449 protein-coding genes, 1 tRNA gene, 1 other RNA gene, 8 pseudogenes, 3 riboswitches and 1 other annotated feature (2 of these 463 cut by a window edge) are annotated in these 461,373 nt (G+C 44.4%); of the genes and pseudogenes, 127 read left to right on the top strand and 332 right to left on the bottom strand.

Translation table 11 applies throughout. From position 1 onward, the window contains the following. From patB to kapB, 3 genes are all read left to right on the top strand, one after another. Positions 1 to 146: the 3' end of a cystathionine beta-lyase PatB gene (patB, locus tag M1M80_RS16345; RefSeq protein WP_060399378.1), read on the top strand. Its footprint begins 1,018 nt before the window's first position; only the last 146 of its 1,164 coding nucleotides appear in the window; its start codon lies off the left edge, out of view; it ends in the stop codon at positions 144 to 146. Positions 147 to 273: 127 nt separating this feature from the next. Next, the gene (gene kinB, locus M1M80_RS16350) at positions 274 to 1,560 is read left to right on the top strand and encodes a sporulation sensor histidine kinase KinB (protein WP_060399379.1); all 1,287 of its coding nucleotides are present in this window, start codon (positions 274 to 276) and stop codon (positions 1,558 to 1,560) included. A gap of 45 nt (positions 1,561 to 1,605) precedes the next feature. After that, positions 1,606 to 1,992, top strand: a complete 387-nt coding sequence (kapB, locus tag M1M80_RS16355) for a kinase-associated lipoprotein KapB (protein WP_003241083.1) — start codon at positions 1,606 to 1,608, stop codon at positions 1,990 to 1,992. Between the two features lie 27 nt (positions 1,993 to 2,019). On the opposite strand, the gene kapD is transcribed toward kapB, so the two are convergent. Then, positions 2,020 to 2,637: a 3'-5' exonuclease KapD gene (kapD, locus tag M1M80_RS16360; protein WP_060399380.1), complete on the bottom strand. Its 618-nt coding sequence runs from the start codon at positions 2,635 to 2,637 to the stop codon at positions 2,020 to 2,022. 75 nt (positions 2,638 to 2,712) lie between these two features. Then, the gene (locus M1M80_RS16365) at positions 2,713 to 2,916 is read right to left on the bottom strand and encodes a hypothetical protein (protein ID WP_003241080.1); all 204 of its coding nucleotides are present in this window, start codon (positions 2,914 to 2,916) and stop codon (positions 2,713 to 2,715) included. On the opposite strand from M1M80_RS16365, the gene M1M80_RS16370 reads away from it, so the two are divergent. From M1M80_RS16370 to M1M80_RS16380, 3 genes are all read left to right on the top strand, one after another. Then, positions 2,819 to 4,027, top strand: a complete 1,209-nt coding sequence (locus M1M80_RS16370) for a multidrug efflux MFS transporter (RefSeq protein ID WP_332880198.1) — start codon at positions 2,819 to 2,821, stop codon at positions 4,025 to 4,027. The genes M1M80_RS16365 and M1M80_RS16370 overlap by 98 nt on opposite strands. 92 nt (positions 4,028 to 4,119) lie before the next feature. Beyond that, positions 4,120 to 5,994 carry a transglycosylase domain-containing protein gene (locus tag M1M80_RS16375; RefSeq protein ID WP_003241076.1) on the top strand — a complete coding sequence of 625 codons (1,875 nt, stop codon included), beginning with the start codon at positions 4,120 to 4,122 and terminating at the stop codon, positions 5,992 to 5,994. A 20-nt stretch (positions 5,995 to 6,014) separates the two neighbouring features. After that, positions 6,015 to 6,428, top strand: a complete 414-nt coding sequence (locus M1M80_RS16380) for a thiol-disulfide oxidoreductase DCC family protein (protein ID WP_003241074.1) — start codon at positions 6,015 to 6,017, stop codon at positions 6,426 to 6,428. 17 nt (positions 6,429 to 6,445) lie between these two features. Here the strand turns inward: M1M80_RS16380 and M1M80_RS16385 are convergent, their stop codons facing one another. Then, positions 6,446 to 7,003 carry a YufK family protein gene (locus tag M1M80_RS16385; RefSeq protein WP_003220744.1) on the bottom strand — a complete coding sequence of 186 codons (558 nt, stop codon included), beginning with the start codon at positions 7,001 to 7,003 and terminating at the stop codon, positions 6,446 to 6,448. Positions 7,004 to 7,180: 177 nt separating this feature from the next. Here M1M80_RS16385 and maeL point away from each other — a divergent pair, with 177 nt between their 5' ends. The 7 genes from maeL (at position 7,181) to maeN (ending at position 16,143) form a co-directional block, all read left to right on the top strand. Next, a complete protein-coding gene (gene maeL / locus M1M80_RS16390) occupies positions 7,181 to 8,782 on the top strand; it encodes a two-component system sensor histidine kinase MaeL (protein WP_060399381.1) in 1,602 nt (533 codons plus the stop codon). Further along, complete coding sequence (gene maeM, locus M1M80_RS16395; RefSeq protein ID WP_003241069.1) at positions 8,775 to 9,482, top strand: two-component system response regulator MaeM; 708 nt, start codon at positions 8,775 to 8,777, stop codon at positions 9,480 to 9,482. Before maeL ends, maeM begins: the two co-directional genes overlap by 8 nt. Before the next feature lie 473 nt (positions 9,483 to 9,955). Next, complete coding sequence (gene nupN / locus M1M80_RS16400) at positions 9,956 to 11,035, top strand: guanosine ABC transporter substrate-binding protein NupN (protein WP_003241066.1); 1,080 nt, start codon at positions 9,956 to 9,958, stop codon at positions 11,033 to 11,035. A gap of 75 nt (positions 11,036 to 11,110) precedes the next feature. Then, a complete protein-coding gene (gene nupO / locus M1M80_RS16405; RefSeq protein WP_060399382.1) occupies positions 11,111 to 12,643 on the top strand; it encodes a guanosine ABC transporter ATP-binding protein NupO in 1,533 nt (510 codons plus the stop codon). Continuing rightward, a complete protein-coding gene (nupP, locus tag M1M80_RS16410; RefSeq protein WP_060399383.1) occupies positions 12,636 to 13,682 on the top strand; it encodes a guanosine ABC transporter permease NupP in 1,047 nt (348 codons plus the stop codon). Before nupO ends, nupP begins: the two co-directional genes overlap by 8 nt. Next, positions 13,683 to 14,642 (top strand): guanosine ABC transporter permease NupQ, encoded by a 960-nt coding sequence (gene nupQ, locus M1M80_RS16415; RefSeq protein WP_003241060.1) that lies wholly within the window; start codon positions 13,683 to 13,685, stop codon positions 14,640 to 14,642. A 154-nt stretch (positions 14,643 to 14,796) separates the two neighbouring features. Further along, entirely contained in the window at positions 14,797 to 16,143 is a 1,347-nt protein-coding gene (gene maeN, locus M1M80_RS16420; RefSeq protein ID WP_060399384.1) for a sodium/malate symporter MaeN, read from the top strand. Between the two features lie 37 nt (positions 16,144 to 16,180). Here maeN and M1M80_RS16425 read toward each other — a convergent pair whose 3' ends face one another. Beyond that, positions 16,181 to 16,393 (bottom strand): hypothetical protein, encoded by a 213-nt coding sequence (locus M1M80_RS16425; protein ID WP_060399385.1) that lies wholly within the window; start codon positions 16,391 to 16,393, stop codon positions 16,181 to 16,183. A gap of 231 nt (positions 16,394 to 16,624) precedes the next feature. On the opposite strand from M1M80_RS16425, the gene M1M80_RS16430 reads away from it, so the two are divergent. Genes M1M80_RS16430 through mnhG form a run of 7 tightly spaced genes read left to right on the top strand, consistent with a single transcriptional unit; the run spans position 16,625 to position 22,393 of the window. Further along, positions 16,625 to 19,030, top strand: coding sequence for a Na+/H+ antiporter subunit A (locus M1M80_RS16430; protein ID WP_003241056.1), 2,406 nt, complete (start codon positions 16,625 to 16,627; stop codon positions 19,028 to 19,030). Further along, positions 19,023 to 19,454 (top strand): Na(+)/H(+) antiporter subunit B, encoded by a 432-nt coding sequence (locus tag M1M80_RS16435; protein ID WP_003241054.1) that lies wholly within the window; start codon positions 19,023 to 19,025, stop codon positions 19,452 to 19,454. Before M1M80_RS16430 ends, M1M80_RS16435 begins: the two co-directional genes overlap by 8 nt. Continuing rightward, the gene (locus tag M1M80_RS16440; RefSeq protein ID WP_003220730.1) at positions 19,454 to 19,795 is read left to right on the top strand and encodes a Na(+)/H(+) antiporter subunit C; all 342 of its coding nucleotides are present in this window, start codon (positions 19,454 to 19,456) and stop codon (positions 19,793 to 19,795) included. Before M1M80_RS16435 ends, M1M80_RS16440 begins: the two co-directional genes overlap by 1 nt. Beyond that, positions 19,788 to 21,269, top strand: a complete 1,482-nt coding sequence (locus M1M80_RS16445; RefSeq protein WP_060399386.1) for a Na+/H+ antiporter subunit D — start codon at positions 19,788 to 19,790, stop codon at positions 21,267 to 21,269. Before M1M80_RS16440 ends, M1M80_RS16445 begins: the two co-directional genes overlap by 8 nt. A 5-nt stretch (positions 21,270 to 21,274) precedes the next feature. Beyond that, positions 21,275 to 21,751, top strand: coding sequence for a Na+/H+ antiporter subunit E (locus tag M1M80_RS16450; protein WP_060399387.1), 477 nt, complete (start codon positions 21,275 to 21,277; stop codon positions 21,749 to 21,751). Further along, a complete protein-coding gene (locus M1M80_RS16455; RefSeq protein WP_003241049.1) occupies positions 21,751 to 22,035 on the top strand; it encodes a Na(+)/H(+) antiporter subunit F1 in 285 nt (94 codons plus the stop codon). The genes M1M80_RS16450 and M1M80_RS16455 overlap by 1 nt, the downstream gene beginning before the upstream one ends. After that, positions 22,019 to 22,393, top strand: a complete 375-nt coding sequence (gene mnhG / locus M1M80_RS16460; protein WP_060399388.1) for a monovalent cation/H(+) antiporter subunit G — start codon at positions 22,019 to 22,021, stop codon at positions 22,391 to 22,393. Before M1M80_RS16455 ends, mnhG begins: the two co-directional genes overlap by 17 nt. A gap of 38 nt (positions 22,394 to 22,431) precedes the next feature. Here the strand turns inward: mnhG and M1M80_RS16465 are convergent, their stop codons facing one another. From M1M80_RS16465 to degQ, 6 genes and pseudogenes are all read right to left on the bottom strand, one after another. Beyond that, positions 22,432 to 22,812: a hotdog fold thioesterase gene (locus tag M1M80_RS16465; protein WP_019259331.1), complete on the bottom strand. Its 381-nt coding sequence runs from the start codon at positions 22,810 to 22,812 to the stop codon at positions 22,432 to 22,434. An 18-nt stretch (positions 22,813 to 22,830) separates the two neighbouring features. Continuing rightward, positions 22,831 to 23,474, bottom strand: a pseudogene (comA, locus tag M1M80_RS16470) (two-component system response regulator ComA). An 80-nt stretch (positions 23,475 to 23,554) separates the two neighbouring features. After that, positions 23,555 to 25,852 (bottom strand): histidine kinase, encoded by a 2,298-nt coding sequence (locus M1M80_RS16475; RefSeq protein ID WP_060399389.1) that lies wholly within the window; start codon positions 25,850 to 25,852, stop codon positions 23,555 to 23,557. Between the two features lie 7 nt (positions 25,853 to 25,859). Beyond that, positions 25,860 to 26,021 (bottom strand): competence pheromone ComX, encoded by a 162-nt coding sequence (gene comX, locus M1M80_RS16480; protein WP_003241045.1) that lies wholly within the window; start codon positions 26,019 to 26,021, stop codon positions 25,860 to 25,862. A gap of 14 nt (positions 26,022 to 26,035) precedes the next feature. Further along, positions 26,036 to 26,896 carry a polyprenyl synthetase family protein gene (locus tag M1M80_RS16485; RefSeq protein WP_032732270.1) on the bottom strand — a complete coding sequence of 287 codons (861 nt, stop codon included), beginning with the start codon at positions 26,894 to 26,896 and terminating at the stop codon, positions 26,036 to 26,038. A gap of 184 nt (positions 26,897 to 27,080) precedes the next feature. Continuing rightward, complete coding sequence (gene degQ / locus M1M80_RS16490; RefSeq protein WP_003220708.1) at positions 27,081 to 27,221, bottom strand: degradation enzyme regulation protein DegQ; 141 nt, start codon at positions 27,219 to 27,221, stop codon at positions 27,081 to 27,083. A 179-nt stretch (positions 27,222 to 27,400) separates the two neighbouring features. Between degQ and M1M80_RS16495 the strand changes: the two genes are divergently transcribed. Both M1M80_RS16495 and M1M80_RS16500 read left to right on the top strand, forming a co-directional pair. Further along, positions 27,401 to 27,568 (top strand): hypothetical protein, encoded by a 168-nt coding sequence (locus M1M80_RS16495; protein ID WP_119914210.1) that lies wholly within the window; start codon positions 27,401 to 27,403, stop codon positions 27,566 to 27,568. 112 nt (positions 27,569 to 27,680) lie between these two features. Next, a complete protein-coding gene (locus M1M80_RS16500; protein ID WP_003241042.1) occupies positions 27,681 to 28,049 on the top strand; it encodes a YuzC family spore coat inner layer protein in 369 nt (122 codons plus the stop codon). On the opposite strand, the gene pdeH is transcribed toward M1M80_RS16500, so the two are convergent. The 7 genes from pdeH to M1M80_RS16535 all read right to left on the bottom strand — a co-directional run bounded on the left by pdeH (position 28,025) and on the right by M1M80_RS16535 (position 33,710). Beyond that, positions 28,025 to 29,254, bottom strand: a complete 1,230-nt coding sequence (gene pdeH / locus M1M80_RS16505) for a cyclic di-GMP phosphodiesterase (RefSeq protein ID WP_060399390.1) — start codon at positions 29,252 to 29,254, stop codon at positions 28,025 to 28,027. The two genes, M1M80_RS16500 and pdeH, sit on opposite strands and share 25 nt — an antisense overlap. A gap of 137 nt (positions 29,255 to 29,391) precedes the next feature. Further along, the gene (locus tag M1M80_RS16510) at positions 29,392 to 30,864 is read right to left on the bottom strand and encodes a nicotinate phosphoribosyltransferase (RefSeq protein WP_060399391.1); all 1,473 of its coding nucleotides are present in this window, start codon (positions 30,862 to 30,864) and stop codon (positions 29,392 to 29,394) included. A 15-nt stretch (positions 30,865 to 30,879) separates the two neighbouring features. Continuing rightward, positions 30,880 to 31,431 (bottom strand): cysteine hydrolase family protein, encoded by a 552-nt coding sequence (locus M1M80_RS16515; protein ID WP_060399392.1) that lies wholly within the window; start codon positions 31,429 to 31,431, stop codon positions 30,880 to 30,882. Positions 31,432 to 31,527: 96 nt separating this feature from the next. Next, positions 31,528 to 31,926: a YueI family protein gene (locus M1M80_RS16520; RefSeq protein WP_019259337.1), complete on the bottom strand. Its 399-nt coding sequence runs from the start codon at positions 31,924 to 31,926 to the stop codon at positions 31,528 to 31,530. Between the two features lie 71 nt (positions 31,927 to 31,997). Next, complete coding sequence (locus tag M1M80_RS16525; protein ID WP_060399393.1) at positions 31,998 to 32,246, bottom strand: YueH family protein; 249 nt, start codon at positions 32,244 to 32,246, stop codon at positions 31,998 to 32,000. A gap of 72 nt (positions 32,247 to 32,318) precedes the next feature. Next, the gene (locus M1M80_RS16530; protein WP_003241034.1) at positions 32,319 to 32,540 is read right to left on the bottom strand and encodes a spore germination protein; all 222 of its coding nucleotides are present in this window, start codon (positions 32,538 to 32,540) and stop codon (positions 32,319 to 32,321) included. Positions 32,541 to 32,603: 63 nt separating this feature from the next. Continuing rightward, positions 32,604 to 33,710 (bottom strand): AI-2E family transporter, encoded by a 1,107-nt coding sequence (locus tag M1M80_RS16535; RefSeq protein ID WP_060399394.1) that lies wholly within the window; start codon positions 33,708 to 33,710, stop codon positions 32,604 to 32,606. A 136-nt stretch (positions 33,711 to 33,846) separates the two neighbouring features. On the opposite strand from M1M80_RS16535, the gene M1M80_RS16540 reads away from it, so the two are divergent. Further along, positions 33,847 to 34,194, top strand: a complete 348-nt coding sequence (locus M1M80_RS16540) for a DUF2283 domain-containing protein (protein ID WP_409196891.1) — start codon at positions 33,847 to 33,849, stop codon at positions 34,192 to 34,194. 40 nt (positions 34,195 to 34,234) lie between these two features. On the opposite strand, the gene M1M80_RS16545 is transcribed toward M1M80_RS16540, so the two are convergent. The 9 genes from M1M80_RS16545 to M1M80_RS16585 all read right to left on the bottom strand — a co-directional run bounded on the left by M1M80_RS16545 (position 34,235) and on the right by M1M80_RS16585 (position 46,417). After that, complete coding sequence (locus M1M80_RS16545; RefSeq protein ID WP_019259340.1) at positions 34,235 to 34,471, bottom strand: YuzF family protein; 237 nt, start codon at positions 34,469 to 34,471, stop codon at positions 34,235 to 34,237. A gap of 187 nt (positions 34,472 to 34,658) precedes the next feature. Next, positions 34,659 to 35,189, bottom strand: coding sequence for an HD domain-containing protein (locus tag M1M80_RS16550; protein ID WP_019259341.1), 531 nt, complete (start codon positions 35,187 to 35,189; stop codon positions 34,659 to 34,661). Between the two features lie 194 nt (positions 35,190 to 35,383). Then, positions 35,384 to 36,115, bottom strand: coding sequence for a (S)-benzoin forming benzil reductase (locus tag M1M80_RS16555; RefSeq protein ID WP_060399395.1), 732 nt, complete (start codon positions 36,113 to 36,115; stop codon positions 35,384 to 35,386). Between the two features lie 63 nt (positions 36,116 to 36,178). Beyond that, complete coding sequence (gene essA, locus M1M80_RS16560; protein ID WP_080030893.1) at positions 36,179 to 36,634, bottom strand: type VII secretion protein EssA; 456 nt, start codon at positions 36,632 to 36,634, stop codon at positions 36,179 to 36,181. A 31-nt stretch (positions 36,635 to 36,665) separates the two neighbouring features. Next, on the bottom strand, positions 36,666 to 39,908 hold the full coding sequence (gene esaA / locus M1M80_RS16565; RefSeq protein ID WP_060399396.1) for a type VII secretion protein EsaA: 3,243 nt from the start codon (positions 39,906 to 39,908) through the stop codon (positions 36,666 to 36,668). Beyond that, a complete protein-coding gene (gene essC, locus M1M80_RS16570; protein WP_060399397.1) occupies positions 39,905 to 44,392 on the bottom strand; it encodes a type VII secretion protein EssC in 4,488 nt (1,495 codons plus the stop codon). Before essC ends, esaA begins: the two co-directional genes overlap by 4 nt. Positions 44,393 to 44,452: 60 nt before the next feature. Next, positions 44,453 to 45,799 (bottom strand): type VII secretion protein EssB, encoded by a 1,347-nt coding sequence (gene essB, locus M1M80_RS16575; RefSeq protein ID WP_060399398.1) that lies wholly within the window; start codon positions 45,797 to 45,799, stop codon positions 44,453 to 44,455. Positions 45,800 to 45,813: 14 nt separating this feature from the next. Then, a complete protein-coding gene (yukD, locus tag M1M80_RS16580; RefSeq protein ID WP_010329928.1) occupies positions 45,814 to 46,053 on the bottom strand; it encodes an ESX secretion system protein YukD in 240 nt (79 codons plus the stop codon). 70 nt (positions 46,054 to 46,123) lie between these two features. Then, positions 46,124 to 46,417, bottom strand: coding sequence for a WXG100 family type VII secretion target (locus M1M80_RS16585; RefSeq protein ID WP_003220661.1), 294 nt, complete (start codon positions 46,415 to 46,417; stop codon positions 46,124 to 46,126). Positions 46,418 to 46,985: 568 nt separating this feature from the next. Between M1M80_RS16585 and adeR the strand changes: the two genes are divergently transcribed. From adeR to M1M80_RS16600, 3 genes are all read left to right on the top strand, one after another. After that, on the top strand, positions 46,986 to 48,215 hold the full coding sequence (adeR, locus tag M1M80_RS16590; protein ID WP_232918846.1) for a sporulation transcriptional activator AdeR: 1,230 nt from the start codon (positions 46,986 to 46,988) through the stop codon (positions 48,213 to 48,215). A 101-nt stretch (positions 48,216 to 48,316) separates the two neighbouring features. Next, complete coding sequence (gene ald, locus M1M80_RS16595) at positions 48,317 to 49,453, top strand: alanine dehydrogenase (protein WP_060399399.1); 1,137 nt, start codon at positions 48,317 to 48,319, stop codon at positions 49,451 to 49,453. A 112-nt stretch (positions 49,454 to 49,565) separates the two neighbouring features. After that, the gene (locus M1M80_RS16600; protein ID WP_060399400.1) at positions 49,566 to 50,243 is read left to right on the top strand and encodes a YukJ family protein; all 678 of its coding nucleotides are present in this window, start codon (positions 49,566 to 49,568) and stop codon (positions 50,241 to 50,243) included. A 43-nt stretch (positions 50,244 to 50,286) separates the two neighbouring features. Here the strand turns inward: M1M80_RS16600 and M1M80_RS16605 are convergent, their stop codons facing one another. The 8 genes from M1M80_RS16605 to M1M80_RS16640 all read right to left on the bottom strand — a co-directional run bounded on the left by M1M80_RS16605 (position 50,287) and on the right by M1M80_RS16640 (position 64,160). Further along, entirely contained in the window at positions 50,287 to 50,496 is a 210-nt protein-coding gene (locus M1M80_RS16605; protein WP_060399401.1) for an MbtH family protein, read from the bottom strand. A 14-nt stretch (positions 50,497 to 50,510) separates the two neighbouring features. Further along, positions 50,511 to 57,650 carry a non-ribosomal peptide synthetase DhbF gene (gene dhbF / locus M1M80_RS16610; protein WP_060399402.1) on the bottom strand — a complete coding sequence of 2,380 codons (7,140 nt, stop codon included), beginning with the start codon at positions 57,648 to 57,650 and terminating at the stop codon, positions 50,511 to 50,513. Between the two features lie 19 nt (positions 57,651 to 57,669). Then, entirely contained in the window at positions 57,670 to 58,605 is a 936-nt protein-coding gene (locus M1M80_RS16615) for an isochorismatase (RefSeq protein ID WP_060399403.1), read from the bottom strand. 27 nt (positions 58,606 to 58,632) lie between these two features. After that, the gene (locus M1M80_RS16620; RefSeq protein ID WP_060399404.1) at positions 58,633 to 60,252 is read right to left on the bottom strand and encodes a (2,3-dihydroxybenzoyl)adenylate synthase; all 1,620 of its coding nucleotides are present in this window, start codon (positions 60,250 to 60,252) and stop codon (positions 58,633 to 58,635) included. 28 nt (positions 60,253 to 60,280) lie between these two features. Next, on the bottom strand, positions 60,281 to 61,477 hold the full coding sequence (gene dhbC / locus M1M80_RS16625; RefSeq protein ID WP_060399405.1) for an isochorismate synthase DhbC: 1,197 nt from the start codon (positions 61,475 to 61,477) through the stop codon (positions 60,281 to 60,283). A gap of 25 nt (positions 61,478 to 61,502) precedes the next feature. Beyond that, positions 61,503 to 62,288, bottom strand: a complete 786-nt coding sequence (locus M1M80_RS16630) for a 2,3-dihydro-2,3-dihydroxybenzoate dehydrogenase (RefSeq protein ID WP_060399406.1) — start codon at positions 62,286 to 62,288, stop codon at positions 61,503 to 61,505. A 192-nt stretch (positions 62,289 to 62,480) separates the two neighbouring features. Further along, complete coding sequence (besA, locus tag M1M80_RS16635) at positions 62,481 to 63,350, bottom strand: ferri-bacillibactin esterase BesA (RefSeq protein ID WP_060399407.1); 870 nt, start codon at positions 63,348 to 63,350, stop codon at positions 62,481 to 62,483. Positions 63,351 to 63,563: 213 nt separating this feature from the next. After that, entirely contained in the window at positions 63,564 to 64,160 is a 597-nt protein-coding gene (locus M1M80_RS16640) for a sulfite oxidase-like oxidoreductase (RefSeq protein WP_060399408.1), read from the bottom strand. A 102-nt stretch (positions 64,161 to 64,262) separates the two neighbouring features. Between M1M80_RS16640 and M1M80_RS16645 the strand changes: the two genes are divergently transcribed. Next, positions 64,263 to 64,865: a biotin transporter BioY gene (locus tag M1M80_RS16645; RefSeq protein ID WP_003240986.1), complete on the top strand. Its 603-nt coding sequence runs from the start codon at positions 64,263 to 64,265 to the stop codon at positions 64,863 to 64,865. Between the two features lie 69 nt (positions 64,866 to 64,934). Here M1M80_RS16645 and M1M80_RS16650 read toward each other — a convergent pair whose 3' ends face one another. Together M1M80_RS16650 and M1M80_RS16655 are read right to left on the bottom strand one after the other, a co-directional pair. After that, positions 64,935 to 66,263 (bottom strand): Na+/H+ antiporter family protein, encoded by a 1,329-nt coding sequence (locus tag M1M80_RS16650; RefSeq protein WP_003240984.1) that lies wholly within the window; start codon positions 66,261 to 66,263, stop codon positions 64,935 to 64,937. A 144-nt stretch (positions 66,264 to 66,407) separates the two neighbouring features. After that, positions 66,408 to 67,910 (bottom strand): leucyl aminopeptidase, encoded by a 1,503-nt coding sequence (locus tag M1M80_RS16655; protein WP_060399409.1) that lies wholly within the window; start codon positions 67,908 to 67,910, stop codon positions 66,408 to 66,410. Between the two features lie 157 nt (positions 67,911 to 68,067). Here M1M80_RS16655 and M1M80_RS16660 point away from each other — a divergent pair, with 157 nt between their 5' ends. Continuing rightward, a complete protein-coding gene (locus tag M1M80_RS16660; protein ID WP_003240980.1) occupies positions 68,068 to 68,544 on the top strand; it encodes a divergent PAP2 family protein in 477 nt (158 codons plus the stop codon). 28 nt (positions 68,545 to 68,572) lie between these two features. Here M1M80_RS16660 and spsC read toward each other — a convergent pair whose 3' ends face one another. From spsC to M1M80_RS16680, 4 genes are all read right to left on the bottom strand, one after another. Next, on the bottom strand, positions 68,573 to 69,229 hold the full coding sequence (gene spsC / locus M1M80_RS16665) for a stationary phase survival protein SpsC (protein ID WP_080010869.1): 657 nt from the start codon (positions 69,227 to 69,229) through the stop codon (positions 68,573 to 68,575). Between the two features lie 103 nt (positions 69,230 to 69,332). Next, entirely contained in the window at positions 69,333 to 69,653 is a 321-nt protein-coding gene (locus M1M80_RS16670) for a YuiB family protein (RefSeq protein ID WP_003240977.1), read from the bottom strand. Between the two features lie 52 nt (positions 69,654 to 69,705). Beyond that, positions 69,706 to 69,849 carry a YuiA family protein gene (locus M1M80_RS16675; RefSeq protein WP_019259359.1) on the bottom strand — a complete coding sequence of 48 codons (144 nt, stop codon included), beginning with the start codon at positions 69,847 to 69,849 and terminating at the stop codon, positions 69,706 to 69,708. 172 nt (positions 69,850 to 70,021) lie between these two features. Continuing rightward, positions 70,022 to 71,242 (bottom strand): NAD(P)/FAD-dependent oxidoreductase, encoded by a 1,221-nt coding sequence (locus M1M80_RS16680; RefSeq protein WP_032732266.1) that lies wholly within the window; start codon positions 71,240 to 71,242, stop codon positions 70,022 to 70,024. Between the two features lie 331 nt (positions 71,243 to 71,573). On the opposite strand from M1M80_RS16680, the gene yumC reads away from it, so the two are divergent. After that, positions 71,574 to 72,572, top strand: coding sequence for a ferredoxin--NADP reductase 2 (yumC, locus tag M1M80_RS16685; protein ID WP_003228725.1), 999 nt, complete (start codon positions 71,574 to 71,576; stop codon positions 72,570 to 72,572). Positions 72,573 to 72,611: 39 nt separating this feature from the next. Here the strand turns inward: yumC and M1M80_RS16690 are convergent, their stop codons facing one another. Then, complete coding sequence (locus tag M1M80_RS16690) at positions 72,612 to 72,752, bottom strand: hypothetical protein (protein ID WP_003240972.1); 141 nt, start codon at positions 72,750 to 72,752, stop codon at positions 72,612 to 72,614. A 277-nt stretch (positions 72,753 to 73,029) separates the two neighbouring features. On the opposite strand from M1M80_RS16690, the gene guaC reads away from it, so the two are divergent. Next, positions 73,030 to 74,010, top strand: coding sequence for a GMP reductase (gene guaC, locus M1M80_RS16695; protein WP_003240970.1), 981 nt, complete (start codon positions 73,030 to 73,032; stop codon positions 74,008 to 74,010). Between the two features lie 103 nt (positions 74,011 to 74,113). Here the strand turns inward: guaC and M1M80_RS16700 are convergent, their stop codons facing one another. From M1M80_RS16700 to M1M80_RS16725, 6 genes are all read right to left on the bottom strand, one after another. After that, positions 74,114 to 74,737 carry an FMN-binding negative transcriptional regulator gene (locus M1M80_RS16700; protein WP_003240968.1) on the bottom strand — a complete coding sequence of 208 codons (624 nt, stop codon included), beginning with the start codon at positions 74,735 to 74,737 and terminating at the stop codon, positions 74,114 to 74,116. A gap of 22 nt (positions 74,738 to 74,759) precedes the next feature. Beyond that, positions 74,760 to 75,278: a spermidine/spermine N(1)-acetyltransferase gene (gene paiA / locus M1M80_RS16705; RefSeq protein ID WP_060399410.1), complete on the bottom strand. Its 519-nt coding sequence runs from the start codon at positions 75,276 to 75,278 to the stop codon at positions 74,760 to 74,762. A gap of 531 nt (positions 75,279 to 75,809) precedes the next feature. Further along, positions 75,810 to 76,172, bottom strand: a complete 363-nt coding sequence (locus M1M80_RS16710) for a HesB/IscA family protein (RefSeq protein ID WP_019259365.1) — start codon at positions 76,170 to 76,172, stop codon at positions 75,810 to 75,812. A 78-nt stretch (positions 76,173 to 76,250) separates the two neighbouring features. Continuing rightward, positions 76,251 to 77,105 (bottom strand): diaminopimelate epimerase, encoded by an 855-nt coding sequence (gene dapF / locus M1M80_RS16715; protein WP_060399411.1) that lies wholly within the window; start codon positions 77,103 to 77,105, stop codon positions 76,251 to 76,253. Positions 77,106 to 77,227: 122 nt separating this feature from the next. Then, complete coding sequence (locus M1M80_RS16720; protein ID WP_019259367.1) at positions 77,228 to 78,442, bottom strand: NupC/NupG family nucleoside CNT transporter; 1,215 nt, start codon at positions 78,440 to 78,442, stop codon at positions 77,228 to 77,230. A 135-nt stretch (positions 78,443 to 78,577) separates the two neighbouring features. Further along, complete coding sequence (locus tag M1M80_RS16725; protein WP_003222913.1) at positions 78,578 to 78,814, bottom strand: YuzB family protein; 237 nt, start codon at positions 78,812 to 78,814, stop codon at positions 78,578 to 78,580. Positions 78,815 to 79,076: 262 nt separating this feature from the next. On the opposite strand from M1M80_RS16725, the gene M1M80_RS16730 reads away from it, so the two are divergent. Beyond that, the gene (locus tag M1M80_RS16730) at positions 79,077 to 80,144 is read left to right on the top strand and encodes an NAD(P)/FAD-dependent oxidoreductase (RefSeq protein ID WP_003240960.1); all 1,068 of its coding nucleotides are present in this window, start codon (positions 79,077 to 79,079) and stop codon (positions 80,142 to 80,144) included. A 25-nt stretch (positions 80,145 to 80,169) separates the two neighbouring features. Here the strand turns inward: M1M80_RS16730 and M1M80_RS16735 are convergent, their stop codons facing one another. Beyond that, on the bottom strand, positions 80,170 to 80,496 hold the full coding sequence (locus M1M80_RS16735; protein WP_003240959.1) for a YuzD family protein: 327 nt from the start codon (positions 80,494 to 80,496) through the stop codon (positions 80,170 to 80,172). Positions 80,497 to 80,583: 87 nt separating this feature from the next. On the opposite strand from M1M80_RS16735, the gene M1M80_RS16740 reads away from it, so the two are divergent. Then, the gene (locus tag M1M80_RS16740; protein WP_010886606.1) at positions 80,584 to 80,919 is read left to right on the top strand and encodes a NifU family protein; all 336 of its coding nucleotides are present in this window, start codon (positions 80,584 to 80,586) and stop codon (positions 80,917 to 80,919) included. A 40-nt stretch (positions 80,920 to 80,959) separates the two neighbouring features. Here the strand turns inward: M1M80_RS16740 and M1M80_RS16745 are convergent, their stop codons facing one another. From M1M80_RS16745 to cotNH, 5 genes are all read right to left on the bottom strand, one after another. Continuing rightward, a complete protein-coding gene (locus tag M1M80_RS16745; RefSeq protein ID WP_060399412.1) occupies positions 80,960 to 82,933 on the bottom strand; it encodes a S9 family peptidase in 1,974 nt (657 codons plus the stop codon). 108 nt (positions 82,934 to 83,041) lie between these two features. Next, complete coding sequence (gene thrB, locus M1M80_RS16750; protein ID WP_019259370.1) at positions 83,042 to 83,971, bottom strand: homoserine kinase; 930 nt, start codon at positions 83,969 to 83,971, stop codon at positions 83,042 to 83,044. Beyond that, entirely contained in the window at positions 83,968 to 85,026 is a 1,059-nt protein-coding gene (gene thrC, locus M1M80_RS16755; RefSeq protein ID WP_060400055.1) for a threonine synthase, read from the bottom strand. Before thrC ends, thrB begins: the two co-directional genes overlap by 4 nt. After that, on the bottom strand, positions 85,026 to 86,327 hold the full coding sequence (locus M1M80_RS16760; RefSeq protein ID WP_003240951.1) for a homoserine dehydrogenase: 1,302 nt from the start codon (positions 86,325 to 86,327) through the stop codon (positions 85,026 to 85,028). The genes thrC and M1M80_RS16760 overlap by 1 nt, the downstream gene beginning before the upstream one ends. Positions 86,328 to 86,527: 200 nt before the next feature. Then, positions 86,528 to 87,547 (bottom strand): spore coat-associated protein CotNH, encoded by a 1,020-nt coding sequence (gene cotNH, locus M1M80_RS16765; RefSeq protein WP_060400056.1) that lies wholly within the window; start codon positions 87,545 to 87,547, stop codon positions 86,528 to 86,530. Positions 87,548 to 87,699: 152 nt separating this feature from the next. On the opposite strand from cotNH, the gene M1M80_RS16770 reads away from it, so the two are divergent. Further along, entirely contained in the window at positions 87,700 to 88,200 is a 501-nt protein-coding gene (locus M1M80_RS16770) for a phosphatidylglycerophosphatase A family protein (protein WP_003240947.1), read from the top strand. A 25-nt stretch (positions 88,201 to 88,225) separates the two neighbouring features. Here M1M80_RS16770 and nucF read toward each other — a convergent pair whose 3' ends face one another. The 3 genes from nucF to M1M80_RS16785 are packed head-to-tail and all read right to left on the bottom strand — an operon-like array spanning position 88,226 to position 89,747. Then, on the bottom strand, positions 88,226 to 88,996 hold the full coding sequence (nucF, locus tag M1M80_RS16775; RefSeq protein WP_060399413.1) for a 5' nucleotidase NucF: 771 nt from the start codon (positions 88,994 to 88,996) through the stop codon (positions 88,226 to 88,228). Positions 88,997 to 89,013: 17 nt separating this feature from the next. Next, on the bottom strand, positions 89,014 to 89,448 hold the full coding sequence (locus M1M80_RS16780; RefSeq protein ID WP_003240943.1) for a DUF86 domain-containing protein: 435 nt from the start codon (positions 89,446 to 89,448) through the stop codon (positions 89,014 to 89,016). Positions 89,449 to 89,471: 23 nt separating this feature from the next. Next, the gene (locus tag M1M80_RS16785) at positions 89,472 to 89,747 is read right to left on the bottom strand and encodes a YutD family protein (RefSeq protein ID WP_003228682.1); all 276 of its coding nucleotides are present in this window, start codon (positions 89,745 to 89,747) and stop codon (positions 89,472 to 89,474) included. A 113-nt stretch (positions 89,748 to 89,860) separates the two neighbouring features. On the opposite strand from M1M80_RS16785, the gene M1M80_RS16790 reads away from it, so the two are divergent. Beyond that, positions 89,861 to 90,496 (top strand): YhcN/YlaJ family sporulation lipoprotein, encoded by a 636-nt coding sequence (locus tag M1M80_RS16790; RefSeq protein WP_003240941.1) that lies wholly within the window; start codon positions 89,861 to 89,863, stop codon positions 90,494 to 90,496. Positions 90,497 to 90,511: 15 nt separating this feature from the next. Here M1M80_RS16790 and lipA read toward each other — a convergent pair whose 3' ends face one another. After that, entirely contained in the window at positions 90,512 to 91,408 is an 897-nt protein-coding gene (gene lipA / locus M1M80_RS16795) for a lipoyl synthase (protein WP_060399414.1), read from the bottom strand. Between the two features lie 225 nt (positions 91,409 to 91,633). Between lipA and lytH the strand changes: the two genes are divergently transcribed. Beyond that, positions 91,634 to 92,614, top strand: coding sequence for an L-Ala--D-Glu endopeptidase (gene lytH, locus M1M80_RS16800; protein ID WP_019259376.1), 981 nt, complete (start codon positions 91,634 to 91,636; stop codon positions 92,612 to 92,614). 27 nt (positions 92,615 to 92,641) lie between these two features. On the opposite strand, the gene yunB is transcribed toward lytH, so the two are convergent. The 7 genes from yunB to M1M80_RS16835 all read right to left on the bottom strand — a co-directional run bounded on the left by yunB (position 92,642) and on the right by M1M80_RS16835 (position 98,768). Continuing rightward, positions 92,642 to 93,409, bottom strand: coding sequence for a sporulation protein YunB (gene yunB, locus M1M80_RS16805; RefSeq protein ID WP_060399415.1), 768 nt, complete (start codon positions 93,407 to 93,409; stop codon positions 92,642 to 92,644). A gap of 69 nt (positions 93,410 to 93,478) precedes the next feature. Continuing rightward, positions 93,479 to 93,784 (bottom strand): YunC family protein, encoded by a 306-nt coding sequence (locus M1M80_RS16810; RefSeq protein ID WP_003240935.1) that lies wholly within the window; start codon positions 93,782 to 93,784, stop codon positions 93,479 to 93,481. Positions 93,785 to 93,848: 64 nt separating this feature from the next. Then, positions 93,849 to 95,237 carry a bifunctional metallophosphatase/5'-nucleotidase gene (locus M1M80_RS16815; RefSeq protein WP_060399416.1) on the bottom strand — a complete coding sequence of 463 codons (1,389 nt, stop codon included), beginning with the start codon at positions 95,235 to 95,237 and terminating at the stop codon, positions 93,849 to 93,851. Positions 95,238 to 95,256: 19 nt separating this feature from the next. Next, positions 95,257 to 96,078, bottom strand: a complete 822-nt coding sequence (locus tag M1M80_RS16820; protein WP_003240931.1) for a sulfite exporter TauE/SafE family protein — start codon at positions 96,076 to 96,078, stop codon at positions 95,257 to 95,259. Between the two features lie 17 nt (positions 96,079 to 96,095). Continuing rightward, a complete protein-coding gene (locus M1M80_RS16825) occupies positions 96,096 to 96,944 on the bottom strand; it encodes a DUF72 domain-containing protein (protein WP_060400057.1) in 849 nt (282 codons plus the stop codon). Between the two features lie 37 nt (positions 96,945 to 96,981). Next, positions 96,982 to 97,329 (bottom strand): YunG family protein, encoded by a 348-nt coding sequence (locus M1M80_RS16830; protein WP_060399417.1) that lies wholly within the window; start codon positions 97,327 to 97,329, stop codon positions 96,982 to 96,984. A gap of 98 nt (positions 97,330 to 97,427) precedes the next feature. Further along, positions 97,428 to 98,768 (bottom strand): allantoinase, encoded by a 1,341-nt coding sequence (locus M1M80_RS16835; protein WP_060399418.1) that lies wholly within the window; start codon positions 98,766 to 98,768, stop codon positions 97,428 to 97,430. 175 nt (positions 98,769 to 98,943) lie between these two features. Between M1M80_RS16835 and pucR the strand changes: the two genes are divergently transcribed. From pucR to uraH, 5 genes are all read left to right on the top strand, one after another. Then, a complete protein-coding gene (gene pucR / locus M1M80_RS16840) occupies positions 98,944 to 100,539 on the top strand; it encodes a purine catabolism transcriptional regulator PucR (RefSeq protein WP_060399419.1) in 1,596 nt (531 codons plus the stop codon). 146 nt (positions 100,540 to 100,685) lie between these two features. Beyond that, on the top strand, positions 100,686 to 102,020 hold the full coding sequence (pucJ, locus tag M1M80_RS16845; protein ID WP_060399420.1) for a uric acid permease PucJ: 1,335 nt from the start codon (positions 100,686 to 100,688) through the stop codon (positions 102,018 to 102,020). A 6-nt stretch (positions 102,021 to 102,026) separates the two neighbouring features. Then, positions 102,027 to 103,319, top strand: a complete 1,293-nt coding sequence (pucK, locus tag M1M80_RS16850; RefSeq protein ID WP_060399421.1) for a uric acid permease PucK — start codon at positions 102,027 to 102,029, stop codon at positions 103,317 to 103,319. Between the two features lie 12 nt (positions 103,320 to 103,331). After that, positions 103,332 to 104,816, top strand: coding sequence for a factor-independent urate hydroxylase (gene pucL / locus M1M80_RS16855; protein ID WP_060399422.1), 1,485 nt, complete (start codon positions 103,332 to 103,334; stop codon positions 104,814 to 104,816). Further along, on the top strand, positions 104,816 to 105,169 hold the full coding sequence (gene uraH, locus M1M80_RS16860) for a hydroxyisourate hydrolase (protein ID WP_060399423.1): 354 nt from the start codon (positions 104,816 to 104,818) through the stop codon (positions 105,167 to 105,169). The genes pucL and uraH overlap by 1 nt, the downstream gene beginning before the upstream one ends. Before the next feature lie 163 nt (positions 105,170 to 105,332). Here the strand turns inward: uraH and M1M80_RS16865 are convergent, their stop codons facing one another. Then, positions 105,333 to 105,620: a hypothetical protein gene (locus M1M80_RS16865; protein WP_019259389.1), complete on the bottom strand. Its 288-nt coding sequence runs from the start codon at positions 105,618 to 105,620 to the stop codon at positions 105,333 to 105,335. Between the two features lie 193 nt (positions 105,621 to 105,813). Here M1M80_RS16865 and M1M80_RS21750 point away from each other — a divergent pair. After that, positions 105,814 to 105,919 (top strand): annotated as a pseudogene (locus M1M80_RS21750) (hypothetical protein); the annotation flags it as partial. Between the two features lie 348 nt (positions 105,920 to 106,267). After that, on the top strand, positions 106,268 to 106,366 hold the full coding sequence (locus M1M80_RS16870) for a YjcZ family sporulation protein (RefSeq protein WP_032732263.1): 99 nt from the start codon (positions 106,268 to 106,270) through the stop codon (positions 106,364 to 106,366). Positions 106,367 to 106,797: 431 nt separating this feature from the next. On the opposite strand, the gene M1M80_RS16875 is transcribed toward M1M80_RS16870, so the two are convergent. Then, the gene (locus M1M80_RS16875) at positions 106,798 to 107,214 is read right to left on the bottom strand and encodes a hypothetical protein (RefSeq protein ID WP_060399424.1); all 417 of its coding nucleotides are present in this window, start codon (positions 107,212 to 107,214) and stop codon (positions 106,798 to 106,800) included. Between the two features lie 156 nt (positions 107,215 to 107,370). Further along, positions 107,371 to 107,521, bottom strand: a pseudogene (locus M1M80_RS21630) (phage terminase small subunit-related protein); the annotation flags it as partial. A 162-nt stretch (positions 107,522 to 107,683) separates the two neighbouring features. Here M1M80_RS21630 and M1M80_RS16880 point away from each other — a divergent pair. Then, on the top strand, positions 107,684 to 107,800 hold the full coding sequence (locus M1M80_RS16880; protein WP_003240909.1) for a YjcZ family sporulation protein: 117 nt from the start codon (positions 107,684 to 107,686) through the stop codon (positions 107,798 to 107,800). Between the two features lie 686 nt (positions 107,801 to 108,486). Here the strand turns inward: M1M80_RS16880 and pucE are convergent. From pucE to allC, 7 genes are all read right to left on the bottom strand, one after another. Beyond that, positions 108,487 to 109,008, bottom strand: a complete 522-nt coding sequence (pucE, locus tag M1M80_RS16885; RefSeq protein ID WP_060399425.1) for a xanthine dehydrogenase subunit E — start codon at positions 109,006 to 109,008, stop codon at positions 108,487 to 108,489. Further along, positions 108,999 to 111,242, bottom strand: coding sequence for a xanthine dehydrogenase subunit D (pucD, locus tag M1M80_RS16890; protein WP_060399426.1), 2,244 nt, complete (start codon positions 111,240 to 111,242; stop codon positions 108,999 to 109,001). Before pucD ends, pucE begins: the two co-directional genes overlap by 10 nt. Continuing rightward, on the bottom strand, positions 111,243 to 112,076 hold the full coding sequence (gene pucC, locus M1M80_RS16895; RefSeq protein WP_060399427.1) for a xanthine dehydrogenase subunit C: 834 nt from the start codon (positions 112,074 to 112,076) through the stop codon (positions 111,243 to 111,245). Beyond that, positions 112,073 to 112,690, bottom strand: a complete 618-nt coding sequence (gene pucB, locus M1M80_RS16900; RefSeq protein WP_060399428.1) for a xanthine dehydrogenase accessory protein PucB — start codon at positions 112,688 to 112,690, stop codon at positions 112,073 to 112,075. Before pucB ends, pucC begins: the two co-directional genes overlap by 4 nt. Then, entirely contained in the window at positions 112,687 to 113,679 is a 993-nt protein-coding gene (locus M1M80_RS16905; RefSeq protein ID WP_060399429.1) for an XdhC family protein, read from the bottom strand. The genes pucB and M1M80_RS16905 overlap by 4 nt, the downstream gene beginning before the upstream one ends. A 230-nt stretch (positions 113,680 to 113,909) precedes the next feature. Continuing rightward, entirely contained in the window at positions 113,910 to 115,160 is a 1,251-nt protein-coding gene (gene pucG / locus M1M80_RS16910) for a (S)-ureidoglycine--glyoxylate transaminase (protein ID WP_080429056.1), read from the bottom strand. Between the two features lie 16 nt (positions 115,161 to 115,176). Beyond that, positions 115,177 to 116,415, bottom strand: coding sequence for an allantoate deiminase (gene allC, locus M1M80_RS16915; RefSeq protein WP_060399431.1), 1,239 nt, complete (start codon positions 116,413 to 116,415; stop codon positions 115,177 to 115,179). 282 nt (positions 116,416 to 116,697) lie between these two features. Between allC and M1M80_RS16920 the strand changes: the two genes are divergently transcribed. Further along, positions 116,698 to 117,012 carry a glycosyl transferase gene (locus M1M80_RS16920; protein ID WP_248596949.1) on the top strand — a complete coding sequence of 105 codons (315 nt, stop codon included), beginning with the start codon at positions 116,698 to 116,700 and terminating at the stop codon, positions 117,010 to 117,012. 137 nt (positions 117,013 to 117,149) lie between these two features. Beyond that, a complete protein-coding gene (locus M1M80_RS16925) occupies positions 117,150 to 118,016 on the top strand; it encodes an endonuclease I family protein (protein ID WP_003240892.1) in 867 nt (288 codons plus the stop codon). A 32-nt stretch (positions 118,017 to 118,048) separates the two neighbouring features. Here the strand turns inward: M1M80_RS16925 and M1M80_RS16930 are convergent, their stop codons facing one another. Beyond that, complete coding sequence (locus tag M1M80_RS16930; RefSeq protein ID WP_060399433.1) at positions 118,049 to 119,152, bottom strand: ABC transporter ATP-binding protein; 1,104 nt, start codon at positions 119,150 to 119,152, stop codon at positions 118,049 to 118,051. Positions 119,153 to 119,333: 181 nt separating this feature from the next. Here M1M80_RS16930 and frlR point away from each other — a divergent pair, with 181 nt between their 5' ends. Next, entirely contained in the window at positions 119,334 to 120,062 is a 729-nt protein-coding gene (frlR, locus tag M1M80_RS16935; protein WP_060399434.1) for a transcriptional regulator FrlR, read from the top strand. Positions 120,063 to 120,086: 24 nt separating this feature from the next. Here the strand turns inward: frlR and frlD are convergent, their stop codons facing one another. The 7 genes from frlD to M1M80_RS16970 form a co-directional block, all read right to left on the bottom strand. Continuing rightward, entirely contained in the window at positions 120,087 to 120,941 is an 855-nt protein-coding gene (gene frlD / locus M1M80_RS16940; protein ID WP_060399435.1) for a fructosamine kinase FrlD, read from the bottom strand. A 12-nt stretch (positions 120,942 to 120,953) separates the two neighbouring features. Further along, the gene (locus tag M1M80_RS16945) at positions 120,954 to 121,856 is read right to left on the bottom strand and encodes a carbohydrate ABC transporter permease (protein ID WP_003240884.1); all 903 of its coding nucleotides are present in this window, start codon (positions 121,854 to 121,856) and stop codon (positions 120,954 to 120,956) included. A 3-nt stretch (positions 121,857 to 121,859) separates the two neighbouring features. After that, positions 121,860 to 122,738: a carbohydrate ABC transporter permease gene (locus M1M80_RS16950; RefSeq protein ID WP_060399436.1), complete on the bottom strand. Its 879-nt coding sequence runs from the start codon at positions 122,736 to 122,738 to the stop codon at positions 121,860 to 121,862. A gap of 56 nt (positions 122,739 to 122,794) precedes the next feature. Then, positions 122,795 to 124,063, bottom strand: a complete 1,269-nt coding sequence (locus M1M80_RS16955) for an ABC transporter substrate-binding protein (protein WP_060399437.1) — start codon at positions 124,061 to 124,063, stop codon at positions 122,795 to 122,797. Between the two features lie 80 nt (positions 124,064 to 124,143). Further along, on the bottom strand, positions 124,144 to 125,130 hold the full coding sequence (frlB, locus tag M1M80_RS16960) for a fructosamine deglycase FrlB (protein WP_003240878.1): 987 nt from the start codon (positions 125,128 to 125,130) through the stop codon (positions 124,144 to 124,146). A 214-nt stretch (positions 125,131 to 125,344) separates the two neighbouring features. Beyond that, positions 125,345 to 125,719, bottom strand: a complete 375-nt coding sequence (locus M1M80_RS16965) for a nucleotide excision repair endonuclease (protein ID WP_019259408.1) — start codon at positions 125,717 to 125,719, stop codon at positions 125,345 to 125,347. A gap of 95 nt (positions 125,720 to 125,814) precedes the next feature. Next, a complete protein-coding gene (locus tag M1M80_RS16970) occupies positions 125,815 to 126,939 on the bottom strand; it encodes an NAD(P)/FAD-dependent oxidoreductase (RefSeq protein ID WP_060399438.1) in 1,125 nt (374 codons plus the stop codon). Between the two features lie 158 nt (positions 126,940 to 127,097). On the opposite strand from M1M80_RS16970, the gene M1M80_RS16975 reads away from it, so the two are divergent. After that, positions 127,098 to 127,247, top strand: coding sequence for a hypothetical protein (locus M1M80_RS16975; protein ID WP_003240873.1), 150 nt, complete (start codon positions 127,098 to 127,100; stop codon positions 127,245 to 127,247). Then, positions 127,247 to 127,519, top strand: coding sequence for a hypothetical protein (locus M1M80_RS16980; protein ID WP_060399439.1), 273 nt, complete (start codon positions 127,247 to 127,249; stop codon positions 127,517 to 127,519). The genes M1M80_RS16975 and M1M80_RS16980 overlap by 1 nt, the downstream gene beginning before the upstream one ends. Before the next feature lie 182 nt (positions 127,520 to 127,701). Here M1M80_RS16980 and M1M80_RS16985 read toward each other — a convergent pair whose 3' ends face one another. The 21 genes from M1M80_RS16985 to M1M80_RS17085 form a co-directional block, all read right to left on the bottom strand. Next, positions 127,702 to 128,037, bottom strand: a complete 336-nt coding sequence (locus M1M80_RS16985) for a VOC family protein (RefSeq protein WP_284735329.1) — start codon at positions 128,035 to 128,037, stop codon at positions 127,702 to 127,704. 158 nt (positions 128,038 to 128,195) lie between these two features. Beyond that, positions 128,196 to 128,474 (bottom strand): ArsR/SmtB family transcription factor, encoded by a 279-nt coding sequence (locus M1M80_RS16990; protein WP_060400058.1) that lies wholly within the window; start codon positions 128,472 to 128,474, stop codon positions 128,196 to 128,198. A gap of 460 nt (positions 128,475 to 128,934) precedes the next feature. Then, entirely contained in the window at positions 128,935 to 130,332 is a 1,398-nt protein-coding gene (gene sufB / locus M1M80_RS16995) for a Fe-S cluster assembly protein SufB (protein ID WP_003240854.1), read from the bottom strand. Positions 130,333 to 130,352: 20 nt separating this feature from the next. Further along, entirely contained in the window at positions 130,353 to 130,796 is a 444-nt protein-coding gene (gene sufU, locus M1M80_RS17000) for a Fe-S cluster assembly sulfur transfer protein SufU (protein WP_003222809.1), read from the bottom strand. Beyond that, entirely contained in the window at positions 130,786 to 132,006 is a 1,221-nt protein-coding gene (sufS, locus tag M1M80_RS17005) for a cysteine desulfurase SufS (protein WP_003240852.1), read from the bottom strand. The genes sufU and sufS overlap by 11 nt, the downstream gene beginning before the upstream one ends. Beyond that, the gene (gene sufD / locus M1M80_RS17010) at positions 132,006 to 133,319 is read right to left on the bottom strand and encodes a Fe-S cluster assembly protein SufD (protein ID WP_003240850.1); all 1,314 of its coding nucleotides are present in this window, start codon (positions 133,317 to 133,319) and stop codon (positions 132,006 to 132,008) included. The genes sufS and sufD overlap by 1 nt, the downstream gene beginning before the upstream one ends. A 17-nt stretch (positions 133,320 to 133,336) precedes the next feature. Next, a complete protein-coding gene (sufC, locus tag M1M80_RS17015) occupies positions 133,337 to 134,122 on the bottom strand; it encodes a Fe-S cluster assembly ATPase SufC (protein WP_003151872.1) in 786 nt (261 codons plus the stop codon). A 192-nt stretch (positions 134,123 to 134,314) separates the two neighbouring features. Further along, positions 134,315 to 134,452, bottom strand: coding sequence for a YuzK family famiily protein (locus M1M80_RS17020; protein WP_003228600.1), 138 nt, complete (start codon positions 134,450 to 134,452; stop codon positions 134,315 to 134,317). Between the two features lie 192 nt (positions 134,453 to 134,644). After that, positions 134,645 to 135,022: a carboxymuconolactone decarboxylase family protein gene (locus tag M1M80_RS17025; protein ID WP_003222796.1), complete on the bottom strand. Its 378-nt coding sequence runs from the start codon at positions 135,020 to 135,022 to the stop codon at positions 134,645 to 134,647. 84 nt (positions 135,023 to 135,106) lie between these two features. After that, on the bottom strand, positions 135,107 to 135,931 hold the full coding sequence (gene metQ, locus M1M80_RS17030) for a methionine ABC transporter substrate-binding lipoprotein MetQ (protein ID WP_003240839.1): 825 nt from the start codon (positions 135,929 to 135,931) through the stop codon (positions 135,107 to 135,109). A gap of 13 nt (positions 135,932 to 135,944) precedes the next feature. Continuing rightward, entirely contained in the window at positions 135,945 to 136,613 is a 669-nt protein-coding gene (gene metP, locus M1M80_RS17035; protein WP_003240837.1) for a methionine ABC transporter permease MetP, read from the bottom strand. After that, the gene (gene metN, locus M1M80_RS17040; RefSeq protein WP_003240833.1) at positions 136,606 to 137,631 is read right to left on the bottom strand and encodes a methionine ABC transporter ATP-binding protein MetN; all 1,026 of its coding nucleotides are present in this window, start codon (positions 137,629 to 137,631) and stop codon (positions 136,606 to 136,608) included. The genes metP and metN overlap by 8 nt, the downstream gene beginning before the upstream one ends. Positions 137,632 to 137,736: 105 nt before the next feature. Further along, positions 137,737 to 137,843, bottom strand: a riboswitch (SAM riboswitch). A 114-nt stretch (positions 137,844 to 137,957) separates the two neighbouring features. Further along, positions 137,958 to 138,302 carry an SCP2 sterol-binding domain-containing protein gene (locus M1M80_RS17045; protein WP_003240831.1) on the bottom strand — a complete coding sequence of 115 codons (345 nt, stop codon included), beginning with the start codon at positions 138,300 to 138,302 and terminating at the stop codon, positions 137,958 to 137,960. A 107-nt stretch (positions 138,303 to 138,409) separates the two neighbouring features. Then, on the bottom strand, positions 138,410 to 138,730 hold the full coding sequence (locus tag M1M80_RS17050) for a thioredoxin family protein (RefSeq protein ID WP_060399440.1): 321 nt from the start codon (positions 138,728 to 138,730) through the stop codon (positions 138,410 to 138,412). Position 138,731: 1 nt separating this feature from the next. Beyond that, the gene (locus tag M1M80_RS17055; protein WP_060400059.1) at positions 138,732 to 139,094 is read right to left on the bottom strand and encodes a toprim domain-containing protein; all 363 of its coding nucleotides are present in this window, start codon (positions 139,092 to 139,094) and stop codon (positions 138,732 to 138,734) included. A gap of 77 nt (positions 139,095 to 139,171) precedes the next feature. After that, on the bottom strand, positions 139,172 to 139,408 hold the full coding sequence (locus tag M1M80_RS17060; protein ID WP_060399441.1) for a YusG family protein: 237 nt from the start codon (positions 139,406 to 139,408) through the stop codon (positions 139,172 to 139,174). 55 nt (positions 139,409 to 139,463) lie between these two features. Beyond that, positions 139,464 to 139,847 carry a glycine cleavage system protein GcvH gene (gcvH, locus tag M1M80_RS17065; RefSeq protein ID WP_003222781.1) on the bottom strand — a complete coding sequence of 128 codons (384 nt, stop codon included), beginning with the start codon at positions 139,845 to 139,847 and terminating at the stop codon, positions 139,464 to 139,466. Positions 139,848 to 139,913: 66 nt separating this feature from the next. Next, entirely contained in the window at positions 139,914 to 140,270 is a 357-nt protein-coding gene (locus M1M80_RS17070) for an arsenate reductase family protein (RefSeq protein WP_003240824.1), read from the bottom strand. A gap of 109 nt (positions 140,271 to 140,379) precedes the next feature. Further along, entirely contained in the window at positions 140,380 to 142,164 is a 1,785-nt protein-coding gene (gene fadE / locus M1M80_RS17075; RefSeq protein ID WP_060399442.1) for an acyl-CoA dehydrogenase FadE, read from the bottom strand. A gap of 14 nt (positions 142,165 to 142,178) precedes the next feature. Beyond that, the gene (locus M1M80_RS17080) at positions 142,179 to 143,354 is read right to left on the bottom strand and encodes an acetyl-CoA C-acetyltransferase (protein WP_060399443.1); all 1,176 of its coding nucleotides are present in this window, start codon (positions 143,352 to 143,354) and stop codon (positions 142,179 to 142,181) included. Positions 143,355 to 143,364: 10 nt separating this feature from the next. Continuing rightward, the gene (locus M1M80_RS17085) at positions 143,365 to 145,734 is read right to left on the bottom strand and encodes a 3-hydroxyacyl-CoA dehydrogenase/enoyl-CoA hydratase family protein (protein WP_060400060.1); all 2,370 of its coding nucleotides are present in this window, start codon (positions 145,732 to 145,734) and stop codon (positions 143,365 to 143,367) included. 173 nt (positions 145,735 to 145,907) lie between these two features. Between M1M80_RS17085 and M1M80_RS17090 the strand changes: the two genes are divergently transcribed. Then, positions 145,908 to 146,054 (top strand): YuzL family protein, encoded by a 147-nt coding sequence (locus tag M1M80_RS17090; protein WP_003240817.1) that lies wholly within the window; start codon positions 145,908 to 145,910, stop codon positions 146,052 to 146,054. A 24-nt stretch (positions 146,055 to 146,078) separates the two neighbouring features. Here M1M80_RS17090 and M1M80_RS17095 read toward each other — a convergent pair whose 3' ends face one another. Then, on the bottom strand, positions 146,079 to 146,987 hold the full coding sequence (locus tag M1M80_RS17095; RefSeq protein ID WP_060399444.1) for a proline dehydrogenase family protein: 909 nt from the start codon (positions 146,985 to 146,987) through the stop codon (positions 146,079 to 146,081). A gap of 95 nt (positions 146,988 to 147,082) precedes the next feature. Between M1M80_RS17095 and M1M80_RS17100 the strand changes: the two genes are divergently transcribed. The 4 genes from M1M80_RS17100 (at position 147,083) to mdtP (ending at position 149,920) form a co-directional block, all read left to right on the top strand. Further along, positions 147,083 to 147,328 carry a hypothetical protein gene (locus M1M80_RS17100; RefSeq protein ID WP_003222768.1) on the top strand — a complete coding sequence of 82 codons (246 nt, stop codon included), beginning with the start codon at positions 147,083 to 147,085 and terminating at the stop codon, positions 147,326 to 147,328. A gap of 12 nt (positions 147,329 to 147,340) precedes the next feature. Continuing rightward, complete coding sequence (locus M1M80_RS17105) at positions 147,341 to 147,673, top strand: spore coat protein (protein WP_003222766.1); 333 nt, start codon at positions 147,341 to 147,343, stop codon at positions 147,671 to 147,673. A 158-nt stretch (positions 147,674 to 147,831) separates the two neighbouring features. Continuing rightward, positions 147,832 to 148,302, top strand: coding sequence for a MarR family transcriptional regulator MdtR (gene mdtR / locus M1M80_RS17110; RefSeq protein WP_060399445.1), 471 nt, complete (start codon positions 147,832 to 147,834; stop codon positions 148,300 to 148,302). A 1-nt stretch (position 148,303) separates the two neighbouring features. Further along, positions 148,304 to 149,920, top strand: coding sequence for a multidrug efflux MFS transporter MdtP (gene mdtP, locus M1M80_RS17115; protein WP_003240811.1), 1,617 nt, complete (start codon positions 148,304 to 148,306; stop codon positions 149,918 to 149,920). A 35-nt stretch (positions 149,921 to 149,955) separates the two neighbouring features. Here the strand turns inward: mdtP and M1M80_RS17120 are convergent, their stop codons facing one another. Continuing rightward, on the bottom strand, positions 149,956 to 150,339 hold the full coding sequence (locus M1M80_RS17120; protein ID WP_060399446.1) for a tautomerase family protein: 384 nt from the start codon (positions 150,337 to 150,339) through the stop codon (positions 149,956 to 149,958). Between the two features lie 17 nt (positions 150,340 to 150,356). Continuing rightward, positions 150,357 to 151,097: an SDR family NAD(P)-dependent oxidoreductase gene (locus tag M1M80_RS17125; protein ID WP_060399447.1), complete on the bottom strand. Its 741-nt coding sequence runs from the start codon at positions 151,095 to 151,097 to the stop codon at positions 150,357 to 150,359. Positions 151,098 to 151,230: 133 nt separating this feature from the next. On the opposite strand from M1M80_RS17125, the gene M1M80_RS17130 reads away from it, so the two are divergent. Next, entirely contained in the window at positions 151,231 to 152,115 is an 885-nt protein-coding gene (locus M1M80_RS17130; protein ID WP_060399448.1) for a LysR family transcriptional regulator, read from the top strand. A gap of 20 nt (positions 152,116 to 152,135) precedes the next feature. Here the strand turns inward: M1M80_RS17130 and M1M80_RS17135 are convergent. The 4 genes and pseudogenes from M1M80_RS17135 to M1M80_RS17150 all read right to left on the bottom strand — a co-directional run bounded on the left by M1M80_RS17135 (position 152,136) and on the right by M1M80_RS17150 (position 155,839). Then, positions 152,136 to 152,424: pseudogene (locus M1M80_RS17135) on the bottom strand (YusU family protein). A 27-nt stretch (positions 152,425 to 152,451) separates the two neighbouring features. Then, on the bottom strand, positions 152,452 to 153,279 hold the full coding sequence (locus M1M80_RS17140; protein ID WP_075749192.1) for an ABC transporter ATP-binding protein: 828 nt from the start codon (positions 153,277 to 153,279) through the stop codon (positions 152,452 to 152,454). Between the two features lie 217 nt (positions 153,280 to 153,496). After that, on the bottom strand, positions 153,497 to 153,934 hold the full coding sequence (locus M1M80_RS17145; protein WP_003240790.1) for a YusW family protein: 438 nt from the start codon (positions 153,932 to 153,934) through the stop codon (positions 153,497 to 153,499). A 108-nt stretch (positions 153,935 to 154,042) separates the two neighbouring features. Next, positions 154,043 to 155,839 (bottom strand): M3 family oligoendopeptidase, encoded by a 1,797-nt coding sequence (locus M1M80_RS17150; protein WP_060399450.1) that lies wholly within the window; start codon positions 155,837 to 155,839, stop codon positions 154,043 to 154,045. Between the two features lie 133 nt (positions 155,840 to 155,972). Here M1M80_RS17150 and M1M80_RS17155 point away from each other — a divergent pair, with 133 nt between their 5' ends. Together M1M80_RS17155 and mrgA are read left to right on the top strand one after the other, a co-directional pair. Continuing rightward, the gene (locus M1M80_RS17155) at positions 155,973 to 156,827 is read left to right on the top strand and encodes an oxidoreductase (RefSeq protein WP_060399451.1); all 855 of its coding nucleotides are present in this window, start codon (positions 155,973 to 155,975) and stop codon (positions 156,825 to 156,827) included. A gap of 77 nt (positions 156,828 to 156,904) precedes the next feature. Further along, positions 156,905 to 157,366 (top strand): metalloregulation DNA-binding stress protein MgrA, encoded by a 462-nt coding sequence (mrgA, locus tag M1M80_RS17160; RefSeq protein ID WP_003221689.1) that lies wholly within the window; start codon positions 156,905 to 156,907, stop codon positions 157,364 to 157,366. A 43-nt stretch (positions 157,367 to 157,409) separates the two neighbouring features. On the opposite strand, the gene htrB is transcribed toward mrgA, so the two are convergent. Continuing rightward, positions 157,410 to 158,786: a serine protease Do-like protein HtrB gene (htrB, locus tag M1M80_RS17165; RefSeq protein ID WP_060399452.1), complete on the bottom strand. Its 1,377-nt coding sequence runs from the start codon at positions 158,784 to 158,786 to the stop codon at positions 157,410 to 157,412. A gap of 277 nt (positions 158,787 to 159,063) precedes the next feature. On the opposite strand from htrB, the gene cssR reads away from it, so the two are divergent. Both cssR and cssS read left to right on the top strand, forming a co-directional pair. Then, positions 159,064 to 159,741 (top strand): two-component system response regulator CssR, encoded by a 678-nt coding sequence (gene cssR / locus M1M80_RS17170; RefSeq protein ID WP_003240782.1) that lies wholly within the window; start codon positions 159,064 to 159,066, stop codon positions 159,739 to 159,741. Further along, positions 159,738 to 161,093 carry a two-component system sensor histidine kinase CssS gene (cssS, locus tag M1M80_RS17175; protein ID WP_060399453.1) on the top strand — a complete coding sequence of 452 codons (1,356 nt, stop codon included), beginning with the start codon at positions 159,738 to 159,740 and terminating at the stop codon, positions 161,091 to 161,093. Before cssR ends, cssS begins: the two co-directional genes overlap by 4 nt. Positions 161,094 to 161,121: 28 nt before the next feature. On the opposite strand, the gene spxO is transcribed toward cssS, so the two are convergent. Further along, the gene (gene spxO, locus M1M80_RS17180) at positions 161,122 to 161,286 is read right to left on the bottom strand and encodes an anti-adapter protein SpxO (protein WP_003221681.1); all 165 of its coding nucleotides are present in this window, start codon (positions 161,284 to 161,286) and stop codon (positions 161,122 to 161,124) included. Positions 161,287 to 161,452: 166 nt separating this feature from the next. Between spxO and M1M80_RS17185 the strand changes: the two genes are divergently transcribed. Next, positions 161,453 to 162,328 (top strand): TetR/AcrR family transcriptional regulator, encoded by an 876-nt coding sequence (locus M1M80_RS17185; protein WP_060400061.1) that lies wholly within the window; start codon positions 161,453 to 161,455, stop codon positions 162,326 to 162,328. A gap of 39 nt (positions 162,329 to 162,367) precedes the next feature. Here M1M80_RS17185 and fumC read toward each other — a convergent pair whose 3' ends face one another. Together fumC and M1M80_RS17195 are read right to left on the bottom strand one after the other, a co-directional pair. Then, positions 162,368 to 163,756: a class II fumarate hydratase gene (fumC, locus tag M1M80_RS17190; RefSeq protein WP_003240775.1), complete on the bottom strand. Its 1,389-nt coding sequence runs from the start codon at positions 163,754 to 163,756 to the stop codon at positions 162,368 to 162,370. 66 nt (positions 163,757 to 163,822) lie between these two features. Continuing rightward, positions 163,823 to 164,008 (bottom strand): YvzF family protein, encoded by a 186-nt coding sequence (locus tag M1M80_RS17195; protein ID WP_003221676.1) that lies wholly within the window; start codon positions 164,006 to 164,008, stop codon positions 163,823 to 163,825. Positions 164,009 to 164,125: 117 nt separating this feature from the next. Here M1M80_RS17195 and gerAA point away from each other — a divergent pair, with 117 nt between their 5' ends. The 3 genes from gerAA to gerAC are packed head-to-tail and all read left to right on the top strand — an operon-like array spanning position 164,126 to position 167,758. Beyond that, entirely contained in the window at positions 164,126 to 165,574 is a 1,449-nt protein-coding gene (gene gerAA / locus M1M80_RS17200) for a spore germination receptor protein GerAA (protein ID WP_060399454.1), read from the top strand. Then, positions 165,543 to 166,640 (top strand): spore germination receptor protein GerAB, encoded by a 1,098-nt coding sequence (gene gerAB / locus M1M80_RS17205; protein ID WP_060399455.1) that lies wholly within the window; start codon positions 165,543 to 165,545, stop codon positions 166,638 to 166,640. The genes gerAA and gerAB overlap by 32 nt, the downstream gene beginning before the upstream one ends. Continuing rightward, on the top strand, positions 166,637 to 167,758 hold the full coding sequence (gene gerAC, locus M1M80_RS17210) for a spore germination receptor protein GerAC (RefSeq protein WP_003240768.1): 1,122 nt from the start codon (positions 166,637 to 166,639) through the stop codon (positions 167,756 to 167,758). The genes gerAB and gerAC overlap by 4 nt, the downstream gene beginning before the upstream one ends. 7 nt (positions 167,759 to 167,765) lie before the next feature. On the opposite strand, the gene liaR is transcribed toward gerAC, so the two are convergent. The 11 genes from liaR to M1M80_RS17265 form a co-directional block, all read right to left on the bottom strand. Further along, a complete protein-coding gene (gene liaR / locus M1M80_RS17215) occupies positions 167,766 to 168,401 on the bottom strand; it encodes a two-component system response regulator LiaR (RefSeq protein WP_003240766.1) in 636 nt (211 codons plus the stop codon). After that, positions 168,379 to 169,461, bottom strand: a complete 1,083-nt coding sequence (gene liaS, locus M1M80_RS17220; RefSeq protein WP_060399456.1) for a two-component system sensor histidine kinase LiaS — start codon at positions 169,459 to 169,461, stop codon at positions 168,379 to 168,381. Before liaS ends, liaR begins: the two co-directional genes overlap by 23 nt. Beyond that, the gene (liaF, locus tag M1M80_RS17225; RefSeq protein ID WP_060399457.1) at positions 169,458 to 170,183 is read right to left on the bottom strand and encodes a LiaRS two-component regulatory system accessory protein LiaF; all 726 of its coding nucleotides are present in this window, start codon (positions 170,181 to 170,183) and stop codon (positions 169,458 to 169,460) included. Before liaF ends, liaS begins: the two co-directional genes overlap by 4 nt. Before the next feature lie 33 nt (positions 170,184 to 170,216). Further along, entirely contained in the window at positions 170,217 to 171,089 is an 873-nt protein-coding gene (gene liaG, locus M1M80_RS17230; protein WP_060399458.1) for a LiaG family protein, read from the bottom strand. Between the two features lie 100 nt (positions 171,090 to 171,189). Then, a complete protein-coding gene (gene liaH, locus M1M80_RS17235) occupies positions 171,190 to 171,870 on the bottom strand; it encodes a stress responsive protein LiaH (protein WP_060399459.1) in 681 nt (226 codons plus the stop codon). 26 nt (positions 171,871 to 171,896) lie between these two features. Then, positions 171,897 to 172,277, bottom strand: a complete 381-nt coding sequence (gene liaI, locus M1M80_RS17240; protein WP_003240759.1) for a cell envelope stress-induced membrane anchor protein LiaI — start codon at positions 172,275 to 172,277, stop codon at positions 171,897 to 171,899. 161 nt (positions 172,278 to 172,438) lie between these two features. After that, complete coding sequence (locus tag M1M80_RS17245; RefSeq protein ID WP_060399460.1) at positions 172,439 to 173,707, bottom strand: MFS transporter; 1,269 nt, start codon at positions 173,705 to 173,707, stop codon at positions 172,439 to 172,441. 174 nt (positions 173,708 to 173,881) lie between these two features. Continuing rightward, a complete protein-coding gene (locus M1M80_RS17250; RefSeq protein WP_060399461.1) occupies positions 173,882 to 174,463 on the bottom strand; it encodes a cob(I)yrinic acid a,c-diamide adenosyltransferase in 582 nt (193 codons plus the stop codon). A 21-nt stretch (positions 174,464 to 174,484) separates the two neighbouring features. Beyond that, complete coding sequence (locus M1M80_RS17255; RefSeq protein ID WP_080429118.1) at positions 174,485 to 175,813, bottom strand: ABC transporter ATP-binding protein; 1,329 nt, start codon at positions 175,811 to 175,813, stop codon at positions 174,485 to 174,487. Further along, positions 175,813 to 176,874, bottom strand: coding sequence for a FecCD family ABC transporter permease (locus M1M80_RS17260; RefSeq protein WP_060399463.1), 1,062 nt, complete (start codon positions 176,872 to 176,874; stop codon positions 175,813 to 175,815). The genes M1M80_RS17255 and M1M80_RS17260 overlap by 1 nt, the downstream gene beginning before the upstream one ends. Beyond that, a complete protein-coding gene (locus M1M80_RS17265) occupies positions 176,837 to 177,781 on the bottom strand; it encodes an ABC transporter substrate-binding protein (protein WP_060399464.1) in 945 nt (314 codons plus the stop codon). Before M1M80_RS17265 ends, M1M80_RS17260 begins: the two co-directional genes overlap by 38 nt. 105 nt (positions 177,782 to 177,886) lie before the next feature. Continuing rightward, positions 177,887 to 178,026: riboswitch (cobalamin riboswitch) on the bottom strand. Between the two features lie 153 nt (positions 178,027 to 178,179). Between M1M80_RS17265 and M1M80_RS17270 the strand changes: the two genes are divergently transcribed. After that, positions 178,180 to 178,971 (top strand): SDR family NAD(P)-dependent oxidoreductase, encoded by a 792-nt coding sequence (locus M1M80_RS17270; RefSeq protein WP_060399465.1) that lies wholly within the window; start codon positions 178,180 to 178,182, stop codon positions 178,969 to 178,971. 37 nt (positions 178,972 to 179,008) lie between these two features. Here the strand turns inward: M1M80_RS17270 and M1M80_RS17275 are convergent, their stop codons facing one another. The 5 genes from M1M80_RS17275 to sigO all read right to left on the bottom strand — a co-directional run bounded on the left by M1M80_RS17275 (position 179,009) and on the right by sigO (position 183,327). Further along, a complete protein-coding gene (locus tag M1M80_RS17275; RefSeq protein ID WP_060399466.1) occupies positions 179,009 to 179,887 on the bottom strand; it encodes an SMP-30/gluconolactonase/LRE family protein in 879 nt (292 codons plus the stop codon). Positions 179,888 to 179,955: 68 nt separating this feature from the next. Continuing rightward, positions 179,956 to 181,698, bottom strand: coding sequence for a two-component system sensor histidine kinase YvrG (gene yvrG / locus M1M80_RS17280; protein ID WP_060399467.1), 1,743 nt, complete (start codon positions 181,696 to 181,698; stop codon positions 179,956 to 179,958). Beyond that, positions 181,695 to 182,408 (bottom strand): two-component system response regulator YvrH, encoded by a 714-nt coding sequence (gene yvrH, locus M1M80_RS17285; RefSeq protein ID WP_003243545.1) that lies wholly within the window; start codon positions 182,406 to 182,408, stop codon positions 181,695 to 181,697. The genes yvrG and yvrH overlap by 4 nt, the downstream gene beginning before the upstream one ends. 149 nt (positions 182,409 to 182,557) lie before the next feature. Beyond that, positions 182,558 to 182,794, bottom strand: coding sequence for a sigma-O factor regulator RsoA (gene rsoA, locus M1M80_RS17290; RefSeq protein WP_019259445.1), 237 nt, complete (start codon positions 182,792 to 182,794; stop codon positions 182,558 to 182,560). After that, positions 182,791 to 183,327 (bottom strand): RNA polymerase sigma factor SigO, encoded by a 537-nt coding sequence (gene sigO, locus M1M80_RS17295; RefSeq protein ID WP_080429119.1) that lies wholly within the window; start codon positions 183,325 to 183,327, stop codon positions 182,791 to 182,793. The genes rsoA and sigO overlap by 4 nt, the downstream gene beginning before the upstream one ends. A gap of 201 nt (positions 183,328 to 183,528) precedes the next feature. Here sigO and M1M80_RS17300 point away from each other — a divergent pair, with 201 nt between their 5' ends. The 3 genes from M1M80_RS17300 (at position 183,529) to M1M80_RS17310 (ending at position 185,432) form a co-directional block, all read left to right on the top strand. Beyond that, complete coding sequence (locus M1M80_RS17300; protein WP_003221632.1) at positions 183,529 to 183,684, top strand: YvrJ family protein; 156 nt, start codon at positions 183,529 to 183,531, stop codon at positions 183,682 to 183,684. 119 nt (positions 183,685 to 183,803) lie between these two features. Continuing rightward, on the top strand, positions 183,804 to 184,961 hold the full coding sequence (gene oxdC / locus M1M80_RS17305; protein WP_060399469.1) for an oxalate decarboxylase: 1,158 nt from the start codon (positions 183,804 to 183,806) through the stop codon (positions 184,959 to 184,961). A 60-nt stretch (positions 184,962 to 185,021) separates the two neighbouring features. Continuing rightward, complete coding sequence (locus M1M80_RS17310) at positions 185,022 to 185,432, top strand: regulatory YrvL family protein (RefSeq protein ID WP_003240734.1); 411 nt, start codon at positions 185,022 to 185,024, stop codon at positions 185,430 to 185,432. 32 nt (positions 185,433 to 185,464) lie between these two features. On the opposite strand, the gene M1M80_RS17315 is transcribed toward M1M80_RS17310, so the two are convergent. The 6 genes from M1M80_RS17315 to M1M80_RS17340 form a co-directional block, all read right to left on the bottom strand. Then, a complete protein-coding gene (locus tag M1M80_RS17315) occupies positions 185,465 to 186,694 on the bottom strand; it encodes an ABC transporter permease (RefSeq protein ID WP_060399470.1) in 1,230 nt (409 codons plus the stop codon). Beyond that, positions 186,687 to 187,376 (bottom strand): ABC transporter ATP-binding protein, encoded by a 690-nt coding sequence (locus M1M80_RS17320; RefSeq protein ID WP_019259450.1) that lies wholly within the window; start codon positions 187,374 to 187,376, stop codon positions 186,687 to 186,689. Before M1M80_RS17320 ends, M1M80_RS17315 begins: the two co-directional genes overlap by 8 nt. Then, entirely contained in the window at positions 187,360 to 188,553 is a 1,194-nt protein-coding gene (locus M1M80_RS17325) for an efflux RND transporter periplasmic adaptor subunit (RefSeq protein ID WP_060399471.1), read from the bottom strand. Before M1M80_RS17325 ends, M1M80_RS17320 begins: the two co-directional genes overlap by 17 nt. 171 nt (positions 188,554 to 188,724) lie before the next feature. Beyond that, positions 188,725 to 189,534, bottom strand: a complete 810-nt coding sequence (locus tag M1M80_RS17330; protein WP_060399472.1) for an ABC transporter ATP-binding protein — start codon at positions 189,532 to 189,534, stop codon at positions 188,725 to 188,727. A gap of 15 nt (positions 189,535 to 189,549) precedes the next feature. Then, on the bottom strand, positions 189,550 to 190,560 hold the full coding sequence (locus M1M80_RS17335; protein WP_003240724.1) for a FecCD family ABC transporter permease: 1,011 nt from the start codon (positions 190,558 to 190,560) through the stop codon (positions 189,550 to 189,552). Continuing rightward, positions 190,560 to 191,606, bottom strand: a complete 1,047-nt coding sequence (locus tag M1M80_RS17340; RefSeq protein WP_060399473.1) for a FecCD family ABC transporter permease — start codon at positions 191,604 to 191,606, stop codon at positions 190,560 to 190,562. Before M1M80_RS17340 ends, M1M80_RS17335 begins: the two co-directional genes overlap by 1 nt. Positions 191,607 to 191,809: 203 nt before the next feature. On the opposite strand from M1M80_RS17340, the gene M1M80_RS17345 reads away from it, so the two are divergent. The 4 genes from M1M80_RS17345 (at position 191,810) to M1M80_RS17360 (ending at position 194,216) form a co-directional block, all read left to right on the top strand. Beyond that, entirely contained in the window at positions 191,810 to 192,757 is a 948-nt protein-coding gene (locus tag M1M80_RS17345) for an iron-hydroxamate ABC transporter substrate-binding protein (protein WP_060399474.1), read from the top strand. Between the two features lie 156 nt (positions 192,758 to 192,913). Continuing rightward, complete coding sequence (locus M1M80_RS17350) at positions 192,914 to 193,228, top strand: ArsR/SmtB family transcription factor (RefSeq protein ID WP_032732273.1); 315 nt, start codon at positions 192,914 to 192,916, stop codon at positions 193,226 to 193,228. 75 nt (positions 193,229 to 193,303) lie between these two features. Beyond that, positions 193,304 to 193,732 (top strand): DMT family transporter, encoded by a 429-nt coding sequence (locus M1M80_RS17355; protein WP_032732255.1) that lies wholly within the window; start codon positions 193,304 to 193,306, stop codon positions 193,730 to 193,732. 10 nt (positions 193,733 to 193,742) lie between these two features. Then, positions 193,743 to 194,216, top strand: a complete 474-nt coding sequence (locus M1M80_RS17360) for a DMT family transporter (protein WP_003240704.1) — start codon at positions 193,743 to 193,745, stop codon at positions 194,214 to 194,216. Positions 194,217 to 194,277: 61 nt separating this feature from the next. Here the strand turns inward: M1M80_RS17360 and M1M80_RS17365 are convergent, their stop codons facing one another. Together M1M80_RS17365 and sspJ are read right to left on the bottom strand one after the other, a co-directional pair. Next, entirely contained in the window at positions 194,278 to 195,687 is a 1,410-nt protein-coding gene (locus M1M80_RS17365; protein ID WP_060399475.1) for an amino acid permease, read from the bottom strand. A gap of 103 nt (positions 195,688 to 195,790) precedes the next feature. Then, positions 195,791 to 195,970, bottom strand: a riboswitch (Lysine riboswitch). 119 nt (positions 195,971 to 196,089) lie between these two features. Further along, entirely contained in the window at positions 196,090 to 196,230 is a 141-nt protein-coding gene (sspJ, locus tag M1M80_RS17370) for a small acid-soluble spore protein SspJ (RefSeq protein ID WP_003240697.1), read from the bottom strand. A gap of 166 nt (positions 196,231 to 196,396) precedes the next feature. Here sspJ and M1M80_RS17375 point away from each other — a divergent pair, with 166 nt between their 5' ends. Then, positions 196,397 to 196,879, top strand: a complete 483-nt coding sequence (locus M1M80_RS17375) for a metal-dependent hydrolase (RefSeq protein ID WP_019259457.1) — start codon at positions 196,397 to 196,399, stop codon at positions 196,877 to 196,879. Between the two features lie 98 nt (positions 196,880 to 196,977). Continuing rightward, positions 196,978 to 198,831: an LTA synthase family protein gene (locus M1M80_RS17380; protein WP_060399476.1), complete on the top strand. Its 1,854-nt coding sequence runs from the start codon at positions 196,978 to 196,980 to the stop codon at positions 198,829 to 198,831. A 26-nt stretch (positions 198,832 to 198,857) separates the two neighbouring features. Here M1M80_RS17380 and M1M80_RS17385 read toward each other — a convergent pair whose 3' ends face one another. Next, a complete protein-coding gene (locus M1M80_RS17385) occupies positions 198,858 to 199,784 on the bottom strand; it encodes a substrate-binding domain-containing protein (protein ID WP_060399477.1) in 927 nt (308 codons plus the stop codon). Between the two features lie 110 nt (positions 199,785 to 199,894). Between M1M80_RS17385 and modA the strand changes: the two genes are divergently transcribed. Together modA and modB are read left to right on the top strand one after the other, a co-directional pair. Beyond that, positions 199,895 to 200,677 (top strand): molybdate ABC transporter substrate-binding protein, encoded by a 783-nt coding sequence (modA, locus tag M1M80_RS17390; protein ID WP_060399478.1) that lies wholly within the window; start codon positions 199,895 to 199,897, stop codon positions 200,675 to 200,677. Further along, positions 200,649 to 201,341 carry a molybdate ABC transporter permease subunit gene (gene modB, locus M1M80_RS17395; RefSeq protein WP_134980922.1) on the top strand — a complete coding sequence of 231 codons (693 nt, stop codon included), beginning with the start codon at positions 200,649 to 200,651 and terminating at the stop codon, positions 201,339 to 201,341. The genes modA and modB overlap by 29 nt, the downstream gene beginning before the upstream one ends. A gap of 33 nt (positions 201,342 to 201,374) precedes the next feature. Here modB and pgoN read toward each other — a convergent pair whose 3' ends face one another. Beyond that, complete coding sequence (gene pgoN / locus M1M80_RS17400; protein WP_003240685.1) at positions 201,375 to 202,205, bottom strand: glyoxal/methylglyoxal reductase; 831 nt, start codon at positions 202,203 to 202,205, stop codon at positions 201,375 to 201,377. A gap of 222 nt (positions 202,206 to 202,427) precedes the next feature. Here pgoN and yvgO point away from each other — a divergent pair, with 222 nt between their 5' ends. Then, the gene (gene yvgO / locus M1M80_RS17405; RefSeq protein WP_060399480.1) at positions 202,428 to 202,913 is read left to right on the top strand and encodes a stress response protein YvgO; all 486 of its coding nucleotides are present in this window, start codon (positions 202,428 to 202,430) and stop codon (positions 202,911 to 202,913) included. 44 nt (positions 202,914 to 202,957) lie between these two features. On the opposite strand, the gene M1M80_RS17410 is transcribed toward yvgO, so the two are convergent. From M1M80_RS17410 to csoR, 11 genes are all read right to left on the bottom strand, one after another. Further along, entirely contained in the window at positions 202,958 to 204,970 is a 2,013-nt protein-coding gene (locus tag M1M80_RS17410) for a Na+/H+ antiporter (protein WP_060399481.1), read from the bottom strand. 256 nt (positions 204,971 to 205,226) lie between these two features. Further along, complete coding sequence (cysI, locus tag M1M80_RS17415; protein WP_060399482.1) at positions 205,227 to 206,939, bottom strand: assimilatory sulfite reductase (NADPH) hemoprotein subunit; 1,713 nt, start codon at positions 206,937 to 206,939, stop codon at positions 205,227 to 205,229. A gap of 25 nt (positions 206,940 to 206,964) precedes the next feature. Continuing rightward, the gene (locus M1M80_RS17420) at positions 206,965 to 208,779 is read right to left on the bottom strand and encodes an assimilatory sulfite reductase (NADPH) flavoprotein subunit (protein ID WP_060399483.1); all 1,815 of its coding nucleotides are present in this window, start codon (positions 208,777 to 208,779) and stop codon (positions 206,965 to 206,967) included. A gap of 168 nt (positions 208,780 to 208,947) precedes the next feature. After that, on the bottom strand, positions 208,948 to 211,272 hold the full coding sequence (helD, locus tag M1M80_RS17425) for an RNA polymerase recycling motor HelD (protein ID WP_060399484.1): 2,325 nt from the start codon (positions 211,270 to 211,272) through the stop codon (positions 208,948 to 208,950). A gap of 192 nt (positions 211,273 to 211,464) precedes the next feature. After that, a complete protein-coding gene (locus M1M80_RS17430) occupies positions 211,465 to 212,073 on the bottom strand; it encodes a trimeric intracellular cation channel family protein (RefSeq protein WP_003219999.1) in 609 nt (202 codons plus the stop codon). Between the two features lie 185 nt (positions 212,074 to 212,258). Then, on the bottom strand, positions 212,259 to 212,675 hold the full coding sequence (locus M1M80_RS17435; RefSeq protein WP_003235152.1) for a disulfide oxidoreductase: 417 nt from the start codon (positions 212,673 to 212,675) through the stop codon (positions 212,259 to 212,261). Positions 212,676 to 212,679: 4 nt separating this feature from the next. Continuing rightward, on the bottom strand, positions 212,680 to 213,348 hold the full coding sequence (gene bdbD / locus M1M80_RS17440; protein WP_003235153.1) for a disulfide bond formation protein BdbD: 669 nt from the start codon (positions 213,346 to 213,348) through the stop codon (positions 212,680 to 212,682). A gap of 119 nt (positions 213,349 to 213,467) precedes the next feature. Further along, positions 213,468 to 215,576, bottom strand: coding sequence for a heavy metal translocating P-type ATPase (locus M1M80_RS17445; RefSeq protein WP_134980920.1), 2,109 nt, complete (start codon positions 215,574 to 215,576; stop codon positions 213,468 to 213,470). Positions 215,577 to 215,735: 159 nt separating this feature from the next. Beyond that, positions 215,736 to 218,147, bottom strand: coding sequence for a copper-exporting P-type ATPase CopA (gene copA, locus M1M80_RS17450; RefSeq protein WP_060399486.1), 2,412 nt, complete (start codon positions 218,145 to 218,147; stop codon positions 215,736 to 215,738). Positions 218,148 to 218,230: 83 nt separating this feature from the next. Further along, entirely contained in the window at positions 218,231 to 218,440 is a 210-nt protein-coding gene (gene copZ, locus M1M80_RS17455) for a copper chaperone CopZ (protein ID WP_040081817.1), read from the bottom strand. 73 nt (positions 218,441 to 218,513) lie between these two features. Then, the gene (gene csoR / locus M1M80_RS17460; protein ID WP_060399487.1) at positions 218,514 to 218,819 is read right to left on the bottom strand and encodes a copper-sensing transcriptional repressor CsoR; all 306 of its coding nucleotides are present in this window, start codon (positions 218,817 to 218,819) and stop codon (positions 218,514 to 218,516) included. 127 nt (positions 218,820 to 218,946) lie between these two features. Here csoR and M1M80_RS17465 point away from each other — a divergent pair, with 127 nt between their 5' ends. Continuing rightward, a complete protein-coding gene (locus M1M80_RS17465) occupies positions 218,947 to 220,023 on the top strand; it encodes an oxidoreductase (RefSeq protein WP_060399488.1) in 1,077 nt (358 codons plus the stop codon). Between the two features lie 35 nt (positions 220,024 to 220,058). On the opposite strand, the gene azoRB is transcribed toward M1M80_RS17465, so the two are convergent. From azoRB to M1M80_RS17505, 8 genes are all read right to left on the bottom strand, one after another. Beyond that, positions 220,059 to 220,694, bottom strand: coding sequence for an FMN-dependent NADH-azoreductase AzoRB (gene azoRB, locus M1M80_RS17470; RefSeq protein WP_019259473.1), 636 nt, complete (start codon positions 220,692 to 220,694; stop codon positions 220,059 to 220,061). Between the two features lie 130 nt (positions 220,695 to 220,824). Continuing rightward, positions 220,825 to 222,735, bottom strand: coding sequence for an FUSC family protein (locus tag M1M80_RS17475; protein WP_060399489.1), 1,911 nt, complete (start codon positions 222,733 to 222,735; stop codon positions 220,825 to 220,827). A 130-nt stretch (positions 222,736 to 222,865) separates the two neighbouring features. Beyond that, on the bottom strand, positions 222,866 to 223,015 hold the full coding sequence (locus M1M80_RS17480; RefSeq protein ID WP_003235161.1) for a hypothetical protein: 150 nt from the start codon (positions 223,013 to 223,015) through the stop codon (positions 222,866 to 222,868). 15 nt (positions 223,016 to 223,030) lie between these two features. After that, positions 223,031 to 223,435 (bottom strand): YvaD family protein, encoded by a 405-nt coding sequence (locus M1M80_RS17485; RefSeq protein ID WP_060399490.1) that lies wholly within the window; start codon positions 223,433 to 223,435, stop codon positions 223,031 to 223,033. Beyond that, positions 223,432 to 223,791 (bottom strand): DMT family transporter, encoded by a 360-nt coding sequence (locus M1M80_RS17490; RefSeq protein ID WP_060399491.1) that lies wholly within the window; start codon positions 223,789 to 223,791, stop codon positions 223,432 to 223,434. The genes M1M80_RS17485 and M1M80_RS17490 overlap by 4 nt, the downstream gene beginning before the upstream one ends. Continuing rightward, positions 223,788 to 224,360 (bottom strand): TetR/AcrR family transcriptional regulator, encoded by a 573-nt coding sequence (locus tag M1M80_RS17495; RefSeq protein WP_003235164.1) that lies wholly within the window; start codon positions 224,358 to 224,360, stop codon positions 223,788 to 223,790. The genes M1M80_RS17490 and M1M80_RS17495 overlap by 4 nt, the downstream gene beginning before the upstream one ends. Positions 224,361 to 224,470: 110 nt before the next feature. Beyond that, complete coding sequence (locus tag M1M80_RS17500; protein ID WP_060399492.1) at positions 224,471 to 225,265, bottom strand: SDR family NAD(P)-dependent oxidoreductase; 795 nt, start codon at positions 225,263 to 225,265, stop codon at positions 224,471 to 224,473. A 597-nt stretch (positions 225,266 to 225,862) separates the two neighbouring features. Then, entirely contained in the window at positions 225,863 to 226,186 is a 324-nt protein-coding gene (locus tag M1M80_RS17505; protein ID WP_060399493.1) for a hypothetical protein, read from the bottom strand. A 159-nt stretch (positions 226,187 to 226,345) separates the two neighbouring features. Here M1M80_RS17505 and M1M80_RS17510 point away from each other — a divergent pair, with 159 nt between their 5' ends. Further along, on the top strand, positions 226,346 to 226,993 hold the full coding sequence (locus tag M1M80_RS17510) for a hypothetical protein (RefSeq protein WP_003235166.1): 648 nt from the start codon (positions 226,346 to 226,348) through the stop codon (positions 226,991 to 226,993). 473 nt (positions 226,994 to 227,466) lie between these two features. Here the strand turns inward: M1M80_RS17510 and ssrA are convergent. The 5 genes from ssrA to secG form a co-directional block, all read right to left on the bottom strand. Further along, positions 227,467 to 227,829, bottom strand: a transfer-messenger RNA (tmRNA) gene (gene ssrA / locus M1M80_RS17515). 176 nt (positions 227,830 to 228,005) lie between these two features. Beyond that, positions 228,006 to 228,476: an SsrA-binding protein gene (smpB, locus tag M1M80_RS17520; RefSeq protein ID WP_003220025.1), complete on the bottom strand. Its 471-nt coding sequence runs from the start codon at positions 228,474 to 228,476 to the stop codon at positions 228,006 to 228,008. Positions 228,477 to 228,620: 144 nt separating this feature from the next. Then, positions 228,621 to 230,960: a ribonuclease R gene (gene rnr / locus M1M80_RS17525; RefSeq protein ID WP_060399494.1), complete on the bottom strand. Its 2,340-nt coding sequence runs from the start codon at positions 230,958 to 230,960 to the stop codon at positions 228,621 to 228,623. 18 nt (positions 230,961 to 230,978) lie between these two features. Next, positions 230,979 to 231,719, bottom strand: a complete 741-nt coding sequence (locus M1M80_RS17530) for an alpha/beta hydrolase (protein WP_003235169.1) — start codon at positions 231,717 to 231,719, stop codon at positions 230,979 to 230,981. A gap of 131 nt (positions 231,720 to 231,850) precedes the next feature. Continuing rightward, positions 231,851 to 232,081 carry a preprotein translocase subunit SecG gene (gene secG / locus M1M80_RS17535; RefSeq protein ID WP_003220028.1) on the bottom strand — a complete coding sequence of 77 codons (231 nt, stop codon included), beginning with the start codon at positions 232,079 to 232,081 and terminating at the stop codon, positions 231,851 to 231,853. A gap of 151 nt (positions 232,082 to 232,232) precedes the next feature. Between secG and M1M80_RS17540 the strand changes: the two genes are divergently transcribed. Then, entirely contained in the window at positions 232,233 to 233,003 is a 771-nt protein-coding gene (locus tag M1M80_RS17540; RefSeq protein WP_060399495.1) for an alpha/beta fold hydrolase, read from the top strand. Positions 233,004 to 233,042: 39 nt separating this feature from the next. Here M1M80_RS17540 and M1M80_RS17545 read toward each other — a convergent pair whose 3' ends face one another. Then, entirely contained in the window at positions 233,043 to 233,276 is a 234-nt protein-coding gene (locus M1M80_RS17545; protein WP_003220031.1) for a helix-turn-helix domain-containing protein, read from the bottom strand. A 152-nt stretch (positions 233,277 to 233,428) separates the two neighbouring features. On the opposite strand from M1M80_RS17545, the gene rghR reads away from it, so the two are divergent. The 4 genes from rghR (at position 233,429) to M1M80_RS17565 (ending at position 236,528) form a co-directional block, all read left to right on the top strand. Then, complete coding sequence (gene rghR / locus M1M80_RS17550; RefSeq protein WP_003235175.1) at positions 233,429 to 233,836, top strand: transcriptional repressor RghR; 408 nt, start codon at positions 233,429 to 233,431, stop codon at positions 233,834 to 233,836. A gap of 28 nt (positions 233,837 to 233,864) precedes the next feature. Next, a complete protein-coding gene (locus M1M80_RS17555; protein WP_060399496.1) occupies positions 233,865 to 234,284 on the top strand; it encodes a helix-turn-helix domain-containing protein in 420 nt (139 codons plus the stop codon). 91 nt (positions 234,285 to 234,375) lie between these two features. Continuing rightward, complete coding sequence (catR, locus tag M1M80_RS17560; protein WP_003220037.1) at positions 234,376 to 234,702, top strand: catDE operon transcriptional regulator CatR; 327 nt, start codon at positions 234,376 to 234,378, stop codon at positions 234,700 to 234,702. Between the two features lie 125 nt (positions 234,703 to 234,827). Further along, positions 234,828 to 236,528 (top strand): methyl-accepting chemotaxis protein, encoded by a 1,701-nt coding sequence (locus M1M80_RS17565; protein WP_060399497.1) that lies wholly within the window; start codon positions 234,828 to 234,830, stop codon positions 236,526 to 236,528. A gap of 43 nt (positions 236,529 to 236,571) precedes the next feature. Here M1M80_RS17565 and opuBD read toward each other — a convergent pair whose 3' ends face one another. Genes opuBD through opuBA form a run of 4 tightly spaced genes read right to left on the bottom strand, consistent with a single transcriptional unit; the run spans position 236,572 to position 240,014 of the window. After that, entirely contained in the window at positions 236,572 to 237,252 is a 681-nt protein-coding gene (opuBD, locus tag M1M80_RS17570; RefSeq protein WP_060399498.1) for a choline ABC transporter permease OpuBD, read from the bottom strand. 16 nt (positions 237,253 to 237,268) lie between these two features. Beyond that, entirely contained in the window at positions 237,269 to 238,189 is a 921-nt protein-coding gene (gene opuBC, locus M1M80_RS17575; protein WP_060399499.1) for a choline ABC transporter substrate-binding lipoprotein OpuBC, read from the bottom strand. A gap of 11 nt (positions 238,190 to 238,200) precedes the next feature. After that, a complete protein-coding gene (opuBB, locus tag M1M80_RS17580) occupies positions 238,201 to 238,854 on the bottom strand; it encodes a choline ABC transporter permease OpuBB (protein WP_060399500.1) in 654 nt (217 codons plus the stop codon). Between the two features lie 14 nt (positions 238,855 to 238,868). Then, positions 238,869 to 240,014, bottom strand: a complete 1,146-nt coding sequence (gene opuBA / locus M1M80_RS17585; RefSeq protein WP_060399501.1) for a choline ABC transporter ATP-binding protein OpuBA — start codon at positions 240,012 to 240,014, stop codon at positions 238,869 to 238,871. A 284-nt stretch (positions 240,015 to 240,298) separates the two neighbouring features. On the opposite strand from opuBA, the gene M1M80_RS17590 reads away from it, so the two are divergent. Continuing rightward, positions 240,299 to 240,832 (top strand): GbsR/MarR family transcriptional regulator, encoded by a 534-nt coding sequence (locus M1M80_RS17590; RefSeq protein WP_060399502.1) that lies wholly within the window; start codon positions 240,299 to 240,301, stop codon positions 240,830 to 240,832. A 33-nt stretch (positions 240,833 to 240,865) separates the two neighbouring features. On the opposite strand, the gene opuCD is transcribed toward M1M80_RS17590, so the two are convergent. From opuCD to opuCA, 4 genes are read right to left on the bottom strand one after another with little or no spacing between them, the layout of a single operon-like run. Beyond that, entirely contained in the window at positions 240,866 to 241,540 is a 675-nt protein-coding gene (gene opuCD, locus M1M80_RS17595) for a glycine betaine/carnitine/choline/choline sulfate ABC transporter permease OpuCD (protein WP_003219981.1), read from the bottom strand. A 17-nt stretch (positions 241,541 to 241,557) separates the two neighbouring features. Beyond that, positions 241,558 to 242,469 carry an osmoprotectant ABC transporter substrate-binding lipoprotein OpuCC gene (gene opuCC, locus M1M80_RS17600; RefSeq protein WP_060399503.1) on the bottom strand — a complete coding sequence of 304 codons (912 nt, stop codon included), beginning with the start codon at positions 242,467 to 242,469 and terminating at the stop codon, positions 241,558 to 241,560. Between the two features lie 13 nt (positions 242,470 to 242,482). Next, on the bottom strand, positions 242,483 to 243,136 hold the full coding sequence (gene opuCB, locus M1M80_RS17605; protein WP_003235195.1) for a glycine betaine/carnitine/choline/choline sulfate ABC transporter permease OpuCB: 654 nt from the start codon (positions 243,134 to 243,136) through the stop codon (positions 242,483 to 242,485). A 22-nt stretch (positions 243,137 to 243,158) separates the two neighbouring features. Further along, positions 243,159 to 244,298 (bottom strand): osmoprotectant ABC transporter ATP-binding protein OpuCA, encoded by a 1,140-nt coding sequence (opuCA, locus tag M1M80_RS17610; RefSeq protein ID WP_060399504.1) that lies wholly within the window; start codon positions 244,296 to 244,298, stop codon positions 243,159 to 243,161. Positions 244,299 to 244,565: 267 nt separating this feature from the next. Here opuCA and opcR point away from each other — a divergent pair, with 267 nt between their 5' ends. The 3 genes from opcR (at position 244,566) to M1M80_RS17625 (ending at position 246,771) form a co-directional block, all read left to right on the top strand. After that, on the top strand, positions 244,566 to 245,123 hold the full coding sequence (gene opcR / locus M1M80_RS17615) for an opuC operon transcriptional regulator OpcR (protein ID WP_060399505.1): 558 nt from the start codon (positions 244,566 to 244,568) through the stop codon (positions 245,121 to 245,123). A 189-nt stretch (positions 245,124 to 245,312) separates the two neighbouring features. After that, positions 245,313 to 245,927: a PH domain-containing protein gene (locus M1M80_RS17620; RefSeq protein WP_060399506.1), complete on the top strand. Its 615-nt coding sequence runs from the start codon at positions 245,313 to 245,315 to the stop codon at positions 245,925 to 245,927. A gap of 145 nt (positions 245,928 to 246,072) precedes the next feature. After that, a complete protein-coding gene (locus M1M80_RS17625) occupies positions 246,073 to 246,771 on the top strand; it encodes a zinc ribbon domain-containing protein (RefSeq protein WP_060399507.1) in 699 nt (232 codons plus the stop codon). A gap of 39 nt (positions 246,772 to 246,810) precedes the next feature. On the opposite strand, the gene M1M80_RS17630 is transcribed toward M1M80_RS17625, so the two are convergent. After that, complete coding sequence (locus M1M80_RS17630; RefSeq protein WP_060399508.1) at positions 246,811 to 248,625, bottom strand: zinc ribbon domain-containing protein; 1,815 nt, start codon at positions 248,623 to 248,625, stop codon at positions 246,811 to 246,813. Positions 248,626 to 248,757: 132 nt separating this feature from the next. On the opposite strand from M1M80_RS17630, the gene M1M80_RS17635 reads away from it, so the two are divergent. Then, the gene (locus tag M1M80_RS17635; RefSeq protein WP_003235206.1) at positions 248,758 to 249,219 is read left to right on the top strand and encodes a GNAT family N-acetyltransferase; all 462 of its coding nucleotides are present in this window, start codon (positions 248,758 to 248,760) and stop codon (positions 249,217 to 249,219) included. Positions 249,220 to 249,262: 43 nt separating this feature from the next. Here M1M80_RS17635 and eno read toward each other — a convergent pair whose 3' ends face one another. The 7 genes from eno to araE all read right to left on the bottom strand — a co-directional run bounded on the left by eno (position 249,263) and on the right by araE (position 258,173). Then, entirely contained in the window at positions 249,263 to 250,555 is a 1,293-nt protein-coding gene (eno, locus tag M1M80_RS17640; protein WP_003235209.1) for a phosphopyruvate hydratase, read from the bottom strand. Positions 250,556 to 250,583: 28 nt separating this feature from the next. Continuing rightward, entirely contained in the window at positions 250,584 to 252,119 is a 1,536-nt protein-coding gene (gpmI, locus tag M1M80_RS17645) for a 2,3-bisphosphoglycerate-independent phosphoglycerate mutase (protein ID WP_003235212.1), read from the bottom strand. Then, positions 252,112 to 252,873: a triose-phosphate isomerase gene (tpiA, locus tag M1M80_RS17650; protein ID WP_003235214.1), complete on the bottom strand. Its 762-nt coding sequence runs from the start codon at positions 252,871 to 252,873 to the stop codon at positions 252,112 to 252,114. Before tpiA ends, gpmI begins: the two co-directional genes overlap by 8 nt. Positions 252,874 to 252,903: 30 nt before the next feature. Continuing rightward, positions 252,904 to 254,088, bottom strand: a complete 1,185-nt coding sequence (locus tag M1M80_RS17655; protein ID WP_003235216.1) for a phosphoglycerate kinase — start codon at positions 254,086 to 254,088, stop codon at positions 252,904 to 252,906. A gap of 315 nt (positions 254,089 to 254,403) precedes the next feature. Continuing rightward, a complete protein-coding gene (gene gap / locus M1M80_RS17660) occupies positions 254,404 to 255,411 on the bottom strand; it encodes a type I glyceraldehyde-3-phosphate dehydrogenase (protein ID WP_003219957.1) in 1,008 nt (335 codons plus the stop codon). 46 nt (positions 255,412 to 255,457) lie between these two features. Further along, positions 255,458 to 256,480: a gapA transcriptional regulator CggR gene (cggR, locus tag M1M80_RS17665; protein ID WP_060399509.1), complete on the bottom strand. Its 1,023-nt coding sequence runs from the start codon at positions 256,478 to 256,480 to the stop codon at positions 255,458 to 255,460. A gap of 298 nt (positions 256,481 to 256,778) precedes the next feature. Further along, positions 256,779 to 258,173 carry an arabinose-proton symporter AraE gene (gene araE / locus M1M80_RS17670; RefSeq protein WP_003235220.1) on the bottom strand — a complete coding sequence of 465 codons (1,395 nt, stop codon included), beginning with the start codon at positions 258,171 to 258,173 and terminating at the stop codon, positions 256,779 to 256,781. A 203-nt stretch (positions 258,174 to 258,376) separates the two neighbouring features. Between araE and araR the strand changes: the two genes are divergently transcribed. Beyond that, on the top strand, positions 258,377 to 259,465 hold the full coding sequence (araR, locus tag M1M80_RS17675; protein ID WP_003235221.1) for an arabinose utilization transcriptional regulator AraR: 1,089 nt from the start codon (positions 258,377 to 258,379) through the stop codon (positions 259,463 to 259,465). Positions 259,466 to 259,512: 47 nt separating this feature from the next. Here araR and M1M80_RS17680 read toward each other — a convergent pair whose 3' ends face one another. After that, positions 259,513 to 260,523, bottom strand: coding sequence for an LLM class flavin-dependent oxidoreductase (locus tag M1M80_RS17680; RefSeq protein ID WP_060399510.1), 1,011 nt, complete (start codon positions 260,521 to 260,523; stop codon positions 259,513 to 259,515). Between the two features lie 157 nt (positions 260,524 to 260,680). Continuing rightward, positions 260,681 to 261,559 carry a LysR family transcriptional regulator gene (locus tag M1M80_RS17685; protein ID WP_060399511.1) on the bottom strand — a complete coding sequence of 293 codons (879 nt, stop codon included), beginning with the start codon at positions 261,557 to 261,559 and terminating at the stop codon, positions 260,681 to 260,683. A 97-nt stretch (positions 261,560 to 261,656) separates the two neighbouring features. Between M1M80_RS17685 and M1M80_RS17690 the strand changes: the two genes are divergently transcribed. Continuing rightward, the gene (locus tag M1M80_RS17690; RefSeq protein WP_060399512.1) at positions 261,657 to 262,574 is read left to right on the top strand and encodes a DMT family transporter; all 918 of its coding nucleotides are present in this window, start codon (positions 261,657 to 261,659) and stop codon (positions 262,572 to 262,574) included. 39 nt (positions 262,575 to 262,613) lie between these two features. Here the strand turns inward: M1M80_RS17690 and M1M80_RS17695 are convergent, their stop codons facing one another. The 9 genes from M1M80_RS17695 to M1M80_RS17735 all read right to left on the bottom strand — a co-directional run bounded on the left by M1M80_RS17695 (position 262,614) and on the right by M1M80_RS17735 (position 271,970). Continuing rightward, a complete protein-coding gene (locus M1M80_RS17695; protein ID WP_003235229.1) occupies positions 262,614 to 263,957 on the bottom strand; it encodes an amino acid permease in 1,344 nt (447 codons plus the stop codon). A gap of 64 nt (positions 263,958 to 264,021) precedes the next feature. Then, positions 264,022 to 264,257 (bottom strand) — a binding site (T-box leader). Between the two features lie 97 nt (positions 264,258 to 264,354). After that, positions 264,355 to 265,389 carry a glycosyl hydrolase family 18 protein gene (locus M1M80_RS17700; protein WP_060399513.1) on the bottom strand — a complete coding sequence of 345 codons (1,035 nt, stop codon included), beginning with the start codon at positions 265,387 to 265,389 and terminating at the stop codon, positions 264,355 to 264,357. Positions 265,390 to 265,495: 106 nt separating this feature from the next. Next, complete coding sequence (gene lutC / locus M1M80_RS17705) at positions 265,496 to 266,218, bottom strand: lactate utilization protein LutC (RefSeq protein ID WP_060399514.1); 723 nt, start codon at positions 266,216 to 266,218, stop codon at positions 265,496 to 265,498. After that, a complete protein-coding gene (gene lutB, locus M1M80_RS17710) occupies positions 266,218 to 267,657 on the bottom strand; it encodes a lactate utilization iron-sulfur protein LutB (protein ID WP_060399515.1) in 1,440 nt (479 codons plus the stop codon). Before lutB ends, lutC begins: the two co-directional genes overlap by 1 nt. Before the next feature lie 26 nt (positions 267,658 to 267,683). Then, positions 267,684 to 268,400 carry a lactate utilization iron-sulfur protein LutA gene (lutA, locus tag M1M80_RS17715; protein ID WP_003235238.1) on the bottom strand — a complete coding sequence of 239 codons (717 nt, stop codon included), beginning with the start codon at positions 268,398 to 268,400 and terminating at the stop codon, positions 267,684 to 267,686. A 188-nt stretch (positions 268,401 to 268,588) separates the two neighbouring features. Further along, complete coding sequence (yvfU, locus tag M1M80_RS17720) at positions 268,589 to 269,191, bottom strand: two-component system response regulator YvfU (protein ID WP_060399516.1); 603 nt, start codon at positions 269,189 to 269,191, stop codon at positions 268,589 to 268,591. A 16-nt stretch (positions 269,192 to 269,207) separates the two neighbouring features. Next, a complete protein-coding gene (locus M1M80_RS17725) occupies positions 269,208 to 270,323 on the bottom strand; it encodes a sensor histidine kinase (RefSeq protein ID WP_060399517.1) in 1,116 nt (371 codons plus the stop codon). Positions 270,324 to 270,326: 3 nt separating this feature from the next. Further along, positions 270,327 to 271,064 carry an ABC transporter permease gene (locus tag M1M80_RS17730; RefSeq protein WP_060399518.1) on the bottom strand — a complete coding sequence of 246 codons (738 nt, stop codon included), beginning with the start codon at positions 271,062 to 271,064 and terminating at the stop codon, positions 270,327 to 270,329. Next, positions 271,065 to 271,970 carry an ABC transporter ATP-binding protein gene (locus M1M80_RS17735; RefSeq protein ID WP_080429060.1) on the bottom strand — a complete coding sequence of 302 codons (906 nt, stop codon included), beginning with the start codon at positions 271,968 to 271,970 and terminating at the stop codon, positions 271,065 to 271,067. 286 nt (positions 271,971 to 272,256) lie between these two features. Here M1M80_RS17735 and rsbQ point away from each other — a divergent pair, with 286 nt between their 5' ends. Both rsbQ and rsbP read left to right on the top strand, forming a co-directional pair. Next, positions 272,257 to 273,066, top strand: a complete 810-nt coding sequence (rsbQ, locus tag M1M80_RS17740) for a sigma factor SigB/phosphatase RsbP regulator RsbQ (RefSeq protein WP_060399520.1) — start codon at positions 272,257 to 272,259, stop codon at positions 273,064 to 273,066. Positions 273,067 to 273,099: 33 nt separating this feature from the next. Beyond that, positions 273,100 to 274,311: a phosphoserine phosphatase RsbP gene (gene rsbP / locus M1M80_RS17745; RefSeq protein ID WP_060399521.1), complete on the top strand. Its 1,212-nt coding sequence runs from the start codon at positions 273,100 to 273,102 to the stop codon at positions 274,309 to 274,311. Between the two features lie 52 nt (positions 274,312 to 274,363). On the opposite strand, the gene ganB is transcribed toward rsbP, so the two are convergent. The 7 genes from ganB to lutR all read right to left on the bottom strand — a co-directional run bounded on the left by ganB (position 274,364) and on the right by lutR (position 283,270). Then, complete coding sequence (ganB, locus tag M1M80_RS17750; protein WP_060399522.1) at positions 274,364 to 275,653, bottom strand: arabinogalactan endo-beta-1,4-galactanase; 1,290 nt, start codon at positions 275,651 to 275,653, stop codon at positions 274,364 to 274,366. Between the two features lie 80 nt (positions 275,654 to 275,733). Further along, positions 275,734 to 277,797, bottom strand: a complete 2,064-nt coding sequence (gene ganA / locus M1M80_RS17755; RefSeq protein WP_080429061.1) for a beta-galactosidase GanA — start codon at positions 277,795 to 277,797, stop codon at positions 275,734 to 275,736. A gap of 18 nt (positions 277,798 to 277,815) precedes the next feature. Beyond that, positions 277,816 to 278,667, bottom strand: coding sequence for a galactooligosaccharide ABC transporter permease GanQ (ganQ, locus tag M1M80_RS17760; RefSeq protein ID WP_003235252.1), 852 nt, complete (start codon positions 278,665 to 278,667; stop codon positions 277,816 to 277,818). Positions 278,668 to 278,670: 3 nt separating this feature from the next. After that, positions 278,671 to 279,927 (bottom strand): galactooligosaccharide ABC transporter permease GanP, encoded by a 1,257-nt coding sequence (gene ganP, locus M1M80_RS17765; protein WP_060399524.1) that lies wholly within the window; start codon positions 279,925 to 279,927, stop codon positions 278,671 to 278,673. Between the two features lie 39 nt (positions 279,928 to 279,966). Beyond that, entirely contained in the window at positions 279,967 to 281,232 is a 1,266-nt protein-coding gene (gene ganS / locus M1M80_RS17770; protein WP_060399525.1) for an arabinogalactan oligomer ABC transporter substrate-binding protein GanS, read from the bottom strand. A gap of 141 nt (positions 281,233 to 281,373) precedes the next feature. Then, on the bottom strand, positions 281,374 to 282,366 hold the full coding sequence (gene ganR, locus M1M80_RS17775; protein ID WP_060399526.1) for a galactan degradation operon transcriptional regulator GanR: 993 nt from the start codon (positions 282,364 to 282,366) through the stop codon (positions 281,374 to 281,376). 181 nt (positions 282,367 to 282,547) lie between these two features. Further along, positions 282,548 to 283,270 carry an L-lactate utilization/bacilysin biosynthesis transcriptional regulator LutR gene (gene lutR, locus M1M80_RS17780; protein WP_003235261.1) on the bottom strand — a complete coding sequence of 241 codons (723 nt, stop codon included), beginning with the start codon at positions 283,268 to 283,270 and terminating at the stop codon, positions 282,548 to 282,550. Positions 283,271 to 283,497: 227 nt separating this feature from the next. On the opposite strand from lutR, the gene lutP reads away from it, so the two are divergent. Continuing rightward, positions 283,498 to 285,189: an L-lactate permease LutP gene (gene lutP, locus M1M80_RS17785; protein WP_104010192.1), complete on the top strand. Its 1,692-nt coding sequence runs from the start codon at positions 283,498 to 283,500 to the stop codon at positions 285,187 to 285,189. Between the two features lie 26 nt (positions 285,190 to 285,215). Here lutP and rpoN read toward each other — a convergent pair whose 3' ends face one another. Next, a complete protein-coding gene (gene rpoN, locus M1M80_RS17790) occupies positions 285,216 to 286,526 on the bottom strand; it encodes an RNA polymerase factor sigma-54 (RefSeq protein WP_060399528.1) in 1,311 nt (436 codons plus the stop codon). Positions 286,527 to 286,604: 78 nt separating this feature from the next. Here rpoN and yvfG point away from each other — a divergent pair, with 78 nt between their 5' ends. Next, positions 286,605 to 286,823, top strand: a complete 219-nt coding sequence (yvfG, locus tag M1M80_RS17795) for a protein YvfG (protein WP_003235267.1) — start codon at positions 286,605 to 286,607, stop codon at positions 286,821 to 286,823. A 9-nt stretch (positions 286,824 to 286,832) separates the two neighbouring features. Here the strand turns inward: yvfG and M1M80_RS17800 are convergent, their stop codons facing one another. The 15 genes and pseudogenes from M1M80_RS17800 to M1M80_RS17870 form a co-directional block, all read right to left on the bottom strand. Continuing rightward, complete coding sequence (locus tag M1M80_RS17800) at positions 286,833 to 287,801, bottom strand: polysaccharide pyruvyl transferase family protein (protein ID WP_060399529.1); 969 nt, start codon at positions 287,799 to 287,801, stop codon at positions 286,833 to 286,835. Further along, positions 287,780 to 288,946: a DegT/DnrJ/EryC1/StrS family aminotransferase gene (locus tag M1M80_RS17805; RefSeq protein WP_060399530.1), complete on the bottom strand. Its 1,167-nt coding sequence runs from the start codon at positions 288,944 to 288,946 to the stop codon at positions 287,780 to 287,782. The genes M1M80_RS17800 and M1M80_RS17805 overlap by 22 nt, the downstream gene beginning before the upstream one ends. Positions 288,947 to 288,962: 16 nt before the next feature. Continuing rightward, positions 288,963 to 289,601: an acetyltransferase gene (locus M1M80_RS17810; protein ID WP_060399531.1), complete on the bottom strand. Its 639-nt coding sequence runs from the start codon at positions 289,599 to 289,601 to the stop codon at positions 288,963 to 288,965. Then, positions 289,598 to 290,206: a sugar transferase gene (locus M1M80_RS17815; RefSeq protein WP_003235274.1), complete on the bottom strand. Its 609-nt coding sequence runs from the start codon at positions 290,204 to 290,206 to the stop codon at positions 289,598 to 289,600. Before M1M80_RS17815 ends, M1M80_RS17810 begins: the two co-directional genes overlap by 4 nt. Beyond that, positions 290,203 to 291,720 carry an MATE family efflux transporter gene (locus M1M80_RS17820; RefSeq protein WP_060399532.1) on the bottom strand — a complete coding sequence of 506 codons (1,518 nt, stop codon included), beginning with the start codon at positions 291,718 to 291,720 and terminating at the stop codon, positions 290,203 to 290,205. The genes M1M80_RS17815 and M1M80_RS17820 overlap by 4 nt, the downstream gene beginning before the upstream one ends. Beyond that, on the bottom strand, positions 291,717 to 292,751 hold the full coding sequence (locus tag M1M80_RS17825) for a glycosyltransferase (protein ID WP_060399533.1): 1,035 nt from the start codon (positions 292,749 to 292,751) through the stop codon (positions 291,717 to 291,719). Before M1M80_RS17825 ends, M1M80_RS17820 begins: the two co-directional genes overlap by 4 nt. After that, positions 292,748 to 293,824: a polysaccharide pyruvyl transferase family protein gene (locus tag M1M80_RS17830; RefSeq protein WP_060399534.1), complete on the bottom strand. Its 1,077-nt coding sequence runs from the start codon at positions 293,822 to 293,824 to the stop codon at positions 292,748 to 292,750. The genes M1M80_RS17825 and M1M80_RS17830 overlap by 4 nt, the downstream gene beginning before the upstream one ends. 4 nt (positions 293,825 to 293,828) lie before the next feature. Further along, on the bottom strand, positions 293,829 to 294,863 hold the full coding sequence (locus M1M80_RS17835) for a glycosyltransferase family 2 protein (RefSeq protein ID WP_060399535.1): 1,035 nt from the start codon (positions 294,861 to 294,863) through the stop codon (positions 293,829 to 293,831). Between the two features lie 24 nt (positions 294,864 to 294,887). Next, positions 294,888 to 295,991 carry a biofilm exopolysaccharide biosynthesis protein EpsG gene (gene epsG, locus M1M80_RS17840; protein WP_060399536.1) on the bottom strand — a complete coding sequence of 368 codons (1,104 nt, stop codon included), beginning with the start codon at positions 295,989 to 295,991 and terminating at the stop codon, positions 294,888 to 294,890. After that, positions 295,988 to 297,143 (bottom strand): annotated as a pseudogene (locus M1M80_RS17845) (glycosyltransferase family 1 protein). Before M1M80_RS17845 ends, epsG begins: the two are co-directional and overlap by 4 nt. After that, positions 297,136 to 297,972, bottom strand: a complete 837-nt coding sequence (gene epsE, locus M1M80_RS17850) for a glycosyltransferase EpsE (RefSeq protein WP_060399538.1) — start codon at positions 297,970 to 297,972, stop codon at positions 297,136 to 297,138. Before epsE ends, M1M80_RS17845 begins: the two are co-directional and overlap by 8 nt. Next, entirely contained in the window at positions 297,969 to 299,108 is a 1,140-nt protein-coding gene (locus tag M1M80_RS17855) for a glycosyltransferase family 4 protein (protein WP_060399539.1), read from the bottom strand. Before M1M80_RS17855 ends, epsE begins: the two co-directional genes overlap by 4 nt. Before the next feature lie 11 nt (positions 299,109 to 299,119). Further along, a complete protein-coding gene (locus M1M80_RS17860; RefSeq protein ID WP_178938627.1) occupies positions 299,120 to 300,940 on the bottom strand; it encodes a polysaccharide biosynthesis protein in 1,821 nt (606 codons plus the stop codon). A 235-nt stretch (positions 300,941 to 301,175) separates the two neighbouring features. Beyond that, positions 301,176 to 301,859 carry a protein tyrosine kinase EpsB gene (gene epsB / locus M1M80_RS17865; protein ID WP_019259530.1) on the bottom strand — a complete coding sequence of 228 codons (684 nt, stop codon included), beginning with the start codon at positions 301,857 to 301,859 and terminating at the stop codon, positions 301,176 to 301,178. A gap of 5 nt (positions 301,860 to 301,864) precedes the next feature. Beyond that, a complete protein-coding gene (locus M1M80_RS17870; RefSeq protein ID WP_060400063.1) occupies positions 301,865 to 302,569 on the bottom strand; it encodes a YveK family protein in 705 nt (234 codons plus the stop codon). A 231-nt stretch (positions 302,570 to 302,800) separates the two neighbouring features. On the opposite strand from M1M80_RS17870, the gene slrR reads away from it, so the two are divergent. The 3 genes from slrR (at position 302,801) to M1M80_RS17885 (ending at position 304,997) form a co-directional block, all read left to right on the top strand. Continuing rightward, positions 302,801 to 303,259 carry an HTH-type transcriptional regulator SlrR gene (gene slrR / locus M1M80_RS17875; RefSeq protein ID WP_060399540.1) on the top strand — a complete coding sequence of 153 codons (459 nt, stop codon included), beginning with the start codon at positions 302,801 to 302,803 and terminating at the stop codon, positions 303,257 to 303,259. 74 nt (positions 303,260 to 303,333) lie between these two features. Then, a complete protein-coding gene (gene pnbA, locus M1M80_RS17880; protein WP_060399541.1) occupies positions 303,334 to 304,803 on the top strand; it encodes a para-nitrobenzyl esterase in 1,470 nt (489 codons plus the stop codon). A gap of 2 nt (positions 304,804 to 304,805) precedes the next feature. Further along, positions 304,806 to 304,997, top strand: a complete 192-nt coding sequence (locus tag M1M80_RS17885; protein ID WP_003235302.1) for a hypothetical protein — start codon at positions 304,806 to 304,808, stop codon at positions 304,995 to 304,997. A gap of 25 nt (positions 304,998 to 305,022) precedes the next feature. Here M1M80_RS17885 and padC read toward each other — a convergent pair whose 3' ends face one another. From padC to M1M80_RS17910, 5 genes are all read right to left on the bottom strand, one after another. Continuing rightward, positions 305,023 to 305,508, bottom strand: coding sequence for a phenolic acid decarboxylase (gene padC / locus M1M80_RS17890; protein WP_003235304.1), 486 nt, complete (start codon positions 305,506 to 305,508; stop codon positions 305,023 to 305,025). A gap of 21 nt (positions 305,509 to 305,529) precedes the next feature. Next, complete coding sequence (locus M1M80_RS17895) at positions 305,530 to 305,985, bottom strand: DUF3237 domain-containing protein (RefSeq protein ID WP_060399542.1); 456 nt, start codon at positions 305,983 to 305,985, stop codon at positions 305,530 to 305,532. A gap of 123 nt (positions 305,986 to 306,108) precedes the next feature. Continuing rightward, positions 306,109 to 306,792 carry an aspartate/glutamate racemase family protein gene (locus M1M80_RS17900; RefSeq protein ID WP_060399543.1) on the bottom strand — a complete coding sequence of 228 codons (684 nt, stop codon included), beginning with the start codon at positions 306,790 to 306,792 and terminating at the stop codon, positions 306,109 to 306,111. 15 nt (positions 306,793 to 306,807) lie between these two features. After that, entirely contained in the window at positions 306,808 to 308,163 is a 1,356-nt protein-coding gene (locus M1M80_RS17905; RefSeq protein WP_060399544.1) for a serine hydrolase, read from the bottom strand. A gap of 146 nt (positions 308,164 to 308,309) precedes the next feature. Then, positions 308,310 to 308,687, bottom strand: a complete 378-nt coding sequence (locus tag M1M80_RS17910) for a C1q-like domain-containing protein (RefSeq protein WP_060399545.1) — start codon at positions 308,685 to 308,687, stop codon at positions 308,310 to 308,312. 776 nt (positions 308,688 to 309,463) lie between these two features. Here M1M80_RS17910 and sacB point away from each other — a divergent pair. The 6 genes from sacB (at position 309,464) to M1M80_RS17940 (ending at position 315,592) form a co-directional block, all read left to right on the top strand. Continuing rightward, entirely contained in the window at positions 309,464 to 310,885 is a 1,422-nt protein-coding gene (gene sacB / locus M1M80_RS17915; protein ID WP_060399546.1) for a levansucrase, read from the top strand. A 76-nt stretch (positions 310,886 to 310,961) separates the two neighbouring features. Then, on the top strand, positions 310,962 to 312,512 hold the full coding sequence (locus tag M1M80_RS17920) for a glycoside hydrolase family 32 protein (protein ID WP_060399547.1): 1,551 nt from the start codon (positions 310,962 to 310,964) through the stop codon (positions 312,510 to 312,512). A gap of 107 nt (positions 312,513 to 312,619) precedes the next feature. Continuing rightward, positions 312,620 to 314,182 carry an aspartate/proton symporter AspP gene (gene aspP / locus M1M80_RS17925; RefSeq protein ID WP_060399548.1) on the top strand — a complete coding sequence of 521 codons (1,563 nt, stop codon included), beginning with the start codon at positions 312,620 to 312,622 and terminating at the stop codon, positions 314,180 to 314,182. A gap of 94 nt (positions 314,183 to 314,276) precedes the next feature. Then, on the top strand, positions 314,277 to 314,861 hold the full coding sequence (locus M1M80_RS17930) for a TetR/AcrR family transcriptional regulator (protein ID WP_060399549.1): 585 nt from the start codon (positions 314,277 to 314,279) through the stop codon (positions 314,859 to 314,861). An 81-nt stretch (positions 314,862 to 314,942) separates the two neighbouring features. Further along, complete coding sequence (locus M1M80_RS17935) at positions 314,943 to 315,278, top strand: DMT family transporter (protein ID WP_060399550.1); 336 nt, start codon at positions 314,943 to 314,945, stop codon at positions 315,276 to 315,278. Then, positions 315,278 to 315,592: a DMT family transporter gene (locus tag M1M80_RS17940; protein ID WP_019259545.1), complete on the top strand. Its 315-nt coding sequence runs from the start codon at positions 315,278 to 315,280 to the stop codon at positions 315,590 to 315,592. Before M1M80_RS17935 ends, M1M80_RS17940 begins: the two co-directional genes overlap by 1 nt. Before the next feature lie 41 nt (positions 315,593 to 315,633). Here the strand turns inward: M1M80_RS17940 and M1M80_RS17945 are convergent, their stop codons facing one another. Next, positions 315,634 to 316,146, bottom strand: coding sequence for a DUF3231 family protein (locus tag M1M80_RS17945; protein WP_019259546.1), 513 nt, complete (start codon positions 316,144 to 316,146; stop codon positions 315,634 to 315,636). Positions 316,147 to 316,300: 154 nt separating this feature from the next. Then, positions 316,301 to 316,376, bottom strand: a tRNA-Arg gene (locus M1M80_RS17950). 270 nt (positions 316,377 to 316,646) lie between these two features. On the opposite strand from M1M80_RS17950, the gene clpP reads away from it, so the two are divergent. Then, a complete protein-coding gene (gene clpP / locus M1M80_RS17955; RefSeq protein ID WP_003219849.1) occupies positions 316,647 to 317,243 on the top strand; it encodes an ATP-dependent Clp endopeptidase proteolytic subunit ClpP in 597 nt (198 codons plus the stop codon). Between the two features lie 72 nt (positions 317,244 to 317,315). Here the strand turns inward: clpP and pgmB are convergent, their stop codons facing one another. From pgmB to M1M80_RS18005, 10 genes and pseudogenes are all read right to left on the bottom strand, one after another. Continuing rightward, complete coding sequence (pgmB, locus tag M1M80_RS17960; RefSeq protein WP_060399551.1) at positions 317,316 to 317,990, bottom strand: beta-phosphoglucomutase; 675 nt, start codon at positions 317,988 to 317,990, stop codon at positions 317,316 to 317,318. After that, positions 317,987 to 319,672, bottom strand: a complete 1,686-nt coding sequence (locus tag M1M80_RS17965) for a glycoside hydrolase family 13 protein (protein ID WP_060399552.1) — start codon at positions 319,670 to 319,672, stop codon at positions 317,987 to 317,989. The genes pgmB and M1M80_RS17965 overlap by 4 nt, the downstream gene beginning before the upstream one ends. Then, complete coding sequence (locus M1M80_RS17970; protein ID WP_060399553.1) at positions 319,665 to 321,938, bottom strand: glycoside hydrolase family 65 protein; 2,274 nt, start codon at positions 321,936 to 321,938, stop codon at positions 319,665 to 319,667. Before M1M80_RS17970 ends, M1M80_RS17965 begins: the two co-directional genes overlap by 8 nt. Continuing rightward, a pseudogene (locus M1M80_RS17975) lies at positions 321,916 to 322,801 on the bottom strand (DUF1189 domain-containing protein). The gene M1M80_RS17970 and the pseudogene M1M80_RS17975 overlap by 23 nt, the downstream one beginning before the upstream one ends. Positions 322,802 to 322,805: 4 nt before the next feature. Further along, positions 322,806 to 323,642, bottom strand: coding sequence for a maltodextrin ABC transporter permease MdxG (gene mdxG, locus M1M80_RS17980; protein ID WP_080429062.1), 837 nt, complete (start codon positions 323,640 to 323,642; stop codon positions 322,806 to 322,808). Then, a complete protein-coding gene (mdxF, locus tag M1M80_RS17985) occupies positions 323,643 to 324,950 on the bottom strand; it encodes a maltodextrin ABC transporter permease MdxF (RefSeq protein ID WP_060399554.1) in 1,308 nt (435 codons plus the stop codon). It abuts the gene before it with no gap. A gap of 35 nt (positions 324,951 to 324,985) precedes the next feature. After that, on the bottom strand, positions 324,986 to 326,239 hold the full coding sequence (gene mdxE / locus M1M80_RS17990) for a maltodextrin ABC transporter substrate-binding protein MdxE (protein WP_019259553.1): 1,254 nt from the start codon (positions 326,237 to 326,239) through the stop codon (positions 324,986 to 324,988). Between the two features lie 94 nt (positions 326,240 to 326,333). Continuing rightward, positions 326,334 to 328,103: a glycoside hydrolase family 13 protein gene (locus M1M80_RS17995; protein ID WP_060399555.1), complete on the bottom strand. Its 1,770-nt coding sequence runs from the start codon at positions 328,101 to 328,103 to the stop codon at positions 326,334 to 326,336. A 112-nt stretch (positions 328,104 to 328,215) separates the two neighbouring features. Beyond that, positions 328,216 to 329,166 carry a LacI family DNA-binding transcriptional regulator gene (locus M1M80_RS18000; protein WP_060399556.1) on the bottom strand — a complete coding sequence of 317 codons (951 nt, stop codon included), beginning with the start codon at positions 329,164 to 329,166 and terminating at the stop codon, positions 328,216 to 328,218. A 254-nt stretch (positions 329,167 to 329,420) separates the two neighbouring features. Then, entirely contained in the window at positions 329,421 to 329,996 is a 576-nt protein-coding gene (locus tag M1M80_RS18005) for an LOG family protein (RefSeq protein ID WP_060399557.1), read from the bottom strand. 117 nt (positions 329,997 to 330,113) lie between these two features. Between M1M80_RS18005 and M1M80_RS18010 the strand changes: the two genes are divergently transcribed. Beyond that, a complete protein-coding gene (locus M1M80_RS18010) occupies positions 330,114 to 330,434 on the top strand; it encodes a MazG nucleotide pyrophosphohydrolase domain-containing protein (RefSeq protein ID WP_003219846.1) in 321 nt (106 codons plus the stop codon). Positions 330,435 to 330,461: 27 nt separating this feature from the next. On the opposite strand, the gene M1M80_RS18015 is transcribed toward M1M80_RS18010, so the two are convergent. Both M1M80_RS18015 and M1M80_RS18020 read right to left on the bottom strand, forming a co-directional pair. Further along, a complete protein-coding gene (locus M1M80_RS18015) occupies positions 330,462 to 332,063 on the bottom strand; it encodes a SulP family inorganic anion transporter (RefSeq protein WP_104010193.1) in 1,602 nt (533 codons plus the stop codon). Between the two features lie 18 nt (positions 332,064 to 332,081). Next, positions 332,082 to 332,675, bottom strand: coding sequence for a beta-class carbonic anhydrase (locus M1M80_RS18020; RefSeq protein ID WP_080010878.1), 594 nt, complete (start codon positions 332,673 to 332,675; stop codon positions 332,082 to 332,084). A 393-nt stretch (positions 332,676 to 333,068) separates the two neighbouring features. Between M1M80_RS18020 and M1M80_RS18025 the strand changes: the two genes are divergently transcribed. Beyond that, entirely contained in the window at positions 333,069 to 334,046 is a 978-nt protein-coding gene (locus M1M80_RS18025; protein WP_080429121.1) for a 2-hydroxyacid dehydrogenase, read from the top strand. Between the two features lie 36 nt (positions 334,047 to 334,082). Here the strand turns inward: M1M80_RS18025 and psdB are convergent, their stop codons facing one another. The 4 genes from psdB to psdR form a co-directional block, all read right to left on the bottom strand. Further along, complete coding sequence (gene psdB, locus M1M80_RS18030; protein WP_060399559.1) at positions 334,083 to 336,023, bottom strand: lantibiotic ABC transporter permease PsdB; 1,941 nt, start codon at positions 336,021 to 336,023, stop codon at positions 334,083 to 334,085. Continuing rightward, entirely contained in the window at positions 335,998 to 336,777 is a 780-nt protein-coding gene (gene psdA, locus M1M80_RS18035) for a lantibiotic ABC transporter ATP-binding protein PsdA (protein WP_060399560.1), read from the bottom strand. Before psdA ends, psdB begins: the two co-directional genes overlap by 26 nt. Positions 336,778 to 336,859: 82 nt before the next feature. After that, the gene (locus M1M80_RS18040) at positions 336,860 to 337,930 is read right to left on the bottom strand and encodes a HAMP domain-containing histidine kinase (protein WP_060399561.1); all 1,071 of its coding nucleotides are present in this window, start codon (positions 337,928 to 337,930) and stop codon (positions 336,860 to 336,862) included. Continuing rightward, the gene (gene psdR / locus M1M80_RS18045; RefSeq protein ID WP_060399562.1) at positions 337,924 to 338,637 is read right to left on the bottom strand and encodes a two-component system response regulator PsdR; all 714 of its coding nucleotides are present in this window, start codon (positions 338,635 to 338,637) and stop codon (positions 337,924 to 337,926) included. Before psdR ends, M1M80_RS18040 begins: the two co-directional genes overlap by 7 nt. A gap of 144 nt (positions 338,638 to 338,781) precedes the next feature. On the opposite strand from psdR, the gene M1M80_RS18050 reads away from it, so the two are divergent. Continuing rightward, on the top strand, positions 338,782 to 338,991 hold the full coding sequence (locus M1M80_RS18050) for a hypothetical protein (protein ID WP_060399563.1): 210 nt from the start codon (positions 338,782 to 338,784) through the stop codon (positions 338,989 to 338,991). 35 nt (positions 338,992 to 339,026) lie between these two features. Here the strand turns inward: M1M80_RS18050 and M1M80_RS18055 are convergent, their stop codons facing one another. From M1M80_RS18055 to M1M80_RS18155, 21 genes and pseudogenes are all read right to left on the bottom strand, one after another. Further along, a complete protein-coding gene (locus tag M1M80_RS18055; protein ID WP_080429063.1) occupies positions 339,027 to 339,791 on the bottom strand; it encodes an arylamine N-acetyltransferase family protein in 765 nt (254 codons plus the stop codon). Further along, on the bottom strand, positions 339,792 to 340,049 hold the full coding sequence (locus tag M1M80_RS18060; RefSeq protein WP_003219835.1) for an HPr family phosphocarrier protein: 258 nt from the start codon (positions 340,047 to 340,049) through the stop codon (positions 339,792 to 339,794). Between the two features lie 23 nt (positions 340,050 to 340,072). Further along, positions 340,073 to 341,023, bottom strand: a complete 951-nt coding sequence (gene whiA, locus M1M80_RS18065; RefSeq protein ID WP_003235366.1) for a DNA-binding protein WhiA — start codon at positions 341,021 to 341,023, stop codon at positions 340,073 to 340,075. Positions 341,024 to 341,046: 23 nt separating this feature from the next. After that, positions 341,047 to 342,000, bottom strand: a complete 954-nt coding sequence (mgfK, locus tag M1M80_RS18070) for a gluconeogenesis morphogenetic factor (protein ID WP_060400065.1) — start codon at positions 341,998 to 342,000, stop codon at positions 341,047 to 341,049. 1 nt (position 342,001) lies between these two features. After that, positions 342,002 to 342,889 (bottom strand): RNase adapter RapZ, encoded by an 888-nt coding sequence (rapZ, locus tag M1M80_RS18075; protein ID WP_003235371.1) that lies wholly within the window; start codon positions 342,887 to 342,889, stop codon positions 342,002 to 342,004. A 24-nt stretch (positions 342,890 to 342,913) separates the two neighbouring features. After that, positions 342,914 to 343,390, bottom strand: a complete 477-nt coding sequence (locus M1M80_RS18080) for an 8-oxo-dGTP diphosphatase (protein ID WP_014481002.1) — start codon at positions 343,388 to 343,390, stop codon at positions 342,914 to 342,916. A 320-nt stretch (positions 343,391 to 343,710) separates the two neighbouring features. Continuing rightward, complete coding sequence (gene trxB, locus M1M80_RS18085; RefSeq protein WP_060399565.1) at positions 343,711 to 344,661, bottom strand: thioredoxin-disulfide reductase; 951 nt, start codon at positions 344,659 to 344,661, stop codon at positions 343,711 to 343,713. Between the two features lie 218 nt (positions 344,662 to 344,879). Further along, complete coding sequence (cwlO, locus tag M1M80_RS18090) at positions 344,880 to 346,292, bottom strand: peptidoglycan DL-endopeptidase CwlO (protein WP_060399566.1); 1,413 nt, start codon at positions 346,290 to 346,292, stop codon at positions 344,880 to 344,882. Between the two features lie 379 nt (positions 346,293 to 346,671). Then, positions 346,672 to 348,126 carry a tetratricopeptide repeat protein gene (locus tag M1M80_RS18095; RefSeq protein ID WP_060399567.1) on the bottom strand — a complete coding sequence of 485 codons (1,455 nt, stop codon included), beginning with the start codon at positions 348,124 to 348,126 and terminating at the stop codon, positions 346,672 to 346,674. A 124-nt stretch (positions 348,127 to 348,250) separates the two neighbouring features. Then, positions 348,251 to 350,020 (bottom strand): multidrug resistance ABC transporter ATP-binding protein/permease BmrA, encoded by a 1,770-nt coding sequence (gene bmrA, locus M1M80_RS18100; RefSeq protein WP_060399568.1) that lies wholly within the window; start codon positions 350,018 to 350,020, stop codon positions 348,251 to 348,253. 165 nt (positions 350,021 to 350,185) lie between these two features. Next, positions 350,186 to 350,545, bottom strand: coding sequence for a hypothetical protein (locus M1M80_RS18105; protein WP_060399569.1), 360 nt, complete (start codon positions 350,543 to 350,545; stop codon positions 350,186 to 350,188). Between the two features lie 14 nt (positions 350,546 to 350,559). Further along, positions 350,560 to 352,175 (bottom strand): annotated as a pseudogene (locus tag M1M80_RS18110) (DUF6792 domain-containing protein). Position 352,176: 1 nt separating this feature from the next. Then, positions 352,177 to 352,902 (bottom strand): hypothetical protein, encoded by a 726-nt coding sequence (locus tag M1M80_RS18115; protein WP_060399570.1) that lies wholly within the window; start codon positions 352,900 to 352,902, stop codon positions 352,177 to 352,179. Positions 352,903 to 353,158: 256 nt separating this feature from the next. Then, a complete protein-coding gene (gene hisIE, locus M1M80_RS18120; protein WP_003235384.1) occupies positions 353,159 to 353,782 on the bottom strand; it encodes a bifunctional phosphoribosyl-AMP cyclohydrolase/phosphoribosyl-ATP diphosphatase HisIE in 624 nt (207 codons plus the stop codon). Next, positions 353,779 to 354,537: an imidazole glycerol phosphate synthase subunit HisF gene (hisF, locus tag M1M80_RS18125; RefSeq protein WP_060399571.1), complete on the bottom strand. Its 759-nt coding sequence runs from the start codon at positions 354,535 to 354,537 to the stop codon at positions 353,779 to 353,781. The genes hisIE and hisF overlap by 4 nt, the downstream gene beginning before the upstream one ends. Next, on the bottom strand, positions 354,534 to 355,271 hold the full coding sequence (hisA, locus tag M1M80_RS18130) for a 1-(5-phosphoribosyl)-5-[(5-phosphoribosylamino)methylideneamino]imidazole-4-carboxamide isomerase (RefSeq protein WP_060399572.1): 738 nt from the start codon (positions 355,269 to 355,271) through the stop codon (positions 354,534 to 354,536). Before hisA ends, hisF begins: the two co-directional genes overlap by 4 nt. Beyond that, complete coding sequence (hisH, locus tag M1M80_RS18135; protein WP_060399573.1) at positions 355,268 to 355,906, bottom strand: imidazole glycerol phosphate synthase subunit HisH; 639 nt, start codon at positions 355,904 to 355,906, stop codon at positions 355,268 to 355,270. Before hisH ends, hisA begins: the two co-directional genes overlap by 4 nt. Next, on the bottom strand, positions 355,907 to 356,491 hold the full coding sequence (hisB, locus tag M1M80_RS18140) for an imidazoleglycerol-phosphate dehydratase HisB (protein ID WP_003235392.1): 585 nt from the start codon (positions 356,489 to 356,491) through the stop codon (positions 355,907 to 355,909). After that, positions 356,488 to 357,771 carry a histidinol dehydrogenase gene (gene hisD, locus M1M80_RS18145; RefSeq protein WP_003235394.1) on the bottom strand — a complete coding sequence of 428 codons (1,284 nt, stop codon included), beginning with the start codon at positions 357,769 to 357,771 and terminating at the stop codon, positions 356,488 to 356,490. Before hisD ends, hisB begins: the two co-directional genes overlap by 4 nt. Next, positions 357,768 to 358,409 (bottom strand): ATP phosphoribosyltransferase, encoded by a 642-nt coding sequence (hisG, locus tag M1M80_RS18150; RefSeq protein ID WP_003219799.1) that lies wholly within the window; start codon positions 358,407 to 358,409, stop codon positions 357,768 to 357,770. The genes hisD and hisG overlap by 4 nt, the downstream gene beginning before the upstream one ends. Further along, on the bottom strand, positions 358,402 to 359,577 hold the full coding sequence (locus tag M1M80_RS18155) for an ATP phosphoribosyltransferase regulatory subunit (protein WP_060399574.1): 1,176 nt from the start codon (positions 359,575 to 359,577) through the stop codon (positions 358,402 to 358,404). The genes hisG and M1M80_RS18155 overlap by 8 nt, the downstream gene beginning before the upstream one ends. A 250-nt stretch (positions 359,578 to 359,827) precedes the next feature. On the opposite strand from M1M80_RS18155, the gene M1M80_RS18160 reads away from it, so the two are divergent. Both M1M80_RS18160 and pelC read left to right on the top strand, forming a co-directional pair. Further along, complete coding sequence (locus M1M80_RS18160) at positions 359,828 to 360,571, top strand: C39 family peptidase (RefSeq protein WP_060399575.1); 744 nt, start codon at positions 359,828 to 359,830, stop codon at positions 360,569 to 360,571. A 254-nt stretch (positions 360,572 to 360,825) separates the two neighbouring features. Continuing rightward, positions 360,826 to 361,491, top strand: a complete 666-nt coding sequence (pelC, locus tag M1M80_RS18165; RefSeq protein WP_003235401.1) for a pectate/pectin lyase PelC — start codon at positions 360,826 to 360,828, stop codon at positions 361,489 to 361,491. Positions 361,492 to 361,512: 21 nt separating this feature from the next. Here pelC and hprF read toward each other — a convergent pair whose 3' ends face one another. From hprF to hprK, 5 genes are read right to left on the bottom strand one after another with little or no spacing between them, the layout of a single operon-like run. Then, on the bottom strand, positions 361,513 to 362,031 hold the full coding sequence (hprF, locus tag M1M80_RS18170) for a heptaprenylglyceryl phosphate O-acetyltransferase (RefSeq protein WP_060399576.1): 519 nt from the start codon (positions 362,029 to 362,031) through the stop codon (positions 361,513 to 361,515). 3 nt (positions 362,032 to 362,034) lie between these two features. After that, on the bottom strand, positions 362,035 to 362,685 hold the full coding sequence (gene ppaX, locus M1M80_RS18175) for a pyrophosphatase PpaX (protein WP_003235403.1): 651 nt from the start codon (positions 362,683 to 362,685) through the stop codon (positions 362,035 to 362,037). Continuing rightward, positions 362,682 to 363,620, bottom strand: a complete 939-nt coding sequence (locus M1M80_RS18180) for a nucleoside recognition domain-containing protein (RefSeq protein WP_060399577.1) — start codon at positions 363,618 to 363,620, stop codon at positions 362,682 to 362,684. The genes ppaX and M1M80_RS18180 overlap by 4 nt, the downstream gene beginning before the upstream one ends. Positions 363,621 to 363,643: 23 nt before the next feature. After that, positions 363,644 to 364,453 (bottom strand): prolipoprotein diacylglyceryl transferase, encoded by an 810-nt coding sequence (gene lgt, locus M1M80_RS18185; RefSeq protein WP_003235405.1) that lies wholly within the window; start codon positions 364,451 to 364,453, stop codon positions 363,644 to 363,646. A 13-nt stretch (positions 364,454 to 364,466) separates the two neighbouring features. Further along, positions 364,467 to 365,399, bottom strand: coding sequence for an HPr(Ser) kinase/phosphatase (gene hprK, locus M1M80_RS18190; protein ID WP_003235406.1), 933 nt, complete (start codon positions 365,397 to 365,399; stop codon positions 364,467 to 364,469). A 181-nt stretch (positions 365,400 to 365,580) separates the two neighbouring features. Between hprK and nagA the strand changes: the two genes are divergently transcribed. The 3 genes from nagA to nagR are packed head-to-tail and all read left to right on the top strand — an operon-like array spanning position 365,581 to position 368,245. Beyond that, complete coding sequence (gene nagA / locus M1M80_RS18195) at positions 365,581 to 366,771, top strand: N-acetylglucosamine-6-phosphate deacetylase (RefSeq protein ID WP_060399578.1); 1,191 nt, start codon at positions 365,581 to 365,583, stop codon at positions 366,769 to 366,771. Next, complete coding sequence (nagB, locus tag M1M80_RS18200) at positions 366,768 to 367,496, top strand: glucosamine-6-phosphate deaminase (RefSeq protein WP_003235408.1); 729 nt, start codon at positions 366,768 to 366,770, stop codon at positions 367,494 to 367,496. Before nagA ends, nagB begins: the two co-directional genes overlap by 4 nt. A gap of 17 nt (positions 367,497 to 367,513) precedes the next feature. Then, positions 367,514 to 368,245: an N-acetylglucosamine utilization transcriptional regulator NagR gene (gene nagR / locus M1M80_RS18205; protein ID WP_003235409.1), complete on the top strand. Its 732-nt coding sequence runs from the start codon at positions 367,514 to 367,516 to the stop codon at positions 368,243 to 368,245. An 18-nt stretch (positions 368,246 to 368,263) separates the two neighbouring features. Here the strand turns inward: nagR and M1M80_RS18210 are convergent, their stop codons facing one another. Further along, complete coding sequence (locus M1M80_RS18210) at positions 368,264 to 372,133, bottom strand: lamin tail domain-containing metallophosphoesterase family protein (RefSeq protein ID WP_060399579.1); 3,870 nt, start codon at positions 372,131 to 372,133, stop codon at positions 368,264 to 368,266. 191 nt (positions 372,134 to 372,324) lie between these two features. Here M1M80_RS18210 and pchR point away from each other — a divergent pair, with 191 nt between their 5' ends. Both pchR and M1M80_RS18220 read left to right on the top strand, forming a co-directional pair. Then, entirely contained in the window at positions 372,325 to 372,834 is a 510-nt protein-coding gene (pchR, locus tag M1M80_RS18215) for a pulcherriminic acid biosynthesis transcriptional regulator PchR (protein ID WP_003235414.1), read from the top strand. A gap of 21 nt (positions 372,835 to 372,855) precedes the next feature. Next, positions 372,856 to 374,067, top strand: coding sequence for an MFS transporter (locus M1M80_RS18220; RefSeq protein WP_060399580.1), 1,212 nt, complete (start codon positions 372,856 to 372,858; stop codon positions 374,065 to 374,067). 57 nt (positions 374,068 to 374,124) lie between these two features. On the opposite strand, the gene M1M80_RS18225 is transcribed toward M1M80_RS18220, so the two are convergent. The 5 genes from M1M80_RS18225 to yvlA form a co-directional block, all read right to left on the bottom strand. After that, positions 374,125 to 375,275 (bottom strand): IS3 family transposase gene (locus M1M80_RS18225; RefSeq protein WP_178938626.1). Its coding sequence is split into 2 segments (ribosomal slippage): positions 374,125 to 375,002 and positions 375,002 to 375,275, totalling 1,152 coding nucleotides; the frame shifts between segments, so codons are not numbered across the junction. Between the two features lie 111 nt (positions 375,276 to 375,386). Next, positions 375,387 to 375,746 (bottom strand): phage holin family protein, encoded by a 360-nt coding sequence (locus M1M80_RS18230; protein WP_003228066.1) that lies wholly within the window; start codon positions 375,744 to 375,746, stop codon positions 375,387 to 375,389. A gap of 1 nt (position 375,747) precedes the next feature. Then, on the bottom strand, positions 375,748 to 375,945 hold the full coding sequence (locus tag M1M80_RS18235; protein ID WP_003235416.1) for a PspC domain-containing protein: 198 nt from the start codon (positions 375,943 to 375,945) through the stop codon (positions 375,748 to 375,750). A 4-nt stretch (positions 375,946 to 375,949) separates the two neighbouring features. Further along, positions 375,950 to 377,047, bottom strand: a complete 1,098-nt coding sequence (locus tag M1M80_RS18240; RefSeq protein WP_003235417.1) for a DUF4097 family beta strand repeat-containing protein — start codon at positions 377,045 to 377,047, stop codon at positions 375,950 to 375,952. A 24-nt stretch (positions 377,048 to 377,071) separates the two neighbouring features. Beyond that, positions 377,072 to 377,398, bottom strand: a complete 327-nt coding sequence (gene yvlA / locus M1M80_RS18245; RefSeq protein WP_003235418.1) for a protein YvlA — start codon at positions 377,396 to 377,398, stop codon at positions 377,072 to 377,074. A gap of 217 nt (positions 377,399 to 377,615) precedes the next feature. On the opposite strand from yvlA, the gene M1M80_RS18250 reads away from it, so the two are divergent. Further along, a complete protein-coding gene (locus M1M80_RS18250) occupies positions 377,616 to 377,846 on the top strand; it encodes a hypothetical protein (RefSeq protein ID WP_060399581.1) in 231 nt (76 codons plus the stop codon). A 180-nt stretch (positions 377,847 to 378,026) separates the two neighbouring features. Here M1M80_RS18250 and hag (M1M80_RS18255) read toward each other — a convergent pair whose 3' ends face one another. The 4 genes from hag (M1M80_RS18255) to M1M80_RS18270 all read right to left on the bottom strand — a co-directional run bounded on the left by hag (M1M80_RS18255) (position 378,027) and on the right by M1M80_RS18270 (position 384,486). Beyond that, the gene (gene hag / locus M1M80_RS18255; RefSeq protein WP_060399582.1) at positions 378,027 to 378,848 is read right to left on the bottom strand and encodes a flagellin Hag; all 822 of its coding nucleotides are present in this window, start codon (positions 378,846 to 378,848) and stop codon (positions 378,027 to 378,029) included. Positions 378,849 to 379,203: 355 nt separating this feature from the next. Continuing rightward, on the bottom strand, positions 379,204 to 382,077 hold the full coding sequence (gene uvrA / locus M1M80_RS18260) for an excinuclease ABC subunit UvrA (RefSeq protein WP_060399583.1): 2,874 nt from the start codon (positions 382,075 to 382,077) through the stop codon (positions 379,204 to 379,206). A 7-nt stretch (positions 382,078 to 382,084) separates the two neighbouring features. Further along, positions 382,085 to 384,070, bottom strand: a complete 1,986-nt coding sequence (gene uvrB / locus M1M80_RS18265; protein ID WP_003235422.1) for an excinuclease ABC subunit UvrB — start codon at positions 384,068 to 384,070, stop codon at positions 382,085 to 382,087. A 185-nt stretch (positions 384,071 to 384,255) separates the two neighbouring features. Then, on the bottom strand, positions 384,256 to 384,486 hold the full coding sequence (locus tag M1M80_RS18270; protein WP_003228053.1) for a CsbA family protein: 231 nt from the start codon (positions 384,484 to 384,486) through the stop codon (positions 384,256 to 384,258). Between the two features lie 275 nt (positions 384,487 to 384,761). Between M1M80_RS18270 and M1M80_RS18275 the strand changes: the two genes are divergently transcribed. The 4 genes from M1M80_RS18275 to M1M80_RS18290 all read left to right on the top strand — a co-directional run bounded on the left by M1M80_RS18275 (position 384,762) and on the right by M1M80_RS18290 (position 390,012). Continuing rightward, positions 384,762 to 385,205 (top strand): hypothetical protein, encoded by a 444-nt coding sequence (locus M1M80_RS18275; protein WP_003235424.1) that lies wholly within the window; start codon positions 384,762 to 384,764, stop codon positions 385,203 to 385,205. Between the two features lie 300 nt (positions 385,206 to 385,505). Continuing rightward, on the top strand, positions 385,506 to 388,001 hold the full coding sequence (locus tag M1M80_RS18280; protein ID WP_060399584.1) for a PEP/pyruvate-binding domain-containing protein: 2,496 nt from the start codon (positions 385,506 to 385,508) through the stop codon (positions 387,999 to 388,001). Between the two features lie 76 nt (positions 388,002 to 388,077). Then, positions 388,078 to 388,647 (top strand): TetR/AcrR family transcriptional regulator, encoded by a 570-nt coding sequence (locus M1M80_RS18285; RefSeq protein WP_003235426.1) that lies wholly within the window; start codon positions 388,078 to 388,080, stop codon positions 388,645 to 388,647. 30 nt (positions 388,648 to 388,677) lie between these two features. After that, positions 388,678 to 390,012, top strand: a complete 1,335-nt coding sequence (locus tag M1M80_RS18290; protein WP_003235427.1) for an MFS transporter — start codon at positions 388,678 to 388,680, stop codon at positions 390,010 to 390,012. A 47-nt stretch (positions 390,013 to 390,059) separates the two neighbouring features. Here M1M80_RS18290 and minJ read toward each other — a convergent pair whose 3' ends face one another. The 30 genes from minJ to degS form a co-directional block, all read right to left on the bottom strand. After that, the gene (gene minJ, locus M1M80_RS18295) at positions 390,060 to 391,256 is read right to left on the bottom strand and encodes a cell division topological determinant MinJ (RefSeq protein ID WP_060399585.1); all 1,197 of its coding nucleotides are present in this window, start codon (positions 391,254 to 391,256) and stop codon (positions 390,060 to 390,062) included. Between the two features lie 78 nt (positions 391,257 to 391,334). Continuing rightward, complete coding sequence (gene swrA, locus M1M80_RS18300; protein ID WP_015251121.1) at positions 391,335 to 391,688, bottom strand: swarming motility protein SwrAA; 354 nt, start codon at positions 391,686 to 391,688, stop codon at positions 391,335 to 391,337. Between the two features lie 383 nt (positions 391,689 to 392,071). Then, on the bottom strand, positions 392,072 to 393,514 hold the full coding sequence (gene ctpB / locus M1M80_RS18305; protein ID WP_060399586.1) for a carboxy-terminal processing protease CtpB: 1,443 nt from the start codon (positions 393,512 to 393,514) through the stop codon (positions 392,072 to 392,074). Between the two features lie 140 nt (positions 393,515 to 393,654). Beyond that, positions 393,655 to 394,545, bottom strand: coding sequence for a permease-like cell division protein FtsX (ftsX, locus tag M1M80_RS18310; protein ID WP_032731804.1), 891 nt, complete (start codon positions 394,543 to 394,545; stop codon positions 393,655 to 393,657). Further along, positions 394,538 to 395,224, bottom strand: a complete 687-nt coding sequence (gene ftsE / locus M1M80_RS18315; protein WP_003235431.1) for a cell division ATP-binding protein FtsE — start codon at positions 395,222 to 395,224, stop codon at positions 394,538 to 394,540. Before ftsE ends, ftsX begins: the two co-directional genes overlap by 8 nt. A gap of 234 nt (positions 395,225 to 395,458) precedes the next feature. Beyond that, entirely contained in the window at positions 395,459 to 395,797 is a 339-nt protein-coding gene (gene cccB / locus M1M80_RS18320) for a cytochrome c551 (protein ID WP_019259594.1), read from the bottom strand. Between the two features lie 48 nt (positions 395,798 to 395,845). Beyond that, positions 395,846 to 396,691: a YitT family protein gene (locus M1M80_RS18325; protein ID WP_019259595.1), complete on the bottom strand. Its 846-nt coding sequence runs from the start codon at positions 396,689 to 396,691 to the stop codon at positions 395,846 to 395,848. A gap of 165 nt (positions 396,692 to 396,856) precedes the next feature. Further along, a protein-coding gene (gene prfB / locus M1M80_RS18330) for a peptide chain release factor 2 (protein WP_100206186.1) occupies positions 396,857 to 397,958 on the bottom strand; the annotation gives its coding sequence in 2 pieces (ribosomal slippage) (positions 396,857 to 397,885 and positions 397,887 to 397,958; 1,101 coding nt in all). Positions 397,959 to 398,026: 68 nt separating this feature from the next. Next, positions 398,027 to 400,552 (bottom strand): preprotein translocase subunit SecA, encoded by a 2,526-nt coding sequence (gene secA / locus M1M80_RS18335; protein ID WP_060399587.1) that lies wholly within the window; start codon positions 400,550 to 400,552, stop codon positions 398,027 to 398,029. 168 nt (positions 400,553 to 400,720) lie between these two features. Beyond that, on the bottom strand, positions 400,721 to 401,290 hold the full coding sequence (gene hpf / locus M1M80_RS18340) for a ribosome hibernation promotion factor (protein WP_003235436.1): 570 nt from the start codon (positions 401,288 to 401,290) through the stop codon (positions 400,721 to 400,723). Positions 401,291 to 401,479: 189 nt separating this feature from the next. Continuing rightward, on the bottom strand, positions 401,480 to 401,857 hold the full coding sequence (locus tag M1M80_RS18345; RefSeq protein WP_060399588.1) for a DUF8042 domain-containing protein: 378 nt from the start codon (positions 401,855 to 401,857) through the stop codon (positions 401,480 to 401,482). Positions 401,858 to 401,866: 9 nt separating this feature from the next. Beyond that, entirely contained in the window at positions 401,867 to 402,208 is a 342-nt protein-coding gene (gene fliT, locus M1M80_RS18350; protein WP_003235438.1) for a flagellar protein FliT, read from the bottom strand. Then, positions 402,205 to 402,606: a flagellar export chaperone FliS gene (gene fliS / locus M1M80_RS18355; RefSeq protein ID WP_003235439.1), complete on the bottom strand. Its 402-nt coding sequence runs from the start codon at positions 402,604 to 402,606 to the stop codon at positions 402,205 to 402,207. The genes fliT and fliS overlap by 4 nt, the downstream gene beginning before the upstream one ends. A gap of 21 nt (positions 402,607 to 402,627) precedes the next feature. Then, positions 402,628 to 404,124: a flagellar hook-associated protein 2 gene (locus M1M80_RS18360; RefSeq protein ID WP_060399589.1), complete on the bottom strand. Its 1,497-nt coding sequence runs from the start codon at positions 404,122 to 404,124 to the stop codon at positions 402,628 to 402,630. Positions 404,125 to 404,141: 17 nt separating this feature from the next. Continuing rightward, complete coding sequence (gene flaG / locus M1M80_RS18365; protein WP_060399590.1) at positions 404,142 to 404,471, bottom strand: flagellar protein FlaG; 330 nt, start codon at positions 404,469 to 404,471, stop codon at positions 404,142 to 404,144. 234 nt (positions 404,472 to 404,705) lie between these two features. Continuing rightward, a complete protein-coding gene (gene hag, locus M1M80_RS18370; RefSeq protein WP_060399591.1) occupies positions 404,706 to 405,527 on the bottom strand; it encodes a flagellin Hag in 822 nt (273 codons plus the stop codon). 145 nt (positions 405,528 to 405,672) lie between these two features. Continuing rightward, a complete protein-coding gene (csrA, locus tag M1M80_RS18375) occupies positions 405,673 to 405,897 on the bottom strand; it encodes a carbon storage regulator CsrA (RefSeq protein WP_003235443.1) in 225 nt (74 codons plus the stop codon). Continuing rightward, complete coding sequence (fliW, locus tag M1M80_RS18380; RefSeq protein WP_014115344.1) at positions 405,891 to 406,322, bottom strand: flagellar assembly protein FliW; 432 nt, start codon at positions 406,320 to 406,322, stop codon at positions 405,891 to 405,893. The genes csrA and fliW overlap by 7 nt, the downstream gene beginning before the upstream one ends. 32 nt (positions 406,323 to 406,354) lie before the next feature. Further along, a complete protein-coding gene (locus tag M1M80_RS18385) occupies positions 406,355 to 406,918 on the bottom strand; it encodes a DUF6470 family protein (protein WP_060399592.1) in 564 nt (187 codons plus the stop codon). Between the two features lie 47 nt (positions 406,919 to 406,965). Continuing rightward, entirely contained in the window at positions 406,966 to 407,862 is an 897-nt protein-coding gene (gene flgL, locus M1M80_RS18390) for a flagellar hook-associated protein FlgL (protein WP_060399593.1), read from the bottom strand. Positions 407,863 to 407,871: 9 nt separating this feature from the next. After that, positions 407,872 to 409,389, bottom strand: a complete 1,518-nt coding sequence (gene flgK / locus M1M80_RS18395) for a flagellar hook-associated protein FlgK (protein WP_060399594.1) — start codon at positions 409,387 to 409,389, stop codon at positions 407,872 to 407,874. 18 nt (positions 409,390 to 409,407) lie between these two features. Continuing rightward, complete coding sequence (flgN, locus tag M1M80_RS18400) at positions 409,408 to 409,890, bottom strand: flagellar protein FlgN (RefSeq protein WP_060399595.1); 483 nt, start codon at positions 409,888 to 409,890, stop codon at positions 409,408 to 409,410. A gap of 15 nt (positions 409,891 to 409,905) precedes the next feature. Next, positions 409,906 to 410,172: a flagellar biosynthesis anti-sigma factor FlgM gene (flgM, locus tag M1M80_RS18405; protein ID WP_003235453.1), complete on the bottom strand. Its 267-nt coding sequence runs from the start codon at positions 410,170 to 410,172 to the stop codon at positions 409,906 to 409,908. 79 nt (positions 410,173 to 410,251) lie between these two features. Then, complete coding sequence (locus M1M80_RS18410) at positions 410,252 to 410,671, bottom strand: TIGR03826 family flagellar region protein (protein ID WP_060399596.1); 420 nt, start codon at positions 410,669 to 410,671, stop codon at positions 410,252 to 410,254. Between the two features lie 72 nt (positions 410,672 to 410,743). Further along, complete coding sequence (locus M1M80_RS18415; RefSeq protein ID WP_060399597.1) at positions 410,744 to 411,466, bottom strand: ComF family protein; 723 nt, start codon at positions 411,464 to 411,466, stop codon at positions 410,744 to 410,746. Beyond that, positions 411,430 to 411,726, bottom strand: a complete 297-nt coding sequence (gene comFB / locus M1M80_RS18420) for a late competence protein ComFB (protein ID WP_003235460.1) — start codon at positions 411,724 to 411,726, stop codon at positions 411,430 to 411,432. Before comFB ends, M1M80_RS18415 begins: the two co-directional genes overlap by 37 nt. A 67-nt stretch (positions 411,727 to 411,793) precedes the next feature. Beyond that, positions 411,794 to 413,176, bottom strand: coding sequence for an ATP-dependent helicase ComFA (comFA, locus tag M1M80_RS18425; protein WP_080429123.1), 1,383 nt, complete (start codon positions 413,174 to 413,176; stop codon positions 411,794 to 411,796). Positions 413,177 to 413,283: 107 nt separating this feature from the next. Next, on the bottom strand, positions 413,284 to 414,129 hold the full coding sequence (locus tag M1M80_RS18430; RefSeq protein WP_060399599.1) for a DegV family protein: 846 nt from the start codon (positions 414,127 to 414,129) through the stop codon (positions 413,284 to 413,286). 97 nt (positions 414,130 to 414,226) lie between these two features. Beyond that, positions 414,227 to 414,916, bottom strand: a complete 690-nt coding sequence (degU, locus tag M1M80_RS18435; protein WP_003219701.1) for a two-component system response regulator DegU — start codon at positions 414,914 to 414,916, stop codon at positions 414,227 to 414,229. A gap of 82 nt (positions 414,917 to 414,998) precedes the next feature. Then, the gene (gene degS, locus M1M80_RS18440; protein WP_003235467.1) at positions 414,999 to 416,156 is read right to left on the bottom strand and encodes a two-component sensor histidine kinase DegS; all 1,158 of its coding nucleotides are present in this window, start codon (positions 416,154 to 416,156) and stop codon (positions 414,999 to 415,001) included. A gap of 217 nt (positions 416,157 to 416,373) precedes the next feature. On the opposite strand from degS, the gene M1M80_RS18445 reads away from it, so the two are divergent. Together M1M80_RS18445 and M1M80_RS18450 are read left to right on the top strand one after the other, a co-directional pair. Further along, complete coding sequence (locus M1M80_RS18445; RefSeq protein ID WP_060399600.1) at positions 416,374 to 417,027, top strand: YigZ family protein; 654 nt, start codon at positions 416,374 to 416,376, stop codon at positions 417,025 to 417,027. Then, positions 417,027 to 418,184, top strand: coding sequence for an LCP family protein (locus tag M1M80_RS18450; RefSeq protein WP_060399601.1), 1,158 nt, complete (start codon positions 417,027 to 417,029; stop codon positions 418,182 to 418,184). Before M1M80_RS18445 ends, M1M80_RS18450 begins: the two co-directional genes overlap by 1 nt. A 71-nt stretch (positions 418,185 to 418,255) precedes the next feature. Here M1M80_RS18450 and M1M80_RS18455 read toward each other — a convergent pair whose 3' ends face one another. From M1M80_RS18455 to M1M80_RS18515, 13 genes and pseudogenes are all read right to left on the bottom strand, one after another. Continuing rightward, entirely contained in the window at positions 418,256 to 419,332 is a 1,077-nt protein-coding gene (locus M1M80_RS18455; protein WP_060399602.1) for an MraY family glycosyltransferase, read from the bottom strand. 144 nt (positions 419,333 to 419,476) lie between these two features. Then, positions 419,477 to 420,670 carry a teichuronic acid biosynthesis protein TuaH gene (gene tuaH, locus M1M80_RS18460; RefSeq protein ID WP_080429124.1) on the bottom strand — a complete coding sequence of 398 codons (1,194 nt, stop codon included), beginning with the start codon at positions 420,668 to 420,670 and terminating at the stop codon, positions 419,477 to 419,479. 28 nt (positions 420,671 to 420,698) lie between these two features. Next, the gene (gene tuaG, locus M1M80_RS18465) at positions 420,699 to 421,457 is read right to left on the bottom strand and encodes a teichuronic acid biosynthesis protein TuaG (RefSeq protein ID WP_060399604.1); all 759 of its coding nucleotides are present in this window, start codon (positions 421,455 to 421,457) and stop codon (positions 420,699 to 420,701) included. Between the two features lie 23 nt (positions 421,458 to 421,480). Continuing rightward, on the bottom strand, positions 421,481 to 422,161 hold the full coding sequence (gene tuaF / locus M1M80_RS18470) for a teichuronic acid biosynthesis protein TuaF (protein WP_060399605.1): 681 nt from the start codon (positions 422,159 to 422,161) through the stop codon (positions 421,481 to 421,483). A 28-nt stretch (positions 422,162 to 422,189) separates the two neighbouring features. Beyond that, positions 422,190 to 423,656 (bottom strand): teichuronic acid biosynthesis protein TuaE, encoded by a 1,467-nt coding sequence (gene tuaE / locus M1M80_RS18475; RefSeq protein WP_060399606.1) that lies wholly within the window; start codon positions 423,654 to 423,656, stop codon positions 422,190 to 422,192. 85 nt (positions 423,657 to 423,741) lie between these two features. Then, positions 423,742 to 425,127 (bottom strand): UDP-glucose 6-dehydrogenase TuaD, encoded by a 1,386-nt coding sequence (tuaD, locus tag M1M80_RS18480; protein WP_080429125.1) that lies wholly within the window; start codon positions 425,125 to 425,127, stop codon positions 423,742 to 423,744. A gap of 61 nt (positions 425,128 to 425,188) precedes the next feature. Further along, positions 425,189 to 426,358 (bottom strand): teichuronic acid biosynthesis protein TuaC, encoded by a 1,170-nt coding sequence (tuaC, locus tag M1M80_RS18485; protein WP_060399608.1) that lies wholly within the window; start codon positions 426,356 to 426,358, stop codon positions 425,189 to 425,191. Then, positions 426,355 to 427,806 (bottom strand): teichuronic acid biosynthesis protein TuaB, encoded by a 1,452-nt coding sequence (gene tuaB / locus M1M80_RS18490; RefSeq protein ID WP_029316911.1) that lies wholly within the window; start codon positions 427,804 to 427,806, stop codon positions 426,355 to 426,357. Before tuaB ends, tuaC begins: the two co-directional genes overlap by 4 nt. Positions 427,807 to 427,861: 55 nt before the next feature. Continuing rightward, on the bottom strand, positions 427,862 to 428,521 hold the full coding sequence (locus M1M80_RS18495; protein WP_003235493.1) for a sugar transferase: 660 nt from the start codon (positions 428,519 to 428,521) through the stop codon (positions 427,862 to 427,864). Positions 428,522 to 428,755: 234 nt separating this feature from the next. After that, positions 428,756 to 430,659, bottom strand: a pseudogene (locus M1M80_RS18500) (glycosyltransferase). Between the two features lie 216 nt (positions 430,660 to 430,875). Then, positions 430,876 to 432,363 carry an N-acetylmuramoyl-L-alanine amidase gene (locus M1M80_RS18505; RefSeq protein ID WP_060399610.1) on the bottom strand — a complete coding sequence of 496 codons (1,488 nt, stop codon included), beginning with the start codon at positions 432,361 to 432,363 and terminating at the stop codon, positions 430,876 to 430,878. Positions 432,364 to 432,445: 82 nt separating this feature from the next. After that, complete coding sequence (locus M1M80_RS18510; protein ID WP_060399611.1) at positions 432,446 to 434,599, bottom strand: SpoIID/LytB domain-containing protein; 2,154 nt, start codon at positions 434,597 to 434,599, stop codon at positions 432,446 to 432,448. 27 nt (positions 434,600 to 434,626) lie between these two features. Continuing rightward, a complete protein-coding gene (locus M1M80_RS18515; protein WP_060399612.1) occupies positions 434,627 to 434,950 on the bottom strand; it encodes a hypothetical protein in 324 nt (107 codons plus the stop codon). A 212-nt stretch (positions 434,951 to 435,162) separates the two neighbouring features. Here M1M80_RS18515 and tagU point away from each other — a divergent pair, with 212 nt between their 5' ends. Continuing rightward, positions 435,163 to 436,083 carry a polyisoprenyl-teichoic acid--peptidoglycan teichoic acid transferase TagU gene (tagU, locus tag M1M80_RS18520; RefSeq protein ID WP_019259623.1) on the top strand — a complete coding sequence of 307 codons (921 nt, stop codon included), beginning with the start codon at positions 435,163 to 435,165 and terminating at the stop codon, positions 436,081 to 436,083. A 40-nt stretch (positions 436,084 to 436,123) separates the two neighbouring features. On the opposite strand, the gene wecB is transcribed toward tagU, so the two are convergent. The 5 genes from wecB to M1M80_RS18545 form a co-directional block, all read right to left on the bottom strand. After that, positions 436,124 to 437,266, bottom strand: a complete 1,143-nt coding sequence (gene wecB, locus M1M80_RS18525; protein WP_060399613.1) for a non-hydrolyzing UDP-N-acetylglucosamine 2-epimerase — start codon at positions 437,264 to 437,266, stop codon at positions 436,124 to 436,126. Positions 437,267 to 437,288: 22 nt separating this feature from the next. Continuing rightward, complete coding sequence (locus M1M80_RS18530; protein WP_248596951.1) at positions 437,289 to 439,010, bottom strand: glycosyltransferase; 1,722 nt, start codon at positions 439,008 to 439,010, stop codon at positions 437,289 to 437,291. Next, positions 438,940 to 439,200 (bottom strand): glycosyltransferase family 2 protein, encoded by a 261-nt coding sequence (locus tag M1M80_RS18535; protein WP_248596952.1) that lies wholly within the window; start codon positions 439,198 to 439,200, stop codon positions 438,940 to 438,942. The genes M1M80_RS18530 and M1M80_RS18535 overlap by 71 nt, the downstream gene beginning before the upstream one ends. Positions 439,201 to 439,274: 74 nt before the next feature. Further along, the gene (locus M1M80_RS18540; RefSeq protein WP_060399615.1) at positions 439,275 to 440,795 is read right to left on the bottom strand and encodes a glycosyltransferase; all 1,521 of its coding nucleotides are present in this window, start codon (positions 440,793 to 440,795) and stop codon (positions 439,275 to 439,277) included. Between the two features lie 34 nt (positions 440,796 to 440,829). After that, positions 440,830 to 442,197, bottom strand: coding sequence for an alpha-glucosyltransferase N-terminal domain-containing protein (locus M1M80_RS18545; RefSeq protein WP_060399616.1), 1,368 nt, complete (start codon positions 442,195 to 442,197; stop codon positions 440,830 to 440,832). Between the two features lie 354 nt (positions 442,198 to 442,551). On the opposite strand from M1M80_RS18545, the gene galU reads away from it, so the two are divergent. Beyond that, complete coding sequence (gene galU / locus M1M80_RS18550; protein WP_060400066.1) at positions 442,552 to 443,430, top strand: UTP--glucose-1-phosphate uridylyltransferase GalU; 879 nt, start codon at positions 442,552 to 442,554, stop codon at positions 443,428 to 443,430. 38 nt (positions 443,431 to 443,468) lie between these two features. Here the strand turns inward: galU and tagH are convergent, their stop codons facing one another. From tagH to tagD, 10 genes are all read right to left on the bottom strand, one after another. After that, positions 443,469 to 445,052, bottom strand: a complete 1,584-nt coding sequence (tagH, locus tag M1M80_RS18555) for a teichoic acids export ABC transporter ATP-binding subunit TagH (RefSeq protein ID WP_060399617.1) — start codon at positions 445,050 to 445,052, stop codon at positions 443,469 to 443,471. Positions 445,053 to 445,071: 19 nt separating this feature from the next. Beyond that, entirely contained in the window at positions 445,072 to 445,899 is an 828-nt protein-coding gene (tagG, locus tag M1M80_RS18560; RefSeq protein WP_060399618.1) for a teichoic acids export ABC transporter permease subunit TagG, read from the bottom strand. Between the two features lie 158 nt (positions 445,900 to 446,057). After that, positions 446,058 to 447,911, bottom strand: coding sequence for a glycosyltransferase family 2 protein (locus M1M80_RS18565; protein WP_060399619.1), 1,854 nt, complete (start codon positions 447,909 to 447,911; stop codon positions 446,058 to 446,060). Positions 447,912 to 447,947: 36 nt separating this feature from the next. Beyond that, positions 447,948 to 449,096 (bottom strand): DegT/DnrJ/EryC1/StrS family aminotransferase, encoded by a 1,149-nt coding sequence (locus tag M1M80_RS18570; protein ID WP_060399620.1) that lies wholly within the window; start codon positions 449,094 to 449,096, stop codon positions 447,948 to 447,950. 2 nt (positions 449,097 to 449,098) lie between these two features. Then, entirely contained in the window at positions 449,099 to 450,382 is a 1,284-nt protein-coding gene (locus M1M80_RS18575; RefSeq protein WP_060399621.1) for an ATP-grasp domain-containing protein, read from the bottom strand. Between the two features lie 18 nt (positions 450,383 to 450,400). Next, positions 450,401 to 452,404 (bottom strand): CDP-glycerol glycerophosphotransferase family protein, encoded by a 2,004-nt coding sequence (locus tag M1M80_RS18580; RefSeq protein WP_248596953.1) that lies wholly within the window; start codon positions 452,402 to 452,404, stop codon positions 450,401 to 450,403. A gap of 83 nt (positions 452,405 to 452,487) precedes the next feature. Then, the gene (rfbB, locus tag M1M80_RS18585) at positions 452,488 to 453,522 is read right to left on the bottom strand and encodes a dTDP-glucose 4,6-dehydratase (RefSeq protein ID WP_060399622.1); all 1,035 of its coding nucleotides are present in this window, start codon (positions 453,520 to 453,522) and stop codon (positions 452,488 to 452,490) included. A gap of 12 nt (positions 453,523 to 453,534) precedes the next feature. Beyond that, a complete protein-coding gene (rfbA, locus tag M1M80_RS18590; RefSeq protein ID WP_060399623.1) occupies positions 453,535 to 454,416 on the bottom strand; it encodes a glucose-1-phosphate thymidylyltransferase RfbA in 882 nt (293 codons plus the stop codon). Between the two features lie 18 nt (positions 454,417 to 454,434). Next, a complete protein-coding gene (locus M1M80_RS18595) occupies positions 454,435 to 455,616 on the bottom strand; it encodes a CDP-glycerol glycerophosphotransferase family protein (RefSeq protein ID WP_060399624.1) in 1,182 nt (393 codons plus the stop codon). 125 nt (positions 455,617 to 455,741) lie between these two features. Next, positions 455,742 to 456,131: a glycerol-3-phosphate cytidylyltransferase gene (gene tagD / locus M1M80_RS18600; RefSeq protein WP_060399625.1), complete on the bottom strand. Its 390-nt coding sequence runs from the start codon at positions 456,129 to 456,131 to the stop codon at positions 455,742 to 455,744. A gap of 463 nt (positions 456,132 to 456,594) precedes the next feature. On the opposite strand from tagD, the gene M1M80_RS18605 reads away from it, so the two are divergent. The 5 genes from M1M80_RS18605 to M1M80_RS18625 all read left to right on the top strand — a co-directional run. Beyond that, complete coding sequence (locus tag M1M80_RS18605; RefSeq protein ID WP_003235516.1) at positions 456,595 to 457,368, top strand: WecB/TagA/CpsF family glycosyltransferase; 774 nt, start codon at positions 456,595 to 456,597, stop codon at positions 457,366 to 457,368. Positions 457,369 to 457,463: 95 nt separating this feature from the next. Beyond that, positions 457,464 to 458,615, top strand: a complete 1,152-nt coding sequence (locus tag M1M80_RS18610; RefSeq protein WP_060399626.1) for a CDP-glycerol glycerophosphotransferase family protein — start codon at positions 457,464 to 457,466, stop codon at positions 458,613 to 458,615. 88 nt (positions 458,616 to 458,703) lie between these two features. Then, positions 458,704 to 459,417 carry an IspD/TarI family cytidylyltransferase gene (locus tag M1M80_RS18615; RefSeq protein WP_003235520.1) on the top strand — a complete coding sequence of 238 codons (714 nt, stop codon included), beginning with the start codon at positions 458,704 to 458,706 and terminating at the stop codon, positions 459,415 to 459,417. Further along, complete coding sequence (locus M1M80_RS18620) at positions 459,414 to 460,439, top strand: ribitol-5-phosphate dehydrogenase (protein ID WP_003235523.1); 1,026 nt, start codon at positions 459,414 to 459,416, stop codon at positions 460,437 to 460,439. Before M1M80_RS18615 ends, M1M80_RS18620 begins: the two co-directional genes overlap by 4 nt. 3 nt (positions 460,440 to 460,442) lie before the next feature. After that, positions 460,443 to 461,373: the 5' portion of a CDP-glycerol glycerophosphotransferase family protein gene (locus tag M1M80_RS18625; protein WP_060399627.1), read on the top strand. Its footprint extends 239 nt past the window's final position; 931 of the gene's 1,170 nt are visible here — the first part of the coding sequence; it begins with the start codon at positions 460,443 to 460,445; its stop codon lies beyond the right edge, outside the window.

Here is a 461,373-nt window from a genome sequence, read left to right on the forward strand (position 1 = left end):
AAAGGATGCTGAAAAAGGGGAAAATTATTTTAGAGCCCGGGACGAAATACGGGCCTGGCGGAGAAGGCTTTATGCGCCTGAACGCGGGATGCCCTCTCGCAACCTTACAGGACGGCCTGCGCCGCATCAAAGCCGCATTAGCGTAAATATAGCTGTTAAACGCCTTTACGTCTTCATTCGTAAAGGCGTTCTTTATAAAGGAATTTTATATTTTACTTCTAATATTTAGTGTTATAATAGATTCATATTTTATACGAAAGGATTTCACACCGAATGGAAATTCTAAAAGACTATCTCCTGCATATTTGCTTTATTTTGTTTCCTATTCTTCTCTACCAAGTATTTTGGCTTGGAAAGCCGGCGATCCTTGTGCCAAAAATAAACAGCGGTTTGGTCACGTTATTCGCCTGCGGCGCCTCCATTTTATGCATTATATTCCCTATTCATGAAATGAACTACATACAATACGGCCTTCAGGTGATTCCCGTTATCATTTGTTTATTTTACGTTAGTACTGCTTCCGGGCTTACAGTCGCCGCATCTGTCTTATGTTTTGAACTGCTGTTTTATGAACCTTCCGCAATGTTTGTTTTCACTTTGCTGCCTTTTCTTACTATCATCCCAATATTATTTCAGAAAAAATGGCCATTCATGTCCAAAGCGAAAAAACTGCTGCTGTCTTTATTGATCGGCTGCTTGGAGATCTTCTTATTTTTCGCCTCCAGTTGGATTTTTTCCGCCTTGAATATTTTAAATTTTCAAAAATCAGGAATTTTACTTTATGAGGCGGCTGTCTCTGGGCTGTTCCGCTCCAGCGTTCTTCTTTTAAGCATCTATATTATTGAAAGCATCGCCGAAAATATCGCCCTGCGTTCACAGCTGATCCATTCAGAAAAAATGACGATTGTGAGTGAACTGGCAGCGAGCGTCGCTCATGAAGTCAGAAATCCGCTGACAGTTGTCCGCGGGTTTGTCCAGCTGCTTTTTAATGACGAAACCCTTCAAAACAAATCGAGTACAGATTACAAAAAGCTTGTACTGTCAGAGCTTGACCGGGCGCAAGGCATTATTACAAACTATCTCGATATGGCCAAACAGCAATTGTACGAAAAAGAGGTTTTTGATTTATCAGCTCTTATCAAAGAGACAAGCTCCCTTATGGTGTCGTATGCCAATTACAAGTCTGTAACCGTTGAGGCCGAAGCAGAGCCGGGCCTTTCAGTATACGGAGACGCAACAAAGCTGAAGCAGGCTGTCATCAACCTGATGAAAAACAGCATTGAAGCGGTTCCCCACGGGAAGGGAATGATCCACATATCAGCCAAAAGAAGCGGCCATACGATCATGATTAACATCTCAGATAATGGAGTCGGCATGACAGACCATCAAATGCAAAAACTCGGCGAACCTTATTATTCATTAAAAACGAACGGAACGGGACTCGGGCTCACCGTGACCTTTTCCATTATTGAGCATCATCACGGGACCATTTCGTTTAACAGCAGCTTCCAAAGAGGGACCACGGTGACGATTAAGCTTCCCGCCGACCTTCCTCACTAGCAAATCGATTGGAACTTTAATAGAATAAATGCGAGGTGATGACAGATGAGCACGTTTGAGACAGGCTCTATCGTTAAAGGATTTTATAAAACAGGTGTATACATAGGAGAAATCACTGCTTGCAGGCCGCAGCATTATTTAGTGAAAGTCAAAGCGGTTCTCACCCATCCCGCTCAAGGGGACCTTCATCATCCAAAACAGGCGGATGTGCCGTTTTTCCATGAGAGAAGAGCGCTCGCATACGGTGAACAGACCAATATCCCCCATCATATGGTGAAGCCTTATGATGGCGAAGTGCCGGATTATACCGAGTCTCTGCGAGAGGCGGCAGCACAGCTGAGAGCCAAATTGAATGAGGATGGTTCGGAGTGGGCAAAGCGCTCCCTGAATAATCTGGACGTTTTAGAAAAAGAATATTTTAACCGGCCATAACCCAGTCTGACAAAAGATTGGGTTTTTTTAAGTTGCGCGTTTAAACAGTTCGGATAAATCGATTCTTTCGCCGATTGTCGGCGGCTTTGGCTTTTCGAGATACTGCTTATCCTGCTCAACAAGCTTAAAAAGCTTATATGCTGTGAGGGCGTCATCAAGCGCTTTATGATGGGTGCCGGTTCCGGTATCTCCATACTCCTCGGCAGCTTTCCATAAACCCGTCAGTGTCCGGTCTCCAAAAAAGTTTTTGTATTCAAGCGATAAATCTCTCATTTCTCCCTTAAACGGGAAAGGAATATGGTTAAACATACAGTTTTGCTTCAGCACTTTCATGTCCATGTTTCCCCACGTAATTATCGTGCTGTTCTTCTCAGGATCAAGCTCGTTTAGTTTGCGGATGAAATCCTCGAACCTCATCCCCTCGTCTACCTGCTTTTGGGTTATTTTTAAAAACGATTTGCAGCGTTTTGTCAGCTTCGGGAATTTTTTCGGTCTGATATAGTTCGAAAACGTCTCAACTACTTCATCATCAACCGACTTTACAATTCCGGCTTCAATGATTTCCGGGAAGAAATTTTGCGGGCTGTACTTTCCATCAGGCATCGTAAATTCGAAATCAATAATGAGTAAGCTGTTTGTCGTCACCTTTTTACACCTGCCTTTCCTCCGATCAGAAAATGCTATCTTTATAGTATATCAATTCCCCTTCTCGACCTTTCTTCATTTTCTAAAAATAATGAATTTCCCCAGCCGCTTTGTTTCTTTTAAATCGTGAATCGTTTCTTTATAATTAGTAAGGAACCCGAAATAATAAGAAGGTGATGTTATTTCTATCCGCAAGAAAAACTTTGTCATTGTGTGGCTGGCGAATTTCTTTGTATCAGCCAGCACAACGATGATCGTTCCTTTTCTCTCCTTATACATTGAGACGCTCAGCACTTTTTCAAACGGCTTTGTGCAAAGGTGGAGCGGCTATGTGTTCGGCATTACATTTCTCATGGCGTTTTTGGTATCCCCGTTTTGGGGGCGGTTCGGAGACAAACGCGGATACAAGAAAATCCTCATGGCAACCGGAACGGGCATTGCCCTCAGTATTTTATTCATGGGCTTTGTTACATCGGTGTACCAATTGTTTTTTCTGCGTATGGCAATGGGGCTTGTAACCGGATTCATCCCGACATCTCTTGCGATGATTTCTGCACAGACTCCGAAGAGCTCAGCCGGTAAAACCCTCGGCACGCTGCAAATGGGGCAAGTGTCCGGCAGCTTGTTCGGCCCGCTTTTGGGAGGCATGCTTGCTGATCGTTTCGGATTTACGTATACCTTTTTTATCACATCCTTTGTGATTTTCTTATCCGTTCTTCTCGTGCTATTCGGTGTCAAAGAACAGCCTCTTGCAGAAAAGGCAGCCAAACGTACGTCTTACTCGAGAAAAGAAGTGCTCTCCTATATTTTTCACCAGCCGGCGCTTTGGGTCATGATGCTGTTAACCATGCTGATTCAAACAGGAAATTTCAGTATCCAGCCGCTGCTCGCTTTATATGTAAATGAGCTGCACGGACCTGTCAATCTGGCCTTTTTCTCCGGCATGGCATTTTCAGCAACGGGACTCGGAAGTTTGCTGCTGGCTAGAAAATGGGGAGACCTGGGCGACCGCTACGGCCACCGCCGCATTTTAATCGGACTTTTACTCGCCGCCTCTATCTTTTTTATTCCGCAGGCGCTCGCGTCCTCGCTCAGCGTGCTCCTTGTTTTCAGATTTTTATTTGGAATGGCGATGGGCGGCTTGCTGCCATGCATCACGGCAGCGATCCGCGTACAGGCTCCCGGCAGCATCCAAGGAGAAGTTCTCGGCTACAACGTCAGCTTTCGCTTTTTAGGAAATGTGCTTGGGCCTCTTCTCGGCGGAATCATATCGAGCCATTTTACAATTTCGGCCGCCTTTTATGTCACAGCGTTTCTCTTTTTCGCCGGCGCTTGCCTGCTTTGGATCATGCAGAAATTCCGGAAAGATTCTTATGCCAAAGCAAGCTGATTCTCAGAAAAAACTAAGGAATCTTCTAAATTTAACCTTCTCGTAAACTCAAAAGAATGGTACGATATGGCTAGAATTTAGGAGAAAAGAGAGTGACCATGTTACGAAAAATAATCGGATGGATTTTGCTCCTTTGCATAATCCCATTGTTTGCATTTACAGTTATCGCTTCCGGAAAAGAAGTAAAACAAATGAAGTCCCTGGATCAGGTGCTTGATAAAAATATTAATCTGAAAGATATCAGCCTTGTTCAGAACAGCTACATGTATGACAGGGACGGCTCCCTTGTCTCGGAAATCGTCAGCGATCACGAAAACCGCGTGCTCGTTCCATTTGACAAGATTCCCGAGGAAGTCAAACAGATTTTCTTAACGTCTGAGGACAAACATTTTTACGAGCATAAAGGCTTTGACTTTATGGGAATGGTGCGGGCAACTGCTTCTAACGTAAAAGACAAAAAAATTGACCAGGGCGCCAGCACCATCACACAGCAGCTTTCAAGAAACTTGTATTTAAGCCACGAACGCTCCTTCAGCCGCAAGCTGACTGAGCTCGCATATTCTTATCAGCTAGAGAAAAAGTATACGAAAAATGAAATTCTTGAAGCTTACTTAAATACCATTTATTTCAACAATGGCGTTTACGGCGTCGGTTCAGCGGCTGAATTCTATTTCAGCAAACCGCTCAAATCTCTCACAGTGGGAGAAATGGCTTTTATTTGCGCTATACCTAATAACCCTACATTATATGATCCTCTCAAGCATTTTGACTACACGAAAAGCCGTCAAGAACGTTTGCTTAAAGGGTTAAAAAATGCCGGTGTCATTACGGATAAAGAGCTGAAAAAAGCCGTAAAACAAAAAATCAAACTGGATGTTGAAAAAAGAGAAGATAAATATCCGGACTATGTTTCCTATGTCAATGATGAATTCACTCAGCTGGTGTCTGAATCAGAAGGCTTTGATAAACGTCTTCAAAAAGCGTCAGGAAAACAAAAAGAAAAGATCGAAAACGAGCTGTCCGCAAGAGTCAGCACTCTGATGAAAGACGGCGTAAAAATTTATACCGCGCTTGATCCGTACATGCAAAATCAAGTTGTGGCACAAATGAATTCCAAGCTCCCGTATGCGGACGTACAGGGCGGAGCGGCTGTGATTAATCATCAGACGCATCAAATCATCGCTCTATCCGGCGGGAAAAACTATCAAAAATATGATTTTAACCGTGCCTACCAGGCATACAGACAGCCGGGTTCATCCATTAAGCCGCTTCTTGATTACGGCCCTTATATTGAACAGACCGGCGCGACAGCAAGCAGCTCCATTGATGCCAGCAAGTTTTGCAGCAGAGATTACTGTCCGCAAAACTACAATAACCGCACGTACGGCACAGTGACGCTCGATACGGCGTTTAAAAATTCATATAATACACCGGCCATCAGAATGCTGGACCGTGTGGGAATCCAAAGAGCATTCAGTTATATTGAGCCGTATCATTTTTCCAAACTTGTCGACAGCGACTATCTTCTCCCGGCGGCGCTTGGCGGATTTACAAACGGCATGACGCCTCTTGAGATGACAAAGGCATATACGACATTCGGCAACAGCGGAAGCTATACACCAAGCCATGCGATTACAAAGGTGACAGATTTAAAGGGAAAAACGCTTTATAAATGGAATGATAAGTCGACTCAAATATTCAGCGTCCGCACGAACATGCAGCTGAAAAAACTAATGTCTTCCGTTGTGAAAAGCGGGACAGGGAAAAAAGCATATTTTAAAGCGCCTTACATCGGCGGTAAAACAGGAACATCAAATGATTATCACGATATGTGGTTCGTCGGCCTGACAGATACGTATACAATGGGTGTTTGGGTCGGAAAAGATACACCGAGCAGCGTTGAATATCTTCACAGCATCAGCCCTCAGCTTTCCATCTGGAAAGGAACGCTGCAAACGGCTTATTAAAGAATCGGAGGGGATCTGGCGTGCAATCAGAACAAATTCCAAATCGCGTTTTGCTGTTTGACGGCGTGTGCAATTTATGCAACGGCGCCGTGCAATTTATCATTAAGCGTGATCCGGACGGATTGATTTCTTTTACATCGCTGCAGTCGGAAACAGGTCAGAGCCTGCTGAAAAAGAGCGGGCTCCCGACTGATCAGTTTGACAGCTTTGTCTTTATTGAAGACGGCCGAGTTTACACAAAGTCAACTGCAGCTATAAAGGTTTTCAGGCATCTGCGGGGCCCATGGCGGCTCTTCGTCCTGTTTTTCGCAGTGCCGAAGCCTGTCAGAGATATGGTCTATTCTTTCATTGCCAAAAACCGCTATAAGTGGTTTGGCAAAAAAAATGAATGTATGCTCCCCTCCCCTTCTATTAAAAAAAGATTTTTACCGTAAACGAAAAAATGGCTAGCTTACACAGGTAAGCTAGCCATTATGCTATTATAAAGCTTGATAAATATGAACAGAATACCGATAACAAAGGTAAACCAAAACAGCAGTTCCAATAAAATGAATCCGACTAATGACATGAGAGAAAGCGTTGAATAAATCCGGTATACGATAAACACAAAGTAAGCGAGCGTGACGACCGCAAACCAAATCACAATCCAGATGACATTTTGCAAGAGCACAAAGGATAAAATCCCGCCTCCTAAATAAATCATGGAACCCATTCTGATTTTTTTCAGATTGTTCCCTTCCGGATCGTTAGCAAAAAACAGCAGTGACAGCTCAGTCACGGTATTCGCAATTAATTTCAGAGCTGACAGAACCATAAAGTATAAAAGTGCAAAGGCAGCAAATAACGCAAGCCTGATCCCTTTCTCTGAAAAATAGTCGAGCATTCCATCATACATTCCAAATGAAGACAGCATCTTCAACGCATAAAGTGAAGTTGAAATGGATAAAGACGAACTAAAAAGCAGGATCGCAATCAGCGGAAAGTATCCCGTCAAATAAGTATTTTTCATATAAAAAAGTCCCTTTCTATAATCTACCTCATTTATTATGGAGGACTTAAAACACATTGACAAGATAAATTATTCCATTTTTTCTCCTTTTTACGAATTACGATCCCAAATCTTCACAAAGCAGCTTTTTGAGAGTAAAGTAGTACGCAGGAATCATAAAACGTAAGGAAGTTTACTATGAAAAAAACATTGAAACTGCAAACCAGACTCACCATATTTGTTTGTATCGTTGTGTTGATCGCACTGCTCATTACGTTTTTTACAGTCGGTGCCCAAACCACCAAACGGATTAGAGATCAGGAAAAAGCCACAGCGATGCAGACCGCTGAAATGGTAGCCGAAGCGCCGATCACAGCCTCTGCTTTAGAGAGCGGAAAAAACCAGAAGGAACTGCAAAGCTACACAAAGCGGGTTCAGAAAATCACCGGCACGGAATTTGTCGTTGTCATGGATATGAACGGCATTCGCAAAACCCATCCTGACCCAAGCAAAATCGGGAAAAAATTCATGGGCGGTGATGAAGCCGAAGTACTAAAAGGACATGTCCACATCAGCACAGCCTCTGGCACGCTCGGGAAATCACAGAGAGCATTCGTCCCTGTCTACGCCGAGAATGGAAAACAGGTCGGTGCAGTTGCGGTCGGGATCACTGTAAATGAAATTGATGAAGTGATCAGCCACAGCTTACGGCCGCTCTACTTTATTATCTGCGTCAGCATTTTCGTTGGTGTGATGGGAGCTGTTATCGTCGCCCGTACGGTGAAAAATATTATGTACGGACTTGAACCTTATGAAATTGCGACTCTTCTTGAAGAACGGAGCGCGATGCTGGAATCGACGAAGGAAGGAATACTTGCTGTCGATGAACACGGCAAAATCAAACTTGCCAATGCGGAAGCAAAGCGCCTATTCGTGAAAATGGGCATTAATACAAATCCCGTTGATCAGGATGTAAATGACATCTTGCCGAAAAGCCGCTTGAAAAAGGTCATTGAGACAAAGAAACCTCTTCAAGACAGAGACGTCCGCATTAATGGATTAGAGCTTGTATTTAATGAAGTTCCCATCCAGCTGAAAGGACAAACCGTCGGAGCGATTGCGACATTCCGCGACAAAACCGAGGTAAAACATTTAGCTGAACAGCTTTCGGGTGTTAAAATGTATGCAAACGCACTGAGAGCGCAGTCTCATGAATTTATGAACAAACTGCATGTGATATTAGGTCTCGTCCAGCTGAAAGAGTATGACGATCTTGGAGATTATATTAAAGATATTGCGATTCAGCAAAAATCAGAAACAAGCGAAATTATAAATGATGTCAAAAGCTCCGTGCTGGCTGGTTTTCTGCTCGGAAAACAAAGCTTCATACGGGAGCAGGGTGCAAATCTTGATATTGAATGCAGCGGTGTCATCCCGAACGCGGCAGATCCTTCAGTCATTCATGAACTTATTACAATCATCGGAAATCTCATCAACAATGCCCTGGACGCCGTTGCCAATATGCCGAAAAAACAAATTACCATGTCCATGCGTTTTCATAACAGCATACTGGACATTGAAATTACCGATACAGGAGCAGGCATGTCTGAAGAAGATCAAGCCAAAGTATTTGAACAAGGCTATTCAACAAAGGGCAAAAACCGGGGATTTGGCCTTTATTTTACACAGCAAAGCATCGAAAATTTAAAGGGCCAAATGATCCTCACAAGCGAAGAGAATGAAGGAACGACATTCAGTCTTCGCATCCCGTACGAACCGAAGGAGGAAAATCATGATTAATGTACTAATAGTTGAAGATGACCCCATGGTGGGTGAATTAAATAAACGATACTTAAGCCAGATAGAAGGCTTTCAGCTGAAAGGCATCGCCTCTTCCTTTCAAAGCGCTCTGCATATTTTAGGAGAGCATCACATCGACCTCATTTTGCTCGATATTTATATGCCGGGTAAAAACGGGCTTGAACTGCTGACGGAACTGAGAGCCCAAAATGAAGCGGTTGACGTCATTGTCATCTCAGCGGCCAGTGAGCTTGACGTTATCAAGAAAACACTTCGTTACGGAGCTGTCGATTATTTAATCAAACCGTTTGAATTTGAACGTTTCCAAACTGCCCTGTCTGATTACAGACGAAAACAAAAGGTATATTCAACCCATCGCAACATGAGCCAAAAAGAACTGGACGCCGAGCTTTTTCAAAAGAAAGAAGCAACAGAAAAAGTGCAGCTTCCTAAAGGCCTGACAAAAAGCACGCTGAAGCTGATTTGGTCCAGTATCCAGTCATTTGAAAATGAATCATTTACGACAGAAGACCTGGCAAAGCACACAGAAATCTCTCAAGTATCCATACGAAAATACTTAAAGTTTCTTGAAGATATACAGGTTCTGAATGTAGAAATGGCGTACGGAACAATCGGAAGACCTGTGTTTCAGTACAACGTCAACACAGGAAACCTTAACGCAATTAAGCAATTTCTATAAAAAACCGCACTGTTCACTCTGAGCAGTGCGGTTTTTTCTGTCATATCTCTTGCCAAGATCCTTGATTCTATTGATGATAAGTTATACAAGAATAATAAAGGACTTTTTACACTTTTGATCAAACAATTCTAAAAATAGATATTTTTTAAAAAATTATGCGAAATTCTATTTATTTCTTGTAAGTAAAATGATAAATTATGATTGGTTAGTTGATCCCAAAAACTAAGTCATAAGTCTCACTTCAGAAAAAGATGTCACGGTTTTCCGCCCGGAATGCCTTCCGCATCCTTCTCTTCCCCGCCTTTCGAAGGAAACACTCACACCACGCTTATTCAGGGAAGATCAGAACTGTCTCAGCGCATTCCATTTATTATTATCAGAAAATTTTATCGATTCTAAGAAATTGTTCAGGACAGCCCATCATATGACTGACCGGATCAGCTTTGAACCAAATTTTTCTGGGGGGTTATATCTTGAATAAACGAAAAATCGGATTGGCGATGTTACTTGTGATCGCAGCAGGCACCATTTTAGGAGCATGCGGAACCAGCGATAAAAGCAGCGGCACAAACACTGACAAAAACAAATTCAGTGTGGCAATGGTTACTGACGTAGGCGGAGTGGATGACAAATCCTTCAACCAATCAGCCTGGGAAGGCATTCAAGCCTTCGGGAAAGAGAACGGGCTGGAAAAAGGCAAAAACGGTTACGATTACCTTCAATCAAAATCAGATGCTGACTACACAACAAATTTAAATAAATTAGCACGTGAGAATTTCGACTTGATTTACGGCGTCGGCTACTTAATGGAGGACTCAATCAGCGAAATTGCTGACCAGCGCAAAAATACAAACTTTGCGATCATAGATGCTGTTGTCGATAAAGACAACGTCGCAAGTGTTACGTTTAAAGAGCAGGAAGGCTCATTTCTCGTCGGAGTGGCCGCAGCCTTATCAAGCAAATCACAAAAAATCGGATTTGTAGGCGGCATGGAATCTGAGTTAATCAAAAAATTCGAGGTCGGCTTCCGTGCCGGCGTGCAGGCCGTAAACCCTAAAGCCGTTGTCCAAGTAAAATATGCGGGCGGTTTCGATAAAGCCGATGTCGGCAAAGCCACCGCCGAAAGCATGTATAAATCGGGCGTAGATGTGATTTATCACTCCGCAGGCGCCACTGGCACAGGTGTCTTTACTGAAGCGAAAAACCTGAAAAAAGAAGATCCGAAACGCGATGTCTGGGTCATCGGTGTCGATAAAGACCAATACGCAGAAGGCCAGGTAGAAGGAACAGATGATAACGTCACCCTCACTTCCATGGTCAAAAAAGTAGATACAGCGGTTGAAGATTTAACGAAAAAAGCAAGCGAAGGAAAGTTCCCGGGCGGCGAGACGCTCACCTACGGCCTTGATCAAGACGGGGTCGGCATTTCCCCATCTAAACAAAACCTATCGGATGATGTGATCAAAGCGGTTGATAAATGGAAGAAAAAAATCATCGACGGATTGGAAGTGCCGGCAACTGAGAAAGAGCTGAAAACCTTCAAAGCTGAATAAGCATCGCAGGGATAAGGATGTCGAGCCCTTATCCCTTGTTTTTCTTTTATATTGAATAAAGGAGCGGTCAAATCAGTGGAATATGTCATTGAAATGCTCAATATCCGCAAGGAGTTTCCAGGTATCGTCGCCAATGACAATATCAATCTTCAGGTCAAAAAAGGCGAAATACACGCGCTGCTCGGTGAAAACGGAGCGGGGAAATCAACGTTGATGAATGTCCTTTTCGGGCTGTATCAGCCGGAGCGGGGTGAAATTCGGGTGCGCGGCGAGAAGGTGCACATCAACAGCCCAAACAAAGCGAATGACCTTGGAATCGGAATGGTGCATCAGCACTTTATGCTTGTTGACACCTTTACAGTTGCTGAAAATATTATTCTCGGGAAAGAGCCAAAAAAGTTTTGCAGAATTGACCGGAAGCGGGCTGCCCAAGAGGTCCAGGACATTTCCGATCGATACGGCCTTCAGATTAATCCTAAAGCAAAAGTTGCTGACATATCAGTCGGCATGCAGCAACGCGCAGAAATATTAAAAACCCTCTACCGCGGGGCTGACATTCTGATTTTTGACGAACCGACGGCTGTATTGACACCTCATGAAATCAAAGAACTGATGCAAATTATGAAGAATCTGGTCAATGAAGGAAAATCAATCATCTTAATCACCCATAAACTGAAAGAGATTATGGGGGTTTGTGACCGTGTGACCATTATCCGCAAAGGAAAAGGCATTAAAACACTTGATGTCCGTGATACAAACCAAGATGAGCTCGCCAGTCTTATGGTCGGCCGCGAAGTATCGTTCAAAACTGAAAAGAAGGCTGCTCAGCCGGGAGCGGAAGTGCTTGCGATTGACGGAATGACCGTAAAGGATACCCGCGGAATAGAGGCAGTCAGGAATTTGTCGCTTTCTGTTAAAGCGGGAGAAATCGTCGGCATAGCCGGTGTCGACGGAAACGGGCAGTCGGAGCTGATTGAAGCGATAACAGGACTCCGCAAAACAGATTCAGGAACAATCACCTTAAACGGTAAACAGATCCAAAACCTGCCGCCCAGAAAAGTCACTGAATCCGGCATCGGACATATTCCCCAAGACCGCCATAAACACGGTCTCGTCCTCGATTTTCCGATCGGAGATAATATGGTGCTGCAAAGCTATTACAAAAAGCCGTATTCAGCATTTGGCGTGTTACATAAAGGCGACATGTATAAAAAAGCACGCAGCCTGATCAGCGAGTACGACGTCAGAACGCCGGATGAATATACACACGTCCGGGCATTGTCAGGCGGAAACCAGCAAAAAGCGATTATCGGGCGGGAAATAGACAGGAACCCTGATTTATTAATCGCTGCCCAGCCGACCCGCGGTCTTGATGTCGGAGCGATTGAATTTGTCCATAAAAAGCTTATTGAGCAGCGTGATGCCGGAAAAGCCGTTCTTCTCCTCTCGTTTGAGCTTGATGAAATTATGAATCTCAGTGACAGAATCGCCGTTATTTTTGAAGGACACATTATAGCCAGCGTCGATCCGCAGGACACCACTGAGCAGGAGCTCGGCCTCTTGATGGCAGGAAGTACGCAAAAGGAAGCGGGGAAAGCAAATGGTTAAACGACTCTCTCATTTACTCGTGCCGCTCATTGCAATCATCCTCGGTCTTGCGGCCGGCGCGCTGATTATGCTTACGAGCGGATACAGTGTGATCAGCGGCTATTCGGCTTTGTGGAATGGGATATTCGGAGAAATCTATTATGTCGGAGAAACCATCCGGCAAATTACGCCTTATATTTTATCCGGATTGGCTGTTGCCTTTGCATTCCGAACCGGGCTCTTTAATATCGGCGTCGAGGGGCAGCTGCTCGTTGGCTGGACAGCAGCGGTTTGGGTCGGGACGGCATTTGACGGACCGGCTTATATTCATATGCCGCTTGCACTGATTACAGCGGCAGCTGCCGGAGGATTATGGGGTTTTATTCCCGGCGTTTTGAAGGCGCGCTTCTACGTTCATGAGGTCATTGTCACCATTATGATGAATTATATCGCGCTTCATATGACCAATTACATCATTTCAAACGTCTTGACAGATCGTCAGGATAAAACGGAGAAAATTCACGAATCCGCCTCCCTCCGCTCGCCGTTTCTTGAACAGATCACCGATTACTCACGGCTGCATTGGGGGATCATCGTCGCCCTTCTCGCAGCAGTTGTCATGTGGTTTATCATCAACAAAACAACAAAGGGATTTGAACTTCGGGCGGTCGGATTCAACCAGCACGCTTCCCAATATGCGGGCATGAGCGTACGGAAGAATATCATGACCTCCATGCTCATCTCAGGTGCCTTTGCAGGGCTTGCCGGCGCCATGGAGGGTCTTGGGACATTCGAATACGCAGCCGTGAAAGGCGCATTTACCGGCGTAGGCTTTGACGGTATCGCTGTCGCTCTTCTCGGGGGGAACACAGCTGTCGGAGTTGTGCTGGCGGCATGCCTGCTTGGCGGCCTGAAAATCGGCGCTTTAAATATGCCGATTGAATCCGGCGTTCCATCAGAGGTCGTCGATATTGTGATTGCCATTATCATTCTGTTTGTGGCTTCAAGCTACGCGATTCGTTTTGTCATAGACAAATTGAAGAAAAAGGGGGCGAACTAAGTGGACTTTGTGCAGATTTTATCCATCATTGTCCCAGCCACACTCGTCTATGCGGCCCCGCTTATTTTAACTGCTCTCGGCGGCGTGTTTTCTGAGAGATCAGGTGTTGTGAATATCGGCCTTGAAGGCCTCATGATTATCGGGGCGTTCACCAGCGTGTTATTTAATTTATTTCTAGGTCCGGAATTGGGTGCCGCCGCGCCTTGGCTTTCGCTCCTTGCCGCCATGGCAGCAGGCGCGCTGTTCTCACTGATTCACGCGGCAGCGGCGATTTCGTTTCGCGCCGATCAGACAGTCAGCGGCGTCGCCATTAACATGCTGGCGCTTGGGGCAACTTTATTTATCATAAAACTGATCTACGGCAAAGCGCAGACAGATAAAATCCCTGAGCCTTTTTATAAAACGAATATTCCCGGCTTGAGCGACATTCCCGTATTGGGAAAGATCTTCTTTTCGGATGTCTATTATACGTCTATTCTTGCCATTGCACTGGCCTTTATTTCTTGGTTTCTCTTGTTCAAAACACCATTTGGCCTTCGCATCCGTTCTGTCGGAGAGCATCCGATGGCGGCGGATACGATGGGAATCAACGTATATAAAATGCGCTACATCGGCGTGATGATCAGCGGATTGTTCGGCGGGCTCGGGGGCGGCGTATATGCTTCCACGATTGCGCTTGATTTCACGCACTCTACCATCTCCGGGCAAGGCTTTATCGCCCTGGCAGCGCTTGTATTCGGAAAATGGCATCCGATTGGAGCACTGGGCGCCGCCCTGTTTTTCGGATTCGCCCAAAGCTTAAGCATTATCGGCTCACTGCTCCCTCTTTTTAAAGACATACCAAATGTGTATATGCTGATGGCGCCTTATGTATTAACGATTATCGCTTTAACCGGTTTTATCGGGCGGGCTGATGCGCCAAAAGCCAATGGTGTGCCTTATATTAAAGGAAAACGATAAACCATGCTCCCCTGGGAAGACGCTTCTCAGGGGATTTTTTCTAATCCAAAAGACCCTCTTAATTTAGTTGTTTATCACTTTTTTAAATTAAAAAAATATGAAGTGTTAACGCTTTCTTGTAGACTGTAACAAACAATACATGGGGGTGTATAACATGGGAGCAATTCCAAAAACGGGGACAATTTCACCTGAGCAAAAAGTCACACAGGAGAAAAACCTGTTTCAAAAAATATGGTCCTGGGAAATCGGTGTGATTCCTCTGCCATTATACACAGTATTAGCTATTATTATTATTCTTGCAGCCTATTACAATGAGCTGCCCGCAAATATGCTTGGCGGGTTTGCCATCATTATGATTTTGGGTGTGTTTCTCGGAGACATTGGCCAGCGCATTCCGATATTGAAGGATATTGGCGGCCCTGCCATTTTATCTTTGTTTGTTCCTTCATTTTTAGTCTTTTACAATGTGCTGAATTCAACATCTTTAGACGCTGTAACCAATCTGATGAAAACATCTAACTTCCTTTATTTCTATATCGCTTGTCTTGTTGTGGGAAGTATCCTCGGAATGAACAGAACTGTTTTAATACAGGGTTTTATCAGAATGTTTGTTCCACTGGTTGCAGGAACGATCGCAGCAGTTGCGGCCGGCATACTCGTCGGATTTATTTTTGGCTACAGTGCCTACGATTCCTTTTTCTTTGTCGTTGTTCCGATTATTGCCGGGGGCATAGGCGAAGGAATTTTGCCGCTCTCGATCGCCTATTCACAAATACTCGGTTCATCCGCTGATGTGTATGTGTCTCAGCTGGTCCCTGCTGCTATTATCGGAAACGTTTTTGCTATCATCTGTGCAGCCTTAATGAAAAAGCTTGGCGATAAACGTCCAGACCTAAATGGAAACGGCCGTCTCGTCAAATCTAAAAAAGCAAATGAAATTTTCAATCAAAAAGAAGCCGAAGCAAAAATTGATTTTAAACTGATGGGAGCAGGCGTTCTGCTCGCGTGTACATTCTTTATCTTCGGCGGGTTATTGGAGAAATTCATCTTCATCCCGGGCGCGATCTTAATGATTATTTCAGCGGCGGCTGTCAAGTATGCGAATGTTCTTCCGAAAAAAATGGAAGATGGCGCTTACCAGCTTTATAAGTTTATTTCTTCCAGCTTTACTTGGCCGCTGATGGTTGGTCTCGGCATCCTCTTTATTCCATTGGATGACGTGGCATCAGTGATTTCTATTCCATTTGTGGTCATTTGTATTTCAGTTGTTATCGCGATGATTGCTTCTGGATATTTTGTAGGCAAGCTGATGAACATGTACCCGGTTGAATCCGCCATTGTTACCTGCTGCCACAGCGGTCTAGGCGGAACAGGTGATGTTGCGATTTTATCAGCTTCAGGAAGAATGGGCCTTATGCCATTCGCCCAAATTTCCACCCGTCTCGGCGGTGCAGGTACAGTCATTTGCGCGACAATTCTGCTTCGTTTCTTCACTTCATAAACAGAAAAAGAGTTCCGTCATATGCGGAACTCTTTTTTTATCTGTTCACAATTCGAATATACTCTCGGGGACCGAACGGCAGATCCTTTGATTCCATTTCACTCATTCTGGCTGAAAGGTGGTGCTCCAATAAATACTGCTCCCACTCATCACTAGCCGCAACACTGCGTCCGTCATACTGATTCAAAATGAATGCCCCTGTGAATACTGAGCAGAATAAACCTGAGCACATCAGAACCTTGCTCTTCACATGATCAGCTCCTTACATTCAGCTTGATCAGGATTGATTTTAAATATACAAATAACATCATTTTTGTTAGACTTATTTTAAGGTCAAAGGAACTCATAAAAACCTATTGCAGCAGTTCGAAGCGTGGCGGCTTCCAAAAAAGTGCGATATAATTTGGACTGGGTCGTTTGACCGTATATTTGATACATAGCGCATTTTTTAATTGAGAACGAGAAAAAGGAGGTCTTATCTTTGCAGCTCTTACATTTTGCTATTTTATCGCCTTTTTTATTTGCCATTATCATTCCCTTCTTGGCAAAATACGCAAAAAGAGTGCACACGGGCTGGTTTGTGTTGATCCTGCCCGTCTTGCTGTTTATATACTTTCTCCCAATGATCAGGATGACACAATCGGGAGAAACACTGCGGTCGGTATTGGAGTGGATTCCTTCACTTGGCATTAACTTTACCGTTTATATAGACGGTCTCGGATTGTTATTCGCCTTGCTGATCACAGGCATCGGCTCTTTGGTCACTCTTTACAGCATTTTTTATTTATCGAAAGAAAAAGAACAGCTCGGGCCCTTTTATGTCTATTTATTGATGTTCATGGGTGCGATGCTCGGTGTCGTTCTTGTAGACAATGTCATGGTCCTCTATATGTTTTGGGAACTGACAAGCCTTTCATCCTTCTTGCTGATCGGATATTGGTATAAGCGTGAAAAGTCGCGCTACGGCGCTGCTAAATCACTTTTGATTACGGTCAGCGGCGGGCTGTGTATGCTCGGCGGATTTATTCTCCTTTATCTGATAACAGATTCCTTCAGTATTAGAGAGATGATTCATCAGGTTCAATTAATTGCCGGACACGACTTGTTTATCCCAGCTATGATTCTCATTTTATTAGGGGCATTTACAAAGTCCGCGCAATTCCCTTTTTATATCTGGCTGCCTGATGCGATGGAAGCTCCGACGCCTGTCAGCGCATATCTCCATTCAGCTACTATGGTGAAAGCCGGCATTTATGTAATTGCGAGATTCAGTCCTATTTTCGCCTTTTCAGCTCAGTGGTTTTGGATCGTTTCCCTCGTTGGGCTCTTTACGATGGTATGGGGTTCATTCCATGCCGTGAAACAAACTGATTTAAAATCGATTTTGGCGTTTTCAACCGTCAGCCAGCTCGGTATGGTCATCTCCATGCTTGGGGTCAGTGCCGCAGCTCTTCATTACGGCCATACAGAATATTATACAGTTGCCGCCATGGCTGCCATTTTCCATTTAATCAACCACGCTACCTTTAAAGGAAGCTTGTTCATGGCAGTCGGGATTATCGATCACGAAACAGGCACTCGGGACATCCGGAAGCTCGGCGGCCTGATGGCGATTATGCCGATTACATTTACCATTTCCTTAATCGGGACATTTTCAATGGCCGGACTTCCGCCGTTTAACGGATTTTTGAGTAAGGAAATGTTTTTCACAAGCATGCTTCGCGTAACACATTTCGATCTGTTCAACGTGCAGACATGGGGCGCTTTATTTCCTGTTCTCGCCTGGATCGGAAGCGTATTTACATTTATCTACAGCATGAAATTGCTGTTTAAAACGTTCAGGGGAAATTACCAGCCTGAGCAGCTTGAAAAACAGGCTCACGAAGCGCCGGCTGGCATGCTCGTATCTCCTGTCATTCTGGTCGCGTTCGCTGTCAGTCTCTTCTTTTTCCCGAATATCCTGTCCTACAGCTTGATTGAGCCGGCGATGAACTCGATCTATCCGACACTGCTGGACAGCCATGAGAAATTCCATGTTCACATTTCGCAATGGCATGGGCTGAATACGGAAGTGCTGATGACTGCAGGAATTATTGTTATCGGCACCATTGGATATTTGACGATGAATAAGTGGAAGGGAATCTATAAGCTATTTCCTTCGAAGCTCACACTCAATCGGTTATACGACAAGCTTGTGACTCTGATGGAAAAAGGTTCTTACCGAGTCACCAAACAATATATGACCGGCTTTTTAAGGGATTATTTGCTGTACATCTTCGCTGGTTTCATCATTCTGATGGGCGGAGCTTTTGTCATCAAAGGCGGATTTTCCTTTACAACGGAAGGCATGGCTAAAATCGGCGTATACGAAATTATTCTGACGCTTGTCATGATCAGCGGCACAGCGGCGACTGTTTTTGCCAGATCAAGACTGACGGCGATTATTTCACTCGGTGTTGTCGGTTATACGCTCGCATTGTTTTTTGTGATTTTCAGAGCGCCGGACTTGGCATTGACCCAGCTTGTCATTGAAACGATTTCTGTCGCACTGTTTCTGCTTTGTTTCTACCATCTGCCGAAGCTGCGGCTGAAAAAGAAAACGAGAACATTCCGGATGACGAATTTCATCATTTCTTTAGGCGTCGGGATTATCGTCACTCTGCTCGGCATCGCATCTTCAAGCCAGCGTACAAAAGACAGCATCGCATCCTTCTTCACAAAACACAGCCACGATCTCGGCGGAGGGGATAATGTCGTCAATGTCATCCTCGTTGATTTCAGGGGCTTTGATACGATGTTTGAAATAACGGTGCTGACGATTGCCGCTCTTGGCATTTACAGCATGATTAAAACAAAAGTAAAAGAGGAGGGGAAAAGCGGTGAATGAACAAAAAACAAATGACTTAATTCTTCAAACCGTGACAAAGCTTGTATCCTTTATCATTTTGCTTTTCTCTTTCTATTTATTTTTATCAGGGCATAACGCGCCTGGAGGAGGCTTTGTCGGCGGGCTGATCACGTCCTCTTCCATCGTTCTATTGCTGCTGGCATATGATTTAAAAACCGTGCGTTCGATTTTGCCGGTTAATTTCATTTATGTCGCGGGAGCCGGACTTCTGCTCGCTGTATTAACCGGCGTTGGCTCCTTTGTCTTCGGAGCTCCTTTTTTAACCCATACATTCGGATATTTTCAGCTGCCGATCCTTGGGAAAACGGAGCTTGCCACGGCGACGATATTCGATTTAGGCGTTTATCTTGTTGTCGTAGGCATTACGATGACCATTATTCAAACGATTGGAGAGGAAGAATAATGGAAATCTTAATGGCTGTTTTAGCCGGTATTATTTTTATGGCAGCTACGTATTTGCTGCTGTCTAAAAGCCTGCTCCGCGTCATTATCGGAACAGCACTGTTAAGCCATGGCGTTCATTTAATGCTTTTGACTATGGGAGGATTAAAGAAAGGCGCCGCTCCGATTTTGAGCGAGCATGCCAAATCATTTGTCGATCCGCTTCCGCAAGCCCTGATTTTGACGGCAATTGTCATTTCGTTTGGCGTTACATCATTCATCCTCGTCATGGCCTTTAGGGCTTATCAGGAATTGAAATCGGACGATATGGATCAAATGAGGGGAAATGATCAACATGAATAATTTTGTTATTTTGCCAATCCTGATCCCGCTCCTGTCGGCCATTCTGCTGATTTTCATGACGAAGAATCTGATGCTCATGCGAATCTTCAGCACTGCGGCATCGGCAATCGGGATTGTGATCAGCGGCATACTCGTACAGACTGTCTTTACAAAAGGTATCCAGACACTCAGTCTGGGCGGCTGGAAAGCGCCGTACGGCATTGTGCTCGTCGCAGACCAATTCGCCAGCCTGCTCGTTCTTACAACAGCGGTAATCGGTTTATTGGTTGGGCTTTATTCCTTCCGTTCCGTCGGTGAAAAACGGGAGCGTTCCTTTTATTACTCCGGCGTGCAGTTCTTGCTTGCAGGAGTAAGCGGAGCGTTTTTAACAGGCGATTTATTTAATATGTACGTATTTTTTGAGCTTCTGCTTATTGCTTCCTATATGCTGATTGTATTAGGCGGCACAAAAATTCAGCTGCGGGAGTCCATTAAATATATTGTGTTTAATATCGTGTCGTCGGCCATGTTTGTCATCGGTGTCGGCTTTTTATACGCTGTAACCGGTACGTTGAACATGGCGGACTTAAGCGCCAAAATCAGTGAATCCGGGCAAACAGGCCTGATTACTGTCATCGGTGTCCTGCTGCTGATTGTATTCGGTATGAAGGGCGGAATCTTCCCCCTCTACTTTTGGCTTCCGGGCTCTTATTACGCGCCTCCGGCGGCAATCTCCGCGTTGTTTGGCGCATTGCTGACAAAAGTCGGTTTATATGCGATCACGAGGGTTTTCACATTGATTTTTATTCACGACACAGCCTTTACCCATCAGCTGATGATTTGGCTGGCGGCACTAACTGTGATTTTCGGTGTTATCGGTTCACTCGCTTATACGGATGTCATGAAAATTGTGATCTACAACATTATCACCGCTGTCGGCGTGATTTTGTTCGGTGTGGCAGTTCATACCCCCGCATCCATTCAAGGCGCAATTTACTACCTGATTCACGATATGCTGATTAAAGGCGCTTTATTTATGCTGGCGGGCACGCTGATCGCATTGACTGGAACAGCGAGCCTGCATAAAATGGGCGGGCTGATCAAACGCTACCCTGTTCTTGGATGGATGTTTTTCATTTCAGCTATTTCTCTTGCGGGCATCCCGCCTCTCAGCGGATTTGTCGGCAAATTTAAAATTGCGGAGGGCGGCTTCGCGGAAGGTGAATTTGCGATTTCCATGCTGATTCTGCTTTCGAGTCTGCTCGTACTATACTCTGTGCTGAGGATCTTTATACATGCGTTTTGGGGCGAAGAAAAAGAAACACCAAAACCAAATCATAGAACAGCTAAAGGACTTCTTTATCCGGCAGCTATTTTTCTCTTACTGTCTCTGCTCTTCGGTTTGGGCACAGAATGGGTGTCCCCTTACGTTGATCAAGCGGCCGAGACGCTGCTGAATCCGGAAAAATATATTGAAGCTGTTTTGAAGGAGTAGATCGCATGGCATTTCAAATTTTATTAAATGTGTTTCTCGCATTTTGCTGGATGTTCTTGAGCAATGATCCAAGCGCCGCAGGATTTATCACAGGCTATGCTCTGGGAATGCTCTCTCTCTTTTTCTTCCGGCGCTTTTTTACCCGCCAGTTTTATCTATGGAATATGTTTTCTATCATCAAACTCTTTTTGATTTTTTTAAAGGAACTGTACCTTGCCAATGTCAGTGTGATGAAATCAGTCCTATCGCCGAAACTGAATATCAGACCGGGCATTTTCGCTTTTAAAACAGAGCTCACGAAGGATTGGGAAATCACCCTGCTGTCACTGCTCATTACGTTAACGCCGGGAACCTTGGTGATGGATATTTCCGATGACAGGACGATTCTTTACATTCACGCGATGGATATTGAGGATGCGGAAAAAGCCATTTTTGATATTCGGGAGTCATTTGAGAAAGCCATACAGGAGGTGAGCCGCTGATGTTTACGCTGATTCTGCAAATCGCGCTCGGCATTATGGCAGTGTCTACCCTTTTGTATGTCATTCGTGTCATTAAAGGGCCGACTGTGCCTGACCGGGTTGTGGCTCTGGATGCAATCGGCATCAATCTGATAGCGATCACGGCGCTTGTCTCCATTTTGCTGAAAACAAGTGCGTTTCTGGATATTATTTTGCTGCTGGGGATCTTATCGTTTATCGGAACAATTGCATTTTCTAAGTTTTTGGAGAAAGGAGAGATTATCGAAAATGATCGAAATCGCTAAAGTCGTCGTGGCTGTATTCATTCTGCTCGGCTCTCTTGTATGCCTTGCCGCTTCATTTGGGACGCTTCGTCTTCCTGATATGTATACACGCTCACACGCTGCTTCTAAAGGCTCAACATTAGGCGTCAATATGGTTCTGCTCGGTGTCTTCTTCTTTTTGTGGTTTATAACTGGGGAAATATCGGCTAAAATCCTGCTCGGGATTTTCTTTATCTTTATTACGTCGCCTGTCGGAGGACACTTGATCTGCCGTGCTGCGTACAACTCCGGCGTTAAGCTTGATGAGAGAAGTGTACAGGATGACTATAACGGGATCAGAAACTTTGTGATTAAACGAAAAGAGGATTCTTACTTATAAAAATAAGCAGCCGGACAGGCAGAGTTCCGGCTGTTTTTTTATTTCTTGATGACAGCCAGCGTGCATCTGGATATACAGATCAGCCTCTCTTGCTCGTCATAGATGTGTATTTGATAGACAATGGTCGTTCTGCCTTTATGAACGGGCTCGGCTACTGCCTTTACCGTTCCTTCCTTTACGGATTTCAAATGATTGGCGTTAATCTCCAAACCGACACAAGCTTGTGTTGTGTGATCAATCAGATTTTGCGCACCTGCGCTCGCCGCGGTCTCCGCCAGAGCAACTGAAGCGCCTCCATGCAAATATCCGAACGGCTGCACCGTCCGATGATCCACCGGCATGACCGCAACGCATCGTTCCGCCGTGCTTTCAACAATCTCGATTCCAAGCGCTTCAAGCAATGTGTGTTTCATATCCATCATATACAACTCCCTTATTTAAAGTACACCGTCTGATTTCGCAATCAAAACCGCTTCCGTCCGGGAACCGACATTCAGCTTATTGAAAATCGATGTCAGGCTGTATTCAATGGACCGCTTGCTTAAATGAAGCGCATCTGCGATTTCTTGATTTGTAAATCCCTTTTCAACTTCTTGAAGAATCAGGCATTCTCTAGGTGTGAGCACATCTTGTTCTTTTTGAGAGGAAGGAGCCGGCTTTGTTTTTTGCTGAGTCATCAGCTGTTTAAAATAAGCAAAATCGACTAAAATTTCTCCGTTGAGTACGTGGTATATGTATTGGGTGATCTTTTCTTTCGATTCGGTTTTGCTGATGGCACCGTGCAGACCCGCACGAATCGCTTCCTCAAAATAATCCTCGACCTCATAACCGGTATACACGATAATTTTACAATGAGGATTCTCTTGTAAAATCTGTTTAAAAGCTCCATCCCATTGACCTCGCCGCCTAAATTCAGATCCATTAAAATGAGATCATATGACGAGAAATCATGCTGCTTGATAAACTGTTCGCTCGGTTCAGGACTGAGACAATCAACAGACAGATTCGAATCCGTTTCCAAAATTGTCTTGGTGCCTTCCATGACAGCCAGATGGTCATCAATCACTAGTATCTTTTTCATGTTTTCCTCCCTTTTACTCACTCATTTCCATTTTATAAAAAAGACTTGGCCTGTGCCAAGTCGTTTCCGTTATAAAACCATTACAATTCGATTTCAATATCAGCCTTAAAGCCCTTTCCTTCACTTGTTTCAATCCGAAGGCGTCCATCTAAAGCCCTGACTCTCTCCTTAATGCCAGAAAGCCCCATGCTCATGGAATGCTCATTATTTTTATCTTGATCAAACCCTACGCCATTGTCCTCATAATGAAGAACGATTTTGTTTTGAATACTGATGAGCATAATCAGCACATCCGTCGCCTGAGAGTGCTTGACCGCATTAGACAGAAACTCTTGAATGATCCGGTACAAATTCAGCTGCGAATCCAGATCAAGCGAAGCCGTAAATCTGCCCGTATTTAAACGGATATGAAACGGCACCCGCTCCTGCTGCTGCGCCACAAGCTTCGACAGCGCCTTCACCAGCCCAAGATCATACAGAAGCTGCGGCCGCAGCTCATGACACGTCTCCCTCGTCATCGAAATCACATCAGACATCTGCTCATTCATCTGTACAAGCTTGTCCTGCACATCTTCCCGGCATGGATTATCATCCTTCTTAAAATCAGCCAAAAACAGCTCACACTGTCGTTTTAAAGAAATCAAATCCTGAAGAACGGAATCGTGGAGATCGCGGGCAAGATCAGAACGTTGTTTTTCTTCAATCGTGTACATGAGTTTCTTAAGCCACACTGGATTTGATTCTTGTTGTTTTATTTCTTCTAAATGACTCATCAGCTCTTCAATTTTCATGACGTTTTCGATCGATACGTTTGTATAAAAAGCCAAGGTTTTCAGCCAAGAAAGTTCTTCAAGTGTGAGACGGGGCGTATTCATTTTAGATAAACAAAGAATCACAAATGATTTACCGCCGCGTTCACCTATCTTCATGACAAAGCCTTTATTAAATTCAACGATTTTTCCTATTTCGGATGTTACTTTTCTAAATTCTTTTTGATAGACTTTTTCGAATGAATTTACGGTCTCATCATCATATAGCTTAATACTTCCGTCTGCTGAAACTTCATATACATATGCTCGGCTAACTAGAGAGACCTCAAGTATAGTATTTTTCAGTTCTTCAAATACTTGAGTCAGGAATGTTGAGTCTCTAATCAGCTGCGTAAATTTATATATACTATCTTGATAATTGAATTTTTCCGAGACCCTTTTTAATCTAAACCTGAAATCAAGTACTTCTTTATAATAAAAGACCGCCAACATGATAATATAAATTAAAAATGTTAGTTTAACACTATAAAAATCACTCTCAGGACTACTAATTAATTCAATTGTAGAGATTAGAATAATTGTTGGCGTTAAAGCTAAAAAGCCATAATATCTTAATCTGCTTAAAATAAAATCCACATTATAGATTTTATTTGTCATAAATTGAAATACCAAGGAGAAAGGTATTAACATCATAAATGAAGCTGCTAAAAAGGAAGAAACATAGTGCGCATTTAGAAACACATAAGGTATCAAATATAAACACAAAAAAGGTGCAAAAGAAAAGATATTAATAACAGTGAGGACCTTAATAATATGCGCTTGTTCAGTATCTTTATTTTTAATTAAAATGATACAGAAATAAATCACTACTATGATAAATAAAAAGAAAAAAGATAGTAAACTTAATTTAGGCACATAATCACGAAAGAAAAGATGTGAACGAAACATTTCACACACTACATTTATGATCGGTACTAAATATAAAATGAAAACTTTTTTATCAAATAAGGTAGTGCCTAACTCTCTAAAATAATGATAAAGAAAGAGAAGGTAGTTTAGCGGTACAGATATTAATGTTACCACCATAATACATCTGCATAGTATATCGCCTTTAACAGAAACTCCTGCGCTTATATAAGCAATAGAAGCAGATAACAAAAATATAATTAAAACTAAAGCAGATAGTAAATCCTTCGATTCATTTATTTTTAATATAAATAGGCAACAAAATAAACAAACAATATAAAACATTAACGGTATTAAGTAAGTAGAAAAATTTTTATCATTAAATAAGGTCAGCTTTAGCTCAACATCCTTGCCATTTCTCTCAACAACCATTGAACTTACATTTTTAAGCTTATTCATTTTTATTTCTTTAGTGTTTATCTTTTGATTATTAATACTCTTTACGATATCCCCTTTTTCTATTCCGCTGTATGATGCCATTGAATATTCATCTACATTGGTAATTACAACGTCCCCGTTCTTCCCTTTCGAAACAGTTGCTCCAACTAACAAATTATTATTGCTTATATAGGTCAAATAAATAACATATAACAGACTTATTACAACTAACAATACAGAAATTTTATTGGTTCTAGACTTCATTTAACCCTCAATAGTGCCAATCCATCATTGAATAAATTTCTAATCCTTTAAAACCATTTATTATACATTCAGATTGATCTTTATCGACACCCAATAAACAAGCATTACCTTCCATTACTTCCCTTAAAACATTTGGGTATTTAATTAAGTATCCTACCATTTCTTGCATAATAAATCCCCTCCTTATTTAATCATAACAGACAATAATTTTTCAGTTTTACCATCTTCTAATTTTAATTGTGACATTTCTTTTTTTATTTTCTGGAGAGATAAATGTTTCATCACCAGCAAATATTGTATAACGCCTGCTTCTGTTAATTTTTGTTTCAAAGCCTTCGTATTAATAGAAACAAATTCCTCGGGTTTTTGATATAAACTTAGTAGCTCAACTGAAGCATCATTAAATTGTTTTTTTAAGTATAAGTATGCCAATGTATTTTTTTTCTGAACAAAATCGTTATTTAAGTAAAACAAACCTTTATAATCATTATCGATCTGCGACATAATGCCGAGTTCATAAGAATAAGAAGCTACAATGGGATCGTATTTGCCGGTTGCCAGCATTACTCCCATAACACAGGGCAGTGCTGTTAGCGCTCCTGATTTATTTTTGATCATTTCAAGACAGGCTTCTTCAGTTTTCGGCGCATTCACAATATCATCATGCTGGCCTTGAATTGATTGTAACGCAAAAGTCAATATCTTTTGTGAAAATTCTGGTTCATGACTAGCTTGGCACATAACTTGTATACTTAGGGTGTAAAGAGCTGTTACTGCATTTAAAGCGATAGACGAGTCAATCTTCATCCATACAGCATTTACATTGTCTTTATCCTCTAAGTCATCATAAATATCAAATGAGAGTATAAGCAATTCAATTCCGGCAGCTAGCAATTCAATTGCTTTTTTGTCCTGACCGTTAAAAGCTAGATAATGATGAAAAGCCAAATCAGCAAACTCAAAAGTATCCTTGGACTCAATAAAACTCTGAAGATATCGTTCCAAGTCATGATTCATTATTTTTTGGCTAACAATCTCCTTCATTTTCTCCTTGATTCGGACAGAATCTAAACATATCTGCTCAATAACGACTTCCCCCCTCCCCTTCCATTTTACTAAATGGGCTATCCAAAGGACAGCAGGTTTTTCGTTATTTAACAATCATATAATACTTTATCCATTTATTGTATGGATAGAACAAAAAAAAAGACTTGTTTCCAAGTCTTTTTTACGAAATTTTCATTGCGTAATTGTATTTATCGAGCTGATCAATGCTTTTGTTAATGTTTCGTAATGAATCTGTTGTTTCTTTAATATCAAGTTCGAGTCGGAATAACAATTGTTTTACTTCTTCAAGTTTCTTTTCCATCGTTTCCACACTCCTTTTTTTGAAAGATCAATGAATTGTGTATGGTGAACGAGTCCTAGGTATTTGATCTGTTACTAATAGTGTATCTGCTTTTGGCTTATTTTTCACCGAAAAGTATATAAAAAAGTCCTGCGTGACACCGCAAATATCAATAGGTCCTTGTGCTCAAAGGGATCACAATGAGAACGGGACTATATTTCTATGCAGAGGAGCGTTTCTTTCCCCTGAAATTGAGAAAGATTCTTAATTCCCTTGATTTTAACGTGTTTCGCATTTTCACTAAGCAAGACTATAGTCCTTCATACCGTATTTTCAAAATTAAATATGCGATTCTTGGCGTATCCTGACCGACAAACACCGAAAAGACCGCAACGCTAAAGTTGTGGCCTTTTCGCTTTGTCATATTCGGCTATTTGAGATCTATACATATAGAAACATCCTTTTGTGTGAGGTGCTCCCATGAGATATCATTATCCTTGGTTTTACGCCTATCCGTATGAGATTCGCCGCCCGCCTGCTCCCGCTGTCCAAACAGATACCTTTATCCGTTCAGCGAGAGAGGCCGCAGGGCTGATCGCCGATGCCCAGCTCGTTTTAGGCCGCATTGCGGGCTCGCGGGAGCTCTCGCGCCGCATCCTGACCGCAGCCGAGCAGTCAGATAAACAAACTGTAAAGCGCCTGATCAAACAAATGGGCGTCAGGCATGAAGTGGATGCGGTCTTTAATCCCGACGGCATCTACATCAGCCTCATCGGGACGCAAAGCCGAATGATTCTTGCTTTGCGGTGGTCAGAAGACCGCAATCACTTTGCGTCCATAAGCTTATGACACCACTCCAGAGCCTCAAGATAACATTCATACGCTTCTTCTTTGTCCAGTTCTTTGCCTAATTCTGTGCAGGTGTCCCAGTTGTTGCTTTCAATTAATTTCACAAGCTCAAGCATTTGGTAGTAGTCGTTTTGATGGCCTAATAACGCTTGCCCGACTTCATCTTTTAAAGGCAATTCTTGAATAATATCCTCTATTTCTCTGTGCAGCAGGGTGTCTATGAGAGAAAACATTCCGATCAGCATATAAGAAGCAGGCTGCGGCCGGGCTGTTTTTCTCGCCAGCAGTTCACAAAGCTTAGCTCTCATCAAAGAAATCTTAATGATTTCGTGCTTGCTGGAATTCCCTTTTCTGCTTAAATCCTTAAAGGAAAGAATGTATATCCACCGTTTGATTTCATTAAAGCCAAGCAGCATAATGGCCTGTTGAATGCTTTCAATTTTCTGGCTCAGTCGGCTGTGGGATGAGTTTAAAAATTTTAAGATTTGATAGGACAGTGATAAATCCCGCTCTATGTACTCTGTCACACGTTTTATGTTAGGCTGTTCTTTGCTCAATTCGTTAAGCAGTTCATAATAAGAATAGAAATGAGTCGACAGATCATGCCCGCTGATAATGCGCGGCTCGCTGAAAAAGTAGCCCTGGAATAATTGAAATCCATCTTGGGCTGCCTGTTTATATTCTTTTCGGGTCTCTACTTTTTCCGCTAAAAAAATCAAACCGCTGCAGCCGTAGGTTTGCAAAATTTTTCTGCGTTCCATTCGTGTTGTTTTGAGAAAATCAATTTTCAATATATCAATATAGCTCATGAGCTTTTCCAGTAAGTCTTCGTTTTGCGGATTTATGGCATAAAAATCATCAAGCGCCAGCATATACCCCATTTTTTTCAGCTCTCTGCATCTTGAGATGAGGGCCGGCGTGATCGGTATATCTTCAAGGATTTCAATGACAAGCTGTTTCGGATTGAAGGAGGTGGGAAGATTCGAGAACATCAGGCTTTCCGTAAAATTAACAAAACAGCGTTTCCCTTCCGTCAGCTTCTCAATACCGATGTTTAAAAAGCTGTTGATCACCAAATCTGTTGTTGCCTGATCGCCGTCTTTAGCGCTATACACATTCTCTTCACTCTCTCTATACAGCAGTTCATAAGCAACAACCTGTTCTTTTCTATTAAAAATAGGCTGTCTTGCAACAAACACCCTCATTGGTTTATCCCCCTTACAATGCGCGCGGCTTTCACCCCTAAGTATATCAAATAATTTGACGAAAATTGTCTAAACATGAAAAATAATATATTCACAAAGAAAAACTGGCCTCTTCGCGAACGAATGGCCAGTTTTCTTTATTCTTCTTCAAGCTCTTCATCAAGTCTGCTTTTCACTTCGTGGATCCGCTGCATTTTATTACTCCAGCAGTCCTCGCTTAAATCAACCGGATATTCCTCCGGCTTGCTGATTCTCTTATATTCCTCCCACAGCAGGCTGAGGTTATCCTGCACATACTGCTGTATGTCTGAGATCTCAGGGTTTTGATAGCAAAGAATACCCTTTTCAAAAATCAGCTCATGAAGATCCTTCGCATAAAAATTCGTGACAAATTTGCTGATGAATGTATGAACCGGGTGGAACATTCTGAGCCGCTTCTGATCATTCACCTGCTCATCATAAAGCGCAATATAGTCGCCTTCAGAATGATGATTGGACTGATTGATAATGCGGTATACTTTCTTTCTGCCCGGTGTCGTCACTTTTTCAGGATTGGACGAAATTTTAATCGTGTCGACCATTTTCCCGTCTTCTTCAATGGCAACGAGCTTGTAAACTGCGCCGAGAGCCGGCTGGTCATAGGCGGTAATCAGCTTCGTACCGACACCCCAGACATCAATGCGCGCTCCCTGAGCCTTTAAATTCATAATGGTATGCTCATCCAAATCACTTGAAGCAATGACTTTCGCGTCTGTAAACCCTGCTTCATCAAGCATTTTCCGGGCTTTTTTTGACAGGTACGCCAAATCGCCGCTGTCCAGGCGGATGCCAATGAAATTGATGCGGTCTCCGAATTCCTTAGCAACCTTAATCGCATTCGGCATGCCTGAACGAAGCGTGTCATACGTGTCGACTAAGAAGACGCAATCCTTATGCGTTTCCGCGTATTTTTTGAAAGCTGTATATTCATCGCGGTAAGCCTGCACAAGCGCATGCGCATGCGTGCCGGATACCGGGATATTAAAGCGCTTTCCAGCTCTTACATTGCTTGTTGCGCTGAAGCCGCCGATTAAGGCTGCTCTCGCTCCCCACATGGCCGCATCCATTTCATGCGCCCGTCTTGTTCCAAATTCAAGTGCGACTTCATCGCCGATGACGCCTTTAATCCGGGCAGCCTTTGTTGCGATTAATGTTTGGTAGTTCACAATGTTGAGCAAAGCCGTTTCAATCAGCTGTGCTTCTACCAAGGGGGCCTCCACCCTCATAATCGGCTCATTGTTAAAGACGAGCTCTCCTTCTTTCATGGAGTAAAGAGAACCTGTAAAAGATAAACCGCGCAAATATTCAATAAAATCTTCATGATACCCGAGCTCATCCTGTAAATAACTCAGGTCGCTATCCGTAAACTTGAAATTTTCCAAGTATTCGATGGCTTTTTCCAAGCCCGCAAATACCGCATAGCCATTTTCAAACGGAAGCCTTCTGAAAAAAAGCTCAAAAATCGCTTTCTTTTCATGAATGCCGTCTCTCCAGTAAGTTTCTGCCATGTTGATTTGATAAAGGTCTGTATGTAATGACAGGCTGTCATCTTTAAATCCGTACTCTAACACTGTTTTTCCCCTTCCTTACTCTGCCACTTGCGCTCCGATGCTGTTTGCAAAATGGGAAAGAGCCCATGCGTGCCCCTCCTGATTAAAGCTGGCAACAGCCTGTTTATGCACAACAATCCGGAAACCTTTGTTGTATGCGTCAACCGCTGTATGCAACACACAAATATCTGTGCAGACGCCGGCAAGATGCAGCTCGCCAATCTGCCGCTCTCTGAGTTTGAGCTCTAAATCAGTACCCGCAAAAGCAGAATATCTCGTTTTTTCCATGTAGTAAACATTTGGTTCATGTTCATGTTTCTGATATAGAGGCAAAAGCTTTCCGTACAGATCTTTTCCTTCCGTGCCTTTTATGTTATGCGGAGGAAAAAGACGGGTTTCAGGGTGATATTGATCCCCTTCATTATGAGAATCTACTGCTAATACGACGTAATCACCGTTTGTGATGAATTCTTCGGTCAAATTGACGATCGCCTCTTCAATCATTCTGCCGGGCTCCCCGCAGGTCAATTTTCCGTCACTCGCCACAAAATCATTCGTATAATCAATACAAATAAGTGCTTTTTTCATAGCCGGCCTCCCCGCCATCAGTATGAGAACATTATATCTTATCTCCAGTTGTAAGTGAATTGCCATGAACAAAAAGACAAACGATCCGTTTGTCTCTTAAGGTTTCAGCACTGACCGGTTAAAAATGTCGTCCTGAACATATATCAATTCACGATTCATAGCGATATCAGCCGCAATCACAAGGCCTAAAGGCGTATGAAACTGAAGATCAGATACGATCTTGAAGTTCACTCCGTTCCGGTTCGCCATTTGGATATAGGGAGAGTAAGACTGGTACTGAAGCTCTCCATTAATCAAAAGAGTGATGTTTTTGCTGTTTTTGAGTGCGTGTTCCGCTTCTTCATACGGTTTGCTTCTGAGCACCTGTCCTTTCGTCAGTGCCAAAAGGACTCTTTCCCTTAATGAGCCTAAAAACAAATGGCGCTCGTCTGGCTTTGTCTCCAAGGGCCCATACATTCCTTGCTGCAAATAGAGATCCATTTTATCATCACTCAAAAGCTCGTCCTCCCGTCTTGTTTGTCTTCATTATCACCTGATCAGGCAGGAGCTAAACTTTCAATGGCCGTTTACATTTCTGTTACCCAATGAATGATTTTTTTGGCCAGCTCACCAGCCGGGCCTTCCTCTGTACGCCGGCGCAAAGAAGCTTCCAGCCGTTCAGGCAGAGATGCTTTATCTTCTTCATAAGAAATGATCGTGCTCCACTCCAGCTGCGGAACCGCTACAAGCGTGCGCAGTTCTTTTCTGTTTTCATGCAGATACACGTCCGTGATCATTCCGGTTTCTGTATGGATATTCGCTTTTCTGATTTTCATAACATAACCTCACTATTCAAAGACTAACCATATTATACAATAAAAAAAGCAACAGCCTCTCCGAAAAGGCTGTTACCCGTTAAACGACACTGTTTCATCAATGATATCGGCATCTTTGAGGATGGTTTTACTGTGTTCATTATTGATCTTTATATAATCACCTAATTGAAACGCACCCGATCCCGCTCCGGTGTGATCAACGCTTTTCGGCGAAATCGCAAACACATCTCCAAAGCTGGCCGCTGCATCACCTGATATGGACATAATATAAATCGGACCTACAATCGCAGGCATTTCCCCACCTCCGCATTGACTTACAGCATCATATGCAAAGAGGCGCAAATGGTGCCCGCCTATTCAGCGGGCTTTTGTGTTTTCTTCAAGGCGTGACCGCTGACGCAGTTTGATTAAGCGGACAATATTCAGGAAGAATGCCTTCACTACCGCGTAGACCGGCACCGCTAAAATCATGCCGAGAATTCCGCCGAAGCTTCCGGCTCCGATCAACAGCAAAATAATTGTAAGCGGGTGCGTATTCAGCCGCTTTCCAATCACAAGAGGTGACAGCAGGTTCCCGTCAAGCTGCTGAACGACGACAACTACAATAATCGCAAACAGCGCTTTGGCCGGCGAATCCATAAAACCGACAATGACAGCCGGCGCAGCACCGAGAAAAGGCCCGACATAAGGAATGATATTGGTAATCGCCATGACAATCCCAAGAATCAGGGCATACGGCAGCCCGGCTATTAAGTAGCCAATAAAACACGCTGTTCCGACAAAAAGACAGATTAACAGCTGTCCCTGAAAATAAGCCGCAAGCGTATCGGATAAATCTTTAAAAATCTTCAAGCCTTCTGTCCGATATGAAGCCGGAAGAATTTTCACTGCCAAGTTCGGAAAGCGGTGTCCGTCTTTCAGCATATAAAAAAGGATAAATGGAACAGTGATAATAACAAGCGTGATGTTTGTCACGACGCCAAACACCGCAGATAAACTGGACGTGATATTTTGCGGCAGGTTTTGGAGAAAGCTTGTCAACGACTGTTCAATTTTTGATATCGATACATAATCCTGATTCATCATCCAGGTAAACCATTGGGAATGGGACAAATCTTTTGTCAGCGCCTGAATCTGTTTTATATAATCAGGAAGATTGTTAAACAGCCCTGTAACCTGCGATGTAATAACAGGTCCGACCGACGCTGAAACGAAGGCAAGCAAACCGATAAAGAGTAAGTAGATCAATAGAATGGATAATGTCCGCGGAATTTTTTTCTCAAGCAGGCGGACGACCGGATTAAAAATGAAATACAAAATTCCCGCAATCAGCATCGGGAAAAACAGTGTCGAGATAAAAACAATAAACGGCTGAAATACAAATGAAACTTTTGTTGCTACGTAAATAATCAGCAAAACAAATAAAATCTGCAATGTCCAAAAATGGACTTTTGATTTCAACAAGCTTTGTTCCTCCTAGTTTTTCTTTATGTGTCAGATAAAAGGACTTATACCCCATCATTGTAACAAAAATGAACTCATATCAGAACTCTTAATATGATGAAAGGAGTGTTGGTGATGCAGGCTGTGACATACTTATATCCACCTTCTTCATCCGAAAGAGAGCAGGAATGTACGGTCTGATGAGCTTAAAGTCAATGATTGTATCCTGCTGGATATCGGCCAAAACGGCAAAATCGCCGGATTCGAATGTTTGGGTGAGGCAGCACTGCTATGTGCCCCGTTTGCCGGGAAATCCCGGCCATATGTAAAAGATGCAGACAGCTATCACTTTCGTGTTCGTCAACAGGCTTCAGTCCGTTCCAGCTATACAGTGTACGGTGTCACTTTTTGTTTTTCAGATGGCGGCTACCAGGAATTTGCCGGTTTTGACCTTGACGAATCGATGTATTACAGTGCGTTTTTGCAGCGCTTAACTGAAAAATAGGACGTCCCGATGTACGCCTATTTTTCATGCGCAAGCACTGTTAAACCCGCTCACTGTAATCTGGCGTGACGGAAATCATGTGCTGGATTCTAATCAAACAAACAGCATTTCGGGCTCCTTCAATTGTGATATGGTCAGGGTTTACATCGATCAGTCTGCCTCTGACCGTATCTCGTACTGTCTGTATAACGAACCTTGAGCCGATGAGCTTTTTAATGGTCTGATAGACATAAGGATCGACTAAAGAGACCAGTTGCGGGCTACCTTGGTTGACCATACTTCAATCCCCTTTTTATGTTTTATCTCAGCTTATGCCGCAATTATGGATAATGACACAGGCTTCCCTGATAAAACGAGGGGTGCGGGGATTTTAGGAGAATATGTTTGGAAGCGGGTGTAAAGGAAATGGTGATGAAGCGGAGACAGCGTAGAAAGCTGGCGCTGTTCCGTGTAAAAAGCGGGATTTATACTTGCTTTATCATGGATGCCTGGGCTTGGTCGATTAATTGGTCCAGCTTTTCTATTTTTTGACGTGCAGTTGAAGGATCAATTTGACGGTAATGATGGTGGCCGCCCGGCTCTTCATCAAGTTCGTCCGCTTTTTTGACAATCTGCTGCAGCGTGTTTTTATCTAATTCACCTTCAGGCAAATAGGAATCGGTATGAAGCAAAATGGCAAGGGCAATTTCTTTTGCCGCTTTCGGTTCCTCGCCAAGCCGAATCAGAAGCTTATGCGCCCGTTCCGCCCCTTTGATGGCATGAATGTCATTTCGTTTGTATTTCTCATAATCCCACTCACCGTCCGTATACCATTCATAATGGCCGATGTCATGCAGCAGTGCCGCTTTTGCAGCTAAATCAGGGTTGATGCCAGCCTTTACAGACAGCCTGTATGCATGATAAGCGCAAGCAATCGCATGTGCTACGCCTGAGCGCTGCATATATTTTTGTGCAATTGGATGGGTGAAAACATCCATTAATGTAACCTTTCTCATGGAAACCCCTCCTTTAGATATTTTTAGAATCCTAACATAATTTGCAGAGAAACTCAATTCTTATGTCACATCATTTTATCTTCTTATCATCATTGTTATACCCTAAAAGCAGAGTTTCAGTCAGTATATGCGGCTGTTCAACAAAGTGCGCGGACTGTTGCCTTTTTATAAAAAAAGAGCAGAAAATCTCTGCTCTACAAAAACTCTTTTATATCATAAATGCGGCCGTTTTCCGCGCCTGTTTCTAATAAAGAAAGCAGCGTATCGGCAATAAAGGCCGGACTGCGAAGGCTTCCTGTTTCATTTAATTTCCGGAATCGTTCAATGTCGTGGAAATCCTTTTTCGATGAAGAACGGATGACGGCTTGCATCTCAGTGTCCATAACACCCGGTGAGAAAGAAATCATGTTCACCGGCAGTTCTTCATCCTCCTGTTCAAATCCGAAAGTCCTCGTAAACATGTCAAGCCCTGCTTTTGAGCTGCAATACGCGCTCCATCCCTTGTATGGGTTTTTGGCGGCGCCTGACGTAATGTTGACAACCGTTTTTTTGCCGCTGTATGAAGCAAACCGTCTTGTAAACAGCTGACTCAAAAGCACGGGCGCTGTCAGGTTCAGCTGATAATGGCGCTGCAGTTCATCAAGAGACGCTTCGCCGGCGCGTTTGATCGGTGTTACCATTCCAGCGTTATTGATCAGGGTAATACCTGAATAACGATCTGGATTGATGGATGAAAGCAATGATTCAAATTGCTGTTCAGCTTCTTCGAGATTGATGAGGTCTATTTGATGCTGCGTCAGTTTTTCATGTGAGACATCAGCTTTTGTCCTGGATAAAGCATGGACTTCATGGCCCTTCTCTAAAGCCTGCAATGCGATGGCTTCACCCAGTCCTTTTGACGCTCCGGTAATGATATAAAGTTCCATTGGAAACCTCCTCCTTCCGTTCCTATTGTACGTACCGCTTTTACTCAACACAAGCACGGGAGCCTATGCCTTTTTGTTCTCCTGTGCTGTGACTTTTGGGATGAGGAACACAATGCCTGCTATTCCGAGCAGGATCAGCACGACATAGATAATCGGAAGCAGCAGAGAAGATGTTTCTTGTTCTTCTTCTGTTTCCGTGGATGATGCCTTTGTGATTGGTTTTTCAGCAAAGGTAATCCCAAGCTGTTTCGATTGAGCCGCAATCGTGTTGGATTCCTCGGCATTTGTTGATGTAAACAAATCTTTTAACAGCTCTGCATCCTTATCCTCCGGCTTATCAAAGGTGATATCCTTCTGTTCTTCAGGCAGTTCTGTTTTTTCTTCATAGTAGGTATCTTCATGCAAATAATTCGTATCGATTTCAATGTCTTTTTTCTCATATTGGTTTGGCGCGACATCTGTATTTTCTTCGGTTTCGGCAGCGGCGGCAGAGGGTATGAAAAGGGAAAAGGAGAGCATACAAATCATGATCCCCTTTTCCATGCTGCGATTACGCTTCATACGTTTCATCGCTTTCTGCTGTTTTTTCTGCCATCAGCCGGATAATAAGCGGCAGAGCCGCGGCAATCACCGTAATGATCAGCAGAACCGATATTCCCATTGCAAACAAATGCCCAGTACCATACTGGATGTCGATATATACTTTCGATACCGGATCTTCAAATGTAAAGTTCGGCATAATCAAATCAATAAGCGGTGCGACGTAGAATAGAATCATTGCTGCCGAAGCCACCCATCCAGGGATCGATCCGAATCTGAATGCCGCACGGATGAAGGCTGAGCTTGCGACCAGCAGTAGAATCGTAAACACTGACCACTTAATCGTTTGATCGTCCGGCAATGAATAAATATTCAAACCGAACAAGCTGATCATCAATCCGACAAGGATATTCAGAATTCCGAATAGCGCTCCTTTGACGAGAAGCGGCGCGTTTTGGTAATACGAGCTGAAATAGCCGATTAACAGACTGCTGATCAACACAATGACAAGGATGACAACCGGCGGCACCGTTTGAGTTTTTTCTTCCGGAACCTCTCCGCTGATCTTAAGCGGATTCGCCAAGTAATCATATACATAGCCGTTGTTTTGCCCGTCTACTAATGTATTTCCCAATATGCCGTATACGTCATTGCGGACGAGTTTCGTTGAGGCGACATTTTTCCCCCAGTTGTTGTTTAAGGTGTCAGCTTTCGTCTGTACATCATTGACGCTTTGCTGCATGTTGGTTGTGTAATCGATAATGCCTGACTGGCGGTCAGATAATGAACCCATCATGTCTGACATTTGCAGCACTTCCTGGCCGACCGTATCTTGGACACTCAGCGCCATTGTGCCAGACAGCCCATCGTTACTGAACGTCGCAGATTCCTGTGTTGCGCCCGTTACCAGCTGTTCTGACGCTTTTGCGGCACTTTCAGAGATTTTCGTCAGCTCATCGAGAACACCTGCTTGAGAGTCACGGATAAAACCGCTGTATTCGTCCGCAAATTTGGTCATGCCGTCGATAAAGCTGTTAATGTCTTCATCGGTTTGCATCATGTTGTTTTTGAGATCTTCCCAGCTGGCTGATTCTGCTGGTGAGAGAGCCAGGATGGATTTGACGTTGCCTTGCTGACCGTCAATGGCATTGGTTTTTGCAGTGCTGTCGATAGTTCCGGATAATACAGAGTCATAAACAGATAAATATTTATAGTATCTCATTAAAGCGGAGATGCTTTCTGTATTAATTTCTCCCGGGAATTGAAGCTGATCTTTATTTTCAAGCTCGCGAATCGCGCTGTAAATCCCTTCGAACTCCCTCTTCCGTTTCGCTTCAAGATTTTCAAGTTTACCTTCTAGCTTCTTTACTTGGTCTTTCAAGTCATCAATTTCATCATTAAGACCATCCATTTGCTCTGTTAGTTCTTCTAATTTCTTTTTCAGCTCTTCATTATGGGCAGTTTCTTTTTCTTTGAGCTCTTCTTCAATTTGCTTTATTCGCTCAGACGCTTTGCTGAGCTGTTCTTTTGCTTTTGCGATATCAGAAATTTCATCGTTTCCTGTTTGATCTTCGTCCTCAGGCTGAGTCGTGCCGCCGTCGCCTCCGGTATCTCCTGAATCGCCTGTTCCGTCTTCATTTGCCAGCTGGATAAATTGAAGGGCAGAATCTGATGAAGCGGTCTGTTCAGCAGATGTGCCTGTTTCGGTTTGTCCGCTGTCTGACTCACCATTAGAGGCATCTCCGTTCTGCTCCTGACCGTCTGTTCCCTGCTGCTGGTCTTGATCCTGAGTATTGCCGTCCGTTTGTCCGTTATTACCGGTGTCACTGCTGTTATCATCGTTTCCGGTGTCTCCCTGTGTATCATCGGGATTGGTGCTGCCTCCGTCATCTGGATTATCCGGCTTGTCAGTGGACGGCTCGTCTGTTCCCGGTTTTTCAGTTCCCGGGTCCTCCGGTGTCGGATCCTCTTTTTCAGGCTCCTTTAGATTGTCTGAAATGTCCTGAATATCAGCGGCGATATTTTTCAATTCTTCACGCTGTTTTTCCAGATCAATTTTCAGTTCTTCAGGATCTTCTTCCTTCGGATCTTTATCTTCATCATCTGAACCATCATCTCCATCAGGCTGCGGATCGCCTTTCGCAACAGTAAGCGCTGCGCGAGACTCAACAAGGAGTCCGTATACTTGGTTTAATGCAGCCTGCCTTGATGTTGCCTGATATTGATCGATTAAATCACTTTGGATTTTTGCCATGCCAAGTTCCTGCTGAGGCACCTGGCCTTCCCTGATTTGCTGTGCGGCTGCCAGAACTGTGCTGGTTTGCCCAAGCTGTGTTTTCACTTGACTGATCCCTGTTGACAGTCCGCTCATGCGTTCGCTGAACTGATTCGCCTTTTGCTGAGCTTGGATGGCATCCAAACCTGTGTGGATTTGCTGCTGTGTTGAATCCTGGGCTGCCAAAAGCAGTTTTTTCTGATTTTCTTGATATTCTTTGTATCTTTCAACTGTATCAATGAAATCTTTCAGCGTGTTTTTGGCTTCCTCCGCTGTTGAAGCTTTTTCTTTTGTCGTGCCCTGCGCTTCATTCATTGATTTCTTCAGCTCATCGATTAAGTCTTTTTGCTGTTTGATTTCACCTGCTAAATCATTAGAGCTTGGTTTGTAAAAGTTGTACATGACATTCTGGAATTCAGATTCTTTATTGACAATTTTGTCAAATTCTCCTCTGATGTTGTCCACTTTTTGCGAAACAAAGTTCCAGTATAAGGCCGACATTTTTTTGTTCATTGTCTTTTGGGCATCCTCAAGCTCACGCTGAACTTTTTCTTTGTTGACCGCATTCAGGTTATCTTGAATGCTGAATTCGAGCGTTGCTTTTCGAGGATGATCTTTGTCATAGCTCAAAATGTTTTTTGAGAAATCTGAGGGAATGTAGACGATCGCATCGTATTTCTTTGACGCGAGACCAGTCTCGGCCGCGCTTCGGTTTACGACCGTCCACGAATAATCGGGACGTTCACCCAGAACGGCCGCTACTTCCTTGCCGAAATGGGCGGATTTGTCCTCTTCATCAGACTTCACCTCATCACTCAATACGCCTGTGTCTTCATTCACCACCGCGATTTGCCGCGTGGAATTGACTGCTTTTTTCGTCGGATCGTCTCCGATAAAGCGGAAAAACAAAACCGGCAGCAGCAAAATGATGATGACGGCGGATATTAACTTGATCAAACTTTTTCGTTGTTCTGTCATCTAGCACTCTCCCTTTCAGCAGAACATAAAGGAATTTGAACTTTTTGCTCCTTCCCGTTTTCCACAACATATCCGAAGCCCGGCTGAATCTCAGGCTCCTGTCTTTGGTACGGGAGAGGAATGACATTTTGCTCAGATTTTTTCATCAGCAGAATCGCGTGGCGAATTTGCTTCATCTCTGTCGTCAAGGAGTCATAGCCTTTTGAGAATTCGCTGTGGTTTCCGCCCGGGATAAAGCTGAAGCCAAGATGCGCGTATGATTTCATGAAGTTTGCCAGACGGTCTTGTATTCTCGTATCAATCGTCTGCTGGAATCTCGTAATCCCGTCAATCATCAGCACCACTTGTGAGAATCGCAGATTTTGCGCATCTCCCTGGCGGACGGCTTCTACATACATGGCTTCTCTTGTTTTAAAAATATCTTCTGCTGCTTCGATCCACTGCTCAATATCTTCTTTCGTTTCCAAATATGAGACGTCTGATTCCTTCGCATATTGGGACAAGCCGCGGTCAATCGAATCAAACAGGCCGATCATTTCGGTTTCATCATCAATCAGATGTTCAAGCATTACTTTTAAGACGTTTGTTTTCCCACGCTGGGTCTGGCCTAAAATCAGGCAGTGCTTATGCTTGCCCAAATCAAAATAGACTGGGCTGACTGTTTCTTCATGAAGCCCGATCGGTACAGATAAAGGCTTGCGTTCCAGCTTGAAGCGGAGAGAAAATTCTCTTGTCGACAGGCTCTCAGGCAGCATCGGAATCGGTGCCGGCAGGTCCATTGAAGCAAAGCGCTCCTGAAGATGCTGAACGTCTGATTTCAGTCCGTTGAACATGCTGATATCATCGTCCGCGTCAACAGGCAGGAACATTTGCGCGAAATAAAGCTCTTCCTTTTGAATGATGACGCGCCCCGGAATCGGTTCAAGATTGAACTTCGGCCGTCCGTAAATGGAATATCCCTCAGATTGATCCATGAGATAATGGACAACCTTTGTTTTCAGGTTATTTAACAATGACTGGCGGACCGCATTCACACGCGTTGCTGTCAGCATGAAGTAGATGCCCAGGCTCTGTCCGTCTCTGGAAAGCTGGACAAATTCCGATTCAAGCTCATGCATCTCATCCTTGACGATGTCAAAGTTGTCAATGGTGATGAAAATGAACGGAAGCTCTTCCTCGCTCAGCGCATTGTACATTTTGATGTGGCTGATTTCTTTTTCCCTGAACATACGTTTACGGCGGTCAATTTCTTCTTTGATTCGAATCATGAACTTTTCAATTTTTCTTGACTGGTCCATCAGGAAGTAGTCCGCTGTATGAGGCAGCTTCGCTAATGGCAGAAGCGTTCCGTTTCCGAAATCAAAGATATAGACATGAAGTTCTTCTGGTGTGTATACGTCCGCAAAGCTCATCAGGAACGTTGCAGCTGCAATCGATTTTCCGTATCCGGAAGAGCCAAATATGCCGATATTTCCGTCTTCCATCATCTTATAAGCAATCGGCGCCTGTCTTTGCAGATCAGGTTCGTCGACATACGCGAAGTGGAAATGGTCTTTTTCTTCTGAAGGAAAAAGAGTGCGCGGGATACGTTCCGCAAGCGGCGGCAGCCAAGGGCTTGGCAGCTTCTCGATTCCCATTACATCTTGGATGCGTTCAATTTCGTCAACTACTGCTTCGATTTCTGTTTGAACGTCTTTTTTCGCGATATCTTCGGTATCTACTTCGGAAAGCGGGATCAGACCCGTATCCGTGACGATCGCGATTTCATCCTCTGTTCCGTAGACTTCCTCTAAGTAAGGCGCACCGCTCCAGGCTGATTGAAACAGCTCATACACTTCATTGTTGCCGACCTGCAAATACCCGCGTCCTGTCACGGTAATGTTTGCGGCATCGCTGTTTTTCAAAATTTCTTTACTGTCGGTGGCATCCTGAACCTTCAGCGCTACTTTAAAGCGCGAGTTGCTCCAGATCTGGTCGTCAATGATGCCGCCCGGCTTCTGTGTCGCCAAAATCAAATGAACGCCGAGGCTTCGTCCGATACGCGCGGCACTTACAAGCTCTCTGATAAAATCCGGCTCCTCGCTTTTCAGCTCGGCGAATTCATCAGAAATTAAGAACAAATGAGGCATCGCCACTTCTGCTTTCCCCTGCTTGTACAGCTTTGTATAGTCATTGATGTGATTGACTTGATACTGGTCAAACAGGCGTTGCCTTTTTTTCAGCTCACTTTTAATGGAAGCAAGCGCACGCATACTGAAGTTTTTGCTGCCTTCAATATTTGTGATCGTGCCGAGCAGATGAGGAATGTTGCGAAACGGCTGTGCCATCCCTCCGCCCTTATAGTCAATTAATAAGAAAGCCGCTTCATGCGGGTGAAAATGCACCGCAAGTGACAAAATGTAGGTCTGGAGAAATTCACTTTTCCCTGACCCCGTTGTCCCTGCAAGCAACCCGTGCGGACCGTGGGCTTTTTCGTGAAGGTTCAGATACACAATGTCATCTTTTCCTTTATAGCCGATCGGCACTGACAGTGACTTCGCCGATTCACTCGTCAGCCATCTTTGCTGAATGCCGATTTCCTTTACTTCCTTCGCATGAAAAAGCTCCAGGAACGATACCGTTTCCGGAATGGAATTCGTAATGCCGACCTGGTGATTCAGCGTCCGCAGCGTGCGTGAAAACCGTTCGTTGTCCCCGCGCTGATGATAATCGAGGCGGAACGGAATTCTTACCGCTTTTTTCTTTTGTATTAAAATGTCGCCTTCATGCTCATTGATGTAGCGGACAAGAGTCGTAATGTTTTCCGACAAGCTTTCCTTTGTTTCCGCAGCGACAATTGTAGAGATACCCAGATGCTCATGCTGTCCTTCTAAATATTCGAGAATGACGTGCTCTGAGATCAGCTGCTGATTCGTAATGACAAATACAAAATGCGGTTTGAACTGCAGTTTTTCTTTGTCATCTTCGAGATCGCGCTCTCTGATCAATTCGTAAAGTGAAGACAGGAGCTGATCTCGGGTTTGCTCATTATAAATAAATCCTTTCGCATAAATATGGGGCATTTGAAATTGCGGCAGCCACTTCATCCACTCCCAGTCTTTATACTCTTCTTCATGAAAAATAAAAACGAAACGCAAATCGTGATAGCTGTTGAAGAACGACAGCTGTCCGATCAGCTGGTGAATCTCATTTTTCACAATTTGCGATTTACCGACAAGCCCCATCGGACCTTCCGCCAAATCAACTGTAACCGGCGCATTGCGAATGTCCTTATAGACACGCTGCATGTGCTGGGATTTCTCCATAAGGTCATCGATATCACGATTGGCCAAGTCCCCGCCACTCATATTGATTTCATAGCTTGAAGGGACTGTTCCCGTCCCCAACCGCAGCTGGAGATAATCCTTGCTTTCAAGCGATTTTTCCCAGATCCGGTCACTGATTTCACTAGTTAAGTATTTCATTTGTTCAAACGAAGGGAAGTGAAATTCAAGTACCTGCTTTTGCTTTTCAGCTAGCGCCTGAAGCTCTTTCCGCTTATTGTCTAGGTAAAGCTTATACACGCGCTCCCGCTTTTCCTCACGTTTTTTCCGCTGGTTTTTATCCCGGAAATATTGCACCGTCGAGGTAATGAGGGTCATCATAAACATCGCCAGAGAAACGAGTATGAATATGCCGCGCGGCTGAATGATGGCGACAACGCCCATCACGATCAGCATGACAAGCGGAGGCAGAATGACGAGCCACAGCCCTCTATTGGTTTGATCGCTCTCCTGAGAGGGGAAACTGAAAGAAACGCGGTCATCCGGCAGGTCGTACACCATTCGCGGCGTTCTTCTGTACTGCGGATATTTTTTCTGCATCTCTGTGCTCGGTTTGACCGTTTCTGTTAATGCCGTTTCAAACGGGGCAAAATGAACAATTTCTAAAAGGTCTTGTTCCGTCACTCTCATTTGCGTAAAGTTCCAGAAAATTTCATCCCCCGGCTGGAGCGGTGTATTGTCGATGATCTTCTCTCCGTTCAAGAAGATCGTCCCGCTTTCAGGACGAACCGACCAGCTTCCGCCGACAAGAAGCAAAGAGAACGTGCTTTGTTCTGCAAAAGCAAACTCTTGCAGATTCAGATAAATATCTGCATTTGTCTTTTCTGAAGAGCATATGATTTCATCCCGATTCCCCGTAAAATAAACGGATTTATGAGGCTCACTGCCCGTCAATATCAAGCGTATATCCTGCTGATCCGTTTGGAGAGAAAATGATGTATCCGGCTCAATCGTGCCGAGACAATCATTTCCCAGGAAAACTTCGTATTGGCCGCCGGATTCCTTTCTTTGAAGGGAAATCGCTCCGCTTTCAAACGGAATGGTGCCGATCGTAACGGAATCCTTCACATCAGGCCCTATGGTCACCGGATGGGACGACGGGAGGTCAGTCAGTTTCAGTTTTTGAACGTTATTTTGGTAAAAAACCCATAATAGACTCAAATGGCGAACCTCCTAACGGCCGAATAGCAGCATGCGATGACCTGCGCTTCATGTATCACGTTATTTGTCATCTTTTTTCTCATCTTTCTTTTCTGTTTCTTTTTCTTTCTTCGCTTGTTCTTCTTTTTTCGCTTTTTCCTCGGCTGCGGCTTTTTCTTCTGCCGCTTTCTCTTCAGCTTGTTGTTTTTCTTCGTCTGTTTGTTCTTCGGCTGTATCGACTAAAGACGTGTCAGTATTAGACTGTCCTTGATTGTCTTCATGTTCCTTTTTTGCTTTTTCAAGCTCACTATTTACTGAATCAAGTTCTTTTTGTATTTCTTCATCATTTGTGTCTTCAGATAAAAGCTGCTGTTTATATTTAGCAAGGCCAAAATAAATATAATCATTGTACTCAAGTTTACGGCCAATACTGATAGCTTCTTTGTAATTCCCTCGGCCATAATCAATCCAATACAAGAAATGCTGAGGGTCTGATTGCAGAGTGACTAAATTATTTTCAATATTTTTCGTTTTTGCACTCCCTAGATTTTCAACCTCAACATAAGACGTCGCCAGCTGATACTGCACCGATTCAGGCAGGCTTTCCGCATCGTATTTAGACAGTGTGCTGATAACCTCACTGTACTGCTTGTTTAGGAAAGCGCGGTTGCTGTCCACTATCGCCTGGTGCTTTGGCTGTGCGAAAAATAAAGCGTACATCGAATAAATAAGGGCCGGCACCAGCAAAACAATGAGCCCCAGGCCGATATATCGCTGGATGTTCCACTTTTTTCTCGGGATATGTATGTATGTTTTCGCTTTGGCTTCGAGCTCATCGATATGGGTTTGAATCAGCTCGAGCAGGTCATCATAGGTCGCCGCATCCAATATCGCCTTAGCCTCTGCGGAGAACGTCAGCGTATCATTGAATTTCAGGTAGTCTTCAAATGCAAATGCGCCGTCAACTGCCAAAGCTGCTGCCGCTTTCAGCTCCCGCCACACTCTTTCCTCATCACGCTCGTAAGGAGGAATGCTTTCTTTTACTCCATAATGGAGAAAATAAGGCGTTAGGCCTTTATCGAATACAATGTTCTCAGGAGCGACAATCAAATTCAGCCTCGACAGATTGTGCTGCTGTACAGCTTGAACAAGCTGATAGGCGAACTGCCATTTGCTTTTTTTATCTTTAGCTTTCATTAAGCGGAATGCTTTATAGGAGGGAGGAGGTTGGATTGTGATGATTACTTCATCATCCGTCACATCGATCTCTTTATGAAAAAATGGATTTACATCTTTGATCACGTTGGCTTCGAGACCGTCCAGAAGCTTTATTTTTTCCCGCTGAAAGGTAAATGTATAGCCGGCATCTGTTTTCTCGGCAACGGCTTCTAATTGGTTTTCTAAATATGATTTTTGTTTACCCGACATTCAACCAGATCCTTTCATAATATTTCAAGCCGGTCTCCGTTTGTAATGCCGCAATCAGACAGCTTGCATTCTCCGGAAAACACCGTATCCTTATTAACCACTCTGATCCAGTGCCCTTCGCGCGGAGGTATAGCTACGCTTTGAGCCTGCCAAGCAATATCAATTACTTTTTTCACCGGGTGGTAATCTGACAATCTGAGATCAAAGACACTGCCGTTATAATGTTTCAAATCTATTGTAATATCAATATACATTTTAGGATCACCCTTACATAGAAAGAGCGCCGTCTTCTCGTGAATCAGGCGCTCCTTCCCTTTCATACTGTTATCCGCGGATTTGATTTGCGATGTCTTGGTCAGTAGACTCAAGTGTATTTGCTGTTTGATCAAGCTGCTGATTCACATCTTGAAGCAAATCTGACATTTTGATAAATGAAGGTTTGAGCTGCTCGTATTGATCTGCGAACGCTTCGCTTGAAGCACCTTCCCACATGCTTTTCAAATCAGAGATCATTCGGTTTAAACGATCAACCTGATTCAATACTTCTTGGCTTTCAACGCCGTATTGCTTCGCCATCGCTCTTAGCTCTTCGGGTGTGACACGAATTAATCCTGCCATATTCCTCATTACCTCCTGTGCCATCAGCCTAAATATGGGCTAATTCACTTATTTTTAGAACGTCATTATTATAAAAACAGTTTTTCGGTACAGTCAAACAAATATGTTTTAATTTTACAAAATGAGTCCAATGGTTTACCCCGAATCGCTTAAAAATGACATAAATTGTTAAATAGGTAGGTTCATTTTCTCAATCTTCTCTTCATCCTCCGAATAATCCAAAAGACCCAAATGATTCTCCAACTCCCAAAAAAAACCTTTCAGAAAATTTGATGCTAGAGCACCATTTCTGAAAGGTTCAGTTTTTTCTTTCCTTAATCAGTCTCGCCCCCGATGACTTTCTTAGAAGAATAATAGGATAAGCTTTCGTATCATATAAGGCATACAACTGTACTGCAAAGAGGCGGATGCACCGCCAATCATATATAAGACGTTCTCTCAGTATGCCATGTAATTGTTTTTTTGGCTTCCGCTCTTTGTTGTTGATTTTCACAAACAACAACAATCATAATAAAAGGAAGGGGATGAGATGTCAAAGAGAAATCAAGCATGAAAAGTAGGGAGATTTATGACCATGCCGAATGATCCGTTTAAATACAGTTTTGACAGACTTGAAGATGTGGCTGATCATATCAGCGACGTTCTGCGTTGCCCGATTACTATAGAAGATTTCAACCACAAGCTGCTTGCCTACAGCACACACAGCGACTGTACAGATCCTGCCCGAACGTCTACAATCATTGGCAGAAGAGTACCGGAGAAGGTCATTAACAAGTTGTGGAAAGACGGGACGATTCCAGCTCTTTTAAAAACAGACCAGCCGATCAGAGTAAAGCAAATAGATGAAGTCGGACTAAGCAATCGCGTTGCAATTTCCATTTGGAAAAACAACCAAGTGCTTGGCTTCATATGGGCGCTTGAGATCCAAAAAACATTGTCTGACGATGATCTGATGACACTGCAAATGGCGGCTAAAGCAGTGAGAAACAAGCTTCTCAAACTCCAAATCAGAAAAACGAAAAATGAAGAACGCAGCCAAGAGTTTTTCTGGAAAATGCTGACCGGACACATTTATCAGGAGCAAGACATGGCGGATGGGTTCCACAAGCTTGGAATGGTCGCCCCTTCTGAGTTTTCCGTTATGATCATCCGGATAAACGGCGAGCTGACTGAAAAAATCGAACAGCAGCTGCAATATTTGCAGGAAACAACCCAGCAGGTTCACGTTCTGCTGACAACAGTAGATTCCAATGAACTTATTATTTTAACCGCTCCTAAAACAGATCACCCTTTTCAAGATTTAAAGCAGTTTGCTTTCAGTACGCAAAAACAGCTGAAGGAACGTTATAAAATAGAAGACGTTTCGATCGCTTTTGGCGGAATATACAATACTATTTCTTTTGTCTCCCGCTCCTATCAGGAAGCATTATCCGTCTTAAAAGCCAAGGAACGGTTCGCAGAAGAGACAAAACATCTTTTCAGTTTTTCTGAGCTAGGCATTTATCAATACTTGGATGTCCTAGATGAAAAACGGAAACAGACGGGATATTTTAATTATTCGCTTTCCAAACTGGAACAGTATGACCGCGATCACCAGTCTAATATGGTAGAAACGCTAGAGCGTTTTATTGAAGCAGACAGCAACGTGAATACCGCTTCCAAGGTTTTGAATATACACGTTAATACGTTAAATTACCGTCTCAAGCGCATCAGCCAGATCGCTGAAATCGATTTAAAAAATGTGAATCAAAAATTCACCATCTATTTAGATATCAAGCTTCGGCACATGGATTTGTGAAATTTCACAAATCCATGTTTTTTTATTTTCCTATTCAAACAAAGAATTTTCCAAAAAATCAAGCTACACTAAAAACATCACAGATACAGGAGGAGACAGATATGATCATAGGGGTTCCTAAAGAAATAAAAAACAATGAAAATCGCGTCGCACTAACACCTGGAGGCGTTTCTCAGCTCGTTTCAAACGGCCACCGGATACTGGTTGAAACAGGCGCAGGCCTTGGAAGCGGATTTGAAAATGAAGCCTATGAATCAGCAGGAGCGGAAATCATTGCTGATCCAAAACAGGTCTGGGACGTCGAAATGGTCATGAAGGTCAAAGAACCGCTGCCGGAAGAATATGGCTACTTCCGCGAAGGACTTGTGCTGTTTACGTACCTTCATTTAGCAGCTGAGCCTGAGCTTGCACAGGCCTTGAAGGATAAAGGGGTTACGGCCATCGCCTATGAAACGGTTAGTGACGGCCGGACATTGCCGCTTCTGACGCCAATGTCCGAGGTTGCAGGCAGAATGGCAGCGCAAATCGGAGCTCAATTCTTAGAGAAACCTAAAGGCGGAAAAGGCATTCTGCTTACCGGAGTGCCTGGCGTTTCCCGCGGAAAAGTAACGATTATCGGAGGAGGCGTTGTCGGCACAAACGCGGCCAAAATGGCTGTCGGCCTCGGTGCAGATGTGACCATCATCGACTTAAACGCAGACCGCCTGCGCCAGCTTGATGACATCTTCGGCCATCAGATTAAAACGCTAATTTCTAATCCGGTCAATATCGCAGATGCTGTGGCAGAAGCGGATCTTCTCATTTGCGCGGTATTAATTCCGGGTGCTAAAGCTCCGACTCTTGTGACTGAGGAAATGGTAAAACAAATGAAACCAGGTTCAGTGATTGTTGATGTTGCGATCGATCAAGGCGGCATTGTCGAAACTGTCGACCATATTACTACCCATGATCAGCCGACATATGAAAAACACGGTGTTCTCCACTATGCTGTAGCAAACATGCCGGGTGCTGTCCCTCGTACATCAACTATCGCCCTGACTAACGTTACTGTTCCATACGCGCTGCAAATCGCTAACAAAGGGGCAGCAAAAGCGCTAACAGACAATGCGGCACTGAGAGCTGGTTTAAACACAGCAAACGGACACGTGACCTATGAGGCTGTGGCAAAGGATTTAGGATATGAGTATGTGCCTGCCGAGAAAGCTTTACAGGATGAGTCATCTGTGGCAGGTGCTTAATTCACATTGAGCTTGCAGAAAGATTTCTGCAGGCTTTTTTTATCTTTTAAAAGGAAAAAAGAGACCATTTCACGAACTAAAACTATGAAGTTGATCATAAAGGAGGATTCATATGGCTGTTCAGCAATATGGCGTGTTAAAAGGCATTGTCTTAGACATGAAGCGTGAAACCGATGATGACAGCCCTCATTTCCAAGTCAAAGTGCTCGGTGAAGAGAATACGTATTACAGGTGCGCCATCAATGTGATGTCCAGTTCTGAGGAATCTGAAGTATTGTATTTGGCTGACGATCAGTTTGATTCAAGCTCGATTACCATCCTTCCGAACATGCCGTATGGATATACAAGGATCAATGAGGCAAACCGTGAAGTGGCGCTGGATTATGTGCGGGGCAATTTGTTTGACCCCCGGGAAATGAAGCCCTTGCCGCATGAAATCACGGGGCCAGATAATGATTTAAATGATTTTATTGAAACGTATATGAAGAAAGCGAAAGACGAGAAAGCGCCGGTTTATATATTCGGTTCAAAATTTGGGCCGGAACAGGCTCCGGATAAAATATTCGGTTTTACTCCGACCAACGGCATGCACAATATCCATATGAATCAAGGGAATGCAATGGATACCCGCTGGAAAAAAGACAACGGCTCTTGGCATGACGGAGGCATTCTGATTCAATTTGCCGATCAGTGGGCCGCTGTGTTTTTAGCGTTTTTATCCCAATCATGGTGTACAGATGAAAACGGGAACCCGGTCAGAGACTGTGATCATACCCAAACGTCTGCATAAGATAGAAAAAGAGACTGCAGCAAGCAGTCTCTTTTTTATGCGATTACACATTTTCAACAGGCTTTAAGCTGCTTGGCCTCATATCGCTCCAATGCGCTTGGATATAGTCCAGACAAGCTTCACGCCCTTTTTGCTCATGAACGACTGTCCAGCCGCTCGGCACATCTATAAAACCGGGCCATAGGGAATACTGGCCCTCTTCATTGATCAGCACCAAATATGTGCCATCCGCATTTTCAAAAGGATTTGCCATCTATTGCTTCCCCCTTATTTATTCATCTCTTCCAGTTTGACTACGAGAACCTTGCCGATTAGAGCAAGCGGTTCCGGCTGACAAAGATCTTTATGACGGCAGTCGATGTCGATTTGTTCAATTTGTCCGTGAATGTAAGGCTTCCACGAATCAGGTTCAATCGGATCAAACCATTCAGGAATGATTGTTGATCTGAAAAACAAGACATTTCCCCGGAAGGGTTTCGGCTTATATGAGCCTAAAATGCCGACAGAATTGACATACGTATTCTTCAGATTTAAAATGACCGATTCATCCAGGCTCGCAAGCGCGCTGCCGTCACGGCGAAGAATCTCGATCGCTGTTTCAAAATCAAGCGGTTTGTCCCCTAAGCTGTCCGGGTCGTACCCGCCTAACGCCAGAAGGGCAATAAGCGCTTCCTCATCATCCGGCGCCTCTTTTATAGGAAGGAAGTGGTTCGGATAGGCGTCCAGCATCACCAATAGGGATACTTCTTCTCCTTGATGTTGCAGCTGGGTGGCCATCGCTTGAACGACATTCCCGCCTAGGGACCAGCCTAGCAAATGATACGGGCCTTTCGGCTGGATTGTTCTGATTTGTTCAATGTAATCGGCAGCCATGTCGTCAAGTGTTTTTGGAAGCTCATCCCGCTGTCCGATTCCGCGTGCTTGCAAGCCGTAGATCGGATAATCTGTTCCTAAATTGGTCATCAAACCAGCATAGCACCAGCTGAGTCCGCCTGCCGGATGTACACAGAATAAAGGAAGCTTGTCTCCGCTTGTTCGGAGCGGCAGCAGAACGTCGAGTGCGCTTTGGCTTGAACCCATCTCAAGTCTTTCAGCAAGCCCGGCCACAGTCGGCGCTTCGAATAGGTTGCCGATGCTGAGTTCAACGCCGAGCGCTTCACGAATACGGCTCATCAGCTGAACAGCAAGCAAGGAATGTCCGCCTAAATCAAAGAAACGGTCATCAATGCCGACACGCGGCAAGTGAAGCACCTCCATAAACAGGTCACAGAGGATTTCTTCCTGCGGCGTTCTTGGTCCGCGTCCTGTTACTGCCGCTGCGAAATCCGGAGCAGGCAGCGCTTTACGGTCAAGCTTTCCGTTCGGTGTCAGCGGCAATTCTTTCATCATCACAAAGGCAGAAGGCACCATGTAATCCGGCAGTCTCTCAGCAGCATATTTGCGCAGTTCCGCCGTATCAAGCGTTTCTTCTGAAGAAGGTATGACATAAGCTGCCAAACGTTTATCTCCCGGCTGATCCTCACGCACGATTACTGCTGCATCTTCAAGCTGCGAATGCTGAACGAGCGCGGCTTCAATTTCTCCCAGTTCAATCCGGAAGCCCCGAATTTTCACTTGGTGATCGGCACGGCCGACATAGTCTAGAGAGCCGTCAGCTCGGAGGCGGGCCACATCCCCAGTGCGATACATCCGAGTGCCTGGAGGACCGAACGGATCAGCTATGAAGCGTTCTGCTGTTAATCCAGCCCGGCCTAAATAGCCTCGTGCCAACCCAGCTCCTGATACATACAGCTCTCCGGCAACACCCGGCGGGACCGGCTGCAAGCGCTCATCCAGCACATATACGCCAAGATCCGGAATGCCGCAGCCGATCAAGCTGTTTGCCCGTAAAGCTGCAATGCTTCGGTCTAATTCGATATAACTCACATGAACCGTCGTTTCTGTAATGCCATACATATTGATCAGCTGCGGTCTATTTTCAGGATGGCGGTTATACCAATCCTCTAGACGGCTGAGTTCAAGCGCTTCTCCGCCAAAAATGACACAGCGAAGGCTGAGCGCCTGTCCGAGATCCGGCTGCTCCCGTTCCGCCTGCATAAACTGATAGAAAGCGGACGGTGTCTGATTCAGAACGGTTACACCCTCTTTTACCAGCAGGCGCAGAAACGCTTCTGGCGATCTGCTGACGTGATGAGGCACGATGACAAGACGTCCGCCATGCAGCAGAGGACCCCAAATCTCCCACACAGAAAAGTCAAACGCATAGGAATGGAACATGGTCCAAATATCGTCTGAGCTGAAATGGAACCAGTGATCAGTTGCTGCCAATAAACGTGTTACGTTTTGGTGAGGGATCATCACACCTTTTGGAACACCCGTTGAACCGGATGTATAAATGACATACGCCGTATTCAAAGGAGAAAGCGGCTGAATTCTATCCGCATTATTCGGATTCTCAGCAGGGTATGTGTTTAGTTTCTCTGACAGTTTTGGATCATCCAGCACGATTTTCGGCACGTTTTCGGCTGGCGGAATGTGCTCTGCAGCTTTTGTGTTCGTCATGATAAACGCAGGCTGCGCATCTTCCAGCATAAAAGCGATTCGGTCAGCCGGATAGTCCGGATCGAGTGGCAGATAAGCCGCGCCGGCTTTCAGCACCGCTAATAGCCCGACAGCCATTTCCAATGACCGAGGCAGTGCCAAGGCCACAAATTGCTCTGGACCGACGCCTTCGCTGATCAGCATTCGGGCAAGCCGATTTGCTCTTTCATTCAGCTCTGCATAGCTCAGTGACTGATCTTCGTAAACAACAGCAATGGCATCAGGGCTTAAAGCAGCCTGCTTCTCAAACTGCTCCGGCAAACATGCGTGCGGAATCTTTTCAGAAACATTTTGCCAATCTGTCGCCATGTTGCTGCGCTCCTCCGGTGCAAGAATGTCCAGATTTCCGATTTGCTGGTCAGGATCAGACTCAGCAGCCTCCAGCAGGCGTATCAGACGGTCAGCAAGAGCCTGAGCAGTTTCCCGCTTGAAAAGATCAGTGCTGTATTCTAGCAGGCCTTCCAATCCGTTTGGTGTCCCGTCAGCAAGACGGTTTTCACTGATTTCCAGCGTCAAATCAAACTTGGCAGAACCGACACTGTGGATCCGCAGGCTGCTTTCCATGTCGGGAAGATGCAGTTCAGCGTCTGGTGTGTTTTGGAACGCAAGCATGATTTGGAATAAAGGATGCGTCGCCCGTGAGCGAGCCGGATTGAGCACCTCTACAAGTCTCTCAAACGGCAGATCTTGATTTTCATAGGCTGCCAGATTCACTTCCCGCACTCTGTCAAGAAGCTCACGGAAGCTTGGGTCACCAGACGTATCGGTTCTGAGCACCAATGTATTGATAAACAGTCCCACAAGATCGCCTAGCGCATCATCATTCCGACCCGCGATCGGACTGCCGATCGGAATGTCAGTGCCCGCTCCCAGTCTTGTCAATAAAGCGGCGAGACCGGATTGAAGCACCATAAACAGGCTCACCCTATTTGCGCGAGCCAGCTGCTGCAATCGCTTGTGAAGCTCGGGCTCAATACGGAAATGAATCGTATCCCCATCATGACTCGGCTCAGCCGGACGTGAATAATCGGTTGGCAGTTCAAGCTGATCAGGCAGATTCTTCAAGGTTTCTTTCCAGAAAGCAAGCTGTCCGGCAATCAAACTATTTGGATCATCCCCGCTCCCAAGCAGTTCTTGCTGCCAAAGCGCATAGTCTGCATACTGCACAGCAAGGGGCGCCCATTCGGGAGCTTTTCCGTGACAGCGAGCCTCATAAGCCGCCCCAAGGTCACGGGTCAGCGGCGTTAAGGACCAGCCGTCCCCGACAATATGATGCACGAGGAGAAGAAGCACGTACTCGTCAGGCCCGATGACAAATAGCTCTGCACGAAAAGCAGGTTCAGCTGCAAGATCAAAGCTGTAACGCACGGCTTCAGCAAACCGCTCAGAAAGCTCCTTCTCAGTAATCTCAGTAACATGTAAATCAGGCCTTGCTTGATCAGCGTCTAAAATATGCTGATAGGATGTCCCCTGTGATTCAGGGAAGATCGTCCGAAGGCTTTCATGGCGGCAGACGAGATCATATAGTGCAGCTTGCAGCACTCCTTGGTCCAGTTCACCCGACAGACGGACAGCAACCGGTATATTATAAGTAGGGCTCGGCCCTTCAAGACAATGGAGGAACCATAGCCGGCGCTGAGCAAAAGAAAGCGGAATTCTTTCAGGCCGCTCAGCTCTCTGCAATGCGGGACGTGCACTCTGCGCCTGATCAAGATGGGCAGCGAGTCCGGCTACTGTCGGTTCGTCAAAGAGCTTGGCAATACCAAGTTCGGCTCCCATTACCTCGCGAATGCGGCTCATCAGACGGGCTGCAAGAAGAGAGTGACCGCCCAGCTCGAAGAAACTGTCATCGATGCCGACCCGTGCCAAACCGAGAACCTCGGCAAACAAGTCACACAATATCTCTTCCTGAGGAGTTCGCGGTCCCCTATCGCTGACAGATGTGCTTAAATCAGGCGCCGGCAATGCTTTCCGATCGAGCTTGCCATTAGGTGTCAATGGCAGTTCGTCCATCTCTACAAATGCCGCCGGCACCATATAATCAGGAAGACTGGCACCCACATAACGGCGAAGCTCGGCAGTATCAATAGCTGAAGCAGCGACTACATATGCCACCAATCTTTTGTCTCCCGGCTGATCTTCCCGAACGACAACCGCGGCCTGTTCGATGTCCGGATGCTTGGCAAGCACGGCATCAATTTCTCCAAGTTCAATTCGGAATCCGCGAATTTTGATCTGATGATCCGCCCGCCCGATATAATCCAAAGACCCATCAGCGCGCCAGCGGGCCTGATCTCCGGTCCGATACATCCGAGCCCCCGGCGGTCCGTATGGATCTGCAACAAAACGCTCAGCCGTTAAATCAGGGCGGCGGAAATAACCTCTAGCCAAGCCGGTTCCTGCAATATAAAGCTCACCGACAACTCCCGGCGGCACCGGCTGCAAACCGTTATCAAGCACATACACCTGCGTATTCCAAATCGGTTTGCCAATTGGCGGAACGCCCTTCAGTCCTTCTTCAAGAAAAGCTGCTGCAGACCAAATCGTTGTTTCAGTCGGACCGTATAAATTCGTGACTGGACAATGAAGCTCATGAAGCGCCTGTAAAAGACCGCTCGGCAGCGCCTCGCCTCCGACAAGCACTCTAAGCCCCCGAAGTTTCTCAGGTTCATTTGTCACCAAGGCATGCCACAGTGTCGGTGTCGCCTGCATGATATTGATATCGAAATATTCAATCATTTGAGCTAATGCCTGTGGCTCACGGATCGTTTCTTTCTTTGCGATCACGATTTGCGCCCCGCTGATAAGCGGAAGATATAACTCCAATGCTGAAATATCAAAAGCGACAGTCGTCACAGCCAACAGCCTGTCTTCTTCTCCTAGAGAAAATGCCTCCTGCATGGACAGCAGGAAATTGCTTAAGCTTTTAAGTGTAACAACGACACCCTTCGGTCTTCCTGTTGATCCTGAGGTATAGATGATGTACGCAGGATGGGCAAGAGAAACCGATACATTCGGATTGTCAGGCGAATAGCGTTTTACAACCTCCTGTGTAACAGCCTGGTCAAGCACAAGCTGCGGAACAGACAGGTCATCAGGCAGACGGGCTGCTATTTCCTCAGTCGTTATGATGCATGATGGGTTTGCATCCTCCAGCATGTAGGAAATTCGGTCGGCCGGAAACTCCGGATCTAACGGAAGATACGCCGCACCAGTCTTCAGTACAGCAAGCATCGAAGCTACCATCTCTGGAGAACGCGGCAGCGCCAAAGCGACAAACTGCTCCGGACCAAGGCCTTTTTCGATCAACAGATGCGCGAGGCGGTTTGCCTCTTCATTCAGCTCTTGATAGTTTACTTGAACATCATCACATATGAGAGCGATACGTTCTGGCGTAAGAACTGCCTGCTTCTCGAACATGTCCTGAAGGCTGAGCAGGTTCTCAGGTTTTGCCGTCTCATTCCATTCACTAATGACTTGTTTTTTCTCCTCTGGCAATAGGAGCTCCATTTGCCCAATCAGCATGTCCTCCCCTGCTGAAGCCATTTGCAGCAGCTGCAAAATACGCTGCTGATGAAGCTTAATATCAGACTCGCTGTATACCTCAGGATTCGCGTCTACATCAATTCGCAGCCCGCTGCCGTCCGTTCTGTCATATACATTGATTGATAGATCATCAACAGGACCGGCTGAAAGATTATGCGTCGTGCCCCGGGCTCCGGCAAAGTCGAGACCGTAATCAAACGGCATGAGATTGATTTGAGGGCCAAATAATCTATGGTTTTCTCCTATCAATTTCAGATCGCGCCGAAGCTCTTCATGGCGATACTTATGATGTCGCCGAATACTGCGGATTTCCCGGGAAATTTGCTGAATAAGTTCTGAAAAGCTCATCGAAGAGCTTACAGACAGCCGAAGCGGGAGAAGGTTCATCACCATAGCCGGTACATTCAGTGATGCGGACCCTATCCGTCCCATCATGGGCAGACCGAGCACAACATCCTCAGAGCCGGTCATTCGGTGCACATAAACAGCTGACACCGCAATCACGACTTCATGCCAGCTTCCTGAGAAATAGCGCGCCGCTTCTTTTAACGCGTTTACATCAGATAGAGGCAGATACGCCGTATGACGAAGAAAACTGTTAGATGTTCTTGGCGCCCGGTCTGCCAAACTTACAACCTCAGGTCCATCAGCAAAACGGTCCAGCCAGAATTGACGATCCTTCTCATACTGCTCTGATGCGCGATAATCTGTATCCTCTTCCAAAATGGCCTGAAGAGACCCAAAGGAACGATCTTTAGCTGATTGTCCTTTCACAAGCGCGGCATACGTACTTGCCACACGCTGAGCAATCAGGGAAAAACCGAAGCCGTCGATCGCAATATGGTGAATGCGCTGATACCAAAAGAAACGATCAGGCCCGGCTATAAACAAAGCTTCATTGAACAAAGGGTCATATCCTAAATCGACGGGCTTTGCCAAATCTGCTTTCATCCAGTCTAATGCTGTTTTTTCCGGATCAGGCTTAGAGCTGACGTCAATGACGTGCAACTGTACATCCGGAGACGGGTTTATCATCTGCCAAGGCCCGTCCATATTTTCACCGAAGCGGACATGCAGCGATTCCGCTTCCTTTATCACATGCCGCAAAGCTTCTTCAAATAAAGCAATATTGATTGGTCCATTGATTTCTATATATTCCGCTGTATTGTAGATTGGATTGTCCGGATCAAGCTGCTGAGCAAACCATATGCCGGTTTGCGCTCCGGTCAAAGAATATTGAAGGTCTTTTGTATCAGGCATCCGTTTGTTTACCCTCCTTTTATAGATAATCCGCGTTTGGCAGCACTTGCTGGCTACGGGTTGTAAGCAATTTCTGCCATTCTTCGATCGTCGGGCGTTCAGCCAGTTCCACGAATGTTACCTCGGCTCCTTCACGGCGCCATTGTTCTACTAATGTCATGATCCTTACCGAATCAAGCCCCCGGTCGAGCAAATCCTCTTGATCTGTAATGTCTTCAGGCGTTTCTTGAAGAAGCTCAGCAATTTGTTTACGGATACTCTCACATGTAAACACTTCTCTGCCAGTAGTCATTGACGTTTTCTGAGTAGCAGCAGGCACCTGCTTCAGCTGGTCGAGAAGACTGTCAGTCATTACGGTAAACGCACAGCGCCCAGCTGCATAATCCAGCGCCATTTGATGTTTTTCTAATGAAAAATCAGCAACTGCATCTCCTACAAAAAATGCTTCGATATCCTCCATAAATGCTTCACATGCTGTAACGAGACAGCCGATATGGGCGTAAATTCCGGAAATGATCAGCTGATCACGTCCCTCTTTGCGCATAATCTCAAGCAGATTCGTTCTCTTAAACGCGCTGTATCTCCATTTTGTCAGCACGAGATCATCATCTTCCGGTGCCAGCTCAGTTACAATTTTCTCCTCATAAGGGCCGCTGTTTAATCCCGGACCCCAAAAGTCTGTCAGCAGCGCCCGGTCTGCCGGATTTTGACTTCCAGGCTGTGCAGTATAGACAACAGGTATTCCAAGCTGGGCACATTGATCCTTCAGCTTGCGTATATTTGCCGAAAGCTCTGTTACCGGAGAAGCTCCAGCTGTGAAAGCATCGACAAAATAGTTTTGCATATCGTGTATTAATAGGACCGCACGATTTGGATCAGGCACCCATGTGACTTTGTTTTGCGGCATATCAGACGCTGTCGGCATTTGATACGGCTGAATGGCAGGTATAGCCATTTGAACACTTCCTCTCAAGTTGTTGTTTTATTTTTTTGATCCTGCAAGAAGCTTCTCGGAAATGGCTTCACGGAGAGCTTTTTTGCTGACTTTTCCTACCCCTGTCTGCGGAAAGGACTCGACAAATTCAATCCGGTCAGGGATTTTATATGCCGCCAGTCCGCGCTCTCTCAAAAACGCTTTGAGCTCTGCGGCTTTCGGGGCTTCATCCCGGGGAATAATGAACACACAAGATCTTTCGCCAAGAAATTGGTCAGGCATAGAGACCATTGCGGCATCATGGACAGCCGGATGCGCCAGCAGATGATTTTCCACCTCTTCAGCCGCCACTTTTTCTCCTCCGCGGTTAATTTGATCCTTCGCCCGGCCTTCAACGACGATATAGCCGTCTGATGTCAGCCTGACGATATCACCCGTGCGGTAAAAACCGTCCTCAGTAAATGAAGCAGCGTTATGCTCTTCTGCCTTATAGTAACCCCGAATGGTATACGGTCCACGTGTCAGCAGATGTCCTGTTTCACCAGGTTTCACGTCACGATCCTGATCATCCCAAACACGTACTTCATCATATGGGGACATCGGTTTTCCTTGGGTGTTGACAATGACATCTTCAGGGTCATCCAGTCTCGTATAATTGACGAGCCCCTCTGCCATTCCGAACACCTGCTGCAGCGTGCAGCCGAAAACAGCGTTTACCCTGCGCGCAGCTTCAGCACTGAACTTGGCGCCGCCGACCTGCAGCACTTGAAGGCTGGATAGATCGTCATGGCGTGAGGAGGCCGCGTCCATCCATACCATCGCAAGGGGCGGAACAAGAGCGGTTATCGTGACCTTTTCCCGTTCAATCAAAGGAAATGCGTCATCAGGACTTGGAGAAGGAGATAACACCACTCTTCCTCCGGCGTATAATACGCCGAGAACCCCAGGCGAGCTCAGCGGATAATTATGCGCCATCGGCAATGCTGCCAAGTACACCGTACTGTGGTCGAGCCAGCAAACCTCCGCACTCAGCTTCAGGCTGTAAATGTAGTCATCGTGCGTCCGCGGAATCAGTTTTGATAAGCCGGTGCTTCCTCCAGAAAGCTGAAGGAACGCCACATCTGAAGATTTGACTTCAGGGAGTTTTACAGGTTCTGTATGCAAATCCTCCAGGGACAGAAATTCCTCTGCCTCACCTGCGACAATGACGTGTTTCAAAGACGGTAGCTTGCTTTGTACCTGTCTGGCGAGTGAACGGTAGTCAAAACCGGAATAGGAGTCGGGAATGATATAAGCAGCCGCTTCAGCAAATTCGCAAAAATATGTAATTTCACTGCTTCGATGAGAAGGCAGTGCAAAGACCGGGAGCGCCCCCAGACGGAAAAGCGCGAAAATGACTTCAAAAAACTCTGCGATATTCGGCAGCTGCACCACGACACGATCCATCTGTTTAATGCCGAGCTTCTGAAATCCGGCAGCCAGACGATCAACCCTCGTGTCAAGCTCTTGATAGCTCCAATGGGTGTTTCCGCAAGTAATTGCGATGCGGTCGCCATGTTTGGCAGCCCGATCCCTTAACAAATCTCCAAACGTCTCGCCGGCCCAGCAGCCGTTCTTCCGATATATCTCAGCTAACTCATCAGGCCAAGGAGTAAATCCATTCAGCATGTTGTATCCCTCCAGCAATTCATTCTGATCATATGTGATTCACGCCCATTGCCCGCAGCATTGTCCGAAACTTCGCGGATGTCTCCTGAAGCTCGTCCTCAGCTTTTGATCCAGCAACAACACCGGCTCCGGCATACAGGCGGAGTGAGCGTTCTTCTGCCTCTGCGCAACGAATCGTCACGACCCATTCTCCGTCACCCGCATCGTCACACCAGCCGACCATGCCGGTAAAGAAACCGCGGTCAAACGGTTCAATGCTGAGAATCGCTTCTCTTGCAAGATCAGTCGGTGTTCCGCAGACGGCCGGCGTCGGGTGGAGCGCCGCCGCCAATTCCAGTGCGGTCACGGACGGATCGGAAAGCTCTCCCTTAATCACGCTGGACAGATGCCACATCGTCTCCGTTTTGATCAGTGAAGGCTTTTCCGGAACATCCAGCGTCCGGCAGAAAGGCCGCAGCGCTGCGGCAACCGCGTCAGCCACAACCGCATGCTCATGGAGATCCTTTGCGGAAGAAAGCAATTCATTTGCCCGGCGCTGGTCTTCAGCAGGATCATCACTGCGAGGCCTTGAGCCGGCTAATGGATTGGAAACGACCTGAGTTCCCATTCTTGAAACGAGAAGCTCCGGACTTGCACCGAGCAATGTTCGGCGGGAAGACGTTTCCGCTTCGCTGGACACGTCCGCGGCAAACGTGTAGCCGTGCGCGTTGTGCTGCGCCAGATGGCGAAGCAGTTCATCCGTCTGAATCGGTTCAGACGATGTCAAATGCAGCGATCTGGACAGGACGATCTTGCTGAGTGTCCCATCGGCAATGCGTGCCAGTCCTTGTTCCACACCATTTTTATAATCCTCTGGTGCAGGAACAGGCTCTAAGTGGTATGTATGCTCAGACTGCTGTTCCTTCTCCGCATGATCAAATTGAAGCGGTCCTGACCAGCGCACTTCTTCAGGAACAACGAGCCGAGCTGCTTTTACAGGATCAAAAGGAACGGCACCGACAACAAGCGGACGGCTTTGCCCCGATTGCTTTGCTTGCTTCAGCGTCTCTGCAATACGGCCGGAAAGGGTTTCTATTTGGTTTTGCCCGTCTGCCTCCGGTACGATTTCACTAATTCCTTTCGCTAACAGTACACGATGAGGAGAAGCTAAGAAAAAAGCACCCGGCTCATACTCATAAAGCAATTGCTCCGCCTTTGTTTGTGATATAACGTTTTGTTCCGACATTCTCATGAACCTCCTTTAAATTGAGTTACACGCCTAAGGTCGCGCCGCCATCTACGCATAAATTATGCATCGTAATATGCCCTGCCTGGCCAGAAACCAAAAAGAGCACGGCATTTGCAATATCTGAAGGCTGAGCCAGTTTTTTGAGCGGGATCCCTGTTTTAAATGTCTCAAGTGATCCTTTTATGACTTGCTCCGCTCCATTTTCATCGGCCCATAATGACCACTGCATGTCTGTTTCCGTTGATCCGGGAGATACAATATTGCAGCGGATATTATATTCTGCAAGCTCAAGGCCAAGGCATTTCGTAAACATCACTGCCGCTGCCTTTGAAGAGGCATATGCCGCCATAGATGTCCTTGGCACCCCCGCAGCATTCGATCCGACCGTTACAATCGAACCCGATCTCCGGTCCATCATATATTTGCTGACTGAACGCGAGGCGTTAAAAACGCCGGTCGAATTCACTGAGAACGTAGCTTCCCATTCCTCATCGCTGAGTGAATGGATCAGTCCCGGGCGAAGGACACCCGCTACATTCACCAAAATATCGATCGGCCCCATTTCACGTTCGATGCGCGCCGTGATCTCGTCAATCGCTGCGCTGTCTCTTACATCCGCGGGAAAGGCTTCCGCATGGCAGCCTTCCGCTTTGAGGCTGCTCACAACCTTTTCCAGCTTTTCAGGATTATAATCAACTGCCGCAATGTGTGCGCCTTGACTGGCAAGCGTCCGCGCAACAGCTTCACCTATTCCTTGGGCAGCTCCTGTTATAAAAGCAATTTTGCCCTTTATACCCATTGCATTCATATCATCAATTCCTTTCTTCACTCAGATGCCGAACGGACATCCAGCGAAAAAGACTGCTGCGCCTCGAAAAGAAAAAGCGCAATCAATTGATAATGATTATCATTATCAATTATAAAAATAATCATATCCAAATGTCATGTGACAGTCAAATATAATTTCAGTGACGTTTTTAGAACCAAGGCTGAGAATGTCTCAGCCCATTGAAATATGCGGTCCGTCAGGGTGAAGCGCAAAACGCAGCGCCCGGCTGACCAAAACAGGAAGAACCGAAATATGTCCTTCTCCTGAAAACTCGCAAAACTCTGCCCGTATGCCTTGTTCAGATAAAACGGCCAGCCTCTCGTAAAGCTCCCTCGCATTATCGTTCATCCGGCTTTTATGATGCTGCTCCAATTCTCCTGCTGCAAGCAGGACATTGATAGACTGATTGTTTTTCTTGAAGCGGGAGGCGAAATGGTCCGCTTTCTCGAGAATAAATGGTTTATTCCAATGAATCGACGGACTTCCCGCGACATACGTTTGAAACGCATCCGGCTTCGTTAACAGCACCTGCAGCACGAACAGCCCGCCAAGCGAGTGCCCAAAGATCGTTTGTCTGTTTCTGTCAATCTGGTAATCTCGTTCTATCTCCGGTTTTAGATCCTCCTCAATAAATCTGAAAAAGCCCTCTGCTCCGCCATGCTCCGGCCATTCTTTGCCGTCGGGCCTTACAGGAAGATTCGATTGAGCTGTCGGCATAGTAAAATCCCGATGGCGAGCTGAGGAGAACGGCTCTGCCGTCTCATAGCCAATGCCCACGATCACAGCAGGGATCACCCCGGTTTTTTCAGGACGGCGCCCCTGTATTCGAACGGCTTCCGCCATCGTTCCGAAGACAGAATTGGCATCCAGCAGATAAATAACCGGATAACCAGCGGGCGGCGGAGGCGTACTCGGCTTCGAGATAAAAATTTGATAGGCACGGTTTTCATTCCGTGAAGACAACATACGCACTTCTGTACCAGGAATGGTAAATGCGTTTTGTGTCCCGCCTTTCACCCGGTCTGTTGTATTCTCATTCATGCAGTACGACATTCCTCTCCTTAAACTAAACCGCAATGTATGATAATGATTTTCACTATCAACTAGACAACTCAAATAATAGGTTTTCTTCCAGAGAAAGTCAACTTTTTCCCGAATAAAAAAGGCACCTTCATCAAATAAGGTACCTGAAGACTATCGATATGGAAATAAAAACCTACAAAAGATGCAGATGGTCCTGCTTAAAATAGAACCTTAATCCCATGTAAATCTTTGATTTTGCCAAGGATCGCCTCTCATGTGATAGCCGTTCTGCTCCCAAAAGCCGGGGTGATTTTCTTTCGTAAATTGGATGCCGCGCAGCCACTTGGCACTTTTCCAAAAATACAGATGCGGAAACACGCCCCGCAGCGGGAAGCCGTGTTCAGGCGTTAAAGGCTTGCCATGATGTGCATAAGCAAGAAGTGAGGTTTCTGCCAAAAAATCATCAAGCGGCAGATTGGTCGTCCAGCCCTCTTCCGCATGTAAAATGACGTAGCCCGCTTCTTTTTTTACACCCGCTTTTTCCGCTATATCACGTGCCCGCACGCCTTGCCACACATTATCAAGCCTTGACCAGCCAGTGACGCAATGGATGTCATTTTTCGATTCGTACTGAGGAAAGGCTTTAACATCTTCAAAGCTTAGCAGCATCGGATGGTCAACCAATCCGTATACTTGCAGATTCCATTTGGCCATATCTTTGTAATACGGGACATTTCCCGTATGAAGCACAGGAAATGAGGTTGTGACGTTTTGATTTGGCGGCACTCTCCCAGATTGGTCAGATTGTTTTGTTTTTCCGAAATACATATAGAACCCTCCTTTTTGTTAACCTCATTCTAATTTATGTTGACAATCCATTTGTACTTTATTACTCTATGATTGTGTATGTAAACCTAAGGGGGAACAACTATGAAACAACGTAAACTTCGTGCGGCAGATATGGCGCTGATCGGCATGTTCGCCGCACTTATGGCTGTCGGCGCCAACATTACATCAGTAGCACCCTTTTTACAAGTAGCAGGCATTCCGCTGTCGATGCAGCCGTTTTTCTGTCTCTTGGCAGCCTTGCTTCTCGGCAGCAAACGAGCAGGTATTGCCATGATTGTATATGCACTTGTCGGATTGGCCGGAGCGCCTGTTTTTGCTCAATTTTCAGCAGGCTTCGCACCGTTTGCGGGAAAAAGCGGCGGGTTTATTATCTCATACATCCCGGCAGCATTTGCAGCTGGATGGTTCTTAGAACGCAAAATTAAGCCAAGCAAAATCCGGTTTCTGATTGCTTCTCTTATCGGAACGGCCATCATGTATATCATCGGGACTACTTATATGTATCTTGCACTGAATCTCTGGATTCATACGCCGGTGAGCTATGGTACAGCTTGGGGATTTATGACTTGGTTTATGGTAAAAGACACGGCGCTGGCTGTGATTCTGGCGTTTATCGCCCCTGCGATCTACCGCTCTATTCATAAAGCAACCGGCTTTAACCGAAATCACATATCGTCCACGTAAAAACCGTTCTATTGGACGGTTTTTTTATCATAATGAGAAAAGGCTCCCCAGTAAAGGGGAGCCTTTTTCCTATAAAACAAGCGCTGCAATCCAGCCAAAGATAACAAGCGGAATATTATAAAATATAAATGTCGGCACACAAGTATCCCAAATGTGGTGATGCTGGCCGTCCGCACTCAAACCTGAAGTCGGTCCAAGTGTACTATCGCTTGCAGGTGAACCTGCATCGCCAAGCGCAGCAGCCGCTCCGATAATCGCAATCGTTGCCATCGGGCTGAAACCGAGCTGCATACATAGAGGCACAAAGATGGTTGTGATAACAGGAATCGTCGCAAAAGAAGAGCCGATTCCCATTGTAATTAACAAGCCGACAATGAGCATCAGCAATGCGCCCAATGACTGACTGTGTCCGATAAAACCAGCTGACGTTTTGACCAGTGACTCGACATCTCCGGTTTTCGTCAATACATTTGAAAATCCGGCTGCAACGAGCATAACGAAACCGATAAAGGCCATTAGGACCATTCCATCAGTAATTAGTGAGTCCGCTTCATCACGCTTCATCACACCGCTGACAAACAGAATAATCAGACCTGCCAGCGCCCCCATAATCATCCCTTCTACTCCCAAAGTCTGAGATAAGTAGAGCTGGACGCCGAGTGACACGACGATGGCAAGCACCGCGATAGCCAGGCTTTTTTTCGTATAAGGCGATGCCTCTGCACCTGAAATGTCTTTTGTTTCGTATTGTTTAGGTTTACGGAATACGATCACTGATAAAATAAGGCCGACAACCATACCTGCAACAGGGATGATCATTGCATATGGTATGTCAGCAAGCGGAACGTTTAACCCGGCATCCGCCATATTGTCCTTCAGCATCCCCTGAAAGATTTGGCCGAAACCGACCGGCAGCAAAATATAAGGCGCCGTTAAACCGAATGTAATCACACACGCAATCAGACGGCGGTCCATTTCAAGTTCATTAAAGATTTTCAAAAGCGGCGGAATCAGCACCGGAATAAATGCGATGTGAACCGGAACCACGTTTTGCGAAAAACAAGATACAATTAAAATAATCAGCACAATCAGAACTTTAGACAGTGCTTTTTTGCGAGAATCTTCTTTATTTCCGATTAATTTAACAGAGGCTTCCACCATTGCGTCCGGTAGACCCGTTTTCGTTAAAGCCGCAGCAAACGCGCCAAGCATGGCATAGCTGACTGCAACGGTGGCATTTCCGCCGAGTCCGTCCGTAAAAGCTTTAACCGTTTCGCCAAGACCGAGCCCGCCTGTTAATCCGCCGGCCAGAGCGCCTATAATTAATGCGATAACAATATTGACACGCAGCAGGCTTAAGACAAGCATAAGCAGCACCGCGATGACGACTGCATTCATGATACCCCTCCAAAAAATCCTTTAGTTTGCTAATGTAGTAGATAAATAAAGTACGAACGTATCGTATCATAATTGATACACTTTAGTCAACTAAAGATTTTGGAAGAAAAAATCCCCGCCGCATACTACAGCAGGGATTTATCATTATTCGCTTTTATCTTCTTCCAATGTAAATCGTTCCGCCAGTGTGGCCAGTGTTCTGGCCATAACACCGGTGGCCCCGGACGGCCCGAAGCAGGTTGCTTTATTGGAAGTCGCAGTGCCCGCAATATCAAGATGCACCCAAGGTGTTGCTTCAGCAAATTCACCAAGAAACGTTCCTGCCATAATCGCATGTCCTTCGCGCCCCGGCGAATTGCTGAGATCCGCCATTTGGCTGCTTTTCACGCGTTTTTTATCCTTCTCTGTTATCGGCAGCTGCCAGATCGCCTCGCCGCACTCTTCCGCAGCATCAGCTACCTGCTGATAAAAGCCTTGATCATTTGTCATAGCTCCTGTTGTTTCTGTTCCTAATGCCACAACGACACCGCCGGTAAGCGTAGCCACATCAACAAGAACTGAGGCGCCATGCTGTTTCGCGTATGTAATGCCATCAGCAAGCACAAGCCTTCCTTCAGCATCCGTATTGAGAATTTCAATTGTTTTTCCGCTTAATGATACGATCACATCATCAGGCTTCATCGCCCCTCCGGAGATCATGTTGTCGGTTGACGGAATGACAGCCAGCACGTTTTGCTCGGGACGAAGCTCTCCGATCGTTTCCATCGCACCGAGAACCGCAGCTGCTCCTCCCATATCAGATTTCATGCCGACAATTCCAGATTTCGTTTTAATGGAGTAGCCGCCTGTGTCAAAGGTAATTCCTTTTCCGACAAGTCCGACGACGTCTTCCCAATCCTTTTTGCCCTGATACTTCAAAACAATCATTTTCGGCGGTTCGGCAGAGCCTTGGTTTACCGCAAGTATTCCGCCCATGCCGAGCTCTTCCATCTCTGACTTCTCCAATATCTCACACTCAAAATCATATTTAGCCGCAAGCTCCTCTGCATAAGAAGCGAGGTCAGTCGCTGTCAGCATATTTCCGGGCATATTCACAAGCGTTCTTGCCGAATTTGCCCCTTGCCCGTATGCCTGGCCGACGCGAAGTCCCGCCTGCACTTCCTGTGTATCTTCATCTGTGACGGCGTACACGGTTTCAATTTGTTTGTCCGGCTCATTTGATTTGTGCTTATAATCCTGCACCTCATAGGAAGCAAGCAGGCAGCTCTCAGCTAAAGCATGAGCGGCATCGGCTGGAGGCACGTCTTCCGCAATAAATGTGTCAAGCAGGACAGCTGCTTCTTGTTTTCGGTCTTTATGAATGGCTTGAAAAACATGGGCAAACCGTTCCTTCGCCTGTTCAAACGAATAATTTGATTCTCTTCCCAAACCAACGAAATAAATCCGTTTCATACCCGCAGAAGATGGAGGGAATACTTTTGATACTTGATTCGGTTTCGAAGAGACATCACCATCTTTCAAAAGCTGTGTCAGATGGCCTTCCAGCATTTCATCAATTTCCAATGCTTTGCCTGTCAGCTGGCTTTTTTGAAAAAGCCCGACCACAAGGGTTTCTGTATGCTCTAATTGCTGAACCGCATAAAACATAAGGCTTACACTCCTAACGTAATGGGTATTTGTAATGAACAATGGTATAATAGGAAAAACATTCTTTCCATTACACTTATTTTATCAAACAACAGTCTAAGACTTGCTTTTTTCTTTTGAAACACGAAGGATTTTTTAAATAGAAAGGATGTCGCCGATGGAACTTTTAACGAATTTTCCTTTATTATCAAGCCTGGCCGCGATTATTTTTGCTCAGGTCATCAAAGTGCCCATACAGTTTATCGTGTCCAGAAAACTGGACTGGTCGCTGGTCACAAGCACAGGCGGCATGCCGAGCTCTCACTCCGCAGCGGTCACTGCGCTTTCTACGGGCGTAGCCTTGGAGCATGGATTAGGCTCCTCACTCTTTGCGGTTTCTGCCATTTTTGCCGTCATTACCATGTTTGACGCAACTGGCGTCAGACGTCACGCCGGTGAGCAGGCAACAGTCATCAATAAGCTTGTCGTTGATTTTAACCGCTTCGTACATGAAGCAAAGGACTTCCCGAAGGCCAAAGATAAAGAAAAGCAAAAAAAGCTGAAGGAGCTTCTCGGACATCAGCCGATCGAGGTCTTTTTCGGAGGCTTAACAGGTATTTTACTGACATTGATACTCGCTTACTTTTTCATGTAAAAAACGCTCCAGCAGTTGCTGGAGCGTTTTATTCTTTCACAGTTTTATATTGATTTCTGAACACTTGCAAAGACTTTGTTTCATTGAGCTTCTCAAGCTCATCCTCGGTGACCTTTCCCGTCCCCTTTTTAATCACATATACATCAAGGCTTTTTTTGCCCCATTCATTGTACACATCTTTGACGGTTTCAAAGTACAGATCAAGGCGGTTTCCCTTAATCGCTGATCCCGTGTCGGCCACAACTCCGAGACCGTAGTTCGGGATAAATAAAATCGTGCCGATCGGGAAAACGGACGGATCAGCGGCAACCGTGGAGTATAAATCCCGTTTCACTTTCACACCTGAATATGTAAGCCCGTATAATGGATCGCCGGGCTTCTTTCCCGTCGATTCAGCTCCTGCTGTGTAGCCTGTTGCGGTTACTCTTTGGACCGGATACTCGTCCCAGTCAAATGCTTCTTCTAACGGTTTTGTTTTATCCTTGGCCGCTGACATGGTTTGTGTTTTTTTCTGTTGCAATGCTTTTAATGTCAGTCCTGCATGCTTCAAGTGCTTTTCTTGATGTTCCTGCACCCATTTTGACAAGTCCTTCGCTTCAATTCCTGACACTGATAAAAATGTCGTGCCAAATGCAAGCAGAAATAAACAGGTCATCAGCAAACGTCTGATCATATTCAACATCATTCACCTCTCCTCCGGATCATTGTTCCCAATTGGAGAGAGCAATATTCAAAATGGTGAATGAGCTGAAAGCACAAAAAAAGCTTTCTTTAGAAGAAAGCGGCATTTAAAACATTTGATATCCTCTTTTTCTGAGCATGTTGATCGCTATACCGGACACGATGGCGCCAGCCAAACCGCTGGCCAAAATCAGCACATCGGCAGCCGCTAATGATACGACACGATGAAACAGGCCGGCAAAGGATTCTCCCGGCGACTGGACATAGCTGATCAGCTTTTCCTTGCTGATAATGAAAAGGCATACAATCGGATAAATCACAGCCATAATCCAAGACATTCTCAGCAGCATGTTTAATAAGAAACCGATTCCAAAAAACAAGACAAAAAACAAAACAATTGAGATGATTACGACTGGCAGACTAATCAACCTATCCCACCCCCTGCGTTGTTTTTAGTGTAACGCGGGGGCTGAAATAAAGTCAACGGCTGGAAAAAGAATGACTGTCTTTTCCTGTCCCCTGGCAAGACGGACAAGTCTCTGAACCGCCGAGGATCAATTGAAAATACCCTTTCCCTGAGCAAAATGGGCATGTATGCGAAGCGGTTGTCGTTGCAGTTTTCATCTGATCATCACCCTTTTTCTTAATTTTCTGATAATATAACATATCAAGCTGTCAACAATAAAGTCAGATCATGTGACAAATCTTTTGATGTAAGCGGAAACATACTTGATTTCCTCTCGTTCTCTTTTTATTTTGGCGTTTTTCAATAAAGAAAACCCGCTTCCGCGGGTTTTTAGAAAAACTTGAACTTGCCCTTTTTCAGCGTCAGTCCGAGTCCGCCGATCAAAAACAGCGAGCGATTATCGATGACTTTTTTCATAAACGAAGCCGGCGTGCCTTTCAGCTTTCTGCCATAAACGACTCCAACCGCGTTATGCTCGCCAAGAGAAGCCACCGTTCCTTTAATGTCGGGCTTGAATTCCTCAAGCTCCCCGCCTTTAATGAGCCTGCCAAGGTTTTTAGCAACCGTTATCCCCTGCTGCATCGCAATTTGCGCAGTCGGCGGATACGGGCGCTCTGTATCCTCATTCATAAACAGCGAGCTGTCACCGAGTATAAAGACGTTGTCATGTCCGGGTGCACGAAGATCCGGATTCACTTTGACCCGGCCGCGCATATTTTCAAAACCGGCTTCCTCCACAATCGGATGGCCGCGGACACCTGCCGCCCATACAACGGTTTGCGATTTGATCTGCTCTGGTTCTTCATCTTTTTTGCCGACTCTGACTCCTTCCGGTGTACATTCTTGCACAGCCGTTCCGATCTTAAACTCAATTCCGTTTTCCTCAAGATAATGAACCGCATAATCGACAAGCTCAGGATCAAATCCTGGCAAAACGGTCGGCGCCGCTTCCACACAAATAATGCGCACGAGGCTTCTGTCAACGTCATACTCCTTGCAGAGCTCAGGCACGCGGGCTGCCAGCTCGCCAAGAAATTCAATCCCCGTAAATCCGGCTCCGCCTACAACAATGGTTAACCTGTCCGGCCGTTTTTCCGCTTCCGTATTGTAAGTCGCAAACTGCAGCTCAATATGTTCCCTCAGCAGGCGCGACGTGTTGATGTTGGCAATCGGAAACGCATATTCTTTCAATCCTTTAATGCCGAACGTTTCGGGCACCGCGCCGAGTCCGATGACTAAATAATCGTACTGCAGCTCTCCATTCGCAAGCACAACTTTTTTCTCATCTATTTTGATTGCCTTTACGGTATCCTGTACAAAATTGACCCGCGACTGGTTGATTACATCTTTTATCTGATAACGGCAGCGATCATGGTGGAGCGTACCCGCGCTCGCTTCATGCATCCATGTCGTTTCATAATGATAATTGTGTTTATTCACAAGCGTAATATCAGCATCATTCGGCCCGACAAACTTTGTCAGCCTAGTTACCGTCATCAATCCGCCATATCCTGCACCTAAAATCACGATTTTGGGCTTATTCAATGCCATCACATCCACCTTCTCTTTTTTTGCTTTTGTTAGACGCATAATAAAATCATCATTTGTGTTAGCTTCAGCTTATTGGCGGGATTTTATGAAATATATTGAAAAGTTTTTTGTGAAGTCCTCACGCATAGCACTACTATCATATTTATCCGGCTGGCCCAAGAAACATTCAGAAAAAGATCAATTCATTTGGTTATCATCGTATCGGCCGGCGGAAATATTTTCAAGAATGGATGCGCACCCCATACACTTAGGATTTTTTCTGCTGACTCGTCAATTTAAACGGCAATATGGTATAATTAATAACAATTTTCATTTAGGAGGCAATTTTCGTATGCGAGAGGATACAAAGGTTTATGATATTACAATTATAGGCGGGGGACCGGTCGGCTTATTCACCGCTTTTTACGGAGGCATGAGACAGGCAAGCGTCAAAATTATCGAAAGCCTGCCTCAGCTCGGCGGACAGCTTAGCGCCCTTTACCCTGAGAAATATATATACGATGTAGCGGGCTTCCCGAAAATCCGCGCACAAGAACTTATCAATAACCTAAAAGAGCAAATGGCGAAATTCGACCAAACCATTTGTCTGGAGCAAGCGGTTGAATCTGTTGAGAAACAAGCGGACGGCGTGTTTAAGCTCGTGACAAATGAAGAAACCCACTACTCTAAAACAGTCATCATTACTGCAGGAAACGGCGCATTCAAACCGAGAAAGCTGGAACTTGAAAATGCCGAGCAGTATGAAGGCAAAAACCTTCACTACTTCGTTGACGATTTGCAAAAATTCGCCGGCAGACGCGTTGCGATCCTTGGCGGTGGAGATTCAGCAGTTGACTGGGCGCTTATGCTTGAACCAATCGCAAAAGAAGTATCCATCATTCACCGCCGCGATAAATTCCGCGCGCACGAGCACAGTGTGGAAAACCTTCATGCGTCGAAGGTTAATGTCCTGACACCATTCGTCCCTGCGGAGCTGATCGGGGAAGGCAAAATTGAACAGCTTGTGCTTGAAGAAGTGAAAGGCGATCGAAAAGAGATTTTAGAAATCGATGACTTAATCGTCAACTACGGTTTCGTTTCATCTCTTGGACCGATCAAAAACTGGGGTCTGGACATCGAGAAAAATTCCATTGTCGTGAAATCAACAATGGAAACAAACATCGAAGGCTTCTTTGCAGCAGGTGACATTTGCACATATGAAGGAAAAGTCAACCTGATTGCCAGCGGCTTCGGCGAGGCGCCGACAGCAGTGAACAACGCCAAAGCTTACATGGATCCGAAAGCCCGCGTACAGCCTCTTCACTCAACAAGTCTTTTTGAAAATAAATAATAAAAAAAGGAGTTTGTGTCAACGACACAGCTCCTTTTTTTATTTGAAGATATTTATATAATTCATCGCAGTTCCAAGAACCAGCGCAATCACAAGGGCTGCGACGATCCAGATCATTGCCATAATAATGCGGTCTTGGATCTTTTGGGATTTCGGTGTTTTTTCTTCGTTTTGCGTCATCTCATTCGCTCCTTTCACATGTCCATGTCATAAAGAAAGCCTGGTGCTGAACGACCAAGCTTTGCTGAACGTATATCATTCGCGTTTTGATCCGCTCTCTAAGACTTTTCGTTAAGACTATGATACCCAAACTCACTGAACATGACAAGCTTCGGCACTTGTACATACGTGCCAGCAAATAAAAACGTTTGACATCCTAAATAAAACAGAGTACATTATAGAAGGCGAACATTTCATATAATATCATTTTAAATATTCGTTTTTAGGAGTGAAAACCATGGAAAACGTATTTGATTACGAAGATATTCAGCTAATTCCTGCAAAATGCATTGTAAATAGCCGTTCAGAATGTGATACATCCGTACGTTTAGGCGGACGTACATTTAAATTACCCGTCGTCCCTGCCAATATGCAGACGATTATAGATGAAAAACTAGCGATTTCATTAGCCGAAAATGGCTACTTTTATGTGATGCACCGATTTGAACCTGAAAAACGGATTGATTTTATTAAAGATATGAACGCACGCGGATTATTCTCTTCTATCAGCGTGGGCGTCAAAGATGAGGAGTATGAATTTGTCCTCCAGCTGGCAAAAGAAAATCTGGCTCCTGAATACGTGACTATTGACATTGCTCACGGGCACTCAAATGCTGTCATTGAAATGATCCAGCACCTAAAAAAACATTTGCCGGACAGCTTTGTTATTGCTGGCAATGTCGGAACGCCGGAAGCTGTCAGAGAACTTGAAAATGCGGGAGCGGATGCCACTAAAGTCGGCATCGGACCGGGAAAAGTATGTATTACGAAAATCAAAACCGGCTTCGGCACTGGCGGCTGGCAATTAGCGGCGCTACGCTGGTGTGCCAAAGCAGCCAGCAAACCGATTATCGCGGATGGCGGCATCCGTACACATGGCGACATCGCAAAATCAATCAGATTTGGCGCAACGATGGTCATGATCGGTTCACTATTCGCCGGACACGAAGAATCACCAGGCCAAACGATCGAAAAAGACGGAAAGCTCTACAAAGAGTACTTCGGCTCAGCCTCTGAATTCCAAAAAGGCGAAAAGAAAAATGTAGAAGGCAAAAAAATGCACGTGGCGCATAAAGGCTCAATTAAGGATACGCTGATTGAAATGGAACAGGATCTGCAATCTTCTATTTCTTATGCAGGCGGAACAAAGCTTGATGCGATCCGAAATGTGGATTATGTGATTGTGAAGAATTCCATTTTTAATGGGGATAAATATTAATCATAAAAAAACGCCAAGTCAGCGGTTTGCCGCTTGACTTGGCGTTTACTGTTATTAGCACCTTCAGGCCCACTGGCATACGGAGGGTTTCATAAAAGTGGGTTTATATTTGCTTTTTGAATCTCTTTTCCATCAATTCTGCCATTTGTTTTGAATTTAGATTTCCTTCATTTTGTAATTCTTTAATGATGTTCGTATAATCCGTTTCATCTCGGTTCTGGCTTAATTTATATGCCGCCTGAATGTCTCCTACCTTAATCTTAAATCCAACTATACCTTTCAATTCACTTTCTAAAAGAGTTGGAGAAAGTTTATCCCATAAAACTGGATTTTCTCGATGTTTTTCGTATTTTTCCAACATTATTGTTAATTCTTCAATTAATTCATCTTTCTCTAAAATGCTTGCTTTACCATACATGTGGACAGCCTGATAATTCCACGTCGGAACATTTTCGCGGGAATACCAAGAAGAAGAAATATAAGCGTGCGGTCCCTGAAACATCACAAGCACATCTTCACATGCTGCAAATGTTCTCCACTGAGGATTTCCATAAGCCATATGCCCAGTAATATAGCAATCATCACCTTTTTTATTGAATCCTAAGGGCAAATGAGTGGCAATTGGTTTCCCTTGTTTTATTGTGACAATCGTGCCAAAAGAATTATTTTGAACAAAATCAACAATTTCATCAACATTTGTGACCTTATAATACTTTGGAATATACATGTTAATCCCCCTTTTCAACAAGTTATAGGAGTGTTTTGGTCATGATATAGTCTATTTGTTCTTCATCCCCCATATAAAAAGAGTGGGCTCCAATTTGAACAAACCCCATTTTCTTATAAAAAGCAATGGCATTTTCATTTTCTTCCCATACACCCAGCCAGACTTTCTTTTTATTACGTTCCAAGGCAATTTCCATAGCTTTGTTTAATAGATGTTTGCCAAGCCCATGTTTTTGAAATTTGTTCTTTATATAAATCCTCTCTATTTCAAGTGATTCTTTACCCATTTCTTCAGACTGAGCATCATCGGTGTTGAGCTTTAAATATCCAGCGACTTCATGATTAAAATAAACAAAAAAGAACTGCGAAGAAGTATTGGATAATTCCTTTTCCAACTGTTTAGCGTTAAATGCACTTTCCAAATAGGCTTTCATATTTTCAGGTGAATTCTGGTCTTTAAATGTATCGTTGAATGTTTCAATACTAATTTCTTGAAGTATTTTTAAGTCTTCTTGGCTGCACTTTTTTATATTTATGGTCATTTAAATATGTCGCTCCTCTATATAATCAATAATTTCTCATGTTTTTCTAAATTTCCAGTCCTTTTCTATACTTTTTCTTTTTATAAATGGAAATACATTTTCCTTTCTCTGTTGGAAAATGTTTTTTATTCGATCTACTTTTATCCTTTCGGCTAACTTTTCTTAAAGATTCCTGGGTTTGTACATATTCGGACAAGGTTCAGATACGGCCCTTGCTGCCACTCCAATTTCACAAAGAATCTCCCTCACCATCAACTCCTCAAACGTTTTTTTGTTGTAAATGCAATAAAAATACCGCACGTTAAATATACCCCAACTTTGTTGCATTTACAATATAAATGAAGATGAAGGAGGCTGCGTAAAGTGAATTTTGTCTATTTAAGCCATAATAAAAACGCCTCCCTTAACGATGATTTATCACTAAGAAAAGCGTCATGAACAATCTAACGGTTACTCGTGGGACGCAATCACGCAATCCTCCGAAACTGGTGAGATGATTGATTCATATCTCGAAATATCGGGCTTTAGCGCCTAGCACTCTTCAGGCTTACCTGCATTCGTTGCTGTTCTAAAAGAAGAACCGCAACCGCATGAGGCGATGGCGTTTGGATTGTCGATGGTGAAGCCGCCGCCGAGCATGGATTGTTTATAGTCAATCACGGTGCCGTTCATGATATCAAGGCTTTCTTTGTCAACAAGAACCGTGATGCCATGCTGATCAAACATACTGTCTTTTTCGCCCTTTTCATGCTCAAAGCCCATGCCGTAAGAAAGGCCGCTGCAGCCGCCGCCTTTGACGCCGACACGCAGAAACGCGTTTTCTTCTTCATGCTCTTTCATCATATCTTTTATATGCAAAGCTGCTGCTTCTGTTATTGTTACCGGGTTGCTCATCTTTGTGAACCTCCTTTTAAAAACCGGATGTTGTCTTTTATTATAAACATGATCGGTTCAATTCTCAAACAAGGTGTTTTACAAAAAATAGACACCTTCACAAACGGTCTCAGCCGGCCCTGTCATCATCACATGGCCGTTATCCTTCCAGTTAATCACCAAGTCTCCGCCTGCTAAATGCACCGTGATGTCTTGATTTCGTTTTGATACGCCGTTTAACACTGATGCGACCGCCGCTGCACACGCTCCTGTCCCGCATGCCTGAGTAATGCCTGATCCCCGTTCCCAGACGCGGAAATGCAGTTCATGTTCATTCACGGTTTCGACGAATTCCACATTGATGCCTTCCGGAAATCTCGGATCTTTCTCAATCACCGGTCCCAATGTCGTCAGGGGTGCCTGTTCAATGTCAGCGATCGGAAAAACGATATGCGGATTTCCCATTGAAACAGCAGTGCCTGTTAGTTCGGCTTCACCAAACATCATCGTTTCATTGATCGTGTGCTCTTCCCCGCCGCCAAGCATTGGAAGCTCGGCTTTTGTCAGGCGCGGTTCGCCCATATCGACAGTGACCACATTCACTTTTCCGTTTTCAACTTGAACCTCCGCTTTCACAAGCCCGGAGAGGGTTTCAATCAGAAAAGATGTTTCCTCAACCAGCTTATGCTCATATGCGTACTTTGCGACGCAGCGCAGGCCGTTGCCGCAATTTTTCCCTTCAGACCCATCATTATTAAAAATCCGCATTTTGACAGGCGCTTGATCTGAAGGGCATATCAGGATCATTCCGTCAGAACCGATCCCTGTATAAACAGAAGAAACCTGAACGGCAATCTCAGACAGTTTTTCTTCCGGCAGCTGTTCTTCAAATTGATTCACATAGATATAGCTGTTTCCCAGGCCGTGCATTTTGGTAAATCGAAATGAGTTCATAGGTGCCTCCAACTTTTTTTCTTTTACTTAGTATAAAAGCTATTATAAACGGACACAATACAATTATCCCCCGTTTTTCATACATAAAAGCTCCTTGCACTGACGCAAGGAGCTTTTATCGTTTATATAAACATGCCGGCAATGGCTGCGCTGAGCAGATTGGCTAATGTTCCCGCTAGAACAGCCTTCAAGCCTAGGCGTGCGATATCTGAACGGCGGCTCGGCGCTAAACCGCCAAGTGTACCGAGCATAATCGCAATTGATGAAAAATTGGCGAATCCGCATAATGCGAAACTGATAATGGTAGCGGTTTTCTTAGAAAACTCGCCGATGTGCGGACCGAAGTTAGAATAAGCAACAAACTCATTCAGCACCAATTTCTGGCCGATATAGCTTCCTGCCTGCAACGCTTCATGCCAAGGCACGCCAATCAAAAAGGCGATTGGAGAAAACACATAGCCGAGGATAGATTCTAACGTGACGCCTTTTAAGCCGAATAAGCTGAAAACTCCGCCAAGAATACCGTTTACTACGGCAATTAATGCAACGAACGCAAGCAGCATCGCTCCAACGTTTAAGGCAATTTGCAGGCCTGTTGACGCTCCCTTTGCAGCTGCGTCAATGACATTGGCTGCGCCTTCGCCTTCATCCATTTTGAAATCGCTTTTTACGGTTTGGGGCTTTTCCGTTTCGGGTATAATCAATTTACCGAAGACAAGACCCGCGGGAGCAGCCATAAAGCTGGCCGCAAGCAAGTATTCAATCGGAATACCGAGAAGCGCGTACCCAAACAAGGTTGAACCCGCAACAGCCGATAGACCGCTCGTCATAATCGTGAACAATTCAGAGCGCGTCAGCCCTGCAATAAGGGGTCTGATCACTAACGGAGATTCAGATTGTCCTACAAAAATATTAGCAGCAGCTGCAAGAGATTCCGTTTTGCTTGTCCCAAGGAGCTTCGACAATCCGCCGCCAATGACACGGAAAATGAGCTGCATGATTTTCAAATGATATAAAACGGCGATCAGTGCTGAGAAGAAAATGATAACGGGCAGTACACTTAATGCAAATGCCGGACTGTCACCGACTTTCAGAAGCGGTCCAAAAATAAAACTGATGCCTTCATTCGCATAATCAATCAGAAGCTGTACACGGCTTGAAAACCATAAAAAAACAGCGCGTCCCGCTTCCCATTTCAACACGATGTATCCAAACGCCACCTGTGTGCATAAACCAATGATGACGGTTCTTATCTTAATATTGCTTTTCTTTTCTGAAAATAAAAACGCGATAGCAATGATCGCAACTGCGCCGAGCAGTCCCCACAGAACACTCATGAATACACCTACACCTCTTAAATTTTATTTAAAAAAATATCTTTTATACGATAACAATAATATTTTTTGATGTCTACACATTTTTTAGTTCTTTTGTACGACAAAATAAAAAAGGGCCTGTCCAGGCCCTTTTCTTCAAAACATTGGATTTTCTTCAATAAATGTATATATATTCTCAACAAGCTCAGCAGGCGTTTCACCCATGACGACTTCTCCGTTTACAAGAGCGAAAAGCGACTCCATGCATGTCCCGCAGTAGCTTAAGCAGCCGTATTCGAGAACATCCAGGTTTGGGTCCTTCTCCAAAATCGCCCGGGCTTCCTGAGAGCCGTGAGCCAGATTGCTGACACAAAATTCAATCATTGGATTCATGCGGTTTCACCTCACATATGTCCATTATCGCGAATTTTTCACCATTCGTCAAAGATAACAGATTCATCAAAATTTATTATCGTAACATATCATTCCTCAAATAACGTTTTACTAATTTGTGATTAAAGGCTAATTTGTAGGTTATTTTGAAACTATTATTGTGATTTTAGATCAAATTCGATATAATTCTAGATGTTATTTTACATAGTTCGTATTTTCTTCAATGTGTCTATCATACTCTTCGGATTAAAGGGGAATTCAAATGAAAAAATTGGTCTTGATCGGCGGAGGTTACGGGAACATGCGTGTTCTTCATCGCTTATTGCCAAACCAGCTGCCTGATGATGTTTCAATCACGTTAATTGACAGAAATCCTTATCACTGCTTGAAAACAGAATATTATGCCCTTGCCGCAGGCACAATTTCTGACCATCATATCAGAGTGTCATTCCCAGAGCACCCTCGCCTGGATGTCCAATACGGTGATATCTCATCAATTGATATTGCACAAAAACAAGTGCTGTTCCAAGATCGTGAACCGATTTCTTACGATGACGCCGTGATCGGGCTCGGCTGTGAGGATAAATATCACAACGTGCCGGGAGCGCCTGAATTCACCTACAGCATTCAAACCATCGACCAGTCCCGCGAAACCTATCAAAAGCTGAATAACCTGAGCGCTAATGCCACTGTCGCCATTGTCGGAGCGGGCCTTAGCGGCGTTGAGCTTGCAAGTGAATTGAGAGAAAGCCGTGATGACCTGAACATTATTTTGTTCGACCGCGGCAATCTCATTTTATCAAGCTTTCCCGAGCGCTTGAGCAAATATGTGCAAAAATGGTTCGAAGAGCACGGTGTCCGCATCATTAACAGGGCAAATATCACTAAAGTAGAAGAAGGCATTGTGTATAACCACGATGATCCGATTTCTGCAGATGCCATTGTATGGACAGCCGGCATCCAGCCGAACAAAGTCGTCAGAGACTTAGATGTGGAGAAGGACGCACAAGGGCGTATCGTATTAACGCCTCATCACAATATTCCTGGTGATGAACATCTGTACGTAGTCGGCGATTGCGCCAGCCTTCCTCATGCACCGAGCGCCCAGCTGGCAGAGGCTCAAGCAGAGCAGATTGTCCAAATCTTACAAAAACGCTGGAATGGAGAAGCCCTTCCAGAATCAATGCCGCAGTTCAAGCTGAAAGGCGTTCTCGGTTCACTCGGTAAAAAAGCCGGCTTCGGTCTTGTTGCTGACCGCCCGCTGATCGGTCGTGTTCCGCGTATGCTGAAATCCGGATTGCTGTGGATGTACAAACACCATAACGGTTAATGATAGAGAAGAACCGCTGATCATATCAGCGGTTTTCTGCATACCCATGCTTCTCCATTTCCTCATAAACGTCTTTTAATTTCGGATTGCCTTCACCGACAATTTTGTCTTCTACGAGCACAAGCGGATAAAAATACTCGTCATTTCTGATTTTCTCCGCAAGCTCTTTCGCATGTTCATTGTCAGGCGGCTCATGAATATCGATGTATTGCATCATAAAAGGCTGATTTGGATATTTTCTTTTCAACGCTGCCTCAAGCCATTCGTATGTATCCTTGGCCGTCGGCATATTGACACAGCTTGCACAAACGGTTTCTGCCCCGTACACGCTGAGCATGACTGGTTTTGTCACTGATAAACCCTCCTTCTCCTTTCTATTCAGTATACAGAGCCAAGAGACATTTTTATAGAAAAAAACCGTTTTTGTGTTCAAGTCTGAATGTGCTATAATAGGGAAAGCAACTTTGCAAACCAAACAATAGATTTTTATTGTTACACTGAATATAATGGTTTTATGACGACGAAAGGAGCGAATGTCATGACTGAAGTTGAAATGAAAGAACAGGTGCAGGAAGTACTGGACAAACTTCGTCCGTTTTTACTTCGTGACGGCGGTGACTGTGAGCTTGTAGACGTAGATGAAGGTATCGTAAAGCTTCGTCTTCTAGGCGCATGCGGCAGCTGCCCAAGTTCAACAATTACGCTGAAAGCCGGAATTGAACGCGCTCTTCTTGAAGAAGTGCCGGGTGTTGTTGAAGTAGAACAAGTCTTTTAATAAAGCAGCCAGGCTGATATTTCCATCAGCCTGGCTTTTTTTAGAGATATTGATCAAACCATGAGCTGATATAATTCAGGCGTTTGACCCGCTGTCCCGGGTGACCGCTGCGTGACAAATTGTGCGATGCTTTCGGAAAACGGACGAACATGGTTTCCTTGCCCATTTTTTTCAAGGCAATAAATAGCTGCTCAGCCTGCTCGATCGGGCACCGGTCATCTCGCTCGCCATGCAGAATCAAAAGCGGTGTCTCGACATTTGCTGCGTACTTTATAGGGGAACGGTCCCAGAGCTTTTCTGTGTCTTCAAACACGTCATGCTCAAGCTGCCAGTCTGTGAAGAAGTAGCCGATATCACTGACGCCGTGAAAGCTGATCCAATTTGATATGGAGCGCTGGGTGACGGCAGCTTTAAAGCGGTTCGTCTGCCCGACGATCCAGTTGGTCATAAAGCCTCCGTAGCTTCCTCCCGTGACACCGAGCCGCTTCGGATCAATCTGCGGATCTCGTTTGATAGCCTCGTCCACAGCCTGCATCACATCCTCATAATCCTTTCCTCCATAATCTCCTCTGACGGCATTCACAAATTCCTGCCCGTAGCCGTGGCTTCCTCTCGGATTGATATAAACTACCGCGTACCCTTTCGCCGCCAGCACTTGAAATTCATGAAAATATGTATTCCCGTACATCATGTGCGGTCCGCCGTGTATGTTGAGAATAAGAGGGTATGATGTCTCATCTTCCGCCTGTGCAGGCTTCATCAGCCAGCCGTTCACCGTCACGCCGTCTTCTGTGACAAATTGAATATCTTCAGGTATTGAAATCGCATGCTCGCCGACAAACTTGTCATTCGCGCCAGTCAGCCGTTTCTCTTCCTGCCCAAGCGGGATGCTGTATAGCTCGCTCGGTCTGTCCGGCTTTGTCACACTGGCAATAAAGTGTTGTTCGTCAGGTGAAATGGAAAAGCTATTGATGTACTCTTTTTCGAGACGAATCGGATACACAAGGCCTTCAATCGAAATATAATAGATTCCCGTGCTGCCTTGATCTGTGCCGATAACATAAAACCCTTGGCAGTCTTTCGTCCAAACCGGGTGCTGTTCGGCACCTCCGATCAATGAATCTCCAATCAGCGCATCCGCTAAATGAACGTCCAGCATCTCAGTCAGACATGTGAGGCGGTCTTGTTCGATATCATAGAGCCACGCCTTTTCGAGCGTTGCATTATGATATTCCTTTTCATGCCCAAGCAAAGCAAGATACCTTCCGTCCGGTGAAAATGAGCTTGGTCCGAATGAGCCGCGATGAGGTGTAATCTGCTTAAGATCTCCAGACTCCAGCGACATTATATAAACATCATGCGGCTTGCTGGCATCATCCGTCTCAATCAAATTAGCTGAGAAAACAAGCCATTTGCCATCAGGAGAAAAAGCAGAGTCGCCATGATCGGCTTTGTGATTTGTCAGCTGCTTCACCTTACCAGACTTCACGCTGACAAGCACAAGCTGGGCATACGCACCTCTCGTCAGCCCTTTGCCGTCCCTTTTATAGGATAGACCCTGCACTTCAATGGGTTCAAAGCTGTCCGGCTCCGTTTTCTCTTGGTCATCAATACTTTCCCCCTCTCCCAAACTGACAGTGACAAGCACCGATTCGCCATCCGGGGACCATATTGGTTTTGACACGCCATACGGGATATCAGTCAGTTTTCTCGCTTCTCCGCCTTCAGCGCTCATGATATACAGCTGTGCCGCATCGCCTTCACGATCAGATATAAAGGCAAGCGTGCGCCCGTCCGGAGACCATCTTGGGTCAGTGCTCCGCTTTTTTCCGTGTGTCCAAGGAACAGATCTGCCCGTTTTCGTTTCATAGATCCATATATTTGATGTATACGAATCTTTCTCTTGGTTCACTTGTGACTTCACATATGCGGCACGGCTGCCGTCTGGGGCATATTGAGGATCGGTCACAGAGACAATCGCTGTGATGTCTTCTGCGGTTATCAGCTTTTTCATTTTCATCTCCTCCTTTTTACAAGTATTTCGTTTTTCTAAATAAAAACTCCTTTATCTCCATCAGAAAAAAAGCGCCCTCCGCTGACGCTGAGGAACGCTTGGCATGATCTATACACTTTTTACTTGATATAAAGGATTTCGCTCTATTATACTTCCCTCTTTCGGAACGGTCAAAGCGTCAACTTCACAATGAGGGAAATGAAGCGCGAGCTGTTCTTTCAGCTCTTCTCCCTTTCCTTTTTCAGTCATGACGAGAATCGTCGGGCCTGCCCCGCTGAGAGCCGTTCCATAGGCGCCCTTCATCTCGGCGACATGTTCTACCTTGGACAACTCAGGGACAAGCATCGCCCGGTACGGCTGATGAAACATATCCTTCTTCATGATTTTCCCGACGAGCGCCCAATCCTTGGACATGATCGCAGCGATGAGTATATTGCTGACGGCACTTGCTTTTACGGCGTCGGCATATGGAAACTCTTTCGGAAGCACGTCTCTTGCGTCTCTTGTCAGCACCTCGTAAAAAGGAATGACAACGACAACGTCAATGTCAGCATCCGGGACGCGTATCATTTGTGTCTCGTCTTCTTCATGCAGGCCAATGACAAGTCCGCCAACGAGAGAAGCGCCCGCATTGTCCGGATGTCCTTCTTCAAGGCTGGCTAAATGCAGCTTGTCCGCTTCAGACAGCTTTAAGCTGCATAATTCATCAGCCAGTTCAATGGCCGCTACAATCGCCGCGGCGCTGCTGCCAAGGCCGCGTGCGAGCGGAATGTCGCTCCACACCTTCACATGGACAGGCGGCATTTCTTTGCCATACAAATCTGCTGTCCGTTTTGCCACTTGATAGATCATATTATCTGTACCCGCCGGAATTCCGGCGACTGTTTCTGTTTCAGCTTCAAAAGACCATTTGTCGCTTTCAAAGACGGTCAGCTTCAAATATCTGCTGAGCGCCATTCCGACTGAATCAAAGCCGGGGCCTAGGTTAGCCGTGCTTCCGGGAACAGTGACAGTGAACAGCATGTCGGCTTCGTTCATACACGGGCCGCTCCTTTTACATATTCAAGGATGCTGTCTTCATCAGTCGGCAATGTAACAGGCTTGATTTCCGAAATGTCGACCGCTGTGTTCGGATCCTTCAGTCCGTTTCCTGTTAACACAGCAACGACCTTGCTGCCTTTCGGTATTTCCCCGGATTTCACCTGTTTCAGCACTCCTGCGATAGACGCGCAAGAACCCGGTTCTGCAAACACGCCTTCTTCACGGGCGATCAACTGATACGCGTGAAGAATTTCATCATCAGTGACTTCGTCAATTTTCCCATTGGATTCCTCAGCTGCTTTTACAGCTTTGTCCCAGCTTGCCGGGTTTCCGATACGAATGGCCGTTGCTATTGTTTCGGGATTTTCAATTACTTCATTGCGCACGATTGCCGCCGCGCCTTCTGCTTCAAAGCCGCGCATTTTCGGAAGGCCTGTGCCGTTTTTCTCATGATATTCCTTGAAGCCCTTCCAGTACGCAGTGATGTTTCCCGCGTTTCCGACCGGGATCGCTAACACATCCGGCGCTTCTCCCAGCTGCTCGCACACTTCGAAGGCAGCTGTTTTTTGGCCTTCTATGCGGTAAGGGTTAACTGAGTTGACAAGGGCAATCGGTGATTTCTCACAGATGGAACGGACAATTTTAAGCGCATCGTCAAAGTTTCCGTCAATTGCAATAATCTCGGCTCCGTACATGACAGCCTGAGCGAGTTTACCAAATGCGATTTTGCCGTTCGGGATGATGACGATGCATTTCATGTTAGCGCGGGCTGCATAAGCCGCCGCAGCAGCGGAAGTGTTTCCTGTTGACGCGCACATAATCGTGTCGTTGCCTTCTTCTTTTGCTTTCGCCACAGCCATGACCATTCCGCGATCTTTAAATGATCCCGTAGGATTGACGCCTTCTGTTTTGACATGAAGTTCAATTCCGAGCTGCTCAGACAGCTTCGGCAGGTGAATAAGAGGTGTGTTTCCTTCATGTAAAGTAAGCGCCGGTGTTTGATCTGTTACAGGTAAAAAATCTTTATATTGATGGATAAGTCCTTTCCACATTAGCTCCAACCGTTCCCTTCTACACGATATGTGCTTTTGACTTCTTGAACGACTTCCAAATCATTTAGGTTTTGCAGGATATCACTGAAATCAGCTTCAGATGTATGGTGTGTCACAATCACGATTTCGGCTAACTCATCATGGCCTTTAATCGGCAGCTGAAGGATCTTTTCAAAGCTCACGCCCCGTTCGGAGAACACAGACGTAATTTTCGAGAATGAACCGACCTCATCTTTTACATGAATTCTTAAAAACTGCTGTGCGTAAATGTCAGACGGCGATTTCATATTTTTCTCATATTGCGGCCCAACAAAGCTGTTGCCGGTTACGCCAAGGCGCATATTTTTCATGACAGCGACAAGGTCAGAAACAACAGAGGTCGCAGTCGGCATGCTTCCGGCTCCCGGTCCGTAGAACATCGTCTCACCGACAGCCTCGCCGTATACATAAACGGCGTTAAACTCATTATGAACAGCAGAAAGCGGGTGGTGGTCAGGAAGCAGTGTCGGCTGAACACTGACTTCAATTTTGCTGCCGTCACGCTGAGCAATCCCGATCAGCTTCATCGTATAGCCGAGGCGTTTGCTGAAGCTGATGTCCTCGTCTGTAATTTGGGAGATCCCCTTTACTTTGACGTCTTCCAGATCCACGTTCATTGAGAAGCCGAGGCGCGCCAATATCGCCATTTTCCGTGCGGCGTCAAGCCCTTCCACGTCTGAAGTCGGATCAGCTTCGGCAAAGCCGAGATCCTGCGCTTCCTTGAGCACTTCCTCGTAAGGGCTTTTTTCTTTAATCATTTTTGTTAAGATAAAGTTCGTTGTTCCGTTCACAATCCCCATCATTTTTGTAATCCGGTCTGATGAGAGACCTTCCTCTAACGTACGCAGAATCGGAATCCCGCCGGCAACACTGGCTTCAAAGTAGATATCACAGCCATTTTCCTTCGCTTCCGCAAGCAGCTCAGAGCCGTACACAGCCATTAAATCCTTGTTTGCTGTGACAACATGCTTTTTCGATCTCAGCGCGTCGAGCAAATATTGTTTTGTCTGTTCAACTCCGCCGATCACCTCGATGACGACATCAACATCTGGATCATCGATGACATCATACACTTCGGTCGTGAGCACTTCCTTTGGCAAATCTACTTCTCTCTTTTTCTCTAGATCTTTTACAAGCACTTTTTTTATCGTAACCGGACAGCCGACCTGATGCATCAGCTTATCCTGATGGTCTTGAATAATTTTAACGACACCGCTTCCGACGGTACCTAAACCTAAAAGCCCTACACGAATCGCTTTCAAAAAAACTCCACCTTTCTATTGATTGTCCTCTTGAAAAAGACAATTGTTAACTCAACACAGACATATAAGTTACAAACATTATATAAGCCCTCTCCTGTTTTGACAAGACAGCAATCGGCTGAATTTTACGAATGTAAACGCTTAACACATTGATATGACAAGATTCTTTATTTTCTAATTATTTTTGTCAGATTTTCTCCTCACCCTGGGCTGCCTTTGCCGAGCCAGCTCACGCGGGGAACAAATGGCTTCTGCGCCCGCATATTCATGAATTCCTGCGCTGTATTGAGAAATTGCTCATAGCGGCCGCAGTCGCTAAGAATGAAGTCAAGCTGCTCTTCATAATAATGCTTTTCTGATTCTGACGACATGTAGTAGCTCTCCACGATTTCAAAATAATGAAGCGGGAAGAGCAGGCGGCTGTACAGAAGACGTTTCGAAAACGAAGACAGCGGCGTGACCTGCCCGTATTCCTGTAAAAAGAGAAAGCCCTGCTGATTAAAATCCTGTCTGTGATGCAAAAACGTATGTCGCATATATTCAGCCAAATCGCGTGAGGCGTGGTCAAATACCCAATCCGCAGGAATCCTGATCAATGATTCGGATGACCATGTATGTCTTTCCATCCGCTGATGGCATATCGTTCCTGAATCAGCGGCTTGGGGCTTGTCATCCAGCTCAGTGTCCACTAAATATTGTATCGCGTTTTCTGACAGTCCTAAATAATATGGAAATGACTCGATCATTTTTTTATCGAATGGCTCGTGCGGAGGGGTATGAACCTTCCGCTGCCAAAACGCTTCCAGCTGATCAATGCGTTTTCCCCACAGATCCTTCCACTGGCCGATTCTTCCGGCTGCCTTCACTTCATACGGATACCCTCGGCCTTTTCGGTGAAATTCCGCCAGCTCCGCTCCAATGGAGAACGCCCGGTTTGAAACAGGGGGTGCCGCCTTCAGCAGAGCGTACGTTTTTCCTTCATGTTCAAACGTTAGCTTACCTTCTTTTGTAAAGATAAAAACCGAAACGTATGGGTCACTTTGTTCTTGTAAATACTGACTCATGTAATAAAGCTCCGCCAGTTCCGTATCTGAGAATTGGGAAACGGGGACAATCAGAAAGAATGAATTCGGCGTCTGAAAGCATTGATATGTGTGCTGGTACATGGAAAGCTGCCTGATATGAATACCGTATTTTTCTTTTATTGTACCTTTCACAATGATCACCTGCCTGTAGAATTAGGGCTCATCACATCGTAGTCATACACGTCCGGAATTATGAATACATATTTTAATCCGACGAAGGCGCAAGAAAAAGTCGTAAACATCTCAAACATTTTGTATAAACTAGTAAAAAAGATTGGGTGAAGCTGATGTCAGAAAACGAACAAATCAGTCAGATGGAAGCAAAAGCAAGAGCACGGATGAAGGAGCGCGGCGTTGAGGTGTCAGACATTGCCGAGCTTGTCTTTTTTCTGCAGAAAAAATATCATCCGGATTTAACCATTGATGAATGCACGTTGAACGTCAATCGCGTTCTCGCAAAACGCGAGGTGCAAAATGCGATTTTAACGGGCATTGAATTGGATGTTCTTGCTGAGCAGAAAAAACTGTCTGAACCGCTGCAAACGATGCTGGAAACAGATGAAAGCCTATATGGAGTAGATGAAGTTCTGGCATTTTCCATCGTGAACATTTACGGATCGATCGGGTTTACGAACTACGGCTACATCGACAAAGAAAAACCCGGAATCCTTACACATTTGAATGATAAATCAACCGGCGAATGCCATACCTTTCTGGATGACATCGTCGGTGCGATTTCCGCCGCGGCCTCAAGCAGGCTCGCACACCGCGCGCGGCACACAGAATAAGGGCACCCTTTTGGGGCGCCCTTTTTTAAATGTATGGAATCCATTCAGTCAGAGAGTCAATGGCATGAGTCGGTTTTTCCATATTGTCTGTCATATGTTCTCTTTTCGTTACGCCTGTGTGAACAAGCAGCGTATCCATACCGGCGTTAATGCCGGCCATAATGTCCGTCGCGTAGTTGTCGCCGACCATGAGTGTTTCCGACACATCCGTGCCGAGAACGCGCATCGCCTGCTCCATAATAATTGATTCCGGCTTGCCGATAAATACGGGCTGTACGCCTGTCGATACGGTTAATACAGATGTCAGTGAGCCGTTTCCAGGCAGAAGGCCTCTTTCAGTCGGTATCGCAATATCTCCGTTAGTGGAAATAAAGCGGGCGCCATTTCTGATTGCAAGGCAGCCGACAGCAAATTTTTCGTATGTAATGGACCGGTCAATACCAACAACGACAAAATCCGCGTTTTCCTCGCCAAACGTCAGGCCGTTTTCTTCAATCGCCTGGCGGATGCCTTCTTCCCCGATCACATACACAGACGCGTCTTTTTTCTGCTGGGCAATATGCTGGGCAGTCGCCATGCTTGTCGTAAAGACCTGCTCTTCTGTTGCCGGAATATCAAAAGACATAAGCTTGTCCGCCACCTGCTTCGGTGTGCGCGAAGAGTTGTTTGTCACGAAAAGATAAGGAACGCCGCGATCTTTCAGCGTTCTGACAAATTCACACGCTTCCTCGATTTTTTCCGTGCCATTGTACATTGTTCCGTCTAAATCAATTAAATACCCTTTATATGTTTTCATTTCCAACACTCCAGTTGTTATTTAAACGCGGAAACAGGACCAAGCTCTGTTTCCAAGTAGCTTCTGATCCGTTGCGGGAAGTCTTGCAGAGCTGTCTGATGTGCCGTAATCAGCCTGTAAAGCTCGGCGCTGTCAGCGAGCAGGTACTGCTGAACCAATGTTTTGCGGTAGGCGATCAATTTTTTGAGCTCAGTTCCCTCTTGTTCTGTGACAACTTTTTCATCAACAAGTATGTCCATAATGTCATCATAGCTGCCCGGGTCCCGCATAATAAAACCGTCAATCATGTCATTGCCTGTATCCAGAATGCATTCGATTAGCAAATGGCCTATACGCTGAAGCGCCAGTCCCCCGATTTCAGACTGCCAGTCTGTTTGTGAGTTAAAAAGCGCCAGCTGGTGCTCAAAGAACCCAAGTGTTTGCTCGATCTTGTTTCTGTCAACAAAATACATGACAGCATCCCCTTTGTGTATGTTTATTTTCTGATCCGTTTCAAGACAAAATACGCACAGCCGAAATTGCAGTATTCGTAAATGTATTCATCTAATGTACTGATTTTCGTTTCGAAGGTTGCCTTTTGATTCTGGTCGTCAAAGAAGCCCTTGAGCCTAAGCTGACCGTATCCCCAGTCTCCCACAATATAATCGTATTTATTTAAAATATCGGAGTAGCGGGCTTTAAAAGCCTCTTCGTTGAAGCCGTCTTTGAAATTGTGCACCAATTCAAATTCGGCATTTTGAATAAGAATCATGATCTCACCTCTTTTTCACTCATTCCTATCATAATTCATTGCCCCGTCCCCATCAATTGCTAAAGAATAAATCATGCGATTTGGCTACCCTACACATAAGGAGGGATTTATAAATGAAACCAACCGCTGTCAGCCTCTGCCTGTTGGCCGGTCTTTTATCCGGATGCGGAGGCGCAGGATTAGATAATGCCGAGCAAAATGTCCAAAACCAGACGCGGAATCAAACCAGGCCCATTCATGTGTCTGACCGCAACGAGGCTTTTAACCGGCATGATGAGAACGAACAATTTGGCTATGTCCGTTATCAAAAAGAACAATTTGACGGCGAACAGCAGGAAGCACCGGTGATGAATCGGGAAGAAACCGCTCACATCATATCAAGTTTAACGGTTCAGCTCCCTCATATTCAAGATGCTGCCACACTGGTGACCGATCGAGAAGCGCTTGTCGTGTACAAAACCGATTCCAAAAACCGCGGGCTGACCGCCGATCAGGTGAAGAAAACGGCGGCTTCTGTGATACCGCGATACTATCATGTGTATATTTCTGATAATCCAAACCATATGCAATCCATCGAAAATTACAGCAATCTCGGTTCCGGTTCAAGGGATATTAGAGAGATCATGTCGGGGACGATTCAAGAAATGAAAACCTCCCCTCAAGGAAGCCCTGTCTCAGAGAATGAAAATGCCAACGGAGAAACCCGTCAGGACATGAAAATCGATAGGAATGACAAAAACGCCAGATGATCTGGCGTTTTGGCATTATGCTTGTGCTTGGCGCTTTTTAGATGCTTCGTTCACCTGTTCATCCGCATGGTAAGATGAACGGACAAGCGGACCGGCTTCGCAGTGGCTGAAGCCTTTTTTCATTGCGATTTCCTTTAATTCTGCAAATTCATCAGGGTGATAGTATTTTTGGACTTTTAAGTGTTTCTTTGTCGGCTGCAAATATTGGCCGATTGCCATAATATCCACGTTGTTTGCCAAGAGGTCGTCCATGACTTCAATAATCTCTTCTTTCGTTTCGCCAAGTCCGATCATGATGCTTGATTTTGTCGGAATGTCAGGCTGCATTTCTTTCGCACGGCGCAAAAATTCCAACGAACGGTCGTACGTCGCACGCGCGCGAACTCTTGGCGTCAAGCGGCGAACCGTTTCGATATTGTGATTCAGGATGTCTGGACGTGTATCCATTAAGGTTTTCAGGTTATCATAATTTCCGCCCATATCAGACGGCAGCACCTCAATTGTTGTGAACGGGCTTTTTCTGCGGATCGCACGGACAGTTTCCGCGAAAATGCCTGCTCCGCCGTCTTTCTGGTCGTCACGCGCAACAGCCGTAATGACCGCGTGTTTCAGATTCATAAGCGCGACAGAATCCGCTACGCGTTCCGGCTCTTGCAGATCAAGCTCAGTTGGAAGGCCCGTTTTGACAGCACAGAAACGGCATGCTCTTGTACAAACAGAACCTAAAATCATAAATGTCGCTGTACGTCTGACCGCCCAGCATTCATGAATATTCGGACATTTTGCTTCTTCGCATACGGTATGCAGGTTGTTTTCCCGCATGAGTTTTTTGAGGCCTGTATAGTTTTCATTTGTATTTAATTTGATTTTGAGCCATTCGGGCTTTCTGAGGTGTTCGTCTTTCTTTGCCAATTCCCATCATCTCCAATATCCAATATACTCAATTTCTGACACGAAACATTCTGAAAACGAGAAAGGTATTTCTGCAACAAAAATAATGTTTTTCTAACTAAAGAAAGTCTTTTCTCTAGACACTTTAACATAGGAAAAATTTCTCGACAAGGGAAGATGATTACTGACATTTTTAAGCCGGCTTGCCGCAAACTATGTGTATTCAATATGAAAGGAGATTATTTTGTGAAAGTTTTGTTAACCGCTCTTCTTCTCCTTTTGTTTGCGCTTGAGCCTTATGCGTCTGGAAAAGAGCTTTCAGATCCAGTGCTGTCGAAACGGATGGAATTATATCATAAAGTCGAGGCTGTGACGCAGATTCCTTGGTATGCGCTCGCCGCTGTAGATCAATACGAGGAAAATGTGCGGAGCAACCGAAAAGATCTGCCTGACAAAGCGGGAATCATCAGCATCTATATACCGGATGAAATCTGGAGCGGGCCTGAAAACCCGAATCCGAAAGACGATGCGCCGTTAAGCATTAAAGTGTTTGACGGAATCGGAATGGATGGTGACGGAGACGGGAAAGCCGAGGTCAGCAATGATGAAGATATTTTGTATACGTTCAGCCAATACTTGCTGTCGTATGGCACAGATGAGGACAACATCCGCATTGGGCTTTGGGATTATTACCGGCGTGATCAGACAGTGGGGATCATATCTGAATTCATGAAGCTGTTTAAAGCCTACGGTCATATTGATCTAGGCGAGCATGCGTTTCCGCTTCCGATCAGAACCGATTACAGCTATCGCAGCACGTGGGGAGATGCCCGGGGCTTCGGGGGGAGACGGATTCATGAAGGCACGGATATCTTTGCCCATTACGGCCTTCCTGTCAGATCCACCTGTTACGGGGTAGTTGAAATGAAGGGCTGGAACCGCTTCGGAGGATGGAGAATCGGCATTAGAGACATTAACAATACGTATCATTATTTTGCCCATCTTAATGGGTTTGCCAAAGGGATTAAAACCGGACAAATTGTTGAGCCCGGCCAAGTAATCGGATCAGTCGGCAGCTCAGGATACGGACCGCCGGGAACCGCTGGGAAATTCCCGCCGCATCTTCACTACGGCATGTACAAAGATAACGGAAAAACCGAATGGTCGTTTGATCCATACCCGCATTTGAGAGCGTGGGAGCGGTATGAATACAGAAAAAAGAAATAACAAAAAGCCGCCTCTTCGACAGGCGGCTTATTTGCTGTTTTTTTCATTTTTCGATTCGGCACTGTCCTCTTCTTTGCTGCTTGGAAGCTGGACAGAAGGCGTGACACCCGAGGCGCCGCTTCCGTTATAAAACTGCGGCACTTCGCCCTGCACTGCTTTAATCGATACAGGCACATTATTTGTGACGACAGCAGTTTTACTTGCGAACGGAATAATGACCTTCACTTTAATTTCAACAAAGATGCTGATATCAATAAGTGCATTATTTATGCCATACGGCTTGATTTTGGTTTTGACATCTGTAAAAGCGTCACCGATTAAATTGAACCGGACCGGGATTTTCGGGCCGAGGTTTCCGAGGAGGCTGTTGCCGGTTACCTGCCCCAGCGGAATGTTGATCATAATATTTTCACTGGCGCCGCTGTGTCCGGTGTGGGTTTCCATCTCTTTCAGATGAGCCTGAAGCTGCTTTGTCACTTTTGTTTTCACACTGTTTACAACCTGTGTATTAAAATCGATTGTCGTTAAGTTTCCGTTTTCATCAGAATTCATTTGAAACATATCTTTCATATTCTCACTGTCAGACATATAATCCTCAATTGAATCCTGGATCACCTCTGTCGCCACACGCTTCGTTTCCATCTCGCCGATGCTCATTAAAACAGGTTTAATCGAGCCATTGATCATCCAAAGGCTGACTGTTGTTGACAGGATAAAAAAGACAACTGACAAGAGCAGCACATAACGGAAAGGCAAAGGTCCTCTCTTGCGAAAAGGGCCGCGATATCTTGGCAAGAAAATCCCCCCTTACATATCACAATGTATGCTTGTAAGAGGGGACATAGTAATAGCCGGGCCAAATTTTTATTTCACCATTTTTAAAAGCGCTTCTCTGCCGCTCATGCCGGCATGGATGCCGAGATCTTCAGCGGCGTACGTGACGGATTCTAAAGGTGCGTCTAACAGCTGGTCAATTGTTCGTACACCAACTGCACGCCCAGCCACAATGCCCCGCTCCTTTAATTTTTCATTCAGCAGCGCCACATCAAGCGCGCCGCACATAATGTATCCGTGATCATTGGTGACGGCCATAAAATTCGTTTTTGGAAGCTTCACTGTCACAGCTGTAAAAGGCTGTCCTTCTATCATGATTGGTGTCAGATTTACCACGTCAACCACTCCCTTCATTCATCACTTTATGATGAAGGGCACAGCTTGTTGTGGGCTGACTACCTTATTGCGCGAGCTTCCAAGCGAGCAGATCCCGCAAAAATTCAGGCATAAAATATTCTTTTTCTGCGGCGTCGCGGATGATCGGAAACATCCTGCCGAGCGTAAACATGTCGAGAACCGCAACGGAGTATTGTTTATGTTTTTCAATCTCTTCCCCGTTCAACGTGATCCGTGTGACATGCGTGATTCCGTCATCCAGGCGTTTCGTTTCTACATCAACACCCGCGTACACCATTTTTCCCATCACTTCTCCGCGAAAGCCGAGCCCTTTGATCCGGAGCTGCTCCATTTGTTCTGAAGCGGCATGGACAATGGTCTCTTTGAGTTCTTCTCCCGTCAGGCGGACAGCCACCGGGTTGATCGGGTGAGGACAGATGCGGTGCAGATCCAGCTTCGTCACTGGACCCGCTTTCAGCGGACCGAGAATGACACCGGAATTCACCATACTGATGTCCGTCCCGCACCATTCCTTTAACGCGTACGCCAGAAGCAAAGGCAGCTCTGATTCTTCAAACCACTTCACCTCAGCATCTTGTGCAAGCTCCGCAACGGCATCGGACAGCTTCTCCTCGGCTTCACGTTCTTTCTCATTAAGAAACGCTTTAGTTTCGGCGGATTCTCCTGGCCATTCCGCCATGTTCTGCACAGACGCTGTTTTGCTGATGATGCTTCGCTGTACACTGTCCACTGTGATTTCTACACAGCCGACATAATGCCCGTATTTCTCGGCGCTGGCAAGCAATACACCGTTTACTACTTGTCCATCTTCAAGCAAATGATGGGTGTGCGATTCGAGGATCACATCAATCTCAGGTACCGCTTCAGCCACTGCCTGATCATCAAGAATGCCTAAATGCGACAGCAAAACGATGATATCAGCCTGCCCTTTCACTTCCTGAATGGTTTCCTTTATGCTTTCAAGAGCATCAGTTACCGTCCATCCCAGCTTGTCATAAACGGGATAATAAGGCACAGTTACGCCTAAGAAAGCAATGGACATACCGTTTTTCAATGATTTGATATGGTAAGGAACCGCCCAGGACGGACGGTTTCCTGTTTTGTCATACAGATTGGAGACGATAACGGGAAATTCAGCATGATCATATAGTGCGGCGAGCTCTTCATGCGGAAGCGTAATCCCTTCGTTATTGCCGATCGCCGCTCCATCAATGTGAAGACGGTTTAAGAGATCAACATTCGCTTTTCCGAATGTCGCCTCTGTCACGAATTGAAAACGATCAAGATGATCGCCAATATCAAAAACGAGCGTCTCTTCGCTGTCTGACTGATGCTCTTTTCTTTTCTGCTCGATATAATCTACAATTTTCGGCCAGTTTTCAAAATGGCTGTGCAAATCATTTGTATGATATAAGCGGAGCTTCTCCTTCATATTATCTCTCCCTAATCGTTCAGCTGAAAATGCCTTCATAAATGAGCTGGCAGCCGATCAAGATCAGTACGATCCGCATGATCATAACGATCGTTTTCGTCTGCATTTTCCTATTGATGGCGGCGCCAAGCTTACCGCCGAACCAAGCGCCGGGCACCAGCGCTAGGGCATACAGCCAATTGACGTGCCCGGAAATAACATGTGAAACAGACCCTGTCATAGAGGACAGGAAAATAATAAACATGGACGTTGCCACCGCAACCTTTGGCGGGAACAGGAATAACAGCATCATCGCCGGAACCATCAGCGAACCGCCGCCTATTCCGAAAAGCCCGCCTAAAAAGCCGACAACAAAGGCAATCGCAATGCCAATAGGGGCCTGATATGAGTACGTATAAGGCTCACCGGCATCATCCTGAAATGTCCGAATAATCCCTTTGTGCGCTTTGTTGATCGGCCGGGCTTTCGCTTTCAGCATTAAGGATAATGAAATAAGAATCATAAAAATGCCAAACCATACGGAAAACGAGTTTGAATTAAACAGCTTTGACACGTAAGCCCCGATAATGCTGCCGGGACCTGAGCCAATAAAGAAAATGAGCCCGCTCTTATAATCAACGGTTTTATATTTAATATAAGCCAAAGTTGAAGAAAGACCCGTAAAAATAATGACCAAAAGCGAAGTTCCAATCGCGACCTGCGGCGTCACATCCTGAAACAGCGGCGTCACTGTGCTTAAAAACATCAGAGACGGCACGATGACAATTCCGCCGCCAAGCCCAATCAGACTGCCTACCGTACCTGCGATTAATCCCAGTACGGCCAAAATCACAAACGACATCAATCAAAACCTCTTTTCTAAAATAAATCGAGCTGTCTCGGAGCAAGTCCGCTGTACTCGATATCAAGCAGTTCAAGCATTTGCTTGCCGTTATCCGCGGCGTCTCCGCCAGAATTGTTATTGAACAGGACAAAGACATCCTTACATTGTTGTTGCAATTCATTCAGGTGCTTTTTCCAATCCTCCAGCTCCTGTTGGTTGTAGCGGTATAAGTACCTGACCTCCCGCCAGTTTTTCCCTCCATCAGGCTTCATCCAGCCCTGCTTGTTGCGTCCGTGAAACCTGACGAGCGTTTTGTTTTCATCAGTGGCGCGCAAAACAGTCGGAACGCTGCCTTCTCCGATTTGCGGTTCATCACAAACACTGTGAATCCAGCCTTGCGCTTTCATAAATGAAAGTGTCTGCTCATAAAATGGCGGCGAGAACCAGGAGCGGTTTCTGAATTCAAGCGCACAAGGGATATCTCCCATTTGATGCTTGCACCACCTCAAATAGGCGACATTCTCCTTCTTGCAGTCAAACCACGGCGGAAATTGAAACAGCACCATGGCAAGCTTATTGCTATGTAAATAGGGCGTTAAAGACACCTTAAACGCATCAAACATCTCCTCTTTTGAGTCAAAGGGAATTTCGCCGCGCTGATGCCCTGTCATGCCCTGATACGCTTTCACGATAAATTGGAAGGTTTCCGGCGTTTCCTTCACCCACTTTTCATTATTGCGCGCCGGCTGAATCGCGTAAAAACTCGCGTCTAATTCAACGATCGGAAAATGGGAGGAATAGGCCTGCAATTTTTTCTGGCTGGCCGTTTTCGGCGGATAGATGCTGTCATGATCCCCCCATCCCGTCAGTCCGATATAAATCACAATCATTCACCTCTCTCCCAGTTTATCACACGTGTTTTCAGGTTTCCTCGGAAATGCTGTTCATATGGCGGGAAAATGATGAACGGAGTTGCTGGTATTGTTCCTCATTCGTATCTAAAAACGCCTCTTCTCTTGAGGAAGGAATATGCTGATATTCAATAGGCGCCCGAAACTGTTCACTCGTAAAATCGTACATCACGCCATTGATGCTGTTATAAAAATGCCAGCTCTCACCGACTTTTGTTTTGAAAATGGCGCCGCCGAAATGATCCTGAATCACCAATGCCGTCACACCGCATTGGCCGCATGACGGGCATTCTTCCGTCCATTTAGAGCTCGTATGGCGCGACCATGATTGCTTCAGTATGTATTTGACATGTTCCATTGCCTCCGCCTCCCTTTTAAAAAAGATACCACGTTGATTGAATTTTAAAAACAAGAACAGCGGAAATCAAAAAAACCCGGCGGTAAAAACCGCCGGGTTTACGAAGGAACGACCAACGCTCCGTCAATTCCGCTGACTTTTTCCCCATCACTGTACACGCACAGTCCTTTGCTGTAAGTGGCCGAAATGCGGCAGGGAAATGTATGGCCTTCGTAAATGCTATGCTTATGCTTTGCAAACATCGATTCTTTTGTAGCAGTGTACGGCTCCATGCTGACAAGCACAAAATCGGCATCACATCCCGCTTCAAGCCGTCCTTTTTGCTGAAGGCCGAATCGTTTTGCAGGGGCCGCCGCTGTCCATTCAGCGATGTTTTCAAACGGAATCTGATGCTCAAGCGCCAGTTCCAGCATTCCTAATAAAGTGAACTGCCCGCCGCTGATTCCGCCCCATGATAAAAACAGATTGTCCTCCCGCTTCAAGGACGGACGGCAAGGGGAATGATCGGAGGAGACCATGTCAATGTGCCCCGCAATGAGCGCCTCGATCAACGCCTCCTTTGATCGAGGCGACCGGAGGGGAGGCGCGCATTTTGCGACAGAGCCCTTTTCTCGTAAATCGTCATGGCTGAACAAGACATAATGCGGGCATGTTTCGACCGAAACATCAAGCCCTTCCTGTTTCGCCTCTCTGATCAGCCGGACCGCTTTCGCCGTGCTGATATGGACAAAATGGACCGGACAGCCTGTCACCTTCGCATACTGAATCGTGCGATACACCGCTTCAGCTTCGGCTTCCTCCGGGCGGGAGGCGGCGTACGCATCCGCATCCACTTTTCCTTTATTGGCCAAGACCATCTGCAAATAGCTTGTGATTGCGTCGCTCTCGGCGTGAAGAGCGAGGATTTTTCCTGCAGTGGCGATTTCTGTCATGCCTTTGAGCAAGGTCCTTTCGTCAACGGAGCGGAACTCGTCTGTGCCTGATTTTGATAAAAACGCTTTAAACCCGATCGCTCCCGCTTCAGCCATTGGGCGGATGTCCTCGATATGGCCGGGCACAAGGCCGCCCCATAGCGCAAAATCCACGACTGATTTTTGCCTGCCAAGTTCAGCTTTTGCGAGAAGGTGTTCTGCCGTCACAGTTGATGGAATGCAATTGAGCGGCATATCAAAATAAGTGGTGCAGCCGCCTGCTGCCATCATCTGCGAACCTGTTTCAATCCCCTCCCAATCCTCTCTGCCCGGTTCATTGAAATGAACATGGCAGTCTATCGCACCGGGAAACACGTATTTTCCATCTGCCTGGATCATTGCTGCCCCGCCTGCTTCAATGTCTGAACCAATCTCGGCAATGACACCGTTTTGAACTGCAATATCAGCATTTTTAACGCCATCTGGCGTAACTATCTTCGCACCTTTTATCACCAAATCGTAAGCCATATTGATCCCTCCATGTAAGGATAACGATTTTTCATGTCAGTTTATGTAACACAATCAGTTCTATTTTCAACAGTTTACTGCTACTATGATCGTATTACATCAGCAAAACCGCTAGAATTCCTATTGAAAATTATTCATCTTAACCAATGTTTTTTATAGAAAAGGAGAATGCTCTATGAATATTTTTGATGTGATGAAAATACCGGCTTATGAAAACGCCAATTTAATCGCGGGAAAAGCAGGAGGAGAAAGAGAGGTTCAGCATGTCAATATGATGGACGCTCCGGATATCGCAGACTTTCTGCATAAGAACGAATTGCTCGTCACTACCGCGTATCACCTGAAGGATACCCCCCACCAGTTATCTGAACTGATTCGGCAAATGGCAAAACGCGGCTGCGCGGGCCTCGGCATTAAAACAAAGCGTTATCTGGAGGATATCCCGAAAGAAATCATCGAACTGGCTGATTCATACGCGTTTCCGATCATCGAGCTCCCGGAACACATCCGCCTTGGCGATATTGTGAATGCAACACTCAGCCACATTCTCGATATGCGTTCTAACGAGCTGCAGCAAGCCATTTACGCGCACAAAAAATTCACAAACCACATTATGAGCGGCAAGGGGCTGCAATCTCTCCTCAAAAAGGTGTCAGACCTCCTTCAGCTTCCCGTGCTGCTTCTTGACCAGCATGCCAAAATGCTCTCTGCGTCCCATCAGATTTCAGTTGAGACCGAAAAGCTGAAAGGCACCCTGAATACCGTATCCGGGCCGTTTTTCACTTGTTTCTCTACAATCTCGGATCAAAAAACGTATTCTGTCCTTCCTATTTATAATCACGAAAAAAACTGCGGCTACCTGCTGATACCGGACATGGTGCAGGCCGGCGACAAAGGGTTGATTCTCACGATTGAACAAGCGGCCAACGTGATTTCCTTTGAACTGCTGAAGGAAAATGCGCTGAAGCAATTCAGCCGGCGGGCGCGCAATGAGTTTTTCAGCAATTTTATTGAGCGGTCATTTTCTTCAGATGATGAAATTAAAAACCGGGCGAAAGAATTCAAGCTGCGCTGGGATCAAAAATACATGTGCATTGCCGGAAAACTTGACCGTAATGACGAATCGATCAGCTTTACAGAAAATCAGCTCGCCTCCGACAGCGTATTCGAATTTCTTGAAGGCGAATTATCGGCCTTCCCGTTTCCGCCCCACCTCTTTATTAAAGGAAACGTCGGCATTATTCTGATCGAAGCAACAGACAGCTGGAGTGAAATGCACGCCTCGGTGATCAGCTTTTTAGAGCAGTTCCAATCACAGGTGAGGGCCCAATTTAAACGGACCGTGTCCTTTGGGATCAGCAATATATGCCAAAAGCTCATTGATGTTCCCGACGCGTTTACAGAGGCATCTGACGCTCTGCAATCGGGGCATTTGTCAAGAAGCACGGAGTTTATTCAGGTGTATCACGCCAAAGATGTCCCTGAGCTTCTTCGTCTGCTCCCGGTTGAGGATTTGAAGAAATTTTACAACTCCACGCTTCAAAGCCTCGCTGAAAAACAGCAGGAGGATCAAAGCCTCCTTCATACACTGTCCGTCTATTTAGAGACACACTGCCAAATTTCCGAGACGGCAAAGCGTCTGTACGTTCATCGCAATACTGTCATCTACCGCCTTGAAAAATGTGAAGAGCTGCTTGGCAAAAGCTTAAAAGATCCTGAGACGACGATGCGTTTACGGCTTGCCTTACGGATGCAGCGGCTGATCAGCTAATGTTTGTTACATTCTCTTACAAACCGAATCGTTTTTCGTCACTTTCAGCAATAACACCTGTCTTTTTCGGCTACTGTATCCAATGACACCCGACAATCGGCACGCTATCATGTTACTAAAGTTCACATTTAAAAGGAGGGGCTATAGTGAAACAAAGATCGTTTGCGGTGTTTACTCTTGGCCTTCAGCATGTGCTGGCTATGTATACAGGTGCGATTTTGGTGCCCCTGCTTGTCGGCAGGGCGCTGAATGTAACATCTGAACAGCTGTCTTACCTATTGGCGATTGACCTGTTAACGTGCGGCGTCGCGACGCTTTTGCAAACCTTGCGCGGAGCGTACATCGGCATCGGGCTTCCCGTCATGCTTGGCAGTTCATTTGTAGCCGTCACCCCGATGATTGCAATTGGCGCGAATTACGGCATTCACGCGATTTACGGTTCAATCATCGCGGCTGGTGTGTTTATCTTTTTGTTTGCGCGTTTTTTCGGCAAGCTGACCGTGTTATTCCCTCCTGTCGTAACAGGAACCGTTGTAACCTTGATCGGCCTTTCTCTTGTTCCGACAGGTGTGAAAAATATGGCTGGCGGCAGCGCCAATCCCGAATACGGTTCGCTCGAAAACCTTCTTCTCTCTGTCGGCGTCCTTATGCTGATCCTAGTCCTCAATCGCTTTCTCAAAGGGTTTGCCCGAACGCTGTCCGTTCTGATCGGAATCGCTGCCGGGACAGCGGCAGCAGCCATCATGGGCAAAGTCAGCTTTTCTGCTGTCGCCGAAGCCCCGTTCTTTCAAATTCCGAAGCCATTTTACTTCGGAGCCCCTTCATTTGAAATCGGCCCGATCTTAACGATGCTGATCGTTGGAATCGTCATTATTGTAGAATCAACCGGCGTTTTCTACGCGATCGGAAAGATATGCGGCAGACCTTTAACCGAAAAAGATCTTGTCAAAGGCTATCGGGCGGAGGGAATCGCCATTCTCATCGGCGGGCTCTTCAACGCCTTTCCCTACAACACCTTTGCGCAAAACGCCGGCTTATTGCAGCTGACGAAAGTGAAAACGAGAAATGTCGTCGTTACCGCAGGCTGTATCCTTGTCTGTCTCGGACTGATTCCGAAGATTGCCGCCCTTGCTTCAGCTGTTCCTGCAGCTGTTCTTGGAGGTGCGACCGTTGTCATGTTCGGCATGGTGATAGCGTCCGGCGTCAAAATGCTCAGCACAGCGGATCTCACAAATCAATATCACCTCCTGACCATCGCATGCTCAATCGCACTCGGCATCGGCGCCAGCACGGTGCCCGGGATTTTCGCTGAATTCCCCGCTCCAATCCGGATTCTGGTCAGTGACGGCACCATCACCGGAAGCCTGACCGCCATCTTTTTGAATCTATTTTTCAGCTTGCGCGGAAAAAAAGAAACAACAGCGCAGAAAACAGAACTTCCGGTATTAGACCATACACTTGCATTAGAAAAAGAGGTGTAAAAAGACATGAAGGAACAGTACAATTCCTTTCAGCTAATGATGCTCGGACTTCAGCATATGCTTGCCATGTATGCGGGAGCGATTCTCGTTCCGCTGATCGTCGGAGCGGCGATCGGGCTGAATGCAGGGCAGCTGACGTATTTAATTGCGATCGATTTGTTCATGTGCGGGACGGCGACTCTTTTGCAGCTGTGGAAAAACCGGTACTTCGGCATCGGCCTCCCCGTTGTGCTCGGATGTACGTTTACCGCAGTCGGCCCGATGATTTCCATTGGCAGCACATATGGTGTCTCAGCGATATATGGTGCCATTATCGCCGCAGGGCTGATTGTCGTCTTAGCTGCGGGCTTTTTCGGAAAGCTTGTCCGTTTTTTTCCGCCTGTCGTGACCGGCTCAGTCGTCATGATCATCGGCATCAGCCTGATTCCAACAGCAATGAATAACCTGGCCGGAGGTGAAGGAAGCAAAGACTTCGGCACACTGGACAACGTGCTCCTCGGGTTTGGGGTCACAGCTTTTATCTTATTGATGTTTTATTTCTTTAAAGGCTTTATCCGCTCCATTGCGATTTTGCTCGGCCTTGTCGCCGGAACGGCGGCCGCATTCTTCATGGGGAAAGTCGATTTTTCTGACGCCATAGAGGCATCCTGGCTTCATGTTCCGTCTTTGTTTTATTTCGGCCCGCCGACCTTCGAGCTGCCGGCTATTGTCACGATGCTCCTCGTTGCCATTGTCAGCCTTGTTGAATCGACAGGTGTTTACTTTGCGCTCGCTGATATCACAAACCGCAGGCTGTCGGAGAAGGATCTGGAAAAGGGCTACCGGGCGGAAGGCCTTGCGATTGTGCTGGGCGGCTTATTTAACGCGTTTCCCTATACCGCCTTCTCGCAAAATGTCGGCATCGTTCAGCTTTCAAAAATGAAAAGTGTCAACGTCATCGCGATTACAGGAATCATGCTGATGGCGATCGGACTGGTTCCGAAAGCCGCAGCATTGACAACAGTGATTCCAAACCCAGTTCTCGGCGGCGCGATGATTGTCATGTTCGGCATGGTCATTTCTTACGGGATCAAAATGCTCTCCAGCGTTGACTTCGATTCGCAGGGCAATCTGCTGATCATCGCCTCTTCCGTCAGCTTAGGGCTCGGCGCCACAACAGTTCCCGCGTTGTTTTCGTCTCTTCCGGGCGCCGCCTCAGTCTTGGCAGGAAGCGGAATTGTGATCGGCAGTTTGACGGCAATTGCACTGCACGCTTTTTTTCAAACCAAACAGCCGGATGGCGCTGAAATGAAAACGTAAAGGAAGATGCCAATGTTCACAATGGATGACCTGAATCAAATGGACGCACAAACACTGACAGACACGCTTGGATCTATTTTTGAACACTCTTCATGGATTGCGGAGGAAGCCGCGGCATTGCGGCCGTTTTCTTCCCTTTCCGACCTTCACCACAAAATGGCGGGCATTGTAAAAGCCGCTGATCGCCAGACACAGCTTGATTTAATCAATAAGCACCCTCGTCTCGGAACAAAGAAAACGATGAGCGCTTCCTCGGTAAGAGAGCAGCAAAACGCGGGGCTCAGCACGCTTGAACAGCAGGAATACGAGGAATTTCTCAAGCTGAATGAACACTATTATAAACGCTTCGGCTTTCCTTTCATTTTAGCGGTAAAGGGAAAGACGAAGCAGGACATTCACCAAGCCCTGCTGGCAAGGCTGAAGAATGAACGGGAAGCGGAGTTCCAGCAGGCCCTTGAAGAAATTGACCGCATCGCCCGCTTTCGGCTGGCGGACATTATAACTAAAGAAGGAGAGACGCAGATGAAAAGAACCATGTCTTACGGCAAAGGCAATGTATTTGCATACCGAACGTTTTTAAAGCCGCTCACAGGAGTGAAGCCAATCCCAGAGTCATCTTTTACCGGAAGAGCCAATACCGTTGTCGGCGTTGATGTGACATGTGAAATTGGCGGAGATGCCTTCTTGCCATCATTTACAGATGGAGATAATACACTCGTCGTAGCTACAGACTCAATGAAAAACTTTATTCAGCGCCATCTCGCTTCCTATGAAGGGACGACAGCCGAGGGATTCTTACACTATGTGGCTCACCGATTTTTAGATACCTATTCTCATATGGACACGATCACTCTGACCGGCGAAGACATTCCATTTGAGGCGATGCCTGCTTACGAAGAGCAAGAGCTCGGCACAAGTCAGGTCGTCTTCAGAAGATCGCGCAATGAACGCGCTCGGTCTGTTCTGAAAGCGAAACGAACCGGGGATACAATAACGATCAAAGAGCAATACAGCGAAATCATAGATCTTCAGCTCGTCAAGGTAAGCGGCAACTCCTTCGTCGGCTTTATCCGGGACGAATATACAACACTCCCGGAAGACGGCAACCGCCCGCTGTTTGTCCATTTAAACATCGGCTGGCATTATGAAAACACAAATGACGCATATGCTTCCGATCCCGCCCGCTATGTTGCGGCTGAACAAGTCCGAGACTTAGCGAGCACCGTTTTTCACGAGCTCGAAACCCCTTCAATCCAAAACTTAATCTATCACATCGGCTGCAGAATATTAACGAGATTCCCGCAGCTCACCGATGTCAGCTTCCAATCTCAAAATCACACATGGGATACGGTCGTCGAAGAGATCCCAGGCTCAAAAGGTAAAGTCTACACCGAACCGCGCCCGCCATTTGGTTTCCAGCGCTTTACCGTGACAAGAGAGGACGCCGAGAAAGAAAAACAGAAAGCCGCTGAAGCATTAGGGAGCCTGAAGGCATAATGGGAAAGCTGACAACCCATATCTTGGATTTAACCTGCGGCAAACCCGCAGCGAACGTAAAAATTGAATTGAAGCGGCTGGGCGAAGGCAGCAGCAGCCTTGTCAAAGAGGCATTCACCAACGATGACGGCCGAGTCGATGCTCCGCTGCTGGCTGGTGAAGAGCTGGTGTCCGGGGAATATGTGATGGAGTTCCATGCAGGAGACTATTTTGCGAGAAAAAAAGCGATTACGGCCGGCCAGCCGTTTTTAACCATTGTCACCGTCCGTTTTCAGCTTGCAGACCCAGATACTGATTATCATATCCCGCTTTTGCTGTCGCCGTTTGGTTATCAGATGTATAAGGGGAGTTAAGAAAAAGGAGGAAGCCCGCCGGTGAGGCGGGCTTAAATGATGTTCAGGGGTTATTGGAACCTAAAAAAACTTCTGGGAAAACTTTTTATATGCATCTCACATGATCTCCGCGTTTCAAAAAAGCATCATCCTAAAAGATGACACTTTTTATTAATATATAGATTTATCTAAAAAACTGAACTCCTCCCTGTGGGCCGGCTCCTAGTTGAGAAGCCGAAACTTGAGCGGAACCAGCAACACAATTACCGCCAACTCCTAAAGGAAAGACGATTGTAACAAGTTCTTGGCCAGCTTGAGTAAAACTGGATCTGTGTATAAACACCCTTGTGCCTGCAGCCAGCACTTGACCATTAGGCAAAGTTAGATTACCTGGAATCGATATAAACGTACCGACCAAACCTTCAAAAGCACGACTTTCACCCGTATATGGGTAATAATAATTTGGATACATAAAAAATTACCTCTTTCTTATAATGAATTCGCCTTTCGCTTACTTTATATTCCATTTATTGTGATTGTGTGAAAATAACTTTTTTAAAAACTTTCTCCCGAAACCTCCGCCTATAGGTGTCATGTTTCGTCCCATAATTTCTTCCCAATCATACTCGTAGAGGCAGGGATAGCCTAGGGTAATAACATTGAAGGAAATAAAGTCGCTGGCTCGAAATCCTGCAGCAAGACACCTTATTCATGGAACATGACCAAAAGAGCAGGGATAAACTCCGCTCCGCCTTTCAGCTTCCGCCGCTCCCGAAGACCAAATATCGTCCATGAAATTAAATAAGATTGATTTCCTTTTGGAGCTGCACCGCCTCTATTTTCCCTTTAGCGTTTTGGTTGCCCGACCGAATCCTTTCTCTCTTTTGTTCCCCTTATTTCCTTTTGCGTTTTATTCCTTTTAGATGCACCAACGGGTTAGTAACGTTACTTTTCAGATTCTGTTCCATTTATCTTGATTTTGTTTTTTAATAGTTTTTAATTATGCATTTCTATTAGCCTTTAGACAAAATATTCATTTTTTCTTATTTAGACTTAAATCTATGTCGAAAATTATCGTTTGCCATATCCTATACTATCCTCACTAAAGGAGGTGGCAATATGGGTTATTCAAATGGTTATGGTAGCTCCTTCGCTTTGATCGTGGTGCTATTCATTTTGTTAATCATTGTTGGTACTTCTTTCTTTGGTGGTTATTAATTTTTACTCTTGCCTAACCTCCGCCGTAGTAGCACCTCCTAGTTCGGCTGACGCCATAAGAAGTTTTTATGGCGTTATGCTCGTGATTAACTAATCATATCTGATAGTTTTTGAACCAGGGATATATAAACATCGTATTCGATTCAATCGTTTCTGTTGAGCTGAAGACATAAAAAAAGACCCTCCGTATAGAGGGGTTATAGGAGTAATCGTTCTTCAGATTTGAAGACGATCTGAAGCAATATGAAATGCGTTTTGAGTTTGGTTTTCTGTTAAGTTTGTTCCGAAACTACATACTAAAACGACTGACAAACCCAGAATAAGACATACCTTCTTCTTAAAATTCATACACGCATTCTTCCCTTTGAATTTGTCAAAAATCTAAATACGTTTGGATACTTAGAATAAAAGGGAGCTATGCTCCCTTTTATTCATTCTATTACAGAATTTTCCAATGTGTATGAGCCACCAGTTTTTGCAGTGCTATATCCAGCAACCCTTATACTATAAGTATAGCTTTTACTGACTGCAATAGTGTGCTTCGATAATTCTGAGGAATCATAAGAATTCACAAGAGTTACTTTTCCAGTGTTTATATCTTCTTTGTAAATACTAACTTTTAACGGGGTTGTGTTACTACTTTTGGACAAATAAAATTTTACTTTTGTAGCTGATCCCGGATGGAATTGCCACTCATCTCCTTCTTTAGCAGCAGCGGCATCAGCAAAAGATCCACTTACTTTGTCATTAAGAGGAAGTATACCTTTAAATTCATAGGCTGATGCACTTCCCATAGCAGTAAAGATTAACATCAAAACAAAACACATTGATACTAACGACTTTTTCATATTAAATCTCCTCCTTAAAATTAAAGTCTTTGTATTATTACTCGTCCTAATTTACAAATCCTCCCACAAGATAATAATTTCATATTTTTGACACAAAAGGGAAACTAAAGATATCGATCATGATTATTTTACAGTGTAATCCTGTATTAATGAGCTTTCTTCCCATTTATTGTTTACTTTCCATTTGCGAACAGTGCTGCTTGTTACGCCTAATTCTTCGGAAGTGTCTTTTAACTTCTCGGTTCCTCCCGCTCTCTTCCCACAAACTGAAGGCTTCGTCTCTGCGTGGATCTCCCGGTCTTGTCACATGTCACCACCCATTTTTGAGTTTGTTTTAATAGTTTTTGACTATGCATTTTCTATTAAGACTTTAAACAAAATATTCATTTTTTCTTATTTAGACTTCAATCTATGTCGAAAATTATCCATTGCCATATCTTATACTATCCTCATTAAAGGAGGTGGCAATATGGGTTACTCAAATGGATATGGCAGCTCCTTCGCTTTGATCGTGGTGCTATTCATTCTATTAATCATTGTTGGAGCATCTTTCTTTGGAGGCTATCCAGAAGGCGTTCCAATTTAGTATGTTATAAGCACCTCCCTGTTCGGGCTAGACGCCATAAGAAATTTTTATGGCGTTTTGCTATGTGATTTGCTGACAAAGTTTCTGAACTAAGGAAATATAAACATCGTTTTGAGACATAAAAAAAGATCCTCCGCTTTAGAAGGTTTCGAAGACGATTTGAAGCAATATGAAAAGTATATTGTGTTTGGTTTTCTGTTAAGTTGGGTCCCAAACCACATTCTAAACAAATGATAAACATAAGATGCTTCGTAAGCAGCTGCGGTCTCACAGGCAATGTCTTCAACATACGAATAGTTCTTATTCTCTTCTAGGTTTTATTCACTCAAAAACAAAAAAAGAACAGGTTTACCCCTGCCCTTTTTTCCTTTTCACATCATCTAATCTTAGAACCACAATACTTAATAAAATCAAACCAATAAACGTACCGTACTTTCCTGTGTCTAAATGTGTGAGTGGAGCTATAAAATATTCAATTATGAATATGATTATAGCAATTGAAACTAATATACGATTCATTTAGTAATTAACACCTCGTTTATGCATTTCTCCAAGGCATATTAATGGTTGACGCAATTAACTAATGATAGTTTAATCGTCCACAATGCTTCAGCAAGGGCACCAGCGATGGATCATCCGGCTGCTCTTTCATTATATTATAATTTCGAAAACTAATAAGCCCGCTTTTAAAAACCGGACTCCCTTTTTCCATCGTTCAGCTCTTTTCTAATCCTGCATGCAGACCGCATAATCCCTCCATACCCGGTACACCGGCACAAATTCCCCGCCAGCCCTTCTTTTATGTCTTCATCAGACGGATGCGTTTTTTCCTCAAAGAGTGCTTTAAGCGCAATTATCATTCCTGGGGTGCAGTAGCCGCATTGAAAGCCGCCTTCTTCCAGGAAAGCAGTTTGGCAGATATCCAGTTCTTCTTTTTGAATTCCCTCTATGGTTGTAATGGAATGGCCGTCCACTTGATAAGCCATGGTCATACATGCATTGGCCAGCTTTCCGTCAATTAAGATGGAGCATGCTCCGCAGCGGCCGATTCCGCAGGACACCTTTGTTCCGGTCAGCTGAAATTCCTTTCTTAGCAGGTCACTCAGACGTGTCGTAGGGACGACTGAAACCTCCCACTCCTGCCCATTCACAGTCATTCGGAATTTTTCCTTTTTTACAGGAAATGGCCCGGCCTCTTTTACATCCATTGCTTCAGCCCCTTTCTGTCTATCGCTTCAAGCAGCTCTTCTCTTGAAATTGGCAGCTTGTTTATCCAGCAGCCGACCGCATCATGTACTGCCTTTACAATCGCCGGAGTGATGGCGATCGTTCCGATTTCGCCTACACCGCGCGGTCCATATGCGTCTCCCTTCATTAAGTCTTGTATTGCGATCACCTTCATGTTAGGAACATCTTTGACTCCGGGGATCAAATAGTGATCGAGATTTTCCGCGACATAACGGCCGTCCGTCATTTTGGCTTCCTCCATTAGTGTGTAGCCGAGCGCCATGGCAGCGCCGCCTTCGATTTGCCCCCGGTAGCCCTGTGGGCTGACAACCGGTCCTGCCGCAATGGCGTGCTCACAATCTATCACTTTGACACCTCCTGTTAATAGATCTACCTCCACTTCAACGGCAGCTGCACCAAAAGAATACAAGAAATGACTGCCTGGTACTACGACAGGATCAGGTGTTGTCGGAAAGTCGAATGCCGTTTCCGCTGCCAAAGGGCCTTTTTCAGCCAGCTCTCTATACGTCACCACGAGTTCCTTTGTGTTTTGATCACGCAAGCCCGCTGCACCGAAAGTAAGGTTTTCCGCTGAACAGCCGCTCCATTCTGCCGCCCGTTTTTTTAGTTGAGATAGAAACGGCTTCTTCAAACGCTGGATCGCGTGCCACACCATGCTTGTGCCGCGGGATGCTGTGGAGGAGCCTGACTTCGGCACTTTTGCGGTATCCCCAATGACAATGGATATATCCTCTGCCGCACAGCCCAGCTCATCCATGACAATATGTTCAATCGCCGCTAGAATCCCCTGTCCGCATTCTTCAAATCCGAACGAAGCTGTGATTTTGCCATCACTCGAAAGGGACAAACGGCCTCCTGCCGCATCCATTCGGCCATAACCCAGCCCGCCGCCGTGCATCGTAATTGCCGCTCCCGTGCCTCTCCGTATATACCCGGAGTTCTTGCGTTTTCTTGTGAGAATGGGAGATTCAGAAATGGCATTCAACACCTGCGCCGCTCCGTCAGTCGGTGCAATCCGATGCTCAAGCGGACCCAAGTCATGCGGTTTTCTGATATTTTTTCTTCTCAGCTCCAGCGGGTCGATGCCGAGCATGCCGCTGAGGCGATCAAGATGGGTTTCGAGTGCAAATGTGATTTGATTGCCGCCAAAGCCCCGGAATTCTCCCGCAACCCCGTTGTTCGTAAACACAGAGACCCCTTCCGTCCGGATATTTGGAATACGGTACGGACCCGCAGCATGCTCGACAGAAAAATCAAGAACAGCCGGTCCGAGCGTAGCATATGCCCCTGTGTCCGCCACAATTTTCACGTCATGGGCCAATAGATTTCCTGCATGATCCGCACCCGTTTTTATCGTAATCTTCATCGGATGGCGCTTAATGCCAGAGCGTACAGATTCCTTTCTGGTCTGATGAATTTTGACAGGAAGTCCGCTTTTCAAGGCCAAAAGCGCGGCATACGGCTGGATATTCAGCTCATCCTTTCCGCCGAACGAGCCGCCCATCGGACTCGACACAACCCTGATCTTCTCTTCAGGAATGTCAAACATACGTGAAAGCTGGAAACGGTCTTTATAGCCGTGCTGTGTTCCTGCATACATCGTAAAGCCCCCATCGTCTTCCGGAACAGCTACGCCTCCTTCTGTTTCCATATACGTATGCATCTGACGCGGCAGCTCGTAGGTTTCTTCGAGGACTATGTCACATGCTCGAAACCCTTCTTCCACATCGCCGTGTGAAAAAAACGCACGGTGAAGGATGTTCCCGTCCTCGTGCAGTCTATGCGCGTCCGGCCGAAGCGCTTTTTCCGGTGAATCAATGATCTCCAGTTCTTTATATTCAACGCGAATCAGCTCCATCGCCGCTTCCGCGATTTCCTCCGTTTCCGCAGCAACTGCGGCGATCGCATCCCCGACATACCGCACCCTGTCCTCACATAAAACCGGCTGATCAGGGATGACAATGCCAAAGCGGTTTAAGCCGGGAACGTCTTTATGAGTAACGACTACCCGCACACCTTCCATTTCTTCAGCTTTCATGGTGCAAATCGACACGATCTCCGCATGAGGATAAGCGCTTCTCAGCACTTTGCCATACAGCATTCCGGGAAAGCTGAGATCGGTCATATATTTCAGTTCCCCTGTGACCTTTCTTCTTCCATCCGGCCTCACTCTTGACGGTTTGTTGACGATCATTTATTCTCCTCCCTCAGCCATCAGCTCTGCCATAATGACGTTGGCCGCGGCTTTTTTTCTGTATGGCGCTGACATAAAAGCATCTGCTGAAAACGGCAGCTCATTGATAAGCGTTTCGTACAGCTCGTGAGGATCCCACCCTGACACCATCCACTTCGCTTCGCTTTCCACTAATCTTTCCGGTGTGATATCAGCATGGCCAGCGGCGAGGCGAATGCCGCCGTCTTTTAAAAAACGTCCAGCTGCAACAGCAACAGCTCCTGTAAAAGCCTGGCGCCTCCCAAGCTTGCGGTAAAACACACGCTCTCCCTTTGCATGCGGAATGTTGACACGCGTGACGATGGCAGTTTCAAAGTCTTCATCTATGAGCCAATCGCCAAGCGGCATCCTGATCAGCTCCTTTTGATATACGATAAGCTCAGCATCTAGCACAAGTAAGAGCGGAATCAAATCCCCGATTTTACTCGCTATGTTGCCGCCAATCGTGGCCCGGCTACGAATTCCGGGTGCGGCGACAGCGGAAGCAGCGTCGCTGAAACAACCGAGCGCACTCTTGATCAGGGGGTTCTTTCTGCATTCACTCAGCGTTGTGAGTGCCCCGATCGAGAGGTGGGTGTCACTGGCGCTGATCCCTCTCATCTCTTCAATTCCTTCAAGACTGATGAGATGCTGTTTCGGAAGAATCCCTTTGTCCCACTGAAGCTGAAGCAGCGTGCTTCCCGATGCGACACACACATCCGGGGAATGCTGCTCCAAAAGCGAATAGGCTTCATCAAGCGCTGCCGGCCTCCATAATTGAATATTCATCCTTGCTTTTGTCACTTGGCCGTTCAAACCATCGCCCTCCTTACCATGTCGTATTCCTCCGGTGTATCAATATCTTTCAACTCCGCGCTTTCCTTCGCCTCCAAAACCGCTCCTGTTCCAAGCTGTCCGCTTTTCAGGAGCCTGCGAGCCCCCTCATCTCCCTTCAACTCCTTTACATAAGGAAAACAAGCCGATGAGAAATAGATTGGCGGGGTGAACGCGCCTAAAAATGATGACACGGCAAATGACTCAGGAGCGATTGCCACAAGGGCATTGAGATGATTGACGGAAAGCTGCGGCTGGTCGGCTAACAAAATGACAACGCCTTCAGCTCCCATGCTTTCTGCTTTTCTCACCCCGCTGCTGACTGAATGTCCTTGACCCTTTTCTGCGTCTTGACAAACGTGCAGGGTCCAGCGTTTTCGAAAAGGCGGAGCGTGATAAGGCGCTCCCATCCACTCAAGGGAAGCATGTTCTGTTCTCTCGACGATCAGCACATGATCTAGGCGGGACAGAAGAGCTGTTTTCAAAGAAAGCGATCCGATGGTTTCTCCTTTTAGCGGCAAAGCCAGCTTGTTTTGGCCCATTCTTTTGCTTTTGCCGGCAGCGAGAAACACTCCGATAATATAGGAGCTTCTCATACAACCGCCAGCCGTTTTCTTGTTTGAATGATTTCCGCGACAACGCTGACGGCAATTTCCTCAGGGCCTTCCGCACCGATTTTCAGCCCGACCGGACTGTAAAAGTGAGCCGGCGGCTGTTTTCCGTTCAGCAGCCGTTTGGTACGGTTTGCCGAACCCAACAATCCGATATAATGAAGATTTTGAGAAAATAAGCAGTCGACGATCGCTTGATCATGCTGAAAATGGTGGGTTGCCACAACAGCTGCATCCTGCGGAAAAAACTGAAATTCACTGAGCATTTGTTCCGGAAAAGCGGTGATCAGCTGATCCGCTTTTGGAAAAAGGGAGGATGTGCAATAAGCGGGACGCCAATCTGTCACGATAACAGAAAACCCTGTATCAGCCGCCAAATTGGCGAGCGGCACAATATCCGGTCCCGCTCCGAACAGAATGAGACGCGGCTTCGGTTCAATTCGCTGAATAAACATGTTGGTTGATGGATCAAAATGCGGTAAATGAAGCGTAGAAGCGATACGTTGAATGTCCTGCAGAGGCGCGTCCGGCCAGTTCCCAAAACGCCCGTTCTCGGACAGAAATAAATAACGGGAGGATTTAATCTGTTTAACGGCTGTTACAGCTTTGCCTGAATGAAGGCAGTCCCTCACGCTTTCATAGTGCCGTCTTCTTTCCTGAGTGATTCGCTCCGCATGAATATGAATTATGCCGTTGCACCCGGCCCCCATGCCCCAGGAATGATCGTCCTCCGCCCGCATGTCATAGGAAATCAGCGCTGACGTCGGCTGATCGGCCATCTCACTAATTCTTTGGAATAAATCTTCTTCCACACATCCGCCGCTCAGCAGACCGACCCGTTCCCCATTTTTCTTAAAGAGCATAGAGGCGCCTGCTTTTCGATACGCGGAGCCCTCAACTTGAACAATTGTCGCCAGCACAGCCTCATCCTGATCTTTCAGGAGTGCATCTAATATCATGTGCAAATTTCCCAATGCTGCATCCTCCTCTCAAAAATCGCTGTAAGAAACCACTAGTTCAGCGTGGTTTTATAGGTAACTTGTATAAAGAATAGATGATGGAAGGAAAAATGACTCATGCTTCGTCAGAAAATGCAACACAGGGAAAGAGGATTTGTAAAAAGAGTCAAACGAAGAAAAACAGATTGGAGAAAAAGCGAAATCGTATAGCTAAAAAAGCTTGCGGAGTTCCCGCAAGCTTTTCTTTATACCGCAGCCTGGCGGCCGGCGTTTTCATACACATCAAGCGCTGCCTGGAGCGCTTTTCCTGCTTCGATTCCTGCTCCATGCCTGAGAAGCACAGCCTCTAAACCGGCAAGCACAAACAATACGTTTTCTTTTCTGCAGCTGTAGCCCATCGTGCCGATTCTCCAGATCTTCCCCGCCAGCGGGCCAAATGAGCTGGCGATTTCGATGCCGAATTGCGCCAGCAGCATGTGGCGGACAGACTCGCCGTCAATACCATCAGGGATTTCTACACAGGTGACAACAGGCATTTTGCAGCCGTCATCTCCAAACAGCCTCAGCCCCATCGCCTTAATCCCTGCTGCTAATGCGATCTCATGGTAGCGATGACGCTCAAAACGGGCTTCAAGTCCTTCTTCAAGCACCAGTCTGACACCCTCACGCAAGGCGTACAGCATCGTCGTCGCTTCTGTATGGTGATTGAGCCGTCTTTCGCTCCAATAATCCTCAAGCTGGCTCAAATCAAAATAATTGCTTGTGATCGGCCGGTTTCCTGAAAGCGTTGTCCTGTCAGCTTGTGTCGCAATCCCGCGCTCCACCTTTTTGCGGGCCGCAATCACATCCGCCACCCGCTCATTATATGTAATCGGCGCCATTCCCGATGGAACAGACAAGCATTTTTGTGTGCCGCCGATGGCCGCGTCAATGTTCCATTCATCCACCTTTACCTCGCACCCGCCGATCGTCGCGACTGCATCGACGATAAACAATGCTTCCTGGGCGCGGCAGGCTTCGCCGATGGCTTTCAGGGGGTGCATCCGACCTGTCGATGTTTCCCCATGCACCATCGCCACGATTTTCGGTTTCACTTTTTTCATTTCCCGTATGATGTCTTCCGGGTCAAAAACCGTTCCCCACTCGCACTCAAGCGTATGAACATTCGCCCCGTACCGCTCGGCAATTTCAGTCAGCAAATAACCGAAGCGCCCATAAATCGGAATGAGCACATCATCTCCCGGCTCAATCACACTCGCCAGCACCGCTTCGATACCCGCCCTTGAAGTGCCATCAATCGGGTATGCCCATCGGTTTTTCGTTTGAAATACCTCCCGAAGCATCTCCATCGTTTCATTCATGATATCCGTAAACGCCGGATCAAATTGGCCGACAACCGGGGTGCTCATCACTCTTAATACACGCGGATCAACCTCAACAGGACCCGGTGTCATAATTGTTCTTAACGGTGTACATAACTCTTTTCTGCCTGACACAGCCATTCCTCCTTTATCAGTAAGCCAGTTTGTATAATAAATCAGTCAATGCGCGGACGCCGATCTCAAGCTGTCTGGCTGAGGTATATTCCTTCGGTGAGTGGCTGATGCCGCCGCGGCTTGGCACAAACAGCATACAAGCAGGATGGCGCCTTCCGATCATTTGCGCGTCATGCCCTGCTCCGCTCACCATTTCTTCACACCTGATGCCGTTTTCTGCCGCTGTTTCAAGAGCCGCAGCCTTCAGCCTTTCGTCCATAGGCACAGGCTCTATCCGCATATATTCATCAATTACGGCGCGAATCCCTTTTTGATGGCAAATGCCGTTGATCAAAGCAGCCATGTCTTCATGAAATTGCTCCAGCACGTGCTGATGCTGATGGCGAATATCGATTGAAAACTGCACGCGTCCCGGTATCACATTGGCTACATTGGGCTCTGCAGTTATTTTTCCGCATGTCAGACGGAGCTCATCCGGCTGCTCTTCCGACCGCAGCAGCAGTTCATGAATAATATGGCTGCTGGCTGCGAGCGGGTCTTTGCGCCATTTCATGGAGGTTGTTCCCGCGTGGTTGCATTCCCCCTCCAGCGTGACGAGATATCGCCTCTGCCCCGCAATACTTGTCACAATGCCAAGATCCCGACCTGACATTTCCAATGTCTGTCCCTGTTCTATATGAAGCTCGACAAAGGCGCTGATATCTGTCCTGTACGGAGCCTGATACACACCTTTGCCAAAACCGCACTCATACATCGCTGATTGCAGAGAGACGCCTGTTTCGTCTTTCGGTTCTACTCCATCCTGTAATGAAAAAACGCCCGTCATATTCCCTGATCCCCAATAGGTCATTGGAAAACGGCTGCCCTCCTCCTCACATAAGGACACCGCTTCGAGTGTTTTTTTCGGTACTCCGTACGTTTCTTTGAGCTGCTTTATCGCGAGCATTGCCGCAAGGACGCCATAGGCGCCGTCATACTTTCCCCCACTGATGACAGTATCGATATGTGAACCGGTTACAATCACTTCATCCGGAGACTGGGTGCCCGAAAGCCTTCCAAACACATTGCCGACATCGTCGAATCTTGTTTCAAGTCCGAATGAAGACATTTCCGTTTTTACGGCAAGCTGCGCGTCCATCCATTCTTTTGTATACAAAAGCCTCGTCACACCGTCGTTAGCGGATGCGCCGTATTGGGCGAGCCATTCGATATAATCTGCGATGCCGCTTTTTACTGAAAGCTTCTGCTTTTCCATGTACTCCCCCCTCTGGCCGTTATGGTGACTTCATTATAGAAGGAGGAACACGATAGTTCATTGGCAGATTAACCAAAAAAACGTTTATTTTTTAGTCACAGTATCTATCCGGCATCAAGCAGCCAGAAAACACCCTACCTCTCAGGGCTATTCTCATGTAAAGTCAAAAGAAAACACAGTAAGGGAGAGAGCCAATATGCAGCAGTGGATTAAAGAAACAGCAAGAGGAAAAAGGGGTCAAAACACCTTTCATAGGAACAAGCTAAACTTGCGGGAGAAGCGATGTTTTCTGGCGAGGCAAGCGATGTGCACATCGCAGCGTTTCTGATCGCGAACGGATCAAAACAGAATCGCCGGACGAATTGCTGGGCATCACCGAAGCAATGCGGGCGTGCGTATTCCTCGGTGCTTCAATTGCCGCCACACATCGGCGGACCTGCCGTCGATTTTGCCTGGCCGTATACGGGCAGGCGCTCTTTTCTCGCCACCATTCCTGCGTCTCTTTTACTCGCCGAAAGCGGCATACCGGCATTTCTTCACAGCAGCGACGCGCTTCCACCGAAATATGCAACAAGCCGGAGCAAAAACGGGGCCTAAAGTTATTGGAACAGTGGATATCCGCCTCCTCCAAAGGGACTAATTTACAATTTTAATGAAAAATATACAAAATGACACTTCTATCCTTTATTTCAATTTTAGATAATAGACATGATCTGATAAAAGGAGGGCAAGTGATGACAAAAAAAGCAAGGTTTCTGCCGCTCGTCTGTGTATTACTGATTTCCGGATGGTTTGCGCCCGCCGCTTCAGCAAGCGCGCAAACCGCATTGAGCCTGAACGACCGATTGGCGTCTTCCCCTTCAGGAACCGGGGACCTTCTCTCATTAACCGCTCCCGCTGCACCCTACGCTGACACAGATACCTATTATGAAGGGGCTGAAGGAAAAACTGGAGAATCGCTAAAAAGCACCCTGCACCGCATCATCAGCGGACACACGATGCTGTCCTACAGCGAAGTATGGAACGCGCTGAAAGAAACCGATGAAGATCCGGCAAACCCGAATAACGTCATCCTGCTCTATACGAATGAATCGCGGTCGAAAAACCTGAACGGCGGCAATGTCGGCGATTGGAACCGCGAGCACGTCTGGGCAAAATCCCATGGCGATTTTGGTACAAGCATGGGGCCTGGCACCGACATTCACCATTTGCGCCCGGCTGATGTTCAAGTCAACAGCGCCAGAGGAAATATGGATTTTGACAACGGCGGCACTGAATATGCGAAAGCACCCGGAAATTATTATGACGGAGATTCATGGGAGCCCCGCGATGATGTGAAGGGCGATGTCGCCCGCATGCTGTTTTACATGGCTGTCCGTTACGAAGGTGATGACGGCTACCCTGATCTTGAGCTTAATGATAAAACAGGCAACGGCTCAGCCCCTTACCACGGAAAACAATCTGCCCTGCTCGAATGGAATAGGCAGGACCCGGTTGATGACCGTGAGCGAAAAAGAAATGAAATCATTTATGAAAAGTATCAGCACAACCGCAATCCATTTATCGACCACCCTGAATGGGCGGACGACATTTGGCCGTAAGAAAAAGGTGCTCCTTTTAAGGAGCACCTTTCCTAATACACAGCCTCTTCCGTCTCCGCATCGAAAAAGACGACGTGATCCATTTTCACTGACAGCTGGATCGAATCGCCTGCGGCGATTCGCGTGTTTCCGTCCAGGCGGACCGTGAGCCTCTCATCTTCAGCCGTGACATGCACAATCAGCTCCGATCCCAGATTTTCATTCACTTCCGCCTTCGCTTTAAACACTGAATCAAACAGCTGATCATTTCCCATCAATTGTGTCATATGCTCCGGCCGGACGCCGGCAATCATCTGTTCTCCGGCGTATCCTTTTTCCTTAAGGCTCTTCGCTTTTCCTTCAGGAATATGAAGCCGGATTGAAGGGTTTGTGAAAAACAGCTCGCCATGCTGCTCTTCAATGACGCCTTTCAGAAAGTTCATTCCCGGGGAGCCGATGAAGCCTGCGACAAACAGATTCGCCGGGTAATGATAAATGTCATGAGGTTTCGCCACTTGCTGGATTTCCCCTTCATTCATCACGACAATCCGATCGCCCATTGTCATCGCTTCGGTCTGGTCATGCGTGACATAAATGATGGTTGCCTCCAAACGCTGGTGCAGCTTGCTGATTTCTGTCCGCATCGTCACTCTCAGCTTCGCATCCAAATTGGAAAGCGGCTCGTCCATTAAAAAGACCTTCGGCTCCCTCACAATCGATCTGCCAAGCGCCACCCTTTGCCGCTGCCCGCCGGAGAGCGCTTTTGGTTTTCTCTTCAGCAAATGTTCAATCTCTAAAATTCTAGCTGCCGCATGAACCCGCTCGGCAATTTCCTGTTTCGACATCTTTCTAAGCTTTAATCCGAACGCCATATTATCAAAAACCGTCATATGCGGATAAAGCGCATAGTTTTGGAATACCATCGCAATATCACGTTCTTTCGGCGGAAGATCATTGACCCGCTCCCCATCAATAAGAAGGTTTCCTTCAGAGATGCTTTCCAGTCCCGCCACCATCCGCAGCGTTGTCGATTTTCCGCATCCTGACGGCCCCACCAGCACCAAAAGCTCCTTATCCTTTACATTTAAATCAAAGTCCTTCACCGTTAATTGTGAATGATATGATTTTTTGACATGCTCAAATGTTAATGAAGCCATCAGAAATGTCCCCCTATCTTTTGACCCGTTATTTCGTCACTGGAAACAACTTGGTCTTTCTGTTATTTTTAGAGTAATCGATTCCTATTTTTGCTATATTTCTAAAATAAAAAATGTAAATTTGTATTATAACGTCATAATACATTATAATATGAATAATAGGTTAAAAGGAGGCTACCCCTTGTTAAACAACGGAAGTTCTACACCTTTATACATTCAGCTAAAACAAATCATCACTGATGACATCAAAAAGGGCGTGTATTCCCCAACCACCAAGCTGCCTACCGAAAACGAGCTTTGCAGCAAGTATAATGTCAGCCGCATTACTGTCAGGAAAGCCATTCTTGATTTAGTCGAAGAAGGCTATCTGATCAGGCAGCAGGGGAAGGGAACGTTCGTTAAAAGCCCTAAATTAAAGCGAGAGCTGATCGCAGTAAACGGCTACTCGGAATTTATGGAATCAACCGGCAAAAAACCGAAGCATCAGGTGCTGTCCCATGAGATCATTCCAGCGTCAAAACCCTTCGCCGAAAAGCTTCAAATCCATCCCGAGAGCCCTGTCGTTGAATTAAAACGAATTTTATACAACGATGATCAGCCGCTCTCCTTTGAAGTGACGCATTATCCGCTGGATTTGTTTCCCGGCATTGATACCTTTATTGCTGACGGCGTATCCATGCATGATATTTTGAAACAGCAATACCAAGTTGTTCCCACCCACAATACGAAGCTATTAAATGTTGTATATGCCCAGCAGGAGGAAAGCAAATACCTGGATTGCGATATCGGGGATGCACTATTTGAAATTGATAAAACGGCTTTTACATCAAACAACCAGCCAATCTACTGCTCACTGTTTTTGATGCACACAAACCGTGTCACTTTTACGATCAACAGCCCTTACACATAACAGGCATAAAAAACGAGACACTGCTTATAGTATTCTCGTTTTTTCACTGCTTCCCCCGTCCTCCAAGCGAAAAGGATGGCCGTAGCCAAAAGCCCCATACACGCCGCATGTTTTCGCAGCCGTTTCGGCCGCTTGGCGCAAAGCGCGCGTTATGTCCTGCTTCTCGCAAAAGGCTGTCAAAAAGCCTGCTATAAATGAATCTCCGGCTCCAAGTGTATCTATTATATCAGCTTCCACAATCGGCTGATGATAGATTCGGTCTCCCGCAGACAGGATTGCTCCTTGCCCCCCGCGGGTCAGACAAACGAATTTGGCTCCATACCCATGAGCTGTTTTCGCAAGCTCACCGCACTCCGACTCACTCAGATCGCTTCCTGAAAAAAACGCATACGTCACATAAGGACAGACCTTCCTCAAATAATCATCCTCCCGATTGGTTGAAAAATCAAAAGAAACCGGGATCAGTCCGCACAGCTGCGGAAGATCGTTCTCAAGTCGGCTGTACACACTGGTATGCAACAGATCATGCCCGCTGATAAAGGCTAGATCTTTCTCCTGGAACACCAGACGGAGCCGGGACTGAATGCCGCCTTTATTTGATCTGACAAAAATACGGTCCCCCTGCTCATCAAGGGTGACAATCGCCATTCCGTTTTCTCCGTGCGCCTGGCGGATATAATCCGCATTGACCTTCTCCAATTTCAGTACGTTCAAAAGATGTGCCGCTGCTTCGTCATTGCCGACGATTCCGATATAGGAAGCCTCATGCCCGAGCCGTTTGGCAAGCACCGCGACGTTTAAGGCATTTCCTCCCGGGTAGAACGTTTCTTGATCCTGATAGTAATCTACAACGTTATCTCCAACCGCAATCAATTTCATTATGCTTCCTCCTTATCCTTTTACACTTCCGCTCGCAATCCCGCGGACAAAATATTTCTGCATAAATAAAAATAGAATAATAATCGGCGCAGCTGAAATCGTTAATCCCGCCAGCAGGACGCCCCAATCTGTCTGCAGTGCGTCTCTGAACTGCATCAGCCCGGCTGGAATGGTCCGCAAATTCTCATCATCTATGAAAATAATCGCAAACATGAACTCATTCCACGTATGGTAAGCCGTTAAAATGCCGGATGTCACCAAAATCGGCACACTCATTGGTAAGAAAATTCTGAAAAATACTCCGAAACTCGTACACCCATCTAAATAAGCCGCCTCCTCCAATTCTTTGGAAATAGAAAGAAAATAAGAGCGGATCAAAATGATGGTGAATGGAATCCGGTAAGCCGCATACGGCAAGATTAACGCCCAATACGTATTGTAAAGGCCCAGCGACTGAATAATAGAATACAGCGGCACAAGACTGACCTGCGGCGTCAGCATCAAACCGCCAAGACAAAGCACCAAAAAGAATCCTTTTCCCTTAAACTCAAACCGGGAAAGGCCGTACGCCGCCCATGCACTGATAAAGACAGTGATCACACACGTCAGCGCCGTGACGATAACACTGTTCATAAAATAAGAAGAAATCCCCTGATTCCAGGCGGACACAAAGTTTTCCGGATGCCACGAAGACGGCAGCGACCAGCTGTGCTCAAAGATATCGTCCGAGCTTTTAAAGGCGCTCATGACCATCCATAACAGCGGATAGGCGATCGCAATAAGATAAAGAAACAGAAAAACCCACACAGACGTTTCTCCGATGTACCATTTTCGTCTCGGTTTTCTTTTCATCTCAATGTGCCGGTCAGGCACTGGCTCCAATCTGAACGAATCTGTCTTCTTCTGAGGCAGCATCTGTTAGTCCTCCTTTCCGGTTTTAAAGAACTTCATTTGCATGAGCGACAATGCGAGCGTAATGGTTAACACAACGGTGGCAATCGCTGACGCATAGCCCATCATATCCTTTGTAAAGGCGCTTTTATATAAAAACGTACTTAACACTTCTGAAGCGTTTCCCGGCCCGCCGCCTGTCAATATGTACGGTTCATTAAATACCGTAAAGGCGCCGGTCAGCGTCATGACCACCGCAACAAAAGACATCTCTTTCGTCTGGGGAACGGTAATATGAAAAAACTGCTGAATTTTTCCCGCACCGTCAAGCCGGGCCGCTTCATACAGTTCATCCGGTATTTTTTGAATTGACACAATGTACAGCATCGCAATATAACCGACAGATTGCCATTGAGACACAAAAATGACAGATAGCATAGCCGTGCTGTCATCACCGAGCCAAGCCCTCGTCAGCTGATCAAGACCGATTGCCTGTAGCAGCTGATTCAAAAGCCCCGTCTCAGGGTTGTAAATAAAATCAAACAAAAGCGCGATCACCGTCATGGAGATGACAACCGGCAAAAAGAAAACGGTGCGAAAAAACGGCGACCATTTTCTGACCAGCTTATCCTCAAGCACCGCCGCCAAAATCAACCCGCCAAATACCTGGCATACAATAGAGATCACTGCGTAAAGCACATTATTGGTAAGTGCCTGATAGAAGACAGGATCATGAAATAATTCAATATAGTTTTTTAAGCCGATAAACGTTTTTTCCGGAGAAAAAGAGCTCCACTGAAACAGGCTGAGAAAGACATTCTCAAAAATCGGGATATAAACGAAAAGTAAAAAAACGAGAGCGGGCACCAAAAACAAATAGGGGATTATTTTATTCTGATTGACCAAGGATATCTCATCTCCTTTATAAAAAGAAAAGGTGCAAAGCTCACCTTTTCTTTGATTTATTCAGCTGACGCCCTCACTTGCTTCGCTGCTTTTTGAACGGCTTTCATCACCTGCTCCGGTGTCATGTCGCCGCCAAGCATTTGCTGGACGCCCGTTAGGTACGCGTCTGCGATTTCAACATCAACATCCATATCAAACCATGGAACCATTGATTTGGCATCAACAATTTGCTGAACCGCTTCACGCTGAATGGCTGTAGAATTTCCTTCAGTAGCCGTTCCTTGCACTGCACTGTATTTCCCGACATCTTTGACGAGCTTTTCACCCATTTTTTTCGACGTCAGAAACTGCAAAAATTCCATCGCTTCCTTCGGATGTTTTGTTTTCGAGGAGATCATGAACCCTTCCGGCGCTCCCGTTAATGCCTCTGAAGAACCTTTTTGCCCGCTGATTTCAGGAAATGGGAACATCCCCAGATTCACCGGTTCAACCAGCTTGATTTCCGCTGTTTCCGCATATATCATCGCCGACTTTCCGCTCTTAAATTGCTGTCTCACATACTCGTGGTCGACGGAGTTTACATGTTTATTGAAGTAAGGCATCAGCTCCTGAAGCTTTTCAAGTGCTTTCACATAGCCTTCATCAGTAAATTCACCCGTTTTGGCGTTATAATCCTTTTGTCGTGTTTTTTCATCGACCATCCGCTGATTGAGCGTGCCGATATAGTGCGAGATTGTCCAAGTCGCCTTTGTTCCGAAGCTGATCGGTGTGTAGCCATTTTCTTTGAGCTTCTTTGACACATCGATTAATTCATCCCATGTCTTCGGGGGATCAAGGTTCAGCTTTTGAAAAATGTCTTTATTATAGAAGAATGATTTAGCGTCCATTTGCCACGGCACGCCATATTGCTTGCTTTCATAAGTAAATGGTGTAATTTGTGATTGAACGATCTGTGATGACCAATCTGTATCATTTTTGTAGTAGGACGAGAGATCAAGTGCCTTATTGCCTCTGATGAATTTAAACGCAAACTCGTCACTCCAAGAGAAGTAAATGTCAGGAGGGCTGGTGGTTCCCAGCATAACCTTAATTTTGTCTTTATAGGAGTCATTCAAAACGGCTTCAATTTGAATGTCGATATCCGGATGCTCTTTTTCAAATTCTTTTACAACCTCTTCAAAATAACTTTTTTCCGGCTCCTTTGGCCATCTGTGGAAAAATTTCAATGTCACCTTTCCGTCCGCTGAACTGCTTTGGCTCGAACAGCCTGCGATGGTGAGCATACTGACAGCTGCAATGATCAAGAACAACAACATTTTCTTCAAAGGGTTGGCCTCCTCTGGACATTAGACTATAATGTTATATAACATTATAGTCTAATGCATAATGGTTCCGCATTTTCAGATCAATACTCAACTTTCCACATGTATCTTCTATGAGATAAAGGATGATTTCTCGCCTCTGCCAGCTCGTCCGCATAGCTTCTCAGCACACGGTTGAGAACGAGCGGAGCAAGGTAGCCTTTAACTGAATCGTCAATCGCAGTGAAATCGTAAGATGCAGCATCAAGCACAGTGAGCTTTTTGCCATACTTTTTCGAGAAGGTAAGCGCCCGCTCTTCAAGAGGTCTAGTTTCATCTAAACCGAGCAGGATGATAAACGGCACGGATTCATCAATAATCTCAAACGGTCCGTGAAAATATTCTCCGGCATGAATGGCGTGGGAATGAATCCATTGCATTTCCATGAGAATGCAGATGCTGTATGAGTAAGCGACACCGTAGTTTGCACCGCTTGCCATTGTATAAATAATGCTTTCTTTTTCATGAGCTTTTGCAAATTGCTGTGCATTGTCAGCTTCCTGCTTAAGGGCTTCATCATACACAGCCTGCAATTGATCTAAACCTTCAATTGCTTGTTCAAATTTCGTATTGTTTTCTAATACTTGCAGGGTGCCAAAAACGATTTGATACAGAACGCCATAGTTCGTATTCATTGCAAGCGCCTCATCACCCCAATCGTACTGGGCAACATATTGCGCTTCCTGTGCTAAAGGAGACTCCGGTTTATACGTCATCGCAATCGTAAGTGCGCCTTTGCCCCTCGCAAACGCAGCAGCTTTGACTGTTTCAGGAGTATTTCCCGAATGCGAGCACAAAATAACAAGAGACTTTTCACCAAGCTGAACAGGGTTGCGCTGAATAAATTCGTTAGAGCTGTAAAGGTCGGAGTTCATTGATTTTGACTCCCTGTCAAACACATACTTACTCGGATACATAATGGCCGAAGAGCCTCCGCATGCGACAAAGAATACATGGTCAATGGTTTTCCCTTTCAAATCCTGCAAGAAAGCTTGAACCTCACGATTTACTTTTGCTGTGGCTTGACTCAAATCCTTCACTCCTCATTTTTATTATATAACGTTATATAACATTATATATTGTTATATTAAAGTCCACAGCTAGGATTGTCAATATTATTTTCTGAAATTTCTCAATAATCCACTTAGACGATAGACAAAGGGTCTACATACGGAAAGTGCCCAAATCAAAAGCCAGAACTTAACATAAGTTCTGGCTTCGTTATTCAATCCGCAGACTGACGTCTTATTTAAAAAATGCCTTGTCTATATTGTACTTCGAGTGCTGTGTATTGATGATATATGTTTCGTAAATGTCTCTTTCCATTGGATCATCGACTACACATACTTCAATTTTATATACTTCGTCTCTGTGATGTTTGATCGGTGAGACAGTGTCTTCAAAATGCTTCTTAATTCTCTGTCTTAACTTTCTAGCTTTACCGACAAACAGCAGCTCGTCATGAATGTTGTAAAACATGAAGATGCCGCCTTTATCCCTTGGTATCTGGTGAAAGTCAATGAATCCGTGAATCGCCTTTATTTTCGGCTCGTTATCATTAGCTGACTGCTGTCGTTCAGTGATGGTGACATTCGGTGCGGGTATATCAATTTTTATCAAAATTAGTTCACGTCCTCTTTTTCATTAAAGATAAATGCTAACACAGACAGAAAAGAAAAGCCAGAACAGCTTTATTATATTTGTTTGTTATGCTTTTACTTATTATGCAACGCTCCCGCTGGATCATAAGGGCTAAGATCTATTTCTGTCTGCTTTCCGAGAACTAGCTTTGCGAGCTCTGACCCCAAGAATGGCCCCATCGTTAATCCCGAGGCGCCTAAACCATTAGCGGCAAAAAGGCCTGGAACGTCCGGTACAGCGCCCACAACCGGGAGAAACCCAGGTGTAAACGGCCTGAAGCCCACTCTTGTTTCAATGGCAGCGGCATCAGCAAGTCCCGGAGCCGCTGCTAGCGCTTTGCTCAATACTTCGTGCTGGCCTCCGGCCGTCACACGCAGATCATCAAGTCCGGCATCGTTTTCGTGCGTGGCGCCAGCTACAATTCTGCCGTTATCAAACGAAAGAATGTACTGATCGTTCGGCGGCATCACAACCGGCCAAGATCCTGTATCCGTTTCTGTCATTTCAAAATGCATAATCTGCGCTTTCTGAAAGGACACTTGAAAATGAATGCCAAGAGGCTTCATGACCTCATTGGCCCATGCCCCCGCCGTCACAATCACCGCGTCAGCCGCAAACTGCTGTGTGTCTGTTTGCACGCCGGTAACCGTGCTGTTTTCAAAAAGCAAGGACGCATTTCCTTTGATGATCTTTGCGCCTCGTTTCTCTGCAGCGCTTAAAAGCGACCGGCACAGCGCTCTTCCATTCACCCGGGCGGCACCGCTGATATGAACCGATTCATAACCATCAGCTAAAATCGGAAACAGTTTTTTCGTTTCACTTGCAGACAAGCGGGTAATGTCGCCGATTTCTGGCGCATCCTCCCGTCTCTTATATGCCCTTTCCTCCATCTTATCGAGCTTTGACGGATCAGTATGAATGCTGATCGCACCGACACGTTTATATCCTGTATCCGTTTCTCCGTCCTCTTCCAACTGATTGATTAAATCCGCATAGTATCGCGCCCCGCCCTTAGCAAGCTGATACCAATCCTGATTGCGGCGCTGAGAGAGCCAAGGACAGACGATCCCCGCCGCCGCATCAGTCGCTTGTCCAGGTTCGTTCCGATCAATGACAGTAACTCGAGCTCCTGATTTTGCGAGATGATAAGCCGTCGACGCACCTAGTATGCCGCCACCGACGATGATGTAAGATTTCATATGCAAACACCTTTTCTATTATAATGTCTATTCATTTTACCAAATAGAGTGCTTTCCTTCGACCTTTTGCCCTAATGTGGAAAAACCGCGAAGTTCGTCCAATCTCTTCACTCTCCTATCGAATATCCTGTCACTATCAATAGAGAAAGGATGATACCATGAGCGAAAATCGTCATGAAAATGAAGAAAACCAAAAGCGCAATGTATCAGTTGCTAAAGTTGAAAACAGCGGCAATGCAAAAGTCGTAGTCAACGTGAATACAGATCAGGATCAGGCACAGGCACAGTCTCAAGACGGAGAAGAGTAATGAACGAGAATATCATTCCTATCAACAGACATACTCAAGATATGCCTAACAATGGATCTATGATCGAAAACAGCGGCAACTCAGAGGTCCATATCGACATCCACATTGATACAATGCCGATCGCCTTTGCCATTTTATGCTCTGCATTAGCCGCAAAGCAGATGTCAAAAGAGGAATTCGACACAGCCTATACTCGTTTACAAGAGATGAACAGGGAACATAACAGCAATACATCTGTAAAACAAATCATCAATCAGGAGATCGAAGAGTAAGAAACCGCGGCCCCGGCCAGCGGTTTTTCTCCTGCATACAAAAAGGACGCGACTGAAAACCAGCCACGTCCTTTTTTATGAAAGAATTAACCGAATGAACCTTAATTAATCGTGAATAATACAGTTATAATTTTTGATTAGATTTCACCAATAAACAGAAATATGGTTAATTCATGCCTCGGTTACTTCTGTACAATTTGAATAAGGTTACCGCATGTATCGTCGAAGACAGCTATTGTGACTTGGCCCATTTTTGTCGGTTCCATAGTAAAGTTCACGCCTTTTTCCATTAATCGTTTGTACTCTTTTTGAATATCTGCAACGCCAAACATTGTTGCTGGGAAGCCTTCGGAGAATATCTTCTTTTGATACTCCTTGGCGGCAGGATGTTCATTCGGTTCAAGTAAAAGCTCGGTTCCGTCTTGATCATCTTGAGAAACAAGCGTTATCCACCTGAATTTCCCCATGGGAACGTCCTCCTTTTTTACAAACCCCAGTTTTTCTGTATAAAACTCCAGTGCCTTGTCTTGATCTTATACGAATATACTGGTAACAATGATTTTCATACTGTTTTTGCCTCCTTTGATTATTTATGACGCACGGTACTGTGCTAACAGTCTGGCTGCCAGCAAAACAACCCGCACATTTTCAGACATCCTTTTCCGATTTTATAAAATTACTCTATCCATCCTTTCAGCAAATTTTTAAGTGGTTCGTTGTTGAATATAAGTACTCGATATTTTCCCTTTCGTTTTGACTTTACAAGCCCTGCATCTTCCAGTACAGAAAGATGTTTAGCTATCGCCTGCCGCGTAATGGAAAGGCCGTGCTTCGTAATGAGACGTATCGTAAGTTCATACAACGTCAGCTCGTTGCGTTCGGATAGTTCGTCTAATATAAGCCGCCGAGTCGAATCGCCGAGTGCTTTGAATATAGTGTCTTTGTCCCAATTCATATATTGAGTATAAGCAACTATATGGTTGCATGTCAAGAATAAGCAACTGTATGGTTGCGTGATATAGGAACTGAATCATGCAGCCGTTAAAGTCACATAATAGTAGTTTGAACCTTATAGAAAAGATTACTTGTGCAAGCAGGATATATTGCCCCGATTGAAATTATTAAAATGGACGAAAGAGACGGCATAATGTGGTCATAATCACAACAAGAACAGGCTTTTGACAAAAAAGAAAAAGCAAAAACTGCCTGAACCTGGCGCAAGTCTGAAATATGTATCTAATCGACTAGGACATAAAACCATCTAAACAACAGCGGATACTTATTTTGATATCACTAAAAAAATAAAAGGAGGCGAACTTCAAAAGTTCGCCTCCTACACACGAAATCGGCACGCCGACAATTTTAAAATTTATAATAATCCCTTAAACCCTTGATAAACCAAGGTGTTTTCATCATTAACCAATAGAACCTTCCATCTCGAACTTGATTAAACGGTTCATTTCAACTGCGTATTCCATTGGAAGCTCTTTTGTGAATGGCTCGATGAAGCCCATTACGATCATTTCAGTTGCTTCTTCTTCGGAAATACCGCGGCTCATCAAGTAGAAGAGCTGCTCTTCAGATACTTTAGACACTTTCGCTTCGTGCTCCAATGAAATGTTATCATTTAAGATTTCATTGTAAGGAATTGTGTCTGACGTTGATTTGTTATCCATAATGAGCGTATCGCACTCGATGTTAGAACGGGCGCCTTCCGCTTTGCGTCCGAAGTGGACGATTCCGCGGTACGTTACTTTTCCGCCTTGTTTTGAAATCGATTTTGATACGATTGTGGATGATGTGTTTGGTGCAAGGTGAATCATTTTCGCACCCGCATCCTGATGCTGGCCTTTACCCGCAAGAGCGATAGAAAGCGTCATACCGCGCGCGCCTTCGCCTTTTAGGATACAAGCCGGATATTTCATTGTCAGTTTAGAACCGATGTTGCCGTCGATCCATTCCATTGTTGCGTTTTCTTCACAGATCGTACGCTTCGTTACAAGGTTGTAAACGTTGTTCGCCCAGTTTTGGATCGTTGTATAACGGCAGTAGCCGCCTTTTTTCACGATGATCTCAACAACCGCACTGTGAAGTGAGTTTGTTGTGTAAACAGGCGCAGTACAGCCTTCAACATAATGAACGCTTGCTTCTTCGTCAACGATGATCAGCGTACGCTCGAACTGACCCATGTTTTCAGAGTTGATACGGAAGTAAGCTTGAAGCGGTGTTTCAACCTTCACGCCTTTAGGAACGTAGATGAAAGATCCGCCGGACCAAACAGCTGAGTTAAGCGCCGCAAACTTGTTATCAGTCGGCGGGATCACTTTTGCCCAGTGCTCACGGAAAATATCTTCATTTTCTTTCAGCGCGCTGTCAGTGTCTTTAAAGACGATGCCTTGCGCTTCAAGATCTTCTTTCATGTTGTGGTATACAACCTCAGATTCGTACTGAGCAGAAACACCCGCAAGGTATTTTTGTTCAGCTTCTGGAATACCGAGCTTGTCGAATGTTTGCTTAATTTCGTCAGGAACTTCATCCCAAGAACGCTCTGAACGCTCAGACGGTTTTACATAGTACGTAATTTCGTCAAAGTTCAGTGAGTTTAAATCTCCGCCCCATTGAGGCATCGGCATGTTGTAGAAATGCTCAAGTGATTTCAAGCGGAAATCAAGCATCCATTGAGGCTCTTCTTTCATGCGAGAAATTTCTTCTACGATTTCTTTTGTCAATCCGCGCTCTGAACGGAAAATGGAAACGTCCTTGTCGTGAAAACCATACTTGTATTCACCAATATCAGGCATTTTTTTAGCCATCCATTTTCACTCCAATCCTTTTAATTGCCGCCTTCTTCTTTTGCGACTCCTTTTTCAAGTGCTTTCCATGACAGGGTTGCACATTTGATACGGGCCGGGAATTTTGAAACGCCTTGAAGGGCTTCAATATCCCCGAGATCTATAGAATCATCATATTCTTTCCCTTGCATCATATCCGAGAAAATCTTAGACATGGAAAGGGCTGTTTCAATATCTTTCCCTTTAATCGCCTGAGTCATCATCGAAGCGGATGCCATTGAAATGGAACAGCCTTCCCCTTCAAATTTCGCATCTTCCACGATGTCTCCGTCAAGCTTCATTGTCAGTCTGATTCGGTCGCCGCACGTCGGATTGTTCATATCCACGACGATGCTGTCATTCAAAACCCCTTTGTTGCGCGGGTTTTTGTAATGATCCATAATCACCTGTCTGTACAATGTATCTAAATTTGCATTAAAAGACATTTGTAAAATACTCCTTTGTCTTTTGAAGAGCTTCCACAAGCTTATCAATCTCTTCCTCTGTATTATACAGATAAAAGCTTGCTCTTGCAGTAGCAGTTACATCCAGCCATTTCATCAGCGGCTGCGCGCAATGATGGCCGGCTCTGACAGCGATTCCCTCCGCATCAAGCACGGTTGCCACATCGTGAGGATGAACATCATCAAGGTTAAATGTAACAAGCCCGGCACGCTCTTCCGGTCCGTAAACCGTCACGCCGTCAAGCTGGCGGAAGCGTTCAAGCGCATAAGCTGCAAGCTTGTGTTCGTGGCGGGAAATCTCATCCAGACCGATTTCTTCGAGAAAATCAATGGCGGCACCGAGACCGATTGCTCCTGCAATAATCGGCGTACCCGCTTCGAATTTCCACGGAAGCTCTTTCCAAGTTGATTCATAAAGCCCGACAAAGTCGATCATTTCACCGCCGAATTCGGCAGGCTCCATGTTTTCCAGCAGGGCTTTCTTTCCGTACAGCACACCAATACCGGTAGGTCCGCACATTTTATGGGAAGAAAGCGCAAAGAAGTCGCAATCGAGATCCTGCACGTCAATTTTCATGTGAGGCGTGCTTTGTGCACCGTCCACCACAATAACAGCCCCATTGTCATGAGCGATTTTCGCCATTTCTTTAATCGGGTTGATCGTGCCGAGGACGTTAGATACATGAGACACTGCAACAATTTTTGTGTTGCTTGTGACCGTTTCTCTGACGTCTTCTAAAGAAATCGTTCCGTCTTCCTGCAGCGGAATATATTTTAATGTGGCGCCAGTCGCTTTTACAGCCTGCTGCCACGGAATGATATTCGCATGATGCTCCATATAGGTGATGACCACTTCATCACCCGGTTTCAGGTTGGCGCGCGCATAGCTTAACGCCACCATATTCAGTGATGTGGTCGTGCCTTTTGTGAAAATAATCTCAGCCATTGACTTCGCGTTAATAAACTTGCGGACTTTTTCACGCGCACCTTCATAACCGTCTGTCGCTCTGGTTCCAAGTGTATGGACGCCCCGGTGAACATTGGAATTGTATTGGTTATAATACTTATCCAGTGTTTCAATGACAGCACGCGGCTTCTGGGAAGTCGCCGCGCTGTCGAGATAAACGAGATCATGTCCGTTCACTTGCTGATGAAGGATCGGGAACTGTTCACGAATATCTGTGATATTCATTACTTCACTTTCCTTTCGATAACAGAAACTAATTGTTTCTTAACGCCTTCAATCGGAAGTTCATTTACTACCGGTGCAAGGAATCCGTAGATGACTAAGCGTTCTGCTTCTTCTTTCGCAATACCGCGGCTCATCAGGTAGTAAAGCTGAATAGGGTCCACACGGCCGACAGATGCCGCATGCCCTGCAGTTACATCGTCTTCGTCAATTAAAAGAATAGGGTTTGCGTCTCCGCGTGCTTTTTCGCTGAGCATCAGCACACGTGATTCTTGCTCCGCATTCGCTTTAGAAGCGCCATGTTCGATTTTGCCGATCCCGTTAAAGATAGAAGAAGCGGAATCCTTCATCACACCGTGCTTCAAGATATATCCTTCTGAAGCTTTACCAAAATGAATGATTTGTGTTGTAAAGTTTTCTGTTTGCTCTCCTCTTCCGACAACAACCGTTTTCGTATCGCCGTATGTGCCGTCACCGTAAAGGTTTGTTGTGTTTTCGGAAATCGTGTCGCCGTCGTTCATCAGGCCGAGAGCCCACTCGATTTTGCTGTCGCGTCCGCGCGCAGCACCTCGGCGGTTAACATATGTTGTCACACCGCTAGACAGAGTATCCACCGCACCGTATGTCACGCTGGCATTATCACCTGTGATGACCTCACTGATAATATTGAACACAGCGTCTTTAGGGTTTACAGTGCTGATGTAGTTTTCAACATATGTTACAGAGCTGTGGTCTTCAGCCACAATCAGCACGTGGTTGAATAGAGCTGTATCGTTGCTTTCGTGGACATAAACAGCCTGAACCGGCGTCTCCACTTGAACATTTTTCGGAACATAAAGGAATGCTCCTCCGTTAACAAGAGCTGCGTGAAGTGCAGTTAATTTATGCTCGTCAACCTTCACGCCGTCCTTCATAAAGTATTTCTCCACCAAGTCGCTGTGCTCGCGTGCGGCAGTCAGAATATCAGTGAAGATGACGCCTTTGTCTTTCAATTCTTGTGAAAGAGAAAGGTATGCCGGCGTCTGGTCACGCTGTACGTATAATGTTTTATCTTCGTTTTCAACATCAATCAGCGCTTTTACTTCATCAGTCAAATCTTCTAATGAAGAAAGCGGTTCGTTATCAACTGTATGCTTCGCGAAGTTCGTGAAGTTCCAGTTTGTGATTTTTGTTTTGTCAGGCTTCGGCATCGGCAGATCCTCAGCTTGTTCAAGAGCCTGTAAGCGCAGGTTTTTCAGCCAGGCAGGTTCTTGATGCTTTTCGGAAAAGCTTTTGAGATACTCCTGATCTACGGATAGTTTTGTACCTAGTGTCATATTAATCCCCCTAACGCTTACGCTTCTTGGCCTACAGTTTCGTCTTCAATGCCAAGTTCTTGTTTGATCCAGTCATAACCTTCTGCTTCAAGACGCTGTGCAAGTTCTGCACCGCCGGATTTTACAACGCGGCCTTGCATCATAACGTGAACAACATCCGGAGTGATGTAGTTTAACAGGCGCTGATAGTGAGTAATCATCAGGCAGCCAAAGTTTTCGCTGCGCATTTTGTTGATCCCTTTAGATACAACTTTCAGAGCATCAATATCAAGACCTGAGTCGATTTCATCAAGGATGGCGATTTTCGGTTCAATCATCATTAATTGAAGGATTTCGTTGCGTTTTTTCTCCCCGCCTGAGAAGCCTTCGTTAAGGTAACGCTGAGCCATTTCAGGGTCCATTTCAAGGAACTCCATGTTTTCGTCCATTTTGCGGATGAATTTCATAAGAGAAATTTCATCGCCTTCTTCTCTGCGCGCATTGATTGCTGAACGAAGGAAGTCGGCATTTGTCACACCGCTGATTTCACTTGGGTACTGCATCGCAAGGAATAAACCTGCCTGCGCACGCTCGTCCACTTCCATCTCCAGTACATCTTTGCCGTCAAGCGTGATGCTGCCTTTTGTTACTTCATATTTAGGATGCCCCATAATAGCAGCTGACAGAGTGGATTTACCAGTTCCGTTCGGTCCCATTACTGCGTGGAACTCTCCGCCTTTTATTTCAAGGTTTACACCCTTTAAGATCTCTTTCCCTTCGATTTCAACGTGAAGATCTTTGATCGTTAATGTTGAAGCAGCCATATCTATACCTCCAAAAATATATAATCATTATTCTCAATTTATTCTCATTCTAATTTTATAACAAATGAAAAGTAAATACAACTTTTTATCGTGTCTTGCACATTCCTCAAGTTTAACAAAGATCGGCACTTTATTAAAGCGATTGAAAAAGAAAAAGAGTGGATTCCCACCCTTTTTTAAAGATTGATTTTCTCAATAAGCTCCCGCGGAAATTCGCTTGCTTTTTTCATAATCAAGCTCTCTCTGCCGCTCTACTTTCATTCTTGTTTCCAGCCGGCGTCCGTATTCCTCGTATCCAATTCCGTGAGACAGCTGCATCGCTTTTTCCATTTCTGACGTATAATCGAGGTCCAGTCTGTCCTGGCTGCTGCAAATAATGAATCAATCCCTTCATATATTTGCTTCAATTGTATCAGCGCTGAGATGGATGCCGCAAAAAGGATATGGCTCGAAATAGCGGCAGATGAGACGAAAGCATCCTTTTAGATCAAATGAGAATGGTTTTTCGGAATATTCCTTCTCTTAATGAGTGGTGTTTCCGAATTCCTCTATGCACTGCTGGACGACTGTCACGCCTTGGCTTAGAGCCGCGCCGCCTCCAAATGCCGCTGCAACACTAACGGCTTCGAGAATGTTTTCTTCTGTCGCTCCCTCATCAAGACAGCCTTTTGTGTGATAGATCATGCAATATTCATCCTGGGCATTGATGGCGATTCCGAGGGCGATCAGCTGTTTTTCTCTTTCAGTCAGGGAATTGCCGGCAAAGCATTGTTCAGTAAACTCGTTAAACTTTCTTCCCATCAGCGGCATCTTTTGTTCAAATGTGCCTAAACCTAATTTATACTGTTTTAGCGCGTCCTGCATGCTTCCTCTGTCTTGATTCAAAGAAAATCCCTCCATCTGTTTAACATTCTTTTTTATTATGAACAGCTTTTAGGAAAATACCCGAAAAAAACCCCGGATTTCTCATCCGGGGTTGCAGTCTTATTCAGATACAGGAAGCACAGCTCCGTCGTATTTTTTGTCGATGAAGTCTTTGATCTCTTTAGAGTGAAGAACTTCCATCAGCGCTTTGATTTTTGCAGAATCTTCTTCGCCTTTTCTTACTGCGACGATGTTAGCGTATGGGTTGTTTTTCGTTGATTCTACTTCAATCGCGTCTTTTTTAGGATTTAATTTATTTTGGATCGCATAGTTTACATTGATGAAGACCGCGTCTCCTTCTTTGTTATCATATGCTTTTGCCGTTAATTCAGGCGCTACTTTTTTGAACTCAAGGTTTTTCGGGTTTTTCTTAATGTCTTTCAAAGTTGCGTCAACTGCTTCCACTTTAGAATCAAGTGTGATTAATCCTGCGTTTTCAAGCATTGCAAGCATACGGCCTTGTTCAGCAACGTTGTTTGTCAGGATAATTGTCGCACCGTCTGGAAGGTCTTTTAATGATTTGTATTTTTTAGAGTAAATACCGAATGGCTCTAAGTGAACAGCACCGGCATTCACAAGTTTGTAATCTGTGTTTTCTTTCATTTCTTGCTCAAGGTAAGGAATGTGCTGGAAGTAGTTCGCATCCACTTCTTTATCAGATAAAGCTTTGTTGTACATCTTGTAATCACTAAGCACTTTCACTTTCAGCGTGTAGCCTTTTTCTTTCAGCAGTGGTTCAGCTTCTTTTAAAATTTCCGCATGCGGTGTTTTTGTTGCCGCAACGACAATTTCTTTCTTGCCGGATTCAGCGCCGTTATTCGAACCGCAGGCAGCCATAACTCCTGCAAATACAAGCAATAATGCACCCAAAAATAGCTTTTTCAATGTAAATCCTCCCTTATCGTTTGTCTATAATATTTGTTATGACATCACCGATGATTTGAATAATAAATACGATGATTAAAATAAACACAGTAGCAACGAAGGTAACATCAGTATTATTAGACTGATAGCCTTCTACGTACGCAAGGTTTCCAAGGCCTCCTGAACCGATGGCACCGGCAATTGCCGTTGAGCCGATCAATGCGATGGCCGTAACCGTAATACCAGAAATCAGAGCCGGCATCGACTCCGGAAGCAGCACTTTGAAAATAATTGTAGACGTTTTAGCGCCCATTGATTTAGCAGCTTCAATAACACCTTTATCCACCTCGCGAAGCGCGATTTCAGCAAGACGCGCGTAAAACGGTGCAGAGCCGATAACCAAGGCCGGCAATGCGGCATTTGGCCCTAAGATGGTGCCGACTAAAAACTTCGTAAACCCTAGCAGTAAAATAATTAAAATGAGGAACGGAATCGATCTGAATATGTTGACAATGGCCGCAATTACAGAGTTGACTGCTTTATTCTGCCAAAGGCTCCCTTTGCTTGTCAGGAAGAGCAGCAAACCGAGGATCACCCCGATGACAAAGGCAAACAGTAAAGAGATCAGCGTCATATAAAGTGTTTCATATGTCGCGTTCCACAATTCAGTTAAATCAACGTTCGGGAAGTATTTTTCAAACATTCGTGATCACCTCTGCTTTCACCTGTTTGTCATTAATAAACCGGATCACGTTGTGTACTTCTTCCTCGTCTCCGTCAATGTGGATGAACAGTGAGCCGTACGCCCCATCCTTCGTCTGCGAGATTTTCCCTTGCAGAATATTGACACTGATATTAAAGTTTCTGATCATCTCTGTAATCAGAGGCTGTTCAGCTGAATCGCCGACAAATGTGAGCTGAACCGTTTTTCCTGATGCTGTTTCATCAAGAAGGTGCTGAAGCGTTTCTTTCGTTTCTTCCGGTTCTGTCACCTGCTGAACAAATCGTTTTGTCATTTCTTCCTTCGGATTTTTGAAGACATCGAGAACTTCGCCTTCTTCAACAACCTTTCCGTTTTCCATGACAGCGACTCTGTTGCAGATTTTGCGGATCACATGCATTTCGTGTGTGATCAGCACAATCGTCAAACCGAGTCTTTCATTAATATCGGACAACAAATCCAAAATTGAATCTGTCGTTTGCGGATCTAATGCTGATGTCGCTTCATCACAAAGGAGAACCTTCGGATTGTTTGCAAGCGCTCTGGCGATTCCGACACGCTGCTTTTGCCCGCCGCTCAGCTGAGACGGGTAAGATTTTTCTTTTCCTTCTAAACCTACCAGTTTAATCAGTTCATTGGCTCGCTTGATCCGCTCGCTCTTTTTCACCCCGGCAATTTCTAAAGGAAACATGATATTATCTCTGACGGTCCGCGACCAAAGCAAATTGAAATGCTGGAAAATCATACTGATTTCATGGCGTGCTTTTCTTAAACCGCGTCCATTTACTTCATTAATCTTGGTTCCCGCCACTTCCACGGTTCCTGAGGTTGGTTTCTCAAGGCCGTTCAGCAGACGGATTAAGGAACTTTTACCTGCTCCGCTATATCCTATAATTCCAAAAATCTCACCTTTTTTAATGGAAAGCGAGACATTTTGGACAGCATTGACATCTCCATGTTTCGACTTATAAACTTTTGAAACATTTTGAAGATTGATCAAAGCAATCACCTGCCTTAACACTATTCTAAGAAATCTTCCGGGTTTTTCTGCAAAAGAAAAGCCTTTCTGCACACTTGAGCAGAAAGGCTTATAGAAAATGCCTTTCTCTCATCTTTCAAAGCTGAACGCTTCGTGTGAATTGGCACCATTTCAACAGCGTTGATGGTTGCCGGGCTTCATAGGGCACTTCCCTCCACCTCTCTTGATAAGAGAAATATATAGTCTTTTTCGTCCGGAAATTCTTAATGTAGAATAGCATGGCGAATGATTAAATGTCAATAAAATAAATGATGTCAACTTTTACTATTATAATAATTTCCTATTTTTTAATTTTTCAAAATCCTCTGAAAAAATCCATTTGTCAGCCAGAGAATGGCTTCTAGTTTTAACAGGGCTCTGAATGACCCCTTCACTTTTAGTCTTCCGCTCTGGATCAGGTGCTGAAGGGAAATGTCTCCGTGCAATAAATGAATGATTTCTGCTTGGTTTCCGTAAAAGGTCAGGTTGGACGTTTGGGGCGGAGAAATTTTTTTCATTTCTCCCTGTTCGTTTATTGAGACGGTTAAGGCTTCTGTTTCTCCTTGGAAGGTAATGAGCAATGTTGAAGCGTTCAAAAGGGGTTTTAAAAACAGATGCTGATACTCATCTTCTAAAACTTCCGCTTTCTCCATATGTACAACCTCCTATTTGTTGGTCATACATACACATTTCTCTTTCTGGCGCAAGAACCCCTTTATAAAACGAACGACAATTTCATTGAAATATGCTGAGAAATATGTCATAAATGGGATGCGGAAGATGATTTTTGTTTGATCAGCTCATATAAATAAGAAACGGATTGAAACGCATATCCTCTTTCGACCACTTTTCCGCCTTTGAACAGCAGAAAACAAGGGACACTTTCAATTTGATACGCTTTTGCGAATGTCGGAGAGTAATTGACATTGTTTTTATAGAAGGCGACATCGGGCAGCATTTCTTTCACCACTGTCAGCATTTTGCTTGCGAGCTGGCAGGTGCCGCAAAACGGAGTATATAAATATAGGAGATACACATCATCAGCAATGTGCTCAAGCTCGTGTTCTTGGAGTTCTTTCATGCTATACACCTCGGGACTTTCTTTCAAGAAAAATAGTATGGACATTCAAATTCGCGCGCAGCAATACAGCGGCGACATGGTGTCTGGGCGCAGCGGCCACTTCCTTATAGGCTTTGTCGATATGTAAATGGCAGGCTTCGTTAAATTCTCTTTTCAGCTGTTTTCTCAATTTCTCGCCTGATTCATCAGCATCAACTAATATGTAGACGTCTTTATCATAAAGCTCGTCAGCCAATTCCTCAAGCTTCAGCTGGCTGATTGTTCCGTTTGTGCAGATAATGCGCACTGGTTCATTCAGGACGCTTTCGATTTTCTCTTTATCTGATTTCCCTTCGACAATCATAACCTTTTCCAGCTCTTCCATCTTCATCTTCTTCACCTGCCGCGTCAAATTTGAAACGTTCAGATTGTAAAAGAAGGCAGTGAAATTCACCGCCAACATTAACACCAGCCGTTTTCGTAGTCACAATCCACATATTTTTCGTCGTTTCCCGAGGCCACATCGGCTGTCTTATAAAATTTCTCATTTTCAAAGGAATAACCGGATTTTAGCTCATATTCATCCATGCTTGTCATTTGGCCGATCATCTCATTATCATGATATAACGAGAGCCGGCCATTTTGAAAGCGGCCTGTCACATCATTGGTAACATCGAGCTTTTGTTTGCTGAAAGTCATATTGGACACCTCCCATAACGTTAGCGTGTCCAATTGCCTTTGCAGCTATCCTGTTTTAGTCTTCTTGTGTCATCTCTTCGTATTGCTCTGCTGTCATCAGTTTTTCAATTTCAGAAGCGTCAGACGGCTCAACGACGATCATCCATGCTTTTTCGTACGGAGATTCGTTAACGAATTCCGGACTGTCATCAAGATCTTCGTTTACTTCTACAACAGTTCCGTTAATCGGTGCATAAAGCTCAGATACCGTTTTAACGGATTCAACACTGCCGAATGGCTCGTCCGCTTTGATTTCAGCGCCAACTTCAGGAAGTTCGACAAACACGATGTCGCCTAGCTCGGACTGGGCAAAATGCGTAATCCCGATTCTGGCTTTTTCTCCTTCAACTTTTACCCACTCGTGTTCTCCTGAGTAACGCAAATCTTTAGGTATGCTCAATTGAATCCCTCCATTTTTTACAGCACTACAATAAGAAGATACCACACTTTTCGAAAAAAATTTACATTAAGCCCAGTTTTCTTCAAATTGCTCTTCTTTAAAACCGACTGTCACTTTTTCGCCGTCTGTTGTAAGCGGGCGTTTGATCAGCATTCCGTCTGAAGCCAGCAGTTCAAGCTGTTCATCCTCCGACATATGATACAGCTTTTCCTTGAGATTCAGCTCGCGGTATTTCATGCCGCTCGTGTTGAAAAATTTCTTGAGATCCAGCCCGCTTTTTTCATAAATCGCTTTTAGTTCTTCTTTGCTTGGAGGCTGCTCTGCAATATGTATTTCGTTTATTTCTTTCCCATGCTCTTCAAGCCATTTCTTTGCTTTGCGGCACGTTCCGCATTTAGGGTACCAGTAAAAAGTTAACGACATCTTCTTCCCCCTCAATAAAATAATCGAGGTTATTTTAACACAGTTTGTTTTAAAAACCTAAAACGGTGCTTCTTAAAAAAAGCTCCGCACATGCGGAGCTCTTGGGCAATCAGACAATATATTTTTCAGCTTCAAAAATGCCCGCTGCCGCTTCGCGCTTTTTCTGAATGACGTTTTTAGGCGTTACGCGCGTCAGCTTGCGCAGAGCGGAAAGCATCGTGCGGAGTGAATCTCCTTCTTCCATTGCGATGAGGGACTCCTTCGCGTGCGCTTCTATTTCGTTAAAGGCTTCCTGAACGAAAATTTCCGTATACAGCACCTTTTGCGCTGCTTTTTCTGCACTTTGTGCGGCAATGGCCTTTTCCGTTCTGAGCACGGCTGATTCCATTGCGTACACATTGCTGACGATATCCGCGACGTTTACGAGAATTTCTTGTTCGCGATCGATGGCTTTTCCGTATTTTTGCGCAGCAAGGCCGGCGGCGAATAACGCGATTTTTTTGGCTTGCTTGACAATATATTTCTCCTGCTCTAAAACGCCGCTGCCAGGCTCTTCAGGCATAAGCATCATGAGTTCTTCCTGCAGTGATTGTGCTTTTTCAAATAGAGGGAGCTCGCCTTTGAGCGCTTTTTTCAGGAAGGTGCTTGGCACGATCAACCGGTTGATTTCGTTTGTGCCTTCAAAAATCCGATTGATCCTTGAATCCCTATAGGCTCTTTCTACTTCGTACTCCTGCATAAAACCGTAGCCTCCATGAATCTGCACACCTTCATCAACGATATAATCAAGCGTTTCAGAGCCGAATACCTTATTCAGAGAGCATTCGATGGCATATTCAGCAATTGACTTGGCAATTTGCCGTCCGTCCTTGAGATCTTCGGCTGTAAACTGGCTCATATTGTCTTCAAACAGCCCGACGGTTCTGTACACAGAGCTTTCCATCGCGTACAGCCTCGATGCCATTGTCGCCATTTTTTCCTGTGTCAGCGAAAAGGCTGCAATCGGCGTTTTAAATTGGCGGCGCTGATTTGCGTATGCCGCAGAGAGCTCGATTACCCGCTTAGACGCGCCGATTGTGCCAACCGCCAGCTTGTAGCGGCCGATATTTAAAATATTAAAGGCGATGATATGCCCTTTGCCGATTTCTCCAAGCAGGTTTTCTTTTGGGACTTCAGCTTGATCCAGAATGAGGGTTCTTGTCGATGATCCTTTGATCCCCATTTTCTTTTCTTCCGGACCCGTGGATACTCCCGGGAAATCTTTTTCTACAATAAAGGCCGAGAACTTTTCGCCGTCCACCTTAGCGTAAACGACAAATACATCAGCAAAGGCAGAGTTGGTAATCCACTGTTTTTCCCCGGTTAATACGTAATGGGTTCCGTCTTCATTCAGCACGGCTGTTGTTTTTGCTCCAAGCGCATCAGAGCCAGATCCCGGCTCAGTCAATGCATAAGCCGCGATCTTTTCGCCTGAAGCGAGCCCGGGCAAATATTTTTTCTTTTGTTCTTCTGATCCGAAAAAGACGATCGGCAAGGAACCGATGCCGACATGCGCCCCATAAGAAAGCGAAAAGCTTCCCGCACGCGAAAATTTTTCAGTGATGAGTGCCGAGCTGATTTTATCAAGGCCGAGTCCTCCGTATTCCTCCGGCACATCGGCGCCAAGCAGTCCCAGTTCGCCCGCTTTCTTCAACAGCCTGACGGAATGCTCGAACTGATGGTTTTCGATATCATCTATATGAGGGAGAACATCTTGCTCAATGTAATCCTCTGTTGTTTTCGCAATCATTTTATGCTCGTCAGTGAAATCCTCCGGTGTATACATTTGGTCGTATGTGACATCCTCGATTAAGAAACCGCCGCCTTTTTGTACTTCAGCCGCTTTTTTTGCCATTTGTTTTTCCCCCTTTAGCATAATTCAAATACACCGGCCGCTCCCATCCCGCCGCCGATACACATTGTAACGACTCCAAATTGCTCGTTTCTCCGTTTCATTTCATGGATCAATGAGAGTGTAAGCTTTGTACCCGTACAGCCGAGCGGGTGTCCGAGTGCGATTGCGCCCCCATTGACATTCACTTTTTCTTCATCAATTCCCAGCTCTCTGATGACTTGAATGGCCTGTGATGCAAAAGCTTCGTTCAGTTCAAATAAGCCGATGTCCTGCAGCTGAAGCCCGGCAAGTTTCAAGGCGCGCGGAATGGCTTCCACCGGACCGATGCCCATCACTTCCGGCGGCACGCCGCCTACGGCAAAGGAGCGGAATTTCACAAGCGGGGCTAAGCCCAGCGCATCAGCTTTTTCCCGGTCCATCAGCATGACAGCCGCCGCTCCGTCACTCGTCTGCGAGGAGTTGCCCGCAGTAACCGTTCCGTCAACGGAAAAAGCCGGGCGCAATGTCGCTAAGATGTCGGCTGTCGTTTGCGGGCGAACGCCTTCATCCTGTGAAAACACAAACTGTTTTTCCTGCGGCTTATGGTTGTCTCCGATTTCTGTCACCGTTACTTCGACGGGTACAATCTCATCTTTAAATTTTCCCTCTGCAAGGGCTTTGGCCGCGTTCTGGTGGCTGCGAACAGCAAACGCATCCTGATCCTCGCGGGAGACGCCGTATTTTTTCGCGACCTGCTCGGCCGTGTGGCCCATGCTCATGTAATATTCCGGCGCCTTTTCTGCCAATGCGAGGTTCGGACGGGTCACATGCCCCATCATCGGAACCTGCGACATGGATTCTGCTCCGCCCGCGATCGCTGTATCGTAGGCGCCGAGCATAATCTTTTCTGCCGCATATGCGATGGACTGAAGACCTGAAGAGCAGTAGCGATTGACTGTAATCGCCGGGACCGTGTACGGCAGGCCAGCGAGCGCGCCGATATTTCTCGCCATATTAAGCCCCTGTTCTGCTTCAGGTGTCGCACAGCCGATAATCAAGTCATCAATATTGCCTTCGTAGTCGCCTGCCCGTTTCAGTGTTTCTTTTACGCAAATCGCTCCCAAATCATCCGGGCGAACGGTGGCCAGCGATCCTTTTTTTGCTTTCCCAACCGGTGTTCTTGCACCTGACACAATGACTGCCTCTTTCATAAGCTCCCTCCTAATTCCGTAAAGGTTTACCTTTCACAAGCATATGCTGCATTCTCGCTTGAGATTTCGCCTCTCCAGCCAAACTCAAAAACGCCTCTCTCTCGATCTCCAATAAATACTCTTCATCAACCTCAGTACCGAACGGCACTTTTCCGCCGGCAATGACATAAGCGAGTTTTTTCGCGATCTTGAAATCATGCTCAGATATATAGCCGGACAGTTTCATTTGCTCGGCGCCAAGCAAGAGTGCCGCATAACCGGTTTCGCCCGCCACCTTGACCTTTTTCTTTACTGGCGGCCGCCAGCCGGTGTCGTATAAAGATGCGGCAAGCTGCTTTGCATCATACAGCAGGTGGTCCTGATTTATACTGATGTGATCTGTTTCTTTTAAGATGTTCATCTCTCGAGCCTCTTGGGCGGAAGCGGACACTTTCGCCATCGCAATCGTTTCAAATGTTTTCATTGCCGCATTCATCGGATCAAGACCGCGGTGAAGATGGTTGATGTACAGCTCTTTGTTTCCTCCTCCGCCAGGGATGAGGCCGACACCGGATTCCACAAGTCCCATATAGGCTTCGCTTGCTGCTTGAATGCGCGCCGCCGGCAGGCACACTTCCGTTCCTCCACCGAGCGTCATGCCAAATGGAGCGGCGACAACCGGTTTCGCACTGTATTTGATCTTCATCATCGTCTCCTGGAAACGGCGTATCACGAAATCAACTTCCAAATAGTTGTCATCTTGGACTTCCATTAGGATCATGCCAAGATTCGCACCGACGCAGAAATTTTTTCCTTGATTCCCGATGACAAGACCTTTGTAGTTCCGCTCTGTTTCCTCTAACGCTTTGTTGATCATTTGTATGATATCAAGGCCGATCGCATTGCTTTTCGAATGAAATTCAAGAAGGGCCACATCATCTCCAAGATCGCTCAGGCTTGCTCCGCTGTTTTTCGCAATCACGCCGTTTGTTTCCTTGAGCGCTTGTAAATGAATCCGTTTCTTGTTTTCTTTCACGGCTCTGTATTCGCCGCGGTCATAATAAAATATCGTTCCGTTCTCTTTGATGTAGAAGGTTTCATTTCCTTTGTCCAGCATGTCTTTGATCCAGCCAGGCACATCTGCTCCAAGCTGCTCAAGCTTTTCCGCCGATCGCTTGAGGCCTATGGCATCCCACATTTCAAATGGGCCCAGCTCCCAGCCAAACCCCCACTTCATGGCTTGGTCAATCGCATGAATATCATCAGCAATTTCACCAAGCAGTTCGGCTGAGTAAAGCAAGGTTTGAGAAGTGATATTCCACAGCAGTCTGCCTGCTCTGTCATCCGAGTAAATAAGCGCTTTCATTTTGGCTTTTGTCCCTTTTGCCTGTTTTGCTGCTTCAAGTGAGGCTGTTTTCATTTTTGTCCGCTCGCCGTAAGTAAGCGTCACTGGATCAAGCTCATAAATCGTTTTTCCTTCTTTTTTATAAAAGCCTTGGCCGGCCTTGCTTCCGATCCACCCTTTCTGCAGCATATCGTTCATGAAGCCTGGCAGGCGGAACACTTCTTTCTCGTCACCATCCGCTTTGTCATACACATTTCGAGCGACGTGGGCGAATGTATCGAGCCCGACAACATCAAGCGTTCTGAAGGTCGCGCTTTTCGGTCTTCCGATCAGCGGGCCTGTGATTGAATCAACCTCCCCGACCTGATAGCCGCCTTTCAGCATTTCTTGGACTGTAACGAGCAGCCCGTACGTTCCGATGCGGTTTGCGATAAAGTTCGGTGTGTCCTTTGCTGTGACGACGCCTTTACCGAGGACATTTTCACCGAAGGATGCCATAAACGTTAAAATAGCAGGGTCCGTTTCCTTAATCGGAATGATCTCCAGCAGCTTTAAATAGCGGGCGGGATTAAAAAAGTGTGTTCCGAGAAAATGGGTTTTAAAATCATCCGATCTGCCTTCTGCCATTTCTTGCACTGATATGCCGGATGTGTTGCTTGAAACAATGCTTCCAGGCTTTCGATGTTCATCCACAAGAGCGAAAATTTGCTTTTTGACCTCTAGATTTTCGACAACGACCTCAATAATCCAATCTGCTTCTTTCAGCTTTGCTGCATCATCCTCCAGATTGCCTGGAGTGATATAGGAGGTATTTTTTGCTGATGTAAGGGGAGCCGGCTTTTGTTTCAGCAGTTTTTTCACTGCCTGTCGGCTCAGCCTGCTGCGCACCTCCGGACTGTCCTTCGTCAGCCCCCTTTTTTCCTCTTCCTTTGTCAAATCGTTCGGCACAATATCTAGCAGCAGGACAGGAATTCCGATGTTAGCCAAATGCGCTGCAATCCCGGAACCCATTACCCCCGATCCTAAAACGGCTGCCTTCCGAATGTGTTTGTGCATGAGACATCCCCCTTGAACATTGAATGAATAGTCATTCATTTTTTGACCAAAAAAAATGAAACCCGTTTCTTCTTTCATCTTAAAAGATTTCCGGTTCGACTTCAATAGCTAATTTGTTATTTTTTGAATGAAGCGTATAAAAGACGGGCAACTTAAGCCCGGAGGTGAAGGGAATGGTGCGAGAGAAAAAAAATCCGTCTTCAGCGGCAGTCAGCGCGGCTAGCGTAAAAGGAGACGCCGGTCCGACCCAGCATTACGGCGGCGGAAAACGGACAAGTCAAAATCAGCAGTATAAAAAACATAACATGGAACAATCATGACGCAGCTGCTTCTCGCGGCTGCTTTCACTTTTTCAAGATTCCTTTTAACACAAACGCTGCATTGGCGGGCCGTTCGGCAATTCTTCTCATAAAGTAGCTGAACCAGTCCGTTCCATATGGGACATACACACGCATTCTGTACCCTTCCTTGGCAAGTTCCTTCTGCCGCTCCGGCCTGATGCCGTACAGCATTTGAAACTCAAATTGTGACGCTGGGATATGATGTTCAGCAACGAGCTGTTTCGTAAACGCAATGATATCATCGTCATGTGTGGCGACAGCCGTGTAGTTCCCGCTTAACAGCTGCAGCTTTATTAAGCTTTGAAAATGAAGGTCTGTTCCTTTTTTGTCAGGAAACGCTACAGCCGCAGATTCTTTATACGCACCTTTCACGAGCCTGAGAATCGGCTTTAGATCGCGCATATGTCTGATATCTTCTGCCGCCCGGTACAGATATGCCTGAATCACCGTGCCGAGCATCTCAAATTCCTGTTTGCATTGCCTGTAGATGGCAAGTGTCTGTTCATAATGAGAATAGTCTTCCATATCAATGGTCACAGCAACACCATATTGCTTCGCAGCAGATAGAATAGCACGCAAATGAGAAAGGGCAAGTTCTTCTGAAAGATCGAGCCCGATTGATGTCAGCTTTAATGAAAGTTCTGAGTCCAATTGGTGTTCAGCAATAGCTTGAATGGCTTTTTTGCATTCCTCTGCGACTTGATTCGCTTCTTTTTCCGAAGCGGCATACTCGCCTAAATAATCAATTGTTGCACACAAACCGGATCTGTTTAGTCTTTTGACGGTCTTAACCGCCGATTCAATTGTATCCCCTGCGACAAATCTTCGTGCTCCAAGCCGCGTTCCGTATGCTTTTGCGAACTTGGTAAGTGTTTTATTTTGAGATAAGAATAAAAACACATGTCTCAACATCCCGATTCCCTCCTGCCGTCATCTTCAAAACACCTGTATATAACTCCCAGTCTGAAGGAAACTATAAAATGAACAGAAACCAAAGGAGGATCACAATGGATAATCAGCAGCAATCTCAAATGCCGCCTTCCGTTATTTCGACAAAGGATCATTTGTATCTGAATGACATGCTGAACTGGAATTTGCTCGCGATGAAAAAAGCGCATTTCATGGCGCAGCAGTGCCAGGATCAATCGTTAAAACAAGAACTCGACCGCGTCGGACACATGCATCACGATCACTATCAAAGAATATTAAAGCATCTGCAGCCAGGCCAGCAGCAGTCCGGCTACATCCAATAAGGAGGCGCCAGAATGAATCAGCAAAATCAGAAAATCAGCAACCCGCAGACACCTGTACCGACAACTTCGGAGATGAATGACAGAGATTTCGTCAACGAACTGCTGACAACAGAAAAATACATGACAACAGCTTATTGTACAGCCTTGCACGAATTCAGCCACGAGTCTCTTTATCAGGATATTCAATCCATTTTTGATGAGTCACAAAAAGCGCAAAGAAAACTGTATGACCTCATGTTCCAATATGGATGGTATTCTGTTGAAGCGGAGGATGCCCAGAAGCTGCAGCAGTCCTATCAAAAGTTCCAGCAGACCATTCAGCAGCAGTCTCCATACCAGCAATAACACTATCAGTAAAAGGGATACGATGTTCTTTCGGACATCTATCCTTTTTTTGTGTAAAATCAATTGACTTTTCATTTACGCTTATTTATATTTAATAAGCATTAACTATTTTGTTATCAAAATATATATACAGTGTATGTAACAGAGGGGAAATGAATATGAAGAGTGCGGATCAGTTAATGTCCGATATTCAATTATCGCTTCAGGCGCTCTTTCAAAAGATACAGCCTGAAATGCTAGAAAGCATGGAAAAACAAGGTGTCACCCCAGCGCAGCTGTTTGTGCTGGCCAGCTTAAAGAAACACGGTAGCCTCAAAATTTCTGAAATTGCCGAACGTATGGAGGTCAAGCCAAGCGCGGTGACGTTAATGGCAGATCGCCTTGAACAAAAAAATCTCATCGCCAGAACACACAACACAAAAGACAGGCGAGTGATAGATATCAGTCTTACTGATGAAGGAGACAGAAAGTTCGAGGAGGTTTTGGCAGGCAGAAAGGCCATTATGGCACGGTACCTTTCCTTCTTGACAGAGGAGGAAATGCTTCAGGCGGCCCATATTACAAAAAAGCTCGCACAGGCTGCAGCGGAAACTGATGAAAAGCAAAATATGAAAGAAGGAAACGGATGAAATGAGTAATGAAGGCAAACAATCAAAACGGACGTTATTAATAACAGGCTTAATTATTGCCATGTTTTTTTCAGCTCTTGATGGTACCATTGTCGGAACGGCCATGCCGAAAATTGTCGGTGATCTGGGCGGTTTGAGCATGATGACCTGGCTGACAACTGCATATTTGTTAACATCAACAACCATCGTTCCAATTGCCGGTAAACTGGCCGATTTATTGGGACGCCGCATTGTCTATGTATCAGGTTTGATTATTTTTATGGCAGCTTCTGCTTTGTGCGGAATGGCCAATAATATGACAGAATTGATTATCTTCCGTGGACTTCAAGGAATCGGCGGAGGCATCATGATGCCGATGGCGATGATTGTTATCGGTGACTTGTTCACAGGAAAACAGCGTGCTAAATTCCAAGGGGTCTTTGGCGCGATTTATGGGCTTGCTTCAGTGATTGGGCCGCAAATCGGCGGCTGGATTGTAGACTCGCTAAACTGGAAATGGGTTTTCTATATTAACCTTCCAGTCGGAATTATTGCGGTTATTTTTATTGCCAGAGGATTGCAGGGCCGCCAGCAGACTGGTCCGATCAACTTCGACATCGCTGGTATTTTCACGATGATTGTCGGGGTTGTCAGCCTCCTTCTCGCCCTAAGCTTTGGCGGGAAAGATTACGCGTGGGATTCATGGCAGATTCTTGGTTTATTCGCACTCGCGCTAATCGGCATTGTCAGCTTTATTATCGTAGAATCAAAAGCAAAAGAGCCAATCCTGCCAATGTATCTATTTAAAAACAGAACGTTTACATTTTTAAACCTGATCGGCTTTTTTATGAGTATCGGAATGTTTGGTGCAATTACGTTTGTTCCTTTCTTTATGCAGGGAATTGTCGGTGTAAGCGCGTCTGAATCAGGCACCATTATGACACCGATGATGATCTCTATGATTATTACAAGTATTATCGGCGGCCAGCTTGTTTACAAAATCGGCATTAAACCGCAAATCATTACAGGCATGCTGGTTATGGCCGGAGGATTCCTTCTGTTAACAACTTTGGATCTTGATACGAGCAAGCTTGTCGCTACATCGTATATGGCGATTATTGGTCTGGGAATGGGTCTGGTTATGCCGATTCTGACACTGGCTTTACAGGAAAGCTTTTCGAAGGAAGAGCTTGGGGTTGTCACCTCATCCAGCCAATTCTTCCGTTCTATCGGTGGAACATTCGGTATTACCATGCTGGGAGCCGTTATGAATGCGAGATCCGGAAGTTTATTAACTGATAAACTGGTGCCATATTTAGACTCACTTCCGGCACAGGCAAGCTCATTTGCCGCCCAGCTAAAGGGTATGATTGATACAAATCCGCAAGGGCTGCTGCAATCACTGTTCAGCCCGGACGCAATCAAACAAATCCCTGCGGCTTTCTCATCTCATATTATGCCGATTTTAAAAACATCGTTGATGGATTCGCTCCACAGTGTGTTTTATACAGGCCTGATCTTTATCGCAGTCGGAGCCGTATTTACCTTGTTCTTAAAACCTATCAAGCTATCGAATAAGAAAACGGGAGAACAAGTAAAGGAGAAAGCGGCACAAGCCGTTGAATCACCTTCCCATTAATAGAAAACCCCGTGGGTACCAATCCGCGGGGTTTTCTATTGTATCATCTGAGCCCTTCCGTTTCCGAAAGACCAATCCTCATCCTGGTTTCCGGCCAGCATGATAAACACATCTTCTTTTCTTACACCAAGCTCGGAATGAATCCCACTTGCGATTGAGCGGTAAAGCACTTTTTTCTGTTCAGTTGTTCTTGAATGCTTCAACGTAAAATGAATGTATATCAGTTCATCAGTACGCTCAACCTGCAGATAAGACGGATCATAAAAAAATTCGCTTTTTTCATATTGCCTGATCACTTGAAAATAGTCATCTTCCGGCACATTGATTTCTTCGATCATCGATTGGTGGATGGTTCTGCTTAGTTTTTTAAGCCACGCTTCGCTTCTCCCCGCCCGCAAATGAATTTGTACAAATGGCATCCCCGCATCTCCTCTCTTTACAGCGTCTGTCCGCTGTCAATTGTGATGATTTGGCCTGTGAGTGATTCCTGTTCAACAAGCGAACAAATCAATTTGGCGACCTCTTCCGGTTCAGCAATACGCTGTAACAGCAAAGTGCCGATCATGCTTTTCATTTTTTCTTCCCGGCCAGCCCACCATCTTGTTGCGACAGCTCCCGGTGCTACACCGCTCACTCTGATTTCGGGCGCTAAAGCGTGGGCCAATGATTTCGTTAAACCGTGCACCGCCGATTTTGACACTGCGTAAGGCATAGATGAGCCCGCCCCGGTTAAACCTGCGATACTGCCGACATTTACGATCGCTCCAGCCTTGCTTTTTTTCATGAATGGAACAACGGCCCGCGCGCAGAAAAACATCCCTTTCACATTGACAGCGTACAGCTCATCCCAGATGTCTTCTGTCGCAGCTTCTAGATCATCCATTGGAATATGCCGCGTAATGCTGGCGTTGTTGACTAAAACATCAATCGTGCCGTATGTTTTCACAATCGATTGAACCATATCCAGCACGTCACTGTTTTTTGATACATCCGCTTGGATGGCGAAGGCTTGCCCGCCTTCTTTTTTAATCATTTCCACGGTTTCCTCCGCTTCGGATTGCGAACGTGAATAATTCACCGCAACAACCGCTCCGCGTTTTGCCAATTCCATACTGGCAGCTCTTCCGATTCCTGTGCCGCCCCCTGTTACGAGAGCTATTTTGTTGATTACATTCATTGCCGCCACTCCTTGTTGTTGATTAAATTATCTTGCTGTTTCCATTGTAATCCAGATTGGATGTTACGTATAATGATTGTTAAAGATACTTGATATCACTCAGATTGATAGCAAATGAACGGAGGAATTCAAAATGGAAAGCGGAGATTTACGTGTGTTTCAAATGGTAGCCCGTGAAGGCACAATTACGAAAGCCGCCCTGCAGCTTGGCTATGTGCAATCGAATGTCACAGCAAGAATTCAACAATTGGAAGCTGAGCTTGGCACCATTCTGTTTTTGCGCCATAATCGCGGCATGACACTTTCTGCAAGCGGAAAACTGCTGCTGGACTACGCAAATAAAATTATCGGCTTGCTGGATGAAGCGTCTAAAGCGCTCTCATCTTCCGTCGAACCAAGCGGGCCGCTTATGATCGGCTCCACTCAGACAACCGCCGCGGTAAGGCTTCCGAAGCTTCTGGCTGCTTATTATGAAGAGCATCCAAACGTACAGCTGTCTTTAACAACAGGACATACACAATTTCTCATTGATAAAGTTCTTCGTTATGAATTGGATGGCGCGTTTATCGGATGCGAATGCAATCATCCTGAGCTCAAATCCTATCCTGCATTTGAGGAAGAACCAGTGGTTGTTTCGGCTGCTTCTGTTTCCAATGCAGAGGAAGCCATCACAAAGCCGATTCTCGTTTACAGCACAGGCTGTTCGTATCGAGAGACACTTGAAAAATGGCTGCGCTCTGTCGGCGTCACACAGCCGGTCATTATGGAATTTGGCACGCTTGAAGCGATTATCGGCGGGGTTACAGCAGGTCTTGGCATTTCTTTGCTGCCGAGAACGGTTGTGCAGAAACACGAGGCTGAAGGGTCGATTCGATTGTACCCGCTGCCTGAAGCCCTCAGACAGATGAAAACAGAATTTATTGTTCGAAAAGATTCGTTTATCAGCAGCGCGTTGCGGACCTTTATGGATTCATTTGCGCCTGATAAAACAGCATCACAAAAAAGCAGTCTGTTGTAATTGGCAGACTGCTTTTTTAGCTATTGTTTGTTTCGATGCGCTTCATTTAATTCCTTAATATGCTGAATGATACCTTTAATGCCCTGCTTTGCATCAGGATATGTCGCATTCCAATGCTTAGCGAGCGGAGGCATGCTTTTGGCTATATGCGTGTACAAAATCCATTGCTTCACTTCTTCTTTTAGCTCATTGTTTGATTCACCAAGCAGAAGCTCAGTATATTTCTCCAGCAATCCATCTAACTGCTCCTGAAGTTTTTGTTCCATTTTCCATCTTCCTTTCGAAAAAAACAGCAAGGAGCTTTCTCAGGGTGAAAGCTCCTTCCGCTGGCGTTATTTATCCATGTGATGTGAAAGCCGCTTCCTGGACAATGCATCTGCCCTTGCCATGAGGGATGCAGAGAGGCGTTCCAAACAGCGGGTCCTGTGTGACCTGACAGTTCATAGAAAACACATTTTGCACAAGATCACAAGTAATGACCTCTTCAGGACGGCCTTCAGCATAAATACGTTTATCTTTTATAGCCACGAGATGATGCGCATAGCGGCACGCCAAGTTTAAGTCATGGAGAACCATAACAATCGTCCGCTCTTCCTTTTCATTCAGCTCAAACAGCAAATCAAGAATTTCTATTTGGTGCGTCATGTCTAAATACGTCGTCGGCTCGTCTAAAAGGATGATATCCGTTTCCTGCGCAAGCGTCATCGCGATCCAAGCCCGCTGGCGCTGTCCTCCTGACAAAGAATCGACGGCGCGGTCAGCCATGTCCTCAAGCTTTGTTGCTTTAAGCGCTCTCTCAACTGCTGCCTCATCCTCTTTTGACCACTGTTTCAGCCAGTTTTGGTAAGGATATCTTCCTTGCTTGACCAGCTGATGCACTGTCAGCCCCTCTGGAGCCGAAGGACCTTGCGGCAGGATGGCGAGCTCTTTTGCGACTTCCTTCGTCGGAAGCTTGGCAATCGCTCTTCCTTCCAGCAGCACTGAACCGCCTCTTGGCTTCATCAGACGCGCTAATGAACGTAAAAGTGTCGATTTTCCGCAGCCATTGCTGCCAATAAATACGGTGATTTCACCTTTTGGAATTGTTAAATTCAACTCATCGATAATAACGGCATCCCCGTATCCTAAGCTCAGCGTTTCTGTAGAAATTGCACTCATACCCATAACCGCTCCTTTTTGCTGGCTTTTTAGCAGCACTATGTATTGCACGTTTTCTATATACATGCGTTTTAAGTCAATTGTCATCAATGCAAGTGATTCGATATTCAGCCATTTGATATGGTCATATATCCCTCATTGTAGCAGAAAACAATGACTTTGAAAATCATTTTCAATTAGTTTTTTGGACATAATTGGCGTTTATGGTTTTTTTATCACAAGGTTATTTCTTAATTTCTCTGACTGAGCCGTCCTTCAGCTTCAGTTTTAAGTCGATATGATCATAATGGCTGTCCAGATTAAATGCTGCCAGCACACTGTGGATCACTTCTGTTTCTGCCATTTGGTCTGTCACGGAAAGCTCGCTCAGGATTATTTTCATCTCATCTAATGCTTCTTCTCCCTCCTGTTTGACGCCGGAGAGCTTATCCTGTATTTCCGCTGTTTCCTGAGTCCCGTTCTTTGTATATATGCTTTCATAACGATTATGCTCACCATCCCCATAGCTCACGCGAAGCGAGAAATTGCTGTAAGGAACGGACTTCTGCTGGGTGACGGCTGTATTTTCTCCTTCTGCCTGCTGCTGATCTTCATTGAGACGGCAGCCCGCAATCAGAACCACTGCGAGACAAACAGCCCCGGCTGCTCTGATCAAATGCATATGTTTCCCCCCTGTAGGATTCCATTTGTTTTAGGTATATCCAGAGAATGAAATCCTCATTCAGAGGAGAATTGAAAAAGAAGCCGAGGCAACTGCCACGGCTTTTCTTTAAGATTCAGTCATTTGCAAAAAGGCTTCCGCATCCCGAACGGCCAGCTTAATGGCATTCTCCCAGAAATCGCGCTTCGTGATGTCAGCACCCAAATGCTTCATCGCCAAATCTTCAACGGTCATAGAAGCCGTATCGCGCAATAACGCGATATACTTCTCTTCGAACGCATTTTTTTCTTCAAGCGCCAATGCATAAATACCAAGAGAAAACAGATAGCCGAACGTATAAGGGAAATTGTAAAATGGCACCCTCGTGATATGAAAGTGAAGCTTTGACGCCCAAAAAAGCGGATGATACTCTCCTAACGCATCGCAATATGCCTCTTTTTGCGCCTCTTCCATCAGCTCATTCAAGCGGTCGGCCGGGACAGCTCCCCGCTTTCGTTCTTCGTAAAATCTCGTTTCGAATAGGAATCTGGCATGGATATTCATGAAGAACGCAACGCTTCTTTGCACTTTATCTTCAAGAAGGACAAGCTTTTCCTCCTTCGTCTGCGCCTGCTGGACAGTCGCGTCCGCCACAATCATTTCTGCAAACGTCGAGGCCGTTTCCGCGACGTTCATAGCGTAGGAACGGTTTAACGGCCTGACGTTGAGCATCGCTTCCTGATGGAACGCGTGTCCGAGCTCATGTGCAAGCGTTGAGACATTTGAGGCACTTCCCGAAAACGTCATAAAAATTCGTGATTCACCGCTGTCCGGAAAGCTCGTGCAAAAGCCGCCGACTCTTTTTCCGCTCCTGTCTTCCGCTTCAATCCAGCGGTCCCGAAACGCTTTTTCAGTAAAAGAGGACAGTTTTTTGCCAAACGTTGAAAACTGGCTGACGATGACATTTGCGGCTTCATCATATGAATAGGCCTTTCCCTCAGAACCGATCGGTGCCTCAACATCGTACCAGCTGAGCTTTTCAAGACCGAGCATAGACGCTTTCCGGTTCAGAAACTGAACGAACGGCTGCTTGTTTTCAGTGATAACCTGCCACATCGTATCCAGTGTTTCTTTTTTCATCCGGTTGATCTGCAGCGGCTCCTTCAGGACGTTCTCCCAGCCGCGCGCTTTATAGGTTTCAAGCCGGAATCCCGCTAAATGATTCAGTGTGCTGCTGAACACATCCTGCTTGCTCTCCCAGGCTTGATGCAAGCGTTCATATATTGTTTTTCTGACAGCGCGGTCTTGATGGGCCATCACATTTTCAGCCTGGCCGACAGACAATTGCTTGTTCTCACCGTTTTCCTCATACGGTATCGTCATTTTCCCGACAACCATATTGTATAAGTCACTCCAAGCATGATACCCGTCCACCGCAAGGTTTCCAATCAGTTTTTCTTTACCCGGGCTGAGCTTCTCAGCAACCCTCTGTCTTCTTTCGTTTAATATGTACGATACATCACGTAATCCCGGTTTTGTAAGCAGTGTATTCCACACGTCTTGGTCAATGTCCACAAGCTTATGATCCAATGTGACGAGAGAGGACTGAAAATTAGCAGAAAGCTGATTCATCAGCGATTTATGCTCATTAGCCTTATGATCACTGATATTCTGGGCCATAAGGCAAGCGACATAAGCGCCGGCCTGCTGAAGCTTGACGGATGTCTGTTCGAATAAATCAAGCAAAGACGTCAGTTCTTCAGTATCTTCAGGCGATTCAGGCACCTGAAACGCATCAGTCATGTCTTGAAATGCATGCAGACTTTGTGACAGCTTCTCGATATATCCCTTGAATTCTTCTGATTGGCTCCCGCCCTTAAAAAATGAATCAAGATCCCATCTTTGGTCTACCCCTTGCAGCGCCATAACACAAAACCCCTTTCCTTCTTTCATTTTATTATAGAACAATTCTGAATTATTGTATAAAAATTTCTTTGATAGGCGTAATTTTCCGTTCATGATTGTACAATAGCTGTAGCAGTTTAATAGGAGGTATATGATGAATAAAAAAATTGCCATCGTAACAGGAGCATCAAAAGGCTTTGGTCGGCTGGCAGCCGTGAAGCTCGCCAAGTCATTTTTCGTGATTGCCACAACAAGACAGCCTGAGAAAGCTGAACAGCTTCGGGAATTGGCCGCAGCACACAATGTGTCTGATTCTATTCACATTACCGCTCTCGATGTCACCGATGAGCAATCAATCGCTTCATTCGGAAAAGCTGTTAGCACTTACGCTCCCATTGATATTCTTGTGAACAACGCCGGAACGGCTTATGGAGGATTTGTCGAGGATGTGCCGATGGAACATTTCAGACAACAATTTGAAACAAATGTCTTCGGATTAATTCATGTGACAAAAACCGTTTTGCCTTACATAAGAAAGCATAGCGGCGCAAAGATTATAAATGTGAGCAGCATCAGCGGTCTGACCGGATTCCCTGCGCTGTCGCCTTATGCAGCTTCCAAGCATGCACTGGAGGGCTTTTCTGAAAGCCTGCGTATGGAACTGCTTCCGTTCGGAATCGAAACCGCTTTGATCGAGCCGGGCTCATACAAGACATCAATCTGGTCAACATCATTATCAAATTATATGTCGGTGCCCGCTGACGATTCAGCTTATCATCGATACTATCAAAAGATCCTTTCCTACGTTGAAAAAAACGCAGATGAAAGCGGAGATCCCCAAGAGGTTGCCGACCTCATTTATCAATTGTCAACAAAACAGCACTTAAAGAAATTGCGATACCCGATCGGAAAAGGCATCAAGCTCACCTTGTTATTCCGGTCGCTTTTTCCTTGGTCTGCGTGGGAATCTATCCTCAAGAAAAAACTTTTCAGTCGATCTAAATTATAATAATTATAATTTAGTATTGATTTTTAATTGATAGGTGGTATAATTAAATTAACAGATCACAAGGAGGACGTTATTTTATGAAAACTGAAAACGCAAAAACAAACCAAACATTAGTTGAGAATTCCATGAACACACAATTATCAAACTGGTTTCTGTTATACTCTAAGCTCCACCGCTTCCATTGGTATGTGAAAGGGCCTCATTTCTTTACATTGCATGAAAAATTTGAAGAACTGTATGATCATGCGGCTGAAACGGTCGATACCATCGCTGAGCGCCTGCTCGCGATTGGCGGACAGCCTGTTGCCACATTGAAAGAATACACTGAGCATGCGTCTATCACAGACGGCGGAAACGAAACATCAGCGTCAGAAATGGTACAAGCATTGGTAAATGACTACAAACAAATCAGCAGCGAATCTAAATTCGTGATCGGCCTGGCTGAAGAAAATCAAGACAATGCGACAGCGGACTTGTTTGTCGGATTAATTGATGAAGTTGAAAAACAAGTGTGGATGCTTTCCGCTTACTTAGGATAAAAAAAAGCTGAACCCTTTTCGGGTTCAGCTTTTTGATTACCGCTTAGCTTGTGCTGCTTTCTGTCTGCTTGGTCAGTGTCACGTTCAAGGTTTTCGTTTTTCCGTTTCGCAGTACTTGAATTGTCGTTTTATCTCCGACTTTCAAGTCTTTGTAAAGGATCTGGCGGATATCCGCGCTGCTCTCCACGTCTTTACCGTTTAGTTTGACAATGACATCCTCAGATTTGATACCGGCTTTTGCCGCAGGTGAATTCCCTTGAACTTCTTTTACATAAACACCTTTGCCCAATTGATCTCCAAACAGGCCTAGTGTATTTTCCTGATAGGTTTCTGGCACTTGTGACATGTCAATCATTTGTACGCCTAAAAACGGACGATCTACCTTCCCGTTTTCCAGCAGCTGGTCAACAATCGGCTCTACATCATTGCTTGGGATCGCAAATCCAAGTGACTCCACGCCGCTTTCGCTCACCTTCAAACTGTTGATGCCGATGACTTGGCCGCTTGCATTGATTAACGGGCCTCCGCTGTTCCCCGGATTGATCGCTGCGTCAGTTTGCAGCACGTTCATTTCCACCGTTCCTTGTGTTGTATCTACATCAATTGTCCGGTTCAATCCGCTGATGATGCCTTGTGTCACCGTACCGGAAAACTGCTGTCCGAGCGGGTTTCCGATGGCGATTACCTTTTCGCCCGTACGCAGCTTTGAAGAGTCACCGAAGCTCGCCACTTTTTTGACGTTCTTGCTGCTGATTTCCAGAACGGCCAAATCAGTTATGGTATCGCTGCCGACAAGTTTGGCAGTCTCCGTTTCTCCGTTGTATAACGTGACAGTCAGCTTATTCGCGCCTTGAACAACATGGTTGTTTGTAATGATATACGCTTTATTGCTGTCTTTCTTGAAAATGACGCCTGACCCCGTTCCGCTTTCACTTTCAGAGCTGGAGCCGCCTCCCGTGCCGAATGTGTTATTTTGGGAGGTTTGGATGTTGGAGATACCGACAATCGTCGGCTCTAAATCCTCTACCATATCAGCGACGTTTGAAGCGTTAGTGATCGGTGTCGTTGTAAAATTATCTGACTGCACCTGTTTATTGGCGGAAACGGCCTCAGTCGCCTGATTTTGGTCTGACGGCAGATAAGGCGCGATGCCGAGCATCAGGCCCCCGCCGATAATTCCGCCTAAAATCGGGCTCAGCCAAGCGGCTCTCCGTTTCTTTTCTTTTTTCACAGCCGTTTCTGTCTTCTCCCTTTCTAAAGCAGAAGTCGTTTCCTGCTTTCCCGCTTCATACGAAACAGGCGCGTCAAGCAATTTCTGTTCAGAATGTTCAATCAGCTGCCGGTTTTCTGTATTCTGATGTTCTGTATGTGAAGATTCTGCTTGAGGTTGATCGTTTTGGTCATCACGTCGATAATCCATGTTCTTACACTCCCTTAACGGTTTTTCATTTATCGTTACATATTAATCGCATGTACAAGTTCAATTGTCCCAATGATGAGGAGAAAAGCAAAGCACCAAAATAGAATATGTTTGATCATCCTACATCTTCCTCGCTCTTTTTCTCTTCCTTTCTTCCCTTATACATATCATAAACAAACATTGTGGGATAAAAATGAAAAGAATATGTGAAATTATGAAAATTGCCTGCCGTATGTTAAAACTAGTTTATAATGACGTTGAAAGGATGTGAAGAGCCTTGTCATACACCATTTATCTAGTTGAAGATGAGGATAACCTGAATGAACTGCTGACGAAGTATTTAGAGAATGAGGGCTGGAACATTACATCTTTTACGAAAGGTGAAGACGCCAGAAAGAAAATGACGCCGTCTCCCCACCTTTGGATTCTCGATATCATGCTGCCGGATACTGACGGCTATACATTAATAAAAGAAATCAAAGCGAAAGATCCTGACGTGCCGGTCATTTTTATTTCCGCCCGAGATGCAGATATTGACAGAGTGCTTGGCTTAGAGCTTGGCAGCAATGACTACATTTCAAAGCCGTTTCTGCCGCGGGAGCTGATAATACGTGTACAAAAGCTGCTGCAGCTCGTTTATAAGGAAGCTCCGCCTGTACAAAAAAATGAAATCGCCGTCTCTTCGTATCGGGTCGCCGAAGACGCCCGCGAGGTATATGATGAAAACGGAAATATCATCAATTTGACGTCGAAGGAATTTGATCTGCTGCTTTTATTTATCCATCATAAAGGACATCCATACTCTCGTGAAGATATTCTCGTAAAAGTATGGGGGCATGACTACTTCGGCACAGACCGGGTTGTTGATGACCTCGTTCGGAGACTGCGCAGAAAGATGCCTGAATTGAAGGTGGAGACGATTTACGGGTTCGGCTACAGGATGATGTCATCATGAAAAACAAGCCGCTCGCGTTTCAAATATGGGTTGTCATATCCGGCATCCTGTTAGCGATATCTATTTTACTGCTAGTGTTATTTTCAAACACGCTGCGCGATTTCTTTACCAATGAAACGTATACGACAATTGAAAATGAGCAGCATGTTCTGACGGAGTACCGCCTGCCGGGTTCAATTGAAAGGCGCTATTACAGTGAGGAAGCCACGGCGCCTACGACTGTGCGCTCTGTGCAGCACGTGCTCCTGCCCGAAAATGAAGCTGCTTCTTCAGACAAGGATTTGAGAATCCTGTCATCTTCGTTTATCCATAAGGTGTACAAGCTGGCTGATAAGCAGGAGGCCAAAAAGAAACGGTACAGCGCCGACGTCGATGGAGAGAAAGTGTTTTTTGTCATTAAAAAGGGGCTTTCCGTCAATGGACAATCAGCCATGATGCTCTCCTACGCGCTTGATTCCTATCGGGACGATCTGGCCTATACCCTATTCAGACAGCTTCTGTTTATTTTAGCTGTTGTCATTTTATTAAGCTGGATTCCAGCCATTTGGCTTGCGAAGTATTTATCAAGGCCTCTCGTGTCATTTGAAAAGCACGTCAAACGGATTTCCGAACAGGACTGGGATGACCCAGTGAAAGTGGATCGGAAAGATGAAATCGGCAAATTGGGCCATACCATCGAGGAGATGCGTCAAAAGCTTGTGCAAAAGGACGAAACAGAAAGAACCCTATTGCAAAATATCTCTCACGATTTAAAAACACCGGTTATGGTTATCAGAGGTTATACACAATCTATTAAAGACGGGATTTTTCCTAAAGGAGATCTTGAAAATACAGTAGATGTCATTGAAGGCGAAGCCCTTAAGCTGGAGAAAAAAATAAAGGATTTATTATATTTAACAAAGCTGGATTATTTAGCAAAGCAAAAAGTGCAGCACGACATGTTCAGTATCGTGGAAGTGACAGAAGAAGTCATCGAAAGACTGAAGTGGGCGCGGAAAGAATTATCGTGGGATATTGATGTAGAAGAAGACATTCTGATGCCTGGCGATCCGGAGCAATGGAACAAACTCCTCGAGAATATTCTGGAAAATCAAATCCGCTATGCTGCGACAAAAATAGAAATCAGCATGAAACAAGATGATCGGAATATCGTGATCACCATCAAAAATGACGGTCCGCATATTGAAGATGAGATGCTCTCCAGCCTCTATGAGCCTTTTAATAAAGGGAAGAAAGGCGAATTCGGCATTGGTCTCAGCATCGTAAAACGAATTTTAACTCTTCATAAGGCCTCTATCTCAATTGAAAATGACAAAACGGGTGTAACATACCGCATAGCAGTGCCAAAATAGACTGTAGATGTTGTTGCAGTCTATTTTTTTATGTGAAAGAATAGCCGTTAAAGTCTCTGTAATTTGTTTTGAGCGGCTGTTTGCATTGATGAACCCATTTTTTCTCTGACAAGGTCTGCTTCGGATATTTGACTTTCTCCACTTTGATTCCTCTGTTTCGCAAGCGGCTGATCATTTCGTCCAATTCTCTCATTCTAGATTCACCCTTTCGCTTGAGCTTTGACCGTTCGGTCATCTCAATTTATAATATAAATAATACATGATAAAAAAACAAGTTACAATAAGGTTAATTTTATAACAGAAGGTGTGACTATATGGTCATATCCTGCAGGCCTCCGGGCTCCGAAAGGGTGGAACCATTGAAGGAAAAAGAAAAGCTGATTATTGAAACAGCCTTAAAACTGTTTGCCCAAAAAGGATACAACTCAACATCAGTACAGGAAATCGCAAAAGAATGCAAAATATCTAAAGGCGCTTTTTATATTTATTTTCCTTCGAAAGAAGCGCTTCTTCTCTCTATGCTGAACTACTATTATGATAAAACGTTTACCCGAATTTTAAATCTTAAAACGAAGGGCGACAGCCCCAGAACGGCTTACCGCAAACAGCTGACCGTGCTCTATGAAAACATCCTTGAACACAAGGATTTTATCAGCATGCAGATGAAGGAAGGCTCTCTGCCTTACACAGAGGAAGTGGAGCAATGCGCAAAAAAAATTCGCCAGTCCTCACTTCAATTTCATATCGACAGCCTGCTGAACATTTACGGAAAAAAGGCGGAACCGTATACTGCAGAGCTTTGCTTTTTAATAGAGGGCATCAGCCAGATTTACCTGGAATGCATGATTTTGCTCGGGTACAATGTGAAGCCGGATCAATTAGCTGATATCATTATTAATAGAATTGATGATATGGTAAAAGGCATGTCTGAACGAAACGATAAGCCTTTCATCACATTGGAAGAGGCAAGCTCTTTATTTGGGCCTCTTACGCACGGACGGCCTGACCCGCTGACTGAATCGATTGTGAAAAGCCTTCGTGACAAAATAAACAGCTTAAACACAAACTCCTCTCTTGAATTATCGGAGAGCTTGGACATACTTGAAGCAGAAATGAAGAAAAAAACACCGAAGCTGGCGATCATAAAAGGAATGATCCATAATCTGACGGAGTCTGAAGCTCTCGCCAAAGATGCGGAGCAGCTTAAATATCTATTAAAACAGCAACATATTTAGAAGAACGGCTGCTTTAAAAGCAGCCGTTTTTTCTTTCTATTACGCCTTTGGTTTTACCATATCTTCCGGTTTAACCATTTCGTTAAATTGCTCCTCTGTCAGCAATTCAAGCTTCAATGCCGCTTCTTTCAGCGTCAATCCCTCTTTATGGGCAAGCTTGGCGATTTTCGCCGCATTTTCATATCCGATATGCGGGTTCAGCGCCGTAACAAGCATTAGTGAATTTGACAGGTTTTCCTGGATGGTTTCTTTATCTGGCTCAATACCGACAGCACATTTATCATGGAATGAATTCATGCCGTCACTCAGCAGCTGCACAGACTGCAGGAAGTTGTAAATAATCACAGGCTTAAACACGTTCAGTTCAAAGTTCCCCTGACTCGCCGCAAAGCCGATTGTCGCATCGTTCCCCATAATTTGCGCTGCGATCATTGTCAATGCTTCACTTTGTGTCGGATTGACTTTACCAGGCATAATGGAGCTGCCCGGCTCATTTTCTGGGATGACAATCTCCCCGATGCCGCAGCGAGGTCCGCTTGCAAGCCATCTGACATCGTTGGCGATTTTCATTAAGTCAGCCGCAAGCGCTTTTAATGCGCCATGCGCATAAGTAATTTCGTCATGGCTTGTCAGCGCGTGGAATTTATTCGGCGAGCTGCTGAACGTTTGGCCGGTCAGTTTTGTGATCTCTTCTGAGACAAGCTCTCCAAACTCTGGGTGAGCGTTGATTCCCGTACCGACAGCCGTTCCGCCGATTGCAAGCGCGCGCATTTTGTCTGTCGCTTCTAAAATCATTTCCTTCGAACGGTCCAGCATGTACACCCATCCGCTGATTTCCTGTCCAAGCGTCAGAGGCGTAGCATCCTGAAGATGCGTGCGTCCGATTTTGACAATATCATTGTATGCTTTCGCTTTTTCATCCAATGTGCTGCGAAGCTGGTCAAGCGCCGGCACAAGCTGCTCGTAAACAGCCAAAACGGCAGCAACGTGCATCGCAGTCGGGAATGTGTCGTTTGAGCTTTGGCTGCGGTTCACGTCATCATTTGGATGAATCGTTTGATCAGAGTTCTTTTCTTTTAATAAAGCAGTCGCGCGGTTGGCCACCACTTCGTTCATGTTCATGTTACTTTGTGTGCCGCTTCCGGTCTGCCATACGACAAGCGGGAAGTTGTCATCGTATTTGCCTTTGAGCACATCATCACAAACCGCTGCAATCGCTTCCGCTTTTTCCGCATCCAGATTGCCGAGGCGTTTATTAGCGAGCGCTGTGCTTCGTTTTAATATTGCAAACGCCTTCACAACTCGCATCGGCATTTTTTCAGAACCGATCTTAAAGTTCTCCTTGCTTCGCTGTGTTTGGGCGCCCCAAAATTTATCAGCAGGAACTTTTACTTCTCCCATGGTGTCTCGTTCAATTCTGTATTCCATTTATGTATCCCTCCATAACGGTTGCTTCAATAGATCATAATTCGCCAGTGATATAAAAAATCCTTTTTATTTTTCGATCTTGGCAGATTTTAATTTTAATTCAAGATATACGCGGGAATCCTTTGAATATTTGTACTTCGGATTCGTCCTGCCGTACTCCTTTGATGTATAGGAGACATCATAATGCTTTTCAAATGATCTGATGAGCTGTTCTATTTCTTCTTGTTTTCCTGCAAGCCTTACCTGTGCCACTTCATTTCCTCCGCTTTCATAAAAAAACTGCTGCCATGAAATACTGTAACACAGTATATCATTTTTTTAACAGGAAAAGATAACCTCTACTAAGGTTTTGGATAAGAGGTGACCTCGTTGGAACAAACAGAATTTAAGGAATATATACACGATAATTTAGCATTGGTGCTTCCAAAATTAAAAGAAAACGACGATCTCGTAAAAAACAAAAAAATGCTCGCCAACGGGCTTGTTTTTTACTATCTCTATTTTAGTGAGCTGAATGATCAGAAGAAGGTTTCAGATTCGATTAAAACCTTAATCAAAGATGAGGAGACCCTGACGCTTGACCAAGTCAAAAAACGCCTTGACCAGCTTGACGCGAGACCCGTTGAAACCGTAAAAAAAACGATCGAGTCCATTCTCAGCGGCAATTGTGCTGTGTTTATCAACGGATTGGACAAAGTCTATGTTCTGTCTACAGGAAAGAAAAAAACAAGAAGCCTGGCAGAGCCGACAACTGAAAAAGTGGTTCGCGGCCCAAAAGTCGCGTTTGTAGAAGATCTCAATACAAATCTCGCTCTGATCAGACAAAGAACCTCTCATCCGAAATTAATCACCAAAAAAATCATGATCGGCCAAAACAAGCTGAAGCCGGCGGCCATTATGTATATTGAAGGGAAAGCAAAAAATTCCGTCATAAAAGAAGTGAAGGCACGGCTTAAAAATGTCCAGCTGGAGGATATCCAGGACAGCGGAACGCTTGAGGAGCTCATTGAAGATAATAAATACTCGCCGTTTCCGCAGATTCAAAATACGGAAAGGCCTGACAAGGTATCGTCGGCCCTGTTTAACGGCCGTGTGGCCATTTTGGTCGACAGTTCACCATTTGTGCTGCTGGTCCCGGTTTCTCTCGGCATACTGATGCAGTCGCCGGATGACTACTATGAACGCTGGATTTCAGCATCTCTTATCCGGTCGCTGCGTTTCGCTTCTATCTTTATCACCTTGTTTTTGTCATCGATTTATATTGCACTTGTGTCATTCCATCAAGGGCTGCTGCCGACCGCACTCGCCGTTACGATTTCGGCAAACAGGGAAAACGTGCCGTTTCCGCCGATATTTGAAGCCTTGCTAATGGAAGTGACAATCGAGCTGCTAAGAGAAGCCGGGCTGCGCCTCCCCAATCCGCTCGGCCAGACGATTGGTCTCGTCGGGGGCGTTGTCATCGGACAGGCAGCTGTAGAAGCCAACCTTGTCAGTTCGATTATGGTTATCGTTGTCAGTGTCATTGCCCTAGCATCCTTTACCGTTCCCCAATACGGAATGGGTCTGTCTTTCCGCGTACTGCGTTTTATTTCGATGTTTTCAGCCGCAATACTCGGGCTGTACGGGATTATTTTATTTATGCTGGTCGTTTATACGCACCTAACGAGACAAACGAGCTTTGGATCTCCGTATTTTTCGCCTAATGGATTCTTCAGTCTGAAAAATACAGATGATTCCATTATCCGTCTACCAATTAAAAACAAACCAAAAGAGGCGAATAATCCAAATGAGCCAAAAACAGACTCCACTGAAACTTAATACCTTTCAAGGTATTTCTGTTGTTGCAAATACAATGCTCGGGGCCGGTCTTTTAACATTGCCCCGAGCGCTGACCACCAAGGGTAATACTCCTGACGGCTGGATTGTGCTGATATTAGAAGGTGTCATTTTCATTTTTTTCATTTATTTAAACACGCTCATTCAGAAAAAACATCAATATCCCTCACTGTTTGAGTATTTGCGGGAAGGCCTTGGGAAATGGATTGGCAGCATCATAGGGCTTTTGATCTCCTGCTATTTTATCGGAGTGGCCAGTTTTGAAACCAGGGCGATGGCTGAAATGGTGAAGTTTTTCCTGCTTGAGAGAACACCGATTCAGATTATTATTTTAACGTTTATCTGCTGCGGCATCTATTTAATCGTTGGGGGGCTCAGTGATGTTTCGCGGCTGTTTCCCTTTTATTTAACAGTGACGATTATTATTTTGCTGATTGTGTTTGGGATCAGTTTTAAAATTTTTGACATCAATAATTTACGCCCTGTTTTAGGTGAAGGCCTTGGCCCCATTGCGAACTCGCTAACTGTTGTTTCCATCTCTTTTTTAGGAATGGAAGTGATGCTGTTTCTTCCTGAACATATGAAGAAAAAGAAATATACATTCCGATATGCCTCTATAGGATTTTTGATTCCGATTGTATTATATATCCTTACGTATATCATCGTTGTCGGGGCTTTAACGGCTCCCGAGGTGAAAACACTGATCTGGCCGACCATTTCTCTCTTTCAGTCCTTTGAACTCAAAGGCATATTCATTGAACGGTTTGAATCGTTTTTACTGGTCGTCTGGATCATTCAATTTTTCACAACGTTCGTCATCTATGGATATTTCGCCGCTAACGGGCTGAAGAAGACGTTTGGATTATCGACTAAAAAAAGCATGATTCTCATCGGCGCGGCTGTCTATTTTTTTTCCCTATGGCCGGATGACTCCAATCAGGTCATGATGTACAGCGATTATCTCGGATACATTTTCATCGGCGTGTTTCTGCTTCCCTTCATTCTCTTTTTCATTGTAGCTCTCAAAAGGAGGATTTCAGCAAAATGAAATTCCGGATTTTAAGTATGTTCATATGCACCCTATTGCTGTCCGGATGCTGGGACAGCCGGAATATTGAGGAATTAAGCCTGATCATCGGTGTTGGTTTAGACAAGCCGGATGATAAAAATTTAGAACTGACACAGCAGATTCTCGTCCCGAAAAAAATCAGCTCCAAAGAAGGCTCTTCATCTGATCCGACACAGCTTGCAATCACAAAGGGTGAAACTGTCCATCAAATGATGAGAACATCTGCATTAAAGCATAACCCTACGTTTTCACAGCATTTGCGTCTCATTCTGCTTTCCAAGAGCGTAATTGCGGAACATATTGGAATGGACGCGATCATTAACCAGTTTGTCAGAGACAACGGAACAAGGAGGAGTTCATACGTCTTTGTCACCGATGGCAGAACTAAGGATATATTTAAAATGAATGATCAAGGCGAACCCGCATCTAATGTGATTTACGATCTGACAGAGAATAATGCGGTAACGATCAGAATGATGGAGCCTGTTACATTGGGGGAGATCTCAGAACACTTGACCTCTGACGATTCGTTCCTCATCCCTCATGTCGGTAAGGAAAACGGCAAACTCGCGATAAACGGGGCTGCCATCATCAAAAATAAATTATGGAACCGGAATTTAACACCGGTTGAGGTTCAAAATATCAACTTATTTACAGGCACTGTCGAAGGAGGCGTCATTGATATGAGGCATAATGGCAATCTTTTTTCTTATGAAGTGTACTCCAGCAATCGCAAGATCAAGACAGACTACAAAGACGGGAAGTTCAAATTCACCGTCACACGCAATATTGAAGGTCGTTTATCAGAGGACTGGAATCCGAATGAAGATTCATTTAAGGATTCATATATAAAAGATATTGAAAAGACAGTCGAAAAACGATTACACAAAACAGTAACAGCATTTATTACAGGCACACTGCAGAAAGATATCAAAGCAGATGTCACCGGGCTGGGAAACGAGGTCAGAATTCATTATCCTCAAAAGTGGAAAAAGATTGCAAGAAAATGGGATGATGATTATTTCAGCAATGCGGAAATAGACTACCGGGTCAATGTGGTTGTCAGAGACTTCGGGACGAAAGGCGCAAACAAATAGCTGACGCCTATTTTACGAGGTGATTTCGGTGTGCATACACCGCCGCCTGCGTCCGGTCACTGACATCCAGTTTTGATAAAATATTGGTGATATGGGTTTTGACTGTTTTAATGGTGATAAACAGTTCCTCGCCTATTTCTTTGTTTGTTTTTCCTTCTGCGATCAGGCAGAGAATTTCGAGCTCCCGTTTCGTAAGTGATTCATGCGGGAGCGCGTGTTCACCTGAGTGGCGCAGCCGGGATAATACTTTTCCCGCCACTTTGGATTCCAGCTTAGGTTCTCCCTTGCTTGCGGCGCGGATGGCATCGGCGATTTCCGCCGCTTTTGAGGTTTTCAATAGATAGCTGAGCGCGCCCGCTTCAATGACCGGATACACTTTGTCATCATCAATGAAGCTTGTGAGCACAATAATTTTCGGATCTGGAAGCTCTCGGCAAATCTGCTTTGTGGCTTCAATGCCATCCATGCCCTCCATGACAAGATCCATTAAAATGACATCAGGCGACAATTCCGCAGCAAGCCGCACGCCTTCGCTGCCGTCAGACGCTTCGCCGATGACTTCAATATCGGGCTGCGCCTCCAAAAAAGCCGCGAGCCCCATTCTGACCATTTCATGATCATCAATCAATAATACTCGAATCACGTTCGTTCTCTCCTTTTTCTTCCGGGAAAATCGGAACCTTCACTTCGATTTGTGTGCCTTTTCCTTCTACTGAAATCACTTCGGCGACCCCGCCGATTTCGCTTGCACGTTCTTTCATAGAGTTCAAGCCGTATGAGGATGCTTTCACCTGATCCATTTTAAAGCCTTTTCCGTTATCAATCACCTTCAGCCGGAGCTGATTGTTCTTTACGCCCAGAATCACGGATACTTTTGAGGCTTTTGAATGTCTGAATACGTTTGAAAGGGCCTCCTGAACGATTCTGAACAAATGATCTTCCATACCCTTGGATATCGGCGTGTCCTGAATATCCCACTCAATATCAAGCGGCTGTTTCTTCCGGAACTCGTCCAAAAGCTCTGTAAGCCCCTCTTTCAGTCCTTTTCCTTCAAGGGTAACAGGCCTTAAATGAAGCAGCAGCGCCCTCATTTCATTTTGGGCTTCACCTGCCATATGCTCGACCAGCTTGATCCGCTTGACCGTTTTATCATCAGCTTCCTTGACGTGTTCCAACACAGCTGATGTCATCATCGATATTGCAAAGAGCTGCTGGCTGACTGCATCATGAAGATCTCTTGCCAATCGCTGGCGTTCTTCTGAGACAACCGACTTCTTCATTTGCGCCTGCCATTCCGCACGTTCATTGGAAAGTTTCTGCAAGGAAGCGACTTGAAGCTCCACGCGCTTCGCCATTTCATTCAGCTGATCGGCGGCCAGGCCGATTTCGTCATCTCCAAGCGGCGGTATTCGATAAGCGAAATTGCCGTTTTCAAAGGTTAAAATCGACTCGACTAATGTATCAACCCTTGTCTTCAGCCGATTGCCGTACATATACCCTGAGGCAAAACCGACTGTCACGCTGATCAGCAGCAATATCAGGATAAACGGAATCCCAAACCAGCTTGACGACAGCAAAACAAGCGGATCAAGCCGATAGTAAAACATCATAAAGGAAATCAAGCAGGCAAAAAGGAGCAGGCTGATTCCCGTTGTCATGCGGATGGCGCGCCACTGGAGGCTCGCAAGCAGTTTTTTTCTCATACGTACTTCACATCCACATCACCGATAAATAAGGAAACGGACACTTTGACCCGGCGCTTTGAGTCACTGAAATCGGATGACGCGGCATATACCTTCGTGCTTAATCCGCTTTTCTTCGAGCCGATCAGATTGATATCACCGATAAAAACAGCTGAGCTGACGGCCACTTCAAGGTCTGATGGTACATAAATATCAACGTTTCCAATGACTCCGCTAATGACGATTGTACTTTCTCCCTCTGGAATCATCGCTTTAGACAAGTCGATTTTGATATCACCGATAAAACCAGAGATATTTAAATCATTCAGGTCAAACGGCTGCTTCATCATTTGCAGCTCTCCGATAAAAAAGCTGCGCATATCGGGATGTTTCACATCTTTTGGCGGCTCATGCTGTTCTTTTTTATTGAGATCGACCCGTTTTTCATTTGGTTCAAATATCGGCTTTCCTTTGACAAGCCTGTAGCCGGCGTAAATCAGAAATGCGGCAAACGCATAGCCGAATAAATTAAAGGTGATGCTGAATAGGTTTTTCAAAAATAGAAATGCGGCAAAGATGTACATGACGGAACCGAGCCAATCACGGGAATATTTTTTTAAGAAATAGCCGGCAATCAGAAAAAAGAGCGGCCAAAACAGCAGATCGCCTATTCCGATAATTTGCAAAAACATACTGATGCCGAATAAAGCAATAATAAATCCAAGAAGCTGTTTTTTTGTCATTCCTGGTGTCCGCCTCCTTTCTTCTGCCTGGTGCTACTGTATCGCTAGATCCCCGCTGTCCGTTTTGATATCGATTGGATGCCGGCCGCTTCCTTGCGAGCCTGTGATTTGATGATGATCTTTATGTGCTGTATCAGCAAATGAATACGGCGAACTGACGCGCCCGCTCGCTGATTTTGCATTGACTGTAAAGCTGCCGTTTTTGGGAAGGCTCAAATCCGCATCGCCGCTTGTCAGCGTGACAGATACAGGGCCCGTTACCTTTTTCAGTGCAGCATCAAGGTTTCCTGAAGTCATCTTCACATCAAGAGAGCCTGATACATCAGCCAGGTTTGCATCTCCTGAAGCTAAGTCAATGCCGGCTGTTTTGGTGACGGTATTTGAAATGATGACATCTCCGGATGATCCCTTCACTTTCAGGTCTTGAAGGCGGACGTCCGTCACTCTCATATTTCCGCTCGCAGATACTGCGTTCAGCCCCGAAAGCGCAAGACGATGATTCCCGTCCACAGACACGTCACCGCTTGAGGTTCGCACCGTCAGATCACCTTTATAATCATACGGAAGCCGGACGACAAGGGAAGAACGGTTAAATCCATTCAAAAATTGAAATTCTTTTTCCTTTGCGGTCAGCTCCAGTTTTCTTCTGTTTTCAGTAACAAATAACTTCCCGGAGTCTCCTGATATGCCTGCCGATATGTCATTTCGTTCTTCCGCTATGATCCGGACATTCTTGTTATCCGACTCAATGACCACGCTGCCGATGTCCCGCGGCGATGCGCTGGCTGAATCAGCTTCTGTGCCGCTTACGAAACCCAAGCCTGCAGCAAACACGTCTTTTACCACGACGGCGAAAAATATAAGAATACCGGCAATGATCAGCAATTTGCCCAGCATTTTTTTCATTCGATTTCATCCTTCTCATTCATTCTATTATAAAGGAAAAGCCTATGAATTGATACGTGCGGAAGGGAAGGACTTGACCGCAAATCCTTCCCCGTTCCGCTTATTCATTTGCTGCTTTTGACGTCTGGTCTGATTTTTGCAGTGAGAGCGATCGCATTTTTTCAATCTCCGCTTCCACATCATCTGCGAATTCTTTGCGTGTGAGTTCTGTGCCGGCTTCAGCTGACTTTGAATAATTCGCGCGGATTTCCATTTCCTCAATACGGTTTTCAATACGCAAAAATTCACGATACGCGCTTTCGCTGTCAATTTTGTCAAATGTCGTATTCATATGCTCTTTTGCCTTCGCTGCATTTGCACGGGCAATCAGCGCCTGTTTTTTATCCTTTACGTCCTGAAGCTTTGTTTCAAGTGCAGCCAGCTGTTCTTTCAGCTCAGCCAGCTGGCTGTTCGCTTGTTCATAGGACGCTTTATGCTCAGCCGCCTTCCCTTCTAAGTACTTCATTTCAGTTAGCGCCTTTTTCGCCAGTTCTTCTTCGCCTGAGTCAAATGCGAGCTGTGCCTGATTTTTGCGTTTTCCAGCCACTTCAGCTGCTTCTTCAAATTTTTTCTTGAATTGATAGGCAATCGTGTGCTGTTTTATAATCGTTTGTTTTGCTTTGGCAATGTCACTTTCCATATCGCGTACATATTGATTCAGCATCACCTTTGGGTTTTCCATTTTATCAAGACCTTCATGAACTGACGCAACAAACATATCTCTGATTCTTTTTAATACCATACCTGATTCCTCCTAATATGCTGATATTATTTTTTCTTCAAAAATTCTTCCCATTCGTCATCAAAGTGAGATTGGTAGCCAGCTGAAGCCGGTTCAGGATCAAAAGATGACACACCGTTATCAGCTGATCCGTTTTTCATCAGCTTCCAGCCGTAATACACCATAGCGGCCGCCAGCGCAATTCCGACGACAAACGGAAGTGAACAAATGAGCATGATCGCTCCGATACCGCCCAAGATGATTCCTGTGATGGTTTTTCCTGCAGCAAACCTTTTGATTCCTGCGTATGTCATCAAGCCCCCGATGGCGAGCGGGATGATAAAGCCGAAGCTTCCTCCTCCAAAAAAGACGGAGATCCCAAATACAATTAATAAGAATCCGCCTATTGTTTTCTTGTTTATCTTCATGCAGATCCTCCTTTCGTTTTCCTTGTCTTCATCTTAAACAAATTAGCATTTGCGCAAAACGAATCAGAGATTGATTTTTATATAAGACCGGAGTCGTATCTTGTGCCGGACCCATAAGCACAAAAAAACGCCATGCACGAGGCATGGCGTTTCAAAACCCTTTACAGATGAACACTTGCTTCCCTTTCTTTGATCAGGTCGGACCGTTCTGCTTTAGCCAGCTTTGTGAACAGCAAAATGCCGATACCCGCAATAATTTCGACAACCCCTCCAACAGCGATCACAGGTCCTGAACCAAAGGCGTTTGCGGCATACCCGCAAATGACAGCTCCGGCAGGTATGGAAATATTTGAGATCATATGTATAACGGCGTAGACCTGCGGCTGATCCTCACTATCAACAGAGGTCTGGATAATCGTGTACTCTGGAACATTAACAGCACTGACTGCGGCGCCAAAGGTAAACGCAGCGAGAAAGACGAGCGGCAAAAAGGTATTCATACCGGTAATAAAGAAAGCCAATCCTTCAATAATGCCGGCAGTTACAAATAACAGGCCGTATCTGTTTACTTTGACTTTCGCCAGCACAAATCCCAATAAAAATGCGCCTGCGGCGGTGGTGGCCTTTAAAAGCGAGTAAACGATCGGCTGGCCGTTTAAATCTTCTGCAACGTAAACGGCTGAGAGCGCTTCCCAAGGGGCTGCCGCGAAATTCATAAAGATACAATAAATGGCGAGCGGATATAAAATCTGATGTCTTCTGACGAGCGTAAAACCGCGTTTCAGTCTTCCGATATATGTGCCTCTCTGCGTAACAGCAGCAGACTCTGATTGAGATTCAACCGCAGTGTACTTAATAAAAAGGACGAGAAAGCCAGAAACCAAATAGAGTACAAGTGCGATAAGCATCGTATAAGAAGGGCTGATAAATGTAAGAAAAGCGCCGCATAACGTGACGGCTCCGAGCCGGACAATTTGAGCAGAGGACTGCAGTACAGCGTTTGCTTTTTGAATGCCCTCTTCATTTACGATTTGGGGAATTAAAGCTATAGAGGCGGGATTGTAGGCGGCGCCCGTAGCAGAATGCACAATCATAAGCGTCATGACAAACCACAGCGGAGAAAAGCCGGCAAAGTGACACAGAGGAATAATCAAAACAATCGCAGCCCTTGTCAGATCTGAAAAGTACATCCAAAATTTCAGCGTGTTCTGTTTCATGAAAGGACCCGTCACAGGTGCCAGCACAGCTTCCGGCAGAAAGGTAACAGCAATCAATAAAGCAGTGCCGATCGCACCTTTGCCGTCATAAATTAAAAACCATAATATTGAATTAAATGCGAACATATCGCCGGATATCTTGACTATTCTTGAGAAAAAAAGATAATTGAAATTTCTCTTCCAGATGCTATCACTTTCAATTAAATTCACCATCTATCAGAGCCCCCCACTGCCTATTTTTTACATCTATTTGTTCCAATATCTCATTTTTCCATTTTTCAGTCAATAATTCATAAGGTTCATTTTTTGTCGTAAAATGGGAGATTGACAGAATGAAAAACAAAAAAGCCGGCATGTAGGGAATACACCGGCTTTTATTTTCTCTTTTTATGATTCGCTGCTGTTTCGGTCCCGAAACACAATAGCACTTCTTTCATATTCTACATCGTCAATGCCGCTTCTTACGTTCACAACCCGTGCAGCGGCAAAGAAATAGTCGGACAGACGATTCAAATAACGAAGCACTGTTTCATGGATCTCCTCCGATTTCATCAGCGCCACCACTCGGCGTTCCGCCCGCCTAGCAATGGTGCGCGCCGCATGGAGAAGCGAAGCGCCCTTCGATCCGCCCGGAAGAATAAATTTCTTCAGTTCTGGCGCTTCTGATGTATAGGCATCAATGCGCGTTTCTAAAAAGGAAACGGATTCTTCCTTTAGTTTGTAGTCTTTTCTTTCTGTGACAATTGCCAGATCGCCTCCGCAGTCAAACAGCTCATGCTGGATGATCAGCAGCTCGGCTGTCAAATCTTCAAAGCCGGGCTGCCCGGAAAGCTCTGACAAAGCAAGCCCAACAAAGCTGTTCAGCTCGTCAATCGTGCCGTAGCTTTCGACGCGGAGGCTGTCCTTGTCCGTTCTGCCTCCGACTAAGCTCGTTTGTCCCTTATCGCCTGTTTTTGTATATAGTTTCATACATGTGTCTCCTTTACAGACTTATTCAAACAGCTCTGCAGCCTCTTTTACACATTCAGCTGTTCCTATCTGTATCAATTGATTCAGCCGCTTTTCTGTGTTTTCAGATTGCTGAGTTTGTGTCGCAGCGATGAGAATATCACCCTCTGCCCGTCCGTCTCCCAGCACTTTCATCCGTTCTGCTTCGGCAGTCATGAGAGCTCTGACAAAGCATTGATCTGCCGCATAGCCGTTGATCAAAATCCATATCGAAAAGCCGGTCATGACACATATCAAAATGGATAGCTCTCCATCTTCATACGTTCGATACACGAAACGGTCAAGCCTTCCCGGCGAAGCCATCGCACAAGTTTCCGGCAGATGAAAACCGTTTTCTGACAGATAGGCCGTAAGCCTTTCTATAGGATCTGACTGAACTGGCAGCCGTTTATGTATCAGCGTTCTGCTCCACGAAAACCCTGCACCGACAGGCGCTGAGGACAGTGTACGAAGTGGGATTTCCGTTTGCAGAAGAATGTCATCATGCCCCGTTTGAATCAAAGATTCAAACGGGATAGGCTGCTGCTTCACACTGTCTTTTTCAGGCTGTATCGCAATCATCGGTTTTGGGGAGCTGTGATGGACCAAGGTGGTGACATCTGTATCGTACACGGCCTTTATGTGATGTTCTGTAACCGCATATTCCGGCTTTTGCTTAGGCCCGGCTGTACCATTTTTCATAAACAAGAGCTCATCACAGTACAGGCTCGCGGTATTCAAATCATGAAAAACGCTGACAGCTGCCAATTCGTTTTCTCTTGTCAGGCGTTTGATGAGATCAAGCAGTTCTTTTTGATAAGCCAGATCGAGAAAATTTGTCGGCTCGTCCAAAAATAAAATACGCGGCTGCTGCGCCAAAGCTTGGGCCAAATACACCCGCTGCTGTTCCCCTCCGCTTAGATCGCGGATCGATTTTCCTGCAAAAGCGGCCACTCCGGTTTGCTCCATTGCTTCCTGTACAATGGCTTCATCCTTTTCAGTCTGCTGTCTGAACAGTCCTGTTTGGAATGGATATCTGCCGAAGGCTACAGTTTCTTTGACGGTAAAGGTAAAGGCTTGATCCGTTTTTTGCGGCAGGACGGCCATGATTTGCGCCAGTTCCTTCGGTTTATAGTCTGCCAGCGGTTTGCCAGCCAAATAAACACTGCCTTCCTTGGCCGGCAGCGTACCAGTCAGCAAGTGTAAAAGCGTGGTTTTTCCGCTTCCATTAGGGCCGAGAATACCGAGAAATTCACCCTTCTCCACTGTTAAGCTGACATTGTTGATCAGCCGGCTGTCTCCGTATCCTCCCGACAGCCCTTCTGCCTTCATCATAAGCTTCTCCCCCCGCGGTGCTGCCGAATTAAAATAAGGGCAAAAACAGGTGCCCCCGCCAAGGACGTAATAATCCCAATCGGCAGTTCAATCGGCTCAATGATCGTTCTGGAAAGCAGATCAGCTAAAACAAGAAAACCTGCTCCGAGCAAGGCGGACAGCGGCAGTAAATGCCGATGGTCCGTTCCCCACAAAAGCCTTGTGATATGCGGAATCACAAGACCGACAAAGCCGATCGTGCCGGATACAGCCACAGCGCTTCCCGTCAAAAGAGAGCCAGCTATCAAAATCAGCATTTTTCTCTGCTGAACGCTGACTCCGAGAAGCTTTGCTTTGTCTTCTCCATATGTCATTACGTTCAGCTCTCTTCCATTGACGATCAGTAAAACGGTTCCCAAAAGAAAAAACGGGAGAAACAGAACAACATAACTCCAGCCCCTCATGGAGACACTGCCGAGCAGCCAGTGCACAATCGGCAGCAGGTTGTCGCCTGTCAGGGCAATGATAAGAGAAATAAATGCGCCCAAAAAAGAATTGATGATGACACCGGTCAAAATCAGGGTAGTAACAGACATTGAAGCATGAACGAGGCGGCTGAAGGAAAGGACCGCCGCCATCGTGGCAAGTGCCGCGGCTACACTCACAACCGGGAGTGTAAACCCTCCGATAACAGGAAGCTGCAGGCTAAAGAATAGGGTCACAACCGCTCCGACTGAAGCACCGGATGAAACACCAAGTGTGTAGGGGTCAGCAAGCGGATTTTTCAACAGCCCCTGAAAAGCAGCCCCTGCGATAGAAAGAGCCGCTCCCACAAGGGCGGCCAGCACAACTCTCGGCAGTCTGATATTCATCATAATATTGGTGTACATCGGGTCATCAGAACCGATAGAACCGCCAAAGCCTTCATGCCAAAAGACACGAAAGATAGCGGGTATAGGAATTTGCAGGCTGCCGCAAGAAATTCCTAATATGATGCTCACGGCTAAAAACGAAAAACTGATGATATATGCGGCGTAACGATTATTCCTTAAACGTATCCGGGTAAATGCTTTCCGCAAGTTCTTCGACCCCTTCGATCAGACGGGGGCCGGAACGTGTCACAAGATCAGGATCCACATCGTACACGCGATGATGTTTCACAGCATCGATTTCGCTCCAGCCATCGCGTTTTTCCACTGCTTTCGCTTTCACTCCGTCCGTTGTAACGATAGCATCAGGATTGAGTTTTACGATCGCCTCGTCTGTCATTTGCACCCAGCCTGTTTGGTCCGCTGCTGCGTTTTTAGCATGGATGACATTCAGCATTTCATTCATAAACGTGTCTTTTCCGGTTGTGTAAATGTCGGGATCAGGAGAAACCTCGATAAATACGCTTTTCTTCTCGTCTTTTGAAATGGTTTTCGCTTTTTCTTGAATATCCTGCAAATCGGATTTCATGCTTTTCACGAGCTGATCGGCTTTTTTCTCTGCCCCGGCAGCTTCTCCGATCATTTCGATTGATTTGTACACCTCGGAAAATGATTGTGCATCATTGACAGTCAGCACGGTAATGCCCGCGTCCTTCAGCTGTTTGATGGCATCCGCTGACGCTGCCATGGAAGACTCATGGGCAAGAACGAGATCCGGCTTGAGAGAAATGACTTTTTCAACGTTTACATTCATATCTCCGACCTTATCAACCTTTTTGACTTCCTTTGGATATGTATCGTTTGTGGTGACGCCAACCACTTTGTCACCGAGGCCGAGAGCGTATGTAATTTCTGTGTTGCTCGGCATTAATGAAACAATCTTTTTCGGCTCCTTTTTGATTGTCACATCTTGATTTGACGCATCATCAATGGTGACAGGAAACGCTTCTGTCTTTTGTTTTGCCTTGGAATCCTCCTGATCTGCAGCATTTCCGCAGCCTGTCATCATAACAGCAGCCAGCAGAAGCGCAGCCCATATTCCGGCTAGTTTCTTCATAACCTTTCCTCCTAAGTGAACTAAAAAAAGCATCTCTACGATGGTAAAGATGCTGTAAACAACACAAAAAAGCCTATTGTTTACACATCATCTGTCCTCGCAGACTTCGTGCTGATCAAACAGGCAGGTATCCTGGCTCTTGGCGCTATGGCCAATTACAGTGGCGGGACCGCACCGGCTTTTACCGGTTTCCCTATTAAGCCGGCTGTTGTTCACGGACCGGCACCTATTTGACATCCGTATCCTTTTTTCGGAGTAATTATACTATATGACTGACAGGCTTGTATATGCGTCCTGAATGACTTTTCCCTGGTATATGTATGGGAGCAAAATCCTCGTAAACACTAAATTTGATCTTGTATACTTAATACCATCATCAATAAAAAGGAATGATTCTTATGGATTTACAGCTAAGAGACAAACTCGTCTTAATCACCGGCTCGACTTCAGGTATCGGGAAAGCTGCAGCAAAAAGCTTTCTGCAAGAGGGTGCGGCAGTCATAGTCAACGGACGCAAACAAGAGACTGTCGATCGCACAATTGAAGAGCTTTCTGCATATGGAACCGTGCACGGTGCGGCTGCCGATTTGTCAAAAACAGATGAAGCAGCGGCTTTTATTGAAAAAGTAAATGCAATCGGTGATATCGATATCCTTGTCAACAACCTTGGTTTCTTCGAAGTAAAAGACTTTGCCGATGTAACAGATGAAGAGTGGAATCAATATTTCGAAGTGAACGTGATGAGCGCGGTTCGGACAAGCCGTCACTTCCTTCCAAAAATGCTTGCCAAAAACAGCGGACGCATTTTAAATATCGCAAGTGAAGCAGGTATCAAACCGCTTCCAACGATGATTCCATACTCCATGACAAAAACAGCGCTGATCAGCCTTTCAAGAGGGATGGCTGAAATGACGAAAGGTACGAATGTCACAGTAAACTCAGTGCTTCCGGGACCTACATGGACAGAGGGCGTCGCATCCTATATGGAAGGTGCCGCACAAGCTGCCGACCAGGATACAGATACATTCATTAAGGACTATTTTAAAGTCAATGAGCCGACTTCTCTTATTCAGCGATACGCGACAGCAGAAGAAGTTGCTAACACGATTGTATTCCTCGCGTCTGACGCTGCATCTGCCATCAACGGCACGGCACAGCGTGTGGAAGGCGGCATTATCCGTTCTCTGTAATATGCAAAAAACGCATCCGTATTTCGGATGCGTTTTTTTATACGTCTCCAGCGAATGGAACCGGCTGGTATCCGCCTGTTTCCAGTTTTGCTGAAAACAATCCTCCCGCGTGAGGCTGCTCGTATCTTTCTGTTTCTGTCATTTGTTCCGTTGCCGTTGTAATGTAAAGGGTTTTTAAGTCCCTGCCGCCGAACGCGCAGCACGTGACATATTTGGCCGGCACGCTGATTGAATCGATTTCTTTTTTCTGAAACGGATCAATGTGAACAACGCGGCTGCCGCCAAACAGCGCCACCCACAGCATGCCATTTTGGTCGATTGTCATGCCGTCCGGCAATCCGTCTGATTGATCAAAACGATAGACGGGTTCTGGATTTGAGACATCTCCGCTTTCGGGATCATAGCTGTAACGCACAATCTCCTGCGTCGGCGTGTCGATGTAATACATCAAATTCCGCTCGCGATCCCAATCCAAACCGTTTGAGGTAGAGACTTGATCTTTGATTTTGGCAAGACTGCCATCTAGGTCCAAACGGTACAGCGAGGCCTGTTTTTGTTCGCCTTCCATGCTCGTCGTCCCCGCCCAAAGCCGTCCGTACGGGTCACATTTAGCGTCATTAAAACGCAGGCTCTCATGCATGTCCTTCGGCTGTTTGATTTTTTCCAGGCTGTCATCCTGAAGATGATACAGGTAAAACCCGTCCTTCATCGTCATAATCAGTTCATCCTTTGCGTATTTCGCAAGTGCCGTCACAAAGGATTTAAATTTGATCGACCGGTTGATTTTTTCTTCAGGGTCGAAGATGTGGAGCTCGCTCCCTAAGATATCAACCCAATATAAGCGGCCGTTTTCTTCATCCCATAACGGGCCTTCACCAATGACTGCCCTAGTGTCTGCTTCCAATACTGCATCCATGTGCTACACCTCTTTAGCTTCAGTCTACATATTGTTATTCCCGGCAAAAAGGTGTCCAAACCACATGTTTATTGTTTTTTAAAAAGGATGGTAATAACCGATCCAATGTTTATTCTGCTGTTCACATGAATCGTCCCGTTATGCAGATGGACAAGCTCCTTGGCAATCGCAAGCCCGAGGCCCGTTCCGGCAGCAGGATCTTTTGTGTTCGTCCCTCTGTAGTAACGGTTAAACAAATTGGTGATCGTTTCTTCATCCATTCCCTTCCCATTATCCTTTACCTTCAAAGAAATATGATTTTTTGCTTGTTCCAGAATGACCTGAATCTCCGTTCCTTTGTCGTTGTGCTTCACGGCATTCCCAAGCAGGTTTTCTAATATGCGCCTGAACCACGCTTCATCAAGCGCAAATTCAATATGCTCTTCTTTGGATACAAAGGAGATATCATACCCTTCAGAAAATGGATTTTTCTTAAAATCCTCAATGACATTTTTAAAAAACGGGATAAGACTTGTGAGCTTTCTCTCAATTGGAAGAGCATCATTTTTCAGCCGATACGTTAAATTTAAGTCTTCAATCAGCTTGGACATGTACTCAGATTTTTCTCTGACAACCTGTCCCATTTCTTTCACTTCTTCCGGCGACCAATCATACTGCTTCGACTCGAGCATCATGCTGTAGCCGTAAATGCTGCTAAGCGGTGTTTTTAAGTCATGCGACAAACCGGCAATCCATTCTTCCCTTGTCGCCTGGATTTTTTCTCTGTTTCTTTTATCCCGCCTCAGCGTTTCAGTCAGCTGATCCATTGATTCAAAAATCTCACCGAAGAAGCGGTACGGCTGTTTGATTTTCCCCTTTTTGTTTTTGCTGATAGGACGGCCTTTCCGGTTTTTCGGTTCCTCGAGTTTCCCTTTAGATAGATTAACCAGCCATTTAATCGTGTGAAAAATCGGCAGCCCGAATCGGAACATATACCAAACAGTCATCCAAATGATATACAGGAACAGAACACCCATAATCAGGAACATCGCCTTTAGCACAACCTTCAGAAATGATTTGTTAAACTCCTGATCGGTTACATAGACAGGGTTCGGCACCGTAGCGACCATCCATCTGTCTTTATTGAGGATCTTAACGGAAATTTCCCGTTTATAGTTCCAAGGTTTAGAGCTGTATTTGAGCAGCTCCAGCTGGTTCATCGTTTTTCTTTCACTTTTTGTGCTGTTGATACTGTCGAGAATGTTTCCATTGCTGTCTAATAGGTAAATGGCACCTTTTTCCCGCTTAATATAGTCGATGGTACTGGACTTATAATGTACTAGAGAATCTATCTTTTGTTCGCGCTCTTCAACGGAAGTCAGCAGCTGTTCGCTCTTTGATTTCCAGCCGGACAATAGAAGATACGACTTATCTTCAATATTGATGGCCCAGTAATTCAGCTTATAGTTATGAAGCTTTTTGGTTTTATAAATAGACAAAAGCTCTTTCTTGGTATAGGTGCCGGGCACGTCTTTCGGCACGCTGTACGAATAAGCGGTTTTCCCTTTCGAATCAATGATTTGCATCCAGCCATGCTGTTTATCGACAGATTTCTTCAGAAAATTATCCACTTCCCATGACCCATCTTCGTTTACATCGAGATATGCTTCAAGTGTGTCAGTTGTTGCCTTTGTCAGCCCTGAATTGGATTCCGCATCGCTAAACCGAGCGTCTAAATAGAAAAACGAAGCAACAAGCATAACCGTAAGCAGCAGGATTACAATCAGCATCTGCCCGAAAAAGTGAAACAGAAACTTCCATCTTAACCTCATGACCGCTTGCCTTCAGGATTTGGGATAAAACGATAGCCGAGACCGCGAACGGTGACGATATACTCCGGATTGCTCGGATCGCGCTCAATTTTTTCCCGAAGCTTGCGGATATGAACCATAACGGTGTTATTGTCGCCATAGGAAGGATAGCCCCAAACTTTTTCATAAATTTGATCTTTGGAAAGCACCACATTAGGATGTTCACAAAAATACTGCAATAGCTGCAAAAGCTGAGCTGAACAAGCGACAGCTTCCCCGCCTACGATCAGCTCGGCATTTTGCGGAGAAAATGTAAAATAATCATATGTATAGGTTTGATTTGAGCTCGTTTCTTTCGACTGATATGTGCGCTTGAGGTGCGCTCTGATCCGCGCTGCTAATTCCAGCGGATTAAATGGTTTTGTGATATAGTCATCAGCCCCAACCGCAAAGCCCGACAATTTGTCCGCGTCGGATGATCTTGCCGTCAGGAAAAAAATCGGAGCGTCTGAATACTCTCTGATCAGCGTGCAGGCTTCAAAACCGGACATTCCGCCCATCATGACATCCAGCACGATCAAATCAACCTTATTGGCCTTCACAACCGGAATTGCTTCTTCTGCGCTTGCCGCATCCAGTATATTTCGATAACCTTCTTTTTCGAGAACGCGTTTGATCATGTCCACAATCGCTTTCTCATCGTCTACGATTAAAATTGACGCATTTTCCACTTTTATGTTCCTTTCTGTCACTGTTTTTTTCATCTTATCATTATATCGTTTATTTTTGGTACATTTTTGAATAGGGAAAGTCTGCCGGGCATGACAAACAGAAAACGGGAACATGGAAGTTCCCGCTTTTTCGTATTTTCAGATGAAAGTTATGAGTTCTCGTCCACCATATACAAAATAAACTCCCAAAACCCCGGAACGTCCTGGCACAAAAGCATATCAGCCTTTTCAAACATTTTGATCTTCAGCTCCTGCTCCAAATCTTCTCTTTCTTGGTAGGACGTATTGCTGAGTTTTTTTCTGATCATCGGCGAAAAGCATGCAATCAGATGTTCAATGTCATACATGTCGTCTTTTTGTTTCTTTTGTTCAAACTGGCCGTTCACAGCTTACTTTCCCCCTTTTTTTGCGCCGCTAGCTGCTTTCTGATATTCTCAAGCCCCTTTTTATGAATGTTGGAGATGTTTTGCCGTGACTCTCCTAATGACTCCGCAATCTCCTGCATCGTGGCACCGTGAAGATAGACTTTCGTCAGCACGCTTTTTTGTTTGTCAGTCAGCTTCTGGATCGCTTGATAGAGCTGATAATCCTGGACATGCTGGCTCAAATCATCCTGCCGGTCTAAAAATGCTTCAAACGCATCACTTCCGGTTTCGGAAGGAAGGCGTTCTCCTGCTTCCGGGTGATCAACCGTCAGCGGATACCGTTTTTGGTTTTTGCGAACCCGCTTATCAAAATCAATAGAAAAGATGCGAATCATTGAATTCATATACTTGACGATGCGGATCTCCTTATAAAATTGCCTGAATTGCTCGTCCAATGATTTTGCATCTTTTTCGTTCGGGCTTTCCATTATGTTTTTGAACAAACGGTAATGCTGAGGATTGCTCAAAAAATGCTTCACGATGGGATGCTTCATTATCTCCTTACATTTTGACCGCAAAAGACCTTGATAGTCCATCAAACCGCCTCCCTACTAAATTAAATGAAGGAAAGCAAAAAAAAGTAAACTACTACTTTCTGACTAGCGCTTGTGCAAATGCTCCGGCTGCAGTTTACGTTTTCTTGGATTTCCTTCACTTACATACATGACTGCCAAAAAAGAAGGGAGGTATTTTCCATGGATCAGGTTTTTATAGAGGAAGTCGTAAAACAGATCGGTAATCTGGGGTTTCCTGCGCTGATTGCAATGTACCTGCTGACCCGATTTGAGAAAAAGTTTGATCAGCTGATAGAACTGATGACAGAGCTGAAAGACCAGAAAGCAAAAAATTAATTTTCAATCGAAGTTGACTTTTTACTGTTTTTTTTCACTTAACAAGACAGAAGGGAAAACGAAAGGCCTTTCACCTTCTCTTTCTGCTTAACATTTATTTTTAAGGAGGAGACAGTTACATGAAAAAACAAAACGACATTCCGCAGCCAATCAGAGGAGACAAAGGAGCCACGGTGAAAATCCCGCGCAATATTGAAAGAGACCGGCAAAATCCTGATATGCTCGTTCCGCCGGAAACCGATCATGGAACCGTCAGCAATATGAAATTTTCGTTCTCTGATACTCATAACCGGTTAGAAAAAGGCGGATATGCCCGTGAAGTCACCGTACGGGAGCTGCCGATTTCAGAGAACCTTGCATCTGTAAATATGCGGCTGAAGCCAGGTGCCATTCGCGAGCTGCATTGGCATAAAGAAGCAGAATGGGCTTATATGATTTACGGAAGTGCTAGAGTCACAATTGTGGATGAAAAAGGGCGCAGCTTTATTGATGATGTAGGTGAAGGAGATCTTTGGTACTTCCCGTCAGGCCTGCCGCACTCCATTCAAGCGCTGGATGAAGGAGCCGAGTTCCTGCTCGTGTTTGACGATGGATCATTCTCTGAAAACAGCACGTTCCAGCTGACAGACTGGCTTGCCCACACCCCTAAAGAAGTCATTGCTGCGAACTTTGGCGTGACAAAAGAAGAAATCGCCAATCTGCCGGGTAAAGAAAAATATATATTTGAAAACCAAATCCCAGGCAGCTTAAAAGATGACATTGTGGAAGGGCCGAACGGCGAAGTGCCTTACCCGTTTACTTACCGCCTTCTTGAACAGGAGCCGATTGAATCAGAGGGAGGAAAAGTATACATTGCGGATTCGACAAACTTTACAGTGTCTAAAACAATCGCATCTGCCCTCGTGACGGTAGAACCAGGCGCCATGAGAGAGCTGCATTGGCATCCGAATACTCACGAATGGCAATATTATATCTCCGGCAAAGCAAGAATGACCGTTTTTGCATCTGACGGCCATGCCAGAACGTTTAACTACCAGGCCGGTGATGTCGGATATGTCCCATTTGCAATGGGTCATTACGTTGAAAACATCGGGGATGAACCGCTTGTCTTTTTAGAAATCTTCAAAGACGACCATTATGCCGATGTCTCTTTAAACCAATGGCTTGCCATGCTTCCTGAAAAATTTGTTCAAGCACATCTTGACTTAGGCAAAGACTTTACCGATGTCCTTTCGAAGGAGAAACATCCGGTTGTGAAAAAGAAATGCAGTAAATAATAGACTTGCAGCTTGCAGAGAGCACTCGTTCTCTGCAAGCACTAAAAAGGAGCTGAACCAGTGAAACAACAAACTTCTTCAAAACGTTTATTGCGGCTCTCCATACAGTACATGCTGGCCGCAGCAGCAGTGGTGTTGACTTATTTCGGAATCATTTTTACTTTGTTTTCTTTAGCGGGAACGAGCTACCGCTCAGCAGCTCATGTCCTGCTTTTTGCCGTGTTATTCCTTGTCCTCGGGTTATGCTTTGAACCATTTGAACGCCTGATGATACATAGTTTTACATTTTTTAAGACAGGAAAACGCCTATTCATTCTCCTTGCCGGCATCGTACAGCTGCTGTTTTTGTGGATGACTGCTCATACAACAGACCAATTGATCAGCGACATCTGGCTGTCCACCACAGAAGAAATGATTGTCGCATCTGTTTTTCTGATTTTAGACAAATGCAACTCGGCTCTTCCCAGCTAAAAAAGAACGCATTCCAATTGAATGCGTTCTTTTTATTCATAGCGAAGCGCGTCTACAGGCTGAAGCTTCGATGCCTTGATAGACGGAAGCAAGCCGAAAATAATGCCGACTGCCATTGAAAAGATGAGTGCTCCGACAACAGCCGGAACGGAGACAATAAAAGGCATTGGAAAAATGACTGTCAGCAGCTTAGCGATGCCGAAGCCTGCCAGCACACCGAGTATTCCGCCAATGCTTGTCAGCACGACAGCCTCGGTTAAAAATTGAAATAAAATCACACGCCGCTTAGCACCGAGCGCTTTCTTAATCCCGATTTCCCTCGTGCGCTCCGTGACGGAAACGAGCATGATGTTCATGACGCCGATACCGCCGACCAAAAGTGAAATACTGGCGATCCCGCCAAGCAGCAATGCAAATGACTGATTAAAGGACTCCACTTCCTGCGCGATCTCCTGAAGATCCATCACACTGTACTCTGCTTTTTCCAGCTCAGCTTCAGACAGTCCTTGATTTAAAAGATCCGCAGCCATTACGCCGGCTTCTTGGATATGCTCAGAAGAATCGGCCTGCACGGCAATCTGCGTTGGCGCGTCAAAGCCTTCAATGAGCGGCCATACTTTTTTCGGCACGTACAAAACCGGGTTTGCGTAGTCGCCTTCAAACATGCTTTCCTGCTGATTTTTTTCTTTAAAAACACCGGCAACCTTAAACGGCACACCATTCATCTCAATGTTTTTATGCAGAGCGTCTCCGTCTGGAAACAGTTCATCTCTGGCAGCTTCATTGATCATCACCACTTGGCGGGTGCTGTTTAAATCGTTTTCCGTCAGCTTTCTCCCCTCGGTTATACGGATTGGGAACATATCAAAGTAATCACCGTCAACACCGTACACTTGAGGGTACGAAACATTTGTTAAATGAAAAACGCTCGCGCCTTCAGACAAGTAATATAAAGATAATCCTTTGACCATAGGATCAGATTTGATCGCCTTTACTGTTTCTTCAGCTACAGGCGGCGCGGACGTATACGAAACCTGAGGGCCGCCGCCCTCCTCTTCTCCGCCCGACGGCTGGTAGACAACATTGATCGCGTTATTTCCCATGCCGATCATGCTTTGCTTTAATTGTTCGCTTTGGCCCTTCAGCATCGAAACAATCGCGATGATTGCCGCTATGCCGATAATGACACCGAGCATTGTCAGAATCGATCTTAATTTATGAGAGAAAATTGATTGAAAGGAGATTCGAATATGTTCAAGCATGGCTGATATCCCCTCTCTCATCTAATACCAATTCTCCATCCCGGATAAAAACCGTTCTGTCAGCTTTTCTGGCGACGTCCGGGTCGTGGGTAATCATAATAATGGTCTTGCCTTCCTGATGCAGTTCGGAAAACAGCGATAAAATTTGTTCACTTGATTTGGTATCAAGCGCCCCGGTCGGTTCATCAGCTAAAATAAACCTCGGCTGATTGACAAGGGCCCTCGCTATCGCCACCCGCTGCTTTTGCCCGCCGGACAGCTTCGGCGGCTTGTAAGAGACCCTGTCTTTTAAACCGACTTTTTCCAGGGCTTCATAAGCTCTTTGCCTTCTCTCTTTTTTCTTCACTTTATTGTAGATCATCGGCAGCTCAACATTTTGCAGCGCGGTAAGACGCGGCAGCAGATGAAAGGTTTGAAACACAAACCCGATTGATTCGTTGCGAATTTCGGCTAAGGCACCGTCTTTCCCTTTCAATATATCTATCTGGTCAAGCGTATAGGTTCCGGAGGTAGGCCTGTCCAAACAGCCGATGATATTCATTAACGTTGACTTTCCAGAACCGGAAGGCCCCATAATAGCCAAAAACTCACCCGCCTGGACAGTCAGATTGATATGTTTCAAGATTGGAACTTCTTCTTTTCCCAGCTTGTACGATTTCGAAATATTATTCAGTGTCAGCATTGACTGTAACCTGCTTTCCTTCCTTGACCGCGGGATCAGGATAGATCACATAATCTTCCGGCGTCAGGCCGCTCTTAATTTCTACCATGTCATTTTCATCAGTCTCACCGATTTCAACAGGCTGTTTGACCGCTTTCTGCTTCTCATCGGCTTTCCACACATACGGTTCGCCGTCATCCTGAATCACCATGTCGGTCGGCAGCTTGATCTTGTCCGCATCAGCATCATCACTCATCACTTCGATGTTGACATGATAGCCGACTTCAAGGCCCTTATGGCTGTCTAATAAAATTGTGAACGGATAGTTAGAGGATTGAGGATTCATTTCTTCTTCAGCAAAACTTTCTGACTCCTCCCCCTCGCCTGCTCCCGCCGGAAGCTTGCCGATCGAGGTGACCTTTCCTTTCCACTCGCCTTCACCGCCTGTTTTCAGCGTGACTCTGACTTTGCTGCCTTTTTTGATTGTGTCCATTAACAGCTCGTTGATTTGGCTTTTGACTAGATATTTGCCCGTCGAAACAATCTGGATATACGGACCTGCTGCCTGGTCACCTGTTGCTCCGTCAGCGATATCCTGATTGACGCTTTGAACGATCCCGTCATGCTTGCTTGTCATGACATTGGAACCTTTGTTTTTCGTCAGGGCAGCCAGCTCTTTTTGATGCTGCTTCAGCTCAAGCTGGCTTGTTTTCAAATCGAAATTGGCCTGATCAAGCTCATCTTGAAGCTGTGATTTCTCTTCTTTTCCGGCCTTTTTCAGCTGTTTTTCCGTTTCCGTTATTGATTTTTGCAAACGGCTGATTTGAAGGTTTGTCATTTCAATTTGCAAATTGGCTTGCTCAACTTCGTCAGAATGATCTTCGCCCTCATACTCAAAAAGCTTATCGCCCTTTTTGACCTGATCGCCTTCTTTGACGTATGTTTTTTTAATGCTGCCTTTCTCTGAATCTATGTATACTTTCTGCTGTTTCTCAGGTTCAACCTTTCCAGAAAACGTTTGGCCTGATTCTGATTCTCCTCCCATGTATACCGCTACTGATTCAGCATAGGGCTCCGTTGATACGGCAACTTGGTTCATGTGAGTAAAAAAGTAAAAACCGCCGGCGCCGATCCCCGCCAATACAAGCACACCGGCACATATCGCACCGCCAATAAGCCATTTTTTCTTTTTGGACACAACGATCTCCTCTTTCTGTAAACAATGTAATATTTTCGAAACATTCTAACCAATATTATCTATTAATTCAAAAAGACTTGCAATCTTTTTATTGAAATGAGGGAATCAAATAGAAAAATGGTATTTTCACAGCTGAAAATAAAAAATCCCGGCTCAGAACCGGGATTTTTCTCACACTGAAAGAAGCGTTTTTTCGTTTTTAATCAGGTCATAGGTCAAGCATACAGGTTTATTTGTACGGGGATCAGTCACGATTTCAGCATCAATCTGAAATACCCGCTTCAAAATGTCCGGAGTCATGACCTCCAGTGCAGTGCCTTCTTTGATGACCGTGCCTTTTTTGAGCGCGATCATATAATGAGAAAAACGGGCTGCATGGTTAAGATCATGAATGACCATTAAAATCGTCCGCCCCTGCTCTTTGTTGAGTCTGTCTAGCAGCTGCAGAATCTCAAGCTGGTGTGCGAGATCAAGATACGTTGTAGGTTCATCCAGCAGCAGCAGTTCCGTCCCTTGCGCAAGCGCCATGGCAATCCACACGCGCTGACGCTGTCCGCCTGACAATGCCTCAATCGGCCGTTCAGCGAATTCAGCCATGCCTGTTTCTTCAAGCGCCCATTTGATAATTTGGCGAGCTTCATCATTTAATCTGCCAAATCCTGATTGATGCGGAAATCTGCCGTACGACACCAATTCATACACCGTTAAACCGCTCGGCGCTTCAGGTGTCTGCGGCAGAATCGCCATATCTTTCGCAATGTCCTTTGTAGACATTTTATGAATCGCTTTGCCGTTTAAATAGACGGCACCTGCATGTGAACGCATAATTCTGGACATTGTTTTTAATATCGTTGATTTCCCGCAGCCGTTCGGGCCAATTAAGGTGGTAATTTTCCCTTTAGGAATCGAGATATTTAAATCCTCTACTATTACCCTGTCTCCATAACCGATTCCAAGCTGATCTGTTGATAATGAATTCATATTCGGCCCCCTCCTCTAATTCGCTTTCATCAATAAATAAATAAAGTAAGGCGCACCTAACACGGAAATGACAAGTCCGACCGGAATTTCTGACGGTGCCAATACATTTCTCGCCAGCGTATCAGCGAGCAAAAACAGAAATGCGCCGATGAAGGCGGAGACCGGTATCAGCGTCTGGTGACGGGGACCGGTAAGCCTTCTTGCCACATGGGGCGCGATCAATCCGAGAAACGCGATGCCCCCTGCAGCTGCCACGCATGAAGCGGCAAGAGTGACCGCTGCCAGAAGGAGAATCCGTCTTTCCCTTTCAACAGCAGTGCCCAGCCCGGTCGCTAATTGGTCTCCGAGCTGCAAAATGTTCAAATAGCGTGCCTTATATAAAGTAAACGGAAGCAAGATCACAATCCAAGGAAGGATTGCCCAGATCATATTCCAGTTCGCCCCCCATATCGAGCCGGAGATCCAAACCGCTGCTTGCATAAAATCATGAGGGTCCATCTTGAGCTGAAAAATCAGCAACAGGGCGTTAAATCCGGCATTCACGCCAATGCCGACTAAAATCAGCCGAATCGGAGTCACACCTTTTTTCCAAGCCAGAAGATAAATGAGAAACGCGGCGAGGATTGCGCCTGCCAAAGCACTGAAAGGCAGCATAAATGTTCCGAAAAAGCTGAGATCTGAAGCTGATCCTTGAAAAAAGTAAATAAAAAGCACCACAGCAAGTGAGCCGCCGGCGTTAATTCCGAGAATACCGGGCTCTGCCAGATCATTTTGAGACACGCTTTGCAAAATGGCTCCGGCAACAGCTATCCCAGCACCAACGAGCAAGGAAAGGATGATCCGGGGCAGCCTGAATTCAAATAAGACAAGCTCGTCACGCGCCGTTCCTTGACCGAAAAAGACCTGAAGCGTTTTAAGCGGTGCAATTTTGATGACGCCCAAATTCAGACTGATAAAAAAGACCAGCACGATGAGCAGAAAGGTCACAGCCATCACAACGAGCGGTTTTTTCGTTTTTGTTTTCATTACAGCCCTCTCCTTTCACGACGTGCCAAATAAAAGAAAAAGGGAACGCCGATGAGAGAGGTCAGCGCGCCGACAGGCGTTTCAAAGGGCGCGTTTACGAGTCTTGCTGCAATATCAGCAAACACAAGCAAGACAGCACCAAGAACCGCCGAGCAAGGAATGATCCACCGATAATCCACACCGACCAAAAACCGGGTAATATGCGGAATGATCAGCCCGATGAATGCGATGGTGCCGGCAATAGAAACTGCAGCTCCCGTCAAAATCACAACGACAAGCATGCCAACCAGTTTCACCGCTGATGTATATTGTCCAAGCCCTTTCGCCAGATCGTCACCAAGACTTAGTACTGTCACGGACCGGGCGATGATAAACGCAAGCGTTAAACCGACAGCCCCTGCGATAAGCAAAAGCTGGACACCTGACCATTTCACACCCGCTACTCCGCCTGCATACCAAAAGCTGATATCCTGAGCAACATCAAAGCGAATTGCGATAGCAGTTGAAATGCCCGTAAAGAAATAAGTAACTGCTGTTCCCGCCAGAGCAAGCTTTACAGGCGTAAGTCCGCCTTTTGAAAACATGCCGATGCCCATTACCGTTGATGCCCCCAGCCCCGCTCCGACAAAGGACCATAGCACAAGCCCCATAGCCGAAAGTCCGGGAAAAAAGGCAAACGCAATCGAAATGGCAAACGCAGAGCCCGATGTAACGCCCATAATCGAAGGCTCTGCCAAAGGGTTTCTCGTCATCCCCTGCATGATCGCCCCTGATACCGCTAATAAAGCCCCGACAAGCGCGGCCGCAGCCGTTCTCGGCAGCCGGAGATCGTGTATGATTTGGTGGGACGTCTCTGTCGGCTGAAAATGAAAAATGGCGTCCCACACAGTGCGCAAATGAATATCCGCAGCACCGAGGGATATGGATAAAAGTGCGCCAAGGCATAGCAAGCATATCCCTGCAATAAGGACCATGACTGCGCCAAATGACCTTGACGTCCATTGGATTTCTTCTGATGTGGTCTGTATATTTTTCTTTTGACTCAACAGCCGTACTTCCTTTCATCAATGATAATGATTATCAATTGCTGTTCCAGTATATCACTTTTTTCCGCTGATTTAATAGAGCGTTTTAAATAAAAATGAGAATATATTTGCAAAAATATCGTGCCAACCGGCACTTGCGATGGTATAATCACATTGATAATGATTCTCTTTATCATCTATCTTTCAGAAAGAAGGTATGAGATATGACCCATACATACAAGAAAATCGGAGCAGCGTTTTTTGCCCTCCTATTGATTGCAGCGCTGGCAGCCTGCGGGAATAACTCAGAAAGCAAAGGCTCTTCCTCTGATTCAAAAGACGAAGAAACCTTTACATACAAGGCTGAAAACGGAAATGTAAAAATTCCTAAACACCCTAAACGAGTGGTTGTCATGGCTGACGGCTACTACGGATACTTCAAAACACTGGGCATCAACGTCGTCGGTGCGCCTGAGAATGTATTTAAAAACCCTTACTACAAAGGAAAAACCGACGGTGTCACAAACATCGGAGACGGCACTTCCGTTGAAAAAGTCATTGATTTGAACCCTGACCTGATTATCGTCTGGACAACGCAAGGCGCTGATATGAAAAAGCTTGAAAAAATTGCGCCGACTGTCGCGGTAAAATATGGTAAGCTCGACAACATCGAACAGCTGAAAGAATTTGCAAAAATGACGGGAACTGAAGATAAAGCCGAAAATTGGCTGGCTGAGTGGGATAAAAAAGTTGCGGCAGCTAAAACAAAAATCAAAAAAGCCGTCGGTGACAAAACCATTTCCATTATGCAAACGAACGGAAAAGACATTTACGTATTCGGTAAAGATTTCGGAAGAGGCGGAAGCATCATTTACAAAGATCTCGGCCTGCAGGCTACAAAGCTGACAAAGGAAAAAGCCATTGACCAGGGCCCTGGATATACAAGTATTTCATTAGAGAAGCTCCCTGACTTCGCCGGGGATTATATTTTCGCAGGCCCATGGCAATCAGGCGGGGACGATGGCGGCGTATTTGACAGCTCCATTTGGAAGAACCTAAGCGCCGTTAAAAATGACCATGTCTATAAGATTGACCCGATTGGCTTCTATTTCACAGACCCGATTTCATTGGAGGGCCAGCTGAAGTTTATTACGGAAAGCTTAACAAAATAAATAAAAGAGCCGCCCTAGATACGGCTCTTTTGCTTATTATCAAAAAAGAATGGGACGATTTATTTAAACAGGGCAAAATAATAAGTAACAGTGCCTAATGAGCATTAATAACTTTCCAAATTGACATATCGAAAAAAATCGATATATAATATGACCATGAAACCAATCGATGTATTTAAGGCCTTATCAAATGAAACTCGGCTTAACATTTTGCATTGGTTGAAGGAACCGGAGAAGCATTTCCCTAAACAAGGCGCTCACCTGCCAAAGGAGGTCAGTGTTAAAGGGGGAGTATGTGTAGGGGATATTCAAGAAAAAGCCAAAGCTTCTCAATCTACAGTTTCACATTACTTAAACTTGATGCAGAATGCCGGCCTGCTTGAATCTGTTCGTTATGGTCAATGGACCTATTACAGGCGAAATGAAGAAGTGATTCAGCAGATAGCTGAATATTTTAAAACAGAAATCTAAACTGGATGATTTCTGTTTTCAATCTACTTAATATCGATAATTCTAGATATTTAAATATATAAGGAGAGGGATCTAATGCGTTACTTCGCATATATACTAGCGTTATTAGCAGGGTCAGCACTTAGCTTTGAGGGAGCAATCTACGGTGAACTAGGAAAAACTATAGGCCAACTCGAAACTAGTTTTTATAATTTCTTTATGGGTTCAATCATTATGGGTTTACTGTGGATATTCTTTGGAAAAGGGAAACTTTCATATGCTGTTGAAGCACCTAAATGGTCACTTCTTGGAGGTGTTTTAGGTGTTGTGTATTTAACATCTATTGTGATTAGTGTTCCTTTTGTTGGTGTTGGACTCACTATGGTAGCAGTTATTATTGGCCAATTAATAATGAGTATGATTATTGAACATTATGGTTGGCTTGGCAGCAAGAAAACGAGAATCAATAAAGAAAAAATATTTGCAGTTATTTCGATGATTATTGCTCTTATTTTAATTTACTAGGAGGTCTAAAATGGGTATATTTATGATTTTATTCACTTTATTGGGCGGCATCACATTAAGTGCACAATCGTCTATTAATGGCACCTTTAGCCGAAAAGCTGGAACAATTGAAACAACACTTTTAACTTTTATAACCGGATTTATGTTTCTTCTCATTTTTATTCTTTTTTTCGGCCATGGAGATGTGCTTGCTATACTAGAAGCACCTAAATGGCAGTTAAGTGCTGCATTTTTGGGTACTATGTATTTGCTTCTCACTGTTATGGCTGTACCAAGAATCGGGGTCATTGCAACAAATATTGCTGGGATCATTGGCCAGCTTGTAATTGGATTGATTATTGATCATTTTGGCTGGTTCCATAGTTTAGTCATACCTTTAGATTTGAAACGTTCTTTTGCATTACTCTTTATGATGATTGCCCTTTATTTTATCTATAAAGGAAATAAACGCTCAAGCGATGAAATACAAACACAACATAAATAAAACGCTGCAATTGATATTGCAGCGTTTTTTATTGAAAAGAAAACCGTACCTTTTCGGATTATTATGTTTGTTTTTCTTTCGAGAATTTCTTAATCACAAACGGATAAATCACCAGACCGACAAAGAATAAACCGATGCCGAGAATAAATGTCGTTAAATCCGCTGTGCCTGTTACGATAACAAACACTGAGTACGCGCATGCTAATATTGCAATCAATCCGTCTTTTACACGGGAGCCTTTCAGCTGGTCATACGTTTCACCTTTGATGACAAGCTTCAAGCTGTAGATCGCTGATACCAAATACGGAATTAAATACGCAAGCGTTGCCGCTGTCGTTAAAAATGTAAATGCGTCACTTATTGTCCGGGAAATAACCGAGAAAATGAAGACCTGTGACATAACGTTTGTAATAATTAGTGCGATAACCGGACTTCCTTTTTTATTCGTTTTCGCAAATAATGCCGGGAAATCTCCTGCTTTAGCGGCTTGGTATGGGACCTCAGAGCCAAGCAATATCCAGCCGAGCATCGTTCCGAATAAACAAAGGATTGCCAAAAGTGCCATAATGACGCTTCCCGCGTTTCCGACAATTGCATAAAGCACATCAACGAACGGTTTTTCTGAGCCGACAAGCTTATCATGCGGCAGAACACCCATCGTAATTAAAGTCACAATAATATAAATGCTCAAGGCAATCAGCAAGCCGGTAATTGTCGCACGTTTCACATCACGCTGAGAGCTCGCACGGCCGGACAGGATAACCGCTGATTCAATTCCGACAAACGCCCACAGTGTAGAAATCGCGGCGTTATGCACCTGGCCGCCAATTCCAATGCTTGTGCCGTTTTCTCCTTGAATCGGGAAATAAAAATGATCGAATAATGTCGTTTGAAACACAAACAATCCGGCAACGATAAAGAAGACAAAACCTAATACTTTAGAAAGCGTTGTGACAAAGTTCAATTTACTTGCACCGTTAATGCTTGCAACAAGAATCGTGTGCGTTCCCCATAACAAGATCGTACATACAGCAAACGTCATCAATTGGCCGAGTGTCACCTCTTGCCCGCCGATCGAAAACATTTCACGTTTATCAACCAAGATCGGGAAGAACGAAGTCAAGTAACCGGCGAGACTAGTGATGATCGCCACGTTACTGATCCAGCTCGCCACCCAGTAGCCCCACACCATTGTGAAACCGGCAGCGTTCCCTTTCTTCGGATCAGAGAACAGCGCTCTTGCATAACTTTGCGGCCCCGCTGTCAGTTCAGGCTTGCGAATGGACAAGTGCCCGAAGACAAGTGCAATCATCAGCACGCCGGCACCTGTCAAAAGCCAGGCGGACGTGGCGCCTAACGGACTCGCAATTGAAGCAAGCGAGCTCGGCAAGGAGAAAATTCCTGATCCAACCATATTTCCAACGACAAACGCCGTTAATAACCAAAAACCCCATTTTTTCGTCTGTTCCATTCCAGTACCTCCATGATTCTTTGTACGGACCAGACCCCGAGATCATGTAAACGCAAAAAAAGCCTGAACAAAAGTCCATGCTTAAAGAAACACACACCCTTGATCTCCGGATAGCCCTCCGCGAAAAAGCACGCGGCAGTCCTGCACTTATTCAGATACAGTCCCAGCATAGAGAAGGATCGGCTTTCCCCACACTTCGGCGCTGATGCCTTTTACACATGTTTAACAGCTCCTGTCAGCCTGGCATGTGTGACTCATCATCCGCGCAACCTCTACCTCACTGAGAAAGAGTGAGGATTTAATTATTCAGTTACTCCCAGAAAGGTTATCAAAGAAAGGATGATCTGTCAAAGGGAACAGATGGAAAATACGGATAGAGCCAAGCCCTATCCGCATTGTGGTTTATCGATTATTTTTCTTTTTTTGCACAGCTTCTTGAAGCGGATCATCTTTTAGAGCTGAACCGGCATCTTCAAGAGCTCCCTGGATTACGTTTTTTTCTTTATCAGAACGTTTTCCTTTATCTTTATTAAAGAAACCCATTCGAATCACCTCTTTTAGAAAATAGGTACATCTTTAAGATGCCTTTTTCCTTAAAAAATTATGCGGGAAATTTTTTATCGTCCAAAGTCCTGTTGATCAAACATACATTCTCTTGATATATTTGTAATTCAGAGATTTTTGCAAAAGATAAAAGGAGAAGCGAGAAATGACAGGAAAAACACACATCATGGGAGGCATCGCTTCTTGTACGGCAGCGGCTTATTATTATGGATTTGATCCAGTGCTTATGGCTGCGTCCGGCGCGGTTGGGGCATTAATACCCGATATCTGCCACACACAAAGTAAAATCGGGAGAAGATTTCCTATCTTATCGAAAGCGGTCAGCTCTGTTTTTGGACACAGAACCTTTACGCACAGCCTGCTGTTTCTGCTCATCATGTTTTTTATCACAGCCACATATATTCCAAATAAAAACATATCAACCGGGCTGATGATCGGAATGGCGAGCCACTTGATTCTTGACGCTTGGACGGTGAATGGAATCAAATTATTATTCCCTTCAACGATTCGCGTACGGCTCCCATTATATATGAAGACAGGCAGTTTTTCTGAGCAGCTTGTGTTAGCCGGCCTGACAATTGCTTCATGTTATTATTTTTATATGCTGTTTCATGGGCGCATGTTTTAAACGTGAGTGCTGACACTTGTCTGAACGGACTGTTTTTAGTAGGTTTTACATAAGAAGCATTTCATGCAGAGATCAAGGAAACGTGAGGAGTCATATTGATGAAAGGAACCTTTTTTCCCAATCAGCGGTTTTTATGTTTTTCGATCGTATTCATGTGGATCAAAACGTATGTGATTTATAAACTGGGCTTTGATTTGCAGATCGATACTCTGTTGGAGGAGCTGATTTTGCTGATCAATCCGCTCAGCTTTATCCTTCCTTTATTCGGGATCGGCCTGCTTCTGAAAGAAAACAAACAGCGGGTCTTTTTGCTGATTGCCAATTTGGTTCTGACTGTTATCTTGATCTCCAATACGATTTTTTACGGCTTTTATATCGATTTTATTACCATCCCGGTTTTGTTTCAGGCCAGTAACATGAGCGATATGGGCAGCAGTGTAAAAGAACTGTTCAATCCTCTGTTTATCGCCCTGTTTGCGGATTTGGTTTTTCTTCTGCTGCTGGCCAGAAAAGAGAAGCACCCGCAGACAAAAGCCGCCCCCCGCACAGTCAAACGGTACTATGCAGCTTCCTGCGGCATGATTCTATGCACCCTGGCACTTGCAGAAGTACAGCAGCCGAAGCTTTTGGCACATTCCTTTGACCGGGAAATGCTCGTCAAAAGCATCGGTCTGTTTCAGTTCCATATTTACGATACGATTTCTCAGACTGTGAATATAAGCGCGAAAGCATTTGCAGATGAAGACAGCATGACCACCATTAAAAACTACACAGAAGCAGACTACAGCAAGCCTGACCCAAACAAATTCGGGCTGGCAAAGGGGCGCAATGTCATTTTTGTCACACTTGAATCGACCCAAAGCTTTGTTCTGAATGAAAAGGTAAATGGAAAAGAAATCACTCCGTTCATGAATGATCTCATCAAAAAAAGCTATTACTTTGATCATTTCTATCAGCAAACCGAACAAGGCAAAACATCTGATTCAGAATTCATCGTCGCTAACTCACTGTATCCTTCCCTTAGCGGCGCCGTCTTTTTCACGAAAAGCGACCATCAATTTCATACGATGTACAAATCGCTGAAGCAACATGATTATTATTCAGCCGTCTTTCACGCCAACCATAAAACATTTTGGAACCGAGATGTGATGTACGAATCATTTGGGATTGACCGCTTTTTTGATGTTGATGATTTCCATGTCACTCCCGGGACATCGACAAGCTGGGGCTTAAAGGATAAGGAATTTTTAGAGCAGTCCGCCGGCAAGCTGAAAAGCCTGCCGCAGCCGTTTTACAGCAGTTTTATCACGTTAACGAATCATTTTCCGTTTGAGATCGATGAGAAGGATCAGCTGATTGATGAATACGATTCAAGCAGCGACCTGTTAAACCGCTATGTGACCACGGTGCGCTATGAAGATGAGGCATTGAAGCATTTTATCAAAAAGCTGAAGGACGAAGGCTTATACGAAAATTCGATGATTGTATTTATGGGAGATCATTACGGCATTTCAGAAGCCCATAACGATGCGATGGCTGAGTTTTTAGGAAAAATTCAAATCACGCCGTATGACAATGTACAGCTCCAGCGGGTGCCGTTTATCATACATATCCCGGGAATCACAGATCAAAAGCCAGAAACCATCTCTGATGCCGGAGGGCAGGTCGATGTCAGGCCGACACTGATGCATCTGCTCGGCGTTGATACAAAAGGCAATATTCAATTTGGCAATGATTTGCTGTCCAACGACCGCACCCCGTTCGCCGTGCTGAGAAACGGCAGTTTTATTACGAACGACTATGTATACACGAAAAACACGTGCTACAGCCAAAAAACAGGGGAAGTGCTGGAAGATCAGGATGCGTGCCTTTCTTATAAGGAGAAAGCAAATGAAGAACTGTCTCTCTCTGATAAAATCTTAAACGGTGACCTGCTCCGTTTTTATGAATAAAAAATCCCTCTTTACAGAGGGATTTTTTACGTTTCAAACATCACTTTGCCGGTCAGCTTCGTTTGATAGCCGTTTAAATGAGACAGATTCGCCTTGTATTCCTCAGAATTCAAGATCTCCTTCACGGCCTTCAGCAGCTGCTCATGTTTTTTCAAAATGACGATATCATATTGTTCATCAATGAGCGGGATAAAATCAACACTGCCCATATGTGCAGCATGCTGCGCTCCGATTCCCGCGTCAGCCTGTCCGCTTGAGACTTGTGAAGCGACAGCGTAATGATCGGACACGATATCGCTGTATCCCTTTACATCAGCCGAATTCACACCAAGCAAGCCAAGCTGTTCATCAAGGAGCACTCTTGCGCCCGAACCCTTTTCCCTGTTGATAACTCGGATATCGGTTCTTTTCAAGTCTTCCCAGCCTTGAATGTTTTTCGGATTCCCTTTTTGAACATACAGTCCGGCTTTGCGGAGAACGACATTGATCAGACAAAACGGTTCACCTGACAAAATTCGTTTTACATAAGGCGCATTATACTGCCTCGTTTCCGCATCGTATAAATGGAGGCTGACAATGTCACACTTGCCTTGATACATATCAATCAGGCTGTTTAAGCTTCCTTTGTATTTGCGGAGCGGCGTCTCCTGAATGATATTCTCCAAATGCTTGCTGAGCAGATCCATCGAAATGTCCTGTCCGCTGATCATGACATTCGGTCTGCCGTCCGGCTCTGCCTCATGCATCTTTTTCGGCTCTTCAGCTATAGCAATGGGCTGAGACATTCTCATATTCATCTTATATTGCTTTAAATCTTCTTCATCCACACGCATCTGCCTCCCGACACGGTAAGCAGGGATCATGCCTTTTTTAATCAAATCATAAACGGTCAGCTTTGATACCTTCAGCAGACCTGCAACTTCTTCTATCGTATAGGAAGAGGTTTCATTCATATTCATCACTCTCCTACTTCATTATACCTTTTCATCGAATGTAAAAAAACCCACATAAACCAAACATAATCAGTTATAATTAGATATAATTAATCATAAGGGGTGCAATTATGTTTAAAAAGTATTCCATTCTAACAGCAGCCTTAACCGCTTTTCTGCTTGCAGCAGGCTGCTCTGCAAACCAGTCTTCAACGGACAGCGAGAAAGAAGTAACGTTAACGATCTCAGCTGCCGCCAGTGCACAGGATGCGCTTGAGGAAATCCAAAAGAACTACGAAAAAGAACATCAAAACATTACACTCCAAGATAACTTTGGCTCTTCCGGCGCCTTGCAAAAACAAATTTCTCAAGGAGCAGGAGCAGACCTGTTCTTCTCAGCTGCTGAGGATAAATTTCAAAAGCTGGTGGATGATGGGGATATCGCCAAAAAAGACAGCACTGATTTAGTCGGCAATGAAATTGTACTCGTCGTGCCGAAAAACGGAGAGTCACCTGTGACAAGCTTCAGCAATCTGGCTGACTCAGAAAAAATCGCCCTCGGAACGCCGGAATCCGTACCGGCAGGAGCTTACGGGAAAGAATCACTGACAAAGCTGTCTCTATGGGACAAAGTGAAGGATAAGATCGTTTACGGAAAAGACGTTCGCCAAGTTCTTTCTTATGTTGAAACCGGCAATGTGGATGCAGGTGTTGTTTATAAAACAGATGCACTGATCTCTAAAAAGGTCAAAATTATTGACGAGGCAAAAGCAGATACACACAGCCCGATTGTCTATCCGTTAGGAATTGTAAAAGATACAAAACACCGTAAGGAAGCGAAGGAATTTTACGATTACCTGCAATCTGATGAAGCAATGAAAGTATTTGAGAAATATGGTTTTACTGCCGAATAGCATAAGCGCTTCAGAGTTTTTCACACCTGTTGTGCTTTCCTTCCAAGTGGCGGCAGTTGCCGGAATTGTTGTCATTATTCTCGGAACACTGGCTGGAGCGTGGATGTCGCGGGCATCATTTTTCGGAAAAACGGCTCTCGAAACTTTTTTTATGCTTCCACTCGTTCTTCCGCCTACTGTTGTCGGTTTTATTTTGATCGTCATTTTCGGAAAGCACAGTTTCATTGGACAAGCCATCGAATGGGTCTTTCAGCAGCCTGTCATTTTCACCTGGTGGGCTGCTGTGATTGCCTCGGCTGTTGTGGCCTTTCCGCTTATGTATCAATCCGCCAAAACCGGGTTTGCTGACATTGATCCCGATATACAGGGCGCGGCAATGGTAGACGGCGCAAGCAGCTGGCAGGTATTTATCCATATTTCCGTCCCGCTCGCCTATCCTTCATTGCTGACCGGAAGCATCCTCAGCCTTGCGCGGGCGCTCGGAGAATTTGGCGCCACACTCATGTTTGCAGGGAACATCCCCGGTGTCACGCAAACACTGCCGACGGCCATTTATGTCGCATTGGATTCCGGCAACAATGCCCTTGCCTGGGCGTGGGTCGTCTGTATCGTTTTCATTTCCTTTTTGATGCTGTTTTTCATTCAACAGAAAAAGACACACTAAAAAACTCCCCATGCCGTGACGGGGAGTTTTTCATTAAAACAGAAGCTCGTCGGGATTTGGGCCGACACGCTCATCTTTGTTTAATGCGTCAATTTTGTCCATGTCTTCTTGAGACAATTCGAAATCAAAAATATCAGCGTTTTCGATAATACGGTGTTCTTTGATGGATTTTGGAATTGTTACAACTTCATGCTGAAGGTCCCAACGCAAAATCACTTGAGCCACAGATTTATTGTGCTTTTCAGCAATCTGTGCGAGCACTTCGTTATCCAGAAGCTGTCCCTGCATGAGCGGAGACCATGCCTCAAGCTGGATGCCTTGCGCTTTACAGTAATCTCTTAATTCTTTTTGCGTCAAACGCGGGTGAAATTCCACTTGGTTGATCATCGGTTTGATTTCAGCATCTTTCAATAGCTCTTCTAAATGATGAACTTGGAAGTTGCTGACGCCGATCGCGCGGATTTTGCCGTCTTTGTACAGCTTTTCAAGCGCGCGCCATGTATCTTTATATTTATCCTTGCCAGGCCAGTGGATTAAATATAGATCTAAGTAATCAAGCTGAAGTCTTTCCAAGCTTTTTTCAAAGGCAGCAAGCGTTGTTTCGTAGCCTTGATCTTCATTCCATACTTTTGATGTAATGAAGAGCTCTTCTCTTGCCACACCGGATTCTTTAATTCCGATGCCAACGCCTTCTTCATTTTTGTAGATCGCTGCTGTATCAATGCTGCGGTAGCCATTTTTAATTGCCGCTTTCACTGATTCAGTCGCTTCACTTCCGTTTTCTACTTTATAAACACCAAGACCGAACCAAGGCATTTCAACTCCGTTATGTAGCTTTACAGTATCTTTTAAACTTGTTGCCACTTGAACATCCACCCTTTCAATGAAATATAAGTGTCTATATTATCTCACATTCCTCTCAGCCGATACCAATAATACGCTTAAGAGCCTCTTTTTGCTTCTTTTTTCACAGCACGGTCAAACTGACACACTATTTTTTTCCTATTTTAACAATATTGAGATTACAAAAAAAGTGAGCAGGGTATGCGAATAGTGTAAACCACAATATACAAAGGAGGAACCACATTGAAACGTATTCGTATTCCAATGACACTTGCGCTTGGTGCCGCTTTGACAATTGCCCCTTTGTCCTTAGCTTCCGCTGAAGAAAACCCCGCTCCGAAGATCTCGCAAACAACAACAGCCGGAACAACTGCCGCTGAGGTCGGTTTAAATGTAAACCTTGATGTGCTTGGCATTGCCAATCAGATTGCGGACGCCATTAAATCCGCACAGAACCGGGATGGATTTGTGAAAAACCTCATGGAGTCTTCCTTCTACGCTTCCGGCCAAAAATACAATGTCATGGTATTTAATTTAAGCCAGGAATATGAAGATCACTTAAACGGTGTGCAATTTTACGGTTCAGCCGTTTACGACGGCATTACGTACGGCATTTGGGTATTTGAAGACGGAACCTTTACAAACAAAGGCGATGGCGGCTGGATCAACTGGGCCTTCAGAGGCTGGTTCGACCGGGATGGCAGCACTGTCAATTTCCATCGCCCTTAATACAGAAAAAAGCTGGCGTTTCAGCGCCAGCTTTTTTACTGCATCTATTCGCCGCCTTCAAGCATGGCGGCTTCCACATCATTAATGTATTGGCGAAGCTCATGGGAGATGTCCCGGGAAATTTCACGCTCCTCAAAGAGCGTCTGAATTTCATTTCTGATCGCCTGCACAGCCTTCAGCTTTACTTCCAGCTTCTGATTTTCAAAATGAGCGCTTGATTTCAGCTCATGATGGCTGTGCTCCAGCCTGAAAATCAACTGTTTATAAAACGAAATGACAGATAAAAACACTTCTTTATGTTCTTCCGTTTTATGTTTTTCCAGATAGTCTATCGCTGCTTTTGCCGTTTTCACTCTCGTTGCCCGTATCAATCCCGCTTCATTTAAAATCGACATCTCCGGCTTTTTATGTTCACCGAAGAAAATCCAATACATCAGCCGCTTGAGCCTTGTTTTTGATAATCCGACCTTAAATGGGTTGGCATACAAAATTTCTAATTCGTTAAACCGTTCTTGCAGCACGTTTGCCGTTTCTTCCGGGATGTCTCCCCGCTCCAGCATTTTCACCAGCGCCTCTTGCTCAGCGTTAACCCCTTGCGCACGGACTTTTCGCTCTTGCTTTTTGATACGATTAGATGATGTATACTGCTGAAAACGAAGATTTTTCATTTTCTCATTGTATTCAGCTATCACCGCAAGAGAGGCTGTTTTGTTTGTATCGTTCATGTCCTCTTTAATCGTTTGGAGAGCTGTTTTGATCAATTTGCGTCTCGCCGTCAGCAGCTTCTTATTTCGTTCCTCGTCCTCTTCTTCTTTTTCAGTCAGAAGCGGCAGCACAACGGTGGCAATGACAAGTGTGCATAAAATGACGCCGGCTGCTAAAAAGAGAATCAGATTTCTTTCCGGAAACGGCGTGCCGTCCTCCAGAAAATACGGTATGGAGAAAGAACCCGCCAGTGTTACAGCTCCGCGCACGCCGGAAATCGAAATTAACAGCGTCGAACGAAGACCAGGTTTATAGATGTTCTGATCCTTATTAAAGAACCACTTGCCGTTCCAGAAGAACAGCACCCACAGAAATCTGAGGAGCATTAGCGTAAATGTGATCACAAGGATATAGCCAATCACCTTCATGTTGCTGATGGCGGTGTCGTTAAAAATGACAGAAATGACGTCCGGAATCTGCGTCCCAAGAATAACGAAGACCAGGCCATTCAAAATAAATAAAATAATGTTCCACGTACTTGAGGAGACGATTTGCAGCTTGATCATCGTTGATTCCAGACGATCCTGTTCAACTGCATGGGTAATGCCTCCCGCCACAACGGCCAAAATGCCGGAAACGCCGATTTCTTCCGCTGCCAAATAAATGACAAACGGCGTAAGAATTTGAATCAGCATATGCATCGTGACATCCTGCATACCAAGGCGGCGCAGGAAGAGGCGAAAACGAATAATGAAGAACGAAATGACAACCCCGCACAGCAAGCCTCCGAGAGAAATAAAGACAAAGCTGACAGCCGCTTGTGCTAATGAAAATGCACCAGTCACTGCTGCCGCAATCGCAAACTTAAAGGCTACCAGACCTGATGCATCATTCATCAGCCCTTCCCCTTCAAGCAGGCGAAGAATCCCTTTTGGCATTTTCACTCTTCCTGATAATGCGCTGACAGCGACGACATCAGTCGGTGAAAGAATGGCCGCAAGTCCGAAAGCCGCTGCCAGCGGAATAGCAGGAATCATCCAGTGAATCGTGTAGCCTCCTACAATCACAGTCGCAAATACAAGACCGAGTGCAAGCAATAAAATCGGGGCTCTTAAATTCCAAAGCTCTGCCCGCGGCGTTCTCTTCCCATCATTAAATAGAAGAGGCGCGATAAACAAAACAAAAAACAATTCAGTACTTAATTCAAAATGAAGCCCCTGTGGAAATGAGGCGGCAAGAATCCCAAGCGCCACCTGAATCAGAGGCACTGGAATAAACGGAATAAACCGGTTCACGATATTGGATATCGCAATAATCGTTAATAAAACGAGAACAACTAAAAATATGTCCAAATGCATGACCTCCTTCGTCTGTTGTGTTCGTGCATGATGAGTCGATGAAGCTGCTTGTTTAAAAGAGGCTTTAGGCTAGGATGGCCTTGCATCCGATATGTGATTCCGCAGGAGTTCCCTCCACACTTGTCTTCTTTTATAGTACCCTTTTTAGGGTATTATTTCTCATGATAAGCTCACAGTGAACTTTTTTGCCGAAGAGCAAATTTCAGATAAAAAGAGACAGGGAGCTATTCCCTGTCTTCGTCTTTCTTTATCAATCATGAAAATTCGTGCCGTCAGTCGTTGCTTTAATGATACCGGCGCGAATGACAAAGTCACCGAAGTGCTCGCCTTCGTCGCGTTCTTTCGCATAGCGGGAAAGAAGGACACGCAGCTCGCTTAAAATGTCTTCTTCACCGATGTTTTCACGGTACATTTTGCTTAAACGGCTTCCGTCAAATGCAGCGCCAAGATACATATTATATTTTCCCGGCGCCTTTCCGATAAATCCGATCTCACCGAGCGCATGGCGTGCACAACCGTTCGGACACCCTGTCATGCGAATGGTAATTTCCTGATCACGAAGGCCGTTTTCGTCAATGATCTCTTCAACCTTATCTAAAAGGGTCGGCAAGTAACGTTCTGCTTCAGCCATTGCCAATCCGCAGGTCGGAAGAGCGACGCACGCCATAGAGCTGCGGCGGAGCGCTGAATGATGCTTGCCGTCAGTGAGTCCGTATTGCTCGATTAACGCACTGATTTCATTTTTTTTATCGCTTGAAACGTTCGCGATAATCAAGTTCTGATTGGCTGTCAGACGGAACTCGCCTGTATGAACTTTGGCAATTTCCCGCAAGCCTGTCATCAGCTTATAATCATCGTAATCCGTCACACGGCCGCCTTCAACAAACAGCGTAAAATGCCATTTATCCTTAATGCCTTCTACCCAGCCGTAGCGGTCGCCGTTATGATCGAAATGATACGGCTTCGCTTCTTCCAGACTCCAGCCGAGACGGTTTTCCAATTCTTCTTTTACGGTTTCTAAACCGAGGCGGTCAACCGTGTATTTGAATCGCGCATTTTTGCGGACAGAACGGTTTCCGTAATCACGCTGAATTGTAATCGTTTTTTCAGCAATGTCATACAGTTGCTCAGGACGGCAGAACCCGATCACCTTGGCTAATTGCGGATATGTCGCTGTGTCGCCATGCGTCATTCCCATACCGCCGCCAATGGCCACGTTAAAACCGATCAGTTTGCCATCTTCAACAATCGCAATGAATCCAAGGTCTTGTGAAAAGACGTCAATATCATTAGACGGGGGAACAGCAATACCGATTTTAAATTTCCGCGGCAAATAGAGCGGTCCGTACATTGGCTCGACTTCTTCCGGCGTGCCAGCCACTCTTTCCTCATCAAGCCAAATTTCATGATATGCCCTCGTCCGCGGCAGCAGATCATCACTTAATTTTTTAGACCACTCGTATACTTCTGAGTGGATTTCAGACTGATAAGGATTCGATGCACACATGACATTGCGGTTTACGTCTCCGCAGGCTGCGATCGTATCCAAAAGAGCTGAGTGGATCGTCTGAATGGTTTTCTTCATGTTCCATTTCAGAATCCCGTGCATTTGGAACGTTTCACGTGTCGTCAGTTTTAATGTACCGTTCCCGTATTTCTGAGAAAGGTCATCCATGACAAGCCATTGCTCAGGCGTTGAAACGCCTCCTGGCATACGCACGCGCAGCATGAACTGATATGCCGGTTCAAGCTTTTGCTTTTGGCGTTCATTGCGAAGGTCACGGTCATCCTGCAAATAACTGCCGTGGTGTTTCATCAGGCGGTTGTCATCATCCGGAATTCCGGCACTGATCCGATCGAGCATCACTTCTTTCAGTGTGCCGCGCAAATAATCACTTTCTTTTTTTATGCGTTCAACATCACTTGGAGAGCCGTCCGGTGCTTTTAAGATTTTGGTCACCATGTTGAAAAACTCCTTTCAAGTCAAATCAGTATACATCACGCTGATAGCGTTTTTGCTGCTGCATATCGGCAAGATAAGCTTCCGCTTCTTCGCGGCTCATATTGCCTTCTTTCTCGATAATTTCAAGTAATGTGTTATGGACGTCATGCGCCATGTGCTTTTCATCACCGCAAATGTACACGGCCGCGCCTTCTTGAAGCCATTCGAACAATTCCGCGCTCTGTTCAAGCATGCGGTGCTGCACATATACTTTTTCTTCCGTATCACGTGAAAACGCCACATCCATTTTTGTCAGCACACCGTCTTTGAGCCAATTCTGCCACTCTGTCTGATAAAGGAAATCCGTGACAAAATGCTGATCGCCAAAGAACATCCATGCTTTTCCTTCCGCTCCCGTCTCTTCGCGCTCCTGCATAAAGGAACGGAACGGCGCGACGCCTGTCCCAGGGCCAACCATGATGATCGGCGTTTCAGGATCTTTCGGAAGCTTAAAGTTTTGATTGTGCTGGACATATACCGGCAGTGTGTCTCCCGGCTGCAGACGCTCCGCGCATAAAATCGAGCAGACGCCTTTACGTTCACGGCCGTGCGCATCGTAGCGGACTGCACCGATTGTTAAATGCACTTCATCGGGATTTGCGGATAAACTGCTCGCGATCGAATAGAGGCGGGCCGGCATTTTTCGCAAAATCGAGACAAACTCCTGCGCAGATACACTGAACGGGCCATAATCACGAATAAGATCAAGCAAATCGCGTCCTTCAATATACGCTTTTACATTCCCCTCATTCCCCGGGGCTAAAAGCTCTCTAAGCTCATTGCTGCCTGTCAGCTGGGCTGCCTGTTCAAGAAGCGGTTTTGTGAGAACGGTAATCTCATAGTAAGAAATCAGCGCTTCTTTCAGCGGGCGGACATCGCCTTGCTTATTAAGCGTCACAATTTCTTCCGGGTCCCAATTCATTTCCTTAAGCAGCAGCTCGACAAGCTCCGGATCGTTTTCCGGATAAACGCCGAGGCTGTCACCAGGCTCGTAAGTCAGGCCAGAGCCTTCAAGAGACAGCTCCACATGGCGTGTTTCTTTATTTGATCCTCTGCCGTTCAAATTTAAATTTTCTAACACTTCAGCCCGAAACGGGTTTGTTCTGGAATATGAAGACTCACCGGTTTGAGGCGATGCTGCTGACGCAGGTGCGGCACTTCCGCCCCCGGCTTCACTTAAACCCCCAAATACGCTTTCAAGCCATTCCGCTGCCGGCTCATCATAGTCAAGATCGCAATCAACGCGCGGAGAAATCCGTTGTCCGCCGAGTTCTTCTAAGCGCTGATCAAATTCTTTCCCTGTCTGGCAGAAAAATTCGTACGAACTGTCACCAAGCGCCAAAACGGAAAAACGAAGATCTTCAAGCTTAGGCGCCCGTCTTCCATGCAGAAATTCATGAAACGACAGCGCGTTATCAGGCGGCTCGCCTTCACCGTGCGTACTGACGACGATCAAAAGATTATTTACTTTCTTCAGCTGATTCGGCTTAAAATCGCTCATGGACGAGACAGTTACTTGAAAACCGCGCTGCTCAAGCTGCTTGCCGGCATTTTCTGCAAGCCCCTGTGCGTTGCCCGTCTGTGAACCGTAAAGAACGGTTACTTCCTTTGAAACGGCCGGTGCCGCCGCTGCTGCAGACGCTGCCGCCGGCGCCCCCGCAGTTTCTTGGGCGGAAACAGATTGCGCGGATAAATATCCGCTCAGCCAGATTTTCTGAGATTCGGTCAAGGTTGGCAGAAGGCGGTTAAGGAGCTCTGCCTGCTCCTGATTAAACGGACTGTTCATTACCTGAAGTTGCAACGTATCCACCTCACAAAGTTATAAACTGATCGAAAATTGCATCTAATTGAACTTTACCGGAATACTAGGCTTAAGTAAAATATATTTACATGATGATAACTATTAAGAATCCTAATGATAAAACCGCCTTATTTCATTTAAATAAAAAAGAGAAGGGTTCCCTTCTCTTCATTCAGCATTCTCATATAAATGAGACGGCACAGCCGTTACAAACGGACTTGCCTTACCTGTATAAAACACCGTCAGCGTATGCATCGCACGGGTGCAGGCAGTGTATAACAGCCTGCGGTCGTGCTCTGTTTGATAATGTTCTTCTGAAGCATCATAGACAAGTACTGCGTCAAACTCAATTCCCTTCGCTAAATACACCGGAATGACACAAACTCCCTTTTGGAATGTTTGATTTTCTTTATGAATCAGTCGAACATCTATATATTCACTCATATGAGCGTGCGCCTGTATGCATTGCTGCGCAGTCTTGCAAATGACGGCTATCGTTTCGTGACCTTGCTTCTTGAGCCGTTCAATTTCTTTCGTAAGCTTTTGACAAAGATCCTCTCGTCCTTCGGTTTTGAAAACGAGAGGCATTTCCCCGTTTCTGTTAAAAGGCTCAATGTCCGCTCCGTCCTGAAGCATCGCTTTTGTTAACTCTACAATCTGCCTTGTCGACCTGTACGTTCTCTTTAAACGAACATATTCAGCCGGCTCACCTTCAAAGCACGCATCCATACGCTTTGCGCCATGTATGGCATGGGCGTAGATGGACTGATTGATATCACCGAGCACTGTCATGCTGGCAGCCGGAAAAATGCTTCTCATGTACGCCATCTGAAACGGTGAATAGTCCTGAGCTTCATCGATAAAAAGATGTTTGATCTTCGTATTTTTCTTTCTGCCTTCAATCAGATCCTGCATATAAAGAAACGGTGCCGCGTCCTCATAGAGCAATTTATTTTCCGCAAATGCCGATCGGGTCAGCTCTCCTATTGCTGCCATTTTCTCATGCTGAGATTTCACTCCCCAGCCAGAAAACAATTGCAGGTACAGCTGTTTCACTTCAAGAAATGCAAGGAGTCTGACCGCCTGTTTGAGCGGTTTGAAAGCCTTTTTTACAATGATAGCGGCAAGCAGCTGCTGCTCTCTTTGATAATCGTTAAACGTACTCTCACTGAACCGTTTCCTTTCCTGGAGCTTTTTGTACACGTCCAGGTAATCCTCTTTGTCGAGCAGCTCAGCTTCCTGAACGACCCAATCCTTACGACGTTCCTTTTTCTCAAGCTTGTTTAGCTCACTCAGCAGCCACTTCGCTGTTTGCTCCATCCGATTCGGAATGGACTGTCTTTGATCCAGTGAGTAAAAATAGGATTGAATTTGTTCCTTTGTGATCAGCTTTTGTCCGCGGAAGATGATATTTTTAAAGATCATCCCTTCAGAGGACAGCCGTGTGACGTATTCATCAATGAATTGCTGAAAAGATAATCCCGCCTTACATGTGATTCCCGCAAGCCTTGTTGGAAAACCGCCATCCTTTGTTTCAGTCAGACAATATTCAAGCTGATCAAAGGGGCTTTCACATTGAAACTTGCGGCCAAGCCGATGCTCGATATATTCCTGAAACGTCGCCTGCTCCATGTTCTCTTCCCCTAACTCAGGCAAAACAGAGGAGACATAGCTGTTAAATAAAAAGTTGGGAGAAAATAAAACGATTTGTCCGGCATCTATGACGCCGCGGTGCCTGTATAACAAATAAGCGACACGCTGAAGCGCTGCCGATGTTTTCCCGCTGCCAGCCGCTCCCTGCACGATTAGGAATTTACTTTTTTCATTACGGATAATCTGATTTTGTTCTTTCTGGATCGTAGACACGATGTTTTTCATTTGGGTATTAGAGTGATGGCTTAATACTTCTTGCAGCATTTCATCGCCGATCGTCATATCAGTATTAAACATCGCCTTGAGAGCGCCGTTTTTAATGATAAACTGGCGTTTCAGTACCATTTCTCCTTCTATCGTTTCACCGGGCACTTCGTACTCCGCTTTTCCTGGGGAATAATTGTAGTACATGCTTGATATCGGCGCCCTCCAGTCATAGATCAGAAAGTGTTCCTCCTTCTCATCCATACAAGAAGCTAAACCGATATAAATTCGCTCTGCCTGCTCCTCACCGTTTTCAATAAAATCAATCCGGCCGAAATAAGGCGAAGCTTTTAATTGATGAATTCGTTTGAGCTGCTGATCCATACGCCGATGATTCCGTTCCCGATCTGACAGCAGCTCTGCCTGCTGCTTAATGCTTGCCATCGTTTCAACCGCTTCATGGGCATCATCAAGATTAACCGTAACATCCTCCCAAAAGCTTTTTCTTAATCCGATAATATCATGCTTTAACCCGCCCGCAGACGTTTCCAGAAACCGCTCTTTTTTGCCGAGCTCCTGCAGCACCTCATCTATTCTTGACTGCTCTTCCTTCCATTCCTTATCCTGCTGATTCATGAACGGCACCTCCAGAAAATAGTTGACAAACACTGAAGAAATACTGTAAAATATAATTGGATACATATATTCAATATATGATAAAAATACGCAAATACAATTTATCTTAGCACATTCACCCAATATCAATCAAGGTTTGGGTTATTTATATGCACAAAAACCGATTTCAAAATTGAAATCGGTTTTTTAATGTTAGTTATCTAAACGAAAAGAACGGTTTGGCAGCTTCCAATTAAACATATAGGAACAAACGCGGCAAACAACGAGCACGAAAAACAGTACGTACAAGCCGAACGAGTTTCCCAGCCAGCCCAAGCCGACGATTAAACCGCCGAGAGCCGCCCAGACCGCATAAATTTCTGCTTTCAGAACAAGCGGTTTGCGCCCGGCAAGAAGATCTCGAATGATTCCGCCGCCGCTTCCCGTCAGCACCGCTGCCACGATGACGGCACTAAGCGGATGGCCCATTTTGACGGCATACAGTGCACCTTGGATAGCGAAGGCTGCGAGACCGATCGCATCTGATAAATTGCCCCACTTATTCCAATGCTTCAGCAGCAGCTTCGGGAACAAAAACACAATCGTAATGGATAAGAGCGCGATTTGAAAGTACGCTCCCTGCTCCCATAGTGCTGACACCGGAACACCGATCAGCAAATTGCGGATCGCTCCTCCTCCAAAAGCTGTGACAATCCCTAATATATAAACTCCTAAAATATCATATTCCTCTTCCATCGCAACGATTGCGCCGCTGACTGCAAACGCAATGATACCAATCACACTGAGCAGCTCCCAAGCCATTCTGATGACTCCCTTTATGTTTGTTAAATTTTCTGACGACCTCTAGATTTTATAATCGCTCAAGCGTAAAATCAATAACATTTTCACGATAAAAAAAGATAAATTTAGAGAGAGTACACCAAACGCTATCGAGCATGAGTTTTCGAGATAAAAAAAGCGCCCGGCATACAGCGGGCGCTTTTTTGTTATTCAGATTTTTCGCCTTTCAGCAGACACATAAAAACGATAATCAGGATAAAAGCAATCAGGGCCAGGAATGGAATGGTAATAAAACCAAACCAGTTAATATATTGGCCTGAGCACGGCACGCCGCTTACACACGGCTTAATGCCGGTAAAGCCGGGCACTTTTTGCTCTAAGTAGTGCATGATCGAAATAAATGCCCCGATAATCGCCATGGGGAGCACATATTTTTTCACGCGTGTGTCACCTTGAAAGGTGGCGATGCCTAAAATCAGGACGAGCGGATACATGAGGATACGCTGGTACCAGCACAGTTCACATGGAATGAACTTTCTGATTTCACTGAAATACAGGCTGCCAAGCATAGCGACAAGAGCCACAACCCAGGAAGCATATAAAAATACAATTCTATTTTTCATATGATTACTTCCCTTTCAGCTCTTTTTCTATCGTTTTTTTGATTTCATTATAATCCGCAAAATTTTTGATCACTTTATCATTTACGTAAATCGTCGGTGTTGCGTTTACGTTCATTTTTTGATTAAGGTCAGAATCCTTTTCCACTTGAGAAGCGAATGTTTCCTTATCAAGATTGTCCTTGAGCGTCTCAGGTTTTACCTTTGTGGTGCTTTTTGCAAGATCACCGAGAACGGCTGGGGTCACCCATTCCTGTTCTGTGTCCGGCTGTTTTTCGAACAGCTTTTCATGGAATGCCCAGAAAGAGTCAGGATCTTCTTTCCATACTTCTTCTGATGCAAGAGCCGCTAATCTAGAACCTTTTCCATGAAACATGACGTTCACGAATGAAAATTTCACATCGCCCTTATCAATAAAGTCTTTTTGTATTTTTGGGAAGATGTCACTGTTAAACACCTTACAAGACGGACATTTGTAATCTCCGAATTCTACTACAGTTACCGGTGCATCATCCTTGCCAAGCACAGGCTGGCCTTTGATAGAAGGCTGTCCGGAAACCGCTTCATTGCCTTGTTCCGTTTTGTTATTAATGATTACAATGGCTGCTAGCAATACAACAACCACAATCGTAAGGATGACCGCGAATTTCGCAGAAGACTGCTGTTTCTTTTTCACTCCGACACCTCATCGTTTTCAAATTAAAAAAGAAGCGGATCGCAATTGACCCACTTCTTTATTTTAACAAGACAAGTGCCTATAAGAAAACCCCGAAAAAATGAATTCTCTCCGACAATTTATCTGTTTTTGAGACGCATAACGCGCATGGCGTTTGCCACAGCGAGCAGGGTAACGCCGACATCTGAGAAAACCGCTTCCCACATGGTCGCAATTCCAAATGCTCCAAGAATGAGAAAGATCGCTTTTACTCCTAAAGCAAAGCCGATGTTTTGCCACACGATTCGCCTTGTCCGTTTCGCAATCCGAATCGCTTCCGCTATTTTCGACGGCTGATCTGTCATCAGCACGACGTCTGCGGCTTCTACCGCAGCGTCTGAGCCAAGGCCTCCCATGGCCGCTCCGATATCCGCACGCGCAAGAACCGGCGTATCATTGATGCCGTCACCGACAAAAATGAGTTTTTCGTTTGGCGAAAGCTTGGCTTCCAATGCTTCGACCCGCGACACTTTATCCTGCGGCAGCAGCTCCGCATATACCTCGTCGATGCCAAGCTGTTTTCCGACGGCTTCTCCCGTTTGTGTCGAATCACCTGTCAGCATAACTGTCTGTTTGATTCCAAGCGACTTCAGATCAGCAACCGCCTGTGCTGCATCTTCTTTTACTTCATCCGCTATGATGATTGCTCCGGCATAGCGTTGATCAACAGCAACGTGCACGATTGTTCCGGCATGTTCATCCGGGACGCCCTTAACCTGTTCTCTTTCCATGAGCTTCTTATTCCCAGCAAGGATTTCTGTTCCGTTTACTTTTGCAAAAATGCCGTGGCCGGATATTTCCTCATATGACTCTATCGCATCAGATGAAAGTATTTTCCCGTAAGCTTTACGCACAGATTCAGCAATTGGATGCTGGGAGTGAAGCTCAGCATATGCCGCAGCTTCAAGTAATGTGTCCTTTGTAAATCCTTCCGCAGGTTTGATTTCTGTCACTTCAAAGCTTCCTTTTGTTAATGTTCCTGTTTTATCAAACACCGCGTATTTGACTTGATTCAAGGCTTCTAAATAATTGCTTCCCTTCACAAGCACTCCGGCCTTTGAGGCTGCGCCGATTCCGCCGAAGAAACCGAGCGGTATAGAGACAACAAGCGCACATGGACAAGAAATAACTAAGAAAATAAGTGCACGGTACACCCAATTGGAAAGCGCGGCGCCAGGAATCACCAGCGGCGGGACAAAGGCCAGCAATACCGCGATGATCACAACAGCAGGTGTATAATACTTGGCAAACTTCGTGATAAAGTTTTCTGTCCGGGCTTTGCGGCTGCTCGCATTCTGAACCAAATCTAATATTTTTGATACTGCAGATTCCTGGTAGCCCTTTGTGACTTCAATATGCAGAACGCCGTTTTGATTGATAAAGCCTGACATCACATCTTGTCCTTCTGCAGCTTTTCTCGGAACGGACTCACCTGTCAAAGCAGACGTATCAACCATCGCTGATCCCTGCACGACCTTACCGTCAAGGGGTATGCTTTCTCCCGGGTTGACCACAATGATGTCTCCTGTCTGTACGTCCTCCGGAGAAACCAATTCGATGCCGTTCTCTGTTTTGACATTGGCGTAATCAGGCCGTATGTCCATTAACGCACTGATTGATTTTCTGGACCGGCTGACCGCGGCTCCTTGAAAAAGCTCACCGATTTGGTAAAACAGCATAACGGCGACACCTTCAGGGTATTGCTGAATCAGAAAAGCACCGATTGTGGCAAGAGCCATTAAGAAATGTTCATCAAACACCTGACCGCGGCTGATGTTTTTGACTGCACGGATGATAATGTCACCGCCGATGATCAAGTAGGCAGCGAGGAAAAGTATAAATTCAATGGGTCCGGAATGAACGACATATGCTGCTGCTCCGAGTATGACAGCCGCAGCCATCCTCACCAGCATCTTGATCATTCGATGACGATAGCCGTCATCAGCTGATTTCTGTTTATGCTTTTGACGAACCGTTACGTGCGGATCGATTGATTTCACTTTTTTCTCCACCTTATTGGTGACCCATTGCTCTTCTTTTCCATCGGCTGAGACAGTCAAGGTGCTTGCCGCAAAATTAACCGCACATCCGTCAATGCCTTTTATGCCTTTGACTCCGTTTTCGATTTTTTGGGCACAATTGCTGCAATCCAAACCGTCCAGAACGTATTCCTGTTTCACTAGTCTCACCTTACCTTCCGATTTAGGGTTCCCTCTTCAAAGCGTATCAATGAGTATTGGTATTGAATTTATATATATGAGCACATACTCATATATTGGTTACGTCTATTATATGTCGTTTTCCAAGAAAGTGTCAATGAAAAACAAAAACCGGCATATGGCCGGTTTTTATTTTACTTTCTGCAGACGCAGCGCATTCAGAACAACAGAAACAGAGCTGAATGCCATTGCCGCTCCCGCTATCCACGGCGCTAAAAATCCGAGCGCTGCGATTGGGATACCGAGGCTGTTATAACCAAGCGCCCAGAATAAGTTTTGTTTAATGTTTTTCATCGTCAGTCTGCTCATGCGAATTGCGTCGGCAATGCTGTTCAGATCTCCGCGAATCAACGTAATGTCCGCTGTTTCCATCGCAATGTCCGTGCCTGTTCCAATCGCCATGCCGATATCGGCTGTGGCAAGCGCCGGCGCATCGTTAATTCCGTCGCCTACCATGGCCGTCTGGCGGCCTTCTTTTTGCAGGCGGGAAATTTCCGCCGCCTTTTGTTCAGGAAGGACTTCCGCAATGACACTCGTAATTCCTGCTTCCTTCGCGATGGCTTCTGCGGTTCTGCGATTGTCACCTGTCATCATAATGACATCCAGACCCAACTCTTTCAGACGGGCCACTGCCGCCCGTGACGTGTCTTTTATCGTATCAGCAACGGCTACAAGTCCCGCTGCTTCCCCATCAATGGATACAAGCATAACCGTTTTTCCTTCTGCCTCAAGTTCTTCCATTTGGGCAAGAAGTGCACCATGCTCAACCTGTTCGCTCTCCATTAACTTTCTTGTGCCGACGAGAATGGTTTTGCCTCCGGCTTCAGCCAAAATGCCTGCGCCAATCTTTGCTTCAAAGCGGGTCAGCCTCGGAATCTCAAGTCCTTTTTCTTTCACGCCGGCAACAATCGCTTCACCGAGCGGATGCTCTGATCCCGTTTCGGCTGCCGCCGCAAATTGAAGCAGATCTGTTTCTTCAAAACGGCCGAACGGAATGGCATCAGTCAGTCGCGGCTTCCCGTTTGTCACAGTTCCGGTTTTATCAAGAACAATCGTATCGAGACGATGTGTTTTTTCTAAATGCTCGCCGCCTTTAAAGAGAATTCCGAATTCTGCAGCGCGCCCAGATCCGGCCATAATGCTCGTCGGAGTGGCAAGGCCGAGGGCGCAAGGACAAGCAATGACAAGAACCGCAATGAACTTGCTGATCGCTTCGGCAAAATCGCCGGGAGCCGCCCAAAGATACCAAATGAGGAAAGTGAGAACGGCAATCCCTAATACGATAGGCACAAAAATGCCGGAAATCTGATCAGCGAGACGCTGGATCGGCGCTTTTGACCCTTGTGCTTCCTCGACAATTTTGATGATATGAGAAAGTGCAGTATCCTTTCCAACGTTGACAGCTTTGATTTTCAGGAAGCCGTTTGAGTTGACGGTTGCACCTGTCACACTGTCACCTGGATTTTTGTCAACAGGAAGACTTTCTCCTGTAATCATCGATTCATCTACTGCCGAGCGGCCTTCAACCACTTCCCCGTCGACAGGAATTCGTTCGCCCGGTTTGACGTAAACAATGTCATTGACTAGCACTTCGTCTATCGGAATGATTTGCTCCTGTCCGTCTCTTACGACAGTCGCTGTTTTCGCTTGGAGCTTCATCAGCTTTTTAATTGCATCCGAAGAACGGCCCTTTGCTTTTGTTTCAAACAGCTTGCCTAATAAAATCAGCGTCAGCAAAATCGCGCTTGTTTCATAGTAAAGGCCGTCTGTATGCCCATGGGAACCAAGGCTTTGGATGGTAAGATAAAGACTGTAAGCGTAAGCAGCCGTCGTTCCGAGCGCGACCAATACATCCATATTGGCGCTTTTATTTCTGAGCGCCTTATACGCACCCGCATAAAACGGCCAGCCGATCAGAAACTGGACCGGTGTCGCCAGCGCAAACTGCATCCACGGATTGAGGAATATATCCGGCACCCAAATAAACGATGTAAACGTAAAATGGCTCACCATCGCCCAAAGCAATGGAAATGACAGAACCGCTGAAAAAATCAGTCTCGCCGTTTGCTTCCGTTCTTCTTTCTTTTTAGAAGCTGCCGTTTCTCGTTCCTCATCACCCTTCAGCTGAAGCTTATATCCCAGCTTATCTACCGCTTCTTTCAAATCGCCGACAGACGCTTCTTTTGGATTGTACTCGACCGTAACCGTTTCTAAAGCGAAGTTTACAGGAGCATTTGTGACGCCTTCTATTTTGTTAAGCCGCTTTTCAATCCGATTGGCACAGGCTGCACAAGTCATGCCTTCAATATCGAATTCAGCTTTTTCTGTCACGACGTGATAGCCCAGCTTTTCTATTTTTTCCTGAATCGCTGCAGCCCCTGTCTCAGCGGGATCGTAGGTGACATTTGACGTTTCCATTGCCAGATTGACATTGGCATCCGTCACACCGGGCATCCGCTTCAGGCCTTTTTCAATTCTGGAGGCACATGCCGCACAGGTCATACCCGATACCTGCATCGCGATTTCCTTTTGTTCACTCAATCTACTCACTCCTTTATATACACCCGGGGGGTATATAAAAATGAAAGAAATATCGCGCCTCCCTAAAGGCGCGACACCTTGAATCAATCGGCTACATCATAGCCCTGATCTTCTATCGCATCCGCAATGTCCTTGACTGATACTTTGTCAGCATCAAACGAAACATCGACTTTTCCCGCTTCCAGATTGACATGAACAGCACTGACGCCGTCCAGTTCTCCTACGCTCGTTTCCACAGCTTTGACACAGTGCTGACAAGACATTCCTTCAACTTGCAATGTTTTTTGTTCCATTTGAATTCCTCCTGTTTATCTTTCTGTTTTCATCCTACCATACCCCCGTAGGGTATTACAACAAAAAAAGACTTTATGATTTTGTGAACTTTTTAAATACGTCCAAAAGCTCAGAAATGGCCTGTTCCCCGTCTCCGCTTTTGATGGCATCTGCTACACAGTGATGGGCGTGGTCCTCAAGCAAGTGAAGCGCCACATTTTTCATTGCCGCCTGAACAGCTGAAATCTGCACAAGAATATCTACACAATATCTATCGTTTTCCACCATATTTTGAATGCCTCTGACCTGGCCTTCTATCCGCTTCAGCCGGTTTATGATTTGATCCTTTTCTTTCGAGCTTTTATGGTTTAATGCTTTATGTTCGTTATGCTTATCCATGCGTACACCTCTGTTTCTTATATTAATTCCCATTATACTGATTGTCCAAACTGTTGTCTAAGCATGCCGCCGCAAAAAAATGAATCAGTTAGGTTTTACCATTTATACAGGAGGGTATATATCTCTTGTGAAAACGCTTTTAAAGGGGAGAAGAAAAGTGGATACGATAAAGGTTGGGATATTAGGGTACGGACTGTCTGGTTCTGTTTTTCACGCGCCGCTGCTTGCTGTTCTGGAAGAGTATCACATCAGCAAAGTCATGACATCGCGGACAGAAGAAGTGAAACGGGATTTTCCGGATGCAGAAGTTGTGCATGAACTTGAGGACATCACAAATGACCCGGCCATTGAGCTTGTCATTGTCACCACACCGAGCGGCCTTCATTACGAGCACGCTATGGCATGCATTCAGGCCGGAAAACATGTTGTGATCGAAAAACCCATGACAGCGACGGCCGAAGAAGGGGAGAAATTAAAGAAGGCTGCCGATGAAAAAGGTGTATTGTTAAGTGTCTATCATAACCGGCGCTGGGATAACGACTTTTTAACGATTAAAAAGCTGATCGCTGACGGATCCCTTGAAGATATCAATACATATCAAGTCTCCTATGACCGCTACAGACCTGAGGTTCAAGCACGGTGGCGGGAAAAAGAAGGCTCGGCCACTGGTACGCTGTATGATCTCGGCTCCCACATCATAGACCAAGCCCTGCATTTGTTCGGGATGCCAAAAGCCGTGACTGCAAACGTAATGGCCCAGCGTGAAAATGCCGAAACCGTTGACTATTTTCATTTGACTCTGGATTACGGCAAACTCCAAGCCATTCTATACGGAGGATCGATCGTTCCGGCAAACGGCCCTCGTTATCAAATCCACGGACAGCATGCCAGCTTTATGAAATACGGAATCGACGGACAGGAAGACGCTCTCAGAGCGGGAAGAAAACCGGAGGATGACAGCTGGGGAGCGGATGATCCGGAGTTTTACGGAAAGCTGACAACCGTTCATGGCACGGACAAAAAAACAGAAACCATCCCATCAGTAAATGGCTCCTACCTTACCTATTACCGCAAAATAGCAGAGAGTATACGCGAAGGCGCTGCGCTGCCCGTCACCGCTGAGGAAGGAATTGATGTTATTCGCATCATTGAAGCCGCGATGAAAAGCAGTGAAGAGAAACAAACCATTATGCTGGAGAAATAAACAAAAGCCTCCCCAAGAAAAGGGAGGCTTTTTCATTAAAATGTTTTTCCTGCTTCTTTCGCACGCGCAATCGCGTCTTCTTTGATTTGCTGTGCTTTATCAGGCTCCGCATTATGTCCCTCTACGAAAATGCCATCGAATGATGGTACACCGAAGAAGTTCATCATGATGCCGATGTAGCGGTGACCCATTTCCATTTCAGCCGCAGGGCCTTCAGAATAGTAGCCGCCGCGCGCTTGGATATGAATCGCTTTTTTATCAGTTAACAAGCCGATCGGGCCTTGTTCAGTGTATTTGAATGATTTTCCTGCAACTGCAACAGAATCAAGATACGCTTTCATTACCGGCGGGAATGAGAAGTTCCATAAAGGAGTAACGAATACGTACTTATCAGCAGATGCAAATTGATCACTAAGCTCTCCCAGACGGCCCACTTTCGCTTTTTCGCTTTCAGAAAGCTCGTCAAAGCCTGTGCCTGACTGCAGCTTGCCCCAGCCGCTGAATACATCCGCGTCAATGTGCGGGATGTTTTCTTTGTACAAATCGATATGTACAACTTCATCATTTGGGTTCGCTTCTTTGTAAGATTCGATGAATGCTTTACCTGTTGCCATACTGTAAGAAGTTGCTTCATCATGCGGGTGAGCAGTGATATACAATACTTTTGCCATTTTTACCAGCCCTTTCGTTTTTAAAAATCACACATCAATTATTATCATACAGACGCATTATGATTATTCTTTCTCTATTAGTCTTTATTATAGGGGCACTAAAAATTACTTTCAAGTAAAACATCTTGAATTAAAGATTATTTCGCTTTTCGAAAGCTGTCCGCAAGCCCGAAAACAGTGCGGAGAGCTCTTTACTGATACGCGGGTAATAAGGAACATGCGGCACTTGTATGTCAGCCGGCATCCTTTTCATCAAAGCGGATTGCTCAACCTGTTCAAAAAACACTTTTAGCTGGTCCATCTCTTTTTCAGAAAACGGAGCAGGCGGTCGATGATGGGCTTGGGCCGAGAGCAAATAATACCCTAAGTGCTGAGCACCGGAAATGGCAGGCCAAAGCACATCTGCATTCGCGTTAGGAAAGTCCCCAAGCGCCTTGTCATACGCATCCCGAAGCCTAACCAGACTCACCCTTAACTTGTTCTCGTCTGCTTTCTGCCCGGTCAACAGTTTCTCCATAAAGTGCCCTTCCAGCCGAATCACGTCCCGCATTAGTTCAGGCAGCCGCTTCGTTGAAAACCGTCTCCACAAAACCATCGTTCCCAATAGCCCGATTACACTGCCAACAGCTACATCCGTCAGCCTCGCTATCATAAAATAACCGACGTCCGAGCCGCCATGCATGCTTTCTGTTATGACAAGCGCATTTGCGGTCAAAAAAGGAACCGCCAGCGCATAATTGCGGACAATCAGCATCTCAAGAAGACATTGCAGCGCTGCAATACACAACGCAATATAAACACCGCCCGGCTTAACAAACAGGATTGCTCCTGCCAGCCCAACACCGATCACGGTTCCGATTGAACGCTGAATGGCCCTGTGAAGCGTAAAGAGAACAGTAGTGCCAAGCATGACCGCTGCTGCCGAAAGCGGAATCCAATAGGAGCGTGCAAAGCCGAATGTGAGGGCAAACATATCGGCGGCAATCAGCACAATTCCGTACTTTAATGCCCGTATCAAAACGGGAGACTGCCAGTCAAAGGCATTTCTCAAAAAGTAAAAAGAGGCTGGCAGGCGGCTCGGTTCCCCGTCCGATTGCTTATCATTCCGTCCTGAAGCGATAGACAAAGCCTCATTGATTTCTTCAAACAGCTTCCGGCTTGGCTCAGATTCATTCTCTTTGATCTGAAACGCACTGGAAACCCGGGCATGCCCCAGCGCATCTCCGGTTTGACGGAGTGCCTTTTCAATCTCGGCCGTCTCTCTGTCTGGCGTTTCAGCTGAAAAATGAATAATGGCAAGAAATATGTCGTCAGCTTTTTCGAGCAGGCGGAAAAATCGTTCATCATACTGTGATTTTTTCCGCCTGTCCCCCTTGCCGAGAACCGTTTGACGAGCTGTTCTGAGCATAAGCACCGTCTGATGCTGCGCATTATGAAAGCCTTGCGTACCGACGGCTGAAAGACATGCAGCCAGCTGATGATATGTTTTTTGCAGCACCGCCTCCTCCGGTCCATGTTTGTTCCATAACCAGCCGATTAAGGCGATACCCATGGCGAAAATGCCGCCGAGAAACGTCAGACCCGCTCTGAACAACGCTTGTGAAGGATCGGCCGGCAGCCCGGAGCTGACTAAAAAGGCAAGGACAAAAAACATCGGCGCAGGACCTTGTATACCGAGCGCGCTAAAAATAAACATTGTAGCTGCACCGATCAAGCCCAGGACAGCCGCCATCATCCAAACCGTCCCAGACAAAATAGTGCCTAATCCAAATGAGAGCGCGATCCCAATGGAAACCAAGAGCAGCTTCAAAGCGCGCTTTTTATACGATTCACCGCCCGCATATAAATAAACAAAGCCCCCGATGCTTGCAGTTAAACCATAATCCGTGTGACCCGCCAATGCGCCGATCAGCACAGGAAACCCTGAAGCGATCCCTGATCCGATCGCCTTTTTCCATGGAAATGGATTCGCATGAATGCGAAAGGCATCCTTCACGATGCTTGGCATGGTTCTTTGATTGTTCTCAACAGTTTTGTTCATTTGACAAAATCCTTTTCTATGAATGTATAGGACTTTTTCCGATTATTCACTATAGTATGCCCCAAAAACGCCTTCGCTTCTCAATAGATGCCCGCAAAAAAAAGCAGCGACCATACCGTCTCTGCCTGTTTTACATCAGTTTATTCGCAATATCCTGAATCGGCTTGATCCAGTTGCTATACGTCAGCTCGGCAGCTTTTTTCCGATCCTTTTCCCTACATGCCGCAATGATTTGTTCATGTTCTTCAATCGAATTTTGCGGTGATTTAAAAAAAGACAAAAATAAAAGCAGCGCCTAACAGCACTGCTTTGTCCATTTGCTTTCTTTTAAGAGAAGATGAATAAAAAATAAAGGATAAATCAATAGATACCCATTAAACAGCCACCAAACAAGATCGAAGTCCCGGCTGAATGTCCAGAATGAAATCGCCTGAAGGCCTGAACAACAGGTCAGCACAAGAGAAATCAGCGCCATCAGCTTCCAGTCAGCACTGTTCTTCCGCTGCAAGTACAAGCTGTACAATCCTGTGAAAGAGATCAGGATATCCAGCGGAAAAAAGGACCAGTTCCAGGCGATCATAAACGGATGGTCATGATGTTTAAAAGCCCAGCTTTCCGGTACCAGCGAAAACCCAGCTGACAGCCAGTACAAGATAAAACCGATATCAGTCACGAGAAAAAACAGTTTCATATATCTCATTTGTACTGCCCGCTTTTATGTATCGGCTCAGACTGCGCCCCATGATCGATCAGGTTTAAAGACACAACACCGCCGATAATCAATCCGATTGAAATGAGTTTCATGACGCTAACATTCTCTTGAAAAAACAAAAAACCAACGACTGTAATCAGGACAATCCCCATCCCTGACCATACAGCATAAGCAACAGATACATCAATTGATTTTAGCGTAAGCGTCAGAAAGAAAAGACTCCCGCCATAAAAGAAAATCAACAGCACACTGGGAGTAAGCTTTGTAAAACCCGACGATAGCTTCATGCTGACCGTCCCGGCAACTTCAAACAGAATCGCTAAGCATAGAAACACCCAATTCACGTAGCATCAGCCTCCTCATCAGCTGTTATGCCGTTAAACAATACATCTACAATCGATTCAAGAACCTCTCCTGTCGTGAACTGATGTTTGAGCGGATATTCGGGATCATACACTTGGTTGATGCTTCCTATATACATGTGAACAAACAGGTCCGGATTGATGTTTCTGATTCTCTTTTGCTGTTTGCACTCGTTTAATAATTCAAGGACAATTGTCCATTCTTCCTTAATAAACGTATCTAATGTAAGCCACGCATCGTAATGGTATTTCTTCAGATCACTTAATAATCCCATATTCAGCAGTTCCATCCCCTGCGGAAGACCGATCAGCATTTTTTTCACTTTTTCAAGAATGTCTAGACTTTCATTTTCATAGATGTCTTTTTCCATTTGCTTCATCTCTGCGATAAATTGCTCAACAACCGCTTCCGCAAGCTTGTCTTTTGATGAATAATGCGCATAGAGCGTCCGCTTGCTCGTTCCCAGCACTGCTGCCAAATCATTCATCGTAAATGAAAATCCTTTCTGCCTGATCAGCCGGATGGTTTCCTCCAGAATTCTTTTTTCCAAATCAATCCCTCGCTTTCGGTACTAACAAAACTATATCAGTACCAAAATTATACGACAGCAATTTATGGAAATCAACAACACATAAAAAAACCTCTCCCAAAAGGAGAGGTTTAAAAGACACTGCGAACCAAACCGCCGTCCGCCCGAAGCGCCGCGCCATTGATCGCGGAGGAAAGCGGACTGCTTAAAAATGTAACGAAGTGGGCGATTTCTTCCGGACGGATCAGTCTTTGAATAATGGATGTCGGCCGGTTTTCTTTCATAAAACGTGCCTCAGCTTCTTGAACAGTCAGGTTTTCACCAGGATACAGCGAGTTCAGCATGGTTTCCACACCCTCTGTTAAGGTAGAGCCCGGCATAACGGTGTTGACCGTCACATTCGTGCCGGTTGCCAGCTCCGCCAAACTGCGGGAAATGGACAGCTGCATCGTTTTTGTCGCACTGTAATGGGCCATTTCCTGTGACGGCATAACCGCCGCTTCACTGGCAATGAAAATCACACGCCCTTCTTTTTTCTCTATCATGTTGTGCAAATACTTGCGTGTCAGCCTTACCCCGCTCATAATGTTTACTTCAAAAAAACGAAACCATTCATCATCGGGAATATCAAAGTACTCCGCCGGTTCAAAAATCCCTAAATTGTTGATCAAAATATCAACCTCTGGATATGCCTGAAACAGCTCGTTGCAGCCTTCTTCTGTTCCCAAATCAAATGCAGCCGGATATAGGACCGCTTCAGAATGTTGTGTTTTCAATTCATCTATCGTCTGATTTACTTTCTCTTCCCGGCGTCCGTTAATGATCACTGCCGCGCCTTCTTCAGCTAACGAAGAGGCAATGGCTTTTCCGATCCCCGATGTCGAACCAGTCACCAGTGCGGTTTTTCCTTGTAAATTCAGCTTCATTCGTTCATCCCTCCGTTTTTGATTCCTCTTATTTATTGACAGAAATGCGTTTGGTGAAACATCTGCTCTGCAATCAGTATGAAACAGCTGGGATTGAAATGGAAGTACGCACTTTTTGGTGCCTGTGATCTGGAGAAAAAATAAAGCAGAACCCTCTAAGAGGTTCTGCTTTATTGATGTTGTTGATAACCATTATATGTTTGTTCCTTGTAGAAAGGTGTACAAACTGCTTGAGAATTATTAAAATTTTTTTAATTTTAATAATAAGACATTAGAATATGCCTTTGAAAATGTGAACCCTGACTATGCTGAATCAAATAACCTGTGCAAAGTGATTTACTCATTGATACCAGAAGAAAAATAAATTTACAATCACATTTCAATAAAAATGTCATAAAACGGAAAGTGAACCGAATTACAAATTATTGTTAATATGCGCCTGAGCTGAAAGCACCCGACATACCTGAACTAAAAAGAAAGACTGAGAAAAGCGAACAGAAAATACGTGAGGCCATGCACTTTCTAGGAATAAAAAATATGAATTATTTAAAAAGCCCTCCTCATGTGAGTTGGGCTTATTTTGTGAGGATGATATCTTTATCCTTCCTCAAGAGGATTGTGTTTTGTTGCTTTAAATATTGTTATAACTTTTTTCACTATCCTTAGTAATACATAGACCATCAGAACAGCGATTAAATAATTAACCACATTAAACTCTGTCTTTATAAATTCTGTTGGAGTAAATAACAAAAACCTATTTCCTACAAATCCATCATAGCTACGATAAATCACAAATTGAATAGGGAAACCGAGCGCATACCCCAGTTCTGAAACCTTCTCATAGGGTATTACAAAAATCGAAATAAGTGGAACTAGAAAGCTTATCAAACCTAACTTGTATTTTTTCAATCGATTTTTCATGCAATCACTCCCTTCCCCTTATATGTTACCCGGCAATTATAACATATCCAAATAAATAAATTTATTGAAAAATATAAAACTTTTGGTTTTTTATGGATCCCGGGACTTTTATATGTTTTAATTGGTTTGTAAGAACTAAATTGAATGGAGGTTGAAAGTATGAAAAGGATTTTAGTCTTAGTCATTGCCCTTGGCTTGGCTTTGGTTCCTTTTGCTTCAGCCAACGCAGAATCCACAACAAAAGAAATTGCTGAAACAAAGAACCAGGTGGAAAAATTAGAAAAGGACCTTGGTTTTGAATTAGTGGATGTCTCAAGTGAAGAATTTTCAAGTGTATCTAAAAAGGATTTTTTGAAGTTTGACTCAATTCAGGATTTTGAAGAGTTTATCAAAGATGCTCAACAGCCCCAAGAGTTTGAAGAGACTATTAATGTTAGTGAAGATACTCCCCTAATAAAACCACAAGTAAGTGACTCACATGTTATCAATTGGTGGGCTCCATTTACAGGTTGGGGTATGACAGGGATGGCTTGCTGGAAAAATATCGCGTTTAATTATCAATATAAATTTGTGAATAAAAAACCTCAGTTTACTAAAGTGTCAGGTATTAACTCTTATGTTACTGGTCTTAACGTAGCTTGGTGGAAACAAACTGGAAAAAGTTATAACATCACTACAACCAAAACAACTAAAGACACTGCAAAAATTAAAGTAGTTGGAGCTATGGTTCTCGGTGTAGACATAAAAGGTTTCACAATTGGAGCAAAAATTGGACAAACTTGGAACGGTAGTTTGCGTTTATATTAGAAATAAAAAGGGGTGATTGTTACCCCTTTTTATTTTATTTGATTTACGCAAAAAAGTGCATACATAGGGACAGTTAAAAGCTTATGTTCAGTAAGATTTATTATTTCAATAAAAATTCAAGTTTTGCTTTTGTTTTTTATCCATACAGCCGTTATCCTTATGCCTAACACGTCATAGAGAAATTAAAAGACATAAAAAAGCGCTGAAACACAGCGCCAGTAAATTCTTCTTATAGGGTTCTCGGTTCTTTTTAGGATACAATAGCAACCAGTACAATTAAAATAACGAAAGAATTAAGGGTTAAAAAATAGCACTCCATCAATTCATACATTCACATGCGTCATACTCGATCAATAAAAAGTGCAATTCTTTGGTAATCACTCAAAAGATTGGACATAAGAATATTGCCAAAATGTTACCGCAGTGCCCTCGAAAGCTTCGGAAGCCTTGATAGCACTGCGGTCCCAAAGTATGTATGGAGACGGTGGGAGTCGAACCCACGTCCAGAAACATCGATTACTTAAGCGTCTACGAGCGTAGCCTGCATATTTATGTTTTCACTCATCTTCTTGCCTGCGGGCGGGCCTTCCGAGAGCTAGTCTGTTCATCTCTTCTTACGTTCTCAGACGGGAACGCAAGCGTAGCCTACTTGGATGTGCTCTTCACAGACACATAGGCAATGTCAGGAAGAGCTCGCTGCGCTTATTAGGCAGCTAATGCTACGTTTTGGTTAAAACTGTTAGTTTTGCCAGTTATATTTAAGTGCGTGTTTACGAGATCGCCTCTCGGCTCGCAGCTCAAGCTCGATCCATCCCTGTCGAATCCGTAACGTCCCCCTGTTATAAGGGAAATACGGGAGAAAATATCAAGCTCTCACTCAAACTGGCTATAGTCTTATTATAACACGATCACGGTTCTTTTCAATTGTCAAATCCTTGAAATGAAAAGCATTATGATCTGATCGTGAACACAGTATAGCACAGGCCTGATTTTTGAATCAAGCACTATGCCTTTAGAAGCCTTTTTGACTGTCTCTGAACGCTCTTTCGATTTCCCGCTTCGCGTCCTTGCGCTTCAGGTCTTCCCGTTTGTCATAGTTCTTCTTCCCTTTTCCAAGGCCGAGAAGCACTTTGGCAAAGCCGTTTTTCAAATACAGCTTCAGCGGAACGAGGGAATAGCCTTTTTCCTTTGTTAACCCGATCAGCTTATTAATCTCCTTGCGATGCATTAACAGCTTTCTCGTCCGGAGCGGATCGTGGTTATAGCGGTTTCCCTGCTCATACGGGCTGACGTGCATATTGTGAAGAAACACTTCTCCCCGTTCGATTTTGGCAAAGGAATCCTTAAGGTTTACGCGGCCGGCGCGAATCGATTTGATTTCGGTTCCTTGCAGAACGATGCCTGTTTCATAGGTTTCTTCTATAAAATAATCGTGATTGGCTTTCTTATTTTGAGATAATACTTTTCCTGACCCTTTTGGCATGCCAGAACCTCCTCTCTCTAAGGAAAAACTGTCCACCTTTTGCGATACGCTCTATTTTACCAAATGTCACGTACCGCTACAATGAAAAGCTGTTTCCGAAAGAAAGCAAATAGAGCGCTGCGGCCCTATTTGCTGGTTGAGCTGCTATTTCTTCTTTTTCCGTTTCTGTTTCGGCGCGTTTTGGAAGCCGCGTTTTTTCTTTTTCTTCTTCGGCTTAGTGAACCACTCCCCTTTTTCCTCAGACGGAGCTGGAGAAACAGGCGTATTGGTGCTTTGGACGCGCTTTCTGGCAGGCTTTCCGCGTTTTCTGCTCCGACTGCTGTCCAGTTCTCTCGGACGACGCGGAGAGCCCTTCATGCCGACGATTTCAAAGTCGATATTGCGCTCGTCTTTGTTGACATCGACAACCTTGACTGTGATTTCATCCCCAATGCGGAAGACGTTGCCTGTCCGCTCGCCGATCATCGCAAAATGCTGTTCGTCAAATCGGTAGTAGTCATCCGTCATAAAGCTGACGTGGACGAGTCCTTCGATTGTATTCGGCAGCTCGACGAACATTCCGAAGTTTGTCACTGAACTGATCATGCCGTCAAACTCTTCACCGATTTTATCAAGCATGTATTCCGCTTTTTTCAGATCATCCGTTTCACGCTCGGCGTCAACTGCACGGCGCTCCATCGTTGATGTATGCTCGGCGATATCCGGCAGGCGTTCAGCCCACTTTTCCTGTGTCGCTTCATCGACTTTGCCGTTGATTAAGTACGTTCTAATCAGACGGTGGACGATTAAGTCCGGATAACGGCGAATCGGTGATGTGAAATGCGTATAGAATTCCGTTGACAGACCAAAATGCCCCAAGCTTTGCGGGTCGTATTTCGCCTGTTTCATCGAACGGAGCATGACAGTAGATATAACTGTTTCTTCAGGTCTGTCACGCACAGCGTCCAGAATGCTTTGCAGCGCGCGCGGATGAATATTTCCTGCCGTTCCTTTCACCACATAGCCAAATGTCGTCACGAACTCTAAAAACTTTTGCAGTTTTTCAGCATTCGGCTCTTCGTGAATCCGGTATATAAACGGTACGTTCATCCAATGGAAATGCTCCGCTACCGTTTCGTTCGCCACAAGCATAAATTCTTCAATCAGTTTCTCGGCGACAGAGCGTTCTCTGATGACAACGTCTTTAACCGCGCCTTCGTCATCGACAAGCACTTTCGCTTCCTTGAAATCAAAATCAACGGCGCCGCGGTTCATCCGCTTATCGCGCAGAATTTCTGCCAGGCGCTCCATATCTTTAAACATCGGAACGAGAGGCTCGTATTTTTGTTTCAGCTCTTCGTCATCGTCAACAAGAATTTTATTCACATCTGAATAAGTCATTCTTTCCGTTGTTTTGATGACACTTTGGAAGATTTGGTGCTCCGTTACCTGTCCCTGACTGTTAATTGTCATTTCACAAGAAAGTGTCAGGCGGTCAACCTTTGGATTTAAGGAACAGATGCCGTTTGACAGTCTGTGCGGAATCATAGGGATGACTCGGTCAACCAAATACACACTCGTCCCTCTTTCGAGCGCTTCTTTGTCAATCGGCGAGTTTTCGGTTACGTAATGGCTGACATCAGCAATGTGAACGCCAAGCTTGTAGCTTCCGTCATCAAGCTTCGTCACGGTAACTGCATCATCCAAATCCTTCGCGTCCGCACCATCAATGGTGACAATCACCTGATCACGGAGATCACGGCGGTCTTTCAGGTCTTTTTCGTCAATTGTGTCAGGCGTACTTGATGCCTGTTCCATTGCGTCAGCAGGAAATTCTCCCGGCAGGCCGTGCTTATGAATGACCGATAAAATATCAATGCCCGGATCATTTTTATGGCCGAGAATGGTTTCAATCTCGCCCTCTGCGTTCATGCGGCCTTCAGGATAGCTCGTCAGCTTGACAACAACCTTGTGCCCTTCCGCCGCTCCGTTTTTCCCATTTTTCGGGATAAAGATGTCACTCGTGATTTTTTTGTCGTCCGGAATGACAAAGCCGAAGTTTCTTGTTTCTGTATACGTACCGACAACCCGCTGAATCGCTCTTTCTAAAATGCGGATGACGGTCCCTTCCTGTCTTGAGCCGCTTGACTGTGAATTCAGCCGAACCATGACGATATCGCCGTTCATTGCCGTATTCAGCTCAGTAGGCGGAATAAACACATCGCTTAATGACGTATCCTCAGGCAGCAAAAAGGCGAATCCTTTTGCATGTGCTGAAATCTTTCCTTTTATTAAATTCATCTTCTCCGGAATGCCGTAGCGGTCGCTTCTCGTCCGTACGATAAGCCCTTTGTCTTCCAAAGTGACTAACGCTTTGACGAGCTCTTTAAACTCCTCGGCTTCCGTAATATTTAACATCTCCTCAAGTTCCTGAACGGTCAGAGGCTTATACGCCTCTTCCTTCATAAACGAGAGAAGCTTATCCATAAATGCTTCTTTTTCCATTATCCGACCTCCTGTTGATTACCAATCGAGCTTCTCTAAAAATTCATACACATCCTGATGGACGAGGTCACGTTCTTTGTCGAGCGTAATGACATGGCCTGATTCCTCGTACCATTTCAGCTGTTTCTCATCAGTTTCCACTTCGTTGTAAATAATATTTGCGCTTTCTGTATTAATCATGTGATCATGACGGGCCTGCACCACAAATGTCGGTGAATAAATCATATCGACATTGTTTCGAACATCGGCAATTAAGTCTTGCAGCGCCTTGAGGGTGTTCATCGGCGTTTTTTCGAATTCCTTCATTTCCTCTTCAATTTGCTCCGGGCTTTTCCCCTCGAACTTTTTGTAATTGCGAGCGTATGAAAGAACGCCCTGATACATGACCTCTTCACTCTTAATATGCATTGGCGCGCACATTGGGACAATTCCCTTTATGGGTACAGTGTAACCCAATTTCAGCGAAAAAACCCCGCCAAGCGACAGTCCGCAGGCAGCAATGCTCTCATAGCCTTCAGATTTTAAGTATTCATAGCCATCCATCACGTTTTTCCACCAGTCTTCAGGCCCTGTATGTACAAGTTCTTCAGGGGGAACGCCGTGTCCTTCATATTGAGGCGCGTGGCATGTATAGCCCCGTTCATTCAAATAACGTCCCAGCATTCGTACGTCCGCTGTATTTCCTGTAAAGCCGTGCAGCAAAAGCACCGCTTTGTCTCCGCCTTTAAATGTAAATGGTTTTGGTGTCACAACTTTCATGCTCATGTCTCCCTTTCTATCTGCACGATCATTTTAGTTTTCCACAGTTTGATTAGAAAAAAACGCTCTGAATATCAGCCAGAAACGAGAAAAAGGCCTGACTTCACATCAGACCTTATACAAACATTGCCCTATAGGATATAAGCAAGCGCAATCGTTAACACGAAAAACAAGACTGCCAGCACTACCGTGATGCGGTGCAAAATCAAATCAAGACCTCTTGCTTTTTGTTTCCCGAAGAGCTGCTCCGCTCCGCCTGAAATCGCACCAGATAATCCGGCGCTTTTACTGGATTGAAGCAAAACGACAATAATAAGTGCAATGCTGACGATAACCAATAAGGTAATCAAAACCGCGTGCATCCCTTACACCTCCAGACTCACTGGCCTACATTACTTCTATTTTACATGAAAAGGGTTGGCATGTCACGCTGTATCAGACGCCAAAAGGGCCGGATAAGACGTTTTATCTTGGTTACCCTATTCATATGAAAAGGTCAAAAGGAGAAAAACGATGCCCCTTATCAGCATAGCCAGCAGAAAACATCTTTATTATGAGGAATATGGACAGGGAATGCCTATCATTTTTATCCACCCGCCGGGCATGGGACGTATGGTCTTTTATTATCAGCGCCTTCTCTCCAAGCATTTCAGGGTGATTTTTCCCGATTTAAGCGGCCACGGCGACAGTGATCACGCGGATCAGCCCGCCTCTATTTCTTATTACGCAGATGAGATCGTGCAATTCATGGACGCTCTGCACATTAATAAGGCTGTGTTATTCGGATATTCCGCCGGTGGCTTAATCGCCCAGCATATCGGCTTTACCCGCCCGGACAAAGTGTCACATCTTGTTCTCACCGGCGCTTACCCGGCTGTCCATAACGTAATCGGAGAGAAGATACACAAGACGGGGATGTATCTGCTTGAGAAAAACGCCGGTTTGCTCATAAAAATCCTCGCCGTCAGCCATACAAAAAACAAAGAACTTCAAAACCTATTAACAGGCCATATGAAAAAAGCAGACCTTGCCCATTGGCATCAATATTATCAGGATTCGCTCCGCTACAACTGCATTGAACAGCTGCCCCATATACACATGCCCATGCTGTTTATGTATGGCGGCCTGCGGGACTGGACCTTCCCAGCCTCAGGCTATTACCGCAAAGCTTGCAGCCATGCCGAATTTTTCAGATTGGAATATCAGGGGCATCAGCTGCCGACAAAACAATGGAAAACATGCAACGAACTGGTGACAGGGTTTGTGCTGACACATCATTCATAGGAATAGAAAACGCTTGGCTTCCTTGCGTTTTTTGTCGCTTTATTGACTTTTGTCAATAAAGTCATAGTAAAAAAGATCCTCAAATTTCAAATTAAAATAGTGAAGCATTTTACCGATCACAAGCTGCCCCGGCCGTCTTTCTCCATTCAGCACGCGGCTCAGTGTGGCGGGTGAGACTCCGATTTCCAGCGCAAGCTGATTAAGCGAATAATCGTTATTGACCATATACTGCAAGACATAATCACGTCTAATCTGTATCTTTTCTACTGGCACTTTCCTCACCTTCCGTTCCTGAAAAAACTTTTTTCTATACTTTTACATTACGGCTTATGTTAACTTTTGTCAATACATTTCCAGCCTACCTATTCCCTTTAGTCAATAAACATACTAAAATATGAGTAACAGTGAGGGACGGGGTGAGACATATGGAAAGCTTTGGCGAACAATTGCGGGCATTGCGCGAAGAGAGAAAGTTAACAGTCAACCAGCTGGCGACTTATTCTGGCGTAAGCGCGGCCGGCATCTCCAGAATCGAAAACGGCAAACGGGGCGTTCCCAAACCTGCCACCATCAAAAAACTGGCGGAAGCCTTAAAAATTCCTTACGAAGGGCTTATGTATAAGGCTGGTTACATCGAAGAAGTACATGAAGACAGAGCTCCTTATGAAACGAAGTGCAAGCTGCTTGAAAAAGCAGAGGCCTATGACCTGAAAAACCTTGCTCTTCTTGAGAACGAAAAGTGGCAATATCTCAATAAAGAGGATTTGCTCATGCTGGATCATTATTTTTCGTTTATATCAGACGAAGCCAAAAAACGGTCTGCTGATGACTAACTCTTGATAGGAATGCGAGGCGATCACCATGTCACCGTTCGGACAGCAATTACGGGAGCTGCGCCGCGCCCGCAAACTGACAGTGAATCAGCTTGCGGTGTACTCAGGCATCAGCTCGGCCACCATTTCAAAAATTGAAAACGGCAAGCGGGGCACGCCAAAACCTGCCACTATCAAAAAACTGGCGGCTGTACTGAAAGTGCCCTACGAAAACCTGATGGCTGCCGCTGGTCATATTCAAGCCTTTCCAGAAGAAATCCGCGAGGCTTCGGAAAGCTATCAGTCCATTTATGACATTTACCAGACTGCAGTCACTCGCGGAGCGGAGCACCTTCCGATTTTCAACAGTAAAAAATGGGAACATCTCTCAAAGCAGGATATTGAAAATCTCAGCAAATACTTCGATTTTTTAGCCTCGGAAGCGAAAAAACGCGCCTCTTCTTCATAATCCCCTGCTTCTCTTTCTGCATTTTATCAATCACGCTTGCATACCTTCCCTCATTATTTGCGTTATAATAGTGACAGACGAGGTGAAAAGTATGAACCAATCAGAAATGTGTCCTAGATTTGAAAAAGCAGTCGACATCTTGAGTAAACGCTGGGTCGCTTTGATCGTATTTCAGCTCTTGAACGGGTCGCAGCGATTTAGCGAAATTGAAGCAGCACTTCCAAATCTAAGCGGCAGAGTTCTGTCAGAACGGCTGAAAGAACTTGAGCTTGAAGGAGTGGTGAAGCGGGATGTCATCCCGGAAACTCCGGTTCGCATCGAATATTCATTGACCGATAAAGGAAAGGCGCTAGCCCCCATTTTGGGTGAGATTTCAAAATGGGCAACGGATTGGATTGACCCTTCCTTTCTTGACTAATTACTAAAACGGTTCTGATCTCAAAGACGAGAAAAGGAGCCGTTTTTTTATTTTCCAGTGAAAAAACGATTTCTCAGCCGATATATAGTACATCCACACATTACGTTTCTAAAGGAGACCACTATATGCGACTGACGATTTCCCGCAAATTCAGCCTGGTATTTTTGACACTGATCCTGATCAATTTACTTATAGGCGGAATAGGCGCTTTTAATATGCAGCACATCATTCAAAAGACAGATGAAATCAACACAAAATGGATTGACGGCATCAAAGAAATTACTTCGATTAATTATTTGACCGAGCATCTGTCTTCTAAAGAAAAGGATTTTCTGATTTTCACAGACAAAAGCAAAATGGATACGCTTGAACAAGACATGAATCAGATCCTTGAAGACATCAATCAAAAGCTTGATAGCTACGAAAAAACGATTTCCAATGACAAAGAACAGAAACTGTTTGAGCAGCTTCAAACTGAAGTAAACACCTATACTGATATTCATGCGCAAATTATAGAAAGCGGCCGCACGAATGACATGGACAAAGCAAGAGGTTTATTGGTGCAGACTGAGGCCAGATTTGAGGATATGAAAAAATCAGTCACTCAGCTCGTTGACTTTAATAAAGAAGGCAGCAACACAGCGGTAAAAGAAACGAAGGACGTATACCATAAAGGGCTCATTTACACTGCTTTGCTTCTGGCAGCATCGATCATTATCAGTATTTTCATCTGGCTTTATATCACGCGAAACATTGTAAAGCCTATCATTCGCATGAAGGAGTCTGCCAATCATATTGCCGAGGGAGATCTGTCGAATGACATGGAGGCGCTCAACTCAAAAGACGAGCTGGGCGATCTGAACGAAGCGCTGCAAAAAATGGTAGGCAATCTGAGAGATATTGTCGGATACTCCAAAGAAATATCAAGCCGGGTTCTTTCTTCTTCACAAGTGCTGGCAACCGCAACAAATGAAACAAGATCCGGCAGCAAACATATTACCGAGACAATGAACGAAATGGCTGAGGGCTCCGAACAGCAGGCCCAAGACGCCGTGACGATTGCCGAATCGATGAATGAGTTCACCGAAAGCATTGATAAAGCCTATAATCGCGGCATCACCATCAGCGATACGTCTCAAAACGTCCTCGAACTCGCGGTAAGCGGAAACGAAAATATGGATACATCATTACAGCAAATGAAAACCATCCATCATATCGTTCAGGAGGCCGTGCATAAAGTGAGGTCACTGGAACAGCATTCTCAGGATATCAACAAGCTCGTTCAGGTTATCAACGGCATTGCCGAGCAAACGAATTTGCTGTCACTTAACGCCGCGATTGAAGCTGCCCGCGCAGGAGAAAGCGGCAAAGGCTTCGCCGTTGTGGCAGAGGAGGTCAGAAAGCTGGCTGACGGCGTTTCTGATTCCGTCCAGGATATTACCCGGATTGTCAACGGGACACAGCAGGAAATCCACACTGTCATTGGGTACTTAGAAAGCAGCTTTACAGAAGTCGAAAAAGGAACAGAAAACCTGACAGACACCGGACAAGCTATGCAGCATATCAGACAATCGGTCACTCACGTTGCAGACAGCATTAAGGAAGTTACGGATGGCCTGAAGCAGTTAACAAACCAATCGATTACCATCAATCAATCGATTGAAAATATCGCTTCTGTATCTGAAGAGTCGGCTGCCGGCATTGAAGAAACATTTTCGATTACCGAGCAGTCCGCCCATTCCATGGATCAAGTGCTCCAGAATGCTAAAGAGCTTGAGAAGCTGGCGAAGGAGCTTAATGAGAAGATGGATCAGTTTACAATCTAAAGAAAAAAAAGAGGCTGGAGTCATCCAAGCCTCTTTTTCTATTCTATGCAGCTGTTTGAACGCGTTTCGCTCTGGTTCGTTTTTTCTTTACCGGACTTAATGCCCGCTCCAGCCAGGCCATGAGCAAATCAGCTGCAACCGCCATCACCGCAGTCGGTATCGCGCCGGCGAGAATAATCGCTGTTCCGTTTGTCGCGTTTGAGCCGCGGACGATCATATCTCCAAGGCCGCCGGCTCCGACAAATGTTCCGATCGCTGTAATCCCGATGGCAATGACGAGGGCGGTGCGAAGTCCTGCCATAATGACAGAAAGCGCGAGTGGAAGCTCAACCATCCGGAGAACTTGGAATTTCGTCATGCCCATTGCTTTTCCCGATTCTAAGTAGGCATGTTCAATGCTGACAATGCCTGTGTACGTGTTTCGGATAATCGGCAGAAGGGAATACAGAAATAATGATACAATCACCGTGTTTGCGCCGAGCCCCATGACAAGCATCAAGACGGCCAGCATGGCGAGCGCCGGGATTGTTTGAATAACGTTTGTTACGGCGAACACCCAGGCTGACAAACGGCGAAAATGCGCAATGAGGATTCCGACCGGAACCCCGACGACAGCGGCAAACAAAACGCCGTAAGCCGACATGAGAAAGTGCCGGCCGAATTCTTCCATGACGTAGCTGCCGTTCTGCGCATAATACGTCATGACCTGTTCAAGCACGTCCATTGGTTTCTTCCCCCTTTCATGATACGAAGTAATGATGCTTTTCTAAATATTCCTTGGCAACGACAGAAGGCTCTTTTAAATTGCCGTCGACTTCATAGTTGAGCTCCTGCATTGTGGCTGTGTCGATTTTCCCGATCATTTTCTGAATGACGCCTTCAAGCTCAGGATGTTCTTTGAGCACTTGTTCCGGAACAACAGGAGAGCAGTCGTACGGCGGGAAAAATTGCTTATCATCCTTTAGCATTTTAAGACCATAGGACTTGATTCTTCCATCAGTCGAATACGCAAGCACAATGTCCATTTTTCCGCTCTTCACCGCGTCATACACAAGCCCGATCTGCATTGGATACGTGCCGCCGAATGTCATGCCGTAGGTTTTCGTAAAGTCTTTATAGCCGTTTCCCTTGAGCTTCATCCAATAGTTATCGACACCGAGCTTTAATTGCGGCGCCCATTTTTTAACGTCTGATACGTTTTCTAAATGATATTGATCGGCCAGTTCCTTGCTGACCGTAAAGGCATATGTATTATCAAACCCGTAGGAGTCATACCATTTTAAATCGTATCTTTTTTTAAACTCCCGCTGTGTCAGCGCCAGCGCTTTGTCCGGATCTTTCTCAGGTTCCATTCTCAGCGTTCCTGTCAGCGCATCGCCGGTATATCTTGTGGCCGCAATGTCGATTTCCCCGTTCATTAAGGCCTGCTGCTGCACCGCGTTGGAGCCGAGATTTTTAATGGTTGTTGTTTTGAGATCAGTATGATGTTCGATCAGCTGCCCAAGCATGCTGGCGATGATTTCTGATTCGCTCATGCTTTGCGCGCCGATTTTAATGGTCTGGTCTGAAGCAGCGCTGAGACCCGGAAGTGAACAGCCGCTCAGTGTCAGCATTGCTGCTAGCGTTAACCCGATCATCCATTTGAGATATTTTCTTTTCATGAGCCTCCTCCTTATGAAACTTCCTTCAATCTCTGCATGCCGGCAGGTGTCAGTTTTCGTTCACTCACTGCCAGCACGTAATCTATTACAATTGCCAATATCGTGACGGGCACCGCGCCCCCGATGATATATTCCGGCTGATATAAATTCAGTCCGATAAAAATGTAATCACCCAAACCGCCGCCTCCAATAAAGGAAGCGAGCGTTGCCCAGCCGATTAAGTAAATCGTCGATGTTCTGATTCCCGCCATGATCACAGGCGCGGCAAGCGGCAGCTCCACCAGGCGGACTTGTTCAGCCGGTGTCATTCCGATGCCTTTGCCAGACTCAAGTAGATTTTTGTTGACGCCGCGAATGCCGGTATACGTGTTGCGGAGGATCGGTAATACAGAATAGAAAAACAAAGCCGCGATCGCTGGAACCTTCCCGACACCCAAGAGCGGAATAAAGAAGGCGAGAATCGCCAGACTCGGCAGCGTTTGAATGATATTGACGATGCCGATAATGGTGCCGGCGCCCTTCTTCATTCTAGTAAGCACAACTCCGAGGGGTACGGCAACGAGTACGCCTAAAATAACAGCAATGAGCGATATCGTGATATGCTCATATGTTTTATAAAGGAGCTCGCCCCCGTTGGTTTGCAAAAATTGAACAATATGATTCACAACTTATCTCCTCCCTATGACAATACCGCGAGCTGCTTTTCTTCTCCCCAGAGAGAGTCATATACAATGTCGACCAGACTCGCTCTCGTCACAATTCCGATTAAGCGCCGGTTTTCATCCACAACAGGGACGTATTTAACACCCCGTTTTAAAATTTTGCGGACCGTGTCTCGCAGCAGTGTGCCGCCCAATACTGTGTAAATATCTTCATGTAAAACCTCTCCTACGAGATTGGCTTTTTTCCGGCATTGATCAATGATTTCAACATCCACATAGCCTTGCAGAACGTGCCCGTCATCGACGACAAGCAGTGAATCGACACGCTCCTGCCTCATTAGCTGAATCGCTTCAGAAAGCGTTTTATCCGCGGTGATCGTCACAGGCTGTGTGTTCATAATCTGGTTAACCCGTTCCACATCCGGGCTGGATGACTGAATCAGCCGCTCCTTGCCGATAAATTCCTCAACAAATTCGTCTGCCGGATTTCTCAAAATATCATCGGGCGTTCCGACTTGAACGATTTCTCCCGCTTTTAAAATCACAATCCGGTCTGCCAGTTTAATCGCTTCATCCATATCGTGGGTAACAAATACGATGGTTTTATGTAAGGTTTTTTGCAGTTTTTTAAATTCTTCCTGAAGGGAATCCCTCGTAATCGGGTCGAGTGCCCCAAACGGTTCATCCATTAAGATAAGCGGCGGCTCCGCGGCAAGTGCCCGTAATACACCTATTCGCTGCTGCTGCCCCCCGCTTAATTCATGAGGGTAACGGTCTAAATATTCTGGCCCCATATCGACCAATTTTAGAAGCTCACGCGCCCGCTCTTTTCGCTGCTGCTCCGGCCATTTCAACAGCTTAGGGACAAGTGAGATGTTCTGCTGAATAGTCATATGCGGAAACAGGCCGATCTGCTGAATGACATAGCCGATCTTACGCCTAAGCTCTACCGGGTCCTGTTCCATGATGTTTTCGCCGTCAATGAAAATCTTGCCGGCAGAAGGCTCAATTAATCGGTTAATCATTTTCATTGTTGTTGTTTTTCCGCAGCCGCTCGGGCCGATAAAACAGATAAATTCACCTTTTGCAATCTTAAGATTCACGTTGTTCACGGCTTTTTTGCCGCCTTTGTATGTTTTCGAGACATTTTCTAATGTCAGCAAACATCGCACCTCCAAAGTTAAGTTTATTCAATTCGTTCAGTTCATATTTAATTTTTCAGACAATTGAATGGTTCCCATTATAGAATAAAGTTTATAAAATAAAAAGTTTACAATTTGTTCATATTATTTATAAAGTATGTATAAACGCTGATTTACCCGCATTGACCTGTAATGATCTCCTTATTGCTCCAATTTCCTGCCAAATTCTCTTGATGCGGCATTTCCGCCGCATCAAAAATGTGGTATATTGACATCGGAATTGTTAGCTGAAAGGATTGAAACCGTTGGAGAAAGATCCGATAACGATCATTGAACAAGCCGAGGACCATTTAATAGAAAGAATCGCGGAAAACATGCATGCATTTGGAATGCCCTCTACCGTCGGACGTGTGCTGGGCATTATTTATATGAATCGAAAACCGATGACGCTGGCCGAATTATCTGAAGCGACCGGCATGAGCAAAACACGCATGAGCCAGGTTGTGCGGGAAATGCTTGATGCCAACATCGCCGAGAAAGTGTTCGAAAAGGGCGTGCGAAAAGATTTATATGAGGTTGAGCAGGATTACTACCAAACGTTTATCACGCTGTTTTCAGCCACTTGGAGCAAAGTCGTCAGCAAAAACAAAATGATGCATAAAAAACTCAACCGGGAGCTGCTCAGCGTCTTGGATGAGGAGCTTACCCCTGAAGCGGAAGAAAAAGTGAATGAGCTGCTGAAGGAACTAAAGGAATGGCTCGATTATTATAATTGGCTCGGGCGTTTGATTGAGTTTTTTGAGAGCGAAGAGATTTTTAAATATGTGCCGAAGCCGTAAAAAAACGCCCTGTCATTCACAAGGCGTTTTTTCTTATGCGGCGCCGGCCAGGTTTTTCTTCTTTTTCTTTTTAATCGGGCTTAACGCGCGCTCAAGCCAGCCCATGACCAAATCGGCTATCACCGCCATCAGAGCCGTGGGGATTGCGCCTGCTAATATAATCGCGGTTCCGTTTGTTGCGTTTGATCCTCTGACGATAATATCTCCGAGACCGCCTGCACCGACAAATGTCCCGATGGCCGTAATGCCAATAGCGATGACAAGCGCGGTGCGGAGGCCGGCCATAATGACAGAAAGCGCAAGCGGAAGCTCTACCATGCGAAGGACTTGAAATTTTGTCATTCCCATCGCTTTTCCGGATTCAAGATAGGCGTGTTCAATGCTGATAATGCCTGTATACGTATTTCTGATAATCGGCAGAAGAGAATACAGAAATAATGACAATATCACCGTATTAGCGCCCAGCCCCATGACAAGCATCAGCACGGCGAGCATGGCGAGGGCCGGGATGGTCTGAATGACGTTCGTCACCGCAAAAATCCATCCGCTTAATGTTCTGTACCTGGCTATCAGGATGCCGAGCGGAATCCCAACAATGGCGGCAAACAAAACGCCGTACACCGACATCAGAAAATGGCGGTAAAACTCCTGCAGCACGTAACCGCCGTTTTGCGAATAGTAAGTGCCTAGCTGCTGTAGTACTTCCATATAATCTGCCTCTTTTCTTAATCAAAATAATGATGTTTCTCTAAAAATTCCTTTGCTACGACAGACGGCTCCTTCAGCTTGCCATCCACCTCATAGTTAAGCTCCTGCATCGTTTCCGTATCGATTTGCCCAATCAGCTTATTGATAACGCCTTCAAGCTCCGGATGCTCCTTAAGCACCTTTTCCGGAATCACCGGTGAACAGTCATACGGCGGGAAAAAACGTTTATCGTCTTTTAAGATTTTCAGATCATAGGCTTTAATCCGTCCGTCTGTTGAATAAGCCAGAACAGCGTCCATTTTCCCGTTTTTGACTGCGTCATAGACAAGCCCGATCTGCATCGGATAGGTTGTGCCGAACTCAAATCCGTACGTGCTGACAAAGCCTTTATACCCGTCGCCTTTCCGTTTCAGCCAGGCATTGTCGACGCCCAGTTTATATTGGGAAGCGTTTTTCTTCAGGTCAGACACGCTGCTGATATGCTCCTTTTCCGCAAACTTTTTTGTCACGGTAAAGGCATATGTGTTATCAAATCCGTAGGAATCAAACCATTTATAAGCAAAGCGCTTTTCAAATTCATTCTGCACAATCTTCAGCGCTTTTTTCGGATCTTTCTCCGCTTCCTTGCCGAGGGTGCTTGTTAAATCCGTCCCGGAATAGCGCGTGGCAGAAATATCAATGTCACCGCCGAGCATCGCTTGGTGCTGAACATAGTTTGACCCGAGGTTTTTGACTAAAGCGGTATTCAAATCTGTATCATGTTCAATAAGCTGCGCCATCATATTCGCTAAAATTTCTGATTCTGTCATGCTTTGCGCCCCGATTTTGATCGTATCGTCTGAAGCGCCGCCAAGTCCCGGCAGAGAACAGCCGCTCAGCAGCAGGACAAAGGCGAGAGCGCCGAGCCATTTGATTTTTTTTGTTTTCAACAGAGCCAACTCCTTACGAAACTTCCTTCATCCCTTGCAATCCTTTCGGCGTCACCTTTCGTTCTGTCACGGCCAGCACATAATCAATAATAATCGCCAGGATCGTGACCGGCACGGCGCCGCCAATAATATATTCAGGCTGATACAGGTTCAAGCCGATAAAAATGTAATCACCGAGACCGCCGCCCCCGATAAAAGAGGCAAGTGTCGCCCAGCCGATTAAATAGATCGTTGACGTGCGGATTCCCGCCATAATGATCGGAATCGCCAGCGGGATTTCGACGAGCCGAATCTGCTCCCATCCGGTCATACCGATCCCTTTTCCCGATTCCAGCAGATTTTTGTTGACACCTTTGATACCGGTATACGTATTGCGCAGGATCGGCAGCACCGAATAGAAAAATAAAGCGACAATCGCAGGCACTTTTCCTACGCCGAGAAGCGGAATAAAAAAGGCTAAAATCGCCAGACTCGGCAGGGTTTGCACAATGTTGACCACGCCTATAACCGTGCCTGCACCTTTTTTCATTCTAGTGAGAGCAACACCGAGCGGCACTGCAACGATAATGCCCAATACAACGGCAATGAGTGAAATATATAAATGTTCTCCTGTTTTATACAACAGCTCTCCGCCGTTCGTTTGCAAAAAAGTCATCATTTGATTCATCCTAATAGAGCTCCTCCCCTGGTCAGATCGTCATGAGCTGGTCTTCCTCGCCCCATATGGAATCGTATACGATATCAACAAGGCTTGCTCTCGTCACAATTCCTGCTAAATGGTTCTCCTCATCCACCACAGGAACATACTTGATGCCCTGCTTCAAGATTTTTCGGACCGTATCGCGAAGAAGCGCCCCTTTTTGCACGGTATATATATCGGAGCGGTATACATCGCCAACGACGCTCGCTTTTTTGCGGTTTTGATCGATCATTTCCACATCAACATAGCCCTTCAGCACATTTTGCCGGTCTACAACGAGCAGTGAATCGACACGTTTTTCTCTCATTAGCTGGATCGCCTGGGAAAGCGTTTTGTCCGCTGACACCGTCACTGGCGTTCTGTTCATCATTTGCTCAACCCGCTCGATATCCGGCCTTGACTGGATCAGGCGTTCTTTCCCGATAAATTCTTCAACAAATTCATTTGCCGGGTTCCGGAGAATCTCATCAGGTGTGCCGACTTGAACGATTTCTCCCGCTTTTAAAATCACGATCCGGTCAGCAAGCTTAATCGCTTCATCCATATCGTGGGTTACAAACACAATCGTTTTGTTTAAGGTTCTCTGCAGTTTTTTGAATTCTTCCTGAAGGGAATCACGCGTAATCGGATCAAGCGCTCCGAACGGTTCATCCATCAAAATGAGTGGGGGTTCCGCAGCCAGTGCGCGCAGCACACCGATTCTTTGCTGCTGACCGCCGCTGAGCTCATGGGGATAACGGTCTAAATATTCCGGGCCCATATCGACTAGCTTTAACAGCTCTCTCGCCCGTTCTTTCCGTTTTTCCTCAGGCCATTTCAGCAGTTTCGGTACGAGTGAGATGTTCTGCTGGATGGTCATATGGGGGAACAAACCAATCTGCTGAATCACATAACCGATTTTTCTCCTCAGCTCAACCGGATCCTGTTCCATAATATTTTCTCCGTCAATAAAGATCTTTCCTGACGATGGTTCAATCAATCTATTAATCATTTTCATCGTCGTCGTTTTTCCGCAGCCGCTCGGGCCGATAAAACAGATAAATTCGCCCTTGGCAATATCTAAATCAATGCTGCTCACAGCTTTTTTGCCGCCTTTATATACTTTTGATACTTGTTCCAATTTCAGCAATCCGTGCACCTCCGCAGGTTTCCTTTAAATTTTCTGAAAAGTATAATCTTTATTTATTATAGTTTGAACTTTGTAAAATAAAAAGTTTACAATGTGTTGAAATTATATGTTATTTACAGATTATTTATTGTTATGACCAAGACGGAGAGGGTGTTCTTACAATTACGCCGGATCCCTCCCTCTTCCTCTGTATTCAGCTATTTTCAACAGCTGGCAGAAATATGTTATATTGACACCATCAATTGCCATTTGAAGGGATGATCAGCTGTGGAAAAAACTGTTCTCGACATCATTGAACATGCTGAAGAGCATCTCATTGAGAAGATTGCCGAAAATATGCATACGTTTGGAATGCCTTCAACTGTCGGGCGTGTGCTTGGAATTATCTATATGAATCGAAAACCGATGACCTTAAGCGAGCTCTCGGAGGCAACAGGCATGAGCAAAACACGGATGAGCCAAGTTGTCCGCGAAATGATCGATGCCAATATTGCCGAAAAGGTGTTTGAAAAAGGCGTACGAAAAGACCTATATGACGTCGAGCAGGATTATTATCAAACCTTCATTTCTTTATTTGCGGCGAACTGGACAAAGGTCGTAAGCAAAAACAAAGTGCTGTATAAAAAATTAAACCGGGAGCTGACTGATCTTTTACAAAGGGACGGGCTAACCCCGGAAGCGGAAGAGAAAGTCAATCAGTTGCTGAATGAATTAAGAGAATGGCTCCATTACTATGACTGGCTGAACAGATTGATTGAATTCTTTGAGAGTGAGGAAGTCTTTCAATACGTGCCTAGAACGAAAGAAAGCAGTTCCCTGAAGTAGGGGAACTGCTTTCTTTTGTTAATAAAATTTTAAAATTCGGTTTTAGGATTTTATCAGTGTCTGCATAGGAAAAAAGAAATATTCTCCACCCTTGTAGCAGAAGGCGATTTCTTGATAAACGTTTATAGCCTGTCAGAAACGCTCCATGCTACAATGAAGTGACAAATGGAATAGGAAGGACGTATACAGATGTTCAAAAAAATTGCAGCAGATGCACTGGGCTTATCTGATATCGGAAAAATTATCGAACCTCAGGATTATGACAAAACAGATTCTGATGACTATGTCATGCATGAAGACAATGAAAAAATTTATTTCTTGATTAAAACGAAAGCAGACGAATACTGCTTTACGAATCTGGCTCTGATCCATGTAGACGGCGCACGCGCCACTTCCTCAAAACGAACGTTGAAACGCTATCCTTATTCGCAATATAAAATCTCTGATGTTTTTCTGGAAACTGCCGGAAAAGTCGATTTGGATGTTGAGATTAAGTTCAAGCTGGGCGGTGAACAATTCGACATCGATGTGCACAAAGACCAAATTGAAAAGTTAAAAGACCTTTATAAAGCACTGCTTCGCATCGCTGAAACAACCTATGAAAATGATATTTTAATCAATCAAGCGGAACAAAGCTTGGATAAAGCCGTGACGATTCTTCACCATACCCGCCCCGAACACGTCAATATTGAAACACAATATAAAGAGCTGACTGAATTCGGATTCAGATGGCTGACATCCGTTCGCTCGCAGTATCATATTAAGGATTTTGGAGATGTATTTGAGAAATATATGAATAACTAACATAAAAAAAGACACAGCTGGTATTAGGCTCGTGTCTTTTTTTGTGTGGTATTTTTGTATGAATATTGGTTACTTTACAACTTTTTTCTTTTATAATAAAACTATTAGTCTATTTTCCCTATATTACAGATAAAGGAGTTATTTTATGTATTGTCCTCAATGCGGCCATCAAACAGATGGCGGAAAGTTTTGTGAGAAATGCGGATCGCCGCTCCCTGGTCAATCAGGCCAGCAGCAGGCAGTTCAAACTGGAGCCGCTGCAAAACAAGCGGCAAAGCAGTTCGGTTCTTTTGTCCTGGCCGTCCTGAAACGCCCTTATCAGGAATGTAAAACAACAGGCGGAGAACAGCTGATCAGCGCGGTTATTACGATGGTTCTATTCAGTTTGCTGACCCCTTTGATGTTTTATACTCTTTTTTCAGACGGTCCCGGAAGCGTAAGCTTTACAGCAGTCTTTTTAGAGCCAACCATTTACTTTGCCCTGTTTATTTTCGGTTTGCATGCACTGCTCTTTTTCGCCTTGAAACTCGCGGGAAACCAAGTATCTTTTAAAGATTCATTTTCCAGATTTGGTGCGTTTCTCATTCCGTTTACAGCTATTTTGATTCTTGCCCTTTTATTGTTTTTATTACAAACAGACATTTGCTTCACCGTGTTAGCCGTTGGTTTAATCGGTGCATTCTTTGCCATTCCTCCTGCAATGCTGAGCAGTTACCAGCATTCATATAAAGGAAAGGTTGATATGATTTACTCAACGATTGTGATTTATCTGATCACCTGCGTTACATTTCAGCTTATTATCGAACACTATATTAAAGAGATTTTCCGTTATATGTTCTTTTAAAAAACAACCCCCATCACCTGCTGGTGATAGGGGTGTTTTTTATTGAATCGATGTTAAATAAATTCTTCCGTCCTTCACTGTACCGGTATAGGTCCAGTTATATGTTCTAAGCTTTGGACTGCCGCCTGATTTTGTGATATAGAATTCTTCATACGTCTTAATCGTAATCGCTGATCCATTTTGACTCCAGCTTTTCACTTTATAGTTATTAAAGTCTTCTGTTGTCCCCTCTTTATTTAATTTCGTTACGAGATGCTGCTGGTCGGAATAAAGGGAACTGCCTTTTTCAAGGCTGTCTGCCATCAGTGAGAAATTACTTTGATTGACGGCATCTGCCTGACTTTGCAGATAACTGCCCATAAATAATGTTACTTGTTCATCTGTAACATCACCGCTTGCAGAGCTTTCACTGTTTTTGTTTTTCGAGCCTGCCCAGGCGGATGTGTATGTCTCCGGTTTATCATTTTTGATTTTCTTTACATTTGAACCGGCAGATTCGAATGTTGATTCTGTATCTTCGAAAATCCACTTTTTCTGTTTTTTATCATATGAAAGGAGATATTCATAACTCGGACTGTTATCAGTCATTTCGGGTTTTGAATAGTCGTTATACGAAGAAGACTGGTGAAGTTCTTTCCCTGTTACCGATACCTGCCACGTCCCGTCATTTTCCTGAGAGAGTGCGAATGTATCCAGGTCAAAATCAGTTTCTAAGTACTTGTCTTTTAAATATGAATCCGTGTTTTTCATAGAATCGACGGTATCCTTCGTCTCTGCCTTCCATTTGGCACTCGCCTCTGTCATCTGGGCTGTATTCCCGTCTGATAGCGCTTTGGAGTACTGTTTTGTGGCTTTGACAATCGTGTTCATAATCGTTTCCTGTGTAGCTTGATCAGGAATTAATGGTAACTCCATATCTTTATGATCGATCGGAACGCCCGCTGTTTTTGTTTTTCCCCACGGAAATTCCGCTTCGACCGCAGCCGTCATTGATCCGTCTGTCAGAAGCGGACCGTAAGTTACGGATTTGAACGGGTCTTTATGAATCGATTTGCCGTTAATCAGCAAATCTCCCTTCCCGCTCTTGATGTCATCTGCTAAGCTGAATGTCACATCGTCTGCTTCCAATGAGAGATCCACACGAAAGCTGTTATCGCCAACCGCCTGAATGTCTTCCTTTTTCACAAGATCGACTACATCGTTTTTCAGTTTGGCTGAGACTGTATATTCTCCGGGAATGTACGGTCCGAGGGTTTGTGCTTGATCCGCTTTCTTTACAGATCCGGCATCCTCTTTATTGACATATAGATCGGTATTTTTATAATTGCTGGTCACTTCAAAATAAACAGGTGCTATCTTTAAGTCATAATGGTCAAATATCAGCAGGCTTTTTCCGTCTTTCTCTGCGTATACGATATCCTTTTGAGGTGTTTCAGCACGCAGTGATGCAAAAAGCTCATCTTTTTTGTCAGGATGATCCTTTAAATATGTAAGAAACGGTTTTACATTATTTTTAGTAAGCTTAAGCTTGTCATTTACCGGCGTAAGGAGAGACGCGATTTGGTCTTTATCCTCATCATTTACAGCCTGTTCAAACTTGTCGACTAACCTATCCTTTGAAGTAAAGTACGCTCCGGTTTTATATGCGGCAAATAATATGACGCACGCTGCGGCAATGCTGCTCCATAAAATGATGGTTTTCTTAGGGATTGGTTTTCGCGGAGCCATTCTCGTTTCAGCAGTGCTTGCTGTTTCTTTTTGTACCTGTCTGCTGCTCCCTCCAATCGGGGTGCCGCATTCTTTACAAAACTTGGCCCCTTCATTATTTTTTTGACCGCATTCCTTACAAAACATGTGACTTTCCTCCTATTTGTTATCCACTATTTTGTACATATTTCCTATGTTACATATTTTATAATAGAATGGTATGAAATTGGAGGAAATCACGAAAATATCTCTATAAACATATGAAAAGGTGGAATGACGATGCAACATCTCACCATTCAAAAAGCAATAAACCATGATCAAGCGCTGTATGAGCTTCTGCTGCTTGCCGATCCTTCAAAAGAGATTGTTGATGAATACATTGCCAGAGGAGAATGCTACACAGCTTATATATCGGGCGAATTAGCTGGTGTATACGTGATCATCACAACTAGACCGCAAACCGCAGAAATCGTTAACATCGCAGTAAAACAAACAATGCAAAAACAGGGCATTGGCAAGCTTCTTATCCGCGACGCCATTGAAAAAGCGAAACACATGGGAGCAAAGGTGATTGAGATTGGCACTGGAAATTCCAGCATCCATCAACTGTCGCTTTATCAAAAATGCGGGTTTCGCCTTCAAGCAATTGACCATGATTTTTTTATCAGACACTACGATGAGGAGATCTTTGAAAACGGCATTCAATGCCGTGATATGGTGAGGCTTTATTTGGATCTTTAAAAGCACAAAAAAGCCGCCGAGACATATCTCGGCGGTCATTTTATTACTTGTTTAAGTTGTAGAAAGAGTTAATACCGTGGTATTGAGCAGTTTCAGCCAACTGATCTTCGATGCGAAGAAGCTGGTTGTATTTCGCAACACGGTCCGTACGAGACGGAGCACCTGTTTTGATTTGTCCTGCGTTTGTTGCCACAGCGATGTCAGCGATTGTGCTGTCTTCTGTTTCACCAGAACGGTGAGAGATAACAGCAGTGTAGCCTGCGCGTTTCGCCATTTCGATCGCATCGAATGTTTCAGTCAATGTACCGATTTGGTTTACTTTGATCAGGATAGAGTTGCCTACGCCGTTTTTGATACCTTCAGCAAGTTTTTTCGTGTTTGTAACGAAGAGGTCATCACCAACAAGCTGAACTTTTTTGCCAAGACGCTCAGTAAGAAGCTTGTGGCCTTCCCAGTCGTTTTCGTCAAGTCCGTCTTCGATAGAGATGATTGGGTATTTAGAAACCATTTCTTCGTACCAGTCAACCATTTCAGCAGATGTTTTCACAACGCCTTCGCCAGACAGATGGTATTTGCCGTCTTCTTTGTTGTAGAACTCAGAAGATGCAGCATCCATTGCAAGCTTCACTTCTTCGCCAGGTTTGAAGCCGGCTTTTTCGATTGCTTCAACGATTGTTTGAAGCGCTTCTTCGTTAGAACCAAGGTTTGGAGCGAATCCGCCTTCATCACCTACAGCTGTGTTCATTCCTTTAGCAGAAAGAACTGATTTCAGGCTGTGGAAGATTTGAGCGCCCATGCGAAGTGCTTCACGGAAGTTAGGAGCACCTACAGGCATGATCATGAATTCTTGAATATCCACGTTGTTATCAGCATGCTCTCCGCCGTTTACGATGTTCATCATCGGTACAGGAAGAGTTTTTGAGTTGAATCCTCCAAGGTATTGGTAAAGAGGAATCTGTAAGAAATCAGCAGCAGCACGCGCACAAGCCATAGATACGCCAAGGATTGCGTTCGCACCGAGTTTGCCTTTGTTTTCAGTACCGTCAAGCTCGATTAAAAGCTGATCGATTGCGTTTTGTTCAGTTACATCAAAGCCAAGAAGCTCTGGAGCAATGATTTCGTTTACGTTGTTAACAGCTGTTAACACGCCTTTTCCAAGGTAACGGTCTTTATCGCCGTCACGAAGCTCAACTGCTTCGTATTCACCTGTAGAAGCTCCGCTTGGCACTAATGCGCGGCCGAAAGCTCCTGATTCTGTATATACTTCAACTTCAACTGTTGGGTTGCCGCGGGAGTCTAATACTTCGCGTGCATAAACATCAACAATGTATGGCATGAGTTTTGTCTCTCCTTTTGATTTCAACTTATTTTTGAATTAAAGATGTTCCTGTCATTTCTTTCGGTTTTTCAACACCGAGAAGGTCTAATAACGTTGGTGCAAGGTCGCCTAGGATTCCGCCTTCACGCAGCGTAATGCCTTCTTTCGTAACAATCACAGGGACTGGGTTTGTCGTATGCGCAGTGTGCGGTTCGCCTGATTCTGTAATCAGAATGTCAGCATTACCGTGATCAGCGGTAATGATAGCATGTCCGCCTTTAGCGAGAATCGCGTCAACGACTTCGCCTAAGCATTCGTCCACTGCTTCAATTGCTTTAATTGTTGGTTCAACCATTCCGGAGTGGCCGACCATATCAGGGTTTGCGAAGTTAAGAATGATCGCGTCATGCTTGTCAGCTTCAATTTCTTTGACCAACGCGTCCTTCACTTCATACGCACTCATTTCAGGCTTCAAGTCATATGTTGCAACTTTCGGCGAGTTGATGAGAATACGCTCTTCACCCGGGAATTCAGCTTCACGGCCGCCGCTCATAAAGAACGTGACGTGCGGATACTTTTCAGTTTCTGCAATTCGAAGCTGTTTTAATCCGTGCTGAGATAATACTTCTCCGACTGTGTTATCAAGATTTATCGGTTTAAACGCCACATAGCCGTCAACTGATTCACTGAAGTGAGTCAGGCAGACGAAATGCAGGTTCTTCGGATAATTCTCGCCGCGGTCGAAATCGCGGAAGTCTTTGTTTGTGAACGTGTTAGAAATCTGGATGGCGCGGTCCGGTCTGAAATTATAGAAAATCACAGAATCGCCATCTTGGATTTTCGCAACAGGCTCACCGTTTTCTTTTGTGATGACGGATGGAATCACGAATTCATCGTAGATACCATTCGCATATGAATCATCCACAACATCCATTGCGCTGCGGTATGTCGGGCCTTCGCCGTACGCCATTGCGCGGTACGCTTTTTCTACACGGTCCCAGCGTTTGTCGCGGTCCATTGAGTAGTAGCGTCCGGAAACGCTGGCGATTTCTCCAACACCGATTTCCTCAATTTGTTCGTTCAGCTGCTTGATGTATGTTTTCGCTGTTTGCGGACCTACATCACGGCCGTCAAGGAAACCATGAATGTAAACCTTTGTCAGCCCTTCATTTTTCGCAAGCTTTAACAGCGCGAATAAATGGTTGATATGGCTGTGCACGCCGCCGTCTGATAAAAGACCGAACAGGTGCAGGGCTTTGTTGTTTTCTTTCGCGTTGCTAATCGCGTCAAGGAATGTTTGATTGCGTTCGAACTCCCCTTCACGAATGGCAACATTTACGCGTGTTAAGCTTTGGTACACAATACGTCCCGCACCGATATTTAAGTGACCTACTTCGGAGTTCCCCATCTGTCCGTCAGGAAGACCTACAGCCTCGCCTGAAGCAGTCAATGTTTGATGTGGATACTGGTTCCAATAGCGGTCAAAATTCGGTTTTTTCGCTAAAGCGACTGCGTTTCCTACTGTTTCGTTTCGTAATCCGAACCCATCAAGAATGATGAGTGCAGCTGGTTTTTTACTCATATTGACCTTCCTCCAATAATTGAACGAATGACTGTGGCTCAAGGCTCGCGCCGCCGACCAAAGCACCGTCAATATCGGACTCTGCCATATATTCTTTAATGTTTGCAGGCTTTACGCTTCCGCCATATTGGATGCGAAGCTTGTCTGCAGTTTCTTGGCTGAAGCTTTCAGCGACGGTTTTACGGATATGCGCACACACGTCGTTCGCATCTTTCGCTGTAGAAGATTTGCCTGTTCCGATTGCCCAGATTGGCTCATACGCAATAACAGAAGCAGCAACTTGTTCTTCAGAAAGACCAGCAAGGCCTTTTTTCACTTGGTCAGCAACAAGATCATTTGTTTTGCCGGCTTCGCGCTCTTCAAGCGTTTCACCCACACAGATGATCGGCACAATGCCGTGTTTGAAAGCAGCATGTGCTTTTTTGTTAACTGTTTCATCAGTTTCAGCGAACATTTCACGGCGCTCAGAGTGGCCGATGACGCAGTAGTCAACGCCAAGGTCTTTCAGTGCAACCGGGCTGATTTCGCCTGTGAACGCGCCGCTTTCTTCGAAGTGCATGTTTTGAGCGCCGACTTTTAGGTCAGTGCCTTTAACAGCAGAAGTAAGCTTTTCTAAGAAAAGTGCTGGCGCGCAAACAACAGCTTCCGCTTTGTCTGCTGCTGGAATGGAAGATTTCACTTCTTCAACGAAGCTGACAGCTTCGCCGAGTGTTTTGTTCATTTTCCAGTTACCGGCGATAATTGGTTTTCTCATCTGTTCCACTTCCTTATAGCAGTTTTGAGATTATTTATCGTTAAGTGCAGCTACCCCTGGAAGCTCTTTGCCTTCCATAAACTCAAGGGATGCGCCGCCGCCTGTTGAGATGTGGCTCATTTTGTCAGCAAGGCCGAATTTTTCAACCGCTGCCGCAGAGTCTCCTCCGCCGATGACAGAGTATGTATCTTTCGCCTCTGCCAATGCTTCCGCAACCGCTTTTGTTCCTTGAGCGAACAAGTCGATTTCGAATACGCCCATCGGTCCGTTCCACACGACAAGTTTGCTGTTTTTGATTACATCAGCATACGTTTCGCGTGTTTTCGTACCAATGTCGATTGCTTCTAAATCACTAGGGATTTCAGAGATCGGCACAATTTTCACGTTTGCATCGTTAGAGAAATCATCTGCAACGAGTACATCTTCAGGCATGTAGAAGTTAACGCCTTTTTCTTTCGCGCGGTCCATAAATGATTTCGCAAGCTCGATTTTATCCTCTTCAAGAAGAGATTTACCGACTTCATGGCCAAGCGCTTTAACGAATGTATAAGCGAGACCTCCGCCGATGATCAGGTTGTCTACTTTATCAAGAAGACTTTCGATCACACCGATTTTGTCTTTTACTTTCGCTCCGCCGATGATTGCTGTGAAAGGGCGGTCAGGGTTAGAAACCGCTTTTCCGAGTACGTCAAGCTCTTTTTCCATTAAGAAACCTGCAACTGCTGGCAGATGCTCGGCAATTCCAGCTGTAGATGCGTGAGCACGGTGGGCAGCACCGAATGCGTCATTTACATATACATCTGCAAGCTCAGCAAATGCTTTTGCAAGCTCAGGATCATTTTTCTCTTCACCAGGGTAGAAACGTACGTTTTCCAATACAAGAACGTCTCCGTCCTTCATGTCAGAAATTTGTGCTTTTACAGCATCGCCGTAAGCTTCATCTGCTTTTTTCACTTGTTTGCCAAGCAGTTCGCCGAGACGTGCAGCGACAGGAGTTAAACGAAGCTCCTCAACCACTTCGCCTTTCGGGCGGCCTAAGTGGCTCGCAAGAAGGACTTTCGCGCCTTGTTCTGCAAGGTGTTTGATTGTTGGAAGCGCAGCACGGATACGTGTATCGTCTGTTACTTCCCCGTCTTTCATTGGAACGTTAAAGTCAACGCGGCAGAATACAACTTTGCCTTTTACGTCGATGTCTTTGAGAGTTTTCTTATTCATGCCTAGGAGATCCTCCTTCAAAATGGTTTGCATACAGCACGAAAAACGTGAAACCGTCTGGTCAAGCGATAACTCCGCCAGGGCAGATCGCAGTCTTTTTCGGCACAGGGCAGTTCGTCTGAAGCCAGGGCAGCGGCCTTAGGCGAAAGCGCCGGCAAAACTGCTGAAACACGGTCGTTTCTCTTTCACAGAACGTTTTCTGAAAGCCGGTCTTCATGGAAAAAGGGAAAGGGAGTCCGTCCCCTTCCCTTGTCCGCTTTCATTATAGCGCTTCTATTCAAAAGAACCAAGTCAGGTCCTTTTTTCAGCTATAAATTAAAGACCTTTTTTTGCGATGTAAGCTGCAAGGTCAACAACGCGGTTAGAGTAGCCGCTTTCGTTATCGTACCAAGAAATTACTTTTACCATGCTGCCTTCCATAACCATTGTAGAAAGAGCATCGATTGTAGAAGAGTTTTTGTTTCCGTTGTAGTCGCCAGAAACTAATGGCTCTTCGCTGTAGCCAAGGATTCCTTTAAGATCGCCTTCAGCCGCTTCTTTAAGAGCTGCGTTTACTTCTTCAGCTGTTACTTCTTGGTTCAGTTCAGCAACCAAGTCAACTAGAGAAACGTTTGGAGTTGGAACACGCATTGCTCCACCGTTCAGTTTGCCTTTTAGTTCAGGAAGAACTAGAGAAACTGCTTTAGCAGCACCAGTTGATGTTGGGATGATGTTTTCAGCTGCTGCACGCGCACGACGGTAGTCTTTGTGCGGAAGATCAAGGATTTGCTGATCGTTCGTGTAAGAGTGAACAGTTGTCATCATACCGCGTTTGATGCCGAATTTATCGTTAAGTACTTTTGCAAACGGCGCAAGGCAGTTTGTTGTGCAAGATGCGTTAGAGATAACATCGTGGTTAGCCGCATCGTATTTATCTTCGTTAACACCCATAACGATTGTGATATCTTCTTCGTTAGCAGGAGCAGAGATGATTACTTTTTTCGCGCCAGCTTCTAAGTGTTTCGCAGCGTCTGCGCGTTTTGTGAAGAAACCAGTAGATTCAACCACGATTTCAACGCCTTGTTTGCCCCAGCTAAGTTTAGCAGGATCGCGTTCTGCAGAAACTTCAATTGTTTTGCCGTTAACAACAAGGTTGTTACCGTCAACTGAAACTTCAGCGTCTAATTTTCCGTGTACAGAATCATATTGTAAAAGGTGAGCCAGCATGTTAGCATCTGTTAAATCGTTAACCGCTACTACCTCAACTTCAGGATTGTTTAATGCTGCGCGGAATACGTTACGTCCAATACGACCAAAACCGTTAATACCGACTTTTACTGCCATGATTGTTTCCTCCTTTAAATAAGTGAGAGATATTTATATTGAGGGATTATTCATCCCTTAATAACTTCTTTGCGGCTCCTTCGTCTGTGACGAGAACCGTGTTGCGGGGCTTTTTAAAGTAAGCCTCGATCGCCTCGGCTTTTGATGATCCGCCCGCTACCGCAATAATAGCGGGGATGGCGTCTATGTCATCCAGCTGCATTCCGACAGAATGCACTTTGTGGACCACTTCGCCGTCCGCGTTAAAATAGTAGCCGAACGCTTCTGTCACCGCGTCGTTGTCATCTATTTTCTTTAAGTCTTCTAAAGGCGTATTTCTCCGCTCAGCCATAGTTTTAGCTTCGCCGATTCCGTGAACCAGCATACTCGCTGATTTAATGGTGTTCAGCACCTCTTTGACTGAAGGCTCTTCAATAATAGATGAATAGGCGCCTTGTGACAGCTGTCCCGGAACAAACAAAAGCCGGTAAGTGCCTGAAGCCTTCTCCGCCATATGCGCGCATATGGTGTTCGCCTGGTTTTTCACGTCTTCGCCTAAACCGCCTCTTGCGGGCACAAACAAAAGCTCGCGGTTTTTAGAATCCGGCGTCATCATTTCGGCGACAGCTTCAATTGTCGTACCGCCAGTTACAGCGACGATATTTTTGCCTGAAAATCTTTTTTTCATACATGCGACAGCTGCTCTTCCCATTTCTTTTTTGACCCATGGGGATTGGTCGCTGTCTCCGGATACGATAATGGCATCCTTTAGATTTAAACGTTCCTTTAATGTCTTTTCCAAAAGCGTCAAACCTAAAACATCTTTCATCGTATCTTCCAGAACGGAAAGCAGTTCGTAGCCCTCTTCTGTCAATGTCATGCCGTTTGTTTTAATATCAACCAGGTTCTGTTCCTTTAAAAACTGAACCTCGCCCCTCAGCACACGCTCGCTGATTCCGAGACTGGCAGACAGGCTTCTTCGCCCGATGGGTTCTGTCAGCCTGATATACTGCAAGATTTCAAACCTCTTTTGCATAACGACCAGAAGATCAGGCAATAATTTTTTTTGAGCTTGTATTAACTGGTTCATGACTCAAACGTTCCTTCCTTTTTTTGCTGGACATTATATGTCCCGCTATGACAAAAAACGTCCCATCATAGCCAAAAAAAATTATTTCTGCTTTCTTTAATTATTTTAACAGGGTGGAATTGTTTATTCAACTGTTAAGAGCCAATTCATCGACAATATTCGCAGAGTTTTCATGCCGCGGGGTTTTATCCAACAATATTTTTTCCTTTATATCTTTATCTTATACAGAAAACGCCAAAAGGTGCATCCCAACATAAACAGCCCTTCCAATAGAAAGGGCTGCTCTTTTAAAGCGTTTTCATTTTATCCAGAGCTTTTCAATCTCTTCGAGCGATTTGTTCTTTGTTTCCGGGCAGATCGTAACGACAAACAGGAAGCAAAGGATATTAATCACCGCAAAGATCCAGAATGTATAGGCGAGCCCGAATGAGTCGATCATCATTGGCACAAACTGTCCGATCGCCCAGTTTGCTCCCCATAAGAAGATGGTCGCAATCCCTGCGGCTCTCGCCCGAAGATGATTCGGGAAGATTTCAGAAATCATAATCCATGTGATCGGCCCTACAGATACACAAAATGCCGCCACAAAACCTAAAATAAAGAAGATCAGCATAAATCCGCTTGTTAACTGAAAGTAGAACGACGTTCCGATTAAGATCATAAAAATAGCCATAAAAGCAGAACCGATGGACATCAATTTTTTTCGTCCGACTTTATCAATCAGCAAAACCGCAATAACTGTAAAAATGACTTCTACAACACCGACAATACAGGTTGTCACAAATCCGGCATTTTGACCGAATCCCATCATTTTGAAAATTTCCGGCCCGTAGTAAGTAATCGCATTCATGCCGATGACTTGGTTAAAGAGCGCCAGCAGGATTCCAATGACAAGCGCCTTTCTGAGACCCGGCTTGAACAGCTGAGAGAGCGACCCCATTTGTTCTATTTTTAAAGAGTTCTCTATGTTCTTTAATTCTTCTTTTGCGACAGTTTCCCCATTAATACGTGTCAGTATCTTTAAAGCTTCATTTGTTTTGCCCGCTTTCGCCAGCCATCTCGGACTTTCCGGCACGACGAGCAATACGAGGAAAAAGATCACGGACGGCACCATTCCATAAGCAAGCATCCATCTCCAGCCGGTGTGAACGCCCCATTCGTATGTTCCAGACCGCTGCACAGCGAGATTAATAAAGTACGTTGCGGATATGCCCAATATCGTAAAGAGTTGATATAAGGAAGAAAGGCTTCCCCGGATGGCTGGCGGCGCCGCTTCCGTAATATACGTAACAGAGAGTGATGAGCCCATCCCAATCCCAAGGCCCCCGATAATCCTTGCAATGATTAAGGTAGACACATCTTGAGAAAGCGCCGAAACAATTGCTGATATCGCAAATAACAAAGCGGCTGTCATTAAAATTTTTCTCCGTCCGAACCTGTCGCTTAAAAATCCGGATATCCCGACGCCCGCCACTCCTCCAATCATAATGCTGGAAATCACAAGACCTTCCATAAACGGACTCAGGCTGTATAAATCTTTCAGAAAACCGATGGCGCCTGAAATCACTGCCGTGTCATAGCCGTACAATAAGCCGCCAAGTCCCGCCGCGCATGAGATCAAAATGACAAATCCCATTGAATGGCTTCTTGTTACAGGAGCATTTGGTTCTAATTGAGTTGGAGTATTCTTCATTTCCCTGCCCTCCCGAATGTTGAGTAAAGCGTTTACATTCACTTCTATAATTGTACGTACTTATATTAAAATTTAACGAAAATTTCATTTAATTAGTACGTACAAATATAGAATAATCTTGTTTGCATTTTCTGTCAATGTTTTCTTACAAAGAACGCTGTGATATACTGAAATTTGTCCGTATACATTTTGGAGGAATAGATATGTTACCAAAATACGCTCAAGTAAAAGAAGAAATCAGTTCATGGATTAATCAAGGCAAAATACTGCCTGATCAAAAGATCCCTACCGAAAACGAGTTAATGCAGCAATTCGGCGTCAGCCGGCATACCATTCGCAAAGCGATCGGAGACCTCGTATCACAAGGTCTGCTGTACAGCGTGCAAGGCGGGGGAACCTTTGTCGCTTCACGCTCTGCTAAGTCAGCGCTGCATTCCAATAAAACGATTGGTGTTCTGACAACCTACATATCAGACTATATTTTCCCGAGCATCATCAGAGGAATCGAGTCTTATTTAAGCGAGCAGGGATACTCCATGCTGCTGACCAGCACAAACAACAACCCGGACAATGAAAGAAGAGGGTTAGAGAACCTGCTGTCCCAGAATATCGACGGACTTATCGTGGAGCCGACAAAAAGCGCCCTGCAAACGCCGAATATCGGCTACTATTTAAATTTGGAGAAAAACGGAATTCCTTTCGCGATGATTAACGCTTCATACGCTGAGCTTGCTGCACCGAGTTTTACCTTGGATGATGTGAAAGGCGGCATGATGGCGGCAGAGCATCTCCTTTCTCTCGGCCACACGCACATGATGGGCATTTTTAAAGCTGATGATACACAAGGTGTGAAGCGGATGAACGGGTTTATTCAGGCGCACCGGGATCGTGAGCTATTCCCTTCTCCGGATATGATTGTGACATTTACGACGGAGGAAAAAGAATCAAAGCTGCTGGAGAAAGTGAAGGCCACACTGGAGAAAAACAGCAAGCATATGCCGACAGCCATTCTTTGTTATAACGATGAAATTGCGCTGAAGGTGATTGATATGCTGCGGGAGATGGATATCAAAGTGCCGGAGGATATGTCTATCGTCGGGTATGATGATTCGCATTTTGCCCAAATCTCCGAGGTGAAATTAACCTCTGTGAAGCATCCGAAATCCGTGCTTGGAAAAGCAGCTGCCAAATATGTCATTGACTGCTTAGAGCATAAAAAGCCGAAGCAGGAGGATGTCATTTTTGAGCCTGAATTGATCATCCGCCAGTCCGCACGAAAACTGAATGAATAAAAAAGCAATGTATGGGTCTCCCCGCTACATTGCTTTTTTTATAATTGTTATCTGTTTTTCCAAACGTCTGCGATGATTTCAAATGAACGCATTCTGTCTGTATGTTCAAAGGTTTCTGAGTTGACCATAATCTCATCAGCCTGTGTCGTTTTGACAAAGTCTTCGAGCTTCGCCTTCACTTCTTCCGCACCGCCGACAATCGTCGAGCTCAGCTGCTCATTGACCATCGCTTTTTCATACGGACTCCAGATTTGATCCATATCCTCAACAGGCGGCTTAAGCTGATTCGGCGTGCCGCGGACAAGATCAAGAAATCTTTGATAATGCGAAGTCGCAAGGTGCTGCGCTTTCTCGTTTGTATCTGCCGCGATAATGGTGACGCCGACCATCGCATACGGTTCATCGAGCACGTCTGACGGCGTAAAGGAATTGCGGTACAGCTCCAAAGCGGGAACCGTATTCGCCGGTGAAAAATGAGCGGCGAATGCAAACGGAAGACCTAGTTCGCCTGCCAGACGGGCGCTGAAGCCGCTTGAGCCCAGCAGCCAAATCGGCACATCTATGCCCTCTCCCGGAATGGCACGGACTTGATTGCGCACATTTCCGGACGGTTTAAAGTAATTGCGCAGTTCCTCTAATTGTTCTGGGAAATCTTCACCGCTGTTGATGTTTCTGCGGAGCGCTCTTGCTGTCAATTGGTCCGTTCCCGGAGCACGTCCGAGCCCCAGATCAATCCGTCCGGGATACAGCGTTTCCAGTGTGCCGAATTGCTCGGCAATCACTAGTGATGAGTGGTTCGGAAGCATAATACCGCCGGAACCGACGCGGATTTTCTTTGTGCCGCCCGCAATATGGCCAATCAGAACCGCGGTGGCAGAGCTTGCGACACCTTCTATATTATGATGCTCAGCGAGCCAGTAGCGATGATAGCCCCATTCCTCAGCACGGCGCGCCAAGTCCATGCTGTTTCGGAATGATTCCGCAACCGTTCCTCCCTGAACAACCGGAGATAAATTCAAGACAGAAAGCAAGGTATCTTTGCGTTGTTGAGTAGACATGTTTTTCTCCTTTGCAATTGTGATATCAGTAAACAGCCTCAAGCTGTCAAGTCATGATCGAAAGGACTTCTATCACACCATAACACAACTGCAATCAGGAATAAAAGAATTTGATTCGATGAGATTCGAACAATATAAAACGAACGGTTTGGCACCGTTATTCTGCCCCAAACAGCTCCTGCGCCATATCAATAAATAGTTTAGCCGCCAGAGAAGCCTCCTTTAGCGACGGAACAGCAAGCTGCACATCACGGTATACCGGCGGGTCCAGATCCCGCGTCACCACATGCTCCGGCAGCGGCATGCCCGACATAGACATTTCTGATAAGATCGCCAGGCCCAGTCCTTCTCTGATCATACTGATCGAGGTGTTCATATTATAGACTGTGAAAGCGGCGTTCAGCGTAGCACCCGCCTGCCTGAACATATCGATAAAAGGTGATTCATAGCCCCCGTCACAGACGATCATCGGTTCGTGATCGAGATCTTTCAGCGTAATGGCCGAACGGCTGCAAAGCGGGTGATCGTCCCTGAGAACGACGGACATTTTGTCTTTTTTCAGCGGAATGTACTCGATTTCCTCCGTCGGATACAGAAGAATGCCGACATCTATCATCCGCGTGTGAAGCCACTCCTTGACTTCATCTACCGTTCCTTCGTGCAGCACAAGCTCCAGTTTCGGATATTTTTGTTTAAACTCACTGATCAGCTTCGGCATAAAATAAGCCGAGGCAGTTGAGAATGTGCCGATATGGATCGTTCCCAGTTCAAGCCCTTTTTCCGCGGCTGCCACTTGCTCAACTTTTTCAATGCCTTTTAAGACTTCCCTGATGTGGACTAAGATCTTTTTCCCCGTATCGGTCAGCATCAGGCCATTGCGGCGGTCACGAATGATCAGCTTCACATCAAGCTCAGCCTCGATCGCAGAAATCGCATGGCTGACAGCCGGCTGTGTCATGTTCAGCGCCTGCCCCGCTTTTGTAAAGCTCCCCGTTTCAGCTATTTTTACGAAAACCCTTAATTGTGTAATGGTCATAACAATTTACTTATGCTCCTTATAAAAAAGATTCATTTTATTTATCTTATATTCTACAGTATCATAATGGAAAAGTTCTACAAGGAGTGATTGAACAGTGAAGCAGCTTTCAAAAACGAAGACAGCTATCCTTCTCGCCTTTCTCGTCATCACGTGGGGCATCAATTGGCCGCTGTCGAAAGCAGCGCTCGCCTATTCGCCGCCATTATTGTTCGCGGGCATCCGGACGCTGATCGGCGGGCTTTTATTAGTCATCGTCGCACTGCCGCGTATTCATAAATTGCGATTAAAAGAAACGTGGCCGATTTATCTTGTTTCTGCACTTTTAAATATTACGTTATTCTACGGCCTGCAAACGATCGGGCTGAATTACCTCCCGGCGGGACTGTTTTCCGCGATCGTCTTCTTTCAGCCGGTGCTGATGGGCGTGTTTTCTTGGCTTTGGCTCGGCGAATCCATGTTTGCGCTGAAAGTGATCGGGCTTATCCTCGGTTTTGCGGGAGTAGCTGTCATCAGTGCCGCAGGCTTTGGAGGGCATATTTCTGTCATTGGGGTTCTGCTGGCTCTCGGCTCCGCACTCAGCTGGGCGCTCGGGACAATATATATGAAAAAAACAGGCAGCCGCGTCGATTCCATCTGGATGGTCGCTTTGCAGCTGACGATCGGAAGCGTGTTTCTGCTTATATCCGGCTTTTGGACAGAAAGCTTTTCTGCGATCCAATGGACAGTTCCGTTTATTACGAGCCTGTTGTTCATCTCTGTCTTCGTTATCGCGCTTGGATGGCTTGTCTTTTTTACACTTGTCGGTTCAGGAGAAGCAAGCAAGGTCGCATCCTACACCTTTTTGATTCCGCTCATTTCGATCGTGGCAAGCTCCATTTTCCTTCATGAACCGCTTACCTTAAGCCTCTTGGCGGGTCTGCTGCTGATTGTGACGAGCATCTGCCTCGTGAATTCAAAATCAAAAGCACAGAAAGCGGCGGCGATTGGTGTAAATGAGAAGGCTGCACAATAATAAAAAAACCTCTTGTCGTTGTGACAAGAGGTTTCTCATTTACTGATGTTTACGTCCATTGATCCAATAAAAAATTGTAATCAAAAGATAAATCGCGGCAGTGATGAGGGTAATGACAATTGACGTTGTCATGATGACCCCGATCAGAATGGCGAGTAACGCCAAAACCGCAAACCATGTCGTGTACGGGAACCATTTTACATAATAGGCCGGTGTTTCTGTTTGCTCTTTTCTCGATTTCAAATGAGCAAATCCGATGATCAGCCAAATGAATAAAACGGTATACCCCAAAGATCCCATTAAGTAATTAAACGTTTGGCTTCCTGCGAACAGAGAAATCAATACGCCAATATAGAGAGAGGAAGTGCACATCAGAATCGCAAACATCGGTACATTTTTCGATGAAAGCTTCGAAAAGATCTTCGGAAGCCTTCCGTCAGTTGCCTGTGTATACAATATACGTGATGATCCGTATAAACCTGAATTCATTGAAGAAATGATCGCCAGCAGGATGACTGCGTTCATGATATGATCCGCGCCCGGAATGCCTACCATTTTAAAGACCATGACGAAAGGACTTTCTGGAACGGAATTGACTTGATTCCATGGAATCAGGCTGACGATGATGAAAAACGGCAGCAGGTAGAACGCGACAATCCGTGTCAATGTGCTGCGGACTGCTTTCGGGACAACCTTTTCAGGATTCTTTGTCTCAGCAAGCGTCACACCGATAATTTCTGTACCGCCGTAGGAGTAGATCACGACAAGCATCGCCGTAATCAGCCCTGTGCCGCCATGCGGGAAAAATCCGCCGTGCTCTGTCAGGTTTGAAAACCCGGCAGCTGTATGATCACCGAATGATACAAATAAGAGCAATAATCCTAAAATAATAAAGACAATAATAACGGTAATCTTGATCATTGCCAGCCAATATTCAGTTTCGGCAAAGATTTTAACAGAAAGCAAGTTCACAATCGTGACGATAAGAGAAATCCCTAATGCCAGCACCCAGATCGGGCAGCCCGGCAGCCAATATTGAATAAAGATCGCAGCGACAACAGCTTCAGCCGCAATGTTAAGCACCCACATTTTCCAGTATATCCAATCCAAGAAATAAGCAGCGTAATTTCCTAATACCTGCTGGACAAGATCTCGGAAGGTTCTGGCGTTACGGTTGCGCACAGCCATTTCCGCGAGCCCCTGCATAATAAACAGCAAAATAATTCCGCCGAGCAGGTATGCGATAATGACAGATGGACCTGCCACATCGATCGCTGAGCTGCTCCCTTTAAATAAACCTGCGCCGATTGCTCCGCCCAGCGCCATCATCATAATATGGCGGGACGTCATCGTGCGTTTTAACGTCTGATTGTCCTTTTTCATCCTCTTGTACCTCTCCTTCTCATTTTCAAAAACAAAAAAAGCCCGCCGTCTCCTATCTAATAGATAAAGAGACGACGAGCCTTTGGCTGACCGCGGTACCACTCTTGTTGATTCTTCGTAAAGAATCCAGCTTTTGACCTGTAACGAAGGTTAGCCGTTAAAACATAGGGAATATTCAATCTATTCCGTTCCGTCTTACCACTCCCGGGCGAGTTCAAAGAAGAATCAGGCTGCGTCGCACCACCCCGCAGCTCTCTTTTCTGATCTCTTTCTTTTACTGCTCCCATTCTATGTGTTGTAGTTTTCTGAAAAACTTAAATTTTATGATCTGAATATATTAACATAATATACGTGCTTCTCTTTTACCTGTCAATAACTTCAGAGAAAAAAGAAACTGTTATTTTGTCCCTTTTTGGATGGCTTTCCAAAAGGATTCTGACTCGTTTCCTAATGCATAGACTGAGACACCTGCTATTTTATATTGCTTTGCCAGATGGCTTTTCGTTTGAACGGTTTTCTCATTTTCATACCACACGACATGTTTATGCTTCTTTTTGTCAACGTAAGAAAACGTCATCGAACCTGATTTTTTGTTGAATGCCGGCTTTGCTTTCTGCTTCTTGATGAGGGACTTAAGTTCATTCCATTCCCGCATGGCGCTGCCGCTTCCGTCTTTTACATCCCAGTCATAGCCGTACGCAGGGATTCCCATAATGACTTTATTGGCTTTGATTTTTTTGACTGAAAACTGCAGAGAGCTTTTGATCCAGCTTGTGCTTGCCACTGATCCCGGCTCGCCCCATATGCCGTGTTCGTCGTAAGTCATGACTTGTACGTAGTCGGCATATTTACCGATTTTCGCATAATCATACGGCCAGCTCCAGTCATCGTTTTGATCATCGGCGCTTTTGGCCGGAACGGAAACCATTGTTTTAATATGTTTCTTTTTCAGAGCCTGTGAGACATATTGAATGAAGCTTGAGTATTTGGATCGGTCTTCTGGATGCACTGCTTCAAAATCGATATTGATACCGTAGTATGAGTGCTTTTTGGCCAGTTCTATCAGCTGATCTGTGAATCGTTTTTTCGCTGTTTTATTACTCATGACCCGCTTTGCTAAATCTCCGTCAAAATCGTATATGGCGTCATTATAGTTTGAAATGACAGCCCATGTCTTGATTTTTTTCTTTTTCGCATATGTCAGCTGCTTGATCGGGGCATCGCCAATGACTTGTCCGTTTTTTTCAAAGGCAAACGTATCTGTGGCGATGGAATTCATGTATGAATGATATTTCGTAAGAGAATTGTATGAGGCCGTATCTCCAGTGGTGTAGCCTAATGTCATGCCGGCTGCCTTCGCTTCTGTTTTTGTATACATAAACAGCACGATCGCAATTGCCAGTGAAACAGCAATAATCAGCCATTTTTTCATCGCATTTCCTCCTTTTTCAAGTCATACTCTTCTCATCGGCCAAAAAATTGGAAGTTGAAGTTTTTTCAAGCAAAAAGCCCGGCAGCACATGCCGGGCTTCCTGAGATCAGCGATCAGATACGAGAATGTATGCAGCCTTTACAGGTCCGTGCACCCCGACGACCAAATCCATTTCGATGTCGGCTGAGTTGCTCGGTCCGGTAATGTAGTTGACGCATGAGGGAACAGTGACGCCGTCCGCAATGTTTTGGCGGATGATATCACTGGCTTGCGTCATTCTCGGTACAATGCTTGATTTCGGCACAATCGCAATATAGGTCGTCGGCAGAAGGCTGACGGACCGGCCGATGTCTTTTGAGGAAAAGAGGACAACCGTCCCCGACTCAGCCAGTGTGATTTCACTGAATGTGATCCCTACATTGGCTTGCTCCGCTTTTTTGATATTTTCTTCGCCTTTGTCAGCATCCCACTCCCAGACCGGTGTTCCATCGCTCGGCCAGTCTTTGGTAAGCAGGCTATTTAGTCCGTATGCTTCAAAGCGGGAGTCTTTCGGAATGATGACAGGGCCTCCGGAAAACCGGCTGACTTGTTCGCGGAGGGCATCGTAAAGGCCGGTTGAATCGGTTTCAATCAGCTCTGTATGGATTTTGACACAATGGTTTTTGAGCACTGTCACTAAGTCATCTGCTGAATATCCTTCAAGTGTTTTATATTGCGGCTGGTGCGCCCACTCAGGGACTGCCACGCCTCCTGTTCTTCTTTCACGGCCCAGGCGTGATGCGATCCGGTTTAAAAAGCTCTCCTGATTCTGAACGGTTCCCTTCGTCATCACTGCTCCTCCTTCGTGCGTTCACTTGTTTCTCTGTCTGTAAACCAGTCTCTGAATCTTGATTTATGCGGTGCCGGGAAGTCGCGGATCTGTGTCCAGCTTTTGAGCGGGCCGGGCCCTTTCGAAATTTTTTCGTCCTCTGTAAAAGGCGTCATGGCGGCTGGCGCCCATTTTGAGCCCATTTTATAAAGCGACAAAGAGGACGCGCCAAGTCCGAACGCTTTCATCGCAAGCTTTTCGCTGATCGGCGCTCTTCCTTCTTTTTCGACGATGTTCTGGCGATGCTTGAGAAGCAGCTCGTGAAGCGGAATTTTGACCGGGCAGGCTTCTGAACAAGCCGCGCACAATGTAGACGCGTACGGCAGCTCCTTAAAATCGTCATAACCGCCGAGCAGCGGCGATAAAACCGCTCCGATCGGCCCCGAATAAATTGAGCCGTAAGAGTGTCCGCCGACATGGCGGTACACAGGGCAGACATTGATACATGCGGCACAGCGGATACATTGCAGCACAGACTGGAATTCCGTACCGAGAATGTTGGAGCGGCCATTGTCAACAATGACAAGATGGAATTCCTCCGGCCCGTCCACTTCCCCTTCCAGCCTCGGGCCTGTCAAAGCCGTAATATAACTTGTCAGCCGCTGTCCGACAGCGCTTCTTGTCAGCATGCTGACAAGCACTTCAAATTCAGAAAATGACGGGACAATCCGCTCCATTCCCATCACGGTGATTTGCGTTTTCGGCAAAGTGCTCACAAGCCGTCCGTTACCTTCATTGGTCACAAGGCTGACAGAGCCCGTGTCAGCGATGGCGAAGTTACAGCCGGTAATGCCGATATCCGCTTCCAGAAACTTTTCCCGGAGGATGGTGCGCGCATGCATGACGAGCTCTTCCGGTTTTTCTGTATGTTGATAGTCCAGCCTCTCTTTAAACACATCGCGTATCTGCTCTTTATTTTTATGAAGGGCGGGCGCTACGATATGTGACGGCGGATCATGATCATCAATCTGCAAAATATACTCGCCGAGGTCGGTTTCGACGACTTCGCAGCCTTCCTGTTCCAGCACCTCATTCAGATTGATTTCCTCTGTGACCATTGATTTTGATTTCACGATTTTCTTCCCGTTCTTCTTTTGAATGACATCGCGAATGTAAGAAGACGCCTCTTCCGATGTTTCCGCGAAATAGACATGCCCGCCTCTTTTCGCCACATTTTCCGCAAGCTGGCCGAGATAGAAATCGAGGTTTTCAAGGACATGCTGCCTGATTTCCTCTGATAGCGAGCGCCACTCTTCCCAGTTTCCCAGCTCTTCGGCTGCTTCAAGGCGCCGTGTTCGCAGACGTTCCTGCGCACCTGAAACAGCGCCTCTCATAAATTCATTATCAATCCCCTGTGATACCCGCTCTTTAAAAGCGTCAGTACCGATTTTCATCGCCATGATCCTTTCCCCCTCTGAATCCAGTTTTATCTGCTGTTGAGCACTTCGGCGATGTGCATCACTTTGACATTCTTGTCTTTTCGGTCAAGCCGTCCCCCGATATTCATCAAACAGCCGCAGTCAGCACCGATCAGCACCTCTGCTTCCGTTTCCTCTACGCACGCGACTTTTTCATCGACCATCTGTTCAGAGATCTGCGCCATTTTGACGGAGAATGTTCCTCCGAATCCGCAGCAATTGTGTTTACCCGGAAGCGGCGTGAATTCAAGCCCTTTCACATGGCTCAGCAGCTTCATCGGCTCCTCCGATACCCCGAGGAGCCTTGTCATATGGCATGACGTATGTAAGGTTGCTTTTTTATGAAGGGTTGCGCCGACATCCTCCACCCCGAGGACGTTCACGATGAAATCCGTTAATTCATACGTTTTATCCGCAAGCTTCTGCGCTTTATCCGCCCATTTCGGGTCATCTTTAAACAGGTGCGGATACTCCCGGAACATTGTGGTGCAGGAACCGGATGGACTGACGACATAATCTGACTCCTGAAACGTTTCAATCATTCGTTTCATTGCTTTTTTGGCATCATTCACGTAACCGCTGTTGTAAGCCGGCTGGCCGCAGCAGATCTGCCCCTCCGGAAAATCAACCTCACACCCAAGCCGCTCCAGCAGCTCAACCGTTGCTTTTCCTACGTTTGTTTGAAACATATCAACAAGACAAGTGACAAAAAGTGAGACTTTCATGATGAACCCCTCTCTCATCCCCAATATATGATCAGGTCATCAGATGACCTGAGTTAAAATAACTATATGAATATCGTACACTATTCTGATAATGGAAGGAAAGGGTTTTCTGGGGATATTTTCATTTGCGGGCATATAAAAAACACTCCTGATCTCCCAGGAGTGCCGTGATGGTGAAAAACATATGGTTAAATCCAGCCCTTTTCCTCAGCAATGCTGGCGGCTTCTGTCCGATTTTTCGCATCAAGCTTTTGGATGATTTCTGATATATAGTTTCGGACTGTGCCTTGAGATAAATAGAGTTCAAGCGTAATATCTTTTGTTGTCTTGCCTAAAGCCGCCAGCCGCAGAATTTCTTGCTCTCTTACGGTGAGCGGATTTTCGTCTCGAATCATATTAAACGTCAGCTCCGGGCTGAACACTCGTTTTCCCTTTACACACTTTCGGATGGCATCGGCCAGATCGTCAATTTCCCCGTCTTTCAGCAGGTAGCCATGTACGCCGGCTTTGACGGCGCGTTCAAAATATCCGGGGCGGGCAAAGGTGGTTAATATAATGACCTTGCTGCCGCAGCCTTTTTGCATTAATGCCTCTGCCACATCCAGCCCGCTTTGAACCGGCATTTCAATGTCCATGATGCACACATCCGGCTCCAGCTTCAAAATGGCTTTTAACGCCTCTTCCCCGTTTAATGCTTGTCCGATGACTGTCATATCCTTTTCTAAATCAAGCAGAGATCCCAAAGCGCCTAAAAGCATTCGCTGGTCCTCAGCAATAAACAGACGAATCATTCTTTTCGTCCTCCTATCATTCTGCTTTTTTAATAAGCGGAATCGTCAGTGTCAAAACCGTTCCGTTATGGACTGAAAGCGTTAATCCGCCTTCAATGAGCATGAGCCGTTCTTCCATTCCCCGCAAGCCATTCCCAAATGTTTTCTCCTTTGCCGCTCCCTTTCCGTCATCCCGTATGACAATCCTCATTTTGTCAGCAAACTGAGAAATGGTGATGGCGCAGTGGGTTGCTTTGCTATGCTTGATGATATTGGTCACGGCTTCCCGCATACACATACTGATAATGTTTTGAGTGACGGGAGATATTGCTGAAAAGTCTTCGTCTCCTTCGTATTGAAAGGTAATGTTCCCCGTTTTTAATATGTGCTGAATGTTGGCGAGCTCCTCCGTCATCGTGACCGTTCTCATATCAGAAACAAGCTCACGAACTTGCTTAAGTGCGGCTCGTGAGCTTGTTTCCATTTCTTTTGCCTCAAGCCGTGTCCGTTCTGGATCAGATGTTGCCAGCCGCTGAATCAGCTGGCTTTTTAATGTAAGGAGCGACAGGGTATGGCCGAGGGTATCGTGAAGATCACGGGCGATTCGAACACGCTCCTCCCTTTTGGAGAGTTCCCTTATCTGTTCGTTTGCTTGGTCAAGCTTCGTTTCAAGCTCTATTCTCCGAAACATAGAACGGATTCCGAATGGAGAAATGAGCATGATGACCTGAAATGGAAGAATAGAGAAAAGCTCCCGAATTGAGACCGAATTCGCAAATAATTGATACAGACAAGGGAGCAGCAACATGAAGATTAAACCGCAGAAAGCACGCTTAAACTTCGTTTTCTCTCTGTAATAACCAACAAAGTTTGCCGGGAAAAAACCTAAGTACATATAGCTGATATCATAAAACAGACTGTATATAAAAATAACTGCCATTTGCACGATGAGCCAACACGTAAACGATCCTCTGCCCAAGCTGCAGAACAACTGGCGATATGCTGCGACAAAAAGGATCAGCATGCCATATCCAATCACCTGTTTGATGCCTGATTCTTTCAATAAAGAGAGGAACGGCATAATGATGTACACCAGAAAGATATAAGGGAAAAACCCGAATTGCTTCGGGAAAATTGATATTGCCTTTTTCATGTATTACACCGCTTCTTGTTTTCTTCTAATATACTTAGATAGTAGCATGAAGAGCATCAAATAAGCGATTAATATCAGAATATTTTTCCAGGATGGGAATTCGCCTCGGACAAGTTCCCACGCTCCGCTCCCGAAATGATAAGACGGAAGCCACCGGCCAATGTTCTGCATCATGTCAGGCATGACCTCAAACGGCATCCACATGCCACCGCCTAAAGCCAGCAGCATGTAAAGCACATTACTGATTCCGGCCGCTGTTTCTACTTTTCTCATGAGGCCTATTAGTGTGCCTAATGCTAAAAACGGCAATGCGCCAAACAAAATCCACAGTCCGCTCATGACCCATTCAAACGGTGACAAGGCAATGTCATTGATAATGGCGCCGAAAAGAAAAATGACGGTAATGGATAAAACGTGAATCACACTTTGGCCAATCATCTGAGCTGATAAATAAATATGATCCGGAAGAGGCGTAATGCGAATAAAGGCAGTCCAGCCCTGTGACCGTTCTTGAACCATACGGATTCCAAGCGTCATGATAGAAGAACCCATCACGCTGAAGACTGTCATCGACATTAAGTAATGAGCGTCCCATGCACGTTGATCAGGGACGTTGGTATTCACTACATTGGTAAAGAAATAATAAAAGGCAATCGGCATCATCAGCGACCAAAGCACAAAGTACTTATTCCTAAGCACCCTTTTCATTTCAGCTATGCTTTGCTTCTGGAGCATGTTCACTCACATCGCCTCCCTGTTTCCGTCAGCCAGCTGGCGAAATGCCTCATCAAGCGTTCCTTGCTCAATTCGAATATCGCGTGCATGTATGTTTTCTTGAAAGATCAGCGCTAACACTTTGTCTGTATTTGATGTTTGGATGATGGTTCTCTGATGCTTTTGGATCACTCGCTCTACTTCCGGGTGACGAGACAGCTTTTCCAATGATTCATCTGAATGGAGCGTAAAGGAAACAGACTGTTTTTGAATCCTAGAGCGGAGCTGCATTGGTGAATCGTCTGCCACAAGCCGTCCATCAGCAAAAAATAAGATTCGCTGTGCGGCATCATCTGCTTCCTGTAAATAGTGAGTTGAGAAAATAATCGTTTTCCCTTGATCCGCCAGTCCATGAATGGTCTGCCAGAATCGATGTCTTGATGATGTGTCCATTCCGACTGTCGGTTCATCGAATATAAGCAGCTCCGGGTTCCCCGCAAGAGCCAAAGCAAAGCTCAAACGGCGTTTTTGTCCGCCGGATAATTTTTCTGCTCTTGTTTTCAAGTCTTCTTTTGTGAGTGCTGTTAACGAAACGAGTTCTTTCATGGACAATGGATTCGGATAATAGCTTCGGAAGAGTTCGAGGATTTCATTCACCTTTAGACCCGGCATGACACTCACTTCCTGCAGCATCACGCCTATTTTTTCGCGAACCCGTTGATCATCGGGAAGCCGGTTAAATAGTTTGATTTCTCCCTTAGTCGGTTTCAGCAATCCTAATATCATGGAGATAACGGTCGTCTTCCCTGCCCCATTCGGTCCGAGAATGGCTGCAATTTCTCCTTTTTCAATGCTGAAGCTGATGTTGTTTACAGCTGTTTTTTGCTGGAAATGTTTTGTCACATTGCTTACTGATACTGCCTCATTCATCACATGAGCACCTCCTGATGGCTTACATTGATTGTAAAATGACTGAGATGATGATGTTAGTATGGGGTGTCATGATGATTGAGTGACAAATGTCATATTCTTTCCCGCCACAGGTGCCTAGGCCATCCATCCTCTAGATCTTCCAATTCATCCAGCTCTCCTATGCCGGATGTCCTCTTTCTTTTAAACTGCTATTTACTTTCATAGAAAGACACCCTCTTCAAACCGCCCGAGTGTTATGATATACATATTGAACTTTATTTTACTTTCCGGCTGAAAGGAGCCAATCATGAACGAAGCGATTTTGTCTCGAAATGATGTGAAGGTGAAGGGCAGCGGCAAAGCATCTATCATTTTTGCACCTGGTTTTGGATGCGATCAAAGCGTGTGGAATGCCGTGGCGCCGGCCTTTGAAGAAGATCATCAGGTCATTTTATTTGATTACGTCGGTTCGGGACATTCAGATTTGCGCGCATATGACCTGAATCGTTACCGGACACTTGACGGCTATGCCCAAGATGTTCTAGATGTTTGTGAAGCTCTAGATCTGGAAGATACCGTGTTTGTGGGTCACTCTGTCGGAGCTATGATTGGGATGCTTGCTTCCATCCGCCGTCCGGAACTCTTTTCCCATCTGGTGATGGTGGGCCCTTCTCCTTGCTATTTGAATGATCCGCCTGAGTATTACGGAGGATTTGAGGAGGAACAGCTAATTGGTTTACTGGAGATGATGGAGAAAAATTACATAGGCTGGGCAACTGTATTTGCGGCCACCGTTCTGAATCAGCCAGACCGGCCTGAAATCAGGGAAGAGCTTGAAAGCCGTTTTTGTTCTACTGACCCTGTGATTGCCCGCCAATTCGCGAAAGCAGCGTTTTTTTCTGATCACCGGGAGGATCTTTCGAAGGTAACGGTTCCCTCTCTTATCCTCCAATGCGCAGATGATATCATCGCACCGGCAGCAGTAGGTGAGTATATGCATAAGCACCTGCCTTATAGCAGACTGAAACAAATGGAGGCTCGCGGGCATTGTCCCCACATGAGCCATCCTGAAGAGACGATACAGCTGATCAGCGATTATTTGAAAGCACACGTGTGATATGGAACGAAAGGGATAGAGGTGACCCTCTGAATGGACAAACAATTGAATAATGCACCATGCGGTTTCCTCACTTTGTCAGAAGAGGGTTCAATAATAGCGGTCAACCGTACCCTGCTCAACATCCTAAAATATGAGCAGGAACAGGTAATCGGCCAGCATATGGATACGATCTTGACCGTTTCCGCACAGCTTTTCTACCAGCTTTATTTTGTTCCGCTTTTGAAACTGGAGCAGCACATTGAAGAAATGTACATTTCCCTGCAAACAAGAGATGGAGAAGAAATTCCCGTCCTTGTCAATGCGGTTGTAAGAGCTGATCGCGGGGCATCTGTCACCGAGTGTGTTCTGATTCCGATGCAGAAGCGAAATGAATATGAAAATGAACTGCTGATGGCCAGAAACGCGGCCCAAGAAGCTTTGTTTGCCAAACAGAAAGCCAATGCAGAATTAGAAATTGCTTTAGGAACGCTGAAGGCTAAACAAGAAGAGCTTCTTGAGATCAACAAACAAAATCAGCAATTTAAATTAAACACCAAAAGAGAGCTTGAGCTCGCCAGAAAGATTCAGGAAAACTCGTTGACTGAACCGATTGTAAATGATCAGATTCAGATTGAGTCTTATTACAAAGCATCCAGTGACTTATCAGGTGATCTATACGGATTTTATCAAATCGATGAACACCGTTACGGCATTATTATCCTTGATGTGATGGGTCATGGAATTTCATCTGCTTTGATTACGATGTCTCTTCATCCTTTGTTCCAGCGCCAGATCACGCAAGGTCTCAGTCCCGTCAAAGTCATGAAAGAATTAGACCGCCATCTTCACAGCTTGTTTCAAAATGATGAGGAAGCAAGACATTATTGCACTGCCATTTATCTCGAGATTGATACAGCCCGGCAAAGAATTGATTATGTCAACGCAGGGCATCCCCCGGCATTATGGCAGGGCGCCGGAGGAACCCAAAATCTGCTGCAGGCAACTGCGCCTCCGATCGGGATGTTTGAAGACACGGTGTTTCAGTCAAGCAGCCTTCCATACACGGAGGGCGGAAGGCTTCTTCTTTATACAGATGGCGTGATGGACCCTACGGCTTCATGTTATTTATTTGATTTATTGAAGGAGCATCCCGAGTTTCCTATTACCGACCTGAAAGAGAAAATGCTTACATCACTGCATCAACATAAGGAAGCCCATCATAAAAGTGATGACGAATGTTTTATATTAGTTGATTTGAAATAAAAACATCCATGAGACATAACAATGATTTGTTACATCTCATGGATTTTCTGTTTCAGCGTTTTTTCGGGTTATGTCCTGACTCCGCATATTGAAACACCTGCAAGGAAGGCAACGGGTGTCCGTTAAAATCAAACAAAGCTTGATTATCCACAGAGCTTCCCCCATACCATTTCCCGGCATCTTCAGGGTCGTATTCGGCAGCGTAGCTGGAGGCCCAGCCTGACCCGTACGTTTCCCATAACACTTTGTTTTTCTCTATTTGCGTTTTCGGGCCGACTGGAATCCACGCAGGCTCCCAATAGAAAACGCCAAGTCCTGCCGTGCCCGTATTTGCTACAGCCTCCATCACATCTCTTATCGCATCTGCCTGGCCTTGAACGGACATTGGATATGGCAGCGTCTGCCCGCTTTTTGGCGCTGTATTTTCATGACCGTCGCCATCCTCAGCGGTATAGGTGTATGATGTCTCCGCCACCATAACTTTTTTGCCGTACGTATCAGCGACAGCCTTCAGCACGGAGGTCAAATTCTGTACTGTGCCGTGCCAGAAAGGATAATACGAGCTGGCAAACACATCATAATCCACTTTGTTTTTGCGTAGTGTTTCTGCAATAAATGAATACCTTCCAGTCGTTTCAGGATTGGTAAAATGCAGTGCGACCAGAATGCCGCGGTTTGTTTCCCTGACCGCTCGGCTTCCTTCGTTAAACAATTGACTCATCTTCGCCCAATCGGTTTCGCCGGCAAATGCCCCTGTTGTTTCATTTCCGACTTGAACCATGCCGATGTTGACGCCTTCCTTGATCATCTTTTGAAGGCTTTGTTTCGTATACTCATAGAGCTTTGCTTTTTTAGCTTCAAAGCTGAGATTCGCCCAAGCTTTGGGCACCTTCTGTTTCGCAGGATCGGCCCAGAAATCAGAATAATGAAAGTCGGCCAGCACCTTCATTCCGTTCGCTGTCGCTCTTTTTCCGATTTCGATCGCTTTTTGGATATCATTGTTTCCTCCTCCATACCCGTTGCCATTTGAATCATATGGGTCATTCCAGATGCGGACGCGAACATAGTTGACGCCAGCTTGTTTTAAAGTTGTAAAGATGTCCTGAGGTTTTCCGCTTGTATTGTAAAAGGTGACGCCGCTGTTTTCTAAAGCAATAATACTGGACACATCTGCCCCTTTGATAAAATCCTTGTTCATACCCTTTACTTTTTTCACGTAAAGATCATCTGCCCGAAGCTCTGGCACATGTTTCTCCCCCTCAATGACAGCGGCATATCCCGTTGAACTGAATGCACTCCACACGATAACAGCTGCAAAGAACATTTTCACTCTGCTTCTCATGACTCCACCCCTCACTCTAAAGTAAGCGCTTTCTAATATACAAGAAAAAAGAATCCGCCCAAATCGAGCAGAGCAACAGCCTAATGTGTGTTTACGACGATTCTCACTTCATATTTTTCCAACGTCAGGTCGCCTGACAAGATGTCTCCCGTTATCATATCCTTCACACTCTGATCAAACGTGACCAGCTGCTTTTCTTCCGTAAAATTCATGACAAAAATATAATCATGGTCCTGATCCTGCCTCGCTTGTACGGAGACGCCTTTTCCGTGCCGAACCGGAAAAACAGGAGAAAGCGACAGGTCTGTGATCAGCCCTTCATAGAAATCCCGATGAAATTGATCTTCCAAACGCGCACCGATAAAATATGCCTTGCCCTGCTGATATTGATGGCTTGTCACCGCTGGCGTACGCGCATAAAAATCTTCTTGATACACCGCTTCTGCTGATGCGGTCTTGACATCGATCACCGTTGCATAATCCTTCATTTCATATGTTTGGCTGCGATAGCTGACAGCATTTCGATCCTTCGGATACAGCGTGTCAGTTTCAAGAGGCTCAATCCCGAAAATAGCCTGCAGATCCGGATGCCATCCGCCTGTGTACGTTAAATCATGCTCATTTACAATTCCGCTGATATACGTCATGACTAGGGTGCCGCCGTTAGCCGTAAACGCTTTTAAACGGGAAATGGTGTCTTTACTCATTAAATACAGCATCGGGACAATCAGCAGTTTATATGGTGAAAAATCTTGTTCTTTCGTGATGACGTCGACAGGGATATCGTGTTCCCAGAATGTGCGGTAATGCTGCTGAAGCGTTTGCGGATAACGTTTTGTCGCCTTCGCAAACCCCTGAGCATCCTCGAGCGCCCAATGATTTTCCCAGTCATATAAAATAGCGGTTTCAGCGGGCCTCTTCGTTCCGACAACCTCGGACAGCCGTTCTAATGTCTCGCCGACTTTGGCCACTTCTTGAAAGACCCGGTTCTTCGGGCTATTGTCATGATCCACTACTGCCCCGTGCAATTTTTCTGATGACCCGCGTGATTTACGGTATTGGAAATAGAGAACGCTGTCCGAACCGTGGGCAATCATCTGCATGGACGACAGCAGATTCATGCCCGGGCGCTTCGCCTTGTTGACGTTATGCCAATTGACTGCGCTTGGCGTACACTCCATTAATAAGAAAGGCTGCTGCTTCAGGCTTCGGTACAGGTCGTTGATAAAGCCGACCTTCATCGCTAAATCAGCTGTGCTTTCCCAGTCATTGTGCCAAACCGGATAAGCGTCCCAGCTGATGACATCGACATGCTTCGCAAATTTGCTGTAGTCGAGGCCCTGATACGGTATTAAATCCGGTGTATCAGCCATAAAGTTCGTTGTGATAGGGATATCAGGCGTCAGTTCTTTCAGCGGAATGATTTCATTTTCATAAAACGAAATCGTTTGATCGGTGACGAACCGGCGCCAGTCTAAGTTCAAGCCGTGCAAGCCATTTTCACCGATCGGCGAAGGGCTTTCAATCTGTGACCAGTCATTGAATGTATGGCTCCAAAAAGGAGTCCACCACGCATGATTTAATGTCTTGAGGCTGTTGTCATATTTTGATTTCAGCCACTCCCTGAAAGCATGCTGGCATTGTTCGCAGTGGCAATCTCCTCCGTATTCATTTGAAATATGCCACATTAACAGCGCCGGATGATTGCCATATCTCTCTGCTAATAACCGGTTGATGTGGCGTGTTTTTTCACGGTAGGCCTTTGATGTGATGCAGTGGTTGTGCCTTCCGCCGTGCAGCTGTTTGACTCGGGAAGCATTGACACGCAAAACTTCAGGATAGGTTTGCGACAGCCAGGCAGGACGCGCTCCGCTTGGCGTTGCTAATATGACCCGGCCGCCTATGCTGTGAATCTGTTCAAAAATATCATCCAGCCATTCAAATTGATATACGCCCTCCTCCGGCTCAAGCGCGCTCCATGCAAAAATGCCGACAGAAAACGTATTCGTATGAGAAAGCTTCATCAGCTTGATATCATCAGCTAAAATATCGGGCCGATCAAGCCACTGATCAGGATTGTAGTCTCCTCCGTGGAGCATAAATTTTGCTTCTGTTACGTGCGTTTTTTCAAGCTTCGACATCATACTCTCCTCCTTATTCTCCTAGCCTTTCGTTCCCCCTGCGGTTAATCCGGACACAAAATTCTTTTGCAGCATGATAAAGATGACGGCAACCGGGATGCTGATGAGCAGGGCTCCGGCCGCAAATGTCGTATAGCTGGCCCCCATGACATCATTCACTAAATTGAATAGGCCGACGGGCAATGTATATGATTCAGGCGTTCTCAATATCGTTGAGGACAGCACAAAATCTCCGAGCGGGCCGGTAAAGCCGTTCATAGCGACCACTGCCGCCATCGGTTTTGATAATGGCAGAATGATCTGGAAGAAGATTCTTGTGCTGCTGGCCCCGTCAATCTTGGCGCTTTCGTCTAAATCCATTGGGATGGAATCCATGTAACCTTTCATCAAATACGTATTCATCGGGATCAGGCCGCCGATATAAAGCAAGATTAACAGCCAATGGCTATTGATCATCCCCAAGATTTGCGCCAATACAAACAAGGCAATTAAAGCCGAAAACTGGGGAATCATTTGCAGCAATAAAAAGAGAGTTAAAGCGTATTTCCTCCCTTTAAATCGAAACCGCGAAAACGCATAGGCAGTAAATGTCACACAGATCAAAGACCCCGCCATCGTAAACAGGCTAATCTTCATTGAGTTGATATACCACTGCACATATTGAAGGCTTTCTTTGCCCGCAAATAATTCCTTGTAATGGTCGAATGTCGGATGCTTCGGAATGATGGATGTACTGATCAAGCTGTTGCCGGGGTTAAAGCTAGCGCCTGCCGTCCAAAGGAGAGGATAAACGATGATGACCGTCATACAGGCTAACAACAAGTAAGAGAAAAGGAGACGGATAAATTTTCTGACCTTCATATCTGCCAGCATGCTTCATGCCTCCTCTTTAAAAGACTTCGTCCGCCTGAACTGCCACAATGCAATGGAAATGACGAACACAGATAATAAAATCGTTAAAGCTGCGGCGAGTGAATATTGGCTGGACTGCATTGTCAATTTATAAATCCACGAAACGAGGATATCTGTCCCGCCAGCTGTTGATCCGGTGACAGCCGGACCGCCGCCATTGAATAGATAGATAATATTAAAGTCATTAAAATTAAACGTAAACTGAGTAATGATAATCGGAGCCATGGCAATGAACACCATTGGAAGCGTGATGTATCTCAGCTTTGCGAAGACAGAAGCGCCATCAATCGTGGCTGCTTCATACAGATCGTCCGGGATCGACTGCAACACGCCTGTTGAGACAAGAAAGATGTACGGAAACCCAAGCCAGCCCTGCATGAGAATCAGCGCAAGCCTAGACCAATTGGCATCTGTCATCCACGAAAGAGGCTCTATCCCGAAAAAAGCCAAGATGTCGTGATTCATCGCACCGAAGCTGTCATTAAACAGCCCTGCAAAAATTAAAATCGTAACAAATCCGGGAACGGCCCATGGCAAAATCAGAATCGTCCGGAAAAAGCGTTTAAAACGAATGTCTTTCTGATTGACAATGATCGCGAGAAAAATCCCTAAACTGACTTGCAGTGTGGATGCGGCAAGTGTCCAAACCACCGTCCAAGCCAGCACATCAAAAAAAGTCGACCTCCAAATATCAACTGTGAAGATGTTTGAGAAGGTTTGAAAACCGACCCAATCGATTAATTTAGCAGGAGGGGAATGGTACAAATCATAGTTCGTAAAAGCTAATGCAAAGCTGAACAAGATCGGAAAAACCACGGCGAATATTAAAATAAACAAAGATGGGCCGCTGACAACATAAGGATAGCCCTGAGAAATGATATTTTGGTATTGTTCCTTTAGGGAACCCAACGGCTTGTTTTCATCACGCCGTTTTCCGCTTTGAAACGCATCGCGAAGATTCGCATAATACACCGCAAGGCCAAAGCAGGTCACAATCACAGCGATAATCCCTTCCGCCAGGAGAAACACGGAATTATCCCGCGGCACTTCTGTTCCCAGAGTAAAGATTCCCCAAAACCCCATATTGAGCAAATCTCCAAAGACCGCAAAAAACGATGCGCCTAAGAAAAGAAAGACAAAACCTTTTATCCATTGCTTGTTATAAAATTGCCCCAGCCCCGGGATGATTGACAGGAACAAAGCGATTTGACGATGCTGCACCGTTTTCACCTCTCTTACAATACAAATCTAGCTTTCTCTTTATTTTCCGCTGTGCTTTGCCTTGATTTGTCCTTTGGCCGTTTCAGCTGCTTGATCCAATGCTTGTTTGGGCTCCGCTTTTCCTGTTGCAATCGTTTGTAATGCCGAATCAGCCGGCGTCCATATTTCATTCATTTCCGGGATATTCGGCGTCAGCTCTGAGAAGCGGGATTGTTCAGTAACAGCCCGTGCCGCCTCGCTATTCATAATAGCCGGGTCATTCGCTAAGGATTTCACAGCAGGGACTTCCTTCGTTTGTTCATATCGTGTTTTAGAATTCTTTTCGTTCGCGAGAAAAACGGCTAATTCTTGCGCCAGCTCCGCATTCTTTGAAAACGCACTGACGTTGTAGCTTTTGACGCCGATAAAGGAGCTCATGTTTTTCCCATTTTCCAGCTTCGGCAGTTTCGTTATGCCATAATTGATTCCTGCTTTCGAAAAGGCTTCTACATTCCACGGGCCCGAAATAATCGCGGCGGCTTTTCCTTCTGTGAACAGTGATTCCAGCACATTAATCCCTTGTTCTCCAATAATGCCGGCCGGGAATAAGCCCTCTTTGTAAAACTTCTGAATCAGCGCCGCACCTTTGACAGCGCCTTCATGATTGATCCCGATGTCAGACGGGTTATAGCTGCCGTCTTGATTCTTACCGAAAATGTATCCGCCGTATCCGCTCATCACACTTTCCGCGTAATAAATTTGATCGAACAGGGCTAAAAATCCAAACTTGCTTCCGTCAGCTGTCTTTTTAGAATAGTCGTACCACTCTTCCAGCGTTTGCGGCAATTCCTTCTCTGAGATGAGATCTTTGTTGTAAAAAAGCACTGTCGTTTCGACCGCTTTAGGCAGCCCATAAAGCTTTTGATCTACCATTTGAGACTGAATGGAAGCGTCAGTATAGAGCGATTGAACGTCCTTTTCGACATGTAATTCCTTAAGTAATCCTTCCGTCACAGCCGTTCCGATTTGGTCACCGGGCATTGTTAACACGTCAGGCCCCGTGCCGGCCGGTCCGTCCATCCGCAAATCTTCAATCTGCTGGGCATACGGTTTTTCCACGACTTTAACCTTTACATCATGCTCTTTTTCAAACGCAGCAACGGCGTCTTTAATGCCGATGCTCTTTTCTTTATCCTCCCACACGACAAGCTCTGACCCTTTTGAACTTGATTTGGCACTGCTGCTTTCCTTTGGGCCGCAAGCCGCCAAGGATAAACTGACAGCCGAGCAGAGCATGAGTACGGAACACTTTTTTATCATTTTCATTGATTGTCACCCTTTCGGTATGAATGAAAGCGCTTTTAAAATAATATAGCACGCCTGAGAAAATGTGTAAACAAACTATTTACTTCTATCAGTAAATTTTTTTACCTAAATAAAAAAATGACTTAGTGTCCTAAGCCATTGTTAATTCATACTCTTTCTGACGATTAATTCCGCCCCTATATATAATGTTTTTACCGTTCTTCTTTTGTCTTGTACTTGTTCAAGCAGCATTTCAACAGCATTTTTACACAATTCATGTATATCAATATGAAACGTCGTCAAAGGAGGCGAAACATACTTTGCGAAGCTGATGTTGTTGATGCTTACAACGCTCACCCTGTTCGGTATGGCAATTCCCTTTTCATTCAGGGCTTGCAGACAGCCTACTGCAATCGGGTCCGCCGCGATCAAAAAAGCGGTCGGGAGCTGATCACCTAATGTGTCAATCGCTGCTGTCATCAGGCGGTACCCGTTTTCCACAGAGAACCCGCGATGACAGAAAATATACCGCTCGTCCAGCATGCCTTTTTCCCGCATATAGGATCTGAAGGTTTGTTCACGGATGTCCATTTCATCCTGATTGTTGTTGGGATTTTTGTATGTGCCGCCGATAAACCCGATACTCTTATGCCCCTTCTCGCTCAGGACGTTTACCGTTTTTCTTGTCATTTGGGCTAAATCAGGCCTTACCGAGTCAAAATGATCGGGATCAGGAGTTGAATCGATAAAGACGCCGTTTTCAGTGAGATTTCTGAGGAAAGCCAGCTCTTGATCAGAAAATGTGCCGACGGCAATAAACCCTTCGATATGTTCAGGAATGCTTTCGATTCCATCCGATATTTTATAAGTGGTCATGTCGACATTGAATGCTTTCGCCAGTTTCTCTACCTCTAATCTCATCGTTTTAAAATAGACATCTTCTAATTCTTCTTTATCTGTCAGCCAATATAAAAACGCAATATGTTTCACTAGCGGCCTTACTGTTTTCTTGCGGTAATTGAGCTTTTCTGCCGCTTCATAGATTTTCTCCCGTGTCTCATCAGGAACAGAAAGGCTTTCATCGTTATTTAAAACGCGGGAAACGGTTGAAATCGAAAATCCCGCTTCCTGCGCGATATCTTTAATTGTCGCCATTGCATCTGCCTCCATTATTCAGCTTGCCGCACATTTTAGTAAAATATTTTACTTCCTTTTCCGTAAATGTCAAGTGCACAAGGCCCTTACTGCATCATGTAAAAAGACTGAACCATTTGCGGCTCAGTCTCGGTTGTTTGTATCATGCGGCACCGGCAGAATTGCCCGGGAAATGAGTTGGTTATTGCACATTTTCCTCGAAATATCCCGAAAGCACATCTTCCACATTCGTTAAATGCGCCAGCATGGCAGCCTCCGCCTGCGCTCCATCCTGTGCTGCCACGGCCTTGTAAATCCGTTCATGCTCCTCATAAAGCCGCTGAACTGAGGTCTTTTTGGAAAACAGCCAGATTTTCCGTGTTTCTCTCATCGTTTCCAGCAGCAATGATGAAACATGATTCATCAAATGTTTGAGAAGATCATTTTGGGAAGCGTCAGCAAGCGCCAGATGAAATGCGAAGTCTGCTTTCTCGCCCAGCTCCCCGTCCGCTTCAATGCTGCTCATTTCCTTTAACGCAGCATGAATTCTTTCGAGATCCTCTTCTGTCCTTTTTTCAGCAGCTAATGACGCCACGCCGATTTCAAGCAGTTTTCTGACCTCGAGCAGCTGCTTGACGTCCTCTTTTTTCATAAGAAGCGCGGCTGAGAGCGGCTGAGAAATTTGATTCGGTTCAAATTCCTTCAAGTACGTGCCTTCTCCCTGTTTCATCTCGACAAGCCCCATCGCTTTTAATGCAGAAAGTGCTTCGCGGACCGCTGAGCGGCTGACTTGAAAGCTTTCAGAAAGCGCCTGAACGGAGTCCAATTTATCTCCCGGCTTCAATTCGCCGTTTTTGATCATATCTAATAATGCATCCGCCACTTCTTCATATATTTTCTTTGTTTTAATCTGTTTGTATTTCAATGCAATTCACCCCGTAACTTGTAGGTCTGGCTGGTTACGATCTATTATACTCTGTTTTGGGGGCCGCCAAAAGATTTTGACAATTTTGTCAAAAAGTCTTGTACTTTGATTTTTTTCAAAATATAATGCTAGGTAACTGGTCTTATTACCCAGTCATCAGATGATCATATCATCTTTAGAAACCGCTTACATATAACGCCAGTTTATGTTTCAAGGAGGGGTTTGGGATGCAATGGACACAGGCATTTACGCCTATAGGGGGAAATTTGCTTTTATCAGCGCTTGCCGCACTTGTACCGATTATTTTCTTTTTTTGGGCACTCGCGATTAAACGGATGAAGGGGTATACAGCGGGCTTGTCCACCTTGGGGATCGCGCTTGTGATTGCTGTATTGGTTTATCGGATGCCGGCGGAAAAAGCGCTGATGTCCGCTACACAAGGAGCCGTATACGGGATTTTGCCGATCGGCTGGATCATTGTAACGTCTGTTTTTTTGTATAAAATCACTGTGAAAACGGGACAGTTTGATATTATTCGCAGCTCTGTTCTCTCGATTACCGATGACCGCCGGCTTCAGGCGCTTCTGATCGCTTTCTCATTCGGTGCTTTTTTAGAAGGAGCGGCGGGCTTCGGGGCGCCGGTCGCCATTTCTGCCGCGCTGCTGGTCGGCCTCGGCTTTAATCCTCTTTATGCAGCGGGAATCTGTTTGATCGCCAATACAGCCCCTGTGGCCTTTGGGGCGATTGGGATTCCGATTACAGCTGTAGAAGGGCCGACAGGGATTCCGGCGATGGAGATTTCGCAAATGGTCGGGCGGCAGCTGCCGTTTCTATCCGTATTTATTCCTCTTTATTTAATCATTATCATGAGCGGGTTCAGGAAAGCCTTTGAAGTTTGGCCGGCGATTCTCGTTTCCGGTGTTTCCTTTGCTGTTGTTCAATATCTCAGTTCTAATTTTTTAGGGCCTGAGCTGCCGGATGTTTTGTCCGCTCTGGTTTCGATGGCTGCACTTGCTGTGTTTTTAAAATGGTGGAAGCCAAAAACAACATTTCGGTTTGCCAGTGAACAGGAATCGGCCGCTGCGATTGAAACGGCGAAAACAAATTCAGCAGCACCTGCGTACAGCGGCGGACAGATATTCAAGGCCTGGTCGCCATTTCTGCTGCTGACAGTCATGATTTCTGTATGGGGCATTCCCTCTGTCAAATCGGCGCTGACCGGGCATTATGAAGGCTCCGCTGTTTTCTTGAAGTGGCTGAATGCTGTTGGAGAAAAATTGACTTTTGCCCCCGGTGTGCCTTTTTTGAACAATCAAATTGTCAATGCTGACGGTGCGCCGATTGAAGCGGTTTACAAGCTCGAGGTGCTTGGTTCGGCCGGCACCGCGATATTGATTGCCGCTGTGCTGTCAAAGTTCATCACTGCGATTTCGTGGAAAAACTGGGGAGCTGTTTTTCAGGAAACAATCCAAGAGCTGAAGTTTCCGATTTTGACCATTGCTTCTGTCGTTGGTTTTGCCTATGTCACCAATTCCTCTGGAATGAGCACGACACTCGGGATGACACTCGCGCTGACAGGTTCAATGTTTACCTTCTTCTCGCCTGTTCTCGGCTGGCTCGGTGTCTTCATTACAGGCTCAGATACTTCTGCCAACCTGCTGTTCGGCAACCTGCAGAAAGTCACCGCATTATCAGTCGGCATGGACCCTGTTCTGTCTGTCGCTGCCAACTCATCAGGCGGTGTCACAGGAAAAATGATTTCGCCGCAGTCGATTGCGGTGGCGTGCGCCGCGGTAGGACTCGCGGGAAAGGAATCAGATCTTTTCCGCTTTACGATTAAGCACAGCTTGTTTTTGCTGCTGCTCGTTTGTATCATCACCTTTTTGCAGCATCATGTGTTCAGCTGGATGATTCCGTAAAAAAATCCTCCCTTTCCGGGAGGATTTTATTTATACCGTTTTCTCGACGCCGATGACGGAATGTTCATTTGATCGCGGTATTTTGCCACGGTTCGTCTGGAGATTTGGATGCCGTGCTGTTCATATAGCAAATCAGCTAGCTTTTGATCTGAGAGCGGTTTTGTTTTGTCCTCTTGATTGATCAGGTCTTCAAGATGCGTTTTGACTGCATAGTTAGATGCATCTCCATCTCCTGAAGCCTCGGCTTTTGCTGAGAAAAAGAGTTTCATCTCAAACAGTCCGTACGGCGTTTGCATCGTTTTCCCTTTAATTGCCCGGCTCACAGTTGATTCATGAAGGCTTAGGCAGTCCGCTACCTCCCTGAGAGTCAGCGGCTTCATTGCACTTCGTCCTTTCAGAAAGAAATCCTTTTGCCGTGTGATCAGTTCATTTATGATTCTCGTGATCGTCTGCTTTCGCTGTCGCAGCGCGCGGCTCAGCCAGCGCCATTCCTGATATTTCGCAGATAAATAAGAGGCGGTATCCTGACAGGAGCCGGACGATAAAAGCGTTCTGTACTGCGGATGCAGGTCTATCTCTGGAAACGAGCGGGTATTCAGCTCCGCTGCGATGTGCCCGTTTTTCACGGTGATAAAAATGTCAGGCTCGATATACACATCTTGCTCTGGCTGGGCAAATAGAAGGCCCGGTCTTGGATGAAGAGCTGCGATGTCATCAGAGATATCTTGAATGGTATGAAGCGGAATTCCCGTTTCTTTTGAAAGCGCTTTCCAGTTTTTTTGCGCGAAAGCATCAAAATGAGCTGAAACAAGCATTTCCGCTTGTTCATTTCTGTTCGGCAGCCGCTGTAATTGAAGAAGGATACATTCCTGCAGAGATCTTGCGCCGATTCCAGCCGGCTCTAACGACTGGAGTTTTGCCAAAACAGCTTCCGCTTCCTTGATTGAAACCGATAGTCGCCGTGCTGCCTCCTCCACTTCTTCTTCCAAGTACCCGTTCGAATCAAGCGAATGAATCAGATAATTGAAAATCTTTTTTTCGGAGTTTGTCAGATTCATATCAAGTGACTGCTGTTTTAACACATCCTGCAGTGTTTTTTGCGGATCACTTAATTGAAGGCCTGCTTCCTGTGCATTCATCCTGTTTTTGTTTATTTTATGGTAAGATAGTGGCGGTGTGTCTGATTCCTTTCGTTCAATAAGAGGGTTTTCCAGTGAGAGCTCATCAATGTATTCGGCGAGTTCTGCCGAATGATAGCCAAGCAGCGTGATGGCCTGCCTGAGCTCCTGTGTCAGTTGAGGCTTTAATACTTGTACTTGCTGAAGTTTCATATCCATCTTGCTCACTCCCCTTTCTTCATTGTACATGATTGAGATCACACCGTATACATTTATGAAAAAGGAGCTGCCAAAGAAATGTCTGAACTTTTTTCCGTACCTTATTTTATTGAGAATTTTAAACAGCATATCGAAATGAATCAGTCTGAGGATAAAATCCATGCGATGAACAGCTACTACCGTTCCGTCGTCTCAACGCTTGTGCAGGACCAGCTGACGAAAAACGCAGTCGTCTTGAAACGGATTCAGCATTTAGATGAAGCGTACAACAAAGTCAAACGGGGAGAATCAAAATAAACCTTCCGCTCACATGTGAGCAGGAAGGTTTTCCTTCTTTGAAGCGCTCTGGATGAGTCGAGTATTCGGCACGCCTTCCATCCAGGTGTGATAGTAATTGGCGTTTTTCCCGTACGAATTATCAATGACCGTGTTTTCTTTTTGAAGAAGAGAGGACAAGATGTGGCCGTGCAGTCTAGACGTTTCTACCGATTCGTAACGGCTGAAAAACCGAATCGCTTTTTTAACGATATAATCCGAGTATTTTTCCCATATATACGCGATGGGCAGAGGGTTGCCCGCTTTTTTGTTCAAGACGTTCAGCGTTTGCAGAAAAGCGATCGTCCGGCGGTCTGAAGCTGACAGCACCGTGCGCCAATCGTAGCTTTCCGCTTTTGTGTCTTCCTGAAGCTCCTTGTTTGCTTCATGATCTGTTCTGATAAATCTTAGCTTTTGATTGATCGGCTGCTGCGTTGGAACGACGGGAAACAGCTGATGAGCCATATCAGGCAGAAGCTTAATATGATTGCTTGTAAAGTAGGCCTGCGCTGTTGCATAGGAGGCTTTTTCCCTTGTGATGATGTGGAGATTCGCATGTTTAGAAAATATCTCCGCTGTCCGTTTGAGATTGTCTTTGTTTTGAAAATAAATTGATTGCGGCAGGATCACGATTTTGTGGTTCGGATAGGTTTGGACGATTTTCTCTCTAAAGCCTTGATAATACGGATACAAGTCCCCGAAGTTGCCGCCTCCCTGGCAGACGATGATGAGGTTCGGATCCAGCTTTCGTCCAACTGGAAAATTGTCGGGATTCCAGCGTTTTCTGACCCGGATCCCATGTTCTTTAAAGAATGCTTCTGTTCCCTTCATAATAAATAAATCCCCTACATTTCCGTATAGAGGATAGTCGGCATATATGATCTCGGACTGTTTCGGAATGACATCGATCAGCCCGGACAGTTTCTGTTTCAGGCTGATCATCGAATGCTTGCTGTCCATTTCTTCACCTCGGCAGTTTGGAATAAGTGTACTAGCACATCAATGACCCGGTCTTGCTCTTTTTCCGTCAGATTTGACCCTGATGGGAGACAGATCCCTCGTTTGAAAAGATCTTCGCATACGCTTCCTGTATCTTCATGAGAATAAAATAAAGACGGCTCAAACAGCGGCTGGGTATGGAGCGGCTTCCACAGCGGCCGCGCTTCAATGTTTTCTTCCGCAAGGCGTTGAACCGCGTCATATGGGCTCAGCCCGTTATCAAGTGTGAGCGTGGTCAGCCAGCGATTGGATACACCTGCTGCATGCTCTGGCATAAAGCGGACGCCGTTTATGTGACCGAGTGCATTTTTGTATCTTGTGAAAATGGCCCTTCTTTTCTCCACCCGCTCATCCAGCACTTCAAGCTGGGCAATGCCTACGCCAGCGAGAATATTGCTCAGTCTGTAATTTTGTCCGATTTCGCTGTGCTGATAATGTACAGCCGGCTCTCTTGCCTGCGAAGCGAGAAATCGTGCTTTTTCAATGGCGGCTTCATCGTCTGAAACGAGCATCCCGCCACCTGATGTGGTAATAATTTTGTTCCCGTTAAATGAAAAAATGCCGAAGCGCCCGAATGTCCCGCTTTGCTTCCCTTTATATACTGTGCCGAGAGATTCGGCTGCGTCCTCAATGACAGGAACTCCGTATGCGTCACACAGGCTTATGATTTCATCCATTTTCGCGCTTTGCCCATATAAATTGACGGCAATGACCGCTTTGGGCAGCTTTCCGTTTCTTTTCGCATCCTCCAGCGCTCGTTCAAGGGCTTTCGGCGACATATTCCACGTATCAGGCTCAGAATCAATAAAGACGGGCACCGCTTTTTCATATAAAATCGGATTGGCGGTCGCCACAAATGTAAAGGACTGGCAAAACACACAGTCTCCTTCTTTTACCTCAAGCAAACGCAGCGCCAGATGAATCGCCGCCGTTCCAGAGCTGACCGCAGCCGCCCCTTTTACGCCGACGCGTTCAGCCAATTGTTCTTCAAATGAATTCACGAGAGGCCCAAGCGGCGCAATCCAGTTTGAGCGAAAGGCTTCTGAAATATAGTGCTGCTCTCTGCCGCTCATGTGAGGGGGAGATAAGTAGATTTTTTTATGCATATAATCATCCTTTGTTTTATGTTTGAATGGAAGAAATAATGCGCGCCGGGGCACCGGCCGCCGTTACCCTGTCCGGTATGGAACGGATCACCGCGGAGCCGGCGCCGACAGTGCTCCAGGCCCCGATTGTGAGCTGCGGTATGACGGACGCGCCGGTTCCGACGTGAGCGCCTTCCTGAACAACGACCGCTCCTGACAGCGTGACACGCGGGGAAAGATGGACATAATCGCTGATTTGATTGTCGTGCTCTGCCACTGCACCCGTATTGATGATGCAGTGGGCGCCGATACGCGCATCCGCCTGAATGATCGCGCCCGCCATAATTACGGTCCCTTCTCCGATGACAGCGGACTTGCTGACGATGGCTGTCGGGTGAATCAATGTAATGAAATCTTCTTTCTTCAGTCCCAGTCGCTCTGCCAGCTGTTTTCTGACACTGTTGTTTCCGATGGCGATTAGGAACAACACATCGGGGACCAGCCTGCGCACTTCAGAAATGGCTTCCGGCGGGCCTGTGCACCACTCTTTTCCGGCTTCAAACGATCTGAATTTATCATCCAGCACAGCGGTTAAGCGCGTGTCTGGCCGGGCGTTTATCAGCTCTCTGATCACCTTTCCGTGTCCGCCGTCACCCACAATGGCCACGTTTCTCATGAGGACACATCTCCGCTTCCTGTAAACCGTTCCGCCGTCACATGATTGGTTTGCTGAATCCCTTCTGAAACAAGCACTTTTCGCACCGTCAAACATAAAATTTTCAAATCGAGAAAAAATGATCGGTTGTCAACGTACCAAACATCAAATTCAAATTTCTTTTCCCAGGAAATTGCGTTTCTGCCGTTGATTTGCGCCCAGCCTGTGATACCCGGCTTCACCTCATGGCGCCGTGCCTGCTTTTCTGTATAAAGCGGCAGATAGTCCATCAAAAGCGGCCGCGGACCGACAAGGCTCAGATCACCTTTTAGGACATTCAGCAGCTGCGGAAGCTCATCGATGCTCAGCTTCCTGATCAGCCTGCCCGTTTTCGTCAGCCGGACTTCATCAGGCAGCAGATTTCCTTCACTGTCCCGTTCATCCGTCATCGTTCGGAATTTATAAAGGGTGAACGGTTTGCCGTGCAGGCCCGGCCTTACTTGCTTAAAGAAGACGGGTGATCCTATTTTCAGCCTGACAACGGCGATGGTGAGCAAAATGATGACACTCGTACAGCACAATAAAAGAATGGCGGCCGTCAGATCAAAAAGTCGTTTCAGGATCAAAGATTCACAGCTCCTTTCGTTTTTCGAAACCGTTTCAGTACTAGCTGTCTTTCCTCTTTCGTACAAACGAGCGTAAAAGCGAAAACGGCGTAGCAGCAGCTGACTGTCATTCCCGCCGCTATCAGTGATGTCCAGCCGTCAATCTTCACAAAGAACCGGATCGCCTCACAGACCGCCCAGGCAAACGCAGCTGCTGAAAGAGGCCCGATTATGCCTTTGAAGAACACGTGCTTTTTGTAGCCGGTAATGCGGGATACGTAAAGCGGCGTAAAGATGGCATTTTTTAAAATAAGGGAAATCGCCCCGGCCAATGTAATGCCGTACAGGCCAAGATGAGCCGGCCCGCTCAGCGCGACGGCCAGCACCACATTCACCGCGCCTAACAGCAGGGTAACGATCGCCGGTGTTTTTTGTTTATTAAAGGCGGTCCATATATAGAACATTGGCATAAAGGCGAGGCTGACCACCAAGTATCCGGCATGAATATATAAAAGCGGTGCTATAGACGAAAAGGACGGTCCGAGCCAGATCGCAAGAAAAGGCCCCGCCAAACCGCCCAATAAGGCAGCGGGAAGCGCAAGCAGAAGACCGTTCAGCCTCACTGCCTTGTTGGCGTAATTCACCAATCCGTCCATATCGCCTTTTGAATAATACGAAGTCATAAGCGGCGCAAACAGAGATGCGACCGTACCAGCCAAGCTGCGCAGCAGCAGCGGAAACTGGATTATCGCCGCGTATTTCCCGGATGCAGACGCCCCCAGCACCAAATTGGCGGTTAATAGATCAATCTGCAAAAAAAGCAGGACGCCGATTTGATTGACGGAGCTCCATGTGCCCGCCTGAAACAGCTTCTTGCTTGTGCGGAATGAAAGATCCTTCATACGAAACGAAAACCACGGAATCAGCTTTTTGAAGAAATAGAAAGACAGCACAGACGCGATGGCAGCACCAGCTAAAGCGGCAAGCTGGATCTGCCAGATTTTCGGCGTGAAGCATGCAAACAAGAGCAGCACAGACAACACGCGTACTAACATTTGCACCGCCTGAATTGAGCTGGTGATGTATAGGCGGTTGGCATAAAATGGAGCAGCGCCGAAACCCGCCATCAGAAACGTTAAAATGAACAGCAGACTGCCGATCAAAATCGACAAACGCACATCAGCCAAAAGCGCTGGCGGCACGTTCATGATACGGTCAATAAAAAAAGCCGAACCCGCAAGAGGCAGCAAAAGAAGCAATGATATCAGAACAGACGCCGCCAAATAGTTGCTGATATACGCATTTGCTTTATCCCGCTCTCCCCTGTGGGCGGCGACAGAAAAGAACCGCACAACAACCGAGCTGAGCGCCACGGTGATAATTGAAAAGTAATTAATCACATTTTGTGTCAAATGAACAAAGCCGAACGCTTCCACACCAAGCGTTTTGACAATAAAAGGCGTCATCCAGACTGACAGGAATACGGACAAGAGAAAAGCCGTGAGATTAGCGCTGAAGTTTATCGTGAATTTCATGCCTGCTTTGCACTGCCTTTCATCGTCCCCCGCTGCTCGAAAAACAGCTTGATGAGAAATATGAGCCGCAATTTGCACAGGCCTAATACCAAACGCTCGCCTCTTAATAATTTCTCATGCTGAAACGGTGTATTTCTGACAGCCTGCCGCACCATGTCATAGGATAAAATCTGCCTGATCTGCTTTTTGATGTCTTTCGGCGGATTTGGAGAAGCACAGGCATTTGCCAGAAGCATCGGAAGCTGGTGCTTGCAAATGTACACATTTAAATCTTCTTTGCATGCACCTGCTAAACCGTAATGATTGTAGAATGCGATTTTAGCCTGATATTGCTTTTGAATCTGTTCATCCATCGCCGGCTTATAAGGCATTTCTGTCAGGCTGTTCGGGTTTTCACGATAGATGTACAAGCCTTCATCCAGCATTTTCACCCGCTCCGCTTCGAAAAAAGCGGACAAATTGAAGGGGGAGTCTTCGGCAAAACGGATGTCTTCATCAAACAGCAGATTCGCCCTTTCCAAAAGCTCACGGCGATAAACATAGCGCCATACATACCAGATAAATCTCGTTTCGTGAGCATGTTTGAGCCGTTCAGCAATTTCCGCTTTTGTCAGCACGCGGTTTGTGTCAAGCTGCGGCGGCACATATACCCGACTGTCCGCTGACTGCTTGTAAAAACCGCATCCAGCGATGTCGAGCCGGTTCTCCTCCGCTTCTTCAATCAGCCTCTGGAACATGGCGGAAGATACATAATCGTCTCCATCGACAAAGCCGATGTACGTGCCCCGCGCGGCCTTTATTCCCGCATTTCGTGCTGAACTCAGCCCGCCGTTTGTCTGATGAATGACCCGGATTCTCGCATCCCGTTTTGCATAGTCCTCTGCAATCTCGCCTGAACGATCCGGAGTTCCGTCATTCACGAGGATGATTTCAATATCAGAAAGCGTTTGACGAAGCAGAGAATCGATGCATTCCTCTATAAATGGTTCAACGTTATACATCGGGACAACAATGCTGACGACCGGGGTCATTGCGCTTCACCGCTGATTTTGTCCCGCAGCCCTTTAAAATACACATCTCTCGGAAAGCCGGCACGGGGTGTTTCTTTTGTTAACAGCTCTTTTACTTCGTCTGTCACGCGCTCGGGGTCCGGATGTTCAATCAGCTTCATGAATGGGATGTCTTTGAGCCATTGATAGCCCTCCATCACCTTGTGGTCGAAGGAACGGATGACGACACACGGCGTTCCTGTCAGTGCGCAAAAAATCATGCCGTGAAGCCTGTCAGTGACAACAGCTTCTGCGCTTTGCAGCTTAGACCACAGCGCTTCAAGCTCCTGCTCCCGTGAATCGCGGCTGACCCGGCGCCCAATCGTTGTCGTAAAGGATTGGATTTCGCCGAATTCTGCAAAAAGCGCGGCCTTGACCCGGTTTCTCTCATCCTCCTGAAGGACGCTTTCCTGATCCTCGCGCAAACACATATAAACCCCTTCGCGCTCTGCGGGGGTCTTGCTTCTATTTAAATACAGCACCATGTCCGGCTGCTTCAAAATCGTTTTTTCTTGAAAATGCCGTTTCATAAATTGATACGTTGTTTCATCCCGAGCCATCAGCAATAGGCCGGGGTGCGCATTATAAATTTTCTGTGCCCGTTTCAGCTCTTTGCGCCCCTTTTTCGTGTCAGAAAAATGAGCCGTTGCCGGAAGCTGGACAACTCGATAGTCGTGAAATGTTTTAATAATGAAGCGGCGCGTCCACTCCTCATAACGGTATAAATCCCCCATGTTTCCGCCGCCGATGATAAAGACCATATCCTCCGGATGGCGCGAGCGGAGCAGCGCTTTCGCTGATTTGTAAATGTCCTTCATATCGACTTCGACGATGTCAAAATCGGGATATTCCCGCTCAAGAAATGCCTTACTGGCATAAGCAATCGCGTGGTCTCCCAAATTGTCATGAGACGGCAGCAGGGTCAGTATGATTTTTTTCTGATGTGCTGCGGCCTTTACCGGCTGATCGGCCGCACCCAGCCAATACTGGGACGGGTATTTGACCTTAAGCAGCAGCCATTCTGCAAGATTGATTTTCAACGATTGTAACGACATGTCCTCACCCTCTGTTTCTCATTTTGTACTCGATTACCCGCTGATACACGGCCGACGCCATAGCGACGAATGGAATCATTCTGTATTTCGCCATCAGAAGCAGGCATGACCGTTTTGCATCAAAAGGCGCAGTACCCGTTTTTGAGAGGCTCTCCTGAAACACCGGGTCCGCGCAAATCACGCCGACATTTCTAAGCTTTTCAAACAGCCGGCCGCTGCCGCTTGTTTTCCATTCGTTCAGCATACAGATGCTGCTGTGAAGCACGATAAAGGTATCAAGCTCCTTTCGGTACTCCCCCATTTTGTTGTTCTCCTGTAAAAAAGCCGCATTCGCCTCATACAGCGCAAGTCCTGATTCAAACAGCTTTTTCTGATAGCGCTGCACGATGGATGATAGGTGAATTCTGTAATGATAGAGCGGCGCTTTTACATAGGATACCGAACGGGCGAAAAAATGAGCCCGGAAGCTGAAAAACTGATCCTCGACATGCTCCAGCTCGCCTCGGAGCGGAAACGACAGCCGGTGTGCTTCAATCATGCTTCTTCTGTAAAGTTTGTTCCATGAAAACCCTCTGACCTTCCCTTCGAATAACGCCTTGATATAGTGCTCCTTCGGCTGCCCCTGATAGGTTTCCGCAATGTCAGAGAGCATCGTTTTTCCAGTGTCCTCAAACTCCGCGGCGTAATTGCAAATGACCAGATCAGTTTCATCGCCTGCTGCCTGGAGCATCCGCTCGCAATAATCAGGCTCGATCCAATCATCTGAATCGATAAACGCGATAAAATCGCCGCGTGCCGCCTCGATGCCTTTATTACGAACCGCGCCGAGCCCTTGATTCTCCTGATGTATCACTCTGAACCTGTTGTCGTTTTTGGCGTATTCCTCCGCGATATCCGGGCTGGCGTCTGCTGAACCGTCATTGACGATGATGATTTCAATATTGTCCACCGTCTGATTCCGCAATGATTCGAGACACGTTTTGATATATGTTTCTGTGTTATAAACAGCGACTAACAGACTAACCGCAGGTGTTTCCATAATGACCGGCTCCTCTTGCATAAATTACCGGGAAAAAATCGTTCTGTAGGGCAGAACGGACGAATCAACCGGCATAAGCAAATAACTGTAAAGAAAATAACAAACAATGATAGCGATATAGATAAGGGCATTCGATTTTTCATCAAAGATCCTGACGAAATAAGGGACTAAGATCATTTGATACAGGCCGAAATAGATATTGAATCTGGCAAAGATCACGTCCTTTGTGGCCAAAAGCCCGAACAAAAACCCGAGCAGGCACAAATTGACGACGATATCGATTTGCGGCCACAGCTTCCGCAGACGCGCTCTGTAGCAAAAGGCGAGAAACAGCGGCAGAACCAAGACAGCGATTTTGATCACATTCATTCCATTTGTGTTTGTCATGAGCCATTTTTCATAATGGCTGTATGAGCTGTTTTCAAGCACAACGACAAACACAGAAATAAATTTTTGATATAAAAACGTCATGCCGAGAAATAAAGCGGATAGGCCGAATATCGCCGGTGACCAGGCTTTTCTTCTGACAATAAAGTACACTGGAATCATAATCAGCGCCGAGGAATGAAAGAGCGAGCTGATCAGCACGATCAGAAAATATCGCTTCCAGTTCCCGCTGATGATATAACGGATCGCCCAAAACAAAGCAGCGGCCACCATGTATTGCCTGATGCCGTTAAAAGACGCGTAATAATGGAAGGTTCCTAAAAATAAAAAGACACTCAGCTCAAACGGCCTTCCGTAGTCAGCGAGTGTCTTCATAATAAAGCTGTAGGTCACGGCCGCAACCGTTATATACATGATTTGGGGATCTTTCGTGATGAAATTCATCAGCCAAAGCAGTGCGGTAAAGCCCGGATCTGTCGCCATTTTCGCTGTCCCGAAACCGAATATCTGCCACACATTTTGATAATCGCCCGCCATTTCGTACAGCAGCGTGTACGTCTGAAAATCCGTGCCGACTCTGTAGCGGAGACCCGACACGAGCACAAGTGAGGCGAGCGGAATCCAAATCAGAAGCTTATTCGGCCGATACCCCGTGGCGAGCGAATCGTCACGGCCGCCGCACATTTTAGCGAACCAAGACCAAATATATACAATTCCCATATTGACGGCATATACAATCATCGTTTATAGTCCTTTTCCGCTGCTGATGTTGTACACATTCAGCAGCTCTCCTACATTTTGCTGTGCATCGTAGCCGAGTTCGGCAAGTGTTTCTTTGATGAGCTCCCGCTTCGGCCTGCCTGCGGCGGCCGCCCTTGCAATGGTTTCAGCCCAGATACCGATCGGCTCAGAAAGACTCAATCTCGTCACAAGCCCGAGACCGGCGTCGACTTTTTCTGTAATGTTGTCTGAAATGATGCATGGAAGCCCCGATGCCTGCGCTTCCACAAGCACAACCGGCAAGCCTTCGTACAGAGACGGCATGACAAACACATCAAATGTGCGCATCAATTCATGAATGCGTTCTTCAGTGCCTAAAAAGAGGACCTCTGAAAGCAGATTCTGCCGCCGCACCTCCTCTTCCATTTTCTCGCGCAGCGGCCCGTCTCCTGCGAGAACGAGCTGAAAGCGAACCCCTCGTTCCTTGAGATGTGCGGCAAGCTTTAGCAGAAACGCGTGGTTTTTCACTTCATGAAACCGGGCCACATGGCCAATGATCAGATGGTCAGCCGCTATGCCGCGTGCTGTTTTTTCTTCATCAGCCCTCTGCCCATTTGGAGCGAACAAATCAAGATCAATCCCGTTCGGAAGGAGATGAACGCGCTCCCTTTCCATGTTGGACTGCCCGAATAAAAACCTGCCCGCATCCTCTCCGCAGGCACACAATGCTGTCGCATTCGCCAAGATAAGCCGCCTAAACACCATCAGCTGCAGGCGATCCTTCCAATTGAAGCCGGTTTTCCACGACGTATTGTGGGAATGGCATACCCTGACCGGCACTCCGGCAAGCCTTGCCGCAAGGGCGATAAAGCCCGTTTGAAAATCCGTGTGGGCATGGACCGCGCTGAACGGCCCGTTTTCTTTTATCGTGTTTCTTACATTCCTCACAAATGTAAGGGGATTGCTTTGTCCGATGCTCGGGACATAAAAAAGCCGCCCGCCTAAAGATAAAATTTCTTCATCATAAGCGCACGGATCATTTCGATACGTTAAAAAATCAAATTGTACTTTGCTTCTGTCCATTTTCCGATATAAATTCATCACCATGGTTTCCGCGCCGCCCCTGTTCATGCCGCTGAGAACATGGAGCACGCGTTTTTGGCTGTTATTCATGCTTGACAAGCCCTTCCTTTTGGTTCGTCACTCTTTTTTTGTGGTAGCGATTCATCACGGCTGGAGGCATAAACGCGCGGATTAACGGTTTTGCGATATATATGTAATCAGATAAAGGGAGCTTCAAACGTCTGCATGCCTGATAGACAAGGATGGCATTGTCGATTGAATACGTAAATGACCGCCGTTTGAATGCATCGCTGTCTTCCCTTACTTTATACAAGGCTTCCTGGAGATTGTAGCCCCTGAAGCCCTCTTCAAAAAAGCGAAGCCACAAATCAATATCCTCCATCCGTCTCGTCCGCCGCACCGAACGGTAGCCTTTCAGCGTGCGGTAGGCGCTCGCCCTCATCATAATCGTTCCGTGGCAAAACGGGGTCCCTTTTGCCATGATGGCCGGCTCTGGAACAGAAGGCAGGATGCGTGTGCCCCTTACGCCACATTCATCAAATACAAGCATGCCGGTGCCAACCACCTGGTAGTGGCGGTGTTTTTCTAAAAACGCGACCTGCTTTTCCAGACGGCGCGGAAACGAAAGATCGTCTCCGTCCTGGCGGGCGATATATTCGCCTGTCGCATGCGAAAGACAATGATTTAATGAGGCGGCAAGCCGCTTGTTTGTTTTGTTTTGAATCAGCTTGATGCGGTCGCTGTAATGAGCGGCATACTGCTTCGCGATGCGGAGCGTGCCGTCAGTTGACGCATCATCGCACATAATCAGCTCCCAATTTTTATAGGACTGGCTGAGAATGGATTCAATGCTTTCCGCCAAAGTGCGTTCACAATTATAAATGCCCATAATGACAGAAACTTTCGGTCCTGAGTTCATACGCTTTTCTCCTTTATCTCCATGTACGCGGAATATATATCTGCCATTTCTTCTACCGTTCGCGCCTCCGAAAAGCGCAAGGCTGTTTTTCGGCCTTCCTGTCCCAGCTTTCTGCAGAGTTCCGGCTGATTGTAAAGCTGTTCAATCCGGCGGGCAAAAGCGGCACTGTCACCGATTTTGATCAAAAAACCGTTTTCTCCGTCCCGGATGATTTCCCGATGCCCGCGGTTATCCGTGGCAATCGCCGGTTTTTCCGCCGCCATCCCTTCAAGTACATTCATGCCGAGGCCTTCTCTGATGCTGGATGCGACAGATACATCTGCCAGCTGTATCAGCTCGTGAATGTCGCGGCAAAAGCCGTAAAAGCGGACATTGCCGGAAGCGCCAAGCTTTTCAGCCAACGTTCGATACGTTTGTTCCATCGCCCCTTCTCCGGCAAAGACAAGGCGGAGCGACGGAATTTTATCTTTCAGCAAGGCTGCGGCTTCAATTAACAGCTTCTGGTTTTTGTTCAGATTGAGCTCAGCCGGATAAACCAATATAAAATCGTCTTCACGGAATCCGTGTTTTTCTCTGAGTCTTTGCTGCTCTTTCGGGCTGACAGGCCGGAACCGATCGGTATTGACGCCGATGCCGTGAATTTTCTGCGTCTTTCCGCCCGGCCTTTGAAGTCCTTTTGCCCGAGTGTAATCCTCTTCATTGATCGTGATCAGGCAGTCGGTATATGCCGAAAGCCATTTCTCAACCGGATAGTAAAGAAGCCAATTTTTTATCGGCGCTCCGCTGCAGAAGTGAAAGCCGTGCGCTGTGTACAGCACCTTTGTTCCGTGCCGCCTTGCCTGCCTCGCCGCTAGTCTGGCGAGCACGCCGCCGACCGGCGTATGGCAATGGACAATGTCATATTGATTGGTGTCGATCACGTCCTTCAGCTGTCTGTAAACGGCCAGATTCTGAGGATGAAAGGGTGATCTGCGAATCGGGATGGAGAATTTCTCATCCACATACGGCAGCTTGGTTTGTCCGCTCGCGGCGACATGAACCTCCCAGCCCATTCGTTTAAACCATTTAAAGTAAGGGAGGTGAAAGGCCTTAAAATGATAATCAACAGTCGCGCAAAACAAGATCTTTTTCGTCATCTTCACTCCCCCTAATGAACACTGGCAGCCGTCATTTTGTCTGATGTATTGATCGCCGCAAACAGCCTCGCTCTCATATCGGCTTCCGGCAGCTCATGAAAATCCTCGATAAAGCGCATCAGCACTGGCCAATCGCCGTCCACCGCTTTGCCGATATGGATTTTCGGAAAGATTTGTTCAGCGTGCACTTCATTTTTATTCAGCAATTCCTCATACATTTTTTCACCGGGACGAATGCCTGTGAATTCGATTGGAATCTGCTCAGTCGTGTAGCCGGACAAATGAATGAGGTTTTTGGCAAGATCCACAATCTTTACGGGCTCTCCCATATCGAGAACGAAAATCTGACGCCCCTTCGCCAGTGCCCCGGCCTGAATGACAAGCCTTGAGGCCTCGGGAATCGTCATGAAATAGCGGGTCATCGCCGGATGTGTCACCGTCACCGGGCCGCCTTTTTCAATCTGTTTTTTGAAAATCGGAATGACGCTGCCGCGGCTCCCGAGCACATTGCCGAAGCGGACAGCGACAAATTTGGTGCTGCTGAATTTTCCGAGATTCATAATAATCATTTCGGCGAATCGTTTTGTTGCCCCCATCACATTGGCCGGGTTTACCGCTTTATCCGATGAAATCAGTACGAACGTTTCTGTCCCCGACATATCGGCTGCTTCCGCGACATTTTTTGTTCCGATGATGTTGTTTTTGACAGCCTCTTCAGGATTGTGTTCCATTAAAGGCACATGCTTATGGGCAGCTGCATGGTAGACAACGTGCGGCTCGTACTTTTTCATCAAGGTAAACATTTTATCGCGGTCCTGCACATCCGCAATTTCCGTATGGAACACAATCTGTTTGCCGAACCGTCCGTTCAGCTCTGTATAAATTGAATGAATGCTGTTTTCTCCATGGCCGAGCAGAATGATTTCCTTAGGCTGAAACGTGCTGATCTGTCGGCAGATTTCCGAACCGATTGATCCACCCGCTCCCGTGACGAGAACTGTTTTTCCTTTGATGCGGTTCGAAATTTCGCTTGTGTCGAGTGTCACCGGCTTTCTGCCGAGCAAATCCTCAGCTTTTACATCTCTGATTTGCCCGGCAGTTCGTGTGCCAAGCAGCATTTCATCAAAATGAGGCATAATTTTAATGTTTACTCCAGTTCGCACACATTCTTTATATAACACCTGAAGCTCATGGGTGCGGAGTGAAGGAATGGCAATAATAATATAGTTAATTTTGAGCTTTTGCACCGCGGGCATGATACTTTCTTTTCCGCCAATCACGGGAAGCCCCATAATTTCTAATTTATGCTTCGTTTGGTCGTCATCAATAAAAGCGACAGGTATGATGTCAGGATCATCTTTTGAAAGCAGCTGCCTGACCATCAAAGTCCCTCCTGAGCCCGCCCCGATAATCAGGGCGCGGGACGAGGCGCTGCGGTTTTTTCTGATGCTTTCTTTTAACACTCTGGACAAAACACGGGTTCCTCCGATAGACAAAAGCTGAAGCACCCAGCATGCCGTTAACAGACGGAAGAACATCGTATGATACACAGCATACTGTATGACGCCGGTCACAGCGGCTGAAAGAGTAATGCCCTTAAGCAGGACGATCAGCTCGCCGATTCCGGTGTATGTCCACACCTGTTTATACTGACGGAACAGGAAAGCACATACATGATAGCTGAGGAGCAAGCTGACAGCGGTAAGCAATAATGCTCCGGAGTCATAAAATTGATAGGAATCTTTTAAAAATTGATATCCTGCAATAACTGAATTTAAAACGAGATAAGTATCCAGCGCAATAATCATTGACAGTCTTCTCCGGTAACTCAACCTTTTCCCCCCTAATTCTTTTATCGGTTTAGCTGCGGCGGTTTTCGTCCTCAAAAAAATCGGCAGCAGCTAAACCGACAACACGTCCTATGTATATATCAGATAAGTGGGCATTTAACCCGTCCTCACGCCCCGCCAGCGACGACCAGCATCTAAGGCAGCAATATCAGCTGCCCACAGCAGAGCCGAGTGCCTCCATTGATACAGGTCAGGAGACATCACCTTAACAATCCATTTAGTAGGAATAGTGTTCCGATTTCTTCATTTTCTTTTTGTTTAAAAGTGCGCCTAACAGCTTTGCATTGGATTGTTCCAGTGCATCCTTCGCTTTCAGAACGGTATCGGTTTTCGTTTTTCCGCTTAAGACGACGAGCACGCTGCCGTCTGTCTGATTTGCTAAAATCTGAGCATCTGCAACAGCCAAAAGCGGAGGGGAATCAAAGATGACGAGGCTGAATTGTTCATAGATGTCCGAGATTAAATCTCCCATTGCTTTTGAAGACAGCAATTCAGCCGGATTCGGGGGGGTCGGTCCGCTTGTCAGCACATATAAGTTATCGATCGGTGTCTTTTGCACCGTCTCACTGAGTGAAGCATTTCCGACCAGCACATTTGTCAGCCCGGTTACATTCTCAACCTGGAACGTCTGATTGATGGTCGGCTTTCTTAAATCGGCATCCACCAGCAGCACTTTCTTTTCCTGCTGCTGCGCAAAGACAGCCGCAAGATTCGCTGCACTGAACGATTTACCTTCACCAGGCACAGAGGAGGTGACGAGGATAGACCGCAAGTTGGTCTGGACGGATGAAAACTCAATGTTTGTCCGAATGGTGCGATATTGTTCCGCAACAATTGATTTATTGTGTAAAACGGATATTTGAGCCAAACCTCGCCTTGCTTTCTTTTTTCTAAAGATCACTCGCTTCACTCCCCGAAATGTTTTATCCCGCGATTCCGCCCTTTTTGGACATCAGGGACGGAGCCTAAGCATGGTAATCCGGTTCTCTCGCTGAGCTGACGTGCGCTTTTGCACGAATCATCGAGAAAATGCAGAAAAAATGCCAGTGTAATGCCGCCCATGACAGCAGCGCCAAAAGCCATGACCATATTTCGCAGCCGGGCCGGCTTGATCATCGGGCTTTCCGAAGCTTTCGCCTCTGATAAAATATGTACGCCTTGTACATTCATTCTTTCATCTACTTCTTTTTCAAACTTATTCACTAATGTGTTCGCAATCTCAGCCGCTTTCGCCGGATCATGATCCTGGACGGCAACGGTGATAATTTCTGATTCATTTTCACTGCTGGTAATCACTTTTCCTTTCAGCGAGGAAGCCGATTCAGAAAGATGCAATTCCGCCTTGACCTCTTCCATCAAGGCAGTGCTTTTCATAATCGATTGGAACGTGCTGCTGTACTGAAGATTTCGCTGGATGTCACTGAGATTCGAGTTTTCTTCACCGTCTGATTCATGAACCAGCACTTGCGTCGACGCCTGATAGGTCGGGGAAATAACCTTAAATTGCACAACCCCCGTAATAAGGGTGACGCCGATTGTGATGAGCAGAATCAGCACGAATCTGTGTCTGACAATCGCATATAATTCTTTAAAACTCATATTCTCATTCATGTATTCATAGCCTTCAGGCTTCCCGCGCCCCTTTCTGTTAATGATTGGATTATAAAAGAAAACTTTATTATTTAAAAATTGCAAAATAAGCCAATAAGTTCTCTTTAGAGAACAAAATCATGATTTTCCTCTTATTTACTGCACTTCCCTTATTATTTTAAATTTTATAAAGAACGAATAATTCCTTATAATGAACGAAATAACGACAGGAATAGAGGAGAATTTCATATTATGATTGGAAGAATTATCCGTTTGTACCGTAAAAGAAAAGGCTATTCTATAAATCAGCTGGCTGTTGAGTCAGGTGTATCTAAATCCTATTTAAGCAAGATTGAAAGAGGCGTTCATACGAATCCGTCCGTTCAATTTTTAAAAAAAGTTTCCGCCACACTGGATGTTGAATTAACAGAATTATTCGACGCAGAAACAATGATGTATGAAAAAATCAGCGGCGGTGAAGAAGAATGGCGCGTACATCTTGTGCAAGCCGTACAAGCCGGAATGGAAAAGGAAGAATTGTTCACTTTTACGAACAGACTGAAGAAAGAACAGCCCGAAACCGCATCCTACCGCAACCGTAAACTGACAGAATCCAATATAGAAGAATGGAAAGCGCTGATGGCGGAAGCAAGAGAAATCGGTTTGACCGTCCAGGAAGTCAAATCCTTTTTCAAAACGATGGGCAGATGAATATTGGTTAAGGGCTTACATTCGCATCCGCAGGGTAAATCTGTGTATAATGGGGGAAAAAGGGAGAGAAAGCGATGTCTCATAAAACAGTCACGACTCATTACGGCAAAGTAAAAGGCACAACAGAAAACGGCGTACATATATGGAAAGGCATCCCTTATGCAAAGCCGCCTATCGGACAATTGCGTTTTAAAGCACCGGAGCCCCCTGACGTGTGGGAGGACGTACTGGATGCAACAGCGTACGGCCCGATTTGTCCGCAGCCGCCTGATTTGCTGTCACTTTCATATGGGGAGCTTCCCCAGCAGTCTGAGGATTGCCTGTATGTCAATGTATTTGCGCCTGACACTCCGAGTCAAAACTTGCCTGTCATGGTGTGGATTCACGGCGGCGCTTTTTATCTCGGGGCAGGCAGTGAGCCATTATATGATGGGTCAAGACTTGCAGCACAGGGAGAAGTCATTGTCGTTACACTGAATTATCGGCTAGGGCCATTTGGATTTTTACATTTGTCTTCGTTTGATGAGACATATTCCGATAATCTTGGGCTGCTGGACCAAGCCGCCGCACTAAAATGGGTGCGAGACAATATCTCTGCGTTTGGCGGTGATCCAGATAACGTAACGGTATTTGGAGAATCCGCAGGCGGCATGAGCATTGCCGCACTGCTCGCTATGCCTGCGGCAAAAGGCCTTTTCCAGAAAGCCATCATGGAAAGCGGCGCTTCCCGAACGATGACGAAGGAAAAAGCGGCAAGCACCGCGGCAGCCTTTTTAAAGGTCCTTGGGATTTCCGAGAGCCAATTGGACAGATTGCATACTGTATCTACGGAAGATTTGCTTAATGCGGCCGATCAGCTACGGAAAGCAGAAAATGAAAATCTCTTTCAGCTGCTCTTCCAGCCCGCTCTTGATCCGAAAACGCTGCCTGCTGAACCAGAAAAAGCGATCGCAGAAGGTGCTGCTGCCGGCATTCCGCTGTTAATCGGAACAAACCGCGATGAAGGATATTTATTTTTCACCCCGGACTCAGACATTCATTCTCAGGAAACGTTTGATGCTGCGCTTGAGTATTTATTAGGGCAGCCGCTGGCCAAGAAAGCTGCCGATCTATATCCACGCTCTCTGGAAAGCCAAATTCATATGATGACTGATTTGTTATTTTGGCGCCCGGCCGTCGCCTGTGCCTCCGCCCAGTCCCATTATGCGCCTGTTTGGATGTACCGATTCGATTGGCATTCGGATAAACCGCCGTACAATAAAGCGTTTCACGCATTAGAGCTTCCTTTTGTTTTTGGAAATCTGGACGGGTTAGAACGGATGGCAAAAGCAGAGGTTACAGATGAGGTGAAACAGCTTTCTCACACCATACAATCGGCATGGACCACGTTCGCCAAAACAGGAAACCCAAGCACTGAAGATGTAAATTGGCCGGCGTATCATGAAGAAACGAGAGAGACGCTGATTTTAGATTCAGAGATTTCGATAGAGAAGGATCCTGAATCTGAAAAAAGGCAAAAACTATTCCCTTCAAAAGGAGAATAACCATGGGGAAAACCGGCTACATTGGCGCTGTCATCGTTGTGGCAGCTTGTATCATCATTTTGTCTGCAGTTGTATTTTTACGGGACACAACCTATTATCAGCTCATACGCTGGACTGGAATCATACTGTTTTTCGCAGGAATTGTGATGGTTCCCGCATATTCAGCAAAAAGAAAACCCGGGAAAGAGAAGTAACTCTCTTTTCCGGGTTTTTCGTTTCTTACAATTTTCCCGCGCGAATATCGTCTGTCATTCCTTCATAAGGAGCTTTCGAAATCACTTCTTCATTGTCGGCACCCTCGTTTTTCAGAAATGTAATTTCCGCAAATTCAGGTACAACGTATTTTGGATACGTTTCATATTTTTCGCGGGATTCTTTCATCAGATCAATGTGGTCATTTTGATAGCAGACCGTAATTTCAGGATGTTCATGCACCCATTTCGGGAAGAAAATAATCCCGTGCATGCGTTTTTCATTCGGCATAAAGTTTAATGAAACATCTGTGCCTGTCGGCTCTGTCCAAGAAACTTTATATACACCTTCTGTCAGTTTGACAATATTGACTTCCTGATCCCGAACCCAGCGTCCGGCAACCATTCCGCTATGAATTCTATAATCGATTGTATGGTCGTTTTTAATATAGATCTCGTATTCCCATCCGTTTTCATAAGTATAAATCATGTGGCTTCCGATAAAGTTTTCCATCTTTCACACTCTCCTTAGTCTTTACTGTACTTCATAAATGTCTAGTCGAACGTAATCAGGGGTTCTTTCTGCGGAACCGATAAACAAGCGGTCATGCAGCCATTGATAGGCTTCACTGCCTGATTCAAATGTCGGCACCGTACGGAAATAAACATGCTCCGGATCAATGATTTCCCCGGCCGCGGCTTGTTTTCGAAACGGCTCGCTGACTTGCCGTATTCCATTGTTTTCGATGTAAATGAGTTCATGATCTGCTGTTTCGATCACATACCTGGCAGATAAATTTGTTCTGCCGTCAGCGCGAATGATTTGTGAATCGGTACCGCCCGGCAAAATACGTCCCTTTACTTCTCCGGTTATTGTTCCCGAACGAATCGGAATCAATCGTCTCAGTCCCAGGCCTGTCTCACCAATGGTAATAGGCGGATCAACCTTGATTTCTAAAGAGGCGAATGGTTTTAAAACCGGCTTCTTCATAAGCACCACCTCACCTTCAAAAAAAATCATGTAACTATTTACATGTTTACTTTAACACTATTGCATGTAGCTGTCAAACAATAGGAGCATAAAAAAACAAGGACTGTTTGTAGACAGTCCTTGTTAGCTTTGATAGGCAAGATATGTGCTGACGGTGCTTTTTGCAAGACAGGCAGAGGAATCGATAATCGGAACCTCACTTTGAATATGATCTAACACCGCATTTAAATCCGTACAGGCTGAAATTATGAGGTCTGCATGCTGACTGATTTCTTCATATAGCTTCTGCCACAATGCTTGTGTATGCTGTATATGATTCGGCTGTTTGATTCCGGCAATGAGCTGGTTCATAGCCTGCTGCCAATGGTCCTTGTGAACAACTTCTTGTCCATTTGCCTCCAGCCCTTTTTGGTAGATGGCGGATTGGATGGTTGGTTCTGTTCCTAAAACCACCGCTTTTTTTGCAGGATGCGGAATCTCTTTTATCGTTTCCTCAATAATATGCAACAAAGGAACCGACAATGCCTGCTGAATCTCTTCATAGTAGACATGTGCCGTATTACAAGGCAGAGCAATGAAATCAACGCCTGTTTTCTCGAGCTTTACCGCTCCATCAATAATCGCTCTTTTCATCTCATCATGGTCAACGGGACGATCTGCATAGAAGGGTGTCGGACATGAATAGATCATCATGTGCGGATAATCGATATCGTTTGCAGCGCCATACAGCTTCTGACAGTAATCAATTACCTTATCAATAAACGGCGAGGTCGATTTTGGCCCCATTCCGGCTAATATTCCGATCATCAAATTCATTCCTTTCTAAATCGTGCGGACTGCTTCTTCTTCTGAGCCATCCTCATAGAGGATAAAGCTTTTCACAGCATCATCACCTAACAAAAATTCGATTTCAACAGACAATGACCTCAGAAAGAAACGGGTTTCCGAGGAAGGAAACAATTCCAGTCTCAGCTGCCCGGTGATCTCCAAATAAAGCAGTTCATTCTCAGCTGTCACCCGTGCAGCCGTTCCGTCCTGAAAAGCGTAGCTTCCCACATAGCGGCTGTATATCGCCGGATCAATATCTTTTTTCTTTTTATCAGCAGGACGTTCCGGAATTTTATATGGCTGGCCAAATAAAATATTTTCCGCCGCTTGCAGAATTGCTTGTTCATATTCAGCATCCTCTTCCTTATTGCTCAAATAAATCAGCGTTTTACGATGATCGATATATCGGATCATCGTCGTCGAATAGCCGGGCCATCCTCCGCTGTGGCTGACGATCCGTCCTTTTTCATGACTGTTTTGCAGCACCCAGCCAAAACCGTAATCGATTGTTTCCCCATTGTTCAGCTGTACAGGAGAGAACGCGGCTTCCTTAGAAGCATCGCTGATCAATTTGTCCTGATATAAAGCCTGATCAAATCGAAACAAATCACTTGTGACAGAGTTAACTGTACCGTCTCCCTGTATGCCATCGAGGTACACAACGTAGTTCGTTTCCTCAAGATCATCAGGTAGGACGTACGTTTCGGAATGTACATCATACACATATCCATATGCATAATGATCCATCCGCTCAGGCCGAAGCCCCCGATTATACACTCTCGTTTCATTCATGCCGGCCGGTGAAAAAATATATGTTTTCATATAATCCGCATAGCTCATGCCAGATGCTTTTTCAATGATAACCGCCAGCAGCACATACCCCGTATTGCTGTACAGCCAGCCTTCATTCGGCTCAAAATAACCAGGCAGCCCCTCATTCATCAGCATATCCACAATATCCTGATTCATTGCAATCTTGTGTTGATCCCAATTGGCTAAAAACCATCCCATATAATCAGGAAGCCCTGACGTATGGTTCAATAAATGCCGAATCGTGACGCCCTTATAAGGAAAACCCGGCAGCCAGCGCTCCACTTTGTCTTCATACCCAAGAATCCCCTTCTCCTCTAGCAATATGATTCCCAAAGCTGTAAAAGGCTTTGACAGAGATGCTAATTCAAACAAAGAGTTTGTTTGCAAGGGGCGTTTTTCCTTCAGTTCCGCATAACCGAAAGAGTGATGATATAAGATATCGCCATCCTCCGCTGCCAGAACCGTCCCGTTGAACTGATGTTTTTCGCCTAATGTCTCAAATAACGTCTTGAGATGCTTCCTTTTAGTCTGCTTCATTCTACCACCTCCCATATCTCTGTACGTTACTAAGCTATTAACGTTTCAAATATTTTGAAAATAACAAAAAAGTTGATCATTCCTCAAACAGGAAAAATCAACTTTAATATAGCGGCTTAGATTTACATGAATCAAATATCCCCTTTTTATGAAGTCAGAGAAGGAACTCTAGCGGCTGCAAAACGAGTTCTCGTAGTCGCTTGAATTGTTCCGGCGGCAGTACTTCTTCTCATTGCAACTGTCACCGTATCTCCGGCGTTTAACTGAAGAATTTCCGTAATGGCTACTGCCGGGAGATTCCCTGCTTGAGTTTCATTATTTCCGCCTACCACATCTTGATTCACGAGAAATACGACTTCTAAGTTGAAGTCAACATTCGCATTCGCTTGAAACTCAACTGATGCATTAAGAGAATATACGCCTGCTGTTCTCGGTGAAAATGTAGATGTGTCGGGGTTATATTCATTCGCCAAATCAAATTGCTCATTTTGAAATAAGACTCCGCTAGCTGCATTTGCAGCCACTGACACAAATTCATATTGCTCGTGGCTCTGAAAGCAGAAATAGGCTGGTTAGTAATTGGTGCGAAGGACTGGTTTTGTTGAGAGGTTGGGGTGTTTCCATATCTGCCTTGCATGACACTTGGTGATAAAAGAGGTTCCGGTCGATCGTTCCTCTTAATCCATTTTGATGGCCGTGGCGGCATGACTTTTTCCTCTTTAAAAATCTTTCGCTTCTATCATTTGTTGGCTAGCAATACATTATTATATTGGTCGTTACTGACATTGAAACGGGATCTGCCCGACTGTGCTCAAAAATAGAAATGACAGCAGCAAGTTCCCAAAACGAATTACTGCTTTTGATCCAAGATGAATTTCAAGTCATGCTTCACCCTGGATGATCATTTTCTGAATCATTACTCAAAAGGTAACTTTATGCCCATGCATCAGGCGTTATAAAAAATACAGAGAATGAAAAGAAATAGCCATCCGCATTAGTTCTTTAGACCTGTAACTTTTAAATCCTTTTATGATTTTCTATCAAACAAAAGAGGAAAATAGACCAGTTGCAATCCAAACGAGAGTCTAATAGAATGATGTCGAAAAGTAAATCACGCAGGTTTGTTACTGATAAAGCAGGCAAGACCTAAAATGTGTAAAGGGCAAAGTGTATTCTTTGGCGTCACCCCTTACATATTTTAGGTCTTTTTTTATTGTGCGTAACTGACTTGCCATCTTCAAACAGGAGGGCTGGACGAAGCAGACCGCTAACACAGTACATAAAAAAGGAGACATGAACGATGAACATCAAAAAGTTTGCAAAACAAGCAACAGTATTAACCTTTACTACTGCACTGCTGGCAGGAGGCGCGACTCAAGCGTTTGCGAAAGAAACAAATCAAAAACCGTATAAGGAAACTTACGGCATTACCCATATTACCCGCCATGATATGCTGCAAATCCCTGAACAGCAAAAAAATGAAAAATATCAGGTGCCTGAATTCGATCCATCCACAATTAAAAATATCTCTTCTGCAAAAGGTCTGGACGTTTGGGACAGCTGGCCATTGCAAAACGCTGACGGCACAGTCGCAAACTATCACGGCTACCACATCGTTTTTGCATTAGCCGGAGACCCTAAAAATGCGGATGACACATCTATTTACATGTTCTACCAAAAAGTCGGCGAAACGTCTATTGACAGCTGGAAAAATGCTGGACGCGTCTTTAAAGACAGCGACAAATTCGATGCAAATGATTCTATCCTAAAAGATCAAACGCAAGAATGGTCTGGTTCAGCTACATTTACATCTGACGGAAAAATCCGTTTATTCTACACTGATTTCTCGGGTAAACATTACGGTAAACAAACACTGACAACTGCACAGGTTAACGTATCAACAACAGACAGCTCTTTGAACATCAACGGTGTAGAGGATTATAAATCAATCTTTGACGGTGACGGCAAAACGTATCAAAATGTACAGCAGTTTATCGATGAAGGCAACTACAGCTCAGGCGATAACCATACGCTGAGAGATCCTCACTACGTAGAAGATAAAGGCCGCAAATACTTAGTATTTGAAGCAAACACTGGAACTGAAGATGGCTACCAAGGCGAAGAATCTTTATTTAACAAAGCATACTATGGCAAAAGCACATCATTCTTCCGTCAAGAAAATCAAAAACTTCTGCAAAGCGATAAAAAACGCACAGCTGAATTAGCAAACGGCGCACTCGGTATCATTGAGCTAAACGATGACTACACACTGAAAAAAGTGATGAAACCGCTAATTGCATCTAACACAGTTACAGATGAAATCGAACGCGCGAACGTCTTTAAAATGAATGGCAAATGGTATCTGTTCACTGACTCTCGCGGATCAAAAATGACGATCGACGGCATCACATCTAACGACATTTACATGCTTGGTTATGTTTCTGATTCCTTAACTGGCCCATACAAGCCGCTGAACAAAACAGGCCTCGTGCTAAAAATGGATCTTGATCCTAACGATGTGACCTTTACTTATTCACACTTCGCTGTGCCTCAAGCTGAAGGAAACAATGTCGTGATTACAAGCTACATGACAAACAGAGGATTCTTTGCTGACAGACAAGCAACGTTTGCGCCAAGCTTCCTGTTGAACATCAAAGGCAAGAAAACATCTGTTGTAAAAGACAGCATCCTTGAACAAGGACAATTAACAGTTAACAAATAAAAACGCAAAAGAAAATGCCGATATCCTATTGGCATTTTCTTTTATTTCTTATCAACATCATAAAGGTGAATCCCCTATGAACTATAAAAAAGCAGGCAAGTGGCTAACCGTATTCCTCACCTTTGCAGGAATACTGCTGTTTATCGATTTATTGCCAAACGAAGAACCTGTCAAAAAAACAAAACCAACACATAAGCCAGACTACCGGGCTGCATATCACTTTACGGCACCCGACAAATGGAAAAATGATCCCCAAAAACCGCTCTATTTTGATGGGAAGTATCATTATTTCTATCTTTATAACCAAGATTATCCAAAAGGCAACGGCACAGAATGGCGCCATGCCGTTTCAGAGGATTTGGTGCACTGGACCGATGAAGGCGTGGCTATCCCGAAATATACAAACCCAGACGGTGACATTTGGACCGGTTCTGTCGTGATGGATAAAGAAAACACAGCCGGATTCGGGAAAAATGCACTTATTGCGATTGTGACACAGCCTTCAGCCAAAGACAAAAAGCAGGAGCAACATTTGTGGTACAGCACAGACAAAGGAAAATCATTCAAGTCCTACAGTGATAACCCTGTTATGCCTAATCCGGGCACAAAGGATTTCAGAGACCCGAAAGTCATATGGGATGACCAGGATAACAAATGGGTAATGGTCATGGCTGAAGGAACAAAAATCGGCTTTTATGAATCCGATAATCTCAAGGACTGGCATTACACAAGCGGATTCTTCACGGAACAAGCGGGAATTGTGGAATGTCCTGATCTCTACATGATGCGGGCAAGTGACGGAACGAATAAGTGGGTTCTCGGTGCCAGCGCGAACGGCAAACCTTGGGGCAAACCAAATACGTACGCCTACTGGACCGGGAGCTTCGACGGAAAAGAATTTACAGCGGATCAGACCGAAGCCCAATGGCTTGACCACGGCTTTGACTGGTACGGGGGCGTGACGTTCGAAGACGGCAAAAGCACAGATCCATTAGAAAAGCGGTATGCGCTTGCCTGGATGAACAATTGGGATTACGCCAACAACACACCGACAATGAAGAACGGCTTTAACGGCACAGATTCAGTCATACGCGAACTCCGGCTGCAGGAGCAGGACGGCACCTACAGCCTCGTCTCACAGCCGATTGAAGCTTTGGAGCAGCTGACCGTTTCAACTGACGAAATAGAGGATCAGGATGTGAGCGGATCAAAGACACTGTCCATCACAGGTGATACGTACCAGCTTGATATGGATCTTTCTTGGTCAGAGCTGAAAAACGCAGGCGTCAGACTGAGAGAGTCAGAAGATCAAAAGCGCCACATTGATGTCGGCATTTTCGCCGAAGGCGGCTATGCGTATGTCAACAGAGCGGCCACAAATCAGCCTGACAAAAGCAATACCTATGTCGAAAGCAAGGCTCCTTACGATGTAAGCAAACAAAAGGCGCATTTGAAAATTCTCGTCGATAAAACAACGATAGAAGTATTTGTCGGCGACGGGAAAACTGTTTTTTCAAATGAAGTATTCCCAAAACCTGAAGATAAGGGCATTACTCTTTATTCTGACGGCGGCACAGCCTCATTCAAAAATATAACGGTGAAACATTTTGATGCGATTCATGAATAAAAAACGGGTGCGGCGCTTGCTGCACCTGTTTTTTTATTAGAGCGGTATTCTCTGTTACATATTGGGCATTGTAAGGAATATAAGGCTGGTTTCTAAGGAGGAAGCGGATGTCTAAACAAGGAAATTTTCAAAAATCAATGTCGCTGTTTGATCTGATTTTGATTGGGATGGGTGCCATCTTTGGGTCAGCATGGCTGTTCGCTGTCAGTAATGTCGCTTCAAAAGCAGGACCCTCCGGCGCTTTTTCCTGGATTATCGGCGGAGCCATCATTCTGTTAATCGGGCTCGTGTACGCGGAGCTTGGGGCCGCTCTGCCCCGTACCGGAGGCATCATTCGATACCCCGTTTATTCACATGGCCATCTTGTCGGCTATTTAATTTCATTTGTCACGATTGTCGCTTACACTAGCCTGATTTCAATTGAAGTGACGGCTGTGCGTCAGTATGTGGCCTATTGGTTTCCCGGCCTGACCATAAAAGGATCTGATTCGCCGACCATTGCTGGCTGGATCTTGCAATTCGCCTTGCTCTGCTTGTTTTTCCTGCTGAATTATTGGAGCGTCAAAACCTTCGCTAAGGCGAATTTCATCATATCAATTTTTAAATATATTGTACCGATTACCATCATTATCGTGCTGATCTTTCATTTTCAGCCTGAGAATTTATCTATTGAAGGATTTGCGCCGTTTGGTTTTACAGGTATTCAGGCTGCGATTTCGACAGGCGGCGTGATGTTTGCGTATCTCGGCCTGCACCCGATTGTGGCTGTTGCTGGTGAAGTGCAAAATCCAAAACGAAATATCCCGATCGCTTTAATCATTTGCATTATCGTTTCAACCATCATTTACACGGTTTTGCAGGTCACCTTTATTGGCGCAATCCCGACAGAAACGCTAAAACATGGCTGGCCCGCAATCGGGCGGGAGTTCTCATTGCCGTTTAAAGATATTGCGATTATGCTCGGTTTAGGCTGGCTTGCAACGCTTGTCATTTTAGACGCCATTCTGTCTCCCGGAGGAAACGGGAATATTTTTATGAATACGACGTCTCGCCTCGTTTACGCCTGGGCGCGTAACGGCACATTATTTAGCATATTTTCAAAAGTGAATAAAGAAACGGGGACACCCCGTGCTTCACTCTGGCTTTCGTTTGCCCTGTCCATTTTCTGGACACTTCCCTTCCCTTCGTGGAACGCGCTCGTCAATGTCTGTTCTGTCGCGCTCATTCTTTCTTATGCGATTGCACCGATTTCTTCAGCTGCGCTGAGGGTCAATGCGAAGGACTTAAACAGGCCGTTTTATTTAAAAGGAATGAGCATTATCGGGCCGCTTTCCTTTATCTTCACGGCGTTTATCGTGTACTGGTCAGGATGGACAACCGTTTCCTGGCTGCTCGGTTCACAGCTCGTGATGTTTTTGATCTATCTCTGTTTCAGAAAATATGCGCCTCAAGAGGATGTCAGTCTTGCCCAGCAGTTAAAATCAGCGTGGTGGCTTGTCGGGTTTTATATCATGATGCTGATCTTTTCCTTCATCGGGTCTTTCGGACACGGTTTAGGCATCATCAGCAATCCCGTCGACCTCATTTTGGTCGCCATCGGCTCACTTGCGATTTACTACTGGGCAAAGTATACCGGACTCCCGAAAGCCGCCATTGATTATGATAAATAAAGAAGCAAGAGTTTTTCTTGCTTCTTTATTCTTTACAAACGCACATACCCGCGATAAAATGAATGATAGTCAGTCATTACAGGAGGTGTTCCTTATGCCAAAACAAACATCAGGCAAATATGAAAAAATTCTGCAGGCCGCCATTGAAGTCATTTCTGAAAAAGGTCTCGACAAGGCCTCTATTTCTGATATTGTCAAAAAGGCCGGCACTGCCCAAGGAACGTTCTATTTGTATTTCTCATCTAAAAACGCTCTCATCCCGGCAATCGCAGAAAATCTTCTCACCCATACGCTGGATCAAATCAAAGGAAGACTGCATGGAGACGAAGGTTTTTGGACCGTTTTAGATATATTAATTGATGAGACATTTCTCATTACAGAACGCCATAAGGATATAATCGTCCTCTGTTACTCTGGGCTTGCGATCGACCACTCCATGGAAAAATGGGAGACGATCTATCAGCCTTATTATTCCTGGCTCGAAAAAATCATCCATAAGGCGATTAAAAACCATGAGGTGACTGAAGAAATCAATGCGAAATGGACAGCCAGAACGATTATCAACTTGGTCGAGAACACAGCTGAACGATTCTATATCGGATTTGAACAAGATGAAAATATTGAAGTGTTTAAAAAAGAAATCTTTACTTTCTTAAAACGAAGCTTAGGTACAGCTTAAAAAATGACTGGGTAACACCGCTCATTTTTTAATGCCTTAAAAATGACTGACGTTCATTCACAAAATAGAGAGGTGTTTCATATGAATTGGGTGCTTGTGTTTATTGCAGGTCTTTTAGAAGTTGTTTGGGCTTCCTCCCTTAAACATGCCGATTCGCTTATAGATTGGATAATCATTTTTATCTTGATCGCAATCAGCTTTATACTGTTAATCCGCTCTTATCAAAAAATCCCGATGGCCGCGGCATACACTGTATTTGTCGGAATCGGAACCATCGGAACATATATCACCGGAATTGTTTTGGGCGAATCCTTCTCAGCAGCGCAAATGTTCTTTTTAGTTATATTGCTGGCCGGTATTTTAGGAATGAAGCTATTTACGAAAGAAAGCACATCACAGCCGGGAGGTGAAAAATAATGGCATGGTTTTTATTAGTGGTTGCCGGCATTGAAGAAATTATAGCTGCCGTTGCCATGAAATATATAGACGGTACAAGGAAAAAATGGCCGATCATTGTGATGACTGTTGGTTTTGGCTTATCCTTTTACTGCCTTTCACAAGCGATGCTGGCCCTGCCTGCCGGCGTCGCTTATGCCGTCTGGACCGGCATTGGCAGTATTGGCGTTTCGGCGGTCGGCGTCATCTGGTTTAAGGAGCGGTTTCAGCTGCCACAGCTGATTTCCCTTTGCCTTATCCTCGCCGGGGTCATCGGCCTGCGTCTTACGGCTTAATCATAAGATAAGGGCATATACAGCTGTATATGCCCTTGCCGTTAAGCGTCTTGATGTTTTTGAAGATGAAGCGGCGGCGGGATGAGCCAGCCTTTGTTTTTTAGCAGCCTTAAGTATTTTGCGCCGGTTGCCGCTTTAGATATATGGAATTGTCCAAACATCATGGCAATATCCTCACGAATTGACTGTCCCATAATTTTGCTGCATGTCACAAGACCTGCAGCATTTTGCGCTGCCGCAGAGGCCGCCACATCCGGATCGAGAAACCGCGCACCCGGCGGAATATCTTTAAGATCTGCAGCCGGCGGTTCAGGAGAAGCCGGCGGGAGCGCCACACCGTTTTCTTTCAGTATCGCACTGACTTGTTTCATTTCATCTTGGCACTTCTCAATGGACTCACGAAGCAGCTTCTTCAGGTCTTCATCACCGACATGATGCAATAACATCTGGTAATTGCCGACCATTTTATTGCCCGCCATCACATAACTCCACAAGCTGAATACCTCACCGTAATGCATCGGTTCATCTTGCGGATTTCCGCTTAAAATACCCATGTTCATCCTCCTTACAGATTCAATATCGCACATCTCATAACGTGCCCGGCTGGAGGAAAATTTATGTTCCGATGAGAAAGATTTTTTAAAACAAAACAAAAAAGACAAGAGCGGCAAAATGCCAAACCCTTGTCTTTCCTGTTGTTCTATTGGACGCGCTCGGAGGGATTCGAACCCCCGACAGACGTGGTACCGGAAACCACCGCTCTATCCAACTGAGCTACGAGCGCATATTGACTGCGTTATAAGAACGTCAGCACAACTAATTATACGATAATTCCATTCAAATAACAACCCTCTATTTCAAGAGCGGTTTTTTTTAAACAGACACATCATCTGATTTGGCAATCTGACATATGATGGTTTGAACCCCTGTATTTTTGGGGAAAATGGGAAAAAGAGACGACTTTGCATATTCAGCCAGCTTTTTGTTTGACCTTTATTGACCAAAAATGTATCATGTAACTACATACTTACCTAAAAGGTGAAGGAGGAGCATTATGAATTTAATACCTACAGTCATTGAACAAACGAACCGCGGGGAAAGAGCGTATGACATTTATTCTCGTCTATTAAAGGATCGTATCATCATGCTTGGATCTGCGATTGATGACAACGTTGCGAACTCCATCGTGTCACAGCTTTTATTCTTAGAAGCAGAAGACCCTGAAAAAGATATTTCTATTTACATCAACAGCCCGGGCGGCTCTATCACAGCCGGTATGGCGATCTATGATACCATGCAGTTTATTAAGCCGAAGGTATCTACAATTTGTATCGGTATGGCTGCATCAATGGGCGCATTCCTGCTTGCTGCCGGCGAAAAAGGCAAACGCTATGCGCTTCCAAACAGTGAAGTCATGATTCACCAGCCTCTTGGCGGTGCACAAGGTCAGGCGACAGAAATTGAAATTGCCGCGAAACGCATTCTCTTGCTTCGCGACAAATTAAACAAAGTCCTTGCTGAACGTACTGGCCAGCCGCTTGAAGTGATCGAACGCGACACAGACCGCGATAACTTCAAGTCTGCTGAAGAAGCGCTTGAATACGGCCTGATTGACAAAATCCTGACTCGCAATACAGAAGAACAAAAGTAATACTGCGTAACCTGCAAGAGCGATGTCTCTTGCAGGTTTTTTCATTTGAAGGAATTCATTCTCTAACGATTCTTAAAAACTTTTTATTTTATACTGCTCCCATTCCTCATTCAACAGCTCAAGCGTCAAATCACAAGTGTTTCTCACAACCAGATCAGCACCAAGCATTGACTGCTCATGACCGACTCCAACCGCAAACATCCCGGCAGATTTGATTGCGGAAATGCCTGCTTCTGCATCTTCTATTGCCGCACAATCAGCCGGGGAAACACCGAGCAGCGCTGCAGCTGTTAAAAATATTTCGGGATCAGGTTTCCCGTTCGCGAGAGCTGTCGGGTCAACAATGGCATGAAAATCATCAATGATCTCCAAACGTTTTAAAATCTCTGGAGCATTGCGACTTGAAGACGCTAACCCGATTTTTATATTTTCGCCTTTTAACTCACAAAGAAGCCTGCCGATTCCCGGCAAAAGATCTTTCGGCATCAATTTGTTGATCAGCGTTTGATAATATTGATTTTTTTGATGCATAAGTTCTTGTTTCTCTGCATTTGTATACTTTGTTTCCGCACCGCCATGGATAAGTATGCTTTCAAGTGACTCTTCTCTGCTGATTCCTTTTAGGCTTTCATTCACACCCCTGTCAAAGGGAATATCGATTTGTTCTGCAATGTGCTTCCAAGCGAAAAAATGATATTCAGCTGTATCTGTTATCACTCCGTCTAAATCAAAAATGACCGCTTTCATATGCTAATGCCCATCACAGCTTCATAAGGTTCGAGGCAAATGCTCTTCAAGTCAGCCCGCTCATGCGAATAGTTCGTAATAAGCACTTTCCAATGCTCATGAATCAATTCTGGAGGCACTTCGAACAGAGCCTTGTCTTCCGACATATTCACAACGACGAGAAGCTTTTCTCCTTGATATTCACGGAGGTACGAAAAGATTTGCCGATCATTCTCCTGCAGCAGCTGAAAATCTCCATATATCATGATCTTATATTGCTTTCGTAATTGAATGAGCTTTTGATAGTAATAGAAAATCGAATCTTTATCTTCTAAGGACTCTTCCACATTGATATCTTGATAGCGGGAATTTACCGCTATCCAAGGGTCTCCGGCTGTGAATCCCGCATGTTTTCCGGCATTCCATTGCATCGGTGTTCTCGCATGATCCCGTCCTTTTTTTGCCACAGCTTTTAAAAACTCTTTTTCCGACATCGTTTTGTTTTCGACGACTAGTTCACGATATGCATTTTTTATTTCAAGATCGTCATACATCTCCAGCGGCATATCACTGTTGACCATGCCGATTTCTTCTCCCTGGTAAATAAAAGGTGTTCCTTTCATCCCGTGAAGAACCGTTGCAAATGCTTTTGCACACTGCTTTCGCAGCTTGCGGTCATTCCCCCAGCGGGAAATAACCCTCGGCTGATCATGGTTTTCAAAATACAGGGTATTCCAGCCGACATTCATTAACCCGTTCTGCCATCTTGTCATCGTCTTTTTTAAAGCAATCACATCAAACGGCTTGATCTGCCATTTCCCATTTGGTGAGTTTTGTTCTGTATCAATATCCATATGTTCAAAGGTAAAGATCATATTCAGCTCTTGCCTGCTTGCATCTGTGTACTTTTTCGCCTCTTCAATATCAGAGCCGTTTGCCTCTCCGACCGTCATGCAGTCGTAATGAGAAAGCACTTCCCTGTTCATCTCTTGGATAAATTCATGAAGGCGGGGGCCATTCGAATGATAACGTCCGACGATATAGCTGCGGCTGTTATCTGTTTCGTAGTCCGGAAAATCGGTGTACTTGGAAATGGAGCCGATCACATCCATCCGCCAGCCGTCAACGCCTTTGTCCATCCAAAATCTCATCAAATCATATACTTCCCGGCGCACCGCTTCATTTTCCCAATTTAAATCAGGCTGCTTTTTCGAAAAGTAGTGCAAATAATACTGCCCTGTTCCTTCATCGAATGTCCACGCCGGGCCCGAGAAGATTGACCCCCAATTATTCGGCTCTGAGCCGTCCGGTTTAGGGTCTTTCCAAAAATAATAATCCCGGTAAGGATTGTCCTTTGACTTGCGGCTTTCAGCAAACCAGGCATGCTCATCTGACGTGTGGTTCACGACCAAATCCATGATGATTTTCATTCCGCGTTGATGCACTTCGTCAATTAACTGAAACATATCTTCATTTGTCCCAAATTTTTCGTACATGTTTCTATAGTCACTGATGTCATAGCCGTTATCATCCTGCGGGGAATCAAACACCGGGGAGAGCCAGATCACATCCGCCCCGAGATTTTTGATGTAATCCAGCTTTTGAATCACGCCTTGCAAATCCCCGAATCCATCTCCATTGGAATCATAAAAACTGCGCGGGTAAATTTGATAAACGACTGCTTCTTTCCACCATTCACTCATCAGGCGTTCTCCTTTCACATCGTCCGTTTAGGACAACCGGTTCATCATAAACTTTCATGTGCAGCGGCTCGCCTTTTACAAGCTCAAAGATGGCGCCCATTTCGTCAACCGTAACATTGATTAATCTGTTTCGATAATTAATTTTGAATGAATATCCGTCCCATTCTTTCGGCAAAAACGGAGCAAATGACAGCGTCTCATTCGTGATGCGCATGCCTGCAAAGCCTTGAACAATTGCGAGCCAGCTTCCCGTCATTGATGTAATGTGCAGGCCTTCTTCCGTGTCATGATTGTAATTGTCAAGATCAAGCCTTGCTGTACGCTTATATAATTCAAGCGCTTTCTTTTCCATCTTGAGCTCGGCTGCGAGAACCGCATGGACAGAGGGCGACAGGCTTGATTCATGAACAGTCATCGGTTCATAAAATTCAAAGTTTCGCCGTTTTTCTTCCATTGTAAAACGGTCATGAAAAAGATAAATGCCTTGAAGAACATCTGCTTGCTTAATAAAATTGGAGCGGAGAATTTTGTCCCATGACCAATTCTGATAAAGAGGCCGCTCAGCTGGATCTAATTCATCCGCTGATTGCAGGTCTTTGTCCAAGAATGTGTCATGCTGAATGAAAATTTGCAGGTCTTCACTATACGGATAGTACATGTGCTGGATGATATTTCTCCAGGCCTTGAGTTCTTCTTCCTGCACATCGAGCAGGCGGCGTTTTTCCGCTGAAATACTTTCGAGATTTTCTAATGTATACTCCAACGTCCAAGCCGCAATGACATTTGTATACCAATTGTTGTTGACATTGTTTTCGTATTCATTCGGCCCTGTGACGCCGTGGATCATATATTTGTTTTTTCGTTTCGAGAAGTGAACGCGGTCAGCCCAAAACCTGCTGACTTCCACGAGAACGTCTATTCCGTATTCTTTCATATAGTCACGGTCGCCTGTATATTGGACATAATTGCAGATTGCATAGCAAATCGCACCATTGCGGTGGATTTCTTCAAAGGTGATCTCCCATTCGTTGTGGCATTCATCACCTGTGAACGTCACCATCGGGTAAAGTGCCCCCTTCATCCCCAGTTTGGCGGCATTCCGTTTAGCTGCATCCAAATGATGATAGCGATACAAAAGCAGGTTTTTCGTCACCTCCGGCTCGGCTGTCGCCAAATACATCGGCACAGCATATGCCTCAGTATCCCAATAGGCGGCACCTCCGTATTTTTCGCCAGTAAATCCTTTCGGCCCGATATTCAAACGGGCATCGCCCCCATAATATGTCGAGAATAACTGAAAGATATTGTAGCGGATCCCCTGCTGAAGTTCCTCATCCCCTTTAATCTCTATGTCCGCTTTTGCCCATCTTTCCTTCCATTGCTCAGTGTGACTCCGTTTAGCTTCTTCATATCCGTTCTCAAGAACACCCGCCAAAAGCTCCTTGGCTTTCGATAAAAGCTCTGCCTCCCGAACATCACGGGAAGTCGTGACAATAATAAACTTTTTCAAAGAAGCCTTCGTTTGGTAACTGTAGCGATTCTCGACATACATTCCAGCTGTTTGAGAGCTTTCACTGTCAAAGCCCTCTGTCACGTTTGCCATTGCAGCTGAAACAGTAAAGCGCGGTGTTCCAAATGGATTTTCGATCGTTTTGGCGACTAAATGGCCGCGGTGAGGATCAGCACCTTTCGCTTCTTCCTGCCAAAACTGTTCTTGGTAGTTAGAATCTTCATTTGCGACATTTCCGTCCAGGTAAGGAACAAGCGTAATAACAGCATCTTCTGTCAGGCACTCCGCTTCATAGTAAATCGCACAAAGCTCTTTTACGGCAAGGCTAAGAAATCGCTCCGACCTGATTCTGACGGTTTTATCCTGAATGCGGACAACAGCGCTTCGCCGCAGAATCCCCTCTTTCATGTTGAGTTCTAACTCAAATGATTCGATTTGGTTCTGATAGAGATCGACTTTTTCACCGTCTACATATACACCTATGCCAATAAAGTTCATCGCATTGATCACTTTTCCGAAATATTCCGGATACCCGTTTTTCCACCAGCCTACCCGCGTTTTGTCAGGAAACCACACGCCTGCAATATATGTGCCTTGGTGGCTGTCGCCTGAATAGCCCTCTTCAAAATTCCCTCTGACTCCCATATAGCCGTTAGCAAGAGAAGTCAGGCTTTCCTGCAGCCGTGTATGTTCCTTTTGAAATGTATTTGTTTTGATTTTCCATTCATCAATCTCAAATAACCGCTGATTTATCATAATTTCCTCCCGAATGTAAGTTTTCCATTATAACGGCGGGTTTTGGCCAAATATCTAAATGCAAAAGAGATCATCAAAGTGACGCCACACGAATGGATCATCAATACAGTGATCAAGTCAAAATGAACCATACCGATAGCAGCTGCCGCGAATGCCGGCAGTGCTGATGCGCAAATCGCCGTAGATGCTGCTTCCTTGAATGACGCAATAGAGATCATGTTTGATCGTTTTGTGATCCAGATGCCACCCGCAATAACAGCCGTTAAAAAAAGCTGGATCATAAAGATTACCGCATATGCCAGCATCATGATCATCGGCTTATACTGTGCCAACCACAATTTGTCGATCAAAACCTCTACATCATGGACGTTCGGTTCCTTAAGCTCAGCCTCCAATTTCCCATAGCCAACAGAAAACCCCGTTCCGTTTTGATCGGTGATCACCAGTTGATCAGATTGAAATACGATAGCGTTATCATATCCAATTACTTTCAATCGCCCATTTTCACCGCTTGTCTGATATTCATGCTTCATATCGACAGCCAGCAAATTCTGCCCATCTTCCATTCGATCAGAGCTCTTCCCGCCCGTCAGTTTTCCGTTTCTGATTTGAAAGCCTTGTAATTGATCAGCAAATCGATCATTGACCTTTTGAATAGCTGACGGCATGAAAGATTGAACGTTAAAGCGATCCATTTTCATAAACGAAATCGTAAACGGCGCCATCAAACAGGCAGTCAAAAACATAAAGAGAAAGGAGAGCTGCAGCCAGCTGAATGTATTCCCGTAACGGCAAACACCAGATGGGGATGCAGCCGCTTTCAGGCAGCGGATAATAAAGCTTTCATTTTGCAGATTCTTCATCGAATTACCCCTTTGTTCCGCCGGCTGTCAGCCCGGACACAAAGTTCTTTTGGAGAATAAAGAACAAGACGCATATCGGCAGTGCAGCCAATATAGCTCCGGCCGCAAACAGGGCGACTTTTTGCTGCTGCGGATTTGAAATGAAGGACTGCAATCCTACAGCGATGGTCAGTCTTTCCGGTGAGCGAAGCAAAAACTTCGCCAGCAAATAGTCGCCGAACGGTGCCATAAACGCCCAAAGCGCTTGCACCGCAAGCATCGGCTTAACAAGCGGCAGAACAATTGAAGCGAAAATCCTCAGATGTCCCGCCCCGTCAATTCGCGCGGCTTCATCAATTTCTCTCGGCACAGTGTCAAAATAACCTTTCATCAGCCACGTATTCATCGGAATTCCGCCGCCGATATAGATCGCTGTCAAAAACCAGTATTGATCAAGTGCGCCTATCAGCATCGCCAGGACGTAAAAAGCAGTCAGCGCTGCCATCGTCGGCACCATTTGAATGATTAAAAAGAATACCAGGCTCTTTTTTCGGCCTGCAAACCGATAGCGGCTGTACGTATACCCGGCAAGCGTCACAATCGTAACCTGGAACACCATGACCGATAGCGCGATGACAAGTGTATTGCCGTACCAATGAAGATAAAGTGTCTCGTCAAATAGCCGCTTAAAGTGATCCAAAGTCCAAGAACCCGAAAAATCGAGCTGAAAAGCCGCCGCATTTCCCACACGGAAAGCGGATGATGCCGTAATCAGCAACGGATATATAATGACAATACTTAGCAGCATCAAAAATAAATAGGTACAGATTCTATTAAGCATTCTGGCAGTTCTCACATTCACCTACATAACCTCCTCATTGCCAAAAGCATTCGATTTTTTAAAAGCAATCAGGGAAATTCCAATGACAATGAAAGAAATTAACAGTGTAACAGCTGCGGCAACGGAATATTGCGGTGATGTGCCTGTTGTCAGTTTATAAATCCACGAAATTAAGATATCTGTCGACCCGGCCCCAGCTCCTGCGCTGCCTGGTCCTCCCTCATTAAATAAATAGATGATCGTGAAATTATTGAAATTAAACGTATACTGAGTAATCATTACGGGTGCTGTCGCAAATAAAATCATTGGAAATGTAATATGCCGAAAACGCTGAATAAAAGTAGCCCCGTCAATCTTTGCCGCTTCATACAGTTCACCTGGAATGGCCTGAAGCACTCCCGTTACCATGACATAAATATATGGAAATCCGAGCCAAGTCTGAATCATAATGAGGGCTGTCTTTGTCCAGAAAGGATCGGTCTTCCACGCGATCGCCGGCAGCTCTACGAACGGCAGGTGATTTAATAATGGAATCACCTGTGCATTCATCGCCCCTATGCTGTCGTTAAACATGTTGGAAAAACTCATGATTGTAATAAAAGCCGGAACAGCCCATGGAAATAAGAAAATCATTCGAAATATCCGCTTGCCCTTTATAAAATCCTGATTGACGAAAAGTGCCGTCACGATACCCAAAATGATTTGCAGCGTTGTTGCACAGATTGTCCAAATAATCGTCCAGCCCAGTACATTCATAAATGTTTCACGGTAGATGCCAAGGAAAAAAATATTCAAGAAATTTTTAAAACCGACCCAGTCAATCAGACTATTAGGCGGAATATGATAAAAATCATAGTTTGTTAATGCAACAAACAGAGTCACCAAAACCGGAAAAATAATTACAAACACCATCATGATATATGCCGGCAGTGTAAATAAATATGGAAACCCTTTGTCACCCGCATGACAGATCATATCCTTGGCCGTTGTATTGACCTCCAAACCCGCCGCTTTCATAGCGGCGGTCTTACGTGAATCATGAATATTAAAGATATAGAACATGAGGAAAATCAGCGTCACGATCAATTGCAGTGTGCCTTCAATCAGCATAAACAGTGAGTGGTCTTCACCGGGAACACTTCCCAAGGTCATCAATCCGGTTAGCGCTTGAATGCCGAAAACGCTTAATTCAAGAGCAAACAAACCCGTGATGACAAGAAACAAGATCCCCTTTGAAAACTGCTGATTCGCAATCTGCCCAACTCCTGGAATGATCGATAAAAGCCCTGCCTTTCGTTTTTGCTTTGCAAGTGTGTGGTGTGTATTCATTTTTTCGCCCTCTATTCTTCCGGACGCCCGCCGTTTTATTTCACATACTTTTCTTTGATATTGTCCTTTATGACATTTACAGCATCATTCGCTGATGTTTGCGCCGCTTTTTTTCCTGAAACCGCATCAAAAATCAAACTTTCCGCTCCCGTCCATACCTCAGCCATTTCCGGAATATTCGGAGTCGGTGTCGCTGTTTCATATTGTTTAATCACAGCTGACGTCAGCTCATTTTTTTGCTCACCTGCTTTCTTCCTTGCAGCTGTATTGGCCGGAACTTCGTTTGTATCCTCATAAAATGCGTAAGCATTGGCATCGTTTGTAGCATACTCAAGCCATTTTTCAGCCAGTTCGGGTTCTTTTGTATATTTTGAAGCAACCCAGCCCTTGCCGCCGGCAAAAGGAGCATATTCTTCTCCATTTGGCAATGTCGGAATAGGAGCTGCTCCGTAGTTCAATTTAGCCTCTTTATAGTTGGCAGCTGACCAAGGTCCGCCGATGATCGCACCCGCTTTGCCGTCTAAAAACATCTGCTGAATAAAATCGTCAGCGCTTGAATTGTCTTGCATGCCTTTTGGCCAATAGGTTTTAAACCATTTCTCCGCATATTTCACCGCTTCTACAGCCCCTTTATTGTTCAGGCCGATGTCCCCGGAATCTGTTCCGTTTTTTCCAAATACATATCCGCCGTAACCGGCCAACAAACCGTACGACATATAAAAGTCAGTCCATTTCGCTAAAAATCCGGTTGATTTTCCTTTTTCCGAAGCAAACGCAAACCGGGAATCCTCTGTTAATTTTTCAAGATCTTTAAATGTTTTTGGTGCTGTTTGTAAGAGATCTTTGTTGTAATACAAAACAAGTGTTTCAATGACTAGCGGCATACCATACACCTTGCCGTCAACCGTTACCTGCTGCATTTCTTTATCGCCAAAACTATTTGTATTAGATGGCTTAATTTCAAGTAAATGTCCTTGCTGGCCCAAACCGCCGATCCGGTCGTACGCTGCAAGCATAACATCAGGTGCATTACCTGCCGGGCCATCAAGAGGAAGCGCTTCCAATTGCTCGAACATTTGCTTTTCAACAATTTTTATTGTGACATCATTCTCTTTTTCGAACTTTGCTTTTATGCTTTCAATGGATTCTTTATAGGTTTCTTCGACAGACACAGTCAGTACTTTTTTGCCATCAGAGCTTGCCGGATCTTTTGAATTTGAACAGGCGGCGAGACCGAATGTTAGGACTGATGCCGCCAATAAAGCGAACCCCTTTTTAAAAAGGATCATCTCTTTTCCCCCTTCTATTTATGAATCTATAACAATTGTATGGGTCTATAGAAAGCGGTTACAACATCTTTTGATTTGTTACCGATAACAGAATTTAAACAGGGGCGGCAGCACCCAAAATAAAAAATTCTCCCGGCTGAACGGCAATCACATCGCTATGATGGAGCGGCTGCTCTGTCCATACATCGTAGATTTTCTTATTCCTTTCAATATTCAAATCCCGTAAACTGACAAGTTGAGCCGCATCCCCCTGATTAAAGAAATAAATCAGTGTTTTTTCATCAAGAGTCCGTGAAAAACTAATAAAGTTGTTTTGGTCATCCAGCAGATTCCACTCAAGATTTCCCTCAGTCAATAAAGTGTTTTCCTGTTTGCGTAAAGCAATTAACCGCTTCATAAATAGAAGCATTTCTTGATTTTGCTTTTCTTTTTCCCAAACCATACATTTCCGGCATAAAGGATCATTTTCGCCGTCCAGCCCGATTTCTGTTCCGTAATAGATGCATGGTGAACCTGTCTGGGCAAACATAAAGGCCAGCAAAGCGCGTGCTTTTTTCTCGTCATTGCGGCATCTGGTCAAAAGGCGTTTTGTATCATGGCTATCCAGTAAATTAAACATCACCTCATTGACCTGCTTCATCCCATTCATCAAATGTGCATTTACACGGCGGGCCATACGCGAGGCTGGAATCGCCCGGTCAGCAAAATATTCAATCATAGGCTCTGTAAAAGGATAATTCATCACCGCATGAAATTCATCTCCTCTAAGCCAAGGTTCGGCAGAATGCCAGATCTCTCCTAAAATATAAAGGTCAGGCTTTTCAGCTGATACGGCTTGCCTGAATGTCTTCCAAAAAGCGTGATCCACTTCATTGGCCACATCCAAACGCCAGCCGTCAATGTCAAATTCGCGAATCCAGTACAAAGCAATATCAAGCAAATATCTCTGTACTTCGGGATTAGCCGTATTTAGCTTCGGCATATCAGGTGTAAACGCAAACCTATCATAATTGCCTTCTTTGACAGGAAAAGAGTGAATATGGAACCAATCTTTATAGCGGGATTGAGCTCCGTTTTTCACAACATCCTGCCACTGCGGAGAAGCGCTGCCTATATGATTAAAAACAGCATCAAGCATAATTCTCATCCCCCGCTGATGAAGCTGGCTGACCAATGTGCGAAAAAGCTCCGGATCTCCAAAATGCGGATCAATGGAATAGTAGTCCAGCGTGTCGTATTTATGATTAGAAGGCGCGGAAAAGATCGGAGTTACATAAATTCCGTTCACCCCTAAATCCTCTAAATAATCAAGCTTGTCAACAATTCCTTGCAAATCTCCTCCAAAAAAATCATTGACGTCCGGATCCTTGCTCCCCCACGGCAATACATTCTCCGGCGATAAGTCTTCTCTTCCATTAGCAAAACGCTCCGGAAAAATTTGATACCAAACCGTTGATTTGACCCACTCAGGCGCTTGGAATGTATCGGCCTCGTGAACAAATGGAAGTTTAAAATAAAAATGGATCGTCTCCAGCGTTTTTTCGTTATAAGGGCATACACCTGAACTTCCGAAAAAGATGTCTTCCTGATGGTCTGTTACAACAAACGCATATTGCAAACGCCTAAATGGCGGCACCACTTCAGCAAACCAATAATCATGCATTTCTGTTGCGGCAATTTTCCTCATCGGCAGCTCGTTTGCCGACCACCTGCCGACGTTGTACTCATAGGGATCACCCCAAATTAATGAAATCTGATTTGCATCACCTTTTTTCGTCCGAATCTTGATATGCACTGTCCGCCCGTCATAAGAATAAGCATCAGAACTGAACGGCTGATGATGAATCGCTGCATATTCCATCATGTCTCCCCCTTTGATTTCCGTTTTATTTAGGCCGGCTCTTAGTTTGAAAGTATCATGATGAAATAGCAGGAACAATCCTTTTTACCTTGTTACCGATAACAGAATAAGGCTCTTACAGAGTTGATTCGCGTACAATTAACTCCGGCTCAAAAAATAGATTTCCTTGGGCAGCACCGTCTTCATTCATTTTTTTCAAAAGCATCCTCGCACAGGCTTCCCCCATTTCAACAACAGGCTGTCTGACCGTAGTCAGCCGAGGCGAGGAGATACGATCAAGAAAAACGCCGTCATTCCCGGTCACAGCAACGTCTTCAGGAATTCGTTTCCCAAGCGATTGCACCGCACGAATGACGCCGAGCGCGATTCGATCGGATGCACAGACAAATGCGGCCTGATTGTCCAGGGATTTCAGCACTTCTTTTGCAAGGCATTCACTTTTTTTAGAACTGTTGTCGATTCGGAAAATATTCGTTTTTCTAAAGCTTTCATTCATCGCCCGAATATACCCCTGTTCTCTGGAACGTTCAAAAGGCTCATCTAAATCAATGCCAAAAAAGACAACTTCCCGATCCCCCAGTCCTATAACGTGGCGGGTTGCCATAAAAGTGCCTTTCTCGTTATTCACATCAATAAAGTCATAGCCCATTTCATTTTCCCCAAATACGACCAGCGGCTTTTCAAAGGCTTTGATCACACCTTCAAAATCGGTCTTTCTCAAGCCGGTAGCAATAATGCCGTCGCATTGGCCAATATTGAGAGAGTTTCTTGTCACAAGCTGCAGAGCATAATGATTGCGATCCAGCTCCCGGCTGATTCCGGTCAGCAGGTTCATGTAATATGGTTCTGTCGTATCCATTTCCTCAAGAATCAACAGTTTGACAACCTGTGTTCTGTTTTGCACAAGCGCTCTTGCCGCATAATTAGGGATGTAATTCAGCTCTTTCATTGCAGAATGAACAAGCTTTTTCAATTCATCTGTCACCGTCTCAGGATGATTAATCACTCGTGATACCGTCATTTTCGAAACATTTGCCTTTTTTGCCACATCTGACAATGTTGCCATTTTCATCCCCTCCTTACCTGTGCTTATTATCCAAACTAGTGAAAAAGTCCTTTATTACAACTGAATATACGATGCAGCAAAAAGAAATTTAAAAAAGAGATTTCCTTTAGGAAATCTCACATTGTCAAAAAACTCGATTATTAGTTGATCCTCCACCTGGATTACTGCCCCGGAATATAGTGAATCAACGGCCGTTGACCGAATACGATAGGCGGCTCACTCACTAACTCTCCTTCCCTGAAGAAGGCTCTTTTTTAGATCTCCGTCCACTTTTTCTCTAAAATCGGATAAGAGTAATTCTGCATTTGCTCAATTAACTCATCAGGGCGTGAAGAACTGTGGATCAGCTTAAGGTGTGAATCGTTAGAAAACCCTTCCTGAATGCTGTATTTGATCATTTTCATCATCGGTTCAAAATATCCGTTCACATTGTACAGTCCGACCGGCTTTTGGTGGATGCCGATCTGCGCCCAGCAAAGCACTTCAAATAATTCTTCATATGTACCGAAGCCGCCCGGCATAGCGATAAAACCATCTGCCAGCTCGCTCATTTTAGCCTTTCGTTCATGCATCCCGTTTACTTCAATCAGCTCAGTCAGATTTTGATGGACAACCTCCCCGCTGAACAAACCGCTCGGCATGACCCCGATTGCAGTTCCGCCGTTTTCCATAATCGCGTCAGCAATGGCTCCCATCAAGCCTACACGGGAGCCTCCATAGACAAGGCCGATTCCCTGCTCAGCCATGTACGCGCCAAGCTCTGCCGCTTTTCTTTTATACGCTTCATTTCCCCCCGGGTTTGACCCCGCAAATACACAAATTGTTTTCATCTTGTCATCTCCGCATCTATATATCGTGTTAAATATTCAAAAAACACACTATATATTGTCCCACCTTCATGTGATAATATCAATATGAAATACATAAAGAATGCAGGAGTGATGATGTTGCAGCTGGCTGATGCAGAAAAATGGATGAAGGAGTTTTACGAAAAAAGAGGCTGGACAGAATACGGACCGTTTATTCGAGTCGGCTTTTTAATGGAGGAAGCCGGAGAACTGGCCCGGGCTGTCAGGGCATATGAGATCGGCAGAGACCGGCCGGATGAGAAGGAATCGACACGAGCTGAGCAAAAACAAGAATTGATTGAAGAAATGGGAGATGTCATCGGAAATATCGCCATTCTTGCTGATATGTACGGTGTCTCCTTAGAAGACGTGATGAAGGCCCACCAAGAAAAACTGACAAAACGATTTGAGCATGCATAAAAAAAGCGGCCGCATTGGCCGCTTTTTTTAACCTGTGATTTCATCATGGTGATCAAAGAAATGCTGCTTCCCTATTTTGTGAAATAGGCCTGTTTTATGAAGCAGCTCCTTCGGCTGCGATTGCAGTCCTACAATCATCAGCTTTCCGTTGTGGCGTTTAATTCTGTTCATAACGTTCCCAAGCACTGCTTCAGCCGACGTATCCATGTAGTGCACCTTATTCATGAGCAGGATAAGGGTCTTCGGCTTTTTCTGTACATGCTCCAGCAGTGAAGATTCAAGCGAATCAATTGATCCGAAAAACAGCGGCCCTTCTATCGCATACATGCTGACAGATGGATCTTCTCTCTTTGCCGCCTTCGCCAGAACAGGGTGCGATTCCTGATTGTGGATGCGGGTTGCTTCGCTCATTCTTCTGATGAAGAAGACAAATGCGAGCAGCAAGCCGGTTGCCACACCGACGATGAGATCAAACAGAACCGTAAGAACAAAGGTCGCTGCCAAAATAAAGGAATCAGCGTTTTTCAGTCTCAACATGTTTGCGACTTCCTTCCGCTCACTCATATTCCATGCGACAACCATGAGAATCGGCGCCATACTGGCAAGCGGCACATGGGATGCATAAGGCGCGAATACGAGCAGGACAAGCAGAACGACTACACCGTGAACGACGCCGGAAACAGGTGAAACCGCTCCGTTTTTAATATTGGTTGCCGTTCTGGCGATCGCTCCTGTTGCCGGGATTCCGCCGAACAGCGGCGCAGCCATATTCGCAATTCCCTGGCCGACAAGCTCCTTGTTGCTGTCATGCTTTGAGCCCTTCATGTTATCCGCGACCATTGCGGACAAAATCGACTCAAGGCCGCCAAGAAGCGCGATGACAAGCGCTGCCGGAAACAGCATGACCATTTTATCCAATGTAAGCTCCGGGAACTGAAATTCCGGCAAATGGCGGGGAATTTCTCCATATGTTGACCCGATCGTTGCCATGCGATCAGGGAAAAATACAACCGCGACCAGTGTGGAAATCAGAAGAGCCAATAAAGCGCCCGGTACTTTAGGCATCACTTTGGCGGATACAAGCAAAATGACGAGCCCGATCACTGCTGTCAAAATGGCATACATGTTAAAGGTGCCGAGCTTCTGTGCAATTTCAAACATGTTGTGATGAAAATTCTCGTGTTTTTCAACATTTCTCAAACCGAGAAAATTAGCGATTTGCTCCGTGAAGATGAGCACGGCAATTCCGGCTGTAAAACCGACGATAACGGGCTTCGGCACGAATTTCATGATTTTTCCGAGCTTAAACAGCCCGAACAGCACCAGCATCACTCCTGCCATAAACCCTGCAATCAGCAGGTTCTCCAAGCCGTACTGCATCACAATGCCGAATAGAATCGGGACAAAGGCGCCTGTCGGACCGCCAATTTGATATTTGGATCCCCCAAACAAGGAAATACAAATCCCTGCCACAACAACAGTGTACAGCCCGTATTCAGGCTCGACTCCCGAGGCAATGGCAAATGCCATCCCTAAAGGAATTGCCACGACACCTACTACGATACCTGCAATCAGGTCTTTCTGAAATTTCTGCAAATTGTATCCCTTGAATCTCCCTGAGAATCGCATATTTTGTTATAACCTCCCTTATAAATGTGTGTTTATGAGCTCAGTTTCATAACCGTTAATGACGACATCAAGTTTTCCTGTTTCAGGATGAATGACAAGCCCGTGAACCGGAACCTTTTTCGGCAGCAACGGATGGTTCTTGATCATGTTCACACTATGGGAAACGCTTTCTTCTACGCTGTGAAAACCGGTCAGCCATGATTTCAAATCAAGTCCGGCGCTCGACAGCAAATTCAGGCAGCTTTCTTCCACCCCGCGTTCCTTCGCTTTCTCGAGAATCGAAGACGCATTCAGTCCTGACATCCCGCATTCATGGTGGCCGACAATGCACACCTCTTCAGCCTGCAATTCATAAATCGCAACCAGTATGCTTCGCATCACGCTTCCAAATGGGTGAGAAACGATGGCTCCCGCGTTTTTTACAATTTTAGCATCACCGTTTTTAAGTCCCATTGCTTGCGGAAGAAGTTCTGTGAGCCTTGTATCCATACAGGTGACAATGACGAGCTTTTTTGAAGGAAATTTTGTCGTTTTGTACGGTTCATACTTCTTCTCTCTGACAAACCGCTGATTGTGTTCCAAAATTGATGTTAAAGAAACCATTTGATTCATCTCCCATCCATATGATTTTGCAAGCCTTCTTACCCAGCTTACAGTAAGGAATTATAGCATAGGAATACGCCGCGAAAAGGCTTTCAAAAAAAGACACTATAATTGGACTGTAGAATCAAAACATAAAAATTTATATCTTTCAAAGATAATAAAATTTATATTTAATGAATCCTATAATCTGAATGCAGCTCGCATATTGATGATTTGTCTGACAAAAAATATAGGTGAATTCAGATAATTAAAAAACTTTTTTAAGCGATTTTAGCTGCTCGTTCAATTTTTATATCCATTTTAAGTTCAAAAGAACCAGAAATTCAAATGAACGTAGCTATATTTTTAACATTTATTTATTTCCGATATAATGAAAGAGACAACAGCCATAAAGGGGGAGCCTTGTTGAAACCATTTGTATTTATCACAAAACCGATTCCTGAAGAGATAGAAGCATTCATCGGTGAACATTGCCGTTATGAAATATGGCAGGAGGATACGCTTCCGAATGACGTGCTTTTTGAAAAATTAAAAGATGCTGAAGGGCTTTTAACTTCAGGAACATCTGGACCGTCAATCAATCGTGAACTGCTTGAACATGCGCCTAAGCTCAAAGTGGTCAGCAATCAATCCGTTGGGTATGATAACTTCGACATAGAAGCCATGAAAGAAAGAGGTGTCGTCGGCACTCATACACCTTATACACTGGATGACACAGTTGCGGATCTGGCCTTTTCTCTGATTCTATCTTCCGCCAGACGTGTTGCCGAACTGGACCGTTTCGTCAGAGCCGGAAAATGGGGAACCGTTGAAGAGGAAGCGCTTTTCGGCATTGATGTTCATCATCAGACGTTAGGCATTATCGGCATGGGCAGAATCGGAGAACAAGCAGCAAGACGCGCCAAATTCGGCTTCGATATGGACGTGCTTTATCATAACCGCCATCGCAAACAAGAAATTGAAGACAGCATCGGCGTCAAGTACGCTGAGCTTGATACATTGCTCGAACAATCTGATTTTATTCTGCTCATCACACCGCTGACTGATGAAACATATCACATGATAGGGGAACGCGAATTTAAGAAGATGAAGGATTCAGCAATTTTCGTCAATATTTCCCGGGGAAAGACGGTTGATGAAAAAGCACTGATTCGCGCCCTTCAGGAAGGCTGGATTAGGGGAGCCGGCTTAGACGTGTACGAGGAAGAACCTGTCGCAAAAGACAATCCCCTTTTGAAGCTAGATAATGTGACTTTACTGCCGCATATCGGCTCAGCAACAGCGAAAGTACGCTTCAATATGTGTAAACAAGCTGCCGAAAACATGGTCGCGGCCATCCAAGGGAATACACCGAAAAATCTGACAAGAGAATTTCAATAAATCAAAAATCCGGTCTGATCCAGACCGGATTTCATATTACATATGCTGGAGAACAGCACGCTTATAAATATGACGAGTCACGATATAATAAACAGCCTGGAACACAAAATAAATGAAGATGACAATCACGGCCTCAAGAAATAAGTTGGAATTCAGCATGTTGCTTAACGCCGCATACGCAAAGCCGGCGTGAATGGTGCCCGCTATAAATGGGATGAAGAACAAAAATCCAATTTGTTTTCCAAGGATGGAGTGAATCTCTTTGTCCGTAATCCCCATTCTCTTTAATGCTAAAACTTGCACTCTCGTATCTTCTATTTCCGTAAACATCCGCAAATACAGCATACTTCCTTGCACGATAAAAAACAGCACGCTGACAAACAGACCGATAAACAGCATTAATGCGACTCCCTGCTTCACAATTTGATAACTGGGTGCACGCGTTTGAAAATCAGATGTATGTTCTTTCGGCACCATGTTTTCAAGCTTTTCAGAGACATCCACCGCCTCCTGCCAATGCTCAAGCTCATAACCTACCACTCTCATCTGTTCCTTCAGCGGCACATCATGTGTCAGGCTGTCAAAGCTCTTTTCACTGATAACCAATAAACGGCTGACTCCCTCGACTGACATCAATATCCCTTTGTTCTGCTGCTTTTTCATGACGTAGGAAAGTGTTTTTCCTGACTTCATATGAAATGCTGCTGCTTCCCCTTCTCCAAATGTATCTTTCACCATCATTTGAAAAGGAACATTGATAAATGCTTCATTTTCTTGTAAATGAATAACAGGGAAACCTTTTTCCTTTGCGACTTGATTATAGATTTTCTCTGAAATCAGCAAGGCCTCGGCTTCCGCTTTCCTGTTCCCATATGGCGAGTCTGATTGAAAAGTGACAGGAATTCCTGTGGCATTTACCTTATACTTGATGTCAGCATCAGCTTTTTTCAATGTATTCTCAGCCGTCTCAGGCTTCATGACCTGAAAGCTGGAAGCGTCTTTTTCTACCCAGGCAACAGATTGGGGAATGCTTTGCTCCTCTTGTCTTTCTAAATCAGCATAAAACATATAGATAACACCTGTAGCGGTTAAAATGACCGCCGTAATGACAGAGGTTAAAAACAGCATTCGGGCATGATCCTTTAGCCGGAAGATCATGTTGGAACGGACAATGATATTCGTTCCTTTATAAAAGCTGTGTTTCTTTCTGTACAGCATGCGGAAAAACGCCACACTGCTTTGTGTAAAAAAGAAATACGTCCCGATTAACACTAAAATTAAAATCGGAAAGACACGAAATACCATATCAATCGCATTCGCTGTGGCAGACAAATAATAACCGCCAGCCAGACAAAGCAAGGACAGCACAGTGAGCCACTTTGAATAAGCCGGCAAGCTTTTCGGCTTTCGGGCCGATTTAATTAGCTCAATGATTTCCAGCTTGCGAATCCGGCCCAGCGATAAAATGAGCAGCGTCTGAAACAGGATGAGAAAGCCCGCAACAGTCATCACAAACGCTTTCGGCACAATGGCAAACGAAATCGGCACTTTCACGCTGAGCATCCATGTCATAATCATAAAAAACAGTTTTGAAAATAACAGCCCTGCTCCAATGCCGGCCGCAATCGCCGCAAGAGAAATGAGGGACTGCTCATAATAAATCATTTTGCGAAGCTGCTGCTTTGATGTTCCGAACAGCGTCAGCAGCCCAAACTCTTTCTTTCTCGCCTGCAAAAACGCTGAATTCGAATATGAGATGAAAAATACACAAAACACAATGATAACGACAAGAGCTGCGCTCAAGCACGTTTTGACAAGGCTTCCGCCATATATATTGTCTTCATTGACATCAGGGTGAAAAATAAAAGATGTGAAGACAAAAAACACCGAAACGGCAAACACACAGCTTAAAAAGTAGGCGACATATCTTTGCAGATTTCCAAGAATGTTTTTACGGGCGATGGTTCTCAAATTCATGAAAATCGCCTCCCAACACACTCAAGGTATCCAATATACTTTGATAAAACACCTGCCGGTTTGTCCCTCTATGAATTTCTGAAAAGAAACGGCCGTCTTTAATAAACACAATCCGTTTACAGAAGCTTGCCGCTGTGGCATCATGCGTGACCAATAAAATGGTCGCTTCCTTTTCTTCATTCAGCTGAGCCAGCGTGTTCATTACTTGTTTAGCCGATTTTGAATCAAGGTTTCCTGTCGGTTCATCGGCAAGAATGAGCGCCGGATTGTGAATAATCGCTCTGGCACAGGCCGCTCGCTGCTGCTGTCCGCCCGACACCTCGTATGTCCGGTGGTCGAGAATATGCTTGATTTGCAGCGTATCAGCCAATTCTTCCAAGCGGGCTTCCATTTCTCTCAGCTTTACCTTGTCCAATGCGAGCGGCAGCAGAATATTTTCCCGAATCGTCAGCGTATCAAGCAGATTAAAATCCTGAAAGACGAAGCCGAGTTCTCTTCTGCGAAAAAAAGCCAGGTCTTGATCCTTTAACGTTTTCGGCTGAATGCCGTTGATCATCATCTCGCCCTGAGTCGGCTTATCAATGGTGGCCAGCAAATTCAGGAGCGTGGTTTTTCCGCTTCCCGACGGCCCCATAATCCCGACAAATTCTCCTTTCGCCACACTGAGATCAAAGTCGCTGAGCGCTTGGTATGATATCGTTCCTTTATTTGAATAGTACGTTTTTGACAGGTTCGTTGTTTGTAACACGTTCATGTTCTGCTCCTCCTTTTTCTTTATTATAAAAAGGAAGTCAGCAGCCTCCCATCGAACTTTCTTTCAAATCTGCTCTCCAACCTTACAATGCTGTCACATTCACCAGGGTGTCACTTGAAAACACGATGGTCATCACAGTGCCAGCCCCTTCTTTTGATTCCGCATAAAGCTTATGGCCAAGCCGGCTGCACACCTGTTTTGCTAAATAAAGACCCATTCCCGTTGCCTCTGTCATACTTCGTCCGTTTTCCCCGGTAAAAAACGCGTCATAAATCCGCGGCAGATCCTGCGGCGGTATGCCGATGCCTTCATCAGCAACCGACAGGCGCGTCTCATGTCCATCTGTTTCAATCCGGATTGTAATATGGTCGCCCACACCTTGCTTTGAATATTTCAAGGCGTTGAAAAGAAGCTGCTCAACCACAAAGGAAAGCCACTTTTGATCACTGGAAATCTGAACGGCGTTTGACGGCACATGTAGCTTTGGAAAAAGGCGCCGTTTGATAAACTGCCGTTTTTCCTGATTAATAAGTGAACGGACGAGCTCGGTCAAATCAAAGGTTTGCGGCCTTACATCAAACGCAAATTCCTCCAGCCGTGCCGTTTGCAGCATCATATCAAGACCATGGCGAAATCTCTCATTTTCATCCTCCAGCTCCTCTAAAAACGTCGGAAAAGAAGAAGCGGTTCCGTTTTTTCCTTCCTGAATCATTAAGGAAATAACAGATATCGGTGTTTTCATATGGTGGACCCATTGATTGGTGAAGGTATAATGCTGTTTTTGCTGATTCATATATTGTAAGAGCCTGCCCTCGTATTGCTGCCCGAGTGCGTTGATCATTTTCGTCCAAAGAGCTTGCTCTCGTGTTCTTGGCTTTCGGGCTTTCAAAGACGGTCCAATGTCATTCGAAGAAGAGGCTTGTTCTGCAAGCTTTTTAATATATGTGAGAAAGGAAAATTGCCGGATGTAATCAGCAGCAAAACCGGCAGCTAAAAGAGCACCGGGCAAAATCCATATGTAGATCATATTTTCTGCGGAAGGCTCTGCGCCGCTCTCTATGATGCTTAAATACGCAATCAACATGGCGGTCCCTATCCCTAATAATGAAAATAGAATAATGGCGAAGCGGTCGATGAGATAAGTCTTTAACACTCCGGTTCATCCTTCCGATTGACTTGAAATTGATAGCCTTGTCCTCTTATCGTTGAAATGCAATCTTTCAGTCCGGCATTCTCCAGTTTTCTCCGCAGCCGATTGACATTGACCGTTAACGTATTATCATCGACAAAATCAATGTCATCCCATAAAGCCTCCAATAGTTCATCACGGGAGACGATTTTTTTATGCTCCCTCACGAAAATCGATAGGAGCTGAAATTCTTTTTGTGAAAACAAGATGCGGGTGCTGTTCCACTCGGCCTCATTCTGATCAGGATAAATCGTCAGCCCGCCAAGCTCCACTATTCTTGATTCCTGTGACAAAGAAGGCGAGTATTCACCATAGGTGCGGCGCAGGACGCTTTTGATTTTGGCCATCACTACCTCTAAATGGAACGGCTTCGTGATATAATCATCGCCGCCATTTTCAATCGCCATCACCTGATTCAGCTCATCAGTCCGTGCTGATATAAAGATAATCGGTGCATTGGAAATGGTACGGATTTGCCTGCACCAATAAAACCCGTCAAAAAAAGGCAGGTTGATATCAAGCAGCACAAGATCCGGCTTCATTTCTGCAAATTCCAATTTTATATCATTCAGCTGTTCAGCAATTTTCACTTCATATCCGTATTTTTGAAGATGACCGCCCAGCAAAGAAGCAATCCGGTCATCATCTTCCACAAGCAAAATCCGATACACGTTTATCCCCCTTATATTCTGCACGATGATTTTTCTAGAAGATTCCAAAATTATTATAGCATGTAGAGAATCGTACATCGGTCTTTTTCTATTCGTTATGATAGAATATAAAAGGGAAAAATTTCATAAAAAGCAGGTGTCGCGATGAAGAAAATCATGCTGCTTCTAACAACTACGTCAATTCTTTCAGCATGTCAGCCGAACTATACCGGGAAATACATAGAAATTGGGGATTCACTAACTGAATACACCAAAGAGTGCTTTAAAGAGAATCACATTCCTTATCAATATGAAAAGGGAAAACTGTATATCCCAGAAGATGCATTTGATACAGTAATCAATACTTGTTCATAAGAAAAAGCTTGCAGTATGTCTGCAAGCTTTTCACATTACACAAAATAAGTATTTAATTTCTCTTCAAACTCTGAAGGGGCGATGTCACTTTTTTTGCCTTCTCCGCCGTTTTCATGAATCGTCAAATGGCGGTCTGACATGACCATCCGTCCGTTCGGCGTCAGCTTTGAGGCGAGCAGTGATTTGTTAAACGGAGATTTTTCATGAGAGTGAATCATGTCCTTCATGTCATCTAAATCACCGGCATCACTCTCTTCAAGGGTAAAGGCGTAACCGATTTGCCAGCCTTCCCCTTTGTCCATCAACAGGACATGGCTGCCCTTTTCTGTCTCTTCTTCTTTGATTCGGAATGACCCGACAGGAGATTGTACCGTTTCTCCAGAAAGCGGTATCGGCTGGAGCGCCAGGTTGATGCCAAATCCAATATCAACGATATAATCGCCTTTTTCCGCAGACAGCAATACAGCAGCATGCGTTCCTTCTAATGCCCATTCTTCTTGTTGTCCTGCATAAACCGTTCCCCGAATGAGCTTCACATGAAATCCGGCCTCACGCAAGACAAAATAAAGAAAACCATTTAAATCATAGCACAGGCCGCCGTGCTGTTCTTTGACCAGGCGGCGCCATAGCTCTTCTTTTGTTATGTTGTAATTCTCTTTTGAGAGTACGGCACGGTTTTCAAATGGAAAACGGTATGCCATTGATTTGAGAAAAAGGGGGAGATCAACGAAGCTGACATGGTCTTTCTCCCAGCCGATTTTCTGAAAGCAGTCTTTTAGAAAGTCATTCATCTTTATCACCTAAACTTCTTCTTGAACATAAGCAGCCAGCTTTTCCAGCGCCTCCTGTTCGTCTTCTCCCTGGGCGATTAAGGTAACCTCAGTGCCTGTGCTGACCGCAAGGCTCATCAGCCCCATGATGCTTTTTGCGTTTACTTTTTTCCCATCCTTCTCAAGAAACACATCTGACGTAAACCGGTTTGCTTCTTGTACAAACAAAGCAGCAGGACGCGCCTGCAGTCCTGTCTTTAATCGAACTTCCACTTTCTGTTGAACCATAAGATCTCCCCTTTTCTTTACGGTTATTTTAAAGTGACGGTTTGCCCTGTCCGCAGCTGTTCTGCGATTTCGTCAAGTTTTCTCAGCCTGTGGTTGATTCCTGATTTGCTGATTTTCCCGCTTGCTACCATTTCCCCTAGCTCTTTCAGCGTCACTTCCTGATAATCAATCCGCAGCTGCGCGATTTCTCGAAGTTTTTCAGGAAGCGCATCCAGGCCGATTCTTTCATCGATGTATTTAATATTTTCCACCTGTCTGAGCGAAGCGCCGATCGTTTTGTTTAAGTTGGCTGTTTCACAATTAACGAGGCGGTTGACTGAATTTCTCATATCCCTGACGATTCTGACATCCTCAAATCGCAGAAGCGAATTGTGGGCGCCAATCACGTTCAGAAACTCAGTAATCTTTTCCGCCTCTTTTAAATAGGTGATATAGCCTTTTTTCCGTTCGAGCGTTTTGCTGTTTAGCTGAAACTCATTTAACAGGTCGCATAATGAATCGTTATGCTCCTTATAAAGAGAGAAGATTTCTAAATGATACGAGGAGGTTTCCGGGTTATTGACCGAACCTCCCGCCAAAAATGCCCCTCTCATATAAGAACGCTTGCAGCATCTCTTTTTGACCAGCTCTTCCGAAATACTTCGTTCAAACACAAAATTCTCCCCGAGTATTTTTAAATCCTCTAAGATCGCTTTTGCATTTTCTGAAAATCGCACAATATAGACGTTGTTCTTTTTCAGCCGCATTTTCTTTCTGACCAGCAGCTCGACCGATACATCATATTGTTTTTTCAGCAATGTATAAATGCGGCGGGCAATCGCCGCATTTTCGGTTTGAACGTCAAGTACGAGATGGCGGTTTGTAAATGATAAAGCTCCATTCATCCGGATTAGTGCAGACAGCTCCGCCTTAATGCAGCAGTCTTTCACTTCCAGATTCGTTAATTCTTTTTTTGTTTCTGATGCAAATGACATATTAGCCACCTCATTTCAAGGCTTCATTCTTTCAATAAATCAACAAGAAGAGAGGCCACTTTATGTGTATCGTGACGAATTACGTCATTTTTATACGTTACGATTTGATCTCTGATGACTTCAAGCCCCATCGCTTTCAGCTCTTCGATATCAAAATCTACAGGACGCGCCGATTCCATTTCGTACTTACGTTTTATTTCGTCAGAAATGTCTTCGCTGTTCACTAATATCGTATCAATAAAACCGCAGCCCATATGCTGATTGAGCGCTTTCACGTGATCAGCAGCGGTGTAATGGAGCGTTTCGCCGGGCTGAGTCATCACATTGCAAATGTATACTTTTTTCGCCGTCGCCTTCACCACTTCTTCCCCAATCTTTGGGACGAGCAAATTGGGAAGAATGCTTGTATAGAGGCTTCCCGGGCCGATAATAATCAAATCCGCTTCCCTGATCACGTCTATCGTTTCCGGCAGCGGATCAATATGTTCAGGCGTGAGAAAAACACGCTTAATGCGCTGCCCGTATGCCGGAATCGTGGACTCGCCTGAGACCACGCGGCCGTCTTCCATCTCAGCATGCAGAACGACACTGGCATTGGCAGCTGGCAAAACCTTCCCTCTTACATTCAGCACCTTGCTCATTTCTGTGACAGCGTGAAAAAAATCACCGGTTATATTTGTCATCGCTGCCAAAATCAAATTCCCGAGAGAATGGCCTGTTAAATCATTCCCCTTATTGAAGCGGTGCTGAAAGAGATCTTCAACAAGCGGCTCCACATCGGATAAAGCGGCAAGCACATTTCTGATGTCTCCGGGAGGCGGAATTTGCAATTCATCCCGCAGACGGCCAGAGCTTCCCCCATCATCGGCAACTGTCACAATGGCCGTAATGTCAACAGGTTTATGCTTTAAGCCCCGAAGTAATACAGAAAGACCCGTACCGCCGCCAAAGATTGCAATTTTCGGCTTTTGTCCCATCTTATTTCCGGCTTCTCTTTTCAATGTCCCGGTGAGTAACATGAGTATAGTAATCCTTTTTGAAATAATCAGCTAAATTTTCGGCAAGTGTCACAGAGCGGTGCTGGCCCCCTGTGCAGCCGATCGCAATAACGACCTGGCTTTTTCCTTCTCTTTTGTAAGATGGAAGCATAAAGCTCAGCAGATCGATTAATTTTTCATTGAACTTTTGCGTTTCATTCCACTTCATGACGTAAGAGGATACCTCTTCATCCTTGCCAGTCAGCGGCCGCATGCTTTCGATATAATAAGGATTCGGCAAAAATCTGACATCAAAGACGAGATCTGCGTCAATCGGGATACCGTATTTAAAACCAAATGACATGACATTCACGGTAAATGTCTCCCCTTGGTTTGACGCAAAGTGCTTTACGATTTTTTCGCGTAAATCACGCGGCTTCATGTCCGACGTATCATAAATGATCTGAGAGCGGCCTTTTAATTCCTCAAGCAGCTCACGTTCCAGCGCGATGCCTTCAAGCGGCAGGCCAGTCGCTGCCAGCGGGTGCGAACGTCTCGTTTCTTTATATCTCGTGACAAGAATAGAATCCTTCGCGTCCAAGAATAAAATTCGCGGTGTTATCCACGGATTTTCCGCCATTTCATCAAGCGCTTCGATCAGCCGGTCAAAAAATTCACGCCCGCGCAAATCCATAACGAGCGCAACCTTGCTCATTTTCGAATTTGATTCCTTCATCAGCTCTAAAAATTTAGGAAGCAATGATGGCGGAAGATTATCGACGCAGAAATATCCGAGATCTTCAAAGCTTTGAATGGCGACAGTTTTCCCCGCGCCCGACATTCCGGTTATAATGACAAGCTGAATATCATGTGATTCACTAACACTCATCTTTCTCCCCCCTGACTTGTCTTTCTATTTGATATGCTGCGGGTCTAATCGATAACTGAGCAGCTCAAAGTCCGGTGTATACGTAAATGTGCCGTGCAGCAGCCCTTGTCCCTTCATCATAAAATCAAGGATATGGCCGTCTCCGGGGGCCATAGGCAGGTTTTGAATATCATTGACATCGTGCCACTGCAGCTTGCCCTCCTCTGATTCAGATACATTTTGTCCTGTATAAGAATCAGCGACAAACGTAAACATCATCCACTCAGAGACAATGTGGTCACCGTCTTTAATAATAAAGGTAAAAACGCCTTTTAACTGAGGATTTATGATATAGATACCAGTCTCTTCTCTGTACTCTCTGATGACGGAGTCTCTGACTGATTCTCCGCTCTCCATCTTGCCTCCCGGCGCGACCCACCAGCCGCGTCTCGGCTTTTGAAGCAAAAGAACCTTGTCATCCGTCTGAAGCACACAATTTGTCACTCTTTGCAAGTACGTCACCTAACCTTCTCGTCCTGTCATCGTCTCTTTATTATACCGCTTCAAGATGCCTCCCACAATGAAGAGACATTGACAATCTTTTCTTCTATTTTACAGCATATTCATCCCTGGGTTCAGATGATTTTGCTGTAACAGGCATCCGTCTTTTATTTTTGGACAAAAAAAGGACACGGATAACTGGAGAATCCGTGCCAAAAAAGTGTATTCATTATAAAAAGGGGGTCAATTACTTTATTAATCATAACCGAAAAGCATTACACAACTGTTACAGCGGAATTAAAACCCAGTAACGTTATGTGAAGCTCGTATGACAGCCCTTTTTATTTTAAGGTTTTCAGCGTTTCTTGGAGCTCTTCGACATAATGCTGTACGCTTTGTGCCGCAATACTTCCGTCTCCTGTAGCCGTTACGATTTGACGCAGTGATTTTTCGCGAATGTCTCCGGCAGCGAAAATACCTTCAACCTTTGTTTCCATGCGGTCGTTTGTTTCGATGTAGCCTTCTTCATTCGTAATGCCCAGATTTTCAAACGGTTTAGACAGAGGAAGCATGCCGATGTAAATGAATACGCCGTCTGTTTTGAATTCACTTTCTTCACCGGTTACCGTATCGACAAGCGTTACGCTACCAACTTTGCCGTTTTCCTCATGAATTTCCTTCACGGTTTTGTTCCATAGGAAGTCAACTTTTTCATTATCAAATGCTCTCGCTTGAAGAATGCTTTGCGCACGGAGTTTATCACGTCTGTGAACAATCGTTACTTTTGAAGCGAAACGTGTCAGGTACACGCCTTCTTCAACAGCAGAATCTCCGCCGCCGACAACGACAAGCTCTTTGCCTTTAAAGAAAGCGCCGTCACATACCGCACAATAAGACACACCGCGGCCGCCCAATTCTTTTTCGCCAGGCACGCCGATTTTTTTATACTCCGCACCCGCGGCAATGATCACAGCGCGTGCTTTATATTCTTTTGAACCGGCTTTAACCACTTTGTACTCTTTGCCGTCAACAACTTCTTTAATATCACCATAAGCGTATTCAGCGCCGAATTTTTTCGCGTGTTCGAACATTTTGTTGGAAAGCTCAGGTCCGAGGATGCTTTCAAATCCAGGATAGTTTTCTACATCTTCCGTATTGGCCATTTGCCCGCCGGGAATTCCTCTTTCAATCATTAATGTCGATAAATTTGCTCTTGATGTGTATACAGCGGCCGTCATCCCAGCAGGGCCCGCGCCGATTATAATCACGTCATATATTTTTTCTTCTGACACACTATTCACTCCTTAAACCATCTTTTCAAGTTTGGGCTCTTTCTTATATGATAAGAATCCCCATCAAACGTATTCCTTACCCATATCCTATAAAATCTCATGGTGATACGCTATTTTTTTGCTCATTTTTTTCTCATCACGATTAAATGAGTTCCAAAAGGGTATATATGTTAATAAAGAAAGAGCCTTCTGTTCATAGAAGGCCCTTGTCTTATTTATTATTGAACAACACGTCTTACAACGCCTTTAAATGCTTTTTTCCAGTAAACGTTGCTCATTGAGTCAACAGATACACCATGAGATGTATTGTCGTTTAGGAAAGTACCGTTTCCTAAGTAAATTCCAACGTGACCGTTTGTTTTGTATGTGTCAAAGAAAACTAAGTCTCCGCGTTTCATTTCAGACGCGCTGACAGCTTGTCCTCTTGCAACTAACGTATCAGTTGTTGTTCCGCCTACAGGTCCAAGGTTAACACCTGCAGAAGCGTATGCCCAGCGTACGAATGATGAGCAGTCAAAAATACGGTTGTTGATATCAGACTGAGTGCGTCCGCCGCCAAATTTGTACGGAGATTGTCCTACAATGCTTGAACCAACGCTGATCGCACCTTCAATTCCGCCTGAGTTGCTGATAACAGTGCCGCCTGAATTGCTGTTTGAGCCGCTGCTCTTCTTAGAAGATGAGCCGTTAGACGAACTGTTTGATGAACCGTTAGAAGAGTTGTCTGAAGAATCATCATCAGATGAGCTTGCTTTTGCTGTTTCAGTTGTAGCCGTTTGGCTGTCATCTGTTTGTGTCTCATCAGATGCTTTTTGTGCTTCTTCCTGCTTTTTGATCAAGGCAGCCGCAGCTTCTTGTTCTTTTTTGATACGTGCTTGTTCAGCTTCAGTATCTGCTTTTTGGTTTGCAAGTTCAGATGCTTCTGATTTTAATTCAGAAATCGCTTCAGCCGTTTTCTTCTGGCTTGCTTTTGCTTCATCGAAAAGCTTGTCTTTTTCATCAAGCTGTTTATCAAGGTCTTTTTGCATTGTTTCTAATTTAGCCAATGCAGCTTGAACTTCTTTCAGCTTGTCATTCAAATCCGCTTCAGAATCTTCAAGCTTCGCTTTATCCTGCTCTTGCTGCTTGATTAAATCTTTGTCTGCATCCACAATAGATGAAACCGCAGTTGCGCGAGAAATAAAGTCACCAAAGCTTGTTGATCCTAAAAGAACATCTATGTATCCTTGAGATCCGCCGCTTTCCTGTAAAGAACGAACGCGTTTTTTCAGGATTTCATTGCGTTTTTCGATGCGGGCTTCTGTCTCTTTAATCTCTTTTTTCAGTTTTTTGATTTCTTCTTTTGTTTTATCGTTTTCTTCTTTTTTATCTTCGATCTTGTTGCTTGTATCAAGCGCCTTAGCGTTAATGTCTTTCAGTTCTTTTTCAATCTTTGATTGATTTTCCTGAAGCTCAGTTAATTCTTTTTCCTTCGCTTCGATGCTGGAAGCAACCTCAGATTGCTTGCTTTCGATTTTTTGTTTCTTTTCATCTAATGTTTCCGCCGATGCAGTTTTACTTGTAAATGGGATCAAAAAACTGCTTGTCCCGATGACGGAAGCCAAACCAAGTGTCAATAAACTCTTTCTCACTTTTATATCCTCCCTTTTACTGTGAACCTGTCCTCATTTGGAATCGTATTTTAAACATCAAGTTTCGTTCCTCATACTCTACGAGGAATGATGGTTGTTTATGGTTAATTATTCTGTGCATCTCTTATTCTGGTTGTATAGCGTTTATTTCACATCATATGTAAAAAACACTAATTCCTTATGTACGAGAATCATTATACCATCAAGTTTCGACAAATTAGCGATAAATTTTATTACATTTGTGTTTCAAACAGATGTCAAGTCGCCCATCGTTTGTCATTTTTCTTAAATGAGTAAAAAAGCTGTCGATATTATTTTATTAATATAATCTACTAAATAAAAAAAGAGTCGATTCTGCAAATCGACTCTTCAAAATATTCTATTCTAGAATATCATCAATATATTTCATATATTTCGTCAAAGTTGCCGGAGAGATGCCGAATCGGGCCGCTGTGTCTTTTTTCGTATCATGTTTGCCGTGAGCTTCTTTCCAAATATAACAGATTGCCGCTGCCCAGCCCCTCTCATTTTTCAACGGAGCGGCTGCGCGGATTTGCTGGATGACATGGAACACCCAGCAGCTCATGACTTCTGTTTTCATCTCTTCTTTTTCAGCATGCTCCAATAATTTGACGGTTTGATAGGCGAAAAGCGCATCCTCTGATACGTCAGCTGCCACGGAATCTCCATTCAAAAGCAGCTTAACAAAATGATTTTCGAAAGGAGCGGTAATTCTCTTCGAGCGTATCACCGCTTCAAGATGCTCCGTTTCTCCCTTTGTGCTGCTGATATAATAGGCTGCGAGACGCTGTTCTACAGATGAAGGAAGTGCTTCCCTCCGCTCAATCCATGGAGCCGGGCGGTCTTCTCCGGGATATTGCGACTCGACTTTTCTCCAGATCGTCTCGGCAAATTCAGTATGTCCCGTAAAATAAGCGGAGCACGAGAGCCAGTAAAAGAATGTATCGTCACCTTCAAAGCCGCTTTTATATAATGATTTAAGCCATTTATATCCGATCTCATAACGGCCGACAAGCGCCAAAGTGGCTCCCAGTTTATAGCGCTGTTCCAATAGCATCGGATATACGTTAGAAAGCTGATCACTCAGTTCCGCCACTTTTTCGTCTTCTCTTTCATAATAGTAGAAAACGAGAAGATTACATAAGGCGTGAAGGTTTCCTTCATTATGACTGAGCACTTGGTAAGCGGTTTGCTTCGCTTTTACGATGTTGCCTGAATAGAAATAGGCAAGCGCCAGATTATTGTATGCTGACCAAAGCTCCGGATAATCGGCTGTGATTTCCTCAAGCGCCGCAACCGCTTCGGCAAGCTGGCCGCTTTCCAGCAGTGACTTTGCCCGATCCTGTTTCATCAGCAATTCATCCTGATCATACAAAGAATCCTCCGGCCCGCCGTCTCCTAAATCGAGCAATTCAAGCAGACTTTCGTTTTCTTCGGCGAATTCACCGTCCGGATCCGCATCTGAATAAGCAGCCGCTTCTTTATAAGCTTCTTGAAAGAGCCCCAGATGGGCAAAGTTATTCGCTTTAAAGTAATGGCACTCCGGCATTTCGGCCTCCAGATTTGCCATGATATAATCAAGAAGATCGTTCGACTCCTGATATTGGCCCATTTCTGAATAAATGACCGCAAGCTGCGAAAGCATCTCTGAATCCTCCGGCTCCAAATGAACCGCGCGCTGAATCAGTTTGCTTGCCCGTTTCAGATTGCGCTCTTTATACGCTTTCAAGCCTTTATGAAAAAAATATTGTCCATCTTGAAGCAGCTGGACAATTTGTGCGTGATTTTTATGTTCAGAAGTGTGTTTTCCCACAACTACCCTCCGTTTTATACAATGTACCGTCAGTAGTATACCATAAATCGCAAGCCCCTCAATAGTTCAAAAGGAAGGATTGGGAAAATCCCTCCGCTTTTTTACTGGCTGATTCGACCAAAATTTACCCGGCTTTGTTCTCTAAATCCGCGTTCATTTTCAGCTGCTGTTCAGCAAAATCTCTATATAGATCATGGGAAGCCATTAATTCATGATGTGTGCCCCGTCCGGTGATTTCTCCTTTTTCAACAAACAAAAGCTGGTCCGCGTCTACAACAGTGGATAAGCGGTGTGCGATGACAATCGTTGTACGGCCCTCCATCAGCACCTCAAGCGCCTGCTGGACTGATTTTTCAGATTGGCTGTCGAGGCTTGAAGTGGCTTCATCAAGCATTAGAATACTCGGATCACGGAGAAGCGCTCTCGCAATCGCGATTCTTTGCCTCTGTCCGCCTGACAGCATAATGCCGCGTTCGCCCACCTCAGTATCAAGCTGATTTGGCAGCTCCTTTATAAAATTGAGTGCATATGCCATCTCCGCGGCTTTTTCGATCTCGGCATCTGTTACATCACGTTCTAACCCGTAGCAAATATTTTCTCTAATTGTTCCCGACATTAACGGGCTTTCCTGTGATACATACCCGATGTGCTCCCGCCACGATTCAAGCGAATAAATATCAATCGGCTCGTCCCCCAGCCGAATGATCCCCGAAGTCGGAGTATAGAAACGTTCCAACAGCTTAAACAGCGTCGTTTTCCCGCCGCCGCTCGGACCGACAATAGCTGTTACTTTCCCTGCCTCAATGACGGCGCTGATCTCTTTCAAGATCAGCTGATCCGGCTTATAGCCAAAAGATACATGGTCAAGCTGAATAGGCAGATGCGCGTTATCAATTTGTTTTCCTGTAACTGTATCTTCCTCTTCCTCTGCCAAAATCTCAATCATCCGTTCTGTTGCACCGATTGATTTTTGCAGCTGTGTAAAGAACGTTGTAATTTGGCCCATCGGCATAATAATTTGAAACAAATATAAAATAAATGCCACGAGCGCTCCGGCGGTCAACTCGCCTGATGAAACCTGCATGCCGCCGTATCCGATGACTGCTACGAGAGCTGCCATTAATACAAGTGAGATGAGCGGGCTGACAAGCGACTGAACCTTGGCTTCACGAACTCCAAGTTTAAATAATGAAGAAATTCCCATCTTCCCGCGCCCATATTCGACATCCTCCGCATTTGAAGCCTTGACGAGCCTGATTTCCGGAAGAATTTGATTCAGTAGGCCTGTAAAACGGGCTGTTTCATCTTGCGTTTCCCGGGAAATCGAAAACATCTTCCGGCCTATCGGCATTAAGATAAGAGCGGCCAGAGGAACGACCACTAACACAAGCAGTGTCAGCTTCCAGTTCATAATAAACAAGATAGACAGTGATCCAATGACAGAAATGATACCTGTAATAAATCCGCTGATATGGGTTGTAATCAGTTCTTTGACCACCATCGTATCATTCGTTACACGGCTGACTGTTTCTCCGGAAGCGTTTGTATCAAAATAGGAGACAGGAAGCTTAATTAATTTCTTCCATAATAGATCCCGCAGTCCGGAGATGATTTTTTGTCCGTTATAGTTCAGCGCATAGGTGGCATAAGCGCTTAAACCGGCCTGAACGAGAAAAACAAGCGCGATCAGCCCGATTTGTGTTCCTGACAGAGCTGACATTGAAAAGCCATCGACAAGCTGCTTCGTTAATAATGGAATCAGCAGGCTGACCAGTGTGGTCACAATACTGAGAATTAACGCAAAGGCAAGCTTTCCATAAGAAGGATTGGTCTGCTTTACTAATGAAAAAAAGGGTTTTAATTTACTTTTAGATTTTTGTTGCTGGTTTGGCATATCATTATTCCTCCTGTTTCAGCGTTCAGAAAGGTGAAATAGCATTTCAAAAGGATGATTTTTACTCTTTCTCAATCATATCAATGGAGAGAGACTTTTTCAGTATATTTTTGCCGTGATGAAAATAAAAATCTCCCACTCATGGTTGAATAGGAGATTTTTATATTATCCATCTTGAACAGGCTTCTTTTTTCTATAAGTCAATGTCACATCCTGCTGTCGCATGTCTTCAATCATCATTTTATACCGGTCAACTTTTGCAGTATGTTCTTCTTTTATCATTTGAAGTGCAGCTTTTCTACTTTCGCTTTTTGATTCTAGCTCTTCTTTTATTTTTTTTACGATCAACCCTTTTTGACCTTTGATTTCCTCTTTTAAAGAAGACTCAAATTTCTTTGTCAGGCTGAGAATGTCATTGATCGGTTTATTGAGGCTGCCTGCTTTCCCCTTCATTTCGTCATAGGTTAGAAACCTATAGGTGGTTGATACAATTTCTGTTTCATTTTCTGAAAATAAGGAAGTCACTCTTCATTTTCCTCCTAAGGCTGAAAATCAAATAACTGAGAAATCATTTCTTCTTTTTCAAACAGCTTTTCAATACTCTCACGGATGTTTTTGATAAAATCTCTTTTTTCTGTTGTCTGTTTTTTTAATTCAGCAACAATTCCCTCATTAGCAGGGAGCGCACCTGTGTGGAACGATTCATGAACTGAGATTTTCTCTAATTTATCGAATGTGTGGCTGAAACCAGCTGCAAGCCGGAATTGAAGATCGAAGGCATAATGCGAAGGATTTTCTTCCATATGATGAATAGCCGTGGTGATCGCCTGTTTTTTGTCTATAAAGTCTTCATCGATTTCCTGACTGTAAACCTTCTGGTACTTAGAAATCGCATCTTCCATATCTTCAACGATCTTCATACCGTTTTGATAGATTCTGACAGCGGATGAGATATTAACTTTAATCGTTTCTCCCGAGCCGCTCTTCCCTGTAAAATAAATATCGGAGCCTTTATAGCTGAAGCCTTTTTCCTTTGATAATGCGTTCAGCATTTGAACAATGCTGTGGCCGTCAACGATGAGTTTTAATGCGTCTTTTGTTTCTTTGTCGAGTGTTTCTATCGAGGACAAAATTGATTTTACGTACTCCACTATTTCACCAACATCTTTTAAAGCTTGCGTAAATTGACCATGTTTTAAATGATCAATGAAATGTTCGTATCGTGATTCTATACCTCTCATACTCGCATTAAGATTCGTTAATTCTTTTTTGATCACTTTCTTTTGCGTTCCATTAATATACCCATTATCAGCAAGCTGATCTACGACCGGGCCGCTGTTTCTCAACAAAGTATGAAGAAAACCTAAAAAGGCTGGAAGTTCCTCTTTAATTCGTCCATACATTTGCTTAACATCATCAAAATTTTCATATAGGACACTTACTTTCTTTAAAACGCCATCTGTGTATTTCACTTTTTCTATCAGATCTATGTCTATCCCGCTGGCTGCCTTTATAAAACCGTTCAAGCCGTCTTTTTCATAATCATCCTTATATTTTTGAAGGAATTCTTGAATCGACCTCACGTCTTCATCAGGGATGCCATCCATAATGTTTCTGATGCCTTTTACACTTGTGTTTGTATCAGTCATCTTCACATCACCGAATGTAATGAAGTCCGCCTTGCCGCTCGCTCCGTACAGCGGGTCATCCTTTGATATTCGCTGGGTGATGTTTGCTGTTACTCCTTTGTAGCCTCATACTGACTATGATCGATTCCTAAAAAAAGACCAAAAAAGTTATACGACCAATCCTTATTATCAGCACTGCCTTCTGAAATAATATGAAGCTGATCGATATGTTTTTTCTTATCTATATGGATTGCCGTTCCATCGTAACCTGATTCTCTGGTCGAACTTTCTATACCTGTATTCTGGTTTACAAGTTCATTGGAGGTATATATTTCAATTTTTATATTCTCCGGAAGATCGTGGTGGGTTTCCTCTTTATAAATTCTGCGTACATCTGCTTCGAAATCCACTTTGGCTTCCTTAACTTCACTTGCATTAATTGAGGCAAACTTTTGTTTATAGTCATATTCTAAATCAATTAGCCGTAACTTTACGTTCTCATTCTCAAATACGTTTTTATTTTCCATCTTATTTCTTCTTTTTATCTATTAAAAAGGTGATAGAATTAATTAATTTCTCAACTTTATTTTTAGCCTTTTCTTCATCTAAAGAGCATGGTTGATTTTCATTTTTGCATCCGAAAGTAAAGGCGTATTCTACTCCTAGGTTATCTTTTTCTGTAGATTTCACATATCCGAAGTAACTGTATGAATAATTATATTTTCTATCAATATTGTCAAAGATGTCTTTTTTCTTAGCAAAGTAGATATCCGTTTTCTTTTTGCTACTTTTTTTGTATTCACCTTTATAATCATTTTTTCCACTTACAATATCTAGCATTGTCTCAGGTTCATTCACAAAACTTTCTTCTTTGTAATATGTTACATGGCCATCAAACATTACATTGGTGACTTTATCATAACTATTAAAACCAATACTTTCTTTGTTTTTCCCAGTTAAAGATGATCTTCTTGATAGATATTTCGCATCCTCCGGAAACAACATCCTAAATCCTTTCAACTTAGACTCAAGCAAATAATACCCCGGCTCCTCTTCTTTCGTTGACACCATGTACTCTCTCGTTCTCTCATCCTGAAACGCAGGAACTTGCGGCAGGTCTTTTGGATCCATGTCTTTTGGTTTTGGGGCTTCTGTTTTATTGTCATTTGTGTTGTTTTTATCATTGTCGTTCATACTGCATCCTCCTGTCAGGGCAAGTAATAAGCTGAAGCAAATAAAGATGATCTTTTTCATTACGAACCTCCACGGGTTTTTAAACTGATTTATCAAAATCATACTAATGACCCTGTTACAAAGTGATTATTTTATCCTCGTTTATGTTACAACATGGATAAAATTAGATAAATAGGAAATTAGACTCGGTTTCACCTGGATTCACAGAAGGAGGACTAATGAAACAGGATAAAGATCCCTCCTATCAATAACACGATGGATCAGTCATAAAGATACATAAAAAAAGGAGCTGCCATATAAGACAGCTCCCATCCTCTTACTTTTCAGAATGGCGTTTTTTCAATACGTCTAGCACATCATCCAGCGGCAGAGCTTGCTCTCTGAGCAGGACAAGCAGGTGATACAGCAGGTCTGCCGCTTCCCATTTGAGTTCCTCGTGGTCTCGGTTCTTCGCGGCGATGATGACTTCGGATGCTTCTTCACCGACTTTTTTCAAAATCTTATCAACACCTTCTCGGAAAAGGTAAGTGGTGTAAGCTCCTTCAGGCATTTCCGCTTGGCGTTCCGCGATCACGCGCTCCAGTTCGTTAATGATGCCGAATCGGCCCGCAGCCTGTTCTTCTGATTGTTCCTTTGTAAAACAGCTGTAGCTGCCAGTGTGGCATGCTGGGCCGGACGGTTCTACGAGTACGATCAGCGCGTCCTGGTCGCAGTCATACCGGATACCTTTGACGGCTTGCGTGTTCCCTGAGGTTTCCCCTTTATGCCATAACGCTTGGCGCGAGCGGCTGTAAAACCATGTTTCTTTTGTTTCCAGCGTTTTTTCGTACGATTCCTTGTTCATATAGGCAAGTGTCAGCACTTCTTTACTTGCCGCATCCTGTACGATGGCAGGAATTAATCCGTCCTCGTTAAAACGCAGTTCATCTGCCTGTTTCATCTCACATTCACCCCGTGCTCTTTCAAGTATGATTTCACTTCTTTAATCGATGTTTCTTTATAATGAAAAATAGAGGCGGCAAGCGCGGCGTCGGCTTCTCCTTTTGTAAAAGCCTCAAGCATATGCTGCGCGTTTCCCGCTCCTCCCGAGGCGATAACAGGTACGGTGACAGCTTCAGAAACAAGTTTTGTCAGCCTGTGGTCAAAGCCTTTTTTCTCACCGTCGGAGTCCATACTTGTCAGCAATATTTCTCCAGCTCCGCGTTTGACGCCTTCTTTTGCCCATCTTGTGACTTCCCAATCTGTTTTCTTTCTGCCGCCGTGCGTGTAGACCTTATATGTCTCAGATTCTTGGTCATACTTGGCATCGATGGCAAGGAAGATGCATTGAGAACCGAAAAACTCGGCTCCTTCTGTAATCAGCTCAGGGCGGAGAACAGCTGCCGTGTTAACCGAAACTTTGTCCGCTCCGGCACGCAGAATCGTTTTCATATCGCTGAGCTGATTGATGCCGCCGCCGACTGTAAACGGAATCGCGAGCTTCGCGGCAACCTGCTCCACAACGTCAACCATCGTTTTGCGTCCTTCATGCGAGGCAGAGATATCAAGAAAAACGAGTTCATCCGCGCCTTCCTGGTCGTACACTTCCGCCAGTTCAACTGGGTCACCGGCATCCTTCAATTCAAGAAATTGAATTCCTTTGACAACGCGTCCTTCTTTAACATCAAGACATGGAATAATCCGTTTTGTAATCATTTCCGCTTCACCCTTTCAAGCGCCTCGCTCAGCGTAAACTGATTGGTATACAGCGCTTTTCCGATGATCGCTCCAGAAACGCCGTCCGCCTGATAGCGGGCGAGGGCTTCGAGGTCCGCGACGGAGCTGACTCCGCCGGAAGCGATCACAGATTTCCCCGTTTCCTTCGCAAGCTCGACAGTGCCTTCAATATTGGGGCCTGACAGCATTCCGTCTGTCGCGATGTCAGTAAAAATAAAGACTTCCGCACCTTCATTGGCAAGCTCTTTGCCGAGTTCGGTTGCCTTAAGGGTTGATGTTTCCAGCCATCCCTCTGTTGAAACAAAGCCGTCTCTCGCGTCCAGTCCGATTGCAATTTTCTCGCCATATTGTTTCAGCATTTTTTTTACAAACGGTGGGTTAGAGACAGCTGAGCTCCCCAGGATCACCCGATCGACTCCTGCTGATAAGTATTCATAGACGTCACTTTCGGAACGGATCCCGCCGCCAATTTCAACTTTCAGGTCCAGCTTTTGGGCAATCTCGATCACATGGCGGTCATTTACCCTTTTCCCTTCTTTTGCGCCGTCGAGATCAACGAGATGGATCCATCCGGCACCCTCACTCGCAAATAACGCGGCCATGTCGTAAGGTGAATCGCCGTATATCGTTTCCTTATTATAATCTCCTTGAACAAGGCGGACACATTTGCCGTTTCTCATATCAATTGCCGGATATAATGTAAAAGCACTCATTTTTTCACCTTCTGTTCTGCTGCCATTTTCGTGAATTGGGTTAAGATAGACATTCCGACCGTGCTGCTTTTTTCCGGGTGGAATTGGGCGCCGAAGACGTTCCTTTTTCCAACTACAGCAGGCACTCGCACTCCATAATCAGCGCTTGCCAGAAGCGCGTCCTCCTGCATCCCGTCAATGTAATAAGAATGCACGAAATAAGCGTAGCCTTCTTCTGCTTCAGCCAGCAGCGGAGATTCGTTATGAAAGGAAAGGAGGTTCCAGCCCATATGCGGAACCTTCAGCTTGTTTCCTTTCCCATCTTCTGCTTTCAGCCTGACTGCTTTTCCTTTTAACAGCCCGAGGCCTGACGCGGTGCCGTTTTCTTCGCTTTCATCAAATAAAAGCTGCATGCCGAGGCAAATCCCGAGGAACAGTCTTCCCTCTGAGACCATATCGTGAATCAATTGATCGAGCTTCGCGTTGCGCAAATTGTCCATCGCGTCTCCAAATGAACCGACCCCCGGCAAAATGAAGGCATCGGCTTCTCTCAGCTCCTCCGGCTTTTCAGAAACAAAGTACGGAACGCCGACACGCTCAAGCGCCTTTGAGACACTGTATAAATTACCCATTCCGTAATCTATCACGCCGATCATTTACAGCATCCCTTTCGTTGATGGTATTCCTTTAACACGCGGATCAATCGCTGTTGCTTCATCAAGCGCACGTCCGAGCGCTTTAAAAACAGCTTCAATCATGTGGTGAGTGTTTGTGCCGTAATGAACGATAACGTGCAGGTTCATCCGAGCTTCAAGCGCCAGCTTCCACAAAAATTCATGTACAAGCTCCGTATCAAATGTTCCGACTTTAGCCGCCGGGAAGTCCGCGCGCATTTCCAAGTGCGGCCGGTTGCTTAAATCAATCACGACTTGAGCAAGCGCCTCATCCATCGGTACAAACGCTGAACCGTAGCGTTTAATTCCTTTTTTATCGCCTAAGGCTTCAAGCAGCGCCTGCCCTAAGCAAATGCCGATATCTTCAGTCGTGTGGTGATCATCTATATCAACATCGCCTTTCGCGTTAATGGAAAGATCAAATTGTCCGTGTTTCGTGAATAAATCCAGCATGTGTGTCATAAACGGCACGTCTGTTTTGATATCCGCTTGTCCCTCGCCGTCTATTGCGAATGCCAGCTCAATATCTGTTTCGTTTGTTTTTCTGGCGCGTTCCGCTTTTCTCATTTTGAATTCCTCCGTTCTCTCGATTCAATTGATCTGGCATGCGCTTCTAATCCTTCAAGTCTGGCAAAAGCTGCGATGCTTTCGGCATGTTCTTCAAAGGCCGATTGACTGTAAGAAATAATGCTCGATCTCTTTTGAAAATCGGTTACGTTTAATGGACTTGAAAATCTGGCTGTTCCGTTTGTCGGAAGCACATGGTTCGGTCCGGCAAAGTAATCTCCGACAGGCTCAGGGCTGTATCTGCCTAAGAAAATCGCACCCGCATGTTTGATTCTGCCAAGCAAAGCTTCGGGAGACTGTGTGATGATTTCTAAATGCTCCGGTGCGAGTGTATTGACAGTATCAATGGCTTCATCCATTGTTTCCGCCACATATATACACCCGTAATCGTTCACTGCAGCTTCCGCTATTTCTCTTCGCGGCAAGGTTTTCAGCTGCTCGTTCACTTCGGCTGAAACCGCCTCGGCCAGCGTCATGGAATCTGTGACAAATACACTTGAGCTGAGCTTATCGTGTTCCGCCTGTGACAGCAGGTCGGCCGCAATTTCCCTCGGTATCGCTGTTTCATCAGCCAGGACGACGATTTCACTCGGTCCGGCAATCATATCGATATCGACATCACCGAACACCTCTCGTTTGGCAAGCGCGACATAAATATTTCCCGGGCCTGTGATTTTATCCACCGGCTCAATGGTTTCTGTTCCGTACGCAAGCGCCGCAATCGCCTGAGCGCCGCCCATTTTGTAAATGTCTTTTATGCCTAGCTCGGCAGCAGCGACTAAGACCCCTGGGGACAGCTGTCCGTCTTTTCCCGGAGGCGTCACAAGAACGATTCTTTCCACACCCGCTGTCAGCGCCGGGATGACATTCATTAAAACAGATGAAGGATATGCCGCCGTTCCCCCCGGCACATATACACCGGCGGAATCAAGCGCCGTCACTTTCTGCCCCAGCATGGTGCCGTCTTTTCTGTGATAAAACCAGGAGGATTGCAGCTGTCTCTCGTGATATTCCCTAATATTTTCGATTGCCTGCCTCATCACCTGAAGCAGCTGTGAATCCAGCGAGGTGTATGCTTTTTCAATTTCTTCTTTTGTGACCAGCGGGCTGTCTATTTCGATGCCGTCAAATCTCGCCGTGTAGCTGCGGACCGCCTGATCACCGTTTGCTTTTACATCTTCAATAATCGATCGGACCGTTTTTCTTTGCTCATCCGTTCCGGCATCTATGGACCGCTTGAGAGAAAACCGTTCTGCTCCGCTGATGGTTTTGATCTTCATTTTGCCGTTTCTCCTTCCACAACTAGAGATAAGCGGGATGCCATTTCGTCAATCACATCGTCTTTCATGCGATAGCTTACCGGGTTTACGATAAAGCGGGAAGTAATGTCACAAATGTGCTCCGTTTCAACAAGCCCGTTTTCTTTCAGCGTCTGTCCTGTGGAAACGATATCCACAATCCGGTCTGCAAGGCCGATGAGCGGGGCCAGCTCGATTGAACCGTTGAGCTTAATGATTTCGACTTGTTCCCCCTGCTCTCTAAAATAACTGGAGGCCACATTCGGATACTTTGTCGCGATTCTCGGTGCTACGCCGCTCCAGTCTGTATTCGGAAGTCCGGCGACTGCCAAGTGACATTTGCTGATCTTCAAATCCAGCACCTCATATACATCGCGTTCCTCCTCCAGCATGACATCCTTGCCTGCAATCCCGACATCTGCAACACCATGCTCCACATATGTGGTCACGTCCATCGGCTTAGCTAATATGAAACGGAGATTTTCCTCCGGCACATCAATGATCAGTTTTCTTGAATCTTCAAACTCCTCAGGGAGCTTGTAGCCAGCCTGCCGCAGCAGCCCTGCCGCTTCTTCAAATATCCGGCCCTTCGGCATCGCCATTGTGAGTAACTTACCCATTTTGCTCTTCCTTTCTGGCTCCGATAAAATAGGTGACATTTGCAAAAGATTTTGTCATCTGATCGATATTTTCAATTCCCGATAAATCTTGAAGAACTACTTTGTTCCCCTTCATACGTTCTTCATTCGCATAAGCGATGGCTTGCACCCGCTGCTCTTTGCTGAAAATAACAGCGTCTATTTCACAAGGTTTGTCTTTCATATGAAGCGCTTCAATCAGCCGGTCGATCCGAAGCCCGAAGCCTGTTGCCGGCGCGGGCGAATCAAAATGGCCCAGAAGCTTGTTATAACGGCCGCCGCTTCCAATGACAAAACCGACATTTTCGGCGTACACTTCAAATAAAATCCCTGTGTAATAGCTCATGTGGCTGACCATATTCAGATCAAGGCGGACATTTTCCGTACATCCGTAATCCTCAAGAATGTCCCACAGCGCCTTCAGCTCATCAACCACGCTTTTTCCTTGCTCAGAATCGACGATTTCCTCAGCACGTCCGCATACTTCTATGCCGCCCCGCAATTCAAGAAGCTCAAGCAGCCTGCTTTTATCAATGGAGGAAAGCGGGAGAGACTTGACATGTTCTCTGTAACCGACATAGTTCTTCTCGTATAAAAACCTCCGCAGCACATCAGCACGCTCAACGTTTCCGAGCACCTCAACAAACAGGGCATCCGCAATGCCGGCATGGCCGATGGCAATTTTAAAGGAAGACAGTCCGGCGCTTTTTAACGCACCGATTACTAAAGCAATGACCTCCGCATCCGCGCTTGTCGTACCGTCACCGATTAATTCCACTCCGACCTGCTCGAATTCGGCAGGGCGTCCGCCTTCGCGTTCCTGAGCCCTGAACACATTTGCCGCATAGCCGACTCTGAGCGGATGATCGTGTTTCAGAAGCTTTGATGCCGCCACCCTTGCAATCGGTCCTGTCATATCCGGGCGAAGCACCAATGTCTTGCCGTCCTGATCAAGAAGCTTGAACAGCTGCTGCTCCTCAATCGCTGACTGCACGCCAACGGTATCGTAAAACTCCAGCGTCGGCGTTTCCATAAATTGATATCCCCATTTATCTATCAAATCGGTTAACGATTGTCTCACCTTTTTTTTCGTTTCGTATAAACCGGGCAGTGTATCTCTCATGCCGTGCGGTTTTTCAAACATAAACATCAACCCGAGCACCTCCATTGCCATTTTTTGAAGGAAAATTGCGAATCCTTTAGTTCGCTAATATGATAATATGTTAGCAGATGAAAGAATGAAAATCAATGCTTAACTTCAGTTAGGATATTTTTCATTCAGATGCCCTCCTCCTAATTATGAAAAAATCATGAATAAATGATTAAAGGTACGTAATATCTCAAATTCTTTATGTTTGGCATGCTATAATACAAATCAAATAGAGAACAAGGAGATAAAGATGAAAACACTGCGAACTCTATGTATACTAATCATACTTTCAGGCGTCATTTTTTTCGGACTTAAAATAAATGCAAAAGATATAGATATTCCTTTTTTCAATAGCGATAAAAAAGAGGCTGAAAAAGAATCGGCTGCGAACAGCAAAAAGGAGCTGAAGGGAAGCGCCGAACCGCTGGATGTCATCCTTTATAACCAGATGGACGCGCCTCGGCTCTATAACGGCTGTGAAGTAACAAGCCTTGCGATGGTGCTGAAGTACGCGGGATACGACGTAACAAAAAACACACTGGCAGACCAGATTGCCACAGTGCCTTTGACATACAGCAGCGGATTAAAAGGTGATCCGAATGACGGATTTGTCGGGGATATGGCGAATGGCCCGGGTCTCGGTGTCTACCACGGACCGATCTATGAGCTGGCGAAAACCTATGCCGGCAACAAAGTGTCTGACCTGACTGGAAATAGCATTTCCGCTGTTTATGAACAGCTTGAGAAAGGCAATCCTGTTTGGGTCATTACGACCGCCAACTTTACGCCGGTTGACAACATGCAGACATGGAAAACGCCAAACGGAACAATAGATATCACGTACAGTGAACACAGTGTCGCCGTTACGGGATATGATGAAAAATATGTGTATCTCAATGATCCGTATGGCTACAAAAACAGAAAAACTGACAGAACGAGCTTTGAAAAAGCGTGGGAACAAATGGGCAGCCAAGCCATCGTTATTCAAAAGTAAACTGCTGAAAACTGTTCGCTTTCACAGTGCCTATGCTCTACCCTGAGCAAATACGACAATATTCATGCTTTTTGTTTCAATCGGTAATATCGATTCATTTTCCATTTATCATCCAAAATTATCTTTACTTTCAGGCTGTCTGTTTTTATGATTAAAGCAGATTCAGCCTTGCCCCGATCTATGTGAGAGAAGCCGGTGCAAGACGCTGAGGCTTCTCTTACAAAAATTAAAGATATCCGGGGAGGATTTTATCATTGAAAAAAATCGTGTCTATCCTATTTATGTTCAGTTTGGTTATGGGTTTCAGCCAGTTTCAATCATCAACTGCTTTTGCAGCTGACAAAGTGGTTCACGAAACAATTATCGTACCAAAAAATACAACATATGACGGGAAGGGACAGCGGTTTGTAGCAGGGAAAGAATTAGGTGACGGAAGCCAGTCCGAAAATCAGGAACCTGTTTTTCGTGTAGAGGATGGAGCAACTCTGAAAAATGTGGTGCTCGGCACACCTGCTGCTGATGGCGTGCACACTTATGGAAACGTTAACATTCAGAATGTGAAGTGGGAAGATGTTGGTGAGGATGCGTTAACGGTGAAGAAGGAAGGAAAAGTGACCATCGATGGCGGCTCTGCCCAAAAAGCGTCAGATAAGATTTTCCAAATCAATAAAGCGAGCACATTCACAGTGAAAAACTTCACGGCGGACAATGGCGGAAAGTTCATTAGACAGCTTGGCGGTTCAACCTTCCACGTTGATGTGATCATCGACAAGTGCACCATCACGAACATGAAAGAAGCGATATTCCGGACAGACAGCAAAACAAGTACGGTCAGAATGACAAATACACGCTACTCCAATGTCGGCCAAAAATGGATTGGCGTTCAGCATATTTACGAAAACAATAATACTCAATTTTAAAATGAAAAATCCCGCTGAAGTTTATTCAGCGGGATTTTTCAATCTTGCTTGCATTTCTTCCTTCGTATAGATAATCCTCATCGGATTTCCGCCGACAAATGCCCCGGCAGGCACGTCTTTATGGACAAGCGTTCCGGCTGACACAACCGCACCATCCCCTATTTCCACACCTGGCAGAATGGTCGTGTTCGCACCGATCATCACTTCGTCTCCGATCAGGACTTTGCCGATCCGGTATTCATGAATCAAATACTCATGGGCCAAAATGGTCGTATTGTACCCGATAATTGTATTTGTTCCGACTGAGATCTTTTCCGGAAACATAATATCCGGCATCACCATGAGGGCAAAGGATGTCTGCTTTCCAACCTTCATCCGCAGAAATGTGCGGTACAGCCAGTTTTTCATCCCTATAAACGGTGTATATCTCGCAATTTGAATGACAATAAAATTTTTGACAACCTTTACAAAAGGCACCGTTTGATAGACATGCCATAGTGAGTTAGCCCCCGAGACCGGATGGCGATCTGTTTTTCTCACAGATTACTTCACTCCAACGATTTGTAATAGATCACTCATTTTCTCAAGCATATAATCAGGTTCATGCTTCGCCAGCATTTCCGGCCCTTTAATCGTCCATGCGACTCCTGCCGTTTTTGTTCCGGCGTTTTTCCCTGCCAGCACATCGTGGTAATTATCTCCGACCATAATGGCTTCCCCAGGCTCGCTTCCAAGCTGTTTCAGCGCTAAAAGAACCGGCTCGGGATCAGGCTTTGCCATCGACACATCATCGAGGGTGACGACCGTTTCAAAAAATTCGCCGATCCCCGTCAGCTTGAGGCCCATATTGACAGTATCTCTTAATTTCGTTGTTACAATCCCTAATTTAAAGCCGGCTTTTTTTAATGCATCCAGGGTTTCATACACTGTTTCATATTCGGTTACGAGTGAATCATGCATGTCATGATTGTACGCTCTGTACATGGCGATCATATCATCGCATTTATCAGCATCCATCGAGGAGAATGTGTCAAAAAGAGACGGCCCGATAAACGCAAGGACATCCTCTCGTTTATACTTGCTCGGGTAATAATGCTCCAGGGTATGCAAAAAGGACGCGATAATTAATTCATTCGTATTAATAAGCGTTCCGTCTAAATCAAACAGAATTGTCGTTACTTGTTTGTCACTCATATTGCTTCCTTTCCAACCGCTGAGGGTTTCCATTTTTTCCATGTATGCGCAATAATCATTGTCAGCAGCACTGCTGTAGTGACACGTATCAGAAGAAGAGGCCAGACCGGTATGCCGAGCGGAATAAAGACAAGTGTATCTTCCACGACCGCGTGGCAGGCAACAAGAAAAATAAATGCCAATGTCATATCCCGTCTGCTCACGCCGTCATCCTCGACAGCTTTGATCATAACACCCGCTCCGTAGGCCAGACCGATCGTCAGTCCCGCCACCATCGTCATGGACGTATTTTTATTCATGCCAAGCAGCTGCGTAAACGGAGACAGCCACCTGGAAAAACGATGCAGCCATCCTAAATCTCTTAAAAACTGAATGATGATCATTAGCGGGATCACAATTGCCGCCAGCTGCAAAACACCAAGTCCGGCTTTCGTTAAACCCTCGGCTAGCATTGCCAGCCAGCCGTCTGGCGCTGCACTCTTTGGAGCGATAAAACCGTACTGCGCCGTTTCCTGTCCGCCATGCCAAATGAGATTAATGACGATTGCTGACACAGCGGCCAAACCGATGCGCACCGACAAAATAACGCCAATTCTGATGCCAACCTTTGCGGCAACTGTCGATTCGATAATCAAGTTATGACAGAATGAAAGCATAACAGCTAAAATAAAAACTTCCTTCACAGATAAATCCAATGTCAAAATCCCGGCAATGCCAGCGTACAGATTCAGCATATTTCCCAGCACAAGCGGAATAGCCGCTTCACCTGAAAGCCCGAACAGGCCCATAACCGGTGTGATCAGCCGTACCAGCCAATCCATGACAGGCGTATGCTGGAGCAAAGTGACCAATAGTGTTACCGGGAAAATGACTTTACCGAGCGTCCATGTTGTTTGAAGACCTGCCGCAAGACCAGTCAGAAAGATTTTCTTCATCCCTCATCCCCCTTTGTTGACGTCTACTCCGCGTACCGCTCCTTCGAGTACCCCTTGACCCGTCTGAAGATGATGGCTCCCACAGCCAAAACAATCAATACGATTGAAATCACCTGAGCGATACGAAGTGCATCAGTCAGCATTAAGCTGTCAGTCCTCATTCCTTCAATAAAGTATCTTCCGATTGAATACCAAATGATATAGATCAAGAACAGCTCGCCTCTCCGCAAATTCGCTCTGCGCAGGAGCAGCAAAGCGATGACTCCGACAAAGCTCCACAGTGATTCATATAAAAAAGTAGGGTGATAATATTGTCCATTGATGTACATTTGATTGATGATAAATTCAGGCAGGTGCAGGCTTTCTAAAAAGGCTCTGCTGACTGCCTCGCCGTGCGCTTCCTGGTTCATGAAGTTTCCCCAGCGGCCAATCGCCTGGCCGAGCAAAATGCTTGGCGCGGCAATATCCGCAAGCTTCCAAAACGAAAGGTTTTTCACTCTTGAAAACACATAACCTGTTAAAATGGCGCCGATTAACCCGCCGTGAATGGCAATGCCGCCCTTCCAAATCTTAATGATTTCTCCCGGATGTGCCGCATAATAATCCCATTCAAATGCAACGTAATAAATTCGTGCGCAAATAATCGCAATCGGAATGGCAAACAGGACAAGATCGATAAAAGTGTCTTTCTGCAGCCCCCGTTTCTCACTTTCCCTCATCGCAATCCAAAGCCCTAGCAAAGCGCCGAGACCGATAATGATTCCGTACCAATGGACGGCTAACGGCCCCAGCTGAAAAGCTATCGGATTGAGTGGTTCTATCGCTTCATTCATTTAACGCCAACTCCTATTCGTCTTGTTCACCGTCTTCAATGACGTCCGCCAGCTTGTTTGTAAATTGCTCAGCGGCGTTCAGACCCATCCGCTTCAATCTGAAGTTCATCGCTGCCACCTCGATGATGACTGCGAGATTTCGGCCCGGACGGACGGGAATCGTCAGTTTTGTAATTTCTGTATCAATGATTTTCATGGTTTCTTCCTCAAGTCCGAGACGGTCGTATTGCTTGCCCTGCTCCCAGAGTTCAAGATTCATGACAATCGTAATTCGTTTATTGCTTCTGACAGCGCCGGCGCCAAACAGCGTCATCACGTTGATAATGCCAAGCCCCCTGATTTCAAGGAGATGCTCAATTAATTCAGGCGCGTTTCCGACAAGGGTATCCTGATCCTCCTGCCGAATTTCAACGCAATCATCGGCAACGAGGCGGTGCCCCCTTTTCACAAGCTCCAGTGCGGTTTCACTTTTCCCGACGCCGCTTTTTCCCGTAATCAGCACGCCGACACCGTAAATATCGACAAGAACGCCATGAATCGCTGTAGTAGGCGCCAGACGGCTCTCAAGAAAATTGGTTAAACGGCTTGACAGCCTTGTCGTTTTCAGCGGCGATCTGAGGACAGGCACGCCGTTTTTCTCGGAAGCGTCAATCAGCTCCTGCGGGATAGGCATATCTCTGGAAAGAATAATAGCTGGTGTTACATCAGTGCACAGAGAATCCATTCGCTGCTTTTTATCCTCTTCCGGCAGCTGTTCAAAGAAAGAAAGCTCTGTTTTTCCGAGAAGCTGCACGCGCTCTCTCGGATAATATGTAAAATATCCGGCAATTTCAATGCCTGGTCTTGATAAGTCACTCATTGTAATCGGACGGTTAACCCCTTCTTCTCCGCTGATTAATTCCAAATTGAACTGTTCCATTACGTCTTTTGTGCGAACCTTTGCCACGATATGTTCCTCCTGTTCCGGGCTGCCCCGAGCTTGCTCACAATACTTTCATTTTATCACTTTCGGGCTTGAACCTAAAACAGATTTTATAAAAGACGGGAAAACACCTCAGCTGGTCTAGATCACTAGTCTGAAAAGGGGTAAAATAAATGTATTCATATTCCAGAAAGGCGGATCACCTATGGCAGAAAGTCTTCTTATCAAAGGCATCGCGATCGTGACAGAAAATGAAGTAATCAAAAATGGCTATGTCGCAATCAATGGCGGAAAAATCAGCACAGTTTCAACAGAACGGCCTAAAGAGTCTTACTCAAAAGAGATTCAAGCACCGGCAGATTCCGTTTTGCTTCCCGGGATGATTGACATTCATATTCACGGCGGCTATGGCGCAGATACGATGGATGCAAGCTTTTCCGCCCTCGACACCATGTCCTCAAGACTTCCAGAAGAAGGCACGACGAGCTTTTTAGCAACAACCATTACCCAGGAACATGGGCACATTTCTCAAGCTTTGGTAAATGCTAGAGATTGGAAAGCAGCTGAGGAATCCTCTTTATTAGGTGCGGAACTGCTCGGCATTCATTTGGAGGGGCCCTTTGTTTCACCTAAAAGAGCCGGAGCGCAGCCAAAGGAATGGATCAGGCCTTCGGATGTTGCGCTTTTCAAAAAGTGGCAGCAGGAGGCGGGCGGACTGATCAAAATCGTCACACTTGCGCCGGAGGAGGATCAGCATTTTGAACTGATCCGCTATTTGAAAGGCGAATCGATTATCGCGTCGATGGGGCACACAGATGCCGACTCCGCATTACTGTCGGAGGCCGCGAAAGCAGGCGCGAGCCATATGACCCATCTTTACAACGCGATGAGCCCGTTTCATCACCGAGAGCCCGGAGTGATCGGAACGGCGCTAGCCCATGATGGGTTTGTGACAGAGCTTATCGCTGACGGCATCCACTCCCATCCTTTAGCGGCAAAGCTTGCTTTTTTGGCAAAAGGCAGCAGCAAGCTCATTTTAATTACCGATTCCATGAGGGCAAAAGGCCTGAAAGATGGTGTATACGAGTTCGGCGGCCAAAGTGTGACGGTAAGAGGAAAGACAGCTCTTCTTTCCGACGGAACACTTGCCGGTTCGATCCTCAAAATGAACGAAGGCGCACGGCATATGCGTGAGTTTACAAATTGCTCTTGGATGGATATAGCTAATATAACTTCTGCAAACGCGGCCAAACAGCTGGGCATCTTTGACCGAAAAGGGAGTGTGACAGAGGGAAAAGATGCGGATCTTGTGATTGTCAGCAGTGATTGCGAGGTGATTCTCACCATCTGCCGCGGAAACATTGCATTTATATCCAAGGAGGCTGACCAGATATGAAAGTAGTTGAATGTCAAACATATGAAGAGCTAAGCCAAAAAGCAGCCAGAATAGCGGCAGACACAATCAAGGAAAAACCTGACGCCGTTCTCGGTTTAGCAACAGGCGGCACACCGGAAGGCACGTATCGCGAGCTGATCCGCCTGCACCAAACTGAGAATCTTTCATTTAAAAACGTCACCACGGTTAATTTGGATGAATACGCCGGACTTTCAAGCGATGATCCGAACAGCTATCACTACTATATGAATTCTCGTTTTTTTCAGCATATCGACAGCCAGCCAAGCCGGCATTTTATTCCCAATGGAAATGCAGACGACCTGGAAGCCGAATGCAGGCGGTACGAACAACTAGTCGAATCCATTGGCGGCACTGACATTCAGCTTCTCGGCATCGGCCGAAACGGACATATCGGCTTCAACGAACCTGGAACGCCTTTCAAGTCGCGAACACACGTTGTGACATTAAATGAACAAACCCGCCAGGCGAATGCCAGATATTTTTCTTCAATAGACAGTGTGCCGAAAAAAGCACTCACAATGGGAATCCAGACGATTCTCTCAAGCAAGCGCATTCTGCTGCTTATTTCTGGAAAAAGCAAAGCGGAAGCTGCGAGAAAGCTGTTAGAAGGAGACGTAAGCGAAGATTTCCCAGCATCGGCTTTGCACCTGCACCCCGATGTTACGATTTTGATTGATCGTGAAGCCGCGGCATTAAGACCTTGAAAGGAACATGCTGACCTATGAATATCGATAAACAATCGCCTATTCCGATTTATTATCAGATTATGGAGCAATTAAAAGCCCAAATTAAGAGCGGAGAGCTGCAGCCGGATATGCCTCTTCCCTCCGAGCGTGAATATGCCGAACAATTCGGAATCAGCCGGATGACGGTTCGCCAGGCGCTTTCTAATTTAGTCAATGAAGGCTTTCTTTATCGCCTGAAAGGACGGGGCACCTTTGTCAGCAAGCCAAAAATGGAACAAGCACTCCAAGGGCTTACAAGCTTTACCGAGGATATGAAAAGCCGCGGGATGACACCAGGCAGCAGGCTCATTGACTATCAGCTAATTGAGTCAACTGAGGAGCTCGCAGCTTTATTAGGCTGCGGGCATCCCTCTCCTATCCATAAAATCACTCGAGTGCGGCTGGCAAATGATATTCCAATGGCGATTGAATCCTCGCATATTCCGTTTGAGCTTGCGGGTGAATTAAACGAATCGCATTTTCAGTCGTCGATTTACGAGCATATTGAAAAGTACAACAGCATCCCGATTTCCCGTGCAAAACAGGAGCTTGAACCAAGCGCTGCAACATCGAAAGAAGCAAGCATTCTTGGCATTCAAAAAGGGGCGCCTGTCCTGTTAATCAAACGAACAACGTATTTACAGAACGGAACTGCTTTTGAACATGCAAAATCAGTATACAGAGGCGACCGTTATACATTTGTCCACTATATGGACCGGCTTTCATAAAAAAATCTCCAACCCTTTTTAAGGATTGGAGACATGGCGAAAATCAAACTGGTCTGGCGACGGACGATATGTCTCTTTTTTCGTCTTGAACTTCCAGATCGGTGATTTCGTTTTGCCGTTAAAGCTGTCTTCCAAAATGGTGTACCAATAATAAACAGAATGCGGTTCAAGATCATCCCAGCGGAATTCAGCGGTATCCCCGCTCTTCACTTGCTCCCGTTTTCCGAGCTCTTCATTAGTATACACATTACATTCAAAATAATCGGTTTCCACCTTTTTGACCCTCGGCTTCAAATCAAGCGAAAGCGAAAACTCATCCTTGTTGCCGTAGGTATCCGTATCATAGTAGTTTTTATCTTGTAAATGCGGAGAGTACGTCGACACATGCACCATATCATTCGCCTGGTCAAACTGCAGCAAACGCAAATACCCTTGCCCGCCTTCTGGCCCGCCCTGATAATCGGCCAGCATTTGATGCACGAGGCGATCCGGTTTTCCATCACCATCATCATCAAGTTCATCAGTTTTTCTCATCGCACTATGATAATGCCCGCTTAACACCATCACCACATTCGGATTCGGCTTCACGACTTTTTTGAATATCTTCTCTCCGATCGGGCTTCTGTTTCCGCTGACCAGCAAATACTCATGAAAAGCTAAAACAGCCATCCGGTCAGGATGCTTCTTCAGCACTTGATTCATCCACGCGATGTCTTCATCCGTAATGCCCCATCCCATGTACAGCATGATATAATCATTGCCGTTGCTCGAAATTAAGTCATAATGTCCGCGGTTATTTTTATAAGAACCGCCATAATGCAATTTTTTATCAAAACGATGACTGCCAAAGTATTTGCCAAACGCCCTGTATGAGCCGTCCTTATGCCCGACATCGTGGTTACCTGCCAGCACGCCGTAAGGAATCCCGCTTTTATCCAGAACAGACATTGACCGATCAGCGTTTTTCCACTGTCTGATATCGGCAGAATCATCTACAATATCACCCGTGTGAAACACATATTTGATATTGAGCTGCTTTTGATTGCTTTTGATCCATGCGGTCTGTTTATCAAAAATATGCGGATAGCTTTCCGCGTAATACTGTGTATCGGACATCCAGGCAAATGTGTACATATCCTTCGCAGGAGGAATTTCATCCTGCACAATCACATTCATCTTCGACTTCCGCACAAAATCGGAGGCGATTACTGACGCCTTCAGCGTAAACGGTTTGTGATCTTTGGCAACGAAGCTGTCAACCGGCTGCCACTCGTTTGTCCGGTAATTCCAAGCATACATCGTCACCTTTCTTCCCGGCAAAGAACTTCCCTTCCAGACCGCTTCCGCCAAGTCATTCTCATCAACTGACGGATCAACCGTCACTTCAAAGCGATGATAAGGGAAAAGCTCCTTTTTTTCTGTCGATACTGTTTTTCCGTCAGCAGCAGATACCCGCTCCAATTCTTTATTCGTAAAGGGGGTCTCGCTTTCCGGCACAAAGCTTTTCGGCGGTTCAGTCAGTGACGCGTGCTTGAATATTTTCACATTGTTTCGTGCTGTATATTGAAATCCTCTATAAAAAGCGACATCCATGGGGTCATCCGTCGGATCCTTCACCCGCACAGAAAGCTTAGCCCTATGCGTATCGGCTTCGCTGTCTATGATCTCCGGCTGATCCGGATGCTCACGTTCTGTTTTAAACGTCCGCTCAATTACTGTTTTATTGCCCGCGAGGTCCGTTGCTGTTATTTTTAGAGAATGTTTTCCCGGCAAAAGTTCAGAAGATGACGTATGGTAGGGAAGTGTAATGCTCTCACCATCTAAAGACGCCTCCGCTTCCTCAATTTTGCTCCATTTATCATACATATCCGCCTGCAGGATGAGGTTTCCTTTGTACGTTTGTCCCTCGGTGATATTCGGCTCGATATGCGGCCCCGAATTATCTACACGCACAACCAAGCTTACATTTTCCTTGCCGTCGCTTGCTTGAATATGGTGAGCGCCTTCAGAAAGCTTTGATGTATCCCACTTCAGCAACTGTGACGTAAACAGTCCGTCAGGAAGATTGAATTGAAATTGCCAGCTTTTATTCGAGCGCTGATTATCTCCAATAAAGAGTTCCTTCTCAGGAGAAACCCTCTGATCCCTGATCACCGTCCCATCCGATAACACCAATCGGGCGTTTTTGACTAAGAAATCATCACGGTTTTCAGCCGTATCAAATGGAGACACCTTTGAACCTGATCGTATCGTAATACGCTGCAGCTGCTTCCCTTTACGGAGCAGCAACTCTGGTAAGGGAACAGAATAGGTGCGGTATTTATTTGTTGTATCATCAAATACCTTTAACACTTTGCCTTCCATCGTTACCGCGTTTTTAAAGTAAAGATTCGTTTTTCTCGTATCGAACGCAAAATACACTTCTTTTTCCATAGCGGGTTCTGTCACTTGTTTTTTTCCGTCTATCCACAGCTTAATGCTGTTAGTGCGCCCGTCTGTTGTCGCTTTGAGAAACTGAGTTCCCGATAGCGTGTCTCTGTTTTCAATGTTCATCCGCAAACCGTGCGATTTGCTTGTTTGTTTAATATCAATCATTTTGACCGGCGTTCTCGCCTCGTTGATTCCGTCCCCTGCTGCCACGTAATACTCAAGCTGATCCTTCCCGATCAGTTCAGGCGAATACACAATATAATGGTAGAGATTGTCGTTGCGGTCTTTTTCAGCGAGAATGCGCTTAAACGGTTTGTTTTCATCTGTCCGGTAGTAAAAGGCCGCTGTTTTCACAAGACTGCGGTCCCGTATATCAGCCCGCAGCTCAATGCTTTCTGCGGGACGGACAGGCTTGCGGTCAGTCAAATCCTCAATGACCGGCTTTTCTTTATCAAGCTTAATTTTTCGTTTCTGCTCAGGAACTTGTGCCTGTAATACCGTTCCCGGGGACGGATTCTTTTCTCCGATTGAAATATTGAGAAGTTCTGCGGTTCCGTCCAGCGGATACTTGTAAAGCACAGACGACAGCCGGCGCAGCGCATGTTTCCGATAATGCGCGACCGAAATATCTTTTCCTGTATTCGTTGATATCACAACTGACCGCGGCCTGGTATTGGCCATCCCCTCTGTCTCTTCTAATACCGCGAGATTTTTCCCTTCCTTTAATTGTGTCTGGTAATATCGATTGAAATCCTCCGCCGTCAATTCTGGATGCCCGGCAGGCTTCAGCCAAACCACAAAAGTTTCGCCAGATGGAATGGTGACCCTTTCATCCGGTCTCCAAATCAGATCGGAGTCAGGCCCTTCTTTCGGATAGCGGTAACGGATATGATAGTCTTTAAAATCAATCGTTCTGTCAGTCGTATTATAAATCTCAATAAATTCATAACCGTCTGCACGTCCCGTGTTCTTCGTATCAACCGCTAGCTCTGTGATCAGAAGCTCCGGAATATGGGCGAGATCAGCCTGATATCCTTCAAGCTTCAGTTTCTTCGTCTCCGACTCGACCCGCTGCTTCCCATTGGAAATCACAATGTAATACTCAAGCTCGCTGTTCCAAATCAATCGTTTCGGAATTTGCGCCAAAAACTTGTGAATCGCTCCGGGTGTCGGGTCCATCGGCACCATTTTGTAGCCCAGCTCATTACTTTGTTTATAAAAAAGAAAGGCAGAAAATGCTTGATACTCATTGTCACGCACTTGAGCCTCAATCATCAGATTGCTTTTCATTTCAGCTTTCACATCGATTTGAGGAGGATTTTCAAGCAAGGGTATGTAATGAGGCGTTTGGAATGGTTCCTGCTTTATAACAGGGAAAGCTTTCGATTCATGATGGCCGCCAGACAAAACTGAAAGAAAAGACAAGAACAAAGAAGCGATAACTGTGTATTTCCTCATCAAAACACCTCCCTTTTCACGTATTTTGCGTCTGAACAGGGAAGCTTATGAGTTTATTTTTTATTTTTCATATTGTTAACAGGTAAACATTTCACTCTTATAAATAACATGATTTGACAACTACATAAAGTATCATATACATTAATATTGTTTACTGGTAAACGATATTAAAAAGAAGGATGGCTGAAACAATGTCTGATTTGACAAAGCAGATGATATACGACATATATGTGAGACTGCTGCACCTTAATGAACAAAAAGCGAACACTTCACTTCAGCAATTTTTTAAGGAGGCCGCAGAAGAGGATGTGATCGATATCCCTAAAAACATGACAAGCATTCATGTCATTGACTGCATCGGCAAGCATGAGCCCATTAACAATGCGGGGATCGCAAAAAAAATGAACTTATCAAAAGCGAATGTAACGAAAATCAGCACAAAATTGATCACGGAAGAATTCATTAACAGCTATCAGCTGACAGATAACAAAAAAGAAGTGTATTTCAAATTAACCCGTAAAGGCAAACGGATTTTCGACTTGCATGAGAAACTGCATAAAAAAAAGGAGCTGGCCTTTTACCAATTCCTCGATTCGTTTTCACAAGATGAGCAAAATGCTGTATTGAAATTTTTAGAGCAGCTGACGTCTACACTTGAAGCAGAACAAACCGATGGGACTCCGGACAAACCTGTAAAGTAAACAAAAGGCGGTGTATTTTTTATGGCTCAAATGAAATCAAAAGCGGTATTGATCTTATACATTGTTTGCTTCAGCGCATTTTTTGCATCTTTAAGCCAAAACATTTATTCACCTATTATCCCGATCATTAAAGAATCGTTCCATGTTTCTGCAGCAATGGTGAACCTGTCAGTCTCCGTCTTTATGATTGTGACAGCGATTATGCAAATTATATTAGGGACCATCATCGATTTTAAAGGCGCGCGGTTTGTCTTGATTGCCGGAATTCTGGCAACGACAGCAGCCAGCATCGGCTGTGCGGTGACCACTGACTTTACTTTGTTTCTGATATTCAGAATGATACAGGCTGCCGGGTCCGCAGCACTGCCTCTCATTGCTGCCACAACGATCGGACAGCTTTTTACAGGCAGTGAACGCGGGAGTGCGATGGGAACGTATCAAATGCTCCTTTCCGCCGCGCCGGCTGTCGCCCCTGTCCTCGGCGGATTCATAGGCGGAGCAGCCGGATACGAAGGGATCTTCTGGATGCTCACGGCCATCTCTGTCGTTATGCTGGTTGCAAACAGCATGATTTTTCCTAAGGACTCTCCCGCAGGATCTAAGCAGAAAACCAAAGGCAATGTGTTCACTCATTACAAATCAATATTTACAAATCGAACAGGAAACGTCATTTTGGCCTTAAGTTTTGTCCTCTTTTTCATTTATTTTGCGGTGATCGTCTACCTCCCGATATTACTGACAGAGCATTATCATATTGATGTGAGCATAGCAGGATTGTTATATTTGCCACTGGCGCTAAGCACAATCGCAGGTACGTTTTTGTTTAAAAGAATACAGGCAAAAATCTCGCTGAACACATTGTTTATCGGCAGCAATGCGGTCGCGGCCTGCAGTATCATGTTGTTCGCCGTTACACATTCCGTTTCTCTCGTTCTCATGGCTCTTACACTGGCACTGTTTGGCATCTCGATGGGGGTCATTCCTCCCTTGTACTCCACAATGATCACCAATGAATTTGAACACAACAGAGGGAGTGCAATCGGAATTTTCAACTTTATCAGATACACAGGCATGGCGGCAGGTCCGATGATATCTGCCTATCTGCTCACCATGATGCCGTCTGCCATGTCCTTTGGACTCTTAGGCCTTTTATTTGCCGCATTGGGCTTTTGCCTTATGCCGCAAATGTATCCGCCACAGAAGCGCGTTAAACAAAAAAAACACCACATGTAAAAAAGCTGCCTTCTGTGGGACTGACCCCCGTTTTTGAGACAGGGATCAAAACACCTTTTAAACAGCCAATTGCCGATAGCTTATCGGTGATTGGCTGTTTAGTTTCGTTTGAATACGAATGTTGTTATAATAATAAATGTATTCTTTGACAGTGTGTTCTACGATGGCGGTCGTGGTTCGATCAATGCTGTTAAGATAGAACGTTTCAGACTTTAGTGAGGAATGAAACGATTCGATGGAGGCATTATCAGCGGGCGTCCCTTTGCGGGACATGCTCATGGTAATGCCTTTTGTTTTAACAGCTTTCTGATACTCATAAGATGTATACACAGATCCTTGGTCACTATGTAACACGCAGTTCTGAGGCAGTGTTGGCAGCTGATCAAGTGTGTTTAAGACAAAGTCTGTGTCCTGCTTATCTCCAATCGTGAAAGCAATCACTTCTCCATTGTATACATCCAATATACTGGAAAGGTACAATTGTTTCTGTCCATAAGGCAAATACGTGATATCCGTTACTAGTTTTTCAAGAGGATGATCAGACTGAAAGTTCCGATCTAATATATTATCGACCACGGCATATGGCTGCCCATTCTTCTTGCGCCTTTTCACCTTAACCCGGCACTGCCACTGATTTTTCTGCATGATACGCTGAACCGTTTTATGGTTAATACGCATTCCCTTTTTTAATATAGCTGTAATTTTTCGATATCCATATCGATACTTGTGCTCTCGGCACAACGTGCCGATTTGTTTTTTCAAATGGCACTTGGGATGATCTTTCGTCAGGTTCTTCTTCCAACGATAATAAGACGCTCGTGAGATACCTAAATGAACACAGATATCCTGTACGGTCATTGTGCTGTGCAATACTTCTACAAGTTCGACTGACGTTTGGCTATCAACTTCCTTTCCAATTCGTTGTACTTTTTTAAAACTTCATTCTGTTGTCTCAGATAACGGTTCTCTGCCTGCAGTTTCTCTAATTCGGAAGCATACTCCGGACCTTTTCCGTAAGTGTATTGCTTACCAACAGGTTGTTCGAATCGATGTGTATCCCCAGCCTTATGCCACCTAACCCATGTCTGAACCTGCGTCTTATTCTTGATATTCAATTCCTGCATGATCTCTTTCATAGGCACGCCTGCCAATCTCATTTCTACAGCCTTCTGTTTGACTTCAATCGGATAACTCACTCTTGTTCCCATACAAAAAACACCTCCAAGTCTTATTTCGGATAACAACTATCCATTTTCAAACTTGAAGGTGTTTTTTATTTGTCTCATCTTATGGGGTCAGTCCCCTGTATGGCAGCTTTTTTATTTCTTTCGCAGCGGCTCTAAAATGCCTTTTTGAATCAGCAAATGGAACACCGACAGGATGACGGATGCCCATATCGCTGTGCCAAAGCCGTCAATTTGAAAACTGTCACCCATAATGGACGCGGTCATCATCAGCGTGATGGCGTTAATCACAAACAAGAAGAGACCAAGCGTCACCATCGTGACTGGCAGTGTAAAGATGATCAAAAGCGGTTTAATCAGCACGTTTAAGATCGATAAAATGAGGCTGGCGATAATCGCTGCCCCGATGCTGCTGATATGGATGGAGTCAATGTATCCATCGATAACGATTAATAACAATGCATTTACCAAAATGCTGACTGCCCATTTTACCATGTCATTTCATATCCCTTTCTGACGGGACGATAAAAATCCAAATGATATAAATAAGCAAAACAGGGATAACACTTGTCATAACAGCTAAAATGACAGTTATGACTCTGAGGAGCGATGCGTCCCAGTTGAAATATTCCGCAAGACCGCCGATGACGCCGGCCATTTTCTTGTTTTTTTCTGAACGATAAAGCCTATTCATTCGATCACCTCTGTGAGTACTTTAGTTTGATGGCGCCTGTTAATGATTCTGAGAAGACGGTGATGTTTTGATCATGTGCCTGATTTGAAGTGAACATCATTTCTTTTTGAATGGTATCATTTTTTTCTTTCAGCATCTCAACATCCATTAATTCATGGGACAGCGAACCCAGATTGCTTTTGAGTTCCGCCTTCACTGCAAGATCGTCCGGAATCGCAAGCTCTACATTTCCAGTCGTCGTTTTGGTATAAATGGAGCGGCAGTCCGATTCTGTTACGTTAATCGCAATATTTCCGTTAAAGCTTTGAACGTCAATGGATTCGCTTCTCCCGCGGAGATCAATCAATCCGTTAATGGTTTCCGCTTCTATCGTGCCGCAGCTGTGGCCGGCAAGCTTAATTTGCCCGTTGGCTGTTTCAGCTATGGCTTTTTCAGCTGTTAAATGCGAGAACGACAGCACGCCGTTTGTCGTTTTCGCCGAGAACTCTTTTACATGTAAATGTTCCCCTCTGACCGGGCCATTAAACAGCTTCACCCGAATCTTATCATACTCCTTCTGAGGAATATACAAAGTCACATTCGTTTTCATCGTTTTCTTCTCAGTACGGATAAAAAACTTATTTCCTTTGATTTCACATTCAATATGCTGAAGAAATGCATGTCTCGCCGCATCCTGGCTGTCAGCGCGATATACCTTCGCCTGGCATTCCGCTCTGATATCCTCGTCTTCCCATGGGACGATATTCACACTGCCGTTGGCGATCTGAAGTTCGACACTTGAAAAGTCAGTATCTTTAAATTGAAAGATGTGCTGAACATCATACGCATGGCCAAAGTTCAAATCAAGGTCAACTTCCTTGACCTTTTTCACAGCAGAATCAATCCAGTCAAACAGCTTGGCTCCTAAAGACGGCTTACTGCTTTCTTTTTTTGCTGCTGAAAACGGCTCTTCCTCGTCATGTACATGAACTGAGAGCGCTGTGATTTTTTCTTCCTTTTCCTTGTAGTCGCTGTCAAGCTTTTCAATCAGTGTCAAAGCCTCTTGTGCTGTAAGCTTTCCTTCCTCCACGAGCTTAAGGATTCGTTCCTTTTCTTGCTTCATTGCGATCTCCTCCCCATTGTCTACTTATGCTGCACGCAGTACCTTAATACCCTGAATCACATTCCAAATGATAATGCCAATAACAACTAAGAAATAAATAACCGCTCCCGCTATGATCACAAATACAGGCAGCAGGCTGTCTCCATCAATCGCTACGGCTCCGCCAAGAAAAGCAATAAAAAGGACCAGCCAGCCGACAAAAGGAACAATGTGAGAAATAAGAGAACGTATCGCATGGCGTTTAGTTTCTTTCTCATTTACAACAAAATAAGCGACGATCGGCACAATGATTGGCGCAATGAACACACTAAAATAACAAAGTGATGCAATAATAGCTTGATTACGGTTCAATTCATTCCACACTCCTATTGTAATTGCCCATGACAAAAGATCAGGGACATTTTACTTATTCATACGTTTAAAACCTGTTGAAGGTTTCAAATTCATTCTTTAGACATGCTCCTATTTACGGAAATTGGATTTTAAAAAGTTTTAGAAGTAGAATCTTTCCGCTGTACCGATTACAATATGTAAAAAGCTTACGGCAATCAAGGAGGCTGGACAAGCAATGGAGAAAGATCCCAGTGACTATACAGTAACACAAGAATCAGTGTCAAAGCTGATTCATGAACAAAAAAGAATGAATCGTGAAATGATCGCCGAGCTAGAACAGATTCACGGACCTTTTCCGATCTCTCACGATATTCAATATATAAAAGTGCTGCTCGACAGCAGCAATACGCATATTGTTCAAGATTTAATGAGTGTAAGCAAGCAGCTGTATAAGAAGACTTTGTAATTGCAATATACTGAAACAAAGCTAAAGGTTAGATACAAGATCTTGCCTTTTTTGTTTTGAGGAAACAAGTGATTTTGGCTGTCACAAAATGATTGTAACAAAAAAAGCCTGCCGGCACATCCAGTTAATGGACTCCTGTCGGCAAGCTGTGACTATCAGAAAGAGATAGCCATTCAGAAATTAACGTAACAATTGAAGTACGTTTTGCGGCTGTTGGTTTGCTTGAGCAAGCATCGCTTGAGAAGCTTGAGAAAGAATATTGTTCTTTGTGAACTCGCTCATTTCTTTAGCCATGTCAACGTCACGGATACGAGACTCAGCAGCTGTCAGGTTTTCACCAGATGCTCCTAAGTTGTTGATTGTGTGCTCAAGACGGTTTTGTACCGCCCCAAGTTTAGCACGTTGGCTTGAAACACTTGTAATTGCAGTATCGATTTTAGCGATCTCAGTGTCAAAACTAAAATCATCCGCTGAAACATCGATACCTTTTACTCCTAAAGTTGTTGCATCCATGTTGCCAATTTTAACATTAATATTTTGGTTAGCATTTGCACCAATTTGGAATGTAAATCCTGCTGTTACACTACCGTCTAAAAGTTTTTTGCCGTTAAATTCAGTACGTTGAGAAATACCATCGATCTCTTCAGTTAAAGCATCCATTTCATCTTTAATTGCAGTTAAATCTTCAGGTTGCTGTGTCCCAGTGTTACCAGCTTGAACAGTAAGTTCACGCATACGTTGAAGGATCGCATGAGTTTCAGTCAATGCACCCTCAGCTGTTTGGATAAGAGAGATTCCGTCTTGAGAGTTTTTAGAAGCCATTTCAAGACCTCTGATTTGTCCTCTCATTTTTTCAGAGATCGCAAGACCCGCTGCGTCATCTCCTGCACGGTTAATACGAAGACCTGAAGAAAGTTTCTCCATGTTTTTTGAGCTCGCGTTGTTGTTTGAAGACAAACGGTTTAGTGTGTTAAGCGCTGCGATATTGTGGTTAATTCTCATGTGTAAAATACCTCCATGTGTATATGTTTTTGAAATCAAAGACTTCCTTTTCTTTGATTTCTGGCGACTGCGATTCCAGTAAAGCTTCTAACTTATGTAGACCCTGTTATAAGGATACCTTCAAATCCCTTAATAGGGCTTTTTTGCTCAATATGGAAAACATCATCCGCCCCTCAATTCATATATCGACAGCGCTTTGTAAATGTTTAGGTGTTTTTCCAAAGAAATTTTACCCATTAAAAATTGAAACGATCACACAAATATTATCTTTTTCCGTTATGCCATAAGAAAAGCTTGCCTGCTAAGCCCAAGGATGGACTTGCTGACAAGCTGAACTCTCTCTAAATAGATGGTTTTAAGATGTAGCCGTTTCTTTCGCTTCTAAGAGCGATTTCATGCGTTTTTTGTCACGCTCCATAACAGGCTTCAAATAACGGCCTGTATACGATTCTTCCACTTCAGTGATTTCCTCAGGCGTTCCCGACGCGACAATGGTTCCGCCTCCGGCTCCGCCTTCTGGCCCCAGATCCACAATATAATCTGCCGTCTTAATGATATCTAGATTATGCTCAATGACGAGTACTGTATCTCCATTGTCCACCAAACGCTGAAGCACGACAAGAAGTCTGGCGATATCGTCGACGTGCAAACCTGTCGTCGGTTCATCTAAAATGTAGAGCGTGCGCCCTGTTGACCGTTTGTGCAGCTCCGATGCGAGCTTCACGCGCTGCGCTTCTCCGCCCGACAAGGTCGTTGCCGGCTGGCCGAGCGTAATATAACCTAAACCGACATCATAAAGGGTTTGGAGCTTACGCTTGATTTTTGGGATATTTTCAAAGAAAGAAAGAGCATCTTCAACCGTCATATCAAGCACATCAGAGATGCTTTTTCCTTTGTACGTCACTTCAAGCGTTTCCCGGTTATAGCGTTTGCCGTGGCACACCTCGCACGGAACGTATACGTCAGGAAGGAAGTGCATTTCAATTTTTATAATCCCGTCTCCGCGGCAGGCTTCACATCGCCCGCCCTTCACGTTAAAGCTGAAACGGCCTTTTTTATAGCCGCGTACCTTTGCTTCATTTGTCTGTGCAAATACATCACGAATGTCATCAAACACACCGGTGTATGTCGCAGGATTGGATCTCGGCGTTCTTCCGATTGGCGCCTGGTCAATGTCAATGACTTTGTCTAAATGATCCAAGCCTTTAATTTCTTTGTGGCTGCCGGGCTTCGCTTTCGCTTTATGAAGCTTTTGCGCCAGCGCCTTGTGCAAAATTTCATTAACGAGGGTACTCTTTCCTGATCCGGAAACCCCTGTAACCGCTGTGAACGTTCCAAGCGGGAACTTGGCATTTGCTTTTTTCAGGTTGTTTTCTGTAGCGCCTTTAATCTCAATGTAACGGCCGTCCGGCTTTCTTCTTTCAGGAGGCAATGGGATGAACTTTTTCCCTGATAAATAGCTGCCCGTTAATGAGTTTGGATCTCCCATCACTTCTTCCGGCGTGCCCGCAGATGTCACCTGTCCGCCGTGAATGCCAGCTCCGGGCCCAATATCAATTAAATAATCGGCTGCCATCATCGTGTCCTCATCGTGTTCGACAACAATCAGCGTGTTCCCAAGGTCTCTCATGTTTTTCAGGGCGCTGATCAAGCGGTCGTTATCACGCTGATGCAGGCCGATAGACGGCTCATCTAAAATATAAAGCACACCGGATAAGCGCGAGCCGATTTGCGTCGCCAGCCTGATGCGCTGCGCCTCTCCCCCGGACAATGTTCCCGCGGCCCTGCTCAGTGTCAGGTAATCAAGGCCGACTTTGTCCAGAAAGCTTAAGCGCTCCATAATTTCGCGCAAGATCATATCGGCAATCTTCATATCCTTCTCAGAAAGGGTAAGGCCTTTGAAGAAAGCAAGTGCATTGCCGACAGACAGCTCGGTAATTGTTCCGATGTGGCGTCCGTCAATCAGTACAGCAAGCGCCTCTTTCTTTAACCGATAGCCTTTGCACGTAGGACAAGACTTCTGAGACATATACTGCTCCATTTGTTCACGGATAAAATCAGAGCTTGTCTCCTTATAGCGTCTTTCAATATTGCGCAATACGCCTTCAAATTGAATTTCGCCTTCACGTATTTGCCCAAAGTCATTTTCATAACGGAAATAAATCAAATCATCTCCGCTGCCGTACAGCACTTTATCCAGCTGATGCTTCGGCAGATCTTTTACAGGCACGTCCATATCAATCCCGTAGTGGGTGCAGACCGCCTCAAGCAGCTGCGGATAATATTGTGAGCTGATCGGTGTCCAAGGGGCGACCGCATTCTCCTTCAATGACAAATCTTGATTGGGGATGACGAGATCCGCATCCACTTCAAGCTTCATTCCGAGACCGTCACACGTCGGACACGCTCCGAATGGGCTGTTGAATGAAAACAGCCGCGGCTCAAGTTCACCGATTGAAAATCCGCAGTGCGGGCAGGCATGATGCTCACTGAACATCAACTCTTCCTCACCGATGACATCAATCATGACCCGTCCTTCACCTAAACGGAGGGCCGTTTCCAATGAATCTGACAGACGGGCTGCCACGCCTTCTTTCACCACAATTCGGTCAATGACAACCTCAATCGAATGCTTTTTATTCTTTTCTAATTCAATATCATCAGAAAGCTCAACCATTTCGCCGTCAATTCTGACTCTGACATAGCCTTGTTTTCTGATCTGTTCAAGCACCTTGACATGAGCGCCTTTTCGGCCCGAGACAATCGGAGCCAGTACCTGAAGCTTTGTCCGTTCCGGATATTCCAGAATTCTGTCCACCATTTGCTCGATGGTCTGCGATGTAATCTCAATTCCGTGCTCCGGACAATGAGGCTTCCCTACTCTCGCATACAAAAGACGCAGATAATCATAAATCTCAGTTACCGTACCGACAGTAGACCTCGGATTGCGGCTCGTTGTTTTCTGATCAATGCTGATGGCGGGAGACAGCCCCTCAATTGCATCAACATCCGGCTTATCCATTTGCCCTAAAAACTGGCGGGCATAGGCAGACAAAGACTCAACATACCGTCGCTGTCCTTCTGCATATATGGTGTCAAAGGCAAGGGAGGATTTCCCTGATCCGGATAAACCAGTGACAACGACAAGCTGATCTCTCGGAATTGTTACATCTATATTTTTCAGGTTATGCGCCCTGGCTCCCTTCACCTCTATCCGATCCATAGCCATTTGTTCATCATCCTTCCGCTTTTAGCTCTAAAAGTAAATCGCGAAGCTCCGCGGCTCTTTCAAAGTCAAGCGCCTTGGCGGCTTCTTTCATTTCGTGCTCCATCTGTTCAACGACTTTCTGGCGTTCTTTCTTCGTCATTTTCGACAGCTTCGGCGCGGCTTTTGTTTTGTATTCCGCTTTGTCCTCAGCTGCTACTGTGGCACGAATGACATCGCGAATTTCTTTATTTATTGTTTTCGGCGTAATGCCGTGCTCTTCATTAAACCGCTCCTGCTGCTCGCGGCGGCGTTTTGTTTCATTAATCGCAATTTCCATAGACTTCGTTATTTTATCGGCATACATAATGACGCGGCCTTCAGAGTTCCTTGCTGCCCGTCCGATGGTCTGGATAAGCGAACGCTCCGAACGAAGGAAGCCTTCCTTATCCGCATCCAAAATCGCAACGAGGGATACTTCGGGTATATCGAGGCCTTCCCTCAGCAGGTTGATGCCGATAAGCACATCATGCTTGCCGAGGCGCAGGTCGCGGATAATTTCAATCCGTTCAAGCGTCTTAATCTCTGAATGCAGATAGTTAACTTTAATGCCAATTTCTTTTAAATAATCGGTGAGATCCTCTGACATTTTCTTCGTCAAGGTTGTCACGAGCACCCGTTCATCCCGCTCGATTCTTGCTTGAATTTCGCCGATCAAGTCATCAATCTGGCCTTCGATCGGGCGCACATCAATAAGCGGGTCAAGAAGCCCCGTCGGACGGATGATCTGTTCGATCATTTCATCCGTATGCTCAATCTCATACGGCCCTGGCGTTGCTGATACATACACGATATTGTGCATATGCTTTTCAAACTCTTCAAAACGGAGCGGACGGTTATCAAGCGCTGACGGAAGACGGAAGCCGTGATCCACGAGCACCTGTTTCCGCGCCTGGTCTCCATTAAACATGCCGCGCACCTGAGGAATCGTCACATGCGACTCATCTACCACGATCATAAAATCGTCTGGGAAATAATCGAGAAGCGTATACGGCGTTGAACCCGGAGGCCGAAGCGTCAGATGTCTTGAATAGTTCTCAATGCCGGAGCAGAAACCCATTTCCCGCATCATTTCAAGGTCATATCTTGTCCGCTGCTCTAAACGCTGCGCTTCAAGCAGCTTGCCGTTTTCATGCATGACCTTCAGCTGCTCCTCAAGCTCCTTCTCGATATTTTGAATCGCTTTCTCCATTTTCTCGGCCCGCGTTACGAAGTGGGATGCCGGAAAAATCGCGACATGGTCGCGGTCGCCGAGAATTTCTCCTGTCAGGGCGTCCACTTCCCGGATCCGTTCAATTTCATCTCCGAAAAACTCAACTCTTACACAGTGTTCATCACGAGATGCCGGGAAGATTTCCACGACATCTCCGCGCACACGAAATGTACCGCGCTGAAAGTCGATATCATTGCGGGCATATTGGATGTCTACAAGCTTTCTGAGCAGCTCGTTGCGCTCGATTTCCATTTCAGGCCGCAGTGACACGACCATTTCCCGGTATTCTTCAGGCGAACCGAGGCCATATATACAAGACACACTCGCGATGATAATGACATCTCTCCGCTCAAACAAAGAAGATGTAGCGGAGTGTCTCAGTTTATCAATTTCATCATTAATACTTGCGTCTTTCTCTATAAACGTATCCGTTTGAGGCACATACGCCTCCGGCTGATAATAATCATAGTAGCTGACAAAATACTCGACAGCGTTGTTCGGAAAAAATTCCTTGAACTCACTGTAAAGCTGTCCGGCGAGGGTTTTGTTATGGGCTATCACGAGAGTCGGCTTATTGACTTCTTTAATCAAATTGGACACCGTAAATGTTTTGCCCGTTCCTGTCGCACCCAGCAGAGTCTGATGCTTCTTGCCCTCCTGAATTCCTTTTACAAGTTTTTCAATGGCTTTCGGCTGATCTCCCTGGGGCTGATATTTCGAGACTAACTCAAAGCGATCTTTCACAAAATAAGCCTCCGTTTCTTTAACGAAATCTTCCTATAGATATAGTAACACAATGGAATGCAAAATCACTAAAAATACGAACTAAAGTTCGGTGGTTTTTTATTTCCAGCTGTTTTCATGTATAAAAAACCTGCTTTTAAAACGTAAAAGCAGGAATTCAGTCGTTATATTCATTATGTCCGATTTTATTCTTCTTTTTTCTCAGCAGCTTTTTTGGCCATATACAGTCCGCCAGCCACAAGAGATACAACATCCAATCCTACAATAAAATACGTTTCTGTATAGCCTTTCAAATAAGAGGCAAACAGCAATGCAGCTGTTAGAGCGATCGCCACATAATGATTAAAGGTGACTCTTGTAAAAAGAACAACGAGCATAAAAGGGAAAAACAATGCAAAAACGGCTTTTGTAATCAACAAAAACCCTCCTCAAGGATTCTTCATCTGATCTGATTATAGTAAAAAATGAAGAATCGGACAATCGTGCAATCGTTCCCTCTTTCTACACCATACCCTTTTTCAGCCTAAATCAATCATCATATCTGCACTTTGGTCCCGGCCAAGAGAAACATCAATAGATCTAACAATGATAATTAATAGAATGGAATGATTTACAAGATAAACAAGCAGAGTTATATTATGGTTGTAAGAACTGGTCAGTTTAAAACAAAAATAGACAGGGAGTGACAAATATGAAGTTCAAGTTCGTTACATATGTTTCAACAGCAGCTGTACTATCCGGTCTCCTTATGGCAACACAACCCGCTTCTGCAATCACGGGTTTAGCTGATAATAAAAGTTCAGCACTTGAAGTTCTTCCGGATAATCATTATAGATGGAAGCTCCAGACGGCTGCCGATGAAGATTGGTTCCTTTGGAAAAACAAAACGGCTGACGAGCATGATGTGTCCGCTTCGTTTACTTCTCCAAGCGGAAAAAACTACGATTTTGAAGTACAATATGTGACCCCCGAGAAGACAATCGTTATCAAGGCTGAAGATCATGGCCAAGGTGGAACGGACTCCATTCACCTCACCTCGATTAAGCCCGAAGAAAGTGTGTACATGAGGCTGAAATCCCATGATGGTGACTACAGCACAACAAGCAACTATGATTTCACTTATTCTATAAAGTAAGAACATATATTAATTTACATGAGTGCCGCTGATCCAATCAGCGGCACTTTTTTATGAATGCATGCCCGCCGCCAGATTACAAGAATAAAAGAAAATAGGCATACAGCACCAGTTCAACTGCATTTTTCATGATAATATAACTAACTTAACTATTCATTTAATTTAGGACTTTCTGAGTTTGACAGCATTTTCCTGAAAACCTACAATTGAACGATAGTGTTCACTATCATTTTTTTGAACACAGGCTCCGTCATAAAAAACTAGAGAGAAAACAAAATGAAGGAAAGAGGGGTTTCAAATATGTATTCTGTTTTATTTCGCCAAGCAGAAGAGTCCAGCCAGCTGGCTGGAGCAAAAGGCATGAATTTGATCAAACTGACCAAACACGGTCTTCCTGTTCCGGACGGGTTTATTATTCAGACGAATGCACTCGCCCGTTTTATGGAGGACAACCAGATTCATGATACAAGCGAAAACATTGAGAGCGAGATCATCGCCGGAGCATTTTCAGATGAACTGAAACATGAGCTGACAAATTCCTTTTACAAGCTGAGAGAATCATACCGCTCTGTTGCCGTGCGTTCTTCATCTGCCTCGGAAGATTTAGAAGGCGCTTCATTCGCGGGTCAATATGAAACCTACTTAAATATCAAAACAGAGGAAGAGTTTCTAGCTAAAGTGAAAGAATGCTGGGCCTCATTTTTCTCAGGCCGAGTCAGCAGCTATAAGAAAAAAATGAACAATCAAATCGCAGAGCCGTTAATGGGGGTTGTCGTTCAAGGCCTGATCGATTCTGAAGTATCAGGCGTTATTTTCAGCCGCAATCCTGTTACCCATGATGATAGAGAGCTATTAATCAGCGCCAGCTACGGTTTGGGGGAAGCTGTCGTATCAGGAAGTGTCACCCCAGACACATTTATAGTCAATAAATCTTCGTTTGAGATTCAGAAAGAAATAGGCGCAAAGGAAATTTACATGGAGTCTGCGGCAGAAGGAATTGCTGAAAAAGAAACGAGCGAAGACATGCGCAGCCGTTTTTGCCTTACAGATGAACAAGTGATTGAACTGACTGAAATCACGAAAAAAACCGAGGACCTGTACGGATATCCAGTGGATGTAGAATTCGGAATCGCTGATCATCAAGTATACCTTCTGCAGGCCCGCCCAATTACAACCATTGAATTGGACAAAAAAGCGGCAGAAGAAGAACGCAGCTTCATGATTACAGACGCTGATATGAATGATTTCTGGCTCAACATGGAATCAAATATTGAAGGTCCGGTGAGTCCGTTATTTTCTTCGTTCATTGTACCGGCACTGGAATACGGCTTAAAGAAAAGCATGCAAAAGTTCCCGATTGGCGTAGTTGTTGACGAAGTAAAACTTTATCGCGGGCACATTTATTCCAAAAACCAAGGCGGACAACAGCCACCTTCTGAAGACTGCGGCAAAGAGCTTTTTCCGATATTATCGGAGCGTATGTATGACATCATCAATCACACATACCTCCCGTTTTACAGGAAGCTGGATCAGCTCGCACAAACTGAGCATACCGCAGAAAGCGCACTGGATGCTTTTCAAAAATTAAAAGCCTTTTATCTCACGGCTTATGAGGAGCACTTCAATATCGTTTTCCCGCAAATCCTTCTAACAAACAAACTGCAAGCGATGTATCAGCATATTCAAGGAGAGTCCGAAAACGCTCATTTTTACGAGATGCTGACAGGAAAAATGAACAAATCACTGGAAACAGACCGCTGCCTGTGGCTATTTTCCGTTGAAGTTCGGGAAAACCCGAATCTGCTGGCGATTTTTGAAAACAACAAGCCGGAACAGCTGCAGGAGAAATTGGAACAAACAGATGTGGGCAGACACTTCCTGAAGAACATTCATGAATTTTTACAGGAATACGGGTGGAGATCTGTTAAGAGCCATGATCTGATTGAACAGATCTGGGCAGAAAATCCGTATTTTGCACTGGCCAATATTCAAAATTATGTCCGAAATGGCTATCATTTTGACAACGAATTTCAGAAAACGAGAGAAAAACGAGAGAAATTATACAATGAGTTCTTGGAAAACATAGAAGATCCCGCTTTGCGTAAAGAATTTGACCGTTACTATCAGTGGACGCTGAGCGCTGCAAATATAAAGGATGACCACCACTTTTATATTGACGCCATGCTGGATGCCAAGGCAAGAATCTTTCTGCTGAAGGTAGGTGAACTGCTGGCGGACAGCGGTGTCATTCAGGATCGTGAAGACCTTTGGTTCTTATATGATGATGAAGTGGAAGACGCGCTTCTTCACCCTGTATCCCTGCAAGAAAAGGCTGAAAAACGCAGACAGGTCTTTCACGAGTATGAGCTTGCCCAAGCCCCTGCCTATCTCGGCACTCCGACAAAAGAACAGCTCAAAGCTGCTGAAGAAATTGTCGGCGCTGTCATAGAGGATGAAAAAAACACGGAGAATCATATTTTTGGCATTGCGGCATCAAGCGGCATTGCAACAGGTCCGGTTAAAATCATTCGGGACGCCAGTGAATTTTCTCAATTCGCGCCTGGGGAAGTCCTCGTTTGCAAAATGACCACACCGCTATGGACCAGCCTGTTTCAAGACGCCAAAGCGATTATTACAGATACGGGCGGCATTTTGTCTCACGCTGCGATTATTGCTCGCGAATATGGGATTCCCGCCGTTCTCGGCACACGTACAGCAACAGAAAGACTTCAGGACGGAGACATCATCACTGTTGACGGAAGCAGCGGCAAAATCACAGTTGTCAGCCGGGCCTGATGCGTCCTGCCTCTTTCTTATACAAGCGGGGCAGGTGTATACTTGTCCTGCCAGTATATTCGTGAGGTGAAACGTATTGAGACCGACAAACAAGCGAATCCTTGACGCCGCCATGCAGCTGCTCGTCAAAAAAGGATATCGCGCAACGACTACAAAAGAAATCGCAGAAAAAGCAAATGTAAGTGAAGCGACGATTTTCAGGAATTTCAAAAACAAACAGGGACTAGTTGAGGCTTTGCTTTCTCAGCATCCTCCAAACAGAAGCAGCATTTTGGAACAAACAGAAGGCGATTTGTACAAAGACCTGCTTCATATCGGAACCTGTCTCTTGGAGGAGCTCGAACAAAGAAAAGATATGATTAAAATCAGCTTTCGTGAACCGGCCATGTTTCAGGATGTCATCAACCACGTAACTGAATATCCCCAATCTATGAAACAGCTATTGGTTGATTATCTCAAAACGATGGGCGAAAAAGGGGTTATTCAGACAGGAGATGAAGCGGAACATGCCGACGTGTTCATGTCGATCATTTTCGGTTATTTTATTCACCGTCTCCATTTAGGAAACCGTGTGATTTCAATGCCCCAGGAAAAAATGCTGGAGCATAGCACCGCTCTATTTGTCAAAGGAATTTCTGCTGATTAACTCCTTGGCATAACAAAAAGGAGGATCCCAATGAGCTCAAGAAAAGAATGGGCGCTGATCGTCTCGCTATTATTGGGGGCCATCCTGGTTCCCATTAACTCAACGATGATCGCGGTCGCGCTCTCATCTATATCCCATACGTATAACGAGTCCATCGCAAGCATCACTTGGGTGGTTACCGTTTATTTAATCGTAATGGCAGTCACACAGCCAATTGCCGGAAAACTCGGGGACATGTACGGCAATAAAACAATGTATTTATGGGGCGTCGGCCTTTTTCTTATCGCGTCCTTAGGCTGCGCACTCTCACCGAGCCTGGTGCTGTTGATTGTCTTTCGGGCATTGCAGGCTGTCGGCGGCGCACTGCTTACGCCAAACAGCATTGCCATTATCCGTCACGTTGTTTCTGAAAAACGCCTTCCGAAAGTGTTTGGATTTTTCGGACTTGGCGCAGGACTTGGGGCAGCACTCGGACCTTTCATCGGCTCTATGCTGATTGACAGCTTCAGCTGGCATTCAATTTTTTGGGTCAATATCCCGTTTCTCGCCATAACTTTATTTACGGCATTAACGATGTTCCCTCAATATAAAGAAAACAAATCTAACGCGCCGTTGGATATCATCGGCTCTCTCTTGCTTGCAGGCAGTATCGTTTCGATTATCCTGCTGACGAAAAATGAAGCTTCATGGGGCTATGCGGTATACAGTGTATTGATACTTCTTTTTGTCCCGCTTTTTTTCAGAAGAGAAAAGCGTACACAGCACCCAATCATTGACTTTACACTATTTAAAAGTTCAACCTTTACAAATGCCAATCTATCAGTCTTATTAAGCAATCTGATGATGTATGCCGTCTTATTGATCATGCCGTTATTCATGACGAACCAATTTGGGCTTAATACGTCTAACAGCGGCATGGCGCTTTCTGTATTTTCGATCTTTATGTCGGCCAGCAACTGGGTGGGCGCACAGCTCCATCACAAATGGGGAGCAAAGAAAATCATTTTTCTTTCATTTGCAATGATGGCTGGAGCGAATCTATTATTTTTGTTCTTAAGCAGTTCTCACTCGGTCTTATTCCTGATGATTTCTCTCATCCTGGGAGGGCTCGCATCCGGAGTCGGACTGACCAGCATGCAGGTATCGTCCCTTGCCACAGTAGACCCCGGCATGTCAGGAGTCGCGTCCGGCATTTTCTCGACCTTCCGTTATTTCGGAAGCATCATTTCATCAGCCTTAATCGGCCTGATTTCAGGATATCACACCCTATTTATGATTCTCTTTGCTGTATCCATCATTGGCGTTTTTGTTTCATTGGGCATCAAATCTGATGAAACCGCACGAATGGAAAAAAACTCAGCGTAACACAAAACAGCCCGGCACCACATCTTCTTGCGGTGCCGGGCTGTCTTTTATGATCCGGACAAAGCGGCTGCTTCGTCTTCACGGTCATCCTTTACGAAAAGGATACCCAATTCATGGTGTTCTCCCTCATACGAAGCTCGCTGATCAAAGCGAATTTCTCCATTCAAACCGATAATTTCAAGCTTTACATATGCACGGTTATGCTGGAGCGCTTCATAAAAATCAGATACGTTCTTAACGGGTATGCCATTAACTTTCGTAATGATTTCCCCGATTTTCAATTCCAGGTCCTCAGCTGGCGTATTTGGTATAATACCAAGCACCATTAAGCCCTGATCACGTTTCGAGAAATAAAACGGAGCCGCGTTATCATTTACCCTTTGCTTAATGGATAGAAAAATACGTCCTAATAAAGCCACACAAACGGCTGCACCCGCAAGCGGCGTCCACAGTAAGCTTGCTGCACCGAGAGCTGTGACGACAAGGCCGAGAATACAAACGCGTTTCGCTGTGATCCTTATGCTCGTTTCAGGCAGCGACCCCTGCACCCTTTGCCCGAAACCGACAAAGTAAGGAATCCATAGAAAATGGAATGACCCGCCGGGAACAGTAAACACAGGCCACCAGCTGAAGTGCGATTCTAATCCGTTACCGGGTACGAGAAGGAACAGCGGCAAAAGCCATATCCGGTTTGCCAGCTGCTGGCCGATCGGCAAACCGCGGCTGCTCACGACAAGTGCTGGTGATGTTCTTACATGTGCAGAGCGATAAGCAACCGCTCCTTCAATGATAATCAGCAAGCCTAAAAACACGGCCATAGCCGGCCAAACGACTGCAAATCCTTGCGGGAATCTCTCAAGGAGGGGTTCCGCCTGACTCATTTGCAGCCCAAAACCTATCAGCATACTCCCACTGACGATATATGCAGCAGACATCCAGTTTGCGCGAAGAGTGAGCGCTGCCGCTGCAGTGATAACGGCAATAACCGAAAGTATACCGAGAGGAATCGAGATCCCGAGTACGCCTACAACAACTGACAAAAGGAGACCAGGGATCAGTCCCTTTGTATAAGTAAATTTCAGTTCATCATAAATATCTGCTATTCTTGTATGAAAGGTTTTTCGTTCCCGTTTGATTCTTACATAGCCAAAAGCCAGGCTTATGATGATAAAAAACCAGAAAAGCGGGTGTAAGAAGAACAGGCCCGCACCTTTTAACAGTTCAATTCCCCATTGAACAGACACTATCTTTCACCGCCTCAAGCCAAACATGTTACTCATATTCTATCAAATATTAAATGGCTTGGATATCCTCAGGAGGGTTTATCTCTCTTGCGTCATCCACAGCGTGACATTCGATAGTGAAAAATCCTTTAAATAATGGTTTACATCCACATCCAATAGCCCGCTGATCAGATGCATCGACCTTTTTATATCTGTCAGATTGATTCCTAATCGCTTATGGTTTTTCATTAAGTAATTAAAATAATGTTTGGCACATTCTTCATTGATGTCATTTACTGATTCGACATTGGTGTAATTCACCAAATACCTGCTGAATAGCATAAGAAGACTTAGTGCTTTTGTAGCCGAAAATGTTACGTCTTGTGTTCTGTCTTTTAATTGTTCCACTAATTCATAATATTTTTTTTCACGCACAATACTTGCCCTCTTCAATTGTGAACCCCCATTTTCTTTATACAGATAAGCACGGGCCAGTATAAGCAGCAGTACTGGAGTGCTAACAAGCATTCTCGCTAACGTTACTCTTTAAATACCTGTCGTTCAGCTGCCATAAACCTGATTACTGTTCTTTTTAGAACCTTCTTATATTGTATGAAGTAAACAAAGACTAGGCAACTTGCAAAAGTTTCATTTTAAATGCATATTATCTCGTTAGAAAGTCTCTCTCATATATTGATATCGGGTAATCACAGTCCTTTATAAATGTTTATTTGTGAAAATTTTTTTAATTTCTTGTCAAAAACTCAATTTTTATGTGACTTATGATCCATTTCCTCTTTAAGCATAAAGAAACAGGAGATGGAATACCATCTCCTTTAATTGACAAATAATGATTTCAGCGCTGTTTGAAGCTGCAAGTCATTTTTTTCATCGGATTTTTTCTTTTCTACCTGCTGATTTAATGCCTCTGCAGTGCGAGTGTCGATTACACCCGTTTTATCCAGCTTGTTTTGATCCTGAAAGGCCATAACCGCTTTTTTCATGTCTTTGCTGAAATAGCCATCGTCACGTCCAGGATCAAAGCTGAGACCTTTTAATAATACCTGTGCATGCTTGACGTCTTCATTGTTCATATCCACTTTAAGCGGTTCCTTAAGCTGCAAGGGCCCGGCGGAAAAATAATCAGGCTGCTTAATTGCAATGGTCGGCTCAATTCCTTTCTTATGAATCCAGTTCCCATTTGGCGTCAGCCACTTGTAAAGCGTTAATTTGATGTTGCTGCCGTCTCCCATCGGAACAGCCTGTTGAACCGTTCCCTTACCAAAAGACGTATCGCCTACAACATCATAATGCCCTGCTTCTTTTAATGCGCCAGCAAGGATTTCCGATGCGGAGGCACTCCCTTTATCCGTGATCACATTGACAGGATACGCTTTTTTATGGGTCAATGTTGAAAAATACCGTTTTTTATCTCCATTGCGTTCAGCAATCTGAATATACGGCTGATCCTTTGTGACGAAGTGCTTGAGAATTTCTTCCACACTTTGAAGATATCCGCCCGGGTTGCCGCGTACATCTATGACGAGTCCTTCTATTCCTTTTTTCTCAAGATTCCCCAGCGCTTTTGCAAAATCCTCTGCTGTATGCTCAGAAAAAGTAGAGATGGCGATATACCCGACAGAATGCCCCTGCACTTTTTTCTCTGAAGCAAAAACCGTTTCGAGCGGAATCTCAGCTCTCTTGATCCTGAATGACAGCTGCTTCTTCGTCCCAGGCCGCTGAATCTTTATTGAAACGCTGGACCCTTTCTTTCCTCTTATTTTTAACACCGCTTGGTTTAAATCCTTGCCGGCCATCGATTCTCCATTGATGCTAATAATTTCATCATTGGGCTTGAGCCCTGCTTTTTCGGCTGGTGATTGTTTAAATGGAGAAACAATAATAATTTTGCCGTCTTCCATTCCAACCTCAGCCCCGATGCCTTCAAACGAGGAATCAAGAGAATCAGAAAATTGCTTAGCCGTCTGCTTGTCCATGTAGACAGAATAAGGATCATTTAGCGTAGACAGCATTCCTTGGATGGCTCCCTCGAGCAGCTTTTCTCTATCAACTTTTTCTACGTACTCATTCGAAATTAACTCATACGCTTTTTCGATTTTGTCCATAGCCTTATGCCGTTCAGAGTCAGCTTGTGCCGTCGCAGGAACAGCTGCAGTCTGGGGCTTATCCAACTCAAGCAGGTTCATTCCCGCATATACACCGGCGCCTCCGAACAGCATGCTCCCCGCTGCGATCACAGCCATTATCTTTTGATTCATCCTTTACTCCTCCTGTATGCCAGACTGTCTTTATCAAAACCTAGAGATAGTATATGTAAAGGATGGAGATTTCATGTAATCATAGAAGAAAAAGAAGGCAAAAGAAAAGCCGCCCCGGAAGCGGGACGGCTTTTTTCTCTTTATACTCGCAGAAACTTGCGGATGGAAGTCAGACTTCCCCATACTCCAATTACTGCGCCGATTGCAACCAGCACTAACGAAACTTGGAATACAAATGGATTATAAGGAAGAAGAGAGACAAATGATCCTTGAACCTTTGGAACAACCCATCCGATGACGTATTGATAAGTGCTCAGCACCAGTGCGATCGGAATCACAGAACCGAATACGCCAAGCAGTAATCCTTCAAGGAAAAACGGCCAGCGGATAAACCAGTTCGTCGCGCCGACAAGCTTCATGATTTCAATTTCTTTTCTTCTTGCGAAAATCGTAATTTTAATGGTGTTGGAAATTAAGAACATCGCCGTAAATACCAAGCCGATAATTAACGCGATTCCAATGTTGCGGGAAACGCCGACCACTTTAAATAAACGGCTGACCTCTTCTTTTCCGTAAGTGACTTTATACACATGATCCATTTTTTCAATCTTTTTGGCCACGTTCGGCGTATCATGCGGATCTGTCGTTTTGACGACAAACGCATCATTAAGCGGGTTTTCCTGATCCTGCATCGTCAGGGATTTACCGCTGTCACCAAAACTATCAACCAGCTGGTCAAGCTCTTTTTCTTTTGATGAAAAAGTGACACTCTGAATGCCCTTCAATTCCTTAATATCGTTCTGCAGTTTGTCCTGTGCCTTCTGATCTGCAGTCAGATCAATCAAAACTTTAATTTCGACTTGTTTTTCAGCATTCGTGGCCATGTTATTCAAATTCAGCATAATCACTAAAAACACGCCGACTAAAATCAGCGTAACGGTTACAGCACTAATGGATGCAAACGTCATCCATGTGTTTCTCCCGAGAGATTTAAAACTCTCACGCAAGTGGCGCCCGAGAATTTTAATCATATGAACCATACTCCCCTCTTGACTCATCACGCACAATGATACCATCTTCGATTGCAATGACACGTTTCTTAATGGTGTTTACGATTTCTTTATTATGTGTCGCCATCACGACTGTTGTCCCGCGGTTATTAATTTCCTCCAGCGTCTTCATGACTTCCCAGGACGTATCGGGATCAAGGTTTCCTGTAGGTTCATCAGCAATGACAACATCAGGGTTGTTCACAATTGATCTGGCAATAGATACACGCTGCTGCTCCCCGCCTGAAAGCTGGTCAGGAAATTGTCTCGCTTTATGCTTCAGCTGCACGAGATCAAGCACTTCAAGCACCCGTTTCTTAATGACAGACGGCTGTTCTCCAATCACTTCAAGGGCAAATGCTACATTTTCAAAAACAGTAAGTTTAGGCAGAAGTTTGAAATCCTGGAAGACAACACCTATTTTACGGCGCACAAAAGGAATCTCTTTTTCTTTAATTGTAGCGAGATCTTTATGATTAAGTAAAATTTGTCCTTTTGTCGGCTTTTCTTCTCTGTATATCATTTTAATAAAAGTAGACTTACCCGCTCCGCTCGGACCGACAACATAAACAAACTCGCCGGGATGAATGGCAACAGAAATCCCATTAAGCGCTTTTACGCCGTTCGGATAGGCTTTGTATACTTCTTTCATCTCTATCATGAAATCACCTAATCTTTTATATCATTTTATGTATCACACGGTCATACTCTTCGAATGCATTCGACAATTTATGACCCACTCATTTGTTAAAAGATGAAAAATCTGAAAGTTTCATTTTTCAATACACTTCATTATACGTCAAATTTAGACATAATACTATTACAGTTTCTTTTCATTCATATTGTCATGGCATAAAAAAATCCTTGCCTGCACTGCGGCAAAGATTTTCTTATCTTACTTTTTGTCTGACAGCCATTTGGCAATGACGGCGGCTTCCTTATCATCTACAAGCCCCTTCGGCATATTGCCGCGGCCATTTTTAATAATGCTTTCAATTTTGTCTTCGTCGTATTTGCCTCCGACCTCTTGAAGATTAGGCCCTGACACACCTTCTAAATCCTTGCCGTGGCAGCCTACGCAGCTTTGCTGATATAATTCTTCCCCTTCAGATGCAGAGGCTTCAGTCTTGCTGCCTGTATCTGTCTTCTCTTCTTTTGCATCATTTGAACCGCAGGCAGCCAACAGAACAGAAAGCGTAAATACAAGCATTAGTATCGATAACTTTGATTTCATGTTGAGAAGCACAACTCCTTTACGATCTCTTCCATATTATAACCTCGTTTAAGCACGTTTGAAACCCTCGCCCAGCACCTCACTTGCATCCGCCACAATCACAAAAGCTGACTCATCAATCTGTTTGACGATTTGTTTCAATTTGGTGAATTCAGTTTGCCCAACCACGCACATTAAAATTGGGCGGTCATCGTCAGTATATCCGCCGACCGCGGAAATTTTCGTCACGCCTCTGTCAATCTTCTGCAAAACGGCCTCCTTGACAGCCTGCTCCTGCTTTGTAATAATGAGCGCCATTTTTGAACGATTGAAGCCGACTTGAACGACATCAATGGTTTTGCTGGACACAAAGACGCCAAGCATGGCATATAAGCCTTGCTCAATATTAAATACGATCATAGCCGTAACGACAATCAATCCGTCAATGATTGCGAGACACGTCCCCAGCGACAGACCGGAGTACTTATGAATGATCTGTGCAGCCAAGGCCGTTCCTCCCGTCGAGCCTTTCCCTAAGTACACAATGCCAATTCCCACACCAATGCCGACACCGCCAAAAATCGCTGCAAGGAGCTCATGATGGGTGGCGGGCTGAATATCCCTTGTCAAAAACACAACAAGGGGCAAAAAAACAGAACCCGCAAGCGTCTTAAGCCCAAATTTACCGCCGAGCAAAATGACACCGGCAATAAATAAAGGAATATTAATAATCCACTGTACAAACGCTGCTTCAAAACCATATGACTGCAAAATCGTACTGATTCCGCTGACACCGCCGGCTGCAATCTTGTTTGGAAGCAAAAATACATTAAAGGACACGGCTGTAATCGCTGCTCCTATTAATATGTATACATAATCCCGCAAAACCCGAAGTGTTTGATTCCGTACATCCATCATATATCCTCCGTTTCTTCCAATGCTCTCCGATAGCATTTTAATCCTTCCCTGATTAGATGTAAATAACACTCAAACACAGTGGTAATATACTAAAGCAGCAGTGAAATCAAGGATATGAAGGAATTAAAAAACACACCTGTATACATCAGGTGTGTTTTCTGCTTATGAAAGCTTAGAACGCAAGTAAGCATCAATAAATGTATCAATGTCTCCGTCCATTACCGCTTGAACGTTACCCATTTCTGTATTGGTCCGATGGTCTTTTACCATGGAATACGGATGGAATACGTAAGAACGGATTTGGCTGCCCCAGCCGATTTCTTTTTGTTCACCGCGGATTTCATCCAGCTCTGCTTGCTGTTCTTCAATTCTGCGCTGATACAGCTTGGCCTTCAGCATTTTCATGGCTCTTTCACGGTTTTTAATTTGTGAGCGCTCCGTTTGGCACGTCACAACCACATTCGTCGGCAAGTGAGTAATCCGAACGGCTGAATCCGTCGTATTGACGTGCTGTCCGCCCGCTCCGCTTGCACGGTACGTATCAACTTTAATATCCTCCGTACGGATATCAATATCGATCTCATCGTTAAATTCAGGCATGACTTCACACGATACGAATGATGTATGGCGGCGGCCTGAAGAATCAAACGGAGAAATCCGCACAAGACGATGAACGCCTTTTTCCGCCTTGATATATCCGTAAGCGTTGTGGCCTTTAATCAGCAATGTGACTGACTTAATTCCGGCCTCATCACCTGGAAGGTAATCGAGTGTTTCCACTTTAAAACCGCGGCGCTCAGCCCATCTAGTGTACATTCTGAGAAGCATAGAGCCCCAATCCTGTGACTCTGTACCGCCCGCACCCGGGTGCAGCTCCAAAATTGCGTTGTTTTTATCATACGGTTCACTGAGAAGAAGCTGAAGCTCAAATTCGTTGAACTCCTTAGTTAATGCCTTTAGCTCTTTCTCAAGCTCTAGCTGGAGATCCTGGTCCGGCTCTTCTTTCAGAAGGTCATGAGTCATTTGCAGTTCTTCATGGGATTCATTCAATTTTTTATAGGAATTGACATAATCCTTTAAACCATTTGCTTCATTTATGACCGTTTGGGCTTTCTGCTGATCATTCCAGAATTCCGGATCAGCCATTTGTTCATCTAGCTCAGCAATGCGGGCCTCCTTTGATTCGAGGTCAAAGAGACCCCCTAAAGTCCGCTAAACGAGAAGCCATATTTTCGAGCTCTGCTCTGATTTCTGATAATTCCATTCCATTCACCTCATTAAAAGATCCGCGGGCGCCACAGGCGCCGCGGTCAGTACCCTTGCCTGAGCGAACTATTCAGTCCGGCCGCAGCAATTTTTATATTTTTTCCCGCTTCCGCAGTGGCATGGCGCATTTCTGCCGATATCAACCACTTTGCGAACCGGTGCTTTCTTCGCTTTTTTGTTTTCATCGCCTTCCTGAGGCTGATGAGCCGTCGTTTGGCCTTGTACAACCTCTTCGCGCTCCAGATTGTTTTCAATCTCAGCTTTCATCACAAATTTTGCGACCTCGTCCTCAATTGATTCAATCATATGCTCAAACATCGCAAAGCCCTCCATTTGATACTCACGCAGCGGGTTTGTTTGCGCGTAAGCACGAAGGTGAATCCCTTGGCGAAGCTGATCCATCGCATCGATATGGTCCATCCATTTTGAATCGACGGCGCGAAGGACAATGACTTTCTCGAATTCGCGCATTTGTTCTTCGCCGAATTTTTCTTCTTTTTCATCATATTTGGTCATGATGCGATCCATGATGAGTTCATGCATTTCATCCGGTTCTTTGCCGAAGATGTCACTCTTCTCAAGCGCGCCTTCATCAAGATAAGTCGCGTTGACAAGCTCAACGAGACCGTCAAGCTTCCACTCCTCAGGAAGCTCTTCTCTTGGCGTATAGGCAGCAATTGCCCGTTCGAGAGAAGACTTGATCATATTTTCAACGATTTCACGCAGGTTTTCAGAGTCGATGACTTCAAAGCGCTGCTTATAAATGACCTCGCGCTGCTGGCGGAGAACGTCATCATATTGCAGAAGCTGTTTACGCGAATCGAAGTTATTTCCTTCCACGCGTTTTTGAGACGATTCAACCGCGCGGGATACCATTTTGCTTTGAATCGGAGTGGAATCATCCATACCAAAGCGGTCAAGCATCGCCATTGTCCGCTCAGCTCCGAATCTGCGCATCAATTCATCTTCCATAGAAAGATAAAATTGAGTGATCCCCGGGTCTCCCTGACGTCCAGAACGTCCCCGGAGCTGGTTGTCAATCCGGCGTGATTCATGGCGTTCCGTTCCGACAACAGCTAGGCCTCCAAGCTCTTTTACACCTTCGCCAAGCTTAATGTCCGTTCCGCGCCCCGCCATGTTTGTCGCAATCGTAACTGCGCCTTTTTGGCCGGCCTCTTCAATGATCTGCGCTTCACGTTCATGGTTTTTGGCGTTTAATACTTGATGTGGGATCCCTTTGTTTTTGAGCAGCTTAGAGATCAGCTCAGACGTTTCAACAGCAACCGTACCGACAAGAACAGGCTGTCCCGTCATATAGCGCTGTGCGACATCCTCCGCAACCGCCTTAAACTTTCCTTCCATCGTACGGTAAATTAAATCCGGACGGTCGTCACGGACAACAGGCTGGTTAGTAGGAATTGTGACAACCTGCATGTTGTAGATGTTGCGGAATTCCTCTTCCTCTGTCTTAGCTGTACCCGTCATACCGGCAAGCTTTTCGTACATCCGGAAGTAGTTTTGGAACGTAATCGTCGCCAAGGTCATGCTCTCATTTTGAATTTCAAGCCCTTCCTTCGCTTCAATCGCCTGGTGAAGCCCCTCACTGTAGCGGCGGCCTTTCATCAGACGTCCCGTGAAGGAATCAACAATAACAACCTGTCCGTCTTCCACTACATAGTCAACGTCCTTTTGCATCGCAACGTGAGCTTTTAAGGACTGGTTGATATGGTGGTTGAGCGCGACATGCCTCACATCAAACAGGTTATCGATGCCGAATGCTTTTTCCGCCTTCGTCATTCCTTCTTCAGTAAGCTGAACAGCTTTTGTTTTGATATCATACGTATAATCCTCCTCTGCTTTTAACGTACGGACAAAAGCATTTGCCTGCACGTACAGCTTAGTGGATTTCGCAGCTTGTCCAGAAATGATAAGCGGTGTTCTCGCTTCATCGACTAAAATAGAGTCAACTTCATCTATTACCGCAAAATGAAGCGGGCGCTGAACCATCTGCTCTTTATATAGAACCATATTGTCACGCAAATAATCGAAGCCAAGCTCGTTGTTTGTGGAGTAAGTAATGTCAGCAGCATAAGCTTCCCGTTTTTCGTCTTTTGACATTGAGTTTAAATTCAAGCCGACAGTCAAACCGAGAAACTCGAAAATTTTCCCCATCTGCTCAGCATCACGGCTTGCCAAATATTCGTTGACAGTCACGACGTGTACGCCTTTACCTGTTAACGCATTTAAATAAACAGGCAGAGTAGACGTTAACGTTTTCCCTTCCCCTGTTTTCATTTCCGCGATATTTCCGTCATGAAGCGCCACGCCCCCCATGAGCTGGACTTTGAACGGAAACATGCCGGTTACGCGGCGCGAAGCTTCCCGAACAACAGCAAATGCTTCAACAAGAAGATCATCAGTTGTCGCTCCTTTTTCAAGGCGCTCTTTAAATTCAATTGTTTTATGTTTCAGCGCGTCGTCAGAGAGATTTTCATAGTCTCCGCGAATCGCATCAATATCGTTAGCTATTTTTTCGTATCTATTCAGCGTACGTTTTGTTGGATCAAACATTTTATTTAAAATTCCAAGCATTTATAACGCTCCTCTATCTTCACATGCCTGTTTTTGCAGACATGTATAAATAATTTACTAGTCCATGTATACCTCTCATTATCATATCATACCTTTTGTTATTTCCAAAGAATTTGCAAATAAGAAAAACAAAAACCTTCCGCGGACATCACGGAAGGCTGCTCTTTATTATTCAGTCGGTTCAATCAAGCCATATTTCCCATCATTTCTGCGGTACACGACATTTGTAAGGTTTGTTTCCGCATTTGTGAAAACAAAGAAATTATGGCCGAGCATATTCATTTGCAAGATCGCTTCTTCACTATCCATCGGCTTTAAATTAAAGCGTTTCTGACGGACAATGTCCAAGCTCTCATCCTCTTCTATTTCATCCTGAACCGCAATATCTGTATCAGAGTCAAGGCCGTTTGCCAATAAATATTTTGGAGAGCCCTGCTCACGGAATTTACGGTTTACTTTCGTTTTATGCTTACGAATTTGACGTTCCAGTTTGTTTGTTGCGAGATCAATTGCGTTGTACATATCCTCGTTATGCACCTCGGACCGAAGCGCCAGATCTGTCATCGGAATCGTAACCTCAACTTTAGACTCCTTGTCATTGTAAAACTTCAAGTTGACGTTCACATCGGCATTCACGCTATGATCAAAATAACGCTCCAGCTTGCCGATCTTCTTCTCGACATGATCCTTTAACGCGGGTGTCACTTCAATATTTTCTCCTCTGATGTTATAGTTCATCAAAGAACGCCTCCCTTTTATTAAGGATATGTATCTATTTCTCCTTTACCCTTTACAATTCCTGCTGAAACGTAAACTTTTTGTGAAAATTCAGTGAACTTTGTCGAATTGTGTTGTATTTGCTGCTATATCAGCGGTTCGGAGGTATATGTATATGCTGATGGTACGAAACAAATACCTCACCCTCGCCTAATTGATTACAAAGGGCTCCATGCATTTATGAATGGACATCATCCATTTTCTATAATGAATCAAAAAATGTTCTTTTAAATACTCACAGAACTCCTGGGAGGGAAAAGAGAAAGAAACCAATTGATCAAACTCCGCAAAAATTTCGTCAAATGCTTTAACGCAAATTTCAGCGCACCGCGTATTCATAACAAAGAGAAGTGTTGAATGTGTTGAATCCAAATGAAAAAAGGCTTGGATCAGATCTTGGTAGATCCGATCCCCTTCTGTTTTTGATAAATTCTGTTCAGCCTCTATCAAATAACACAGCCCTTCCTCAATGGTAAAAAGAAGATGATAATAAGCTGATAAAAGCGAATAATCTTCAATGCTTTTCAAGACACTCACCTATTTACGCTTGTCATAATATCTGCCGTCAATCGTGATGTTGTTATAAGGATTTAAATACGTCGTATGCATCGCACGTTTTCTTTTTACCTGCTGGAGTTCTGCTGCGATTGACTGCTTCAGTCTCTCCATTTCCTTCACAATTTGCTGATCCCATGTCAGGACTAGCTTCATCTGCTTTTGTTCCTCTTCTGAAAGCGGCAGAGATATCTCCTGAATAAGTTCAGACCGTTTAGCAACAAAGTCTTCAATTTGCTTTAAAAGTTCATCGCTTTCCGGTGTATCTTGTATGTGTGACAGCATACTCTTCGTCTCAGTGTATAGTTGATCTATGTTTTTCATGCGATCCCGCCTGATCCGTGCCGGTCCTTCCGTTCACTTTGCATAGCTTGTTTCCAAGCATCGCGAAAATCTGTTACATAACCTTCAACCTCAGCCAGCATACTCGTATCATTTTTGATATTTGCCTGTACCAATCTTCGATACATATAATCGTACATCGCACCCATGGAACCGGAAAGCTCTATGTTACGGTTAAGTGTAAAATTTAATTCCTGAATGATATTTTGCGCTTTAATCAGATTTTCATTTTTACGTTCCATATCATCATTCTCAATCGCCTGAGATGCAAGTCTTATAAATTTCAAACAGCCATTATACAGCATAAGCGTCAGTTCACCGGGTGTAGCGGTATTTACTGAATTTTGCTGATAGGCTGTATAAGGATTTTGGATCGCCATGTGTCATCCTCCAAATTACATTTATTGTACAAGAAGCTGTGATAAATAGGACGCTTGTTCGTTCATCTTTTGAATCGCAGAATCCATTGCACTGAATTTTTTATAATAGCGGTTTTCTATAGTATTCAATCGGTCCTGCATTTTGGTGATATCCGTACTGATCGTCTTTAAATTTTTACCGATTGAGTAGTCATTGGTTCCCATTGTCGAGTTACCGGCTTTTGCTTCAATGCTTTTCACTGTACTTTTCAGTGTGTCACCGATGCGTTTCATAATCCCTTTATCACTATAAGCGCTGCTGTTCGACCCGCTTGTAAATAAAGCGGCGACACTTTGCGGATCTTCTTGTATTTTAGCTTTCAGTTTGTCTTCATTAATCTCTAGATGTCCCCGCAATTGGTAAGCACCTGACGTTGTGATGCCAAATTCAGTTAATTGATAGGTTTTTCCATCCGCATTAACTTGAGAATAAAAATCAGTCCGCATTTGGTTCGTACCGGTGCTGATGCTAGTATCATTTCTCAGCAAACCGCTTTTTGCCTTCTCTTCCCAGAGTTCTACCTCTTTATCGGACATTGCTTCTTTTTGTTCACTCGTCAGCGGCGCATAGTCTCTGTATTTTTCTTCTCGCAGCTTTTCATTCAGGCTGTCAACCAACTCATTGTATTTATCTACAAACTCTTTAATTTGGTTGTAAATCCCGTCAACATCAGTCGAAACAGATGTGGTAACAGGGCCAGTGGCAGCAGTTGTATTTTTGATCGAATAGGTAACGCCATTAACCGTAAAGTTGTTTGTCAGCTTTTCCATTTCAAAGCCGTTGATTGTGACTTTTGCATTTGTTCCTTCTTTATAAGCAGTGAGCTTATTATCAGCGCCCAAAGAAAAACCAAGCTGGCCGGACATAAAATCTGCTGTAGCCGAGTCTGCTGCCTGTATGCTGCCTCCTGCGCCTGTTGCTTTAGAAGAAAATGCAATCGTTTCCACATACTCTGTACCATTCCAAATTTTATCTTTAAATGCTGATACTCCTAGATCTGAGCTGTTAATTTTAGAAATCACATTATCAATCGTATCAGCGCTCGTCACATTGATGTTTACTGTTTTTGCCGTTGTCTCACCAGGCGCAACCACGTTAAATGCCAAATTATAATCGCCTTGTGTGTATCCCGTATAATTATTTGCCTTATATGTGGCCGAAGTTGCCAAACTTGCTACTTCAATAGTAGATGAAGAGTTTGCTGCACTTGCAGTTCCTGTAGCAGTTAACACAGACTCATTGGAGCTTGTCACAGTTTTGCTCTGATACGTACTCGGGTATGTCAGCGTATTTTTAGACATATAATCTTGCAATTCTTTTATTTTTGAGTTTACTTCACGATAGCTATCACGCTGCCATTCAAGAGTCTGCTTTTTTTGTGTCAGCTTATCAAGCGGTGCTCTTTCTGTCTGCATCAGCTTTGATACGATATCATCTATATCCATTCCTGACGCCAGACCCGTTATTCTCGTGACCATTTCAAACCACTCCTAATCTACTTTTTTTCATCTACAAATAATCCAAGAAATTCAGTCATAGCCGCATAAAAATCAAGCCACCGTTTTGGCGGTATTTCGCGGATGACTTCATTTGTAGAGTCCTCTATTACTTTTACAAAGTATTCATTTAACTTCTCATGAAGCTCAAACTTCAGGTGAACTTGCGAAGGTTCCAAAAGCTTGTTCATTTCCCCTACCATTTCAGCAAGACGGGTATATGAAACTTGATGAACAGGAACCTCACTCTCATGATCTTTCTGATTCTGTATTTGAGTATCATAACGATCCCAAACAGGTTGTAACGTAGTGAGCCTTTCAATATTCAATTGATCATCCCCTATGCCCCAATCTATCGTTTATATCGACTAAGTCGAGATAAGATTACACATATTTTTGGAAAAAAACTCATCCGTTTTAGATTTCTTGTTTGGAAATACATTTATAAAAAGTTCGTGGAGAATCCGGTTATTATATCATGAGTTAGTGACAGCATGGGGAATGATTCGGAGTTAGAAATATAAAGTAAAAGACCCTGGCAAACGCCAAGGTCCTTTTTAAAATTAACGTAACAATTGAAGTACGTTTTGAGGCTGTTGGTTCGCTTGAGCAAGCATAGCTTGAGAAGCTTGAGAAAGAATGTTGTTCTTTGTGAACTCGCTCATTTCTTTAGCCATGTCAACGTCACGGATACGAGACTCAGCAGCTGTTAAGTTTTCAGAAGAAGCACCAAGGTTGTTGATTGTGTGCTCTAAACGGTTTTGTACCGCACCAAGTTTTGAACGTTGGCTTGAAACACTTGTAATTGCAGTATCGATTTTAGCGATCTCAGTGTCAAAACTAAAAGTAGCTGATGACACATCGATACCTTTTACTCCTAAAGTTGTTGCATCCATATTGCCAATTGTAACATTAATATTTTGGGTAGCATTTGCACCAATTTGGAATGTAAATCCTGCTGTTACACTACCGTCTAAAAGTTTTTTTCCGTTAAATTCAGTACGTTGAGAGATACCATCGATCTCTTCAGTTAAAGCATCCATTTCATCTTTAATTGCAGTTAAATCTTCAGGTTGCTGTGTCCCAGTGTTACCAGCTTGAACAGTAAGTTCACGCATACGTTGAAGGATCGCATGAGTTTCAGTCAATGCACCCTCAGCTGTTTGGATAAGAGAGATTCCGTCTTGAGAGTTTTTAGAAGCCATATCAAGACCTCTGATTTGTCCTCTCATTTTTTCAGAGATCGCAAGACCTGCTGCGTCATCTCCAGCACGGTTGATACGAAGACCTGAAGAAAGTTTTTCCATGTTCTTTTGTGCTGCACCGTTGTTTGAAGATAAACGGTTCAGTGTGTTAAGTGCTGCGATATTGTGGTTAATTCTCATTGTTTTGTTCCTCCCTGAATATGTTTTTTGGCACGTCCTTGTGCCTCACTTTTTTGTAACTGGCGGAGTCTTTTGCGTCTCCTTCCGGCTACATCATTAATATCGGATTGTCTCTGATTTTGTTAATACAAAAATAAAAAAATCCTCACTTTTTTTGTGAGGATAATGCGGAGATCACATCGCTGGATAACGCTGCTGCACGGTTATTTTCTTCCTGAATGGTCAAGTAAATTTCTTTCCTGTGAATATCAATATGCTTTGGGGCTTCAATTCCAAGTTTCACTTGATCACCCTCAACCGCAATCACTTTTACTTCAATATCAGCACCTATTTGAATCGCTTCATTTATTTTCCGCGATAAAACTAGCATGATTCTCCTCCAATCGGATGTTTTGTCGTATATGAGGAGTCGTGTAAAACGACTTGCTTAGCCATCATGTTCTTGCGATTCACAATAATGGGGGCCAATAAATTGGCAGTAGATTTTTCGAATGGCTCTGCCATGGTCAAGATTGTCATGACTTCTACGTCTTCAATATTATCGATATCCAAAAGTTCAGCAGTTGATTCATCAAGGTCAAACTCATAATTCTTAAAAAAGATGAACGGACTTACAACGATGAACGCAAGATTTTCTGAAGTGACGGACTGCAGTGCCACGAATGGAGAGTCTTCTGAAAGCGGAAGAATGACGAACTGTTTTTCTTCTAAAAAGCCTGGAATCCCGTTTTCAAAAAGAATGATTTGTTCTTCTTTTACGTTCATTTGGCCATGGTACTTAGTATGAATGATCATTGTTCACGATCCTTTTCTTTTTACTTTTCTAGTTATTCTTTCGGGTATTCTACATCTATATTTAAATCAGGATATTGGAGCATGTCAACCTTAACGTTCCCCGGCGTATATTCAACAATTGGTTTATGCGGTTCAGCCTGAATAACAGGCTTTCGCGGCGTAATCTGAATATCAAGCTGTGACGGGGTATATTGTATTTTCACCCTTGAAAGAGAAGGAGCATAATTTTCGCCTAATTGAAGTTGGTGCATCTCAGAGTTCCTCTTTGCTTGTGAAGCGATTGGGTTCCCCTTATTTTCAATTCTCATAAGCTCGTCCCCTTCTTCTGCAGTGCGGGCTATTCCCTCCATGACATCCTCATGTCCTTGCTGGGCGGCTTCTTCGATTCTTTTGAATATATGTTTTCTGTCTAATTCTTCCCATGCTTGCGTTTGGTCAATCGTGAGTTTTCCAGGTGTCACTGATATTTCCATTTCAGCGCTTGGCTGTTCGATATCTAAATCGGCTTGTGGCTGCTCCATTTTTAAGCTGGCAGGCGTCGTTGTTAAACCAATTTTCCCTTGAACACTATGCATAATCAATCTGGGAATTTGCATCACTCTACCTCCTAAACTATAAAAAAAAGCGAACTCCTGAGAGCCGCTTACTTTAAAAAGTCAATCAATGTAGGCTGAACAATTTGCGCATTTACAGCCAGAGTAGCCCTATGCACGCTTTGCTGCGCAATAAATTCCGTTATTACTTCTTCCAGTTCTACATCTTCATTGTCTGATAACACTTTTGTAGCTGTTTCTTCCTGAGCTGAGAGTCTTGTATTAATCAGTTCAAGACGATTATACCTCGCTCCAAGATCAGAACGTTCAGCACTCATGCCCTCAGAAAATTGATCAATATCATTTAAAACGCTATCCATGCCATCTAGTGAACCTGAACTAAGTGCTTTCTCAAATGAGTCAAGCATTTCAAACACATTCTGTCCGCTTTCAGAAGTGCCCCCAAAAGCTGACTTTGGATCTGAATTCACTTTTAATGTCATATTATTAGAGATATTGACAATGACATCAGCAGTATCAGAGATTGTAAAAGTTCCGTCTCCGTTATCTGTAACGGGAGGCTTGTCTGAGTTTGTGCCATTAAAGATATATCTGCCGTTCACTTGTGTATTCGCAATATTTAAAAGCTGTTCCTTTAACTGCTTCACTTCTACACCAATTGCTTGCCGCTCCGCTTCACCATTTGTGTCATTTTGAGCTTGAACAGCTAATTCTTTGACTTTTGATAAAATGTCAATTCCTTCAGTAATGTTCGTCTCTGTGTTTTCGAGCCATGTAAAGGCCTGAGAAGCATTACTTTGATATTGCTGCACTTGAGACAATTGCGTATTATATTTTAAGCTTTTCATTGCTACTACAGGATCGTCGGACGCTTTTGAGATTTTTTTCCCTGATGAAATCTGTGATTGAAGTTTATCCAGCTTCGAGTAGCTTGAACCGATATATCTCAATGAGTTTTGCTGAATCATGCCTTGTGTTACTCTCATTTGATCTACCTACCTTCCTCCGACACCCATGCCATTGATCACTTTATCGAGTATTTCGTCTTGTAAAGTGACCATTCTCGCAGCAGCATTGTATGCGTGTTGGAATTGAATCATATTCGTCATTTCTTCGTCTAAAGAAACAGCACTCATTTGCTGACGGTTTATGTCAGCATCATTCAGCTGTGTTTCTGTATTAGACGCCAGGCGATTAGCTTCTTGTGCTTTAATTCCAAGCTCGCCAATCAGTCCTGCATAGTAATCTAACACACTTGTTTTTTTACCATTAATGGTTATATCACCGGTTAAAACGTTCGCTAAATTTGTTGCATTTGAATTATCGTTGGCTGCGCCAGTCAGTGAGAAAGCAATGTTTGCGCCTTTTGAATCTAATATGCTGTCAGCGACTTTAATTTTGCCTGCTGCTCCTTTTGCAGTTTCACCGCTGGTAAAATCAAAAAAGGCCCCGCCTTGTTCGCCGCTCTTGGTCAAACCATTTCTGTGCACCTCATTAAAAGCTTTTGCGAATTCAAGCGCCATATTATCAAGGTCAGAAAGCATTTCCGGGTATATGCCCTTTTCTTGGCCGTCTGCTGTTACATACCCGTAAGACTCTATAAATCCTAAAAGGGATCCCTTACTGCTGAATGACTCAGCCTGTACAGCAGTGTCTCCGATTGAAATACTTGATACTAACCCAGTTTCATTATCATAGTTGGCTGCAAGTTCTGAAACCTCGTAATTTTTACCGTCCAAAACAGTTCCCAGAGACTGTTTATTCTTATCAAGGATTTCAATGGAAACAGTCCCTTCAGCAGAAGCAAGCGCATTCCCGCCTGATTTGTTGTAACTGACCTTGATATCAACCATTGAGGATAATTTATCTATCAGCAAATCTCGCTGATCATATAAACCATTCGGAAGAAGCCCGACCGGTTCTACTTGTGCAATTTGTTTATTTAAACTATTTAATTGAGAAAGCAGAGAATTGACATCCAACACAGTCGTATCTAGCTCTGCTTTTAAGTTCGATTGAACATTTGTAAGTGATTCAGAAATATAATTAAACGTTTCTGCTACAGCTTTCCCTTTTTGAGCAACAACAGAACGCGCGCTGTCTTCGTTTGTATTATTCGATAATTCCTGCAGGGAATTCCAAAACGAATTGAGCACACTGTTTAAGCCGCTGTCATCCGTCTCATTTAAGATGCCTTCCATTTGGGACAGAGCTTTAGCTTTCGTGTCGTAGTATCCGGCACTGTTGTTTTGAAGACGGTATTGGTAGTCAAGAAAGATATCTCTTATTCTCTCAACTGACTTCCCTTGTACACCGGTTCCCATTTGCCCTGCTGTTTTTTCTGCGTTTTTGGATACAGCAGGGAAATAGTCAGTTGCCTCTAATGAGACTCGCTGTCTTGTATAACCATCAGTATTGGCATTTGCCACGTTATTTGCAGTAGTGCTTAACGCTGCCTGCTGAGCGCTTAACGCCCGCCTTGCAGTTTCAAGCCCCATAAAGGTAGATGTCATATTCTGAATTCCTTTCTGCTAAGCTTTTGAATCAAATAGTTTCATTCGGCTGCTCTTCGGAAGCTCAGCTTTAATTGATTTACTATAATTGAAGTTGTTTTCCTTAGGAACCAGCGTATCGTATGAAATAGAGATGAATTGCAGCGCGTCTCTCGTCAGCTGCCTATTCATCTCATTCACTTCTTTCAGACGTCCGAGAACTTTAGAAAGAGATTCATATAGTTGTTCCAGCTCTTCCTTTTCACTGCCAGAGGTTTTGGCGATACATGCGGAAATGGTGTTATTTTCGCTGTATCCGAGAAAGGCGGAAGTTGCTTTGATCCGATCATCTTCTGTCTGTCCGATTGCTTGAATATATTTTTGCTCTTTTGTCAAAATATTAGAAAGCTCTTTTGTTTTACCGCCTTTGAGCGCTTCCGTCTTTTCCTCAGACAGCATGAGCAGGTGTTCATGCAGAACGCAAAGTCGCTTCAATTGTTCAATAATTGGCTTTGCTGACATGGGCTTTCTCCTTTTTTATTGCTTTTTATAAAAATTAATCATATTTTTCGCTACATGATTTGCGTCTACTTTGTATGACCCGTTTTCAATTTGCGCTTTTAGCTGCGCAATTTTTTCCTGGCGTGAACCAGTGACTGCGTCGGATGCATTTTGCATTTCTTTAGCCTGTGATGAAATTTCAATTTTATCTTGAGGCTGTGCAGCAGTTTTTTGCACCGCTTGCTTTTCATAATTTTTTTGGTATGGATTAACGGATTGTGTTCCAAATTGATTGATTTTCATAGGATTCCTCTCGCTTTCCGTTGCAGTCTTTAAACAATCTAACCCTTTTATCGACTGCGTTTTCAGTTAGTTTAGGGAATCAGTTGTTTTTGGTATTATAGGCATAGTATGTGTCTTTTTTACTATTTTCTCTCTCTGTTTTCAGTGCGTTCTCGTGGTCCAAATGATCCATTTGAGCCTTTAAATCGGACTGACAAGCCTTGCAGAACTTGCCTTCCCGAATCGATGTCCCGCACCTTTCACAAGGGTATGCCAAATTGGGAAGATGAGTGATTTGAATGCGTTTTTGTCTGATGAATTTCAATATCAGCTCTTCTTCTACACCTGTTTCCTCGGTTATGCGGCTCAAAGTTGATTGCCTGTTTTCCTGTTTCCTTAAAAACTTATATACAATCTCAAATGATTTTTCTTCTTCCTTAATACACGCCTGACATACGGTTTGCAGCTTTGTTTTTAAAAATAAAGCATTGCATTTCGGACAATTCGCCAGTTCTCCCATCTTTTTTCTCCTTATTCGATAATATGCCTGTGTTAATTTCTAGTGATTATATCGGCATAAAAACAGAATCATTTAGCTTCTGATCAAGGTAAAAGATGCCACTGAACGGGCTTTTCCTTTCTCTAATAAACAGCGGGCTGCAAAATGCAAAGTGGCGCCTGTTGTATAAAGATCGTCTATTAAAATGATATTCATACCTTCGGTTGAGTTGTTTTTTGTATCAAAAATACGCTCCGAAAGCAGGCGTTCTGTTTTCTTTTTCTTAGACTGTTTCTCATTATTCAGGCGGATAAGGGGATGGTGGATAGGCCGATCTAAGCATTCTGCCAGGAGCTGCGCCTGGTTAAATCCGCGCTCTTCTTCCCGTTCCTTGCTCAGCGGAATAGGAACGAGAACAAAATGCTTATCGGGGTAAACCTCTGAGAAGGTTGAAGAAAAATCACTTTTAAATGCATTTATGATTTCTGCATCTCCTCTAAATTTAAAACGGGAAAGCGTTTCTTTCATTCTTTCATTATATGTGTAAACTGAACGGTTTTGGCGGAGCAGCAAACTGGCACTGACCCTTGATTTCCACACCTTGCAATCTCTGCATACCGCATGAACGGATTGAGGTCTGCCGCACAAGGTGCAGATTTGTCCTGTGATTTTCTTAAATTTGCTTCTGCAGGAATGACAGACCTTTTCGTCAGGCTTTAATAAAAAAAGGGCGCTCCATGTAACAGCTTGAGAAAATTGTGAATCGCACAATAGACAAATCAGTTTATGAATGCCTCCTCCTGCTTCGTTTGGCATAAATCGCTTGGACTCTCTGATACCACAGCAGCAGATTCAGCCAAAATTACAAGCATAGCCGTGTTTTTTTGTTTATCTACCAGCTCAGCTTTCGTATATGCGATCTTTTTAAGATCAGTGACATAGGATGGCTTTACTTTGTTTAAAGAAAGTGCCAATACATCGTTTTTACATACTTGGCAAGTGCAAGTCATATGAAGCTGGTCCATATATCGATCGAGCAGTTCTTTCATTACGATTTCTTTTGAATTGACAAGCATTTTTACAGCTCCTCATCGTGGTTATATGAGTATACTGTACCATGTTTTCAAATAATGACTAGTCTGTTCATTCATTTTTTGCTGCCAAGTCATTCATTTCTTTTATATGCTTTCTTGCATCCAGCATACTCTTAGTTTTTCCGTAGTGAAAGAAAATGACATCACCATCCGCATGCTCTTTATGACGCCCGGTTCTTCCTGCGATTTGAACAAGTGCGCTTTCCGTAAAGATAGGCGATTCCGCACCTAATACACCTGTCTGCACCTTGGGAACCGTAACGCCTCTTTCTAATATTGTTGTTGTGATTAAGAGATCAAGCTGACCGTCTCTGAACTGCTGTACTTTTTCTTTTCTGTGCTTATCTTCCGCATGCACAAACGCTGTTCGGCAATTGACATCTTTAAAGCAGGAAGCTGCCTTTTCCATAACAGAAACGGAGGGAACAAATAAAAAAACAGGCCTCCCTTCTTTCACATGAAACGCTATCCATCTTTTTACAGCTAACGGAACTTTGTTTCGGTTTAATTTCTTTTTCCAGTTTCCGCACCATACAAAGCGCGGTTCTGGCAAAGGTTTTTTGTGGTGTCTTGCTGGAATCCGAACTGAGTGTAGCTGTCCGTTCAGTGTTTTTCTTTTTAATTCTTTAGGGGGTGTTGCACTTAAGTAAACAAGAGTGCTGTTTTTCTTTCTTGCTTTTTGAACAGCGAATTGAAGAGTTTGATCAGCAGAATACGGAAAAGCATCAACTTCATCAACGATCATAACGTCAAATGCGTCTTTATATCGCAAAAGCTGATGTGTTGTGGAAATCATAAGCGGAGATAACCGCCCTTTGTCCTCGCTTCCTCCATAAAGCGCTGAAATGTCAGCACCCTGAAAGGCAGCCTTGAGTCTCGGAGCTAGCTCTAATACAACATCGGTGCGGGGTGTCGCAATACAAACACGCAGTCCTTGATTTAACGCGGATTCTATACCGGGGAATAGCATCTCTGTTTTGCCAGCACCGCAAACCGCCCAGATGAGGAGCTCTTCTTTTTTTGATATGGCCTCAATTAAGACATTGGCAGCTTTTTGCTGTCCGCTTGAGAGCTGGCCATTCCACGTAAGCTTGATAGGCTGCCAATTGGGTTCATCCTCCTCTATCCATGAATATAAAGGAACATCTTCACTCACTCTGCCCATCATGACACAAGAACGGCAATACAGCTGATTCTTTCCAGATGAATGATAAAAAGAAAAATACCGCTGGTCATTTTGGCCGCACCTATTACATCTATACCCCCGTTTATTTATGGATATAGAGTTTTGAGCGGCGATATAGCCATTTTTGATATGCCATTCAATCATCTCATCGGAAAATGGGAGTTCAGTTCTGAGCAACTGACGGCTTTGAAGCGTCTGCTGCAATTCTTTTGAGAAAGAAATGTTCTTTTCAGCTGGCACAATCAGCATAGCACCGCCTCCTTTCGAGACAGTATGCCTGAATGAATATTTTCTGTCCAGCAATCAAAATAAGAATATAAAAAAATCTCCGCTGCTAAAACGGAGATTTTGCATTATTTAAAACACCAGCAAATTCCTAGCGCGCCCTCACCCAAATGAGTGCCGATTACCGCGCCAAAATAGCTGTTATAAAATTCAACATGAGGATATTTTGCAGAAAGCTCTTCAATGATTTTCGCCGCTTCTTCTTCTCGATTAGCGTGGATAACAGCAGCACGCATAGGCAATCCTTTACTCGCATCTTCGTCTAAAAGCTCATAAATTCGCGAAATTGCTTTTTTACGTGTGCGAATCTTTTCAAAAGGCACAATTACCTTATTGTCAAAATGAAGAATAGGCTTTACCTTTAGAAGACTCCCAATGAAGGCTTGGGCGCTGCTTAATCGTCCGCCCCGCTGAAGGTGGGCTAAATCATCTACCATAAAATACGCCCGAACTGTTTTTTTCATTTCTTCCAATTCTTTTATAATATCTTCCGGCGATGATGCTCCATTTTTGATTAATTCAGCAGCTTTAAGAGCATAAAAGCCTTGAGCCAAACAGCTGATCTCTGAGTCAAATGGATACACGTCAATATTGTCGACCATAGTGTCAGCCGCTGCTGCACTGCTGAACGTACCGCTGATCCCGCTGGAAAGATGGATACTGATGACCGCTTCATAAGTCTTGCCAAGCTCTTCATACAAAGCAACCAGCTCGCCGATTGGCGGCTGAGAAGTCGTCGGAAGCTCATTATGTTTTTTAACTTCTTCGTAAAAGCTTTTCCAGTCCAGTTCGATTTCTTCACGGTAAGTTTCTTCCCCAAAAACAACCTGAAGGGGGATCATATGTATCTGATGTTGTTCACGCATTTCTTTCGGAATATATGCTGTGCTGTCTGTTACTACTGCAATATTCATAGCTTCGATACCTGCCTTATTGCTTTATAACTCTATTGTAAGGGAAACGGCAGCCTAAAAAAAGACCTGCCTAGTAAAAGGCAAGTCTTTTTTTATACTATCTCATTTCTACCCAGCCATTTTTAATGGCGACCACAACGGCTTGCGTCCGGTCGTTCACATTCATTTTTTGTAAAATATTGCTCACATGGTTTTTCACGGTTTTCTCACTAATAAACAATGATTCACCAATACCGCGGTTGCTTTTTCCGTCTGCAAGCATCTGCAGCACTTCACATTCCCGCCTAGTTAAAATATGTAATGGTCTGCGGATCTCAGGGTAAACCTCATGCTGAGGATGTGCGGAAACTCCGCTTGTTGCAAGACGGCGGAATTCGTTAACGAGGTTGTGAGTAACCTTCGGATGAAGGTAAGAACCACCCTCGGCAACTACTTTAACCGCTTCAATTAATGTATCAGCATCCATCTCTTTCAGCAGATAACCTCTTGCGCCTGTTTTCAGGGCATGTGTTACATAATTTTCGTCATCGTGAATTGATAGAATAATTACTTTAGATTCAGGATACAGCTCTACAAGCTGTTTTGTAGCTTCCACACCATTTACGTTTGGCATATTGATATCCATGATCACAACATCAGGATGATAGTGCTCTACAATGCGAGCCGCTTCGTCTCCGTCGTCACCTTCGGCTACCACTTCAAAGGTAGGTTCAAAATCCAATATCCGTTTTACACCTTCACGAAATAACTGATGGTCGTCGATAATAACAATGTTTACTTTAGTCACAAGCCACGCCTCCTTGTATTATTGTTCTATATACCCTAGCATTCGGTCAATATGCCTTTTGGCTCTATTTTACAAATCATAGTCAAAGAGATAACGGAACCTTAATCATAATAAATGTCCCAAGACCTATTTTCGAATCTATTGTCATGGTTCCTTCCAATAAATCTACTCTTTCTTTCATGCCCAGCAAGCCGAATGATTTGTTTTTCTTCTCTTTCGCTTCCTTCAGGTCGAACCCTTTACCGTTATCTTTTATCATTAAAATCACAAAATCCTTTGTGATCTCAACTTTGACTGTAATTTCTTCAGATTCAGAATGCTTTAGCGCATTAGACACAGCTTCCTGTGCAAGCCTGAAGAGCGCAACTTCAAACTGGGGCGCTAGGCGCTTATCCTCTGTTTCACCGATGCACTGAAAATGTATTTTGACCTTCCCGTTATATTCCTCGGTTGTATATAGATATTTTCTTAAAGTTGGAATCAGGCCTAGGTCATCAAGGGCCATCGGTCTTAAATCATATATAATCCTTCTCACTTCGTAAAGGGCATTCCGCACATTTTGACGGAGATTTTTAATTTCTTGGAATCCGTCCTCAGCACCCCGGTCACGGAAAATCCGCTCGATTAATTCTGATCTCATCATAACATTTGCCAGCATTTGAGCAGGTCCGTCATGAATTTCTCTGGAGACTCTTTTTCGCTCTTCTTCCTGCGCCTCAATAATTCTTAAGCCGAAATCTTGTTTTGCCTGAGCATCAGCAAGCAGCAGTCCCACCTCGCGCAAATCCTGATTCAAGTAATTGAGCACAACTGTAATTTGGCTGACTAACGATTCAGACCGCTCAATGATTTCCTGAAGGCCTAACAATCTGCGTTCTAAATCATCCCGGCGTTCTCGCAGTTGCTTCTCACGCTGCTGGATCATCGTCAATTCTACCTGCAGCTTATGGGCTTTTTCGTAAGCATTGCGGATTTCTTCTTCACTGAATCTATGAAAATTGCGGCTGACCTCGGATAAACGGTTTCTCGCATGGCGGGTTTGCACTTCAAGTTTATCGCCAAGCTCGATAACTTCATACACCTGCTGTTTAATTTGTTTCAGTTCTTCAACCAGCTGTTCATACTGCTGGCGTGACTGCTCCCCGATTTGAAAAACCTCGTCCTTGCTCCCGTCAACGGTTTTCAGCATCTTCATCAAAATAGAATCCAGCACTTTGGAATCCATCTTTGTTTTATTCATAATTTCCCTCCGTCACGGCGTTGTCATATATTTTTATTATAAATGTAATTGATCTGCAAATTGTGTCGAATTATAATGAAAGAATGCGTATATTCTAGAAAAAAACAATTTTATATACCTTCTTACTCTTTATGATAACAAAATACGCACAAAAATTCTAAAGACTGTACGAATTTGTATAGACAGTCTTTTATGCTTAGCAGGAGGGTCAGCAAGCATGCTGCACAGCTATTTTACTGTGAAAGAAGCAGGAGAACACGAGATAGTTATAGAAAAATCGCGTTTTATCTGTCATTTAAGCCGTGTTTCTACCGAACAAGAGGCACAGGAATTTATACAGAAAATAAAGAAACAGCACTGGAATGCGACTCATAATTGCTCGGCTTACGTAATTGGCGAGAACGATCATATCCAAAAAGCCAATGATGATGGAGAACCAAGCGGTACAGCGGGAGTGCCGATGCTCGAGGTATTAAAAAAACGCGGACTTAAGGACACCTGCGCCGTCGTTACACGATACTTCGGAGGCATTAAACTTGGGGCCGGCGGATTAATTCGCGCTTATGGGAAATCAGTGTCTGAAGGATTAAATCATATAGGTGTTGTAGAACGGAAACTTATGCGGGTCATGCATACTTCCGCAGATTACACTTGGCTTGGCAAGATTGAAAATGAATTAAGAGAATCACAATTTCTGTTAAAGGAAATCCATTATGCGGAAAATGTTGAATTCGAAACATACGTGGAAGAAAAAGATACAAACGCATTTTCTGAGTGGATGACAGAACTGACAAATGGAAAAAGTGTTATTAAAGAGGGAGAGTTGACGTATCTTGAAAAAGCCGTCAATCACTTAAAGGAGACTGAATAATGGCTGAACGCGTTAGAGTGCGTGTGCGAAAAAAGAAAAAGAGCAAACGCAGGAAAATCTTAAAAAGAATTGTGTTATTGTTCGCCCTTGCATTATTGGTAGTCGTTGGGCTTGGAGGATATAAACTTTATAAAACCATTAGCGCTGCGGATGATTCATACGATGCTCTTTCCCGCGGAAATAAATCAAATCTTCGCAGCGAAGTTGTAGATATGAAGAAAAAACCGTTTTCTATTTTATTTATGGGAATAGAGGATTACGCGACCAAAGGACAAAAAGGGAGATCAGACTCTCTTATTGTAGTTACCCTTGATCCCAAAAATAAAACCATGAAAATGCTGAGCATTCCGCGTGATACACGGGTGCAATTAGCCAGTGACACAACCGGAAGCAAAACAAAGATTAATGCCGCTTACAGCAAAGGCGGAAAAGATGAGACAGTTGAAACCGTTGAAAACTTCTTGCAAATCCCGATCGATAAATATGTCACAGTTGATTTTGACGGATTTAAAGATGTAATTAATGAAGTTGGCGGTATTGATGTAGATGTGCCTTTCGATTTCGATGAAAAAAGTGACGTAGACGAAAGTAAACGGATCTACTTCAAAAAAGGCGAGATGCACTTAAACGGTGAAGAAGCCTTGGCGTATGCCCGCATGAGAAAACAGGATAAACGCGGAGACTTCGGCCGTAATGACAGACAGAAACAAATTTTAAATGCACTGATTGACCGAATGTCAAGTGCAAGCAACATTGCTAAGATTGATAAAATCGCAGAAAAAGCCAGCGAGAACGTTGAAACCAATATTCGCATTACTGAAGGTTTAGCGCTGCAGCAGATTTACAGCGGCTTTACCAGCAAGAAAATCGACACTTTGAGCATTACAGGATCTGATTTGTATCTAGGGCCTAGCAACACGTATTATTTTGAACCGGATGCCACAAATCTGGAGAAAGTCAGACAAACGCTCCAAGAGCATTTAGATTATACTCCAGATACAAGCAGCACTGACACTTCCGGTACCGGAAGTTCAACATACGGCACTAGCACGGAAGAAAGCACAACAGACGGTACGACGAGCGGAAGCAGCTATTCGAATGACAGCAGCACAAGCTCAAACAGTACAACGAATTCAACAACTGATTCATCCTATTAAAAAAACCCCGGTCCTTTAGAGGATCGGGTTTTTTTGTGCAGAAAAAAACTCCGGCAATTCAGCCGGAGTTTTTAATTCCTTTTCAACAGCCGTTTATAAAATTTCGTAAACGGCTTAAATTTTTCATTCACAAGTCCTGTCACTTCTGCAATAATCTGCATAAAAATAATTAAAATGAAGATAATAAACAAAGAAAGCCAGATTGTGGCACTTTTAAGTACAATTGCACTTATGCTGAAAATAAATCCAATTAGATAAATCACAATGACTGACATCCGATGTGAAAGGCCAAAGGCCATCAGTCTGTGGTGGATATGCGACTTATCTGGCGCCGAAATCGGCTGTTTGTTTAATATTCTCCTGATGATTGCAAATGTTGTATCAAAAATCGGTACGCCCAATATAATAATCGGGATAACGATACTGAACAATGTTACGCTTTTATACAAGCCTAATAATGAAAGAATCGAAATACTATACCCTAAAAAAAGTGAACCTGTATCACCCATAAAAATTTTTGCTGGGTGGAAGTTGTAAAACAAAAATCCAAGCGTACTGGCGATCACAACCAATGAGAGTGACAGAATCAATACTTTTCCGCCCGATAGCGCCATGACGGCAATTGTTGACAGGCCGATAACAGAGAGACCTGCGGCAAGACCATCTAATCCGTCAATCAGGTTAATCGCGTTTGTGATGCCGACAATCCATAAAACTGTCAGCGGATATGCCATCCATCCTAACTCAAATCGTTCTGTTAAAAAAGGTACTGAGAAAAAGTCCATTTTTAAGCCAGTGCTTACAATCATAATGGCTACACCTAATTGAATCAAAAACTTAACTTTTGCACTTAATTGATATTTATCGTCAAGAATACCCAACACAATAATGATGAATGCTCCGACTGTAATAGCCGTCATTCTTGTTTCTGTGTATATACCGGATGCAAGCACGCCTGCAACCACCCCGATAAATATGGCCAGCCCGCCCATCCGGGGCATGATTTTGTCGTGTACTTTTCGATTGCTGGGCTGGTCAACTGCACCTATTTTAATCGCAATCCTTTTTACGATTGGGGTTATGATTAAAACTGTAAGCAGCGAGACAATAAACGCAACAACAATGCGAATCATGCGTTCGTCAAGCATAAAGAAGTCTCCTTTGGAATTAAATGAAGTCTTTATTTATATAGAGAACCGTTTCTTCCATTATACCTTCTCCTTAGTTATTATAACAAGCTTCATCAAAAAGAAACACGTATAATCAAAAAACGCGCATCCCAATTTATAGGACTACGCATGTTTTTGAATCCCTGTATATTTCATGATTTGTTTAAATAAGCAATTCCAATCTTGCGCGCGGGCAATGTTTCGGCGCACTTCTTTATACGTTTCATCTTCGTTGTGACTGAGCACTTTTTCGCAAGCAACTATAAAATCAATCGGATGATCGCCTTCTACATATTCGTATACATACGGCTGTTTCATTTTTGAGGTTGACGGAAGATTAGAGCCGACGACAGGCTTTCCAGCCGCCAAAAATTCAAATAGTTTCAGCGGAAACACAGCTTGATTATACGATGATTTTTTATATGGCATGATACCGATATCGATAAGTTCCATATAATGCGGAACTTCTTTTGGATCTGCCGGGCCGGTCCATATGACATTGGGAAGCCTCAGAAGCTCTTGAAACGAGACATCGCCGTTGGTGGCATCCGGACCAACCCATAAAAATGTCCAATCAGGCTTTTGCAGCGCAGCTTCTTCAATCATTCTAAAATCGAGTTTAGGTTTGATCCCGCCGATAAAACCTAATACTGTTCCTTCTCTTCCCTGCAATATGCTGCGATCGGGAGCTTGTTTATTTGCAGAAAACAGCTCATATTCAACACCGTTTTCGACTGTATGAACCTTTTCTCGTCCTGCTGTCAGTTTTTTGTCTACTTCTTTGTGAAGATAATCCGATGAGCAGGTAATGGAATCTGCACGGTCTATAATTCTCAGCTCCGCCGATTTAATGACTTTTCGCCGGAACTCAGACAGCAGATTTGAACGGCCGCTGATCGGCGCTGCCCATAAATCACTGCAATCATAAATGACCTGATCCCAGGGATACAGCGAAGACAGCAGCGGGAATCCAGGGAACGTGTACCATAAACAGCAGCGTTCACCGTTTGCAGAAGCAGATGTCAGCTCATCAAGTAAAGGTTTGAGCTTATGCCTGTAAAAGACATCTGTATATCGTCCGAAACGAAACATTTTTTTCTCCAGCAGGTCTTTGACAGCAAATTGCCTGATGCCTGAATGAACTTGCTGAAATTCATTTCCTTGGGGGCGCGGAGCCGGACACACCCAAATGACTTCCTTCGTTTCCTCCTGAGCGGCTAAAAATTCTGCCAGCCGGTGCCTTCTGTATCTCAATTTGTCTTTTCCCCATTCAGCAGTGGCAACGATGACATGAATGATTGCTTCTTTTGTTTCCACCTTCATCACCTTTTCTCTCTGTCTGCGGCTATAATCTTTTTTTCACCGCGTTTTTTGCATATTGAACAAAACACCATGTGGCTTTGATGAAATGAAGCCGTTCGATCTCCCTGTAGACAAACCACGTTTTTTTCGCAGCCTTCCATTTGTTGCTGGATATCGAGTTATCTACAAGCCGATATTCAGCTAGGCATTCATTCATTCCATAGGCGGTAAATCCTTTTTTCAAAAGAGACAGCCATGTGGCCAAGTCCTGTCTCGTTCTAATATTCGGCATTTGGATCTGTCCCGTTTGCTCCCTGTCAATCATCACGGTCAAGCAGCCGATAATCGTATTTTTCAGAGCGTCATCGTACGTCAGACTTTCCGGTGCATGAATAAATTTATCGAGCGGGGTTCCGTCCTGCGCCATTAAGCTGTAGCCTGTAAAAGAAAACGCACAGGAACGCTCCATCATAAAATCAAGCTGCTTTTCCAGTTTGTCTTTTCTCCATTTGTCATCACTGTCCAAAAATGCTACATAACGTCCTTGAGCGCGCTCCAATGCTTTGTTTCGAGCAACCGCAGCTCCGCTGTTCTCTTCCAGATACACGACATGAATTCTTTCATCTATTTTTTCATACTGCTTTAAAATGTCGCGTGTCCCGTCCGTTGAGCAATCATCCACGATAATCATTTCCCAATGAGAATGGCTCTGATCTAACACTGAATGAATCGTGTCTTCAATATAGTCACGCGCATTATAAGAAGGTGTAATGACAGATACGAGAGGTTTCCAATTGGTCATGATCACATCTCCATCGTATGGTTTTAAAAGGATTCCCTAAAAAATTCAGGAATGACAACGAACATAAAGGCAATCGTGAGGCCGATCATAACGCCAAGAACCGCTTTCTTTTTCGGGGACATTCCGCCGCCTGCTGCCTCACTTACGGTTTCAGAATCAGTGACACTGGCCGGTTTCAGATTAAGCTGCGTGTTTTTCAGCTCATACAAAAATCTCTCTTTATCCACTTTGGAATCCTCGCTTACCGTCTCACCTTCGAGTGCATCTATGCTGCGGCGGATGACGGCTTCTCTTTCTGAATACAGCTTTTGATCGTTTTTGAGAAAGGCGGAGGTAATGCCGTTTAAGATGGATTCCGTTCTATCCTTATCCTCGTCGCTATAGCTCAAGGTCAGTAAAGATTTAGATTCCGTTTTGATGGTAAGCTTCTCTTTGATCTCTGCCAAATCTTCATCCTTTTCGTCAGGAAGCGCCTCCTTCAAAAAAGAGTCACTCTTGAGCAGAAGCGGAATCTCCTCTGTACTGTTATAAACCGGATGATCATAGCTCCCCACAGCCAAAGTGTCCTCGGCTGTATAGCTCTTTTGATCAGCGATCTGTGACGGCAGGATATAACCGGCCGCACCTAATATAATTGGCACTGCTATGATCCAAATGATATTTTTTTTAATACGCCGGGCTATTCTTATCAATATATCGTTCATATAAGTCTCCCTGCTTTTTGTAGTCAGTTTATCTGTACAGCGGTTCAGGCATCTGTCTGGATCGCCTTAACACATTCACGGCGGCGATGACGAGCGCCAGAAACACCCAATGGAAAAATAAATTTGAAACAGAACTTGGGCTGATACTGGATACCAGGAAACTGACCAGTGCCGTAATAAGCCCTTCTGTGATCAGTTTTGACTGATTTCCCAATTTTCTTTCATGAAATTTGTAAAGCACCCAAATGAGGTAAGCATAAACGGCCAGATATCCCAGCATGATGAACAAGCCAAAGTTAGCAAGGATTTCAACAAGCCAGTTGTGCACCTCTGTCACGTTGTCAGTATCATATAAAGCATGATGCTCAAGATAATAGGATACATTCCCTGCTCCGACTCCGAATCCGTATGAATCAAGGAAAAAGTGCCATGCGTTTTTCAGCAGATTGGCCCGGGCCACATTTGACGGAAGCATGTCATGAAATGAATGCAGCGTCTGCGGTGCCAGAAACAGCTCCCAAAACTTTGAATAAATTCGGCCAGCGAAGAGAACTGCAAAAATGGTGATTCCTGCCGCAGACAGCCAAATGGCCATTTTCTTTAGAACAGGCGGCAATACAATGAAGATGTAGACAGCAGCGCCGGCAAAAATGCCCAGAAGGCTGGCTCTTGAACCGGTAGCAAAAATTAAATACAACGCACAGAGCGAGAGCAAAAGGCCAATCGCCTTGATGTATCCATTCTTTATGTTTTTCACCAATGTAATGTAAAAAAAGAAGCTGATCGATAAAAATGTTGCAAAGTCATTTTGATTAAAAAAGACCGATGTCGGATAATGCTGCTTATATTCCGGTCCGCTGTATAGCGTTGAACTCGGGAGATGATGATGGGTCATATGATTGTAAAAACCAATGATCATCAGGAATACTGTCATCACCAGCCAAATGGTATAAACAACCATGAGCCGCTCCATTTTTTGCACGTACATGACAATGAGGTAAATGAAGAAAATTCCCATTGCCAACAAGGCCAAATATTTGATGCCGGCTGTCACCGATTTGGCCCACAGCAGAGAAACAAGGCCGTATATAAACCAAAAAGCGAAAAAGAGCAAAATCCCTTTCACTTGCAGTCCGTTCCATCTTTCAATATGTGTTCGATTCCGCACCACACCGATCACATGGAGGCACCCCGCTGCAATGAGCAGAAGCCTGTAAAGAAACAAACTGAAAAATCCAAGATGAATCGCGAAAAATGCATTATTTAAAAAAGTGCAGGCGATCAAAATATAGATTACAGCCATAAAGAGCCGTTCTTTTGTTGTAAATGCGGTTGCAAGCGTCAGTACAAACAGACCAATTGCCAACACCGCAAGCACGGCAGCCATCTGTATTAAACCTATATCTGTACGGATGGCTCCCAGCAATAGGACGACTCCAAATATGGCAGCGGCCAGTAACGAAAGCGTATGGACCGCTGAACGTTTGATACTCACATGTTTAACCCCTTTCCTGATGTTTCAGGAGCCGGCGGCCGAGCCTAAGCAGCCAGCAGCTTTAACCAAGTAACACTTTTTCTTTTTATAGGTTGACGCTCCCCAAGTCTTTAGCCAATTCCTCGAGCGGCAAGCCCGGAAAATACTTGTCAGAAGGCTCCGCTCCCCGAACAGCAGGACGGCCGATGGAGTGATAAATGTATCCGGCTGCCTGCATCTCTTCAAGTGAAAATAAATTTCTGCCGTCGATGATGATCGGCTGTTTTAAGAGAGTTTTCACTTTTACAAGCTCCATTTCTTTCACTTCCGGCCAATCCGTTAAGATCAGGCATGCATCAGTGTCCTCAATCGCATCATACACATCTGTGTAATACTCGACCTGTTCGCCAAGGATCTCTGAGGCTTCAGGAATAGCAATCGGATCGTATGCTTTTACATGTGCGCCCAGCTGCTGCAGCATCGGGATAATATCTAGAGCAGGAGCGGATCTCACATCGTTTGTATTTGGCTTGAAGGCCAATCCGAGAACGGAAATGGTTCTTCCTTTGATGCTTCCCATAACAGTTAAGAGTTTATCTACAATATGAACGCGCTGCTTTTCGTTCGTTTCAATGACAGCTTCTATAAGCTTAAATGGATAGCCGGCCGATTTTGCGATTTGAAGCAGTGCGGTTGTATCCTTAGGAAAACAGGAGCCGCCAAACCCAATACCCGCTTTTAGGAACTTTCTGCCGATACGGCTGTCAAGCCCCACGCCATCAGCAACTTTTGAAACATCTGCGCCGACTCGCTCACAAATGTTTGCGATATCGTTGATAAAGGAAATCTTTGTCGCCAGAAACGCATTCGCGGCATATTTAATCATTTCTGCACTTTCTAAGTTTGTTTTAATGACAGGAGCGTGGAAAGGCTGGTGCAGATCCTCAATGATGGCAGCGGCTTTATGACTTGTTGAGCCAATCACGGCACGCTCCATATTCATCGTGTCATGAATCGCTGAGCCCTCCCGAAGGAATTCAGGATTAGATACAACATCAAATGAGTATCTTCCCTTTGAAGCTTTTTGAACGATTGATTGAACCAGTTTTCCTGTTCCGACCGGGACTGTGCTTTTATTTACGATAATTTTGTAGCCGTTGAGGTGCTCACCGATTGTTTTCGCCGCCGCTTTGACGTACGTTAAATCAGCTTCACCTGTTTTTGACATCGGAGTTCCGACTGCAATATAAATAATGTCTGACGCCCGAATGGCGGACGGGATATCATTAGTAAAGGACAGACGCTGATCCAGCACATTTTTTTCAACTAAGTCTGCAAGCCCTGGCTCATAGATCGGGATTACTCCATTTTTCAGACTTCTGATTTTTGATTCATCGATATCACAGCAAACAACTTTATTGCCGATCTCCGCAAAGCAAGTGCCTGACACGAGTCCTACATAACCTGTTCCAATTACAGCTATTTTTTTCACAGCGCTCATCCCTCTCCTGTAAAATTACCTTCTTATTTATATTGGTCGCAGTTTCTTACGATTAAACGGACGTTTTCATGACCGTCTGATACTGATGATGCAAGGCCTTGGCATTTTTTCCGGCGTCAAATTGCGCCTGCACGATTTCATACAAATCATCTGCAACTTCCGGTTTCCATATTTGCTCATGTTCGTACAGAGTGATCGCTTCCGCCAAGGCTTGAGCAGATTTCGGTTTAATCAGCAAATGCTGATGCTTTCCGAATAATGATGCCACACCGCCAACATCTGTACAGATGACAGGAACTCTTAGCGCCAGCGCCTCAATCACGACAGTCGGCATCCCCTCACTGTAAGAAGGAAGCACGAACATGTCTGCCGCAAGCAAATAGTCTCTTACCTTATGATTGGGCACTTGACCTGTGACGATATGTCCCTTCTGGATCAGCAATGATTTTGCAGGACCATCCCCGACAAAGACTGCCTTAGGAGGTTCCTTCAACGATTCGATGGCTTCAGACAGTTCAAAAATGCCTTTCTCCCTGACGAGCCGTCCCACATAGACCGCCAGACGCTGATCGAGCGGAAGCCCGAGTTTTTTTCTGATTTCTTCTTTTGTTTGCTCATTCTCCTGAAAGCGGCTCAGCTGTATGCCGATCGGCAGAACCGAGCTGTCAAAGCCGGAAAGCGTTTTGGTTTCTTCCTGGAGCTTGTGGCTGACTGCTAAAACGGCTGACGCGGAACCAACCGCACGATTGAAAGCTTTAAACGCCCCTTTGCTGTAATGCGGATAGACATTCACATCACTGCCGTGCAAGGTCAGAACATAAGGAATTCGCTCTGACTCCGACACGACTGCCGCAGCCCCGCCCGATGGCATGGCAAAATGCGCATGGATCAGATCCGGATGTATGTCGCGCTGTTTCATCGTTTTTAAAACGGCTGATGCGATTCTCCGGTGAGGCTGAGCCCACTTCAGCTGGCCGGGAACTGCTCGATAGAAAGGCCGGTGAACCGGTACCCCCTTCCTAATCTCATACTCCGGTCTGGCATCCTTTTTTCGATATGCCTTTTTCAGCATGCGGACAGGGGCCGAATGAAAAGGCCTTGGGCATATCACGGTGATATCTAGCCCGAGTTTTTGCAGCTCTTGCACCTGAGTCTCATGAAACACACCCTCACCGGGTTTCAGACTGCTCGGATATACGCTTGTGATCCACAAAATCTTCATGACAAACGTCCTTTTCTTAGTAGTTTGCTTTTCGTTTGAGGGTACGCTTTTACCAAAAGAAAGAGATAGCACAGCGCCCCGGCCGCCACTGAAATGGCCAGTCGCATTTCTGCCTGCAGACTGAAGTGTTCTGTACCTAGACTTACACCAAACGCGATGATGCCCATCGCGGCTGTGATCAGAAACGGCTTCATAATAGACTGGAAATAAGCCGAAAGGTTAAGCTTAATGACATATGACAGGAGCCAGCGCCCGATCAGGAAATTGAAAACGCTGATGATGGCATATACCCATGCGACTGTCTGCAGATTTCCCGTTTGTACAGCTGCAAACAGTGACAAACCGTAAAGCAGCAGCACACCGGAATCCCAATAAAACGCTAAGTCCGCTCTTCCTTTAGCAAGAAGTACAGATCCATTTGGATTCATGAGTACTCGAAGTATCCCGACAATGGCCAAAACATTTAGAACCGGAACAGCAGCAAGCCATTTTTCTCCAAATACCGCTGCGATAAAGGCGTCTGACACAGACACAAGCCCGATTAACAGAGGAAACGACACTAGCGCCAGCATTTTTGTCATATTCAAAAATCCTTCTCTGATCACGCTGTTTTCATATTTGTTTTTTGCGAAAACAGGGAATGCCACCCGTGTCACAATCGGATTGATCTTCAAAACCGGAATGGTAACAATCTGGTAAGCAAGGTTATAAATCCCCAACGCTTCAGCACCGATAAACCGTCCGATCAAAATCATATCGATATTCGCTCCCAGCCTGTTCACAAGACGGGATGAAAGCTGAAAGGCTCCAAAGGAAAAGAACTCCTTCATTCCCCTCAAGTCAAAAACAAAAGCGGGGTGCCATTTTTTCCGGTATACGGCCCAATATAAAAGCCCTTTACTGGACTGCAGCAGCACTTGAGAAATGACGTATGCCAAAATCGCATCCATCATAAAAACCGCTATCGCTAAATATCCGAAGGACAATACATTTGAAAAAATCTCAATTTTACTTAACGTATTAAAATGCAGCTGCTTTTGCAGCATATACTGATACTGCTGTCCGATTGGCGCGATTAAAAACATAATCGCCAAAATCCGAATCAGAAACACCAGCTCTTCCCTTTGATAAAATCCCGCAATGACGGGACTGCTCACATATAATAGAACAAACAGCAAAACGCCGGTCATAATATTAAGCCAATACAGTGTTGACAGCTGTCGCTCCGTCGCATCATCTCTCTGAATTAACGCTGCGCCAAAACCCATATCAAGCACAATCTGGGCGAATACTGTAACCGTTGTGATCATGCCGACGAGTCCAAATTCCGTTAAGGTCATCATATTTCCTAGCAGAGCAAACTGAACGATTTGTATGATTGTAATACACATGGTTGAAATACTTGTCCACTTTGCCCCGCTCATGATTTGTTTTGTAATACTTGGCATCATATTCCCTACTTCTTTTTAAGCTCAGATTGATGGTGAATGCAGGCATTCAGTTTTATCTTGCACCATCACCTGTCCAGACTACTTTACAAGTTTTTAACATAATTTTTAATTCTAAAGTGAAAGTCAGATTGCGAATGTAATATAAATCAAATATCAGCTTTTCCTTCGGCGTCATATCATAACCGCCGTTCACCTGAGCCCAGCCGCTCAATCCCGGTTTAACAGCCAGACGCTGTGTAAAGCCTGGAATTTCATTCTGGAATTTTTCCGTAAACACGGGACGTTCCGGACGAGGGCCAATCATACTCATATCGCCTTTCAGCACATTAAATAGCTGAGGAAGCTCGTCAATTCTCGTTCTTCTGATAAAAGCTCCGATCCTTGTCACCCGCGGATCTTGCTTCTGCGCCCAAACAGCCCCGGACTTCTCGGCATCTATTTTCATGGAACGAAGCTTATAAAGCTTAAATGGTTTTCCGCCTTTCCCTACGCGTTCCTGCGTATAAATGGCAGGCCCCGGCGTCTCCAAACAAATCAATATTGAAAATACCGCAATCATTGGCAGCGCAATCGCCAATCCAATGAGCGCAAACCAAATATCCATTACGCGCTTTACTGCCAAATAACGAGTCGTCTTTTCAGATAATGTAAAAGAATTTATTTGCTGAACTGAGAATTCACGACTCACATTCATGCTTTTCTCTGCACTCACTGACACACACCTCACGATTTGTTTGGGATGTTATGATGACCTATGCCAGTCAGTTTAGCAGACGGATGTTAATTGGATGTAAATGGTATGTTAAGAAGTGTGAATTTGTTATTTTTTCTGACATTTAATCGTAAACTTTTTATTGTTTTAGACACTTTTTTTAAAAATTAAGCATATTGTATAAAAAAAGAGACAAACCCTTTTACAGATTTGTCTCTTTTCGCTGCGAGGCATTTAATATTGAAAATAAAATTTTGATTTAGAGGTTAACAGCTTATATTGAACCTCAACCGTTTTACTGAAGAATAACATGGATTTTCGTTCCACGCTCTTTGTGTCCAGGATAATTGCTTGGTTATCCACTTTTGCACTGATTTTATTTTGAGAAGTGTTTATCGCAAAATCAATTAAACGCTCTTTCTTTACATGAGCTAGCTGTTCAAGCAAACTCTGCATGTTTACCGTCAATTTCGTACAATTAGGCTCTAAATCAATGCGTTTTACCGGTAATGAGATTTCAGACTGTCCGGTATTCACAATGATTTTTGACTCATTCGGCAAACAGATTTGCTTATCTTTAAAAATAAATGATAAATCTTTTGATTCTGTTTCATAAGAAAGTTCAGCTGCTGTATATGCGTGTTTCTTTATATCAATTGAAAGATTATCATAGTTCATTGTGAAGTATGGTCTGGCGCTGAAGACAAACAAAGCATTATGCCCTAAATACATCGTTTTGGTCGAATATTTATACGGGACTCGTTTGTTTCCGATTCTTCCCCTTAGTTTGTAGCCGTCTATTGAGGATTCAATAAAGAAATCCCAAACGCCTAAATCTTCTTCAGCAGATGCTAATTCATCAAACTTACACTCAAATGTAAACGTTGAATTCTCAAATGAGACTGGCGAAATATATTTCTCCGCCTTTGTATTGCGATGAACAAACACTCCTGTTAGCGACTGATTATTATTTGTTTCATCATCTGCTAATTTGTGTTTAATCGTTCCTTCAATGCTAAGGCTGTGATCTCTGAATTCAATATTCTGCAGATGATGTTCAAGCTTGTTTTTATAATTTACCTTTAACAGTTCTTCAGTGGTCGGATACCCCTCTAAGCTCGGATAACGTGCAATTAAATTCCCATTATGCACAATGCAGAACTTTTTAATATCTTGCTCCTCCCGCTCATACTGGGTTAATCCATGCAAATCATTATTCCGAATAAACAGCAGCCTTAATTTGATATGTGGAAGTACAAATTGATCCACCTCTTCAGGCACTTTACGAATAAATGATGACAGATATTGAAACCATTCTGCTCTTTCCTCTTCTTTTTTTATTTTAAGCGTAACATTTCTGGTCCGAGAAAAATCAAAATGCCTGTTTAAAAATACTGCCATCAGCTTAATTTTTCTGTCTTCTTCAAGTTCACTGGCTCTGATCGCACGAATAATATCTTCCATCGCCTCATAAAAATTATCCGGAGAGACATAAGCGGCACTCATATGATCTCCGTCTCGTTTGACTGCATAGTAATAATCATAGTCAGCTAAAACAGATATCTTCTTTGCTTTCAAATATGCTTTCATCGTGAAGACTTGATCCTCTGCTGCCTTTATATGAGTAGGAAAAATTATTTGATTCTCTTTTAAAAGTGAAGTCCTATACAGTTTTGTAGGTCCCAGGCTAAAAATAATTCTTGAATCTACCAGATCGACATCAGAGTTTGTTTCGTTAAACATTGATTTTGGAACGCCTCTGCCATTTACCCCTTTTAATTTTCCTAAAGTAATATCAGATTGATTCTCTTTTGAGAAATTGTACCATCTCAACAATGCTTCATTTCCTAAATAATCATCGGAATCAACAAATAGAATGTATTCACCCTTGGCAATTTTATTGCATCATTTCTCGGAGCACCTGGACCGCCTGAATTTACCGTTCTTTCAACAACAACAATATTGTCATATTTCTTTTTATAATGATTCAAAATGTCTAAAGATGAATCTGTAGATTTATCATCGACACATATAATCTCATAATCTTCTTTTGGCATCGTTTGATTAACTAAGCTGTCAAGACATTCGGAAATAAGATCTTCTGAATTATATACAGGGATAACAATGCTTATTTTCATCGATTACCTCACTACCCTAAGGATCGGTTATATTTTTGCCTGATAATTATATCAAAAACATCTGTCAATAAGAATAGGCCTAACCTTAAATTTTGTTAAACTTTTACATAGCATGTGTAGTTTTAAATTTTTCTCATTTTATCGTATAAAAAAGCTTGCCGGCAATTCCTGATGGGTTCTGCCGGCAAGCCGCTATTAACGTATACTAATTTCTTCCTAATAATAGCCGATGATTCCTTCATATATTGCTTGAGCTGCTTTTTCTTGGTACAAAGCACTCTTTAGCTTACTTGCGTCGTTCGCATTTGAAATGAATGCCAGCTCCGCTAAACTGCTCGGCATCGTTGATTCTCTGATCACATGGAAATTCCCGATTTTCACGCCGCGGTTTTGAGTATTGAGCGCTTTATAGAGTCTGTTTTGTATTTCTGTCGCAAGGCGTTTGCTGTTTTCTGGCTCATACTTTGTATAATAGTATGTTTCAGTACCGGTTGCAGCAGGGCTCGCTGAATTGGCGTGAATACTCACAAACAGGTTTGCATTATTGCTTTTAGCTTTCGCAACCCGTTCAGAAAGCTCTAAGAAAACATCTGTAGATCTGGCCATAATCGGAATCGCTCCGCCTTTAGACAGTTTGCTGTTTACAAGCTTTGCAACGGCAAGGTTAATGTCTTTCTCCTTTAATCCGTTACCGACCGCTCCGCTGTCGTATCCTCCGTGACCGGCATCCACAAATACCTTTTTGCCTACAATGACATTTTTCAGTTGGTTTACGACATTGGTAGTAACTGAAATGGTTCCCCCAAGTACAGTGAATGTGTTCTTGCTATTTGTTCCGATGACTGTTCTTGTCGCAGTCGGCAGTGAACCGGCATCAGTAAATAGCATTGGACGATTTTGCTTAGCCGCCAGCACAGAACCCGCTAAGGCATCGGCATATTGATAGCCATTGCTGACAAATGCAGCTTTTGATGATGAATAGTACTTCTTCGCTATATTTGCTGCCACTTCAAAACGGCTGTTTCCGCCGATTCTTGTTGGTGAAGGAAGCTGGCTGTAAACACTTTTAGAGACACTGATTTCTCCTCCGACTACAATAGTCGATGTTGTTCCTTTGCTGCTCATCGCACTTTTCGTTGGTGCAGGAATGGAGCTTGCAGTAGTCAGAAGAATTGGAATACCATTACGTGCAGCATAAGAACCGATTGCCAGACTGTCAGCATATGCCGTTCCATTTGCGATTACCGCTTTTGAATTTGAAGACAATTTTTTAGAAATATTTTGGGCAACTTCGTAGCGGCTTCTTCCGCCGATTCGTTCCACAGTGGAAACACCCAATTTTTTAATTTCACTTACAACGTTGTTAGAAACACTGATCGTTCCGCCAATGACGATGACCTTGCTCGGTTTAAGCTGGCTGATTCTGTCTTTAGTCGGTGTAGTCAGTTTAGATGATTCCGTCAATAGAATCGGAGCATTGTATTTATAAGCGAGAGGAGCGGCAGTTAATACATCGGCATATGCTGTTCCGTTCGCCACAACAACCGTGCTTGCACTGCTCCAGCCTTGTTTTGAAACATTCACAGCAACCTCATATCTGCTTGCTCCATCCAATCTTGTAACAGAGTTGGCCGCAAAAGTATTTGGTACAAATAGCACGATTCCTAATATCAGCATCGGTATGCTTTTAAGAAAGATCCGCAAAGATAGTCCCTCCATATAATGATTCATACATCAAATAACGAACGAAGGAGGCGTATCGCCTCCCTGGACTTCTATCAATCTTTTAATAGCTTGATAGAGTCGTTCCCGGATAGTAAAAACTTAAAATCGTTGTATATGATTGTCCGGCAGCTGCTCTAGCATTAGCTCCGTATTGGCTCATGCCTATGCCGTGTCCGTATCCCTTACCGCTAATGATAAAGGCGTTTGTATTGCTTGAGACAGAAGCGTATGTACTCTTCATATTCGAAGCGCCAAACATCGTTCTCAGCTCTGTTGTCGGTACAGAAATTGTTGCTGTTTTTTCACTAAGACTTCCATTTGAAAGAATGTAGCCATTCGATTTTTCTTTCACGAAATATGAGAATGTTACACTAGCTGTTTCCGGCCGCTGACCGGCAGTTTTCTCAGTGCTGAATTTCACACTGGATATTTTCGTGATTTTGATAGACTCGGCACTGCTGTATTTATTTTTAATAAACCAGCTTTTCAAACCGCTCAAATATGCTGAGTTTGTTTCATTTTTTGAGCTCCACCAAGATCCCGGACTTTTGAGATTCAAGCTGCTTTTATCGAGCTGGGTTTTATTTAATGACAGTGACCAGCTGATTTGCGGGTCATACGTATCTTTTTTGGCAACTAAATATGGAAGCTGACTGCTCCACACCTCGCCGCTCGCTTCTGTGTAGCCGCCATTACTTGATGAATAAGTAGCTGAAATTAAATTTCCGTTGTATTTCAGCACTTTTCCTTTTGTGGCCTCTACTACGTCTGAAGTCTTCGAATTCCAATCATAGCCGCCGTAGACTTGAAATGCTGTCGTATCTTTAACTTCTTTTCCAGCAGAGGAAATGGAATAGGTTCTGGCCGCAACCGCCTGAGCTTTTAATGCTTCTTTTTGCCAGCTCGCCGGCATCTCATGAGGAACAACACCCTTTAAATAATCTTCAAAAGGGATATCCACATTGATCGGACGAACGTATTTGCCTGATTCAATCGTAAATTTCATGTTTCCGAGATATGGCGTTCCATTCAGACTGATAGAATTTGTCGTTGCATATTTTTTAGGATTTGCTGTGAAAGAAGTTCCAAGTGTTTTGATGGCAGTGCTGCCTTTATAAAGCACTAGGTTTCCGCCAGACAACTTGACTGAATAGCCAGTCCCTGCAAAAGTATCTGCCAGTTTGTTCTTCAGCGTATCACTGATGGAGATGCTTCCTCCAAGCAGTGCAAATGACTGAGTTCCTTTTGATGCCACTACATCAGCGACTGGTGACGGCAGGCTGCCAGATTCAACCAGCAGTAAAGGACTGCCCTGCTTCGCTGCAAGCACAGACCCCGTCAATGCGTCCGCAAATGTTTTGCCGTTTGACATGAATACCTTTGTTGCTTTCATATTTAATTCTTTTACGATATTGGCAGATACCTCATATCGGGAAACCCCGCCAATTCGTTTCACAGTCGCCTGCTTTTTTAATGTGGCTTCCACGCCAGTGCTGACACTCAACGGACCGCCGACAATCGTAACCTTGCTCGGAATTTTGTAATCGCTGCGGATGTTGTCGTCTCCCGCAAGTAAAATCGGATAACCGTTCATTGCAGCATATGGCGCGATTGACAGGGCATCTGTAAAGACCATGCCTGTAGCCACTACTGCTTGGCTGTAATTCCCCATTCGGTCTGCTATGTTTTTAGAAACCTCGTAACGGGTAGCTCCTCCAATACGATCGATAGAACCGTATTTTTTTAATGTATTTTCTACATTTTTAGAAACACTGATTGTCCCGCCAATGATGAGGATATTGTCAGGATTTAGTTTTGCAATTTCGCTTTCTGTTTTTGGTGTTAACGAACCTGCGTCTGTTAACAAAATCGGTGCATCGTATTTTTTTGCAAGCGGTGTTGCTGAGAGCGCATCGGCAAAAGCGTCTCGATTCACAATGACCACAGTCGTTGGATTTGTCCATCCGGCTGAAGCTACATTATTGGCAACATCAAAACGGGTAGCTCCCCCATATCGCTCTGTATCCGCAATTCTTGAGCCGGGAATTTCATAGCCGCCTGTGATATCGACATCCAAGCTTGATTTGCTGCCTACGTAATTACTCAGCTTAACCGAAATGGTTTTATCAGCGGCTTTCGCAGACTGCATGAACGCCGGGTATGCAAGAGCCGCCGCAGTGACTGACGATAGAAGCAAGAGCTTCACTTTTTTCAAAACATTGAACCCCCTAAGAAGTTTTTATTACTTCGTCTCAAGATCCTTAAGCATTAAGACGCCATTTGAATCTTTTGTATATTTGACAACAACTTTTTGTCCTTCTGAAATGCTGTTCATTTTGTCCTGAAGGTCTGAACCAACCTGAATCGAAGTCTCTTCACCGTCAATAGTGACTGCAATCGTATGGCTGTCCGCCAAACCGGCAAACGTGCCTTCCTTCGTTACAGTCTCTTCAGCAGCCGCATCCTGGCTATCTGAATTTGTTTCTGAACCTGATGAGTTCTCAGCTGTGCCGCATGCAGACAAAAGAAGCAGCATTGAGAACATTAAAATAGCAAGTTTTTTCATTTCCTATATCACCTCTCCTCTTTTTATCGACAATTTTAAGCTTATTTTAAGATTTCTTTCAAAACAACGAAAAATTTTTGCGGATTTTCTTAAAATACCGAAACATTTGTTACAAGCAGCCGTCTATTGTAAAGAATCAGACAAATTTTAGTTGTTTTCAAATATTAAGAAACTTATAATCTTACTAGATTACAAAAAAGCGAGGACTTTATATGAGAGCTGAAAAAAGAAAGAAAAAAAGAAAAGCGTTACTTGTCATTTTAGCCATTGTGGCCGTATTTGTGCTCGGAACAGGCGGCTACGCATACTACTTATGGCATAAAGCAGCTTCAACCGTGGCAAGTATTCATGAAAGTATTGATAAATCTAAAAAGAGGGATACTGAGGTCAACATCAATAAAAAAGATCCGTTTTCCGTCTTAATCATGGGTGTGGATGAACGCGACGGCGATAAAGGCCGTGCCGACACGCTCATTTATATGACCGTTAACCCAAAAACGAATACAACTGACATGGTCAGCATTCCGCGTGACACGTATACAAAAATTATCGGAAAAGGCACAATGGATAAAATCAACCATTCATACGCATTCGGCGGTACGCAGATGACGGTTGACACGGTTGAAAACTTCCTCGATGTTCCGGTTGATTATTTTGTAAAAGTGAACATGGAAAGCTTTAGAGACGTTGTTGATACACTTGGCGGCATCACAGTAAACAGTACATTCGCGTTCAGTTATGACGGTTATTCGTTCGGCAAAGGAGAAATCACGCTGAACGGAAAAGAAGCGCTCGCCTATACCCGGATGAGAAAAGAGGATCCGAGAGGCGATTTCGGCCGCCAGGACCGCCAGCGCCAAGTGATCGAAGGAATCATTAATAAAGGCGCAAATATTTCTTCTATCACGAAATTTGGAGATATGTTTAAAGTCGTTGAAGATAATGTGAAAACGAACTTGACCTTCGATGACATGTGGGATATCCAGTCCGACTACAAAGGCGCGCGTAAAAAGATTAAACAGCACGAACTAAAAGGTACAGGCACGAAAATTAACGGAATTTACTACTACCAAGCTGATGAAAGCGCACTTTCCGATATCACAAAAGAGCTGAAGGAAAGCCTCGAAAAATAAAAACAAAAAGAAGCTTCGCACATTGTGCAAAGCTTCTTTTTCATTTTCCTGTAAATGAGTCCGGATGGTCTTGCCGATATCCGTAATGATACAGCAATTCTTCCACAATCCGTCGCGAAGCCTCTCCATCTCCGTACGGATTAGAAGCGTAGGACATTTTCTGGTACTCATCATCATCAGTTAACAGCTGTTTTGCCAGCTGATAAATGTTTTCCTCATCCGTCCCCGCAAGCTTCAGCGTCCCCGCTTCCACTCCTTCAGGCCGTTCCGTCGTATCACGCAGCACAAGCACCGGTTTCCCGAGAGATGGTGCTTCCTCCTGCACGCCGCCAGAATCTGTCAAAATGAAATGCGATTTTGCCGCAAAGTTATGGAAATCAATAACTTCTAAAGGTTCAATCAGATGCACTCTGTCAGAATCGCCAAAATGCTTCTGAGCCGCTTCCCGGACAACAGGATTCAGATGCACAGGATAAACAACCTGTACATCTTTAAATTCCTCAACAATTCTGCGGATGGCCTTGAACATGTTTTCCATTGGCTCACCTAAATTTTCTCGGCGATGCGCGGTCAGCAGAATCATTTTATCCTCGCCCACCTGATCGAGGACAGGATGTGAATAGCCGTCCCTCACCGTTGTGCGGAGTGCGTCTATCGCTGTATTGCCCGTTACAAAAATGGAGTCTGCCTTTTTATTTTCTTTTAATAAATTGTCTTTCGCCTGGCCTGTCGGCGCAAAATGCAAATCAGCAATCGCACCGGTCATCTGGCGGTTGAGCTCTTCCGGAAATGGGGAATACTTATTCCCCGTACGGAGCCCAGCCTCCACATGGCCAACAGCAATTTGATGATAAAAAGCGGCTAGACTTCCGGCAAATGTCGTCGTCGTATCACCATGGACAAGCACAATATCGGGCTTGATGTCTTTAAACAGCTCATCCAATTTCACAAGTGCGTTGGACGTAATCTCTGCCAGCGTCTGCCGCTCCTTCATAATGTTCAAATCGAAATCAGGCTTGATGTGAAACGCATCTAAAACCTGATCGAGCATTTGTCTGTGCTGTGCAGTGACCGTCACATAGGAATCTATTTCAGGATATTTTCTCAATTCAAGCACAAGCGGTGCCATCTTTATCGCTTCCGGCCTGGTCCCGAAAACGGTCATGACTTTTAGTTTTTTCATATTTGTCACCTGGTTTCTTTGTTTAACGGGCTGTTAGATAGAATTTCGATTGGTCTGATTGGATAAACAGGTCTACTTTCTTCTTTATTTTAAAGCACCATAGCTTTTTTTCAATATTTTTACTGCAAAAGTACACGCTGACATCCTTTTTTGGAATCAATGTCGTTTTGTATGAATTAATGGATAAAACGATATTGGTGTTTTGTAAATAAGCCGGGGCAAATTTTTGTTCAACGAGATTCCGGTCAACCTGTATCACTGTCCCTTCAGCGGAACTGATTTGTTTTTTAATTGGGATTAGAAACTCTTGGTTATTGAATTCAAGCAATAATAAAGATTGCTTCGGAAAAAACAATTGGCTTCCAGGGAAAACGAACGTTAAATACTGATCCGAATCATTATTTCTGAATTCAACTTTCAGAACTTCTTGCTTTCTTATTTCCACCGACAAATTATCGTATGTTTTTGTAAAGTACGGTCTAGCGCTAAAAGCATATTCCCCGTTATTCCCAATATATTTAGCATGTTTCGAATAGGGATACTTTTCTCTGCTGCTGCCGATTCGGGCGCGTTTTTTATATCCGTCTATCTCCGATTCAATAAAGAAGTCCCAAGCACCAATATCTTCTTCATGAACAGCCAAATCAGTCAACTTCGTGAGAAATTCAAATTCGCCGCCATTGGCATACACCGGAGAAATAATTTTTTCAGATTTTCTTTCACGGTGCACCCAAATGCCTGATAAAGTTTGTATAGCTTGATGCTCTGGTTGTAAAGCAGAGTGGGTAACCGACCCTTTTAATGAAAAAGTATTATTCTTCATTTGAAATTTACTCACGTAATGACTGATTTTGTTTCTGTCATCAATGATCCGTTCATTCTCTGTTAACTGATATGGCGAAAGGCTGGGATAGTTTGCTATGATATGGCCATTTTTAACATACGTAAATTGAGTCATATTTTCTTTATCAGCTTCAAATTGCTTCAAGCCCTTTAGGTCATTATGACGTACAAAATATAATTTTAACCGTGTATGAGAATGGACAAGCTTATCGATCTCCTGCGGAATATTTTGTTCAACAAAATGATGCAGCTCTGTCATCCATGTTTGCTGTTCCTGCTCATCCTCGATCGTTACGGTAAAGTCCGTTGTTCTGGAAAAGTCAAAATGGCGATTTAAAAACTTCGCCATAAACTTCATTTTGCCAGTATGAGAAAGGCGGCTCTCACGAATCATATCTAAGATTATCTTCATTGCGCCATAGTAGCTTTGAGGCGCAACATATGCAAATGTCATATGCTCACCATCATGCTGTACAGCGTAGTAATAATCATAGTCAGCCAAGACAGAAATTTTGTCCGCTTCTAAATAAGCTTGCATGACAAATACCTGATCTTCCGTGGCCTGTATATTAGAAGGGAAATATATGTCATGATTTCTAAGCAGTGAAACTTTAAAAAGTTTTGTCGGGCCAATTGAGTAGACAAGCGGAGATTTAACAAGATCCGCCTCAGGTTTTGTTTCTTTAAAAATAGCTTGCGGAACCGATCTGCCATTTACACCGACCATTTTTCCAAGCACAATATCTGAATCGTGCTGTTTTGCAAATTGATACATTCTCTCAAACGCTTCAATTCCTAAATAATCATCGGAATCAATAAAAAAAATGTATTCACCGCTGGCCGCGCGTATGGCTTGGTTTCTTGGTTCTCCTGGCCCCCCCCGAGTTTTCCTCTCGTTCAATAACCGTTATATTAGAATACTGTTCACTGTATTTTTTCAATAGTGCAACCGTGCCATCCTGAGAACAATCATCTACACAAATAATTTCGTACTCATTATTCGGCATGGTTTGTTGAACCAGACTATCCAGGCAGCGGGAGATAAAATGTTCTGAGTTGTATGTGGGTACTGCTGCAGTAATTTTCAACATTACACCTCTATCCTTATCCGCTTCTATTTCTTCTCAAAAGCTCATATAATGAACAAGAATGGTATAGAAATGTATTATTTCGTCATTTCAAATACTTCTTCCCATCTTTCAAACAATCGGTCTTCACTATATTCTGTATCCATTAAGTTCTTTGCATTTTTTCCATATTGAATGGCTTTCTCAGGGTTGTCGTACAAATAAATGATACTTTCAGCAAGCATTTCAATATGATCGGGTTCTACAAGCATTCCCGTTTCGTGTTCTTTTATGAGCTCTCTTGGGCTGTATTTCACATCAAAACTGATTACCGGAGTTGCGCACGAAAACGATTCACAAATGGCAAGGCTGAATCCCTCAAATTTTGATGTTAATAATGTGGCAAGCGCCTGCTGATAAAATGGAGCAGGATTTGCAATATAACCTTTTAAATGTACATTATCCAGCTGAAGATCATCAATCAATTGCTGGTATTCCTCGTGGCCAGGGCCGCTGCCATAAATATTAAGGACAACTTCAGGACGCGATTTTTTTACGATTTCCATTGCTTTTATGACCTTATCGATCCCTTTTTCCTCATGATATCTGGCCACCATGACAAATTCGTTTTTCTTTTTTTCATACGTTTGTAATTTTTCAAGCCTTCTTGGAGCATGGGGAATAACAAAAATATTATTGTTCGATTCGAAATCCTTCATGATATCTTCTTTTTGTTCATTCGTTAATACGATCAGCCCGTCATAATCTTTAATATGTTCCATCGCGTATTGATGATTTTTCCGAACTTTGCTGCCTAACGTGTATGGATAATCTAAATGGTTTGAATGAACACAGTAAAATCGTTTTGCCAATCCTTCACGCATTTCATTTACTTTTGAAGCACTTCCGACCCCATCACAGATAATAATAGGGTCTTTTTCTTTTTCACATAGCTTTTCAAGCCAATGTGTATGAAATGTGTGCTTGTTTTTGAAAAATACAGCTTCCTTTTCATCTCGTTCAAACAGCATAACTCCCTGACTGGCTCCTGTATTAAAATGGTGCCATTCTGTTAAATAACAAAAGCCGTCCGGTGCTGTGTAGTGAATTTGATTGATTTTTCCGCTTCTCGTATCGAAAAACACAGTTTTATTTACATAAGCGCCAGAAAAGAATTCCCGCTTTGTCAGCTGCATATTTTCATTGAAATGATCCACATATAAAAGGTTATTCGACTCATCCCACTTTTTCTTTTTTATATATAAACCATTCTTGAAGTATTCCGTTTCTAATTTTTCTTCGTTATGAAAAACAGCATATGGTTCTTCAAAGCGATTACGATTTTGTTCATAATAACTTTGTTGTGCATCCCCGACTTTTATATGCTTATGCTGATTTTTATAGTCATCATAAATATTGAGGATATTTACATCAGCATGCAGTCTTCCTGCATTCTTCAATTCTTTCTCTATCTGATCATAATTCTCTTTATAATCAAGTGTGACCAAATCGATTTTATGGCCGCGCTCCGCAAATGTAAAAGATCTTGACATCATCGAGCTTGTAATGCCGCCTTTTTCAATGTCTATTTCATATATTAGTGAAAAGATCCTTCTCATCTTCAAGCTCCTTCTTCTGGTAAAGCTTTTTCTTCTATTTTTTTACAAACAGCCGTTTCATTAGTTTTCTCCGAAATCCCTCGGCTGTATGAACACGCAAATGATTATTTTCTTCTGCCAAAGTCATTCGCCAGCCTGAAATACTTTGTTCTAATGATGGAATTCCCTTTGGATCGGTTACTCGCACACTCGATGCAAAGAAGCTATTATCCCACTCAGAACAGAGATACAATTCAATCGTGGACAGCTGATCTAATACAGAATGAACACGGAGCGTACCGCTTACAGTAAACATCAGCTCTTCCTCACTGCTTACTTTTGCATTAAACGTACTTTCAGTGCCGCTCTTCTTATTTTTTAATTTCCAATACATGTTATAGCGGCCAAGAGAATGGGCCGGAACGTCGCCTTTAAATTCGACCTTGGCTGACAAATATAAATCGGTTTTTGATTGCCATTCTGCCGTTAACAGCTCAACATTCATATCTTTCAATTCATTATTAAAAGGCACCTGATCAATTAGCTTGTCCACAAAACGTTTGCGGGTAAATGGCTCTTCAGAAACGTAATAAATATTTGTGCGAGGCCCCGTTTTTTCAACCGTGTCATGATATCTCTTCAAAGAAGGAACCACGAACGCATCAAGGTGGCCTATTTCCTTTTCAGGGCTGTCCAACATCTCATTCGTCTCTATAAAACCTAAATACATGGAAGAATATTCAACTGATAGAGACTTCAGTGTTGTATATATTTCCACTTCTGAAGTTAAAAATAAATATTCCGTCTCATTTATCAAGCGGCTCAGAAAATAATGGGAAAGTTCATTTTCAGAATACATTACACTGGCTATATTCTCTTTTTCGTCAAAGATGACAATTTTTTCAGTTGATTCATCATTCTTATACCATTTGGTCATATAACAGGTGCCATCTGCTCTTAAATAAAGATGCTGCTTCGGTTTGTTAGTCTCCAGATCCATGTACATTAAGCTGTGTACATAGCCGGATGAATCGTATTCTTCTCTTTTAAACCTTTGCCTGTTTTCATTAAAGTAATCAATAACAGCAAGTTCTCCTGATGCTGTAAACCTTTGATATTTGATATAACGCCCATTATGGTAGTAACGGTAAACTGGCTTGTTCGGTTCTTGAATATATGTTAAACCTTCTTGTTCAACCGGATGCTCGATTTTATCTTTCTGCGCTTCATATCCTTTAAAGTAGCTGTACATATTGATAACAGCAGCATCTTTAAAAGAAGAAGACCCATTAGGCTCATGATTTAAAGTGATAATCTCCATTGGATAATTCCAATCAATTGTATTGATATTAAACTTTTTTGCGGCATGCAGTCCTGAACAAACATATGCTAATTTTGGGGTAGAAACCTTAATCGTCATCATCTATTTAATACCTTTCGGATAAAATTCGTACAGTCACATTTTCAGAACTACATTATATCATTTTTGCTGAGCTGGCTCTAGAGATGAAGAAGCAGTTATATATCCATAATTATCCAAATTGGAATAATCCGTATTCTTATCAATCTAAAAAAAGGAATTGATATATTTTTGGCGTTTTTCGATCTCAAAGCCGCTGAATTGTCTCTTGTTTAATATTGTTTTTTCTTATATGATTAAAAGTGTTTAACAGAATGAAAATAGGGTATTGATGAAAAGAAACTCCAAAATTTTTTAAATACTCAGTATTCCAGAAAGCTGAACCCTAAATCTGTTATTAAGGAAGGTGCTTTGACATTGAAAAAAGTTCGTAAAGCTATAATCCCTGCCGCAGGTCTTGGTACGAGATTCTTGCCGGCTACGAAAGCAATGCCGAAAGAAATGCTTCCTATCGTTGATAAGCCAACCATTCAATACATAATTGAAGAAGCTGTTGAATCCGGTATTGAGGATATTATTATCGTAACAGGAAAAAGCAAGCGTGCGATTGAGGATCATTTTGATTACTCTCCTGAGCTCGAAAGAAATCTGGAGGAAAAAGGAAAAATCGAACTTCTTGAAAAAGTGAAAAAATCTTCTAACCTGGCTGACATTCACTATATCCGCCAAAAAGAGCCTAAGGGACTCGGGCACGCTGTCTGGTGCGCGCGCAATTTTATCGGCGATGAGCCGTTTGCAGTTCTGCTCGGAGACGATATCGTTCAGGCTGAAAAGCCCGGATTGCGCCAGTTAATGGATGAATACGAAAGAACACTTTCTTCTATTATCGGTGTACAGCAAGTGCCTGAAGAAGAAACACACCGCTACGGCATTATCGACCCGCTGACAAGTGATGGCCGCCGTTACCAAGTCAAAAACTTCGTAGAGAAGCCGCCTAAAGGCACAGCACCTTCTAACCTTGCCATCTTAGGCCGTTACGTATTCACACCAGAAATTTTTATGTACCTAGATGAGCAGCAAATTGGCGCCGGCGGAGAAATTCAGCTGACGGACGCTATTCAAAAGCTAAATGAAATTCAAAGAGTGTTTGCATACGATTTTGAAGGCAAGCGTTATGATGTTGGTGAAAAGTTTGGCTTTATCACAACAACTCTTGAATTTGCGATGCAGGATAAAGGACTTCGCGAGCAGCTCGTTCCATTCATGGAAAACTTATTAAACAAAGAAGAAGTTTAAATAAAAAGGCTATTGGACAATCATCCAATAGCCTTTTCCTAATTTGAAATCAAGGTCAGCGTATGCTCTTCATTATCAACAGCAAAAACTTGATCAGCTGTATTTATAAGAAAACGATTCTTGCTGCTGTCATACAATACATCGCTGTCACTTAAAGATAGTGACGCTGGAGTAACAGGAGAAATGTTGTGAAAGATAAGCTCTGATGCTTTATCATTCTCCAGCACATAGCTGATTTTTTCATAATCAAAATCCAACGTTTTTCTGCCGTCAGCTGTACCTCCTTCAGTATATCCATTCAATTTCGATTGAATGCTGCCGCTGCTGTCTCCCAGGAATTTCAGGAAGTATTCATAGGAAGCCGCTGCCGTTTGCGGAACATAAGGCGTAAAGGCCGCAGCTTGCAATTCAGCATGTTTCACGTTTGTTGCAACAGCGCTCTGTTTCACAAAATAAGACTGCCCGTTAAACTTTATTTTCGCTGCTTTTTTGCCTTTTGCAGCTACCGTCACCTCGGTACCAAATGGCAGTGTAACGCCAGCCTTCTGCTTCAAATCTTGACCCTTATAAACTGACGCTTTTTCAGCTGCTATAAACCCTTGCTTATTGACTGCTGTTAATTGTTCCTCTGCTTTGCCCTTTGCATCGCCATCATGCTTCTTCACTTCATTTTGCGGAATCGCGCCAAACGAAGCAATTGTACGAAGCGGGGCATTAAAGAACATCGTTCCCGCAGTAAAGACCGTCAGGATAGACAAAATAGCAATTTGAATAGCATTAGCCAGTGATTTCGGCTGTTTCTTCTTTTTGCGGAAACGGGCAAACGCTTCAGGATCCTCTTTCTTCCGCTCTTCCGTTTGCTCTTTTTTATATGTTTCTTTTTCTTTTTTCGACAGCTTATTAAACCAGTCAATAAACGCTTTGTACTCTTTGACAACCGTTTTTGTCTCATCAAACATACGAAGCTCGCCGTAGTGCATCCAAGCGACTCGGTCACACATCTTTTCAATCTGGCCGATGGAGTGGCTGACAAAGAATATGGTTTTCCCTTGCTTTTTAAACTCATTTATTCTGTCTACACACTTCTGATAAAACGTTTGGTCCCCTACGGAGAGCGCTTCGTCAATAATTAAAATGTCAGGGTCAATATGAACGGAAATCGCGAAACCGAGTCGCGATTTCATACCGCTGGAATAGTTTTTAACCGGCTGATTAATAAAATCGCCAATCTCTGCAAATTCAACGATACTGTCATACATGTCATCAATTTCTTTATTGGTTAACCCCATCATCAAACACTTGAGCCGGACATTGTCCCGGCCCGTCAGTTGATTATTTAAACCGGCAGCAATCGCAATCAGCGACGGCTGGCCGTTCATTTCAATTTCACCGCTGGTCGGCGGAATAATTTTAGCCAGCAGGTTAGACATGGTCGATTTCCCTGACCCGTTTATTCCTACAAAGCCGATTGTCTCTCCCTCATACACGTCAAAGGAGACATTCCGCACAGCAAAAAAACCATTATCCTTAGCCGGAAAAAACAATCCTTTAATCTTGTCCGATTGTTTTTTATACAAATGATACTGCTTTGAAACATTTCGAAACGAAACTTTTAGTTTCATCGTACAATCTCCTTACGTATTAAAGAAAGTCAACAAACTTGTCTCTGAATTTCATATGCAGGATAGAACCTACTGTTAATAAAAGAAATGTGAACAACCAGAAATATAGTGTGTACTTCATGTCTTGGAAAAACCATTGCCCGTCTAGGAACGTATTTCGGAACCCTTCTATCAGATAATAAATCGGGTTCAGCTTAAGTAAAGGCAGAAGATTCGGGTGATTTTTACCAAGTTGCTCTGAAATATTCCAAAAAACAGGAAGTAAAAAGAACAATAATCTGGTGACTGATTGCAACAGAAATTGGTAGTCGCGCACCAATACACTTATCGTTGAATTAAACAAACTGAACGAAAACATAAAAATGATCATAGAAGCTAAGTAGTAAATATATTGTATCCAGTGTAAAGTTGGGTAAATCCCGTTAGTCAAAAGCACGATCAAAAAGATGACCATCATCACAAAATAACTAAATAAATTTGAAGCAATCACAACAGAAGGCAGTGAACTGATCGGAAAATTCATTTTCGCAACCATATTGATCCGCTTAAACACACTGTTTGATCCATCAAGAATCGTCGGGCTAATAAAGAACCATGGAATCAACCCAGCCAGCATCCAAACAATAAAAGGCACTTCCCCGATACCTGTTATGACCGGCTTACTGTTGCGAATCCCCATACCAAATACAAACCAGTACGCCAGCATTTGAATGAGAGGATTTAAAAACTGCCATAATACACCAAGATAATTCATCTGATACTGAGACTTTGTCTCATACGAAGCTAAGCGCAAAATTAAAGGAAACGATGTCACTTGCTCTTTTACGATTCTTACTAATGCATTCATTGTTTATCTTCCTTAGACTTAAATGATTTTTTGGATCTTTCGGTTAAAGAAATTTGAAAGCACCGGTGAATATTGTAACAGATGTTGAGTTTTTTTTCACTCATTGACTAAACATGAAAAGCTGCTGAAACTCAGCAGCTTTATAAAAACTGAAGTTATTATCGGTTTAATATCTTCGAAATGAATTTGCTATATATACTGTAACTCTTTAAGGATACATTACCTTTATTCGTTATATAATGCTCGATATTAACCTTGCCTTTTTTTAATGTCGGTGTTCTAAATTGCAGAACCATTTCATTTTTTATTCTTATATTCTTTTCCGCTGAGTTAAAGAATAAATCGTAAACAAGATACGGATCAAAAAAGTGATCCCATAATATCTCATAAGAATTTGATTCATTCTTATTTTTTTTAAAGTAAACCTTATCATTATTAGAACGATTTTTTAAGTAGAAGTTTCCTTCTCCTTCAAGATCCTTATCTAACTTCAAAGTTATTTTTTCATTTGTAAACATAAAAGAAACTATATTAAATTTAAGTATGTTAAGGGAGAGCTTATTTTTATCGGTATAGTATAGATTATAGTTTCGGGCTGTTTTATTATTTCCAAAACTTATTGATTGAACCATCTTATTTGAAATACGGAATTTATCTAAAGTTTTACCGTTAGTAAACAAAAGATATATATCATATACTGCTAAATTATCAAAGCTAGATAAAGGGATTTTCCCATTAAAAATATTTGAATTGTCGGTAGGAATGTCGAAGATTCTTTTATCTTCGGGGTTAAACCTTGATTCAAATGAAACGCTAAGTTCAATATCGGAAAATGACTTAGGAACCTTTATTTCATTAAAGCTAAGATACTCTTCAGTAACATCTATTCCTTTAATTTTTACAAATTCTTCTTTTAATGTCTTAATTTCAAAAATACAGTCAGGGATATTTAAGTCTCTATCCCTAAAAAAAGGTAGTGCCCAATAAAACTTTCCATTCTCACCAATTACCTTACCTTGTGGGGGAGTAGATAAGTAATAAATCAACTCTTCTTTTAAATCATTTAATATGAGATAAACATACAAATTATTTATAATTCCAATATCATTATTATAAATATCTTCTATTTTTTCAAGAATAGGTTTAATTTCTTTATAAAAAGCCTTTCGAAATTCTTTATTTGTAACGATGTTCTTAATTGGAAAAAAGAGACGCTCGATATTTCGCTTTAAGAATTCATTAGTTAGTGTATTATCTCCGTATGTTTGAAAATAGTTCATCTGATATTTTAAAGATTCTATACGATCTATAAAATTTTGTATATCTCCATTTAACTGAGTTATAGATTTTTGAGAAGCTTCTTTTCCTCGTTTTCTCCAAAGATAGACTATATCAGTTATAATCGAAATCTTATTTGCGTATAGAAAAGCTTTATGCACCATCGGACGATCTGCATATAACATTCCTGGCGGCATGAAGCAGTTATAATCTTCAATTAAACTTCTTCTGAAAATCTTATTCCAATAGAAACCATCATAAAAAATGTCAAGAAAATCATGCAAATTATTAATAACTTTAGGCTCTTGCCATACTTCTCTTTCTTTCTTATATATGATCTCTTTTTGAATCCCATCAATAAGAATATTAGGTTTACCAATAACTATGTCAGAATCCTTTTCCTTTGCTTCTGTATATAATTTTTCATAAGCATAAAGCGGTACAATATCATCAGAGTCAATAATGGTTACATATTCACCTGTAGCTTTTGTTAAACCATTATTACCGGCAATAGCACCCCCACTATTCTTTTGATTAATTAGCACAATATTACTATAGTTCTTTTGGTATTCTTTTATAATTTCTAGACTATTGTCTGGGCTTTCATCGTTCACAATGATAATCTGAATATCCTTTAAAGTCTGATTGATCAATGAATCTAAACATTCTCTCAAATAATTCTCTGTATTATAGACTAAAACTACAACACTTAATTTATAATTTTTATCTTCCATAACTATCACCTGCTTTAATATATTTAGTATGGAATATCAATATTGAACGCTCAGCACTTTACCATTAAAAATATTTGTCTCATGCTCTATGATTTTAATTATTTTTCTTATTGTTTCCTCATTTAAATCAGAATACATTGGTAATGCCAGTATTCTATCACTAATATTTTTAGCAATGGGTGTCTGATTAGAATCATAATTATAACAAGAAAAATCATTGCATAATGGATAAAAGTACTTTCTTAAGTTCAAATTATACTTTTTAACTTCTTCAAATAAAAAATCTCTAAGCACATTATTTTGTACTAAAATAGGAAAATAAGAATAATTATGTCTAATGTTCTCAAGCTCTTCTAAATAAGTAATCTCTTTTATATCTTTTAAATAACTAATATATGTGGAATATATTTTTTTTCTTTTTGAAATTTCTTCATCTATACTCTTTAAATTGATTAATCCCATAGCAGCTTGAAATTCATTTAGCTTTGCGTTGGTCCCAATCATTTCTATATCATCATTGTATGAATTGATACCAAAATTTTTCATAGCTTTTAAAGTGTCAGCAAGCTCCGGATTCTTAAAACTCAATATACCGCCCTCTATAGAATGAAAAACTTTTGTAGCATGCATACTGAACATCGATAGATCACCAAAATCTGTAATACTATTTCCGTTTATAGTTACACCAAAAGCATGCGCAGCATCGTAGATAACCTTTAAATTATATTTTTTTGAAATCTCCTCTATTTTATAAACATCGCAAGGATAGCCAAAAACATGAACAGCCACTATTGCTTTTGTTTGCTCTGTGATGTGCTGCTCAAGCTGAGAACTGTCTATATTAAAATTATCTGGTTCAATATCACAAAAAACAGGCTTCAAACCAGCATTAGTGATAGCATGAATAGTTGATGCAAATGTGAAAGGAGTGGTAATGACCTCACCCTTACCACCAAGAGTCTTTAATGCTGTTTCTAAAGCCAAATGTCCATTTACAAATAGCTCGATGTTTTCTGAGTTTAAATAAGCTTTCAGATTTTGTTTAAATTCTTCATGGAGTGGTCCATTATTTGTTAGCCAATTATTTTCCCAAACACTTTCAATTTTTTTAACATAACTTTGAAAAGGAGGCAATTTAGGTTTTGTTACATTGATTTGTTTTTCTAATCTCAATTCATTGTTCATTACTATTGTCTCCAATCAATTAAAGACTCTACTGCATCTATATCAAAAACTGGGATATTAAAATTGTATATTTCGCTGCGCTCTGCAAAAGAATCATCTATAAAGATAGCAGGTAAATCATTATTAATACTTTCAGATTTTTTATTTTGCTTATTTAAATGTATAATCTCATCAAAAAGTGCAGGACTTATTTTTAAAGCTTCTAAAGTTTCTCTGATATTATATACATGTTTTGTAATTAATATTAACTCTATACCCTTGCTTGAACATTGGTACAAAAATAGCATAAGCATTGGATTAACCTTTTCTCGATATGTTATAGTATCATCAAAATCAACATAGACTCTTTTATATGAGATATTCAGTTCAAATCTATTAATTAACGCTCTATCTACCTCAACTTCAAAGTTGTTATTTGTAATTTCGACAGCATAATCCATTCTGTCATACAAACTTAGCAAAGGAAAATTAATCCCTTTGTTTCTGTGAAGACCCATAGTTCCAGCGATGCGAGGAGCTATTTCTAAAAGTTTATATTTGTTATTTTTATCTTTTTTAAGTTGGAAGAACCAAGCTCCTCTAAATTCAATTTTATCATTAATAATCTTTGCTATCCTTTTAACTTCCTCATCTAAAGGTAAAGTTACTGAATTAACACTAATTCCGCTTTTAATCCTTTTTCGAACTCTTTTTCCTGCAAACTTTAAAGAACCATGTTTATCAGTAAAACAATCAATAGTATACTCTTCACCTGGGAGATATTCTAATACAATCAGATCTTTATTTTGTTTTTTATAAAATAAAAGTTCCTCTTTATTATTAGCTTTTGCTACTCCCTTAGAACCTTGTCCAACATCAGGTTTAAGAAAAACAGGATAAGTATTAATTTCGTTTATTTGAGTATACATTTTCGGTACAAAGTCCTCATGTTCAAAAAACTGATAAGTTAGTTTTTTAGATCGAGCTATTTCACATGTTTCCTTAGAAGAGGTAACAACAATCGCATTAATGCTGTTTTGATATTGGGCTAATTTTAAGACTACACTATCATGAGCAGGAATTATAAAATCGATGTCGAACTTTGATATCATATCGTTTAAGAAATCAATAAAATCTTCTGCATCTATATTTGGAAAGTCACCTATATAGTTTTTGTAAACATAAGTGCCATGGTCTTTGATGCTAGAACCACCGTATAAAGTCAGTCCTTTTACATACTTTAAAGCGTTATGAATTTCCAAACCGATCTCAGAACCACATGGAAAGATTAGAACGTTTTTATTCAAGTTTAGTATCCTCCTTAATTAAAAAACCTCTTCAATGATTTTTCTAGCTGAATTTCCATCCTCTATTTCACAATACTTTTTTATAAACTTATCATAGGAACTTTTGTATTCTAGTTCTACTTGTTTTATATTCTTAATAGAATTCAATAGCTCTTCACTCGACTGTAATATTGGGCCGGGCAAATCCTTTTTCATGTCTAAGTAGAAACCCCTAATCTCTTCTTTATACAAATTGTAATCATAAGCAAAAAACAATATAGGTTTTTTTGTATTAGCAAATTCGAAAAAGACTGAAGAATAATCAGTGATAAGAATATCAGAAATGACATATAATTCTTGTATATCATCATAAGATGACACATTAAATATATGATCTTTATATTCGTCAGGAATAACAATTGAATCAGAAATTAAATGATGCATTCTTAATAGCAAAATGTACTCATCAGATAATCTTTCCATAAAATCATTTAGGTTAATTTTTATTTCAAAGGAATGTTGCCAAGACGCTGAGGATTCATTGTCCCTCCAAGTTGGGGCATACAAAATAACCTTTTTATCTTTTGGAATTCCTACCTTTTCCTTCAATTCATCTCTTAATCCTGAAATATCTTTTTTAAAAAATATGTCATTTGCAGGATATCCTAATTCAAATACTCTTTTATTGAATTTAAATGCTCTTTTAAATATATTACTTGAGTATCTATTTGCTGATATTAAATAGTCCCAATTCCTTGACTCTAAATAAAAGTTTTCTCTTGCAAGTTTTTCTGGCCCATCTACTTCTATATCAAAACCTAATTTCTTCAATGGTGTTCCATGCCATGTTTGTAAGTAAATATTTCCTTCTCTTTTTCTATGCACTGGGAAAATGATGTTATTGACCCAGTATTTAGATTCTGCTAGGTATTTAAAATACTCTTCGCTTTCTCTTTCAACTATTATTGGGTTGCCGGGAATAATAGATTTTCCTGAATAAGACCAAATAAATATAAACTGATTAGAATAGCCCAATTCAAGCAATTTTTCATATATATATTTGGGGTTACCGGAATAGCTTTTTCCAAGAAAACTTTCAAAGAAAATCATTTTTTTATTAATTGGATTTGATTCACAAACTTGATTAAAAATAGTTTTTCCCTTTGCAATGTTATACGTCTTTTCAAATTGATGTTTATCTGTATACCACATTGCCAAGCTTTCTTTGCCCATCGTTGCATAGAAGACAAATTGCATATCCTCATATGTATCTTTGTTCACAAGTAAATAACGATCTTCTTCATTTTCAAAGTTAGAGAACTCGCTCATATTTATCAATTCTTTAAATATGACAGAATTATTTAAATCCCTGACTTGTAAAATCAGATCCCAACGACTATTTACAGCCAGGTCATTTCTAATTTTGTCCATCGTTAATAACCCTTTAAATTCATATCTCTGTTTATTTACTGCGAAGGATTGAATTTCAAAGCCATAAGATTTTTTTTTGTCTCTTCTTGTAATAATAACTTCAACTTTATTTACATCCTTGGGAGTGATTTGAGAATCTAAAGTCCCCTCAATGTATAAATTATGCCCAATTGCTTTTAATGTATAAACTTTTTGCGTGAAGTAAGACTTTTCTACAATAATAGATAAGTAATTATTTTTTGTCTTAAAAGGACGTAATTTTATATTGCTTTCTTTATCAAAAATATTCATTCTTAAATTATCATTGGAAAAAGGAGTTCTTTTCTTTATATACTTGTTATAAACTCTACAAACAACATACATATCTAATATAGCCTTTTCACTAATATTGAAAATTTCAGTGTAGCTAAAATTCACTTTGCTCCCGTGGATTTTTTTCTTAATTCTTCTTCCTGAACTTCTGTCTTTTAATACTAGATAATTACTGCCTACATTATTGAAATCAGTGACTTTAAAACTGATATTGTTTTCATTTTGAATTATTTGCACTTTATGATTTTGTATATTTCTTTTAACAATTAATTTCAAGAATCTTTTTATAAAGTTAATCAATTAATCACACCTCTATTGTATTCTTTCCATGAAAAAATCCCCGGACCTTTAATGTAAGGTTTGGGGAATTTTCCGTTAAATCTCTATATATTTCTGTAATTCCCATTCAAAATATTAGCAAGCCATTCCTTATTATTCAGATACCAATTAACAGTTTTCTCTATACCTTTTTCCCATTGAGTAGAAGGCTCCCAATCCAAGTCTTTTTTAATTTTTGATGCATCAATAGCATATCTACGGTCGTGACCTTTTCTATCTTGTACATATTTGATAAGTGATTCATCAATTTTTGAGTCTACTTTTTCTTGAAGTAATTTTATAACTGTTTTTACAAGATCAATATTAGTTTTTTCATTATTTCCACCTATATTGTATACTTCACCAAGGCTTCCCTTATGAATTACTAAATCAATAGCAGCACAATGATCTTCCACATATAACCAATCTCTTATGTTAAGTCCATCTCCATAGAGAGGCACTTCTTTGAAATCTAAGCAATTGCTGATAATTACAGGAATCATTTTTTCAGGAAATTGCAATGGACCATAGTTATTTGAGCATCTTGTTATATTTATTGGAAATCCATATGTATCAAAATATGACTTCACAAGAAGATCACTTGATGCTTTGCTGGCAGAATATGGACTATGAGGATCTAAAGGAGTTGATTCAGAGAACAATCCATCAGCTCCTAAAGATCCATATACCTCATCAGTAGAAATATGAATAAACTTCTTTCCTTTTTCAAAAGAATCATCCTCATTTATCCAATTTTCCTTAGATATATTTAATAAATTCATTGTTCCTAATACATTTGTTTTAACAAAAATCTCAGGGTCTTCTATACTTCTATCTACATGAGACTCTGCAGCAAAATTCACAACATAATCTATTTCAAAATCTTTAAATATCTTTTCAATTATCTCTTTATCTGCAATATTACCTTTAACAAAGTAATAATTACTCTTATTTTCAACTTTTTTAAGATTATCAAGGTTTCCTGCATAAGTTAAATCATCTATATTAATAATAGTAATATCTTGATACTTATCCATCATATATAATATGAAGTTCGAACCAATAAACCCTGCTCCGCCTGTTACTAAATAAGTTTTCATCCTTTTTCTCTCCTAAGACTTAATTTCATTGTTTTCAACTAATTTGATTAAATATTTTCCATATTCTGTTTTATTTAATGGTAATGCTAACTTATGCAACTTTTCTGCGCTAATATATCCTTTCCGAAAGGCAATTTCTTCCAATGATGCTATGTAAAGCCCTTGTCTATTTTGTACAGCTTCTACGTAGTTACTCGCTTCTAATAAACTTTTATGTGTCCCTGTGTCCAGCCATGCCATTCCCCTGCCCATGATTTCGACCTTTAAATTGCCCTGTTTTAAATAGTATTCATTAATAGAACTAATCTCTAATTCTCCCCGTTCAGAAGGCTCGATTTTTTTCGCAATATTTATTACATTATTATCATAAAAATATAAACCTGGAACAGCATAGTTTGATTTTGGAACTTTAGGTTTTTCTTCAATACCTATGACTCTACCTTCACTGTCAAAATCAACTACCCCGTAATCTTCTGGATTTTTAACATAATATCCAAAAACGATTGCACCTTCTTTTAGCGAAACAGCCTTATCTAACAAATTAGTGAATCCTTGCCCATAAAAAATATTATCTCCAAGCACCAGAGCTACATTATCATCACCAATAAATTCCTCACCTATAAGAAATGCATCGGCAAGTCCACGAGGTTTTTTCTGAATCTCATAAGTCAAACTTAAACCTAAATTTTCTCCGTTACCCAACAGTTGTTTAAATAACGGCAGATCTCTTTCAGTAGAGATAATTAATATCTCCTTTATCCCGCTTAACATTAATACAGATAACGGATAATAAATCATAGGTTTATCATATATAGGAACAAGTTGCTTCGATATCCCTCTTGTTATAGGATAAAGCCTTGATCCTGTTCCTCCAGCTAAAATAATACCTTTCATTTTAAACCTCCAATAAAACTACTTTGTCTTTGAAAACAAACTTTCTACTACTCTTTTGGTTGCGTTCCCATCCTCTAATTCGCAATATTCATTATGAAAATTTTCATAATTATTTTTTAAAAAAGGAGAATTTTGCAATGATTCTTTTATTTCCTTAATCAACTCTTTATTAGTTTTAACTATAGGTCCTGGAGCCAATTTTTCTATATTAAAATAAAAGCCCCTTAACTTATCTCTATAATTTTCAATATCGTAAACAAAAAATACTATTGGCTTTTTTAATATTGCGAAATCAAAAAAAACTGAAGAATAATCTGTTATTAACATATCACTAATAAGGTACAAGTCTCTTATATCAGGATAGTTAGTAACGTTTAATACAAATCCTTCATATTCTTTCAAATTAAAATTTTGTGTGACCAAATAGTGCATTCTAAGCAGAATAACTGCTTTATCACCTAACTGTTCTTTAAATAATTTCAGGTCCAACTCTAAATTGAACTTGTAACTGCCTTTAGTAAAATAAGAATCATCTCGCCAAGTTGGTGCATATAAAATTATTTTTTTCTCTTTTTGTATATTTAACTGTTTTTTTATTTCATTTATATATGTTTCTGTATCTTTAGAGGACAAAATGTCATTTCTCGGATAACCAGTCTCTAAAATTGATTGTCTATATTTAAAAGCACTTCGGAAAATTTTTGTAGAATACTTATTTGGAGAAATTAAAATATCCCACTTACTTGACTCTTTTGTGAAATTCTGTTTGTATTTTTCTGTATTTGTTCCTGGCATATGAACTTCTTCCATATCGTTAGCCAGTTTTTTTAATGGAGTTCCGTGCCATGTTTGAATGTACATCGTACTTTTAGGTTTTGGAAGCCACAAAGGGAGCCTACTATTCGTAATCCAATATTTAGCAGTTGCCATATTCCATAACCAAGAAACGGAAAACCTATTACTGTATTTCAAACCAAGTTCTTTAAATACCTTTTCGTATTTCTTATTAACACTCCATATCATTTCATATTGATAATGGTTTTCTTCTCGTTTAAGATACTCAAATATAGCTCTGGGATTGCAACTATATTGTTTGCCTAAATAACTTTCAAACATAATCTTTTTCTTGTTTTTGGGTAATTTGCCAATTAAGAAAAAAAGAATGGAATAAATTTTAGTAAGTAACTTTTTCTTTTTCATTTAAAAAATATGCCTTCCATTTCAATATTGAGAACTTTAGTCTTCAAACATACAACTTCAATAAATAGTGTGAACACAAGAAAAAAAGAAGCAACTTTGAATTACTTCTATAAAAAATAATCTATCTACAAATTTGCAATCTCTTTTTTTATCTTAGTTGTAGAAATCCCTTCAGTTCTTGGCAGGTAAACCACTTCACAATGATCTTTTAAGAAATCAAATTTACCTTCCCAATCATTCCCCATTACAAAAACATCAATATCATGGTCTTTTATGTCCTGAATTTTTTGATCCCAACTTTTTTCAGGGATCACTTCATCAACATAACGGACTGTTTCTAAAATTAGCTTCCTATGTTCATAACTATGATAGGCTTTTTTTTGTTTCTGCAAATTAAATTCATCAGTGCTAATTGCAACCACTAAATAGTCACCAAGTTCTTTAGCACGTTCAAGCAATTTAATATGACCCCAATGAAGCAAGTCAAACGTGCCATAAGTAATAACTTTTTTCACTTTAAAAACTCCTTTCAGTGTTGAGAGAAAAGACCAAACTTTTTTACAATGTCTTAATAATTCCGACATAAATTTCACGTATCATTAATATTTAACAATAATAGCATAATCACCTATAAAAGTTAAGGGTGTTTAAAAAATGGAAAATCCAAAATAGGTTTCAAGACTCATTGTCAATAGTTCTATTGTATCATTTCGATAATCACTTGACACCAAAATTACTGATTTGTTTTTTCACAGCCAGTGAAACGATTTTCTTTCTGCTGCGTCATTTATTCTGTACGCCCTCCTCATATTAATTCATCGTCAAAACGTGAAGGAATTGTAATGTGAATGTTAAAAGTTCCTAAAGATTTTTGTGGTAAGATAGAGTAAAATGTTTTCAGGCAAAGAGTCTTTAATCAAACTATACGAATGACACGTGTTTTTTATAGACATATAGATGAAAAGGAGGGTTGATACGATGCAAACGAAACCCATTAATCAATTAGATTTTGTAGACAGTGAACTGACTTCATTTGTATCACATTTAGAAACGTCATATTTGGATCAAAACAAAGGTGCGTTCATCGTAACAGCGAATCCTGAAATCGGATTTGAAGCGATGCAGAATCCTCGTTATGAAGCGGTTCTTTCGTCTGCTGATTTTATTTTGCCGGATGGCATTGGTGTTGTATTGGTTTCCAAAATGATTGGAAAACCTCTTCAATCCAGAATCGCCGGTTATGATTTGTTTACGTCTCTGCTTGAGAAAGCCGATCAAAAGAAAAAACGGGTTTTCTTTTACGGTGCGGCTAAGCATGTGATTGCGGAAACAATTGAGCGAGTTAAACGTGATTTTCCCGGGATTGAAATTGCCGGATACTCTGACGGCTATGTGAAAGATCAGCGTGAGGTGGCAGACAAGATTGCGGCTGCAAATCCTGATATGGTATTTGTCGCGTTAGGTTATCCTAATCAGGAGTTCTTTATCCATAAATACCGACATTTATTCCCTCAGGCTGTTGCTGTAGGGCTTGGCGGAAGCTTTGATGTGTTCAGCGGCAATGTAAAAAGAGCGCCCTCATTTTTTATCCGTTTTCACCTTGAGTGGATGTACAGGCTGATCACCAATCCTGCACGCTGGAGAAGAATGCTGAGCATTCCTAAGTATGTTACAGCCGTGCTGAAACATGAACGAGCTTCAGCAAAGCCGCAATATACAGGACAGGTCAAGGATCAATCACGCCATCTGTAATCGGTCTAAAAGGAGCTATGGTATGTAATGAAATGTATGAATCTTTCCCTGCGCCTGCGGACAATCTGTGACAGCCATTTTGAGCTGATGACAGAATGAAATCCTGGTTTGCGTTTTTTTATTATGTGTTCGTCAAAGTCATTGGCACATTGCTCTTTTGGGTCAAACCGGGAAGTCAAGTGACCCTTCTCGTTTCCTTTCCTGATAATGCCCGTGCAATATTAAAGGAATATCAGAAGGGACACTATTCCTTTCCTATTCATGTGCTGCTTACCCAGCATGCCAAATCGCTGGAAAAGGAATTTCCTTCGCTTACTGTTTCAGTTATTAACGAAAAAAACCCGCTTCATATATGTAAAGCGGTCTTTTCTATGCTGAGCAGCAAATCTGTGATTGTTGATAATTATTTTGTTTTGACGACCGTTCTTACCAGCAGGCCTGATATCGAGTGTATCCAAGTTTGGCATGCGAACGGAGCGTTTAAGCGATTTGGGTTAAAGGATATCAACACACAAAACCGGTCACGGGCTGACGTAAGACGCTTTCGAAAAGTGTATGCTTCATTTGATCGGATTGTCGTCGGTTCTGAACATATGGCTGACATATTCAAGGAATTTTTCGACATAAAAGGTGATACATTTCTTCGGTTTGGTGTGCCTTTAACCGATGCTTACTATGAGGCGCGGGAAAACAGCAATGACCTTAAAAGCAAATATCATCTGCCGGCAGAGAAAAAAATCATTCTGTATGCGCCGACCTTTAGGGACGACCGGTTCGAAAGCTTTTCGCTGCCGTTTACAGAAAAACACTTGCAGCATGATTTAAAAGGAGAATATTTACTTGCAGTAAAACTTCATCCTGTTATAAAGCAATCTGCTGAATTACCTGAGGATAGTGCGTGGATAAAGGATGTTTCAGATCTCCCTCTTGCAGACCTTTTAAAAATGAGCGACCTGTTAATATCAGATTATTCTTCTGTCCCTTTTGAATTTGCGCTGCTGGACAAACCCATTTTGTTTTATACGTATGATATGGAGGCTTACAACAGAACCCGCGGTTTAATTCAGCATTATACTGAGATGATACCCGGGGTGCCATGCCATGATTCAGGAATGCTCTTGGACCAGCTGAAAGATATGGACAAGCTCCAATCTGAAGTGGAGCGCTTTTCACGCGAGTGGAATCTGTACTCGAGAGGGAATGCCAGTAAGCAGCTTTTAAGCTATGTACATGAGAAATCAAGCTGATCTTTATATATAATAGAGATCGGTATTGCAAATAATATGAAAACCCTTTATAAAACATTATGAGTTGTAGTAAGGAAGGAGTCATTTTATGATTTATGCTGAGATTTTAGCCGGTGGAAAAGGTTCCCGCATGGGGAACGTCAATATGCCAAAACAGTTTTTGCCGTTAAATAAACGCCCAATTATCATTCATACGGTTGAAAAGTTTTTATTAAATGACCGTTTCGATAAGATTTTAATCGTTTCACCTAAAGAGTGGATTAACCATACAAAAGACATTTTAAAGAAATTCATCGGGCAGGATGATCGCCTGATTGTTGTTGAAGGCGGCAGCGACCGTAATGAATCTATTATGAGCGGCATCCGCTATATTGAAAAAGAATTCGGCATTCAGGATGATGACGTGATCATCACTCATGATTCTGTGCGTCCTTTTCTGACTCATCGCATTATCGACGAAAACATTGATGCTGTTCTTCAATACGGCGCGGTCGATACTGTTATCTCAGCCATTGATACGATTATTGCTTCAGAAGACCAGGAATTTATTTCTGATATTCCTGTCCGCGATAACATGTATCAGGGGCAAACACCGCAAAGCTTCCGGATCAGCAAATTGGTCGAGCTTTATAATAAACTGTCCGATGAACAAAAAGCTGTCCTGACTGACGCTTGCAAGATCTGTTCGTTAGCAGGTGAAAAAGTGAAGCTGGTTCGCGGTGAAGTCTTTAATATTAAAGTAACGACACCATATGACTTAAAAGTGGCTAATGCCATTTTACAGGAGCGAATTTCACAATGATTAATCAAACGTATCGTTTAGTTTCTGCCCGACAATTTGAAGTGACGTATAAAGATAAAGTTGTCCATTCAGATAAGGTCGTCGTCCGTCCTACCCATTTATCGATCTGTGCTGCCGACCAGCGCTATTATACTGGCTCACGGGGCAAAGAAGCGATGGATAAAAAACTGCCGATGGCTCTGATTCATGAAGGAATCGGGAAAGTCATGTTTGATCCGACAGGCACATTTAAAGTCGGAACACGGGTTGTTATGGTTCCGAATACACCAGTTGAAGAGCATGAAGTCATTGCGGAGAATTACCTGCGTTCCAGCAGATTCCGTTCAAGCGGCTATGATGGATTTATGCAGGATTACATGTTCATGGCGCCGGATCGGCTCGTTGAACTTCCGGACAGCATTAATCCGCATGTCGCAGCCTTTACTGAGCTTATTACGATTGCAGTTCACGCGCTTTCCCGCTTTGAGCGAATGGCACACAAGAAGCGCGACACATTCGGTGTCTGGGGAGACGGGAATCTCGGATTTATCATGACGCTTCTCCTGAAGAAGAAATATCCGGACAGCAAAGTGTTTATCTTCGGAAAAACACCTTACAAGCTTGATCATTTTTCTTTTGTTGATGCAGCTTATCAAATTAACGACATTCCTGAGGATGTCAGAATCGATCATGCATTTGAATGTGTAGGCGGACGCGGCAGTGAAAGCGCAATTGAGCAGATCATTGCCCATGTTCATCCTGAAGCGTGTGTAGCGCTCTTAGGCGTATCTGAATACCCTGTTGAAATTGAAACGAGAATGGTGCTTGAAAAAGGAATTACGCTGATCGGCAGCAGCCGCAGCGGACGCGAGGATTTTGCCCGTACTGTGGACTTTTTAGCTCAATACCCTGAAGTCGTTGATTATTTAGAAACATTAGTAGGCGGACGCTTCCCGGTACGCAGTATTGAGGAAATTACAAACGCGTTTGAAGCAGATTTGACTTCATCTTGGGGAAAAACTGTTATCGAATGGGAAATTTAAACAGTGAAAACATTCCTTACACGAATCGTAAAAGGAGTATTCGGCACTGCTTATAAACTATTGAGCGCTTTATTACCAGTACAGCACAACAAAGTTGTCATAGCTTCCTATCGTGAGGATCATTTAAGTGATAATTTTAAAGATGTCTATGAAAAGCTGAAGCAAGATCCGTCTCTTCGCATCACCCTGCTTTTCCGCAAGATGGATAAGGGATTGATCGGACGAGCTGCATATTTGCTTCATCTTTTCAGCTCGTTATATCACCTTGCCACGTGCCGTGTGCTTTTGTTGGATGATTATTATTTTCCTTTGTATGTTGTGCCAAAACGCAAGGAAACTGTCGCCATCCAGCTTTGGCATGCTTGCGGCGCGTTTAAAAAATTCGGCTACAGCATAGTGAACAAGCCGTTCGGCCCATCTTCTGATTATCTGAAGATTGTTCCCGTGCATTCTAACTATGATTATGCGATTGTCAGTGCACCCGCTGCCATGCCACATTTTGCCGAAGCTTTTCAAATGGAGGAAAAGCAGATTTTGCCGCTCGGCATTCCAAGGACGGATTATTTTTATCATAAGGAACATATTCGCACTGTACTGGATGAGTTTCATCGGGCTTATCCTGAACTTAAGCATAAGAAAAAGCTTTTGTATGCTCCTACTTTTCGAGGCAGCGGACATCATCAAGAGGGTGACGCTACCCCGCTTGATCTGCTACAATTAAAATCGGCGCTAAACCATAAAGATTATGTCGTGATGCTCCATCTTCATCCGTATATGCGCAAGCATGCGCACACGGAAGAGGATGATTTTGTGCTGGATTTAACCGATTCGTACTCTTTGTACGATTTGATGGCAATCTCCGATGGACTGATAACCGATTATTCTTCAGTCATTTTCGAATACAGCCTGCTGAAACGTCCGATGTATTTTTACT

The organism is Bacillus inaquosorum (assembly GCF_023238325.1).
GTDB classification, from domain to species: Bacteria; Bacillota; Bacilli; order Bacillales; family Bacillaceae; genus Bacillus; species Bacillus inaquosorum.

Bases quoted from the DNA above. Each gene is read 5' to 3' on its own strand.
- hisH (WP_060399573.1), bottom strand. From the start codon at position 355,906: ATGATCGGCGTGATAGATTACGGAATGGGTAATTTATACAGTGTCTCA.
- M1M80_RS16550 (WP_019259341.1), bottom strand. From the start codon at position 35,189: ATGAGAAAGGTTACATTAATGGATGTTTTCACCCATCCAATTGCACAA.
- M1M80_RS17140 (WP_075749192.1), bottom strand. From the start codon at position 153,279: ATGGGTATGAGTGCAATTTCTACAGAAACGCTGAGCTTAGGATACGGG.
- ctpB (WP_060399586.1), bottom strand. From the start codon at position 393,514: ATGAATCAAAAGATAATGGCTGTGATCGCAGCGGGGAGCATGCTGTTC.
- M1M80_RS17555 (WP_060399496.1), top strand. From the start codon at position 233,865: ATGTCACCGTTCGGACAGCAATTACGGGAGCTGCGCCGCGCCCGCAAA.
- guaC (WP_003240970.1), top strand. From the start codon at position 73,030: ATGGAAAACGTATTTGATTACGAAGATATTCAGCTAATTCCTGCAAAA.
- bmrA (WP_060399568.1), bottom strand. From the start codon at position 350,020: ATGCCAAACCAGCAACAAAAATCTAAAAGTAAATTAAAACCCTTTTTT.
- M1M80_RS17970 (WP_060399553.1), bottom strand. From the start codon at position 321,938: ATGATAAATCAGCGGTTATTTGAGATTGATGAATGGAAAATCAAAACA.
- M1M80_RS16970 (WP_060399438.1), bottom strand. From the start codon at position 126,939: ATGAAATCTTACATCATCGTCGGTGGCGGCATACTAGGTGCGTCGACG.
- M1M80_RS17930 (WP_060399549.1), top strand. From the start codon at position 314,277: ATGCCAAAACAAACATCAGGCAAATATGAAAAAATTCTGCAGGCCGCC.
- M1M80_RS18155 (WP_060399574.1), bottom strand. From the start codon at position 359,577: ATGTTTATGTTTGAAAAACCGCACGGCATGAGAGATACACTGCCCGGT.
- M1M80_RS16440 (WP_003220730.1), top strand. From the start codon at position 19,454: ATGGAAATCTTAATGGCTGTTTTAGCCGGTATTATTTTTATGGCAGCT.
- flgM (WP_003235453.1), bottom strand. From the start codon at position 410,172: ATGAAAATCAATCAATTTGGAACACAATCCGTTAATCCATACCAAAAA.
- M1M80_RS16720 (WP_019259367.1), bottom strand. From the start codon at position 78,442: ATGAGTGTTCTGTGGGGACTGCTCGGCGCAGTTGCGATCATTGCTATC.
- M1M80_RS16975 (WP_003240873.1), top strand. From the start codon at position 127,098: ATGAGCGAAAATCGTCATGAAAATGAAGAAAACCAAAAGCGCAATGTA.
- rsbQ (WP_060399520.1), top strand. From the start codon at position 272,257: ATGAACGAAGCGATTTTGTCTCGAAATGATGTGAAGGTGAAGGGCAGC.
- M1M80_RS16835 (WP_060399418.1), bottom strand. From the start codon at position 98,768: ATGGCTTACGATTTGGTGATAAAAGGTGCGAAGATAGTTACGCCAGAT.
- M1M80_RS17070 (WP_003240824.1), bottom strand. From the start codon at position 140,270: ATGTCGTTAACTTTTTACTGGTACCCTAAATGCGGAACGTGCCGCAAA.
- maeM (WP_003241069.1), top strand. From the start codon at position 8,775: ATGATTAATGTACTAATAGTTGAAGATGACCCCATGGTGGGTGAATTA.
- cccB (WP_019259594.1), bottom strand. From the start codon at position 395,797: ATGAAATCAAAGTTATCGATACTAATGCTTGTATTTACGCTTTCTGTT.
- M1M80_RS17125 (WP_060399447.1), bottom strand. From the start codon at position 151,097: ATGAATGTAATCAACAAAATAGCTCTCGTAACAGGGGGCGGCACAGGA.
- M1M80_RS17095 (WP_060399444.1), bottom strand. From the start codon at position 146,987: ATGTTGAGACATGTGTTTTTATTCTTATCTCAAAATAAAACACTTACC.
- hpf (WP_003235436.1), bottom strand. From the start codon at position 401,290: ATGAACTATAACATCAGAGGAGAAAATATTGAAGTGACACCCGCGTTA.
- liaF (WP_060399457.1), bottom strand. From the start codon at position 170,183: ATGACAAAAAAACAGCTTCTTGGATTTATTATTGCTTTATTCGGCATC.
- M1M80_RS17055 (WP_060400059.1), bottom strand. From the start codon at position 139,094: ATGGAAGAGCTGGAAAAGGTTATGATTGTCGAAGGGAAATCAGATAAA.
- clpP (WP_003219849.1), top strand. From the start codon at position 316,647: ATGAATTTAATACCTACAGTCATTGAACAAACGAACCGCGGGGAAAGA.
- nagB (WP_003235408.1), top strand. From the start codon at position 366,768: ATGAAAGTAGTTGAATGTCAAACATATGAAGAGCTAAGCCAAAAAGCA.
- maeN (WP_060399384.1), top strand. From the start codon at position 14,797: ATGGGAGCAATTCCAAAAACGGGGACAATTTCACCTGAGCAAAAAGTC.
- lutB (WP_060399515.1), bottom strand. From the start codon at position 267,657: ATGGCGATGAAAATCGGTACTGACGCTTTTAAAGAGCGGGTATCACAG.
- gerAB (WP_060399455.1), top strand. From the start codon at position 165,543: ATGAGCCAAAAACAGACTCCACTGAAACTTAATACCTTTCAAGGTATT.
- tuaC (WP_060399608.1), bottom strand. From the start codon at position 426,358: ATGAAGATTTTGTGGATCACAAGCGTATATCCGAGCAGTCTGAAACCC.
- M1M80_RS16920 (WP_248596949.1), top strand. From the start codon at position 116,698: ATGTTTTCTGGCGAGGCAAGCGATGTGCACATCGCAGCGTTTCTGATC.
- M1M80_RS17695 (WP_003235229.1), bottom strand. From the start codon at position 263,957: ATGAAAAAGGACAATCAGACGTTAAAACGCACGATGACGTCCCGCCAT.
- M1M80_RS18445 (WP_060399600.1), top strand. From the start codon at position 416,374: ATGCTGCACAGCTATTTTACTGTGAAAGAAGCAGGAGAACACGAGATA.
- M1M80_RS17145 (WP_003240790.1), bottom strand. From the start codon at position 153,934: ATGCATTTGATCAGAGCAGCCGGGGCTGTTTGTCTCGCAGTGGTTCTG.
- pnbA (WP_060399541.1), top strand. From the start codon at position 303,334: ATGTCTCATAAAACAGTCACGACTCATTACGGCAAAGTAAAAGGCACA.
- spsC (WP_080010869.1), bottom strand. From the start codon at position 69,229: ATGATGTTGAATATGATCAGACGTTTGCTGATGACCTGTTTATTTCTG.
- pchR (WP_003235414.1), top strand. From the start codon at position 372,325: ATGTCTGATTTGACAAAGCAGATGATATACGACATATATGTGAGACTG.
- catR (WP_003220037.1), top strand. From the start codon at position 234,376: ATGAACCAATCAGAAATGTGTCCTAGATTTGAAAAAGCAGTCGACATC.
- M1M80_RS18430 (WP_060399599.1), bottom strand. From the start codon at position 414,129: ATGAATATTGCAGTAGTAACAGACAGCACAGCATATATTCCGAAAGAA.
- M1M80_RS18060 (WP_003219835.1), bottom strand. From the start codon at position 340,049: ATGGTTCAACAGAAAGTGGAAGTTCGATTAAAGACAGGACTGCAGGCG.
- whiA (WP_003235366.1), bottom strand. From the start codon at position 341,023: ATGTCATTTGCATCAGAAACAAAAAAAGAATTAACGAATCTGGAAGTG.
- M1M80_RS17940 (WP_019259545.1), top strand. From the start codon at position 315,278: ATGGCATGGTTTTTATTAGTGGTTGCCGGCATTGAAGAAATTATAGCT.
- M1M80_RS17335 (WP_003240724.1), bottom strand. From the start codon at position 190,560: ATGAAAACAAAAACGAAAAAACCGCTCGTTGTGATGGCTGTGACCTTT.
- kapB (WP_003241083.1), top strand. From the start codon at position 1,606: ATGAGCACGTTTGAGACAGGCTCTATCGTTAAAGGATTTTATAAAACA.
- M1M80_RS18620 (WP_003235523.1), top strand. From the start codon at position 459,414: ATGATTAATCAAACGTATCGTTTAGTTTCTGCCCGACAATTTGAAGTG.
- rfbA (WP_060399623.1), bottom strand. From the start codon at position 454,416: ATGAAAGGTATTATTTTAGCTGGAGGAACAGGATCAAGGCTTTATCCT.
- M1M80_RS17805 (WP_060399530.1), bottom strand. From the start codon at position 288,946: ATGCATAAAAAAATCTACTTATCTCCCCCTCACATGAGCGGCAGAGAG.
- M1M80_RS17895 (WP_060399542.1), bottom strand. From the start codon at position 305,985: ATGAAGAAGCCGGTTTTAAAACCATTCGCCTCTTTAGAAATCAAGGTT.
- M1M80_RS17510 (WP_003235166.1), top strand. From the start codon at position 226,346: ATGAAAAGGATTTTAGTCTTAGTCATTGCCCTTGGCTTGGCTTTGGTT.
- slrR (WP_060399540.1), top strand. From the start codon at position 302,801: ATGATTGGAAGAATTATCCGTTTGTACCGTAAAAGAAAAGGCTATTCT.
- M1M80_RS18220 (WP_060399580.1), top strand. From the start codon at position 372,856: ATGGCTCAAATGAAATCAAAAGCGGTATTGATCTTATACATTGTTTGC.
- tagG (WP_060399618.1), bottom strand. From the start codon at position 445,899: ATGAATGCATTAGTAAGAATCGTAAAAGAGCAAGTGACATCGTTTCCT.
- ganA (WP_080429061.1), bottom strand. From the start codon at position 277,797: ATGATGTCGAAGCTTGAAAAAACGCACGTAACAGAAGCAAAATTTATG.
- cggR (WP_060399509.1), bottom strand. From the start codon at position 256,480: ATGAACCAGTTAATACAAGCTCAAAAAAAATTATTGCCTGATCTTCTG.
- M1M80_RS18250 (WP_060399581.1), top strand. From the start codon at position 377,616: ATGGAGAAAGATCCCAGTGACTATACAGTAACACAAGAATCAGTGTCA.
- mdtP (WP_003240811.1), top strand. From the start codon at position 148,304: ATGAGTAATGAAGGCAAACAATCAAAACGGACGTTATTAATAACAGGC.
- metP (WP_003240837.1), bottom strand. From the start codon at position 136,613: ATGTTTGAAAAATACTTCCCGAACGTTGATTTAACTGAATTGTGGAAC.
- spxO (WP_003221681.1), bottom strand. From the start codon at position 161,286: ATGAGAGAATTGGACGAAATGATCAGCCGCTTGCGAAACAGAGGAATC.
- M1M80_RS16620 (WP_060399404.1), bottom strand. From the start codon at position 60,252: ATGCTGAATGGATTTACTCCTTGGCCTGATGAGTTAGCTGAGATATAT.
- yvrG (WP_060399467.1), bottom strand. From the start codon at position 181,698: ATGAGGTTAAGATGGAAGTTTCTGTTTCACTTTTTCGGGCAGATGCTG.
- flgN (WP_060399595.1), bottom strand. From the start codon at position 409,890: ATGTCAGCAAAGCCAATTATTGAACAATTGAAGCGACTTTGCGTTCTG.
- M1M80_RS17250 (WP_060399461.1), bottom strand. From the start codon at position 174,463: ATGAAACTATATACAAAAACAGGCGATAAGGGACAAACGAGCTTAGTC.
- epsG (WP_060399536.1), bottom strand. From the start codon at position 295,991: ATGATTGTATATGCCGTCAATATGGGAATTGTATATATTTGGTCTTGG.
- M1M80_RS18180 (WP_060399577.1), bottom strand. From the start codon at position 363,620: ATGAAGAAAATCTTTCTGACTGGTCTTGCGGCAGGTCTTCAAACAACA.
- ftsX (WP_032731804.1), bottom strand. From the start codon at position 394,545: ATGATTAAAATTCTCGGGCGCCACTTGCGTGAGAGTTTTAAATCTCTC.
- M1M80_RS17050 (WP_060399440.1), bottom strand. From the start codon at position 138,730: ATGAAAGAACTCCAAGAACACGAGCTTGAGCACATTGCTGATGATGTG.
- M1M80_RS17130 (WP_060399448.1), top strand. From the start codon at position 151,231: ATGGAAAGCGGAGATTTACGTGTGTTTCAAATGGTAGCCCGTGAAGGC.
- hisB (WP_003235392.1), bottom strand. From the start codon at position 356,491: ATGAGAAAAGCGGAACGCGCCAGAAAAACAAACGAAACAGATATTGAG.
- M1M80_RS18325 (WP_019259595.1), bottom strand. From the start codon at position 396,691: ATGGATGTACGGAATCAAACACTTCGGGTTTTGCGGGATTATGTATAC.
- sacB (WP_060399546.1), top strand. From the start codon at position 309,464: ATGAACATCAAAAAGTTTGCAAAACAAGCAACAGTATTAACCTTTACT.
- liaG (WP_060399458.1), bottom strand. From the start codon at position 171,089: ATGAAAAAAATGCTGGGCAAATTGCTGATCATTGCCGGTATTCTTATA.
- M1M80_RS17835 (WP_060399535.1), bottom strand. From the start codon at position 294,863: ATGGAAACACCTGCGGTTAGTCTGTTAGTCGCTGTTTATAACACAGAA.
- M1M80_RS18565 (WP_060399619.1), bottom strand. From the start codon at position 447,911: ATGGAAGATAAAAATTATAAATTAAGTGTTGTAGTTTTAGTCTATAAT.
- M1M80_RS18610 (WP_060399626.1), top strand. From the start codon at position 457,464: ATGAAATCCTGGTTTGCGTTTTTTTATTATGTGTTCGTCAAAGTCATT.
- hisA (WP_060399572.1), bottom strand. From the start codon at position 355,271: ATGAGTGCTTTTACATTATATCCGGCAATTGATATGAGAAACGGCAAA.
- helD (WP_060399484.1), bottom strand. From the start codon at position 211,272: ATGAATCAGCAGGATAAGGAATGGAAGGAAGAGCAGTCAAGAATAGAT.
- sspJ (WP_003240697.1), bottom strand. From the start codon at position 196,230: ATGGGTTTCTTTAATAAAGATAAAGGAAAACGTTCTGATAAAGAAAAA.
- csoR (WP_060399487.1), bottom strand. From the start codon at position 218,819: ATGGATAAGCATAACGAACATAAAGCATTAAACCATAAAAGCTCGAAA.
- secA (WP_060399587.1), bottom strand. From the start codon at position 400,552: ATGCTTGGAATTTTAAATAAAATGTTTGATCCAACAAAACGTACGCTG.
- hisG (WP_003219799.1), bottom strand. From the start codon at position 358,409: ATGGGTAAGTTACTCACAATGGCGATGCCGAAGGGCCGGATATTTGAA.
- M1M80_RS17350 (WP_032732273.1), top strand. From the start codon at position 192,914: ATGAAACCAATCGATGTATTTAAGGCCTTATCAAATGAAACTCGGCTT.
- ganQ (WP_003235252.1), bottom strand. From the start codon at position 278,667: ATGCTGGCAGATATGAAGGTCAGAAAATTTATCCGTCTCCTTTTCTCT.
- opuBD (WP_060399498.1), bottom strand. From the start codon at position 237,252: ATGGACGTGCTTGAACAGGTCATGACGTATTATGCGCAGAACGGCAGC.
- esaA (WP_060399396.1), bottom strand. From the start codon at position 39,908: ATGACAGAACAACGAAAAAGTTTGATCAAGTTAATATCCGCCGTCATC.
- M1M80_RS16545 (WP_019259340.1), bottom strand. From the start codon at position 34,471: ATGGTCAACCAAGGTAGCCCGCAACTGGTCTCTTTAGTCGATCCTTAT.
- mnhG (WP_060399388.1), top strand. From the start codon at position 22,019: ATGATCGAAATCGCTAAAGTCGTCGTGGCTGTATTCATTCTGCTCGGC.
- liaS (WP_060399456.1), bottom strand. From the start codon at position 169,461: ATGAGAAAAAAACTGCTTGCGAGCCTCCAGTGGCGCGCCATCCGCATG.
- M1M80_RS16830 (WP_060399417.1), bottom strand. From the start codon at position 97,329: ATGGAACATGTCAAATACATACTGAAGCAATCATGGTCGCGCCATACG.
- M1M80_RS16495 (WP_119914210.1), top strand. From the start codon at position 27,401: ATGAGAACGGGACTATATTTCTATGCAGAGGAGCGTTTCTTTCCCCTG.
- eno (WP_003235209.1), bottom strand. From the start codon at position 250,555: ATGCCATACATTGTTGATGTTTATGCACGCGAAGTATTAGACTCCCGC.
- M1M80_RS16820 (WP_003240931.1), bottom strand. From the start codon at position 96,078: ATGTCGTTTGTGATTTTGGCCGTACTGGGATTAATCGCAGGTACGGTA.
- araR (WP_003235221.1), top strand. From the start codon at position 258,377: ATGTTACCAAAATACGCTCAAGTAAAAGAAGAAATCAGTTCATGGATT.
- M1M80_RS16880 (WP_003240909.1), top strand. From the start codon at position 107,684: ATGGGTTACTCAAATGGATATGGCAGCTCCTTCGCTTTGATCGTGGTG.
- M1M80_RS16445 (WP_060399386.1), top strand. From the start codon at position 19,788: ATGAATAATTTTGTTATTTTGCCAATCCTGATCCCGCTCCTGTCGGCC.
- M1M80_RS17045 (WP_003240831.1), bottom strand. From the start codon at position 138,302: ATGGAGAAAGCGGAAGTTTTAGAAGATGAGTATCAGCATCTGTTTTTA.
- M1M80_RS16980 (WP_060399439.1), top strand. From the start codon at position 127,247: ATGAACGAGAATATCATTCCTATCAACAGACATACTCAAGATATGCCT.
- M1M80_RS17725 (WP_060399517.1), bottom strand. From the start codon at position 270,323: ATGAAAAAGGCAATATCAATTTTCCCGAAGCAATTCGGGTTTTTCCCT.
- M1M80_RS17935 (WP_060399550.1), top strand. From the start codon at position 314,943: ATGAATTGGGTGCTTGTGTTTATTGCAGGTCTTTTAGAAGTTGTTTGG.
- M1M80_RS16365 (WP_003241080.1), bottom strand. From the start codon at position 2,916: ATGTATAAGGAGAGAAAAGGAACGATCATCGTTGTGCTGGCTGATACA.
- sufS (WP_003240852.1), bottom strand. From the start codon at position 132,006: ATGAATATCACAGATATTCGTGAACAGTTCCCGATCCTTCATCAGCAA.
- M1M80_RS16515 (WP_060399392.1), bottom strand. From the start codon at position 31,431: ATGAAAAAAGCACTTATTTGTATTGATTATACGAATGATTTTGTGGCG.
- M1M80_RS17355 (WP_032732255.1), top strand. From the start codon at position 193,304: ATGCGTTACTTCGCATATATACTAGCGTTATTAGCAGGGTCAGCACTT.
- tuaF (WP_060399605.1), bottom strand. From the start codon at position 422,161: ATGAACGATATATTGATAAGAATAGCCCGGCGTATTAAAAAAAATATC.
- mgfK (WP_060400065.1), bottom strand. From the start codon at position 342,000: ATGGGACAAAAGCCGAAAATTGCAATCTTTGGCGGCGGTACGGGTCTT.
- M1M80_RS17620 (WP_060399506.1), top strand. From the start codon at position 245,313: ATGTTCAAAAAAATTGCAGCAGATGCACTGGGCTTATCTGATATCGGA.
- oxdC (WP_060399469.1), top strand. From the start codon at position 183,804: ATGAAAAAACAAAACGACATTCCGCAGCCAATCAGAGGAGACAAAGGA.
- yvfG (WP_003235267.1), top strand. From the start codon at position 286,605: ATGTCTGAACTTTTTTCCGTACCTTATTTTATTGAGAATTTTAAACAG.
- M1M80_RS16870 (WP_032732263.1), top strand. From the start codon at position 106,268: ATGGGTTATTCAAATGGTTATGGTAGCTCCTTCGCTTTGATCGTGGTG.
- M1M80_RS18415 (WP_060399597.1), bottom strand. From the start codon at position 411,466: ATGCCAAACGAAGCAGGAGGAGGCATTCATAAACTGATTTGTCTATTG.
- kinB (WP_060399379.1), top strand. From the start codon at position 274: ATGGAAATTCTAAAAGACTATCTCCTGCATATTTGCTTTATTTTGTTT.
- M1M80_RS16655 (WP_060399409.1), bottom strand. From the start codon at position 67,910: ATGTTTTATGCGGTTCAGCAATTAGAGCATACAGAAACCCTTGTGGTC.
- M1M80_RS16780 (WP_003240943.1), bottom strand. From the start codon at position 89,448: ATGTATTTTGTTGACAGAAACAAGATCGAGCAAACACTTGGGTTCTTT.
- M1M80_RS17090 (WP_003240817.1), top strand. From the start codon at position 145,908: ATGGTGCGAGAGAAAAAAAATCCGTCTTCAGCGGCAGTCAGCGCGGCT.
- M1M80_RS17025 (WP_003222796.1), bottom strand. From the start codon at position 135,022: ATGGAGGGATTTTCTTTGAATCAAGACAGAGGAAGCATGCAGGACGCG.
- modA (WP_060399478.1), top strand. From the start codon at position 199,895: ATGTTTAAAAAGTATTCCATTCTAACAGCAGCCTTAACCGCTTTTCTG.
- rsbP (WP_060399521.1), top strand. From the start codon at position 273,100: ATGGACAAACAATTGAATAATGCACCATGCGGTTTCCTCACTTTGTCA.
- nupP (WP_060399383.1), top strand. From the start codon at position 12,636: ATGGTTAAACGACTCTCTCATTTACTCGTGCCGCTCATTGCAATCATC.
- M1M80_RS17945 (WP_019259546.1), bottom strand. From the start codon at position 316,146: ATGGGTATTTTAAGCGGAAATCCGCAAGATGAACCGATGCATTACGGT.
- dhbF (WP_060399402.1), bottom strand. From the start codon at position 57,650: ATGCCTGATACAAAAGACCTTCAATATTCTTTGACCGGAGCGCAAACC.
- hag (WP_060399591.1), bottom strand. From the start codon at position 405,527: ATGAGAATTAACCACAATATCGCAGCACTTAACACACTGAACCGTTTA.
- M1M80_RS17320 (WP_019259450.1), bottom strand. From the start codon at position 187,376: ATGCTGACACTGAATAATATTTCGAAATCGTACAAGCTGGGAAAAGAA.
- M1M80_RS18050 (WP_060399563.1), top strand. From the start codon at position 338,782: ATGAAGAAAATCATGCTGCTTCTAACAACTACGTCAATTCTTTCAGCA.
- lutA (WP_003235238.1), bottom strand. From the start codon at position 268,400: ATGAAAGTCTCACTTTTTGTCACTTGTCTTGTTGATATGTTTCAAACA.
- M1M80_RS18455 (WP_060399602.1), bottom strand. From the start codon at position 419,332: ATGCTTGACGAACGCATGATTCGCATTGTTGTTGCGTTTATTGTCTCG.
- hisIE (WP_003235384.1), bottom strand. From the start codon at position 353,782: ATGAAACAGGCAGATGAACTGCGTTTTAACGAGGACGGATTAATTCCT.
- lutP (WP_104010192.1), top strand. From the start codon at position 283,498: ATGCAATGGACACAGGCATTTACGCCTATAGGGGGAAATTTGCTTTTA.
- M1M80_RS16925 (WP_003240892.1), top strand. From the start codon at position 117,150: ATGACAAAAAAAGCAAGGTTTCTGCCGCTCGTCTGTGTATTACTGATT.
- fadE (WP_060399442.1), bottom strand. From the start codon at position 142,164: ATGGCAAAAAAAGCGGCTGAAGTACAAAAAGGCGGCGGTTTCTTAATC.
- comX (WP_003241045.1), bottom strand. From the start codon at position 26,021: ATGCAAGAAATGGTAGGATACTTAATTAAATACCCAAATGTTTTAAGG.
- maeL (WP_060399381.1), top strand. From the start codon at position 7,181: ATGAAAAAAACATTGAAACTGCAAACCAGACTCACCATATTTGTTTGT.
- M1M80_RS17365 (WP_060399475.1), bottom strand. From the start codon at position 195,687: ATGGAACAGACGAAAAAATGGGGTTTTTGGTTATTAACGGCGTTTGTC.
- M1M80_RS17120 (WP_060399446.1), bottom strand. From the start codon at position 150,339: ATGCCATTTGTACAAATTCATTTGCGGGCGGGGAGAAGCGAAGCGTGG.
- M1M80_RS18545 (WP_060399616.1), bottom strand. From the start codon at position 442,197: ATGATGACGATTAAGGTTTCTACCCCAAAATTAGCATATGTTTGTTCA.
- M1M80_RS18535 (WP_248596952.1), bottom strand. From the start codon at position 439,200: ATGTTGAAAATTACTGCAGCAGTACCCACATACAACTCAGAACATTTT.
- degS (WP_003235467.1), bottom strand. From the start codon at position 416,156: ATGAATAAAACAAAGATGGATTCCAAAGTGCTGGATTCTATTTTGATG.
- M1M80_RS18540 (WP_060399615.1), bottom strand. From the start codon at position 440,795: ATGAGAAGGATCTTTTCACTAATATATGAAATAGACATTGAAAAAGGC.
- M1M80_RS16745 (WP_060399412.1), bottom strand. From the start codon at position 82,933: ATGAAAAAGCTGATAACCGCAGAAGACATCACAGCGATTGTCTCTGTG.
- M1M80_RS16740 (WP_010886606.1), top strand. From the start codon at position 80,584: ATGTGCTATAATAGGGAAAGCAACTTTGCAAACCAAACAATAGATTTT.
- M1M80_RS17360 (WP_003240704.1), top strand. From the start codon at position 193,743: ATGGGTATATTTATGATTTTATTCACTTTATTGGGCGGCATCACATTA.
- sufU (WP_003222809.1), bottom strand. From the start codon at position 130,796: ATGTCTTTTAATGCAAATTTAGATACATTGTACAGACAGGTGATTATG.
- M1M80_RS17155 (WP_060399451.1), top strand. From the start codon at position 155,973: ATGAATAAAAAAATTGCCATCGTAACAGGAGCATCAAAAGGCTTTGGT.
- M1M80_RS16690 (WP_003240972.1), bottom strand. From the start codon at position 72,752: ATGACGCAAAACGAAGAAAAAACACCGAAATCCCAAAAGATCCAAGAC.
- nagA (WP_060399578.1), top strand. From the start codon at position 365,581: ATGGCAGAAAGTCTTCTTATCAAAGGCATCGCGATCGTGACAGAAAAT.
- M1M80_RS17270 (WP_060399465.1), top strand. From the start codon at position 178,180: ATGGATTTACAGCTAAGAGACAAACTCGTCTTAATCACCGGCTCGACT.
- M1M80_RS17500 (WP_060399492.1), bottom strand. From the start codon at position 225,265: ATGAAGCTGAATTTACAAGGAAAAACCGCACTGGTGACTGGTTCGACA.
- M1M80_RS16385 (WP_003220744.1), bottom strand. From the start codon at position 7,003: ATGAAAAATACTTATTTGACGGGATACTTTCCGCTGATTGCGATCCTG.
- M1M80_RS16525 (WP_060399393.1), bottom strand. From the start codon at position 32,246: ATGAAAATCAGAAAAGCGAATATCCATACAGAAACCGGAATGATCACG.
- rpoN (WP_060399528.1), bottom strand. From the start codon at position 286,526: ATGGATATGAAACTTCAGCAAGTACAAGTATTAAAGCCTCAACTGACA.
- M1M80_RS16945 (WP_003240884.1), bottom strand. From the start codon at position 121,856: ATGCTGCCTCAGAAGAAGACAGATTCGTTCAGATTGGAGCCAGTGCCT.
- M1M80_RS17530 (WP_003235169.1), bottom strand. From the start codon at position 231,719: ATGAAAGTTGTGACACCAAAACCATTTACATTTAAAGGCGGAGACAAA.
- araE (WP_003235220.1), bottom strand. From the start codon at position 258,173: ATGAAGAATACTCCAACTCAATTAGAACCAAATGCTCCTGTAACAAGA.
- gerAC (WP_003240768.1), top strand. From the start codon at position 166,637: ATGAAATTCCGGATTTTAAGTATGTTCATATGCACCCTATTGCTGTCC.
- M1M80_RS17085 (WP_060400060.1), bottom strand. From the start codon at position 145,734: ATGCACAAACACATTCGGAAGGCAGCCGTTTTAGGATCGGGGGTAATG.
- pucL (WP_060399422.1), top strand. From the start codon at position 103,332: ATGTTCACAATGGATGACCTGAATCAAATGGACGCACAAACACTGACA.
- rghR (WP_003235175.1), top strand. From the start codon at position 233,429: ATGGAAAGCTTTGGCGAACAATTGCGGGCATTGCGCGAAGAGAGAAAG.
- rfbB (WP_060399622.1), bottom strand. From the start codon at position 453,522: ATGAAAACTTATTTAGTAACAGGCGGAGCAGGGTTTATTGGTTCGAAC.
- M1M80_RS17855 (WP_060399539.1), bottom strand. From the start codon at position 299,108: ATGACGAAAAAGATCTTGTTTTGCGCGACTGTTGATTATCATTTTAAG.
- opuCD (WP_003219981.1), bottom strand. From the start codon at position 241,540: ATGGAAGTACTACAGCAGCTAGGCACTTACTATTCGCAAAACGGCGGT.
- tagH (WP_060399617.1), bottom strand. From the start codon at position 445,052: ATGAAACTAAAAGTTTCGTTTCGAAATGTTTCAAAGCAGTATCATTTG.
- flgL (WP_060399593.1), bottom strand. From the start codon at position 407,862: ATGAGAGTAACACAAGGCATGATTCAGCAAAACTCATTGAGATATATC.
- secG (WP_003220028.1), bottom strand. From the start codon at position 232,081: ATGCACGCGGTTTTGATTACCTTATTGGTTATCGTCAGCATTGCACTT.
- M1M80_RS16555 (WP_060399395.1), bottom strand. From the start codon at position 36,115: ATGGAACTTTATATCATTACCGGAGCGTCAAAAGGACTGGGTGAAGCC.
- uraH (WP_060399423.1), top strand. From the start codon at position 104,816: ATGGGAAAGCTGACAACCCATATCTTGGATTTAACCTGCGGCAAACCC.
- sufD (WP_003240850.1), bottom strand. From the start codon at position 133,319: ATGACACTAGGTACAAAACTATCCGTAGATCAGGAGTATCTCAAAAGC.
- M1M80_RS17700 (WP_060399513.1), bottom strand. From the start codon at position 265,389: ATGAAAAAATGGCTGATTATTGCTGTTTCACTGGCAATTGCGATCGTG.
- frlD (WP_060399435.1), bottom strand. From the start codon at position 120,941: ATGAAATTGATTGCGGTTGGAGATAACGTTGTAGATTACTATCAGGAT.
- M1M80_RS16645 (WP_003240986.1), top strand. From the start codon at position 64,263: ATGAAACAACGTAAACTTCGTGCGGCAGATATGGCGCTGATCGGCATG.
- M1M80_RS17540 (WP_060399495.1), top strand. From the start codon at position 232,233: ATGCCCCTTATCAGCATAGCCAGCAGAAAACATCTTTATTATGAGGAA.
- gap (WP_003219957.1), bottom strand. From the start codon at position 255,411: ATGGCAGTAAAAGTCGGTATTAACGGTTTTGGTCGTATTGGACGTAAC.
- M1M80_RS16605 (WP_060399401.1), bottom strand. From the start codon at position 50,496: ATGGCAAATCCTTTTGAAAATGCGGATGGCACATATTTGGTGCTGATC.
- M1M80_RS17900 (WP_060399543.1), bottom strand. From the start codon at position 306,792: ATGATCGGAATATTAGCCGGAATGGGGCCAAAATCGACCTCGCCGTTT.
- M1M80_RS18230 (WP_003228066.1), bottom strand. From the start codon at position 375,746: ATGGTAAAATGGGCAGTCAGCATTTTGGTAAATGCATTGTTATTAATC.
- thrC (WP_060400055.1), bottom strand. From the start codon at position 85,026: ATGTGGAAAGGACTTATCCATCAATATAAAGATTTTTTACCTGTAACA.
- M1M80_RS18280 (WP_060399584.1), top strand. From the start codon at position 385,506: ATGTATTCTGTTTTATTTCGCCAAGCAGAAGAGTCCAGCCAGCTGGCT.
- sufC (WP_003151872.1), bottom strand. From the start codon at position 134,122: ATGGCTGCTTCAACATTAACGATCAAAGATCTTCACGTTGAAATCGAA.
- M1M80_RS16730 (WP_003240960.1), top strand. From the start codon at position 79,077: ATGAAAAAATTGGTCTTGATCGGCGGAGGTTACGGGAACATGCGTGTT.
- M1M80_RS16450 (WP_060399387.1), top strand. From the start codon at position 21,275: ATGGCATTTCAAATTTTATTAAATGTGTTTCTCGCATTTTGCTGGATG.
- aspP (WP_060399548.1), top strand. From the start codon at position 312,620: ATGTCTAAACAAGGAAATTTTCAAAAATCAATGTCGCTGTTTGATCTG.
- pucB (WP_060399428.1), bottom strand. From the start codon at position 112,690: ATGAGAAGCTCCTATATTATCGGAGTGTTTCTCGCTGCCGGCAAAAGC.
- degQ (WP_003220708.1), bottom strand. From the start codon at position 27,221: ATGGAAAAGAAACTTGAAGAAGTAAAACAATTGTTATTCCGACTCGAA.
- M1M80_RS16875 (WP_060399424.1), bottom strand. From the start codon at position 107,214: ATGAAAAAGTCGTTAGTATCAATGTGTTTTGTTTTGATGTTAATCTTT.
- M1M80_RS18240 (WP_003235417.1), bottom strand. From the start codon at position 377,047: ATGAAGCAAGAAAAGGAACGAATCCTTAAGCTCGTGGAGGAAGGAAAG.
- mdxE (WP_019259553.1), bottom strand. From the start codon at position 326,239: ATGATCCTTTTTAAAAAGGGGTTCGCTTTATTGGCGGCATCAGTCCTA.
- M1M80_RS16600 (WP_060399400.1), top strand. From the start codon at position 49,566: ATGGCTGTTCAGCAATATGGCGTGTTAAAAGGCATTGTCTTAGACATG.
- M1M80_RS18385 (WP_060399592.1), bottom strand. From the start codon at position 406,918: ATGCAAATTCCCAGATTGATTATGCATAGTGTTCAAGGGAAAATTGGT.
- M1M80_RS17655 (WP_003235216.1), bottom strand. From the start codon at position 254,088: ATGAATAAGAAAACTCTCAAAGACATCGACGTAAAAGGCAAAGTTGTA.
- essB (WP_060399398.1), bottom strand. From the start codon at position 45,799: ATGTCGGGTAAACAAAAATCATATTTAGAAAACCAATTAGAAGCCGTT.
- M1M80_RS16475 (WP_060399389.1), bottom strand. From the start codon at position 25,852: ATGAAGTCTAGAACCAATAAAATTTCTGTATTGTTAGTTGTAATAAGT.
- ald (WP_060399399.1), top strand. From the start codon at position 48,317: ATGATCATAGGGGTTCCTAAAGAAATAAAAAACAATGAAAATCGCGTC.
- mdtR (WP_060399445.1), top strand. From the start codon at position 147,832: ATGAAGAGTGCGGATCAGTTAATGTCCGATATTCAATTATCGCTTCAG.
- M1M80_RS16790 (WP_003240941.1), top strand. From the start codon at position 89,861: ATGAAACCAACCGCTGTCAGCCTCTGCCTGTTGGCCGGTCTTTTATCC.
- M1M80_RS17680 (WP_060399510.1), bottom strand. From the start codon at position 260,523: ATGTCTACTCAACAACGCAAAGATACCTTGCTTTCTGTCTTGAATTTA.
- M1M80_RS18235 (WP_003235416.1), bottom strand. From the start codon at position 375,945: ATGAATAGGCTTTATCGTTCAGAAAAAAACAAGAAAATGGCCGGCGTC.
- M1M80_RS17315 (WP_060399470.1), bottom strand. From the start codon at position 186,694: ATGCTTGAACATATTCGAATCTCCTTTCAATCAATTTTCTCTCATAAA.
- hisD (WP_003235394.1), bottom strand. From the start codon at position 357,771: ATGAAGATCAAAACCATCAGCGGAGCAGAACGGTTTTCTCTCAAGCGG.
- allC (WP_060399431.1), bottom strand. From the start codon at position 116,415: ATGGAAAAGCAGAAGCTTTCAGTAAAAAGCGGCATCGCAGATTATATC.
- M1M80_RS18605 (WP_003235516.1), top strand. From the start codon at position 456,595: ATGCAAACGAAACCCATTAATCAATTAGATTTTGTAGACAGTGAACTG.
- M1M80_RS17800 (WP_060399529.1), bottom strand. From the start codon at position 287,801: ATGGACAGCAAGCATTCGATGATCAGCCTGAAACAGAAACTGTCCGGG.
- dhbC (WP_060399405.1), bottom strand. From the start codon at position 61,477: ATGTCGGAACAAAACGTTATATCACAAACAAAGGCGGAGCAATTGCTT.
- epsE (WP_060399538.1), bottom strand. From the start codon at position 297,972: ATGAACTCAGGACCGAAAGTTTCTGTCATTATGGGCATTTATAATTGT.
- M1M80_RS18275 (WP_003235424.1), top strand. From the start codon at position 384,762: ATGAAGTTCAAGTTCGTTACATATGTTTCAACAGCAGCTGTACTATCC.
- M1M80_RS17810 (WP_060399531.1), bottom strand. From the start codon at position 289,601: ATGAGAAACGTGGCCATTGTGGGTGACGGCGGACACGGAAAGGTGATC.
- pucE (WP_060399425.1), bottom strand. From the start codon at position 109,008: ATGGATGTAAAAGAGGCCGGGCCATTTCCTGTAAAAAAGGAAAAATTC.
- M1M80_RS17920 (WP_060399547.1), top strand. From the start codon at position 310,962: ATGAACTATAAAAAAGCAGGCAAGTGGCTAACCGTATTCCTCACCTTT.
- gpmI (WP_003235212.1), bottom strand. From the start codon at position 252,119: ATGAGTAAAAAACCAGCTGCACTCATCATTCTTGATGGGTTCGGATTA.
- lgt (WP_003235405.1), bottom strand. From the start codon at position 364,453: ATGAATGAAGCGATAGAACCACTCAATCCGATAGCTTTTCAGCTGGGG.
- M1M80_RS17375 (WP_019259457.1), top strand. From the start codon at position 196,397: ATGACAGGAAAAACACACATCATGGGAGGCATCGCTTCTTGTACGGCA.
- tpiA (WP_003235214.1), bottom strand. From the start codon at position 252,873: ATGAGAAAACCAATTATCGCCGGTAACTGGAAAATGAACAAAACACTC.
- M1M80_RS16660 (WP_003240980.1), top strand. From the start codon at position 68,068: ATGGAACTTTTAACGAATTTTCCTTTATTATCAAGCCTGGCCGCGATT.
- M1M80_RS16650 (WP_003240984.1), bottom strand. From the start codon at position 66,263: ATGAATGCAGTCGTCATCGCGGTGCTGCTTATGCTTGTCTTAAGCCTG.
- M1M80_RS18115 (WP_060399570.1), bottom strand. From the start codon at position 352,902: ATGAAAAAGATCATCTTTATTTGCTTCAGCTTATTACTTGCCCTGACA.
- M1M80_RS18570 (WP_060399620.1), bottom strand. From the start codon at position 449,096: ATGAACAATGAATTGAGATTAGAAAAACAAATCAATGTAACAAAACCT.
- rapZ (WP_003235371.1), bottom strand. From the start codon at position 342,889: ATGAGTGTTAGTGAATCACATGATATTCAGCTTGTCATTATAACCGGA.
- cysI (WP_060399482.1), bottom strand. From the start codon at position 206,939: ATGGTGACCAAAATCTTAAAAGCACCGGACGGCTCTCCAAGTGATGTT.
- cssS (WP_060399453.1), top strand. From the start codon at position 159,738: ATGAAAAACAAGCCGCTCGCGTTTCAAATATGGGTTGTCATATCCGGC.
- M1M80_RS17435 (WP_003235152.1), bottom strand. From the start codon at position 212,675: ATGAAAAATAGAATTGTATTTTTATATGCTTCCTGGGTTGTGGCTCTT.
- mrgA (WP_003221689.1), top strand. From the start codon at position 156,905: ATGAAAACTGAAAACGCAAAAACAAACCAAACATTAGTTGAGAATTCC.
- M1M80_RS16930 (WP_060399433.1), bottom strand. From the start codon at position 119,152: ATGGCTTCATTAACATTTGAGCATGTCAAAAAATCATATCATTCACAA.
- M1M80_RS16710 (WP_019259365.1), bottom strand. From the start codon at position 76,172: ATGAGCAACCCGGTAACAATAACAGAAGCAGCAGCTTTGCATATAAAA.
- M1M80_RS17870 (WP_060400063.1), bottom strand. From the start codon at position 302,569: ATGAATGAGAATATGAGTTTTAAAGAATTATATGCGATTGTCAGACAC.
- azoRB (WP_019259473.1), bottom strand. From the start codon at position 220,694: ATGGCAAAAGTATTGTATATCACTGCTCACCCGCATGATGAAGCAACT.
- M1M80_RS17330 (WP_060399472.1), bottom strand. From the start codon at position 189,534: ATGAATTCATTATCAACAGATCAGCTTGGAATCGGTTATGGAGACAGG.
- fliS (WP_003235439.1), bottom strand. From the start codon at position 402,606: ATGGCGATCCAAAATCCTTATACAGCCTATCAGCAAAATTCAGTAAAT.
- pucK (WP_060399421.1), top strand. From the start codon at position 102,027: ATGAAGGAACAGTACAATTCCTTTCAGCTAATGATGCTCGGACTTCAG.
- M1M80_RS17060 (WP_060399441.1), bottom strand. From the start codon at position 139,408: ATGACTTTCAGCAAACAAAAGCTCGATGTTACCAATGATGTGACAGGC.
- M1M80_RS17380 (WP_060399476.1), top strand. From the start codon at position 196,978: ATGAAAGGAACCTTTTTTCCCAATCAGCGGTTTTTATGTTTTTCGATC.
- fliW (WP_014115344.1), bottom strand. From the start codon at position 406,322: ATGATCATTCATACTAAGTACCATGGCCAAATGAACGTAAAAGAAGAA.
- M1M80_RS17100 (WP_003222768.1), top strand. From the start codon at position 147,083: ATGGATAATCAGCAGCAATCTCAAATGCCGCCTTCCGTTATTTCGACA.
- psdA (WP_060399560.1), bottom strand. From the start codon at position 336,777: ATGAACGTGTTACAAACAACGAACCTGTCAAAAACGTACTATTCAAAT.
- flgK (WP_060399594.1), bottom strand. From the start codon at position 409,389: ATGACATCTACCTTTATGGGGCTTGAAACTGCAAGGCGGGCGTTAAGC.
- yvfU (WP_060399516.1), bottom strand. From the start codon at position 269,191: ATGATTCGTCTGTTTATTGCTGAGGACCAGCGAATGCTTTTAGGCGCT.
- fliT (WP_003235438.1), bottom strand. From the start codon at position 402,208: ATGAAAAACATAGATCAACTATACACTGAGACGAAGAGTATGCTGTCA.
- M1M80_RS16700 (WP_003240968.1), bottom strand. From the start codon at position 74,737: ATGTATATTCCAAAGTATTATAAGGTCACAAATGTTGATGAAATTGTT.
- M1M80_RS17020 (WP_003228600.1), bottom strand. From the start codon at position 134,452: ATGGAAAAAGCGATGCAGCTGTCTCACGGAATTGGATACGAGGAATAC.
- sufB (WP_003240854.1), bottom strand. From the start codon at position 130,332: ATGGCTAAAAAAATGCCTGATATTGGTGAATACAAGTATGGTTTTCAC.
- M1M80_RS16865 (WP_019259389.1), bottom strand. From the start codon at position 105,620: ATGTATCCAAATTATTATTACCCATATACGGGTGAAAGTCGTGCTTTT.
- M1M80_RS17385 (WP_060399477.1), bottom strand. From the start codon at position 199,784: ATGAATGAAACCTCTTCCTATACGATAGAAGAAGTTGCAGGTCTGCTG.
- M1M80_RS18020 (WP_080010878.1), bottom strand. From the start codon at position 332,675: ATGAATCAAATGGTTTCTTTAACATCAATTTTGGAACACAATCAGCGG.
- M1M80_RS17825 (WP_060399533.1), bottom strand. From the start codon at position 292,751: ATGACCCCGGTCGTCAGCATTGTTGTCCCGATGTATAACGTTGAACCA.
- M1M80_RS17080 (WP_060399443.1), bottom strand. From the start codon at position 143,354: ATGAAAGAGGCAGTCATTGTGTCAGGTGCAAGAACACCGGTTGGGAAA.
- M1M80_RS16465 (WP_019259331.1), bottom strand. From the start codon at position 22,812: ATGGATATGAAACACACATTGCTTGAAGCGCTTGGAATCGAGATTGTT.
- padC (WP_003235304.1), bottom strand. From the start codon at position 305,508: ATGGAAAACTTTATCGGAAGCCACATGATTTATACTTATGAAAACGGA.
- csrA (WP_003235443.1), bottom strand. From the start codon at position 405,897: ATGCTAGTTTTATCGCGGAAAATAAATGAAGCGATTCAAATAGGTGCT.
- M1M80_RS18005 (WP_060399557.1), bottom strand. From the start codon at position 329,996: ATGAAAACAATTTGTGTATTTGCGGGGTCAAACCCGGGGGGAAATGAA.
- M1M80_RS17635 (WP_003235206.1), top strand. From the start codon at position 248,758: ATGCAACATCTCACCATTCAAAAAGCAATAAACCATGATCAAGCGCTG.
- M1M80_RS16530 (WP_003241034.1), bottom strand. From the start codon at position 32,540: ATGCCTGCGATTGTAGGTCCGATTTATATTATGTCCATATCAGGTGAT.
- tuaB (WP_029316911.1), bottom strand. From the start codon at position 427,806: ATGCCAAGTATTACAAAACAAATCATGAGCGGGGCAAAGTGGACAAGT.
- M1M80_RS16455 (WP_003241049.1), top strand. From the start codon at position 21,751: ATGTTTACGCTGATTCTGCAAATCGCGCTCGGCATTATGGCAGTGTCT.
- besA (WP_060399407.1), bottom strand. From the start codon at position 63,350: ATGAATGAGAATACAACAGACCGGGTGAAAGGCGGGACACAAAACGCA.
- liaI (WP_003240759.1), bottom strand. From the start codon at position 172,277: ATGAAGATAAACAAGAAAACAATAGGCGGATTCTTATTAATTGTATTT.
- M1M80_RS17830 (WP_060399534.1), bottom strand. From the start codon at position 293,824: ATGTCGTTACAATCGTTGAAAATCAATCTTGCAGAATGGCTGCTGCTT.
- M1M80_RS18515 (WP_060399612.1), bottom strand. From the start codon at position 434,950: ATGAAAAAACTTGCTATTTTAATGTTCTCAATGCTGCTTCTTTTGTCT.
- essA (WP_080030893.1), bottom strand. From the start codon at position 36,634: ATGCTCTCCTTTTCCCTTTTCATACCCTCTGCCGCCGCTGCCGAAACC.
- sigO (WP_080429119.1), bottom strand. From the start codon at position 183,327: ATGAAGCATCCCATCGTGAAGCATTTTTTGAGCAATCCTCAGCATTAC.
- M1M80_RS18160 (WP_060399575.1), top strand. From the start codon at position 359,828: ATGAAAACACTGCGAACTCTATGTATACTAATCATACTTTCAGGCGTC.
- M1M80_RS18290 (WP_003235427.1), top strand. From the start codon at position 388,678: ATGAGCTCAAGAAAAGAATGGGCGCTGATCGTCTCGCTATTATTGGGG.
- M1M80_RS16630 (WP_060399406.1), bottom strand. From the start codon at position 62,288: ATGAATGCAATGGGTATAAAGGGCAAAATTGCTTTTATAACAGGAGCT.
- yumC (WP_003228725.1), top strand. From the start codon at position 71,574: ATGCGAGAGGATACAAAGGTTTATGATATTACAATTATAGGCGGGGGA.
- ganR (WP_060399526.1), bottom strand. From the start codon at position 282,366: ATGGCGACAATTAAAGATATCGCGCAGGAAGCGGGATTTTCGATTTCA.
- rnr (WP_060399494.1), bottom strand. From the start codon at position 230,960: ATGGAAAAAGAAGCATTTATGGATAAGCTTCTCTCGTTTATGAAGGAA.
- dapF (WP_060399411.1), bottom strand. From the start codon at position 77,105: ATGAACTCATTTCGATTTACCAAAATGCACGGCCTGGGAAACAGCTAT.
- M1M80_RS16990 (WP_060400058.1), bottom strand. From the start codon at position 128,474: ATGAATTGGGACAAAGACACTATATTCAAAGCACTCGGCGATTCGACT.
- mdxF (WP_060399554.1), bottom strand. From the start codon at position 324,950: ATGAATACACACCACACACTTGCAAAGCAAAAACGAAAGGCAGGGCTT.
- wecB (WP_060399613.1), bottom strand. From the start codon at position 437,266: ATGAAAAAACTAAAAGTCATGACCGTTTTCGGGACCAGGCCGGAAGCG.
- M1M80_RS16770 (WP_003240947.1), top strand. From the start codon at position 87,700: ATGTCAGAAAACGAACAAATCAGTCAGATGGAAGCAAAAGCAAGAGCA.
- adeR (WP_232918846.1), top strand. From the start codon at position 46,986: ATGACCATGCCGAATGATCCGTTTAAATACAGTTTTGACAGACTTGAA.
- yukD (WP_010329928.1), bottom strand. From the start codon at position 46,053: ATGTATATTGATATTACAATAGATTTGAAACATTATAACGGCAGTGTC.
- pucD (WP_060399426.1), bottom strand. From the start codon at position 111,242: ATGATCGTCAACAAACCGTCAAGAGTGAGGCCGGATGGAAGAAGAAAG.
- M1M80_RS17820 (WP_060399532.1), bottom strand. From the start codon at position 291,720: ATGAAATTCACGATAAACTTCAGCGCTAATCTCACGGCTTTTCTCTTG.
- M1M80_RS17505 (WP_060399493.1), bottom strand. From the start codon at position 226,186: ATGAAAAATCGATTGAAAAAATACAAGTTAGGTTTGATAAGCTTTCTA.
- hag (WP_060399582.1), bottom strand. From the start codon at position 378,848: ATGAGAATTAACCACAATATCGCAGCGCTTAACACACTAAACCGTTTG.
- M1M80_RS17685 (WP_060399511.1), bottom strand. From the start codon at position 261,559: ATGACCATTACACAATTAAGGGTTTTCGTAAAAATAGCTGAAACGGGG.
- liaH (WP_060399459.1), bottom strand. From the start codon at position 171,870: ATGGTATTAAAAAGAATCAGAGATATGTTTGTTGCGTCAGTTCATGAA.
- M1M80_RS17885 (WP_003235302.1), top strand. From the start codon at position 304,806: ATGGGGAAAACCGGCTACATTGGCGCTGTCATCGTTGTGGCAGCTTGT.
- smpB (WP_003220025.1), bottom strand. From the start codon at position 228,476: ATGCCAAAAGGGTCAGGAAAAGTATTATCTCAAAATAAGAAAGCCAAT.
- M1M80_RS17965 (WP_060399552.1), bottom strand. From the start codon at position 319,672: ATGAGTGAATGGTGGAAAGAAGCAGTCGTTTATCAAATTTACCCGCGC.
- M1M80_RS17255 (WP_080429118.1), bottom strand. From the start codon at position 175,813: ATGAAGGCAGAAGGGCTGTCGGGAGGATACGGAGACAGCCGGCTGATC.
- M1M80_RS17630 (WP_060399508.1), bottom strand. From the start codon at position 248,625: ATGTTTTGTAAGGAATGCGGTCAAAAAAATAATGAAGGGGCCAAGTTT.
- M1M80_RS16615 (WP_060399403.1), bottom strand. From the start codon at position 58,605: ATGGCTATACCTGCCATTCAGCCGTATCAAATGCCGACAGCGTCTGAT.
- M1M80_RS16485 (WP_032732270.1), bottom strand. From the start codon at position 26,896: ATGAAGGAGATTGTTAGCCAAAAAATAATGAATCATGACTTGGAACGA.
- copZ (WP_040081817.1), bottom strand. From the start codon at position 218,440: ATGGAACAAAAAACATTGCAAGTTGAAGGAATGTCTTGTCAGCACTGT.
- M1M80_RS17275 (WP_060399466.1), bottom strand. From the start codon at position 179,887: ATGGATGCAGTATTGGAAGCAGACACTAGGGCAGTCATTGGTGAAGGC.
- M1M80_RS17475 (WP_060399489.1), bottom strand. From the start codon at position 222,735: ATGAACAAAACTGTTGAGAACAATCAAAGAACCATGCCAAGCATCGTG.
- M1M80_RS18450 (WP_060399601.1), top strand. From the start codon at position 417,027: ATGGCTGAACGCGTTAGAGTGCGTGTGCGAAAAAAGAAAAAGAGCAAA.
- ganB (WP_060399522.1), bottom strand. From the start codon at position 275,653: ATGAGAAGCAGAGTGAAAATGTTCTTTGCAGCTGTTATCGTGTGGAGT.
- M1M80_RS18015 (WP_104010193.1), bottom strand. From the start codon at position 332,063: ATGCGATTCTCAGGGAGATTCAAGGGATACAATTTGCAGAAATTTCAG.
- htrB (WP_060399452.1), bottom strand. From the start codon at position 158,786: ATGGATTATCGACGTGATGACCAAAACGATCAACCTCAAGCAGAATCT.
- psdB (WP_060399559.1), bottom strand. From the start codon at position 336,023: ATGAATTTGAGAACCATCGCCCGTAAAAACATTCTTGGAAATCTGCAA.
- ftsE (WP_003235431.1), bottom strand. From the start codon at position 395,224: ATGATAGAGATGAAAGAAGTATACAAAGCCTATCCGAACGGCGTAAAA.
- M1M80_RS16815 (WP_060399416.1), bottom strand. From the start codon at position 95,237: ATGAAGGAGAAGCTCCGCTTATATCATACAAATGATTTGCACAGCCAT.
- M1M80_RS16785 (WP_003228682.1), bottom strand. From the start codon at position 89,747: ATGATTCTTATTCAAAATGCCGAATTTGAATTGGTGCACAATTTCAAA.
- ganS (WP_060399525.1), bottom strand. From the start codon at position 281,232: ATGAAAATGATAAAAAAGTGTTCCGTACTCATGCTCTGCTCGGCTGTC.
- pgmB (WP_060399551.1), bottom strand. From the start codon at position 317,990: ATGAAAGCGGTCATTTTTGATTTAGACGGAGTGATAACAGATACAGCT.
- M1M80_RS18595 (WP_060399624.1), bottom strand. From the start codon at position 455,616: ATGAAAAAGAAAAAGTTACTTACTAAAATTTATTCCATTCTTTTTTTC.
- M1M80_RS17485 (WP_060399490.1), bottom strand. From the start codon at position 223,435: ATGAGATATATGAAACTGTTTTTTCTCGTGACTGATATCGGTTTTATC.
- M1M80_RS17105 (WP_003222766.1), top strand. From the start codon at position 147,341: ATGAATCAGCAAAATCAGAAAATCAGCAACCCGCAGACACCTGTACCG.
- M1M80_RS16680 (WP_032732266.1), bottom strand. From the start codon at position 71,242: ATGGCATTGAATAAGCCCAAAATCGTGATTTTAGGTGCAGGATATGGC.
- paiA (WP_060399410.1), bottom strand. From the start codon at position 75,278: ATGACCATAAATATAAAAAAGTGCAGCCAAGAAGACTTAAAAATACTT.
- opuBC (WP_060399499.1), bottom strand. From the start codon at position 238,189: ATGAAAAGAAAATATCTCAAATGGATGATCGGGTTAACGCTAGCAGCA.
- M1M80_RS17245 (WP_060399460.1), bottom strand. From the start codon at position 173,707: ATGGTGAATTTAATTGAAAGTGATAGCATCTGGAAGAGAAATTTCAAT.
- lutC (WP_060399514.1), bottom strand. From the start codon at position 266,218: ATGACGAAGGGAACCGTTCAGAATCAGGAGAGCTTTTTAAACCGGATC.
- M1M80_RS17300 (WP_003221632.1), top strand. From the start codon at position 183,529: ATGGATCAGGTTTTTATAGAGGAAGTCGTAAAACAGATCGGTAATCTG.
- nucF (WP_060399413.1), bottom strand. From the start codon at position 88,996: ATGAAAACATATAAAGGGTATTTAATTGATTTAGACGGAACAATGTAC.
- M1M80_RS18360 (WP_060399589.1), bottom strand. From the start codon at position 404,124: ATGGTCACGAGAATAACGGGTCTGGCGTCAGGAATGGATATAGATGAT.
- hisF (WP_060399571.1), bottom strand. From the start codon at position 354,537: ATGATTACAAAACGGATTATTCCATGTCTTGATGTTAAAGAAGGACGC.
- M1M80_RS16585 (WP_003220661.1), bottom strand. From the start codon at position 46,417: ATGGCAGGATTAATTCGTGTCACACCCGAAGAGCTAAGAGCGATGGCG.
- M1M80_RS17345 (WP_060399474.1), top strand. From the start codon at position 191,810: ATGACCCATACATACAAGAAAATCGGAGCAGCGTTTTTTGCCCTCCTA.
- pucR (WP_060399419.1), top strand. From the start codon at position 98,944: ATGAATATTTTTGATGTGATGAAAATACCGGCTTATGAAAACGCCAAT.
- ppaX (WP_003235403.1), bottom strand. From the start codon at position 362,685: ATGAGTGACAAACAAGTAACGACAATTCTGTTTGATTTAGACGGAACG.
- M1M80_RS17625 (WP_060399507.1), top strand. From the start codon at position 246,073: ATGTATTGTCCTCAATGCGGCCATCAAACAGATGGCGGAAAGTTTTGT.
- M1M80_RS17905 (WP_060399544.1), bottom strand. From the start codon at position 308,163: ATGAAGCAGACTAAAAGGAAGCATCTCAAGACGTTATTTGAGACATTA.
- M1M80_RS17995 (WP_060399555.1), bottom strand. From the start codon at position 328,103: ATGATGGAATATGCAGCGATTCATCATCAGCCGTTCAGTTCTGATGCT.
- nagR (WP_003235409.1), top strand. From the start codon at position 367,514: ATGAATATCGATAAACAATCGCCTATTCCGATTTATTATCAGATTATG.
- M1M80_RS17150 (WP_060399450.1), bottom strand. From the start codon at position 155,839: ATGGCGCTGCAAGGGGTAGACCAAAGATGGGATCTTGATTCATTTTTT.
- fumC (WP_003240775.1), bottom strand. From the start codon at position 163,756: ATGGAATACAGAATTGAACGAGACACCATGGGAGAAGTAAAAGTTCCT.
- M1M80_RS18410 (WP_060399596.1), bottom strand. From the start codon at position 410,671: ATGGGAGAACTGGCGAATTGTCCGAAATGCAATGCTTTATTTTTAAAA.
- M1M80_RS17565 (WP_060399497.1), top strand. From the start codon at position 234,828: ATGCGACTGACGATTTCCCGCAAATTCAGCCTGGTATTTTTGACACTG.
- M1M80_RS18000 (WP_060399556.1), bottom strand. From the start codon at position 329,166: ATGGCAACATTGTCAGATGTGGCAAAAAAGGCAAATGTTTCGAAAATG.
- M1M80_RS16725 (WP_003222913.1), bottom strand. From the start codon at position 78,814: ATGAATCCAATGATTGAATTTTGTGTCAGCAATCTGGCTCACGGCTCT.
- M1M80_RS18615 (WP_003235520.1), top strand. From the start codon at position 458,704: ATGATTTATGCTGAGATTTTAGCCGGTGGAAAAGGTTCCCGCATGGGG.
- pdeH (WP_060399390.1), bottom strand. From the start codon at position 29,254: ATGAGGGTGTTTGTTGCAAGACAGCCTATTTTTAATAGAAAAGAACAG.
- opuCB (WP_003235195.1), bottom strand. From the start codon at position 243,136: ATGAATCAAATGATGACTTTTTTGCAAACGAACGGCGGAGAGCTGTTG.
- comFB (WP_003235460.1), bottom strand. From the start codon at position 411,726: ATGCTTGTCAATTCAAAAGAAATCGTAATGAAAGAACTGCTCGATCGA.
- uvrA (WP_060399583.1), bottom strand. From the start codon at position 382,077: ATGGCTATGGATCGGATAGAGGTGAAGGGAGCCAGGGCGCATAACCTG.
- M1M80_RS17430 (WP_003219999.1), bottom strand. From the start codon at position 212,073: ATGGCTTGGGAGCTGCTCAGTGTGATTGGTATCATTGCGTTTGCAGTC.
- M1M80_RS18210 (WP_060399579.1), bottom strand. From the start codon at position 372,133: ATGAGGAAATACACAGTTATCGCTTCTTTGTTCTTGTCTTTTCTTTCA.
- M1M80_RS16500 (WP_003241042.1), top strand. From the start codon at position 27,681: ATGAGATATCATTATCCTTGGTTTTACGCCTATCCGTATGAGATTCGC.
- M1M80_RS17265 (WP_060399464.1), bottom strand. From the start codon at position 177,781: ATGAAGAAACTAGCCGGAATATGGGCTGCGCTTCTGCTGGCTGCTGTT.
- M1M80_RS16640 (WP_060399408.1), bottom strand. From the start codon at position 64,160: ATGTATTTCGGAAAAACAAAACAATCTGACCAATCTGGGAGAGTGCCG.
- M1M80_RS16675 (WP_019259359.1), bottom strand. From the start codon at position 69,849: ATGAAAACTGCAACGACAACCGCTTCGCATACATGCCCATTTTGCTCA.
- thrB (WP_019259370.1), bottom strand. From the start codon at position 83,971: ATGAACGAAGCCGACATGCTGTTCACTGTCACTGTTCCCGGAAGCACG.
- tuaG (WP_060399604.1), bottom strand. From the start codon at position 421,457: ATGACCAATTGGAAACCTCTCGTATCTGTCATTACACCTTCTTATAAT.
- tagU (WP_019259623.1), top strand. From the start codon at position 435,163: ATGAGAGCTGAAAAAAGAAAGAAAAAAAGAAAAGCGTTACTTGTCATT.